This is a genomic window from Sphaerisporangium dianthi (genome assembly GCF_042654065.1).
Taxonomy (GTDB): Bacteria; Actinomycetota; Actinomycetes; order Streptosporangiales; family Streptosporangiaceae; genus Sphaerisporangium; species Sphaerisporangium dianthi.
Genome location: NZ_JBHSFP010000005.1, coordinates 1 through 382,955 on the forward strand (window position 1 = coordinate 1; position 382,955 = coordinate 382,955).

Sequence of the window (382,955 nt, forward strand, 5' to 3'; positions counted from 1 at the left end):
GAGCAAGGTCAACGCCGGCAAACACGTCCATCTGGTCGACATGCACGCCGCGCTGACCACCGCCGACCTGATCGACGGCATCCACCCCACCTCCGGCGGCTACGACAAGATGGCCGCCACCTGGTACAACGCCCTGCTGTCGGTCCCCGGCACCATCGGCCAGCCAGGCGGCGGCACTCCCACCCCCACTCCCACCCCGAGCCCGACGCCGACGTCCTCGTCCACCAGCGCGATCCGTGGGGTGGGCTCGGGCCGGTGCCTGGACGTCACCGGCGTCTCGCAGACCAACGGCACGCAGGTGCAGATCTACGACTGCAACGGTCAGACCAACCAGCAGTGGACGCTGACCGCCGCGAGCGAGCTGCGGGTGTACGGCGGCAAGTGCCTGGACGTGGACGGCGCGAGCACCGCCGACGGCGCCAAGGTGCAGATCTGGGACTGCAACGGCCAGAACAACCAGAAGTGGCGCTTTAACAGCGACGGCACGATCACGGCGGTCGGCGCGAACAAGTGCCTGGACGTGCCGAACTACTCCACCGCCAACGGCGTGAAACTGCAGATCTGGTCCTGCGGCACCGCCGCTAACCAGCGCTGGACACGCGTCTGACCGACGAGCCCCCGCCGGGGCGGCCCGAGCCGGCCGTCTCGACGGGAGCCGGCCTTCGCGGCCCGAAGCCGGCGTGCCGAACCCGCGCTGTCGCGTGGGGGTGCGCGTCTCCGCGAACATCTCCCGCACGGCGAAAGGACCAAGCGTGAAACGTAGGATCAGGGCCCTGTTGGCCGCCGCCGCGTTGCTCCTGGTGGCCGCAGGCACGCTCCTGGCGGTCCGGCCCGCCGCGGCCGCGTCGCTCACCCGGGTCACCGGCTTCGGTACCAACCCGACGAACCTGAACATGTACATCTACGTGCCGGACCGGGTCGCGGCACGACCGGCGCTGCTGCTCCTGGTGCACTATTGCAGCGGCTCGGCCAGCGGCATCTTCAACGGCAACGGGCACGACTACGTGACCGCGGCCGACCGGTACGGGTACGTCATCGTGCTCCCCGAGGCCACGCGCAGCGGATCGTGCTTCGACGTCTCCACGGCGAACGCGCTCAAGCGCAACGGCGGCAGCGACTCCACCGGCATCATGTCGATGGTCTCCTACGCCCGGCAGCGCTACAACGTCGACCCCGGACGGATCGTGGTCAGCGGGTTCTCCTCCGGCGCGATGATGACCAACGTCCTGGCAGCCCAGTACCCGGATGTGTTCTCGGCCGCCTCGGCGTTCTCCGGCGTGCCCGCCGGGTGCTTCGCCACCACCGACGGGTCGTTGTGGAACAGCCAGTGCTCGGGTGGGAACCTCATCAAGACCGCCCAGCAGTGGGGCGACCAGGCCCGCGCCATGTATCCCGGATACACCGGCGGCTACCCCCGGATACAGCTGTGGCACGGCACCACCGACACCACCCTCGCCTACCCGAACTTCGGCGAGGAGATCAAGCAGTGGACCAACCTGCACGGGCTCTCCCAGACCCCGGCGTTCACCGACCGTCCGCAGTCGAACTGGACGCGCACCCGGTACGGCAACACCGGCACGCAGGCCACCATCGAAGGAATCAGCATCAGCGGCGTCGGCCACCAGCTGCCCATGAGCGGTCAGCTGGCCTACGCCATCGCCTTCCTCGGCCTCGACGGCACCACGACCCCGACCCCCACGCCCACCCCGACGCCGACCCCCACTCCGACGCCCACGCCCACGCCCACGCCCACGCCGACTCCTACGCCGACTCCTACGCCTGGTGGCAGCGGTCCGATCAGGGGTGTGGCCTCCGGTCGTTGCATCGACGTGCCGAACGCCACCACCACCGACGGCACCCAGGTGCAGTTGTGGGACTGCAACGGCCAGACCAACCAGAGCTGGAGCTCCACCTCGGCCGGTGAGGTCCGGGTGTACGGCAACAAGTGCCTGGACGCGGCCGGCACCGGCAACGGTGTGAAGGTGCAGATCTACTCCTGCCACGGGGGCGCCAACCAGAAGTGGCGGGTGAACTCCGACGGCAGCATCGCCGGCGTGCAGTCCGGACTGTGCCTGGACGCGGCCGGCGCGGGCACCGCCAACGCCACGAAGATCCAGCTCTACACCTGCCACGGCGGCAACAACCAGAAGTGGACCTGGACCCGATGACCCACACCCGGCGCGAGCGGTCCTGACCACTGCTTCCGCCGGATCTGGGAGGCGAAACCGGACGGGTGTGACTCACGGCATTCGCCGATGACCTGGGCATCCTCCACGGAGGATGCCCAGGGTCATTTCCGTCCCCATGTGCGGCTTCGTGGCGGGCCCTTCGCCCGGTCGACATATTGCTTGCGGTGGTTCGGCGGTGTGGGCGAGACTCGTCGGCGATCGCATAAAAGGGGCGGAGGAGACGATGAGCGCCGCCGGCAAGGGCAATGCCTACCTGGAGCAGGTCGTCGCACAGCAGGCGGTGCTCGAAGATGATCTCAAGGCGCGCCGTGGCGCCGCCGCGCCCGCCGCCGTGGCGCTCGCCGTGAGTCCGCCGGCCAGGCGCGAGCGGGCTTCGGGCGGAGCCGACTCCCGCAGGTCGACGCCGGGGCCGGTGGATGTGCGGATCACCGGCTTCTGGCGGTGGAAGAACGTCCTGGTGCCGCCCAACGCGTTCGTGGTGCACACCCGGCGTGGCAGGGAGAAGCCGCTGCACATCGGGCTCGGCGTGTCGTTCCGCTTCAACCCCGCCATCGATTCCTTCCTGGTGGTGCCCGGAGCCACCCAGACGATCCTGATCAACGCGTACTGCATCTGCCGGGAACTGCAGGGTGTGCTGGTGCAGGGCTACGTCCAGTGGATCATCCAGGACTTCGGCATCGCCTACCGCAAACTGGACTTCGGTGACCCGGAGGACCCGATGCGGCTGGTGAACCTGCAACTGCGGGAGCAGGCGGAGGCGGCGATCAAGGACAAGGTCGCGACCATGGGCGTAGGCGACGTGCTCAGCGACAAGCAACCCATCATCGAGGAGCTGACCGCTCGGCTGCGCGCGGTGGCCGAGGGTGCGGACGACAGCGACCAGGGGCTCGGCCTGCGCATCGTCACCGTCCAGATCAAAGAGGCCGTCGTCAGCTCGTCGCGGCTGTGGGAGAACCTGCAGAAGCCGTACCGGGCCGAGCAGGGGCAGATCGCCCGGCTGGCCGAGCTGCAGGCCGAGGAGGCCATCGCACAACGCGAGATGGCGACCGAGCGGCTCAAGGAGACCCAGCGCCTGGAGTACGAGCGGGAGCTCGCCGAGCTGCGGGCTCGCAACGAGGCGTCGCAGTTCGACACCGAGGCCGCCGAGCGGCTACGGCGCACTCAGCGGGAGCACGACGACGCCAGGGCGGTGGTGGAGCTGGAGACCGAGTCGACCCGGCACGCGCTGCGGATGGAACGCGAACGGCACGCGGAGGAGGCCGAGACCGGCAGGCTCCGGATCGACCGGGAACAGCAGCTCAAGCGCCTGGAACTCGACGGCGAGCTGGATCTGGCCCGCTCCAGGGCGCGGTCCGACCACGAGCGGGCGGTGCTCGAGCTGGAGCGCGTGGGGATGCGGGCCGAGATCGACAACCGGCAGAGCGCGGCCAGCCTGCAGGCCAAGCTGATCGGCCTGCTGCCCGAGATCATGGCGAAGCTGCCCAAGCCTGAGGAACTGCGCACGGTGACGATCAACGGCGGTGACCGGACCACGGTGTCAGGCCTGCTGGCCGAGCTCGCCATCGTGATCGGCACCCTGCGCTCGGCGGTCGCCGCCGACCGCCCGGACACGCATTAAGGCCGGAAGCGTATTCGCCGTAGAGGTGATCCGCGGACCACCGAATGGTCCGCCTGGTTGAGGGCTGTATCCGGGCGATCGTGAATACGCTTTTCGGCCTCCTTTTTGGGCGACATCCTATTAGAGTGCCTGCTTTTCGCGGTGCCGGACACTTTTTGGATCGGGAAACCGTTGCAGTGGTGGATGCTGCGATAAAGTGTCCAGGCCTTCGATATGCCGGTATCTCTGGACCGGCGAGATGCCTCCGGAAAGAAGGGGCCGCATGTTCGGGCGCGGAAGATCGAAGAAGGAACGGGCGGCGGCCCGCTTCGCCGAGGAAAGCGATCGCGCCGGACCCTCGTGGCAGGATCAACTGGACGTGGCCCGTGAAGTGGTCGCCTCCTCCTGTCCGGGCGAGCTTGAACTGTTCGATTGGGTGGCGGCCGAGTTCCGTAATGATCCCGGCCGTGTTCTCGGTGGGAAACGGCTGCGAGCCCCGATAGGCGCGGGCGTCGATCTGAGCCTGCTGACCCCGTATGTCTTGTCGGCCGTGACGTTTCTGTTCGCGGCGGTGACCGCTCGCGTCGTCGACCGGGGCGCGGACGCGGCGATCGACAAGATCGGGCGCGCCGCTCGCGACAAGCTCGCCATTCTGCTCCGGCGGCGCACCGACCGGCCAGGTGGCGACGATGTCGCGGTCGCGGAGACGAACGCGGGAGCGCACGGTGATCGCATCGCCTCGGCGAGGTTCACTCCGGCGGAGGAAGACGAGCTCCGCAAGGCATTGGTGGCCCATATTCTGGTTTCCAGCCTGACCGAGGATGAGACGCGCCAACTGGCCGAAGTGATGATCGACTGGCTGCGTCGGCGGGGTGAAACGGATCCGGAGGCGTGATCATCCGCCTGCGTCGGCGTCCCGACGGCCTCGCCCCTCGCTCTCCTCGTCCGGATCCGCTCGCCATGCCGTCGCCGGCCCGTGGCCGCTACCTGCTCCTGGTGATCGTCATGGTGCTGGCCGGAGCGTTCGTCGGCCAGAACCTCCACGACCAGATCTGGGGAAAGTCGTGGCAGCTCACGATGGAACGATGCACAAAAGAGGAGATCTGGGCACAAGCCGGGACGGGGCTCGCCGGTGACGACAAGAGCATCGTCGATCGTGCCGAGACGATCACCGGCGATTATCGGCGGCAAGTGGACTGCGCCGCTTCGGCCGAGCGGCGGCGGATGGTCGCGAATCTGGGCGGAGCGTCCGCGGTGCTGATACTCGGTGTCGCGTTGATGCTCCTGCTGCCCCACCGGTTGCTGCGCCGCGCCGGCCCGCTTCGCACTCCGCCCGCTTCCTGGGCCGCCCGCGTGGAGACGGAGGCCAGGGCCATGGGGCTACGGCGCGCGCCTGAGGTGGTCTTCGGATCGCTGCGGTCGCGCGAGCCGTTCACCGTGGACCGGCCCGGCCGGGCGCGCATCGTCCTGCCTCCCGGCATCGTGACCCTGCCGTCCGAGCAGGCCGACGCTGTCATCCGCCACGAACTCGCGCATGTGCGAGCCGGTGATGTCACGCTGGTCTGGCTCACGCGGGGGGTGTGGTGGGCGCTGCCTCCGATCTTGCTGATCCCCCCGGCCGTGACTTTCTGGCCGTTTCTCAGAACGCTCGCCGTCGCGGTGTTCACCGGCGGTGACACCATGACGGCGAAGCTGGGCCTGGTCGGATCGGTGAGCCTGGGAATGGCGCGCCATCCCATCGTGGCCGACTACGGTCCGCGGGCGGTCCTGTTGCTCGCCCTGTCGGCGGCGGTCGCCCTGGCGGTGCTGCGCTCCCGTGAGCACGAGGCCGACATGCGAGCCGCTCAAGGCCCGGCCGGTGGGCCACTCGCCGATCTCCTGCGCGGGCGACCGGAGACGCACCACTCTTGGTGGCGGCGCCTGAGGGCGATCCATCCCGTTCCCTCCCGTCGCCTGGCCGCCCTGGAACGCCCGGTCGAGGCGCTGGGCAGTCCCGCCATCGACGCCTTCGTCGTGGCGATGCTGGCGACCGTGGTGGCACGCGATCTGTCCTCCATGGCGCCGTACGGTTTCGGAGAATCTCTCGGGATGACAGTCGACGAGAAGCGTGCGGCCGGGCTGATCGCCGGATCGGTCCTGGCGCTGGGCTGGGGTACGGCGCTGTGGCGGACAACCGCGGCCGCGCGAATCGAAAGCGAGGCCGTTCGCACACGGCGGGTGACCCTCGCGATTTGCGGCGGTGCGCTTCTCGGGCAGATGGTCTCCATCCGGAACACCGCCGCGATCACGCAGGCCCTTTTCTGGACATCGAACGCCTTGATGTTCTTGATCTTGCCTGTGGTGCTGGCCGGCGCGGGTGCGTGCAGCATTGTGTTCGCCCGGAGGTGGGCCCTGCTCGACCACGCCGGCCGCCTCACCCGGCAGGGCTACGCGGCCGCCATGGTGGTCAATGTCATGGTGTTCGTCGGCGGATTCTGGGTCGGCACGGATATCGCGACCTTCATGTCCATACGCGAGCAGTTCTCCGCCCGTCAACCTGATTCCGGCGCCTGGGTGCGCGCGTATGTGGCCACGGGCGTCTTCTCCAACCAGGAGGTTCTCAACACGGTGGTTCTGGCGGCCATGGCCCTGGTGGGGTGGTGGTGGATCACCCGATCGCGCGAGCTCTCCCCTTCCCCTCCGGTCGAGGGTGACGCGGCGCACGCCTCCTCGTCATGGCTGTATGCCGGATTCATCGCATCCATGAGTTGCGCCGCGGCGGTCGCCGCCTCCGCCGTGCGCTGGATGGCCGGCTCTCCTGTGGAGAAGGGCGTCCAGTTCTACACGTTCCAGTTCCATGTTCTGGTGCCGGTCTGCGCGGGTGTGGCCTGCCTGAGCGTGCTGTTGATCTTGGAGGGTAAGGCCGGATTGGTGCCGGGGATCGCCGCGGCCACGGTCGCGACCGCATCATCGGCGGCAACGGTGTGGTTCCACCGTCTCGCGACCTGGTCCCACCCCTTGCGGGCGATGCATGTACTGGGCGCCGACGCGCTGAGCATGACTCTTGTCGTGGTTCTCACCCTCGCGCCTCTCGCGGCGTTCCTCCCGTCGCGCACGCCGTCCCACCGGCCGTCCGTCCGGTGGGCGGCGGTCGCCGCCACGGCGCTGCTGACCGCCACGCTGGGTATCACGCTTCTGAATTCCGGCACCCTGCTCCTTGTGGGTGGATGACCGGGCGAACGGACGCTCACGCATCAATAGAGCCGGCCGTGTTCCGATTTAAAACAGGCCGGCAATGCCTCCTGCCTGTCGATAACGTCTCGGACCGTCAGGCCGAATTTCGAGTAAGGCGAAGAGTGTCAGGGATATTGCCGGTCCGGCCGCGGGCTCGGTGGCGAGCGAATAGCAGGTGGTGTCAGAAAGCGGTCATCGATATTGTCGGGACGGCGGCGGCGGTACACACTCTGGGGAAAGAGGCCCGGCCTTTACCTGACGGAGGTGCCGTGAACAGACCGCTGATCAAAGTTCATAGGACAGGGAACCCGATTCTCAGGAGGGTGTTCTCCGCCGCCGTCGCGGTGCTCGCCGTGGCATTCCTCTGCGTGCCGCCCGCCGCCGCCCTCGCGCTGCCGACGCCGAAGAGCCTGACCGCCTTCCTGGACCTCGAGTGCTTCAAGACCAATCCCTACCAGCCGCCGGCCACCACGCTGACGCTGCGGCACATCAACCCCGTGCTCGGCAACCTGCCGATCGAGACCGTCACCCTCGGCCAGCGTGAGCAGCTGTGCGTCCCGGTCGCCAAGAACACCCAGGTGCCGCCGTCGCCCGCGCTCGACTTCATCAAGTACATCGACCTGGCCTGCTACCGGATCTCCGGCACCACGGTGAGCACGGGCCTTGTGCTCAGCCACCTCAACCCGCTGTTCCAGAACCTGCCGCGCACGCAGATCTCCCTGAACACCCCGCAGCAGCTGTGTGTGCCGGTCATCAAGAACAACGTGGTCCCGCCCACCGAGGTGCTGTCACTCGTCCGCCACATCGACCTCAAGTGCTACGCCATAACCCCGAACACCCCGTTGAACCAGCAGCTGTCCCTGCGCCAGCTCAACCCGGTCCTGACCCCGGTGATCCCCACGCACGGCGCGCAGGTCCTCTACGCCCGCCAGCTGTGCGTCCCGGTGCAGAAGGCCGGCGACAACATCCCGACCGAGGTGTTCAACATCGTCCGGTGGATCGACCTGGAGAAGTTCGACCTGGTCACCCCGGCCCTGCCCACGGTCTCGCTGACCCTGCGGCACATCAACCCCGTCCTCGCCGGCCTCCCGGCCGAGCAGGCCATCCTCTCCGGCGCCTCGCAGCTGGCTCTGCCGGTCGCCAAGAACGGCAATCTCCCCCCGGGCTGACGCCCTGACCCAGAGCCCTTCCACCCCGCGCCTGTGGAAGGGCTCTGCCGTGCGCGCCGCGACGGACGCACGGCCCCGGCCGCGAAGCGCGGCCGGGGCGTCGCGGCCGGGTGGCGGCCACCGTGTTGGCCCACAGCGTGTCGCCGCCCACGGGCGGCACCGTGACCGCGCGCAGCACCGAGGCGAGCGGCGGCCGGTCCACGAAGGTGACGTCGGTGTGCCACCGGTCGACCTTCTGGCCGTGCCGGTAGTCCAGGTCGAGGATGTGCGCGTTCTCGTCGAGCGAGGGGACGGTCGGATGCGCGGTGGTCGGCTCGCCGAGCAGCCGGGCGAACGACCTGGGCCCCCTCCGTGCGGTGGAGGGGGCCCAGGTCGTCTCCGGGCCGCGGCCGGACGTGGTCTCCCGTTACCAGCCCTGGTTCTCGGGAAGGGCCAGCGACAGGTACTTCTCGTCCTCGGAGACCATCACGCCCGAGCGGCAGCACTCGTCCAGGAACGCCGTGACCTCGCTCAGCGACACGTCGAACCCGCGGTCCAGGAGTGTCTGGTGGACGCGCTTCCGGCCGCGGGCGGTGTCCCCGCACGCCTCGTACGCCTCGCCGTGCCAGCCGTGGAGCACGGCCTTGCGGGGGCTGCCCGAGCGGGTGTCGATGATGCTCACCTTGCCGGGCAGGCGCTGGTAGAACAGGACCGGCCGGCCGCCGCTCGCCCATCGTTCGCGCCAGCCCGCCACCGCGGAGGCGAGCAGGTCGTGGCTCTCCCGGGAGGCGACGTCCGAGGCCCCGAAGTCGAAGAAGTAGGCGATCCGCGAATGGTCGAGCTCAGGGGGGTACACGTACTTGTAGCTGGCCTGGGGGCGGATGTCCTCGATCGCGAACGAGGGGTCCATGAAGTAGGGGCTGAAGCGCTCGAGCCAGATGCCTATCTGGCTCGCGGGCGGCTGCAGGTGCTGGATGAGCGGGACGAGCTCCGCCTGCTCGGTGTAGTCGGTGTCGGTCTCGCCGGGGAAGCCGAAGAGGATGTGCCATTCCACGGAGATGCCGAAGTAGGCCGCCCACTTCAGCAGGCGTATGTTGATCAGCTTGGTCGAGCCCTTGCGCATCAGTTCGAGCACGTGGGTGTTCAGGCTCTCGATGCCGGGCTGGACCCGCCGGATGCCGGCGCGCCTCAGCAGCCCCAGTTGCTCGCGCGTCAGGTTGGCCTTGACCTCGAAGAACAGGTCGATGTCCCAGCGCCGCTCCACCAGCTCCGCGCAGAAGGAGGTCAGGTACTTCATGTCGAGGATGTTGTCCACCGCGTCGATGCGGCGCGTCGGGTAGGCGAGGAGGAGCTCTTCGAGGTCCTTCAGTGCCCGGTCGCCGGTCTTGGAGCGGTAGTCCATGCCGAGGGCGTTCAGCCCGCAGAACGTGCAGTGGTGCCGCTGGCCCCACCAGCAGCCCCGGGAGAACTCCACGGGGAGGCGGACGGCGTTGTCGCCCAGGACGCGCGAGGTGTCATGCCGCGCGAGGCTGCGGAAATAGTCGTGGTAGTCGGGCGCGGGCAGGTCGTTGAGGTCGTACGTGCGCGCCGCCTCGTCCGGCTCGTCCGGGAGCGCCCCCTGGCGGTGCACGCCCGGGATCGGGTCGCGGGTGCCCGCGGCGAGTCCGTGCAGCAGGGCGGGCAGGGCGATGTCGCCCTCACCGGACACCACGTAGTCGATCCACGGCAGCTTCTCGGCGTAGGCGACGCCCATCCCGGCGTCGAAGTTCGCGCCGCCGTAGATCAGCGGCAGGTCCGGGAAGCGGGCCTTGAGCCGGCGGCCCAGGGCGAAGGAGGCGGTGTTCTGCAGGAACGTCGAGGAGAACCCGACGGCGTCGTAGGACGCCCAGTCCACGGAGTCGACGCAGCCGTCGACCCAGGCGGGAAGGATCTCGCGGCGGAAGGCCACCAGCCGCGCGGGGCCGTCCGCAAGGATCCGCGACCAGCTCTCGGAGACCTCCGGGTACTCCGTGAAGTAGTCCGCCTCCGGCTCGATGTCGCCGAACGCCGCGTACGAGAAGAGCCATTCCCCCAGCTGGTGGAACCGGTCGTCGTTCATCTCGGAGATCCGGTCGTAGATCCGGTTCCCGAGCAGGGCGCTCAGTTCGAGGTTGAGGTACAGCGCGTCGCAGTCGTGACCGGCCCGCTTGACGATCGCCTGCAGCAGACCGCACTGGATGGAGGGCGCGTCGGCCCAGGACCACGGCATGTTGACCAGCGCGACCCGCAGACGCCGCGGCGGGGGAGGTAGAACCGGCCGGGACCGGTCCTTGGACACCAGTGGCAGCGTTCTGGCCTTCGCCACGGAGTCCGCCGGTTCACCGGCACCAGGCCTTGGATTCAATGTTCCCTCCTCCGCGGCGAACGCCGTCGAGCAGTGGGTGGGCCCTCTGAGAGTGATCGATCCTTGTGAAGCGGCTAGAAGTCGCCGCGAGCCTGCGCGGTGAGTTTGATGACCTGCCGGAGGCGGTCGGGCGCCAGCAGGCGGCCGGCCGCCGGGAGGGTGAAGGCGGTGCCGGAGGGCAGGACCGCCACCCAGCCGTCGCCGCGGCGCGCCTTCCCCCGTTCGCCGAGCCAGGGGCCCATCGACGCGCTGCTCGCGCCCCCGTCGCGTTTGAGCAGGAAGAACTGGTCGCGCAGGTCCTCGAACGCGGCGAACTCCTCGATGTTGGTGAACGGGATGGTGGAGTCCGTGATCGGCACGAGGTCGACGCGAGGGGCGTCGAGCGGGCCGCCGGGGGTGAGTCTCCGCCCGAACGCCGAGAAGTACAGCATGGTGTGCGCGGTGTCGATGCCCCCGACGAACGGCCGGTCGTCGGCTGAACGCCTGGTCGCCCGCATGCGGTCGTCGCCGGGCCGCCTGTCGATCTCGCCTGGCCACCTGGCGGACCCTTCGGCGCGATCCCGCCAGGGCAGGTAGCGGACGATGTCCTCGCTCGGCGGCAGCGGCACGATCTCGACGCCGAACGCGTCCGGACTCTTGGCGACGATGGAACCGGGCGTCAGGGAGAACGTGCCGATGCCGGCGATCGACCAGAGCTCCTCGTGCTCGATCAGGAAGTCGTACGTGCGCGCGGCCTCGTCGGCGCGCTCGCTGGGGAATCCGGTGAACCCCATCATCTGGGCGCCGATCCCGTGCTTCGCGAGCTCGGCGAGGATCTCGGGCACCTCCGCGATCCGCACCCCCTTGTCGATCAGGTCCAGGACCCTCTGGGAGGCGGACTCGTAGCCGAAGGAGACGGCGACGCATCCGGCGTCCCGCAGCCGCCGCGACATGTCGCGCTTGGGGAAGGTCCGTTCCAGGCGCAGCTCGGCGGACCACCGCACCGGGGCCGGCAGGTCCTTCATCGCGTCGCAGAGCAGGCGCAGGTACCGGGGGGACATCGCGTCCACCGCGAAGTACACCGTGCGGCCGATCTGGGTGATCTCCTGAAGGTCCTCGACGACCCTGTCGACGGGACGTTCCCGCGACGGCGACGTCGGCCGGTCGGAGTTGAGGCCGTAGTCGCAGAACGTGCACTTGTTCCAGTAGCAGCCCCTCGTGGGGCTGTACAGGACCACGGGCTCCGGCGACCAGTAGGAGTCCCAGTCCCAGACGTCGTAGGCCGGGGCCGGCAGTTCGGCCATGTTCTCGTAGTTGATCGACGAGGGGCGGGACGGCGCGTCCTCGCGGCTCAGCACTCCGGGGATCCCGGCGAGGCCGCGTCCGTCACGGACGGCGGCCAGGATGTCGCAGAAGGGCGTCTCCCCCTCGCCGGGGACGATGAGGTCCACGTCCGTGAACAGCCGCCAGTAGTCCCCGGGAACCCGGGCGAACCGGACGTGGTCGCACACCTCGGTGCCGCCGAACACGATGACGGCGTCCGGGCAGGCCGCCCGTGCCTGTCTCGCGAGGCGCAGGGCCATGGGCAGTTGCCCGGTGAAGCTGACCGAGAAGCCGATGAGCGGCCACTCGCGCTCCCGCAGGACCTCCTGGAAGGGCCCCTGGACGTAGGGATCGAACGGGCCGGTCAGGGCGTCGAGCACCGCGGCGTCGCACAGGTCCTCGTAGCACGACAGGTTCACCACCCCGCCGAGCCTGATCTGGAAGTCGGCGATGCTCTGCGGGGCGCCGTCGAGGCAGAGGAGCTCCTGCCAGCGTTTCATCGCGAGGACGGCCTGCCGGTAGGTCGGATAGTGGTAGAACGACGGGCCGTCCTTGAAGATCTCGACGGCCCTGCCGACGAAGTCGGGCGCCAGCCCCTGCGCGGCGAGGGCGGCCCGGTAGGCGAGTTCGTCCGCCCTGGTGACCTCGTCGGCCGCCTCGACGCGTTTCCTCGTCTGGGCCGCCCGGTCCAGCAGGTCGCCGACCTGCTCCGGGCGGGCGAGGTGGTTCAGCGCGTCGATGTTCGCGTCGAGGCAGCGGCCGCCGGAGAACCCCGCGCGCCGCGCCGCGCCCACGAGATACGGGATCGAATGGTACGGCTGCGTCGGGTCGGTCAGCGGCGGATTGATCAGCAGATAGGGAAGGTCGCTTTCCCGGCGCTTTCGGCTGCGAATCGGAAGGCTTTCGGTCAGGAATATGGTCACCCGTTCCTCCGTAATCGCGCCGGCATCGCCCGGCAGGGCGGGTGCCACCTTGATCGCGAGTTTCACATAACCAGGCGATATTTGGAAGCCGTGCCGATCGGGCCATTCTTAGGAGCACCGCCGAGTGATTTTAAGAACACTTCGCCGTGTCTCCTAAGAATCCGTTGGAGGTGGGGGCTGGACGGCGATCTGGGGGCGACCTATGTTCGCTGACGTAGCGGATATGATCCACGCCACCAGGAGGATCAGCATGTCTCAAGACCCACTCGCGCCGCTCAACGCGGCAGGTCTGCAGCGGCTGCCGGAACAGATGAGGGTCGTGTTCGAAGACCTCAGCCCGGAGGAGCTGCGGGTCGCGGGCGCCATTCAGGAACGGCTCAACGCGCTGGCGCCCGAGGTCGAAGGCCAGGTCAACGACAACAACAACTGTCTCTGCTAGCGACATTCCCGGCCCGCCTTCTCCAGTGGGCCGGGAAGCATGAGCGCTGAGAGGTAAGGACATGGGGGAGAAGGTCAGTCGCTATGTGGTCATGAGTGACCGCACTTATGGAGACGACGAAGGAATTCAGGTCCGAATCCTTTATGCGACGCGAACCGCGAAGCTGATGTTCGTCATCCCCCAGGTCGCCGACGCCCTTCGCAGGGGCGAGCTCGGCGAGATCTCGCCGGGCACCCTCGCCGAGTTCAGGAAGGCACAGGTCGTGGTGCCGGACGGGCTGGACGAGCTCGACGACATCCTCCAGCGCAACCGGACGGCCGCCCGCGACCCCTCGACGGTGAGCTTCATCCTGCTGCCGACGTCGTACTGCAACATGGGCTGCACGTACTGCGGCCAGGAGCACGTGCGCGGAGGGCTGACCGCCGACCACCGCGATCGGGTCCGGGCCCGGGTGCTGCGCGCCCTGCGGCTGCCGGCGAGCAGGCGGCTGGCCGTGGACTGGTTCGGCGCGGAACCGATGATGGGGTACGCGGTCATGCGCCACCTCGCCCGGGACTTCGTCCGGGCGGCGGACGAGGCGGGCGCCGAGTACACCTCGTCGATCGTGACCAACGGCAGCCTGCTGAACGCGAGGAACCTCGAGGTCCTCATCAAAGAGTGCCGGATCTCGAAGTTCTACCTCACCGTGGACGGCCCGCCCGACGTGCACGACGTCCACCGGCCGGCGAAGAGCGGCGCCGGGTCCTTCTGGAAGATCGTGCGCACCGTCCGCGCGGCGCTCGACAACGACGACTACCGGCACGTGACGTTCGACTTCCGGACCAACGTCGACGTGCACAACCAGGACAGCATCCTTCGCTACATCGAGCTGATGGCCGAGCTGGGGTTCCACCAGCCGAACGTGAACTTCACGCTCGCCCGCGTCCGCCCCTGGGGGAACGACGTCTCGGCCATCGAACTCGCGGGGGCGGAGTACGCCGAACGCGAGCTCGCGTGGCTGGCCGCCATGCAGCGGAGCGGCCTGCCCCACATGCGGATGCCCACGCTGGCCAAGAAGATCACCTGCCCGGCGGTGAAGCGGACGGCGGAACTGATCAGCGGCACCGGGAACATCTTCTCCTGCACCGACCACCCGCTCGTGCCGGAGGCGGAGCGGACCGCGGCGCTCGCGCACATCGGCCGCGAGGACCTTCCGGCCATCCGGCCGAAGGGCGAGTTCGACGACTGGCAGGACGAGATCGCGCAGGGCAGGTCCTGGTGCAGAGACTGCGTCTTCCTTCCCACCTGCGGAGGCTCGTGCCCGAAGGCGTGGCACGAGGGCAATCCGCCGTGCCCGAGCTACAAGCACAACGTCCAGGGACGGCTCGACCTCGTCGCCGAGCGCCTCGGCCTGCGGCCGATCCAGGCCGGGATGGCTCGATGATCCGGTGAGCGGCGAGACCGGCGTGCTCGGCGACGCGGTGAAGGGCGGGACGAACCCGCCCGGTGATCCGGTGAGCGGCGAGACGAACCTGCGCGGTGATCCGGTGAGCGGCGAGACGAACCTGCTCGTGGGCGCCTGCGGCGCGGCGAACGTCGTCAACCTCCCCGGCTACCTGATGGCCCTGCGCAAGCTGTCCGGGCTCAAGGTGCACGTCGTCATGACGGCCACGGCGGCCCGGTTCCTCCCGGTCGAGACCGTGCGGCTGCTGAGCGACGCGGCGTTCGGGGAGGGCGAGGGCAACTTCGACCCCGGGCACGCGAGGCTCGCGGCCTGGGCCGACCGGTTCATCGTGCTCCCGGCGACCGCGCACACGCTCGCGCAGGCGGCGCACGGATTCGCCGGAAGCCTGCTGACCGCGACGCTGCTGGCCTACGAGGGCTCGGCGATCTTCTTCCCCAGCATGAACGCGGTGATGTGGAAGAAGCCGGCCGTCCAGCGCAACGTCGCCCAGTTGCGGGCGGACGGGCACCACGTCGCCGAGCCGGTGATGACGCAGTGCTGGGAGATCGCCGGCGCGTCCGTGCGGACCGGTCCGGGGCTACCTTCGCCGGGCCAGGTCGCCGGGCTCGTCGAGCACATCATCACACTGACGCGGGGCGCCCCGGCGGCGGACAGGGAGGCGCTGTGACCCGGACGCTGATCTCCGTGATCAAGACGCCCCTGACCACCGGGCCGATGGCCGTACGGGGGTTCCCCTGGCTGATCGCCGGCCAGTTCACCTCCAGCATCGGGGACATGTGCTTCGCGATCGCGTTGCCGTGGCTGGTCCTGTCGTCCGACGGCGGCCCGGTCCTGCTCGGCTCGGTGCTGGCCTGCTACGGGATAAGCCGCGCGGCCGCGACGCCCCTCGGCGGCATCCTCACCGACCGCTTCGGCGCGCGGCCGATCATGATGGCGGCGGACCTCGCCCGATTCGTTCTGACCGCGGCGCTCGGCGTCGTGGCCTACACCGTCACGCCGTCGTTCCCGGTGCTGGCCCCGATCACCCTCCTGCTGGGCGTCTGCAGCGGGCTGTTCGTGCCGGCCTCCTTCGCGCTGCTGCCCTCGCTCCTGCCGGGCGAGGACCTGACCGCGGGGAACTCGATGTCCTCGGTCGTCACCCGGCTCGGCAGCCTCCTCGGACCGGCCCTGGGCGGTGTCCTGATCTCCGCCGTCGGGCCGGGCCCCGCGCTGTTCGTCGACGCGGGCACCTTCCTGGTGTCCGCGGCCACGCTGCTGGCGCTCAACCTGCCGCCGACGACCGCGAACGCGGAGGAGGACGGCGAGGACCAGGCGGTGACGTTCCGCACCGTGCTGCTGCAGGGGCGGTTCCTGCAGATCGTGCTCGTCGCGGCGGTCATCGGAAACCTCGTGTACATCGGAGCCTCGGAGGTGGCGCTGCCCACGCTGGCCCACAGGGACTTCGGCGCCGGCGGATACGGGACGCTGCTCGCCGGGCTCAGCGCCGGGCTGATCGTCGGCGCGCTGCTGGCCCGCGTGCGGGTGCGGCGGCTGAGACCGGCCTACCTGCTGGTGATCCTGGTGCTCATCATGGGCGTCTCCGTCGCCCTGGTGCCGTTCGCGGGAGGGCTGATCGGAGCCACCGCGTGCATCACCGTCTTCTCCGTCGCCAACGGCTGGTCGGGGATCACCATCATGACGATGGTGCAGCTGTGGTCCCCGCGCCACCTGCTGGCCCGGGTGATGAGCGTCATGCTTCTCGCGATGTCGGGCACGTTCCCGATCTCGGTGGCGCTGACCGGGTGGGGGGTGGAGCGGTTCGGGGTGACCGCGTTCTTCCCGATCGCCGGCTGCGCGATGGCCCTGGCCATCCTGTGGGCGACCGCCCAGCCGGCCTTCCGCGACGTCGAGCACGGCGACCGGTACAAAGGAACCAGGGAGACGGTCGCGTGACGGCGGTGGTCCCGGGCCAGGGAGACGGTCGCGTGACGCTGCCCTGGCACCGGCCGGCCGTCGCGCAGTTCCCCGGCCTGCCCGCGTACGGGGCGCCGACCTCGCAGATGTCCCTGCAGCCCATTCCCGTCGTCCGCATGGCGGGCGTCACCCCCGAGTGGGCGTGGGGCGGCGCGGACGGCGGCGGGGTGCGGGTGTGCGTCGTCGACAGCGGGATCGACGCGGCCCACCCGCTGGTGGGGGCGGTGGACCAGGCGATGACCGCGGTCTTCGACGAGGACGGGAACGCGAGCGTCGCGCCGTGCGAGCCGGTCGACCCGGCCGGGCACGGCACCGCGTGCGCGGGCATCGTGCGGTCGATGGCGCCCAACGTGTCGCTGTCGTCGATGCGCGTGCTGACCGACTCGGTCAACGGGACCGGCCGGGCGTTGCTGGCCGGTCTCGAATGGGCGATCGAGGCCGGGTTCGACGTGATCAACCTGAGCCTCGCGACGAGGAAGCCGGAGCTGGTGCCGGCGCTCCACGAACTCGCGGACCGGGCCTACTTCCGGCGCTCGGTGCTGGTGGTCTCGGCCCACAACATGCCGATCCGCAGCTTCCCGTGGCCGTTCGCCTCGGTGATCTCGGTGGCCAGCCACGACCAGCCGGATCCCTTCCTGCACTACTACAACCCCTCTCCGCCCGTGGAGTTCTACGCCTACGGCGTCCGCGTGCCGGTGGCGTGGTCCGGCGGCGGCCTGACGCGCAGCTCCGGCAACAGCTTCGCCGCCCCCCACATCACGGGCCTGTGCGCGTTGATCCTGAGCAAGCATCGCTGGCTCACACCCGCCCAGCTCAGGGCCGTGCTCTACCAGACCGCCCGGAACGTCGCCATCGATGGAGCCCGTCATGCCGCTGCAGAACTACTCCCTCCCGGGCTCCCGGAAGGAGCGGCAGGCGCCGCTCGCTGAACGGCAGCTCCTGCACTCGGTGGTGGAGATCGCCCGCCACGTCTTCGGCGCGGCCGCCTCGTCGATCTTCCTGATCGACGAGGACACCGGCGAGCTGGTCTTCGAGGCGGTGGCGGGCGAGGGCGACGCCCACCTTCCCGGAGCGCGGTTCCCCGCGGGCACCGGCATCGCGGGATGGGTCGCGACGAGCGGTGAACCGGTGTACGTGGACGATCTGTCCAACAGCACGGTGTTCGCCCGGGCCGCCGCGGCCTCGACGGGTTATGTGCCGCACACGCTCATGGCCGCGCCTCTGATCCGCGACACCGACTGCGTGGGGGTGCTCGAGGTCCTCGACCCCTCCCAGGCGTCCCGCGGCGAACTGGCCGACCTGGACCTGCTCGCCCTTCTCGCGCTCCAGGCCGCGATCGGCCTGGAGATCCTGATCCGCGGGCGCCGGGTCCGCGACGGGGCCTGCCCGGGGGACGAGGCGCGCCTGCTCGACCAGATCGAGGACCACCTGCGCACGGCGGACCCGCTCGCGGTGACGCTGGCGGGCACCCTGCTGAAAGCCGCCGACGACGTCCTCGCCGGCCGACGGCCCGGCCCCTGAGACCGCGGCGGCAGGTGAAGGGTGCGCGGCGTCGTCCATGTCGGCCGAATCGTGTTCGGAGAGGAGGAGGTGCCATGGCGGAGCCGTCCGCGCTCCTTTCGCTGGCCGGGCCGTACGGCGCGGTCGGCCGTCCCGTCCGGGTCAACACCCACGGCTGGATGCCGGAGGAATGCTTCCTGTACACGGCGCCGACCGGGAATCCCTCGGCCGTGGCCGGGCCGTTCCGGCCGGACGCGCGCACCGCTCAGGGAACGGGCCGTTCGTACGGCGATCCTGACCGCGCCCGCCTCCTCGCGGTGGCCGAGGCCGTGGAGCGTTACGCGGGGCTCCTCGTCGACGAGCGCAGCCTGGTCGTGGCCCCGGCCGCCGAGCTCGGCAGCCGGGCGCTGGACCTCGGGCGCGTGCCCCGCTGCTCGGCCCGGGAGCTGAGCAGGCCCGGCTGCCCGATCCACGACATCGACACGGCCCGGCCGATCAGGTGGACGCGGGCCACCGACCTGCACACCGGCGACACCGTGCTCGTCCCGGCGGTCATGGCGTTCCTGCGGTTCCCCGAGTCCGACGCGGAGAACTTCTGGATACCGATCTCCACCGGCTGCGCCGTCCACCGCTCCTTCGAGGCGGCCGCGGTCAACGCCATCTGCGAGGTGGTCGAACGCGACGCGCTCGCGCTGACCTGGCTGCTGCGGCGGGCGCTGCCCCGGCTGGCCGAGGGCCGCCTGTCCGGCCCGGCGCGGCGGATCGTCGCCTGGTGCGCCGATCGCGGGGTCGAGTCCTTCCTGTACGACGCCACGACCGACGTCGGCGTGCCGGTCGTGTTCTGCCTGCAGACCACCGAGAACGCGCCGCGCACGGGCCAGCTCGTGGGCGCGGCCTGCGGGTTCGACGTCGCCTCGCTCGCGGAGCACGCCTTGCTGGAGACCATGGGGCTGCGGCCGGGCATCGAGGGCCGGCGGGCGCTGCCCCGCCGGTACGCCGACCACCGGTCGGTGGACGACCAGGCGGCCGTGATGGCCGCCAGATCGCGGCGCAAGGCGTTCGAGTTCCTGCTCACCGCCCCCCCGGCGTCCCGCCCGGCGTCCGCCGCCCCCAACTCCCCCTTCGCCCCAGGCCCTGCCCCGGACTCCGCCCCCGGCTTCGATCTGGGCTCCGACCGCGGGCGGCTCGCGTTCCTGCTGCGGCGGCTCGCGGAGCTGGGCATGACCGTCCTCGCGGTGGACCTGACGACGCGGGAGCTGCGTGACAGCGACCATGTCGCGGTCCGGGTGATCGTGCCCGAACTGCAGCCGATGTCGGTGCGCCCGCTGGTGCAGTACCGCCGTCACGCGCGGCTCAGGACCGCCGCCGGGCGGCTCGGGCTCCGGCCTCTGCCAATGCGGCGGCTCAACGCCTACCCGCAACCGATGGCGTGACGAGCGTGGACGACGCAACGGCGGTGGACGTGCGGATCGTGGCCGACGGCGACTTCGGCGTGGTCGTCGCCGAGCACCTGCGCTCACTGCTCGCGATGGCCGGGCGGCCGGCGCGGGTGGCGCGCGAGCCGGCCCTGGAGTTCGCCGCCGGCGGCGGGTTCGGCGTCCGCGCCTCCTGGCGGGACCTGCCCGTCGAGTTCGAGGCGTTCGCCGAGGCCGCGCGACCGGCGCCGTGGCTGCCGATCGCCATGGCGTCCCCGTACATCAGGGTCGGGCCGGTGTTCGTCCACGGCCGCGCTCCCTGCCACACCTGCTATCGCTCCAGAGTGCGGCAGCACGAGAGCCTCGTGGAGGAGGAGATCAGGGGACGCCTCGCGGTGAACCCCCGTCTCGGGGTACGGGGATTCTCGCCGCACCACTGCATGATCGCCGCCGGGCTGGCGCTGGCGCTGATGGACGGCGGGGAACACGGGGCGGTCGCGGCGGTCGACTGCCGTACCGACGAGGTGACCCCGTGGCGGGTGGTCCCGGCGGAGCGATGCCCCGGCTGCGACGAGGGAGCGGGCCGATGAGCCGTTTCCCGCGCCGTACCGACGAGGTGACCCGCCGCTGGCATGCGGTCCCGGCGGACCGGTGCCCCGGCTGCGACGGGGGAGCGGGCCGATGAGCCGTTTCCCGCGCATCCGAGAGGGACTGGCGTTCGTCCCGGTCGCGGGCGGGTACGTCGTCGAAGGCGGGCCTCGCAGGGAGCACCTGACCGGCCGGTTCGCCCGCGAGGCGCTCGCCTTCCTGCTGCCGCTGCTGGACGGCACCAGAACGGTCGAGCAGATCGGGGACGTGCTCGGGGTGCCCGTCCACAGGGCCGTGGACGTGCTGGCCCGGCAGAACCTCGTGACCTTCCACGCCGACCCCGGCCCCCATCCGATGCGGGTGTTCATCGGGCGGTCCCTGCCCGCCCCGCTGGCGGACGGCGTGTGGCGTCGGCTGCGGGCCGCCCGCGTCGTCGTGACCGGAGGGCACCCGACGGCCGATCTGCTCGCCGGGCTGCTCCGCGAAGCCGGCGTCGGGACGGTCGGCCGCGCCGGCGGGCCCGCCGACCTGACCGTCGCGGTGCTGGACGGCCCCGGGACGCCGCCCGCCCCCGAGACCGGCGCCTACCTGCCGCTACCGGCCCAAGGCCCCCCTCTTCCCGCCGGGATGTCGCTGCCATTCCCCGCCGGGATGCCGCCGCCGTTTCCCGACGGGGGCGTCGCCTCGGCGGGCATCACCGTGGGGGACGCCGCTTCGGCGGGCATCACCGCGGGGATCGCCGCGGGCGTCGCCGTCAGGTATCTCGGCGGTCACCGCCCGGACGGGCGGCGGATCGTCCTGGACCTCGGCATGACGGGCGCCTTCCCCTCCGCGGTGACCGCTCCCGCGCCGGCCAAGAGTCACCTGACCGAACGCCGCCTGCCCATGCGGGCGAGCCCCCACCCGCTCGTGCGCACGATGTCGCGGATCCTTCGCGGCCTGCGCTCCGAGCCCCTGGCAGGGCCTGGCGGCGCCGTCCGCGCGTACCTGCTCGGCGACCTGACCGGCGGCGGTCACCGGGCCTACGCCGTCGACCCGGCCGCGCGCGCCCTGGTCGAGCTGCCCGGGACGCCGAAGCCGGACGGTGACCACGTCACCTTGGTCCTCACCGGCGATCTCGCATGGCCGCCCGACGCCACCTCCGGTACGAGGGAGCGGCTGCTCCACGGAGACACATGGCTGAGGGAGCGGCTGCTCCACGGTGACCTGGGGCTGAGAGAGCGGTTGCTCCACGGTGACCTGGGGCTGAGGGAGCGGCTGGTTCACGGTGACACGGGGCTGCTGATCGCGCGGATCGCCGCCGACGCCCGGCCGGCGGGATGGCGCGCCCGGACGGGCGACATGGACGACCACGCGGAAGTCCTGGAGCTCGATCCGCGCCGCGAGCGCGTGACCGCCGTGGTCGAACTCGCGCCCGCGCGCCCCTCCCGGCGCCGCCGGCCTCCTGCGGGCCGCCGCCCCGGCGACCGAAACCACGACGCGGGCCGCCCGAACAACCTCGCCGACTTGACCGGCGACGCCGGCTTCTCCTCCTGCGTGGACTTGACCTCCTGCGCCGGTCTGACCGGCGACGGTGGCCTCTCCTCCAGCGCCGGCCTCGCGGGCATCGTCGGCCTCGCCCTCGCCCGGGCGGAGGAGCTCATGCCCGGCGGGCGGATCCGGTGCGCGTGCCGGCCCCGCGGCGCGGCCGGTTGGGTGGACGAGTACCTGCGCGACCGGGAGACGGCCGCCGCGGCGGTGCTGCTGTTCACCGGCGAGCCGGAGGCGCGTCTGGTGACCAAGGCCGCCGTCGCGGCGGGCGCGGTCCGCTCGATGGCGGCCGGCGCCGGCATCGCCTGCGGGCTTCTCGCCGGACTCGGCGAGCACGACCGCCGCGTGCTCTATGGCTGCGCGCTCGGACACCCCGGCCGGATCCCGACCACCATCGTTCGGTGAAGGAACAGCGAATGGACGACATCGAGGACATCGAGGACATCGAGGACATCGAGGACACCGGGGACACCGGGGACACCGGGGACATCGGCGATGTCGAGGGCGCCGAGGGCGTGGGGGATGCCGGGGACACAGGAGACATCGGCGGCGCCGAGGGCGTCGAGGACATGGGGGGCGTCGAGGGCGTCGAGGATGGCGGGGGCACCCAGGGCGTCGAGGGTGTCGGGGACATGGGGGGTGTCGGGGACATCGGGGGTGGCGGGGGTGTCGCGGGTCAGGTCACGGTCGGGGGGAGGGGCTTGCCTGTGGTGGCGGAGCGCCTGGGGCCGGCGCCGGGACGCGACGCGGCGCACGACATGGACGAGGTGCTGTCCAGGGCCATGGCATGGGTCGAGGGCAATCTCGACGCGTTCGTCCCCGACGCGGCCGTCTGGCCCCCGGGCACGCCGCAGCGGCACATGGCCCTGCTGCTCGACCTGGCGATCACGTGTCATCTCGTGTGCCGCCGCAAGACCTCCGTCCGGCGCACGGCGGAGAAGGCTCTGGACGGGGTCGCCGAGGTCTTCCACCGGGACTCCTTCCACGATCAGCTTCTCCGCACGGCCACGAGCTTCCCGTACTATCTCTGGCTTCTGGCCATCCTCTGGGAGACCGGCCGGCTCAGGGACCCGCGAACGAGGGCGGCGGCGCAGAGGCTCGCCGACGCGGGACACGGCGATCTCGGCAACCCCGCCCGTCCCGCGTACGGCCTGATGGAGTCGCGGTACATCCTGGACCTCTGCGGGTTCTCGCACCGGCTGCCTCCGCTGGACGAGCTCTACGGCCGGACGGCGTTCGGAGCTCCGGTCAACCCCGTGTACGTCACCGAGGCAGCGGCGTACGAGGTCACCCACGCCGTCTTCTTCCTCAGCGACTTCGCCGCCAGGCCGTTCCCGGTCCTGGCGCCCGGCGCGCGCGACCAGGGTGCGGCCGCCGTCGACCTGTTGCTCGGCGTCCACATCTGCTCGGGGCACTGGGACCTCGTCTCCGAGCTGATCGTCTGCCGGCGGGCGCTCGGCAGGCCGGAGAGCGACCTCGACCGGCTCGGCAGGTCGTGCCTGGCCCTCGCGCAGCTGGGGGAGGGCGCGATGCCCGGGCCCCGTTTCGACCTCGCGGAACGGGACGCGCTCCCCCCGGAGAAGAGGGCCACCTACACCTTCGCGCGCTGCTACCACACGACGCTGGCGGCCGTTCTGTGCGCCGCGACGGACGGGCCGCTCCGGTGACGGCCGTTCTGTGCGCCGCGACGGACGGGCCGCTCCGGTGACGGCCGTTCTGTGCGCCGCGACGGACGGGCCGCTCCGGTGACGGCCGTTCTGTGCGCCGCGACGAATGGGCCGCTCCGGTGACGGCCGTCGATCTCGGCACGACGATGACCGCCGCGCGGGACTGGCTGGCCGCCGCCGTCGCCGAGGGCGACCTGGGCCTGCGCGAGACGATGCAGGCCCTGTTCGGCGTCGGCGTCTGCCAGGCCGTGCTGACCGGCTCCGCCGAGGGAGGGCCGCTTCCGGCCGTGGCCGGCGCGGTGCGCGAGCGGCTCGGGCCCGGGTTCGACGGACATGCCCACGGAGCGACCCTCACCCTGCTCTGCCAGTGCCTTCTCGCGCGGGACGGCCGGCGGGCGTCCGTGTTCGACGATTTCGCCGGTCACCTGGCCCGCGCGAAGGAGCCTCCGGCGGGCACCGAGCCGTTCCTGCGGCGTCTCGGCCATTCGCGCGGCCGTCCGGTGCCCCGGACGCTCCACGAGCCGCGCGACGTCGGCCTACTGCGTGCCGGGCGCGGCGAGCTCCTGGCGATGTGCGCCCGGGTGTCTGCGGCCACGTGGTACGGGACGGCGCCGCGGGCGGTCCGGCGCGCGGCCCGGCTCGCGGACGTGCTGCCGGTCCTCGCCGTCCACGCCCTGCGCGCCTACGACCTCGAACTCGGGGCGGCCGTCGTCCGGGCCGCCTGCCACCTCGGATCGCCGCCGGAGGCGGAACTACGGCACGCCGTTCGTTTCCTCGCCGCCCAGCAGCGCGGCGACGGACGGTTCGGGTATCTGGCGGCCGGGAGCGTCCCGGAGGTCGACGTCCCCATGACGACCCTGTGCGCGTGGTCGCTGGCCGAGGCGCTGGCACCCGGGTTCTCGCTCCTCCGCCTGATCTGAGGGCCTGGAGAGGGAGCCCTGCCGGCCCACGGGCCTGGGCGGGGAGCCCTGCTGATCCTGGGGCTGAGGGAGAGATCCACGCTGCGCCGGGGGCTGGGGGAGTGAGCCCTGTTCCTTGGCCACCTGCCGTACGAAGGCCGAGATGACGCGCGCTCCCGCACGGTCCTGGGTGAGGTTCTTCGACCGGGCCCATGCCCTGAGCAGTTCGAGATCGGGGATGCTCAGCGTGACGATGATCTGCTTGACCGACCCCGGCCGGTGCCCGTCGCCTTCGGCCGTGTCCTCGTCCTTGGCGCCTCTGGCCGCCGGCCTGCGCTCGGATTCGCGCGTCCTCAGGTAGTCCGACTGCTGCGCGTTCGACATCTCGGCGATCGCGGACGCGAGCTGCCGGATGCGCACGTCGTCGACGATCTCAGCGACGTAGTGGTCCTCGATGCGCAGCGCCGTCCTGAGGTCGATGTCGCCGTCCCTGACGAGCTTCTTCAGGGCGGGCCTGAGGCGGTCGAACTTCACATACTGGCGCACGCGCCCGTAGGGGAGCCCGAATCGCTCGGCGACCGCTTTGACCGACCCGTACTTGTTGTAGAGGCTGGTGCACGCGTCGATGAGATCCAGTGTGCTGAGGTCGCGGCGGATGAGGTTCTCGCTCAGCGACAGGGCGCTCGCGACGTCCCCGTCCAGCCGCTCTTCGATGATCGCCGCGGCGATCTCCTCGGCCCCGAGCTTGCGCATGGCCAGCCAGCGCCTCTGACCTGCCAGGATCTCGTAATGCCCCGCTCTGCCTTCCAGGGGCGAGACGATGATGGGTTCCAGCTGACCGTGGACGCGGATGCTGTCGATCAGTTCGGCGAGGTCCTCTTCGACGTGGCGTCTCCTGACCTGGTGTGCGCCGATCTCCAGCTTGTCCAGCTTGATGTTTTCGATCTTGTTGAGGACCATCGCACCGGCCCCTCCTCCCGATCGACGCGCTTCTCGGCCACGATGCGCCACACGGTAGTCAAAACCGGTTCAGGGTCAGTATGGCGACGCTGAACCGTCGCCATACTGACCCTGAACCGGCCCGTCAGGGGGTGGGCCGAAACCGGAGTGGAGCCGCCCGCGTACGGTCAGCCGGCCGCCGGGGGGATGTTCTGGTTGAGGTGGAAGAAGTTGTCCGGGTCGTACTGGGCCTTGATCGCCCGCAGCCGGTTCCAGGTCTCGCCCGGGTAGGCGTCACGGACGCGGTCGGGGCTCTCGTCGCCGAGGAAGTTGACGTAGGCGCCCGAGTCGCTCTGCCGGATGGCCGCCATGAAGTCGGCGACCCACGCCTCGCGGACGACCTTCTCCTCGGGACCCTCGTAGAACGCCGCGACGTTCACCATGATCTTGCTGTCGCGGTGCGCGAACGCGGTGGCGTCGGCCGGCACGCGGGTCACCGCCCCGCCGAGCACCCGCAGCTGGATGGCGCGCATCGACGCGTCGGAGGACTCGAGGTAGGAGATGATCGTGTCGGCCATCTCGCGGTCGACGCCGTCCATGAACATCGTCGACGCCACCGCCGACGGCTGCTCTCCGTGCTCCTCCGGCGGGAACATGGCCGAGTAGGGGATGCGCTGGATGAAGTCGGCGAGCGGCGTGGCCAGCGCGCGGAACGGCGCGAGGACCCGGTCGCCCTCCTCCTCGGGGCCGGAGTGGACCAGGAAGGCCAGCACGATCATCGAGCCGTGCAGTTCCTCCGGCAGGAACGGCATCGGCGGCGCCGGCATGACGTTCGCGATCGTCGAGAGCTCGTCGGGCGCGGCCTCCGCCTCGGCGATGAACCCGGCGACGACCTCGGACGTGGCGGGCAGCACCAGGATCCCGCCGAGGACGGACGGCAGCGGGAACAGCTTGAAACGGAGCCGGGTGACCACGCCGAAGTTGCCGCCGCCGCCGCGGATGGCCCAGAACAGGTCCGGGTGGTCGCTCTCGTCGGCGACGAGCACCTCGCCGTCGGCGGTCACGATCTCGGCGGCCAGCAGGTTGTCGATGCTGAGGCCGTGCTTGCGGACCAGGAACCCGATGCCGCCTCCGAGCGTGATGCCGCCGATGCCCACCGAGCCGGTGTCGCCGAAGCCGGTCGCCAGCTCGTGGGCTCCGGCCGCGGCGGTGTAGGCGCCGGCGGTGGCGCCGCCCTGGGCCCACGCGGTGCGCCCCTCGACGTCGATCTCGATCTCGGACAGGTCCTGAAGGTCGAGGACGATGCCGCCCTCGGTGACGCTGTGTCCCGCGTTGCTGTGGCCGCCGCCTCGGACGGCCAGCTCAAGCCCGGTCTCGCGGGCGAAGATGACGACGCGCACGACGTCGTCGACGTCGGCCGGCCGGATGACGGCCACCGGCCGGCGGTCGAAACCGCCATAGACCCTGCGCGCCTCGTCGTACCCCTCGTCATGGGGCTCGATCACGCTGCCGGTGAGGGTGGTACGAAGGTGCGAAATCGTGTCGATCGACACATTCACGGACATAAGGAAAACCCCTTCGAAGCGGCTTCTGCGCCCACCGCTCGTCGCTGACAGAGAGTGCCGTGCTCACGTTTCGGCGATGACGGAGTCATCGATCAGGCATTCGTCTTCACGCATGATTCCGTTCGGCGCGTCCGCCCCACAACCCGAATAGGGGTGGGGTGGGGTCGGACGGAGGCGCGGCGGATAGGGGCGGACGCGTAACCTATGGGTTACGCTTCATCGGTGGACGAGGTGGCCGGAGCGATCGCCGATCCCGTACGACGGGAGATCCTGCTGATGCTGCGCGGCGGGCGGCTCTCAGCGGGAGAGATCGCCGGACGTTTCCCGATCAGCAGGCCCGCCGTGAGCAGGCACCTTCGCGTGCTCCGGCAGAGCGGGCTGGTCCGCGACGAACTCGCCGGCCGGCAGCGGTTCTACGTACTCGACGCCGCGGGGCTGACCGGGCTCGCCGAGTGGCTGAACCGGTTCGTCCGGCCCGCCGAATGGGAACACCGCCTCGACGCGCTGGAGACAGAGGTCCATCGAACCCGCCGTGACCGCCGAGCGCGGGACATGGCCGACGAGCGACGGGAGAACACCGCATGAGCCCCATTCCCACAGGCCGGCTGTTTCCCACCGGCACGGGAACCGACCTCGTGCTGAGCCGCACGTTCCGCGCGCCCGCCGAGGACGTGTGGGCCAGTATCACCGAGTCCGACCGCACGGCCCGCTGGTTCGGCCCCTGGGAGGGCGAGGCCGCGCCCGGCCGGACGATCAAGGTGCAGATGGCGTTCGAGGAGCAGGCGCCGTGGTTCGAGATGCGGATCGACGCGTGCGACCCGCCCCGGCGGCTGGCCCTGTCCACGAGCGACGCTTCCGGGGACTGGCGGCTGGAACTCCTGCTGTCCGAGGCGGACGGCTCGACCGAGCTGCGGTTCGTGCAGCACCTCGCCGGCGAGGACGGCGTCGGCGAGATCGGCCCCGGCTGGGAGTACTACCTCGACCTGCTCGTGGCCGCGCGCGACGGCTCGCCGGCGCCCGACTTCGCCGACTACTACCCCTCCATGAAGGACCACTTCGAAGCGCAGGCCACGCGGGGCTGAGCGCCCCGAGGCCCGGACGCCAGGCCCGGACGCCAGGACCACGCAGGACCGCGCGCCAGGACCGTGCGCACCAGGCCGCGTGGTGTTCACGGGAACCGGCCGGCGAGCGGCTCGCGGCCGACGGCGGAGCGTCGCATGGCTCCGCCGTACGCGGCTCAGGCGAGGTGGGCGTCGACCGCGAGCACCGGGGCGTCGACCTTGATCGTCTGGGGGTACTTGACGCCGGCTCCGGTGTTCAGGACGACGACCTCGTCGTCGGGGCCGATCCAGCCGGAGGCGCGCAGCTTGCGGGCCGCGGCGAACGCCGCCGCGCCCTCCGGGCAGACGAACGCCCCTTCGAGCGCGGCGACCTGGCGGAGTTCGTCCAGCAGTTCGGCGTCGGTGACCGTGATCGCGGTGCCCGAGGTCTCCGCGAGCGCTCTCAGGATGAGGAAGTCGCCGAGGGGCTTCGGGACGTTGATGCCGAACGCCACGGTGGCGGCCCCTTCCCAGAACCGGCTCTCGGGCTCACCCTGCTCGAACGCGCGGACGATGGGCGCGCACCCCTCGGCCTGCACCGCGACCAGCCGCGGCAGCGGACCGGAGATCCAGCCGAGCTCGCGCAGCTCCAGCAGGGCCTTGTGGATGCCGATCAGGCCGACTCCGCCGCCGGTCGGGTAGAGGATCACGTCGGGCGTCCGCCAGCCGAGCTGCTCGGCGATCTCGATGCCCATGGTCTTCTTGCCCTCGATGCGGTAGGGCTCCTTGAGCGTCGAGGCGTCGAAGACCCGGCCGCCGGAGGCCGCCACCAGCTCGCCGACGATGCGTCCGGCGTCGCTGATCAGGCCGTCGACCAGGTACAGGTCCGTGCCGGACGCCACGCACTCGCGCCGGGTGATCTCGGGCGCGTCCACCGGCATGACCACGGTGGCGGCCAGCCCGGCCCGGGCGCCGTACAGCGCCCAGGCGGCGCCGGCGTTGCCGTTGGTCGGCATGGCGAGCCGCTGGACTCCCAGCTCGGCGGCGCGGGAAACCCCGACCGCGGCGCCGCGGGCCTTGAACGAGCCGGTGGGGATCAGGCCCTCGTCCTTCATCAGCAGCCGCGGCACGCCGATGCGCTCGCCGAACCGGGCCATCGGCAGCAGCGGCGTCATGCCCTCGCCGAGGGTGGTCACCATCTCGGGGCTTCTGACCGGCAGCAGCTCGTGGTAGCGCCACAGGTCGGGGGAGCGCCGCGCGATGTCCGCCGGGCTCACCGCGGACCGGACCGCCGCCAGGTCGTAGCGGGCGAGCAGCGGGGACCCGCACGTGGCGCACAGGTTCTGCGGGCGCTCACTGTCGTGCTCGGCTCCGCACCGGCCGCATTCCAGGTGGGACAGATGGCTGAAACTCAACGCATGCTCCCTGGCTGCTCGCAGGCGGGGGTGTGTCCGCCACCGGCTCCACGAGCACACGAGGGTCCCACGCCGAACGAAGATCATCGAGTTCTGGTCGTCCCATTATCGCCCGCCGTCCGGCCGGGCCCTCTCCGGGGCCGCCGCTCACATGGTCCGGGCGTCCGAGGGCGCCGTCGCGGCAGGACGGGGCCGCGGGTCCGGCCGGCACGGCGTGAGCGTCCCCGCCATGCTCCGCTCACGGCTCGGTCACTCTGAGCTCTCGCCGGTGATCATGCGTCGTGTCCAGAGCTCGGACGAATATGCCCGCGGGCCGCCGCGCCGCGCCGAGACGAAAAAACGCCCATAACGAAATGAAAAGCCGCCCAGCTATTCTCTGAATCCGGTAGATCTTGAATGGCGGGCCCGCGCGGCGGGTCGAAGGGCGCCCTCGCCGCCGGCCCGGCCGCGCGGCCGGCGCGGGGACGGAATACAAGGAGGCACGGCGTGGACGGAAATAGCGTGGAACAGCTGGCGGGTTACGCGGAGAACGGTGAATTGAACCTCGGCTACGTCGTCGACCTGTACCGGAAATACGCCGACGACCTGCGGGCCGTGCGCGTGGAGCAGCACGCCTTGCGCGCCGCCAATCCGGGGGTCGCCACGAAACTGGACGATCTCGAGGCGGAGATCACCTACCTGATGGTCAGGGAGCACCGGCCCGAGGTGGTCGTCGAGATCGGCTCGCTGGACGGATGGTCGACCACCTGGCTGTTACGAGCGCTGCGTGACAACGGCGAAGGGCACCTGCACACCTATGACCTGATCGACAACGCGCGCCGCAACGTGCCGGAGGACCTCGCCGCCGGCCGGTGGACGTTCGTGCACGGCGACGCCCGCGAGATGCTCGCCGACCACGACCACGCGATCGACTACCTGTTCGTGGACGCGGCGCACACGAGGAGCTTCGCGCGCTGGTATGTCAACGAGCTGTTCCCCACGGTCCCGCCGGGCGTGCCGGTGAGCGTGCACGACGTCTTCCACACCCGGCGGCCGTGGCCGTTCAGCGAGGGCAGGGTCGTGCTGTCGTGGCTGGCGGAGCGCGGCATCGGCTACTTCACCGCCTCGCGCGCCGCCGCTCCCGAGGTCAACCGGGGGCTTGCGAAGCTGAAGGAGACCCTGGACCTCAGCGAGGCGGTGCACACCGGGCGCAACGACCCGATGTTGTGCTTCTACATGCGATGAACCGGCCTCAGACCCAGCCCCGCCGGCTGGCCTCGGTGCCGGCCTGGAAGCGGCTGACCGCGTTCAGGCGTTCGGTCAGCGCGTTCATCATGCGCTGGACGCTCCGCAGCGAGATGGCGAGGCTCCGCGCGGCCGACTCGTCGGTGTGGCCGTCGGCGAGGAGCCGGAGGAGGTTGTGCTCCTGAGGGGTGAGGCCGTGCTCGTTGCGGGCGGGCGGCTCTGTGATCGGGGTTCCGGAGCTCCAGACCTGGTCGAACAGGGCGTACAGGCCGGTGACGACGCCGCGACTGTGCAGTTCGAGGGCGCCGAGGGTGGGGTCGATGGGGTCCAGGGGCACGAGCGCGATCGAGCGGTCCACGATGACCAGCCGCAAGGGCAGGCTCGGGACCGTGCGGCACTGCTCGCCCAGGGCGACCATGGAACGGGCGTGGGAGAGGGTGATGGGGTCGTTGCGGATGCTGTCCAGATAGACGGTGCGGATCTTCACCCCGCGGCTGAGCGCGATCTGGTTGAGCGGCTTCTCCGACTCGATGGTCGAGGGGTTCTGCGCGCCGCCCGGGCTCAGCGAGACGCATTCGACCTTGGCGCTGTGGGACAGCTCGGCGAGCCGGTCGCGCACGGTATCGAGCCCGTTGAGCCGGCGGCCCTCGTCGTGCTGCTCCTGCTCGGCGTAGGCGGCCGCGATGGACGCGATGGAGGCGCGGGCCCCCTCCAGCTGCTGCTGACGGGTGCCGAGCTCGGCCTCGACGCGCGCGAGCAGCGCCGTCAGCCCGGCCTGCGGGCGCACCGCCCTGACCGTGCCGTCGTCGATGGTGGAGCGGACCAGCGCCAGGTCGATGAGAGTGTCGAGCGCCTCCCGGACGTCGTCCTTCGTCAGGCTCAGATGAGCGGCGATGTCGGCCACGCCGAAGTCGGGATGGTCCAACATGGTGCGGTAGATCGCCTCGTCGCGTGCGGACAGCCCCAGCGCGCTCAGCACCGTTACCTCCCTGCGCAGTGAAACCGGCGCCTCCTGCGCCTTTCCGACCACTGTCGCCCGGGGAGATGGGTGGCGATTAATTCAAAATTAAATTGAAAGGCCGGATCGCGTAGGGTGACTACCGTTGACGGCTGGTGACGCTGGAGATGGCGTTGACAATCGATGTCATTCACCCTGCAGATCTACTTTCATCCCCCCGTTCGCCCGTAATATAGATCATGGGACCTTTTCCATGCAAGGTCGCCCGAAATGCATGGCCAATTGAAGTCCGCCGGTCACTCTCCGAAGGCGACTTTTTGGACGTGCCCTCCGCGGGCGCCGGAGGCCCTGACCGCGCGCGTCGCGGGCTCCGTCGTCGTCGGCGGCCGCGGGCGTCGCGGGCCCGCCGGCGGCCGCTGGCGGAAGGCCGCCAGGCGGCCTCGCGCCAACCTGGAACCGATGACATCGCGTCCGCCGCGCCGCATTGTTGAGGAGAGCCGCCCGGGAAAGCAGGGCATGCGCGGGGCGGATGTCGAGGGATTTCAGGCGAAGGAGAGTGCAACAATCATGTCCACCATCACGAAGATCGTCCGTAGGCGCATGGCAGCGATGACATTTATTGCGTTCGTTCTTGCCGGAGCCGCCATAATCTGCATCCATCCCGGCATACCGTGGGCCCCTGACGGAGGCTTCGGCTGGGGCTTCGTCGCGGCCGGCGGCGAGACGGTCAAGGCCGGTCCTGAGGAGGGCGGCTTCGGCTGGGGCGACAGCCCGATGGTCGGCGGCGAGTACGGGGACACCAGCGCGGGTGCCGCGCCGCCCGTCAACCTGACGGCCCTCTGATGCGGATGTCCGCCCTGCGGATCGCGCCACTGGTGTCCTGTGACGCCGAGGCGTGGCGGGAACGGGTGCTGGGCAATTCCAGGGCCGGGGACGGCCTCGAGCACGTCCAGGTCCGCGCCGGGCCGCAGGGCCTCGACATTTTCGCCTTCTACCGGGTGGCCTCGACACAGGAGGCCGACATCCGGCTCAGACGGCTGGTCGAGACCACGCTCGTGAACACACCCGAGTTCCAGTTCTGGAGAATCGTTTAATTCCTGCACTTCGAAGGTGGTCTCGTGAGTGAGCCGTCGGAAACCGCTCCTTCATCGCTGGGGTTCCGCTATCTGGGTCCGCTGGAGGTACAGGCCGGCGGCCGCCGCCTGCGGATCGGCAGCCCTCGCCAGCGCGTCGTGCTGGCCATGCTCCTCCTGTCGTCCGACTGCGTGGTCTCCGTCGACGGCCTCGTCGACGCCATCTGGGGCGGCTCCCCGCCCGCGACGGGCCGCACGCAGGTCGCCATCTGCATCGCCGCCCTGCGCAAGCTTTTCGCCGCCGCCGGCTACCACGACGTCATCACCACCGTCTCTCCGGGCTACAAGCTGGTGTCGGACGGCTGCCGCATCGACGGCGAGCAGTTCTCGCGGCTGGTGGACGAGGGGCAGGCCGCCCTGCAACAGGGACGCACGACCGAGGCCAGCGCGAAGCTGGACGAGGCGCTGAAACTGTGGGGAGGCCCGGCGCTCGCCGGGGTCCCGAGCGCTGTCGTCGAGGGGAAGGCGATCAGGCTGGAGGAGACCCGCCTGGCCGTCTACGAGGAGTCCCTGGCGCTCAAACTGGAACTACGGCAGCACACCGACCTCGTCCCCGAGCTCGCCGCCCTAGTCAGGGAGCATCCGCTCAGGGAGCGCGCGCGTGCGCTGCTGATGCTGGCGCAATATCGGGGAGGCCGGCGCAGCGAGGCGCTGGAGATCTTCAACGACGGCCGCCGGCGCCTCGTCGACGACCTCGGGCTCGAACCGGGGCCGATCCTGCGCGACATGCAGGCGGCGATCTACCGGGACGATCCCAAGCTCGCCTCGGTGCGCAAACCGGTCCCTTCGGTATGGACCAGGGTCGTGCCCGCGCAGCTCCCGCCCTCGGCGCCGCTGTTCACGGGCAGGCAGGCGGAGCTGACGGCCCTCGACGCGCTGCTCGGCCAGCGCGCCCGGGGCGGCCCGGTCCCGGTGGGCGTGCTCACCGGGCAGGTGGGGGTCGGCAAGACGGCGCTGGCCGTGCACTGGGCGCACGGCGCCGCCGATCACTTCCCCGACGGCCAGCTCTTCGCCGACCTGCGCGGCTGGGATCCCGATCAGCCGGCATCGGAGGCCGCGGCGGTGCTCAGCGGGTTCCTGCACGCCCTCGGCGTGCCGCACGCCGAGATCCCGGCACGGCTGGAGGAGCGGACGTCGCTGTACAACAGCCTGGTCGACGGCCGCAAAGTGCTCATCGTGATCGACAACGTGCGCGACGCCGCCCAGGCGCGCCCGCTACTGCCGGGCAGCGGCACCTGCTGCGTGCTGCTGACCGGGCGCACGCTGCCCGACTCGCACGGCAGCGTGCGGCTGCACCTCAGGCCGTTCAGGACCGCGGAGTCCTCCGCGCTGCTGCGCGGCATCATCGGCGAGGAGCGGGCCCGTGAGGATCCGGACTCGCTGGAACGGCTGGGCGAGCTCTGCGACGGGATGCCGCTGGCCCTGTGGAGCGCGGCGCTCCGGCTCGCGGCCAGGACCCACTGGAGCCTGAAGGACCTGCTGTCACGCCTTGAGGACCCCGACCGGCGGCTGACCGAGATCAGCCACGGCATCTGGGACGTCCGGGCGCGCATAGGAGCGAGCTACCGCGACCTGTCGCCGCGGGCGGCGCTCGCGCTGCGGCGCCTCGGGCTGCTCGGCATCCGCGACGTCACGCCGTGGATGACGGCCACCCTGCTGGACTGCGGGCCCGCCGAGGCCGAGGACCTGATGGAACACCTCCACGAGACCGGCTTCCTCGAGGTGGCCGCGCGAGAGCAGGACGGGCGCCGCCGCTACCGGCTGCCGAGCCTGTTCGCGCAGTACGCCCGCGAGAGGAGCAGGTCCGAGGCGCCGGCGGACGCCGCAGACAGCATGGCCGTCCGCGCCCAGTACGCCTGAGCCGCGGGCTCCGACCGGCCGGGCGACCGAGCCGGATAGGCGTCCTGAAGGCCTGGCAGGTCACGGACTCGTGCGAAGGAGGAGGGCCGGGCGCGGTCACCGCGCCCGGCCCTCCTCCTTTCATCCCGTCAGGCGTTCGCGTCCTCCATGAGGCGGATCAGGCTGTTCGGCCGCATGTCGGTCCAGTTGGCCTCGATGTAGTCCAGGCACGCCTGCCTGCCGTCCTCGCCGAACACGTTGTTCCAGCCGGCGGGGATCTCGATGAAGGACGGCCACAGCGAGTGCTGGCCCTCGTCGTTGACCAGGACGAAGTACGTGCCGTCGTTGTTCTCGAAGGGGTTGGTGGCCATGTCGTCTCCTCAGGTGCTGGGTGTGGGCGGGGCCTGGACGTCATGAGCGATCTCGCGGAGGTCCCAGCAGGGCGGCCCCCACTCCTCGCCGTCGTAGTGGTCGTGCAGCCAGGTCTCCGAGTAGATCGAGTCCAGGTAGCGTTCCCCCAGGTCGGGGGCTATGGTCAGGGCGGTCGTCTCCGCGCCGCGCCGGTTGGCGGACAGCCATCGCAGGGCGCCGCTGACGACGGTGCCCGTCGATCCGCCGAACAGGAACCCGTTGCTGGCCATGCGGTGGCAGGCCTGGATCGTGTCGGCCTCGCTGACGTGCACGACGTCGTCGACGTAGGACTCGTCGAGCAGGGGAGGGCGCAGGCTGGTGCCCACCCCCGGGATCATCCGCGGGGTCGCGGGGCCGCCGAACGTCACCGAGCCGATGGCGTCGACCGCGACGATGGTCACCTCGGGGGAGTGCTCGCGGAAGTACCGCGCGCACCCCATGAGGGTCCCGGTGGTCCCGGCGCCGACGAACAGCACGTCGAGGTCGGGGAACGCCGCGGCGATGGCCGGCGCCGTCCGCCGGTAGTGGGCCGTCCAGTTGCTGGGGTTGGCGTACTGGTTGAGCCATACGTAACGGTCGTCCTCGGCGCAGAGGCTCTGGACGTAGTCGATGCGGGCGCCGAGGAGGCCTTTCACGGGGTCGGGTGTGGTGATCACGTGCACCCGCGTGCCGTACAGCTCCATCATGCTTCGCACGGCGGGGTTGCAGCGGGCATCGGTAACGCACACGAACCCGTAACCCCTGCTGGCCGCGATGATGCTGAGGGCCAGGCCGAGGTTACCCGAGGAGGACTCCACCAGCGTCGACCCCGGAAGGAGCCGCCCGCTGCGCTCGGCCGCCATCACCATCTCGGCGGCCGCCTTCATCTTGATGGAACCGCCGAAATTGAACCCTTCGTACTTGAGATACAGGCGTTGCCCGAACGTGGGCCGCAGATCGACGTAGACGTCCTCTGCGTTGTACTGGAGTGGATCGCTGATCACCGGCACGATAAAAGGCTATACGGCGCCGATTTCTTGTGGTTATCAAAGCCTTTTCACCGGGCGGCGGAAACCCGTTGCCCGCTGCTATCATTTCGATGGGAAAAAATGACCTGAGGAGGGCGCGATGGCCATGACCAGTCAGCGGTGGATTTCCTGGCGTCACCAGAATCCGGCGGCCGGGGTCCGTCTTTACTGCCTGCCCTACGCCGGCGGCGGCACCCGCATGTTCGACTCCTTCGCCGCCGCGCTGGGCCCGGGCGTCGAGGTCTGCCCCGTCCTGCTGCCCGGCCGGGAGGACCGCATCGCCGAGGATCCCGTGCCACGGCTGGACGATCTCCTCCCGATGCTCATCGACGGCCTCACACCCACGATGACCAAGCCTTTCGCGCTCTACGGGCACAGCATGGGCGGGCTCGTCGCCTACGAGCTGGCGCGGCGGCTGTGCGAGAAGGGCAACGACGTCCCGCTGCGCCTCTACCTGTCGGGGTGCGGGCCCGCGCCCACTCCCGCGGGGCGGCGCCACCACCTGCTGCCCGACGACGAGTTCATCGAGCAACTGCGCCGGATGAACGGAACGCCGCCGGAGTTCTTCGAGGACCGCGACCTGGTCGATCTGCTTCTCCCCACCATTCGCGCCGATTTCGAGCTGTCGGAGACCTCCGCCGCGGCCGAGGGGTCGCTGCTGCCCGTTCCGGTCACCGCGTTCGCCGGCGAGCAGGACACCAGCGCGCCACCGGCCGACGTGCGCGAATGGAGCGCGCACAGCGGCGCCGGATTCGATTTCCATATCTATCGGGGCGACCATTTCTTCGTGCACGACTGCCCCGAGATGCTCGCCGTGATCAAGGAGGGCCTTTCCACCTGACGAGCGTGTGAAAAGGGCCGGGGTCGCTCGACCCCGGCCCTTCTCACGCCCGGTCACAGATCGTCGGCCCACCTGCTGTACTGCCGCAGCCCGTACAGCAGCGGGACGGTCTCGGCCAGGCTGTAGATCCGGAACGGCTCGCCGAACACGATGCGCTGGCGGCCGACCAGCACGCTGTCGCTGACCCTGCAGTCGGCCACGGAGTGCGCGTCGTCGAGCAGGTGCGGCCCGCCGTACCCGGGGCGGGTCTCCCACCGCACCGCGTCGAAGCGGTCCGGCGCGCCCGAACCGAACAGCTCCGCGGTCCGCCTCGCCTTTTGGTGCAGCAGGTTGACCGAGAAGACGCGGGTCTCCAGCAGCGCCCTCAGGGTCGGGCTCTCGGCGCGGATCCCGACGATCAGCGTCGGCGGCTCGGTGGTCGCGCTGCACAGCGCCGAGCAGGTCATGCCCCACGGGTCGCCGTGGAGGTCGGTCGCCGTGATGACGGCGACGCCGCTGGGGAAGCCGGACATGAAGCTGCGGAAGGAGTCGGGGTTGCCTTCCGCGGGACGGTCGGTGCCGTCGCGGATGGCCCTGGGCGCCATGGTCATGTGATCACCGCTCGGCTAGTCGGATGGAGGGGGACATGGCCGTGCCGGTGGCCGAGCGCGCGTACCGGTCGGTGGCCAGCAGCAGCGGGCCGCTGAGCCCCGTGGTGACCAGCGCCATGACCAGCAGCGCGAGGTACATCGCGGGGGACAGGATCCCGGCGGTGAACCCCGCCTGCAGGACCACGATCTCGGTCAGGCCGCGGGTGTTCATCAGCGTCGCCAGGCGCATGCTGGAGGCGCGGGACCGGCCGCCCGCCCTCGCGCCGGCGTAGGCGCCGCCGAGCTTGGCCACGATGGCCAGCGCGGTGGCGATCGCGGTGGCCTCCCAGGAGAAGATCCTGTCGGGGCCGGCCACCACGACGGTGCCGGTGACCACGAACGTGACCGGCAGCAGCGCCCGGCCGAGGCGGCCCAGCGTCTCGGCCGCCTCCGTCCACGGGCCGTGCCCGGCCGCGCCCGGCCTGCCGGGCAGGGCGAGCCCGATGATCACCGCGCCGTACACCTCGGTCAGCCCGAGCCACTTGGTCGTGAGGGCCGCGCCGGTGGCGGCCGCCGCGATGAGCACCAGCAGCACGCCGCGGTGCCGGTCGGCGAGGGCCGCCACCTTCGCGGTGGCCGCCAGGCGGCGCAGCAGCAGAGCCACCGCGCCGCCGGCCAGGACCACCAGGACGGTGACGAACCCGCCGCCGCCCGTCGTGAAGCCGATCGTGACCCCGAGCAGCACGCCGGTGACCGCGTCGATGCCCGCCGCGCTCATCAGGGCGAGCCGTCCGTCTTCTGTGTGCTGGAGGCCGCGGTCGCGCAGGATGCCGGCCAGGACCGGCACGGCGGTGACGGTCAGCGCGATCGACAGCATCAGCACCAGCGCCGGCGTGGGCGCCCCGCCGCGCAGCAGCGGGTCGCCGTCCGCGAGCACCCACACCGCGAACAGGGCCCCCGCGGCGAGCGGGACCACGGTCGCGCCCGCCGAGAGCCACGCCACCTGCCGCAGGGAGTGCCCGCCGAAGGACTCGCGCATGTGGTGGGCCGCCCCGACCAGGAACATGGCCAGTCCGAGCTGCCCGGCGAACCGGAGGATCTCGAAGGCGGCCGAGCCGGTGAGGTCCCGGCCGAGCAGGGAGGCCGCCAGCATGCCCAGCCCGAGGCACAGGGCGATCTCGATCACGACCTCCGGCTGGCTCAGCCGCCGTGCGGCCCAGCCGCCGCAGACCACGATCAGCGCGATCGCGGGGAGGAGCAGCAACACGTACATCTTCTCTCCTAGCGGTGCAGCTGGGCGAGGTACTCGTACTGGCTGGGCAGTCGCTTGACCAGGTCGCGCGCCTCGTCCTTGAGCATCTGGAACTCCTTGTCGGCGGCGACGCCGTCCATCAGGGCCAGCGCGGGCGTCGGCTTCATCGGCACGCCGCCCATGCCGAGGAGGATCGACAGGTAGGAGTAGGACTCGAAGCCGTGGTACCGCGGGAAGATGGTGTCGGCCGCCGGGGGCTTCGAGCGCCACTGGTCGAAGCGCTCCTGCAGCCCGTCGGGCGTCGTGCGGGTCTTCGCGTCGCGCCAGTACGCGTTGTCGTCGCGGGCCGCCGCCTTGTAGTGCAGGACGAGGAACTCGCGCACGCCGTCGATGGCGTCGGCCATGCTCCTGTTGTAGGAGTCGGTCAGCGCGGGGTCGAAGCCCTGGGCGGGGAAGTGCTTCACCAGCTGCTCGATGCCGTGCTGGATGAAGAAGATGCCGGTCGACTCCAGCGGCTCGACGAACCCGCAGGCCAGGCCGATGGCCACGCAGTTGCCCGACCACGCGTTGCGGGTGCGGCCGACGCGCATGCGGATGTGGTTGGCCTCCATCTCGTCGGACTCGGGGCCGACGAACTCCCGCAGGGTGCGCTCGGCCTCCTCCGGCGAGCAGTAGTCGCTCGCGTAGACGTATCCGGTGCCGATCCTGCCGAACAGCGGGATGGTCCAGATCCAGCCCGCGTCCTGCGCGGTCGCCGTGGTGCACGGCCGCAGGCCCCTCTCCTCCATGTCCACCGGCACCCGCAGCGCCACCGCGCTGTCGTTGGGCAGGGTGTCCTGGAAGGAGATGAAGGGCTCCTCCATCGTCTTGTTGATCAGCAGGCCGCGGAAGCCGGTGCAGTCGATGAACAGGTCGCCGGCGACGTCGCCGTGCTCGGCCGTGCGCACGCTGCTGATCCAGCCGCGCTCGTCGCGCACCACGTCCACGACGTCGTCGAGGATCTGCGTGGCGCCGCGCTCCTTGGCGTAGCCGGTCAGGAACTTGGCGAGCATGGCGGCGTCGAAGTGGTAGGCGTAGGGGAACTGGGTGCCCTGGTCGAGCAGCGTGGTGCGGGGCGTGCCGGCGGGTTCCCTGCCCTCCACGTAGTCCTGCTCGAAGAGCCGGCCGTCGAGGTACCTGGGCGAGCGCTGGGCGTCGCAGATCGACGCCATCAGGAACACGTCCTGGTCGAAGCGGTCGCTGGGCTTCTTGTGCAGCCACCAGTCGGTCATCGGGAAACCGTCGACGATCCTCAGCCGCTCGAAGGGGTGGTAGAAGTAGTGCCCCTTCTCGCGCCAGTTCTCGAACCTGATGCCGAGCTTGTAGCTGGCGTTGCAGTGCGGCATCCAGTCCTGCTCGCGCAGCCCCAGATACTCGAAGAAGTGCCGGACGGTGCTGAAGGTGGCCTCGCCCACGCCGATGGTGGCGATCCTCTTGGACTCGACCACGGTGACCGAGACGCGGTCGCCGAACGCCGAGCTCAGGTAGGAGGCCGTCATCCAGCCCGCGGTTCCGCCTCCGACGATGACAACGTTCTTGAGCATGGTGAAGCCTTCCGTTCGCGTTGCTGGTGGTGCCGCGCCTCGCAGACCGGCCGCGGCGGGAGTGTCGTGCCGTGCCTTCTAGGACTGGCCGCGGCGGGAGTACTGCATGACAGAGATCGGGACGAAGACGACGAGGATCGCGGCGATCCAGGCGAGCGCGCCGGCGATCGAGGGGAGGGCGGGCGTGCCGTCCAGCAGGCCGCGGGAGGCGTTGACGACGAGGGTCACCGGGTTCACGTCGGCGAAGACCCGCAGCCACGCGGGCATGCCCTCGGTGGGCACCAGCGCCGAGCTGCCGAACTGGAAGGGCAGCACCCACAGGGAGGTGAGGGTCGAGACGGTGGTGATGCTGCGCACGGAGACGCCGATGCAGACGGCTATCCAGGACAGGGCGACGCCGAACGCCAGCAGCAGCGCCACGGCTCCGGCGGCTCCGGCCGCCCCGCCGTGGACGCGGAACCCGATGAGGGTCGAGCAGGCGAGGATGACCACCAGGCTCAGCAGCATGCGCAGGGCGTCCGCGGCGACCCTGCCCGACAGCAGGGCCGAGCGGGCGACGGGCAGGGTGCGGAACCGGTCGACGACCCCGGAGCCGAAGTCCACGGCCATGCCGACGCCGGTGTTCCGCGAGACGATCATGAGGTTGATGGCCATGATGCCCGGGACGAAGAACTGCGCGTAGTCCGCCGTGCCCCCGGCGATGGCGCCGCCGAAGACCGACACGAAGATGACCGAGATCAGGACGGGGGTCAGGGTCGCGTCGAGGATCAGGCCAGGGTCGTTCCTGAACTGGGCGACGTTGCGCCTGGTCATCACCGCGGCGTGCCGGAAGGCGTCCACCATGGTCAGGGCCTGGCTCATCGGTCCACCTCCTCGGGTGGCGGGCGGGACGGGTCGGGGTTCACGGGTCCTCCTCGGGAGGCGGTGCGGCCGCAAGGTCATGATCGCTCTTCGGGATGGGGACCGGCCCGGGTACCGGTCTCGTCCCGCAGGAGGGGAAGCGGCGGGACGCGGGTCACGGGTCCTCCTGGTCGCCGGGAACGCTGGTCAGGGCCAGGAACGCCTCGTCGAGGCTCGGCGTCCGGGTCTCGAACCCGGTGACCACGATGTCGCCGCCGGCCAGGGCCTTCAGCGCGGCCGTCAGGTCGCCGTCCCTGGTGAGCGGCATGCGCAGCACGCCGTCCTCGCCGTCGCCCGCCGGGGCGAGGCCCGCGGCGCGCAGGGCGGTCCGCGCCGCCTCCAGGTCGGCGGTGGCGGCCGTGCGCACGTGCAGCATCTGCCCGCCGATGCGCGAGCGCAGCTCCTTCGGGGTGCCGGCCGCGACGACCCGGCCGCGGTCGACGACGACCACGTCGCCGGCGAGGGCCTCGGCCTCCTCCATGTGCTGCGTGGTCAGCAGCAGGGTCATGCCGTCGTCGGTCAGGCCGCGGATGAGGTCCCACAGCTCCTTGCGGCTGTGCGGGTCGAGCCCCGTCGACGGCTCGTCGAGGTAGAGGATGCCCGGCCTGCCGATGAGGCTGGCGGCCAGGTCGAGGCGGCGGCGCTGGCCGCCGGAGTACCCCCCGGCCGCGCGACCGGCCACCGCGCCGAGCCCGAACAGCTCCAGCAGCTCCGCGGAGCGCGCCCGCGCCGCGCGGGGGCGCAGCCCGAGCAGCCGGGCCACCACGTAGAGGTTCTCGCGGCCGGAGACGCCCTTGTCGACGGTGGCGTACTGGCCGACGACCGCGATGGCCTGCCGGACCATGTGCGGCTCGCGCACGACGTCGTGGCCGCCGACGAGGGCCCTGCCGGAGTCGGGACGCTCCAGCGTGGACAGGATGCGGACGATGGTCGTCTTCCCCGCGCCGTTGGGGCCGAGCAGGCCGAGCACCGTGCCCGCCCGTACCTCCAGGTCGACGCCGCGCAGCGCGTGGACCTTGCCGAACCGTTTGGTCAGCCCCTCGACGCGGATGTCGCCGCCGTTCACGGGGAGGGCGCCAGACGCACCGGGTCGCCCATGGCGACGAGCACCTCGCGCGGCCCCTGATAGGGCTCGCGGCTGTGCGCCATCCGGAGGTTGTCGACGATCATCAAATCCCCCTTGCGCCACGGTTCGCGCAGCGTGCACGTCTCGTAGACCTTGTTGATCAGATCCACCTCGGCGGCGCCGATCGGTTCGCCGTCGCCGTAGAAGGTGTTGAAGGGCAGGCCCTGCGGGCCGTAGACCTCAAGGAGGTACTCCCTGACCTCGGAGGCCATGGTCCAGGCGTTGAGGAAGGCGACCTGGTTGAACCAGGACCGCCGCCCGGTGAGCGGGTGGGTGAGCACGGCGGCCCTGCGCCGGCGGGTGGACAGCGTGCCGTCCTGGCCCCACTGGAAGTCGATGGCGTTGTCCCGGCAGTACTCCTCGACCGCGGCGCGGTCGCCGGTGCCGAAGGCGGCCTGCCAGGGCAGCCCGACGTCCTCGCCGTAGTTGCGGGCGAGCAGCCAGCCCTGCCGCTCGAACCGCTCGACCAGCTCGCGGTCCAGCCTGGCGAGGACCTCTCCGCCGTCGGCGAGCGCGGTGACGCCTCCGGAGGCGGGAGCGGTCAGGCAGCCGAACAGCAGCAGCCGGGGCACGGTCAGGGCGTGGCTCAGCTCGTGGTGCATGCACATCGGCTGGTCGGGCGGCCACTCCGCCGAGGAGTACAGGCCGTGGCCGTGGTCGGCGCGCGGGGCGAACCCCTCCCGCTCGACGACCGGCTCGGCGATGAGCTCGGCCGCGAGCCGGCGCATGCCGGGCAGGTCGTTCAGGTCCAGGCCGCGCAGCAGCACGGCGCCGTGCTCGGCGACCGTCGCGTACAGCTCGTCGCGGTGGTCGCGGAGCCAGTCCGCGCCCGCGCCGGGGGGAACGCCGAGGATCGGCGGCTTGTCGGGGTGGTGCGCCGGAGTCGGCATCTGATGACTGCCTCCATCGATGTAGGCGGCGAAGTCCGCGAGCACGGGGTGGCCGGCCAGTTCGCGCACGGTCGTCACCCGGCCGAGCCTGGCCAGGAACCTGATCGCCGACAGCGAGGTGCCGCCGAGCGCGAAGAAGTCGTCGCCGCGGCCCACGCGGCCGGCGGGGAGGGCCAGGGCCTGTTCCCACAGCGCCGCCACGCGCCGTTCGGCGGGGGTGCGCGGAGGCTCCGCCGCGGCCGGCCCTCGCGCCTCCTGCGCGATGGCGGCCAGCCGCTTCTTGTCGACCTTGCCGTTGCCGGTCAGCGGCAGCGCGTCCAGCCGGTGGAAGCGCTCCGGCAGCATGTACACGGGCAGGGCCCGCGCGAGCGGCCCGCGCAGGTCCTCCTCGGGGATGTCGGCGGCGGCGGTGTAGAACGCCACCAGCTGCCGGCCGCCGCCGCTCTCGGCGACCAGGACGGCGCCGTCGCGCACGCCGGGGACCCGCAGCAGCCGCCCCTCCACCTCGCCCAGCTCGACGCGGTGGCCGCGGATCTTCACCTGGGCGTCCCTGCGGCCGAGGAAGGCCAGCTTGCCGTCCGGCCGCCAGTACCCGAAGTCGCCCGAGCGGTAAAGCCGCAGCCCCGGCCGGTGCGGGTCGGCGGTGAAGGCCAGGCGCGTGCGCTCGGCGTCGCCGATGTACTCCCTGGCCACGCACGGCCCCGAGAAGACGATCTCACCGGGGGAGCCGAGCGGGGCCGGCCACAGGTTCTCGTCCAGGACGTAGACGCGGGCGCCGGGGATGGGCGCCCCCAGCGGGACCCCCTCTCCGTCCGGCGGGCGCCGGAGCAGCTCGTGGTTGGTGTCGTCGTGCGTCTCGGTGAGCCCGTAGGCGTTGAGCACGCCGACGCCGGGGAAGCGGGCGAACCAGCGGACCAGCAGCTCCTTCTTCACCGCCTCGCCCGTGACCGAGACGAAGCGCAGATCGGGAAGGGGCCGGGGCTCGTCGTCGAGGTGGGCGAGCACGGCCTCCAGGTAGGAGGGGACGAGCTGGGCCACGTTGACGCGCCGCTCGGCGAGCGTCGTGACGAAGCGGCGGACGTCCAGGATGACGTCCTGCTCGACGATCAGGGTGGTGGCGCCCGCCATCGGGGCGGCCAGCAGTTGCCACAGCGAGATGTCGAAGCACTGGGGGGCCGTCTGCGCGACCACGTCCCCCGGCCCGATCAGCAGGTCCTCGATCTTGGCGTACAGGTGGTTGAGCATGCCGGCGTGCTCGCACACCGCCCCCTTGGGCAGGCCGGTGGAGCCGGAGGTGAAGTAGATGTAGGCCGCCTGACCGGCGGCGACGGGGACGCCCGGGTCGTCCTCGCGTGCGACGCCGGCGACGGCGTCCGCGTAGGTGATCACCTGACCGGCGCCGTCGACCGGGCCGGCGCCGAGGACGAACCGGCACGAGCCGCGCTCCAGCATGGCGGCGACGCGGTCGGCCGGGAAGCGCGGGTCGACGGGCAGGTAGACGCCGCCGGCCTTCATGACGGCGATGACGGCGGCCATCCAGTCCAGGTCGCGCTCGGCCGCCACGGCGACGACGTCCTCGGCGGCGAGGCCCCGGCCGAGCAGTCCCCACGCGATGCGGTTGGCGCGGGCGTTCAGCTCGGCGTAGGTCAGGCGTTCGCCGCCGCGCTCCGCGGCCACCTCGCCGGGACGCTCGCGCACCCGCTCCTCGAACAGCTCGTGGAAGCGCCGGTCGGGCAGGACGCGAGGCGGGCCGGCCAGGACGTCGAGCTGGTGGCGCGCCTCTTCGGGCGACAGCAGGCTCCGCTCCGTGTGGGAGGCCCCCGGGTCGCCCGCGGCCGCCGCGAGGGCCGTCCGGTAGTAGCCGGCGATCCTGGCCGCGTACTCGTCGTCCACCACGTCCGTGCGGTGGCGCAGCAGCAGCCGCCCGCCGGAGGGGTCCACCTCGGCCCGCAGGACCACCTCGCCGAGTTCGCCGCCGGGGTCGCCGCCGCCGAGGTCCAGGACCGTCTCGAACCACTGCGCCGCCGGGCCGAGCTCCTCGCGCAGGGCCGCCACGGGGTAGCCGGCGTGGCGCAGCAGCTCCTCCTCGGCGCGGCGCGCGGCGTCGACCAGCTCGCTCCACGAGCCGTCGCCGACGACGATGCGGCAGGGCAGCGCCTCGGCCATTCCCGGCGCGCGGTAGCCGGTGGACACCGTCGTCTCGCCGGCGAGACTCGACAGCACCTTGGCGTGCGCGGCGAGCAGCACGGCCGACGCGGGGGAAGCGGGTGCCAGGGGGAAACTGCGCGAGGCTTCGCCTGCGGATCCTCGTGACCAGCGCGGCAGGCGTGTGCCGCCTCCCGCTGCGAGTGTTTCGCGCCAGTATTCTTGGTTTCCCCTGTCGGGCACCGTGCCCACCTCCATATTCTGTTCCTGCGACGCAGACTATGGACGGCGTTTATCCGGCACATATCATCTGCTTTTCATAGACGGGTGAAAACGAGCCGATAAGTCGCCGCCCTAACGTTCGCAGCATGGCTATGGTGACCGGCCGAATTGGCGGCGCTCCCGCGAACCTCCTGCACGAGGAGGTGCTGGAGCCGCAGTTCTCCTATGAAGTGCGGCATCTCCTGCCGCACTACCTCCACATTGAGAAGGTCCTGCTGCTGGAATACCGGCGGATGGGAATTCTGGCTCCGGAGGAGGTCGCGGGAATCGCGAGCGCCCTGCACGCGATGACACCCGCGGACCTCGCCGCCGACCCCGAGGAGAATCTGTCCGACATCTCCTTCGGCATCGAGCGCCTGGTGGCCGGACGGCTTCCCGCGCCGGTGCCGCGATGGCACGTCGACCGCAGCAGGAACGACGGGCAGGCGTGCGCGCAGCTGATGTTCGGCCGCGAGCGGGCCCTGCGGATCGCCGAAGGACTGCTCGGCTGCGTGGACGCCGCGCACCGGCTGGCCGCCCGGCACGCCGAGGCCCCGATGCCCGGTTACACCCACCTGCAGGCGGCCCAGGTGATCACTCCGGGTTTCTACGTCAGCGCGCTGTCCGACCATCTGCTGCACACGCTGCGCCGGCTGCTCGCGACCTACGACCACGCCGACCGCTCTCCCCTCGGGGCGGGCGCCATGGCCGGCCAGGAGCTGCCGTGGGACAGGACGGCGATGGCCGGGCACCTCGGCTTCGCCGGGCCGCGCACGCACGCGCTCGCCGCCGTCGCCTCCCGGGCGTGGATGCTGGAGCTGGCGGCCGAGGCGGCGACCTTCGCCACCGGCCTGAACAGGTTCGTGACGGACCTGATGACCTGGGCCGGCAGCCACTACGGGCTGGTCGAGCTGCCCGACGAGCTGGCGGGGATCTCCTCGGCGATGCCGCAGAAGAAGAACTACCCGCTGCTTGAGCGCATCCGCGGCCGGACGGCGCACCTGTTGTCCTGGTACGTCGACGTGGCCGCCGCCCAGCGCGGCACGCCGTTCAGCAACACCGTCGAGGTCGGCAAGGAAGGGGGCGCGCAGCTCGCCTCGGCGACCGACACCTTCTCCTCGATCCTCGCCCTGCTCACGCTCGTGCTCGACAACGTCGCCTTCCCCGCCGCGCGAGGACGCGACCTGTGCGCCGGTGAGCACCTCGGCGGCTTCTCGCTGGCCAACCGGCTCACCCTGGACGCCGGCGTGCCGTGGCGGACGGCGCAGGTCATCGCGGGCCGGTACATCGTCGCCATGATCGCCGCCGGGGCCGCGGCCGACCCGGAGGAGCTGATGAGCATCTGCGCCGCCCACGGCCACCCGGTGACCGACGCGGCCGGCCTGCTGGCCGGGACGCTCGAACCCGACGGCGCTCTGCGGCTCAAGCGCTCGCAGGGGTCGGCGCACCCGGACGAGGTCCGCTCGATGCTGGCCGGCCAGGGCGAGGAACTGGCCGTCCTCGCGAGGGAGTGGTCGGCGCGCCGCCGGCGCGTCGAGGCGGCGGCGGCCTCGGTCGACGGGCTCCTCGGCCTCGCGAGCCGGTCGTGATCGGCTCAGGAGTGGCCTACGGGACCTTCGGCGAGCTGCTGCAGGGCCAGCTCGCCGGCGACGGCCTCGACTTCCTGGTCACGCTGCCCATCCCGAGGTCCAGCCGCGCGACCTTCCGCCTGGACCCGAAGACCGCCCAGGTGACCGTGGCGCCCGGCCACAAGAGCAAGTCGCTGAGGGTCGCGAGGGCCCTGCTGGCCGCGCACGGCGTGCGGGCCGGAGGCGTGCTGACCGTGCGGAGCGACCTGCCGGAGGGCAAGGGCTTCAGCAGCTCCTCCGCCGACCTGGTGGCGACGGCCCGCGCGGTGGGCGAGGCCATCGGGGCCGTGCCGGACGCCGCGGAGATCGAGGCGCTGCTGCGGCCCATCGAACCCACCGACGGGGTCATGTACGACGGCGCCGTCGCCTTCCTGCACCGCGAGGTCCGCCTGCTGACCCGGCTCGGGCACCTGCCCCCGCTGACGATCGTCAGCGTGGACGAGGGCGGGAGCGTCGACACCATCGCCTTCAACCGGCGGCCCAAGCCCTTCTCCGACGCCGACAGGAAAGAGTACGCGCGGCTGCTCGACATGCTCGTCGTGGCCGTCGCCGCGGGAGACGCGGCCGACATCGGCTACGTCGCCACCCAGAGCGCCGTGCTCAACCAGCGGCTCAACCCCAAGAGCACGATGCGGTCGATGCGCCAGATCTGCGACGAGGTCGGCGGGCTCGGCGTCGCGGTGGCGCACAGCGGCACCGCCATCGGACTGCTGCTCGACGTCGCCGACCCGCGCTACCGCGACCGGCTCGGCCGCGCCGAGAGGGCGTGCGCGCGGCTGGCGGGACACGCGCACGTCGACCATTCGCTCACCGCCGAAGCAGAGGAGGTCCGGTGCTTCACAACAACGTGATCGACGCGATCGGGCACACCCCGCTGGTCTCCCTCGACCTTGGGGGCGCCGCGGTCTACGCCAAGCTGGAACTGCAGAACCTGTTCGCGATGAAGGACAGGGTCGCCCGGCAGATCATCCTCGCCGCGCGCGAGTCGGGCGAGCTGGCCCCGGGCGCGGCCATCGTCGAGAGCTCCTCGGGGACGATGGCGCTGGGCGTCGCCCTGGTCGGCACCGCGCTCGGCCACCCGGTGCACATCGTGACCGACCCGAGGATCGACCCGATCACCCTGGCCAAGCTCCGCTTCCTGGGCTGCTCGGTGCACATCGTCGACAAGATGACCGCGCACGGCTGGCAGGGAGCCCGCCTGGAACGGCTGGAGCTGCTGCGCGCCGAGCTGCCCGGGTCGTTCTGGCCCCGGCAGTACAGCAACCCCGAGAACCCGCGGGCGTACGCCACCCTCGCCGCCGAGCTGCTGGCCGACCTCGGGCACATCGACGTGCTCGTCGGCGCGGTCGGCAGCGGCGGCTCGCTGTGCGGCACCGCGCGTGCCCTGCGCGAGAAGCTGCCCGACCTGTGGACGGTGGGCGTCGACTGCGTCGGAAGCGTGATCTTCGGCCAGCCGGACCTGCCGGGACGGCTGCAGAGCGGCCTCGGCAACAGCCTCGTCCCCGCCAACGTGGACCACGCGGTGATCGACGAGGTGCACTGGCTCAACGACCGCGAGGCCTTCCAGGCGACCGCCGACCTCGCCGCCGAACAGCAGATCTTCGGCGGCAACACCGCCGGCTCGGTGTACGGCGTGATGCGTCACCTCGCCAGGAGGGAGAGCCCCGGCACCACGATCGTCGGCATCATGCCCGACCGCGGCGACCGCTACTGCGCCACGGTGTACGACGAGGGCCACTGGCTGGAGAAGGACCTGCACAGCATGCCCGTGGCGACGGCGCCGGTCGAGGTCGACGCCTCCCAGACCGTGTCGACCTGGTCGAACTGCTTCCCGGGACAAAGACGCCGGGAGGTGCGATGCGAGGCCGTCTTGCCTGCGTAGAGGCCAACACCACCGGCACCGGCATGATCGCGCTGCGGACCGCGGGCGCCCTCGGCCTGGCCCCGCTGTTCCTGACCGGCAAGCCCGAGCGTTACCGGGGCCTGACCGAGTCGGGCGCGCAGGTGGTGCGGTGCGACACCAACGACCCCGGCTCGCTGCTGGACGCCGTCGCCCCGTACGCGGCGGACCTGTGCGGCGTGACCACGACCAGCGACTTCTACGTCGCCACCGTCGCCGAGCTGGCCGCCCATCTCGGGCTGCCCGGCAACCCGCCCGAGGCCGTGCGCGTGTGCCGCGACAAGGGCCGCACCCGGCACGCGCTGGCCAAGGCCGGGCTGCGGCAGCCGCGCTTCGCGGTGGTCCACGACCGGAGCGAGACCGCGGAGGCGGTCGCGCGGGTGGGACTCCCGTGCGTGGTCAAGCCGGTCAGCGGCTCGGGCTCTGAGAACGTGCGGCTGTGCGCCTCGCCGGCCCAGGCGCTGGCGCAGGTGGCGCGGGTGCTGTCGGTGCGGGTCAACGTCCGGGGCCAGCGGTGCGAGCCGGCGGCGCTGGTGGAGGAGTACCTGGAAGGCCCGGAGTTCAGCGTCGAGATGGTGCACACGGACGGCGAGGCCGGGTGCGTCGGGATCGTCGCCAAGTCGCTCACCGGGCATCCGTACTTCGTCGAGTCCGGGCACGTCTACCCCGCGCCCGTCACCCCCGCCGACGCCGAGGCGATGGAGGACGCCGTCCGCCTCGCGCTCGCCGCGGTCGGCGTCCAGCACGGCCCCACCCACACCGAGGTCAGGCTCCTGCCCGACGGCGTGGCCATCGTGGAGATCAACCCGCGCCTGGCCGGTGGCATGATCCCCGAGCTGATCTCCCTGGTGGACGGCCTGGACCTGCTCGAACAGCAGATCCGCGGCGCCATCGGCCTGCCCGTGTCGCTCGCGCGCAGGCGAGAGGGGCACGCGGGGATCCGCTTCCTGGTCGCCGACCGCCCCGGCGAGGTCCGCGCCGTGTCCGGCGTGGAACGGGCGGCGGCGCTGCCCGGCGTCGAGCGGGTCAGCGTCACGGCCGCGCCCGGCACGCGGGTGGGACCGCCGCGCAGCGCCTACGACCGGTTCGGCCACGTGATCGCGCGCGGCCGGACCGTCCCCGAGCTCATCGGACGACTGGACCGGGCCGCCGCGGCCCTGCGCGTGGAGGTGGGCGAATGATCCGGCACATCGTGCTCTTCAAGCTGAAGCCCGGACGCACCTGGGCGGACGAGCGCGTCACCGAGGCGGAGCGGATGGCGGCCGAGGTCGGCGCGCAGGTCGAGGACCTCCTTGAGTGGCGGGCCGGCCGGAACGTCTCCGAGCGCGCCATCGCCTACGACTTCGCCGTCATGGGCCTGGTCCGGGACGAGGCCGCGCTCGAGAGATATCTGCTCCACCCCTTCCACCAGAAGTCGGCGGCACGGTGGCGAGAGATCAGCGACTGGGTCATCGCCGACCTCGAAGAGTAGAAACCGAGGCTTTCGATGTTCACGATTCACCACCCCGAACTGGACGCAATGGCCAGGTCCCTGCGGGAATGGCACCAGGAGTTCCTGGCGGGGGAGTGGGACGAGAAGCGCCTGGCCGCGCACCAGGCGCGCGCGCTGCGCGAGACCGTGTCCTACGTCAAGGAGCGCTCCCCCTTCTACCGCGCGCGGCTCGCCGGCCTGTCCGAGGACGACGAGCTCGGCTCGCTGCCCTTCACCACCAAGCAGGACCTGCGCGACGCGCAGTTCGACATGCTCTCGCGGCCGATGCACGAGGCGTGGATCTTCTACGAGACCACCGGCACCACCGGCAGCGCCACCCCCTGCCCGCGGGACAACACCGACACCCTGCACAACAACAGCGTGCTCACCGCCTACTACCAGACCGTGTTCGACCAGTACGGCGACCGGCAGGTGGTCGGGGTGTCCGGTCCGACGGAGCTGCACGCGACCGGCGACACCTTCGGCGACGTCTGCCGCAACCTCGGCGTCGCCGTGGCCAAGATGTGGCCGCACTCGCCGATGATCGGCTTCGACCGCGCCCTCGAGGTGATGCGCATGCTGCCCGTCACCGGGCTGTTCTGCACGCCCGGCATGGCGCTCTCGCTGGCCAAGAAGGCCAGGGAGGCGGGCCTGGACCCGGCCGCCGACTTCTCGCTGGACGTGCTCATGCTCACCGGCGAGCTGGCGTCGCCGAGCCTGCTCGCCGGCATCGGCGCCCTGTGGGGCGCGCGGGCCTACAACTGCCTGTACGCCTCGCAGGAGGCGTCCGTGCTGGCCGCGGCCGGCGCCGACGGCGGCCTGTACACCGCGCCGCTGATCAACCACTACGAGGTCGTCGACCCGGTCACCCTGCTGCCCGCGCGGGCCGACGGGAATGGCGTGCGCCAGGGCGAACTGGTGATCACCAATCTCTACCAGGGCGCCAAGCCGCTCGTCCGCTACCGGACCGGCGACATGGTGCGCATGCACCCGGTGGCGGCGGGCACGACGGTTCCCGCGCAGCGGGTCGAGGTGCTCGGCAGGGTCGGCGACCAGATCGTCCTGAACGGCCACTCCATCACCGGCTACGACCTGGAGGACCTGCTGCTCAGGCACGTGGGCGGCTTCCTGGACTACCAGATCAGGCTGGAGCGCACGCCCCTCGGCGACGACCGGGTGAACCTGATGCTGCACGGCGCCTCGAAGACCCACCCGGGCCTGCTCCTGGCGCAGGAGGAGTGCCGCGAGGTGCTCGGCACCGAGCTGGTCGTCTCGTTCGGCGACCCGGGCAGCATCACGAGCACGGGCGCGATGGTGAGCTGGAAGGCCGCCCGGGTCGTGGACGGGCGCGGCGACGAAGTGGCCGGAAACGACCGCGAGTCCCGCGCCGCCCTCGCCCTGGCCGCGAGGAGAGGGTGATGCGGCCGCTGCCGGGCCGCTGGGTCTACCACCGGGTCCAGGACGCCGGAGGCTTCGTCCGCTTCGACGACGTCCGGCTGCCGCCGACGACGCAGGGCCTGCACTACGGCACCGGCGCGTTCGAGGGGATCAGGGCGCACGGGGGCGCGGACGGCGGGCGGATGCATCTGTTCCGGGTGCGCGACCACTACCTGCGCTTCCTGCGGTCGTGCCGGCTGCTGCGCATCGAGGTGGGGCTGAGCGCCGACGAGCTGACGGACCTGACGGTGGACCTGCTGCGCCGCAACGGCGACACGGGCGACGTCTACGTCAGGCCGCTCGCCTACAAGCTCGGCCTGCTGCCGGGCACCCCGCCCGGCGTGGGCCTCGGCGGCATCTCCGAGGCGGTGACGATCGTCGCCTCCCGGCTCGGCGCCTACACCCCGCCCGGCGGCGTCCGCTGCCTGATCAGCTCCTGGCGCAGGCCCTCGCGCGCGGCTGTCCCCGTCCAGGCCAAGATCACCGGTGGGTACGTCAACAGCGCGCTGGCCGTCGAGGACGCGCGCGCGGCCGGGTACGACGACGCGATCCTGCTCAACGACGCGGGGCAGGTCGCCGAGGCGAGCACGGCCAACGTCTTCGCGGTGCGCGGCGGCACTCTGCTGACGCCGCCGGCCGACGCCGACATTCTGCCCGGCATCACCAGGGACACCGTGCTCGCGCTGGCCGCCGACCTCGGCATGGCCGTCGCCGAGCAGCCGCTGCACCCCGCCGACCTGCTGCTGGCGGACGAGGTGTTCCTCACCGGCACCGGCGTCGGCGTCACCCCGGTGATCGAGATCAACGGCAGGCCGATCGGGGCGGGACGGCCCGGCCCGGTCACCTCCCGGCTCGTCGCGCGCTACCGCCAGGTGGTCAGGGCCGAACGCGAGGACACCCGCCGGTGGCTGACCCCGGTGAAACCCGGTGTGCCGGACGGAAGCAGAGGCGAGCCAGTGGAGCGACCGGCATCAAAGGAGCGAGCGTGATGGAACAGCTCGGTTGGATGGAGATCGACACGCCCAGTCGGGTGGTGCTGAAGGAGATAGGAACGCTCGGGCCGCCGGGAACGAGCAGCGAGACGGCCGCCGAACTGCTGTGGGAGAAGCTCTCGGAGCTGCCGAGCGAACCGCAGCTCTCGCTGTACGACACCTACGAGGGCGCGTGCGACGCCCTGCTCAACCGGGACGTCAGCCACTTCATCGTGGCCAACGCCTACCGGGCGGTCAACGAGTTCTACATGGACACGCGGCTGGCCCTCGCGGCGGTGTTCATCATGGACACCCCGCTGTACGGCCTGGCCAAGTCGCGGGGCAACGACGACCTGCCGGTGCGGCCGTCGATCGCCACGCATCCGGCGCCGGCGCCGCTGATCGCCCAGCTCCTGCCCGCGCCCTTCGCACCGGGCAAAGTGATGATCATGAATTCGACCAGCGCCGCGGCCCTGGCCGCGCGCGGCGGGTCCAGCGACCTCGCGCTCACCACGGCCCCGGCGGTGGAGAGCTACGGCCTCGAGTTCATCTCGCGCACCCGGCCCATCCGCATGGTCTGGTCGGTGTTCGTCCTGGACGACGCCGCCCCCGACATCCCCAGGGAGAACGCCGATGTTGTTCCTCGATAGCGAGGCCGTGCGCAAGGCCCTGCCCATGGAGCGGGCGATCGGCCTGATGGCCGGCGTCATGCGCGCCTACAGCGGGGGAGAGGTGACCCAGCCGCTGCGCACCATCCTGCGGCCGCCGGGCGACGGCGGGGTCTTCGCCGCCATGCCCTGCCACGTCACCGGCGACCTGCCGGGATACGGGCTCAAGGCGATCATGCTGCGGCCGGGAAACCGGGACAAGGGCCTGCCGGTCCACATCGGCGTGGTCCTGGTGTTCGACCCCGAGACCGGGTTCCCGCTGGCGCTGCTGGACGGCGCCGAGCTGACCGCGATCCGCACCGCCGCCGTCTCGGCGGTCGCCACCGGCGCGCTGGCGCTTCCCGGCGCCGGCGACCTGGCCGTCATCGGCTCGGGAGTGCAGGCGCGCTCCCATCTTTCGGCCCTGGCGCTGGTGCGCGACCTGCGCAGGGTCCGCGTGTACAGCCCCACGCGGGAGCGGGCCGAGGACTACCGGCGCTGGGCGGCGTCCTGGCTGCCGGTCCCCGTCGAGGTGATGCCCTCGGCCGGCGACGCGCTCGCGGGCGCCGACCTGGTCTGCACCGCCACCTCCGCCAAGGAGCCCGTCGTCGCCGGGCGCGACCTGACGCCGGGCGCGCACGTCAACGCGGTCGGCGCCTCGGTCGCCGACGCGCGCGAGCTGTCCGGCGACGCGGTCGCGCGGTGCGCGGTGTTCGTGGACAGCAGGGAGTCGGCGGCGAACGAGTCGGGCGACCTGCGCGTCCCGCTGGCCGAGGGGCTGATCGGCCCCGGCCACGTCCTGGCCGAGCTCGGCGAGGTGCTGCTCGGACGGCACGCGGGCCGCCGCGACCCCGGCGAGATCACGCTGTACAAGTCGCTCGGCATGGCCGCGCAGGACATCGTCTCCGGCTTCGCGGCGGCCCGCTCCGCGCGCGAGCTCGGCCTCGGCGTCGACGTCCCGTACGGGGCGCCATGAAGATCTTCGTGGTGGACGCCTTCGCCGACGCGGTCTTCCAGGGCAACCCCGCCGCGGTGTGCCTGCTCGACCGGCCGCGCGACGCGCGCTGGATGCAGGCGGTGGCGGCCGAGATGAACCTGTCGGAGACCGTGTTCGTCGACCGGTCCGCCCCGGCGGACTCCCCCGCGGGCATGGGCCTGCGCTGGTTCACCCCCACAGGGGAGGTCGACCTGTGCGGGCACGCGACCCTGGCCGCCGCGCACGTGCTGTGGGAGCGGGAGGGCGAGGACGCCCGCCGCCCGCTGCGCTTCGCCACCCGCAGCGGCGTGCTGACGGCCGAGCGGGGCGAGGACGGCATCAGCCTGGACTTCCCCGCCGAACCCGCCGAGGAGGCCGAGGTCCCCGATGGGCTGCCCGAGGCGCTCGGCGCCAAGCCCGTCTGGATGGGCCGCAACCGCTTCGACTACCTGGCCGAGCTGACCGACGAGCGGGAGGTCGCGGAGCTGCGGCCCGACTTCGCCGCGCTCCGCGCCTTCCCCGTCCGGGGGATCATCGTCACCGCGCGGGGGCGGGGGGAGCACGACTTCGTCTCCCGCTTCTTCGCCCCGAGGCACGGCGTGGACGAGGACCCGGTGACGGGCTCGGCCCACTGCTGCCTCGGCCCCTTCTGGAGCGCCAGGCTCGGCAGGCGCCGGCTCACCGGCTACCAGTGCTCCCCCCGCGGCGGTCGCGTGCGCGTGACGACGCGGGGCGATCGCGTGGGGCTGGACGGCCGCGCGGTGATCTTCATGAGTGGAGAGCTACACGAACGGGAGGAACGATGACGACGTTCGTCATTGGCAACGTGGCCGCCGTCCCCGACAGGGAGAAGATGGCCGTCTACCGGGAGAAGGTGCTGGCCACGCTGCAGGCGTACGGCGGCGGCTTCGCCATCCGCGGCGGCGAGTTCGACGTGCTGGAGGGCGGGTGGCACCCCACGCACCTGTCGGTCATGCAGTTCCCGAGCGCCGAGCACGCCCGCCGCTGGTACGACTCGCCGGAGTACGCCGCGATCACCCCGCTGCGCGAGGGCGTCGAGATGGACCTGATCCTCGTGGACGGGAGCGGCTCCGATGCATGAGCTCCCCCCCAAGCTGGACGCGCTCGACCTGGCCGACCCGCGGACCTTCCGCGCCCACGACCAGTACGCGATCTGGCGGCGGCTGCGCGCCGAGGCCCCGGTCTTCTGGAACGCCCCCCGCGGCGACCGGCCCGGGTTCTGGGCGCTCACCAAGTACGACGACATCATGGCGGTCTACAAGGACGACGACCACTTCACCTCCGAGCGGGGCAACGTCCTGACCACGCTGCTCGCGGGCGGCGACTCCGCGGCCGGGCGCATGCTGGCGGTGACCGACGGCAAGCGCCACAGGGACCTGCGCAACGTGTTCCTCAAGGCGTTCTCGCCCCGCGCGCTCTCCTACGTCGCCGAGCGGGTGCGGGAGAACGCCCGGAGCAGGGTCCGGGCGGGCGTCGAGCTCGGCGCCTGCGACTTCGCGCGGGACGTCGCGGAGAAGATCCCGATCAACACCATCAGCGACCTGCTCGGCGTCCCCGAGGGCGACGAGCACCGCGACCACCTGCTCGACCTGACCAAGACGGCGCTGAGCAGCGACGAGGCGGACGCCGACGACGAGGACGCCGCCGAGGCGTCCCTGATGGCGCGCAACGAGATCCTGATGTACTTCGACGACCTGGTCGTCGAGCACCGCCGCACCCCCAAGGACGACGTGATCGGCGCGATGGTCGCCAGCAGCATCGACGGGGTGCCGCTGTCGGACGACGACATCGTGTTCAACTGCTACAGCCTGATCATCGGCGGCGACGAGACCAGCCGCCTCACCATGATCGGGACGGTGCCGGCGATGGTCGACCACCCGGACCAGTGGGCCGCGTACAAGAACGGCACGGTCGAGACCAAGACCGCCGTCGAGGAGATCCTGCGCTGGGTCAGCCCCGCCATGCACTTCGGCAGGAGGGCGACCAAGGACGTCACCGTCAGGGGGACGAAGATCGCCGCGGGCGACATCGTCACGCTGTGGAACTCCTCCGCCAACAGGGACGAGGACGTCTTCGACGGCCCCGAGCGCCTGGACCTGGCCCGCTCTCCCAACAGGCACGCGACGTTCGGCTACGGGCCGCACTTCTGCCTGGGCGCCTACCTCGGCCGCACGGAGGTCGGCGCGATGCTCGAGGCGCTGCGCGAATACGTCGGTGAAATGCACGTCACGGCCGAGCCCGAGCTCGTCCATTCCAATCTGCTGAGCGGAATCAGCAGCCTTCAGGTGAAACTCCTCCCGGCCTGAGGGCCGGGGATCGGGAAATGCGCGGACGACAATGCGGAATTCGATCGGTGATGCGCGCCCGATAACAAGACGAAACGGCGCGTTTTTAGACTCGGTTCGTCTTGGCGCGAATTAGTGAGTAGGAGTCGAGTTATGGCTGGCACGCTTATGGACCGGGACCTGCTGCCGAACGGCCCGCGCGGCGACGACGCGGCGCGGGCGGCCGACTGGCTTCCCGGCCTGTTCGCCGCTCAGGCGCGGCGCACCCCGGGCGCGCCCGCGGTACGGTTCGCCGACACTGAGCTGACCTACGCCGAGCTCGACCGCCGGGCGGGGCGCCTGGCCTCCCGCCTGGCCGCGCTCGGGGCCGGCCCCGAGCGCCTCGTCGCCGTGGCGCTGCCCCGCTCGGCGGACCTCGTCGTGGCGTTGCTGGCGGTGCTGAAGACCGGCGCGGCCTACCTGCCGATCGACGTCGCCTACCCGCGCGACCGCGTCGCGTTCATGCTGCGGGACGCGCGGCCGGTGTGCGTGCTGACCGGCGAGGCGGAGGCGGCCGGCCTGCCCGGCGAGACGCCGCGCGTCCTGGTCGACGATCCCGCCGAGGAGACCGCCGCCGCGCCCTGGCCGGGCGAGCGGGAGCGGGCGCCCGCCGGCCACCCCGCCTACGTCATCTACACCTCGGGCTCGACCGGCCTGCCCAAGGGCGTGGTCGTCGGGCACGGCGCGCTCGCCGACTACCTGCGGTGGTCGCTGCGGGCCTACCCGAGCCTGACCGGGGAGTCGCTGTGGCACTCGTCGGTCTCCTTCGACATGACCGTGACGTCGCTGTGGGCGCCCCTGGTCGCCGGCGGGTGCGTGCGCGTCTCGCCCCTGGCCGAGGACGGCGTGCCCGCCGGGGCCGCCGCCTGCGCCTTCCTCAAGGCCACCCCGAGCCACCTGCCGCTGCTCGACGTCCTGCCCGAGCGGTTCTCCCCGACCCGCGAGCTGATGTTCGGCGGCGAGGCGCTGCGCGGGGAGGCGCTGCGCGGGTGGCGCGAGCGGCACCCCGGCGTCACCGTGATCAACGTCTACGGGCCCACCGAGGCCACCGTCAACGTCGCCGAGTACCGCGTCGAGCCGGGGGCGCCGGTCCCCGACGGCGTCCTGCCGCTCGGCCGGCCCATGGACGACACCCGCGTCCACGTGCTGGACGCCGAGCTGCGCCCGCTTCCCCCCGGCGAGGTCGGCGAGCTGTACATCTCCGGCACCGGCCTGGCCCGCGGGTACGTCAACCGCCCTGGGCTGACCGCCGAGCGGTTCGTCCCCGACCCCTCGGGCGTCCCCGGCGAGCGGATGTACCGCACCGGCGACCTCGGCCGGTGGAGCGAGGACGGCCTGCTGGAGTTCGCCGGCCGCGTCGACGACCAGATCAAGGTGCGCGGGCACCGCATCGAACCGGGTGAGATCGAGGCCGTGCTCGGCCGCCACCCGAGGGTCGCCCAGGTCGCCGTGATCGTGCGCGAGGACCGCGTGGGCGACCAGCGCATCGTCGCCTACGTCACCCTCCGCGGCGACGTCCCGGCCGCCCACGCGGACGCGGACCCGGCCGCCCACCCGAACCCGTCGGCGCACGCGAACCCGAACCCGTCGGCGCACGCGAACCCGAACGCGTCGGCGCACGCGAACCCGAACGCGTCGGCGCACGCGGACGCGGACCTGCGCGAGCAGGCGAACGCGGCGCCCGGGCACGTGAACGCGGAGCTGCGGGAGCACGCCGGGGCCGCGCTCCCCGCGTACATGGTGCCCTCCGCCGTCGTCGTGCTGGACGCCCTGCCGCTGACCGCCAACGGCAAGCTCGACCGCCGCGCGCTGCCCGCGCCGCCGGCTCGCTCCGCCGCCGGACGCGCCCCGCGCACCGCCGAGGAGGAACTGCTGTGCCGCCTGTTCGCCGACGCGCTCGGTGTGGACGGGGTCGGCCTGGACGGCAACTTCTTCGAGCTGGGCGGGCACTCCCTGCTCGCCACCCGGCTGGTCGGCATGGTCCGCGAGGCGTTCGGCGTCGAGCTGCCGCTGCGCGCCCTGTTCGAGGCGCCGACCCCCGAGTCCCTCGGCGGCAGGGTCGCGACCGCGGCCAAGGGCAGCAGGCCCGAGCTCACCGCCCGTCCCCGGCCCGAGCGGATGCCGCTGTCCGCCGGCCAGCGCGGGCTGTGGTTCCTGCACCGCCTGGAAGGGCCGAGCGCGACCTACAATCTCCCCCTCGCCCTGCGGCTGACCGGCCCGCTCGACACCGAGGCGCTCGGCCTGGCCGTCGCCGACGTGGTGGCCCGCCACGAGCCGCTGCGCACCGTCTACCCCGACGTCGACGGCGAGCCGTACCAGCTCGTGCTCGACCCCGGGAGCGTGGCGGCCGCCACGGACGGGCTCCCCGTGGTGCCCGTCCCGCCGGACGGACTCGGCGAAGCGCTGCGCGCGCAGGCGGCGCTGCCGTTCGCGTTCACCCGCGAGGCGCCGTTCCGCGCGACCCTGTTCGGCCTCGGCGCGCGAGAGCACGTGCTCATGCTGGTCACCCACCACATCGCCAGCGACGGCCTGTCGGAGCAGCCGCTGCTTTCCGACCTGGCCGCCGCCTACGCCCACCGGACCGGCCGGGCCGCGCCCAAGGAGGCGCCGGCGATCCAGTACGCCGACCACACCCTGTGGCAGCGCGAGCTGCTCGGCGACCCGGCGGAGGAGACGAGCCTGGTCTCCCGCCAGGTGGCGTACTGGCGGGAGGCGCTGGCCGGCGGCCCCGGGCTGCTGGAGCTGCCGCTGGACCGCCCCCGCCCGGCCGTGGCCGGCAACGGCGGCGCCAGGGTCGGCTTCCGCCTCTCGCGGGAGCTGCACCGCGACCTGGTCGCGCTGGCCAGGCGCTCGGGCTCGACCGTCTTCATGGTCGTCCAGGCCGCCGTGGCCGCGCTGCTCACCCGGCTCGGCGCCGGCGCCGACATCCCCATCGGCACGGCCACCGCCGGCCGCGGCGACGAGGCGGTGGACCGGCTCGTCGGCAAGTTCCTCAACACGCTGGTGCTGCGCACCGACACCTCGGGCGACCCGAGCTTCCGCGAGCTGCTCGCCCGGGTCACCGAGGCCGACCTGGCGGCCTACGCCAACGCCGACGCGCCGTACGAGAGCGTCGTGGAGGCGGTCAACCCGGTCAGGTCGCTGTCCTACCACCCGGTGTTCCAGGTCATGCTGACCTTCGAGCACACCCTGCGCGCGCCGCTGCTCGGCGCCGGGCTGGAACTGTCGGTGGAACCCACCGTGCACACCGGCGCGGCCAAGGTCGACCTCAGCTTCTTCGTCAGGGAACCCGCCGAGTGGGGCAGCGAGGGCGAGGTCGAATGCGCCCTGGACTACGCCACCGACCTGTTCGACGAGCGGAGCGCCGAGGTGCTCGCCGCCCGGCTGGTGCGGCTGCTGGAAGGGGCCGTGCGCGACCCCGGCCTGCCCATCGGCGAGCTGGACCTGCTCAACCCCGGCGAGCGTGACACGCTGCTCTCGGAGTGGAACGCCACCGCCCACCCCGTTCCCGAGGCCACGCTGCCCGAGCTGTTCGCGCGGCAGGCGGCCCGCACCCCCGGCGCCGCGGCCGTGGAATGCGGCGGCGAGACCCTCACCTACGCCGAGCTGGACGCCCGCGCCGCCCGCCTGGCGCGCCTGCTGGCCGGCCGGGGCGTTCGGCCCGAGCGGTTCGTCGCCGTCGCGCTGCCCAAGTCGGCCGGGCTGGTGGTCGCCCTGCTCGCCATCATGAAGGCCGGCGGCGCCTACCTGCCCGTCGATCCCGCGCTGCCCGCCGAACGCGTGCGCTTCATGCTGGACGACGTCGGCCCCGTCCTGACCCTGGGCGCGCCGCACGAGCTGGCCGCCCTGGAGGCCGAGGCGGCGGCGCTGCCCGCCGGGCCGCTGGACAGCGGCCTGACCCCCGCCAACCCGGCGTTCGTCATCTACACCTCCGGCTCGACCGGCAGGCCCAAGGGCGTCGTGGTCGAGCACCGCTCGCTCAACCAGTACCTGGCCTGGACGCGGCACACCTACGACAGCGTCGCCGGCCGCGCCCTGGTGCACTCGCCGGTCTCCTTCGACCTGACCGTGACCGGCCTGTTCGGGCCGCTGACCAGCGGAGGGTGCGCCCATCTGGTGGACCTGGACGACGGCGCCGGCGCCGCCGCGACGGCGCGTCCGGACTTCGTGAAGGCCACCCCGAGCCACCTTCCGCTGCTCATCGGCCTGCCGGAGCGCTTCTCGCCCTCGGCGCAGCTCGTCCTGGGCGGTGAGTCGCTCATGGGCGAGGTGCTGGACGAGTGGCGCCGCCGCCACCCGGGCGCCACCGTGATCAACGAGTACGGCCCCACCGAGACCACCGTCGGCTGCATGGAGTACCGGATCGAGCCCGGCGACCAGGTGCCCGCGGGCGTCGTCCCCATCGGCAGGCCGATCTGGAACACCCGGCTGTACGTCCTTGACGCGGCGCTGCGCCCGGTGCCGCCCGGCGTGATCGGCGAGCTGTACATCGCCGGCGACCTGGTCAGCCGCGGCTACCTGAACCGTCCCGGCCTGAGCGCCGAGCGCTTCGTGGCCGACCCGTTCGCGGCCGGCACGCGCATGTACCGCTCGGGCGACCTCGCGCGCTGGCGGCCCGACGGGCAGATGGAGTTCGCCGGCCGCGTCGACCACCAGGTGAAGGTGCGCGGGTTCCGCATCGAGCTCAGCGAGATCGAGGCCGTGATCGGCGAGCACCCCCGGGTGGCGCACGTCGCGGTGATCGTGCGCGAGGACCGTCCCGGCGACCAGCGCATCGTGGCCTACGTCACGCTCACCCCCGGCGAGCCGGTGGACCTGCTCGACCACGCCAGGACGCTGCTGCCCGCCTACATGGTGCCCTCGGCGGTGGTCGTCCTCGACGCGCTGCCGCTGACCGCGAACAGCAAGCTCGACCGCGCCGCGCTGCCCGCGCCAGGACCCGCCGCCCCGATCGGGGGGTCCGCCCCGCGGACCCCGCAGCAGGAGATCGTCTGCGGCCTGTTCGCCGAGCTGCTCGGCCTGCCGCAGGTCGGCACCGACGCCAACTTCTTCGAGCTCGGCGGGCACTCGTTGCTGGTCACCAGGCTGGTCAGCCGCGTCCGCTCGGTCTTCGGCGTCGAGCTCGGCGTGCGCGAGGCGTTCGAGGCGCCGACCCCGGCCGCGCTGGTCGAGCGCATCGACCTCGCCGGGCAGGGCCGCTCCAAGCCCGAGCCCGAGCCGCGCCCCGAGCGCATCCCTCTGTCCTACGCCCAGCGCGGCGTGTGGTTCATCCACCGGCTCGACGAGGACAACCCGCAGTACAACATCCCCACCGTGCTGCGCCTCGGCGGCCCGGTCGACAAGCCCGCCCTGCGCGCCGCCGTCGCCGACGTCGTGGCCAGGCACGAGGTGCTGCGCACCCTCATCCGCAGCGAGGACGGCGAGCCGTACCAGGTGGTGCTGGCCCCCGAGGACGCCGAGGTCGAGGTCGCCTTCACCGAGGTCGGGCCCGAGCGGCTCAAGGAGGCGCTCACCGCGTTCGGCCACCGCTCCTTCCGCCTCGCCGAGCAGCCGCCCATCCGCGTCGGCCTGTTCTCACTGAGCGAGCGCGAGCACGTCCTGAACCTGGTCATCCACCACGTGGCCTGCGACGGCTGGTCGTGGGCGGCGCTGCTGCGCGACCTCGCCGAGGCCTACACCGCCCGCCTCGGCCAGGCCGCGCCGGCGTGGCGCCCGCTGCCGGTGCAGTACGCCGACTACGCGCTCTGGCAGACCAGGATCCTCGGCCGCGAGGACGAGCCGGGCAGCGCCCTCGCCAAGCAGGTCGAGCACTGGCGCGCCGCGCTGGCCGGCATGCCCGAGCTCATCGAGCTGCCGCTGGACCGTCCCCGCCCTGCCGTCGCCTCCAACAAGGGCGACATGGTCACCCTGCACATCGACGCCGCGCTGCACCGCGACCTCGTGGCGCTCGCCCACCAGGCCGGGGTCACCGTCTTCATGGTCGCCCACGCCGCCTTCGCCGCGCTGCTGACCAGGATGGGCGCGGGCGCCGACCTGCCCATCGGCACCGGCCTCGCCGGCCGCAGCCACGAGAACCTCGACGAGCTGGTCGGCTTCTTCGTCAACACGATGGTGCTGCGCACCGACACCTCCGGCGACCCGACGTTCCGCGAGCTGCTCGACCGGGTGCGCGAGGTCGACCTGGTGGCCTACGCCAACCAGGACATCCCGTTCGAGCGGCTGGTGGACGTCGTCAACCCGGCCCGCTCGCTGGCGCACCACCCGCTGTTCCAGGTCAGCATCGTGCTGCAGAACTACGCGGGAGCCCAGGCGCGGATGCCGGGGCTCACCGTCAGCCCGCCGGACGTCGAGCTGGAGGCCGCCAAGTTCGACCTGATGTTCTTCCTTTCCGAGACGCACGCCGAGGACCCGGTGGCCGGGCGGGTGCCCGGCGGGATCAAGGTCGACCTCAAGTACGCGACCGACCTGTTCGAGCGGGCCAGCGCCGAGGGCATCGCCGAGCGGTTCCTTCGGCTGCTGGGCTCGATGGTGGCCGACCCCGGGCAGCGGCTGGGCGCGGTCGAGGTGCTGTCGGCGGCCGAGCGCGAGCGGCTGCTGGTGGAGTGGAACGACACCGCCTCCTCCGCCGCGCCGGTGACCATGCCGGCGCTGTTCGAGGCCCAGGCGGCGCGCACCCCCGACGCGCCCGCCCTGGTCCACGGCGATCGCACCCTCACCTACGCCGAGCTGAACGGCCGCGCCAACCGGCTGGCGCGCCTGCTGGTGGACCGGTACGGCGCGGGCCCCGAGTCGCACGTCGCGGTCGCGCTGCCGCGGTCGGTGGAGGCCGTCGCCGCCGTGCTGGCCGTGCTGAAGACCGGCGCCGCGTACGTCCCGGTGGATCCCGACTACCCGGGCGAGCGCATCGCGCTGATGCTCGCCGACACCGGCCCCTCCCTGGTCATCACCGGCACGGCCGCCGAGGTCGGCGGCGGGGCGCCCCGGCTGGTGCTGGAGTCGCTCGACGAGATGGACGAGCTGACCGGCTACGCCGCGGACGACCTGGCCGACGACGAGCGCACCGCGCCGCTGGAGCTCGCGCACCCGGCGTACGTGATCTACACCTCGGGTTCGACCGGGCGTCCCAAGGGCGTGGTGGTCACCCACCGCGGCATCGCCGCCACCGTCGCCTCGATGCGCGAGCGCCTGCTGCTGCACGACGAGGGCCGCGTGCTCCAGCTCGCCTCGCCGAGCTTCGACGTCTCGGTCATGGAGCTGCTGATGGCCTACGGCGCCGGCGGCGCCCTGGTCGTCGCGCCGCCGCACGTGCGCGGCGGCGACGACCTGGCCGAGCTGCTGTCCGTCCAGCGGATCAGCCACGCGGTCATCCCCTCCACCACCCTGGCCAGCATCCCCGCCACGCCGCTGCCCGAGCTGGCCACGCTGCTGACCGGCGGCGACGTCGTCGGCCCCGAGCTGGTGGAGCGGTGGGGCGAGGGCCGGGTCATGCTGAACGGCTACGGCCCCACCGAGGCGACGATGTGGGCCACCGCGAGCCGCGCCCTGTCGCCGGGGGCCGGCCCGCCCATCGGCACGCCCCTTCGCGACACGCGGGTCTACGTGCTCGACTCCGCCCTGCGGCCCGTCGCCCCCGGCGTCGTCGGAGAGCTGTACGTGGCCGGCGCGGGCCTGGCGCGCGGCTACCTGCGCCGTCCCGCGCTGACCGCCGAGCGGTTCGTGGCCGACCCCTTCGACGGCGGGCGCATGTACCGCACGGGCGACGCGGTGCGGTGGAGGTCCGACGGCCAGCTGGAGTTCGTCGGCCGGGTCGACGACCAGGTCAAGGTGCGCGGGTTCCGCATCGAGCTCGGCGAGATCGAGGCCGTGCTCACCCGCCACCCCCAGGTCAGGCAGGCCGCCGTCACCGTGCGCGAGGACCGGCCCGGGGACCGGCGCATCGTCGCCTACCTGGTGACCTCCTCGGCCAAGGCCCCCGAGTCCGGGCGGCTGCGCGCGCACGTGGCCGCCACGCTGCCGGAGTACATGGTGCCCGCGGCCTTCGTGACCCTCGACGCGCTGCCGGTCATGCCCAACGGCAAACTCGACCGCAGGCGGCTGCCCGCGCCGGAGTTCGCCACCCGATCGGGCGGCCGGGCGCCGCGCACGGCCCGCGAGGAGATCATGTGCGGGCTGTTCGCGGAGATCCTCGGCGTGCCGCACGTCGGCGTCGAGGACAACTTCTTCGAGCTCGGCGGGCACTCGCTGCTCGCCACCCGGCTCGTCAGCAGGATCAGGACCACCCTCGGCACCGAACTGCGCGTGCGCGACCTGTTCCGCACCCCCACCGTCGCCGCCCTGGTCGACCGGCTGCGGACCGGCCAGGACGACCGCCCCGCGCTCGCGCCGATGGAGCGGCCGGAGCGCATCCCGCTGTCCTACGCCCAGCAGCGCCTGTGGTTCCTGCACCGCCTGGAAGGGCCGAGCCCGACGTTCAACGTCCCGCTCGTGCTGCGCCTGTCGGGCGCGCTGCACACCGGCGCCCTCGCCTCGGCGCTGGCCGACCTGACCGACCGGCACGAGTCCCTGCGCACGGTGTACCTCGACGACGGCGGCCGGCCCTACCAGAGGGTCCACGCGGCCGGCGAGGCCCGGCCGGCCTTCGACGTCGTGCCCGCCGGCCGTGACGAGCTGCCCGAGCTGATGGGCGCCGCGCTCCGGCACACCTTCGACCTGGCGGGCGACATCCCGATCAGGGCGACGCTGTTCGCGCTCGGCGAGCGGGAGCACTGCCTGCTGCTCCTGCTGCACCACATCGCCACCGACGGCGTCTCGATGGGCACCCTCAGCCACGACCTGTCCACCGCCTACGCCGCGCGCCTGGCCGGCGACGCCCCCGACTGGGAGCCGCTGCCGGTCCAGTACGCCGACTACACCCTGTGGCAGGGCGAGGCGCTCGGCCGTGACGACGATCCGGCCAGCCCGATCTCCCAGCAGCTCGACTTCTGGCGGCGCCGCCTCGCCGGCGCCCCCGAGCCGCTGGAGCTGCCCGCCGACCGGTCACGCCCCGCCCGCCGCCACGGCACGGCCGAGCGGGTCACCTTCCAGGTCGGCGCCGAGCTGCACTGGGACCTCATCGAACTGGCCCGCCGCAGCAGCGCCACGCTGTTCATGGTGATGCACGCCGCGCTCGCCGGGCTGCTGACCCGGCTCGGGTCGGGCACCGACATCACGATCGGCACCGGCGTCGCGGGCCGCGCGGACGAGGCCCTGGACAAGGTGGTCGGCTTCTTCGTCAACATGGTCGTGCTGCGCGCCGACACCTCCGGCGACCCGACGTTCCGCGAGCTGCTGGACCGGGTGCGCGAGGTCGACCTCGCCGCCTACGCCAACGCCGACGTGCCCTTCGACCGCGTCGTGGACGCGCTCAACCCCGCCAGGTCGATGAGCCACGCGCCCCTGTACCAGGTGACGCTCACCGTGGACAGGGACGTGATCGGCGACAACGTCCGCCTGCCCGGCCTGTCGGCCGAGGTCGACAGCCCCGACCCCGGTTCGGCCAAGTTCGACCTGTGGGTCGGCCTGACCGAGTCCTACGCCGCCGACGGCACGCCCACGGGCATGGAGGGCGTCGTCAAGTTCGCGACCGACATCTTCGACCGCGCGACCGCGGAGGGCATCGCCGAGCGGCTGTGCCGGCTGCTCGGCACGGTCGTGGCCGACCCCGACCGGCGGCTCGGCGTGGTGGAGGTGCTGTCGGCGGCCGAGCGGACGCGGCTGCTCACGGAGTGGAACGACACCGCCTCGCCCGAGCCGCCGGTGACCATGCCGGCGCTGTTCGAGGCCTGGGCGGCGCGCACCCCCGAGGCGCCGGCCCTGGTGTCCGGGACGCGCACCCTCACCTACGCCGAGGTCAACGCGCTGGCCAACCGCCTCGCGCGGCTGCTGGTGGACCGGTACGGCGCGGGCCCCGAGTCGCACGTCGCGGTCGCGCTGCCGAGGTCGGTGGAGGCGGCGGTGGCGGTGCTGGCGGTGATGAAGGCGGGGGCGGCGTACGTCCCGGTGGACCCGGACTACCCGGGCGAGCGCATCGCGCTGATGCTCGCCGACACCCGCCCGTCCCTGGTGATCACGGGTGCGGCAGTGGCGCTGGACCTGCCCGCGGACGCCCCCCGCCTGGTGCTGGACGACCTGGACCGCCTGGACGGACTGCGCGACCACCGCGCGGACGACCTGGCCGACGGCGACCGCACCGCGCCGCTGAGCCTGACCTCCCCGGCGTATGTGATCTACACCTCGGGTTCGACCGGGCGTCCCAAGGGCGTGGTGGTCACCCACCGCGGCCTGTCGGCGAGCGCGGCCTCCCAGCGGGAGCGGCTGCGCACCGTGCCCGGCTCGCGGGTGCTGCAGTTCGCCCCGCTCAGCACCGACACCTCCATCTTCGAGATGCTCTACGCCTTCGGCGCCGGAGCCGCCCTGGTCATCGCGCCGCGCGACGTGCGCGGCGGCGACGACCTGGCGCGGGTGCTCGCCGACGGCCGCGTCACCCACACCGTGCTGCCGCCCGCCGCGCTGGCGAGCCTGCCGGTCGTCCCCCTGCCGCACCTGTCGACCCTGCTCGTCGGCACCGACGTCCTCGGCCCCGAGCTGGTGGACCGGTGGGGCGAGGGCCGGCTCATGCTGAACGGCTACGGCCCCACCGAGACCTCGATGTGGGTCTCGGCCAGCGGGCCGCTGGTCGCGGGCGAGAAGCCGCCCATCGGCTCCCCCCTGCTCGGCGCCCGCTTCTACGTCCTGGACGCCGGCCTGCGGCTGGTCGCGCCGGGCGTGGTCGGCGAGCTGTACATCGCGGGCGACGGGCTCGCGCGCGGCTACCTCGGCCGCCCGGCGCTGACCGCCGAGCGGTTCGTGGCCGATCCCTTCGACGGCGGGCGCATGTACCGCACCGGCGACGCGGTCCGGTGGCGGGCCGACGGCCAGCTGGAGTTCGTCGGCCGCGTGGACGACCAGGTCAAGGTGCGCGGGTTCCGCATCGAGCTCGGCGAGATCGAGGCCGTGCTCACCCGCCACCACCAGATCGGCCAGGCCGCCGTCATCGTCCGCGAGGACCGGCCGGGGGACCGGCGCATCGTCGCCTACGTGGTGGCCGGCGAGCTGCCGGACGGCCTGCGGGAGTTCGTGGGCAAGGTCCTGCCCGCGCACATGGTGCCCTCGGCGTTCGTGCGGATGGACGCGCTGCCGCTGTCGCCCAACCGCAAGATCGACCGGCGGGCGCTGCCCGTGCCGGTGTACGGGTCGGGCACGGGCAAGGCGCCGCGCGGCCTTCGCGAGGAGGTCGTGTGCGGGCTGTTCGCCGAGGTTCTCGGCGTCGCCGACGTCGGGGTCGAGGACAACTTTTTCGAGCTCGGCGGGCACTCGCTGCTGGCGACCCAGCTGGTCAGCCGCGTCCGCTCGGTCCTCGGCGTCGAGCTGCCGCTGCGCGAGCTGTTCGACAAGCCCACCGTCGCGGCGCTGTGTGAGAGCCTCGACCAGGCCGCGGGCGCGCGGCCACCCGTGCGGCCCATGCCGCGCCCGGAGCGCATCCCGCTGTCGGCCGCCCAGCAGCGGCTGTGGTTCCTGCACCGCCTGGAGGGGCCGAGCCCGACCTACAACATCCCGCTGGCGATCCGCCTGTCCGGCGAGCTGGACACCGTCGCGCTGGGCGCCGCGATCGACGACCTCACCGACCGCCACGAGGTGCTGCGCACCGTCTTCGCCGAGACCGACGGCGTCGTCCACCAGAGCGTCCTGCCCGCCCTGCACACCGACGTCGAACTCGTCGAGACCAGCGAGGATGACCTGCCCGGGCTGCTCGCGCGGGACATCACCTTCCCGCTGGACCTGTCCGGGCGCCCGCCGATGCGCGCCTGGCTCTACCGCACCGGGCCTGCCGAGCACGTGCTGCTGCTGCTGGTCCACCACATCGCCGGCGACGGCATGTCGATGATGCCGCTGGCGGCCGACCTCGTCACCGCCTACACCGCCCGGCACGCCGGCGCGGCCCCGCAGTGGACGCCGCTGCCGGTGCAGTACGCCGACTACGCGCTCTGGCAGCAGGAGACCGGCACCGACGAGGAGCAGGTCAGGTTCTGGCGCGACACGCTCGCCGGAGCCCCCGAGGTGCTCGAACTGCCCGCCGACCGGCCGCGCCCCGACGTCGCCGGCCACGCGGGGACGACCATCCCCGTGGCCATCCCCGCGAGCGCCCACCAGGGCGTCACCGCCCTGGCCCGCGAGACCGGGACCACCGTGTTCATGGTCCTGCAGGCCGCCGTCGCCGCGCTGCTCAGCCGGCTCGGCGCCGGCACCGACATCCCGATCGGCACCGTCGTCGCCGGACGCGACGACGAGGCGCTCGGCGACCTGGTCGGCTTCTTCGTCAACTCGCTGGTGCTGCGCACCGACGTCTCAGGAGAGCCCACCTTCCGCGAGCTGCTCACCCGGGTCAGGCAGGCCGACCTGGCCGCCTACGCCCACGCCGGGGTCCCGTTCGAGCGGGTCGTCGAGGCGGTCAACCCCGAGCGCTCGATGGCGCACACGCCGCTGTTCCAGGTGATGCTCAGCCTGATCAGCGAAGGGCTGCCGCGGCTGGACCTGCCGGGGCTGCGCGCCGGCTTCGAGCCGCTCCAGGGCAGCGTGGCCAAGTACGACCTGGCGTTCGGCCTGCGCGAGCACCACGACGAGGACGGCACGCCCGCCGGCATCGGCGGCTCGCTGGAGTACGCCACCGACCTGTTCGACGCCGCCACCGCCGTCGCGCTCACCGAGCGGCTGGCCCGGCTCATCGACGCCGTGGCCGCCGATCCCGACCGGCGGATCGCCCAGGTGGACCTGCTGTCGGAGACCGAGTACGAGCGGCTCTCCGAGGGGAACGCGACCCTCGCGCCGATCCCCGGGCAGACCTTCCAGGAGCTGTTCGAGGCCCAGGTGGCGCGCGCGCCCGGCGCGCCCGCCCTGACCTACGGGAACCTGACCCTCAGCTACGCCGAGCTGAACGAGCGGGCCAACCGGCTGGCGCGCCTGCTGATGGAGCGGGGCGGCCCGCAGCAGTTCGTCGCGGTCGGCCTGCCGCCGAGCGTCGACGCCGTCGTCAGCCTGCTGGCGATCTTCAAGGCGGGGGCGGTCTACCTGCCGTTCGACCCCGAGCACCCGGCCGACCGCGTGAGCGCCGTCCTGCGCAGCGCGCGGCCGACGCTGCTGATCGGGTCGTCGGAGTCCGCCGTCCCCATCGAGGGGGTCGACGCGCCCTGGCTGCTCCTGGACGACGCCGGCACCCGCGCCGCGCTCGCCCGGCAGCCGCACGACGACCCGCCGGCCCGGCCCGAGCTGCGCCGCGACGGGCTCATGTACGTCATCTTCACCTCCGGCTCCACCGGGAGGCCGAAGGGCGCGATGGTGCACCAGCGCGGCATGATCAACCACCTGCTCGCCAAGATCGAGGAGCTGGGCGTCACCGCGGGCGACGCCGTCGTGCTGAACGCGCCGCTGACCTTCGACGTCTCGGTGTGGCAGATGCTGTCGGCGCTGCTGGCCGGCGGCAGGACCCACGTCGTGGACAAGGACGTCGCCCGCGACCCGTTGGAGCTGTTCGCCGAGGTCGAACGCGCCGGGCTGAGCATCGTCGAGGTCGTGCCGTCGTTCATGCGGGCCGGGCTCGACGCCTACGACTCCGGCATCCCGGCGCCGTCCATGCCGACGCTGCGATGGTTCATCGTCAACGGCGAGGTGCTCTCGCCCGAGATCTGCAAGCGGTGGTACGCCCGCTTCCCGCACGCCGCGCTGGTCAACGCCTACGGGCTGACCGAATGCTCCGACGACAACACCCACGCCTTCATCACCGGCGACATCGACGCCCAGGTGGAGAACGGGCGGCTGCCGGTCGGACGGCCCCTGCGCAACAACACGCTCCACATCCTGGACGACGGGCTGCGGCCGGTGCCTCCGGGGCTGCCGGGCGACCTGTACATCGCCGGGACCGGCGTCGGCCTCGGCTACCTGGGCGAGCCGTCCCGCACCGCCACCCGCTACCTGCCGGACCCCTACACCGACGCGCCCGGCGCGCGGATGTACCGCACCGGTGACCGGGTGCGGCTGCGCGCCGACGGCCAGCTCGACTTCCTGACCCGGGTCGACCACCAGGTCAAGATCCGCGGCAACCGCATCGAGCTGGGCGAGGTGGAGGCCGCGCTGCGGGCCGCCCCCGGCGTCACCGACGCCGTCGTGATCGCCGACGAGCCGCAGGGCGGGCCGAAGAGGCTGGTCGGGTACGTGGTCACCGCCGACCCCGGCGCGTCCTCCGCCGCGCTGCGCGACCACCTGGCAGGGACGCTGCCCGACTACATGGTGCCCTCGGCGCTCGTCGTCCTCCCCGATCTGCCGCTCACCCCGAACGGCAAGATCGACCGCAAGGCGCTGCCCGACCCGTCCTTCGCCGCGCAGGCGCCCGGGCGCTCGCCGCGCAACCCGCGCGAGGAGATCCTGTGCCGCCTGTTCGCCGAGGTGGTCGGGGTGCCCGCCGTGTCGCTGGACGACGGGTTCTTCCAGCTCGGCGGCGACAGCATCATGTCGCTCCAGCTCGTCTCGCGGGCACGCAAGGCCGGCCTGACGATCAGCGCCCGCGACGTGTTCCAGAACCAGACGGTCGAGGCCCTGGCGGCCGTGGCCAGGGAGACGCCCGGCACGGCGGCCGGCGCAGGCCACCACGAGGCCACCGGCGACCTGCCCGCCACCCCGATCATGCACTGGCTGCGCGAGCTCGGCGGGCCGAGCGACGGGTTCAACCAGGCGATGATCCTCACCGTGCCGCCCGGGCTGGGTGAGCACCTGGAGGCCGCCGTCCAGGCCCTGTTCGACCACCACGACGCGCTGCGCGCGCGGGTGAGCGGAGACGGCCTCCACGTTCCGCCCGCGGGCGCGGTCGCCGCGGCCGAGCGCGTCCGCAGGGTCGCCATCGCGGGCCTGCCGGAGGACCGGGTGCGGTCGGTCGTCGCCGAGGAGGGCGAGGTGGCCCGGTCGTCGCTGTCCCCCGAGGCCGGGGCGATGGCGCGCGTCGTCTGGTTCGACGCCGGGCCGGGACGCCCCGGCCTGCTGCTGCTCGTGCTGCACCACCTGGTCGTGGACGGCGTCTCCTGGCGCATCCTCGTCCCCGACCTGAAGGCCGCGTGGGAGGCGCTGGCGCGCGGCGCGAAGCCCGCGCTCGACCCGGTGCCCACCTCCTTCCGCCACTGGGCCCACACCCTGGCCACGCTGGCCCGCGACGCCAAGGGAGCGCCGTGGGACACCCTGCCCGCCGACGAGCCGCCGCTCGGGTCGCGGCCGCTCGACCCGGTCAAGGACGGCGCGGGGACGGCGCGCGAGCTGACCCTCACGCTGCCCGCCGAGCACACCGGGCCGCTGCTGACCTCGGTTCCCGCCCTGTACCACGCCTCCGTCAACGACGTGCTCCTGACGGGACTGGCCATCGCCACCCGCCAGTGGCGCGGCCGCGACGGGCTGCTCGTGGACGTCGAGGCCCACGGCAGGGAGGAGCTGGTCGAGGGCCTGGACCTGTCCAGGACCGTCGGCTGGTTCACCAGCATGTACCCCGTCCACCTGCAGGCGGGCCCGGTCACCGAAGACGACGTCTCCCGCGGCGGGCCCGCGCTCGGCGACGCGCTCAGGCGGGTCAAGGAGACCCTGCGCGCCATCCCCGACAACGGCGTCGGCTTCGGGCTGTGGCGCTACCTCGGCGGCGAGCCGCGCGTGTCCCCCGTCCCGCAGATCGCCTTCAACTACCTCGGCCGCTTCGGCGCGGGCGGCGCCGACGGCCAGGACAGGGCCGGCGCCGCCGAGGCGTACTGGACGCCCGCGGACGGCATGCCGACCCCGGCGCCCCGCGACCCCGAGATGCCCTCGGCGCACGCGATCGAGCTGGTCGCCACCGCCGTGGACCGGCCGGGGGGCGCCGAGCTGTCGGTCACCTGGTCGTGGCCGGGCGAGCTGTTCACCGAGCACGAGATCGGCGAGCTCGCCGCCGGATGGTTCGCCGCCCTGCGCGGCCTGGCCGCCCACGCGGCCCGGCCGGACGCCGGAGGGCACACGCCCTCGGACCTGTCCATGGCGCTCACCCAGGACGAGATCGACAGCCTCGAAGAGGAGCTGATGGGTCAGTGAAACGCTCAGCGTTCGAAGACGTGCTGCCACTGGCGCCGATGCAGGAAGGGCTGCTGTTCCACGCCCTCGCCGAAGAGGACGGCGTCGACACCTACACCGTGCGCATGGTGCTGGAGATCGAGGGCCGCCTCGACGCGGCGGTCCTGCGCACGGCCGCCCGCGCGCTGCTGCAGCGTCACCCCAACCTGCGGGTGAGCTTCCGCCAGCGCAAGACCGGGCAGCCCATGCAGGTCGTGCACCGCGACGTCGAGCCGCCCTGGGAGGAGGCCGACCTCGGCGGCCTCGCCCCCGGCGCGCAGGAGGCCGAACTGGCCCGCCTGTTCGACGCCGAGCAGGACCGCAGGTTCGACCTGGCGACCCCGCCCGCACTGCGCTTCACGCTGGTGAGGCTGGACGACGAGCATCACCGCCTGCTGGTGACCAACCACCACATCCTGTTCGACGGCTGGTCGCTGCCGATCCTGCTGCGCGAGCTGCTGGCGCTGTACCACTCGCGGGGCGACGCCTCGGCGCTGCCCCGGGTCACCCCCTTCCGCGACTACCTGACCTGGCTCGCGGGCCAGGACGACGCGGAGACCGAACGGGAGTGGCGGACCGCGCTCGACGGGCTCACCGAGCCCACCCGGCTGTTCCCCGGGGCCGCCGAGCAGGTGCCCGAGCTGCCGGGCCGGCTCATCCTGGACCTGCCGCGCGAGGTGGCGGCGGGTTTCACCGCCGCGATGCGCGGCAGGGACGTCACCCCCAACACGCTCGTCCAGGGCCTGTGGGGGCTGCTGCTCGGCCGACTCACCGGGCGCGACGACGTGGTGTTCGGCGCGGTCGTCTCCGGGCGGCCGCCCGAGGTCCCCGGCATCGAGAGCATGGTCGGGATGTTCATGAACACGGTCCCGGTGCGGGTGCGCCTGGACCAGGGAGAATCGTTCACCGGCCTGCTCGCCCGCCTGCAGGGCGAGCAGGCGAGGCTGCTGGCCCACCAGTCGATACGGCTCGGCCGCGTCCACCGGATGACCGGGCTCGGCGAGCTGTTCGACACCGTCACCACCGTGGAGAACTACCCCGGAGGCTCGCCCGGCCGCGACGACGCCGAGATCCGCGTCGTCAAGGTCGGCGGACGCGACTCCGCCCACTACCCGCTGCGCCTGATCGCGGGCATGGCGGGCGACCGGCTGCAGATGGAGCTGGAGTACCGCACCGACCTGCTGACCGGCGACGAGGCCCGCGCCCTGGGCGAGTGGCTGGTCCAGACGCTCACCGCGCTCGCCGCCGCCCCCGACGCGCCCCTATCCACGGCCGGGCTCCCCGCGTGCCCGCCGATCGCCGGCATGGCCGCCGCGCGCGGCTCCGGTGAGACGGACGGGACGCCGGCGGACGGCGCCGGCGAGGCCGGGGGGACGCGGGCGGACGGCGAGGCGGATGGGGCTCGGGCGCGACGGCACCGCGCCGGCCCCCGGGAGGAGATCCTGTGCGGGCTGTTCGCCGAGATCCTCGGCGTGCCGCGCGTCGGCCCCGGCGACGACTTCTTCGCCCTCGGCGGCCAGTCCCTGACGGCCGTACGCCTGCTCAGCAGGGTGCGCGCGGTGTTCGGCGCCGCGCTCCCGGTACGGGCGATCTTCGAGTCGCCGACCGTGGCGGCGCTGGCCCGCCGGATCGAGTCGGCCGAGGAGGCGGGGCCGCCGCTCGCGCCCATGCCGCGCCCGGAGCGGATCCCGCTGTCGTACGCACAGCAGCGCCTGTGGTTCATGTCCCGCCTCGAAGGGCCGAGCGCCACCTACAACATCCCCGGCGCGATGCGGCTGCGCGGCCCGCTCGACGTCGCGGCGCTGCGGCTCGCCCTGGACGACGTGACGGCGCGGCACGAGTCGCTCCGCACGGTCTTCCCCGACCGCGACGGCGAGGCCGAGCAGCGGGTGCTGCCGCCCGAGCGGGCCCGGGTGCCGCTGGAGCGGGTGGACCTCGCCCCCGCCGAGCTGGACGACGCCCTGCGCGCCGCGTGCGCGCACCCCATCGACCTCGCCCGCGACCTGCCCGTCAAGGCGACGCTGTTCCGGCTCGGCGAGCAGGACCACTGCCTGCTCATCCTGCTGCACCACATAGCGGGCGACGGCTGGTCGATGGGGCCGCTGGCCAGGGACCTGTCCGACGCCTACGCGGCCCGGGTGGCCGGGCGCGCGCCCGCCTGGGCCCCGCTGCCCGTGCAGTACGCCGACTACACCCTGTGGCAGCGGAGCGCGGACCTCCCGCTCGGCTACTGGCTGGAGGCGCTGAAGGGCCTGCCCGAGCGGCTGGACCTGCCCGCCGACCGCCCCCGGCCGGTGAAGGCCACCTACCGCGGCGGCCAGGTGCCGATCGACTGGGGCCCCGGGCTGCGCGACGGCGTCGCCGCGCTCGCAAGGCAGACCGGCACGACGGTGTTCATGGTGCTGCAGGCCGCGCTCGCCGCCCTGCTGACCCGCCACGGCGCCGGCACCGACATCCCGATCGGCACCCCGGAGGCCGGCCGCGCCGACGAGGCGCTCGACGACCTCGTCGGGTTCTTCGTCAACACCCTCGTGCTGCGCACCGACACCTCCGGCGACCCGGCGTTCCGCGAACTGCTCGACCGGGTGCGCGAGGCCGACCTGTCGGCCTACGCCCACGCCGGGGTGCCGTTCGAGCGCCTCGTCGAGGCGGTCAACCCGGCGCGGTCCCTCGGCCACCACCCGCTGTTCCAGGTGATGCTCGCCATGCAGGACGACATCGGCGACGGCGGCGACACCCCCGAACTGGCCGGGCTCGGCGTCTCGGGGCAGGAGATCCGCACCGACGTCGCCAAGTTCGACCTGGCGTTCAGCCTGAACGCCGACCTGCGCGGCGTCCTCGAGTACGCCGCCGACCTGTTCGACCGGGGGACCGCCGAGCGGCTCGCCGACCGGCTCGCCTGCCTGCTGGAGTCGGCCGTGGCCGAACCCGGCACGCCCGTCAGCGCGCTCTCGGTGATCCCGCCCCGGGAGGGCGCGCAGATGGCGCAGTGGGGCGACGGCGGACGCTGGGAGCGGACGGCGACCTTCACCGAGCTGTTCGAGGAGCAGGTGCGCCGCACCCCCGACGCCCCCGCCGTCGCGTTCGGCGCCGACCGCCTGACCTACGCCGAGCTGAACGCCAGGGCCAGCCGCCTGGCCCACCTGCTGATCGCACGCGGCGTCGGCCCCGAGCGGATCGTGGCGCTCAAGCTGCACCCGTCGGCCGACCTGGTGGTCGCGGTGCTCGCCGTCCTGAAGGCCGGCGCGGCCTACCTGCCCGTCGACCCGGACTACCCGGCCGAGCGCATCGCCGAGATGCTCGACGACGCGGCCCCCGCCCTCGTGCTCTCCGCGCCGCTGCCCGACGCCGCCGCCTACCCCTGCCACGACCCCGTGGACGCCGAACGGGTGGCCCCGCTGGAGCTCTCGCACCCGGCGTACGTGATCTACACCTCGGGTTCGACCGGGCGCCCCAAGGGCGTGCTGGTCACCCACCGCGGCTTCGCCGCCCTGCGCGAGAACCAGGCCCGCGCCTACCCTGCGGGGCCGGGCGACCGGGTCCTGCAGTACGTCTCGCCCAGCTTCGACGTCTCGGTGGCCGAGCTGTGCCTCGGCCTGCTCACCGGCGCCTGCCTGGCGGGGCCGGGAGGCGGCCTGACCGGAGAGGAGCTGGCCACGCTGCTGCGCGAGGAGCGGGTCACCCACGCGTTCATCCCGCCGGCGGTGCTGGAAGGGCTGCCCCGCGACGTGCCCGACCTGCGCACCCTGGTCACCGGAGGCGAGACGCTGTCGGCCGAGGCGCGGGCGTCCTGGTCGCGCGAACGCCGCCTGATCAACGAGTACGGCCCGTCCGAGGTCACCGTCGCCGCGACCGTCAGCCCGCCCCTGTGGGGAGCGGGGCACCCGTCCATCGGCCGTCCCGTCCCCGGCGCGAAGGCGCACGTCCTGGACGACGGCCTGCGGCCGGTCGCGCCGGGCGTCGTCGGAGAGCTGTACGTGGCCGGCGTGGGGCTGGCGCGCGGCTACCTGCGCCGTCCCGCGCTGACCGCCGAGCGGTTCGTGGCCGACCCCTTCGACGGCGGGCGCATGTACCGCACCGGCGACGCGGTCCGGTGGCGGGCGGACGGGCAGCTGGACTTCGTCGGGCGGGCCGACGACCAGGTCAAGGTGCGCGGCTTCCGCGTCGAGCTCGGCGAGATCGAGGCCGTGCTCTCCCGCCACCCGGGCGTCGGCCAGGTGGCGGTGGTGGTGCGCGAGGACCGGCCGGGAGACCGGCGGATCGTCGCGTACGTGGTGGCCGGCGAGCTGCCGGACGGCCTGCGGGAGTTCGTCGCGAGGGTGCTCCCGGCGCACATGGTGCCGGCGGCGTTCGTGCGGCTGGACGGGCTGCCGCTGACGCCTAACAGGAAGGTGGACCGGCGGGCGCTGCCGGCCCCGGCGTACGAGGCCGGAGGCGGCAGGGCGGTGCGAGGCCCGGCGGAACAGGTGATGTGCGGGCTGTTCGCCGAGGTGCTGGGCGTCGCCGAGGTCGGCGTGGAGGACAACTTCTTCGAGCTCGGCGGGCACTCGCTGCTGGCGACCCAGCTGGTCAGCCGCGTCCGCGCGGTCCTCGGCGTCGAGTTGCGGGTCGGCGACGTCTTCGAGGCGCCGAGCCCCGCCCGGCTGGCCGCGCGCTCAGGAGGCGAGGCGGCCGGCGCGTTCGACGTCGTCCTGCCGCTGCGGGAGGGCGGCACGCGCTACCCGCTGTTCTGCGTGCACCCGCTGGCCGGCCTCGGCTGGCGGTACTCCGCGCTGCTGCGCCACCTGGACGCCGGCCACCCCGTCTACGCCCTCCAGGCCCGCGGCCTCGAAGGGCGGGACGAACTGCCCGCCGACCTCGAGGAGCTGACCGCCGACTACACCGCCCAGATGCGCAAGGTGCAGCCCTGCGGCCCCTACCACCTGCTCGGGTGGTCGCTCGGCGGCAACTTCGCCCAGGCCGTGGCCGCCCGGCTGCGCGAGGAGGGCGAGGAGGTCGGGCTGCTCGCCGTCCTGGACGCCTACCCCGCGCCGCCGGACGAGAAGGACTACACCGACCGCGCGGTGCTCCTCGCGGACATGTGCGAGCACTACGGCGAGGCGTACGGCGCCGAGCCGGTGGACGTCGGCGCGATGAGCCTCGCGGACATGCGGCGGCACATCATCGCGCTGCTCGGTCACAGCACCGGCGAACTCGGCCACCTGGACGAGACGCAGCGCGGCCACGCCCTTGAGGTGATGGTCAACAGCATCCGGATCACGAGCGGCCCGCCGCCCGTCCTGGACGGCGACATGCTGCTCATCACCTCCGCCCGGCCCTCCTCGCCGCCGGAGTCCTGGCGGCCGTACACCGCCGGCGCCGTCGAGGTCCGCGGCGTCGACGCCGAGCACGCCCGCATGCTCGAGCCCGGCCCCGCCGGGCAGATCGCCGCCGTCGTCGCGGGCCGCATCCCGGCCAGGGAGCCCGCGGACGCGTGACGCACCGGCAGGTTCTAGGCGCGGGTCACCTCGTAGTCGGGAAGTGCGACCGGGGTGGCCCCCGTCGCCGGGCGCATGATCAGGATCAGTACGGCGAGCCCGGCGAAGATGACGGTGGCGACGACACCGGTGACGTGCAGGCCGGCGGTGAACGCCTCCCGCGCTGCGTGCAGCAGTTCCGCGCCCTGGTCGGCGGGAAGGCGCCGGGCGGCGGCGACCGCGCCCGCCAGCGAGTCGGACGTGCCGTCCATCCTGCTGCGATAGACCACCGCGGCCACCACCCCGAGCAGCGCGAGGCCGAGCGAACCGCCGAGGTAGCTGCTGGTCTCCGACATCGACGCCGCCGAGCCGGCACGCTCCGGCGGTACGGATCCGACGACCAGCCCGGTGCCGAGCGCGAACAGCGGACCGGTGCCCAGCGCCAGTACCGCGATGCCGATCATCACCAGCGGCAGAGCGTTCGCACCGCCGGCGCCGACCAGCAGCAGGCTGCCCAGCGCCGACCCCACCAGCCCGCCGGCGATCGCGGTCGTCTGCTTCATCCGCCGGGCCAGCGCCGGCGCGCCCATGGTGCCGACCGCCACGCCCAGCCCCATGGGCGCGAACAGCACCGCCGACGCGACCGGCGAGAAGCCCAGCACGCTCTGCAGGTACTGGGTCACCAGCAGGCCCGTGCCCGCCATGGCGATGCCGGCGAAGGCCAGCGCCACGAGTACGGCCGTGAACGGGCGGCTGCGGAACAGCCGCAGGTCCAGCAGCGGCGTCCGCAGCCGCAGTTGCCGGCGGGCGAACAGCACTCCGATCGCGGCCCCGGCGACGAGGGCCACCGCCGGGACGACCGACACGCTCTCGATGGTCAGCTGCTTGATGCCGTAGACCATCAGAAGCACCGCCACGATCGACAGCCCGACGCTGACCGGGTCCAGCCGGCCTGCCTTGTCGCCGCGGAACTCCGGCAGCAGGGCCGGCCCGGCGAGCAGCGGCAACAGCATCGCCGGCACGGCGACCAGGAACACCGACCCCCACCAGAAGTGCTGGAGGAGGAACCCGGCGAGCACGGGTCCGAGCGCGCCGCCGGTGAACTGGCAGGTCGCCCAGATCGCGATGGCCTTCCCGCGCTGTCGTTCATCGCGGAACATGTTGGTGATCAAGGCGAGTGCGGACGGAGCCAGGGTGGCGCCGGCGACGCCCAGCAACGCCCGCGCGACGATCAGCATCAGCGGGCTGCTCGCGAAGGCGGCCACGACCGACAGCACCGCGAACGCCGTTCCGCCGATCATCAGCAGCCGTCGGCGGCCGATCCGGTCGCCGAGCGTGCCCATCGTGATGACCAGGCCGGCCACCATGAACCCGTAGCCGTCGCTGATCCACAGCTGCTGGACGCCGGTGGCTCCCAGGTCGGCGCTCAGCCGTGGGAGCGCGAGGAGCAACGCGGTCGTGTCGATCGCGACGAAGAACGTCGGCAGCGCCAGGACGACCAGTCCCAGCCATGCCCTGTTGAATCGCATATCCGAAACTCCTGATCTCTTGATGTTTCGCCGGTTGGTCGGAGCGGTCGAGAGGTTCTTGACATCGGCACAGGCGGAGGTTTCTCCGTGTCAGCCGCAGCGGGGGCGCCAGGGCTGACGTCTCGCGGTCCGGGCGATGCGATGGCGGAGAAGACTCATGCGAAAGTTGTGGAGGGGATGTCAAGACGGCCGCGGCGGCTCCGACCAACCGGTCGAAGGGCCCGGCGGGGGCCCGCGGACCACAAGGAGTACGAGATGAAGTTCCTGATCAGCATGCACATCAACCCGGCCGTGCTGGACGCGCTGACCGACGAGGAGAAGGCGGCGATCGGCGACGGCCACGGCAGGTTCATGGAGGCGCTGAAGAGGTCCGGCGAGCTGATCACCACACAGGCGCTGGTCGACCCGTCACAGGCCGCCGTGGTGTCCGTGCGCAACGGCCAGCCGGTGGTGACCGACGGGCCGTTCCTGGAGTCCAAGGAGTATCTGGGCGGCTTCTACATGATCGACTGCGAGGACAAGGAGCGGGCGATCGAGCTGGCGGCGCAGATCCCGGACGCCGCGATCGAGGGTCTGGGGATCGAGGTGCGGCAGGTGATGTTCGCCGACGGACAATTGGAGGCATGACGACGCCGTCCATCGAGGACCTGCTGCGTGAGCTCACGCAGCAGGTCCTCGGCGTGCTGATACGCCGGCATGGCCGGTTCGAGGAGTGTGAGGACGCCGTGCAGGAGGCCGTCCTCGCCGCCACCGTGCAGTGGCCGGCCGAGGGAGTGCCGGACAACCCGCGCGGCTGGCTGGTGACCGTCGCGTCCCGGCGGCTCATCGACCAGATGCGCAGTGACCACGCGCGCCGCGAGCGGGAGTCGGCGACGGCCGCCGAGGTGGCGCCCGAGGACGTGCCGGACACCGACGACACGCTCGTCCTGCTGTTCCTGTGCTGCCATCCGACGCTGACCGCGGCCTCCCAGACCGCCCTGACGCTGCGGGCGGTCGGCGGCCTGACCACCGCCGAGATCGCCCGCGCGTTCCTGGTGCCCGAGGCGACGATGGCGGCCAGGATCAGCCGGGCCAAACAGCGCATCAAGGCCGCCGGCAGCTCCTTCAGCCTGCCGGACGGCGCGGAGCGCGAGGAGCGGCTACGGGTCGTCCTGCACGTGCTCTACCTGATCTTCAACGAGGGCTACACCGCCTCCTCGGGCAGCGAGTTGCACCGCGCCGACCTCGCGCACGAGGCGATCCGGCTGGCCAGGATGGTTCACGCGCAGCTGCCCGAGGACGGCGAGGTGACCGGGCTGCTCGCGCTGATGCTGCTGACCCACGCACGCAGGGAGGCTCGCACGACGAAGGCCGGCGACCTGGTGCCGCTGGACGAGCAGGACCGCACGAAATGGGACCGCGAGCTGATCGGCGAGGGCATCGAATTGGTCAAGGCGTCGCTGGCCGGCCCGGTGCTCGGGCCCTACCAGCTGCAGGCCGCCATCGCCGCCACGCATTCCGACGCCGCCACGGCCGAGGAGACCGACTGGCCGCAGGTGCACGCCCTGTACCTGATCCTGGAACGGATCGCGCCCAACCCGATGGTCACCCTCAACCGGGCCATCGCGCTCGCCGAGACCGAGGGCCCGGTGGCCGGGCTGGCCCTTCTGTCCACATTGGACGGCGACGAGCGGATGGCCGGGCATCACCGGCTGCTGTCCGTCCGAGCGCATCTGCTCGAGAAGGCCGGCGACACGGCCGGGGCGTACGAGCACTACCGGCGCGCCGCGAAGGCCACCGCCAGCATCGCCGAGCGACGCCACCTGGAGTCCCGGGCCGGCCGGGTGAGAACGTAGACCCCGCCCCGGCCCCTCCGATGTTCCGCGCTCAGACCAGGGCGAGAGCGTCGAACAACTCGTCGGTGTAGAAGTCGTCGATCTCGCAGGCGCCCGACAGGGTGGAGAAGTAGCGGTCCACCAGGTCCTGGCGGCCGGCGATCGCGCGCAGCATCGTCACCCGCTCCGGCTGGATCGAAAGCTCGGCCGCCCTCAGCGTGCCGTGGTAGACGCCCGTGAAGTGCTCGTCGCGGTCCTCGCCGAACCGCGCGAGCGCGGCGTCCAGCCGGGCCGGGTCGGCGAGGTCGCCGCCGATGCGGTCGACCAGCATCTGCACCTGGAGGAACGCGTCGGTGATGCCGCTGTTGCCGATCGAGTCCTTGTGGTAGCCCGCGTCCCCCAGCAGCACCCAGCCGGGGCCGGCCGCCTGGCGGAAGAAGTTGCGCTGGTCGCCGGTCCCGTACAGCCGCTCCGCCCGGCGGGCCGAGCGCATCCGCTCGTGCAGCTCCGGCGCGGTCGTGCGGACGCTCTCCAGGTAGGCCGTCATGGCGTCCCCGCGGATGCGCTCGAACTCGGCCTGCGGGAAGTAGGCGCCGACCAGCGTGCGCCCGTCGTTGGTGGGCACCGTGCCGACCAGGCGGCGGGGCCGCGCGTACACCTCGAAGGTCGCGGGCAGGTCCTCGAAGTAGCTGAAGTACACGCACGACCTCGGGGCGTCCTCGGCCGTCGTGCGGGCGCCGGTCAGCGCCGCGACCGTGGACCGCATCCCGTCGGCACCGATGACCAGCCGGGCCCGCTCCTCGAAGCGGCCGTCCGCGGTCTTGAAGCGCACCCCGGCGACGCGGCCGCCGTCGAACACCAGCTCCTCGACCTGGCACCCCTGCCGGAACTCGGCCCCGGCGGCGGCGGCGGCCTCGGCGAGGACGGGGTCCAGACGGTGCCGGCGCGGCGCGTACGCCGTGCGGTAGCCGTCGACCGCCCACGAGCAGCCTTCCAGGCGGACGTCGTCCACCTGGTAGACGATGCCGTCGATCGGCGGGCAGCCGGTCGCCACCACGTCGTCCAGCACGCCCCACTGGCCCAGCTTGGCCACGCCCGGCTGGTGCAGGTAGTGCGTGGACAGCTTGTCCCTGGGGAAGCGGGCCTTCTCCAGCAGCAGCACCCGGTAGCCCGCGCGGGCCAGCAGCATGGCGGCCGGCGACCCCGCGCAGCGGGCGCCGACCACGATGACGTCGTACATCGCCCCGTCCTTCAGTTCGGCCGGACGATGACGGGCAGGTTCTTCGGCCCCCACATCCCGCGCTCGTGGTAGCCGATCTCGATGCCGCGGTCCACCGCCAGCGAGGGGAAGCGGCGCAGCAGTGCCTCCAGCGCGATCCTGCTCTCCAGGCGGGCCAGCGGCGCGCCGATGCAGAAGTGGATGCCGTGGCTGAAGGCCAGGTGCGGGTTCGGGTCGCGGCCGATGTCGAAACGGCCGGGGTGCGCGAAACGGCGCTCGTCGTGGTTGGCCGACATGAGCCACGGCGTGACCACGCGGTTCGCAGGGATCGTCACCCCGCCGATCTCGACCTCGGCGGCGGTGATCCTGCTGGCGGTGGTGAAGGGCGAGCGGTAGCGCAGCACCTCCTCGATCGCCGGGGGGATCAGCGCGGGGTCGCGGCGGACGGCGGCCATCGCCTCCGGGGAGGCGTCCAGGCACAGCACGGCGCTGCCCAGCAGGAGCGTCGTGGTGACGCTGCCCGCCATGAACACGATGTCGGCGAACTTGACGACCTCGTCCTCCGAGAGCCGCTCGCCGTCCACCTCGGCGGCGCACAGCGCGCTGATCAGGTCGTCCCTGGGACGCAGGCGGCGGTCGCGGCAGTGCTGGAGGAGGTAGTCGGCCATGTCCTTGGTGACCTGTTCGAGCAGGTCGGCGTACTCGGGCGACTCCGAGGTGATGCCTTCGCGCGCGGTCATGCCCTGCGCGTTCAGCATGCGGTTGATCCACGTGCGGAACAGGTGCCGGTCGGAGGCCGGCACGCCGAGCAGCTCGGAGATCACGATCACCGGCAGCGGGAAGGTCAGCGCGTCGACCAGGTCGAACTCCTCGTCCCTCACCTCGTCGAGCAGTTCCTCGGCCAAGGAGGCGATGCGGGGCGCGAGCGCGCTGACCGTCCTCGGGGTGAAGGCCTTGCTGACCAGGCGGCGCAGCTTGGCGTGCCCGGGCGGGTCCATCGAGTTGATGTTCCCCTGGCTGATCTCGGCCAGCTCGGGGTTGATCCGGCTGATGTCGTTGGAGAAGGCCGCGTGGTCGGTGAGCACGCGCTCCACGTCCGCGTAGCGGAAGACGTGGTAGGCGCCGTCCCCTTCGCGCCATACGGGACTGTGGTCCCGCATGCGGGCCATCCAGTCGAAGAGCTCGGTCCCGCCGTCCGCCAGCGGAACGGCGTCGATCATGACCTCGGTCATTATGGCGGACTCCATTCTGTAGTCCCCCTGAATATGCACGACCCTCTTATCAGCCCGATATCGGGAATCCGTCTGATATCGGGCTGATAACCCGTGGCCATAGTTTGTGCCAATGGATGTTCTCGGTGTGCTCGGTGGGATGGGTCCGCTCGCCTCGGCCGAGTTTCTGAAGACGCTCTACCACGCCAATCTCCACTCCCGCGAACAGGACATGCCCCGGGTGCTCGTGGACTCCGACCCCGGGTTCCCCGACCGCACCGAGGCCGTCGCGGGCGGCCCGGGCGCCCAGGAGATCGGGCGCCGCCTCGCCGTCCGGCTGGAAGACCTGCTGGCCCGCGGCGCGGACCGGCTGGTCATGGCCTGCTTCACCGCCCACCACTTCCTGCCGCTGGTCGATCCGCTGATCCGGGAACGGGTGACGTCCCTGGTGGACGTCGCGCTGGACGAACTGGACCGCGCCGACGGCAGGTTCCTCCTGCTGTGCACCGAGGGAACGCGGCGGGCGCGCGTCTTCCAGAGCTCGCCGCTGTGGGACCGCGTCGCCGCGCGCGTCGCGCTGCCCGGGGAGCCGGACCAGGAACTGGTGCACCGGATGGTGTACCGGATGAAGCGGCACGGCGCGCTGGGCGACGTCGCGCCGGCCGTCGACCGCCTGCGCGCCCGTTACGGCTGCTCGGGCGTCATCCTCGGCTGCACCGAGTTCCACCTGGTGTCCGGCGGGCTCACCGGCGTCCTCGGCGAGGCGAACGTGGTCGACGCGCTGCGCGCGTTCGCCCGTACATGCACGGCCCCCTACCGAAAGGACCTTCAGCATGCCGGATGACAAGCTCGGCATCCCCCCGTTCGGCGTGCTGCCCGGAGCCGGCGTGCGCCGCGTGCTGGCCGGCCGGGAGAAGCAGGTCGTCGAGCTGGTCGAGGAGGCCTACCAGCGGCACGGCGAGGGCGCCACGGTCAACCCGCCATCGTACTTCCTGCGCTTCCCCGACCGGCCCACGGGGCGGATCATCGCGCTGCCCGCCTCCGTGGGCGGGCGGGACGCCGTCGACGGGCTGAAGTGGATCTCCAGCTTCCCCGGGAACGTCGAGCACGGCATCCCCCGCGCCTCCGGCGTCCTCATCCTCAACGACCCCCGCACCGGCTACCCGTACGCCTGCCTGGAAGCCTCCCTGATCAGCGCCGCGCGCACCGCGGCCTCGGCCGTCCTGGCCGCCGACCGGCTGACGCGCGGGCGCGGACGCCCCGTCCGGGCCGGGTTCTTCGGCACCGGGCTGATCGCCCGCACCATCCACGCCTACTTCGCCGCGACCGGCTGGAGCTTCGACCAGGTCGGCGTGCACGACCTGGTCCGCGAGCGCGCCGCGGGCCTCGCCGCCGACCTGGCCGCCTCCGGCCAGGACGCGGTGGTGCACGAACGCCCGGAGGATCTGCTGCGGAGCTGCGACCTGGTGGTGTTCGCCACCGTCGCGGGCACCCCGCACGTGACCGACCCGGACCTGCTCGCCCACCACCCGCTCGTCCTGCACGTGTCGCTCCGCGACCTCGCGCCGGAGATCATCGCCGGCGCCGCCAACGTCGTGGACGACGTCGACCACTGCCTGCGCGCCGGCACCTCCCTGGACCTCGCGCAACAGCTGACCGGCGGGCGTGAGTTCGTCGACGGGACGCTGTACGACGTCATGACCGGCGCGGTGACGGTGCGCCGCGACCGGCCGGTGATCTTCTCGCCCTTCGGGCTGGGCGTTCTGGACCTGGCCGTCGGACGGTTCGTGCACGAGGCCGCGAGCCGGTCCGGCGACCTCTCCGTCGTGCCCGGCTTCTTTTCGTGAAACGCGTTCAACATCGTTCCGCACAATCCGGCTCAATATGATTCACGAGCCGGTCGGCTGCTGTTCTTAGGAGAGTCAGTTGACAGTTCTGGCAACGGCGGAGAACGCCACCGGAGGTCTCCGGCTGAGCGCCACGGACGCCGATGAATTGGTGACCCTGGCCCGCACCGTGATCCGCCGGGTACCGGGCGGCCGCATCGACGACCCGGAGATGATCGACGCCTGCCGGCAGGCGTCCATGCTGATGCCCGCCTCTCTGCGCGGGGTGCTGCGCGGCTTCCAGCGCGAGTCGGGCGAGCGCGGCGCCGCGCTGATCCGCAACCTTCCCATCGACGAGGCGGCCCTGCCCTGCACGCCGGGCACCAGCACCTCGGTGCAGCGCTTCGGCACCGTCCCGGCCCTGCTGCTCATGCTGATCGCGGCCGAGCTGGGCGAGCCGGTGGCCTTCCGGGCCGAGAAGTCGGGCGCCCTGGTGCAGGACGTCGTGCCGGTGCGCGGCAAGGAGGACTTCCAGGGCAACGCCGGCTCGGTGCTGCTCAGCTTCCACAACGAGAACGCCTTCCACCCCTACCGTCCGGACTTCGTCATGCTCCTGTGCCTGCGCGCCGACCGCGACAGGGTCGCGGGCCTGCGCACGGCGTGCGTCCGCGAGATGCTGCCGCTGCTCAGTCCGGCGGCCAGGACGGCGCTGAGCAGTCCCGACTTCGTAACGGCGGCGCCCCCCTCGTTCGGCACGGGCCAGGCCACCGCGCCCCACGCGGTCCTGTCGGGCGCCCCCGAGGACCCCGACATCCGCGTCGACTTCGCCGCGACCAAGGCGCTCGGCCCGGCGGCGCAGCAGGCGCTCTCCGAGCTGCGGGACCTGTGCGAGCAGGTCGCGCACACGGTGGTCCTGAACCCGGGCGACCTCGCCATCGTGGACAACCGGGTGACCCTGCACGGCCGGACCGCGTTCCGTCCCCGCTACGACGGAGCCGACCGCTGGCTCCAGCGCACCTTCGTCCTGCGCGACTTCCGCCGCTCCCGCATCGACCGCCCCCACGACGGCCACATCATCGCCTGACCCGGCCACCCGGCGCGCCCTCCCCGCCCTTCGCGCTCTTCGCCCCCGCCCCGGCGCGGTCCTCCCCGCCGGCACCCCTATCACCGGCTTCGATCATGACGCAAAGCGCATGATTCAGCACGGTTCGTGAGATTGCTCGTTCGCCGGGAAATATGTTGGAAATTTTCTGGCTTGGGGCGGTCCTCGCCGCGAGGCGCTCGACGCGGATTTCACCGTCGCGGAGAATCCGGTGCTGAGCTGGTGGGATGCGGGGGTGGTCTGAGGGCGGCGGGCGGGGGTGCGGTGGGGAAGAGGGTGACGGGCGGGGCGTTCTGGCAGCTTTTGTGCCGGGGAAATCGAGCCGGAGGCGCGTGAGGGCCGTTCTAGAGGGGGTAAGGCAGAACGGCCCTGTCATCCCGTCGCCTTGTGGGACGGGCTGACCAGACAAGCCAATGGAGGAACACGGTGACGCCCACCAACCCTGACAAACCGCACGCAAACGGATCAGGCGGGCCCCGCTGGCGTCTCTCAGGACCGCCCGTCCTCGCCGCCGCCGTCATGCTCGTGGCGTCGGGAGGCCTCGGACTGGCCGCGGCCTCGGCGGCATCCCCCACGTCGCCTCCCGCGGAGACCCCCACTCCCACTCTCACGACGACCGAGACACCGACGGCCGACCCGACCGCCACCCCGACGGTGTCGCCGGCCCCCTCGCCCTCCGTCTCCGTGCCGCAGGTGGCCCCCTGGGCGTACGTCGGCACGATGCACGGCGAGTTCGCCGTGCCGACGAAGACCCGCTGCACCTTCGTCACGCTGGTCACCCAGACCGGCCAGGCCACCGCCGTGGCCGCCGACTCGATCACCGTGCGCAGCCAGGACGGCTACGAGAGGGTGTACACGATCACCGAGGACACCCGTATCGTCTCGGGCCGTCGAGGTGACAGCGTGATCAAGCAGGGCGACTGGGTTTCGCTGACCGCCGCGCCTCAGGGGGAGAGCGCGACGCCGGCACCCCCGACCCCGACCCCCGACCCCTCGGACACCGCGACGCCGCTGCCTTCGGACACGTCTACTCCCGTGCCTTCCGACACCGCGACGCCGCTGCCTTCGGACACGACCACCCCCGTGCCCTCGGACACCGCGACGCCGGTGCCTTCCGACACCGCGACCCCCACTCCTTCGGACACCGCGAGCGTGGCGCCTCAGGACGCCGCGACCGTCGCGCCTCAGGAGACCGTGACCGCCGCGCCGCAGGAGGCGACCGCGACGGCCGGGTACATCGTGGACCTGTCGCGCCCGAGCAAGAAGTACTGGCCGGGCAAGGGATGGTGGCCCTCCACCTACTGGCGGCCGAGCCAGAACAAGTGGCGCACTCCCGCCTCCTGCGCCACGCCGACCCCCACTCCCACCGCCCCCGAGCCCACACCCGGCCTGCCGTCCGAGACTCCGACCGCCGGGCCCACCGAGTCGCCCAGCCTGCCGTCCGAGACCCCCACGGCCGATCCCACGGTGACGCAGACGGTGACCGTCACCCCGACCCCCTGAACCGCCGCTCGCGGCCGCCTCGCTGACGGCCGCCTCCACCCGCGGAACGGCCGCGGCACGTCTCGCGTGCCGCGGCCGTTCCGGCAGCCGCGCCGTCAGTCGCAGCAGCAGTCGCCGTCCTGGCCGGAGGCGTCCTGACCGGAGGTGTTCCGGCAGGCGGTGATGTCGTCGGGGGTGGCGGAGGAGTCGTCGGCCGTCGCGGTGTCCGCGGTGCCGGACGTCGCCTTCTTGGCCTTCTTCGACGAGCCCGGGTTGATGATGATGACCTTCAGGTGGATGTTGCACACCTTGGAGTGCTTGCACAGCGCGTTCTGGATGCCGGTCACACCGCTCAGCGTCTCGGACGAGGTGTGCTGGAAGCCGCGGTTGCTCGTGGGGCTGCGCACCTCGGCGATGCTCTGGTTCCGTATGCCGTTCCCGACCTTCAGGTAGTCGTCGCTGGAGCCGGAGCCGGCTCCCGAGCCGTCGCCGTCGTCGTCACCGGAGGCATGGCCGCGGCTTCGCCCACGTGCCCAGTCGGCGTTTTGCGCGTGAGCATGCGGGCGCGTCCGATCGTGTGCGCGGGCTCGTGAACGCACGGAGGAGGACGTGCGGGCGTGGTGACGGACCTTCGAGGCGCGTCCGGCGCCGGCGTCGGCGCTCGCGGCGGGAAGGGGGACGCCGAGGCCGATCGAGGCGGGGCCGGTCGCGGGAGGAACGGCGCCGAGATCGATCGTGGTGGAGGTGGTCGTGGGAGAAGCGGGGCTGAGGCGGGTCGTGACGGAGGCGTTCGAGGTGGCAGGAGCGGCGCCGAGGCCGGCGGGGGCGGAGGCGCCCGCGAGCAGGCACATGGCGAGGTTTCCGGCGAGCACTCGGCCGCGGTGCTGACGCGTCATCGTCTGTCGCCCCCTGCTGCGTCACCCTGAACCCGGGCGGGTGGGTCCCGGATCGAGACCGGAGTGATCAGCGTATCGGCGGGCGGTCGGGCCATCCCCGGCTCGGCGACGCGTACGCGCAGGTCATTACCGCATCATTGCCATAGTCGGTGAGATGAGGTGCGCAGCTCACTTCCGGTGACCGATCTGGTTTTTCTGCCTGATGACGCACACCCGGTGATGCCTGCACATGCCAGTCTGGGTGTGGGCGTATCCACCGGTGATGGTGTTGGCCACCGGCTGCTGCCCGTGGAGCACCGTGGGGCTGTAGAAGGCCACGTAGTTGTTGTTGCGCCGGCCGTTTCCCGTGTGCGCGTAGATCTGCCCGCGGTCATCGCCGCTCACGGGGGTGACCTGCCCCGGCGATCGCGCCGTCACCGTGGCGCCGGCCGCCGGCGAGGCGGTCAGCGCGGCCAGCGCCGTCAATGCGGTCACCGCGGTCAACGCGGCCGCTGTCAGTCCGGTCACTCTGGTCAATGCGGTCAAAGCGGCCGCGGTCGGTCCGGTCAACGCGGTCGGTCCGGTTGGTCCGGTCAACGCGGTCGGTCCGGTTGGTCCGGTCAACGCGGTCGGTCCGGTCAGCGCCTCACCCGGAGACGACGGCCAGGTCAGGCATCTCCTCGCGCGGTGACGAGCCATTGCGGCGCACCTGCCTCTCCAGGTCGTACGGCGGCGGAACTCCCGGGCCGGACATTCGGCGACGTCGGCCTCCCTACCCCGTGCCTCGGTCGCCACCACCGCCGGGACGGTCGCCTAGCGCGTGTCTTTGGTCGCTCTTTGTGTGACGGCCTACGGAAATGACCGGTTCGCGACTCCGGCCCGCGCCGGGCGGCGGCCCGCACAGGAGCGCTGCGACGGCGGCCGGGCCGCTTCCCTGCCCGCGATCGGGAACACCGCGCACCCCGCGAGAGGTTCGGCTGGGTAGGACTTGAGGGCGGGAGCGTGAGCGGGTGGCGGGAAGCCGAGCGTCGAAGAGGTTGGTCGCGGCCGCCGTCGCGGCGGCGGCCGGATGGGCACTGCGGGACGTCCCGGCGGAGCTCGGAGCCCGGCCCCTGCGGTCGGACGGGCGGCGGGCCGCGCGCATGCGGGACTCTCCGCAGTTCAGGGACGGCGTCTTCCACAACTCCATGGCGGCCGCGACGCGGGTGCCGGCCGGGCCGCCTCCCGGCATGGTGCGCGAGCTGATCACCGGCGCCGACCGGCGCCGCCCGCCCGGGGCGGTGCCGCTCCTGACGCCGTCGGCCGCGCCGCCACCCGCCGGCGGGCTGCGGGTCGTCTGGTACGGCCACGCGTCGACCCTGGTCGAGATCGAAGGGCGGCGGGTCCTGTTCGACCCGGTGTGGAGCAGGCGGGTCTCTCCCTCCCAGCTCGTGGGGCCCAAGCGGCTGCACCCCGTCCCGGCCTCCCTCGGCTCGCTGCCTCCCATCGACGCGATCGCGATCTCCCACGACCACTACGACCACCTCGACCTGGCGACCGTGCGCACGCTGGCCCGTACGCGCACCGCGCCGTTCCTGGTGCCGCTGGGCATCGGCGCCCACCTCGCGAAGTGGGGCGTGCCGGCCGAACGCGTCATCGAGCTCGACTGGGGCGAGGACGCCGAGGTGGCCGGGCTGCGGTTCACCGCGACGGCGGCCCGCCACTTCTCCGGGCGGGCCTTCAGCCGCAACGAGACACTGTGGGGCTCGTGGGTGGTCGCCGGCGCGCGGCGCAAGGTCTTCTTCGCGGGGGACTCCGGCTACTTCCAGGGGTACGCCGGCATCGGCGCCGAGCACGGGCCGTTCGACCTGACACTGATGCCGATCGGCGCCTACAGCCCGGCCTGGCCGGACATCCACATGGATCCGGAGGAGGCGGTCAACGCCCACGTCGACCTCGGCGGCGGGCTGCTGCTGCCCGTGCACTGGGCGACGTTCGCGCTGGCCCTGCACCCCTGGGCGGAGCCGGTCGACCGGCTGTGGCGGGAGGCCAAGGCCCGCGACGTCCGCATCGTGGCCCCCCGGCCGGGCGAGACCGTCGACGTCGATGCCGCTCCGGCGGTGGACGGCTGGTGGGAGACCCTGATAAGGGGGTGATGTGAACCTGTCCGAGGCGGCGAGCGAGCTGTACGGCGGCGCGCCGGAAGACTTCGTCGAGGCGCGCAAGCGGCTGGCCGCCGACGCCAAGAAGGCCGGGGACGCCGGCCTGGCCAAGAGCATCGGCACGCTGCGGCGCCCGACCGTGTCAGCGTGGGCGGTGAACCGGCTGGCCCGCGACGCCCCGGACGAGCTGGGCGAGTTGCTCGACCTGGGCGACGACCTGCGCGCGGCCTGGGCGTCGGGCGGGCAGACCGGCGAGCTGGACCAGCGGCGGGCTGAGCTCGTCGCCCGTCTGGCCCGCACCACGCACGAGCTTGCCGCGCGGGTGGACCGTCCGCTGCGCGAGGCGGCGGCGCGCGAGGTCGAGGACACCCTGCACGCGGCGACGATGGACGAGGCGGTGGCCGAGGAGGTCCGGCACGGGCGGCTGGCCCAGCCGCGCAGCCACGTCGGCTTCGGGCCGGTCGGGGCCCTGCCGGGCATGGCCGCCTCCCGGGCCGGCCAGAGCGCGCCGCCCGCGGCGGGGAAACGTCCCGCGGGCGCGGGGCGCACCGGCGGAGGCGCGGGCGGCGGGAAGCGAACCGCGGGGACCTCGGGGGCCTCGGAGCCGGGGGAGCCGCGGGAGAGCCGCGAGGAGGCGCGGCGCCGAGAGCGTGAGGAGGCCAGGCGCCGTGAGGAGGAAGAGCGGCGCCAGGCGCTGGCCCGCAGGGCGGCGGACGCGGCGGCCGAGGCGCAGGAGGCCGAGCGCGCTCTCGGCGAATGGGAGGCGGAGGCCGCCGAGGCGGCCCGGGCGTGCGCGGCCGCCCGTGACGAGGCCGAGCGCCTGCGCAGGGAACTGGAGGCGGCCCGGGAACGCCAGGACGTGACGACCAAGCGGCTGAGCATGGCCGAGCGAGAGCGCAACCGCGCCGCCCGCCGGGCCGACGAGACCCGCCGCCGTGCCCAGCAGGCACGCGCCGATCTCGACGGGCGCCCCGCGACCGGTGACCGCGAGGCGCCCTGAGGAGGGTCCGCGACGGGATATGGGCGATAGCGGTGCGCGGCCATGTCACTCGCGTCGGATTTTCGCCGACCATCGCATTGTCGACATTGATCCCTCATGTATTCGAAGATTCGGGTGAAAGCGCGCGGATCCTACTGCCCGATACGCAGCTCCGAGCGTGGCCGAACCGGCGACGTCGATTATCGAGGTCATATGGACGCCCGACTCATTGCCTTCACTTTGCCGCGGCCGGTGTTCTGGTGACGCCGGGTGCCGGCTTCGCCCTCGTGCCGCGCGACCCGCCGCGTCACCGGGCGATGGGGGTCCTGGCCGCCGCGCTCGGGACAGAGCCGCTCAGCGAGCATCTCGCATGAGCCCGTACCAAGGAAGACGACCATGTGGCACCGACCTGTGCGGGGGGACGCACGTGCGGCACCTCGGCATGCTGGCGGACGTGACGATCCGCTCCCTCAAGGCCAAGTCGGGCCGCCTGCGGATCGGCTACGACGCCGCCCACGCCTGACCGCAGGCGTGGCCGAAGCCCGGGGCCGAAGCCCGGGGCCCTAGGGGGACGGCGCCGGGTGGCGGTCGGTGGGACCGCGCCATTCGACGAGCAGGACGGTGGCGTCGTCCTGCAGTTGCTGGTCGTGATAGTCCAGAACACCGCGGACGAGCCGGCGCAGGGTCTCCTGAACATGGAGTCCGTCCAGCGCGCTTCGGATGACAAAGTCGACGAAACGGGGCAGCCCGAACTCCTGGCCGTGCACGTTGCGGGCCTCGGTGATGCCGTCGGTGTACAGCAGCACACGGTCGCCGGGCTGCAGTTGCTCCTGGCAGGGCACCCGGGGCAGCCCGAGGTCGAGGCCCAGGGGATGGGAGGGCCCGCACTCCAACGTCGCCACCCAGCGCCCGTCGCGGATCAGCACCGGCGGATGGTGGCCGCAGTTGACCCAGGTGAGCACCCCTCTCGGGGTGTCCAGGTTGCCCAGCAGCGCGGTGGTGAACCGCTCGTCGGCGCCGAACTCCTCCACCAGGACCTCCTCGATGGCCTCGGCGGTGGCGGGAAGGTCCTTGCCCTGGTGCCGGTGGCTCCTGCAGGCGGAGACGGCGAGAGTCGCGGTGAGACCGGCGGAGGCGTCGTGCCCCATGGCGTCGTAGATCGCCAGGTGCAGGATGTCGCTCGCCATGCCGTAGTCGAAGGCGTCGCCCCTGATGTTGTAGGCCGGCTCCAGCGCCCCGGCGACGACCACGTGGTCGTTGGCGAAGCTCAGGGGCGGCATCAGGTTCCACTGCATCTCCGCCGTGACGCTCATCGGGCGGGTCCGTATGAGCCGGGCGTAGGTGTCGCTGTGGGCGCGCTTGCTCGCCACCAGCAACGCCACGATCGAGGCCAGGCAGTGGATGTCCGTGAGGGTCCGCTCGGTGATCGCGTCCGCGCTGACGCGCATCACGCCGAGGCGCTTGATGCCGTCGAGCAGGGGCACCCACCACCACTCGGGACGGTCGTCCTCGCCGGTCTTCGCGACGACCTGGAGCTGCTGGAACGCCTTGCCGGCCAGGGTGCCGTCGACACGCAACTCGGCGGGCTGCGCGTGCTCGCGCCCGGGAAGCGGGAGCAGGCGCAGCGTCTCCTGCTGAAGATCGCTCAGGTAGACGAGCACGTCGCGCAGCCCGGCTCGCGGAGCGTGCTCGTCGAGCAGCTCCGGCAGCCTCTCCAGGGCCGACAGGCGGCCCGCCTCGGCCAGTGTGGCCACCAGGTAGGCGGCACCGGCGGAGAGCTTGCTCGGCATCACACGGCCCCCACTCCTCAGACATGAGGTGGCTTACCCGCGGCATATACAGACATGAGGTGGCTTACCCGCGGCATATACGAGGTGGTTTACCCACGATGGCGCACCAATCGGGGCATACCTTGCAAAACTTGGCCTTAGTGAAGGGAACGCCGCCTGATCGTCCGGGTGGGCGTGTCCGCCGCTTACCTCTCGCTAATCCCGTGCTCCGTAGACATGGTCTCGTCAGCCGGGCATCGGGCCCGGAGACACGAGGAGGAGGACGAGATGACAGTCCGGCGGCTGGCCTTGGTGTTCGCGTCGCTACCTGTGCTCGCGCTGGCCGGATGCGGAGGCCAGGTCAAGGGCACGGGCGTCGCCTCGGCCGACGGCGGCCCTTCGGGCCAGGCCGCCGCGACGGCCTCGCCCACGACGTCCAGCGACCCGCTGAAGTTCGCGCAGTGCATGCGCGAGCACGGGATCGACATGAAGGACCCCGTGGACGGCAAGATCCAGATCAAGGTCCAGAAGGGCCAGCAGGAAAAGATGGAGGCCGCGCAGAAGGCGTGCGGCAACTTCATGCAGGGCGGCAAGCGGATGGGGGAGGCCGACCCCGAGGCCAGGGACGCGATGCTCAAGTACGCCCGGTGCATGCGCGAGCACGGCATCGACATGCCCGACCCCAAGCCGGGCGAGGGCATGTTCCTCAAGATGCCGAAGAACGGCGGCGCGGAGGCCGAGAAGAAGCTCGAGGCCGCGCAGAAGGAGTGCGAGCCGTACCTGCCCGGCGCCGGCGGCCCGGGCGGCCCGGGCGGCCCGGCCGGACCGGGGGAATGACCTGCGCGAGTCGCGCCTGGACGGCGGGCCGGCCGCGCCGGCCGGCCCGGTGACCGGCCGCGGCCGAACGAACGGATCGGCCGCGGCTGAACGAGCGGCTCCGGCCGCGGATCACCTCGCGGCGGCGGGGAGGCGGGCCGCGGCCGGAGGACGGATGGCGGTGGGCAGGCGCACGGTGACGACCAGCCCGCCGTCCGGGCGGGGCGCGGCGTCCACCTGGCCGTCGTGCGCGGTCACGATGGCGCGGACGATCGACAGTCCGAGACCGGAGCCCTGCGCGGAGCCGACGCGTTCGCGCAGCCGGTGGAACGGCTGGAACAGGTCCTCGACCTCGTACGCGGGGATCACCGGACCGGTGTTCGTCACCGTGATGACCACGCCGCCCGACTCGTCGGACACCTCGACCAGCACCCTGCCGTCCTTGACGTTGTACTTCAGCGCGTTCTCCACCAGATTGAACACGCAACGCTCGACGAGCACCGGGTCGCCCGCGGCCGTCGCGGGGGACAGGCGGCGGTCCAGCGCGACCCGCCGCCGCCGCGCGACCGCCTCCAGCGCCTCCAGCACCCCGAGCGTGACCTCGTCCACCGCCACGGGCTTGCGCGCGACCAGCTCGTGCTCGGACCGGGTGAGCAGCAGCAGTCCTTCGATCAGCCGCTCGTGCCGGGCGTTCGTGCCGAGCAGCGCTTTGCCCAGGCGCACGAGGTCCTCGGAGGCGTCCGGTTCCTCCAGCGCCACCTCCAGCAGCGTGCGGTTGATCGCGAGCGGGGTGCGCAGCTCGTGCGAGGCGTTCAGCACGAACCGCCGCTGGGCGTCGAACGCGCGCTGAAGCCGGTCGAGCATGGCGTCGAAGGTGTCGGCGAGCCGCTTGACGTCGTCCCCCGGGCCGGCCAGCGCGATGCGCTCGTGCAGGTTGCTCTCCGAGAGCCGCTCGGCCGTCTCGGTCACCTGCCGCAGCGGGCGCAGGGCGCGGTCGGCGACCAGATGACCAAGGATGATCGCCAGCGCGCCGACCGCCAGCATGATGATCGCCGAATTCTGGAACAGGTCGCTGAGCACCTGCTGGCGGCCCAGGTCCAGTTGCGCGATCACGTCGCGCTGCACCTTCATCGCGAACACCATGGGCTTTCCCGTGGCGCCGCCGACGGACGGCAGCTGCGGTGCCGCCCCGACGAAGAACTCCCGCTCCAGCGCCCGGGCCGTGAGCAGGTAGGTCACCCACAGCAGCGTGGAGCCGGCCGCGAAGAACAGGCCGCTGTAGAGGATGGTGAGCCGGGTGCGCAGCCCGACGCCGCTCCACCACGCGCGCAGCCGCCGCCCCATCACCGCTCCCCTCCGGCCAGGCGGTATCCCAGGCCCGGCACGGTCTCGATGACGTCCGGCTCGCCCAGCTTCCTGCGCAGGGTGGTGATGGTCACCCGCAACGCCCCCGTCCCCGACTCCACGTTCTCGTCCCATGCCCGTGCCACGAGCCGCCGGGGGGTCATCGCCCCCCCGCCGGCCCGCATCAGCTCCGCCAGCACGGCGAACTCCTTGCGGGTGAGCGCGACCGGCTCTCCGTCCCGGTGGACCGCGCGGGCCGCCGTGTCCAGCCGCACACCGGCCCGTTCCAGGACGGCGGGACGGGCGGGCGCGGTCCGGCGGGCGAGCGTGCGGATCCGCGCGACCAACTCGGTGAACGCGAACGGCTTGACGAGGTAGTCGTCCGCGCCCAGCGAGAGCCCCGCCACCCGGTCGCCCACGCGCCCGGCGGCGGTCAGCATGAGCACCCGGCCGGCGGCTCCGGTGGCGGCCATCCGGCGGCAGACCTCGTCCCCGTGCAGCTCGGGGAGATCGCGGTCGAGCACGACCACGTCGTAGCCGGTGTGGCACAGACGCTCCAGCGCCTCGGCGCCGTCGTAGACCACGTCGACGGCGATCGCCCGGCGCCGCAGCCCGCGGGCTATGGCGTCGGCGAGTTCGTCCTCGTCCTCGACGACGAGCACACGCATCTGCGGTCCCCCTTCGCTGGCCTGACATGAGACGGACGCCTGCCCAGCGTGCCCCACCCGGCGTTAGCCACCGGTAAGCGCCCGCGTGCGGCCGCGGGTGATCGCCGGCGTGCGGCCGCGGGCGAGCGTCCGCGTGCGTCCGCGTGCGGCCGCGGGTAAGCGCCCGTACCCCGCCCGCGGATGATCGCTCGGACCCGCCACGGTGAGCGTCCGTGCCCCGGCCACCGGCAGGCGCCCGGCCCTCGGGCGCGCGCCGCGCTGCCGCTTACCCGCCGCTAATCCGCCCCTGACTAGAAATCCACCCATGCTGCCGGGCGTGCGTCCCCGCGGCACGGAGGTGACACGTTGGTGAGAGTTCGGCGCCTGGCCGTCCTGTCGGCCGGGCTGGGGGTGACCGTGACCCTGGCCGGAGCGGCGACCGCCGCCGTGATGATGAACTCCGGCGCCGGCGCGCCGGCGCCGTCCGCGTCGGCTGCCAGGAGCACGGTGGAGATCACCCGCGGGGACCTGGTGGACACGACCTCGGTCGACGGCACGCTGACGTACGCCGGTGAGCGGCGGGTCTACGCCGGCGCGCCCGGCACGGTGACGGCCGTCGCCCGGGAGGGGGCCACCGTCACCCGCGGCCACGCGCTGCTCAAGGTCGACCGCAGGCCGCTCGTGCTGATGTACGGCTCGATCCCGGCCTACCGGACGATGCGGCGCGGCGTCGTGGACGGGCCGGACGTCCAGCAGCTGGAGGCCAACCTCAAGGCGCTCGGCTACGGGGACGACATGACGGTGGACGGCGAGTTCACCTACGCCACCGACCAGGCCGTCCGTGAGTGGCAGGAGGACCGCGGGCTCGCCGAGACCGGCGCCGTCGCCGCGGACCAGGTGGTCTTCCTCAACGGCCCCGTGCGGGTGTCGTCGGCCGAAGTCGAGGTCGGTGACGCCGTGGCCCCGGGCCGGCGTGTGTTCACCGTCACCTCCACCCGCCGCACCGTCCACGTCGACCTCGACAGCGACTACCAGTCCATGGCGAGGAAAGGAGCGCCGGTGACCGTCGAGCTGCCCGGAGGGCGGAAGGTCAAGGGCACGATCAGCAGCGTCGGCACGGTGGCCAAGTCGAGCGGCGGGGACGACCGCGGCGAGGACGAGGGAGCGACCATCGACGTCGACATCACGTTGAAGTCCCCCAAGAAGGTCGGCCGGTTCGACCAGGCGCCGGTCACCGTCGCCATGGAGAGCGAGCGGGCCGAGGACGTGCTGTCGGTGCCGGTCGAGGCGCTGCTGGCCCTGGCCGAGGGCGGCTTCGGCGTGGAGGTCGTCGAGGGCGCCTCCTCGCGCTACGTCCGGGTCGAGACCGGGAAGTACGGCGGCGGGCGCGTCGAGATCACCGGCTCCGGGCTGGCCGCCGGCACGAAGGTCGGGGTGCCGGCGCAGTGACCGCCATCGTCCGGCTCACCGACGTGCGCAAGGTCTACGGCGGCCACGTGGAGGCGCTCCGAGGGGTGAGCCTGGTCATCGAGGAGGGCGAGCTGCTGGCCATCGTCGGCCCGTCCGGATCGGGCAAGTCCACGCTCCTGCACATGATCGGCACCCTGGACCGGCCGACGACGGGAAGCGTCCGCATCGCCGGCCACGAGATCGGGGGCCTGTCGGACCGGGAGCTGTCGGCGCTCCGCGCCCGGTTCCTGGGGTTCGTCTTCCAGCAGTTCCACCTGGCGCCGGGCACCACCGCCCTGGACAACGTGGCCGACGGCTCCCTGTACAGCGGGCGGCCGCTGCGCGAGCGGCGCGAACGGGCCGCCGCCGCCCTGGAACGGGTCGGCCTCGGCCACCGGCTCGGGCACAAGCCGCACCAGCTGTCCGGCGGGGAGCAGCAGCGGGTCGCCGTGGCCCGCGCCGTCGTCGGAGACCCGCCGCTGCTGCTCGCCGACGAGCCCACCGGCAACCTGGACTCGGCGGCCGGGGCCGAGGTGCTGGAGATCCTGCGCGCGCTGCGCGCCTCGGGCACCACGGTGGCGATCATCACCCACGACATCGACATCGCCGAGCGGATGCCCCGCAGGGTGCGGGTCAGAGACGGCCTGATCGCCGCCGACGACGGCCCGCCGCCCACCCGTCCGCCCAGCGCCGCGCAGACCGAGGAAGAGCCCCCGATGACCGGCACGAACGCCGCGCACGAGGCCGAGGAGACTCTCCGATGACCGGGACGACCGCCGTGAGGAGCGGAGGCCGCGCCGCCCGGCTGACGCCCGCCCGGCTGACGTCGCGCGACGTGCTGAGGGTGGGCGCGGCGGGGCTGCGCACCCGGCCGGCGCGGGTGGTGCTGTCGGCGCTGGGCATCGCGATCGGCATCGCCACCATGGTCGCGGTCATCGGCATCTCCGCCTCGTCGCGGGAACAACTGCTGCGCGAGCTGGACCGGCTGGGCACCAATCTGCTCACCGTCGCGCCCGGACAGACGCTCTTCGGAGCCGACGCCAAGCTGCCTAAGGGAGCGCTGGACATGGTGCGCCGCATAGGCCCCGTCACCAAGGCGGGCGCGACCGGGCGGCTGGACGCGAGCGTCCGCCGGACCGACCGCATCCCCAAGGAGGTCACCGGCGGCATCGCCGTGCAGGCCGCGGACGAAGGGCTGGCCGCGGCGCTGGAAGGCACCGTCCGGCAGGGCACCTGGCTGAACGCGGCCATCGCCCGCCGACCGGCCGTGGTGCTCGGCTCGGTCGCCGCGAGCCGGCTCGGCATCGAACGGGCAGGGCCGCGCGTCTGGATCGCGGGCCACTGGTTCAAGGTGGTCGGGATCCTCGACGCGATGCCGCTGGCGCCGGAGATCGAGCGCTCGGCCCTGATCGGCTGGCCCGCGGCCGAGCGCTACCTGGGCTTCGACGGGCACCCGACCACGATCTACGAACGCTCGCCTGACGAGGCCGTGGAGGCGGTCAGCGGCGTCCTGGCGCGCACGGTGAACCCGGAGAACCCTGACGAGGTGCAGGTCAGCCGGCCGTCGGACGCCCTGACGGCCAAGGCGGCGGCGTCGGGCGCCTTCACCAACCTCCTGCTCGGCCTCGGCGCCGTGGCACTGCTGGTCGGCGGGGTCGGCGTGGCCAACACCATGGTCATCTCGGTGCTGGAGCGCCGCAAGGAGATCGGCCTGCGCCGCTCGCTCGGCGCGACCCGCGGCCAGATCAGGGTTCAGTTCCTCACCGAGTCGCTCCTGCTGTCCCTACTCGGCGGGGTGGTGGGCGCCGTGCTCGGCGCGGGCGCCACGGCGGCGTACTCCCTGGCCAAGGGGCTGCCGGTGGTGGTGCCCCCCTGGGCGGTCGGCAGCGCGGCGCTGGCGGCCCTGCTCATCGGCACCCTCGCCGGGATCTACCCCGCGATGCGCGCCGCCCGCCTCGCCCCCACCGTCGCCCTCGCCGCCACCTGACGGAGACCACCGGGCCGGCCTGACCCGATCGCAACACAGGGGACCGGAAAAGGTGTCAAACGGCTGACGCGGGTAGACGCGCAACGGGTACGCATGGAGATGTGAGCCTCCATCGTCCCGCGAGACCATCCGGTCAAGCCGCGGCGGACCTGGAAGCGGGCGCGCACGCCGGACCGGCCGCCGTGCCGAACACGAGGGGATACACCGTGACGCAGAAGTTCTCGTTGGTGGCCATGGCCCGTCAGCAACTCGACCGGGCGACGGAATCGAGCGGCGGGCACGCGGCCGGCACGATCGTCGGCGGGCACGAACGCGTGCTGCGGCAGACGCTGATGGCCTTCACCAAAGGGGCCGAGCAGAGCGAGCACCAGGCCAACGGCGAGGCCACCGTCTACGTCCTGTCCGGCCGGGTGCGCATCATCGCGGGCGATGACTCCTGGGAGGTCATGACCGGCGACCTGCTCGTCGTCCCCGACGCCCGCCACCGCCTCGAGGCCCTGGAGGACTCCGCCATCCTCCTCACCGTCGCCATGCCCCGCTGACCCCTCGGCCCCCTGAGCCCGCCGGTCACATCGCGGTCAGGGGGGCCGGCGGATCCGTCGGCGTCGAGTATTGCCGCTGCTCCAACAAATGGTGCCTTCGGCGCGTTTTTCTGAGGCGGTTCTCGTCCGCCGTCGCGCGGCGTCTCGCTGTGTCATGTCAGCCCTTGATAGCAAGCCCGCTGAAGCCCCATCGTCGCCCTGCATCCCGCTCACCGTGCCGCGCGACAGCCTGCCCGGCTCGCAGGGCGAACGCTCGAAGATTGTTTCAGAGATAACGCGGTGCGTGCTGAGGCTCTACCGTTCAAACAGTCACTCCGCCTCATACGGGAAGTGGTGAACTAAAGTGAGTGACCTTTCGGGCGCACACTGGCGTAAGAGCACCTACAGCACAGACAACGGCAACTGTGTCGAGGTCGCGTCGAACGTACCGGAAATCATCGCGGTCCGGGACAGCAAGAGCACGGTGTCCGGAGCCCTTGTCCTGCCGCCGGCCGAGTGGTCCGCGTTCCTGGGCGCGCTCAAGAACGGGGAAATGATCGCCTGACAGCTGCGACCATGCACGAGACGGAGGAGCCCTGGCTCGGCCCTCCTCCGTATTCCAGCGCCCTCCCGCACCCCATTACTGCCCTGTGCCCTCGGCATGGCCGACGACGGGTTCGCCTGGCAAGAGGACACCATGTCCCCCAGAAGGCGCACAGCGATCATCGCCGGGGCGAGTGGCCTTCCGGATCGGGGTTGAGTTGCCCGTTCGCCTTCACATGGTGAAGGAAGACATGCCACTCGGCCCTGCCGACGACCAGTGCGGGGCGGGCGCGAGCCTTGCTGTCCCGCACGCCGTACCTGCCTTCGGTCAGGTAGGCCACCTCGACACAGTTGCTGCCATCCCCTCCCGAGAAGCTCGACTTGTGCCACTGAACGCCGCTGAGTTCCTGGGTCACGTGGTCCACCTCCGCAACGACTCCTTGATCATGTCGAGCGACTCCCGCCGGGGCAGCGCATCTGCTCGGATCACACCGTGTCTGAATGCTAGACCGCGAACCTCGGCGGTTCGATCGCTCACCCGGTCCTCAGTACTTTGCGAGTCGATATAAGCGACGGAGGCGGGATGCCCCGGCATGTCGGCGACCATGAAGCTGCCCAACAGGCCGACCGTGCCATAAGCGGCGTAGGGGAGCACCTGGAGAGAGACTCGCTTGCTTTCGCCCCACTCCAGAAGATGGTGTAGCTGGTCACTCATCACATCAGGGCCACCGACTGCTCTATGTAGGACACTTTCGTCCAACACCCCCCACAACATGGGGGGCATTGACCCCTGCAGGATCTTCTGCCGGTCAAGTCGTGCGTGTATCCGTTCCTCGACCTGCTCCGGGGTTGCACAGGGCTCATTCGCGATCAGGCCCCTCGCGTATCCTTCGACTTGGAGCAAGCCCGGGACCATGGAGAGTTCCCAAATGTGCAGTGCTTCCGCTTCGCGTTCGTAGTCGAGCCAGGGGCGGAACCAGTGGGGTAGCTGGGCGGCGGCGCGGTTGAGGCGGTCGAGGAATCCCGTGAGCGTACTTCCGATCCCGAGAGCCTCGTCCACTCGCTGCGCCAGGTCCATGGTGGGCGGACGGTGACCATTTTCGATCATGCTGAGCTGGCTGATCGACAGGTGGACGGCACCACAGAGTTGGCGTTGGGTGAGCCCCACGGAAAGTCGGAATTTACGTAGTTCGGTACCGAATTGTAGGGATGGAGATACGGACGGATACGGTTCTAGGGGGACAATCACCACCGATCCCTTTCCTCTCGGCGCCCGGTGTGTCACAGGCATCATGCTGCGGAGTCGCAAACCATGGCTAAGAGGTTCACCTGACTGTGAATGCGATGCGAACCTCGAATCGCCATTACGGATCGCCGGTTGTTCGGCGCTGTAATCGGGTCCGTCGAGCCCGGCGTGCGGTCCTGCCTGCCGTTCTTGCGCACGACACGCCCGCGCGCTGATTACCCGTACGTAGGCTGACCTCATGAGCGCGCAGCCTGTCCATCAAGAGGACCCGCACGACCCCGAAGTGATCCTTCGGGACTTGCCTCAGCGGGAGCGCGAGGAGTTCCTGCGGCAGTATCAGGCCGCGGTCGACGCCGTCCGCGAGCCCTCCGGCTACCGGGAGTTGCAGCGCCTGTTGCGACACTGGACCTTGGTGGTGGTGGCCGCCGACCAGCCCGATTACTACGAGGAATTGGAGGCGGTGAAGAACGGCACGGCCCGCACGGTGCCGATCGAGGCCGCCGTCCCCGGCTGGGAGGAGCGCGTCGCCGTGGCACGGGCCGCGCGGCGATGATCTGTCGGGTCGAGTTCAGCGTGGGAGTCCACCGGGTCGTCGTGCGCCTCACGATCGGGTGAAGCGAGATCAGGCGATCGGGGTCACCAGCGAGCGCAGCAGTTCGAGCCCCCGAGGGCCGTCGTAGACCCGTTCGGGTACCAGGTAGCGGTTAGGACCGGCGAGGCGAATCTCCTCGTCGCACACCGGCAGCAGGACGAGGTTCAGCGCGAACGGCCGCGCCCTGCGGCCCAGCGCCCTCTCGACCTCGGTCACGACCTGACTGGCCCGCATGTCGTGATGCGGGCCCGCCTCTAATCCGGCGCGCATGCGGGCAGTGTGCCACTGATGTGCTTCCATCCATCGTTCAGTGACAACCTGGCGCAGCGCGGGCCAGTCGTGCAGGCCGGAGAATGCCGGTGGTGTGAACGACAGCGCCACCGGAGGGTTCGAGAGATCGAACGGCAAGGTCAGCGGGCCCGCGTTGACCAGCGACCGCCACCAGGTCAACCAGCCCTCGGCCAGTTCCACGGCGTCCGAGGGGTCTGTACTCCGATTCGGTAGCGGTTCGACGGCCGGCGGTCCAGGCACCACGCCCTCCGTCTCCACCTCGATGCGTTCGGCGGCGCGGAACCACAGCGCCATGTCATACGGATCCGACCACCGGTCGATGCCGATCCTCCACGACATCGAACCCGCTAACTGCATCGCCGCTCCTCTCTGCGGACGCTGCGGCCGCCGACTCCTGGTCGGCTCAGCCACAGGCGTCCTGCGAGCTTGGCCGTTGTCGTCTATGCGACGTCGGGGCGGGTCATCAGGGGGGAGCGTAGATGCATCGCCAGGCTGGGGTTGGTCAGGGGGGTGGTGTGCCACGTCGCCATGGCCGTCTCCGTGTCGGCGTCGAGTACGAGCCGGACCCGGTGCGGGGTGGTGATGACGTGGAGGTCGGCGACGAACGTGTCGCCCTGCCAGGCGCCGGCCGCGACGACCGGGCGGCCGAGCGGCGAGCTTTCCCGCCATTGGCCATGGCCGGCCTCGACGTCGAGGAACGCCCCGAAGCGCAGGAGCCATCCACCGTCCACGGGATCGACGATCACAGTGGTTCCGTCGGGCAGAGCCGAATCCCCGGCGGAGGCGTCGAGTCTCGCCTTGACGGAACGCTGCGGGGCGGCCGAGCAACGCTGCGGGGCGGCCGAGTAATGCTGCGGGGCGGCCGAGCCCCGCACCGGCGCGAGTGACAGCCGCCGCAGCCGATCGGCGAGGATCTCGTCGTCCCGGGTGCTCGCCGCGTGGTCCACGCCGGGCAGCAGGCACTCCCAGATCGCGTCGAGCATCGCCTGCGCCTGCGTATGGCCGCCGGTCACGGCGACCACCAGATCGTGCGAGGGGACGACCACGCATTGCTGGCCGAAGGAGCCGTCACCGTGGTAACCGTGACGCGACATCCAGAACTGGTAGCCGTAACCGCGAAGGTAGTCGGCGTCCCCCGATCCGTCCTCGGACGGCAGCGTGTCGATGTGCCGTCTGGTCGCGAGCTCCACCCATTCGCGCGGGACGAGCCGCCGGTCGCCCCACAGGCCGCCGCGCAGCAGCAGTTCACCGAAAGCGGCGACGGCCTCGGTCGTGAGGTGCAGTCCGTGGAATCCGAAGGCGGCGCCGCTCGCCACCCGGTCCCATTCGGCGTGGTCGACGCCCATCGGCGTGAAGAGGCGCTCGTCGAGCAGTTCCGGCAGGCCACGCCCCGTGACCCGTTCCACCATCCGGGCCAGGACGAAGGTGGTCGCATTGTCGTAGACGTGCCGTGTTCCCTCGGCCGCGAAAAACGGTACGCGCAGGAAGCCCTTCACGAGGTCGCCCGGCTCACGTCGCCAGGCCTCGGCGAGGCTGTCCGTGCGGTGCCCGGCCGTCATGGACAGCAGGTGGTGAACGGTGAGGCGGCGTCCCTGCTCGGAGATGCCGGCGGGAACGTGGTCGGGCAACACCTCCACCACCCGATCGTCCAGTGAGAGCAGTCCGTCGGCGATCGCGAGCCCCACGGCGATCGAGGTGAACGACTTGGTCAGCGAGTACAGAAGGTGAGGGCGCTCGGCCGAGTACGGCGCCCACCAGCCTTCGGCGACGATGTGACCGTGGCGTACGACCATGAGGGAGTGACACTCGACGGATCGCGCTTCAAGCCGGTCCAGCAGCGCGGCGATCGAACGGGACGACATCCCCGAGGCGGCCGGTGCCGACCGTGGCAGCAGGGCGCGCTGAGAAGGCATCCAGGCACCCTAACAAAACCGCCCGATCGAGTCGGTTCTTCGTCTCAGCCACGACGGTGTCTCGGCCATGACGGTGTCTCGACCGCTTCGTTGACGAGTTCGCGGCGGTAGATGAGCGCGGTCGCCAGGGCCGGGCGTAGCCGGGTCAGGGCAACGGTTCGGCTGAGCCAGATCGGCGTGTGAGGAAAAGTCGCCGCGAAGCTTGACCTTGCCCTAGGGGCAGGGTTCGAGCATGGCTGACATGAACGCGATCGAAGAGGCAGCGAACCACCGGGACGACCGTACGACCGGCCTTGCGGCCGGGCGTGCCACAAGGGAGAAGGGGAATGGGATGGCACACGAGGAGCTGTCCGAGTTCGTCGCGGCGACGGCCGCGCGGTTCGGCATCCCCGGCGTCGCCGTCGGGGTGTGGGCGGACGGTCAGGCCTCCTACGCGTGCCACGGCGTGACGAGCGTCGACAACCCGTTGCCCGTCGATCAGAACACGCTGTACGAGCTGGGCTCGGTCACGAAGACCTATACCGCGACCGCGCTGATGCGCCTGGTCGCCGAAGGCCGGGTCGAACTGGAGGCGCCGGTTCGCCGGTACGTGCCTGAACTGGTCCTCGCCGACGAGCGCGCCGCGGCGGAGGTCACGGTGTCGCAGCTGCTGAACCACACCTCGGGGCTGGACTGGGCGATCCTCGTCGACACCGGTCAGGGGGACGACGCGCTGGCCGTTCATGTGGCGCATATGGCCGGGCTGAACCTGATCGCGCCGCCCGGCACCAGGGCCTCCTACAGTCAAGCAGGATACAACCTGGCCGGGCGGGTCATCGAGAAGGTCACCGGCCTGACGTACGAACGGGCCGTCGCCTCACTGGTGCTCGAGCCGCTGGGGCTGTCGAACAGTCTCTACACCACGAGTGAGATCATGACGCGGCGGTTCGCCGTGGGCCACAACCCCGGCGAGGACGGAACCCTGTCCGTCGCGCGGGGGTGGAGCCGCTGGCGTGCCAACAACCCCGGTGGTGGCCTGATGTCCTCGGTGGCGGACCAGATCCGCTGGGCTCGGTTCCATCTCGGTGACGGGCGCGGCGAGGGCGATGCCCGGATCCTGCCCACCGAGGTGCTGCACCGGATGAGGCGGCCGACCGTGGAGTTGCGTGGCACCACGCTCGGCGACGCCTTCGGCATCTGCTGGTTCCTGCGCGATGTGGACGGTGTCCGCACCGTGGGGCACGGCGGATCGGCGCACGGCCAGTTCGCCGAGTTGCTGACCGTGCCCGAACGCGATTTCGCCGTGGTCTCGCTGTCGAACGCCGGACCGAACGGCATCCCGTTCAACCAGGCCGTCGTCCGCTGGGCGCTCGAGCACTACCTGGGCGTCGTCGACCGCGACCCGCAGCCGCTGCCCTACGACCCGGCGCGGGCCCGGGAGGTCGCCGGCAGGTACGACAACGACGCCATGACGCTCGTCATCGCCGCGGGCCCGACGGGGATGACGCTCGAGGTCGGGATCAAACCGGAGATCCGGGCCGCGTCGGACAGCGAGATGCCTCCGGACTACGCGCCGGCCGCCATGGGCCTGCTGCCCGGCGACGGCGACGAGTACATCATCACCGAGGGCGGCTTGCAGGGGCAGCGCGGCTTCTTCACCCGCGACGAGGACGGCGTGATCATCGGCATCGACCTCGCCGGCCGGATGTCCAAGCGGGTGGCGTCGGCCTGAACGGTCACGCCGCGCTCCGCCGTGGTATTCACGACATGACGAACGTCCCTGGACGGTGGGCTGGTCGATGGGAGACCGACGCTAATGATCACTATTGGCCGGCTCGCCGCTTACGCGGGCGTGACGATCAAAACCGTGCGTCACTACCACGAGCGCGGACTGCTGGCGGAGCCGCCGCGCGACGCGTCGGGCTACCGGCGCTACAGCGCCCAGCACGCCATCGACCTGGTCAAGATCAAGACGCTCGCCGAGGCCGGCGTGCCGCTCGCCCGCATCAACGAGTTGCTGGCCGCCGACCCCGACCGGTTCGGCGAGGCGATCACCGAGATCGATCGCAACCTGCAGGCACGGGCCGAGGAGCTCCGCCGCACCCGGGAGCGGCTCGCCCAGCTCAACGCCGGCGACCGGCTGTTCGTCTCCGCGGAGGTCGCCGACTACCTCGACCGGCTGCGGCGCATGGGCGTCAGCCGGCGCGCGGTGCGGATGGAGCGCGACGGGTGGATCCTGCTGCGGTCGGTCTCGCCGGAACAGGCGGCGACCTGGTTCGCCGACAAACACGACGCGATCGGCGACCCGGAGTTCCGCGCCATCTACCTCGACTACGACGCGGCCTTCGACTGGCCCCCCGACGATCCGCGCCTCGACGCGCTGGTCGACCGCGCCCAGCGGTGGATGGCGGCCCGCAGGCCGGCCACGCCCGAGGGTGGAAAGCCGCCGGTCCCCGACCCGGCCGCGGCCCAGTTGATCGTGACATCGGCCGGCCCCTCCTCGCCGGCCTGGGACAGGCTCACCGAGATCGCCAAGGAGCGCCAGGAGGGACGATGAACCACAGGGCGCGGACCGGGGGGCGGGAGGCGGGACGAGGAACCGCAGGGCGCGGGCCGGGGGGCGGGAGGCGGGACGAGGAACCACAGGGCGCGGGCCGGGGGGGCGGGACGCCGGGCGGGTGAGGTCGTCCACCGGCTGGTCGTAGCGGGTGCGGCGGGGGTTGGTAGGGTGCTCGGGAAGTTGTGAGGTGTGCCGGGAAGTCTGGTCGGCGGTTCTGCTGGCATTGCCCAGACCGGCTCCCGGGAGGTTCGCCTGTGATCGCGATCGCGGCCGTCGTCGTCTTCGTCGCCGTCTACGCCCTGATCGCCACCGAGCGCGTCCATCGCACCGCCGCCGCCCTCGGCGGGGCCGGGCTGATGCTGCTGATCCACGCGGTGGACGGCCGTTCGGCGTTCTTCTCCGAGCACTCCGGCATCGACTGGAACGTCATCTTCCTCCTGCTCGGCATGATGGTCATCGTCGGCGTGCTGAAGCAGACGGGCGTGTTCGAGTACGTCGCGATCTGGGCGGCCAAACGGGCGAGAGGGCGGCCGTTCCGGCTGATGGCCATGCTGGTCGTGATCACCGCCCTGGCGTCGGCCCTGCTGGACAACGTCACCACCGTGCTGCTGGTCGCCCCGGTCACCTTCCTGGTCTGCGAGCGGCTCTCGCTGCCGGTGGCGCCGTACCTGATCGCCGAGGTCATGGCGTCCAACATCGGCGGCACCGCCACGCTGGTCGGCGACCCGCCCAACATCATCATCGCGAGCCGCGCCGGGTTCACCTTCAACGACTTCCTGGTCCACCTCGCGCCGTTCATCGTCGTGCTGCTGGTGGTGTTCGTCGGCCTGTGCCGGTGGCTGTTCCGGTCGGCGTTCGTGTACGACCCGGTGCGGGCGGTGCAGATCATGAAGCTGAACGAGCGGGAGGCCATCCAGGACCACCGCCTGCTGGCGCAGAGCCTCGCCGTGCTCGCCGTGGTGATCGCCGCTTTCGTCCTGCACCCCGTGCTGCACTACGAGCCCGCGGTCGTCGCCCTCCTGGGCGCCGGCCTGCTCGTCGCCGCGACCAGGGTGACGGTGGAGGAGGCGATCCGCGACGTCGAGTGGGCCACGCTGGTGTTCTTCATGGGCCTGTTCGTCATGGTGGGCGCACTGGTGGAGACCAGGGTCATCGGCCAGATCTCGCAGTCGGCGGCCTCGGCCACCGAGGGCAGGCTTCTCCCGGCCACGATGGGCCTGCTGGGAGGGTCGGCCGTGCTGTCGGCGATCGTGGACAACATCCCCTATGTGGCCACCATGAGCCCGATCGTCGCCGACCTGGCGCACGCGAGCGGGCCGTCCGGCGACGTGCTCTGGTGGGCGCTGGCCCTGGGCGCCGACCTCGGCGGCAACGCGACGGCGGTGGGCGCCTCGGCCAACGTGGTCGTGCTCGGCATCGCCGCCCGCAACGGCGTCCGCATCAGTTTCTGGGAGTTCACCAAGTACGGCCTGGTGGTCACCTTCGTGACGGTGGGGCTGTCGGTCCCCTATCTGTGGCTGCGCTATCTCGCCGGTTAGCCCGTGCGCCGGCCGCCTGCGCCGCCGCAGCGCGGGCCGCCTGAGCCGCCAGGCCGCCGGGCCGCCGCGCGCGGGGCGGCGCGCGGTGGTCCCGGAAGCGGAGTGGTGTCCGGCGATCAGTGGAGCGTGGCCTCCTCGGGGCTCCAGCCGGCCGGCAGCGGTTCGGGCGCGCGGACGGTCGTCGACAGGTGGCGGAACTCGCCGTGCTCGGCGGAGCCGGCGATGGCGGTCATCGTCTCCAGCACGTGCAGCGCCAGCGTCCCCGAGGCGCGGTGCGGCACGTCGCCGCGCAGCGCCCGTGCCATGTCGAGCACGCCCAGCCCGCGCCCGACGCTGGTGCCCTCCACCGGCAGATCGCGCCAGTCCTCGTCGCCGGCGGCGCGCACCTTCAGCGGCCCGCCGAAGGTGTTGGGGTCGGGCAGCGACAGGCTGCCCTCGGTCCCGATGATCTCGATCGTCGTCACATTGGCGGGGGAGTCGAAGCTGAACGTCGCGGACGCGCCGGCGCCGCCGGCGAAGTCGAGCAGCGCCATGACGTGCGTGGGCACCTCGACGGCGAAACGCGTGCCGCCCTTCGGGCCGGAGCCGATCACCCGGAACGGCCGGGCCTGGCGCGCGGTGGCCGCGACCTTGCCCACCGGTCCGAGCATGGCGACCAGTGCCGTCAGGTAGTACGGCCCGATGTCGAACAGCGGGCCCGCCCCGTGCTGGAACAGGAACTCGGGGTTGGGGTGCCAGGACTCGGGGCCCGGGCTCTGCATGACGGCGTTGGCGGCGACCGGCGCGCCGATCATCCCGGACGCCAGGGCCCGCTGGGCCGACTGCAGGCCGGCGCCGAGGAAGGTGTCGGGCGCGTTGCCGATCCGCAGGCCGCGCTCGGCGGCCTCGGCCAGCAGCTTCTCGCCCTCCTCGGGGCTGAGCGTGAGTGGTTTCTCCCCGTAGACGTGCTTGCCCGCGCGCAGTGCGGCGGTCGCCACGGCGGCGTGCGCGGCGGGGATGGTGAGGTTGACGACGATCTCGACCTCGGGGACGGCCAGGACGGTGTCCACGTCGCCGGACACCGGGACGCCGTGCGCGCTCGCCTTCTCCCGCGCCCGGGCGACGTCGAGGTCCGCCACGCCGAGCACCCGGACGTCGGGGAAGGTGGTGAGGTTGCGCAGGTAGGCGTCGCTGATCGCTCCGGCGCCCACGAGGGCGACGCCGACGGGCCCGCCGGTCACGCGCGCTCCAGCCGGGAGAGGTAGGCGTGGCTTCGGTCGAGCGCCTCGTAGATGTCGGTGTCGCAGTTGTCGAGCTCGACGATGCGCAGGGCGCCGGGGGAGGCGGCGAGGTAGCCGGGCACCGGCATCACGCCGTCGCCGACGGCGGTGTGCGGGCGGTCCTTGACGCCGGGCCCGTCCTTGACGTGCAGGGCCAGGACGCGGTCGCCGAGCCGCCGGAGCAGCGCGGGCACGTCGGCGCCGCCCACGGCCGCCCAGTACGTGTCGACCTCCAGGAATACGCGCGGGGCGAGCGACTCGGCCAGCACCTCGAGGGCGTGGGAGCCGTCGATCTTCGGCTCGATCTCCCACCAGTGGTTGTGGTAGCCGAGCCGCATGCCGTACCGGTCGGTGTGCTCGGCCAGGCCGTTGAGCAGGTCGGCGGCGCGGGCGATGCCGTCGCGGGTGGTGAAGTCCTCTTCGGCGATCCCGCCGGGGATGATCACCAGGTCGGCGCCGATGGTGGCGACGGCGTCCAGGACGGCGTCTGGCTCCTGCGAGAGCAGGGCGTAGGCGTGCGTGCTCGGCACGGTCAGCCCGAGGTCGTCGGCGGTCCTGCGGAAGCCCTTGGGGTCGTCGGTGGGGTCGTAGGCCTCGACGGCGCCGTACCCGATGCCCGCTATCCGCCGTAACACGTCGTCTCGATCGACCTTCATCTGGTTACGAACGGTGTAAAGCTGCACGCCCAGCGGCTTCACCATCGGGAGGGAACCTCCTGCTCCAGGGGAGCGCAGTGCCTGTGTCGGCACTCCGCGTAACAACCGGTGATTGCTACCCAAAGACGCTAAAACGCCAGTTTTGAAATGACAATGGGGAGTTCTGTCCCGAACTGGCGAAGCGCCGGTCGCCGCGAGGACGACCGGCGCTTCGCCGGGCGGTCGGGCGAGCCGGACGCGTTCGACGGACGGCTCGCCGGGTGGTCAGGCGGAGCCGGACGCGCTCACGGCCGGTTCGCCGGGAACCTCCTCCAGCGGGGGCGGCGTGGCCGCCCCGCTCCGGCGGCGCTCCCGCCGGACGCGGGCCTTCTCCTTGCGGTTCTCCGCCATCGTGTACAGCGTCGGCACCAGCACCAGGGTGAGCAGCGTCGAGCTGATCAGGCCGCCGATCACCACGATGGCCAGCGGCCGCGAGATGAACCCGCCTCCCTCGGTGATGCCGAGCGCCATGGGCAGCAGCGCGAAGATCGTGGCGAGCGCCGTCATCAGGATCGGCCTCAGCCGCCGCCGTCCACCCTCGATGACCGCCTCGTTCAGCGGCATGCCCTGCTCGCGATACTGGTTGACCAGGTCCATCAGGACGATGGCGTTGGTGACGACGATGCCGATGAGCATCAGCATGCCGATCATCGCGGCCAGGCCGAGCGAGGTGTCGGTCACCAGCAGCAGGCCGATGGCGCCGGTCGCCGCGAACGGGATCGACACCAGCAGCAACAGCGGCTGCATGAGGCTGCGGAACGTCGCCACCATGACGAAGAACACCAGCGCGATGGCTGCCACGAGCGCCAGCCCCAGGTTGCCGAACGCCTCCGCCTGGTCGGCGCTTACGCCGCCGATCGTGTACGAGGCGCCCGCCGGGAGGCTCAGCCCGTCCAGCCGCTTCTTCAGCTCGGCGCTGGTGGCGCCGAGGTCGGCGCCGGTGGCCTTGCCGGACACCGTGGCGCTGCGGTCGCCGTCGATGCGGGTGACCGTGACCGGCCCGTTGACCTGCTTGACCGTCGCGACGTCCCGGAGTTCGACCTTGCCGGGGAGTTCGAGGTCGCGCAGGTCTGCCTGCGAGGCGGGCGCCGGCCCCGGGCGGAGCACGACGTCGGCCGTGCCGCCGTCAAGGACGAGCTGGGTGACGGTGGTGCCCCTGAACGCCTGCGCCACCGTCTGCCCGATGACGACCTCGCTGAGGCCCTTTTCGGCGGCCTTCCTGCGGTCGACCGTGACTTCGATGCGCGGCGCGGTGTCGGCCGCGCTGCTGGTCACCTCGGCGACGTCCGGCACCCCGGCCATGGCCTGCTGGACGGTCCGCGCGGCGGTGCGCAGCGTGTCCAGCTCCGCGGCCCGCACGACGACCTGCAGGGAGTTGCCGCCGAAGCCGCCGGCCTGGCCGACGGTGACCTCGCCGATGCCCGGGGTGGCGGCGAGCCGCTCGGTCAGCCGCCGCTCGACCGCGGCCACGTCGGCGCCCTCGCGCAGCGTCAGGGAGTGGCTGGCCCGGGAGGTGCCGCCACCGCCACCGCCGCCGCGGCCGCCGGAGCCGAAACCGATGCCGGTGCCGCCGCCCACGGTGACCTGGGAGGACTGCACCTCGCTCGTTCCGGCGACGACCTGCTCGACCTTCTTGGCCATGGCGTCGGCCGCCGCGAGCGAGGTGCTGACCGGGAAGCCCTGCCGGATGTTGAGGGTGTTCTGGCCGGAGCCGTCGATGAAGCTGGTGCGGAGCATCGGCACCAGGCCGAGGGTGCCGACGAAGATCACCAGAGCGATCGCGACCGTGGTGATCCGATGGCGGGTGGCGAAGCGGATCACCGGGACGTAGGCCCGCTGGAGCAGGCCGCGGCGCTCCTTCTCGTCCGCCGCCTGCCGGACGGCCTCGGTGGCGCCGCCCTTCGGGGCCTTCATGAACCAGTAGGCCAGCACGGGGACGACGGTCAGCGCCACCAGCAGCGAGGCGAGCAGCGCCACCGTGACGGTGATCGCGAACGGGCTGAACAGCTCGCCCACCAGGCCACCGACGAAGGCGATGGGCAGGAACACCGCGACGGTCGTCAGCGTGGAGGCGGTGACCGCCCCCGCCACCTCCCGCACGCCGTTCTCGACGGCCCGGCGCTTGCCCTCGCCGTACGACAGGTGACGTTTGATGTTCTCCAGGACCACGATGGAGTCGTCCACCACCCGGCCGATCGCGATCGTGAGCGCGCCGAGGGTCAGCATGTTCAGCGAGTAGTCCTGGATCCACAGGGCGATCAGGGCGATCAGCACCGACAGCGGGATGGACACGGCCGTCACGATCGTGGACCGCAGCGAGAACAGGAACACCAGGATCACCAGCACGGCCATGGCCAGGCCGAGCAGTCCCTCCGTGGTGAGACTCTCGATCGCCTGCTCCACCGACGGCGCCTGGTCGAAGATCACGGTGAAGCGGGTGTCGTCCCCGAGCGAGGCGGCCAGGGCGGGCAGCTTCGCGCGGATGTCGTGGGAGATCGACACGGCGTTGCCGCCGGGCTTCATGGTGACGGCGACGCCGAGGCTGGGCCTGCCGTTGGTGCGGGTCAGCGTGGTGGAGTCGGCGACCCCGAGCTTGACGTCGGCCACGTCGCCGAGCCGCACGGGCTTGGGCTTGGCGGGCGCCCGCGAGGCGCCGGCTCCGGCGGAACCGGCGGAACCGGTGGCTCCAGACGCTCCGGGCAGACCTTGGCCGCCCGGCCGCTGCTGCCCCTGGCCTTGGGCGGCGGCGGGAGGGGCGAGGTAGAGGTCCTTGATGTCCCGCACCGAGCCGAGCTTGGTGCCCACCTGGACGCTGAGGGACTTCTGCGACCGGGTCAGCGTGCCCGCGGGCAACGGCGTGCCGGCCGACTGGATCGCCGAGGCGATCGCCGAGGCGGTCAGCCCGCGTTCGGCCAGCTCGTCCTCGTCGGGCTCGATGGTGATCACTTCGCCGCGCGTGCCGGAGACCGTCACGTCGCGCACCCCCTCGACCCCGGTGAACGCGGGGACGACCTCGGAGGACAGCCGGTCGGCCAGCCGCCGCTGGTCGCCGGTGGAGGAGGCGGCGAGCTGGATGACCGGCAGGTCGTCGGTGCCGCCCGAGACGGTCTGCGGGTCGACTCCGTCGGGCAGCTGGGCGGCCACGCGGCCGATGGCCTGCTGGATGCGGTTCTGCGCCCCGTCGATGTCGGTCCCGTAGTCGAACGTCACACTGATCGACGAGCTGGACTCGCGGGAGGTCGAGTTCACCCCGGTCACGCCGGCCAGCCCGCGGACGGCGTCCTCCAGCGGGCGGGTCACGCCGTCCTCGACGATCTGCGGCGCCGCGCCCGGGTAGGCCGCGACGATCGACACGGTGGGGAAGGAGAGCGACGGCAGGAGCTGCTGTTTGAGCGCGGGGATGGTGTACACGCCGAAGGCGGCCACCACGATCGTGATGAGGGCGACCAGGCCGCGGTTGGCGAGGCTCAGTCTGGCGAGTAACGACATCGGTCCATCTCTTGTCGGATTCGGTGGGGGGCGGCCGGCGTCCGTGGGTGGGGGCGCCGCTCGCGGTGAGGCCGGTCGCCCGGCCACTCTTCAAGACTCATCGCCGCCGGGGCGCGGCAGGTCCGTCGCTGGGAGGGTCTTGTCCTACCACGAACGCCGTAGGCGGCCGGGACGGCTACCGCGCGCGAGGGTGCACCAGGCCGGTCTCGTACGCGATCACCACGAGCTGGGCGCGGTCGTGAGCACCCAGCTTGATCATCGCCCGGTTGGCGTGCGTCTTGGCGGTCATCCGGCTGATGCCGAGGTGGTCGGCGATCTCGTCGTTGGTCAGTCCGCCGGCGACCAGCGTCATCACCTCGCGCTCGCGGTCGGTGAGCACGGCCAGGTGCTCGGGGGTGTGTTCCATCCGCGCCCCGGGCGCCGACAGGAAGCGGGCGATGAGGCCCTTGGTGGCGCCGGGGGAGAGCAGGGCGTCCCCGCGCGCCACGACGCGGATGGCGTCCTGCAGCTCGCCGGCCTCGACGCCCTTGCCGAGGAACCCGCTGGCCCCCGCGCGCAGCGCCGCGAAGACGTACTCGTCGATCTCGAAGGTGGTCAGCACCAGCACCCGCACCCCGGCGAGGCCGGCGTCGGAGGTGATCGCCTGGGTGGCGGCCAGGCCGTCCATCTCGGGCATCCGGATGTCCATCAGGACCACGTCGGCCCTGGTGTCCCGGGCGAGCCGCACCGCCTCGTGGCCGGTGTCGGCCTCCCCGACCACCGTAAGGTCCGGCGCGGAGTCGACCAGGACGCGAAAGCCGGCCCGCACCAGCGCCTGGTCATCGGCGAGCACGACGCGGACGGTCATACGGCGCTCGCCGCCGGCACGGGCAGGACGGCGTGGACGCGGAACCCGCGGCCGGGGACGGGGCCGACGCTGAACGTCCCTCCCACCGACAGGGCGCGCTCGCGCATGCCCACCAGCCCGTGCCCGGCGCCGGAGGCCGGGGCCGCGTCCGGCCCGCCGTCCCCGTCACGGAGGCCGCCCGGGCGCGAGGCGCGGCCCCGGCCGTCGTCGCTGACCTCGATGGTCAGGTCGCGCTGCCCGTACGCGATGCGCACCCGGGTCGTGGCCGGTCCCGCGTGCTTGCTGACGTTGGTCAGCGCCTCCTGGACGACGCGGAACGCCGTCAGCTCCACCGGGGAGGGCAGCGGCCGGGGCGTGCCCTCAAGATGGCAGTCGACGTCCAGCCCCGCCGCCGTGAACGACGTGATCAGCTGGGGCAGGCGGTCGAGGCCGGGGGCGGGCTCGGTGGGCAGCTCCTCGGCGCTTCCCGGACGGCGCAGCAGGCCGACCGTGGTGCGCAGCTCGTCCAGGGCCGCCCGGCCGGCCAGGCGGATGTGGCCGAGCGCCTCGCGCGCCTGCCGCGGCTCGGCGTCCATCACGTGCGAGGCCACCTGCGCCTGGACGTTGATGAGCGCGATGTGGTGGGCGAGCACGTCGTGCAGCTCGCGGGCGATGCGCAGCCGCTCCTCCATGACCCGCCGCTCGGCCTCCTCCTCGCGGGTCTGCTCGGCGCGGCGGGCGCGTTCCTCCACCGCGGCGACGTACGCGCGGCGGCTGCGCACGGCGTCGCCGACGGCGATGGCCATGCCGATCCACGCGACCTGCCCGACCACCTGCGAGGTGAACCAGGGGTCGCCGGACAGGACGATGCGCGTGCCCGCCAGGATGAGCGCGGCGATCGCCCCCGACGTCCAGGAGACGCGGCGCGGGGTGTGGACGGCGAGGGTGACCAGGGCCACGGCGGCCACCAGGTCGAGCGGGCCGCGGAGGCCGCCGGTGACGAGCTGCGCCACCGAGCCGGCGACGGCCACCGCGGCGACCAGGCGCGGCGAGGCGCGCCGGAACACCAGCGCCACGCCCATCGCCCCGGCGAGCGCCACCGCGCCCGGGGTGGGCGGAAGGTCCATGCGGAACCGGTGGCCGGCCGGCGGCCCGAGGACGGTCGCCACGAACGCCAAGCACGCGATGAAGGTGTCCACCAGGTAGGGGTGGGAACGAGCGGCTTCGCGCAGCCGGGTGACGCGACTCACGTCCCCTACCGTACGGCCGCGGCGGCGCGCTCTCCTCGTCCGGGAGGACCGTTCCGCGCTACCGCGATCGCTGTACGCCCATCGCCGAAATTTTTCACCACGCCGCCGTCTCGGGGTGGAAATCCTCCGTCAGATCTTCATAATCGGGAAACGTGATCGGTGCGGAGATCGAGGACGACGGACGGCTCGTCGAGGAGGCCGCGAACCATGCCCAAAGACTTCTTGACCCGTTCGTGGACATGGCTTTCTCCTCCTTGGGTGCACTGTTGGTGCAGGTCAACAAAGCGCATGGGGTGGTCAGGCGCCCGTGCGATGGCCGATCGTGCGGCCCGTCATCATCGCCTCCGCGGAGGTCTTGCGACAACGGCGAGTCGTACGGCGACACGTGAGGAGACGACATGGCCGGACCTAGAAGACCCCCCAGCCTGCTCGGTGAGCTGGCCGCGGAATTCGCGGGCACTCTGATACTCATCCTGATGGGAACGGCCGTCGTGGCGCAGGTCGTCGCGGGCGGCATCGGCGATCACGACAGCATCGCCTGGGCGTGGGGCCTTGGCGTGACGCTCGGCGTCTACACCGCGGGCCGCATCAGCGGCGCCCACCTCAACCCGGCCGTCACGCTCGCCCTCGCGGTGTTCAAGGGCTTCGAATGGCGCAAGGTGCTGCCCTATTCGCTCGCCCAGACCGCGGGCGCGTTCGTGGCCGCGCTCCTGGTCCGGTGGAACTACAGCGAGGTACTCGCCAGCGTCGACCCCGGCCACACGATCAAGACGCAAGGGGTGTTCTCCACGCTGCCCGGCAACGGCACGCTGCCGGTGACCGAATGGGGCGCCTTCCGCGACCAGGTGATCGGCACGGCGATCCTGCTGTTCCTGATCCTCGCGATCACCGACGTGTCCAACAGCGCCCCGGGGGCCAACCTCGCCCCCTTCGTGATCGGTCTCCTCGTGGTGGCGATCGGCATGGCCTGGGGCACCAACGCCGGCTACGCGATCAACCCGGCCCGCGACTTCGGCCCGCGCCTGGCCTCGTTCCTGACCGGGTACGGGACGGCCTGGCGAGATCAGTACGGCAACCTCTACTTCTGGGTGCCCATCGTGGCCCCGCTCATCGGCGGCGTGCTCGGCGCCGGGCTGTACAAGGTCCTGGTCGGGCGCTTCCTGCCCGCGCCGGGCGAGGCCGAGCCGGGTACCGTGCCCACCGAGGGGGAAGCGTCCGCGAAGACCCTCGGTCGCGAGCGGCACGACGGCAGCACGGTATGACGCCGTCAAGGGCGCGGACGCCGCGGACGGCGCGGACGCGTGAAGGGCGTGGACGCGTGAACGGCGTTAAGGGCGTGAAGGCGTGAAGGGCGAAGGCCGCGCCGGGCGACCGGCGGGGCCAGTGAAGGAGGCGACAATCCATGGCTGACTTCGTCGGCGCGGTCGACCAGGGCACGACGAGCACCCGCTTCATGATCTTCGACCATGGCGGCAACGAGATCGCCCGTCACCAACTGGAGCACGAGCAGATCCTCCCGCAGGCCGGGTGGGTCGAGCACAACCCGGTGGAGATCTGGGAGCGCACCCGCGCGGTCGTCGAGACCGCGCTCGGCAAGGCGAACCTCTCGGCCGCCGACCTGGTGGCGCTCGGCATCACCAACCAGCGCGAGACGGCCGTCGTCTGGAACCGCAAGACAGGGCGGCCCTACTACAACGCCATCGTCTGGCAGGACACCCGCACCGACCGCATCGCGAGCGCCCTGGAACGCGAGGGCAAGGGCGAGGTCATCCGCCGCAAGGCGGGCGTGCCCCCGGCGACCTACTTCTCCGCCGGCAAGATCCAGTGGATCCTCGAGAACGTCGACGGCGTGCGCGCGGCCGCCGAGGCGGGGGAGGCCGTCTTCGGCAACACCGACACCTGGCTGCTGTGGAACCTCACCGGCGGCACCGACGGCGGCGTGCACGTCACCGACCCGACCAACGCCAGCCGCACCATGCTCATGAACCTCGAGACCCTCGACTGGGACGACGAGCTGCTGTCGTTCTTCGGCATCCCCCGGGCGATGCTGCCGCAGATCCGCCCCTCCTCCAACCCCGACCTGTACGGCGTCACGCGGAGCGCCGGCCCGCTGCACGGCGAGGTGCCGCTGTCCGGCGACCTCGGCGACCAGCAGGCGGCCACCGTGGGGCAGGTGTGCTTCGGCGTCGGCGAGGCCAAGAACACCTACGGCACCGGCAACTTCCTGCTGCTCAACACCGGCAACGAGCTGGTGCGCTCGCAGCACGGGCTGCTGACGACCGTCTGCTACCAGTTCGGCCAGGAGAAGCCGGTGTACGCGCTGGAGGGCTCGATCGCCGTGACCGGGTCGGCCGTCCAGTGGCTGCGCGACCAGCTCGGCATCATCTCCGGCGCCGGGCAGAGCGAGCAGCTCGCCCGGCAGGTCGACGACAACGGGGGCGTCTACTTCGTGCCCGCCTTCTCCGGGCTGTTCGCCCCCTACTGGCGCTCCGACGCGCGCGGCGCCATCGTGGGCCTGTCCAGGTACAACACCAACGCGCACATCGCCCGGGCCACACTTGAGGCGATCTGCTACCAGAGCCGCGACGTCGTCGAGGCGATGGAGAACGACTCGGGCGTCCGCCTGGACGTGCTGCGCGTCGACGGCGGCGTGACGGCGAACGAGCTGTGCATGCAGATCCAGGCCGACATTCTCGGCGTCCCGGTGTCCAAGCCGGTCGTCGCCGAGACCACGGCCCTCGGCGCCGCGTACGCCGCCGGCCTCGCTCTCGGCTTCTGGGGCTCCACCGAGGAGCTCAAGCGCAACTGGAACGAGGACCGGCGCTGGCAGCCCACCTGGTCGGAGGAACAGCGCGAGAAGGGCTACACCGGCTGGAAGAAGGCCGTCGAGCGCACCCTCAACTGGGTCGACGTCGACTGACCCCCCACCTTCCGGCGGGCCCAAGCGACCCGCCGGAAGGTACAACCCACAAGCAGCCGCCTCCCCACCGCCCGCCCCGTCGGCTCCGCCGGAAAGGCCCTCGCTTCGCTCGGCCGGTGCTACCTCGAGGCTCCACGCCCGCACCGTGCTATCTCACGGCCCGCACGGGAAAGGCCCTCGCTTCGCTCGGACTGTGTTACCCCGGGGCTTCGCCCCGACCCCTCGACGCGGGCTCCGCCCCGCACCCCAGAGAGCCTGACGCCATCGATGTGAACGGCCGAGAGCCGCGAGCCGTATGCCGATTCGCCATTGCCGATGCCTTCCGCGTTCGGGAGCGCGAGGGCGGATCCCTCGCCGGGGGTTCGGGGTCGACGTCGGCTGAGCCCCACCGCCTTCAGGCGAATACCGGGATCTTCGCAGGGTTCACAGCGAGCGGAGGTGGTCGACGGCGGCGCGGGCGGCGGTGCCTATGGCGGCGTCGGCTCTCGGCTGGTGCTGGGCGGTGCCGATCGACCGGGTGAACACCGCGACGGCGTAGCGCCCGCCGTCGGGGTACTCCACGACCCCGACCTCGTTGCGGAGCGTCGGCAGCGACCCGGTCTTCCCGCTGACCACGACGTCGTCGTAGGGGAACCCGGACGCCAGGCGGTGCGGCCACACCTGCAGGCCGAGCAGGCGGCGGACCTCGGCGCACGCCTCGGGGCCCGCGGCCTCGTCCCGCCAGACCATGCCGAGCAGCCGAGTCATCTCGCGGGGGGTGCTGCGGTTGGTGCGCGCGGGGTCGAGCACGCGCAGGCGCGCCACGTCGCGCGGGTGCAGCGGCCCCTCCAGCCGCCCCGCGTCGGCCTCCATGGCCGCGAGCATCCCTCGGCAGTCGTGCTCGACGAAGGTGCCGGGCAGCCCGAACCGGCCGAGCATGGCGTTCACCGCCGCCAGCCCGACGTGCCGCGCCACGACGTCGGCGGCGGCGTTGTCGCTCACCGCGATCATCAGGTACGCCAGGTCGCGCAGCGAGAGCGTGGCGTCGTCCAGCATGGCGGCCAGCCCCGTGCCGCCCGCCGTCCGCTCGCCGGCCTCCACGCGGCACGGCCGGGCAGGGTCGAGCAGGCCGGCCTCGGCCTGCCGGTAGAACTCGACGAGCAGGGGGAGCTTGAACACCGAGGCGAGGACGACCGGATCGTCGTCCCCGGCGCCGACCTGCGCCCCGGTGTCCAGGTCGGTCGCGTGGAGGCTGCCGGTGACCCCCGCCGTACGGAAGATCGCCGCGAGGTCCGGGGGACGCGTGCGCGCGGCCCGGCCGGCGAAGCCGCCCGCCGCGACCGCGTGCGAGGGTCCCGTACCGGTGGCCGGCTGTGAGGGTCCCGTACCGGTGGTCGGCTGTGAGGGTCCCGTACCGGTGGTCGGCTGTGAGGGTCCCGTACCGGTGGCCGGCTGTGGGGGTCCCGTACCGGTGGCCGACTGCGAGAGGCTCGTGCGGGCGGCCGGGTGCGGGGGGTTCGTGCGGGCGGCCGGGTCCTGGGCGGTCATGCGAGCAGGCCGGACGCTGGGCGCGGCCTGACCGCGCGGACCGGCGCGGCTCCCTCTTGGACCATCCCGGCATTGTCCCGCAGGACGCGAAGCGCCACCGCGCCGAACTCCTCCATCGCCTCGGAGGGGCGTTGCCAGGCCACCGACACCCGCCAGGCCAGCGGGTCGCCCAGCAGCGGCCGCCAGGCGACGCCCGCCTGCTCGGTGCTGGGGCCGAAGGCCACGGCCGTGCCGGACATGACCAGCCCCAGAGTGAACTGCGGATGCCGGCCGAGGTGCACCTCGGCCGGGACGAACCCGTGGCGGCGGCACTCGGCCAGCGTCTCCTCGTGCAGCCCGGGCTCGCTTTCGCGGGGGAACAGCACCAGGTGCCGCGCCGCGAGGTCGGCCAGGTGCACCGAGGAGAACGCCGCCAGCGGGTCATCCTCGGGGAGCAGCACGCCCGGGTGCTGGACGAGCACGGGCCCGAAGCGCAGTCCGGGCGCGCTCACCGGATGGCGGATCACGCCGCCGTCCAGTGCGCCGTCCGCCAGCGCGCCCACCTGGTCGGCCGTGGCCATCTCGGTCAGCGCGAGCCGTACGTCCGGGTGGGCGTCACGGAACCCGGCGAGCAGGGCCGCGATGGCGGACCCGCCGAGGTCGGGCGGCACGCCGATGCGCAGGGTCGCGCCGCCGCCCGCCGGCCGGGCGAGCATGGCGGGAATCGCGTCCACCCGTTCGACGATGTCGCGGGCCTCGGTGAGCAGCAGCCGCCCGGCGTCGGTGAGGCGGACCTGGCGGCTGGAGCGGTCGAACAGGCGCACGCCGAGCTCGTCCTCCAAGCGCTTGATGCGCTGGCTGAGGGGCGGCTGCGCCATGCCGAGCCGCGCCGCCGCGTTGCCGAAGTGGAGTTCTTCGGCGACCACGGTGAAGTAGCGCAAGTGCCGTACCAGGTCCATTACCAGTGACTATATCCGGATTCGTATCAGTACGTAGTAGATACCAATATTGGACATAACGGTCAACCGTCTGCTGTCCTCCTCTCTCGAAGGGGGAACGATGAGACGATTGACGTTGGCGACCGCCGTGGTACTGGTGCCGCTGGTCGTGGCCGGTGGAGTGGTGTGGGCGCTGCGCACCGAAGGCTCGGCCGAGGAGACCGCCGCCCGCTATCTGTCCGCCTGGTCGAGGGGCGACTACGCGGCGATGCGCGCCCTGGCGGCCGCCCCGCCGGGCGACTTCGAGCAGTGGTACCGGCGCTTCCACGACGACCTGCGCCTGACCTCGGCGCGTTTCACGCCGGGGGCCGTCAAGCGGGGCGACGCGGCGACGACGGTGGACTTCCGCGCCGACCTGCGCGGCCCGGTCGACTTCGGCTACACCGGCGGCCTGCGGCTGGTCGAGCGCGACCGCGCGTGGAAGGTGGCCTTCTCGCCCTCGTCCATCCACCGCGGCCTGACGACCGGCGCGCGCTTCAAGATCGTGCAGGTGCCGGCCGCGACCGCCCCGATCCTCGCCGCCGACGGCACGCGCATCGACACGCCCACGGCGCCCGGCTCGGTGCTGCAGATCGTCGACGGGCTCACGTCCCAGTACGGCGCGCGCCTGAAGGGCAGGCCGTCGGCCCGCGTGGAGATCGTCAAGGGCGGCCGCGCCGTCGGGACCGTGGCGACCGGGCGTGCCGTCGCGGGCACGCCGCTGCGGACCACCCTCGATCTGCGGGTCCACCGGGCGGGGGCCGCGGCGCTTGAGGGGGTGGGCAAACCGGCCTCCCTGGTGGCGCTGCGCCCCTCGACGGGGGAGGTGCTGGCCGCGGTCAACCGGCCCGGTGGCTTCAACCGCGCGCTGCTCGGCGCCTACCCGCCGGGGTCGACGTTCAAGGTGGTGACCGCCTCCGCGCTCGTCGCCGGAGGCATGACCCCCGGCGACACCGTCGAGTGCCCGCCCGAACGGACCATCGGGGGGTTCGCCTTCCACAACGCCGAGTTCCACGACTTCGGGCGGCTGTCGCTGGAGGCCGCCTTCGCCCACTCGTGCAACACGACCTTCGGCAGCCTCGCCGTCGACCGGCTCGGCGGCGCCCGCCTCGCCGAGGTGGCGCGCGGCTTCGGGTTCGGCGCCCCGATCACCCCCGGCGTCCCCGCCGTGCGGGCGGCCTTCCCCCCGCCCCGCGACGACACCGACCTGGCCTCGGCGGCGATCGGCCAGGGGCGCGTCCTGGCGAGCCCGCTGAACATGGCCGCCGTGGCCGCCGCCATCGCCGACGGCACCTGGCGCCAGCCCCGGCTGGTGCCGCCCTCACTGGTGCCGGCGGGCGGGTCGGCGCCGCGCAAGCTGGAGCCCGCGGTGGCCGGCGCATTGCGCGACCTCATGCCGGCGGTGGTGAGCGAGGGCACCGCGAAGGGCATCGCGTTCCCCGGCGGCACCGCCGGCAAGACCGGTACGGCCGAATACGGGTCGGGCCGCATGCCGCCGACCCACTCGTGGTTCATCGGCTACCGGGGCGACCTGGCGTTCGCCGTCATCGTCGAGGGCGGGGGCACCGGCGCGGCGGTGGCGGCCCCCGTCGCTGCCCGCTTCCTGTCCGGCCTCGCCGCCCGCTGAGGACCCCTCGGTTTCGTCCCCCCACGGCTCCGCGCAGAGCGGGGTCGCCCGCCGCTCCGCGCAGGTGGCGGGCTCGCATGGCTCCGCTCAGCGCCGGGCCGCGCCCTTAGGCGGCGAGTCCGCGCTACTCGGCTCAGCGCCGGGCCGCGCTCAGGCGGCGGGTCCGCGGGCGGCGCGGCTCAATGCCGGCCGGCCCGGGCGGCGACCATGTCGCGGATGCGGTCGGCCGCCCCGACGAACGGGCCGGAGGCCTTGAGCAGCCCCGGGTTCGGCGGCGTGTGCGGATGCGGGCGGGTCGGCGCGAGCCTCTTCGCCTTCTCCATCTTCGTGCCGAGCTCCATGGCGCGTTCGGGACTGATCACCAGGCGCAGCTCGGGCCAGACCTGCTCCTCCTCGTAGGCGATGTGCTCGCGCGCCTCGGCGATGAACCCGGTCAGCAGGTCCTCGTACCTGGGCTGCCCCGGCTCGTAGTCGATGAGGTCGTTGAGGGTGTACTTGGCCCGCTGCTCCTGTTTGATCGCGTGCTCGGCCAGCTCGTCGCCGTGCGGGACGAGGTTGCGTACCGCCGGCCAGAAGTACTCCTCCTCGACCGCCTCGTGCTTGGACTCCTCGATGATCAGTCGGCGCACGAGCTCCTTGCGCTCCCGCATCCGCTCGCGGTCGTCGCCGATCGCCGGAGGCATGTCCTCCAGCTCGGCCATCATCCGATTGACCTCTTGGTGGTCCCGATCCAGAACCTCGAACACGTTCGCCATGGCTCTGCCTCCCGTGCGATGGCGTATTCCCCTTTTGTGGCCTTTGCCCGCATCGCCGCAGGTAAACACGACTTTTGAGTATCGGGAGCATTTTGTCGGCCGGGTCCCGTACGCTCCCAGCAATCGATCAAGGGAGGGACGCGGCATGGCCCCGCAGACCACGTACCTGGAGCTTTCCGAGGACGCCGGGAGCGCCCACAAGTTCTACGAAGTAGCGGTGTCGGGCACCCAGGTGACCATCACCTACGGGCGCATCGGCGAGCAGGGCCAGACCAAGGTGTCGGCGTTCGTGAGCGCCGAGAAGGCCGAGGCCGCCGCCGCGAAGAAGATCGGCGAGAAGGTCCGCAAGGGGTACGCCCCCGCCGTGCGCGGCATGCGCCAGCGGCGATCGGTCACTCGCAGAACCATCGTGAGCGGCAGTTCCACGGCCAGCCAGGCCCCGGTGCTGTGGCGCTTCGCCAGCGGCGCCGCCGCGTTCGGCATCTTCGTGGACGAGGACCGCTGCTGGGTCGGCAACCAGAACGGCGACGTCTACACCGTCACCCACGGCGGCACCGTCACCGGCCGCTTCAGGCTGCCCGACGGCGTCAAGTGCATCGTCGCCGACGACTTCTGGATCTACGCGGGCGCCGACGACGGCAAGGTGTACGACCTGAGCGGCAAGGTGCCCCGGGTGGCCTACGAGATCGCCGAGGACGTCGACATCTACTGGCTGGACATCGACGACGGCGTCCTCGGCGTCTCCGACCGGGACGGGCGCATCACCACGATCGACCACGAGGACGAGTTCCAGTGGGCCCGCACCGGCGAGGGCAGCTCGGCCTGGATGGTGCGCTGCGACCAGGAGGCCGTCTACCACGGCCACTCGCGCGGCGTGGCCCGCTACGACGCCGCCGACGGCACGCCGGTCTGGCACACCGGCGTCGACGGCCAGGTGCTGTTCGGCTGGCAGGACCAGGGCGCGGTGTACGCCGGCACCAGCCACAACAAGGTGTACCGCCTCGCCAAGCGGGACGGCGCCGTGGACGCGGTCTACACCTGCGACGGCGCGGTCTTCTCCTGCGCCACGGCCCCCGACGGGCGCTTCGTCTTCGCCGGTGACAACCACTCCTCCATCTACTGCTTCGACCGCGGCGGCGCGCGGCTGTGGAAGCTCGCCACCGGGTGCGGCTCGGCCTACTCCATGCAATTCCTGGACGACCGGCTCTACATCGTGACCACCAACGGCACTCTGGCCTGCGTCGACGCCAGTGAGGAGGCGATCAGGGCGGCCCAGGCGGGCACCGTTCCCGAGCCGGTCGACGTCAAGGCCGCCACCAGCCTGGCCGCGGTCCAGCCGTCCACCGTCCTGGAAAGCGTCTCCCACGCCGACGGGGGCATCGTCGTCGAGTGCGTCCGCGAGGGCGAGCGCCTGCGCGTGCGCGTGGTCAGCCCCGGCTACGACCCGCGGTGGAACGTCCAGTTCCCCCAGACCGTCCGCGAGGCGGGTGCGCGCTACCTGGTCGAGGGCGTCCGCTCCTCCGGCCGCGGCGGCTTCTACCGCGCCTACGGCGAAATCCGCCGCCTGCTCTGACGACGGGGCGCCGGTGTACCCCCTCCATGCTCCCGGCGAGCCGGCGGCCGTTCCAGGTGCGGTCGCCGGAGTTCGATCAGCCACGGCATTATGGATGACCGAATAGTGTGGAATGTCTGCTATTCGGAAATGTCATCTTCTTGAAGCGGGCCGCACGGCTTTATGGCGATCTACCATTGGAATGCGAAAGCGATGTGATCTAGCCGAGGACGGCATGTGCGCGACGGTGAGGTCGATCCGAGTGTGCCCGCCTCTGCTGAAGAGCACGCTCCTCGTCGCCGATGGCTGGTGTGGGCGGGGGGATCGGCGGCCGGGGGATTGGCCGCGATAGGCACATATGCGGGAGTGGCGGCGCAGGTCGTCGATGACCTGACCCTGACACAGATGATCTGGACGGTCGTCGCCTCGGTAGTCGCCGCCGTCTTCGCCTTTCTCACCGCCGCCGCCGGCGGATATGCCCTGCTGAGCCGGCACGTCACCGACCGGCGCACGACCGCGGTCGCGGCCGGTGCCCGGTGGCATATCTGGGGAGGAATTCCCCCGCGGAACGTCGGCTTCACCAACCGGACCGAAGCGATCGACCGGATTCATGCCGTTCTGCGATCGGAGAGCGCCGGAGATGATGTTCGCAGTTGTGTCCTTCAGGGACTCGGCGGAGTGGGCAAAACATCGCTGGCAGCGGAATACGCGTATCGGTTCCGATCTGAGTACGCGCTCATCTGGTGGGTGAGAGCCGAGCCCCAGGCCATCGCGGCCGATGATCTCGGCAGGCTTTTCGCCGCCCTCACCGGGGAGGCCGTGCCTGATCAGGTGGATGTGCCGGCACGTTTGTGGCGTGAGCTCATGAGCGTGCGGCCCTGGCTCCTGATCTATGACGACGCGGTGGATCGTGCGGCCCTCAGGAAGATATGGCCGGTGGGAGGGGCAGGACACGTGATCATAACGTCGCGTGCCGACGCATGGTCGGATCTCGCCGACGAGACCATCACCGTCGATGTCTTCAGCCATGACGACGCCGTGACGCTGTTGCGAGCCCGCACTCGCTCCGACGACCGCGCCTCGGCCGCCGAGGTGGCCGACAAACTCGGCCGGCTTCCGCTCGCCCTCGTGCAGGCCGCCTCATATGTCAACCAGACGAAGACGACGCTCGAACACTACGCCGAGCTTGTCGAGCGGCACCCGAGCAGTATTCTGGCGACCACCCCGCCCGCCGATCACAGCGTTCCCGTGGCCACCACATGGTCCATGTCCATCACGCGGGCGGCTGCCCAGGCGGCGGGCGCCGGAGAACTTCTCATCTTCTTCTCCTACCTCGCGCCGGAGCGAATCCCGCGCGCCTTGCCGGCGGAGCGCTCTTCCGCGCTGCCCCCGGAACTCGCCGAAGTCCTCGCCGACCCGGTCGCGTACGACCTGGCGATCGCGGCCTTGGCGCACTACTCCCTGATCACTGCCGACTCGGCATGCGTCTCGCTTCATCGGCTCGTGCAGTTCGCGGTACGGACGAGTCTCACAGAGACCGCACGGCGGAAATGGCTGGGAGTCGTGATCAGAGCTCTCGACCAGGCGTTCCCGCGAGCGCCGGCCGATCGGAATTCCTGGGCCACCTGTGCGGAACTCGCGCCACACGTGTTCGCGGCCACCGCTCATGCCGAACAGATCGGCTCGCCCGAGTTCATGGGTGACCTGTTGAAGCGGGCCGGCATCTACCACATGTCGCGCGATTTCTTGCAGGCAGCCCTGGATCTCCTGCGCATGGCCCTGTTCCATTATGAGCGCGCCGACGGTGAGAACGCGCTCGCTGTGGCAGAGGTATGCGCGGAACTCGCGCGGGTGCAGCACAGGAGAGCCGATCTTGCCGACGCGCTCATCCTCGCGGAACGGGCGATCAGAATAAAGGAGAGGCATCTCGGCGCGAGTGCCATAGAACTGATCGGTGACGTGGCCCGGCTCGGCGACGTGCTCATGGAGATGTCACGCCTGCAGGATGCCCAGGACGCGATGGAGCGTGCCCTCTCCATCGCCGAGTCCGGATACGGCGCCGACGATCGGAGATCACTGCCGTGTCTCCGGCATCTGTTCTGGCTCCATATGCGTCGCGGGCACTACGGAACGGCACTCGCCTTCGCGCAACGTGGATTCGAGCTGGATCGTGCTGCCGAGGGAAGGGACGAACGGGGCACCGCTTATCTGCATGAGGACATCGGTTGCGTACACTACAAGTTACGTGACTTCGAGAAGGCGAAGATACATTGGTCCCTGTCTCGCGATATGTTCGTACGCATTGATGGGCCCGAATCATACGAGGCATTGAAGCGGGAACAAGGCGTGGCGGACTCGTGTGCGGCGTTAGGCGAATATGAAACGGCGATCGATGTGTCCACGCACTCCGTTGAGGGTCTCGCTCGAATTGTCGGCGCCGATCATCCGGACGTCGCCGCCGGCTTGACCTGCCTTGCCGATGCGTTGTCGGCCGCCGGAAGACCGCAGGACGCGCTGCCGCACTTGACGCGCGCCGTCGCGATATATGAGCGGTTCTACGGCTCTGGGCATCCTTATCTGGCTCACGCGCTCGTTCTGTTGTCGGCGACCCAGCTGGCGGTGGGCGACAGAGGCGAGGCCGTTCGCAGCCTGAACAGGGCGGAGAAGATCGTGGCACGATGCCATGGAACGCGTCATCCGATGTTCGCCGCTGTACTCCAAGGTAAGAGTGAGCTGAGCCGTTCCAGCGGGAACCAGCGAGAAGCGGATGCTCTGGCGGAGGACGCCCGGTCGATATTGGCGGAGGCTCGTAACTCTTAGAGGCTCGCAACTCGTAGGAGTGCACGTGCCGGACCTGGCGTGTGCGGCGGTCGCGGCCGATCCATCCGACTTTCCACGAGGCGTCGGGTCCGCTGGGAAGTGATCCCTGGCGTTGGCGTGGTCACGCCTGAAGAGAGCGTAGAGGGTGCTTTGTGCGCACTTTCCGCCGGCCGGCCGGCGAAGTCACGAAGGGGTAGCCACAGATATGCAACCGTCCCTGCTCGAAACGGTGGCCTCCGTCCTCGCGCCCACCAGCGCGCTGAGCGGCCAGGACGGGCAGATCCGTCCCACGGGCGCGCAGGGGCTCTTCCACGCGGACGCGAGGGCGCTGTCGCAGGCCCGCCTGCTCGTCGACGGGCGCGAGCCCGAACCCGTCGGCCACGCCCTGACCGGCGCGGGCGGAGCCCGGTTCACCGGCCTGCCGCGCTGGCTAGGAGACCCCGGCCCCGACCCCACCGTGCGCGTCGACCGCGGGCGTCAGGTCACGGCGGGCGGCATGACCGAGACGATCGAGATCACCTCGGCCGCCTCGGCCGAGGTGACCGCCACCGTCACGCTCGACCTCGACTGCGACTTCGCCCCGATCGAGACGGTGAAGTCCGGCAAGGCCACCGTCCCGGCGCCGGCGACGAGCGAAGCCCCCGGCACGCTCTCCTGGAACTCCGGCGGCATCCACGTCGTCGTGACCGGCGAGGACGCCTGCGCCGATACCGCCGCCGATCCGGACGGTCACCGGCCGGCCGGGGCCGGCCGCGGTGCCCGGCTGCGATGGGAGGTCGCGCTGCCGCCACGCGGCCGGATCACGCTGCGCTGGAGCGTCGCCGTCGAGGACCCCGCCGCCGTCGTCACCGCCCCCGCCCACCCCGCCGAATGGGGGCATCCGCGCGTCACCGCCGCCGACCACCGGCTGACCCGCCTGTTCGACCGGTCGCTCGACGACCTGCGCTCGCTGCGCCTCGCCGAGACCGGCGCGCCGGAGGACGTCTTCCTCGGCGCGGGCGTGCCGTGGTTTCTGACCCTGTTCGGCCGCGACAGCATCTGGGCGGCGCGCATGCTGCTGCCGCTCGGCACCGGCCTCGCCGCCGGCACCCTGCGCGTCCTCGCCCGCCGCCAGGGCGTCCGCACCGACCCCGCTTCCGGCGAGGCGCCCGGCAAGATCATGCACGAGCTGCGACGGCACGAGTTCGTCCTGGCCCCGCACGAGATGCGCCTGCCCGCGGCCTACTACGGCACGATCGACGCCACCCCGCTGTGGATCAGCCTGCTGCACGACGCCTGGCGCTGGGGCATGCCGGAGGACCAGGTCGCCGCGCTGCTCCCGGCGCTTGAGGCGGCTCTGACCTGGCTCGGCACCGACGCCGACCCCGACCGCGACGGCTTCGTCGAGTACGTCGACACCAGCGGCCACGGCCTGGCCAACCAAGGGTGGAAGGACTCCGGCGACTCGGTCCGCTTCCGCGACGGCGGCCGCGCCGAGGCGCCGATCGCGCTGGTGGAGGTCCAGGGATACGCCTACGAGGCCGCCCTGCACGCCGCCGCGCTCCTTTCGGCCTTCGACCGGCCCGGGCCCGCCCGCTGGCGCGAGCACGCCGAGGCGCTGGCCGCGCGGTTCCGCGCCCGGTTCTGGGTGGACGGCCCGCACGGCCCCCACCCGGCCCTGGCCCTTGACAGGGACAAGCGCCCGGTCGACGCGCTGACCAGCAACATCGGACACCTCCTCGGCACCGGGCTGTTGTCGCCGGAGGAATCGGCGCGGGTCGCCGCGCTGCTGGCGACACCCGCCATGGCGGAGGGGTTCGGGCTGCGCACGATGTCGTCCGAGGACGGCGGGTTCAGCCCGCTGTCCTACCACTGCGGATCCGTCTGGGCGCACGACACGGCCATCGTGGTCGCGGGCCTGGCCCGCGCCGGGTTCGGCGCCGAGGCGGCACGTCTGGCGGAGGGCCTGCTCGCGGCGGGGGAGTCGTTCGATTACCGGCTGCCTGAACTGTTCGCCGGCGACGCGCGCGACGCCGTCGTCCGTCCCGTGCCCTACCCGGCCGCGTGCCGGCCGCAGGCCTGGTCGGCCGCCGCGGCCGTCACGGTCGTCCACGCCGCGCTCGGGCTGCACCCTGACGTGCCCGGCGGCACCGTGGCGCTGCGCCCGATGGCCGGCGCGCCGCTCGGCGCGGTGCGTGCCGAAGGGCTCATGGTCGCGGGCGCCGAGGTGACCGCCGAGGTGGACGGTGACGGCCGGGCCAAGGTGTCGGAACTCCCGCACGGACTCACCCTCGCCACGGACCAGGCGGAGATCGCCTGATCCTCCTCCCCTGCCCGTCGAACGCTGCGGATCGGCTTCGGCCTGGCCGCCTCCGCTGCTCGCGGCCGGTGCCCGAGCCCATCGGCGCCGCGAGGCCGCTCCGCGTGGGCGTGCCGATCACGTTGACGCGATGGCCGGCTCCTCGGCTGCCCGGACGTCTCCGGCCTGGACGCGCTCCGCCTCGGCCAGGTACCGGTGCGCCGTGGACAGGATCGCGATGCCGAGCAGCAGCGTTCCTGCGCCGATGAAGAACGGGACGTGGATGTTGGTGTGCTCGACCAGCTTGCCCGCCGCGAACGGCGCGAGGCCGCCGCCGATGAACCGGACGAACCCGTAGGCGGCCGACGCGACCGGGCGCTCGACGGGGGAGACCGTCATCACGGCCTGCGTGGTCACAGTGTTGTTCACGCCGATGAAGACGCCGGCGACGATCACCGCGGTCACCAGCACGGGCGGGTGCGTCGTCCATATGGCGATGACGAGCACGGTCACCGCGAACAGGGCGAGGTTCGCGTAAAGGGTGCGGGCGATGCCGAAGCGGCGCTGCAGCCAGGGCGCCCCGAACACCGAGAACAGCGCCACGAGCAGGCCCCAGCCGGTGAAGACGAAGCCGAGCTGGACGGCGCCCAGCCCCATGGGGAAGGGCGCGTAGCCGAGCACGGTGAAGAATGCCCAGTTGTAGCAGAGCGCGGTCAGCGACATGGTGAGCAGGCCGCGGTGCCTGAGCGCGCGCAGCGGGTCCAGCAGGCCGGTCCTGCGTTCAGGGCGCGGCGTCGGCTCCACCAGGACGACGGTGGCGATCAGGGCGACGGCCATCAGCGCCGACACCCCGAAGAACGGGCCTCGCCAGCTCACGTTGCCGAGCAGGCCGCCGAGCAGCGGGCCCACCGCGATGCCGAGGCCCAGCGCGGCCTCGTACAGGATGATCGCGCCCGCGAAGCCGCCGCTGGCCGAGGCGACGATCACCGCGAGCGAGGTGGCGATGAACAGCGCGTTGCCGACGCCCCACCCGGCGCGGAAACCGACGATGGACGCGATGCTCGGCGAGGTCCCGGCCAGCGCGCTGAACACCACGATCAGCACCAGACCGGCCATCAGCGTGTACTTGGCGCCGATGCGGCTGGACACCCAGCCGGTGATCAGCATGGCGACGGCGGTCACCACCAGGTAGCTCGTGAAGAGCAGGGTGACCTGGCTGGGGGTGGCGTTCAGCTCGTGGGAGATCGCGGGCAGGATCGGGTCGACCAGCCCGATGCCCATGAAGGAGACCACGCAGGCGAAGGCGACCGCGAACACCGCTTTCGGCTGTTCGAACGGGCTCGCGCTCGCTCCGGCGGAGAGACTGCTCATCAATGCTCCATCTCATGCATCGCCGGCGCTCCGCGCTCCGGCCGTCACCGGAGGCCGAGACGCCCGGCGGTCCTTCAGGGTTCGGGGGTCACCGGGAGGCGCCGAACCGGTCGTCGGGCATCTGGCGCGTCAGGCTGTCGATGGCGGGCAGCGCCGCGATGAGCGAGGCCCGCTCGTCCTCGCCGAGGCGCGACAGCAGCCGGGCGAGCGCGTCGGCGCGCGCCTTCCGCCGCTCGGCCAGAGCGGCGCGCCCGGCGTCGGTGATGTGCACCCGCACGACCCGCCCGTCGTGAGCGTCGCCGGCCCGCTCGACGAGGCCGGCCTCCTGCAGGCGGGAGACCAGCTGGGTCATCGCCGGCTGAGTGACGCCCTCGTGCGCGGCCAGCTCGGTCAGGCGGCAGGGGCCCGAACGGTCGAGGGTGCCGAGGGTCGCAGCCGAGGTGAGCGACAGCCCGCCGGGAGTGTTGAGCCGCAGCACCAGGCGGGTGAGCCGTTCGAGCGCGGCCGTCACCTCGGCGGCAGGGGAGCCGCGAACCGCAGAATCCATAAGGGACTTATATCAACGTATTATGTATATGGCCAGCCGAGGGCGCGCTCGACGCCGGGACGGCCGAACCTCAACGGGTTCCGCCTCATGACGGCCGAGGCTCCGGCCGCTCACCCTCGTCCGCTCACCCTCGGATGGAAGAGAGCCGAGTGCTTCGCCCCCGCAGCGGGGGTCTCAGCGGCGAGGATGCTTCAACTTGATGGTGCCCATGCCGACGCGGCCGTTGACGCGCAGCACCGGCCGGTCGGGCTCGGGGGGAGAGGTGACCTTGTTGACCATGTTGCCCATGCCGCTCGTGATGTCGTCGATCACGACCGCCCAGCCTCGCGGCACGATGACGGTGATGGTGCCGGCGCCGCACGTGAGGTTGAGCTGCACCTCTCGGTGCGGGCAGGTCGCCCCGGTGAAGTCGATCTTCAGGTTGCCCCAGGTGCACTCGCCGACGATGCGCCGGGGCACCGTCCACTGGCCGGCCTGGGTGATGGATCCCGCGCCGGTGCGCAGCACCAGCGGCTCGTCGCTCGAGGCCGCCAGGGCGGTGCCCACGGGCATACGGGGCAGGTCGTCGATGAGCGCGTCGAGCTCGGCGTAGGTCTTGGCCGCGTAGGTCCGTTCGAGTCGCTCGTCCAGCTCGTCCAGGGTGATCCGGCCTTCGCCGGCGGCGATGCGCAGGCGTTCGGACACGGCCTCCCGATCGGCGTCCGAGGCACGTAGGTTTCCGATCGCATCCGTCATATCACCACCGTAGCCAAGGATGCCGATCTGCCGGAGCCTCCGTACGGTAGAGATCGTGGCCGGGGCGCGGGACAGGACGGGCGATTGTGCGGTACGACGGAAGATGTGGCGGATCCCCCTCGCACTACCATCTCGGCTGCCCGGCATCCTATTGGTGTGATCGGCACCGGAACGGTGGAGATGGACGGTTGTCAGCGTCGGCGTCTGCCCCCTGCCGTGCGCCAGTTGTTCGACGACGGCGGCGACGGGCGGACGCTCGCGGTCGAGCTCCCGGCCGGCGCGGTGGTGTGGCCCGACCCCACCTATCTCCGCTTCCCCTCCGCGGCCCGCGGCCGTCCCGCGTTCTGGCTCAGCCAGGCGCCGGTGGCGGGGGCCCTCTACGCCCGGCTGCGGACCGAGCATCCTCACTCGGGTCTGTGGCCGGTGCTGCTGGAGGACTCGGTCCAGCCGTGGTCGGTCGGGCAGATCGCCCCCGACGCGGCCGCCGAGATCGACAACTTCAACGTGGCCGCCTTCATGGAGGAGGTCTGGGCCGACTGGGTCCAGCGGGCCGCGGAGGACCAGCTGGAGATCCTCGACCCGTTCGGCCCCCTCTGCCCGGGCCCCGCCGAGCCCGCCGAGCCGAGAGCCGATCCCGGCGCGGTGGCCGACTGGTACGCAGGCACCCTGGCGGCGGAACAGGGGATGCCCGTGGGCCTGGCGGCGGTCGACCGCGGCGCCGACGCCCTCGCCGTCATGGGATGGCAGGGCGCCCTGCACCACAACGAGTGGAACGTCCCGCTCGCCGCCGTGGTGCGCAGCTGGGAGGACCGCTTCGGCGCACGCCTGGTCGGCATGGGGTTCAACACGCTGGAGCTCAGCGTGGCGGCGCCTCCCATGAGCCCGCACCACGCGGTCCACGTCGCCGCCGAGCACTGGGCGTTCTGCCCGGACGCCATCGTCCAGGGCGCGGGCACCCTGCTCGACTACGCCGAGACGCTCCGCGGCAAGCACACCTGGTCCTTCTGGTGGGACTGACCGCCGCCTCGCGCGCGCGAGGCGGCGCCGCCTGGTACGAGAGGGCCGGGCCGCGCATGAGATGATGGGCCCGTGCTTCGCCGGATCGAGTGTGACGTGGTCGACGGGCGAGGCGCAGGCTTCGCCGGTCCGGCGAGCCGTCACGCGCGCGCCTGCACGAGGCCGAGTGGTCGCCCGTCCAACACCAGGAGGTCCACATGACTGCCGACGCGCCCGAGCCGCAAACCCCGACCCGGGCCGCCGAAACGCCCGCGTACGCCACCCGGGGCGCCGAAACCCCCGATGCCGAAACCAGCGGCGCCGAAACCCCGGCCGCGGACGTCCCCGGTCCCGACACCCCGGACGACGAGCTCAAGCGGAAGTTCCGCGAGGCCCTCGAGCGCAAGCGCCGCACTCAGGCCGAGTCGAACGGCGGCGGTCGCGGCAAGGACGGCTCCAAGATCCACGGCACCCACGGTCCCGTCGGCGGCAAGCGTTCCTTCCGCCGCAAGAGCGGCGGCTGACCGTCCCGCCGCCTTCGTCGGCGGGTTCGTTCCGGCACCTCAGCGGGTCGCCGTTTCTGTCAGAAACAGGGGCGCCGCGTCCTTGCGCGCCATGGCGTCGCCCGGCCGGCCGCCGTGCGGGGCGCCGGCCCAGACGTCACGAGGGTCCCCCAGCCAGGGCCGGGCGAGTGACGTAGCGCCCGCGACAAGCCACCGCCCGGCCCCCTCGCCCGCCGGCGTCGCAGTGTCCAGGCGACCGAGGCGCACCGGCACGTGCGGGACCGCACCGAGGCGAGCCTGGGGGCGGTCAGCGTGATCGCATCGCACGCGGCGGGCGGGTCGCATCGGACGCGGCGGGCGAGGCGGTCGCCGACGGCAGCGGACGCACCTCGCGCGCGGTGAGCATGGCGCCGTCCCCGGTGGCGATCGCCCGGCGGCGGTCGCCGTCGAGGGCCCCAGGCGACGACGACGGAGTCCAGGGCTGTCCCGCCCCGCGATGACCGGGTGTGGATGTCCAGGAGAGAGGGGCACGGCCGCGCGGTTCGCCGTGGCCGGCCCGGCTCACCGGCTTCGCGGCCCGGTCCTCTCGTCCCCCGTCACCTCGACGGTTTTCCGACGCCCGGCACCGGGTTCACCCGGTTTCCGGCTCTTCCTGCGGGTTATTGGGAGCGCTCCCAAAGGCGGCGCTCCGTCAAAGGTGAGGAACGGGCATGTCTGCCTCCATCGATCAACATTGCTGCGGATAACCCGACATAAGCCCCTGGTCTACCGCCCGAAACCCCAACAATCTTGTTGCGAGTGATTCACATCACTGACTTATTGCCGTAATGTGAGTGGGAGCGCTCCCACTAAGGAGTTCCCGGTGTCCGTCACCTTCCGCGCGAACTGCACGACCGGACCGGACGTGCTCAGTGGCCTCCCCCTGCGGACGGCCGAATGGATCTTGTCCGCAGAAGCCGAGAGTGTCCGCGCGGCACGTGTACTGGTCAGCCAGGAACTGCGACGCTGGGGCACAGGCGGGCTGGTCGACGACTGCTCGCTGATCATCAGTGAGCTCGTCACCAACGCCATCCAGCATGGTGGCACGGCGTTCTCGCTCAGGCTCGGCAGCGACGGGCAATGGGTCTACGGCGAGGTCTTCGACGCCGGCGACGGGCTGCCCTGCGAAGGGCCCGGCGATCTGGACGCCACCTGCGGGCGAGGTCTGCTGATCGTCGGCACGCTCGCCGACGACTGGGGCGTCGTCCAGGCGGACGGCGGCGGCAAGATCGTATGGTTCGTCGCGGGGCTGGGTGGCGAACCCTTGAGCTGACCTCGCGGTTCTGGGGTCTGTGAGGTCTCGTCGGGGCACGGTGAGCACCGGGCGGTGCGTGCTTCGGCGATCCGGTACGGCTTGCGCAAGGAAAGCGGATTCCGCCCTCCGGGGCAAGCCGTACCGGTACCAATCTTCGAACCTCCGGCCGATGGCCGGCGGCGTCCTGGAACGCGCGCCAGACGTCGTCCCGCCGTCCGGCCCGCGACCGGAGCCCGGCTCATGTGACCGAAACCGGCCTCCGCGTCCACGCGACCGAAACCCTCGCCGGGCAGCGCCGCCTGACCGTGCCGCCGTGCCGCCGTGCCGTGCCGCCGTGCCGTGCCGTCGCGCCGCCGGGCCTGGACGCCGGGGTCAGCGGAAGGCGTCCAGGCCGGTGAGCGCACGGCCGAGGGTGAGCGCGTGGACCTCCTCGGTGCCTTCGTAGGTGGCGACGGTCTCCAGGTTCACCATGTGCCGCATCACCGGGTACTCCAAGGTGATGCCGTTGGCGCCGTGGACGCCGCGCGCGGTGGCCGCCACCCGCTGGGCCGCTCGCACGTTGGCGAGCTTGCCGAAGCTGACGTGCGCGTGGTGGGCGAGGCCGGCGTCCTTGAGGCGCCCGATCCGCAGGGCGGTCATCATGGCGTGGTTGACGTCCACGAGCATGTCGGCGAGCTTGCGCTGGGTGAGCTGGAAGCCGCCGATCGGCCGGTCGAACTGCACCCGGCTCTTGGAGTAGTCGATGGAGGCCAGCAGACAGGTGCGGGCCGCTCCGGCGACGCCCCAGACGATGCCGTACCGCGCCTCGGACAGGCACGACAGCGGCGCCTTGAGGCCCTCAGCACCCGGCAGCAGCGCCTCCTTGGGCAGCCGCACCCCTTCGAGCACCAGCTCGGAGGTGATCGAGGCGCGCAGCGAGATCTTCTTGTGGATCACGTTGGCGGAGAACCCCTGGGCCGAGGTGGGCACCAGGAAGCCGCGGATGCCCTCGTCGGTCCTGGCCCACACGATCGCGACGTCGGCCACCGACCCGTTGGTGATCCACATCTTGGTGCCGTCGAGCACCCAGTCGTCGCCGTCGCGGCGAGCGCGGGTGCGCATCGAGCCGGGGTCGCTGCCGGAGTCGGGCTCGGTCAGCCCGAAGCAGCCGAGCGCCTCGCCGGTCGCCATGCGCGGCAGCCACTCGTCCTTCTGCGCGTCGGTGCCGTACTTGTGGATCGCGGTCATCGCCAGCGACCCCTGCACCGAGACGAAGCTGCGCAGCCCGCTGTCCACCGCCTCCAGCTCGCGGCAGGCCAGGCCGTAGCTCACCGCGTTGGTGCCGGCGCAGCCGTAGCCCGACAGGTGCATGCCGAAGACGCCGAGTTTTCCCATGCTCCTGGCCAGGCCGCGCGGGTCGGGGATCGTGCCGGCGTCGAACCAGTCGGCGACGTGAGGGAGGAGCTCGGCGCTTCCGTAGTCGCGCACCGCGTCGCGGATCGCGCGCTCCTCGTCGGACAGGTCACCGTCGACGTCGAGGAAGTCATGAGGATTCATGCGGTCACCGTCATCGGTCGCGGAGGTGCCCGGTGCGACGCTCCTGTTACCCAGCACCCAATCACAGTCGCCCGCCGGCGCAGGAGAGGGGATGGCCGGGGCCCGCCGCCCCGGCCGGTGGCCTCAGTCGAGGTCCTGCCGCCGCTTCCCCCTCGGCGTGAGCCGCTTGAGCGCGCGGTCGAAGGCGTCGCCGAACGGGTTCTCCTGGACGAGGTAGGTCCAGGTGGCGGTCGGCCGCTTGAGGCCGCTCTCCTGCGCGTCCAGCCCGTCAGAGGTGATGGTCGCCGCCAGGAACGTCTCGACCGAGCGGCGCTCGACCTCCTCCATCAGGTGGCGGTAGGCGGTGACGCCCTCGCGGTGGAACTCGTCCAGGGGCTTGAGCCTGTGGCCGAGCGCGCGAAGGTGGATGCCCTCGCGCACGTCGGACATGAAGCCCAGGTGCTCGGTCCAGCAGCGGTCGAGATGGAACAGGACGATCTGGCGGGCGGCGTCGTTCAGCACGGGCTCTGCGACGCTTTTGGCCAGTTCGTCCCAGCGGTCGGGGGCGGCCTCGGCCAGGGCGGCGGCCGCGGAGTCGCCCAGCAGCACCTTGTCGCGCTGTTCCAGCACCAGGTCGCGCTGGCGCTCCAGCAGCCGGGTGTAGCGCCAGGTGTTGCGGTGGATCTCAAGGTGGGAGCCCTCGGCGACCCGCTGGGCGTGGCCGACGACGTACCCGGCGCGCTTGTGGTGGACGACCCCGTCCTCCTCGGCCGCCGGAAGCGCCTCGCCGGGCGCGTAGTGCGTGATGAGGGCGTCTTCGAGGCTGACCAGGAACACCGACCCGCCCGGGTCGCCCTGGCGGCCGGCGCGCCCGCGCAGCTGGTCGTCCAACCGGCTGCTCGCGTGCCTGCCCGAGCCGATGACGTACAGGCCGCCCAGCTCGGCGACGCCCTCGCCGAGGCGGATGTCGGTGCCCCGCCCGGCCATCTGCGTGGACACGGTGATCGACGAGCGCTCGCCGGCGCGCGCGATGATCGCGGCCTCCTGCGCGTCGTTCTTGGCGTTGAGGACGACGCAGTCGAGGCCGCCGGCCGCCAGGTAGCGGGCGAGGCGCTCGGACTCGGACACGTCCAGCGTGCCGACCAGGATCGGCCGGCCGGTGGCGTGGACGCGGGCGATCTCCTCGGCCAGCGCGATCTCCTTGTCGGCGACCGTGCCGTACACGCGGTCGGGCTCGTCGAGGCGGACGCACGGCTTGTTGGAGGGGATGACCGCGACCTTCAGGCCGTAGAACTCCCTCAGCTGCTCCTCGACCGCCACCGCCGTGCCCGTCATGCCGCATATCTCGGGGTAGCGGCGGATGAGTCCCTGGACGGTGATCGAGTCGAGGATTTCGCCGGTCTCGCTCGCCGGCAGCGCCTCCTTGGCCTCGACCGCCGCCTGCAGGCCGTCCGGCCAGCGCTGGAGCGTCGCCACCCGGCCGCGCGACTGGCTGACCAGGTGGATGCGCCCGTCGCGCACCAGATAGTCGACGTCGCGGGTGAGCAGGGCATGGGCGTGCAGGGCGAGGTTCACCCGCGTCAGCACGTCCGGCGTCTCGTACAGGTTGATGCCGCCCAGGGCCTTCTCGATCGCGTCGGTGCCCCTCGCGGTCAGGAACACGTTGAGACCCTGGTCGTCCAGCTCGTAGTGGTAGCCGCGCGAGAGCCGCCTGACCAGGTCGGCGGTCTCGGGCGCGTCCGCCCCGGGGTCGGCGGCGCCGGCCAGCACGAGCGGCACCCGCGCCTCGTCCACGAGCACGGAGTCGGCCTCGTCGATCACCGCCACGGAGGGCTCGGGGACGACGAGGTCGCCGGCCGACGTCGCGATGCGGTCGCGCAGCACGTCGAAGCCGATCTCGCTGACCGATGCGTAGGTGACGTCCTTGGCGTAGGCCTCCCTGCGCTCCTCGCGGGTCGAGGACTGCCCGATCCAGCCCACGGACACGCCGAGGGTCTCGTACAGCGGCCCCATCCACTCGGCGTCGCGGCGGGCGAGGTAGTCGTTCACCGAGATCACATGGACGCGCCTGCCCCGCAGGGCGTACCCGGCGGCGGCGATCGCGCCGGAGAGGGTCTTGCCCTCGCCGGTCGCCATCTCGGCGACCTGCCCGGACATCAGGGCGAGCGCGCCGACGAGCTGGACGTCGAACGGCCGCATGTCCAGCGCGCGGCGGGCGGCCTCGCGGGCGATCGCGCAGAACTCGGCCAGATCGTCCATGTCAGGGCGGGGAAGGTCGTCCAGCGCCTTGACCCGCTCTTCGTGGCCGCCCGCCTGTCTGGCCAGGCGCTGAAATGGGCCGATATTTGCACTTCCCGGACGATCCAGGAGATTTCTCATAAACCGCGGTATCGAGGCCACGTCACCTCCAACGCCTCCAACTGTAACCGCGTTCCGGCCCCCGGCGGCCTCAGCCGCTGCGCGCCGGAACGTCCTGCTTCGCCGAGGCCGGGCGGTCGGACAGCGGGACGTCCTTGATCAGGAAGGCCAGGACCAGGCCCACCAGGACGAACGGCACGACGTACAGGAAGATCGGCGGCAGCGCCTGCGCGTAGGCCCTGGCGATGGCCTCGCGAACGGGAGCCGGCAGGCCGTGCACCATCTGCGGGGTTATCGCGCTGACGCCGCTCACCGGCAGCCGGGCGCCGCTCGCGGTCAGCGCGTCCGACAGCCGGTGGATGAACACCGAGCCCACCAGCGACGTGCCGAGCGAGGCGCCGGTCTGGCGGAAATAGTTCACCGCCGAGGTGGCCGCGCCCACGTCGCGGTAGCCGACGGAGTTCTGCACGATCAGCACCAGCGTCTGCAACACCATGCCGAGCCCGAACCCGGTCACGAACATGTACACCCCGTTGAGCACCATCGAGGAGTCGGCCGTCATCCGCGACAGCAGCGCCAGCCCGAGGGCCAGGATCGCCATGCCCCCGATCGGGAACAGGCGGTAGCGCCCGGTCGCCGAGATGATCCGGCCCGAGCCGATCGAGGTGATCGTCATGCCCGCGACCATGGGCAGCATCAGCAGCCCCGACCGCGTCGCGCTCGCCCCGTTCACCATCTGCAGGAAGGTGGGCAGGTAGGCGATGGCGGCGAACATGCCCACGCCGACGAACACCGCGATCGCCGCGGGCAGGGCGAACAGGCTGTTCTTGAACAGGCGCAGCGGGATGATCGGCTCGGCCGCCACCCGCTCGGCGAAGACGAACCCGACCGCGAGCAGCACGGCCCCGGCCGCCAGAGCGATGATCACGGGGGAGCTCCACGCGTACTGCGTGCCGCCCCAGCTCGTCACCAGCACGACGCAGGTGGAGGCGCCCGCCAGCAGCGCCGTGCCGAGAACGTCCAGCTTCGGGCGGGACCGCGGCCTCGGCAGCTTGAGCACGACGGCGGTGACCGCCAGCGCCACCAGCCCGAGCGGCAGGTTGACGTAGAAGCACCAGCGCCAGCTCGCGTGGTCGGTGAAGAAGCCGCCGATGAGCGGGCCGATGACCGACGACAGCCCCCACACCGCGCCGATGACGCCCACGTAGCGGCCGCGTTCGCGCGGGGAGACGAGGTCGGCCACGATGGCCTGTACGCCGATCATGAGTCCGCCGCCGCCGAGCCCCTGCAGGGCGCGGAAGCCGATCAGCTGGGGCATGTTCTGCGCCACGCCGCACAGCACCGACCCGACCAGGAAGATCACGATGGCGGCCTGGAAGACGATCTTCCGGCCGATCAGGTCGCCCAGCTTGCCGTAGATGGGCAGGCCGATGGTCGAGGCCAGGATGTAGGCCGTGACGATCCAGCCGATGTGCTCGAGACCCTTCAGGTCGCCGACGATCGTCGGCAGGGCGGTCGACACGATCGTCTGGTCGAGAGCCGCCAGCAGCAGAGCCACCATCAGGCCCGCGAAGACCAGGCGGACCTGCCGGCGGCTCAGCGGCGCTGCCTCGGCGCTCATCCAGGCCCCTCTCCCGTGAGGCTGGAAGGTCTTTCCAGACTACGCATGGTGAAACCTTCGTACCCGCCACACCGCCGGACGCCGTCCACGGCCGAATTCCCGCCCCGCCCGCGGACGTCCGCCCCCGCCCGCGGACGTCCGCCCCCGTCCACGGACCTCCGCACCCGCCCGCGGACCTCCGCCCTCGTCCGCTACCCGGACGTGCTCCGCCCGCGGACGTCGCGTGACTCGCCGGCGGCCAGGAGCGCCACCGAGGCGAGCAGGACGGCCGCGCCCACCGCCGAGGCCGCCGGCAGGCGCTCGCCGAGCAGCAGCACGCCGATGACCGTGGCGCCGGCGGGCTCCAGCAGCGCCACCACCGAGGCGGTCGTCGCCCGCACCGAGGCCAGCCCCGCGAAGAACAGGCTGTACGCCAGCGCGGTCGGCATCGCGCCGAGGTAGCCGAGCAGCGCCACCGACGCCGCCTCACCCCCGCTCGGCACCAGCCCCTCCGCCGCGGCCACCGGCAGCAGCAGTGCCCCGCCCACCGCGAACCCCCACATGGCCCTCCCGTACGCCTCACCGGCAGAAGCGGCCCCGTCCGCCGGCGCGGCGATGGCGGTTCCCCGTGGCGCGGCGGGCGCCTGGGACCGGCCCGCGTGCCGCGACTGCAGAGTGACACCGGCGTAGGCCACCGCCGACACCAGCGCCAAGGCCACGCCGAGCGCCGACGCGCCGGACGGGCCGCCCACCAGCAGGGCAAGGCCCGCCAAGGCCAGCCCCATGCTGACCGCGCCCCTCCGTCCGAGCCGCTCCGCGAGCAGCACCCGCGCCCCGAGGGCCACCAGCGCCGGACTGGCGCCCAGCGTGATCACGGTCGCCACGGCCACGCCGCTCGTCGCGACCGCTCCGAAGTAGGCCGCCTGCGACACCGCGAGCCCGGCCCCGGCCAGGAGCAGCACCGGCCATGCGGGCCGGTGCCCGCCGAGCCCCGGCAGGCGGGCGGCGGCGAACAGCAGGAGGGCGCCGAAGACGAAGCGCCAGAACGAGACCGCCAGCGGGCCGAGCCCGCTGACCTGGTAGAGCAGGGCCGCCGCGGGGCCGCCCGTGCCCCAGATGGCCGCGGCTGCGGTGACGTACAGCATGCCTCGCCGTACGGAGACGTGCGTCATGAACTCTCTCCAGAGGAGTGGAAGCGGAAAAGGGCCCAGAACGCGGGCAGCCGCCACTCACCGAGCCACTGAGACCCGGACAGATGGAGAGAAACCGCCCGCTATCGGGCGGTCGGCGGAGAGACGATCAAAACTCGACGCATGACGCCAGAGTAGCGTCCTGGCCGGTCCCGGCGAATGTCCCTGTGCCCCTTCCACGGCCCGGCGATTTGGGGGATGTTTGGTCAGGGCATCTCGTCCAGGGGAGGCGGGCATTGACGAAGGTCGTGCGCACGGCCGATGGCACAGGTCTCACAGTCCAGGAGAAGGGAGAATCCGGCAGGTTCGTGGAAACGGCTGACGGCAGACGACTCGCGATCCAAGAGAAGGGGCAGCCCGACGGCGATCCGGTCTTCTTGCTGCACGGCACTCCGGGGAGCAGGGTAGGTCCATGTCCGAGGGGGTCGGTCCTCTACCGGCTGGGCGTGCGGCTCATCACCTTCGACCGCCCCGGGTACGGCCTCTCCGACCACATGGTCGGCCGCTCGGTGGCCAGCGCGGCCGAAGACGTCTCGGCGATCGCCGACGCGCTCGGCATCGACCGGTTCTCGGTGGTCGGCCGGTCGGGAGGTGGCCCGCACGCTCTGGCTTGCGCCGCGCTGCTGCCCGATCGTGTCCTGCGGGTCGCAGTGCTGGTCGGCATCGCTCCGCGTGCCGCCGAAGGTCTCGACTGGTTCGGCGGCATGACCGAGTCCAACATCACCGAGTACCGCTTCGCTCTCGCCGGGCGTAGCCGCTTCGCCGACTGGCTCGCTCCCACCGTGCGGCGTATTCGCACCGATCCGGCAAGCCTGATCGCCAGTCTGTACCACGAGCTTCCGGAGGCGGACCGGCGAATGGTCGCCAACCCTGGTGTGCGCGCGATGCTCGTCGCCAACTTCGCCGAGGCGCTGCGCCACTCGCAGGACGGCTGGCTCGACGATTCCATCGCCTTCCTCTCCCCCTGGGGGTTCGACCCGGCGGCCATACGGGTCCCGACCCTCCTCTGGCATGGCGAGAAGGACAAGATCTCCCCGATCGGCCATTCGCGCTGGCTGGCCGCTCGCATCCGCACGGCCACCATGCAGGTGGAGCCGGACGCCGCGCACTTCGGCTCCCTGACCGCGCTTCCAGACCTGCTGCCCTGGCTCGTCAACGGTGAGAAGGCCGCCTGAAGGGCACCGCCATGGCCGTGGCGTCAGCGGTCACCACGGCTGCGGTTCCAGGTCACGGGAGATCCTGCGCCAGGCGGCCAGGTCGGCGATGTGCGGGTGATCGTCGCCGAGCGCCTTGCGCATCGCGTGCAGCACCCGTTCGCGGCACTGGCGCGCTTCCGCCGTCCGCCCCACGGTGTTGAGCGTCATGGCCAAGTTGGCCTCGCAGACGAGCGTGTCCGGATGCTCGCTGCCGAGAATCTCGCGCAGGCGGGCGAGCGTGCGGCGGTCCACCACCTCGGCAGCTGGTTCAGACAGCTCCGCCAGGCAGCTCGCCACGTTGATCGCCGCCAGCAGTGTCATGGGATGGTCCTCGCCGACCTGCTCCGCGAGACCCGCGAGGGACGCTTCCGCGAGCCGCTTCGCTTCCGGCAGGCGGCCCAGTGCCCGCTGGTAGGAGGCGATGTTGTTGGCGCAGGCCAACGTGTACGGGTGGTCGGCCCCCAGGGTGCCGGTGAAGTGCCGCATGACATCGGAGGCACGTTCGTGGGCGGCGGCGATCTCACCCATCGTGGCGAGGCAGGAGGCGAGTTCCAGGCGGCACAGGAGCGTCCCGGGATGCGCGTCGCCGTAGTGCTGGACGTAGCTGCTGTGGGTCTGTTCGATCAGCTGACGGGCCTCTGCCTCGGCGCCGTTCCGGCGCAGCGAGGTCGCGAGGCTGGTGGCGGTGCGCAGGGTCTCGATGTGGCCGTCGCCGAGCACCCGGCTGTAATGCGCCAGGTCCACCCGGGTCGTCTCCACCGACTCGGTGAAATGTCCGAGCTCCCGCTGGTCGCGTCCCAGGTTCGCGACGGTGTCGAGAGTGTGGGGGTGCAGTTCACCGATCACCTTGTGCCGGCTGTCCACGATCTCCTGGTCGAGTTCCCTCGCCCGGGCGAAGCCGCCGGTGAGCCGCAGGCTGACTCCGAGGTTGTTGGCGGCCATCAACGTGCGGTTGTGGTCCTCGCCGAACAGGTCCTTGACCCGCTCATAGGTCTGGCCGTCCAAATCAAGGGCTTCCTGGAATTTTCCGAGCGCCCGCAGGTCGGCGGCCAGACTGCCGGCGGTCAACAGCGTGTAGGGATGCGACTCGCCCAGTTCTCGCGTCTGGTGGGTCAGCACCTCGGTGTCCACCAGGTGAGCCTCGGCGTACCTGCCCATGGACCGGAGGGTATTGGCGAGGTGGAACCGCAGGTGGACGGTCTGGCGGTCGCCTGTGCCGAGCTTGATGTTCCACACCTCCTCGAGCCTGTTGCCCAGGTCCAGGCTCGCCTGGAACTCCCCGCGCCTCCACAGATAGCGCACCCGGTCGATGAGCAGGCGGCGGGTCTCCTCCTCGTCGCACTCGGCCGCCTTGGAAGGAACGAGGTGCGGCCAGATCTCGTCGTAGCGGGGCCAGTTCTTGGGGTCGTCGACCTCGCCCACCCGAGGACGGGCGGCGACCAGGACGCGGTGCACGTCGTGGACGGTCGTCTCCCGTTCGTCGTCGTTCATCCGGTCGCGCACGACGGCCTGGATGAGCCGGTGCACCTGGATGGAGTTGTCGGCCAGGTCCACGCGGGCCAGGGCGTACCGGCCCAGCTGGCGGATCGCCGGGCCCAACATGACCTTCTCCCGCATCGCGTCGTCGTAGGGGACGAGGCACTCCACCATCGCGTCGCTGTGGAGCATGTACAGCGAGACCGGTTCGGGACCGAAGAAGGCGAGCAGTTCCAGCAGGCGCACCGATGCCGGCGACTGCTGGCGGAGCCGTTCGAAGGAGACATTCCAGGTCGCGGCGACGGGGGTGGGATAGTCGGCGGGCTGCTCACCGATTTTCAGCATCTCGGTGAGCTGGCCGAGGTACTGCTCGGGCGGCATACCGGTCTGTTCCAGCCACGCTCCGGCCTGCTCGATGGCCAGGGGCAGGTCGCCGAGCGCGTTGGCCACCCTGGCGGCGTCCTCCACATCAAGGCCCGGCGCGCGCCGGCGCAGATGCTCGATGCTCTCCTCGCGGGTGAAGACGTCCACCTCAAGGGGATCGGCCACCCGTGACCAGGCGGGATTCCGCGAGGTGATCAGGATGTGCCCCGACCCGCTGGGCATGTAGGGTTCCAGTTCCTTGGGATCGTCCGCGTTGTCGAAGACCAGCAGCCAGCGGGAGTACGGTCGCCCCATGCGCAGCGCTTCCCGGGCGGCCTTGGCCGCCTCGGCGACGCTGTCACCGACCCGGACGCCGAGTTTCTCCGCCAGCTCCGCCATCTCGGGGTTGATGAGCTCCAGATGTTCTGCGGCGACCCACCACACCACGTCGTAGTCGGCCATGAACCGGTGAGCGTACTCCAGGGCGACCTGCGTCTTGCCCACGCCGCCGAGCCCGAAGAGCGCCTGCGGGAGGACCACGGTCTTGCTGTTGCCGACGATCTGGTCGCGGAGCTGCTCCAGGACGGTGTTGCGGCCGGTGAAGACGGCGTTGCGGTTCGCGACGTTCCAGACGGGCGGCCGGATGCCCGGAAAGCGAGGACCTGCGGGCGCGGCGCCCTCCATGCTCTTGGTGCTCTGCGGTGGCCGGCCCAGCACCCGCAGCAGCGCCTCGACGGCCTGCGACTCGTTCAAACGGGTGAGATCGACGGTCGGGCGGTCGCCGAGCGGCGCGCCCATGCGCACGTCGGCGACCCGCACCGACACGATTTTGGAGCGCGGGCCCTTGGGTTCAGCGGCCGTCGTCGGCTTCCACAACGTGTGCGGCTGCGTGGACCGCATGTACGCGGCGGAGACCACGGCGACGACGTGCCGGGAGGTCGAGGCTTTCCGCTGGGCTGATTCCGAGGTGTTCGCGGCGTCGTCCTGGTCGTGCCGCACCACCTCGAGGCCCGACTGCTCCAGGACGGAGGCGATCCAGTCGGCCCACATGCGGTCTTCGGGCACGTAGCTCAGCAGGACCTCGGCCGGGGCGGTGGCCGGTCTGCGGACGAAGGTCTCCCGGACGGTCAACCGGAGATCCTCGCGCAGCGCGGGAAGGGAGGCGATCTCACCCCGCGTGATCATGCTCGTCAGACGCTCGAAGGCCGACAGCAGGGACGTAGGGGATCCTGGCGAGTCACCGAAGGCGGCCAGCGTCTCCTCGTAGGCATAGAAGGGCTTGTAAGGGATCTCGACCGCGCCCCAGTAGTGGCGCAGGTCGTCGAGGGTCATGCCTTGCGGGAACCCCTCGAACCGACGCTTGGCGAGGTCGCGGCCCGCGTCCAGTTTCTCCTTCTCGCCGTCGTCGATGCGCATGGGTACCGGCAGGACGCGGATGTCGCGGTTGCGGTAACGGGTCTTGATGGTCTGCGCGACCGAGGAGGCGCCCTCGATGCTCTGGTCGCTCAGGGTGAAGCAGACCACGACCGTGTCCGGCAGGTGGACGGTGCAGATGTCGGCGATGTCGCTGAGGCCGGTGCGGCTGTCAATGAGAATGTAGTCGTAGCGGGCCTTCATGTCGGCGCGAAGCGCGTCGAAGAACTGGCCGCCGCCCAGCCGGGTGTAGAAGTTGTCCCAGTCGAAGCTCGAGATCAGGGACGCGTAGTCGAGGTTCTGGCGGCCCGCCGAGACGAAGTCGAGCGTTCCCTCGCCAGGGAAATCGTCCCAGTCGAGGGACACCGCGTGGCGTTGCACCCGGGCGTAGTCCACATGCCAGTCCGCCGGTCTCGTGCCGGCCTGCAGCGTCGCCAGCGAGTACTCGTTGATCATGTCGATGATGCCGGGGGTGGCGCCGACCCTGTCCGCGTCGAGGAAGGGGTGGAAGAACTTGTGCAGACCGGGCGATTCGAGGTCCCAGTCAAGGATGAGCACTCTCTTGCCGTTGCTCGCCAGGATCCACGCCGTGTTCGCGACGGCCATCGTGCGGCCGGTTCCCCCCTTGTAGGAGTAGAACGTGATGACGTGGCCCTCGGGGGCGTCACTCATGGCTGAGCCTCCGCGTCGTTTCCGTTGTACGGGGACTGGGGACCTTGCAGCCTCGGGCGCTCCATGGACGCGCGCCCTTCGGGTGGATACGTCGGTGCGCGTTGGAGAAAGTGGTTCATCGCCGTCCGCACCATCTCCGGGACCGCTTTGCAGAACTGGTCGAAAGTGGAGATGTCATTCGCGACCGACCGCTTGACCGGGTGTCCCTCGGTGAGCTTGCGCTCCAGGATCGCTCCAAGGTGCCCCTGCAGTCGGTGTTCCGCTTCCGTGGTCTGCGCGTCGCCCTTGTTGATCGGCACCATCACGGTGATCCATGGCTTGTCGGCCTGGTCGAGGCGGCGAAGCGGCTCCTGGTACTTCTCCGAGACGGCGGCCCAGTTGTCCACCAGCACGAGCCCCGCGCTGGTCGGCGGGTCGTCACCGAAGAGATGGTCATAGTGGTCGTCGATGGAGCCCACATCGGCACGGAAGCCGAGATTGCGTATCACTTCGACGGCGTGTTCGGCGAGCGGCCTGCCGATCTCCGGGCGGTAGGGGTTCCACTCCTGAGGGGTGTGTCCGTAGTGGTACGGCTCGCGACCTTCCGGCAGGTTGTGGATGTCGGGCGCGATCACGGTGATCCTTATACGGTGACTGCCGGCCCAGGGGGGCTCGGAGGCGCCGAACGCACTGCGGAGCGAGTCGTAGTCGGGCGGCACGGTCGGCGCGAGCCGGGTCGACTCCCCGACTTCGACGATGCGGCGCGCAAGGTTGTAGACGGCCATGTCGTAGGCGCTGCGGTACTGCCTGAGTTTCATGATGCCGTAGAAGCCGTGCTCGATATACCTCGGCCCCAGGCCGGCATGGTTGAACTGAATGGACCGGGCCACCTCGGGGAGCTCTTCGGGTGGTACGGGAACCCAAATGGCCGGGATGATTGTCTCGGCCTTCTCCCATCCGCGCGCACGATGGTACAGAATCCGCTCGGAAAAAGCGGTCCACTCCTTGCCGCACTGCTCGCTTTCGAAGTAGCGCTTGGAGTAGAGGGGGACGAAGACTCTGCAGGTGGCCAGGCCTTTGGCGAGCCGGTCAGGCCAGTAGCTACCCGAGTGCAGCTCACGATCCATGAATCCGGGCTTCGAGCCGTGGTCGAGGCCACTCAGAACCATCACATGGCGGCACAGGTCGGTGAAGAGCTTCTCCACCCATTGATCGGGATCATAGCGATCATTGGCATCGTGCCGTGGAGTATGCGCATAGCTTAGAAAGAAGTAGGGGCCAGCTTGTGTAGCATCTGACACTTGCAGACGCACCTCCAGCCCATGCCCCGCAGGAATCCCGACTATAGAATGGCAGGCTAGGCGGTAACAATGACAGCGGGCAATCGAACCGAAGAAAATCGCCACGCCGTGCTTATGTGTCGCACCGGAAACGGGATATCGGCCTGCCGTCAATGGCTCTCTCGAGGCCGCGGGGGCGTCTTCGTGGTATGCCCGGTCGGGCGTAGAACCGGCACTCGGGCGCCGAGGAGCGGACCGGCGTCCAGGGTGTCTATGGGTGCCCGGCGTTGACGCCGCGCGACCACTCGGCCTTGTGTGCCGCAGCGGCCTCCCGCGCTTCTCGCTCGGCGGCGGCGGGTACGGGTTCGGCGAGCCAGGGCCGGACCGTCTCGCGCATGATGCCCACGAACTGCTCACCGCGCTCGGTCAGCGCCCCCGAGCCGGCGAGGGTCCCGATGGCATCGGCGGTCAGCGTCCGCCAGCGCGCGAACGCGACGGCCGCGCGGTGAGCGGCCTCATCACGGTCGAGGAGACGCCGCACCCGCCAGAAGTCGGCCACGGCGAGATGGGCGTAGGTCCCCTGGAGCAGCCCTTCGAGCGGGCGAGGGTCCCTACGCCAGGGGGCGTAGTACAGGCCGGTGTCCTTAGGGTCGTACAGGCTGTGGATGTCGAGGATCGCACCCAATTTGACGTGCTGGAATTCGTGGATCAGCAGCAGCGCGAGCGAGGTCGCGTCCCCGGGTAGCGCGGCGGCCACGGCGCCGAAGGCGTCACGGGCCGTGGAGCTGATCTCGGAGCCTTCGGGATGCGGCGCGAGGGGCATGAGGGTGCCGAGCCCGGCCGCGAGAGCCGGTGCGTACATCGGATGATCGCGCCGAATGAGCCTCCATGCCTCGTCGAACATGGTCGCCCAGCGGTCGAGATGCCGGTCGTCGAGCCGCTCGGCCGGCGGATACTGGTGGCAGTCGCGATACAGGTCGACGTCGTCCAGCGCCACGGTCAAGCCCTCCGCCGCCAGGTGACGCACCGGCGACCACGCGGGGCTGTCGCCGGGGGCGTCGAGGTCGACGAACCAGCCGCGACCGCCGATGCGGACACTGAAGCGTCGCTCGCCGGTCTCGACCGTGGCCTCGGCGGCTCCGCCGACGTCGAGAAGGCCGAGCGAAGGCAGATGGAGTGCGCCGTTTCGGACGGGCACCCGCAGGACGGCCCGGACACCGGCGCGGATGGCGGCGACGGCGGCGAACGCCGACAGGTGGCCGTCGTCGACGTCGCCTTTGAGGCATCGCATGGCCCAGACACGCATGTAGGGGTGGGCCAGCGTGGTATCGAGCACCGGCCGGGCTTCGCTGTCGATCAGCGTGAGAAGGCGCCAGGCGTCCAGGGAATCCGAAGCGCCGCCCACGCTGGCGAGAAGGGTGCGGCGCAGACTCTGCTGTCCCTCCTCCAGTCTGGCGATCGACTCGGCGCTCCCGTAACCGGAGGCCAGTTCGATGAAGTCCGACGGAGGGAGACTGTGCGCTGTGCGGTCGATCGCGCGCACGGTGTCCTGGATGTGAGTGATCAGCCGCAGCAGGCCGGCACAGTAGACGCTTGGGTTGAGGAAGCCCGAGCCCGTGCGGTAGCGGTGCGCGTAGAGGCCGCCGCCGCACGAGGAGACGACGGGGCAGTTCTGGCACTGCTCGCCGAGGCCCTCCAAGCCCGTCTGGCGGCCGGTGATGCCGGGGTGGGCGGCCACGACGTCGAGTGCGTGCCGCTCGACGTCGAAACCGGTCGCCGGGGCGCCGTCGAAAGCGGTTTTGAGGGAGTCGGCCTGCTCGTAGGAACCATCAGTCTCGATCACCACGAGGTCGCTCGGTTCGAGCCCGAGGGACTCGGTCAGGCTGCTCTTGTTCGCCAGGGTGCGCAGGGCCGACTCGAACATGCGGACGCTCATCGGCCTGCCGTCGGCCAGCCACCGGTCGAAGATCTGTATGAGCCAGTCGCCGTACGCCGCGGGGTCGGACGGAGGCGGCTGGTCCCAAGTGGCGTGCGGGAGCAGGAAGTCGACCCGGGGCGGCTCGAGCTCGGCCAGTGCCTCATAGACCGTCACGGGGTCGTTGGCGATGTCGATCGTGCAGAGCAGCCCGGAGTACAGGCTCGGATATCGCTCTCTCAGCAGGGTGACGGCACGGATGACCTTGTCGTAGCTGCTGCGGCCGTTGGCGTACTTGCGATGGCGGTCGTTGGCGATCCGATCTCCGTCAAGCGAGATGCCGACCTTGACGCCCCGCGAGCTGAAGAGATCGCAGAACTCGGCGTCGAGGAGTACTCCATTGGTGTGGATCTTGAGTTCCAGCTCGCAGACGCCGTCGAGTGAGCGCGTCAGTTCGTCTGCGAAGCGGCCGAGTCGTTCGGGCCCGGCCAGCAACGGCTCGCCGCCGTGCAGAACAACGCTGACGCGGGTCAGCCGGTGCCGCCGTGCGTGTTCGCTGATCCTGCCGGCGGTCGACGCCATCGTCTCGTCCGCCATGACGACGGGGCGCCTTCGCCAGCTCTGGTCGGCGTGCTCGTACACATAGCAGTGGTCGCAGGCAAGATCGCAACGACTGGCGATCTTGATGACGAATTGCCGGAATGGGACGGCAGGCCGACTCACGAGAATGGCTAGATCGAAGACTGGAATGCGGCGACGCCCACGCGATCGACCGACAAGTCCGGAAGAGCATGATTGAGCAGGCCGGCGTTCGCCAGCGCCCCCATACGGGAGAGGGGTACGTCCCGTAGATCGATCTGATCTGTGGTGATTCCCGACTTGTTTTCCCTGGACACAACGTTCATAAGACTATCCATCCATATCAGTCTGGATTATGTAATCCAGGGCCTAAGCTAAGAGTAATCACTCCGTCGCCCTGCGTGTCACCTTCATCGGGATGTCTTCCCTTGGTGTCGCCCCAGGTGGCATGAGATTAGGGGATGCAGTCGCCCGATGCCCAGGTTTTTGCCTCAGGTCGATGGATTTTTACCTACGATAGGGGCTGCAATGGGGGGCCTTTAAAATAGAAAGATCACGTTTGGGGGGGTTATCCTGTCCTGCGTAGCCCGTCCCGGTTGTCGGTGAAAGTAAGTGCATACGTACTATGTGTTGATCGTCTCCCGGTGATGCGGGTGATCGATCGGGCTGTGCCGCACCGGCGGGACTCCCGGCGCCACCCTCCAACTCTAGGTCGTAGGTGGCGATCGTGCCGTCCATTTTTTGCGGCATTATCGGCAAAATAAAGGGGTAAATGAGGAAGGTGGGACGTGAGGTCAGAGTGCGGCGGTTAAGGATCCGAGATCACCGAATTGGTGTCGCGCCGATATTTCAAGATCTTATGTGTGGTTCCATTACCCCTTGACATGAGACAGGGGAGAGGCTCCAGTGAATGTGTGGTGGCCAGTGACCCTGACACAGGTTTTCCGGCGCTTTATCGCGCCGCTGACCGAGGCGCCATCGTGGGGCAGCGCAGGCTGCTCACCGCGACGGGGGTGCGCCTGACATCATTGGTAGCCGCGGCGATCTTCGGTTCGTTCGGCTTCATAGCCGGACGCGTCGACGTCGCCGCGATCGTCGCCGCCGGCGCGCTCGCCACGGCGCTCGTCACCGAGGTCTACCTCCTCTCCGCGCGGCCCGACCGGCAGTGGTACGAGGCCAGGGCCGCCGCCGAGTCGGCCAAGACGCTCGCATGGCGCTATCTCGTCGGCGGGGCGCCGTTCGGGCGGGACGGCGCGGACGACGACGCCGACATGGACCTTCTCCTGCACCGGCGCTTCGCCGAGATCACCCGCGGCATCCATGGGTTCGCCCTCGTGCCTCCGATGGAGGAGGCGTCCCAGGTCACGGCCATGATGCGCGAGATCAGGGCGCTGTCGCTGGAGGAGCGCAAGCAGCACTACATGAGCGGCCGGATCAACGAGCAGCGCGCCTGGTACTGCGCGAAGGCCTCCTACCACGAGCGCCGGGCGTCGCGGTGGTCGATCGGGCTGGCGGCGATGGAGGCCGTCGGCCTGATCGCCGCGATCCTGAACGCCGACCAGGTCATCGACCTCGATCTGCCCGGCATTGTCGGCGCCCTCGCCGCCGCGGGCATCGCCTGGCTGCAGACCCGGCAGCACCAGCAACTCGCCACGTCGTATTCGATCGCCGCCCTGGAGCTGGCGGATATCGTGTCGCGCGTGGAATGGCCGAGGACGGAGTCCGAATGGGCGCATTTCGTGGACGAGTCCGAGGAGGCCATCGCCCGTGAGCACATGCTGTGGTGGGGTTCACGCAGCTGAGGATGTTTCCACCGCTCCGCATCCGTCCGGCGCGGGGACATGCGGTCAGCGGCGCATCGCGGTGTCGGGGCACCGTGGGCTGCCGGCATCCACCGTCAAGCTCGTGGAGAAGGCCATCCGCGGCATCCTCGCGCGGCACGCGCCCGAGGTCAGGGGGGTGTCCTGCCTCGCCGACGGCGCCGACCAGATCTTCGCCCGGGCGGTTCTCGATCTCGGGGGCACGCTGGAGGCCGTGGTCTGCTCCGAGCGCTACCGCGAGGACCTGCCGCCGGACTCCCAGGACGGGTACGACACGCTCATGGGCGCCGCTGAGAGGGTCCACCGCCTGCGGTACGTCGAATCCACCGACGAGGCCCACATGGAGGGCGGCAAGCTCATACTCGACCTGGCCGAGGAGTTGTACGCCGTCTGGGACGGCAAGCCGGCCCGCGGCTACGGCGGCACGGCCGACGTGGTCGCCGAGGCGCGACGCCGCGGCATCGAGGTCCACGTCATCTGGCCGGAGGGCGCCCGCCGCGAATGAAGGCGGGCCGGCGGCTCTGCCGGGACGGTTGCGGGAGTGTGACGGCGGGTGGGTTTCGGTTACCTGACATCGGGTGACAGGTATGACGTCCACGATGGGGCCCATGACCACCAAAGCGACTCTCATCGCCGTGACCATCGACTGTGCCGAGCCCAAGAAGCTCGCCGAGTTCTATTCCGCCATCACCGGGTTCGAGGTGCAGTACGCCGAGGAGGAGTACGCCGGCATCGGGGACGGGACGACGAGCATCTTCTTCGCCCGGGTCCCCGAGCGTAAGCCGGCCGTGTGGCCGGGGCCGGACAAGCAGTTCCACCTCGACTTCCGGGTTCCGGACGTTGACAAGGCCGTCCAGGAGTACGTCGAGCTGGGCGCCACCAGGCCGGACTTCCAGCCCGGCCAGGGATGGATCGTCCTTGCCGACCCCGAGGGCCACCTCTTCTGCGTGTGCCCCGAGCGCTCCTGACGCCGAGCGCTCCTGACGTCGAGTGCTCCTGTCCCGAGTGTTCCTGTCCCGAGTGCTCCGACGTCGAGTGCTCCTGGCTGGGGAGGGGGACCGGGGAACGGCCGGCGTGGATCCGATTACGGCGGCCTTCTCCGGGCAGCGGAAGTCGCCATGGCCGCCAGTGGGAACCACCAGCGGAGCGACCGGGGCCTGCCGCCCGCGCGCGAAACCGCCGATTCCGCAGGGACTCCGCTCGCCGGAGGCGCGCACGCCGATCGCCGGCCGGCCTCCGGCCGGCGGATCGATCTCGATCGGCGGGTACCCCCTGATCACGAGGTAATGGGAGCAACGGCGACCGCGTTCCTCGCATTTGTCCCTAAGCTGGCATGGTGCTCCCTCTGATGACCCCACCTGCGCTCCCCGCTGCCCGCGTACTGCCCACAGGGGCCGCTTCATGATCTGGCTCGGGGTGTCCATCGCGCTGGTCGGCGCGCTGGGGTACGCGGGCGGCGCGGCCCTGCAGCAGTACGAGGCCGTGCACGGGGGCGCCAACCTCAAGCTCGTCAGAAGGCCGCGCTGGCTCATCGGCGGCGTCATCGGGCTGCTCGGCGCCGGCCTGCACGCCGTGGCTCTCAGCTTCGCGCCGCTGGTGCTGATCCAGCCGGTCAGCGTCACGACGCTCGTCTTCGCCGTCCCTCTGGCGGCGGTCCTGCACGGCAGGCGTCCGCACAAGTCGGAGGTGCTCGGCTCGATCGCGGTGGCCGCCGGGCTGCTGGGGCTCATGCTGCTGATCCCGCAGAGCAACACCCCTCCCGTCCTGTCCACCCCGGCGGCGATCGCGTTCCTCGCGGTCGTCGGCACGGTGGTCGCGGTGTGCCACATCGCCTCGCGGCGCGCCCGGGGCCCGATGAAGGCGTTGCTGCTGTCCATCGGCGCCGGGTCGGTGACCGCGTCGGTCTCGACGTTCGTCCGCGTCGTCGGCGGGGGCCTCGGGGGCGACCTGTCCCGGTTGCTCCACTGGTTCACGGTCGCCATCCCGGTGCTGCTGGTCTTCGCCATCGTGCTGCTGCAGAAGTCCTACGCCGTGGGCTACTTCGGCATCGCCTACGCCGGAGTGCAGGTGATCGACCCGATCACCTCGGTGATCGCCGGAGCCGTGCTGCTCGGGGAGCCGCTGCCGACGGAGGTGAGCGACGTCATCCCGGCGATCATCTCGGCCGCGGTGCTGATCGCGGGAACGATCACGCTGAGCCGCCTCACTCCCGAGACCACCCAGGCCGTCACCCCTCCCCACGCCGAAATCCCCATCCCCGTGATCAGCAAGGCCGGCGTCAGATAGAGCCACCCTCCCCGCCTATAGCCGGACGTCCTCCGTTCGCTCCGGGGTGTCCTTCGCCCGTCCCTGGACGTCCTTCGCCTGTCCTGGACATGCTCCGGACGCGTCCGTCGTCGCGGGTCAGGTGGGCGGGCGCCAGCTGAAGACGTCCTGGAACTGGCGCAGGGTCAGGTCGTCGCCCAGGCGTCCGGCCAGGGACATGGCCGCGTCTCTGGCGCGGACCGCCAGCGGGTTGGACCAGCGGGTCACGCGGCAGAGGGTCCGCGACCTGCGCATGATCTTGGTGGTGCGGCGCAGCCGGGCCGTCGTGTAGGCCGGGAGGTCATCCGCGAGGTGGGCCAGGACCACCGCGTCCTCGATCGCCTGGCACGCGCCCTGACCGAGGTTCGGGGTCATCGCGTGGGCCGCGTCACCGAGCAGCGCCACCTTGCCGGAGTGGAAGGCGGGCAGCGGAGCGGCCAGGCAGAAGATGTCGTGCCGCAGGATCGACTCCTCGCGCGACGCCTCGATCAGCCGGGGGATCGGGTCGTGCCAGTCGCCGAACAGCCTCATGAGATCGGCCTTGCGCCCGCCGCCCTGGCCCTCGCGTTCCTCGTGGTGCCGTGCTCCCCGCCCGCGCACCTCGGCGTTCGCGGCGCGGTCTCCACCGTCCGCCGGACCGCCCGCCTCGGCGCGGTCCATGCCACGGGACGTGACGGCGGGATGGACGGGGACGGTGGCGTAGCAGTACACCAGCCCGCCGGCCATGGGCACTACGCCGAACACCCGGCCGCGTCCCCATGACTCGCTGCCGCGCGTCTCGTCCTGCGACGGGTCGACCAGGAGCCGCCAGCTCGTCACGCCGGAGTGCGCGGTCCCGGGATGCCCGGGGAACAGCGAGCGGCGAACGGCCGAGTCGATGCCGTCGGCCGCCACCACGAGGTCGGCCGGCAGGTCGCCGCCGCTGGTCGAGACCCGGCCGGTCCGCGGGTCGACGGCGTGGACGGTCGTGCCGAGGCGCAGCGCGCCGGACGGCAGCCGGCTCGCGAGCAGGTCGACCAGCGTGGCACGGAGCAGGACGACGGTCGGCTCGCCGAACCGTGCCAGGGCGGCCTCGGCACTGGTGCGCAGCAGCCATCGGCCGTCCGCCGTGCGCACGCCCGCCTCTCCCTGGATCGCCGACAGCTCGCGCACCTTGCCGCCCACGCCGATGGTGTCCAGGGCCCTGAGCGCGTTGGGGGCGATGGCGAGGCCGGAGCCGACCGGTTCGATCGACGGGGCGCGCTCGCACACCGTGACCGACCAGCCCCTGAGAGAGAGCGCGGCCGCGGCGGTGAGCCCGCCGATCCCGCCGCCGATCACTACCGCATGAGACATGCCGCCTCCTTCGACTACACCTGTAGTTAGATTACTACACGTGTAGTCTGGCCCCATGAGCAGGGAGGAACTGATCGCAGAGACGGCCATAACGCTGCTGGTGGAGCGTGGGATGCGCGGCCTGACCCACCGTGCCGTGGACGAGGCCGCGGGCCTGCCGCTCGGCTCGACGTCCAACCTCGCGCGCACCCGCGCCGCACTGCTCGCGCTCACCCTCGCCCGGCTCACCGCCCTGGAGGAGGGCTACTTCACCGCCGTCCCGCCGGTCGCCGCGATGGCGGACGTCCCGGAATCGGGCGCGAAGGGTTCGTCGCAGGGATCGGGCGCGGTGGGTTCGTCTCGAAGGTCGGGCGCGATGGGTTCGCCCGAGGAGCTCGCCGATCTGATGGCCGGCCTGCTCCATCGTCAGCTCACCGAGGGGCGCCGTACCTCGCTCGCCCGCTATGAGCTGGCCCTGGAGGCGACCCGCCGTCCCGAGCTTCGCCAGGTGTACGACGCGGCGGGGCGCCGTTTCCGCGAGGTCGCCACCGCCGTGCTCGCCGCGTCCGGTTCCCGCGACCCCGTACGGCACGGCGGGCAACTGGTCGCCTTCGGAGAAGGGGTGTTGTTCGACGCCATCGCGGGCGCGGGAGCCGTTCCCACACTGGAGGACCTCCGCGACGGGATGCGCGAACTGCTCCGCGGCATGCTCGCGTGAATCCGGGTCGTCCGCCGTCCGCCGTCCGCCGTCCGCCGTCCGCCGTCCGCCGTCCGCCGTCCGCCGTCCGCCGTCCGCCGTCCGCCGTCCGCCGTCCGCCGTCCGCCGTCCGCCGTCCGCCGTCCGCCGTCCGCCGTGCGCCGTGCGTGGCCGGGGCTCAGTCGTGGTCGAGGGCCGTCTCGAGGCGTTCTCTGCAGGCGGGCCACTCGTCGTCGAGGATGCCGAAGTAGACGGTGTCCCGCCACGTCCCGTCGGGGCGGCGCCGGTGCCTGCGCAACGTTCCCTCGTAGACGCCGCCGATGCGCGCGATGGCCTGCTGCGAGCGGGTGTTGAGCACGTCGGTCTTCAGCAGGACGCGGTTGTGGCCGAGCTTGTCGAAGGCGTGCCCGAGCAGCAGCAGCTTGCACTCGGTGTTCACGGCCGTGCGCCAGTGTGCCCTTCCGTACCAGGTCCAGCCGATCTCCAGGCTGTCGTCGAAGCCGGGCACGTCGTGCAGGGTCGTCCAGCCGATGGCCCGGCCGGTCCGCCGCAGGATGACGGCGAACGGCACGATGCCCGGGTTCTCGACCAGACTCAGGGCGACCCGCAGCGTCTCCTCCTCGGTGCGGGGCGTCGCCGCCGGCATCCAGCGCCACACTTCGTCGTCGTTCCCGCCGGCGGCGTGCAGATCGGGGACGTGGTGCGGGCCGAGCGGTTCCAGCTGGACGAAACGGCCGGTCAGGGTCGTGGGGTCGGGCATCCTCGCGGTCATGCCGTGAAGTCTGGCCGGTGAAGTGGCCTGGCCGGCAGAGCCACCGGCGGCGCTTTTCCGGCGACCACTTGGCTTCGCGGCGCCTGACTCTAGGCTGGAGGCCGGGTTCGGAGCGGAGGCCGCCCCCTGCGGCGGCGGTCGTACGGCGCGCCGAGGCCGCGGTGAGCGGTCGACAGGCATACCGTCCGGTCGGTACGCTCCAGGCACTGGGACGACTGGAGAGCGCGATGCCCGCACGAATCGACACAGGCCCGCCGGGCTTGGACCTCGGCCGCCTGAGGGGCCATCTGGGCAGGCACGGGCTCGCCGAGGGCGTGCTGACCGCCGAGGTGATCCACGGAGGGCGGTCGAACCTCACCTATCTCGTGCACGACGGCGGGCGCCGCCTCGTCGTCCGCAGACCGCCACTCGGGCACGTCCTGGCCACGGCGCACGACATGGGCCGGGAGTACCGCGTGATGACCGCGCTCCGCGACACCGGTGTGCCCGTGCCCCGCACCTACCTTCTCTGTGACGACCCGGAGGTCATCGGGGCGCCGTTCTACGTCATGGAGTACGTCGAGGGCGGCCTGCCTCCGGCGACGCCCGCCATCGAGGCCGAGCTGACCGACATCCTCGCCCGGCTGCACGCCCTGGACCCGTCCGCACTCGGGCTCGCCGACTTCGGCAGGCCGGAAGGTTTCCTGGAGCGCCAGGTCAAGCGGTGGAAGCGCCAGCTCGACGCCTCCCGCAGCCGTGAGATACCCGGCATCGACGACCTCTTCGACCGCCTCGCGCGCGCCGTGCCCGTCACCCAGCGCCACACGATCGTGCACGGTGACTTCAAGCTGGGCAACACCCTGATCGCCGACGGGCGAGTGCGGGCCGTGCTCGACTGGGAGATGTCCACCCTCGGCGACCCGCTCACCGACCTGGCCCTGTTCCTCCTCTACGGCGACTTCGCCTCCCTGGACACGGGCGGCCCGCCCGAGGCCGGCACTGCCACCGTCTCGGCCGCACCCGTGCTGGCGGAGCGGTACGCGACCGGCGCGGGCCTCGCGGTGTCACGGCTCGGCTGGTACCTCGGCCTGGCCTGCTTCAAGCTCGCGGTGATCGCCGAGGGCATCCACTTCCGCTACACCCAGGGGCTGACCGTCGGAGACGGCTTCGGCGAGATCGGCGGGCACGTCGCCCCGCTGGTGGCCCACGGACTGCACGCACTGGAGTCACTGGAGGGCTGATGCACTTCCCGTACGCGCTCACGTCACTGGAGGGCTGATGGACTTCGCCTACGACGACACCACCGAGGACCTGCGCAAGCGGCTGCTCGAATTCATGGACGAGCGCGTGTACCCGGCGGAGGAGGCCTTCGAGTGGCAGGCGGCCGAGAGCGGCTGGACCGCACCGCCGATGCTGGAGGACCTCAAGGCCGAGGCGCGCGATCGGGGCCTGTGGAACCTCTTCCTGCCCGGTGAGCACGGCGCGGGGCTGACCAACCTGCAGTACGCGCCGCTCGCCGAGATCATGGGCCGCAGCCCGCGCATCGCCCCGCCCGCCACCAACTGCGCCGCCCCCGACACCGGCAACATGGAGGTCCTCTCCATGTTCGGCAGCGAACGGCAGCGCGAGAGGTGGCTGCGCCCGCTGCTGGACGGCGAGATCAGGTCGGCGTTCGCGATGACCGAGCCGGAGGTCGCCTCCTCCGACGCGACCAACATCGCGACCTCGATCGTGCGCGACGGCGGCGAGTACGTCATCAACGGCCGCAAGTGGTTCGCCTCCGGGGCGATGAACCCGCGCTGCGCCGTCTTCATCGTGATGGGCAAGACCTCGCACGAGGGGCCCGAGCACCGGCGGCAGAGCATGGTGCTCGTGCCGCGCGACACCCCTGGCATCACCGTTCAGCGCGGCATGCACGTCTTCGGCTACACCGACGGCGACCACGGCGGCCACGCCGAGGTGCTCTTCGAGGACGTCCGCGTGCCCGTGGACCACCTGATCGGCGAGGAGGGCGGCGGGTTCGCCATCGCGCAGGCGCGCCTCGGGCCCGGCCGAATCCACCACTGCATGCGCCTGATCGGCATGGCCGAGCGGGCGATCGAGATGATGTGCCGGCGCGCCCTGTCGCGGGTCGCGTTCGGCAAGCAGGTCGCCCAGCAGGGCGTCGTGCAGGACTGGATCGCCGAGTCGCGGGTCAAGGTCGAGCAGTTGCGGCTGCTGGTGCTCAAGACCGCCTGGCTGATGGACACCGTCGGCAACCGCGGGGCGCACACCGAGATCCAGGCCATCAAGATCGCGACGCCGCGCGACGTCGAGTGGATCCTGGACAAGGCCATCCAGGTCCACGGCGCCGGGGGCGTCAGCCAGGACTTCCCGCTGGCCGGCCTGTGGGCGGCGGCCCGTACGCTGCGGCTCGCCGACGGCCCCGACGAGGTGCACAAGCGCTCGCTGGCCCGCCGCGAGCTCAAGAAGCACATGCCCGCCGACTGACCCCGCACGGGGCCGAGCTCAAGAAGCGCTCGCCCCGCCGAGTGACCCGCGCGCCGGGTCCAGCTCAAAATCGCAAGCCGGCCGGGTGACCCCGTGCGCCGGGTGACGGCGGCGACATGCCGGACGACCGAAGGGACCTTTCTGTGACTGTGGACGAGGCGGCGATCAAGGAACGGGTGCGCGCGTTCCTCGCGCGGAACGACCCGGCCACGACCCCGCCGCCCGGCTTCCTGCGGGCGCGGTTCGACGCCGGGCTTGCCTGGGTGCACTTCCCCGAGGGCCTCGGCGGACTCGGTGCGCCCCGCGACCTGCAGCACGTCGTGGAGGCCGAGCTCGCGGGCACCCCGCAGCTCGACTTCGGCAAGATGGCCATCGGGCTCGGCATGGCGGCGCCCACGATCCTCGCCTTCGGCACCGAGGAGCAGAAGAAGCGCTTCCTGCGCCCCCTGTGGACCGGCGAGGAGATCTGGTGCCAGCTCTTCAGCGAGCCGGGCGCCGGATCCGACCTGGCGACCCTGGCCACCCGGGCCGTGCGCGAGGGCGGCGAGTGGGTCGTGGACGGGCAGAAGGTGTGGACGTCCGGGGCCCACCACGCCCGGTGGGCCATCCTGGTCGCCCGCACCGACCCGGACGTGCCCAAGCACCGGGGCATGACCTACTTCGTGTGCGACATGCACGCGCCCGGCGTCGACGTGCGGCCGCTGCGCCAGATCACCGGCGAGGCCGAGTTCAACGAGGTGTTCCTCACCGGTGTGCGGCTCCCGGACGACCTGCGCCTCGGCGAGGTGGGCGACGGGTGGCGGGTGGCCCAGACCACCCTCATGAACGAGCGCGTCGCCATCGGCGGCGCCCCGTCGCGGCGCGGCGGAGGCGTGCTGGGAACGGTCACCGAGACCTGGCGGCGCCGTCCCGAGCTGCGCACCCATGACCTGCACCAGCGGCTCCTGCGTCTGTGGGTCGAGGCCGAGGTCACCCGGCTCGCCGGGGTGCGGCTGCGCGAGCAGCTCGCCGCCGGGACCCCCGGCCCGGAGGGCTCGGGGATGAAGCTCGCCTTCGCCCACCTCAACCAGGCGCTCTCGGGGCTTGAGGTGGAGATGCGCCGCGAGGAGGGCCTGCTGTACGACGACTGGACCTTCCGCAGGTCGGAGACGGTCGACTTCTTCGGCCGCGGTCCCGGCTACCGCTATCTGCGGGCGAAGGGGAACTCCATCGAGGGCGGCACCTCCGAGATCCTGCGCAACATCATCGCCGAGCGGGTCCTCGGCCTGCCCGCCGAACCCCGCGTCGACAAGAACGTCCCCTGGAAGGAACTCCCGCGATGACCGCCGGCACGGCGAACGAGGAGTGGAGAGCGAGCCGATGACACTGCTGTACTCCGAGGTCGAGGAGGAGCTGCGGGCGGCCGTCCGCGACCTGCTGGCCGACCGGTGCCCGCCGTCCGCGGTGCTCGCCCGGGTCGAGAGCGCCTCACCGTACGACGCCGACCTGTGGAAGGCGCTGGCCCGGGACATCGGCGCCGCCGGGCTGCTCATCCCCGAAGACCTGGGCGGCGCGGGCGCGTCCGCCCGCGAGGCGGCGGTCGTGCTGGAGGAGCTCGGCCGCGCGGTCACCCCGGTACCGTTCCTGACCAGCGCCGTCATGGCGACGTGGGCGCTGGTGGACTCCGGCGCCGGTGAGGCCCGCGACCTGCTCGCGGCCCTCGCGACGGGGGAGACCACGGCCGCGCTCGCCGTCTCGTTCGCCACCTCGCCGTACGCGCTGCCCTCGCCGACGGCGGGCGCGGTGCGGGCCGAGCGGGGGAGGCTGACGGGGCGGGTCACCGCCGTCGCGGGGGCCGAGGTCGCCGACGTGCTCATCGTCCCCGCCTCCGGCGTGCTCTACGCGGTGGACGCGACGGACGCGAGCGTCGAAACGGCCACCTCCCTCGATCTCACGCGGCCGGTCGCCACCGTGACCTTCGCCGGCGCGCCGGGCAGGCCGGTCGCCGCCGATCTCGCGCCTTTGCGCGCGGCGCTGGAGCTGGGCGCGGGACTGCTGGCCTCCGAGCAGCTCGGAGTGGCCGAGTGGTGCCTGACCACGACGCTCGCCTACGTCAAGGAGCGGCACCAGTTCGCCCGGCCCGTCGGCTCGTTCCAGGCCCTGAAGCACCGGCTCGCCGACCTGTGGATGGAGCTCGTCCAGGCCAGGGCCGCGGCCCGCAACGCCGCCGACGCGCTCGCGGCGCGGGCCGACGACGAGACCGGCGGCGCGGCCGAAGCGGCCATGGCGGTCGCGGTGGCCCAGGCGTGGTGCGGGGAGGTCGCCGTGCACGCGGCCGAGGAGTGCCTGCAACTGCACGGAGGCATCGGCATGACCTGGGAGCACCCCCTGCACCTCTACATGAAGCGCGCGAAAGCCGACGAGATCGCGCTGGGCACCCCCAGCGGCCACCGCGACGCTCTCGCCCGCCTGGCCGGCCTCCCGGCCCCGCTCGCCCCCTGACCTGGGGAGCGGTCAGGGACGGAGGGAGGCCAGGAGCAGGTCGGCGAAGTGGCGGCCGACCTCGCCGCCCGACAGGGGGCCGTCCGCGTGGTACCAGGTGCCGAGGTGGTGGACCGAGCCGAAGAAGAAGTCGACCACGAGGTCGGCGGGCACGTCGTCCCGGAACACCCCGGCCCGCTGGCCCTCGGCCAGCAGGTCGCGGAAGCGCTCGTGGTAGCGCCGCCGCTCGGCCCGGACCGCCTTCTGCGTCTCGGGTGCGAGCTGGTGCATCGACCGGAAGAAGATCTTGGAGTCGTCGAGGTTCTCGATCGTGGTGGCGATCACGTCGGCCGCGGCGGCGTGCACGCGCCCGGCGACCGGCCCGGGCGCGTCCGCGAACCGGTCCAGCCGTTCCATCTGCAGTCGCAGCACGCGAGCGTAGATCTCCTGGAGCAGGTCGTCCTTGGACCCGAAGTAGTGGTACATCGCCCCCTTGGTGACTCCGGCGGCGGCCACGACCTCCTGCACCGACGTGCTCTCGAACCCCTTCTCGGCGAACAGCCGCGTCGCCTCGGCGATCAGCCGCTGCCGTACCGGCTCGTCCGGCTTGGTGCCATCGACCGGTTTGTCCTGTGTCGCGGCGGCCGGCGGCCGGGCCCCGTTGCGCGCCATCTCGCACGCCTCCCCTGAATAGCGATGGCTCCAAGCATACCGACTGGTCGGTTAACCGACTGTGGCATCCCGACTTCCGGCGTGCTCATTTACCGCCGTCCGTCAAAGTTCTCGCGTCCCTGCTGTGTCCGAGGTGTGTTAGTTCCGTTACCTTGGGAAAGTTGGAGCCCCGGCTTGGGTACTCCAGAACGTAGTCGACTGAGCCCGAAATCGTGGGGGTTTCCGGTGCCCAATGGGTCCATCTACGTGCCGCAGGACGACAAGTTCAAGTGGGGCACGCCTTCGGTGATGTACGAGCTCCGGTGGCGCGAGACGAGGTCGGAGCGCCGACGTCGGCGCCACTTCATGGCGGGAGCGGGCGTCATCCTGTTCACCGCCCTCGCTCTCTACCGCGCCTTCCCGCTGCCCTTCCTCATCGGGCTGCTCGGCGGCGGCGCCGTCTGGGTGGTGGACGCGTTCATCTCCTGGCGGATGTTCGAGGCCACCGCCGTCTGGCGCGGCAAACGCAGCGGCGCCACCCGCACCGGGCGGTTGCTGCGGCGCGGGCTGGGCAAGCACGGGTACCGCGTTCTCGACGGCCGCGCCGTGCCGGGGAAGGCGTCCATCGACCACCTGGTGATCGGCCCGGGCGGCGTCTGGATCATCGACAACGAGGCATGGCCGCCGGACACCCACATCGCCGCGTACGGCGGCAAGCTCTTCTTCGGCGAACGGTCGGGCACCTCGGTCGCCAAGGGGCTGGTGGACGCCGCCGCGGCGATGGGAGAGCTGCTCTCGCGCGAGTCCGGCATCCCCGTCGAGATCACCCCTCTGCTGGTCGTCCACGGCGGGCACGTGAAGGCGCCCTTCGTGACCGCCGAGGGACTCACGCTGTTCCTGCCCCGCAAGGCCGCGCGATGGATCATCGGCGACGCGCACGCCGGCCTGGGCGAGGAAGAGGTCGAGGTCCTCGCGCGCACGGCGGCGCGCATCCTGCGCAGGATGCCCTGACGCCGCAGCCCGTCCGCCCGCCGCCGGTCCGCCTGTGGCCCGTTCGCGCGCTGCTGGTCCGTCCGTGGCCCGTCCGTCCGCCGCCGGTCCGCCGGCCGCCGGTCCGCTCGCCGCCCGTCAGCGCGCGGGCCGAGCCGGTCGGGCCGGCGGCGCGGCGTACCTTCGCGGACCTATGCGAGTTCCTCGATGAAGGCGGCGAGCTGGGCCACGTTGCGGCACTCGTGCATCGGGACCAGCCCGCCGTAGGCGGCCGCCACCGAATCGCCGGTGTCCCACTGCGCGCGCGGCTCCGGGTTCAGCCAGTACGCGTGCCGGGCGGCGCCGGCGAGCCGTTTCAGGGCGGGCAGCGCAGGACGCTGGTAGTTCGACCGCGCGTCCCCAAGGATCAGCAGCGACGTCTTGGGGGTGATGGCGTCTGCGTACCTTTCGGCGAACCCCTCCAGCGCGCGGCCGTAGTCGCTGCGCCCGAAGCGGGTGATGTCCGCCTCCCTGGTCATCGTCGTGATCGCCTCCACGACATCGGCGCCGGGCGCGAAGAACCTGGTGATCTCGTCCACCGTGTCCACGAAGGCGAACGCGCGCACCTTGGTGAACTGCTCGCGCAGCGCGTACGTCAGCAGCAGCGTGAAGTGCGAGAAGGCGGACACCGAGTCGCTGGCGTCGCACAGCACCACCAGCTCGGGCTTGTGCGGCCGGCGGGGCCGCATATGGGTCGAGATCGGCACGCCGCCGGTGCTCAGCGACGCCCTCACCGTGCGCCGGAAGTCCAGGCGCCCCCGATGGCCGTGCCTGTGCTTGATCGTCAGGCGGGTGGCCAGGCGGCGTGCCAGCGGATGGACCTCGCGCCGCAGCCGGGCGAGGTCGGCCTTGGTGACCCGCAGGAAGTCGATCTGGTCGACCGGCGGCCGCACCGTGGCCTTCGCGATCTTCTCCACGCCGGAGTCCTCGGCGATCCGCCTGCGCACGTCCGACGCCACGGCCTCCTCGAAGCCGGCGATGCCGTCCGACAGCCGCCGGCGGGCGACCTTCTCGGCCAGCCCTCCCCGCTCCTGCCCGCGCAGCACCTCGCCGAGCATCCCGGCCATCAGCGTGCCGGGGGACAGGGCGCGCAGCACCGAGTAGGAGAACCAGTTCTGCCGGCCCGGCCCGGCCGCCTGACGTCCGAAGCGGTCGACCATCGCCCGGACGAACGCGCCGAAGGCCGGGTCACCGGTGGCGCCGGCGTCGGCGAGCAGCAGTTCGGTGAGCCGCTCGCGCAGCTCGGCCACCTCGGCGTGCTCCAGATCCGGCCCGGCCCCCTCCGTCTCCGCGCCGACGCGCAGGCCGCTGGTCAGCGGCGGAAACCACAGGTCGAACAGCGTGTCGAAGGCCGGCCGGTACGCCGGGCGCTTCACCAGCGTCGCCGCGTACGCCTCGCGCAGCGTCTCACGCTCGGTCAACTCGATCACCTGAAGCGCACGGACGGCGTCCAGCCCTTCGGCCGGCGACACCGGCACCCCGGCGCCGCGCAGCGCCCCCAGGAACCGCACATGCCTATCCAGCAACGACAAGAGCCACCTCTGTGTTTGTTTGCCTCGCTTCGCTCGGCGTGCTCGGGGCGCCTTTGAGGCGGCGCCGTTCGTCGTCGTTCACGAGCGCTCGTTCCTCGCACTCGCTCTCTCCTCCTCAGGACACCGCCGCGCCCCGAGCTGTGTTTGTTTTGCCTCGCTTCGCTCGGCGTGCTCGGGGCGCCTTTGAGGCGGCGCCCTTCGTCGTCGTATTTGAGGCGGGGCTTAGGAAGGTGCGAGGCCTAGGTCCTTGATGGCTCGTGATTGGTCGGACGCGTGTTTGAGCACGACGCCCAGCGTGCCCGCCGTCGTGGCCGCGTCCAGGTCGGAGCGGCCCAGCGCGAGCAGGGTGTGGGCCCAGTCGATGGTCTCGGCGATCGACGGCGACTTCTTCAGTTCCAGCGCGCGCAGCGTGGCGACCGTGCGGGCGAGCTGCTCGGCCAGCGAGGCGGCGATGCCGGGCACCTGCGCGATGACGATGTCCCGCTCGCGTTCGGGCGAGGGGTAGTCGAGGTGCAGGTACAGGCAGCGCCGCTTCAGCGCCTCCGACAGCTCCCGGGTCGCGTTCGAGGTCAGCACGACGTACGGCCTGCGGGTCGCGGTGATCGTGCCGAGCTCGGGGATCGTCACCTGGTAGTCGGACAGGATCTCCAGCAGCAGGCCCTCGACCTCGACGTCGGCCTTGTCGATCTCGTCGATCAGCAGCACGGTCGGACCGGTGCGCCTGATCGCTTTCAGCAGCGGCCGTTCCAGCAGGAACTCCTCGCTGAAGATGTCGTCGTGGGTCTCCTCCCATGCCTGCCCGCCGGCGGACTGGATGCGCAGGAGCTGCTTCTTGTAGTTCCACTCGTACAGCGCCCGGGCCTCGTCCAGCCCTTCGTAGCACTGCAGGCGGATCAGCTCGGCCCCCGCGGCCTGGGCGACGGCCTTGGCGAGCTGCGTCTTGCCCACCCCCGCCGGTCCCTCGGCCAGCAGCGGCTTGCCCAGGGCGGCGGCCAGGAAGACCGGAGTCGTGATGCCGTCGTCGGTCAGATAGTCCACGGCGGCGAGCCGTTCTCCGGCGTCGGCGGGCGAGGTGAACCACGACGTCATCGGCGCTCCCGTCGTTGACCCGAATGATGTTCTACTCTAACCCGCCCGACAGGTACGAAGTCGCCCACAAGGTGCGCTAATCTTGTCCTGCTTCCAGCGCCGCTAGCTCAGTTGGTTAGAGCAGCTGACTCTTAATCAGCGGGTCCGGGGTTCGAGTCCCTGGCGGCGCACAGGCAGAAACCCCAGCTCGCCACGGCGAGCTGGGGTTTCTTCGTTATGCGGGCGAGTGGTCGAAATCGGGTTGGCCGGGCCGGGGGGATGGGGGAGACTCGGTGGGCGATGGACGAGCGACGAACGGTACGCGTATCCAAGTACCTGGCCAAGCATCTGCGGCACGAACCGGGCCGCATCGGGCTCACCCTTGACGAGAACGGATGGGTGGAGCTGGACGCTCTCCTGCGTGCGGCCGGTGCGCACGGCTTCCCGATCACGATGCAGGAAGTGGAGCACGTGGTCGCCGTCAACGACAAACGACGTTTCGTGCTCCAGGACGGGCGAATCCGCGCCAGCCAGGGGCATTCGATCCCGGTCGAGCTCGAACTGCCGGTGGTCGAGCCGCCGGCGATCCTCTACCACGGCACCGTGGCCCGGAGCCTGCCTCCGATCCGCGAGCAGGGGCTGCGGCCGATGAGCCGCCACCACGTGCACCTGTCCCCGGACCGCGAGACCGCGACCCGGGTGGGCGCCCGCCGGGGCGTCCCGGTCGTGCTCGTCGTGGACGCCGCGGCCATGCGCGCCGCCGGGCACGAGTTCCACCTCAGCGCCAACGGCGTATGGCTGGTGGAACATGTCCCGCCCGGGTTTTTGATCTTCCCCGGGTGACCGTCCGGCGGCTTCCTCGCTGTGAAAGGTTCACCGCCGTGCGGTGGATGCGCCACGACGGAAAGGGGGCGTTCGTGACCTTGATTGACAGTCGCTCCGCTGCCAGGTTAGGAATGCGCCGATATTCCTCATTCACCACTACGTCAACGGTGGCAGTGGAATGTTAGCGCTAACGTCCTAGATAACGACGTCCTTGACGCGACGCCTTAGCGCCGGCAGATCACGCCACCCGAGGTGGAGGCCCGCCGCATGCGTACCCGTCAGAGTTCCCCGGCGCGCGGCATCGGCGCGGTCCTGGCGCGCCCGGGCGCCAGACGAGCACTCGCCGGCGTCGCCGCGCTGATCGCCGCCCTCGCGGTGATCGTGCTCCCGCCGGTCGCGGCCCACGCCGCCGGCCCCGTCCCGCACTACCTGATGACCGCCTTCACCAACAGCAGCGAGTCGAACATGTACGTCTACGACTCGTCGAACGCCACGAACTACAACCTGGTTCGGGCCAACGCCTACAAGCCGCCGTCGGGGCTGATCCGCGACCCGAGCGTGATGCGGCACACCGACGGCTACTACTACCTCGTCCACACCACCAACTGGACGGGCAACACCATCGGTTTCGCCCGCAGCGCCGACGCGGTGACCTGGACGTTCCTCCGCAACGTCACCGTCGGCCTGAACGGCAGCACCGGCAGCACCTGGGCGCCGGAGTGGTTCAAGGACTCCGACGGCAGCGTGCACGTCATCTTCTCGGCCTCCACGACCGGCACGGCCGGGCAGTTCAGGCCGTACCGCATCACCGCCACCGACGGTTCCCTGTCGGCGTGGACCGCCCCGGTGGCGCTGGGCATCCCGGCGAACTACATCGACAGCTTCGTGGTCAAGGCCGGCTCCACGTACCACAACTTCCTCAAGAACGAGACGACCAAGTACATCGAGCACGCCACCGCGACGTCGCTCAACGGCCCGTGGCAGTTCACCGGCGTCGGCAACTGGGCGGGGTGGGGGTCGGGGCTGGAGGGGCCGGCGCTGACGCGTCTGCCCGACGGCAGATGGCGGCTCTACTTCGACAACTACTCCGGCGGCCGGTACTACTACACCGACAGCGCGGACCTGTACTCGTTCGGGCCGAAGTACGAACTGCCCGGTCTGTCCGGCGTGGCCAGGCACTTCACCGTGCTCCGCGAGGACTCCGGCGACACGACGGCGATCCCCGCCGGCAACTGGTCGCTGCGGTCGGTCAACGCCCCCGACCGCTACCTGCGCCACCGTAACTATCTGGCCTACGTGGACCCGCTCAGCGCCTCGAGCCCGCTCGCCGACCGCCGGGACGCCACGTTGACCGTGGTCGCGGGACTGGCGCAGGCGAACTGCTACTCGTTCCGGGCGGTGAACCTGTCCGGCTACTACCTGCGCCACTACAACATGCGGCTGACCTTGCAGCGCGACGACGGCTCGGCGATCTTCAAGAGCGACGCCACCTTCTGCGGACGGGCGGGGCTCGCGGGCGCGGGCGCGGTGTCCTTGGAGTCCTACAACCTGCCCGGCCGCTACCTGCGCCACTACAACTACGAGATGCGGCTCGACTTCAGGGAGTCCACCTCGGTGTTCGCCTCGGACGCCTCGTTCACGGTGACCGCGCCACTGGCCTGAGCGCACGCCCTCCCCGGCGGGCTCCAACGGAAAGGACGAGCCGATGTCCACGCATCCCTCACCCACGCGCGGTCCGCTCCGGCGACGGGCGGTGACCGCCATGGCCGCGCTGCTCGCCATGCTCGCCGTACTGCTGGCGCCGGGCACGGCGCACGCCTCGCCCGCCGTGCAGTACACCAACCCGCTGGCCGCGCAGCGCGCCGACCCGCACATCTTCCGGCACACCGACGGCTACTACTACTTCACCGCGACCGTCCCGCAGTACGACCGCATCGTGCTGCGCCGGGCCACCACCCTCCAGGGACTGGCGACCGCCCCGGAGACGGTCATCTGGCGCAAGCACACCAGTGGGGAGATGGGCGCGCACATCTGGGCGCCGGAGATCCACTTCATCAACGGCAAGTGGTACGTCTACTTCGCCGCCGGCCGGGCCGACGACGTGTGGAGAATCCGGATGTACGTGCTGGAGAACTCCAGCGCCGACCCGCTGAGCGGGACCTGGACCGAGCGCGGCCGTATCACCACGCCGTGGGACACCTTCTCCCTGGACGCCACCACCTTCGTCGCCAACGGCGTGCGCTATCTGCTCTGGGCGCAGCAGGAGCCGAACATCTCGACCAACTCCAACCTGTACATCGCCCGCATGGGCGCCAACCCGTGGACGATCACCGGCGCCACGACCCGCCTGACCGTGCCGACGCTGGCCTGGGAGACCCGCGGGTACAAGGTGGCCGAAGGGCCGGCGGTGCTGCAGCGCAACGGGCGGCTGTTCCTCACCTACTCGGCCAGCGCCACCGACGCCAACTACTGCCTCGGGATGCTCACCGCGTCCGCCTCGGCCGACCCGCTGCAGGCCTCGTCCTGGACGAAGAGCGCCAATCCGGTCTTCGCCACCAGCGCCGCGACCGGCCAGTACGGCCCGGGCCACAACTCCTTCACCGTCTCCGAGGACGGCCAGAGCGACATCATGGTCTACCACGACCGCAACTACCGGGACATCTCCGGCGATCCGCTCAACGATCCGAACCGGCGCACCCGGCTGCAGAAGGTGTACTGGACGGCGAACGGCACCCCCGACTTCGGCATCCCGGTGCCGGACGGGGCCACGCCGGCACGGCTGATGTCCTACGACCAGCCGGGGTACGCGGTCCGCCACTGGGACTACCGGGCGCGCCTGGAGGCGAACGTCTCTCCGCTGGCGGACTCCCAGTTCCGCCTGGTGGCGGGGCTGTCCGGCTCGGGCACGGTCTCGCTGGAGTCGACCAACTTCCCCGGATACTTCCTGCGGCACCGCGACTACGCGGCCTGGGTGCAGAAGGGCGACGGCACGAGCCTGTTCAACGCGGACGCGTCCTTCGCCCGCCGCGCCGGGCTCTCGGGGACGGGAACCGTCTCGCTGGAGGCGGTGAACTTCCCGGGGTACTTCCTGCGGCACCGGGCGGGCCAGGTGTGGCTCGAACAGAACGACGGCACCGGCGCCTTCCGGGACAGCGCCAGCTTCATCCTGGAATGACCGGTGAAGGCCGACCTTGGAGATCGCCACGCGCGTTCATGAGCGGTTGAACCCGCGTGGCGGCACGCGCGTCGTAGCCACCATGGGATCTTCCGATGAGTCGCTCATCGAGGGCATGGCGTCCGGAGACCAGGACGCCACGTCCGCTCTCGTGCGGAGGTTCCACGCACGGGTGTACGGGCTGGCGCTCGGGGTGGTCGGCGATCCCGGGCTCGCCGAGGAGGTGGCCCAGGACGCCTTCGTGCGGGCCTGGCGGCACGCGGCCACCTACGACGTGCGGCGCGGGCGCGGAGCCACCTGGCTGCTGACCATCGCCAGGAACGCCGCCGTGGACGCCGTCCGGCTCCGCCGCGATCTGCCGGTCGAGCCGGGAGGCATCCGCGCCCGGACCTCGACCCTGCCCCGGGACGAGATCGACCACGACGGCGCCGAGCGGCTGTCGCTGGAGCTGCGCGGCCTCCCGCCCGAGCAGAGCAGGCTCGTCGTGCTGTCGGTGTGCTACGGGTTCACGGCCAAGGAGATCGCCGAGCGCGAGGGGATACCGCTGGGAACGGCGAAGACCCGGATCCGGCGCGGCCTGGCACGGCTGCGCCGGGAGCTCAGCGCGGTCGCCGAGGGCCGGCCACGGGACGAGGGGTGAAGGTCCGCGGAACGAGGGGATGAAGGGCCGCGTGGCGGTCGTGGAAGCGGGGGCCGGCCCGAGCCGTTCCGGGGTCGCCTTCAGCGACGGCGTCCCGGTGCGCCGACGCGCACCCCGATCACTTCCAGGCGACGCCTCCCAGCAGGCCATCGGTCACATCGGCGGGCGAGGCCGCGCCGCAGAGGGTCAGGGCGTTCGCCAGTTCGTTCCTCAGCAGTTCGAGGACCCGTTCCACGCCGGCCTGGCCGGCGACCGCCAGCCCCCACAGCGCCGGACGCCCGATCGCCGCGGCGGCGGCGCCGAGCGCGAGCGCCTTCACCACGTCGGTGCCGCGCCGCACCCCGCCGTCGAGCAGCAGCGGCACCGTTCCGCCCACCGCCTCGGCCACCAGCGGCAGCCGGTCGAGCGAGGCGGGAACGGTGTCCAGCTGGCGGCCGCCGTGGTTGGACACGATGAGCCCGTCGACGCCGTGCTCGACCGCGAGGCGGGCGTCCTCGGGGTGGAGCACGCCTTTGAGCACGATCGGCAGTGAGGTCGTCTCCTTCAGCCAGTCGACGTGCCGCCAGGAGATGTCCGGCGACAGCACGACCTGCCGCACCTTGCCCTCCTCCTCCATGTTCGCGCAGTGGATGCCGGGGGGCAGGTCGTGGAAGCGGTTGCGGTCTCCCCGCTCGTTGCGGCCGAGGGCGGGGGAGTCGGCGGTGACGACCAGCGCGCGGCAGCCCGCGTCCTCGGCGCGCCGGACGAGCGAGGCGGTGAAGTCCAGGTCGGGCTGGATGTACAGCTGGAACCACAGCTTGGCGCCGCAGGCGGCGATCTGCTCGATCGTGACCGTGGAGAGCATCGCGGCGATCATGATGACGCCGGCCTCGGCGGCGGCGCGGGCGGTGGCGCGCTCGGCGTCGGGGTGGGCCAGCCGGTGGAACGCCGTCGGCGCCAGCAGGATGGGCATGGACGCGCTCTCGCCGAGCACGGTGACCTCCAGCCGGGGGGCGCCCTGGCCGCGCAGGATCCGCGGGACCAGCGTGTGGCGCCTGAACGCGGCCTCGTTGGCGGCCACCGTGATCTCGTCCTGGGCGCCGCCGGCGAAGTAGTCGTAGTGCGCCGGATCGAGCCGCGCGCGGGCGGCCGGTTCGAAGTCGCGGAGGTTCACCGGCGCCGGCGCCGTCTCGCGCGTCATCGGCGCGGCCTCGTGTCGCCGGGGACGGGTGGCCACGAGCGGATCACGGCATGGTCCATGCCGGTTATACGAATCCCCGCGTATCCGGAGATTCATCACGAATCCCTCAGGACGCTATTTTTCGTATAACAAGGGTCCCTAGAGGCAGGGGAGAGCCGTGGTCGTACTCATCTCGCTCCTTCTCCTGGTCATGTTCCCGAGCCTGCCGTACTGGCTTCCGCGCGCGGTCGTCGCGCTGCGGACCTGGCTGTTCGCCCGCATCAACGGGTCCGAGGCGATCACCGTGCCCGGCGACCTGTTCGGTCCCTCCCGCTTCATGGAGATCTACTCCCACCCCGCGGCGGACGGCCGCAGCCGTGGCGCCGCGCTCTCGGACCTGTTCTGGTACTGGCTGTCGCCCGGCCCCGAGATCCACCAGGAGCACCTTGAACCGGGCCCGCGCTACGACGAGGTCGCACGCCGCACCCGCGGCATCCTCAGGATGCCGAGCGCGACGGCCGACGACCTGGCCGTGCGCAGCGTGGAGGCGGCGCTGCCCGAGCAGGCCGGCATGGTGCGGCTGCGCGACCTCGTGATGCCCGTCTGGGCGGACCTCTACTACAGGGTGGTCTTCGCCCGGCCCTGCCCGGACGACGTCCGCCGCATGATCGTGGCCAACGCCGACGACGTCGTCACCGCGCTCAAGTGCTGCGGGCTGCGGCACATGGGGCGCCGGCTGCGGCTGACCGACCATCTCGAACGCGTGCTCGACGAGGTGCCCCACGAGCTGCCCGGGTCGCTGTCCCGCCGGGAGCGGGCGCTGTACCTGCACGGCACGTTCTTCACCACGGCCGTGGTGCAGAGCTCGGAGGCGACCGCGCACGTGCTGATGATGCTCGCGCGGCACCCGGAGATCCAGGAGCAGGCGGCGACGGACGAGAAACTGCTCGCCCACGTCATCGAGGAGACGCTGCGGATCTTCCCGCTCTTCGGCATCGCCCACCGAATCACCTCGGCCGATATCGCGCTGGAGGAGGGCACGAGCATCCCGGCCGGCTCGGTGGTGTGTTTCGACTATCTGGAGTTCCAACGCTCGGGGTACCACGACCCCGACACCTTCGACCCGTCCCGGGAGGAGCGCCCGACGTACATCCCGTTCGGGGTGGCGGCGAACCGGCCCTGCCCCGCCTGGCACCTGGCGCCCCTGACCGTGCAGGGCGTCGTCAGGGAGCTGCTCGCCCGCTTCGAGTTCGCCACCTCGGCCGGGCACACCCGCTCGCTGCCGAACCGCGGCCCCTGCCTGATGACCCCGCGGGCGGCGCCCCGCGCGCGGCTGCGCCGTCCGCTCATGGCGGCCATGCGGGTGCGCGACCGCTGGGAGGACGTGTGGCGCAGCCTCGTCCAGCTCTTCCTCGGCACCTTCATGGTCTGGCACGCCCGCCGCCTGCGCCTGTGCGCGCGGTACTTCGCCGCGGAGGACGGCAGCGCGTAGAACGGGGAACCCGGCGGCGGCCGGCAGGCCGTCCACGCCCGGCGTGATGACGCCGGCCGGCCCGGTCGGGCGGTCGAAGGCGACCGGCAGAGCGTGGGCCATCGCCTCCCGGCCCTCCTTGCCGAGGTGCGCTGCGGGTGGCGTGACCTGCGCCGATAGAGTGTGGTTGTACGCCCGCCCGGACTTCGCCCCGACATGCCGGGACGTGGGACCGGGACGGGCGCCGCCACGCACAGGAGCAGGGGGGCGGGGCCACGCTCAAAGACCGCCGGCATGTCTCTGGCGTCCCGCCGTCGACCGGCGCCGGGCGGGACGCGCTGATCGGCGTGGCCCTGAGCCGCGCGGTGCGCGAGATGGACGCCTACTCCGGCGCGGTCTACCTTCCCGACGACGAAGGACGCCACCTGGCCGCGACCGTGATCTGCGGCGCCGCTCCGGCCATCTTCACCATGCCCGACCGCATGGCGGTGGACGGCCCCTACGCGACGTCGATGTCCTACCGCGTGATGCGACCGGTGAGCGCGGGCAACATGGAGACGAGCTTCCCGAAGGCGCAGATCATCCCGCTGGTCCCGTTCCCGTACTCGGTCGTCTCCATCCCGCTCATCGCGGCGGAGCGCAGCATCGGAGCCCTCGCCGTGATCTGGGTGCCGCCGCGCCACGCCCGGCTCCCCGACGCCGACATGCGGCGCCTTTGCGGCATCGGCCGCGGCCTGGCCCGCGATCTGGCCGACATGGCGGCCCGCGGCGCGTCCATCCTGGCCGCCCGCTCGCCGGTGGTCATGCCGTTGTACGACGCATCCGGCTGGGAACCGGAGTGGGGTCTGCCCGGCATCCCGGGGTCGATCGGCCTGTCGCTCATGTACCAGATGCACAAGATGTCCGGGGCGCTGAACGAGGCGAGCGGCCTTCCAGAGATCGTCAGGACCGCCGAGCAGCGGATCATGGGCCCCTTCGGCGCCTGCTGCTTCGCCCTGGCCACCCTCACCGAGGGCCGGCTGCGCCTGGCGGGCCAGACGGGCTGCCGGACGGATCTGAGCGACGAGATCCACGGCACCGCCCTCAGCCGGCCAAGCCCCTACACCGACGTGATCCGCACCGGCCGCCCGCTGTTCTACAGCGACCGGGAGGCCCTGATCGCCGACTACCCGGGGACGGCGGCCGACGTCCAGGCCATGGCGGTGCTGCCGATCGGCTCGGCCGCCGCGCCGCTCGGCAGCTGCACCCTCGGCTTCGACCACTCCCGGCGGTTCAGCGTCGGCGAGCGCGCCGTCCTGCTGATGATGACCAGCCAGCTCGGCCTGGCGGTCGAGCGGGCGCAGCTCGGCGAGAACGAGCGGGCCCTCGCCCAAGGGCTGCAGGAGAGGCTGCTCCCGCGCATGCTGGCCGAGCTGCCGCAGGTGGTCACCACCGCGCGCTACCTGTCCGCCCCCACCTCCGCCGGGGTGGGCGGCGACTGGTACGACGCGATCTGCCTGCCCGGCAACCGCATCGGCCTGGTGGTGGGCGACGTTGAGGGCCACAACATCGACAGCGCGGTGGTCATGGGCCAGTTGCGCAGTGCGCTGCGCGCCTACGCGACCGAAGGCCACGACCCGGCCGCGGTGCTGGCCAGGTCCAGCGACCTGCTCGCCGACCTCGACACCGACCTGCTCGCCACCTGCTGCTTCGTGCGCATGGACCCCGAGACCGGCGCTGCGGAGATCGCGCTCGCCGGGCACCCCGTGCCGCTGATCCGCGAGCCGGACGGCACGATCACCGTGCCCGACGTCCCGCCGAACGTGCCGCTGGGGGTCCCGCTCACCGGGGCGCACCGCACGGCCGAGATCATCCTCCACCCGGGCTCGCTGCTGATGCTCTACACCGACGGGCTCGCGCAGTCGGTCACCGGCGATCCGGTGCTCGGGGCCCGCGTCCTGCTCGAATCGATCAACGAGACCGGTGACACCTCGTTGGAGAGGCTCGCCGACCGTCTCATCGCCGTCGCGCCGGACCACGAGGCGCGCCGCGACGACATCGCCGTCCTGGTCGCCCGCTACGAGGGCAACCCGCGCGGGGAGCACTACCGCATCGACCGCATGGCCATCCAGCGGCACGACCTGCAGGGCGTCGGGGCGGCGCGCAGGTTCGTGCGACGGCATCTGCACGAATGGGGCCTGGACGCCTTCATCGACGATCTCGAGGTGATGGCCTCCGAGGCGATCACCAATGCGCTCATCCACGCCGACAGCGACGTGGAGGTGCGGCTGCGCGAGTATCCCGACCGCGTCCACCTGGAGGTCAGGGACTCCGACACCAGTCCCGCCGTGCCCGCGCCGATCACCCTCTCCGACGAGGCGAACGCGGTGGCCGAGCACGGCCGAGGGCTGATCATCGTCGGGACGCTGGCCACCATGTGGGGCAACTCGCCCAGCGGCCGCGGCAAGACGGTCTGGATCGACCTCGCCACCGACTGATCCGCCACCGCCACCGGCCGACCCCGCGCGTCACCGGCCACCTCCGCCACCGGCACCTCCGTCACCGGCCACCTCCGTCACCGCCCGACCCCGCCCGTCACCGTGGCCGGGGGGCTGGGACGACCCCCGGCCCGCCGACGGTGCGACAGGGCCGCTGATCACAGGCTGGTCGTTCGAAGTCGTCCGATGGAAGCCCGGACTGTTCGAGGTCGTCCGGTCATGGGCGGGTCATTCGAAGTCGTCGGGGTTGAGTTCCTTCAAGCGTTCGCGCTCCCCGTCGCTGACCTCGGTCTCCCCCTCGGCCGCTCTTGATCCGAACGGCATCCCGCGCGGGACTCCCGGAGGCCGCGCGGAGCTCTCCTCCTCCACCGGCGTGAGGGGCGCGCCGGTCGCTTCCTCGGCGCTGTCGCGCTCGACGTGCCCGGATTCTTCCTGGCTGAATGATGTGGCCATGTCGTCTCCCCGAACGTCCACGGCGGGCTCCGGGCCCGTACGGCCGGGACGACGGCCGGCGCGGTCGTCGGGATCCGGTGCCCCGGGGCGGGGCGGCGCGGGCCGTGGAATGATGGTGAATTCCCTGGTCAGCCCTGCGTAACCTGCGTACCCCAGTCACGCGTGGCTACACGGTCCGACCTCCGCGAACATGCGCCGGCCACCCGGACATCGCCGTGGGCCGCCGATTTTGACCGGTTCTTGGAAACGCTCGGACGGACTCGGCGAAGCGCATGGCCTCGCCCTGCGCGCTGCGCGGGCCGACCGGGGTTGACGTCGCCCCCATCGGCGGAGGCGGCGTGGGCGATGTTGTTTGGTCCATCGGGAAGGGGGCACACGGCAGCCGGGAGGTGCTCTGGTGCCGCTACGTCCACGCCCTCGCGCCGTGTTGTTCGACCGCGACGGCACGATCATCGAAGACGTCCCCTACAACGCCGACCCCCGGTTGGTGCGCCCCATGCCGGGCGCCCGCGCGGCGCTGGACCGGTTGCGCGGGGCCGGGATGCCCATCGGCGTGGTCACCAACCAGGCCGGGGTGGCCAAGGGACTGTTCGACGCCGACGCGCTGCGCGAGGTCAACGCCCGCGTCGAGGAGCTGCTCGGCCCGTTCGGCGTCTGGGCGGTGTGCCCGCACGACGACGGCGACGGCTGCGCCTGCCGCAAGCCCCTGCCCGGCCTCGTCCTGCGCGCGGCCGAGGCCCTCGGCGTCCCTCCCGCCGACTGCGTCGTCATCGGTGACATCGGCCGCGACATGGAGGCCGCCCGGGCGGCCGGGGCCAGGGCCATCCTCGTCCCGACCCCGGTGACCCTCCCCGAGGAGATCGCCGCCGCGCCGGAGGTCGCGCGTGACCTGACCGACGCCGTCGACCGGGTGATGGCCTGAGGCTTGGGCCGGCCGTGCGCCGGGGACGGACGGCATGAGGCTTGGGCCGGCCGGGTGGGAGGGGGACGTCGTGAGGGTCATGATGTGGCACGTGCACGGCTCCTGGACGACCGCGTTCGTCCAGGGCGGCCACGACTACGTGGTGCCGCTCACCGGCGACCGCGGGCCCGACGGCCGCGGCAGGGCGCGCACCTATACCTGGCCCGCCTCCGTGCGCGAGGTCGCGTGGGACCGCCTGCGCGAGGAGGACTTCGACGTGGTCGTCCTCCAGCGCCCGCACGAACTCGATCTCGCCGAGCGCTGGCTGGGCCGCCGTCCCGGCAGGGACGTCCCCGCCGTCTACGTCGAGCACAACACCCCGGCGGGCGACGTCCCCGCCACCCGTCACCCGCTCGCCGGCCGCGACGACATCCCGCTGGTCCACGTCACCCACTTCAACGACCTGTTCTGGGACTCGGGGCGGGCGCCGGCCCGGGTCATCGAGCACGGCGTGGTCGACCCCGGCCACCGCTACACCGGAGAGCTGCCCCGGGTCGGCGTCGTGGTCAACGAGCCCGTCCGCCGCACCCGGGTGGCCGGCACCGACCTGCTGCCGGCGTTCGCCGCCGCCGCGCCGCTGGACGTGTTCGGCATGAAGGTCACCGGTCTGCCGTACGGCGCCTACGAGGACCTGCCTCAGCGCGAGATGCACGCCGAGCTGGCCCGCCGCCGCGTCTACCTGCACCCCTACCGGTGGACGTCGCTCGGCCTGTCCCTCATCGAGGCCATGCTGCTGGGCATGCCGGTCGTCGCGCTCGCGACCACCGAGGCGGTCGAGGCCGTGCCGCCGGAGGCCGGGGTGATCTCCACGCGGGTGGAGACGCTGACCGCCGCCCTCCGGTCGTTCGCCGCCGACCCCGCGCGAGCGGCGCAGGCCGGCAAGGCCGCCCGCGCCGCCGCCTCCGCCCGGTACGGGCTGGCCCGCTTCCTGGCCGACTGGGACCGCCTGCTCGCCGAGACGACTCGTTGACCGCTTGGTGATGGACGAGCAAGGGGCGAGCGGGTCACTCGTTGAGGAACAGGCAGAACGGGTGCCCGTCGGGATCCAGGTAGACGCGCACGTCGTCCTGCGGCTGGAAGGCGGCGAGGACCGCGCCGGAGGCGACGGCGTGTGCCCCGGCGACCTCCAGGTCGTCGACCTCGATGTCGAGATGGATCATCATCTGCTGGTCGCCGGGGCCGGCGGGCCAGGTCGGCCGGACGTACTCGTTCTCTGTCTGGAAGGACAGGCCCGGCCCGCCGCCCGGCGCGGCGAGTTTGACCCAGCCGGGCTCCTCATCGATGACCTTCCAGCCGAGAAGCCGCTGGTAGAAGGCCGACAGCTCGCTCACGTCCGGTGTGCCGAGCACGATGCCTGATAGCGACATGCGGGGTTCGTCGGTCATTTCGCCTCCAGGAATGTGGTGCCGGTTCCTGTTCTCCTGCGCGAGTGACGCGGGCTTAAACGGCCTGCCCGTCGACCTCTCCTCATCCCCCGCCCATGGGCCGGCTCACCGGCCGTCCCATGGGCGACCAGCGTGGAACGGCGGTGGGCGAACGCGCACACGCGCCGGCTCTAGATGAATGTTTCATCGGGCTCCCTGATGATCCAATGCGCTGGAACGCGCGTTTGCCAAGGCCATCAGGGGTGACGGAGGCGGGGCCCGGAGCCGGGGGTTGCCACGCGGGGGAGGGGGCCCGCAATCTGCTGTACATCCTCCCGAAACACTCCGACGATGGGAGCGCTCCCACCGCTGATGTCGAGTTGGGTGCTGCTTGGCCGTCTCAAGAAGGCGGAGAACCCACCAAGTTTCATGAGGGAGACAAACAGACAATGGGACCCCACAAGAGTTCCTGGCGAAGAGGCCTTACGGCGGTGACAGCGCTAGTGCTCACCGGCATCGGGCTCGCCGTCGCCCCGACTTCGGCCAATGCCGCGGTGGCCTGTGACGTCACGTATACCAAGACCTGGGACGGTGGTGGCGGCTTCGGTGCCAATATCACCATCAAGAACCTCGGCGACGCCCTGAGCAACTGGACGCTGACCTTCGCCTTCCCCAACAGCCAACGGGTGACCAACGGCTGGACGGCCCAGTTCTCGCAGTCGGGCGCCAACGTGACCGCGCGGAACGAGTCCTACAACGGCAGCCAGGCCTCCGGGGCCTCGTGGACGATCGGGTTCAACGGCAGCTACAGCGGTTCCAACAGCAACCCCACCAGCTTCGCCATCAACGGCACGACCTGTAACGGCGGCCCCCAGCCGACGCCGACGCCGACCCCCACGCCGACGCCGACGCCGACGCCGACCCCCACCCCGACTCCGACGCCGACCCCGGGTGTCCAGTCGCTGGTGGTCAGCCCGACCTCCGTGACCGTCCCCGAGGGCAGCACCGCCACCTACGGCGTGCGCCTGGCGCGGCAGCCCAGCTCCAGCGTGACGGTGACCTCGACCGCCGGCAGCGGCGACTCCGACCTCACGATCCGCAGCGGTTCCAGCCTGACCTTCACGACGTCGAACTGGAACACCGCGCAGAGCGTCACCCTGGGCGCCGCCGAGGACAGTGACACCGCCAACGGCTCACGGGCCTTCAGCGTGGCCTCCTCCGGGCTGTCCTCCGTCGCCGTGACCGCGACCGAGGCCGACAACGACGGCGGCACCAACCCGACGCACGTCGACAACCCGTACTCGGGCGCGACCGGCTACGTCAACTCCGACTGGTCTTCCAAGGCAGCGGCCGAGCCGGGCGGCTCCGCCGTCGCCAACCTCTCGACCGGAGTGTGGCTGGACCGCATCGCCGCCATCGAGGGCAGCTCCAGCGTCAAGGGCGTGCGGGCACACCTCGACGCGGCCGTCCAGCAGGACGCCGCCAACGGCAGCGCCCCGCTGACGATCCAGTTCGTGGTCTACGATCTGCCCAACCGCGACTGCTCGGCGCTGGCCTCCAACGGCGAGCTGAAGGTCTCGGAGAACGGCATCAGCCGCTACAAGACCGAGTTCATCGACCCGATCGCCGCCATCTTGAGCGACTCGAAGTACTCGAACCTGCGCATCGTGACGGTCATCGAGATCGACTCGCTGCCCAACCTGGTCACCAACACCGGCATCGCGGCGTGTGCCGAGGCCAAGTCCAGCGGCGCCTACGTCCAGGGCATTCAGTACGCGCTGAACAAGCTGCACGCGATCAAGAACGTCTACACCTACATCGACGCCGGGCACCACGGCTGGCTCGGCTGGGACAGCAACTTCCGTCCCTCCGCCCAGCTCTTCGCCGAGACGGTTCGCGGCACCACCGCCGGCTTCGCCAGCGTCGACGGCTTCATCACCAACACCGCCAACTACTCGGCCCTGAGCGAGCCGTACTTCACCATCAACACCCAGGTGGGCGGCCAGTCGGTGCGCCAGTCGAAGTGGGTCGACTGGAACTTCTACGTCGACGAGCTCACCTACGCGCAGGCGTTCCGGCAGGAGCTGGTCTCCCAGGGGTTCAACTCCGGCATCGGAATGCTGATCGACACCTCCCGTAACGGCTGGGGCGGCTCGGCTCGGCCCAGCGGGCCCAGCACCTCGACCAACGTCGACACCTTCGTGAACGCGTCGAAGGTCGACCGTCGCGTCCACGCCGGCAACTGGTGCAACCAGAGCGGCGCTGGCATCGGCGAGCGGCCCAAGGCGGCTCCCGCCTCCGGTATCGACGCCTACGTGTGGATCAAGCCTCCGGGCGAGTCCGACGGTGCCAGCAAGGAGATCCCGAACAACGAGGGCAAGGGCTTCGACCGGATGTGCGACCCGACCTACGGCGGCAACGAGCGCAACGGCAACAACCCGACCGGTGCCCTTGCGGACTCCCCGATCGCCGGCGCGTGGTTCTCGGCGCAGTTCCGCCAGCTCCTGGCCAACGCCTACCCGCCCATCAACTGACAACCCAAGACTGCGGACCCTGCTGCGGCTGACAACGGCCGTGGCGGGGCCCGCCACCACCACCAGCGTGGTCCCGCTCCGGACAGGGGTCCTTCCGGAGCGGGACCACGTTCTGCGTTCGGTCGCTCCGGTCAGGCGGACCCGAGCAGTCCGTGCGGGTCCAGGACGTACTTGCGGGCGGCGCCCTGGTCGAAGTCCGCGTAGCCCTGCGGCGCCTCGGTGAGCGGGATCGGGGTGGCGTTCACGGCCTCGGCGATCCGCACCCGGTCGTGGAGGATCGCCATCATCAGCTGCCGGTTGTAGCGCATGACCGGGCACTGGCCGGTGAAGAAGGCGTGCGACTTGGCCCAGCCCAGGCCGAGGCGCAGCGACAGCGACCCCTGCTTGGCGGCCTCGTCCGCCGCTCCTGGGTCGCCGGTGACGTACAGGCCGGGGATGCCGATCGCGCCGCCCGCGCGGGTGAGGTCCATCAGGCTGTTGAGCACGGTGGCCGGGCGCTCGACCCCGGCCTCGGCGCCGTGACCGCGTGCCTCGAAGCCGACCGCGTCGACCGCGCAGTCCACCTCGGGGACGCCGAGGATCTGCTCGATCTGGTCCTTCGGCTCGCCCTTGGACACATCGGCGGTCTCGCAGCCGAAACGGCGCGCCTGCGCCAGGCGGTCCTCGTTCAGGTCGCCGACGATCACCACGGCGGCGCCGAGCAGGAACGCCGACGTGGCGGCGGCCAGCCCGACCGGACCGGCGCCCGCGATGTACACGGTGGAGCCGGTGCCCACCCCGGCGGTGACGCACCCGTGGTAGCCGGTGGGGAAGATGTCCGCCAGCATGGCCAGGTCGAGGATCTTCTCCATCGCCTGGTCCCTGTCGGGGAACTTCAGCAGGTTCCAGTCGGCATAGGGCACGAGCACGTACTCCGCCTGCCCGCCGACCCATCCGCCCATGTCGACGTACCCGTACGCCGAGCCGGGCCGGTCGGGGTTGACGTTCTCGCAGATGCCGGTCTTGCCCTCCTTGCAGTTGCGGCACCGGCCGCAGGAGATGTTGAACGGGACGGACACCAGGTCGCCGGCCTTGGTGAACTCGACGTCGGGGCCGGTCTCCACCACTTCGCCGGTGATCTCGTGGCCCAGGATCAGCCCGGGGGGCGCGGTGGTGCGCCCGCGGACCATGTGCTGGTCGCTGCCGCAGATGTTGGTCGCGATGGTCTTGACGATGGCGCCGTGCCGGACCTTGCGGCCGACGTTGGCCGGGTGGACGCCCGGCCCGTCCTTCAGCTGGAACTCGGGGTAGTCGGTGTCCTGGACCTCGACCCTGCCGGGAGCCAGGTAGGCCACGGCCTTGTTACCGGGCATTTCGTTCGCCTCCTCACCCCGTGGACGCGGCCGGGGTCGCCCGTGGGACGGGCGGGGGACAGCCACAAGACCACGCCGTGTCGCGGCCGGACGAGATCGGCCGCGGCACGGCATGGCAGGCCGCTGTCCCCCTGAGCGCGGCGACGGCGGAGCCCGGCCCGAAACGCGCTGCGCGGCACCCGGCGAACGTCCGTGAACGGCGTCCGTCGCGGGTGACCGGCCATCGCACGCCCCCACGGGAGACGTTCTTCCCCGGGTGATCGCCATGTACCCGCAGCTCATGGGCATAAATCGGGCTATAGCAGGCATTGTTTGTATTATCCAAATAGTTGTACTGCTACAAGCATGGGGGACGTCGTGCCGGAGCCGAGCCGCAGCAGGCGGATGCTCATCCTGGTGATCTGCTGCATGAGCCTGTTCATCGTCGGGCTCGACAACACGATCGTGAACGTCGCCCTCCCGGCGATCGAGCGCGACCTGCACGCGCCGGTGTCGGGCATGCAGTGGACCATCGACGCCTACACCCTCGTGCTGGCCGGCCTCCTGCTCCTGTCCGGATCGACCGCCGACCGCGTCGGACGCCGCCGCACCTTCCAGGTCGGCCTGGTCGTGTTCGCGATCGGTTCACTGCTGTGCGGGCTGGCGCCGAGCCTCGGCTGGCTGGTGGCGTTCCGCGTGCTGCAGGCCATCGGCGGCTCGATGCTCAACCCCGTCGCCATGTCGATCGTCACCAACACCTTCACCGACCGGCGTGAGCGCGCCCGCGCCATCGGCGTGTGGGGAGGCGTCGTCGGCATCAGCATCGGCCTCGGGCCGGTCGTCGGCGGCGCGCTCATCGACTCGATCGGCTGGCGTGCCATCTTCTGGATCAACGTGCCGGTCGCCGTGGCCGCCCTGGTGCTCACCGCCGTGTTCGTCCCCGAGTCGCGGGCGCCGCGTCCCCGCCGGATCGACCCGGTCGGGCAGGCGCTGGTCATCGTGACGCTGGCCGCGCTCTCGTACGCGATCATCGAGGGGCCGGAGAACGGCTGGCGGTCACCGCTGACCATCGGGTTCGCCCTCGCCGCGGTCGCGGGGCTGGCCGGGCTGATCGTCTACGAGCCCCGCCGCCGGGACCCGCTCATCGACCTGCGCTTCTTCCGCAGCGTGCCGTTCTCCGGCGCCTCGGTCATCGCGATCAGCGCGTTCGCGGCCTTCGGCCGGTTCCTGTTCCTCAACACCCTCTACCTCCAGGACGTCCGCGGCCTGTCCCCGTTCCACGCGGGCCTGTGCACCCTGCCGATCGCCGCCATGACCCTCGTGTGCGGGCCGCTGTCGGGGCGGCTGGTCGGCGAGCGCGGGCCCCGGATATCGCTGGTCGTCGCGGGGGCCGCCTTCACCGTGAGCGGGCTGATGCTCACCCGCCTGACCGCCGGCACGCCCCTGCTGTGGATCCTCGCCGCCTATACCGTCTTCGGCCTCGGCGCGGGCATGGTCAACGCGCCGATCACCAACACCGCCGTCTCGGGCATGCCCTTGTCCCAGGCCGGGGTGGCCGCGGCCGTCGCCTCGACCAGCAGGCAGATCGGCCAGTCGCTCGGCGTCGCCATCGCCGGCTCGGTGCTCGCCACCGGCATCTCCGGATCGCTCCGCGAGAGCTTCGCCTCTGCCGGGCGGGCCGGTTGGTGGATCACCGCCGCGTACGGGACGGTCGTGCTGGCTCTGGGTATCATCACCACGGGCAGATGGGCGAAGGGCACCGCGGAGCGGACCGCGGCGCATCTCTCCGTCGAGGACACGAGGATTCCCGTCACATCATGAGCCACGACCCCCAGATGGCCGCCCGTGTCTGGCGCGGCATGCGCACGCTCGTCCTCGACCGGTTCGACCGCCGCAAGGAGGTCACCGCCGCCCTGGACATGAGCTTCATCCGCGCCAAGGCGCTGCGCCGGCTCGCCGCGGAACCGATGACCATGCGCGGGCTCGCCGCTTATCTGACCATCGACGCCCCCTACACCACCCTCGTCGTGGACGACCTCGTCCGCCGCGACCTGGTGGTGCGCGAGGTGCACCCCGACGACCGCCGCCAGAAGATCGTGACCGTCACCCCCGAGGGCGAGAAGGCCGCCGCCGTCGCCGAGGCCATCCTCGGCGAACCGCCCCCCGCGATCCTCGACCTCGACCCCGCCGACCTCGCCACCCTCGACCGCATCATCGCCACCCTCACCGAATGAGCCCGACCTGCCGCGGCCACGCGCGCACGTGACCGCCGATCCGGCGGTCCGCGGTGGAGTCCCGCTCATCGAGGAACCCGTGTTCCCTACGACGAAGTCGCGGCGTCGCCGTGGGACGGCGTGGGTACCTGGTTGCCGATGAGGTGCAGTAGGGCGGTGTGCGTCTCGTGGTCGGCGGCCACCACGAGGCCGCCGGCCCCGGTGTGCACGGGCTGGCCGTGGATGCCGGTCACCACGCATCCGGCGGCCTGGCACAAGGCGATCACGCCGGCGAAGTGCACGCTGTCCCGAAGATGGCCGTCGGTGACGTACGCGGCCCGCCGCCCGGCGGCGACCCATGCCACCGCCAGGGTGGTGGAGACGACGCGCGGGCGGAAGCGTTCGGCGAATCCGGGGTCGGCGAGCAGCCGGGCGGCCAGGAAACCCGGCGCGTTGGGGAACGGCGGGTCGAGATTGACGTCCACCAGCCGCGAACCGGGCGACGGCGCGAGCCGCTCGTCCACGCCGTCGCGACGCGCGCACGCGCGGGCGCCGTCGGTCCAGAAGACCTCGCCGGAGAACGGGTCGGCCGAGGCCGCCGCGGTGATGCCGGAGCCCGCGCGCAGGGCGACGTTCACCGCCACCAGCATGTTGCGCGCGGCATAGTTCAGCGTGCCGCACAGGGGATCGACCAGCCACATGCGCTCCGCGCCGTCCGAACCCGTACGCCCGCTCTCCTCGCCTGTCACGGCGTCGCCTGGCCGGGCGGCGCGAATGACGTCGATGACGGCCTTCTCCGCCTCGATGTCCGCCGCTGTGGCGAAGTCACCCGCGGACTTCTCGAAGCGCGCCAGCGACGCACCGTACATGGCGCGCACGACGGCGGCTCCCGCCTGCGCCGCCGCCACGGCCAGTTCCCCGTCCGAGATCAACACATTCGTACGATAGCGACCCCCCACCGGCCAGGCCGGCGCCGGCTGAGCAAGATCCCTGTGGGTCACTGATCACGACGGTGCGGGGATGCACCAGCGCCGCATACTCGTTACACCGGGTACATGGCCGGATCTTTGCGATGATGGCGCGGAGCTTGTGTTTCGCGCGCTGGTGGGGGTTCACCTCCGTATGAGCGGAAGGCGGTCTCGTGAGTCGAGTTGACATGGGTGCTTCGCCCGACGTCTGGGTCCGCACGCGTGGCTAGCCACGACGTGTTCCTCGCCGACTGTCCCGCCCGCACGACGCTGGGTCTGGTCGCCGACACCTGGTCGGTCGTCGTGGTGTTCGGGCTGGGACGCGGCCCGCAGCGCTACAGCGACCTCCGCGATCGGATCGGCGGGATCAGCAACAAGATGCTGACACAGACATTGCGCAAGCTGGAGCGCGGCAACCTGGTGGAGCGCCGCACCATTCCCGCCGCGCCCGCAGGTGTGGAATACCGGCTGACCGGGCTTGGGGAGAGCCTGCTCGGGCCGGTGTCCGTGCTTGCCCGGTGGGCCGAGGAACACGCCGCCGAGCTCGGCGGCGGCGGCGACGGCGGAAGTCTGTAGGGAACCGGTCGGTGCCCTGCGTACTCCTAACGTTGCCGCCATGCGAATCGAAACCGTGGGCACTTCGGTGCCGGCCGGCGCCCGGCGCCCGGAGCGCCGCTCGCCGTACAGCGGGCCTGCCGCTACTCCGCTGTCACCCCAGGCTCCGTTGTCCGGATGGGGGCGGCAGTGAAGATCGGCGCTAGTGATCTTGATGTGTCACCGCTGTGCCTGGGGGGCAATCCCTTCGGCTGGACCGCGGACGAGGAGACCTCATTCGCCGTGCTGGACGCGTACGCCGAGGCCGGCGGCAACTTCATCGACACCGCGGACATGTACACCTTCCACGTGCCCGGCAACAGCGGCGGCGAATCCGAGACGATCATCGGCCGCTGGCTGAAGGCCCGCGGCTGCCGGGACCGGATGGTCATCGCGACCAAGGTGGGTGCGCTACCCGGCCTGGCCGACCTGGCCCCGGAGACGATCCGGCGCGCCGCCGAAGACTCGCTGCGGCGGCTGGGGACAGACCACATCGACCTGTACTTCGCGCACGTCGACGACCCCGGTACCCCGCTCGCCGAGACCCTCGCCGCGTTCGACGCGCTGGTGCGCGCCGGCACGGTTCGGCACATCGCGGCGTCCAACTTCACCGCGGACCGGCTCGCGGAATCGCTGGAGACGTCGGCGCGGGAAGGGTTCGCCGCCTACGTCGCGCTGCAAGCGGAGTACAACCTGGTGCAGCGGGAGGACTACGAACGGGACCTGGCGCCCGTCGTGACCGGCGCCGGACTGGCCTGCCTGCCGTATGTCGCACTGGCCCGTGGCTTCCTCACCGGGAAATACCGTCCCGGCGGGCCAGGGGTGGACAGCCCCCGCGCCGGCCAGGCCCGCGCGCACCTGAACGGCAACGGCCCCGGCGTACTGGCGGCCCTGGAGGAGGTCGCCGCCGCACACCGCACCACCCTGCCCGCGGTCGCATTGGCCTGGCTCGCCGCCCAGCCCACCGTCGCCACCCCGGTCGCCGGGGCCCGCAACGCGGCCCAACTCGCTGACCTGCTCCCGTTCCTGACGCTGCGGCTCACCGCCGACGAGTTCGCCCTGCTGGACAAGGTCAGCGCCAGGCCATCGGCGGACAGTCCCGCGTAGCCGGAGACGGCTGGGGCCGAGTGTCACGTGTCCGCCGCTGCGGCGAAGGCGCCCGCGGGCTTCTCGAAGCGCGCCGGCGATGCTTGTGCCTGCTGGACCGGCAGCCGTCACCACCTGCATGGGCCTTTCGACCGCTGTCGCCGGTCCGGGGCGGGGATGGGTGACGGCCGGTCAGGAGCCGCCGGTCGGCGGGAACCCGCGTCCGAGCGCTCGTTCGAGGGCGATGCGGGTGAGCCAGCCCAGGGCGGCGGTGAACAGCGGCGGCCACACGATCGGCCCGAAGGAGTAGGCGACCGCCACCACCAGCGGGATCCATACGCGGTGCACGGCCTGGTAGAGCACGCCAGGCGGACGAACCCCGGCGAGCCGCGCCAGGTCGATCAGCGCGAAGAACAGGAGCGTGGCGACGGCGGTCGGCCAGCCGTACTTGACGCTCTCGAAGATCGCGAACGCGGCCAGGAAGAGCGTGAGCGCCCCCCAGCCGATCTTTCGTAACCGACCGCCGCCTTCTGGGACGGGTTGGGACACCTCATCAGGCATGTGCTCGATTATTCACAGGAGCACCCTTGGGCGAAATCGGAGCGCGTGACCGCACAGGCGTCGGAACAGGCCGGAGTGAGGGTGCGGGCCGAGCCGCCGATCTTGCGGCGCGGTGCTTCGTGGGCCGGTGGTCTCTCGTACCGGGTCAGTGGTCGCGGTGGGCGAGCAGGTGGGCCAGGGTGTGGAGTTCGGCGGCCGGGCGCGGTGCGGGCCCGGTGGCGGCCAGGTGGGCCAGCGCCTCGGCCAGCAGCTCGTCCGCCCGGGCCTGGGTCCACGCCCGCCCGCCGGCGGCCTCGATCAGGTCGGCCGCCCGAGCCAGCTCGGCCGTCGCGGACACCTGCGCGGCTGGTGAAGGCATCTGTGCGGCAAGTGGGGACGCCTGCGCGAGTGGTGGGGGCATCGGTGCGGCAGGTGGGGACGCCTGGGCGAATGGTGGGGGCATCGGTGTGGCCGGTGGGGACGGCTGCGCGGAGAGGCGCGCGGTGAGAGCGGGCGCCTGGCCGGCCAGGGTGGGCGGTTGGCCGTGGCGGTAGAAGGCGGCCAGTTCGGTGCCGGCGGGGGTGCCGGAGGTGAGGGCGGCGACCACGGGGAGGGACTTCTTGCGGCTGCGCAGGTCGGAGAAGACCGGCTTGCCGGTCACCGCGGGGTCGCCCCAGATGCCGAGCAGGTCGTCGACCATCTGGAAGGCCAGGCCGAGACGGGAGCCGAACGCGCGCAGGGACTCGATGACCTCGGGACCGCCGTCGCCGGACAGGGCGCCGAGCGCGCAGGAGGCGGCGAGCAGGGCCGCGGTCTTGCCCTCGGCCATGCTCACGCACTCGGCCAGGCCGACCTCGTCGCGCGTCTCGAAGGAGGTGTCGGCGCTCTGGCCCTCGACCAGGTCGAGCACCGCGGCGCCGAGCACCCGCGCGGCCTCGTCGGCGGCCGGGTGGCCGCCGGAGCGCAGCACCTCGAAGGCGAGCGTCAGCAGGGCGTCTCCGGCCAGGATGGCCCCGCTGACTCCGAACACGCTCCAGGCGGTGGGCCGGTGACGCCGGGTGGCGTCGCCGTCCATGACGTCGTCGTGCAGGAGGGAGAAGTTGTGCACCAGCTCCACCGCCACCGCCGCGGGTACGGCGGCGGCCGCGGAGCCGCCGGCCGCCTCGGCGGCCAGCAGGACCAGTGCCGGGCGGACGGCCTTGCCCGCGTTGCCCGACGCCGGCCGGCCGCTCTCGTCCTGCCAGCCGAAGTGGTAGGCCGCGATGCGCCGCATCGAGGCGGGCAGCGTCTCGACCGCGGCCCGCAGGGGCGGCCCGGTCAGCTCGCGGCTCCACGCGAGCACCTCCCGGGGCGGGCGCCCGGTGGTCACCGTCTTTGCCATGCGCATGGCTCCTCCCTGCTCTCGTTCGTCGTGTCGGCCATGCGCGTGACACTCCCTTCCTGCCATCGGGCGCCGCCGGGGCCGTGCGGGGCCCCGGTCGTCACTCGATTTGTTCCCTGAACCGCTTACGCGACCGCCGGTTCAGTGACCGATCTCGACGTGTTCCAGGACGCCGAGCGCGTCGGGGACCAGGACGGCGGCCGAGTAGTAGGCGCTGACGAGGTAGGAGATGATGGCCTGCTCGTCGATGCCCATGAACCGCACCGACAGGCTCGGCTCGTACTCGTCGGGGAGGCCCGTCTGGTGCAGGCCGATGACCCCCTGGTCGTCCTCGCCGGTGCGCAGCACGAGGATCGAGCTGGTGCGCGTCTTGGTGATCGGGATCTTGTTGCACGGCAGCAGGGGGACGCCCCGCCAGGCGGGCACGGCGTGGTCGAACAGCTGGACGGTGTCCGGATACAGGCCGCGGCTGCTGCACTCTCGGCCGAACGCCGCGATCGTCTGCGGGTGGGCCAGGAAGAAGTGCGAATTCCTGCGCCTGCACAGCAGCTCGTCGAGGTCGTCGGGAGTGGGCGGGCCGGTGCGGGTCTGGACGCGCTGCCGCAGGTCGGCGTTGGGCAGCAGCCCGAACTCGGGGTTGTTGATCAGCTCGTGCTCCTGGCGCTCGCGCAGGGCCTCGACGGTGAGGCGCAGCTGCTCGTGCGTCTGGTTCATCGGCTGGTTGTACAGGTCGGCGACGCGGGTGTGGATGCGCAGGATGGTCTGCGCCACGCTGAGCTCGTACTCGCGGGGGCTGGCCTCGTAGTCGACGAAGGTGGTCGACAGCGACGGCTCGCCGGAGTGGCCGGAGGTGATGTCGATGACGGCCTCGCCGTGCTTGTTGTGCGGGGGCCGCGGGTGCCGTTCGTGCTCCTCCACGTGGTCGCGCAGCGCCGGCGACTGGTCCAGCAGCTCCTGGAACGCGTGGCGGGAGAGGGTGAGGGTGGTGGTCGGGGTGACCGCCTTGATGGTGTGCTCCCACGTCGCCGGGGCGGCGGCGGACAGGGTGCGGTCGCCGTAGTATTCGCCGTCGGCCAGGACGGCCAGGGTGGTCTGGTCGCCGTACTCGCCGGCGCCGATCTTGTTGACCTTGCCGTGCGCGATGAGGATGAGCCGGTCGGCCGGCTCGCCGGTCTGCGCGATGACGCCGCCGGGCTCGTGCTGGTGCTGGGTGAAGCGGCCCGCCAGGGCCTCCAGCACGCCGTCGTCGCCGAAGTGGCGCAGCAGCGGAAGCTCGCGCAGCTCGGGCGGGACGACGCGGATGTCGTTGCCCTGGTTGGTGAAGCTCAGCCGCCCGTCGCCGACGGCGTAGGTGAGGCGGCGGTTGACGCGGTAGGCGCCGCCGGGGGTGTTGACCCAGGGCAGCATGCGCAGCAGCCACCGGGAGGAGATGTTCTGCATCTGTGGCTGCGACTTGGTGGTCGTGGCCAGGTTGCGTGCCGCCGTGGTGGCCAGGCTCTGCTGAGGCCGGCCGTTTTCGGTGCCTGTTCTCTCGCTGGTCGTCTCGGTCACGACCACACCACCAATCCCTGTCGCATCGAACGGAGGAGATGCCGAATCTGGAGCGATGTCTTCCCGGGTCATTCCGGGTCGTGCGGTGCGCAGTGATCAGGTGTTCGCCGGTTATGCGTGAATGAATGGCCGTGGAAACCCGCATCGGCCTTGTGGTCGATTCCCGTCGATTTCCGGGTGCGGACGCGGAAACGCCGACGGGCGCGGGGGCGGAGCCGTGTGACGCTGTATTGATCGGCGTGCCGGTCGAATGCGATGGTGCGCTCTTCGCCGTGGTAGGGGGAGTCGTCGCGTCGAGAACGGGGGGTGCTCTGGTCACGTGTCGTTTTCCGCGGCCTGCTCGGACGCAATGATTATGGAGCCCCGATCTTCCGCGTGTCAATTACGGTTTTCCCTGGCCGCCGACGGTGGTGCGAATGAGATTTACCGGTAAGGAGACGCTGTGGCTGATATTTCCATATAGTGCGGCCTTTGTTTGTCCGCAAGGTGGTAAGTGGTTTTTGACCGCTTTTCGCGCCCGCGTTCGCGCCCCGTGTCCGCCCTTCCGGAGCCCGGCCTCAAGGGGGCCTGGAGGAGAAGGCGTACGCTCGTCGTATGGCCCAGGCCCGCCCGCCCGAGGCCCATGCCGGCGGCCAGGCCCGCCGGGCCGGGCGGTCCGCCTCCGAGCACGATAGGGGGCCACGATGTCCGACCGCCTGTTCTGTGACCGCAGGGATGCCGGACGCGCGCTGGCAGGCCTTCTCGACCATCACCGGGGGCGGCCGGACCTTCTCGTGCTGGCGCTGCCGCGCGGGGGTGCCCCGGTGGCCTACGAGGTGGCGAGGGCCCTCGGCGCCGACTTGGACGTCTTCGTCGTGCGCAAGCTCGGCGTGCCCGGCCAGGAGGACCTGGCGATGGGCGCGATCGCGGGCGACGGCGTCATCGCGCTCAACGACGACGTGATCAGAGGCCTCGCCATCCCCCCGGAGGTGGTGGAGCACGTCGCGGGCTGGGAGAGGCGCGAGATCGCCCGCTGGGAGCGGCGCTTCCGGCAGGACCGGCCGGCCCAGCGCGTCGAGGGCAGAGAAGTGATCGTCGTCGACGACGGCCTGGCCACCGGCGCGGCCATGGCCGCCACGATCAAGGTTCTGCGGCGGCTGCGCCCCGCGCGCGTCGTCGTCGCCGTGCCCGCCTGCTCGGCGGCCACCTACGAGGAACTGCGGACGCAGGCCGACGAGGTGGTCGTCGCGACCACGCCCTCGTCGTTCTTCGTCGTCGACCCCTCGTACTGGGGTTTCATCGAGGTGACCCTGGAGGACGTGCACGACCTGCTGCGCGCCTCGGCGACGTCCGCGCAGGCCAAGACCGTCGGGCAGAGCCCCGGCGACGTCGCGGCCATCCGCGCCGAGGCGGTGCCGGTCGGGAACGACGCCCCGCCGCCCGAGGTGCTGTTCGACCTGGTGGGCGATGCCCGCTTCGTGCTGATCGGCGGGGCCTCCCATGGCACCCACGAGTTCTACGCGGCCCGCGCGGCCCTGACGCGGCGCCTCATCGAGGAGCGGGACTTCCGCGCCGTCGCCGTCCAGGCGGACTGGCCCGACGCCTACCGGGTCAACCGGTACGTCCTCGGCCGGGGCCGGGACGCCACCGCCGACGAGGCGCTGGGCGACTTCCAGCGGTTCCCGGCATGGATGTGGCGCAACGTGGTGGTGCTCGACTTCGTGAACTGGCTGCGCGAGCACAACGACGGCGTCATGACCGGGCTCGCCGGCCAGACCGGCTTCTACGGGCTCGACGTCCACGGCGCCCACCGGTCGATGCAGCAGATCGTGGCGGCCCTCGCGGAGTCCGATCCGGCCGCCGCCGCCCGCGCCCGCGAGGGGTACGCCTGCTTCGACCATCTCGGCCCCGAGGACCGGCCGTACGGCTTCAGCCCTGCCTGCGGCGCGGAGGCGGGCGGCGAGGAGACGCTGATCGCCCGGCTCGTGGACCTGCGGCGCGGCGCGATGAGCTCGGCGCGGGAGGAAGGGCCGCTGCCGGAGGACGAGCTGTTCTACGCGCAGCTGAACGCCGCGGCCATGCAGAACGCCGACGAGCACTATCGTTCCCTGCTCTGCGGCCGCATCTCGGCCTGGAACCATCGCGACCGCCACATGACCGACACGCTGGACGCGCTCGCCGAGCACCTCGGCCGCCGCCACGGTGCCCCCGCGAAGATCGTCATATGGTGCCACGACGCCCACGCGGGGGACGCGCGGGCGACCGAGGCGTCCTGCAGGGGGGAGGTCAACCTCGGCATGCTCGTGCGCGAGCGGCACGGGGGCGACTGCCGCAGCATCGGCATGACCACCTACACCGGCACGGTCACCGCGGCCGACGAGTGGGGAGGCAGGCCCGACCGCAAGTGGCTGCGCCCCGCCCTGTCCGACAGCGTCGAGGAGCTGTTCCACGAGGTCGGCGAGAAGCGGTTCCTCACCTGGTTCGCGGCGGCCCCGCGCAGCGCCGACGTCCTGCGGTCGGCGCGCCTGCAGCGCATGATCGCGGCCGTGTACCGCCCGAGGTCGGAGCGGCGCTGCCACTACTTCCGCGCCCGGTTGTGCGACGAGTTCGACGCCGTCCTGCACATCGACGAGACCCGCGCGGTGGAGCCGCTCGACCGCACACCGCGGTGGGACCTCGGCCAGCTTCCCCGCACCTATCCCCCCGGCGGGTGAGGCGCCCGTCGCCGATGTCCGAAGGAGGACGCGATGGTGAAGTCACGCGGGACCGGCATCCCGGCGGCCGGCGTCACGCTCGAAGCCGACATCGTCGTGCCGCCGGCCGCCCACGGCGTCGTGGTCTTCGCGCACGGCAGCGGCAGCGGCCGCCACAGCCCCCGCAACCGGCACGTCGCCGCCGAACTGAACGCGGCGGGGCTCGCGACCGTGCTGACGGACCTGCTGACCCGCGAAGAGGAGGACATCGACGTCCTCACCGGCTCCCTCCGCTTCGACATCGGCCTGCTGGCGCGGCGCGTGGTCGCGGTCACCGACTGGGTGGCGCGGGACGAGGCGCTGTCGGCCCTCGGCATCGGGCTGTTCGGCGCCAGCACGGGCGCGGCGGCGGCGCTGGCGGCCGCGGCCAGGCGTCCGGCCTCGGTGCGGGCCGTCGTGTCGAGGGGCGGCCGGCCCGACCTGGCCGGCGACCTGCTGCGCGAGGTGCGCCAGCCGACCCTGCTCATCGTGGGGGAGGACGACCCGCTCGTCGTGGAGCTGAACCGGCGGGCGATGGAGCGGATGCCGGGCCGGACCGAGGTCGCGATCGTGGCCGGGGCCTCGCACCTGTTCGAGGAGCCCGGGACGCTCGACCAGGTGGCACGCCTGGCCCGTGACTGGTTCGCCCGCCATCTGAAGGGCGTCCACCGGCGCGAGGTGCATCCCTCGGCGTAGGAGATCAAGCCTTTACTCCGGGTTGTCCGCCTTGGGGTGTCGGCCCCGTGTGTACGCATCGTAGCCTGACGACTACGGTACATAACGGAGCGTGAACATGCCTGTGACGTCGACCACGCGCGAGGCGGTCAGCGACGCCTTCACCCGGCGGGAGGCCGCGGGGCGTGCGCTCGCCGAGGACTCCGAGCGCATCGCGCGCGCGTGCCGGGCCATGGCCACCAGGTTCCACCGCGGCGGCAAGCTGATCGTCTTCGGCAACGGCGGCGCGGGCACGGACGCCTCCCACATCGCCGTCGAGTTCATGCACCCGGTCATCGTCGGCAAGCGCGCGCTTCCCGCGATGGCGTTGAGCAACGACGCGGCCACCGTCGCGGCGGTCGGCGCCCGCGACGGGCTGGCCGAGGTCTTCGCCCACCAGGTGCGCCACTGGGCGGGCCCCGACGACATGGCCCTCGGCGTCTCGCCGGACGGCTGGTGCGCCAACGTCCTTCGAGGGCTGGAGGCCGCCCACGAGAGGGGCCTGTTCACCATGGCCCTGCTCGGCGGGGACGGAGGCGCCGTCGCGCGCAGCCCGGCCGTCGACCACGCGCTCGTCGCGAGCTCGGGCGACCCTGCGGTGGTCAAGGAGATCCACGTCACGATGTACCACGTCCTGTGGGAGCTGGTCCACGTCTTCCACGCCCGCACTCGTCCGGACGCGGCCAGATGACCGGACGCGAAGGCACGCCCGCGTCCGCCCCGGCCGCCGCCACCGGATCCGCCGCCGCCACCGGCGTCACCGCCGTCGCCGCACGCGGGAGCGCCGATGGACGCCGGTGAGGAGGCGTCCTCGGAAGGACTGCGCCGCCTGTACCCCTTCCTGCGCGGACGCGGCGACGAGCCCGCGGGCGAACGCGGCAGGCGCGGCGAGCTCGAGGAGCACGCCGTGCGGTCCACCCAGGCCAAGGCGCAGGAGATCCTGCTGCTGCGCGGCCTGGTGGCCGAGATGCACGCCGCCCGGCTCGCCGAGTGCGCGCAGGACATGGCCGGGAGGTTCGCGGCGGGCGGCAGGCTGTTCACCTTCGGCAACGGCGGCAGCAGCACCGACGCCCAGGAGGTCGCCACCCTCCACCTGCGCCCGCGGTTCGGGCGGCCGTTGCCGGCCCTGTCGCTGACCTCCGACGTCGCCGTGGTCACGGCCCTGTCCAACGACGTCGGGTTCGAGGTCGTCTTCGCCCGGCAGATCGCGGCCCTCGCCAGGCCCGGCGACATCGCCTTCGGCCTGTCGACCAGCGGCGGCTCCGCGAACCTCGTCCAGGCGTTCGAGGAGGCGTGGGGACGGGGGCTGCTCACCGTCGGCCTGGCCGGCTACCAGGGCGGGCGGCTCGCCGAGCTGGCCGAGCTGGACATCCTTGACCACCTGTTCGTCATCCCGTCCACGTCCGTGCACCGCATCCAGGAGGCGCAGACGACGCTCTACCACGTGCTGTGGGAGGTCACCCAGCACCTGCTGGAAGACGACCCGCCGGCCGCGGACCGCGACGGCGGGGAGGGACGCGTCCCGACGCTCACCGACACCGACCAGGAGTGATGGAGGCGGTATGGGCACCATGACAGAGTCAGCGGCGGAGAGGGCGCGGGAGCAAGGAGAGCCCGTCGTCCACATCCTGTGGCTCAACGCCGGCATGAGCTGCGACGGCGACTCGGTCTCGCTGACCGCGGCGACGCAGCCGAGCATCGAGGACATCGTGATGGGCGTCCTGCCGGGCCTGCCGGCGGTGGACGTCCACTGGCCCCTGATCGACTTCAACAGCGGGCCGATGCAGGGCGCCGACGCCATGATCGAGTCGTACTTCCTCGCGGCGCGCGGCGCTCTGGAGCCGTTCGTGCTGGTGGTGGAGGGTTCGATCCCCAACGAGTCGATCAAGCAGGAGGGCTACTGGTCGGGGTTCGGCAACAACCCCGAGACCGGCCAGCCGATGACCCTGCCCGAGTGGCTGGACATCCTGGCCCCCAAGGCGACCGCCATCGTGGCGACCGGCACCTGCGCCACCTACGGCGGCATCCACGCCATGGCGGGGAACCCGACCGGGTGCATGGGGCTCGCCGACTACCTCGGCTGGGACTGGCGGTCCAAGGCCGGTGTCCCGATCGTCAACGTGCCCGGCTGCCCGGTCCAGCCCGACAACATGTCCGAGACCCTGCTCTACCTGCTCTACCAGCTCAACGGGCAGGCGCCGATGATCCCGCTGGACGAGGCGCTGCGCCCCACGTGGCTGTTCGGCCAGACGGTCCACGAGGGCTGCGACCGGGCCGGGTACTACGAGCAGGGCCAGTTCGCCGTCGAGTACGGCTCGCCGACGTGCCTGGTCAAGATCGGATGCTGGGGGCCCGTCGTCAAGTGCAACGTGCCCAAGCGAGGCTGGATGAACGGCCTCGGCGGCTGCCCGAACGTCGGCGGCATCTGCATCGCGTGCACGATGCCCGGCTTCCCCGACAAGTTCATGCCGTTCATGGACGAGCCCCCCGGGGCGATGGTGTCCTCCGCGGTCAGCGCGGCCTACGGCGGCGTCGTCCGCAGGCTGCGCGGGATCACCCTGCGAACCGTCGACAAGGAGCCGAGGTGGCGGGCCAAGGGCCGCGCCCTGCTCACCGGCTATCGAGCGCCCTGGAGCTGAGAGATGACCACGCGAACCGCACGGCGCCCCGGGAGCCGACGATGACCACCGCCAAGGACCAGAACCGCGACCTGGTGGAGATGGCCTGGGACCCGATCACCCGCATCGTGGGCAGCCTGGGCATCTACGCCAAGATCGACTTCAAGGCCAGGGAGGTCGTCGAGTGCCACAGCACCTCGTCGATCTTCCGCGGCTACAGCGTCTTCATGAAGGGCAAGGACCCGCGGGACGCGCACTTCATCACCAGCCGCATCTGCGGGATCTGCGGTGACAACCACGCGACCTGCTCGGTGTACACCCAGAACATGGCCTACGGCGTGCGCCCGCCGGCGCTCGCCGAATGGATCATCAACCTGGGCGAGTCGGCCGAGTACATGTTCGACCACAACATCTACCAGGAGAACCTGGTGGGGGTCGACTACTGCGAGAAGATGGTGCGCGAGACCAACCCCGGCGTGCTGGACCTCGCCGAGCGCACCGAATGCCCCAACGCCGGCGCGCACGGCTACCGCACCATCGCCGACATCATGCGCTCGTTGAACCCTTTGGAAGGCGAGTTCTACCGCGAGGCGCTGGCCATGAGCCGGCTCACGCGAGAGATGTTCTGCCTGATGGAGGGCAGGCACGTCCACCCCTCCACCCTCTACCCGGGCGGGGTCGGCACGGTGGCGACCGTCCAGCTCTTCACCGACTACCTGACCCGCCTCATGAGGTACGTGGAGTTCATGAAGAAGGTCGTGCCGATGCACGACGACCTGTTCGACTTCTTCTACGAGGCGCTGCCCGGATACGAGCATGTCGGCAGGCGGCGGGTCATGCTCGGCTGCTGGGGCAGCCTCAACGACCCGGCGTACTGCGACTTCACCTACGAGAACATGAGCTCCTGGGGCCGGGAGATGTTCGTGACCCCCGGCGTCATCGTCGACGGCGAGCTGATCACCAACGACCTGGTCGACATCAACCTCGGCATGCGCATCCTCCTCGGCAGCTCCTACTACGAGGACTGGGTCGACCAGGAGCCGTTCGTCACCCACGACCCGCTCGGCAACCCGGTCGACATGCGGCACCCGTGGAACCAGTACACGATCCCGCGCCCGCAGAAACGGGACTTCGCCGACAAGTACAGCTGGGTCATGTCCCCCCGCTGGCAGCACGGCGACGACCTGCTCCCGCTGGACACCGGCGGCGGGCCCATCGCCCGGCTCTGGTCGACGGCCCTGTCCGGGCGGGTGAACTTCGGCGGCGTCGAGGCCACCGGGCACAGCGTGATCATCCGCCTGCCCAGGACCGCCACCAAGCCCGAGACGACGTTCGAGTGGAAGATCCCCGAACGCAACGGCGAGCTGCTGTCCAACACCCTCGAACGCAACCGCGCCCGCAGCTACTTCCAGGCCTACGCCGCCGCGTGCGCGCTGTACTTCGCCGAGAGGGGGCTGGACGAGGTGCGCAGGGGGCGCACCCAGACCTGGGAGCCGTTCGAGGTGCCGGAAGAGGCGATCAGCTGCGGGTTCACCGAGGCGGTGCGCGGCGTCCTGTCCCACCACATGGTGATCAGGAACGGCAAGATCGCCAACTACCATCCGTACCCGCCGACGCCCTGGAACGCCAGCGTCCGCGACAGCCACGGGACGCCCGGCCCGTACGAGGACGCCGTGCAGAACACGCCGATCTTCGAGGAGAACCCGCCGGAGAGGTTCAAGGGCATCGACATCATGCGGACCGTCCGCAGCTTCGACCCGTGCCTGCCGTGCGGGGTGCACATGTACCTCGGCGACGGCCGGGAACTGCGCAAGCTGCACAGCCCCCATGCCTTCGATGCCACCTGACCAGCAGGGCGGTCCCGTGCGGGCGGCAGGGGAGCGCGTCGAGGCGCTGATCGACGAGCTGGGCGCGCTCGCCGACCCCGTCGCCCGGGCCCGCGCCGAGGAACTGGTCCGCGCCCTGCTCGACCTCTACGGGGCCGGGCTGGAGCGGGTCATGGACATCGTGGTCGAGGACGAGGCCACCGAGGTGCTGCGGCGTCTGGCGGGCGACGAGCTCGTGTCCGGGCTGCTCGTCCTGCACGACCTGCACCCGCTCGGCACCGAGGACCGCGTCCGCGCCGCGCTGGACGCCGTGCGTCCCGCGCTCGGCCTGCACGAGGGCGGGGTGGAACTGCTCGGCGTCGACGAGGCCGGCGTCGTGCGGCTGCGGCTGTCCGGCAACTGCCACGGCTGCGGCTCGTCGCAGGCCACGGTGAGCGCCGCCATCGAGAAGGCGGTGCTGCGCGCCGCGCCGGAGGTGTCCCGCCTGGAGGTGGACGGGGTGGCGGATACCTCCTCGCCGCTCCTGCAGATCCGGCGCCGCCCGCCGGGCCCGTGCCCGGTCCCCGAGGAGGCGGCTCCATGACCACCCCCGGCTCCGGGCTGCGGCGGTTCCGGGAGCCCCGAGGGCCGGCGGCGGAGGTGTGCGAGATGTGCGCCGAGCCGCTGGACGACCGGCACGGCCACGCGGTGGACACCGGCACGCGGGCGCTGCTGTGCGTCTGCGTCGCCTGCCGCCTGCTGCTCTCGCACGGCGGGACCGTCGCCCACGGCCGCTACCGCGCCGTGCCGGACCGCTACCTGTACGTCCCGGCGTTCCGGCTGACGGCGGCCGACTGGGAGGAACTGCAGATCCCCGTGCGCACCGCCTTCCTGTTCCACAACTCGCAGCTCGGGCGGTTCGCGGCGTTCTATCCCAGTCCCGGCGGGGCGACGGAGTCGCTGCTCGACCTGTCCACCTGGGACCGCGTGCTCGCCGCCAATCCCGGGCTTCCGCCGGCCGAGCAGGACGTCGAGGCGTACCTGATCGACCGCGGCCCCGAGGGATTCGCCTGCCACCTGGTCCCGATCGACGCGTGCTACGAGCTGGTCGGGCTGGTCAGGCTGCACTGGAAGGGATTCCACGGCGGCCGGGAGGCGCAGGACGCCATCGCCGCCTTCTTCGAAACGCTGCGCCGCCGCAGCGAGGTGATCGCGGCCGGTGCCGCGCCGGAAGGAACGCCGCAGGGCACGCCGCAAGGTGCGGAGGAGAGGGCGGCGGACGGAGAACCGGAGGGCGCGGCGCGAGGGGCGCGGCAGGGCGCGCCGGCCGGGGAGGGGCGCGGACATGGGTGAGATCGGGTTCGACTGCCTCGGGGTGCGCCCCGACCCGTACGGGGCCTTTCCCACGCTGTTGTTCCGGCTCGGCGTCACCGCGCCGGGCGAGGGCGCCGTCCATGCCATCGCGCTGCGCTGCCAGATCCGCATCGACCCTGGGCGCCGCCGGTACGGCGCCGCCGAGAGCGAACTGCTCGCCGACCTGTTCGGGCACCCCTCCCGCTGGGACGAGACGGTGCGGCCGCTGGTGTTCGCCAACGTGTCGGTCATGGTCCCGCGGTTCACCGGCGCCACCGAGATCGAGCTGCCGGTGCCGTGCGGCTACGACCTGGAGGTGGCGGCGGGCAAGTACTTCGCCTCGCTGGACGACGGCGAGGTGCCGTTGCTGCTGCTGTTCAGCGGCACGGTCTTCGCCAGGGAGGGGGAGGGGTTCACCGTCCGGCAGGTGCCGTGGGACCGCGAGGCGCGCCTCGGGCTGCCGGTCCGGGTGTGGCGGGAGATGATCGACCGCTACTTCCCCGGCGCGGGCTGGCTGCGCCTCAGCAGGGACACGCTGCGCGACCTGCAGCGGTACAAGTCGGAACGCGCGCTGCCGACCTGGGACGAGGCCATGGAGGCCCTGCTCAAGGAGGCGCGCGGATGAGCGTTCCGCCGGGGAAGCCGCTGGAGGCGGGCGCGGCCGTGCGCGTGCCGGCGCGATCGAGAGGAGCGCGCCGATGAGCCTGCCGATGGACATCGCGTGCGAGGTCGCCGACTCCGTCCTGTACGAGGGGTATCTGCTCTACCCCTACCGGGCCTCGGCCGCCAAGAACCGGCTGCGCTGGCAGTTCGGCGTGCTCGTGCCCCCCTCGTTCACGGCGACCGAGGAGCCGTCCGCGAGCGTGACCGAGTGCCTCGCGGAAGGCTCGGCGCACGCGCTGCTGCGCCTGCGGCTGCGGTTCCTGCACGTCAAGGAACGCCGGGTCGAACGCGCGCGGGACGGGGGCTTCGTGCCGGTCCCCGAGCTGACCTGCGACGGCGTCACGCATCTCACCTTCGACGAGGCCACCGCCCGCATGGTGGAGGTCATCGTCCCCATGCCCGGGCTGGTCGGCGCCGAGCGGGCCGTCCTGGTGCGCCTGCCCGGGGACCGCGCCGAGCGGCCGCTGGTGGCGGCCACCGGCGAGGTGCTCGGCCGCGTCGTCGCCGAGCACCGGCCGGTGCGGGCGGTGCTGCGGCTCGCGGCCGAGCGGCAGGACGGTCCGTACGGCCTGCTGAAGGTGCGGGTCACGGTGGAGAACGCCGCCGAGGCGCCGTGCGGCGCCACCCGCGAGGAGGCGCTGCGGCACTCTCTGGTGGCCGCCCACCTGCTCCTGGCGGTGACGGCGGGGTCGTTCCTGTCGCTGATGGACCCGCCGGAGTGGGCGCGCCCGGCCGCCGAGGGCTGCCGCAACGTCAACACCTGGCCCGTCCTCGTGGGCGAGCCGGGGCACCGCGACGTCGTGCTGTCGTCCCCGATCGTCCTGTACGACCATCCCGGCATCGCCCCGGAGAGCCCCGGCGACCTGTTCGACGCGACCGAGATCGACGAGATCCTGCACCTGCGGACGCTCACGCTGACCGAGGAGGAGAAGCGCGAGGCGCGGGCCACCGATCCGCGGGCGGCCGAGATCATCGACCGGGCCGGCGACCTGCCGCCTGAGCTGCTGGAACGCCTGCACGGGGCCATCCGCCACCTCGGCACACCGGCGCGCCGGCCGGAGGAGCCGTCACGGCCTTCCATGGAGGCGCCGGGCCCGCCGTCCGAGCCGTCACGGTCCTTCAGGGAGGCGTCGCGCTCGCCGTCCGAGCCGTTCGTGGAGGTTCCGGGGCCGCCGTCCGAGCCGTCATGGTCGTCGGCAGGCTTCGCGGGGTCGCCGGAGGAGCCGCCGTGGGGCGATCCGGTGAACGGGGCGCGGCCGCCGGCGGAGGAGGCCCGCGTGATCGTCGGCGGCATCGAGATCGGCAGGGGCGCCCGCGTCCGGCTCGTCCCCGGCGTGCGCCCCGCGGACGCGCACGACATGTTCCTCGCGGGCAGGACCGCCCAGGTCGAGGCGGTGCTCCACGACCTCGACGGAGCCCGCTACCTGGCCGTCACGCTGGAGGACGACCTCGGCGCCGACCTGCACCGCTCCCACGGCCGGTTCCTGTACTTCGCCCCCGACGAGGTGGAGCCGGTCGTCGCCGGCGAGGAGGCCGGCGCGTGAAGACCCTGGTCGCGGGCGTGGGCAACGTCTTCCTCGGTGACGACGGCTTCGGTGTCGCCGTGGCCGGGCGTCTGGCGGAGACCGGCGTCCCCGAGGACGTGGTGGTGTCCGACTTCGGCATCCGCGGCGTCCACCTCGCCTACGAGCTCACCGGCGGCGGGTACGACCTGGCGATCCTGGTCGACACCGTGGCCCGTGACGGCCCGCCCGGCACGCTGTACGTCCTGCTGCCCTCACCGGAGCAGGTCCCGGGGACCTTCGTGGACGCCCACGACATGACCCCGGACGCGGTCCTGGCGCTGGCGGGGACCCTCGGCGGCGAGGTCGCGCCCGTCCTGCTGGTGGGATGCCGCCCGGCGGACGTCTCGCCCGGCATGGAGTTGAGCCCGCCGGTCGCCGAGGCCGTCGGCAGGGCGGCGGATCTCGTCCTCGAACTCGTCGAGGAACGGCGGCAGGAACGTCAAGGAATGTCGAGGAACGCCGGCAGGAACGTCGAGGAACGACGACGGGAACGGAGAAGGGAGACAGATGGTGAAGCGAGTGATCATGCTGACCGTCCTGGTGGCGGTCGGCGTCATGGTCTACCGGTCGATCCCGGACTTCAAGCGCTACATGAAGATCCGCCAGATGTGACCCGCGCGCCGGCGGACGGGGCCGTGACGGCCCGGCCGGCCGGTACGCGCACAGCCGAGCAGAAACCGACCTGAGAAGAGGTGGACCGTGCACGAATACGGGATCGCGGAGTCGATCCTCGCCGCGGTGGAGGGACGCGCGGACGGCCGGCGGGTGCGCCGGGCGCGGGTGCAGGTGGGCGCCCTGCTCCGTGTCGCGGAACCCTCCATCAACGACGCCTGGAGCCTGGTCACCGAGGGGACCCTGGCCGAAGGCGCGCGCCTGGACCTGGTCACCCTGCCGGTGCGGCTCACCTGCCGTGACTGCGGGAACACCACCACCTCGGTGGACCCCTACGCGGTGTGCCCCGCCTGCGGGACCACCGACGTCGACACCGAGGGCGGCGACGACCTCGTCCTCGAATCCATCCAGCTCGCGGAGGCGACTCATGTGCCTGGGGATTCCCGGGGAGATCGTGGAAATCCTGTCGGATCGTCCTGACCTGGCGAAGGTCGACGTCAGCGGCGTGCGGCGGGCCATCAACATCGGCCTGCTGGAGGGGGAGCCCCTCGCACCCGGCGACTGGATCCTCATCCACGTCGGCTTCGCCCTGTCCAAGATCGACGAAGTGGAGGCACGGTCGGCTCTCGACTTCCTGGAGAGCATCGGCCAGGCCTACGAGGACGAGATGGCCGCCCTCCGCGACTCCGTGATCGAACAGGGGTGACGCCGATGAGGTTCGTCGACGAGTACCGCGACGCGGGCAAGGCGCGGGCGCTGGCCGCGCGCGTCGCCGCGCTGTGCGAGCCCGGTCGCGCGTACAAGTTCATGGAGGTGTGCGGCGGGCACACCCACACGATCTACAAGCACGGGCTGGAGGACTACCTGCCCCCGCAGATCACGCTTGTGCACGGCCCGGGATGCCCGGTCTGCGTCATCCCGATGGGCAGGGTGGACGACGCGATCGCCATCGCCGAGCAGCCCGACGTGATCATGACCTCGTTCGGCGACATGATGCGCGTCCCGGGCGGAAACGGGTCCTTCCTGGACGCCATGGCGCGGGGCGCGGACATCCGCATGGTCTACTCTCCGCTGGACGCCCTCAAGATCGCCCGCGACAACCCGGACAAACGGGTCGTCTTCCTGGCCATCGGGTTCGAGACCACGGCCCCGTCCACCGCGATGACCGTCATGCGCGCGGCGACCGAGCGCATCGGCAACTTCTCGGTCTTCTGCAACCACGTGACGATCGTCCCGGCCATCAAGGCGATCCTGGACTCGCCCGATCTGCGGCTCGACGGCTTCATCGGCCCCGGCCACGTCTCGGCGGTGATCGGCTGCCGGCCGTACGGCTTCATCGCCGAGGACTACGGCAAGCCGCTCGTGGTCGCGGGGTTCGAGCCGCTGGACGTTCTCCAGGCCGTCCACCGCAATCTCCAGCAGCTCGCCGAGGGGCGGGTGGAGATCGAGAACCAGTACGGGCGCGTGGTGCCCTGGGACGGCAACCCCAAGGCGCTCGCGGTGATCAACGAGGTGATGGAGCTGCGCCCGACGTTCGAATGGCGCGGGCTGGGGTTCATCTCGGACTCCGCGCTGTCCGTGCGCGAGCGGTACGCCGGCTTCGACGCCGAGCGCGTGTTCCGCATCCCGGGCGCCCGGGTCGCCGACCCCAAGGCCTGTCAGTGCGGCGAGGTGCTCAAGGGCGTGCTCAAGCCGTGGGAGTGCAAGGTGTTCGGCACCGCCTGCACCCCCGAGACGCCGATCGGCACCTGCATGGTGTCCTCGGAGGGGGCCTGCGCGGCGTACTACAACTTCGGCCGCTTCTCGCGCGACCGGGTCAGGGAGGCGACGCGCACGTGAACGGCGACGAGAACACCCTCGCCCTGGGCGAACGCGGGCGGCCGGCGCCGAACCGCGAGGAACTGGTCCTGGAGCGCATCGAGCGGGTCCGCCGCAGCCGGCCGCGCCTGCGCGAGGAGCTGATCACCCTCGCCCACGGCGCCGGAGGCAAGGCGAGCCGCACGCTCGTCGAGGCGGTCTTCCTGGAGGCCTTCCGCAATCCATTCCTCGAACCCCTGGCCGACGGCGCCGTGCTGGAGGCGATGGAGCACGGCGAGCCGGCCTTCACCACCGACTCCTACGTGGTGACCCCGCTGTTCTTCCCCGGCGGCGACATCGGGGACCTGGCGGTCAACGGCACCGTCAACGACCTGGCGATGTGCGGGGCGCGGCCGGCCCACCTGTCGGCCGCGTTCATCCTGGAGGAGGGCTTCCCGATCAGGGACCTGCGCCTGATCGTCGCCACCATGGCGGAGGCGGCCCGGGCGGCCGGCGTGACCATCGTCACCGGCGACACCAAGGTCGTCCAGCGGGGCAAGGCCGACGGCTGCTACATCACCACGGCCGGCGTCGGCACCGTCCCGGCCGGTGTGCGGCTCGGCGCCTCCGCCGTCCGGCCGGGCGACGCGGTCATCGTGTCGGGGCCGATCGGCGAGCACGGCGTCACGGTGATGCTCGCGCGCGGCGGGCTCGACATCGAGGCCGACGACCTGGTGTCCGACACCGCGCCGCTCAACGGCCTGACCGCCCTCCTGCTCGACGCCTGTCCCGGCGGCCGGGTGCGGTGCCTGCGGGACGCGACCCGCGGCGGGGTGGCCACCGTGCTGAACGAGATGGCGCAGGCGGCGGAGGTGGCGGTGGTCGTCGCGGAGGAGGCGGTCCCGGTGCGCCCCGCCGTGCGCGGCGCGTGCGAGCTGCTCGGCATCGACCCGCTGTACGTCGCGTGCGAGGGCCGCATGGTGGCCGTGGTGGCCGGTGACTCCGCCGACGCGGCGCTGGCGGCCCTGCGCTCGCACCCGCTGGGGGAGGGCGCCGCCGTCGTGGGCCGGATCGCCGAGGACCCGCCCGGACTCGTCCTGCTCAAGACCGGCTTCGGCGGCACCCGCATCGTCGACGTCCTCGTCGGCGATCCGCTGCCCCGCATCTGCTGAACGCGAGGGCGCGGGCATCCGGCCGTCCCGCCCACGGGCCGTCCGGTACGGCATTGTCGAGTGGGTATGTACCCATTTACGGAAGCATGTCTGATTCGATGGCCGGCGAAGGTCGTCGGCTTCTGATGGGGTGAGGTCATGGTGCAGCCACAACAGCCGGTCGCGAGCGACATGCCGGACCTGGAGGAGATCCGCAGGCAGGTGCACCGCGACGTCGTCATGGCGGGCGACCGCGCGTTCGACAGCCCGCCCCGCGGCGCCGTCCGCCCTCCGCGCATGATGAGCGAGGTGGAGCGGCACGGCGTGTCCCCGATCGACAGCGAAGCCACCTCGCCGCTGGACGTCGGCCCGAGCACCACCGGTCGCGGCGAGCGCATCGCGCACCACAGGCGGGAGCCCGGACGCCGCAGTAGGGTCGGCTTCGAGGGCCCGGCCCGCCGCCCGTACGGCGTCTCGGTCCCCGAGGACGCCACCGGCGTCGGCGCCTCGGGCCCCATCCACGAGGACAGCCCGTACCTGCCCCCCGGCGACCAGGCCGGCTGAGCGGCAACGGCGAAAGCCCGAGCCGAACGCCGCGTCAGCCGCTCGGCCTCGGGCCCTCGTCGTATCGCGTGTGACGATCATCCCCTCCGCGCCCCGGCGGCGCTCCGCCCCGGCCCGTTCTGTCAGCCGCCGCAGGCCGCGAAGAAGAAGGTGTTCTTGACCCGGTAGGTGTCGCGGACCCGGACGGCGCCGATGCCCGGATCCACCTCGAGGATGTGCATCCTGCCGTTGGTCACGTCGCCGGTGAGGACGTGCAGGGTGACCTGGCGGGTGCCGGTCCAGTCGACCATGTCCGGCGCCAGGCCGCCGGGCAGCTTCACCCGCACGCTGCTCACCACGGCGTTCGACCGCAGGTCGTACAGCTTCAAAGTCCGGGAGCCCGCCGAGTGGAACGCGACCAGGCGGCCGTCCGCGTGCAGCGCCATCGGGCCATCCTGCGCGGCGATCTGCGGCGGCACCTGCCGCGCCGTCTCTTCGCCGCTCAGGTCATAGGTGATGATCTTCGTGGTGTTCTCGTCGGTCCGCCGCGTGGTGAGCACCTCGTCCTCGTCTCCGCTGAACCCCAGGAAGCCGTCCCCCGCCGGCAGGGAGCCCAGCCGCCGGCCGGTCGCCACGTCGTACAGCCACAGGAACCTCTCGTCGGAGCCGTCGTGCACGGCCAGCCTGTCTCCGCCGAGCGACAGGGCAAGGTCGAGGGCGATCATGTTCGTTCCCCTGGGCAGCGCGGCCGCCGGCATGACGTGGACCTTCCCGGTGAGCTCCCGTACCACCAGACGGTCGTCGCGTTCGCGCACGTACGCGATGTACCCGCCATTGCCGCTGACCGCGATCGGGGCCGGCGAGTCCTTCCGCACCTTGCGGTGAGCGTCCCGGGGGAACACCCGCGCGTCGGGCAGCTCCCTCAACGCGAAAGGCTCTGATGGAAGAGCACCCGGCCCGGATCAGGACCTGGCGTTCCGGCCGAGGGCGTGCCCGACCCCGAGGAGATCGGCAGGCGACATCGTCGGCACGCCGGCCGGCATCGCCATGACGTGATCGAGGCTTCAGAGCGCTCGTGTCATGTACACGCTGTTCGGGTCGAGGCGATAGTCCGCGAAAGGCTCGCAGTACGCGAAGCCGAACTTCTCGTACAGCTTCCGTGCGGGCAGGAAGAACTCCTCCGAGCCGGTCTCGAGGCTCAGCCGGGCGAACCCCATGCGCGCCGCCTCGGTGATGATGTGCTCCAGCAGCATGGACGCGATGCCGCTCCGCTTGCGCTCGGGAGTCGTGCGCATCGACTTCACCTCGGCGTGGCCCGCGTCCAGCCTCTTGATCGCACCGCAGCCCACCAGGACGTCACCGTCCATGGCCGACCAGAACGTGATCTCGGGCTTGCGAAGTTCGTCCAGGTCGAGGGCGTGCACGCTCTCAGGCGGGGTGATGGACCGCATGTCCTTCAGATGCGACTCGAGGAACGCGGCGATCCGCGAGCCGGAGAGGTCGTCGACGATGATCGTGATGCTGTCGCTCACTCGTACTCCGGGGGTCGGCTCCACAGGTAGGTGCGCGATCCAGCGTAGGCCGCCTCCGGCCGGAGGCGATCGCGGTCAGGCACGTGTGGCGAGGCGTGGTCGGGTGTCGTCAGGCATGCGGTGAGGCGCGGTCAGCCGTCGTCGGGCTCGCTCCGAACGCCATGCGCATCCCGGCCCGGCCGTCCGGAGCGGTTCGCGAAAGATGTTCCGGGGAGGTGGCGCCCCGCGGCCTCCGAGCCCTGCCGGAGGCGCCGAGGAGGTTGGAATCGAGTCCGCACTCCTCGGGCCGGTCGGGGTCACGCGGGTTTGATGGTGGCCAGTTGTACGAGGAGCAGGACCAGTCGGTAGGCGTCGGCGAAGCCGGCGGCGGTGAAGGCGACCGTACGGCCGCCCTCGGCGCGTGAGACGCCCGGCACGAGCGTCGCCAGGTCGACCGTGACCGGACTGTACAGGTCGACCTCGACGTCGAGCGGTCCGTCGATGGTCAAAGGAGGGACCGTCGCACGCCGGCTGATCGCGTCGGCGGCGGCCCGGCGCAGCCGTTCCCGGACCTCTGCTGGGTGCGGGGCGACGGCGGCGGCCTGGCCGAGGGCCTGTTTGACCGCGACGGTGACGGCCGAGGGGACCAGGTCGCGCAGTTCGGCGCAGGCGGTGTCATCGCCGCTGAGCAGCACGACCGGCACGCCCAGATGCCCGGCCATGGCGGCGTTGAGACCGATCTCGCCCAAAGATCGCCCACCCACGCGCACGTCGAGGATCTCGCCGCTCATGGTGTGCGCCAGCACGGCCGGCCCGCCACCGGCGCGGGCGTGGTAGCCGACGAGCAGAACCGCGTCGGTGTCCTCGTCGAGCCCGCCGAGCATGCCCAGCGGTCGCGGCTTGCCGCGCACCAGGTGTGCCCGCCGGTCGAGTTCCTCGGGCAGCAGATTGCGGAACGGCCCGTGCGCGTCGGCGACCCAGACCACGGCGGAGGGTTCGGCGTCCAGGACGCCAGCGATCACGGCGTTCGCCTCGGCCGTCATCAGGACGCGGCCGCGCTCGTAGTCGTAGCGGTCCGGATTCGTCTCGGAGGGATGCACGATCCCCGAGATGCCCTCCATGTCGACAGAGATCAGCACCTTCATGCCCAGGCACCCTACGCGTTCCACGCCCGAGGCCGTCCCTCCCGCGCACATTCGGCGCACGGGTGGAGAGCGTCCCGGCCAGGCGCGGTGGGGGAGTACGAACGGGCCGCGTTTTCATCTTGCTCTTATACGGACCGCGTAGAACGAGGTCATGACTGATTCCCCCGCCGCCGCGAAGGTGCTGGTCGTCGACGACGAGCCGAACATCCGCGAGTTGCTGTCCGAGGCGCTCGGCCTCAATGGCTTCGCGGTGCGGACCGCCTCCAGCGGGAGAGCGGCGCTCGACGCGGTGGCGCGGGAGCGGCCCGACATCATCGTGCTGGACGTGATGCTGCCCGACCTCGACGGGTTCACCGTGGCGCGCAGGTTGCGCGAGGCGCCCGACAGCCCGCTGGTGCTCTTCCTGACCGCCAAGGACGCGGTCTCCGATCGCATCGCCGGCCTGACCGCCGGAGGCGACGACTACGTCACCAAGCCCTTCAGTCTGGAGGAGGTGGTCCTGCGGCTGCGCGCCATCCTGCGCCGGATCCGGCCGCCGGAGGAGCGGATCGACGACGACGTGCTGCGTTACGCGGACCTGGAGCTCGACGAGGAGGCCCACACGGTGCGGCGGGCCGGACGGGCGATCCACCTGTCGCCGACGGAGTTCGCCCTGCTGCGCTATCTGATGATCAATGCCGAGCGGGTGGTGAGCAAGACGCAGATCCTGCAGCGGGTCTGGGATTTCGATTTCGACGGTGACACCAGGATCGTGGAGTCCTACATCAGTTACCTGCGACGGAAGATCGACGCCGGTGGCGAGCCGCTGATCCACACCTCGCGGGGCGTGGGTTACCGGCTGCAGGGCCCGTCATGAGGGTGGCAGGCCGCCCGTGGCCGCTGCGGCTGCGGCTGCTGGCCGCATTGGTGGCGCTGTGCGCCACGGGCCTGGCGGTCTTCGCGGTGGCAGGGGTGCTGCTGCTGAAGCGCTCCCTGCTGTCGCGGGGGCGAGGCCGAGCGGATGAGCGTGCTGGTGGAGGACATGCTGCCGCTGGCCCGCCTCGATCAGGAGCCCACCCTGGAACCGAGCACGGTGGACCTGCGCGTGCTGGCGGGCGACGTGCTCCAGGCCGCTCAGGCCCGCGACCGCGAACGGCCCATCCAGCTTCCCCTGTACCGCCCCCATGACTGAGACTGTTCACCTCCGGTTGGGCCGCAGTTCACACATTATTCCCAGCTTCGTCGTGTCGGATGTGCGCTGACACGGAAGGAGGGACATGCTGCGAAGGTTTCGCCGACAGATCGTCTCCAGAAGTCAGAGCCCTGAACCGGCGGCGGCACTCGCGGACGGCGACGCGGGTCACCGGCTGCGCGCGCCGAGCGCGCTGCACGCCTTCAACCGCTACGAGATCAAGTATCTGATCGACAGTGATCAGGCGGACGACCTGCGCGCGGAGATGGAACGGCGGCTCGATCGCGACAGGCACTGTCCCGAAGAGGGCTACAGCATCTGGAGCGTCTACTACGACACCCGGCGACTGCGCTTCTACTGGGAGAAGATCGAGGGCCTGAAGTTCCGCCGCAAACTGCGCGTGCGCCACTACGGCGACCGGTTCTCGATCGACGAGAGGACCCCGGTGTTCGTGGAGATCAAGCAGCGGATCAACCGGGTCACCCAGAAACGCCGGGTGAGCCTGCCGTACGCCGACGCGCTGGGTCTGTGCGACGACCGGCGGATGGTCGAGCACGAGCCGTCGCAGCGGGCCTTCCTGGAGGAGGTCCTCGACCTGGTTTCCCGGCTCGACCTGCGGGCCACCGCGATGACCGGCTACACCCGCCACGCCTACATGGGCCGCGACGCCGACGTCGGTCTGCGCGTCACCTTCGACCGGCGCATCCGCGGCCGCGATCGCGACTTCCACCTCGGCGCCGACGCGGAGAACCGGCTCATCGTGCCGCCCCGCAAGGCGATCATGGAGGTCAAGGCCAACGAGCGGGTGCCGTACTGGCTGACCGACCTGACCGCCGCCAGGAACCTGCAGGTGGTGCGGGTCTCGAAGTACTGCCAGGGCGTGGAGGCCTACGGGCTGGCGCCGCGCTCGATCTTCCACATCCCCGATCACGATCATGCTCTCGGCCGCGACCGGTCGATGGACCACCCGGAGGCCTGACCCCTCATGCCCTTCTCCTTTCAGGATCTGTCCGGCACGTTCAGCGTGGCCGACATCGCCATCGCCCTGTCGCTGTCGTTCGTGCTGAGCGCGATGATCGGCTGGGTGTACCGGGCCACGCACCGCAACGTGTCCTACAGCCAGTCCTACGTGCAGACCCTGGTCATCCTCGGCATGCTCATCTCACTGATCATGCTGGTGGTCGGCTCCAACATCGCCCGCGCCTTCGCGCTGGTCGGCGCCCTTTCCGTGGTCCGCTTCCGCAACGCCATCAAGGAGACCCGCGACGTCGGTTTCATCTTCCTGGTGATGGGCGTCGGCATGGCGGTCGGCACCCGCTTCTACGTGCTCGCCATCGCGGCCGCGGTGGCGATCTCCCTGATCATCGTGGTCATGTACCGCTTCAACTGGTTCGCGCTCAACGTGCGACGCCAGGTCGTCAAGGTGCAGGTGCCGTCGGACGAGGACTACACGCACGTCATCCAGGACGTGCTGATCCAGCACACCGACGAGTTCGAACTGGTCAGCATGGAGTCCATCAGGGCAGGGGCGCTGATTGAGCTGATGTACACGGTCAAGATAAAGAAGGGCAGCGAGCCGTCCGAGGTGATCGCGGCGTTGCGCGAGCGCAACCACGGCCAGTCGGTCACCGTGCTGACCGGATACGACCAGACCGACCTGTAGCCGGCCATGACACCACCCGCCCGCCGTCTCCGGCACCGGATCCCGGTCAAGCTGCGGCACAACTACAAGCTCGTCGCGCTGTGCGCGGCATTCCTGGCCGTCTGCTGGGGCGTGTTCGGCAACGGAACGGTCCGCCCCTACGTCGCCACCGCCCAGACCGCCTCCGCCGGCGCCGTCACCCAGAACCTCACAGGGACCAAGAACCTGTTCGACACTTCGCTGCCGCACGAGGTGAAGCTCACCTTCACCGACGAGGCGTACGAGGACATGCTGGGCGAATACTTCAACGACGGCGAGAAGAAGTACGTCGAAGCCGACCTGACGATCGACGGCACCCGCGTCCAGAGCGTGGGCGTCCGCCTCAAGGGCAACTCCACGCTGGCGGGGCTGACCTGGAAGGGCAAGTCCCGTATGGGAGGGCCGGGCGGCTTCCCCGGTGGCCGGGGCGGACAGCCGCCCGAGGGCTTTCAGCCGCCCGAGGGTTTCCAGCCTCCCGAGGGTTTCCAACCCCCTGAGGGCTTTCAGCCTCCCGAAGGCTTCCAACCCCCTGAAGGATTCCAACCGCCCGGCGATGGACAGCCGCAGACCGGGCAACCCCCGACCGGGCAACCCCAGCCTGTCCAACCCCAGCCTGGGCAGCCTCCACGCGGCGGGTTCGGCGGGCTCGCGTCGCTCAAGGCCGAAGAGCCGGAGAAATTGCCCTGGCTGATCCGCTTCGACGAATTCGTGGAGGGACGCCGTTACCAGGGCCACAGCCAGATCGCCGTACGCCCTGCCGCCATGGGGTCGAACACGCTGCTCAACGAGGCGCTCGGCATCGCGCTGGTCGGCGCCTCCGGCGAACCGACCCAACGCTCCACCTACAGCGCCTTCACCGTCAACGGCCGTGCCTCCACACCGCGCCTGCTCGTGGAGTACCTCGACGAGGACTACGCCGCGAGCCTCGGCGAAGGCGTCCTGTACAAGTCACTGGCCTCCGGCTCCTTCACCTACAAAGGCGAGGACCAGACCGAGTACACAAACGACTTCAAGCAGATCAACCAGGTCGGTGGCAAGGATCGGCAACCGGTCATCGACCTGATCAAGTGGGTCAACGAGGTCTCCGGCGCCGAGTTCGCCGCCGGGCTCGCCGAACGCCTGGAGGTGGAATCGTTCGCCCGCTACGTAGCCCTGCAGAACATCATGATGAACTTCGACGACATGGCCGGCCCGGGCAAGAACTACTACCTCTGGTACGACCAGGACACCAAGAAGTTCACGGTCATCACCTGGGACCTCAACTTCGCCTTCAACGGTGACGCGAAACTGGGCGTGCACGAGACGGCGAGCATGGGCATGGGTCCCGGCCGACCTCAACAGGGCCGAGCCCAGCAGCCGCAGGGGCAGCGGCCGGAGGGCGTCACCCCGCCCGAGGAAGGCCGGCGGCGTCCGGCGGGCGGCATGATGCGCATGGGCCACCCGCTGAAGGAGAAGTTCCTCAAGACGCCCGCCTTCAAGAAGGTCTACGAGGAGCAGTACCGGGTCCTGTATCGAAAGCTCCTGGCCGGCGGCACGGCCTCCGCGCTGCTCGACGGCCTGGTCGCGAGCTACAAGCGCAACGAGCGAGCGGATGTCGCGGAGATCGACGCCGAGGCGAAGGCACTGCGGACCACGCTTCGCACGCGAACGGAGAGCCTGCGATCCGACAAGGTGATCAGCGGTTCGTAGGCGACCTCCTCGCACAGACCCCGGCGCGAGACGGCCGGCCGTCTCGCGCCGGCCTCATCAGAGCACGCATCGCCAAACGGCCCGCTCTCACTCACGACGTCCTCACCCATGACGTCCAGGTTCCTCGCCTCCGCGCTCTAGGAGGCGCCGCGCCGCCGAGACGTGGTCAGGGGCCGGCGACCTTTGTCGTCGCGACGTGGGGGAGGACCTCGGAGCCGATCAGGGCGATGTGGTCCAGGTCGTGGATGTCGAAGATGAACAGGTAGACGGTGTCGATGCCCATCGCGCCGAAGCCCGCGATGCGCTCGGCGACCTGGTCGGGGGAGCCGATGGCCGCCGTGCTGCGGAAGAAGTCCGCCTGGATGGCGGCCGCGCGGCGCTCCACGTCGGCGGGGGTGGACCCGCAGGCGACGGCCAGCGCCGTCGAACGCCGCGGTTCGCCGGGGTCGCGGCCGATGCGCTCGCAGGCCCGGGTGAAGACGGTCATCTGCTCGCGCAGGTCGCCGCCCAGCCCGGTGTTGTACTCGGAGGCGTACCTTGCGGCGATCGCCGGGGTTCGCCGTGGCCCGGTGCCGCCGATCAGGATCGGTGGGTGCGGCGTCTGGACCGGCCGGGGCGGGGTGCGGTTGTCCTCGACGCGATAGTGGACGCCCTCGAAGGAGAACCCGCGGTCGGCGCCGGCGGGCGTGCGCCACAACCCGGTGATGATGGCGAGCTGCTCTTCCAGCCGGTCGAAGCGCTCGCCCGTGTCCGGGAACGGGAGGCCGAACGCGGCATGCTCCCGGGCGAACCAGCCGGTGCCGAGTCCGAACTCGACGCGGCCGCCGCTCATCTCGTCCACCGAGGCGACGATGGCCGCCAGCAGGCCGGGGGCGCGGAACGTCCCTGCGGTCACCAGCGTGCCGAGCCGTACGCGCTCGGTGTCCCGGGCAAGCCCGGCGAGTGTCGTCCAGGAGTCGGTCGGCCGGTAGATCCGGTCCTCCGGGTCGACGCCGAGCAGGTGGTCGGAGCGGAAGAACCCGTCGAACCCGCTGCGCTCGGCGGCGAGCGCGAGCGCGCGGATGTCCTCGTAGCGGGCCCCGTGCAGCGGCTCCATGAGCACACGAAGCCTGATCCCGACCCTGTCCGTTCCCGCCACGTGACGACACCGCCTTCCGGACGCGCTCCGAGCGCCGCGCCGACGCACAGGGTGGTGCCGGCGCCCGTCACCGCCGGACGGCGCGTGTGCGCGCGGCGGCGAACGGACACGGGGCGGACGCGGCGCCTCGTGGATCAGCCGTGATGATCTCACTATGCAGAATGGCGGCCGCACGGGCAATACACGAGCGCACGTCACTCCGATCAGCCCGCACCGGGTGGCGGCAGGGGCGGTCCGGTGGGTGACGGCGTTGACCGACCGACCGACCGGCGGGCCGCCGGCCGCTGGTGAACTGCGGCAGTGGCCGGCGGCGATGTGCTGCTTCTTGCCGGTTATCGCTACGTGGCGGTTGAAGGCTCAGAAGCCGGGCTGGTCGTGCTTCACCCCGCGCATGAACGACCGCCAGGCGGTAGGAGAACAGACCACGGCCGGCCCATTGGGACGCTTGCTGTCGCGCATGGCCACGGCACCGGACAGGTTGAGGGCGACCTCAACGCAATTCCCGCCGGTGTTGCCACTACGAGAACTCTTCCGCCATGCCGCCCTGGAGAGATCCACGGCGATCGAATCTAGTGATTCCACTGGGCTCTCGCTTCCCTGATCTTCTCGAGAGAATCAATCGGACGAAATGCCTGTGCTCTCAGCCTGTCATACTGCCCCCAGATATCGGTGACAAGATCGTGTTCTGAGGAGACTTCGCCCTTCCCTGCCGACTCTATGGAGACGGCTGTCGGCGCGTCCGGTAGTTCGGCGATGGTGAAGCTCGACAGCAGGCCGTCGGTGCAGGGGCTGTCGTAGGGGACCACCTGCACGGTGATGTGGCGGCGTTCGGCGAGGTCCGTCAGGTAGTCGAGTTGGTCGCGCATCACCTTGGCGTTTCCCAGGGGGCGCTTGAGCACCCATTCGTCGATGAGCACCCAGAGCTCCGGTGGCCTGTCCTGTTCGAGGATCTGCTTGCGCCGCACGCGGGCGAGGACCCGTTGCTCGATCTCCTCTGGCGGGGCGGCGCGGCCTCCCTCGAAGACCGCCCGCGCGTACTCCTCCGTCTGCAGGAGGCCAGGGACGAGCAGGGGGTCCCAGCTTCGAAGCGCTCGTGCTCGCGGCTCAATGTCATCCAGCCATCTGACAAACCATATCGGGCTGGACGGAGAGGCGATATTCCGGTAGAGCCGGGAGAAAAGGTCGCCGGTTCTCAGCGCCACGTCGCATCGTGCCGCTAGATCCCTGTTCGGATTCCGGTCGCCGATCTCGATATGGCCGACGAGCGATGACGAGACGCCGAGATGCGCGGCAAGGCGGGCCTGGGACAGCCTCGCCTCTCTGCGTACTCGCGCCAGCTCACGGCCGAAGCGCTGAACTGGAGAAAGGCGTGGATCGAGATCGTTTCCCATTGTCGCCTCCGGGGTTCTCCTGTGGCGTGCATGACATTCGATGACGCGAATGCTGACGTGTGGTCACGCCGTGCGGGGGTTTCTGTCGGTCGATTGTCGGCGGAAGTTCTTCCCGTCGACAGGTTATAAGTCGGCACTCTGGAAGTCCGAACTTTTATCCGGACGATGTCATGACGGTGCGGCGACAATTCGCCTCGCTAATGGATTAATCCGGACAGAGGTGATCGCGGTCTCTGGATTATCGGAAGAACGGTGATGCGCTGATGAGTGCTGAGGCGGTACGCACGGCGAAGCTCATGGGCCTGGTGGATCTGCCGATGGAGACGGCGTCGGTTCCGCGAGCCCGCAGGCAGGTCGGCGCCCTCCTGCGGGCGGCCGGTCATATGGATGCGGACGATGCCGAGCTGCTGGTCGGCGAACTGGTCGCGAACGCGGTCAAGCACGCGGACTCGCGGCGGTCCTCCGGCGTCTTGACGGTCGCTGTGTTCCGTCGCCGTGGCGCCTTCCGCGTCGAGGTGGCCGACGGCGGCTCCACGATCTCGGCTCCCCGGGTGCCCGCCGAGCTGGACGCGGACAGCGAGGGAGGCCGAGGACTGTGGCTGGTGAGAGAGCTGGCCGCGTCGTGGGGGTGGTACGAGAACGTGGCGGGACGGGTGGTCTGGTTCGAGGTGACCGGACGATGAAGCCGGGCGGTATGGACGCTGATATGGGCGGCGAACATCACGCGCTGCTGGCGACGCTGCAGCATGGCCTGGCCGAGTACGGAATCTTCGCGCGCCTGGCCGAAACGCCGCCTTACGCGGCCGGCCCGGAACCCGGTGATGCCCTTCCTCGTGTTCCGCCGTGGCTGGAGATAGTAGGAAGGGACGGAGAAGCTCGCGCGGCGGTCACGGTCGTCCGTGCCGCGCAGCGGTTCTCATACAGGGTGAATCCCCGAATGGGCGACGCGTATCGGATGCTGTTCCCGGTCGATGAGATCGCGGAGGCGGTCGCCTACATCATCGCCGAGGCCCGAAAGTGGGAGGACGATCACTCCCGTGCCGGGGAGCGCGCTTGTCGGGGAGGGTGAACAGGTCGTCGGTGATCGTGAGGCAGTGGGCCAGAAGTGTGGCGACTTGCGGGGGCATCAGCGCGATGGTCGTGAGGGCGGCCGAGGTGAGCGGCAGCGGGTGCAGCAGGTACTCGCCGCGCACGTCCTCTCTGGCCTCGGGGCCTGACCGGGCCGCGAAGTCGTACCGGAGGATCCTGGCCAGGTAGATGTGCTGGCGGTCCGGCCCGCTGTCGACCACGCCGAGCAACGAGTGGATCTCCGCCTGACCGGCCAGTTCCTCCTGGATCTCGCGGTGCAGCGCCGCTTCCAGCCCGTCGTCGGCGGGCTCCACGCCGCCCCCGGGGAGCACCCAGTAGGGCGCCTGCCCCGGCCTGACCCGCTTGATGGTCAGGAAGTGCCCGTCGCCGGTGATCAGAACGGCCCGCACTCTCTCACCGATGACGCCCATGATCCTCGCCTCCGCGTCCCGGGGAACCGCCGCGCTGCCGAGACGTGGTCGGGGACCGGTCACATTCGTCGCGGCGACGTGCGGGAGGACCTCGGAGGCGACCATGGCGATGTGGTCCAGATCGTGGATGTCGAAGATCCGGACTTCCGGGTCAGGTGGACACCGGGGGCTCGGCGCGCTCGTAGCGGAGGAGGACGACGCCGTTGCCGAAGGTGCGGGTCTCGGCGAGGCGGAGTGGGATCTTGGCGCCGGAGAGGGGGAACAGGGGCTTGCCCGCGCCGATGAGCACCGGGTGGACGTAGATGGCGTACTCGTCGACCAGGTCGAGCCGCATGAAGGCCGAGATGAGGTCGGCGCCCCCGAGCGCGAGGTCTCCGCCGGGCCGCGCCTTGAGGGCCCTGATCTCGTCGGCGTCGACCTCCCGGAGGATGGTGGTGCTCCAGTCGGCCTTCTCCAGGGTCCGGGAGAACACGATCTTGGGCGTGTCACGCCAGATGCCGGCGAACTCCTTCACGGGCCCGGTGTTCGCCGGGTCGGAGTCGGCGGTGGGCCAGAACTCGGCCATGAGCTCATGGGTGACGCGGCCGCTGATGAATGCGCCCATCGCCTGAAGCCGCTGGTTGAAGTGCTCGTGCAGCTCGTCGTCGACCATGTGCCAGTCGATCTCGCGGTTCGGGCCCTCCATGTAACCGTCGAGGGACACGGACATGGAGCAGATGATCTTTCTCATCGATGTCCTTCGCTCGCCGAGTCCTCACCGTATCGCACAAGTGTGCGAAATGGAGGGGTGGAGATCACCTCGCTGCACCGGGTTCGCGTGGCGCGTCGTGGTCTCGCGGAGGACGCGGTGGGAGAGTGGGGGCATGGGTGTCGGGGTACGGGTGGGGGTCTTTCTGCCGGCGGCCGGGTTTCCCGGGATGGACCACGGTGAGGTCCTCGCCGCGGCCGTGGAGGCGGCGGTGGCCGCCGAGCGGGCCGGGTTCGACGACGTGTGGATCGCCGAGCACCACTTCATGTCGTACGGCATGTGCCCCTCGGCCGTGACGCTCGCCGGGTACGTGCTGGGCCGCACCGAGCGCGTGACGGTCGGCACGGCGGTGAGCGTGCTGTCCACCTGTCACCCGGTGGCGCTCGCCGAGCAGGCCGCGCTGCTCGACCGCGTCTCCGGCGGCCGGTTCCGGCTCGGCGTCGGGCGTGGCGGCCCCTGGGTGGACCTGGAGGTCTTCGGCACCGGGCTCGACCGGTACGAGAACGGCTTCGAGGAGAGCCTGGACGTGCTGCTCGCCGCCCTCGGCCGTGAGCGGGTCTCCGCCGAGGGCGAGCGGTTCCGCTTCCGGGAGGTCGCGATGGTGCCCCGCCCTGCCCGGCCGATGCTCCCGGTCGTCGCGGCGACCTCGGCGGGCACCGTCCGCCTGGCGGCGGCGCGCGGGCTGCCCATGCTGCTCGGCATGCACGTCGGCGACGCCGAGAAGGCCGCGATGGTGGAGGAGTACACCGCCGCGGCGGGCGACCTCGGCGGGCCGGAGGTGGCGCACGTGGCGGCGGGGGTCGCCTACGTCGCGGACACGACCCGCGAGGCGGTCGCGGTCATGGAGGAGACGCTGCCGCGCTGGCTCGGGCCGGGCCTTTCGGGCTACCGGCCGGTGGACGGCCGCCCGTACGTCCCGAAGGACCCGGTCGAGTACGCCGGCCTGCTCTGCCGCCTGCATCCGGTCGGCTCACCCGGGCACTGCGCGGACACGATGCTCACCACGATCGAGCGCACCGGCGTCCGCCACCTGATCCTGCTGGTGGAAGGGGCGGGCGACCCGGCGCTCACCATCCGGAACATCGCCCGTCTCGGCGCCGAGGTCCTCCCCAAGGTCCGGGCCTCCGCCTGAACGCCGGCGCGAGCGGCGCTTCGGCACGTCCACGATGGCCGGTGATCCGACCGGAAAGGGCACCGGGTCGTCGCGGGTGGCGCCAGCGGAAAACGGTTTCGGAGGCTGAAAGGCAGCCCCTAATGTGGCCGCCATGACGACACAGGTGATCGTGCTCAATGGCGGATCCAGTGCGGGCAAATCCCAGATCGTCCGGCATCTGCAGGCCCTTCTGCCGCAGCCATGGCTTGCCATGGGGGTCGACTCGCTCATTGACGCGATGCCTCTATCGATGCGGACGTCGGACGCGGGAATCGAGTTCGCCCCGGACGGCGGGGTGAGTGTCGGGCCGGAGTTCATGAGGTTGCAAGCGGCGTGGATGGCAGGGATCGCCGCGATGGCCCGCGCGGGCGCTCAGGTCGTCATCGACGACGTCTTCCTCGGCGGAGCGGGGACCCAGCAGCGGTGGCGGCGGGTCCTCGACGGGCTGGACGTCCTGTGGGTCGGCGTCAGGTGCGACAGCGCGATCGCCGCGGCGCGCGAGACGGCCCGGCCCGACCGCGTCCGGGGCATGGCCGCCGCTCAGGCGGAGGTCGTCCACGAAGGTGTGGTCTATGACCTGGAAGTGGACACCACCCGGACCGAGTCCCTGGTGTGCGCGACGACCATCGCCGATCACGTGCGGCGACTCCGCTGACCACGCGACTTCATGTCGCGGTCAAGCGGGCGTGGTATTGCATATATCGGTGATAGTTGGTATCCGAAATCATGCCCTGCTTTATTGTTGGGCAGGTCCCACCCGCTTCGGAGGGCGACGTCACGCTGGTCATGGACCAGCCGAATTCACGGAGACGGGCCTGGCCGCGGTTCCTGTCATCGATTTCGGCGCGAAAAGGAATTGCGGCGATGACCATGTGGTTGAGATCGTTCGGTAGTCCAGTGTCAGAGCAGCGGAAACGCGGTCGATCGATCAAGGAGCCACGGTCATGTCTCAGCAGCCCGAAGTGTTCGAAGCCCACGAGGACGCCTACGACAACCCGCAGTCCGCACTGAACCACAACCACAACGAGACCGCGGTGTTCGAGAGCCACGAGGACGCCTACGACAACCCGCAGTCCGCCCTCAATCACAACCACAACGAGACCGCGGTGTTCGAGAGCCACGACGACGCCTACGACAGGCCGGAGTCCGCCCTGAACGTCAACCACAATGAGGTTCTGGTCGACGTGTGAGCCCGCGGCGGGCCGGGCTTCGCGGATCGCCGTGACGCCCTAGGTCTGCCGTCGTGCGACTTCGCACCTGCCTCCCAGGCCGGCGTCGTCCTGGGAGGCGGCATGTCGCCGGTGGATCGTCAGGCGGTGCCGGTCGCGGCCGCGTCACACGAAGGCTGGAGCCGGTCGGGCATGACCGAGTTCGCCATCGTCGCCGGAGCAGGTGAGCATCCGGTGAGATCGTCAGGAGGCGTAGTGAGCGGCGACCCTCGCCCTGCCCCGGCTGCGGTGGAGCCGTCGGCCGAGACGCTGCTGAGGTACGGGCGGAAGCGGCGCGCCGAGAACGCCTTCGCGGCGGCGGAGCGGGCCTTCCGGGCCGCTGTCGCCCAGGCTCGGCGCGACGGTTCGAGCGCGGAGCGCGTCCGCGCCCAGTGGGAGCTGGCGAGTCTGTGGCGCGCGTGTGGCGGTTACCGCAAGGCGGGTCTGTTGTTCGCCCTCACCCTTCCTACTGCGGAGCGGACCTTCGGTCCGATGTCAGTGGAAGTGGCCACGGTGTGCAACGAATGGGGAGTATTGGGGAAGTACACCGGCCGTTTCGATCAGGCCGAGGCCCTGTATCGGCGGGCCTTGACGATCCTGGAGACCGCTCGCGGGAGTGAGCACGAGGATGTGGCCGCCATCTGCCACAACCTGGGAGGGCTCGCCCACGCCCGTGGTGATCATCAGGCTGGTGAGCCGTGGGCCCGCCGCGCCGCCGAGGTGCGCGCCCGCCTCCTGGGCGAGGACCATCCGAGGGTGGCCGCCGACCTGGCGGCCTGGGCCGCGCTGGTGGACGCCTGCGGGCGCCCGGGCGAGGCCGAGGTGCTACTGCGGCGTGCCCTCGCCGTCTTCGAGGCCGCGTACGGCCCCCAGCACCACGATGTCGCCGCCGCCTTGCACAATCTCGCCGCCATAGCGCATCGCCGCGGTGACCTCGCGACGGCTCAGGCGCACTACGCCCGTGCCTTGGCCGTCAAGGACGCGGTTCTGGGGCCGGGTCACCCGGAATCCACGATCACTCTGATCAATCTGGGTGCCCTGCACCGCGCCCTCGACCAGCCCGGCCAGGCCCACGCCTGCTACAGCCGGGCGGTGGAAGTGCTGGAGCGGGCGGCACCAGGCCATCCCCACCTGTCGGTGGCCCGCCGCGGACAGGCGGCCACCCGAACCGACCTGCCGACCGCTCGGCGCGAGCCGGCCTGACGGACACCGCCCACACAGAAGGCCGGTCCGACGGACAGCACCCACACAGAAGAACAGAGGTCATGGTGAACGTACGCCTGTCCGCCTGCGGTGCCCTCATATGGGACGCCGGCAAACTGGTCTGGGACGACTACCTCGACCACCGCCAGCTCGCCCTCGCCGACGGCGTCGAGCGCGTGCTGCGCTGGTTCACCACCTTCCGCGACCTGGACTCCATCCGCGAGATGTCGGATGACGCGAACGAGGCCGCTCACTGGCACAAGACCGCCACCGTCCTGGCGGAGAACGAGATCCTGATCACTCAGGACGGACCCCGTCACCAGCGCGAACAGGCCATCGAACAGGCCTGGCGGCCGTGGGGGCCGCTGGCCCGCGCGTACCATTTCTCCACCCGCTCCCACGCCGGCACCGCCATGCGCACCGCCGAGCAGGACAACGAGGAACTCGAAGCCAAGGTTCTCACCGACCCGCCGCCTCCGGCGTTCTGGTCCCTGTCCGGCACCACCCGCCACGCGCTGCCGGAGGCCGACCCCGGCGTCTGGCGCCACCGTGACCTGATCGACGTGCTGCACCGGCGCCGCACCCGCCGCTACTTCGGCGCCGCCGCGCTACCGCTGGAGACCGTCGCCACCCTGCTCAAGACCGCGGCCGGCCCACTGCCGCGGGCCGACGGCCCCCTGACCCCGGCGGGTGTCACCCTCGACCCCGACGGGGTGCTGACCGACTCCTGGCAGCGGGTGTTCAAGACCAGCCCCTCCGGTGGCGCCCGCCACCCCACCGAGATCTACCTCTACGCCCGCAACGTCCAGGGTCTCGCCCCGGGCGCCTACCATTACGCCGCCGCCGACCACACCCTGGAGTTCCTCGACCGCCGTCTGGACGACCAGCGGCTCGTGGCCGCGGTCGGCGACCAGGACTGGGTCGGCGGCGCCGGAGCACTGATCTTCTACACCAGCGTCATCGCCCGCAACCAGTGGAAGTACACCTTCCCGCGTGTCTACCGAAGCCTGATGATGGACGTCGGGCACCTCAGCCAGACCGTCTACCTGCTCGCAACCGCGGCCGGGTTGCACATCACCTTCACCGCTGCCCTCCGCGATCAGCTCCTCGAAGACCTCCTGGGCTGCGATCCCGCCGGCCACCTCATCCTCGGCACGTCCGTCATCGGCACCCCACCCGGCGAGTGACCAACTCGCCCGCGGAGGCGGCGAGCCGAATAGCATTGGGCGCCCCACCGTCGTGGGCCACCTGGCAGGAGGAGTCTTCATGGGCTGTCCGCAGTGCGGGTTCGCGCTGCCCACCGACGCCGTGAAGTGCCCCACCTGCGGCCTCGGCGCGGACGCGCACCTGCGCCCCCCGGCGGGGGCGCCGCCGCGTCCCGTCCACGGCAGGGCGGTCGCGGTGGTCGCGGCGCTGGCCCTGTGGAGCGTGGTGGAGCTGTTCGCCGGAGTGATCGGGGCGATCAGGTTCTCCCTGATCGGGCGCACGGCGGCCGGGGAGCCGTCCTCTGCCGGCGACGCCCGGTCGCTCGACGATCTCTACGACCTGAGCTCGGACCTGCGGCTGGGCGTTCTCGCCGTCGCCGCGGCGGTCTACATCGTCTGGCTGTTCCGCGCCCGGGCGAACGCCGAGGGGCTGAGCTGGGTCCAGCACCGTCACGGCAGGCCGTGGCTGGTTGTGGCGTGGGTCGTCCCGATCGCCAACCTGTTCGTGCCGAGGCGGATCATCGACGACATCTGGCTGAGCAGCCGGCCCGGCCCGCCGCCGGACGGCAGGCGGGCCGAGCGCCCGTCGTGGCTGGTCTTCCTGTGGTGGACGGCCTACCTGGTGTACTTCTTCGGCATACGGGCCACCGAGAACACCCTGGAACGGATGCTGGAGGAGGACGCGCTCCCGTGGCTCGCGCGGCTGGAGGTCGCGCGCCCGCTCGCCGGCGTCGCGGCGGCGGTCCTCGCGGCACTGGTCGTGTGGCGGATCAGCGGCTTCCAGGAACTGCGCAGGACCGCCGGCGTGGCCGCCGATGTGCCCGGCGGCGAACGCTCCGGCGCCCTCGACGCGAGCTGAACGTTTCAACGCCTCAGCCCGGGCTCCGTTCGACCGCTGAGCGGCTCGCCGGACGGGCGGGCGGTCGCGTTCACCCAGGCTGAGGCGGTCGTCGGCGCGGCGCGCGGCCGGCAGCCGGGCGCGGGGTGATCACACGGCGTCTCACACCGCGAACGCCTTGACCGGCGATCGATCGCGACCGTCGACTTGATCGGTTAATTTCGGGACGCTCGGCAGGCGGTGCGCCGCGTGGCGTGCCGGTGGCTTCCCGCCCCGCCCGGCACCCCGACGCGGGCGGCGGCTGCCCGTCGTCGTTCCTCGAAAGGACGCCCTGATGAGACGGAGTCTCGCCACTTTCGCGGCCGCCGCGCTGGCGGCCGCGCTGGCCGCCACCGGTGGAGTCGCAGCGGTGACGATGCCGGCGGCGGCCGCCGCCGGATGCAAGGTGACCTACAAGATCGTCAGTCAGTGGGGCGGCGGCTTCCAGGGCGACGTGGCCATCACCAACCTCGGCGACCCCATCAGCGGTTGGAAGCTGGAGTTCGACTTCCCCGACTCCGGCCAGAGGGTCGTGTCCGGCTGGAACGCCACGTGGACGCAGTCCGGCGCGCGCGTGTCCGCCACCAGCGTGGCCTACAACGGCTCCATCGCGACCAACGCCACGGTCAGCGGCATGGGGTTCACCGCGACCATCACCGGCGCCAACCCCCTGCCCAACACGTTCTGGCTCAACGGCGTCATGTGCAGCGGGCCCGTGACCCTCACCCCGACTCCGACTCCGACGCCGAGCCCGACCCCCACGCCGACCCCGACCCCGACGCCGTCGCCGAGCCCGACCCCGACGCCGACCCCCACGCCCACGCCCACACCGACTCCGACGCCGACGCCGGGCACGCCGCGTCCTGGCGTCGGGCCGTGCACACCGGGCGCGAGCTACCCCAACCCGCTGCCGGCGGCGTCGGTGACCGCGACGAAGATCCGGGACGGGTTCAACTTCCTGGAGGGCCCCGTCTGGGACGCCACCACCCAGACCCTGCTGCTGTCGTTGATGCGGGACGGCACCGGGTCGCAGGGCGTCCAGCCCGCGGACGTGCTTCGGTTCACCGAGCCGAGCACCTTCGAGACCTTCATCGCCGGCTCCGGCAGCAACGGCCTGGCGCTCAGCCGGGACGGCGGCACGCTGCTGGCCGCGACGCACGACCAGCGCAGCGTCTCCTCCTTCCGCCTGCCCGACCGGACCCGGGGTGTGGTGGCCTCCTCGTACCAGGGCCGCGCCTTCAACTCGCCGAACGACCTCACCGTCGGCGCCGACGGCACCGTCTACTTCACCGACCCCGACTTCCAGCGAGCGAACCGGCCGGACCAGATGTCCGGCCGCACCGGCGTGTACCGGGTCAAGAACGGCGTCGTCTCGCTGATCGACGACACCATCCGGGAGCCGAACGGCATCGTGCTCTCGCCTGACGGCAAGACGCTCTACGTCGGCGGCAACGGTACGGGGCGGGTCTACAAGTGGCCGGTCAACGCCGACGGCAGCGTCGGCACGCGGGCCGACTTCGCGTCCCTGAACGGTTCGGACGGCGCGACCATCGACTGCGCCGGCAACCTCTACCAGGCCTCCTACAACGACGGCAAGGTCCACGTGTACGCGCCGTCCGGCGTGCAGCTCGGCACCATCGCAGCCGGGCAGAACACCACCAACGTCGCCTTCGGCGGCCCCGACGGCCGGACGCTGTACATCACCTCGGGCACGCCCTCCCGGGGCGGGAACACCGGCAACTTCGGCCTCTACAGCGTCCGGCTGAACGTCCCCGGCTGGCCGTACTGACCCTTTAGTCCCTCTCCGCATCCGTATCTCGACCGGGACGACGGAAGTCCCCATGAAGTCCCTGGTGCGAGGCGTCCGGCCGGCCGGACGCCTCGCACGCGTCAGACGTCCAGCTTCTCCTCGATGGTGCGGAGCGAGTGCCGCGCCATCGCCAGGTTGGCGCGGCCCCGGTCCAGCGCCAGGTACAGGAACAGGCCCTTTCCACCCCGGCCGGCCAGCGGGCGGATGATGTGGTACTGACCGCCCAGCGTGATGAGGATGTCCTCGATGCCGTCCTTGAGCTGGAGGGCCTCCATCGTGCGCAGCTTCGCCTTGATGACCTCGGTGTTCCCCGCGGCCGCGACCTGGAGGTCGAGATCCTTGGAGCCGCCCAGCGTGCCGAGCGCCATGCCGCTGTTGTAGTCGACCACCGCGGCGCCGATCGCGCCGTCGACGGCCATCATCTCCTTCAGGGAGACGTCAATGCTGGCCATGTTCTTCGTTGTTCCTCTCGGGGTCACGAGGGGCCGACGCCTTCTAGCCGGCGGCCGGCGCCCGTTCGACGATGGCGGCGAGTCGCGCCGCCGTCTTGCGTCCCTCCATCCGCAGCAGCCCGAGGTTGGCGCCCCTGGCCGCCAGGATGGTGAGAACGAGCTTGGGGCCCGCGGCATAGCAGGCCGCGTGGCCGCCGGCGCCGGAGATCAGCGTCTCCTCCAGGGCGCCGGCCTGGACCAGGTCGGTCATGCGGTGGCTCATCGCGTGCAGCGCCGAGGTCAGCGCCGCCGCCTGCTCGGCGTCGGCGCGCACGTCGGCCGTCACGAGCATCCCGTCCACCGTGCACACAAGGGCGCCGGTCACCTCGTCCATGCGTTTCAGGAGGAGGAGCATCTCTTCGTGCACGTCGCGGCGTAGATCCATCGGTAGCCTCTTTCCGGCCCGCTTGGGCGACCGCAGCCTCATGACGCCGTCGCGTCCGGGCCGGCCGTCGCGTCTCGGTCGACAGCAGCGTTCACAGCCTCTCCAGGGCATCGCGCAGCTTGATCAGCATGCTGATGTCGGCGGGGTCGCCGCTCACCGGCGGAAGCCCTGTCCCTGGTGGCGCTTCCGGTCCGGGCCCGGCCGTGTGCGGTGCGGCGTCCGGGCGAAGGCCCGCGTGCGCGGTCCGCTTCGGCAGCGCCGGGGAGGAGGCGGCCGAAGGCGATGAGGTGACCGCGGTGGAGGAGCCCGTGGTGGAGGACGTGGTGGGGGGCAGGGCGGGCGCGGCGCCGTCCGCCGAGGTCCCGGGCGGGAGAGGCGCCGCGTTCCCCGGAGCCAGGAGCAGTCCCGCCGCGCCGAACTGCCGTACGGCGAGCAGCACGGAATACGCCGGCCGGCCGATCCGCCGCGCCAGGTCGAGCGGTGTGGCCGTCCCGTCGGCGTTGAGCAGCACCTCCCATTGCACGGGGGTGAGCACGACGCGCTGGGCGGTGATGCGCGGAGTGATGACCACCGGCAGGGAGTCCAGCTCCGGGTAGGGCCATGCGCGGTCCAACTGAACCCTCCTGCGGCCGTACTCGCGGAACAGCCCGGCGACGTCGAAGTACCACCGGTCGCCGAACGGGTGCCGGTCCCCCTCCTTGAACCGGTGGCGCGTCCCGGTCGCCGCCAGCACGAAGAACGCGGCGTCGAGGATCGCGCCGAGCACGCACAGCTCCAGCTCGCCTCGCGTCAGCAGGCCCCGCCGCAGCAGGGCGTCACCGGCGTCGCCGGTGACGCCGCATGACCGCTCGGTGACGCCGTCGCCAGGGGGCTTCGCGAGCCGTTCACCTGGGCGGTTCGCCGTTCCCGGGCGGCGGGCGACGCGCAACGCGGACGCGCTGACGCGGCCGGACGCGACGAGGATCTTCTCGACGCCGGGGGCGCTCGGGCTCTCCACGTAGGTCACCCGCCCGCCGGCGAGGTACACCGTGCCGGCGCGGCCCACTTTGAGCGATCCGGTGGCGCGCTCCCGGGCCAGGTCGCCGAGGACGGTCTCCAGCCGCCGGGCGGGGACATGGTTCACGTCGTGATCAGCCGTCCGGAGATGGTGCGCAGGCGGTGGCGCGCGAGCGCGAGGTTGGCGCGGTCCAGGTCCAGCCTCAGATAGAGCAGGATGGGCCCGGTCAGCGCCGTCTCCAGGGGTCTGAGCAGGTGATGGCCCTGGTCGGAGGTGATGATGACGTCCTCGACCCGCACCGTTCCGTCGGGGGATGTCAGGGCCAGCCCGTCGAGGGCGGCGTGCAGGATGCGGGTGAGCGCGGTGGCCGACTCCTGCGGATCGAGCCGCGTGGCGGTCCTCGCGGCGACGGCCGTGCTGCCGGTGTCCTCGATGACGAGCACGTCCAGCGCGCCCGGAATGGCCAGGATGTCGGTGAGACAGTCCTCGATGTCGAGCATGGTCGGTCGACTCCTCGCCGGTCGATCCCTTCGTACCTGGCGGCTCACTTTAGAGAGATGACCGAGGAAGCCGATTCTGTGTAAATAGCGGCGAAAGGCCGGAGATAGAAGGATGTCTCATCATGTAGAAGGATTAGCCGACCAAGTAGCAGGCTTGACGTCGAACGTCGCTCGGTATTCACGCCATAAATACATACACAGCAGCATTTGTCGCGAATGTAGAAATCGCGAGCTATGCCTCTCGTGCCGGAATTCCCGCTGGGTGTCGTTCCTCCGGGGAACGATCAAGCGGTGGCGGACTCCAGATCGTCGAGGCAGGCGGCGGCTTCGGCCAGGCGGTCCTCACCGAAGACGCGGATGCCGTGCGCCTCCAGCAGGGCGGCCGTCACCCCGGCGCCGGGGGTCACCCGGCCGCGGAAGGCGCCGTCGTGGATGCGCAGGCTGCCGCAGGACGGGCTGCCCTCCTTCAGGACGGCGAGCTTGATGCCCGTCGACCGGGCGACATCGAGCGCCGACCGCGCGCCGGCCAGGAAGTGCCGGGTCACGTCGGCGCCGTCGGGGGTGAGGACGCGTGCCACGCCGGACAGCACGGCGGCGCCGCCGGCGCCGCCCTCGATCTCGGCGGGCGGCCTCGGCACCGGAAGACCGCCCTCCACCTCGGGGCAGAAGGCCACGAGCCGTCCTTCGGCGCGCCACCGGGCGAGGAGCGTGTCGTCGAGGGTCTTGGCCCGGCCGTCGAAGCGAACCGGACGCCCTACCAGGCACGCGCTGACCAGGATCCTCTCCATCCCTCCACCGTAGTCAGCGCGGCGGTGCCCACGGCCCCGCCGGGAGGCGCTCACCTACATCATCACTGTCAGGGGTTGATGGGGTCGGCGGTGTGGCCTTCGCCGATGACGGCCTTCTCGTCCGGCTTGAAGACCAGCACGGTCTGGATGTAGGACTTCAGGGCCGTCTCGAGGCCGACGTCGCGGCCCGCCGCCTCGGACATGTACCAGCGGTGGTCGAGCACCTCGTGGAAGAGCTGGGCGGGCTCCAGCTTGCCGCGCAGTTCGGCGGGAATGGCGGTGACGGTCGGCTGGAAGATCTCGGCCAGCCAGCGGTGCGCGACGATCGCCTCGTCCTCGTGCCGCAGCCCCTTCGCCACCCGGAAGGAGTCCAGGTCGTTCAGCAGCCGTCTGGCCTGGTTCTCCTCGACGTCCAGCCCGGTCAGACGGAGAAGGCGGCGCTGGTGGTGGCCGGCGTCCACGACTTTGGGCCGGACGATCAGGCGGGCGGTGCCGGCCTTGCGCCTGACCATCATCTCGGCGACGTCGAAGCCGAGGGAGTTCAGCCGCCGGATGCGCTGGTCGATGCGGTGCCACTCCACCTCCTCGACGATCTCCTCCTGAGTGAGCTCCGCCCACAGCCGGTGGTAGCGCTCGATGAGCTGCTCGGCGAAGGCGAGCGGGTCGATCGAGGGGTGCAGCAGGCCGCCGGCCTCCAGGTCGAGCATCTCGCCGTAGATGTTGACGTGGGCGACGTCGATGTCATGGCCGCGCTGGCCTTCGGTGAGCACCGGGTGGAGCTCACCGGTCTCGGCGTCCACCAGGTAGGCGGCGAAGGCACCCGCGTCCCGCCGGAACAGCGTGTTGCTCAGCGAGCAGTCGCCCCAGAAGAAGCCGGACAGGTGCAGGCGCACCAGGAGCACGGCCAGGGCGTCGAGCAGGCGGATGAGCGTGTCGGGGCGGAGCGTCCCCGACAGCACGGCGCGATAGGGCAGCGAGAACTGCAGGTGGCGGGTGATCAGCGCCGAGTCCAGCGGCTCGCCGTCGGCCGATCTCCGGCCGGTGACCACGGCCACCGGTTCGACGGAGGGGGTGTCCAGACGGCTCAGGTCCCACAGGAGCTGGTACTCGCGTTTGGCGTACCGCTCGCTGATCTCCTTGATCGCGTAGACCCGCCCGGACAGCCGGGCGAACCGGACGATGTGCCGGGAGATGCCGCGTGGCAGCGTCACGAGGTAGTGCTCGGGCCACTCCTCCAGTGGGACGTCCCACGGAAGGCGGATCAGGTCGGGATCGCTGGGAGCGCCAGTCATCTGGAGCGGCAAGCTCGGGCTCCTTGAAGATCGGGGGCGGTGCGGGCCGGGGTCGCGGGAGGCGAGAGGGAGGTACGGGTGTCTCGGTCGAGAGGGGAGAAAGCGGACGGGACGTCGGTGGGGGTGTGTTCAAGGGTATTCGCTCCCGTTCGTGCCGACGCTAGCCGTTCCTGGTGCGCCGCGGCGGATCGGTCCGGCCCGTGGACGCCGCCGGGTGTTCACCTGACGCGGAGGCGCCCGTTATTCGATCGTGACCTCGGCGGGCGCGGAGGGCGGAAGCCGACCGGACCTGTGAGGGTGTGGTCCGGGGCTGTGGGGCATCTGGTCTAGACCGGCTTCGGGGGGTGTCGAATTGAGGGGTGTTTGTGCCATCATCGGCCCATGACCTGTGCTGTTGCGAGGTTACACCGGGGTTTCGTAAAGGCCTCGGCGCGGCCCTTCGTCGCGGGTCGAATGCTGGTCGGCCACAGCTCGATCACGGCTTGGCCCATACCACTTGACGGTGTAGAGGGATGGACGTACGTTCCTCCAAACGTTTAGGAAACTTTCCTAATTGATAGCCCCATTCCTGGAGGGTTGCATGTCCAACTCCGCCGGCACGCCCCGAGAGATCACCCGGCGGCAGATGCTCCGCCGGATAGGCCTTACCGCACTCGTCGCGGGACCGGCGGCGGGCGTCCTGAGCGCCTGCGCGACCAGCGGCACCGGCACCGCCGCCCCGAGCGCCACCGCCACCGCCGGCGGCGCCGCGACCTCGGCGGCCAACCCCTTCGGGGTCGCGGCGAACGCCCCGCTCGAAGTCGTCATCTTCAAGGGCGGCCTCGGTGACGGCTACGCCACCGACGTGCACGAGCCGCTGTACAAGAAGAAGTTCCCGCAGGCGTCGGTCAAGCACGTCGCCACGCAGCAGATCTCCCAGACCCTGCAGCCCCGTTTCGCCAGCGGCGACGTCCCCGACTTCATCGCCAACTCCGGCTCGGACCTGATGGACAACGGCGCCCTGCAGTCCGAGGGCCAGCTCCTGGACCTCACCCCGCTGTTCGAGGCCCCCTCGATCGACGACCCGAGCAAGAAGATCAAGGACACCCTGATCCCCGGCACCTACGAGTCGGGCTTCGTCGCCGGCAAGCCGTACATCCTGAACTACGTCTCCAGCGGCTACGGCCTCTGGTACAACGGCAAGCTCTTCCAGGAGAAGGGCTGGGCCCCGCCGAAGACGTTCGACGAGTTCAAGGCGCTCTGCGAGACGATCAAGAAGGCCGGTCTGACGCCGTACGCCTACGCAGGCAAGAACGCCTCCTACTACCAGTACTGGATGATCCTGATCACGGCCGCCAAGGTCGAGGGCAACCAGGTCCTGATGGACATCGACAACCTGGTGGACGGCGTCTGGAACCGCGACTCGATCAAGCAGTCGGCCGCCGCGTGGGCCGAGATCGGCAAGTTCATGGACAAGAGCTACGAAGGGCTCATCCACACCGAGGTCCAGACCAGGCAGAACCAGGACAAGGTCGCGCTGTACCCGTCCGGTTCGTGGCTGGAGAACGAGCAGAAGTCCAACACCCCCGACTCGTTCGAGTACGCCGTCACGCCGACCCCGAGCCTGACCTCGGCCGACAAGATGCCGTTCGAGGCGATCCGCTCGGCCGCGGGCGAGCCCTACATCATCCCGGCCAAGGGCAAGAACACCGCCGGCGCCCTCGAGTACGCCCGCATCATGCTCTCCAAGGAGGGGGCGAAGGGCTTCACCGAGAAGTCCGGCAGCCTCACCGTCGTCTCCGGCGCCGCCGAGGGGCTCGCGCTCAGCCCGGGCCTGAAGAGCGTCAACGACGCCCTCACGGCCGCGGGCAGCAACGTCGTCACCTACAGCAGCTTCGAGAACTGGTACAAGGAGCTCGAGACCGAGCTGCGCAAGCAGACCAACTCGCTGATGTTCGGCCGCATCTCGGCCGAGGAGTTCTGCGCGAACATGCAGAAGAAGGCCGACTCGGTCAAGGCCGACTCCTCCATCACCAAGCAGAACCGGACGGTGTAGTAGATCATGCGGCATGGCGACGGCGGGCTGGCCGCGAGGCTGCTCTCTGCCCAGATGCGGACCTACGGGTTCATCGTCTCCTTCCTGGCGATCCCGCTGGTCCTGTACGTGGTCTTCGTGATCAGCCCGTACATCCAGGCGTTCTACATCTCGCTGACCAACTGGAAGGGCATCTCGGCGAACCCGCAGTACATCGGCTTCGAGAACTTCGGCCGGCTGCTGGGCGACGACGTCTTCTGGGCGGCGGTGCGCCACCACGGCCTCCTGCTGCTCGCCATGCCGCTGATCACCATCGCCATCGCGCTGTTCTTCGCGTTCCTGCTGAACGTCGGGGGCGGCAGCGGGAGCGGCAAGATGAAGGGCGTCTGGGGGTCGCGGTTCTACCGGGTGGTGTACTTCTTCCCCCAGGTCCTGGCCGTGGCCGTGGTCGGCGTCCTGTTCCAGGCGATCTACCGCCCGGACGGGACCGGCGTGCTGAACGGCCTGCTCGCCACCGTGGGCATCTCCCACGTGGGCTGGCTCATCGACACCAACCTCGCGCTCTGGTCGATCATGGGCGTGGTCGTCTGGCAGTCCGTCGGGTTCTACGTCGTGCTGTTCTCCGCCGGCATGTCGGCCATCCCGCGCGACGTGTTCGAGGCGGCGGCCCTGGACGGCGCGGGCCGCTTCCGGCTGTTCTTCAGCATCACGCTGCCGCTCATCTGGGACACCATCCAGGTCGGCTGGGTGTACCTCGGCATCGCGGCGTTCGACTGCTTCGCCCTGGTGCAGGTGCTGTCGGTGGACCGGGGCGGCCCCGACAACGCCACCACGGTGCTGCCCCTGGAGATCTGGCGGACGGCGTTCACCTTCTCCAAGTTCGGCTACGCCTCGGCGATGGGCGTGGCGCTGTTCTTCCTGACCATCACGTTCGCGGCGCTCAGCCTGCGCGTGACGCGGCGCGAGAGGATCGAGTTCTAGACATGGCGCTCCAAACCGATGCGGTGCGCGTGGCCAAGGCGCCGCGCGTGGCCACGACCCGGCGCCCGCGGAACCCGGTCGGCGTGTTCGGCGCCCTGTCGCACGTCGCGCTGATCGTGTGGGCCCTCCTGGTCATCGGCCCGATCCTGTGGACCTTCCTCGCCTCGTTCAAGACCAACCCCGAGATCGTCGGCGACGCGCCGCTCGCGCTGCCGCAGAGCTTCAGCTGGGCGGCCTGGGGGCGGGCGTGGGACAAGGCGCACGTCGGCAGGTACATGCTGAACACCGTCTTCGTCGTGGGCGTCAGCACCTTCTTCACGATGCTGTTCGGCTCGATGGCGGCGTACGTGCTGGCGCGCTACCGGTTCTGGGGCAACAGGGCGATCTACTTCCTGTTCGTGTCCGGGCTGGCGTTCCCGGTGTTCCTCGCGCTGGTCCCGCTGTTCTTCGTGGTCAAGGGCTTCCACCTCACCGACACCTACACCGGCGTGATCCTGGTCTACATCTCCTACTCGCTGCCGTTCACGGTGTTCTTCCTGACCGCCTTCTTCAAGACGCTGCCCACGTCGGTGGCCGAGGCGGCCATGATGGACGGCTGCTCGCACACCCGGACGTTCTTCCAGATCATGATGCCGATGGCCAGGCCCGGCCTGATCAGCATCACGATCTTCAACATCCTCGGCCAGTGGAACCAGTACCTGCTGCCGATCGTGCTGCTGTCGGGCAACGTCGAGGACAAGTGGCTGATCACGCAGGGCATCGCCAACATCAACACGAGCGCCGGCTACGAGGCCGACTGGCCGGGGCTCTTCGCGGCGCTGAGCATGGCCATCCTGCCGATGCTGATCATCTACATCATCTTCCAGCGGCAGATCCAGTCCGGCCTGACCGCCGGCGCCGTCAAGTAGTCGCCCCGCGCCTCGGGGGTCTTCTCCCTCGCTTCTGCCGGACTTTTCGCCATTTGACGGATAAACCCCCTTTCGGAGTTCGGTCAAGTGATGGATGATCTCCGGCAAAGGTGTCGTTGCGTCATGGGCCGTTCGCCGGTCCAGACGGAGGGGTGAGGCCGTGACCGAGTCGTCGACCCATCGCAGGAAGAGACGACTGACAGTACTGTTCCTCGCCGCCGTGCTGGCCCCCGCCGGGCTGGCCGCGGCGCCGGCCTTCGCGGAGCCGCCGCCCGAGCCGGCCAACCCGTGGCAGGCCGACCACTGGCCACAGCGGCAACCGTGGCAAGAAGGGGAGCCCGCCTCCGTGGTCAGGGGCAAGCCGGGCGGCCCGGCCGTGATCGACCCGCAGAACTGGAAGAACCCCGACCACATGACCTGGGAGGACTACAAGCCCGTCCCTGGGACCACGTGGGCGGACCCGGCGGGCGTCGCCTCCAAGCGCACGTTCAAGGGCGCGCTCGTCCTGCTCGACTACCCCAACCAGGCCTTCGTGGTGACCCGGCCGCCGCACTCGACCGTGTTCGGCAACCCCAGCACCGAGGCGCACGACATCCCCCGCGACAAGGTCGCCCAGTTCTACAAGGACTTCCTCAACACCCCGAACCAGCTCAACCGCGGTCACACCATCAACGAGTACTGGATGGAGGACTCCGGCGGCCGGTACGGCGTCGACCTCACCGCCTTCGGCCCGTACGAGATGCCGGGCAAGTCCCACGAGTACGCGATGGAGTTCCAGGCCGGCACCGCCTGCCCGGCCGGGGACACCTGCAACCGCAACATCCGCACCGACGGGCGCGCCGCCTGGTCCGCCGACGCGGGGGAGGCGACCCTCGGCCAGTACGACTTCGTCTTCTACCTCAGCGCGGGCCAGGACGAATCGTCGACCTGGCAGGAGTTCGGGTCGATCAAGTTCCCCGCGAAGGAGCAGGTCACCGACGTCTTCGGCCCGCCCGACCCGAACCTGCCCAACTGGGCGAGGACCCGGTACGTGGAGTGGACCTCCTGGGCTTCGGCGTCCACCATCTGGCCGAACGCGGGCGGCGGCTCCTCCACCCAGGCCGAGAGCTCGGGCCAGGGCGTCTACGCCCACGAGTTCAGCCACATCCTGGGCATCGGCGACAACTACAACAACCCGTTCGGCGTGCCGCCGCGCCGCGCCTACACCGGCATCTGGGAGATGCTCAGCCGGGGAAGCTTCAACGGCCCCGGCGGTCCGCACAGCCGCTGGACCATCCCGCCGACGGGCGGCGGCTCGATGGGCGCGCAGCACATGCTCCGCAACAAGATCAAGCTGGAGATGGTGGACGAGAAGAACGTCCTGCGCCTGTCCCGCGAGGCCCTGGCCGCGTCGGGCCTGGTCGTCGCCCGGGTGACCGCCCGTGAGGTGCAGCCGGGCGAGAAGGACCTGTCCGGGGTCAACATCGCCCTCGGCACCGGCGACCTCAGCCCCGCGTGCGACGTCACCACCGACCCGCTCTGCGACGGCGGGGGCTACCACAACTACACGATCGAGGTCGTGGACCGCATGGGCGCCGACTCCTTCACCCCGGACGCGGGCGTGCTGCTCGCCAAGACCAAGAACCAGGACCAGGCGCCGTTCGAGTGGGTCATCGACGCCAACCCGCAGGACATCGGCATGACCGACTATGTCCTTCCGGACGGGACGCGCGTCCCGATCACCATCGGCGACTACCGGCAGCTGTCCGACGCCCTTTTCCACGCGGGCGCCGACTCCGGCAGCGAGTACGAGTACGCCGACCAGGCCAACCGCCTGCACTTCTACGTGCTCGACGTCCGGCGCGACAAGAAGGGCGTGCTGTCCTACACCGTCGCGGTCCGATCCCTGGACGGCGCCGGCCCACAGCGGCGCGGGGTCAGGGTCCTGCCGAGCGCGGCGGTCGCCAAGGGGACCGAGTGGGCGCAGTGCCGCTTCCCGCTGGCCAACACCGGCAAGGCCGCCGCGGCCCAGGGACAGCACCCCGAGGACGTCAGCGCCTACCTGAAGTCGGACGTCTACCGCCTGTCGGCGACGGTGGACGGCAAGGGCTGGACGGCGTGGGCGCCGAACCGGCTCGCCGCCGTCGGGTTCGGCGACAGCACCCTGGTGTCCGTCTACGCCCAGCGGGGCAAGGGCGGCGACCACCTGGCGCGGCTGAAGCTGACCGCCACCTCCGAGAGCGACCCGTCCAAGAAGTCGACGGCCACCTGCGGGCTGGTCGGCGTCTGACCGGCTCGTCCCGCACCGGGGCGGGCGCGGCACCGTGCCGCGCCCGCCGGCCCCACAGTCCCGCGCCAGGCCCGCACGGGGCCCGGCGCGTCTCCGCGTCCGATCCGGCGTGGCCCGGACGCGCACACAAGGGAGAATCCATGCCGCACATCGAACTCGGCAACGACGCGCCCGGCATCATCGGACTGATGAAGTACCGGCCCGATACGGCCAAGGTGCTCAACGAGCTCGCCGAGATCCTGTTAAGAGGGGACAACACGCTGACCCGGGGGGAGCGCGAGCTCATCGCCTCCTACGTGTCCAGCCTCAACCAGTGCCGCTTCTGCCACGCCTCGCACGCCGCGTTCGCCGCCGCGCAGCTGCCCGGCGGCGCGGACACCGTCGCCCACGCCTGCGCCGACCCCGACACCGCGCCCGTCTCCGACAAGATGAAGGCGCTGCTGCACGTCGCCGGCGCGGTCCAGCGCATCGGCACCGACGTCACCACCGCCCACATCGAGGCGGCGCGCAAGGCCGGCGCCACCGACGTCGAGATCCACGACACCGTGCTCATCGCGGCGGCCTTCTGCATGTACAACCGCTACGTCGACGGGCTGGGCACCTACGCGCCCGAGGACCCTGGGGCGTACAAGGAGATGGCCGACCTGATCGTCGGACGGGGATACGGGGCATCGCTGTCGGCCGAAGGATGAGCCGCGCCGCCGGGGACGGGCGACAACCGTCCCCGGCGCGTGAAAAACTCCTGCCATGGACAGGTTGGACGAAGCGGCGATCTCCACTCGGCTGGGCGCGGTGCCCGACTGGCGGCGCGAGGGTGACGAGATCAGGCGCACGATCGTCGCCCCCGACTTCCGCACGGCCATCGCCATCGTGAACGACGTGGCCGAGCAGGCGGAGAACATGAACCACCATCCGGACATCGACATCCGGTGGCGCCGGCTCCACCTGGCCTTGACCACCCACGACGCCGGCGGCCTGACCGAGAAGGACTTCACCCTCGCCGCCCGCGTGGACGCCATCGCCGCCGACCACGGCGCCACCGCCTGATCCGCCTGACCGCCGCGACGTCCGCCTAGGCGGTGTCCCCCGGCCGGGCGCCACGGGACGGCGTCCCGCCGGGGTTCACGTGATGTGCGGCTCTCGCTGCCGACGGTTCAGCCGCGCAGGCTCCATCGCTGGTTGGCCTGGCCGTTGCAGGACCAGAGGATGAGCTTGGTGCCGTTGGCCGTGCCGGCGGCGTTGGCGTCCAGGCACCGTCCGGACTGCACGCCGGTGATGGTGCCGTTGGAGTTGACGTTCCACTGCTGGTTGGCTCCGCCGTTGCAGTCCCAGATGACCACCTGCGTGCCGTTCGCGGTGCCCTGCGCGTAGGCGTCCAGGCACTTGTTGCCGTACACCTGCAGCTGCTTGCCGGAGGTGGAGGTCCACCGCTGGTTGGCGCCGCCGCCGCAGTCCCAGATCTGCACCTGGGCGCCGTTGGTGGTGCTGCTGTTCGGCACCTCCACGCACCGGTTGGACTGGCCGCCCACGATCTGGGAGCCCTGCTGCGGGGTGCCGCCCGACGGCGCGTAGCCTGCTGCGGTGATGTTGGCCTGGACGGCGTTCTCGGTGTCGGCCGTCGGGTAGCCGGAGGTCATGACGCCCTCGTAGAAGGTGCCGCGGGCGCCGTTGCTGTTGTCGCCGCCGATGCCGAGCAGGATGGCGCCCTCCTTCTTCATCGGGTGGTAGCCGTTGGGGCGCCGTCCGTCGAAGTAGTTCGTCAGGCCGCCGGACTGCGCGTTTCCGCCCCGGATCGCCCAGTGGTTGGGCTCGCCCTTGACGATGGCGGTGACGAAGCGGTGGTTGATGGACGGCATGGGGTTGTATCGCGCGTTCACCCCGGAGAAGAGCCCCCACTCCATGTCGGCCATGATCCAGGGGCCGGCTCCGTCCCCGTAGCCCCACCAGTTGTTGTTGCCGAAGTAGATGGCCTCCATGATGCCGATGTCGTCGGCCTGGCCGTTGGTCTGGGCGTTGCCGTAGTCGAAGCAGCATCCCCCGTTGTAGTGGGTGCCGTCGAAGACGGCGTACATCCCCTCGGGCTGATCGCCCTTGGCCACGCCGTTGGTGCTGTTGTTGCGGTAGCCGGTGCCCGGAGCGACGTAGACGCCGTAGGCCTTCTGGCCGCCGATGGTGATCGGGGCCGCGGTCGCGTTGGCGAGGTTGTCGATTCCGCCGGGGCCGGGGCCGGGCACGGCGCCGCCGGGCCCCTGGGTGAGGCGGTTGTTGCGTCCGGACTGGTCATAGATGATGGTGATGACGCAGGTGGTGCCGGAGCAGAACGAGTCCTGGGCGGCGGCGTCGGCCACCCCGCCCGCGCTCAGCACGCCGATGTCGCGGGTGGTGTTGTCCGAAGAGCGACGCACCTGGTACAGCGAGCCGGTGTAGGCGCCGTACAGGGCACGAGTGGTGCTGTGCGCCGCCACACACGGCGTGCCGCCCGCGGCGTAGATGTCACACGGCTGCGACGCCGCGGCCTGGGCGGTGCCGGAGCCCGCCAGTCCGGCGACGGCGAGCAACACGCCGGCGCCCGTCGCGACCGCTTTTCTCAGGTTTCGGAGGAGCATGGGGGAGCCTCTCGCTGAACGTTAGCGCTAACATGACGGTGGAAGGCCGAACCATCGACTTCACCGCGAAGCGGGTGAGGTCGTCGGTCACAGGGTCAGGTTCGTCTCCACTTCTGGTTGTTCTGGCCGGTGCAGGTCCAGATCTGGACCTTGGTGCCGTTGGCGGTGCCCAGGGCGCTGACATCCAGGCACTTTCCGGCGCCGACGGCGGTGATGGTGCTGTCGGAGTTGAGGCGCCATTTCTGGTTGTTCTGGCCGTTGCAGTCCCAGATGATCACGGGTGTGCCGTTGGCGGTGCCGTTGCCGTTGACGTCCAGGCACTTGTTGCCGTACACCCGTAGTTCGCCGGCGCTGGTCGTCGCCCACTGCTGATTGACGCCGCCGGTGCAGTCCCAGATCTGCACCTGGGCGCCGTTGGTCTGGGAGGCGCCGTTGACGTCCAGGCATTTGCCGGAGTTGACGTCGCGCAAGGGGCCGCTGGTGGTGGCGGGCGTCTTCATCGGCCCGTTGAAGGTGAGCTTGACCACGTAGGCCAGCGCCGAGTAGGGCTGGCCCGGCAGGGTGATGTGCAGACCGCTGCTGTCCTGGGTGCGGGTGGGCAGGTCGATGTAGGTGCCGGCGGTGTTGCCGATGAGTTCGGTCTTGCTCAGGTTGGACAGGTCCATGCGTCCGCCGGCCAGCGAGGCGAGGTTGAGGGTGGAGCCGGGCCAGCCGAGCACGGTGGCGTACAGCACGGTGTTGTCCTTGCTGCGGGTGTAGCGGATGTCCTGCCCGGTGCCGGCCCGCGGCTCCACGAAGCTGCCGCCGCCCATCTTGGTCGGTCCCTCGCCGTAGGTGGTCCAGGCGCGGGTGGAGTAGATCGACTCGCCGTTGCGCTTCAGGTAGGTGCCGATGGCGTTGAGCAGGTCCTTCTGCGTCTGGGGGATCGAGCCCTCGGCTCTGGGCGAGATGTTCAGCAGCATGTTGCCGTTCTTGCTCACGCGGTCGACCAGCGCGTGGACGAGCGCGGCGGAGCTGTAGTACGTGATCGTCGGGGTGTAGGACCACGACGGGTTGCTGACGGCGTCGTCGGTCAGCCAGTAGGGGTTGCGGATGTCGGCGGGGCCGCCGCGCTCGTAGTCGTACACCTCGCCGTTGGTGTTGAAGCCGTCCTTGTAGGCGGCCACGACCTCTTTGCCCCAGGCGTTGGCCTGGTTGTAGTAGTACGACAGGAAGTCGAGCCGCTTGGCCTCGTCGACGAGGTACAGGCCGCCGTCCTGCCAGATCATGTCCGGCTGGTACTTGTCGACGACCTCCTTCAGCTTGTCGTACCACAGCTGCTGCTCCTGGGCGTTGCCCAGCTGCCCGTACAGCTTCTTCAGCGTGGTGGTCGACTGGGCGGGCACGTGGTCGTAGTAGCCGGTGAAGTTGTACAGGTGGTGCATGGTGACCAGGAACTTCAGGTTCTTGGCGCGGATCGCGTCGGCGAACAGCCGAACCAGGTCGAGCTTGGGCCCGCGGTCGACCGAGTTCCACTCGTTGACCTGGCTGTCCCACATGGAGAAGCCGTCGTGGTGCTCGGCGACCGGCCCGGCGAACCTGGCCCCGGAGTCGGCCACCAGCTGCGCCCACTCGCCGGGGTCGAAGGCCCCGCCCTGCGACTTGAGCTTCGGCGTGAACTGCACCCAGTTGCCGGCCTTGTCGCGCGCGCCGTCGATGAAGTTGTGGTACGGCCACGCCGAGGGGTCACCGTAGACGCTCTTGTGGTGGTTGTTCTCGGGGGAGCCGGGGAGGTACATGGTGCGCGGATACCACTCGGTGCCGTACTCGGGCGTGGCGAAGGCGCCCCAGTGCCAGTAGACGCCGAATTTCGCGTCCTGGAACCATTCCGGAGCGGCGGGATGCTGGTCCACCGACGCCCAGGTGGGCTGGTAGACGGCCGGGGCGGCTTCGGCCGTGCCTGTCACGGCGGGCACGGTGAGCAGGGCCCCGGCGAGCAGAGCGGTACCGGCCACAGCGGTCCGTTCGCGTAGCCGCGACAGCTTGATGGAGGGCACGCTGACTCCTGTCGACGGTGCGGTCGTATCGATTCGATAGCGCCTCAGCACCACACGGTAGGGATCGGCTTTCCACTGTCAAGGCAGAAAGTTTCCGGACCGGCTGTCGTACATGGCGCTCATGCCGAGGGTGCGCGGGCGACGGCGCCGTTGGCTTCGGCCTTCCGGCCGGAGGAGGCGAAGGGCTCCTCCGTAGAAATATTTCCAGGAAACCGATGCCCGGCACGGACAGCTGAAAGTTTCATACTCATTTCGCGTCGGCGCCGCCGAAGCAGTCTGACCAGACGGCGTCAGAGGGAAGCAGTAAGACGCCCCGGACGCGTTCGACAGCGTCACAGGATGGACGTAAGTCACGCAAGGCGACAGCCGTCTCGCCTTGCGTTGCGAAACTTTCGGGCTCAATCCTTGGATAAGCGTACTTGGCAGCTGTTCTGGATAGGCTTATTGTGTGCGCGAATCGATTCGACGCATCGGCATCAGCTGTGGGATGAAAGTTCAGCGCGCGCCTCTCGAATGATGTGGCCGCGTACGGGTGAACTTCTCGTCCTGGTTCGAGGGCTGCCCATCCGCTTCCGCGAGGTGCCCCTCTCGCGTGATCAGGCGGGGGCCGCCTGGAGGACCTCCACCGTGCCGTGCCGGCCGTCCACGCGCACCAGGTCGCCGGTGCGCAGGCGCGTCGTCGCGTTCCCGCAGCCCACGACGGCGGGGATGCCCAGCTCGCGGGCCACGATGGCCGCGTGCGACAGCGGGGCGCCCACGTCGGTGACGACGGCGGCAGCCCGGGGGAAAAGCGGTGTCCACCCGACGTTGGTGACGGTCGTGACCAGGATCTCTCCCGGCCTGAGCGTCTCGCCCTCCTCCACGCCCGAGATGACCCGCACGCGGCCCTCGACGACGCCGGACGCGCCGGGGAAGCCCGTCACCGCCTCGTCCGCCGGCGCCCCCTGGTCGTGCTCGTCGTACACGTCACCGCGCCGCAGCGGGTCGGCGGCCCACCGGAAGGGGTCGAACCGGCCCCTGATCAGAGCCGGGTACGGCGGGAGCGCCCGGTAGCGCTCGTAGAGCCGGCGCCGCCCGGCGACCGCCGCGAGCGGAGACCCGCCGGGGGAGCCGGCGTCGAGGACGGCGAGGATCTCGTCGGCGGACAGGAAGAACAGGTCATCGCCGTGTCCGGTGATCTCGCCGGCGCGCAGCACGTACGCGCGCAGCGTCCAGAAGGCCCTGACGACCTCCGAGCGCGCCACCTCACGGTCGCGGAGCGCCTTGGTCATGCGCGCGACCGTGCGGCGGGCGCGGCTCACCTGGCGCGGATGGCGTTCCGCCAGCCGTCGCCATGCGGCGGCCCGCCGCTCGCTCTGGCGGGCGATGAGCGCGTCGACGTCGTGCTCCGCCCCGCGGAGGCCTGCGAGCCGGGCGTCGATCCACCGTGGGTCCTCGCCGGGGCGCGGGATGGAGACCTCGAACTCGCTCGGCCCCCGGTGACCCCACTCACGGGCGAAGACGTCCCGGTCGATCTCGCCGCGGGACAGCCGGTCGAGGCCGACGAGGAGGCCGAGGCTCGCCAGGCCGGATTCGCCGCCGTGCAGGCCGCTGCCCAGGGCGGCGATCTCCGACTCGCCGACGAGCTTGGCGAGCCGTACGCGGCCGAGGCCGAGTGCCCCGGTGTCCTGGCGGGTGGCGGCCTCCAGCATGTGCGAGCACTCGAGCAGGTACGGTCCGAGCTCGGAGCGCCACAGGGCGGCCAGCCCGGCGGCCGTCGAGGTCGCCGCGACGTGCTCGCGCAACCGCTCGCACCGCCTGGGCGCCGTGGCGAAGAACTCCGGCAGCCTGCGGGCGTTGGCCCTCACCTCGCGTTTGACCGCGATCGCCGCCGGGAGGATCAGCTTGATCATCCGCCATCGTGAGACGGGCACCAGCGGGATCTCCATGCCGGCGGGGAGCCTGCCGAAGACCGGCTCGGTGAAGGCCGCGAACCGCTTGCCCATGCCGAACGTCGTGGCGATCGTGGCGGCGAGGCTCAGGTTCATGTAGAAGCGGCCGCCGATGCGCCCGTAGGCCCGGAACTCGGCGACGGAGGAGGCGCGCATCGCGCCGGACATGAAGATCTCGACGAAGGAGTAGGTGCTCGGCGTCATCACGTCCGGGATGGCCTCGCCGAGGTTGCCGTTGCTCCACAGGTAGTCGCCGCCGAGGCTGTCGTTCCACGCCTCCTCAGCCTGCGCGTGCGACGCCTGCGCCGCCTCCTCCGCCTGCGCCGCCTCTGCCTCCGCCTGCGCCGCCTCTGCCTCCGCCTGCGATGTCGGCGAGGCCTCTGCCGCCCGCGCGGACTCCGCGGCGTCCAGGCCGGTGATCGGGCGGGCCTGCAGGATGGACGGCCGCCCGCCGAGGAACGCCCACTCGACGTCCATCGGATGGCCGTACAGCTCTTCGACGCGCTCGCCGAGGTCGGCCAGGGTCGCGACCTGGGCGGCGTCCAGCACCTCCATGGTCCTGCGGGCCTCGGGCACCGCGACCTCGGCGGTGCCGCCGCCGGTGCGCACGGTCATCACGGCCTTGTCGCCGGTCCGCCGCGACAGGACGGCCCCGCCCGGCCTGCCCACGACGACCGTGTCCGGGGTGACCTGGCCGCCGACCACGGCCTCGCCGAGGCCCCATGCCGCGTTCACGACCATGCGGTCGCGCGCACCGGTGACCGGGTCGGCGGTGAACAGGACGCCTGCCGCGTCGGCGGGCACCAGCCGCTGCACGACGACCGCCATGCTGACCTCGTCCTGCGCGACGCCGCCCCGCGTGCGATAGGCGATGGCCCGCGCGCCCCACAGGGAGGCCCAGCAGCGCTTGACGGCCGCGAGCAGGGCGTCGTCGCCCTGGACGTCGAGGTAGGTCTCCTGCTGCCCGGCGAAGGACAGGCCGGGCAGGTCCTCCGCGGTGGCCGAGGACCGCACGGCGACGGCGGGCCCGCCGAGCGCGGAGTACGCCTCGCGGATCGCCGCGCCGACCGGTTCGGGGATGTCGTGCTCGGCGAACAACCGCCCGATCGCCCGCTCGGCGTCGGCGTACGAACCTCCGGCGGCGTCGGCGACGGCGGACAGGATGGCGTCGCGCAGGCTGTTCTCGGCGACGAAGCGCTCGTAGGCCTCGGTGGTGACGTGGAAGCCCGGCGGCACCGGCAGGCCGGCGGCGGCCATGCGGGCCAGCGAGGCGCCCTTGCCGCCCGTGAGGGCCAGGTCGGCTCCGGCGTCGGCGAGGGGCAGTACCAAGGGCGGTTCGCTCACCGGGCGTGGTCCTTTCCGAGATCGGTGGTCGTGAGGGACATGCGGAGCCGCTCCCGGGCGACGCGCAGCGCGTCGTCGAGGTACGCGAGGGTCGCCCGGGTGACCGTGGCGTTCTGTTCGGCGCTCAGCGGCCGGCCTGAGTCCAGGGCGCGGTGCAGCGTCTCGGCGAGCAGCTCCGACAGCCGCTCGCCGGACAGCCGGTGGTCCTCCGGCATGTGCGGAGTGATCATGAAGAAGCCGTACAGCGCGGCGCTGATGACGTTCGCCTGCTCGACCGGCGACAGGTCGGTGCGGATGGCCCCGTGTTCGCGCAGTGCGCCCAGATAGGTGTCCGACAGCGAGCGCATCGCCGCGGCGGTCTGCACGGTGGGCCGCTTCTGGCGGATCAGCTTGCCGAGCACCTCGGTGTCGCTCAGCAGGCTCGCCTTCATCAGCGGCCGCGTCATGAACGCCAGAGCGAGGTGCCGGAACAGAGCGCGGGGCGTCGCGCCCGCCGGCTCGCCGGCGAGGCCCTCGCGCACCTGTTCGAGCATGGCGACGCGGTCGCGGCGCAGCAGCGCGGCGAACAGCGCCTCGCGCGACTTCCAGTGCAGGTAGATCGTGCCCTTGGCCACCCCCGCCGTGCGGGCGATGTCGTCGATGGTCGTCTTGTCGTACCCCCAGCGCAGGATCAGCTCGGCGGCGGTGTCGAGGATGCGGTGCGCCCGCCGCTCGCGGGCCGGTGTCAGCGGCGGCGGCGAAGGGGCTTCCCGGGCGGCGCGGGGTTCGGTTTCGGGGGACGGCATGGCCTCGCTCGTTCTGAATCCATGACCAAATCTGCTTATCTAGTCATAAAGTTTGAGTACGGGTACGGTAAGCCCGCGCCACGACTCCGGTCAACCGGCGGCACCTCGCCCTCGGAGGCCGGGCGTGCGGAGTTCTCGCCGGCCGGAGCGCGCGACCTTTCGCCGGCGGGAGCGTGCGGAGCCTTCGCCGGCCGGTCATACTGGGCGGTAACCGACAGAAGTTCGGCGATGAGGAGAGACCCCCATGAGCCTCGCGGACCTGCGTCCCGTGCCGAGTGAGCAGCTGTCCTTCCGGCTTCCTCCCACGTTCGAGAACGTGGCGGACGAGCGGCGCCACCGCCAGGAGCGGCTGGCCGCGGCGCTCAGGCTGTTCGGGCGCCTCGGCTTCGAGGAGGGCGTCGCCGGCCACATCACCGCACGCGACCCCGAGCACCTGGACCACTTCTGGGTCAACCCCTTCGGGATGAGCTTCAAGCACGTCAAGGTCAGCGACCTGATCATGGTCAATGACCAGGGGGAGGTCGTGGAGGGGCGCTATCACGTCAACAAGGCCGCGTTCGCGATCCACGCGATGGTGCACCAGGCCCGCCCGGACGCGGTCGCCGCCGCCCACAGCCACTCCGTGCACGGGAAGGCGCTGTCGGCACTCGGGCAGCCGCTCGAACCTCTGACCCAGGACGCGTGCGCCTTCTACGAGGACCACGGCCTGTTCGACGACTACACCGGCGTGGTGGTCGAGATCGAGGAAGGCCGCAGGATCGCCCGGGCGCTCGGCTCGCACAAGGCCGTCATCCTGCGCAACCACGGCCTGCTGACGGTCGGCGACTCGGTGGACGCCGCCGCCTGGTGGTTCATCACGATGGAGCGCTCGTGCCAGGCGCAGCTGCTGGCCAAGGCCGCGGGTCAGGTCGTGCCGATCACGCACGAGAACGCCAAGCTCACGCACGGCCAGATCGGCAACGACCTGGTGGGGTGGATCAACTTCCAGCCGCTGTACGACCAGATCGCCCGCGACGAACCCGACCTGTTCGACTGAGCGGCGCGAGGCTCCCGCGCGGCGTCACCCGAACAGCTCGGGCGGCGGGACGGGCGTGATCACCGCGTCGCCGTCCCTGATCGGCGGGGCGCCCGCGACGAACTTCACCAGGTCCTCCTCGTACACGCACCGGGCCTGGGTCAGGCCGCCCGCCGCCTTGCGGGACAGCTCGCGCAGCGGCAGCGGCGCGGGCGAGGCGGTCACGATGAGGTTGCCGAAGCGCCGCCCGCGCAGGATGCCCGGCTCGGCCAGCAGCGCCACGTGGCGGAACGTGCCCCGGACGGTGGCGACGACGCGTCGCGCGAACGCCAGCCCCTTGCCGTCGGCGATGTTGACCAGAAGGGCGCCCGAGTCCTTCAGGACGCGGGCGACATCGCCCATGTACTCGGCGGTCGCCAGGTCCACGGGCATCGTCGCGCCGCTGAAGGCGTCCAGGATGAACAGGTCCGCCGACGCGTCGTGCAGTCCGCCGACGGCCGTGCGGCCGTCGGCCACCCGCACCTTCAGCCTGGGCACCGACTTCAGCCGCAGCTGGTCGCGGACGAGTTGCACCAGGGCCGCGTCCGGCTCGATCACGATGTGCCGGGAGCCCGGGCGGGTCGCCGCGACGTACCGGGGGAGGGTGCAGGCGCCCGCGCCGACGTGCACCACGTCCAGCGGGCCTTCCTCGATGGCGTCGATCACGTCGGCCATCAGCCGGACGTACTCGAAGTCGAGGTAGGTCGGGTCCTCCAGGTCGACGTAGGACTGCGGGACCCCGGACGTGCTCAGCAGCCAGCCTTGGGGCCGGTCGAGGTCCCTGAGCAGCTCGACCTCGCCCATGTCCACCGGGTAGCGGCCGGGCATGGGGGCCGCCTCGGTCTTACGCTTGCCCACATGGTCTCCCATGGTTCTGATATATCGGGATGTGCCATACCCGGCACTCTTGGGAGAACCGTATGCGCCGCCGAGGACTGCTCGCTCTCGTCGGGCTCAGCGTTGTCATCGTCGCGGCCTCCCTGGTGGCTCTGGTGCTGGACGCCCGCCGCGTCACCGGCACCGCCGAGGAGGCGGGGCGGGCGTACCTGGACGCCTGGGCCGCCGAGAACCTGCCCGAGATGCGCAAGCGGGTCGCCTCCCCGCCCGCCGACTACATGGAGCGGCACCGGCGCCTCAGCGCCGACCTGCAGGTCCTGTCGATCAAGCTGACCCCCGGGACGGTGGTGCCGCGCGGCGAGCGGACCGCCGACCTGCCGTTCGAGGGGGCGCGGCAGATCGGGGAGCTCGGGGAGTGGCGGTTCTCCTCAGTGCTGCACCTGGCGGTCAGGGACGGCGAGTGGAAGGTCGTCTGGACGCCCCAGACGCTCCACCCCGGAGTCGCGGCGGACGAGCGGCTGCGCCTGAAACGCATCCCGGTGCCCGGCACCGAGCTGCTCACCCGCCAGGGCAGGCCGCTGCCGCACGCCAGCGGCGCGGAGTCCTACTTCAAGGACCTCGCCCGCAAGATCGACGACTTCGACGAGGACCCGGCCACGGGCTGGGCGATCGAGGCGACCTCCGCCACGGGGAAGACCAGGAACCTCGTGGTGTTCCGCCGGCCCACCGAGCGGACCTACCGCACCACGCTGGACTGGTGGACGCAGGCGGCGGCCGCCCGCGCGCTCGACGGCGCCGAGCACCCCGCGGCCGTCGTCGCGGTCAGGCCGTCCACGGGCGAGGTGCTCGCCGTGGCCGACCGGCTGGCCGGTCAGGGCGCCTTCTACCAGCCCGCCCCGCCCGGCTCCACCTTCAAGATCATCACAGCGGCGGCGCTGCTCGGCGAGGGCCTGACCGCGGACACGCGGGTGCCCTGCCCGGCCAGGTACACCGTCCCGAACGGGCGCACCTTCACCAACCACGGCGAGGAGGACCACGGGACGGTCAGCCTCCGCCAGGCGTTCGCGCTGTCGTGCAACACCACGTTCGCCCGGCTCGCCGTCGAGCGCCTGGGGGACGCGGCGCTCCGGCGGCAGGCGGCGCGGCTCGGGTTCGGCGGGGACCTGAAATCGGGCGTCGGCGGGCTCTGCGGGACGATGCGCGAGGCCGGCGACGGCGACGAGCTGGGCGCCGACGCCATCGGGCAGAACTCGGTGCAGGCCACCCCGCTGTGCATGGCGCTCGTCGCCGCCGCGGTCCGCGACGGGGCCTGGCGACCGCCCCGGCTGATGTCGGAGAAGGCCGTGAAGCGCCTGGAGATCGACGGCCGGCCCAAGCCGAGGCGCCTGCCCGCACCAGTCGTCTCGCAGCTGCGGTCGATGATGGCGGCCGTCGTGACGGACGGGACGGCGGCCGCGTCCGGCCTGCCCGGCGGGGTGTCCGGCAAGACCGGCACGGCCGAGGCGTCCTCGGGTGAGGACCATTCGTGGTTCGTCGGTTACCGCGGCGACATGGCGTTCGCCGTGTTCGTGGAGCACGGCGGGGCGGGGGCGGGCGCGGCGGCGACGGTCGCCGCCCGCTTCCTCGGAGCCCTGTGAAGGCGTGGCCGCTCCTCTCGTCCTGGGGGCCTCGTGGGGCCGGCGTGATCGAGCTCACCACCTACGCAAGCGTAAGTTACGGTACCGTAGGTTGAGAGGAGGTTCGATCATGTACGCACCCGCTCCCGACCGTCCCCCCGGCACGGCGATGCCCCCTCCCCGCCTGCGCGGCTGGCTGCACGCAGGGGCGCTGCCCGCCACGCTGCTCGCGGGGTTCGCGCTGGTCGCGCTGGGGCCGACCCAGCAGGCCCGCCTGGCGGCCGCCGTCTACGCGGTGACCTCAGGCCTGCTTTTCGGCGTCTCGGCGACCTATCACCGCGGCCGTCCCGCGCCGCGCCTGGCCGAGGTCCTGCGACGGCTCGACCATGCCAACATCTACCTGATCATCGCCGGCACCTACACCCCGTTCGCGCTGCTCGCGCTGGACGGAGCGGCACGTGTCGCCGTGCTCGCGGTGGTGTGGACCGGCGCGATCGCGGGCGTGGTCTTCCGCGCCGTGTGGATGGGCGCGCCCCGCTGGCTCTACACGGCGCTGTACATCGCCCTCGGCTGGGCCGCCGTCTTCTTCCTGCCCCAGCTCCTGCGGGGCGCCGGGGTGGCCGCCGTGACGCTCGTCATCGCCGGCGGCCTGCTCTACAGCGCCGGCGGCGTGGTGTACGGCCTGCGCCGCCCGAACCCCTCGCCCCGCTGGTTCGGGTTCCACGAGGTGTTCCACGCCTTCACCCTCGCCGCCTACGTCGTGCAGTACATCGCCGTCTCGCTGGTCGTCTACGCCGCGACCTGACCTTCCCCGCCGCCCTCAGACGGCGGCGGCCTCCCGGGCGAGGCGGCGTTCCGCCAGCTCGGCGTACAGGGCCGCGCCGTCGGGCAGCACCGCGTCGTCGAAGGCGGCCTCCGGCGCGTGGTTGTAGGCCGCGCGGGCGGGGTCGGCGCCGCCGGGGCAGGCGCCCAGGGCGACGAACGCCGACGGCACCTGGTCGCAGACGAACGAGAAGTCCTCCGAGCCGGTGAACGGCTGCGGCGCGGTGATGTAGCGGTGTTCGTCGAACACCTCCCGCACGGTGTCACCGGCGAAGTCCACCTCGGCGGCGCTGTTGACGGTCACCGGGTAGCTGACCTCGTACTCGGCGTCGACCGTGAGGCCGTGGGCGGCGGCGATGCCCTTGAGCAGCGCGAGGATGCGCTCCTGGACGCGGCCGTGCGCCGCTGCCGAGAACGACCGCACGGTGGCCTCGAACACGGCCTCCTCGGGGATGATGTTGTCGGCGGTGCCGGCGTGGAAGCTGCCCACGGTGACCACGACCGGGTCGAACACGTCGAAGGCCCGCGTCACCATCGTCTGCAGCGCGGTGACCATCTCGCAGGCGGCCGGGATGGGGTCGGCGGCCCGGTGCGGCATCGACCCGTGCCCGCCCTTGCCGCGCACCGCGACCCGCAGCCGGTCGGCCGCGGCCATGATCGGACCGCCCCGGCTGACGAAGACGCCGCGCGGCAGCACCGAGCTGATCACGTGCAGGGCGTAGGCGGCGACCGGGCGCCGTCCCGAGGCGTCCAGCACCCCTTCGCCGATCATGATCTTGGCGCCGCCGTCGCCCTCCTCGCCGGGCTGGAACATGAACACGACGTCGCCGGCGAGCCGGTCGCGCCGCGCCGCGAGCAGGTGGGCGGCGCCGGCGAGCATGGTGGTGTGCAGGTCGTGCCCGCAGGCGTGCATCCGCCCCGGCAGCGTCGAGACGACCTCGCCGCCGCTGCGCTCGGTGACGGGAAGGGCGTCCATGTCGCCGCGCAGCAGGACGGTCGGGCCGGGTCTCGCGCCGCGGAGCACCGCGGTGACCGAGCTCAGCCCTGCCCCGGTGGACACCTCCAGAGGGAGGCCCGAGAGCGCGCCGAGCACCTTCTCCTGGGTCCTCGGGAGGTCCAGGCCCAGTTCGGGTTCACGATGCAGCGCGTGGCGCAGCCGTACGAGCTCCGGGCTCATGTCGTTGGCGGCTTCGCGGAGTGACACCGGCATCCCCTCCAGATTCGTCACCGACGCATCTTGGACTTCTGACGATATAGGGCGACTTGGTGCCAGGTAGAGAGCTTTTGACGCCCTTTTGGTCTATTGCCGGGCACATCCCGGATAGGAACCGGAACGGAGACCGATCGAGGAGAACGACATGTACGAGGTCAGTGGCGAGGCCGGCAGGCACCGGGCCGAGACGGGCCACCACTGGTGGGTCCAGGTGGTGCGCGGGGCCTGTGCGATCCTGTTCGGGATCCTGGCCGTCGTCTGGCCGCTGATCACCCTGCTCACGCTGGTCGTCCTGTTCGGCGCCTACGCGATCATCAGCGGGGCCTTCGCCCTCTTCGGCGCCTTCCGCGGCGCCCACCCCCGGCAGTCGCGCCTCTGGCTGGCCATCTCAGGGGTCCTCGGCATCGTGGCCGGTCTCATCGCCTGGGTGTGGCCGGGAATCACGGCGCTGGCGCTGCTCATACTGATCGCCGCCTACGCGGTCGTCATCGGCGTGGCGGAGATCGTGGCGGCGGTCGCGCGCCGCAAGGCCGGCGACACCGACTGGACGTACCTGGCCAGCGGCGTGCTCGCCGTGGCGTTCGGAATCCTGCTGTTCGTCTGGCCGGCCTCGGGCGCCCTCGCCCTGACGTGGCTGATCGGCCTGTTCGCCGTCCTGTACGGCGCCACGCTGCTGGTGCAGGCGTACCGGCTGCGCGAGACCGCGCACCGGGGCACCGCGGGTCCCGCCCCGCACGCCGTCTGAGCGGCCGGCGAACCGTCCCGCACGCTGTCCGAGCCGTCGGCGAACCGTCCCGCGAACCCCTCGGCGGGCTCTGGTGAGTGGAAGAAACTGCGCGGTAAGCCTGATGTACCGGAAAGCTTCCACATAATCCCCGGCAAGACAGGGAATGATGCCGCATACAACCGAAACAGGCTCCTCGATGGGGAGGGCGCATGAGCGTGCTCGACCGGCTGGCCCGCCACATGCTCGTCGACGGCTACCGCTTCGAACTCGATCTCGACCGCAGCGCGGGGTCGTGGATCGTGGACGCCGGCACCGGCCGGCGCTACCTCGACTTCTACACCTTCTTCGCCTCGGCCCCGCTGGGCGTGAACCCCTTCGCCGACGACCCTGACTTCGTGGCCCTCCTCGGCCGGGTGGCCGCCAACAAACCGGCGAACTCCGATATGTACACCGCCCACCTCGCCGACTTCGCCGACACCTTCGCCCGCGTGCTCGGCGATCCAGGGCTTCCCCACCTCTTCTTCGTCGAAGGCGGCGCGCTCGCCGTCGAGAACGCCCTGAAGTGCGCGTTCGACTGGAAGAGCCGGCACAACGAGGCCCGAGGCCGCCCCCGGGAGCAGGGCGGCAAGGTCCTGCACCTCACGCGCGCCTTCCACGGCCGCAGCGGCTACACGCTGTCGCTGACCAACACCGAGCCGGTCAAGACCGAGCGTTTCCCGGTCTTCGACTGGCCGCGCATCGACGTGCCCGCGATCCACTTCGGGGACGTCGAGGCGGCAGAGGAGCGGGCGCTGGCCCAGGCCCGCGCGGCCTTCGATCGCCACCCGCACGACATCGCCTGCTTCATCGCCGAGCCGATCCAGGGCGAGGGCGGCGACAACCACATGCGGCCGGAGTTCCTGCAGGCCGTCCAGCGCCTGTGCCACGAACGGGACGCGCTGTTCATCATGGACGAGGTGCAGACCGGGGTCGGGCTCACCGGCACGCCCTGGGCCTACCAGCAGCTCGGCCTCGCGCCCGACATCGTGGCCTTCGCCAAGAAGGCCCAGCTCGGCGGCATCATGGCCGGGCGCAGGGTGGACGAGGTGCCGGGCAACGTGTTCCAGACGAGCGGGCGGATCAACTCCACCTGGGGCGGCGGCCTGGTCGACATGGTGCGCTCACGCCGCCTGCTCGAGATCATCGAGCGGGACGGGCTCTTCGCGCGCGCCGCGGTGCTCGGCGAGGCCCTGCTCGGCGGCCTGCGCGACCTGGAGGCCGGTTTCCCCGGCCTGGTGCGCAACGCCCGCGGGCGGGGTCTGATGTGCGCCTTCGACGTGCCTGACGGCCGCGACCGGGTGGTGCGCGCGCTGCGCGAGGACGAGGGAGTGCTCGTCCTGCCGTGCGGAGAGCGGTCGGTGCGGCTGCGTCCCGCCCTGTCGGTCACCCCGGAGGAGATCGCGTACGGCCTGGCCGCGATCGCGCGCGCCCTGACGGCCGTGCGGAAGGCCGTGGGCGTGCCCGTGTGAGCGCAGGCGCCCGCGGCGCGCCCGGCCCGGCCGCCTGCCCGGCCCGGCCGGCCACCGGTCGCGTCAGCGTGCCCGGCCGGCGTCGCCCTTCCACAGGCCGATCGCCGTCATCCGGCAGTCAGCCCCGAGTTTCGAGTAGATGCGGTTCACGTGGTTCTTGACGGTCTTCTCGCTCAGGAACAGCCGCTGGGCGATCTCACCGTTGGAGTGGCCCGTCGCGATCAGATCCATCACCTCGGCCTCGCGTTTGCTCAGCCCGGTGTGCGCGTGCTCGTTGTAAGTGGCGTCATCGACACTCATCCGGCCTCCGTGGCACGAATCATTGTCTGATCGCCGAGCCCCCCGCGCTGGCGGTGTAGCGGTTTTTGCGAGCATAGCCCGCTCTCGCGGGCTTTGGGGGGCAGCCAGTCCGAGAAAAGCTCACTTTCCTCGAAAGCGCACGGAGACACAAAAGCGCGATGGCCGGCCCGCGAGGGACCGGCCATCGACCGCTGGGGTGAGTGATGGGACTTGAACCCACGACATCCAGGACCACAACCTGGCGCTCTGCCAACTGAGCTACACCCACCATGTTCGCGGGCATCGCCGCGGCACAGGAAAAGTGTAGCGGTCTTTGGGAGGTTCTGGTGCCGCCCCGGGTCAAGATCCGGTTATGGCCTCGGCCACCTCACGTGCGGTGGCGGTGTCGGGGCCGGGCTGCGGCACGAAGACGGCGGCGCGGTAGTAACGCATCTCACGCACGCTCTCGGTGATGTCGGCCAGCGCGCGGTGGCCGCCCTGCTTGGCCGGAGAGGCGAAGTAGACCCGTGGGTACCAGCGACGGACCAGTTCCTTCACCGAGGAGACGTCCACCATGCGGTAGTGCAGGTAGGCGTCGACGGCCGGCATGTCGCGGGCGATGAACGAGCGGTCGGTGGAGATGGAGTTGCCGCACAGCGGCGCCTTCTTCGGCTCCTGCACGTGCCGCCGGATGTACTCGAGCACCATCGACTCGGCCTCGGCGAGCGTCACGCCGTCCGCGAGGGCGCTGAGCAGGCCGGAGGAGGTGTGCATCTGGCGCACGACCTCCGACATCTGCTCCAGCGACTCCTGCGGAGGCTTGATGACGACGTCGATGCCCTCGTCGAGCTGGTTCAGCTCGCCGTCGGTCACGACGCACGCGACCTCCACCAGCGCGTCACGGCCCAGATCGAGCCCGGTCATCTCACAGTCGATCCAGACCAACAGGTCACTCATAATGCTCAGCGTAGTGCCCGGTCACGGAGCCTTGAGAGAGTCCAGTACGCGATTGATCAGCTTAGTGTCCAGATTGTCGGGTATGGAGACGTAAAGGACGGAAGGTCGCTTCCCTGCCTGGTCGACCACGACGAACATGCCCTGCTCCTTCTTGAACTTCCAGCCCGCCTTCTTGGACTCCGCGGTGAAGTCCATCTCGAAGCGCAGCAGCCAGGCCTTCTTGCCGCTCACCTCGACGCTCTCGTCCTTGAGGATCTTGCGCTTGTGCGGAGGGCTGTAGAAGATCTTCTCGTAGTTCTGGAGGAAGGCGCCGGCCGCCTTGCGCAGGTCCTGCGGCCCGGTGTACTCGATGATCTCAGGCAGCCGGCACGCCGTGATCGTCCCCACCCAGTCGTGGTCCTGGCCGTCGTAGTTCTTCTGTGAGAGGCCCTGGTAGCCGCTGGTCCACAGCGGGAAACGCGGGTCGGGACGCCCGTTGCCGTTCAGAATCGCCCACGGCGGCACCGCCCACCCGGCGTCGCCGCCGTAGGCGTACGACAGGCCCGCGCGGGGATCGTTGATCGTGTCGCCCTCGGGCTGGGGCAGCTCGGCCGGGAAGTCCGTGATGCTCGGCTCTGGGGTCGGGGTGTCCAGCGGCGGGGTGATCTGCGGGTCCGGAGGCGCGGCCGTCTCGCTCGGCAGCGGCGTCTCGGCCGCCGACGGGGTGGAGCCTCGGTTGGCGAAGGTGAGGCCGAGCACCAGGGCCACGACCACGAGGATCACGACGGCGCCGCCGCCCAGCACCCACGGCAGGGGGCTCTTCTTCCGCGGCGGAGGCCCCTGCGGGCCGAACTCCGGCACCGGGAGCTGCGCCGTGCCGCCGGGGACGCCCCACTGCTGCTGGGCTCCGGGAGCGCCGTACGGGCCGGGCTGCCCGTACGGCCCGCCCTGCTGGCCGTAGGCGCCCGCAGGCCGGCCGAACTGGTCCGTCGGCCCGCCGTACTGCTGGTGGCCGCCGGGAGGGGCGAACTGGCCGGGCTGCTGATGCGCTCCGGTGCCCTGCTGCCCGCCCGGGCCCGGTGACGGAGCGCCCTGCTGCGGATAGGGCCCTGTGCCCGGCTGTGGGTAAGGCCCCATGCCCGGCTGCGGACCCGTGCCCTGCTGCGGGTGCGGCCCCGTTCCGCCGGGCTGGGCGTACGGGCCGGTGCCCGGCTGAGACTGCTGTCCCGCGCCGGGCTGGGACGGCTGCCCCAGCGCCTGCTGGGGCCCGGTCCCCGCCTGCGGCGGCGCGTCCTTGGGGGTCTCTGGGCCCTGCTGGGACCCGGCGCCCGCCGGGGGCGTGCCCTCCGGCCGGCTCCACTGACCTGACGTCACCGGGGCCTGGCCCGAGGAGGACTCCAGGGGATGGGTGGCATCGGTCCATTGCGTGCCATCCCACCACCGAAGTTGGGGAGATCCGTATGGGTCCGGGTACCAGCCGGCGGGGGTCTGCGTCATGTCGTCAGAATAGTGACATCCCCGTTTTTACGCGCATTTGGCGAGCGAGCTACTCGTCAGCATTTATAGGTGAACGTCGCGGCGTCTTCCAACCGGGCGCCCGAGTCGCCGATCGGCGACAGCACGCGGAGCCGCGCCGTGAGTTTCCGCGTCCCGCGGCCGCTCACGTCCCATTCGAGGGTGACCTCGTGCCTGGACCGGCCGGACGGAACGGTGTCGGTGTGCCTGATCGCCTTCTGCTTGGTCAGCACCCATTCGTAGGAGACCTTGCCGGCCGACCCGTTGGTGGTGAGCACCCCGGTCACGTTCACGGTGGTGTCGCACCCGGCGGCCTTCGGCTGGCGGACGTCGACCGCCGTCACCGACAGCGGCGCGCCGCGCTGGAACCACAGGAAGGCCGCGGCCAGCAGGATCAGCGCGAACAGCAGACCGGAACCGAGGATGCCACCCCGGCGGCGCCGCCGGGCCGGAGGGCCTCCCAGCCGTTCCTTGGCGGGGACGGTGTGCTGCTCGCGCCCCGCCCGCCAGATCTGCGCGGCCGTCGTGTCCACCGGCACCCCGGGGCCGAACCGCATCTCCCCGCCTCCCGCGGGCGTGGTGGCGGCGGGAGGCGCCTGCCCCGTGGGCGGGGTGCGTACCGGCGGCTCGCCCGTGCCCGGCGAGTACAGCAGGGTGACGATCTCGCCGGTGTCCACGCCCTGCGGCGCCTGCGGCGGCCGCTGGGTGGGGACCGCGCCCGCCGACCACCACTGGATCGTCCGCACGAGCCGTTCGCGGGTGGCGAACCCGGAGGGCAGCAGGTCGCGCCCGTTGACCAGCGCGTCCCGCGCGGCGCCCAGTCCGTGGGTGGTCGCGGTCGCCGCCGCCCGGTCGAACAGCCGCGCGGCGTCCGGGTCGTCCGCCGCCCACGCCGCCGCGAGCCCGCGCGCCAGGGAAGCCCAGGCGGAAAGGTCGCGCTCGACGGTGGCGGGCCGGCCGCGCAGCGCCGGCGCCAGGCCGCGCTCGGCGAGCAGCGCCGTGCCCTCATCGGTGATCACCACCGTGCCCGCGTGCAGGGCGCCGTGGACCAGGCCCGCCGCGTGCACGGCCAGCAGTGTCTGCGCCGACTCGACCAGGATGGTGGCCGCGCTGCCGGCGTCCGGCGCCGGGGCCGTGAACGGCCCCGCCATCAGCTCGGCCAGCGACGGCGTGCCCGGGCGTGCGGTGAGCAGCCACACCTGCCCCCGGGCGGCCACCAGATCGGCGATCGGCATCAGGCCCGTGACGCCGCCCCGCGTCAGGCGCCGGTCGGCGGTCACCTCGGCGACCACCCGTTCGCGGGCTCCGGGGTCCACCAGGGCCCCCGGGTCGATCCAGAGCACGCCACCGCGGCCGCCGTCGGGCGCCAGCGCGTCGGTCCAGGTGCCGGTCTCACCGGCGCGGGAACGGCCCGTCAGCCGATACCCCGCGATGCTCTCGCCATCTGGCATCTACCGCCGCCTCCGGTGCCGTCCCGCCATGCGCTGTCTGAGGACCAGTGTGGCGGGAACCGCCCCGGTCGTCACCAGGCCGAGCGCCAGCAGACCCGCCGGCCCCCTCTGCGGGGTCGTGTCGGGGGCCGGAGTGTCGCCCTCCCCCCTCGGAGTGGGAGTGGGAGTGGGAGAGGGCACGGTGCGCGTGGGCTCGGGCGACGGCGAGGGCGGATTCTGCTGGGTGGGCCTTGGCGTCGGAGTGGGCTTCGGCTTGCCGGAGGGCAGCGTGTCGTCGACCTTGGGGTCGGAGGGGTCGGGGTCGCCGGACTTCGTCGGCGAAGGGGAGGGCTTGAGGGTCTTCGGCGGCTTCTTGGGCGAGGGCTTCGGCGTCGGCTTGGCCGAGGTCTTGGTGGCGGTGGGCCGGGCGGCGGCCGACGGCACCGCGGCCGCGGTGTTCCCGGGCGGGTCGGCCGTCGGCTCGGCCGTCGGGCTCTCCTGCTTCGTCGGCTCCTCGGAGGGCGCTTCTGTGGGCGACTCGGCGATGGCGGGTTCGGGCGAGCCGGACGCGGTGTCGGGCACGGCCGACGGCGTGGTGGTCGTCGTCTGCGCCTGCAGGGTGCTGTCGCCCAGTGAACCGACCAGGACGGCGCCGACCGCCGCGACGACCGCCAGGCCCACGGCGCCCACCGCGATCTTCACGCTGAGCTTGCTCAGGCCCCGGCGGGCGCCGCCGAACTCGGTCTCCCCGAGGGAGGTGCTGGCGCCTGGCATCTCGTCCGCCAGCGGGAACAGCAGGGCGAGCAGGCCGGCCAGCGCGGCCAGGCGGCGGCGGCCCTTGTCCTCCCAATCGGGCCCGTACGCCTGGAGGGCGACGTCCTCGAGCTCGGCCAGGAACGCCTCCGCGGTGGCGGGCCGTTCGGCGGCGCGCTTGGCCATGCCGCGCTCGATGAGCCCGCGCAGCGGCGCGGGCACCTGCTCGACCGGCGGAGGCATCGACTGGTGCTGCCGGGCCAGGGCCGCCATGTTGCGCGACTGGAACGGCCGGGTGCCGGTGAGGCACTCGAAGAACACGATGGTCGCGGCGTACACGTCGGTGCTCGGGCCGGCGGGGGCGCCGGCCCACTGCTCGGGCGCCATGTACGGGGGCGTGCCGGCGCCGCTGACCCCGTCGCCGGAGCGCACGGCGATGCCGAAGTCGATGAGCTTGCTGTCGCCGCCGCCTTCGATGACGACGTTCTCGGGCTTGAAGTCGCGGTGGACGACCCCGCTGGCGTGCGCGGCCGCCAGGCCGAGCAGCGCCCCCTTGAGCAGCACGAGCGCCGCCTCGGCGCCGGTCGGGCCCTCCGAGCGCAGCATCGCGCGCAGCGAGACGCCGTTCACCAGCTCCATGACGATGGCGGCGCCGCCGGGATGCTCGATGTACTCGTAGAACCGGGCGGCGTGCGGGCTGTCCATCAACTCCAGCAGCCGCGCCTCGTGCCGGAAGCGGACGACGAACCCCGGATCAGCGCAAAGCTCGTCGGACAGATATTTGATCGCGACGTAGGTCTGGTCCGCGTCGTAACGTGCCATCACGACACGTCCCGACCCGCCGCTTCCGAGGTCGCGGATCTCGGTATATCCGGGGACTCGCCACGCCCCGCTCTGGCCGTCCATGCGGTCTCCTTATATGGCCGGGCCCCCACCCATGACGCGAGAACGAAGCCTAATGGCGGCGTGGTTGATCCGTGATGTTTAAATAGATATTTGCTATATTGTCGACGCCATTGTCAGCGTTTTCAGGATGCGCGGCATGCCGGTCCGCGGCCGTTCCGCGAGGTCACACCGTGGCGTCCGGCATCCCCCTGCCGGTGATGTGGGCGGGCACCGGCGTCCCCGGCGGGAGCGCCGGGTCGGGCTCGGGAGCTCCCCAGGTCACCCGCAACGGCAGCACTCCGGCCCACACCGGCAGCGCGTAGTCCTCCTCGTCGTCCTTGGGCGGTCCCTGGCGCACCTTCACCGACGCCTCCGCGAGAGACAGCGCCACCACCGCGGTCGCCGCCAGCTCCTTGCGGTCCGGCGGCCGCGTGGCCTCCCACTGGCCGGGCGCCAGGTTCTCGGTGATCGCGCGCAGCCCCGCCAGCCGCTCCTGCGGATCCTCGACGGTCCGGGGGGTGCCGTAGATCATCGCCGAGCGGTAGTTCACCGAGTGGTGGAAGGCCGAGCGCGCGAGCACGATGCCGTCCAGGTGGGTGACGGTCACGCAGATCTCGCCACCCGCGCGCAGCGAGGCCGAACCGGTCGAGCCGTGCAGGTAGAGGGTGTCGCCGATGCGGCCGTACCCGGTCGGGACCACCATGGGCGACCCGTCCACCACCACGCCCACGTGGCAGATCAGCCCGGCGTCGAGGACGGCGTACAGCTCGGAGCGGTCGGTGCGGGCGCGGGCGCTGCCGCGCCTGAGGGCGGTGCGAGGAGTCGAGGACAGCATGCCGTTACCGTATGGAGAAGTGGACCGGCGCCATAGGTCCACTGTCGCCCCATTCGAGGAGACCACTTGCCCGCGCACGTCGACCTTCCCCTCACCCTCGACCGGGAGGCGCCCGTCCCGCTCACGGTGCAGCTCGGCGACCAGCTACGGGCGGGCATGCGCGCGGGCGCGCTGCGGGCGGGCGAGCGCCTTCCCTCCAGCCGGGCCCTCGCGCGGCTGCTGGGGGTGAGCCGCACGGTCGTCACAGAGGCGTTCCAGCAGCTCTACGCCGAGGGATGGCTGGAAGGCAGGCACGGCTCCGGCACCTACGTGGCCGACCTGGCCGGCCACGCCCGTCAGAACGGCCGCACGGGCCACGCGGGCCACGCGGGCATGGGGCGCCACGAGCAGAGCGCGGCGCCCGCCTCGGAGGAGCCGCCGCATCCGGGCGCGGGAGTGATCGACCTGCGACCGGGCCGGCCGTGGGTGCTCGACTACGACCGGGCCGCCTGGCGCCGGGCGTGGCGCGGAGCCGCGGACCGGCCGCCCGGCGACGTCATCGACCCCTACGGTCAGCCCCGCCTGCGGGAACTGCTGGCCGGCCACCTGCGCAGGGCGCGGGGCGTCCCGGTGGGACCGGAGAACGTGATGGTCACCCGGGGCACCGGCCACGGGCTCGACCTGCTCGCCGCCGCGCTGCTGCGCCCCGGGGACCCGGCGGGGGTGGAGGAGCCCGGATACGGCAAGGCGCGCAACATCATCGCCGCCCGCGGCGGGCGCATCGTCCCCTGCCCGGTGGACGATCAGGGCGTGCTGTCCGCCGGGCTGCCCGGCGACCTGCGCCTGCTGTACACCACCCCCGCGCACCAGTACCCGCTCGGCGGCCGGCTGCCCATCCCGCGCAGGGAGCGGCTGCTCGCCTGGGCCCGCCGCACCGGCGCCACCGTGGTCGAGGACGACTACGACGCCGAGTTCCGCTACGACGTGGCGCCGCTCCCCGCGCTCTACGGACTGGACCCCGGACGGGTGGTCCTGCTCGGCACGCTGTCGAAGTCGCTCGCGCCGGACGTGGGCATCGGCTGGCTGGTGGCCACCCCGGCCCTGCTCGCCGTCATCGCCCGCCTGCGCGTGGCGCTGGCGGACCGGACCTCCGGCCCGGTCCAGGAGGCCGTCTCGGTGCTGATCGAGCGCGGGGACCTGGACCGCCACCTGCGGCGGGCGCGCCTGACGTACGCCCGCCGCCGCGCCGCCATCGTGGAGATGCTCGGTGACAGGGTGAGCGGCGACTCCGCGGGCCTGCACGTCTTCCTCCGCCTTGCGGCCGGGCAGGCCGGCCCGCTGGTCGCCGCGGCGGCCGGGCGCGGCGTGCTGCTGGACAGCACGGCACGGCACCACCACGGCCCGGTGCGCCACCACGGACTGGTCATCGGATACGGTTCGGCGTCCCTGGCCGGCGTTCGCGAGGGCTGCGCCGTCATCGCCGGCCTGCTGGCCCGCCGCTGAAGGCGGTCAGGCGGCCTGCGACAGCAGGCGGTCACCCGGCGGGTGCGGCGCCGGCTGCAGCGACCCGACGACCGGCAGCGCGCGCTCGGCGTACAGCGGGTCGACCGGCAGCACGTGGCGGGCCCACCAGCGGGCCGCCTCGCCGTCCGGTGACGGTTCGACGAAGCCCTTCGCGTAGTCGTCGTACGGCGGGTCGTACAGGTAGCCGGTCGGCACGCCACGGCGCGCGAGCGCTGCCACCGCCCCGTCGCGGTCGGCGACGAGCAGCGGGACGCGGAACAGCGGCTGGTCGACCTGGTGGCGCACCGCTCCCGCCACGGTCGGCAGCTCGGCCAGCATGGCGACGCCCGCCAGCCGCGCCGCCCGCTCTCTGGGCAGGCGCGCGAGCCTGCGGCCCTGGTACCACCGGGCGACGGCGCCGCGGGAGCTGCGGTAGTCGTGCAGGTCGGCGCGCACCCAGGCGTCGAGCGCCGGCAGGCCGGGCCCTCGCGCCAGCGCCGCGTCCAACTGGTCCGGCCGAAGGGCGATGCGGTAGCCCTCGCGCGGCTCCTGCAGCCCGAGCACGCGGGCCAGCCGCATGGCGGGACGCGCCATGTCCAGGCGCAGGGCAAGGCGACGCGAGGCGGAGGTGGCGACGCCGAGAAGGTCTCTGCGCAGGGCGCCCGGCTGGAGCAGCAGGTCGCGCTCGCGCTCCAGCGCCCGGCGGTCGGCGAGGCCGTCCACCGCGAGGACCCCTCCTGACCCGGCTCCGGCGTGTTTGGACAGGCTGAAGACCCCCGCCACCCCGAACGTGCCCAGCGGCCGGCCGTCCACCGAGGTCTCCGCGGCGTGGGCGACGTCCTCGATGACCAGCAGGCCGCTCATCCCGAGCACGTTGTCGGGCAGGCCGTACAGGTTGGTGGTGAGCACCGCGTCGACGGCGCCCAGCAGCACCCGGGCCATCTCGATGTTGCCGTCGAGGATCGAGATCGGCGCGATGACCGGGATGAGCCCGGCGGCGAGCACCAGGAACAGGATCTCGTCGGCCGAGATCGGGGACATCAGGATGCGCTGCCCCGGCGTGCACCAGTGCCGCAGGGCGAGGTACAGGCCGAGCCGGTTGGACGGCAGATACACGGTCTCGCGCCCCGTGCGGGCCGCGAGATGTCTCTCGGGACTCAATGCTCCCTCTTTCCGCCGCCAGGTGATGCCGGGCTCGGGACGGCCAGAGATGGAAGGTAGCGCATGGGAGCGAATTGGTGACCAGGTTATGCGCGCCTGTTACCCGGCTGGATGGGCGCCGTTACGAGGCGATGCTGGTGCGGATCTTACCGTAGGTCTTCAGGGCCAGGTCGGCGGTCTCGCGGAGCACCGAGTTGGCGAGGACCGTTCCACGGGCCTTCCGGACGGGCACGCGGACGAGCCAGTGCATTCCGGCCCCCGCGGTCGGCCGGGCGATGCGGCCCTCGGTGACCCACAGTTCCCCGGTCTTCAGCTTCTCCTTGTACTCCTTGTCGCCGCGGCCCATGTCGATGAGGCGGATGCCGGTCTCGGCGGCGCGCTCGGCCATCGCCAGGTGGTGGATCAGCCCGGGGGAGTACTTGGCGTAGGCCGGGTCGTAGGCGGGGAACCAGCCGGCGAGCGTCGTCTTGGTGCGCAGCCCGAAGTGCCCGGCCACGGGGCGTCCGTCGACGTAGATCATGTCGAGCTGCCCGCCGAAGTGCTCGGTGTCGATCTGGAGCAGGCTCTCCACCAGGCGCACGATCCACGGCCGGGCGAACCGGTCGGTGCGGCCGGTGCGGCGGTACTGGTCGGTCTTCCAGCCGAGCAGCGTGTGCAGCACGGCCTCGTCGGTCAGGCCGAAGTCATGGCGGAACTCGCCGAAGTCGCGCTGGAGCTTGCGCGTCTTGTACGCGGTGGACTTGTAGGTCTTGCCGGACACCCGCTTCAGCGTCTCGACGTAGGCCGGGTAGCCGTCGGACAGGTCGATGACCGGAGAGGGGTGACGGGTGTGCTTGGCGGGCACCAGCGGCTGGCCGGCCAGCAGGTGGTCGAACTCGAAGACCGCGAGCCCGCAGGCCTTCATCAGCTCGTGCGGGTCGAACTCGATGTCCTTGGCGTGGACCATGCCCTGGGCGTCGGTGAGCCCGGCGCCCACCGGCATGCCGATGCCGAGCTGGTGGCGCTCGAAGGGGAAGAAGCCCACGATGTCGGCGCCGTCGCTCAGGACGGCCACGCGCGCCTGCTCACGCACCCGGCCGGTCTCGAGGGTGAACTCGGGTGAGAGGAAGGGGTTGTCGAGTGCGGGGTCATCGGTCTGCAGGGCCCGCCAGCGGGCCGTCTCGGAGGGACCGAGCTCCCTAGGGTGGACGACGGTTATGCGCATGGGCTCCTACTGGGGTGTTCCCTGTGGCGTTGAGACGGCGCCTACGCCTTCTTCCCAGCTTGGTGCCTGCCATGTAATAGGGCGATAAAGATCGTATCACGGTGTGATTCGTGAATGGTGGTAGCGCTCCGGGTCCGCCCTGCGGCCGTTCGGGGCGGAGCCGTTCTCGATGCCCGGGCGCGGTCGCGGAACCTCCAGGCTCACCGCTTGCTCGCCGACGATGCGCTGCACGTCGATCGCCCCGGGGTCCCCCTCGGAGGCGCCGGGCACCTGGGAGGCGCCGAAGTGACCTCCTTTGGCCCACACCCGCATGCTGCCTTGCGCCGCGATCGACAGGGGGTAGGGAAGGGGAGGGCCGGCCGGCCATCGGCGGGGCACCCCCCAGGAGTCGAGCCACCCGAGGATGTCGTCCAGGCCGTCCATCTTGCTTTCGGTGAAGGGCTCCTCCACCGAGCCGAGCACGCGGATCTGGACGCACGCGCGGCCCTGCCGGTTGAGATGGCCCGGCAGGCCGCACGCCGCCCTGGTCGGCGACAGCGATTGGACGATCTGCCCGGTGACGGGATTCCACACCAGGTGGGCGGGGCGGGAGAGCTGGACGAGCCGCTGGGCCACCGACTTGGCCGACACCCTTTGGGGGTCGGTCCGCCAAATGAACCAGACCACCCGGGGAGCTCCTCCGGCCATCGGCCCGGAGTCCTCGAGAGCGGGAATTCGACTGGCGACGGGCAGCCATGCCTGGGCCACTGTGCCCCCTCAAATCCTCGGTCGCGGCTTTTATACCCCTTTCATGAAGCAGTTGACACCTTACGATCATTGATTCTTGGTAAGGCGCTCCTGGACCGACTTGCGGCGTTATTAGGGTTATGGGCGAGTCTCCTGGTGAGCGGGCGACCTGTGGGTGCGGCCCTGGACTGCACACGCCGAGGTCCGGGCAGTGGGAGCATTCAAGGGTCCTGCAAGCGGAGACGGATACGGTGACGGAGTGTTGGAGAACAGTGGCCGGCATGCTCGGCGTCGTTACGTCCCGCGGGGCCCCATCGCCATCGCGGCCGGCATCCTCGCCCTCGCCGCTGTTGTCGCGCTCCTGGCCATAGCCGCGCAGCGGGGCGGGGAACGGTCCGACGGCGTCGCGGCGACCATCATGGCCACTCCCGAGCCGCCGCCCACTCTCGAGCAGCCGCCCGTCGTGGACAGCTGGCCGCGCTGGGGCGTCACCCACACCCAGTACAGCGCCGACAACGAGAGCGCGTCGGTCCGCGCCAAGGTGGACGACCTGTTCGCCCGCGTCCCCATGCTGCAGAACCAGCACATCATGGGCTGGGGCGCGGGCAACCCCGAGCCCGCCCCCGGCAAGTACGACTTCCGCGACCTGGACCGCCGCGTGAAACTCCTCGCCGCCACCAAGGCCCAGCCCGTGCTGACGCTGTGCTGCGCCCCCGACTGGATGAAGGGCGGCTCCGAGGGCCGCACCAACTGGGGCAAGATCGAGGTCGCTCCCATGCGCGACCACTTCGGCGACTACGCCGCGCTCGCCGCCACCGTCGCCAAGCGCTACCCCACCGTGACCCACTACATGGTGTGGAACGAGTTCAAGGGCTTCTGGGACGACGCGCACAACGACTGGGACGTCGAGGCCTACACCGACCTGTACAACCAGGTCTACGACGCGCTGAAGGCCGTCAACCCCAAGATCCAGGTAGGCGGTCCGTACATCCCCGTCGACAGCCACGTCTCCAGCGCCAACGCCTCCGCACTGCGAGGTCCCTGGGGCGCCGTCGACCGCAGGAACCTCGCGAGCATCGACTACTGGCTCAAGCACAAGAAGGGCGCCGACTTCATCGTCGTCGACGGCTCCTCGGCCACCAACGACCGCGGGCTCGTCCCCGACGAGTTCACCGCGCTCAAGAAGTTCTCCGCCGTCACCACGTGGCTGCGGCAGCGCAGCGGCGACCTCCCGGTCTGGTGGGCCGAGTGGTACATCGCCCCGGACAACATCGACTGGGACGAGCAGCACCGCTCCGCCGTGCAGGCCGTCGCCATGATGGAGTTCGCCAGGAGCGGCGTGGCCAGCGCCCTGTACTGGAACCCGCAGCGCAAGGCGGGCGACGACTGCCCCGGATGCCTGTGGACGCCCGACGCGGGCGACGAGATGCCCATGGCCGGACTGCTCAGCGGCTTCACCCGCTGGTTCCCCGCCGGCGCGCAGCTGGTCGACCTGACCGTCTCCGACCCTCGGGTCCAGGTGCTCGCCGTCGGCGGGCAGATGCTCATGGTGAACACCTCGGCGACCGCCCTGTCCGTCACCGTCGACGGCAAGGCGTTCGAGCTCACCCCCTACGACGTCAAGTGGAGCGACCGCGGCCAGTGACGACCCGCTCTCGCGGCCGTCGCCCCGCTGGTCCAGGCGTGTTCGGACGAACGACGGCGGCCATGACGGAACCTCCGCCAGGCCGGCCGTCCAGGACGCCGCAGGGACGGACCGGCCATGGAGAACGCCGAGTCAGCCCGAGGTCAGGGTGAGGAAGCGTTCGACGATGACGGCCAGGGCGGTGGCGGTCATCAGCATGCCGAGGATCACCAGCTTCCGCCGGCCGCGCGGAGCGCGTTCGGTGCCGCGCAGCCTCGCCAGCTCCGCCGCGAACAGCGTCGAGACGGCCAGCGCCAGTGCCACGAGCCCGAACGGCGTCCACGGGGTCGAACGGTCGCCCACCATGGTCACGGGAGTCGGCGGCGGGATCTCCGACCCCTTCGGGTAGGTGCGCAGCGTGTAGATGGCGGCGTCCTGGTTGGAGTAGACGCGCCTGAGCTTCGTCGAGGCGTCGAGCTCGCCGCGGAAACGATCGCCCCACCCGGTGGGGAAGCCGTGGTTGAGCTCCAGGTACGCCGCCTGGCCGCGGGTGGCGATCAGAAACGTGTTCGGGGCCTTGCCGCGCAACGCCGTCAGCACCCCGGCGAGGTCGGACGGATCCTTGGTGACGAGCGCCTGGTCGTACTCGACCCGGTCGATGTCGCGCTCGCGCCACGGAATCGTGGGCGTGACCTCCTCGCCGAGGACCGGCACCAGGTAGAGCACCCGCGCGCTCGGCCTGTCGTGGGCGTACACGTAGTGCATGGCCGCGGCCTCGCCGGTCGTCACCCGCTCGAACTTCTCGTTGCCGTAGCGCGCCACCAGGAAGGCTCCGGCCAGCGCCAGGGCCGTCACCGCCGCGAGCACCGCCGAGACGCGCCGCGTCGTCCCCGGCGCGAACCGCATGGTGCGGCGGCGGATCGGCACGGTCTCGCCCTCGCGGGCGTCGGTCGTGTGCGCGGGCAGGTTCGGGAAGAACGCGTACGCGCCGAGGATGCACGCCGCGGGCAGCGCGAACATGTAGACCCGCAGGCCGATCTCGCCGCCGTAGCTCTGAAGGCCGAGCGCCAGCGTCGGGACGCACAGCAGCACCGCCGCTGCCCGGTCGCCGACGCCGCGCCGCAGCCGGCGCAGCAGCCCGATGGCCGCGCACAGCAGGATCAGCCCGCAGATGGACAGCCGCACCTTCAGCACGATGGCGTGCTGCGCGTCGGTGCCGACCAGCCGGTCACCGGTGTTCTCCTGCAGGTTGGCGAAGATCTTGCCGATGCCGCCGAACAGCTCGTCGATGCGGCCGCTCCAGAACGGCGTCGCCTGGTAGTTGATCCAGGCGATCACGATCAGCCCGAAGAAGACCGGCAGCGCGAGCGAGAGGGCGCTGCGGCGCAGCAGGATGAGCCCTGTCAGCGCCCCCAGCATCATGAACGGCGTGATCTGGTGGGTCGCCGTGGTGGCGATGAACAACCCGACCAGCAGCGTCAGCAGCACCACCCGGTCGGTCACCGTCGTCGGCCTGGCGGGCAGTTCCCCGGGCGCGAGCCTGTCGAGCCGGGCCAGCGCCCGGCGCAGGAAGCCCTTGGCCGGCAGCGGCGCCGTCCTCGGCTCGGCGCGGCCGAACCAGCGCATCAGGATGGCCACGAACACCAGGTAGAGCGCGAAGGTGAAGCCTTGCGGCGAGAAATAGTCCTGCCCGATCCACTGGACCAGGATGAACAGCAGCGCCGCGAACCAGCGGGCCCGGGTGGTCGCCACGATCTGGCGCAGGATCAGCACGAACGGCAGCAGGTAGAGCAGGTTGGACACCAGCGGCGTCCATTGCAGGACGGCCGCGGGGTCGTTCACGCCCGCGGCGCGCAGCACGAACCCGAACAGCGCGAAGAAGCCCGGCCAGGCGAAACGGGCGTCCAGGCCCGGTAGCGCCTCGCCGGCGCGGCCGATGTACTCGGCGAAGCCGGCGTGCACCCAGGCCGTGGGGAAGCGCGGCTCTGACTCGATCAGCGCCGCGGCGCCGTGCAGGGTGAAGGTGACCGCGGCGAGCTGGAACAGCAGCACGCCCTTGCGGTCGGTGTTCTGCGTCAGCGTCACGAAGAACGACACGATGATCAGTGCGATCGCGGCGAAGGCCGTGATCGGCAGGACGGAGATCAGCCCGAGCCCGTTGATCATGTCCAGGTCGACGCCGCGCATGGTGCCGTGCGGCACCCGGAGCGCCAGCACGTACATGGCCAGGCCCTCGAGGGTCAGCAGCGGCGGCAGCCACGACGCCGCGCTCGCCGCCATGCGCGACATCCGCGACGCCGCCACCACGCCGTCCCCGGTCGCGCCGGACGGAGCGGTCTGGGCAGGGGCGGCCGTCTCGGCAGGGGCGGCTGTCTCGGCGGGAGCGGCCGTGGCCTCGGCGGGCGGCAGGACGCCGTGGGGGCTGGGGGCGCCGGTGGGATGCCCGGCGACGCCGACGCGCGCCTTCGCGGCCTTCCGGGCCTTCCCGGGCACAGGCTGCCGGACGGGAGGCGTCGTTTCCAGGTCGGTCTCATCGTCGAGGACGGCCGCGTGGTCCCGGTGCGCCCTGTGGTCCAGGTCGCGTTCGGATTCGAGGTCTCGGCCGGCCCGGTGATCCTGGTCGCGTTCGAGTTCGGGGTCCTGGTCGGCCTTGTCGTCTTGGACGGCCTTGTGGCCGGAAGCCGGGTCGAGGGTCTCGTGCGCCTCCGCCGGGGCCTCGGGCGCCGTGGAGGCGCTGCCGGATCCGCCGGATCGCGAGGGCTCGTCCGTCTCGTCCGGTGCGGGGGGTGCCTGGACGGGGCGGGCGACGGCCTGCGGGCGCGGCGGGGGGAGCGGAAGCGAGATCACCTGGGTGGCGTCCTCGTCGGCGGGCTCGTCCGTCGCGTCCGGCTCCACGGGGGGTGCCTGGACGGCGCCGCTGCCGGCCTGCGGGCCCGGCGGCGCGAGCGGGAGCGAGATCACCTGCGTGGCGTCCTCGTCGACGGGCTCGCCCGCCCTGACCACCGTGTCGTCCGCGTCCGCAGTGTCGCCGACTGCTCTGTCGGCTTCTGCTGCGTCCGCGTCCGTCGTGTCCGCGTCCGTCGTGTCCGCGTTTGCTGTGTCGGCGTTCGCCGTGTCCGTGTCCGCGTTCGCCGTGTTCGTGTTCGTGTCCGCTGGGTCGGCGGCCTGTGGGGGCGCTGGGCGCGGCGGTGCGGAGGTGGCATCGGCGTCCGGGGGGGTGCCGGCGTCGAGGGCGTCGTCGTCCGCCGTTGGGGCGATCTTCGTCGCCGTCTCCTCTGTCACCTCGTCGCCCGCCCGTTGCCTCACGTAGACCATGATGCGGCCTCGGACGCCTCCCGCGCGCTCGACGATTGCGGCGTTTCTGGCTGATTGAGTATTTTGCGTAGTCCGGGGAGGATCAGCAGGGCGACCAGGAACTCGCTGAACAGCAGCCCGTACCCGACCGAGGTGATGCCCGTCACCGGCAGCAGGATGACCGACGACGACAGCACCAGCACCGCGAGGCCGATCTGGACGACGGCCAGCGTGCGGGCCTGGCTGCGGGCGCGCAGCGCGCTCAGGTAGATCTCGATCAGCACGCGCGGCAGCACCGCCACGGCCATCAGGCGCAGCAGCGGCGTCCCGTGCTCGGCGAAGCCGGGACCGAACACCGACAGGATGAGCGGAGCGGCCACGATGGTCACGGCCGACGCCGGAATGATGATCATGTACGCGCGGCGCATCGCCTGGCGGCAGTTGGCGGCGAGATTCGAGTGGTCGCCCGACCCCTCGACCGTGAGCGACGTGGCCATGTTGATGGCCAATAACTCGATCATCGCCCCCAGGGTCTGCGGGATGGAGAAATAGCCGAACAGCTCTCCGCTGACCCGCGAGGCGACGTACACCGGCAGGAAGTAGACGATGGCGAGGATCGAGAACGCCCCGGGGTAGTCCCCGGCCAGGAACCGCCCGATCTCGCGCAGCCGCGGAGGGCGAGAGCCCGCCGGCGCCAGTTTGGCGTGGCGCGGCACGAGCACGCCGAAGATGAAGAAGTTGATCGGAATGAGCGCGAGGGCCGTCGGGACGACCCATGAGACGTAGATGCCGTCGTCGGGCAGGGCTCCGGCCACCGCCACCAGCAGGCCCATCTTGACCAGGCCGAAGCAGAAGCTGTTCACCGGAACCCAGACGGCCTTGCGCATGCCGGCGAGCGCCACGTCCTGCAGCGTGAAGACCGACCAGACGGCCACCGACGCCAGGAAGAACAGGCCGGGACCGAGGCCCCCCAGGCTGGCGTAGTTCTCACCCCAGAACGGCAGCGTCAGCAGGAACGCGGTCGCCGCCACGAGAGCCGTCAGCGTGGCGATGAGATAGCCGCGCCCGATCAGCCCGCCGGTGCGCCTGCCCGCCACGGGAATGAACCGGGCCAGCGCGCCGGTCAGCCCCAGCGCCGTGAGCCCGGCGAACAGCCGCATCGCGGTGATCAGCGCCTGGCTGCGCCCGAAGTCCTCGGCGGAGTACAGCCGGGCGGCCAGCAGCCAGTAGCCCATGCCGAGCACCGCGGTCACTCCGGTGTTGGCCATCAGGGCGTACCCGTTGAGGAACAGCGGGTTGCGCAGGTCGCGAAGGAGTCGCCGCCACAGGACGGTCAATCTCCCGGCGGCCTCATCGGCGTCCGGACCTCCCGGCCTGTCGCCGGTCACTGTCGTCTTCATGGTCGCGTCACCCCCCTCATCGACGCGCGGCGTCTTCCCCGCGGTTACTTCACTCACGCCCGACCACGTGGCGCAGGCCGTACCTGGTGCGGCGCACCACGGCGTACCCCTTGGTCAGCGCGTGTTCCTTCAGGTAGATGATCGGCACGCCCCGCCCCTCGACGGCCTGCCGGAACCGGTTCATGGTCGTGGAGCGGCCCACGGTCAGCCGGGGCAGCGCCATCACGTCGTCGGCGTCGGAGGCCAGCGCGTTGGCCACCGCGCACGCCGCCCAGTAGCCGGCCTTGCGGACCTCCTTGCGCACGCGCGCGCTGGAGTAGCCGTACGGGTAGGCCATGGTCGCGACCGGCCGCCCCACCTTGTCCTCCAGCATGGCCTTGTTGCGGCGCAGTTCCTGGCGCAGCGGGGTCTCCGATAACTGGTCGAGCTGCGGGTGGCTGTGGCTGTGGCCCGCGATCTCGATGCCGCAGGACACGGCCTCGCGGGCCTGGCTCCAGCACAGCATCTTGTCCAGAGGGCGGCCGGCGGCGTCGTTCCCGGCGTCGCTCACCCACCCGCTGGTCAGGAACACCGTCGCCGGGAAGCCGAGCCGCTCGAGGACGGGCAGGGCCTCGCTGTGGAAGTCGGCGTACCCGTCGTCGAAGGTGACGACCACGGGCCGCTCGGGCACCGGCGCGCCGCCCGTGCCGTACAGGGTGGCCACCAGGTCGCCCAGCGTGAGCGGGGTGAACCCCCGGTCCTTCAGGTAGGTCATCTGGGACTCGAACACCGAAGGGCGGACCGCCAGCGGGCGGGTCGCGCTGTTCGGGCGGTCGGTCACCGAGTGGTACATCAGGATCGGCACGCGCATGGTGGTCACCGTTCGTGGTCGATGGTTCGTCCGGTCCGGTCGCCGCGCGCGCGAAGGCGCGCGGAGCCCACGGCGTACCCCCATGTGGTCCAGGCCAGGCCGGCGACGATCGCGCCCGCCCTGGCCAGCCCGGCCGGGTCGCCCCGCAGGGCGTCGGTCACGCCGCGCACGACGCCGAGCGGCAGCGTCTTCATGGCGTGGGCGCGCTCGCTCGACAGGCCGTCACCGGCGCCCACGCTCTGGGCGACCAGCGCCTTGGACAGCCCTTCGGCGTAGCACCGGGACCGGAAATAGCGGAACGTGGCCCGCGAGGCGGGCACGCGGTGGCCGATGACCGCCCGCGGCTCGAACATCATGATCGAACCGGGCTTGCGCTGGGAGAGCCGGATGCAGAACTCGGTCTCCTCGCAGCCCAGCGGACGGCTCTTGCGGCCCTGGACGCTGCGGCCGATGCCGGAGTGGAAACCTCCGACCTCGGCCACGAGCTCCCTGCGGAAGGCGGCGTTGCCGCCCATCACGTTGCGGATCTGCTTGCGTTCGGCGGGAAGCCCTCGGTAGGTGCACCCGATGGTCCAGTCGAACTCCTCGGGGAACCAGCGAGGCCGGTCACCGGTGTCCCACAAGGGCTTGGTGAGCCCGCCGACCCCGACCACCGTCGAGGAGCCGGAGGACCCGGCGGACATGCTCTCTTCGAAGGCCGCGAGCCAGTCGGCGTCCGCGACCGCGTCGTCGTCCAGGAACGCCACGACGTCACCGGTGGCGGTGGCCACCCCGGTGTTCTTGCCGCCGGACAGACCCCGCGCGTGGGTGTTCTCCACGACGATCGCGTCGGCGTACTCCCGCTTGAGCCGGAGGTGCAGCTCGGGGTTGTAGTCGACGACGAGGATCAGTTCGTGCGGCTGACGTCTCTGGCTGCGCACCGACTGCACGGCGGCCCTGATGTCGTCCCACCGTTCCTCGGTGTAGACGCAGATGACGACGGAGATGTCCATATCGGTTATGCCGCGCCCTGGTCCGCGGCGGGCTGGGCGGCCGCCGCGGGCGGGACCTCGATCAGCGGACGCCGCCACTCGCGGACGATGGTCTTGAGCACGCGCCAGCCGTCCCGGACGACGCGCAGGTTGCTCTCGCCGTGGATGCGGTTGCGCTCGTGGCTCGGCACCTCGTGCACGCGCAGGCCGGCCTTGGCGGCCCTGATGTTGAGCAGGGTCTCGACCTCGAAGCCTTCGCAGTCGAGGTCCAGGACGTCCAGGTGGCGCGCCCAGAAGGCGTTGTAGCCGTAGCACAGGTCGGTGTAGCGGGTGCCGTAGATCCAGTTGACCAGCGTGCGCAGGACGCTGTTGCCGAGCCGGCGGCTGATCGTGAGGTCGTCGCTGCCGCCTCCGCTGGCGTAGCGGGAGCCCTTGACGAAGTCGGCTCCGGTGACCAGCGCCCCGACGAAGTGGATGATCTCGCGGCCGTCCGTCGATCCGTCGGCGTCGATCATGACGATGATGTCGCCGGTGGCCGCGGCGAAGCCGGCGCTCAGGGCGTCGCCCTTGCCCTTGCCGCGCTGCTGCACGACGCGGAGGTTCGGCCGCAGGCGGCGGGCCACCGCCACGGTGTCGTCGGTCGAGTTGCCGTCCACCAGGATGACCTCGTGGATCCAGTGCGGCAGCGTGGCGAAAACGTGCGGAAGGTTCTCCGCTTCGTTCATGGCCGGTACGACCACGCTCACCGTCGGCGAAATGGCCAGGTGGGGAGTAAGAGGGGTGAAACGGTCCACTGTCGGCAGTGGCCTCAGCGAGTGAAGCTGAGTTTTCCCGTTGTGCTTGGTGATCTCGGGACTCATTTCGAGGGATGTCCTTCCGGGCGGTCTGACATCGGCGGCGACTGCCAACAGGACCGGCGCGACTGGACGGAGAGGGGTTTCTCCGTCCCGGTCAGAGCAGTAGAGGGTGTGCTGTGCTGTGCTGTTCGGTGCGGGGGAGTCTTTCAGCGCGCCCCCGAGGGTTCCTTTTCGGCGGGTTCGGGCTGGAGGGAGGTGCGCACCCGGCCGAAGCCCTTCAGCAGCCGGTCGGCCAGCCGGTAGAGCGACGGGCGATCGACCACGATGTTGCGGGCCTTGTTCACAGGGGTGCGGCCCATCCAGTGGACGGCGGCCGCCGCCGAGGGGCGGGACACCCGCCCTTCGGCGACGTGGATGACGTCGTTCTTCAGCCAGCCCTTGTACTCCCGGCCCCCCTTGCCCATGTCGACCTGGCCCAGGCCGTGGGACGCGGCCTGCTCGGCCATGCGCAAGTGGTGCATTATCCCTGGGGAGTACCGGGCGAACTCGGGGTCGTAGGCCGGGAACCACCCGACCAGCGTGTTGTGGGTTCGCAGGCCGAAGTGGCCGGCCACCGGGGTGTCCCCGGCGTACAGCATGGTCAGCACTCCGCCGAACGACGGCGAGTCGGAGGCGTGCATCTCGTCGATGAGCTCGACGATCCATGGTTGGGCGAACCGGTCGACCCGGCCGGTCCGGCGGTACTGGTCGGACTTCCAGCTGGTCAACGTGCGCATCGACTCGGGATCGGTGGCACACCACTCAAGGCGGATGTCGCCATGCTCGCGTGCGAGCTTGCGTTCCTTGTAGCGGACCGTCTTGTAGTTCTTGGGAGAGTTCGTCCGGACGTGCTCGATATAGGCGTCGAAGCCGCCGGTGAGGTCCATCATCGGCACCGGACGCACCGCGGACTCGTGGGGCGCCCAGGTGGGCTGCCCGGCGACCATGTGGTCGAAGTCGAAGACCGAAAGACCGCACGCGCGCAGGATCTCGCGCGCGGAGATGTCGAGGCCGGGCACGGCGATCAGGCCGTGGCAGGTGGTCAGCCAGCTGCCGAGGGGTTTGCCGATGCCGAAGGCGTGCCGTTCGAACGGCAGGAACCCCACCACCTCGCCGCCGTCCTCGATGACGGCGACGCGGACGTACGAACGGAGCCGGCCGAGGGCCAGGGTGAATTCCACGGAAAGAAAAGGATTGTCCAGTGACGGCGTGGCGCGCTGGAGTTCGCGCCATCGTGCGAGTTCGGCCTTCCCCAACTCGGGAGGCCGAACGACCGTGACTTTCACCTTGACCCGGCCCCCTGTTCGGCGCGCACGTTGCCGTTCCCCCGGTACAGAGACCGAAGCACCCACATAAATCCACCGAGCACCGCGACGGTGGCCACACCCGCACGGGGAGACCACGCGTCGAACATGAGCATGGCCTCGGCTAGTAAAACGTTTACAACGAGACTCGCCGCAGCGCCCACCGTTAGTGCCGCGAGAGGGTCACGATCACGCAACAGTCCGACGACCGAGGCCCCGGGGACCACCAGAAGGAAGAGCGGGACCAGGACCACACGCGCCGGCGTGTGGATGTCGGCCAGGGCGATCACCGCCCCCACGGCGCACGCCACCGCCAGCACCCATGTGAGTACTGTCCTGTTCCTACGCATTCTCTCCTGGCTCCGCTGGTCAAGGCTGAGTAAAGGCCTGGTTGATCGCTCATCTCATAGGATCAACCACGCCACGCGAACGTCAATGCCGACGCCTCAACCCCCTCGAGGGTTTACAACGCCGAGGGCAAGAACCATAGCGCGGCCGATCAGGACCGGCCGCGCCAATGACTGTTGCCCCCGAGGCCCATGGGACGGCAGAGACTGGGGGGTATACACAAGGTACTATCCGTTCGCCCCAAGTGTGGACTCGGTGCCGGAATCAGGTGATCTCGGCGTCCGCCTGTTCGCTCGGAGTCGCCGAGTCCGACGGCTCGGACGTGGGCGGGTCGTCGTCGGGCGGCGGATCGGAGGCGGGCGGCGGGTCCTGGGCCTCCCACGAGATCGCGCACGTCGGGCCGCCGGTCGCCGATCGGAAGGTCACCGAGCCCTGACCGGCCGCCTCGGGAGCGGAGACCACGACCGAGATCCTCTGCTTGACGCCCGCCTTCAGCGTGCCCGACACGGGGGAGACCGACAACGCGCCGGTCACTGCGGCCGTCCAGGCCACACTCGCGTTGCGCGCGGAGATGAGGATCTCACCCGCGTCGTCCCCGCCGAAGGCCCCCGGACAGGAGACCACGAGCCGCGCGGCCGGAACGGGCGGCCGGGACGTCGGCGCCCGGGAGGGTGAGGCGGGCGCCGACGTGGCCGCCGGGGCGGCGGCGGACGCGCGGGGCGGCGCCGGTGGTGAGGGCGTCGAGCGCACCTTGGCGGACGGCGTGGGGGCGGGGGCGGCGGAGGTCGCCTCGTCGGTGGGCGCGGGGCCGTAGCTGATCTGCAGCTCCCCGGGAGTGCGGCTGGGGAAGCGCAGCGTCTGGGACGGCCCGCCCGGGTTGGAGGAGTCCTGCCCGGACGCGACGACCATAGCGCCGGTGGCCAGCAGCACACAGGCGATGGTGGCGAAGACGGGCGTGGACCTGCGGGTGATCTTGCGGGCGGCCGGCGCACCGCGCCTGCGCGCCGTGCCGCCCCTCACCCTGCCAGAGCCCACGCCCGTCTCGTCATGTGCCCCGGCCACGCCGTGCCGGGGGGTTCCGGCATGGGCGGCGCCCATGCCGTAGTAAGGGGTCTCGGCCTGGTCCGCGGTGGGGCGGCGCTCGTCGCGTGCCGCCCGCCGCTCGCCCTTGGCGCGGCGCTCGGCCGCCGCCGCCGGGGGGAAGCCGTTCTTGTCGAACCCGTCGGCCAACGCCATGATCGCCGTCCGCGCCTCGTCGTGCCGCGGACGGGCGCACGACTCCGCGACCCGCCGCCGCAGCGACAGGGGAGGGAACGCCACGGGCATGGATTCCAGCAGCCGCTCGGCCGACACCCGGCGGCGCCGGCCCTCGGTGCACTCCTTGCAGCCGATGATGTGCCGGGTGATGCGCCGCCTCAGTTGCTGCGGCAGCGGGCCTTCGATGGAGTCGAGCAGGGCCGACAGGTCGGGACAGTGGGCGCGGCCGCTCCTGGCGAGGATCACGGCGGCGGCGGCGTTCTCCAGGTGGTCGCGGGCCCGCGTGAGGCGCGCCCCGGTCTGCCTGGAGGTGAGCCCGAGCACGGTGCCGATCTCGGAGCCGGTCAGCCCGTGCCGGACGCCCAGGACGAGCGCGTCGCGCTCCTTGGGCCCGAGCTCGTCCAGGGACTCGCGCACGATCTCCGCCAGCTCGGGGTCCTCCTCGTGCTCCGGCAGGAACGGCTCGGTGAAGGCGCCGTGCGCCGGCGTCCGGCCGCGGCGGGTGCCGCACTGGTAGCGCGTCAGCGCGTACAGCCAGGCGCGCAGGCGGGCGGGTTCCCGCAGCACGCCGATGCGGCCGTGGGCGGTGACGAAGGCGTCGTGCACGGAGTCGGCCGCGGCGTCGGTGTCGTGCAGCAGTGAATGGGCATAGTCGTTCAGTCGATCGGCATAGGCGTCGTAGAGGCCGTCCGCCGCGCGGTCGTCCGCTTGGCGCAGAGCCTCATACAGCCGCTGGTCGTCGGCACGGCCGACGGTCGGCCATCCGGGCACGAATCTTCCTCCCCGCAGGACGGGTACCTGGCTTCCGGTCACGCACGATCGCGAGAATTTCCCCTGCCCGCGCCAGGCCCCACACGCGTAGGACGTCCGTTTCCCACAACGGGTTCACCCGGAAATGAACAATAATCAGGCGGTATGACCTGGGAAAATAGAGGTGGAGGGGTCTGCTGGCACCTCTGTGACGCAAGGGTGAGAAGAGGTGGACAATCCCCACCGTATAGGCCGGTTCCGGTGACGGAGCGTGGCCGTCCGGCCTTTCGGGACGGTCCGCGGGGTCGCCCTCGCGGCGATCTTCCGTCCTGCCCGATAAATGAGAAACGCCCGATCCCGGGCCCTTGCGGGACCGGGATCGGGCGCCTGAGGCGCGTCTACTGCTGCTGCGTGCTGCCATTGCAGTTCGGGGCGCAGAGGCGGCGTGAGATGCCTTCCAGGAAGACCTTGCGGATCTCCAGGGCGTTGTTCGGGAAGAACGCCTGCCCCTGGGTCGCCTTGGCGATCGCCTGCATCTGGCGCCGGCCCGCCGCGTCGTCGGCGCCGAGGGCGATGATGATGACGCTGATCGGCTGGGTCTCGTCGAACTCCTGCCGGAGCTTCTTGAGGATCGCCGAGTTGCTGAGGCCGCCCTCGGGGTCGTCGTTGCCGACTCCGTCGGTGAAGACGAGGATCGTATTGATCTTGTCGGCCTCGTACTCCGCCTTCATCTTGTCGTAGGCGGCGGCCAGCGAGTCGTTGAGGCCGGTGTCCCCGGTCGGCTTGGCCTTGATCTGGGCCAGCGACCGTGAGATGACCTCTCTGCGGGTGACGCCGTTCAGCTTGCCCCCGACGGGCCCGACGGGCACGGCCTCGCGGTAGTCGACGCCCTTGCCGTTCAGGTTGGTGGAGAAGACCCAGGTGCCGATCTCGGTCTTGTCCGGGAAGAGCTTCAGCCCTTCGATGGCCGTCTGGGCGATCAGGCGCATGCGGTCGCCCGGCGCGCCGACCGCCGGCAGCGCCATGGTGCCCGAGATGTCGAGCAGGGCCAGCAGCCGCCCGCCCAGCTTCAGCCGGGACCACGCCTGCGACAGCCTGACCACCGTCGCCGCCTCCGGGATCTTCATGACCCGGGGCGCCGCCGAGTTGAGCCCGTTGGCCTGGCTGATCGCGCTTCCGCCCTTGCCGTCGGGCGTGCGGAAGCCGAACTCGCGGATGATCTTCTTGGCGTCGGCGCCCGTCAGCGCGGCGGCGAACTGCTGCGCGGCCTGCCGCTTCGCCTGGTCCTTGGCGGTGACGACGACCGGGTAGTCGAGACTGATCGTCCCCTCGGCCGGGTAGAGCGCGACGACCTCGCCCGGCTTGCTCTTGGCGTTGTACGCCCAGATCCCCTGCTCGGAGGCGATGCCGATCGGAGCCCGCGCGGACTGCTTGGCCATGGTGGCGAACATGTTGGCCGGCGAGTTCACCGCGTTCTCGGAGAGCTGCCTGAGCACGCCGACGAGCTGGTCCTCGCCCGCGCCCGACGCCTGCAGCACCCCCGACCCGGCCAGCAGGGCGCTCAGCCCGGCGGCGTTGAGCGTGGGGTCCAGCGGCAGCACGCGGATCTTGCGGCCGAGGCCCTCAGGGGTCGCGGCGTTCGCCGCGGACATCAGGCCGCTCCAGCTCGGCTCGCCGAAGGCGCTGCGCAGCTTCTCGACGACGGGCTTGGGCGCGGCCAGCACCACGGGGGAGCGGGCGATCGAGCCGACCGGCGCGGGGACGCCCTCGCCCTTGGGGTTGGCGCGCAGCTTGGCGACCCACAGGCTGGAGTCGGGGATCCACACGTCGCCGTCGAACTTGCCGGTGGTCGCCCCGGTGCCCGCGATCGAGTTGGTGACCCCTGCCGGGTCGCTCTCGGCGACCGTGACCTCGACGCACGTGCCGTCGGCCGGTGCGGGCCTCTTGTTGAAACCGGCTGCGATCTTGCTGATCGCCGGCTCGATGTCAGGGGAGGCCACCACTTTGAGCGCGATCTTGCCCTCACCGCACGCCTTGTCGCGGCTCATGATCACATAGGCGGCGACGCCCAGCAGCACGGCGAGCGCCACGGCGCCCGCCAGAGGCACCAGCACCTTGCCCCGGCCCGAACGGCGTCGGCCTGAGGGCTCGTGATAAGGGTTGTAGCCGCCCTCAAGCTCGTCTGTCCGGTGGCGTCCACCCACGATGTCCTCTTAGATGTCGATCTTCTGGGAGCGTGGCGCGCTTCGCAGCGACCATATAGGGAGATGTCGGGTAATGCTTACGGAACCATAGCGTCAAGCCTTATACCGGCAAAACCGATCATTTGCTGCGGTGATGACCGGAGTCGCGGGACGATCCGGGGATAATCCGCCCATCTTGGGTGCAGATTTCGCGATACATCTTGACGTACGGCGAACGCGATGTATCGTGATCCGACATAACGCGATATTTCATGCTCGGTCGCTGAGGGCCGTACGGGGGCCGGGGGCGGCCCGTGGCAGGGGGTGACACTCGTGTCAACGCTCGCCGTGACGCGCGGCACACCGGAGACGGCAGGCGAGGCGGCCGAGAGGGCCGGGCCTCCTCACCTGGCGGCTGAGCAGCGGTTCCGCCCGCAGGAAGGGCCGCGGAGGCCCGATCTGCTGCTGATCGAGGCCGACCACCCCGGCTGCCCGGACGAGGTGCGGCGCGCGCTCAGGGAATCGGACTGTGTGCGCGAGGTCGCCATCGCCGGGCGGGTGTGCCGGGCGATCGCCGACCCCGGCACCGCGCCGCTGGTGGCCGCCGCGCTGCGCGCCCAGGGCCTCCAGCTCGCCGTGGTCATCGTTCAGTGGCGGCAGGAATGGCCGCGCCACGCCTTGCCGCCCTCGCGCACCGCCACCACCGCGAGCGCGACGGCGACGACCGGATCGAGCCACCACCAGCCGAAGGAGGTGGCGGTGAGCCCCGCCAGCACCCCGGCGGCCATCAGGGCGCACAGCATGTTCTGGGTGCCCTCGCCCATGGTGGCCGCAGAGCCCAGGCGCGCGCCGAGCCGGCGCTTGGCGAGCCCGAGCAGCGGCATGCTGACCAGGCTGATCGTCGTGACGGCGATGCCCAGCGCCGTGGGCGCCGGCCGCTGACCCTCGCGCAGGTCCCAGAGCACGTGGGCCACCAGATAGGGCGCGAGCACCCAGAAACTGACCGCCACGGCCCGCTGCGCGCGCAGCTCGGCGGTGGCGGAGTGGAGCCGGCGCCCGGTGAAGCGCCAGATCACGATGACGCTCGCCAGCGCCTCGACCAGCGAAGCCCACCCCCAGCCGATCAGCGCCACCGAGTGGGCCGACAGGCCGGCCGCGAGGCCGAGGGAGCTCTCGGCGCCGAGCCAGGCCAGCGTGGCGACCGAGAGGCGCCTGGCCTGGCGCGCGTCACGCAGGAACGCGGGCGGAGCGGAGGGGCGCACCTCCGTACCCGGATCTGGCACCATGGCCCCCGATCGTGTAGAAGCCGACCTGACAGCGCTGCGTAGTCTATCTGTCACGCATGGTGTCATGCCGCCGCGGCCGCGCGGTGAGCGGACGCCGCGGGCTGTGGACAACGGGTCCCGGGTCGCCACGGAGGAGACCGCCTTGCCCTTCACCCCCAGCCACGTGGCCGCGGTGATCCCGTTGATCGGCTCGCCGCGGGTGCGCAGGGTGCTCGACCCCTGGGCGCTCGGCGTGGGGGCGATGGCGCCCGACCTGCCGATGTTCCTGCCCTACCTGGACGACTACACCAGATGGCACTCGCCGCTCGGCGTCGTCACCGACGACGTCGCCGCGGTGTTCGTGCTGCTGGCGCTGCTGCAGTTCGTCCTGCGCGACCCGCTGACCGCGCTGCTGCCCGGCCCGCTGCGCGCGCGCGTCGCCGCCGTCCCCGGGCCCGCCTGGCGGCGCTTCCCCACCATCGCCCTCGGCGCGGCGGCGGGCGCGGCCACCCATGTCCTCTGGGACTCCTTCACCCACGACTGGGGCGCCGCGTTCTGGGGCTGGGCGTGGATGACCGCGCCGGTGTACGGATGGCTGAACGGCTATCGGGTGACGCAGTACGCCTCCTCGGCGGTGGGCCTCGCGCTGACCGCCTGGTGGCTCCTCCGATCCCTGCGAACCCCCGCCCCGGCCACCCCCGGCCCCATGCCGGGCGTCCCCGGCCCCGCCCGGGACACCCCCGCTCGCACCGTTCCCGTCCTGGACGTCTCCTCGCGTGATCGCGGGCGGCCGGAGCTCACGGTGCGGGCGCGGTGGGGGGTGCTCGCCGGCGCGGCCGGCGGCGCGTGCTGCGCGGCCGCCGGCTGGACCCTCGTCGACCCGCCCAACCCCGTGTTCGGCTGGGCAGGCGTGATGACCAAGACGGGGGTCGGCCTGGTCGTCGGGCTGTGCGCCGTGCTGACCGTCTACGCCCTGCTGTGGCAGCTCGCGCGGGTCATACGCTTGTCCCGTGCCTGAGCTCATCACGGTGGAGGACCCCGCCGACCCCCGGCTGGCCGACTACGTGCGCCTGCGCGACGTCGAGCTGCGCAAGAGCATGGAGGCCGAGCGCGGCCTGTTCATGGCCGAGGGCGAGAAGGTCATCCGGCGGGCCGTCGCGGCCGGATACCCGGTCAGGTCGGTGCTCACCACACCCCGGTGGCTCGCCGGGCTGGCCGACGCGCTGGGCGACGCCCGCGTCTACCTGGTGTCCGACGAGGTGATGAGCGGCATCGCCGGCTTCGCCGTGCACCGTGGGGCGCTCGCCTCCATGGCCCGCCTCGAACTCCCCGCCGTGAAGCACCTGCTCGCCGGCGAGTTCACCGTCCCCGGCGACACCCGCTTCGCCTCCGAGCAGGTCGCGGCGGTCGTGCCCGCCGGGCACGACGCGCCGGCGAGGTCCGGGGGCAGGGCGCGACCGCGCCGCGTGCTCGTCCTCGAGGACCTGGTGGACCACGGGAACGTGGGCGCCATCTTCCGGTGCGCCGCCGCGCTCGGCGTCGAGGCCGTCGTCCTGTCGCCCCGCTGCGCCGACCCCCTGTACCGGCGCTCGGTGAAGGTCTCCATGGGCGCGGTGTTCGCCGTGCCGTACGCCCGCATGACCAACTGGCACGCAGGGCTGGCCGAGCTGCGCGAGGCGGGGTTCCGCACGCTCGCGCTCACCCCCGACCCGGCGGCCACGCCCATGGACGCCGCCGCCATGGGCGGCCGGGTGGCCCTGCTCCTCGGTTCCGAGGGCGACGGCCTGTCCTCCCGCTGGCTGCGCGAGGCCGACGAGGCGGTGCGCATCCCCATGAGCCCCGCGGCGATGTCCCTCGGCGTCGACTCCCTCAACGTCGTCGCCGCCGCGGCCATCGCCTGCCACGAGCTCACGCGCTCCTCCTCCGCCCTCGCCTGACGGCGGCGCGGGCGATGGCCCGCCCCGCCGCCTCCGGCAGGGGACCGGGCTAAGCGCGCCAGATCGACAGCGAGGTGGCCCACTGGCCGCCGTTGTCCCACGTCTGCGGGTCGTTGACGTAGAACAGCAGGCGAACGGGCAGCGCCTCGGTCCAGACCTGGCACCCCTGGAAGGCCGTGGCCTGCGCCGGAGCTCTGACCCAGCCCGCGGGGTTGTTGTTGAACCTCAGGATCTCGGAGTACTGGTGGAGACCGGCGAAGGGCCAGCCGCCCGGTGCGGCGGTCAGGTTCCCGTCCGGTCCGTGGTTCGGCCCGAACAGCCCGAACCGCACGCGGTCACCGAGCAGGGGGCGCACCACGAACGCGTCCCCGGGCAGCAGCACGTTGGCCGGATTCGTTCCCGAGGGCAGGCTCCCGCCGCCGTTGCCGAGCACGTCGGTCTCCTGGTGCCAGTCCGTCCGCTGGTTCTCCCGGCAGCGGGTGAGCGGATCGGCCATCGCCTGGGCCGGACGGGACGGGGCCGCGAGGAAGGCCGCGCCCAGCACGGCCACGGTGAGCACGGCGCGGGCCGGAGCGAGCCGGCGGTGCCGGATCTTCACGCTCGTCTCCTTTCTTCGTCTCTTCTGCCGCGCGGTGGCGTCACAGGCCGGTGATCGTGACGTTGGAGTCGCCGACGCACAGGAACTCGATGCTGGTGTAGGGGCTGGGCGGGGTCCAGATGTCCGTCGATCCGGAGAAGCCTCCCTCCCAGTACGGCGGGACCCCGCCGGAGAAGAACCGCCACCGCACGTAGCCGCCGGACGGGACGGTGTAGCGGTACGTCATCGGCCAGAACGGGTTCACGTACCAGTGCACCTGGGTCCACTGGCCCGCGTAGCAGAAACTGCCGGCGAACGCGACGGCCGATGCCGTGCCAGGCGCGGTGGCCGCCGACGCCGGGCTCGCCGCGCTCGCGGGCAGGACGGCCGCCGCGGCCAGCGCGACGGCCGGGACCACGGCCCGCGCCCGTCGCGGCCCGCCACGCGCGCCCCCTCGGCGCGCGGCGGCCCGTGTCCTGACCTGTCCCGGCCGGATCCGGCGGATGAGTGGTCGCATGCGAACAACCCCTTTCGTCGAACTGCGTGAAGTCGTGGTCGCGATGTGCGGTGAGGCCGGAGGTCCCGTGGTCGTCCCGGGCGGTGCCTCGGCGGTACCAGCGCACCAGGTCACGGGCAGGGCGAAAAGGTGACGCGAAATCCCCGGACAAGTCCGGACGGCGACCTGGAGGAATTCCCCGGCGGCCGGTTGCGGACAGAGCCGTCCCCCGACCGGCCGGCGCTTTTTAGACTGACCGCGGGTGCCGGAGCCGGCCGGGAGGGGCATCGTGTCCGACGGGCAGCCGTACCACCCCGACCCCGCGCGGGTGTTCAGCAAGCCCGACTTCGCGCGCGAGTTCACCCTCCTGCGCGAGCGCGCAGGGCTGACCGTCCGAGACGTGGCCCGCGCCGTGCGGGTCCCCGACAGCACGGTGGGCGGCCACTTCTCCGGAGCGCACCTGCCCTCGCCGCGGCTGCTGGACGGCATGCTCGGCGCGTGCGGCCAGACCGATCCGGCGGTCGTCGAACAGTGGCGGCAGGCGCTCGCCCGGGCGCGGCGGGCCCCGGGGCGGCGCCCTGGCGGCGCTCCCGTCCCCTACCTCGGCCTGGCGGCCTTCCAGCCTGAGCACACCGAGTGGTTCCACGGCCGCGACCGGCTCACCCGGCTGCTGCTCGGCCGCCTGGCCGCCCTGCACCGGGCCGGCGGCGGGCTGCTGGTCGTGCTGGGGCCCTCAGGCTCGGGGAAGTCCTCGCTGCTGCGCGCCGGCCTGATCCCCGCCGTGCGGCGGGGACGGCTGGAGATCGCCGGTTCGGACGCCTGGCCGGTGGCGCTCACGACGCCGGGAGCCCGGCCGCTCGCGGCGTCGCGCGCGGCCCTGCCCGCCGGCGCCGGGCCGTGCGTCCTGGTGGTGGACCAGTTCGAGGAGGTCTTCACCGAATGCGCCGACGCGGTGGAGCGCGAGGTGTTCATCGCCGCGCTCCGCCGCGGGGCGCCGGCGGCCCTCGTCCCAGGCGGGAGCCTCGTGGTGCTCGGGCTGCGCGCCGACTTCGCCGCCGAGGCGCTGCGGCATCCGCTCTTGGCGCAAGCCATGCAGGAGGCGCACGTCGTCGTCGAGCCGATGACCGAGGCCGAGGTACGCCAGGCGATCGGCGAGCCGGCCCGCCGGGCGAACGTCGACGTCGAAGAAGGGCTCGTCGAGCTGCTGCTGCGCGACTTGGCGCCGCCCCCGGCGCCGGGATCGTCCGCGGCCGCACACGACGCCGGGGCGCTGCCGCTGCTGTCGCACGCGCTGTACGTCACCTGGGAGCGCGGCAGGCGCCGCAAGCTCACCGTCGCCGACTACCACGCCACCGGAGGAGTTCGGGGAGCCGTCGCGCGCAGCGCGGAGGAGGCCTACGACGGCCTCACCGAGGCGCGGCGCCGGCTGGCGCGGGAACTGTTCCTGCGCCTGGTCCGCATCTCCGAGGACGGGGTCGACACCCGGCGGCCGATGCCCCGGGGCGAGCTCGGGCACGGTCCCGGCGAGCCGGCTGACGGGGAGCTCGCCCGAGTCCTGGACACCTTCGTGGCCCGGCGGCTGCTCACCGTGGACGAGGGCACCGTGCGGATCACGCATGAGGCGCTGCTGAAGGCCTGGCCGCGCCTGCGCGAGTGGGTCGACGCCGACCGCGCCGGCCTGGTCGTCGGCCAGCGTCTCGCCGACGCCGCCGAGCTGTGGGACCGGGAGGGCCGCGACCCGGCGGCGCTCTACGGGGGCACCCGGCTCGCCGGGGCCCGCGAGTGGGCGCAGGCGGGACACCACGGCCCGCCGTCCCCGCTCGTGGCGGACTTCCTGGCCTCCTCCACCCGGCGCGAACGGCGCCGCGTCCGCCGCCTGGTCCAGTCGGTCGTGGCGCTCTTGGTGTCGATCGTGGTCACCGGGGGCGCGGCCGTCGCGGCCGTCCGGGCCGAGCGGGCGGCCGGCCGCGACCGCGACGAGGCACTCTCCCAGAAGGCCGCCCAGGAGGCGCTCGCTCTGCGCGCCACCAACCCGGCGCTGGCCGCGCAGCTCGGCCTGGCCGCCTACCGGCTCGCGCCCACCGTGGAGGCCCGCGGCGCCGTGCTCAGCGCCTTCGCCACCCCTTACGCCACCCGGCTCACCGGCCACACCGACAGCGTCTACGCCGCGGCGTACCGGCCGGACGGGCGGCTGCTGGCCACCGCGGGCGGCGACCGGGTGGTGCGGGTGTGGGACGTCCGCGACCCGCATCGGCCCTTCCTGACCGCGACGCTGACCGGCCACACCGGGGAAGTCCTCTCCGTGGCGTTCAGCCCGGACGGGCGCACACTGGTCACCGCCGGCGGCGACCGCACGGCCCGGCTGTGGGACGTGTCCGACCCGCGCGCGCCCCGCCTGCTGGGCGTCCTCACCGGGCACGGCGAGGGCATCCGTTCGGTGGCGTTCGCTCCGGACGGCCGCACCGTCGCCACCGCTTCCCTCGACCGCACCGCACGGTTGTGGAACGTGGCGGATCCGCGGCGTCCCACCGCTCTGGCCACGTTGCGCGCGCATACCGACGCGGTCTTCGGGGTCGCGTTCAGTCCCCGCGGCGGGCTGCTCGCCACAGCCGGCATCGACCGCGCCGCCCTGCTGTGGGACGTGTCCGACCCGCGCCACCCGTCCCGGCTCGCGACCGTGACCGGGCACGACGGCGGCGTCCTCGCCGTGGCCTTCTCCCCGGACGGCCGCACCCTGGCCACCGCCGCCTTCGACGGCGTCGCCCGGCTGTGGGACGTCACCCGCCCCCGCCACACCCGGCCGCTCGGCGCCCTCACCGGTCACGAGTCGCTGCTGTACGCCGTGGCGTTCAGCTCGGACGGCCGGACGGCCGCCACAGGTAGCGACGACAACACCATCCGGCTGTGGGACGTGTCTGACCGGCGCCGGCCGGCGACGCTCTCCGTGCTGGCCGGGCACAGCCACGGCGTGCTCGGAGTCGCGTTCGACCCCGCCGGGCGGACGGTGGCCAGCGCCAGCAAGGACAACACCGTCCGGCTGTGGGATCTGCACGGCCCGGTCCTCAGCGGCCACCGGGCCGAAGTCGCCTCGGTGACCTTCCCGCCGGCACCCGGACCGCCGTTCCCCGCCGCCCCTGCCTCGGTGTCGCCTTCGGCCGTCCCCGCCTCCGTGCCGGAGCTCGGCCGGCCGGCGGCCGGGCCGGTCGCAGGTCGGCTGCTGGCCACCGGGAGCTACGACACCACCGCTCGGCTGTGGGAGGTGTCCGACCCCTACGCCCCCATCCCGCTGTCGACGCTCCCTGGGCACCGCGACGGCATCTACGCGATCGCCGCCGATCCGCGTGGCCGTACCCTCGCCACCGCCGGGTTCGACTTCACCGCGCGGCTCTGGGACATCGGCGACCCGCGCCGCCCCGCCGCGCTCCGCACGCTGGCCGGGCACACCGAGGCGGTCTACGCGGTGGCGTTCCGCCCGGACGGCCGGCTCCTCGCCACAGCGGGAGAGGACCGCGAGGTCCGGTTGTGGAATCCGGCCGAGGGCCGCCAGGCCGGCCCGCCGTTCCCCCGCCAGGGCGGCGCCGTCGCGGCCGTGGCGTTCGGCGCCGGAGGCCGCGTCCTTGCCACCGGCGCCGCCGACCACACCGCGACCCTGTGGGATGTCGCCGTCCCCGCCCGTCCGGTCGCCCTGGCCACCCTGCGAGGGCACGGCAACGGAGTGGAGGCGGTGGCGTTCCGGCCGGACGGCCGCCTCCTCGTAACCGGCGGCGCCGACCGCACCGCCCGCCTGTGGGAGGTGTCCGACCTGGGCAGTCCCGTCCTGCTGGCCACGCTGACCGGCCACAGCGACAGCGTCGCGGCGGTCGCGTTCAGCCCGGACGGGCGGCTTCTGGCGACCGGTGGCAAGGACCGCACGGTGCGCCTGTGGGACGTCGGCGACCCGCGGCGACCCGTCGAGCGCGCCGTCTTGACCGGGCACGGCGGCGCGGTGTCGTCGGTGGCCTTCGCCCCGGACGGGACGCTGCTCGCCACCGGGAGCGACGACGGCACGGCGCGCCTCATCGACGTCCGCCCCGAACCGGTCGCCGCCCGGGTCTGCCGCATGGCCTACCCGCGGATCACCCTGGCAGAGTGGCGGCAGTACTTCCCGAGCATCCCCTACACCCCGCCCTGCGACTGACCAGGGGCCCGGCCGTTCAGGTCAGGTGGTGGGGTTGCGGCGTTGGCGGGCGGCTTCGTACAGCACCACGGTCGCCGCGCTGGCGGCGTTCAGGGAGCTGGCCGAGCCGGCCATCGGGATGCGCGCCATCGTGTCGCACGCCTGCCGCCATCCCGCGCTCAGCCCGGCGGTCTCGTTGCCGACGACCAGCAGGGTGGGGCCGGTCAGGTCCAGGTCGGCGACGTCGGAGGCGCCGCTCTCGTCGGTGCCCACCACCGTCAGCGGCAGCCCCTGGGCGCGCAGCCGCTCCACCCACTCCAGCACCTCACGGTGGGAGTGGGACCGCACCACCGGCAACGCCAGCAGCGACCCGGTGGAGGCACGCACCGACCGGGGATCGTAGGGGTCGGCGGCGTGCCCGGTGACGATCAGGCCCGCGCCGCCGAACGCGTCCAGCGAGCGCGCCATCGTCCCGATGTTCCCGGGGTTGTTCGGCCGGTCGAACACCGCGCCGAGGAAGGACGCCCCCACCTGGATGCGGGACAGCTCGTCGTCCGGCAGCCCGGCCACCGCCACCAGCTCGGGTACGTCCTCGTCCTTGCCGCCCAGCTCTCGCAACAGGTCGGGGGCCATGGCCACCCGCTCGCCGCCGGCCGCCTTCAGCATCTGCTCCGCCCAGTTCGACAGCGGCCGCTCGGCGTCGTAGATGAGCGCGTGCACCGGCCAGCCGAACTCGACCGCCAGGCTGATCGGGCGCACTCCCTGGATCAGGAACTCCCCGGCCCGCTGCCGCTTGGCCCGGTTGCCCTGCAGCGCCTGCCACTGCTGGAACCGCGCGTTCGCACGCGTGATGCGCACGTCTCCCGATGCCGATCGCCCCCGATTCACCACGCTCTACAGAATAGGATCTGTTCCCCCGCGTTCGCGCGTCCGCCGTACCGGCGCCGGCGGGCGGCCCGGCACGCCGAGCCGCCGCGTCGCGGGTCGCACGCCGGCGGACGCGGCCGGTCCACCCGGAAACCCCATGGCCCCGCGGGCCGGCCGCCGACAGCCCTGTGATCAGTCCGCGCCGTGATTCATCGGCATGAACCGCTCCGTCAGCGCCATCCACATGGCGAACGTGACACAACCGCTCTCGAAGGCGACGAGCCGTGAATCCCATCTCTCACCCGGCCGGTCGGCCCGCGCCGCCGTGCGGAGCAGGACCAGGCCGCCCGCGAGGTTGGCCAGCCCCCAGGCCAGGTTCACCGCCGGCCCGGATCCCCTGCCCGCGAGCGGCGTCAGGTGCCGGTGCCCCGTCACCGCCGTCGCCAGATGGGGAGCGCTGTTGCTCACCAGCAGCCCGGCGATGAACGCGCGTGCCTTGAGCGATAACCGCATGTGGTTCTCCACTGATCGTCCCGACGATGTCTCCGATACATCATCGAAGGCGACGAGGCGTCGTCGCGCGGCAAACGGCGCTCTGGTGGCCGCCGCGGTCGCTCGCCAAGGAGGTCAGGACGCGGAGAGTGTGCGCGCCGTGGCGAGAAGGTACGCGGGCCAGCTGCCGTGGGCGCTGATGTCCTTCGCCGGCTCGGCGGCGTACGCCTCGCACAGGAAGCCGAGGACGCGGCGGCCGTCGGCGAGGTCGACGGAGCCGAGCCCCAGCGGTGGCCCGGTCTCGGCGAGCAGCGTGCCGAGCGCCTCCCGGTCGAGGTCGTACAGCTCGACCTCGACCGGAACGCCGCCGTCCGGACGGCGGACCAGGCCGGGACGCGCCGGCTCGCCGCCGTCCAGGGCGTAGAGCCGGTACAGCGGCGCGGTCATGGCGGTGCCCAGGGCCGCGGCGCCGAGCGCGGCGAGCCGGCCGTGCAGCGGCTGGCCCAGGCGGTGCGCCCCGACGACGGCCAGCACCTCCCGCCCGGGACGACCGGCGCCCGCCCGTGCCCGGGGGACGCCGGTGTCCGCGGGTGATCGGGGGACGCCGGCGTCCGCCCGTGCTCCGGCGGCGCCGGCGGGCGGCCGGAAGCCGCCGGCGGGCGGCGTGGCGGCGTCGGTGTGCGACGGGAAGGCATCGGTGCGCGACTGGAAGGCGTCGGCGAGGCCGGCGAGGAGGGCGTCCGCGCCGGCCGGGGCGAGCAGGGTGAGCCCGTGCGGCCGGCCCGCCGCCGTCATTCCGCCGGGCACCGCCACGGCCGCCAGGTCGAGCAGGTTGGCGAACGTGGTGTAGTGCCCGAGGACGGTGTTGCGGTCGATCGGGCTCTCCAGCATCTCGGCCACGGTGAAGGTCGTGGGCACGGTGGGCACCGCGAGGGCGTCCATCGACGCCCACGCCGGCCGGGTCTCGGCGCGCAGCGCCCGCAGGCGGTACAGGCCCTCGAACGCGTCGACCGCGCTGAGGCCGGCGCTGCCGCCGAGCACCTCGCGGGTGACCGGGTGCAGCTCGCCGGGGTGGCGGGCGGCGAAGTCCCCGACCGCGGCGAGCCGTTCGGCGATCCACGGCCCCTGGTAGAGCAGCCGTCCCGCGGCGAGGAACGGGCCGAGGTCGACCGGGACGATGTGGTGCCCGAGCCCGGCCAGCCGCTTCACCACCTCGGCGAACGCCGCCTCGGCCGCGCCGTCGCCGTGGAACGCGAGGTCCTCTGGCACCCCGATGCGCATGCGGCCCACGGCGGGCGGCGACGATGGCGGCACGGGAAGCGGGCGCGACCATGGGTCGCCCGGCTCCTGCCCCGCCATGACCGACAGCACCGCGAGCCCGTCGGCGGCCGACCGGGCGAAGACGCTCGGGCAGTCCAGCGACGCGCACGCCGGCACCATGCCCAGCGTGCTGACCAGGCCGCGGCTCGGTTTGATCCCGGTGGTGCCGGTGAGGGCCGCCGGCACCCGTCCCGACCCGGCCGTGTCGGTGCCGACGGCGAACGCCACCAGGCCGGCGCCGACCGCGACCGCCGACCCCGAGCTGGACCCCCCGGAGATCAGGCCGGGCACCAGCGGCGACTCGCACACGCCGTACGGGCTGCGGGCGCCCGACAGCCCGGTGGCGAACTGGTCGAGGTTGGTCTTGCCGACCAGCAGGGCGCCCGCGGCGAGCAGCCGGTCCACCAGCGGCGCGCCGCGCCCGGGCACGTAGGAGTAGGCCGGGCAGGCCGCCGTGGTGGGCAGCCCGGCCACGTCCACGTTGTCCTTGACCGCGAAGGGGACCCCGTAGAGCGGCGGCCGGGCGGCGGGGTCCGGCCAGCGGCGGGCCAACTCGGCGGCGTCGCCGAGCAGGTCCGCCTCAGGCCGCAGGGTGATCCAGACGTGGTCGTCGCCGCGGGCGGCGATGCGTCCGAGCACCTCCGCGGCCACGCCGGCCGGGGTGAGCGACCCGTCGCGGTATCCGCGGGCCAGGTCGGCCAGGTCCAGCGAGATGGTCATCGGTGCCCTCCGTCGGGCCGGACGCCGGGCTCCCGGCCGGTCATGAGGCCGCGGGCACTTCGGCGGGGACGGGCTCGGCGGCGGGCGGCGGCGCTTCGGCGGCCGGGTCCGCCGCCGGGCGGATGAACGCGAAGGCCAGCAGGATCACCCCGGCGAACAGGTAGCCGAGGGCGATCTGGGGGCTCGCGTTCCACTCGACCCTCTCGCCGTGGATGAGGCCGATGAACGACAGCGCCGCGCCGATGCCCGCGTACGCGGCGGCCCACAGGAACGAGCGGTCGATGATGAACGCGGCGATCGAGCCGAGCACCAGCCCGCCGAGCACGGCTCCGCCGCCGAGGAGCGCCGTGCCCTCGTAGACGGTGCCGCTCTGGGCGATGGTCTCGTACCCGACCTTCTGCGCGCTGGTGCCCGCCGCGGCCAGCGCGTTGTCCATGTAGCCCTGCGCCCAGGCCGCGATGTTCGGGATGATCGCCAGGACGACGGCCACGGCGTGCGCCCTCGGCACGGCCTGGAAGGCCTGGGCGCCGATGAGCAGCCCGATGTACAGCAGGATCGGCACGATCGCCGGCGTCGGGAACACCGCGCCGAGCAGCGAGAACATGCCGAGGAAGCAGAACGCCGCGATCACCACGCCGGTGGCCATCGAATAGCCGCTGCGCCCGCCCGCCGACTTCCATCCCGGGTGGCCGATGTAGACCGCGGGCGGGAACGGCGAGCCGAGCATCGAGCCGACCACGGCGCCGGCCCCGTCGGCGATCAGGACCGACCGCAGGTTGTAGGAGTCGCCCGCGGCGGCGGCGCTCTCGACGTTGCTCATGCCTTCGGTGAAGTTGTAGATGCCGAGCGGGATCGCGGTGGCCAGCAGCGGCGACACCTGGCGCAGCCCGTCGAGCAGCCGGTCGAGGTTGAACGACGGCAGGCTGACGGCGACGTCGCCCGCGGCCGCGCCGACGCCGGCGGGGTCCATGTAGCCGCCGATCCAGGCGATGGCGGTGCCCACCAGCAGGGCCGCCAGCCCGACCGGCATGCCGCCGGGCAGGCGCAGGTCGGTGAAGAACCCGACCAGGATGATCACCAGCACGGGCAGCGCGATCCAGGCGGCCTCCCACATCTGCGCGGCGGGCCGCATGGAGATGAAGGCGATCGAGATGCCCGCGAGCGTGCCCAGCATGGCCGCCCTCGGCGTGAAGCGCCGGATGTAGGGGCCGACGAACGCGCCGATCAGGACGATCAGTCCGATGATGAAGCACCACGCCAGCCCGGCCGCCCACGCGGTGAACGGGTTCTTGGTGGCCAGGTAGGTGGGCAGCATGATCACGAAGACGACGATGAACATGTGCGGGACGCTCGGCCCGTACGGCATCGCGCAGACGTCGGTGCGGCCCTCGCGGCGGGCGAGCCGCCTGGCCAGGTAGGTGTAGTAGACGTTGCCGATGAGGAGCTGGATGCCCATGGCCGGGAGGATGACCCCGAACACCTCGGCGCCGGGCAGGTGCACGACGCCGAGGCACAGGCCGCTCAGCACGAGCACGTTCACCATGACGTTGAAGCCGAGACCGAAGAAGGCGTTGGTGTCCCCGCCGACCCACCAGGGGAGTCGCGGCGGGGCGGAGGCGGGGGTGGTGGTCGTGGTCATCGTGCGCTCCGCGCTTCTAGTGCCTTGAGGTAGTGGCCGGAGGGGGCGACCCACCCGAAGATGCCGCCCTGGGCCGCGATCATGTCGAGTCCGTGCCGCTGGAACTGCGGGAAGTAGGAGCCCACGCAGTCGGACAGCACCAGGCACTCGTAACCCCGGTCGTTGGCCTCCCTGACGGTGGTGTGCACGCACACCTCGGTCGTGACGCCGGTGACGACCAGGCTGCGCACGTCCATGCCGCGCAGGGTCTCGTCCAGCCCGGTGGCGTAGAAGGCGCCTTTGCCGGGCTTGTCGATGACGAGCTCCCCCTCGGCCGGGGCCAGCTCGTCGATGATGTCGTGGCCGTACTCGCCGCGGATCAGGATGCGCCCGTACGGGCCGGGGTCGCCGATGCGCATCGAGGGGGCTCCGCGGCTCAGCTTCGCGGGCGGGCAGTCGGACAGGTCGGGCAGGTGTCCCTCGCGGGTGTGGACGACGGTCACGCCGGCGGACCGGGTGGCGGCGAGCACCTCGCGCAGCGGGGGGACGACCTTCTGGAGCATGGTGACGTCGTTGCCCAGGCTCTCGCCGAAGCCGCCGGGTTCGACGAAGTCGCGCTGCATGTCGATGACCAGTAGTGCGGTGTGTCCGGGGTCGAACCCGTAGGGGTAGGGCTCGGCCTCGACGAGAAGCGGATCGGACACGTTGGCCTCCGTTCCTCCGATTCCTCTTTTGTCGATTGTCGACAGAATTGTGTCGGGGACCGTTCGGCCCGGTTACGCTTCTGTAAGCCGGTGAGGCCCGCGCGCTCAGCCGATGTAGGCGCGGGCGCCGTGCGCGGCGAGGGCCGTCACGGCGGTGGCCGGGTCGCCGGAGGCGATCGCCTCGAACAGCACGCGGTGGCGCACCACGCCCTCGGAAGGGGTGCGCTGCTCGGCCTCTCTGCGCAGGTTGGCGGCCATGTAGAGCTGGAGCTTGGCGACCACGGGCTCGTACGCCAGCAGCAGCTGACGGTGTCCCGCGAGCGCCACGAGCGCGATGTGGAACCGCCGGTGCGCCTCGTTCTCGGCCAGCGCGTCCCCGGCCTGGACGGCCGCGCCCATGCCTTCCAGCGCCTCGGCCAGCCCCGACAGGTCGCTCGCCTCCGTGGGCGGCAGCGCCGTCCACACCGCGTAACGCTCAAGGACGTCGCGCAGCCCGAACAGCTCGTCCACGTCCTTCCTGGACAGCTCGGCGACGCGCACCCCGCGCCGGGGCAGGTGCTCGACCAGACCCTGCTGGCCGAGCGAGCGCAGCGCCTCGCGCAGCGGCGCCCTGCTGGTGCCGAAGCGCTGGGTGAGCTGCTCCTCGATCAGCCGCTCGCCCGGGGCCAGAGCGCCGCTGAGGATCTCGTGGCGCAGCCGCCGCATCGAGAGCTCGACGAGGCTGGGGGACTCCAGGAGCCCGTCAGATTCCACCCGAACACCTCCCGAGCCCATTCTGCGTGAGGCTCACAGGCCGTTGGCGGTCGCCCCGTCGAGCAGGCCCCGCGCGCTGCGGTAGCGGGCGGCGTCGCTCTTGTCGCCGAGCACCACCCCGACCAGCGTGTGGCCGCCCCTCAGCGAGGTGAACATCAGGCAGTAGCCGGCCGGCCGCGTGTAGCCGGTCTTCAGGCCCTGCGCCTCCGTGGGCAGCAGCCGGTTGGTGTTGCGCCAGACGTGGGCGCGGTGCACGGCGGTCTTGGCGGTCGCGTGCCGCTCGGTGCGGGCGACCGTGGTGATGACCGGGTCGGCCATGGCGGCTCTGGCCAGGAGGACCTGGTCTTGGGCGGTGGAGCGGTCACCGCCGGGCTTGGGCAGCCCGTCGGCGTTGGTGTAGAGGGTGTCGCGCATGCCGAGGGCCCTGGCCGCGCCGTTCATCTTGGCCACGAAGCCCTTCACCCCGGGCCCGTAGCGCCGGGCGAGGGCGCTCGCGGCGTCGGCCCCGGACGGCAGCAGCAGCGCGTACAGCAGCTCGCGCACGGTGAGCCGCTCGCCGGCCCGCAGGCCGGCGTGGGTGGCGCCGTTCGCCGCGGCGTACCGCACGTCGGTCTTGGAGATCGTGACGACGTCGCCCAGGGACGCCGAGCGGCGCACCACGTACGCGGTCATGATCTTCGTGAGGCTGGCGACGGGCACCCGGCGGGTCTGGCGCCTGGCGTACTCGACGGTCCCGGAGGTGATGTCGACGAGGTAGGCCTCCTCGGCCGTGACCGCGGCCTTGCCGGCCGTCGCGCCGGCCTCGGCGCTCGCCGCGCCCGGTGCGGCTTCGGCGCCGAGGGCCGCTTCGGCGCTCGCGGCGGGTGAGGTGATCGCGGCCGCGGATCGCGGAGCGGGCCGGGCGTGGGCCGGGCCGGCCAGGCCGACCGTGGCCAGGACCGTCACCAGAACAGAGAGAACCGCCATGCGCATCCCGTTATGATCCCATGCTCACCATTCCCCACATGCGCATTGACGGGAGATGTCCGAAGGGCGATCGTGGTACTTTCCGCCCGAGCGATCCCGGCCCCCGCACCGGCCCCTGTCGCGACTGCAAGCGGACGGCAAGTAGGAGACAACCAGCCCCGCGTACACCTGAGGTGAGCGAAAGGGGAGGGGCATGAGAGCGGGAAGCAGCATGGAGCCGGTACGTCGTCTAATGCCGATCATGGCGAGCGGCGTGGCCAGCGTCTTCAAGCTGCTGGTGGCGACGCTCGCGTTCTGCGGGGCCTACTTCGGCGTGGCGGCCGCGAACGGGCCCGCCGCTCCGCCGGCGGACGGGGGCGGGCACGTCAGAACCGTGATCCTTTCCGCGCAGGCCATGCCGGTCGAGGTCGACCGCACGCCTGCGCCGGGCCTTGTGACGGTCGGCGTCACCGAGGCCGGCGGCGCCTGCCGGCGCGTCTACCACGCGCAGAGCGTCATCGCCCCCGGCCCCGCGGACGGCGCCGTGGTCTACCGCTGGAGCCTGCGGCGCTGGAACCCCGGCACCCGTGCCTGGAAGACCTACGACTCCTCGAAGGCGCGGGGCGTGCCTGAGGAGCGGCGCACCGTGGAGTGGCACCCGCGCGTCGCCGGCGCGTCCGGCTGGTACCGCGTCGAGCTTTCTGTCTCGGGCGGCCGGCCCATCGCCGGCGAGAAGTTCAAGGTCACCTGCTGAGGGCAGGTCCTTCGAGGCCGTGTGCCGGCCGCGCCGGCGCGGGCCGGCCGGCACACGGCGGAACCCGCGACGCGCGCCCAGGAGCGGCGAGCCTCGGACGTTGATCCAAGAGCGGCGAGCCTTCACCGACCGGGTACCGAGAGCGGCGTTCAGCGACCTGGCGCCAGGTCAGACGCTTTCCAGGCCCTGTCGCGCCGCCGCGACCCAGCGGGGGACGCCGACCCGCTCGGCCACCGCGAGCGCCTTCTCGTAGTGCTTGTGCGCGTCGTCGGGCTGCCCGAGGTGCATGGCGAGGTCGCCCAGCGTCTGCGCCACCGGCCACAGCGCCACGACCCCGGTGCCGGCGCCCGCGATGCGGTCGGACAGCGGCCCGAGCGTCGAATAGGCGTCCTGCATGCGGTCGCGGTCGCCGAGCAGCATCCCGGCGAGCGCCCGCCACGTCATGGCCAGTTCGTACAGGAAGTCGGCGCGGACGGGCGGCCGCGCGGCGGCGACGGCCTTCGCGTCATTGAGGTGCCCCGCGGAGGCCAGGGCGACGGCGTAGGCGTCCAGCGTCCACTTGGCCCCGCGCCGGTGCGCCTCCTCCAGCGCCTCCACCATGTCGGCGGCCCTGCCGTCCACCAGATGCAGGCAGAACGTCGTGATCAGCGGCAGGTCCTGGCGGCCCTCCAGCATGCCGGCCCGCGCCGTGAGCCGGGCGGCGTTGCGGTACGCGCGCTCGGCGCCGGTGTACTCGCCAGTGATCATCATGCGCATGCCGGCGTACCAGGCGCCCACGGCAGACGGCGCCGGCAGGTCGTACCGCCTGGCCAGGCCCTCGGCGGCGCTCATCTGCGCGTCGGCCTCGGCGAAGTCGCCGCGCGCCGCGGCGCACTCCATCAGCACCAGATGGGCGAGCGCCCGCACCGCGATCTGCCCGGAGGCCGCGCCGACCTCCAGCAGTTCGCGGCCGATCGCCTCGCGCTCGTCGACCACCGTGATCACGTACGACTGGCGCAGCCGGCCGCTGAGCGCGACGGCGAGCAGCGCGGGGTCGCCGCTCTGCCGGGCCAGCTCCTCGGCCTCCAGCGACGCCTCGTACCCTCGGCCGGTGGCCGAGCCCTCCAGTTCCAGGGCGAGGGTCGCCAGCAGGCTCGCGCGCAGCGACTGCTCGCTCGGCGGCAGCTCGATCAGCGCCCGCTCGGTGAGGTCGACGATCTCCCACGCCGTGCGGGTCAGGTCGCGGGCGATGCCCTTGTACGGCACGGCCAGTGACGCGGCGATGCGCGCGGTCAGCTCAAGGTCGCCCAGTGGCAGGGCGGCGTCCATCGCCTCGCGGCGGCGGGACCTCGCCGCCGTCATGTCGCCGCACAGCGCGAGCGCCTTGATCAGCCGGAGCTGGAGCATCAGCCGCTCCTTGGGCGGACCGCCCGTGGGATGGGCGCGGTCGAACGCCGTGATCGCCCGCTCCCACAGCGTGGCGGCCTCCCGGTGGGCGAAGCGCCGCTCGGCCTGCTCGGCCGCGAGGCCCGCGTAGTGGACGGCCTTCGCCGCCGTCTCCACCGTCCCGGCGGAGTCGTAGTGGTGGGCCAGCGCCGCCACGTCGGACGTCGACCGGCTCTCGATGACCGAGGCGACGGCCGCGTGCAGCCGTGACCTGCGCAGCCGGGAGGCGTCGGAGTACAGCGTGTCGCGGACCAGGTCGTGGTCGAACCGCAGCATTCCCGGGCCCGGCTCGGTGACGAGCCCGGCGAGCAGCCCGGCCTCCACGGCGTCCACCACGGCGTCCTCGTCGCCGGAGATGCCGACCAGCACGTCGATGTCCACGTCGCGGCCGATCACCGCGGCCTGCAGCAGGATCTGCTGGGCGGTCCCGGGCAGCCGGGCGATGCGGCGGCGCAGCACGTCGCGCACTCCTGAGGGCACCTCGGAGATGACCTCGGCGGCGGTGGCGCGTCCGCCGGTGGACTCGGAGTCGAGGAGCCGGACCGTCTCGCGGACGAAGAACGGGTTGCCTCCGGTGCGCTCGACGATCCTGCTGACGGCCTCCTCGTCGACCTCGCGGACGCAGGTGGCCCGCACGAGCTCGGCCACGGCCTCCTGGTCGAGCCCTTCGAGGCCGACGCGCACCGGACCGAGCCGGGCGAGCGCCGCGAGCACGTCCGACTGCTGGTCGTTCAGCTCGCCGTCGCGGCAGGTCACCACGAGCAGCACCCGGCTCGCGGCCAGCAGGCTGGGCAGCGCGCGCAGCAGGGCCAGCGTCTGGTCGTCGGCCCAGTGCAGGTCTTCCAGGGTGAGGAGCACCGGGGCCTCGCGGGCGATGCCCGCGATGTAGCCGCCGACGGCGCGGTGCAGGCGGAAGCCGCCGGAGGCCTGGTCGTCCTCGTCGGCGGGCGCCGCGTCGTCCAGCAGCGGCGCCAGCAGCTGGCCGTACTCGCCGGTGCCGCGCACCGCGACCAGGGCGCGCAGGACCTCCACCCATGCCCAGCCCGGCGGGGTGGCGCTGCTGTCGGGGCAGCCGCCGGAGGCGGTCATCCAGCCCTGCCGGGTCAGCTCCTGCCCGAGCTGCCGCACCAGCGTGGTCTTGCCCGCGCCGGGGTCGCCGCCGACCACGGCCGCGGTGAAGCGCCCGGACAGGGCGTGCGGCGCGGCGCCCGTCAGCCGCGCCAGCTCGGCGTCCCGTCCGACGAACGGCTCGGCCGGCAGCGGCGGCACGTCCGCGGCCGGGTTCTCGGCGCGCGGGGGCCAGGTGCCGGCCTCGGCGAAGCGCTGCTGGCGCTGGGGGACGGTCAGCTCCAGCGCGGGGGCCTGCGACAGGATGTCGGACTCCATCTTGCGCAGCGCGGGACCCGGGTCGATGCCCAGCTCGTCGGCCAGGATCGTGCGGGCCCGCCGCAGGGCGGCCAGGGCGTCGCCCTGCCTGCCGCAGCGGTACAGGCCGAGGGCGAGCAGCCGCCAGCCCTCCTCCCGCAGGGGATGCTCGCCGGTGAGGGCCTCCAGGTCGGGCACGGTCTCGGCGTGCAGGCCGAGGCGCAGGCCGGCGTCGTAGTGGCGTTCGCGCGCCACCAGCCGCAGCTCGGCCAGCCGGCTGACCTCGGCCTCGGCCCATTGCTGCTCGGCGAAGTCGGAGTAGGGGGTGCCGCGCCAGAGGCCGAGCGCCGTCTCAAGGCCCGTGCGCGCCGGCTCGGGGTCGTCGTTCTCCAGGTACTTGCCCGCCGACCGCACCATGGACTCGAACCGCAGCGCGTCCACCTGGTCGGGCGCGGTGCGCAGCGCGTACCCGGAGGCGACGGTGACCAGCAGGCGGTTCGGGCCGCCGCGCGGGCGGCCGGGCTCGAGGACCCGGCGCAGCCGCGAGACGTAGACCTGCAACCCCGACTGGGCGCCCTTGGCGGCCTCGTCGGACCACAGGTCGAACAGCAGTGTGTCGACCGGCACGACCTGGCCGCGTGCGACCAGTAATCGCGCCAGAACGGCGCGTTGCCGTAGCCCGCCGAGGTCGACCTCGGCGTCGCCGTCGTCGTACGCCTCGACCGGCCCAAGAACGCGGAACGTCACCATGTCAGCCGCCACGCTATGCGGGCCCGTCGAGCACGCACAAGCTATTCGTCAAGGCCCGCCTTCCTTCTCTCGCCACCCCGTCACGGATGCCACGGGCGGGCCACGGGTGTCACGAGGCTACAGGTACCTGGAAGGCACGATAACAACGGAAAGGCCGGTGATATCAGCCCGTATCGACGTACGAGGCCTCAGGCGCGGGAGGCGGGTTCGGGCGACCGGTCGTCGCCCGCCGGACGCCGCCGCAGCAGGGCCCAGGCCCCCAGCGCGAGGCCGCCCCAGGGGATCTCGATGGTGTAGGTCCAGAAGCCGAACAGGATCGCCGCCGCGGTCGCCGGGCCCGGCGGCTGGCCGAAGGCGATCAGCAGCGCCGCCGTGCCGCCCTCCATGATGCCCGCGCCGCTCGGCGTGACCAGCGCGCTGGTGAGCACCCGGCTGACCGCGAAGACCGCCACGGTCTCGGCGGGCCCCGGGTAGGCGCCGGTGGCCACCGCGCAGGCCGCCATCATCAGGCACTGCAACGTCAGGAAGGCCAGCATGCCGAGGGAGAGACCGGGCCAGCGCCGGTGCACGATGCCGGCCGTGTCGGCGCGCAACCGGTGGACGGCGTCGGACGCGTAGTGCTCGGCCGGGCGGATCGCCCTGGGCAGGACGCGCAGCGCTCCGTCGGCGGCGCGGCCGAGCAGGGTGGCGGCCCGCTCCCAGTACAGGGCGGCGGCCACCACGGCGACCAGCACGAGGATCGACACCGCGCCGCCCCAGGCCGCGCTGGTGACCCTGGGGTCGGGGATGCGCCCGGCGACGAGCAGGGCGATGATGCCGATCGCCGGCAGGATGAACCGGAACAGGGTGTTCCAGATGCCGGTGACCAGCGTGTACACCACGACGGGGCGGGTGGCGAAGCCCCAGCCCTTGGTCATGGCGAAGGTCAGCGCCACCCCGGCGGCGCCGCCGAACGGCAGCAGGTTGCTGACCGCGCTGCCCGCGCCGTTGAGCGTGAGCGCCTGCAGATGGGTGAGGCCGGGCAGCCCCGAGGTCATCACGAAGGTGTAGGCGTACAGGCTCGCGAGCCACAGCGCGGCCATCAGCAGGATCATCGGCCAGCTCAGCGCGGCGAACCGAGCCCCGATCTCGCTCCAGCTCACCTGGGCCCCGGTGAGCGCGTGCACGATCTGGGGCAGGTACACCACGAGCAGGACCGCCAGGGCCAGGGAGGCGACCGAGAGGCCGGCCTGTACCCATTTGTTCCTCATCAGCGCTCCCATGCCCGCCCGTGGACCCTCATCACCGCCGTCCAGCGCGGCGCCACTCCAGTCTGCCGGGACGGCGCGGGGCCGGATCTCATCCTGGAGGACGAAATCACCCCGGCGACGGCCGGCCCGTCCTCGCGGCTAGCTCGCCTCCTCGGCGACCTCCGCCTCCCCGGTCTCGGGGAGTTCGTCGAAGGGATGCCCGAGCCGGGCGCCCGGAGGAAGGTCGCGGCGGACGTACCACTCGGTGCCGAAGATCAGGCGGTACAGCGGGCCGGGGATCCTCAGCATCACCGCCAGCGTGCGGTCGCCGTCGCCGCCGGTCGCCTGGCTCGCGTGGGCGGCCATGCTGGCGCGCTTGACCTTGGCGAACCTGCGGACGTTGACCCGGTGGGTGATGACCTCGCCGGGTGAGTAGGCCCGTTCGAAGGACCGCACGTCGAACTCCGGCGGGAAGCGGTAGAAGCGCTGGGCGAGCCGCAGGCCCCGCAGCAGCGGGTCGCGGTTGACCGTGGCCTCCAGCAGGATCGGGGTGCCGGCGATGCCGGCGGCGCGCTGGCCCACCCGGTAGACCTGCACGTGGTCGGGGTGACCGTACCCGCCGGCCGGGTCGTAGATCGTCAGCAGGTCGGCGCTCTCTTCTTTGAGCACGGCCGCGAGCCGCTGGGCGGCCTCCTCGATGTCGGCGTCGATGAAGGCGTTCGGCGGGCGGTCGTCGCCGATGGCGCCGCCCTCGCCGAGGCCGGAGTCGCCGTAGCCGAGCAGCACCACGCGGGCCACCCCGAGCGCGGCGGCCGAGGCGTACAGCTCGGTGGTGCGCGCCTCGGCGAGCTCGTCGCCGTGGGGCAGGTCGGCCAGGCCGCGCTCGCCGGCGGTCGCCACGACGAGGACGACCCGATGGCCCTCGGACGCCAGCATCGCCATGGTCCCGGCGGTCAGCAGCGCCTCGTCGTCGGGATGGGCGTGGAAGAACACCGCGGTACGTGCCACGCCGCCATGATTCCACGGCGCCGCGGCCGAGGCCCCAGGCGCCTCCCACGCGGTGCATCCAGAAGCCCTCCGCAACCCTTCAAGAACGTCCCGGAGCCCTCGCGGGCGCCCGGCGTCCGCGTTTGATGCCGGTGGCGGCCTCTGCCAGTCTGGCTGGGTGCGGATCCTTCACGTGAGTGACTGTTACCTGCCCCGGCTAGGCGGCATCGAGGTGCAGGTGGCCGACCTGGTGCGGTCGCAGTCCGAGGCCGGGCACGACGTCGAGGTGGCCACGGCGACCCCGGGCGAGCGCATCCCCGGCGTCCACCGCATCGTGGCCCGGATGCCGTTCGACCTGCCCGTCCACCCTCGCGGCGGCGCGCATCTGCTGCGCCTGATGACAGCCCGCCGCCCCGACGTCGTCCACGTCCACACCGGTGCGGCGTCGCCGTTCGCCTGGATGGGGGTGCGCGCGGCCGTCCGGGCGGGGCTGCCCGTCGTGGTCACCGTGCACAGCATGTGGGATCCGGTGACGCGCACGATGTACCGCGGGCTGGACTCGCTGTTCGGCTGGACGGGGTGGAACATCGTGGGCACCACGGTGAGCCACGCCGCCGCCCGCCCGATCCGCGCCGTCACCGCCGGGCGCGTCCCGGTCGACGTGGTGTCCAACGGCCTGGACGTCTCCGCCTGGCGTCCCTCGGGGGAGGCGCCGCGGGAGGCGCGCGACGAGGTGCACATCGTGGCGGTGGGCCGGCTGGCCCCGCGCAAGCAGCCGGTGCGCCTGCTCAAGCTCCTGCTGGAGGCCAGGCGGCGGGTGCCGGGTGAGGTCCCGATGCGGGCCACGCTGGTGGGCGACGGGCCGGCGCGCGGCTCGATGGAGCGGTTCCTGCGCTCCCACGGCATGCAGCGCTGGGTCTCGCTGCCGGGCCGTTACTCGCGCGAGCAGATCCGCGAGCTGCTGGCCTCGGCCGACGTGTTCGTGGCGCCCGCGCCGCGGGAGTCGTTCGGCATCGCGGCACTGGAGGCGAGGGCGGCAGGCGTGCCCGTGGTCGCGCGGACACAGAGCGGCGTGGCCGACTTCGTGCGCCCCGGCAAGGAGGGCCTGCTCGGCCGCACCTTCGAAGAGCTGGTGCGCGCGGTGGCGCGACTGGTGCGCGACAGAGAGCTGCGCGAGCAGATCGCCCGGCACAACAGAGAGACCGAACTCACCCGATGCACCTGGCCGGCGGTTCTTGACGGCTTCGAGCACTGCTACGAGCTTGCGAAGACCGCCGCGGGAATGCACGGGCCGAAAGGGCCCGGCGCGGAAAGAGGTTAGAAGGGGAGGACGCGGCCGGAAGGGCTACGGAGATCCAGAGGGCTCGGACGGCGTACGGGCTTGGGCCGGGGTGTGATGAGAATCCGCTTCATGTCCTTCTCCTTCGGTACGGGCTCACACTTCCCTCGTCACTCGTCGGCGGACAGGTCCTTTGCCTCACTGGTGGCTCCGCGGTCGGGCGAGGTGCGTCGGACCCGACCTCACCTCCTGTTTACCCTCTCTGGGGCTGCCGCAGACGTATTCGACCTCAGTTTCTCCGATCTTGGTGTGCCGCGTAACCCCTACGCTCCCCAGCGGAGCCGACGCGGTCGCATTCAGGGGGGTTGGACATGACGCCGTGTTCATGTGGACATATTCAAATCCTAAAAACGCGATGTTTCCAGCGATTATCGAACGTGTTGCGGGCGCCGCCCCGCCAATGACACGGGGAACCCGCCCGAGAGCCCCCGCCATTCGGCACGCGAACCCCGGAGGGGCGAGCCGGGGATTACCCGTGAGGTGCATTTCCCGCCGTGCGAGGCGGGCGCCGGGGGGCGTCCCGGCCTGATCGCCGGGGCGCCGGCTTCAGTGGACCGCGTTCCATACGGTGAGGGCGGTGCGCCAGGCGAGCAGGGTCATCTCGACTCCCAGTCGCAGCCATTCGCGGCGTTCGCGGTTTCCCCCTCGGCCGTGGTGTCTCTTGCGTCTGTCGGCCATCTGGCACCCCTTTCCATGCCGGGTTCTGCGAGTGGCGGGGCCACGGGGCCACCGCCCTCGTCGCCTGCCGTTGTCCGGGTTCAGCGCGGGTGTGGGTGGACCTCTGGCGGGGGCCGGCCGTCGGGCCGTTTCCGGATCGCCACCATGCCGGGCGCGTGAATCAGGTGTTCCGCGTGCGCTCGCGGTGCCGATCGGCGCGAAGCGCTCATCCAAGTGAAGGCGTTTCCTCACGCCAGGCGCACACGCGGGTTAATGCCATGATCGTACCCGTCGGTAATGACCTCGTAACTCTCCGGGCGGGAGAAAGATCCGCAGCTCATCCGGCCCGGTGGCCGTCGCCTGCGACGCTCGCCGCCGGGCGGCCGGGGTCAGTCGTGGCGGAGGATGAAGTCGTCCTCTTCGTCGCCCGTGCCGACGCTGCCGACCGTCCAGAGATGGGAGGCGCCCGGCACCCGGGCGATGCCGGTGCGGCGGACGTCGTCGGACTCCTCGTACTGCTGGCCGTCCCTCCGCTCGCGCATCAGCGGGCCGTAGGACCGGGTCCACTCGGCTCCGTCGAAGTGGAGGAACAGGACCTGGCCGGAGTGGTCGGCGTCGACGCCGCTGATCCAGACGTCGCCGGGCCCGGAGGCCGTGACGCCGTCGAGCCTGCCTCGCGGGACGGGGATCGCCACCTGCTCCCAGGACGCGCCGTCCCAGTGCAGGACGAGCGGGGTCTGCGGCCCGCCGCCGGGGGGCGACACGGCGCCCACCGCCCACACGTCGGTCGCGGCGACCATCCACACTCTGCGCAGCACCCCTCCGGCGACCCGCGGGGTGCGGGCCCGCTGCCAGGACTGGATCGCCGTGCCCGACACGGCGCTGCCGTGCCAGATCATCGGATCGCCGGGCGTGCCCGAGGCCGGGGCGTCGTTGCCGACCGCCCACACGTGGCCCGGCTTGGCGGTCACGGCCATGAAGTACCCGTCGGCGCGCAGGGCGTTGCGGAACCCCCGCCCGGTCCACTCGGTGATCACGCCCTGGGTGGCGCCGCGGCCGGCCAGCCACGCGTGGCCGCCGGTGGCGGCGACGTCGGCGAGCACGTACTCGTCGGCGATGCCGTAGGGATGCCACCGCCTCCAGCGCGCGCCGTCCCAGTGCGCGGCGTACGGGCTCTCGCCGTTGCCGACGACCCACGCGTCGCGGGGGCCCGCCGTGCTGACGCCGACCAGGTGCCAGGCATCGGCGGGGCTGACCGGCGTCTCGGTCCACCGGGCGCCGTCCCAGTGCTGCAGGACAGGAGTGCCCTCGCGGTCCTCGGCGCTCCGCTCGTACCCGACGGCCCAGGCGTCGCGCGGGCCGCTCGCCGCGACGTCCAGCAGCGCCGAACTGCCGTCGAGGCCTGCTCCGGCGAAGGTCTTCCAGGCGGGGGAGGCGGCGGTCCTGCCGGTGGCGGCCGGGCTCGGGACGGCTGTCGCGGCCCCGCCGGCGGCAGGGGCGGAGGTGGCCCGCTTCGCGGGCGGCGTCCTTTCCGCACCGCCGCCGCAGGCGGGCGCGAATGCCAGGATCAGGCAGGTCATCGCGGCCGGCCACCGGAGCGTTGTCCCCATAGGACGGCATGCTCGCAGGAACCGCCGTGGCCACGCCACCGTTACCGCGCGCGCCGGGCGAGCCGGTGCAGGCGCGAAGGGTGCGCCGGCCCGCGAAGCGGGACATCGGGGTGTGCCGGTCCGGAGGCGCCGGGGCCGGGCGGGCCGGGTGTGCGGGGTCAGGAGGCGCCGGGGCCGGGTGGGGCCGGGTGTGCCGGGGTGGTCTCCAGGCGGCGGGCCACGTCGTCGTACACGCCGAGGAGCAGGTCCCAGAACCGGGTGACGTCCAGTCCGGTGCCGACCAGGGCGTTCGGCACGCGGTCGCCGAGGTCGAAGTGCGTCACGGTCATCCCCGAGGTGAACCGGCCGGCCGTCTCCACCTGCACCAGCGCGGGTTCCACGTCCAGCAGCGAAGGGTCGATCAGGTAGGCGATCGCGCACGCGTCGTGGATGGCGGGCCCCTCCTCGGCGGTGACCATGCCGTAGAACTCCACGCAGGGCACCAGCAGGTCGGCGCCGAGCCGTCCCATCGCCCGCATGCGGTCGACGACCGCGCCGACCGCGAGCGCCTGGCGGCTCACGTCCAGGCCGATCGTCGTGACCGTCCAGCCGGCGTCGAACACGATGGCGGCGGCCTCGGGGTCGGCGGCGATGTTGAACTCGGCGGCGGGGGAGAAGTTGCCCCGGGTGTAGGAGCCGCCGAGGATGGCGAACTCGCGCGCCCAGTCGACGATGCGCGGTTCCCTGAGCAGGGCGAGGGCCACGTTGGTCAGCGGGCCGATGGCGACCAGCGTCACCTCGCCGGGGGAGGCCCTGAGCGTGTCGATGATGAAGTCGGCGGCGTGCCGCGGGTCCGCGGGGAGCGTCGCCTCGGGCAGGACCGCCCCGCCGAGCCCGTCCTCGCCGTGGACGGACGCCGCGTTCACCGGGGTGCGCAGCAGGGCGCCGGCGCAGCCCGGGACGACCGGGACCTCGCGGAGGCCGAGGAACTCGCGCAGCCGCAGCGCGTTGCCGGTCGTGTGCTCCAGGCCGACGTTGCCCCCGACCGTGGTGATGCCGAGGATCTCCAGGGCGGGACTGCCGTGCGCGAGCGTGATCGCGAGGGCGTCGTCGATGCCAGGGTCGCAGTCGATGATGATCTTCTTGGGAGCCACATCTGTAGCTTGGAGTACGGGCGACAACTCCGGCAAATGACATCGCTGCTGGTCGATGCCCGTTCACCCTCACCGTGCCCGCGAAACCGCCGCTCGTCTCCCGCCTGGACCGGGTCCCGTTCTTTCCCGCCTGGATGAGGTACGGCTCGCGCGGGGCGTGGTCGCGCGAGCCGTACAGCCTGTGGTCAGCGCCGGATGACGTGCAGGACGCTGGCGATCCGTTCGGCCGCCGTGACGATGTCGGAGGCGTGGCCGATGCGGCCCGCCCACGACAGCCAGAACCACCACTCGCCGTCGGCCGCGTTGGCGGCCAGGACGTCCTCGGTGACGGCCGGGGCCATCGGGTTGATCACGCGCAGGCGCGGATAAAGCCCCGTGCGGGCCGTCAGGCGCACCTGGAACGCGTGCGCCTCGAGCTGCGCGGCGAGTCGCTCCAGGTGGTCGAGTGCCTCGGCCGAATGGACGCTAGGTTCTGCCGTCTTCATCTTTGGTCTCCAGCGGGGACATGGGTGACCGGATGGGGACCAGACTGAACCCGGCCGCCCCGACCGGCAATCAGAGCAAATCCACTGATAAGTGGAATACCGTCGAGTGGACGGGGGGTTTACGTGGAAATCACGCGGATGCGCAGGCATCAGTCCCATAACGCTGTGGGCTAATAGGTGCCAGCTGGTTAACATCGGGGAAACATCCGTAAGGCCGAACACTCCAGTGGCGGAGGGGCAAGGTATGGCCCGTGGAGAGCACTCCCCGGCATGCGCGCGACGCTGGCGTGAGCAGGCCGTTTCCCGGCAGTGGAGCCTCTGGCAGACAGCCCAGGCCATCAACAGCTGCTGCGGCGTCAGCCTGCTCAAGGCTCACAGGCTCGCCCGCGGGTGGTCGGCGCGCCAGGCCATCGAAGAGCTCGAGCGGCTCTGCGAGATCCATTCGCTCGGGCTGCCGCGCGCCAGCATCGACCTGCTGAACGCCTGGGAGAACAACCGCGCCCGCCCCCGGCCGCAGACCATCGACCAGATCGCCCGGCTCTATTCCGCCAACGCCGTGCGCCTGGGGCTGGCCGCCGACTACTGCGACGACGGCGACGGCCCGGACGTCGTGGTCGTCGCCCCCAGCCACACCGTCCCGGCCCCCGCGATCCCGGCCGATGACGGCGCCCCGGCGCGGGCGCGCCCGGCGGCCGCCACCGACCTGGACGACGAGGCCGAGCGCCGCGCGCTGTTCCACCACGCGCTGCTCAGCTCCGGCCTGCCGCTCAACGGCCGCCTGCTCGCCGAGGTCGAACGCACCCGCCAGGACGTGGACCGCACGCTCGCCTCCACCACCATGAGCGAAGACCAGCTCGACCGGCTCGACGAGCAGGTCCTGCGCTACCGCCGCGAGTACATCAAGAGCGCGCCGCTGCCGATGCTCTACCGCCTGATGCTCGAGGTCTCCGACGTCCGCAGGCTCGTCGCCGCACGGCAGCCCGCCGCCATCCAGCGCCGCCTGCTGAACGCCACGACGATGCTCGCGCTGCTGTCGGCCGACGCGCTCATGAAGCTCGGCGACACCCGCCAGGCCCACGCCTGGTACGGCACCGCCCGCGCCGCCTCCGACGACATGGGCGAGGTCAGGCTGCGCGCCCTCGTGCGCGCGCAGGAGGCCATGCTGCCCTACTACTACGGCGACCTCACCGAGACCGTGCGGCTGGCCCGCGAAGCGCGCATGCTGGCCGGGAGCGCTCCAAGCTCGCCGGCCGCCCTCGGCGCGGCGGCCGAGGCCAGGGCGCTGGCCCGCATGGGCGAGCACCAGGCCGCCCGCGTCGCGCTCGCCGAGGCCGAGCGCATCTTCTCGCGCATGCCCCGCGAAGGCGCCGACCACCTGGCCTTCCGCTTCTCAGAACGGCGGCTGCAGTTCTACCGCATGGGCACGCTGATCGAGCTGGGCGAGGCCGAGCAGGTCCAAGAGTGGATCTCCCGCTCCGCCAGCCCCTACACCATCGACCCCGCGCTGGTGCTGCTCGACCAGGCCGCCCACGTGGCCCGCGAGGGCGACTACGACCAGGCGTGCCGCCTGGCCGAGCAGGCCCTGACGCAGGTGCCCCCCGAGCACCGCACGTCCATCGTGGTCACCCGGGCCCGCGCCCTGCTGTCGATCATCCCGCGCGCCCAGCGCCGCACCCCGGCCGCGCGCCATCTCCACGACCTGCTCGCGGAGGCGGGCCCGCAGCTCGCGCTGGAGCGTCCATGAACATGCTGGCGGACGAGGCCGCGGCGATCCTGGTGGAGGTGTGCGAGAACGTCGGCCTCGACGCCAGGGACGCGCAGCTGCTGCGGGTGCGCAGCAACGCGGTGTTCAAGCTCCGCGACGACATCGTGGTGCGCATCGCCACCGCGCCGGACGCCATGACCCGGCTGCCGGTCGTGCTCGCCGTCGCCCGCTGGCTCGCCGACCAGGGGTTCCCCACGGTGCGCCCGGCCGACGAGCTGTGCGACCAGCCCTTGGTCTACGACGGCCGGGTGGTGACGTTCTGGCACTACGTGCCGGCGAGCGGGCGGCCGACGACCACCCAGCTCGGTGACATCCTGCGCAGCCTCCACCTGCTGCCCGTGCCGCCGTTCCCGCTCAAGCGGCTCGCCGACCCGCTTGCGGAGGTGCGCGAGTCCGTCGAGCACCGCAAAGAGGTGCTGACCCCCGGCCAGCGCGCCTGGCTACGCGACCGGGTGGCCGAACTGACCTCCAGGTGGGCCGACCTGGACACCGAGGGGCCGCCCGTGCTGCTGCACGGGGACGCCTGGATCGACAACCTCCTGCGCTGCCAGGACGGCCACGCCGTGCTCTGCGACTGGGACGGGGTCGCCGTCGGCCCCCGCGAGTGGGATCTGGTGCACACCTACCACGGGCAGCGCCGCTTCGGCCTGACGGCCGCGGAGGTCGACGACTTCGCCGGGGCCTACGGCTTCGACCTGCGGGCCTGGCACGGCTACCCGACGCTCATGGAGGTGCGCGACATGTACGCGGTCGGCATCCACATCCGCAACGCCACCCGCGACCCGTTCTCCCGCAAGGAACTGCCGCGCCGGCTCGACTCGCTGACCCGCGGCGACGGGCAGGCCCGCTGGTATCTCGCCGAACCCGCCTGAGGCCCCTCCGGCGGTCCGGAGGGCATCTTTACCGCCGACTCGCGTGATGCCTTTGTGATCGGCGGCGCGGGCGTGTACTGTCGGGCCTGTTGCAGTCGTGGTTTCCTCGAACGTCTTTTACCCAAAAGCGCCCGCGGGAAGTTTTCCGACAGCGGTCGTTCTTGCTTCTCCCGCGGTTTCGTGGATGCAGGCATGGTCCGCTACGCAGCCCCGAGCCGTCGACTTGGCGGCCCGGTGAAGCCCTGAACAGGGAGAAGTAGAGTTGTCTGAAGGCACCGTCAAGTGGTTCAACGCCGAAAAGGGCTTTGGCTTCATCGCCCCGGACGACGGGAGTGCCGACGTGTTCGTGCACTATTCGGCGATCACCTCCGGGGGCTACCGCAGCCTGGATGAGAACCAGAGGGTCACCTATGTGACCGTCCAGGGGGCGAAGGGTCCTCAGGCGGAGCAGGTCACCGTCATCTGACGCGCGTTCTCTCCGGGCCCGTACCGCCTCGCCGGTGCGGGCCCTCAGCTTTTCCGGGTAAGGCGACCCCACCCTCGGCGTCCGATATTTTGCCTTTTCCAGGGGTAGAGGCGGCCAGGTGAGACTGACCTATACCTCAGACCTGTGGTGGAAGAACGCCGTCGTCTACTGTCTCGACATCGAGACCTTCGCCGACGGCAACGGCGACGGCATCGGCGACTTCCGGGGCGCCACCCAGCACATCGATCACCTCGAACGGCTGGGTGTGACGTGCGTGTGGCTGATGCCGTTCTTCCCGACCCCCGACCGCGACGACGGATACGACATAACCGACTTCTACAGTGTGGATCCGCGGCTCGGCACTCTAGGGGAATTCGTCGAGTTCATGCGCGTGGCCCGCGACCGCGGCATCCGGGTCATCGCCGACCTGGTCGTTAACCACACCTCCGACGAGCATCCGTGGTTCAAGGACGCGAGGTCCAGCCGCGACTCGCGCTACCGCGACTGGTACATCTGGTCGGACACCCCCGAGCCCGACGACCCCAAGGGCGTGGTGTTCCCCGACGCCGAGGACTCCCTGTGGCAGTACGACGAGGGCAGCGGCCAGTACTACTACCACCGGTTCTACCGGTTCCAGCCCGACCTCAACGTCTCCAACCCGGAGGTGCGCGACGAGCTCGCCCGCATCCTGGGGTTCTGGATGGAGCTCGGCCTGTCGGGGTTCCGCGTCGACGCCGTGCCGTTCCTCGTCGAGGACGTCTCCAAGAAGGACGGCGACGAGGCATCGTCCTCGGGCAAGGACGCCGCCGCCCCGGCGGGCGGGGACGGCGGTGAGACGGGCAAGGCGGTGGACCACAAGGCCAAGGACGCCGGCCTGCCCGACGTGCACGAGTTCCTGCGCGACATGCGGGCCTTCATGAACCGCAGGGACGGCAGCGCCATGCTGCTCGGCGAGGTCAACCTCGAATACCCCGACCTGCGCAAGTTCTTCGGCAACGACCTCGGCAACGAGGTCACGATGTGCTTCGACTTCATCGGCATGCAGCGCATGTACCTCTCGCTCGCCCGCGGCGACTCCCGGCCGCTCGCCGACGCCCTGCGCGAGCGCCCGGCCCCGCCCAAGGACTGCCAGTGGGCCTCGTTCGTCCGCAACCACGACGAGCTGACGCTGGACAAGCTGACCGAGGCCGAGCGCAAGGAGGTGTTCGAGGCCTTCGGCCCGGACAAGGACATGCAGCTGTTCGGCCGGGGGCTGCGCCGCCGCCTGCCGTCCATGCTCGGCGGCGACATGCGCAAGATCAAGATGGTGTACAGCCTGCTGTTCTCCCTGCCGGGCACGCCCGTGCTCTTCTACGGCGAAGAGATCGGCATGGCGGAGAACCTGAAGGTCAAGGGCCGCGAAGCGGTGCGGACGCCGATGCAGTGGACGCCGAACCAGAACGGCGGGTTCTCCACCGCGGACCCCTCGTCGTTCCGCAACCCGATGGTGGAGGGCGAGTTCGGGCCCGAGCACGTCAACGTGAGCGCCCAGAGGCGCGACCCCGACTCGCTGCTCATGTGGATCACCAAGCTCATCGAGCAGTACCGGGGATGTCCCGAACTGGCCTGGGGACGCTACACGATCCTTCCGGCCGGGGCGCCCAGCGCGCTCGCCCACCGCGCCGACATCGACGGCGACACCGTCCTCGCCGTGCACAACTTCGCCGACGAGCACGTCTCGTGCGAGCTCACCCTCGAAGGTCTCGACGAGAGCAAGGTGCTGACCGACCTGCTCATTGACGGCACCGTCGAGATCGGCCCGGACGGCAAGGTCTCGCTGGAACTGGAGCCGTACGGCACCCGCTGGATGCGCGCCTCCGTGCCGGAGCTCGCCCCCGCCGACGCCGGGGACATCGCCGAGTCCGAGGCCCGCGGGAACGCCTGACACGCCCTCGGGGCCGGGGGTGGAATCAGGGGCGTCGCCGCTGGTAGGCGCGTGCCGACCCTGAACCCCGGCCCCGGCTCGGGGCCCCTCCCGGCCCTGGTCGGGTAGGGGGTCCCTTCGGGGACGCTCCAGGGCTCGCTCCGGCCGATCTCCGATGTCCGCGCACGGCGCTGGACGCGACAGTCAAGGACATGACGAGTCCTTTGACCGCCGGCGGGTTCGCGGCCCTCGCCACGGGCGCCGGCGCCATGACGCTCCTGCATGTCTCCTCGGACCTGAACCCGCTGCGAGACATGATCAGCGAGTACGCCTTCCACCCGCACGGGTGGCTGCTCGCGGCCTCGCTGACGTCGTTCGCCGTAGGGGCGGCGATGCTGGCCGTGGAGATGTCCCGGCGCGGGGCCGGACGTTCCACGGTGGCGCTCGTCGGAGCCTGGGCCATGTGCATGGCGATGATCGCCGCGTTCCCCACCGACAAGCCGGGGATGTCGCTGTCGATGTCGGGGGGCATCCACCGCTATGCGGCCTTCGCCGCCTTCTTGTGCATGCCGGCGGCGGGCCTCGTCCTCGCCGCGCGCGGCGGCCGGCACGCGGCGGCGCTGCGCGGCCTGAGCCTGGCCGCCGCGGGCTTCCTGGTGCTGGTGCTGGTGCCGTACGCGGTGCGGACGGTCGGCCTGGACCCCGGGGCCGTCCCGGCGGGGCTCACCCAGCGCCTGGTCGTGGTCACCGAGGTGGCCGTGCTGGTGCTGATCGGGCTGTCGGCCGCCGTGGGCCGTGCGGGCGCGCCGGGCCGCCTCCGCCCCGCCGCCGGCCGCCTGATCGCGTCGTGAGGCGGCGCGACCGGCGGGCCGGCGGGGTACGGCGAGGTCACACGTCGTGAGGCGGCGCGATCGGCGGAGTACGGCGAGATCAGATGAGGCCGAGCTCGCGCACGGCGTCGCGCTCCTCGCCGAGCTCGCGCACCGAGGCGTCGATGCGCTCGCGCGAGAACGGGTTGACGGCCAGGCCCTGGACGATCTCCCAGCGGCCGCCCCGGGAGACGGCGGGGAAGGACGAGATCAGCCCCTCGGGCACGCCGTAGGACCCGTCGGACGGCAGCGCCGCGGAGGTCCAGTCGCCCTCGGCGGTGCCGTTCACCCAGTCGTGCACGTGGTCGATCGCCGCGTTCGCCGCCGAGGCGGCCGAGGACGCGCCCCGCGCCTCGATGATGGCGGCCCCGCGCTTGGCGACCGTGGGGATGAAGGTGTCGCGCAGCCAGCCCTCGTCCACCTGCTCGGCGGCGATCTTGCCGTTGACCTCCGCGTTGTACAGGTCGGGGTACTGGGTGGCGGAGTGGTTGCCCCAGATGGTCATCTTGGAGATGGCCGTGACCGGGACCTCCAGCTTGGCGGCGAGCTGCGACAGCGCGCGGTTGTGGTCGAGGCGGGTCATCGCGGTGAACCGCTCGGCGGGGACGTCCGGCGCGTTCGACCGGGCGATCAGCGCGTTGGTGTTGGCCGGGTTGCCGACGACCAGGACGCGGATGTCGTCGGCCGCGTGGTCGTTGATGGCCTTGCCCTGCGGGCCGAAGATGCCGCCGTTGGCCTGGAGCAGGTCGCCCCGCTCCATGCCGGCGGTGCGCGGGCGGGCGCCCACCAGCAGCGCGATGTTGGCGCCGTCGAAGGCGCGGCCCGCGTCGTCGCTGATGTCGATGCCCTGGAGCAGCGGGAACGCGCAGTCGTCGAGCTCCATGGCGGTGCCCTCGGCGGCCTTGACGGCCTGCGGGATCTCCAGCAGGCTCAGCCGCACCGGCACGTCGGGGCCCAGCAGATGGCCCGAGGCGATGCGGAACAGCAGCGCGTAGCCGATCTGGCCTGCGGCGCCGGTGACGGTTACCTTGACTGGAGCCTGCGTCATGAGGTTCCCCTAAGTGGGCTGTCGACGTTTTCCGAACAGCCGAAAGGTTATCCGTTCGAATCGCCGCCCACGGCACGCAGGTACCCATCCTGCGGCGGGCGGCGGCACCACCCCGGCGAGCGGGGCCGTCCGGCCCGCGGGGCACCCGGCGCGCGGAGCAGCCGCCGCCGTGGACCGCCGCGCGGAGCCGCGGCCGTGGACCCGCGCTCGCCGGCGCCGCGGTCCACGGCGTGGCCCCTGGGGCGGTGTGCGGTCAGGCGGGGCAGACGGTGCCCGGCGGCGGCAGCTCCAGCTCGGCGAGGTATCGATCCGCGTGCCCGGTCATGCACCGGTTGCCCGCCAGGTACATGACGTGTCCCGGACCGTCATAGCGGACGGTGACCGAGCCGGGGATCCGGCGGACCAGGTCGCCGGTCGAGGCGGAGTCGCTCTGGCTGCCGAGGCCGAGCACCGGCGGCAGGCCCTTGACGGGAAGAGGACGGGGCGGGTTCGCGATCGGGAGCCGCCAGCCCGAACAGACCAGGGACTCCCAGCTGGAGGACCCGCCGAAGTCGGCGGAGATCCGCTCGGCGTGGCGGCGGCCCCGCACGAAGCCGCTGTAGCCCTGGTAGCCCAGGGCGTCGGGGCAGCGTGCCGCCATGGCGCCCGGCATCGTCCAGCCTTGAGCGTTGTGCAGGGCCTGGTCGCCGAACCACGACAGGTCGCCCTTCGCCGCCTTGGAGATGGCGTCGGCGAGGCCGGGCCGGCCGCCGGGGAAGGACATGGCCGCGCCGCCGAACACCTTCAGGTGCATGTCGGTCAGCTTGATCGTGCCGAGCTCCGGCGAGGTGTGGACGACCGGGTGGCGGCGGGTGTCCTCGACGAGCCGGCGCCAGACGCTCCTGACGTCCCGGCCGTGCAGGGCGCATTTCTCGTCGCCCGCGCACCAGGCGACGAAGCGGGTGAACCCGGCCTCGACGGTCGACAGGCCGCGGCGGTCCAGCGCGTACGGGCCGCCCGGCTGGTCGAGCGTGCCGTCCACCACCATGGCGCGGACGCGCTCGGGATACAGCCGGGCGTAGGCGGTGGCGGGGATGCCGCCGTAGGACCAGGCGAGCAGGCTGAGCGTGTCCTCGCCGAGCAGCACGCGGATCGCCTCCATGTCCCTGGCCACCGACAGCGAGTCCATGTGCTCGACCAGGCCGGTGCCGTCGTCGGCGCGGCAGCGTTCCACGGCCGTGGCCAGGACGGCGGCCTGGGCCCGGTACTCGGCGCCGTCGCGCGGGTCCGTCACCGCCGCGAGCGCCGGCCGGCTGCACGAGGGGGGCAGGTCGCGGCGCGCCTCGCTGTTGCGGGGGCTGTAGGCGATGACGTCGAACCGCTCGCGCAGCCCCGTGAACGAGCCGGAGAACTGCTCGAACACCTCGACACCGCTCTGCCCGGGGCCTCCGGGGACGGTCAGCACGCTGCCGAGGCGGCGCGCGGGGTCGGCGGCGGGGAACCTGGCCAGGTCGAGCGTGACCTTCATCCCGCCGGGCCTGGACCAGTCCACCGGCACGTCGATGGTGGCGCATCGCATGCCCTGCGGGACGCCGTCCCCGGGGCACGCGTGCCACGCGGGCGACGAGGCGGCGGAGTGCCACGCGGGCGACGAGGCGGTGTCCGCGTGGACCGGCGGTGACACGGTCAGGACCGCGGCCAGCGCCGCCCCTGCGGCCGCTGATCTGCTCTTCGTCGTTGATCTCATGTCTTCCAGGCTCGCCGGGAGAATCGCCCGATCCGTCGTCCGCGAGGACGCTCTTGGCGCCGGGACCCAGGTCCCCCGCGTCCGGTCCGGCGGGAGCGGGCTCCCAGGAGATCACTCGCCCGGGGTCACCAGGCCCGTCTCATAGGCGATGATCACGGCCTGTGCCCGGTCGCGGGCGCCGGTCTTGGCGAACAGGCTCGTCACGTGGTTCTTCACCGTGGAGGCCGCCATGCCGAGCGTCCCGCAGATCTCGGCGTTGGAGCTGCCGCGGGCGATGAGGGCGAGCACCTCCCGCTCGCGGTCGGTGAGGGCGTCCAGCCGTCCGGGCGTCGCGTTCCACCGGGGGCGGGCCGCGGCCTGGACGAACGTGCCGATCAGGCGGGTCAGCAGGCGGGGCGCGACCACCGACTCTCCGCCGTGCACCACCCGGACGCCCGCAACCAGGTCCTCCGGCGAGATGTCCTTGGGCAGGAAGCCCGACGCCCCGGCCCGCAGCGCGTCGACGACGTACTCGTCCAGGTCGAAGGTGCTCAGGGCGAGCACCCGGACCCCGGGCAGCCCGGTGGTGATCGCGCTCGTCGCGGCGACGCCGCCGGCGCCCGGCATCCGCAGGTCCATCAGCACCACGTCCGGCCTCAGCTCTCCGCTGAGGCGCAGCGCCTCCTCGCCGTCCTCCGCCTCGCCGACGACGCTCAGGTCGTCCTGCGCGTCGAGGATCATGCGGAAGCCCGCGCGGACCAGCGCGTGGTCGTCCACGACGAGGACCCTGATCACGTCTCCTCCTGTTCCGCGGGCGCGGGGAGGAGGGCATGGACCCTGAAGCCTCCCTCGGGACGCGGCCCCGCCAGCAGCCGCCCCCCGCAGGCGCCCACCCACTCGGCCATGCCGCTCAGCCCATACCCCCCGCCCGAGCCGTCACCGTCTCCGCTCAAGCCGTCATCGCCCCTGCCCGAGCCGTCATCGCCCCTGCCCGAGCCGTCGTCGCCCCTGCCCGAGCCGTCACCGTCCCCGCCCGAGCCGTCAGCGTCCGCACGCGGGACTTCGGCGCGCTCGTGCGGGACCTGCGGGCCGGGGCCGTCGTCGAGCACCTCGGCCTCCACCGCCCCCGCTCCAAAGACGATGCGGACGCGTGCCCGCGCGCCGGGCGCGTGCTTGCGCACGTTGGTCAGGGCCTCCTGGACGAGGCGGTACAGCGTGTGGTCCACGGCGACGCTCAGCTTGCCGGGCTCGCCGGCCACCTCGTAGTCGACCGGCAGGCCGGCCCGCCTGATCTCGGCGATCAGCGCGGGCAGCGCCGCCGTGCCGTGCCCGGCCGGCGCCGCGCCCGGGGCGTCGTCGGCGCGCAGGACATGCAGCAGCTCGCGCATCTCCGCCATGGCCGCGCGCCCGGTGCGTTCGGCGGTCAGCAGAGTGTCCCGCGCCTGCGCCGGCCGTCCGGACATGGTGGCGCGCGCCGCGCCGATCAGCACGTTCATGGTGCTGATGTGGTGGGCCACCATGTCGTGCAGCTCCCGCGCGATCCGGCGCCGCTCGTCGCGCACGGCCGCCGCGGCCAGCTCGGCCCTCGTCCGCTCGGCCAGCTCCCTGCGGAACCGCACGAGCTGGCCGAGCCCGACGAACACCAGGGCTCCGAGCGGCGCGGACGCCGGAGTCCGCTCCGCGCTCACGATGTGGCCCACCTGGAGGGTGAGCGCGACGGCGAGCTCGACCGCCGCCGCCGCGAGCCAGGCCCGCCGCGGCCGGGCGTAGACGCCGGCGGAGTACAGGGCGCACGCCGCCGCCGGGCCCAGCCAGACGGGCAGGCCGGCCCCGACCGCCACCAGGTTGCAGGCCACGGTGACGGCCAGGACGGTGAGCGGCCGGTCGCGGCGCCGGAGCAGCACGGCGGAGGCCGCGGCGTCGAGCGCGAGCAGGGCGGGCAGCGGCCCCCGCAGCTCAAGGGTCAGGATGAGCAGTGCCTGGAACGCGGCGATCAGCAGGGCGAGCAGGAAGTCGGCGACAGCGGGCGGGCGGAGCGTCCGCCACGCCGCGCGCAGACTCTTCATGATCAGATCGTAGGCCCGCCGTCGCGGCTTATTAAGAGGTTCGCCGGGATCCTTCCACGTCGCCGCCCCGCCGGCGTCGTGCGTTGACGCCCCGGCTCGCGCGCCCTACGTTACGGGCACTCGCTCGCCGCAAGGTAGCACTCTGGAGGTCCCGATGCCGGTCGTCGAAACGGTGCGCGGTCCGGTGGACGTGGGCGCCCTCGGCCAGACGCTGATGCACGAGCACGTCTTCGTCCTCGACCCCGCCCACGTCGAAGACCACGGCAAGGGCGCGTGGTGGGACGAGGAGCACCGCGTCGCCGACGCGATCGTCAAGCTGCGGGCCCTCGTCGCCGCGGGCGTCACGACCATCGTCGACCCGACCGTCTGGGGGCTCGGCCGGTACATCCCGCGCATCCAGCGGGTGAACGCCGAGGTGCCCGAGCTGAACATCATCGTGGCCACCGGCATCTACACCTACGTGGACGTGCCGTTCCACTACGCCCATCGCGGCCCGGGGACGGTGCTGGACATCCCCGAGCCGATGGTCGACGACTTCGTCCAGGACATCACCGAGGGCATCGCCGGCACCGGGGTGAAGGCCGCGTTCCTCAAGTGCGCGGTGGAGCACTACGGCCTCACGCCGGGCATCGAGCGCATCTGCCGGGCGGTGGCCCAGACCCACCTGCGGACCGGCGTGCCCATCAGCGTCCACACCAACCCCTCCGCCGGGTCGGGCACGGCCGTGGTCGACCTGTTCGCCAAGGAGGGAGTGGACCTGACCAAGGTCGTGCTCGGCCATTCCGGCGACAGCAACGACCTCGACCAGCTCATGGCGCTGGCCGACACCGGCGCGACGCTGGGCATGGACCGCTTCGGGCTGGACCTGTACAACCCGACCCCGGCCCGCGTGGACACGATCGCGAGCCTGTGCGCGCGGGGGTACGCCGACCGCATGGTCCTCAGCCACGACGCCGCCTGCTTCTTCGACTACTTCGGCGGCATGTGGGACGACCTGCAGCAGGTCGCGCCGAACTGGAACTACCTCCACATCCACCGCGACGTCCTGCCGGCGCTCCGCGAGAAGGGCGTCACCGACGCCCAGATCGACCAGATGCTCGTCACCAACCCGCGGCGCCACTTCTCACCGCCCGGGAAGGAACGGTGAGACCCGGCGCGACGGAGTCCATGTACGTGCGGACGGCGACGTCGTCCCGGCGCAGGACCGAGACGGACCCCTCTCATCGGTGCTGAGGTGATGAGAGGGGCGCCGACGGATTCGACCTGGACACGGCCCGGCGAACGGAAGATCATCGGCGGCCTTCCCGCCATCGCGTGAGGCCCGGCGGCGGGAAGGCGCGTGCGAACGTGCCGCGAACGGACCGGCGGCGCCGGAAAGGTCACCTCCTGCCGCGTGCGAGGACTATTTGGGGCCCTTGTCGAGGCCGGCCTTGCGCAGGGCCTCGGCGAGCGCGCCGCCGGCCGGGGCGCCGCGGTCCTGACCGCCGCGGCCGCCGCCGCGCTGGCCGGACCCGGACCTGCCGCCGCCTCTGCGGTCGCGGCCGCCCGCGCCGGCCGCCTGCTCCTGACCGCCCCTGCCGCCCCTGCCCTGCCCCTGTGCGCCGCCCTTGCCCGCGGCCTCGTCGTCCAGTCGCAGCGTGAGCGAGATGCGCTTGCGCGGGATGTCCACGTCCAGGACCTTCACGCGCACGATGTCGCCCGGCTTCACCACCTCGCGCGGGTCCTTGACGAACGTCCTGGACATCGCCGAGACGTGGACCAGGCCGTCCTGGTGCACGCCGACGTCCACGAAGGCGCCGAAGGCGGCGACGTTGGTGACGACGCCCTCCAGCAGCATGCCCGGCTCCAGGTCGGAGATCTTGTCCACGCCCTCCTTGAACGTCGCCGCGCGGAAGGCGGGCCGGGGGTCGCGGCCGGGCTTCTCCAGTTCCTTGAGGATGTCGGTGACCGTCGGCAGGCCGAAGGTGTCGTCGGCGAAGTCGGCCGGCCGCAGCTTGCGCAGCACCGCCGTGTTGCCGATCAGCACCTTGATGTCACCGCTGGTGGTGTCCAGGATGCGCCGCACCACGGGGTAGGCCTCCGGGTGCACGCTGGAGGCGTCCAGCGGGTCGTCGCCGCCGGGGATGCGCAGGAAGCCGGCGCACTGCTCGAAGGCCTTCGGCCCGAGCCGGGGCACCTCCTTCAGCGCCCGGCGCGAGCGGAACGGGCCGTTGGCGTCCCGGTGCTGCACGATGTTCTCCGCCAGGCCGGAGCCGATGCCCGACACGCGGGTCAGCAGCGGCGCCGAGGCGGTGTTGACGTCCACGCCCACGGCGTTCACGCAGTCTTCCACCACGGCGTCCAGCGAGCGCGACAGCTTGCCCTCGGCCAGGTCGTGCTGGTACTGGCCGACGCCGATGGACTTGGGGTCGATCTTGACGAGCTCGGCGAGCGGGTCTTGGAGCCGGCGTGCGATGGAGACGGCGCCGCGCAGCGACACGTCCAGCTCGGGAAGCTCCTGCGAGGCGTAGGCGGAGGCGGAGTAGACCGACGCCCCCGCCTCCGACACGACGATCTTGGTGAGCTTCAGGTCGGGGTGCAGCTTGATGAGGTCGCCGGCGAGCTTGTCGGTCTCGCGGGACGCCGTGCCGTTGCCGATCGCGATCAACTCGACGCCGTGCTCGCGGGCGAGCCGTTCGAGAACGGCGATCGACTCGTCCCAGCGGCGGCGCGGCTCGTGCGGGTAGATGGTCGAGGTGGCGACGACCTTGCCGGTGGCGTCCACGACGGCGACCTTGACGCCGGTGCGCAGGCCGGGGTCCAGGCCCATGGTCGGCCGGGTGCCGGCGGGAGCGGCGAGCAGCAGGTCGCGCAGGTTGGTGGCGAAGACGCGGACGGCCTCCTCCTCGGCCGCCTGCCACAGGCGCATGCGCAGGTCGATGCCCAGGTGCACCAGGACGCGCGTGCGCCAGGCCCAGCGCACGGTGTCGGTCAGCCACCGGTCGGCCGGCCTGCCGCGGTCGGCGACGCCGAAGTGGCGGGCGATGCGCGTCTCGTAGGCGCTCGGGCCGTCCTCGGCCGGGGCCTCCTCTGGCTCCAGCGTCAGGCCGAGCACCTCTTCCTTCTCGCCGCGGAACATGGCCAGCACGCGGTGGGAGGGCAGCTTGGTGAACGGCTCGGCGAACTCGAAGTAGTCGGAGAACTTGGCGCCGGCCTCCTGCTTGTCGTCCCTGACCCGGGAGACCAGGCGGCCCTGCGACCACATCTGCTCGCGCAGCGCGCCGATCAGGTCGGCGTCCTCGGCGAACCGCTCGATCAGGATGGCCCGCGCGCCCTCCAGCGCGGCGGCGGCGTCCGCGACGCCCTTCTCCGCGTCCACGAAGACGGCGGCGGCGGCCTGCGGGTCGCGCGTGGGGTCGCCGAGCAGCCCGTCGGCCAGCGGCTCGAGCCCCGCCTCGCGGGCGATCATCGCCTTGGTGCGGCGCTTGGGCTTGTAGGGCAGGTAGATGTCCTCCAGCCGCGCCTTGGAGTCGGCCGCCATGATCTGCGCCTCGAGGGCGTCGTCGAGCTTGTCCTGAGAGCGGATGGACTCGAGGATCGCCGTGCGCCGCTCCTCCAGCTCGCGCAGGTAGCGCAGTCGCTCTTCCAGAGCGCGCAGCTGCGCGTCGTCGAGCATCTCGGTCGCCTCTTTGCGGTAGCGGGCGATGAACGGCACGGTGGCGCCGCCGTCGAGCAGCTCGACCGCCGCCTTCACCTGCCGCTCGCGCACGCCGAGCTCTTCGGCGATCTTCTGATGGATGGAGATCGTCACGATCCTGGTCCGCCTTCGCTTCTGAGGTCCGGGGAAGATTGTGCATGCTCCGCACACCGATTGTCGCGCCACGACGCCCCGGCCCGGCGGCGAGCCCCACCCCTGCCACGTGCCCGCCCGGCCGCGTGGCCGGCGCCCACGCGCCGCGCCCGGCCGGCCGCTCGGGCGTTTCCGCATGCCCGCGGACCTGCGAGACTGGTACCTCGGCACCTTGCACGGCGTCCCCCGTCTCGGCGCCGCGAGCACGGCGGCGGCGACGTTCGCGGCCGCAGGCAACCGGAGGTCGGCGTGAAAACCCTTCTACTGCTCGTCGGGCTGATCATCATCATCTCCTGCGTGCTCATGCTCGCGCGCTCATGGGTGGCCGAGCGCGCGCGGCAGATCCCCCCGGCCGACAACCCCAAAGAGATCCTCAGGCGGCGTTACGCCGCGGGAGAGATCGACGAGGAGGAGTACCTCCGGCGGATGTCGGGCCTCTCCCAGGACTGGTAGCGACCAAGACCGACGGCGACCAGAGCAGACCGCGGCCGAGGCAGGCGGCGACCAGGACTGGTAGCGACCGCCTCACCCCGTGGGGCGCGCGCCGGCGGTCTCGTGGCCGCCGCCCGCGGTCTCGCGGTCGCTCCGGCCGGCGATGCGCCTGCGCAGGAGTTCGTACCCCACCAGGTCGTCCGGCGCGGCGTCGGGGACGTCGGCGTCGAAGCGGGCCAGGGACGGAAGGCGCAGCGACACGGCGACCAGAGCGGCCATGGCGAGGGCGAACACGATGTACATCAGCCCGACGCCACGCCCGTCGCCCACGCCGATCACGGCGCCCACGGTTCCCGCCAGCGGGCCGCCCGGAGCGAGCAGGGGGTCGAACAGCTTGCTCCCGTACGGCGCGACCAGGCCGAACCCGATGGGCAGGGTGGACCAGGCGATGAGGGTGTTGAGCGCGAAGACCCGGCCGTGGAATCTCTGCGGCACCTTGACCTGCACGATCGTGGCGTAGACGCCGTTGACCACGGTGAGCCACAAGGCCATTCCGAACGCGCCGATGGCGATGGTCACAAGGTTCGGCCGCAGGCCGGTGACGAAGCAGAACGCCGCGAGCGCGAGCGTGCACAGCATCATCCCGTACAGGCGCCGCCGCCGCGGGCCGCCCCAGACCGTCATGGCGAGCCCGCCGAGCAGTACGCCGGCGCCGGAGACGAACGCGATCCTGCCCGCGTCGTCCAGCGTGCCGAACGACAGGACCAGCGGTGAGATCAGCAGGAACAGCGGAGACAGGAAGACGTTGAGCGCGGCGAAGAACAGCAGCATCGCCCGGATGGAGGAGTTGCCCCAGCTGTAGCGGAAACCGTTCGCGATCTCCGTGAGGAGGGGCTCCTTGCGCTGCCAGGCCATGCTGGCGGGGAACCTGGTGAACAGCAGGACGGTGATGGCCAGGGTGTAGCTGACGATGTCGATGAGCACGATGCCGCCGAGACCGACCGAGGCCATCAGCCCGACCGCGATCAGGGGGACGAGCAGCTGGGTGACGCCGTTGGCCATCTGCGCGACGCCGTTGGCGTGGCCGAGGTAGTGCTTGGGCACCAGCTGGGGGATCGAGGAGCCGTACGCCAGCCGCTGGAACTGCAACGCGACCGACAGGCCCACGAGCAGGACGTAGATGTGCCAGGTGGCGAGGTTGCCCGTCCAGAGCAGCACGCCGAGCATGAGCTGGATTCCGCCGGCCGCGGCGTCGCCCGCGAGCATGACGCGGCGCCGGTCGGACCGGTCGACGACCGCTCCCGCGAGGGGGGCGGCCAGCATGCCCGGCACCAGGCCGAGGACGGCGAACAGCGCGAAGCGCACGAGCGAGCCGGTCTGGAGGTACACCCAGATGGGGATGGCGAACTCGGTGAGCGCCGAGCCGGTCATCGACACCATCTGGCTCGCGGCCACGGTCACGAACCGCGACATGCTCGGCCGCGGCCCTGCCGCCGTCACCGGCGGGTCGGTCACGGAAGCCCGGGCGTCCGGGGAGCCGACGGAGTCCGGGAAGTCCGAAGCGTCCTGGGAGTCCAGGGTGTCCGGGGGGATCCTGGAGACATCGTGCAGCCACCAGTCGGCGTCGGGCCCGCCGCGCGCCTCCCGCCCGAGGGACTCGGCCGCGTCCAGCGTCCGGTGGACGCCGGTGATGATCTCGGCCAGCTCGCTCGCCCGATATTTCAGGAAGAAGTGCCCAGCCTCGGCCAGCACCACGACCGCCGAGGCGTCCGTCAGGAAGTGCCACTCGCGGAAGCGCTCCTGGTAGTACTCCGTGGTGGGATCGCGCTCGCCCGCGATGGTCACGATCGGCGCGCGCAAGCGGTCGGCTCCTTCCCTCAGCAGGCGCGTGTAGTGCTCCTCGGCCTCCCGCGAATCCGCGCGCATGTTGCGGATGATGTGCCTGACCTGCCGCGGGTCGAGGTCGTTGAGCTCCAGGCCCCACGACAGGAGCCAGTTCGCATACCCCTGGTCCGAGCGCAGGGACTCCATCTGCGCGATCCTCGACAGGACCCCCATCACGCGGTTCTCCGGCCGTGCGAACGGGAAGATCGCGCCGATGTGGACCACCTCGAGCTCGCGCCCGGCGGCCTCCAGCCGGCGCGCGATCTCCACGATCGCCGCCGACCCGACGGCGCAGTGCCCATAGAGCGCGAGCGGCCCGTCGACCTTCTCGAGGATCTCGGCCACGCACGCGGAGACCAGGTCCTCGAAGGACAGCCGCTCCTCCTCGACGCCGAGATCGTGACCGGGAATGGCGACGGCGAACAGCCGATGCCCGTCCGGCAGGGCGTCGGCCAGCGGCTGGTAGACCACCGCGATCCCGCCGCCGTACGGCACGCAGACGTGCGAGAGCACGCGCCGATCGGCGGGGACCGGCCGCGTCAGCTCGTACAGCAGGCCGCGCGGGGCCCTGTCCCCGGCCGGGGTGTCGACCAGCGCGGCCAGCTCGCGGATCGTCGGGTTCTGGAAGAGGTCCATGACGGAAAGGCCCGGGCCGTGCGCCGCGCGCACCCCGGCGACCACCTGGGTCGCCAGCAGCGAGTGGCCGCCGAGATCGAAGAAGTCGTCGTCGACGCCGATGCGTTCGACGCCGAGCACGCCGCGCCACACTGCGGCGATCGACTCCTGCGTCCCGGGACCGGGCGGCACGAACGCCGTGGACTCCTCGCGGACCAGGGCGGGGGCGGGCAGCGCCCGCCGGTCGAGCTTGCCGTTCGGCGACAGCGGCAGCGCAGCAAGGCTCACCAGCGCCGAGGGCACCATGTAGTCGGGCACCCTGAGCTTGAGCGCGGCGCGCAGCCCTGCCGTCTCGGCCCCGCCCGCCAGGTAGGCGACGATCCGCTTGTCCCCGGGCCGGTCTTCGCGCACGACGACGGCGGCGTCGGTGACGCCGGGCTGCTCGCGCAGCACGGCCTCGATCTCGCCCAGCTCGATGCGCAGGCCCCTGACCTTGACCTGGGTGTCCAGCCGGCCGAGGAAGTCGAGCGTTCCGTCGGGCCGCCAGCGTGCCAGGTCGCCCGTCCGGTAGAGCCGCGCGCCCGGTGGCCCGTACGGATCGGGGACGAACCGCTCCGCCGTCAGGGACGGCCTGCCGTGGTAGCCGAGGGCCACCCCGACCCCGCCGATGTGCAGCTCGCCGGGGACTCCGATCGGCACGGGCTCCATCCTGGCGTCGAGCACGTACAGGCGGATGTTCTGGATCGGCGCGCCGATGGGGACGCGGGCCCGGCCCGTCAGTTCCGCGGGTGCGCAGGCCCACGCCGACACGTCGACGGCGGCCTCGGTCGGGCCGTAGAGGTTGTGCAGCTCGGCGGACAGCGCCGCCCGGCACCTCGTCGCCAGGTCCGCGGAGAGCTCTTCCCCGCTGCAGACGATCGTCCGCAGTGACGCGCAGGTCCCCACGTCCTCGCCGGCGAGGAAGACGGCGAGCATCGAGGGGACGAAGTGCAGGGTGGTCACCTGCTCGGCGCGGATCAGGTCGGCCAGGTAGGCCGCGTCCTTGTGGCCGCCGGGCCTCGCCAGCACCAGGCGGGCGCCGGCGAGCAGCGGCCAGAAGAACTCCCACACCGACACGTCGAAGCTCGCGGGCGTCTTCTGCAGCACGGTGTCGCCCTCGCCGAGCCCGAACCTCTTCTGCATCCAGTCGAGCCGGTTGACGATGCCCCGGTGCGAGTTGGGCACCCCTTTCGGGCGTCCGGTGGAGCCGGAGGTGTAGATCATGTACGCCACGTCACCGGGGTCCGCCTCACCGCCGCCGGACTCACGAGGCGCGCCGGACGCGCCGGGCGCATCGGGCTCGCCGGGCGCACTGGGCTCGCCGGGCGCGCCGGACCGGCCTGGCGTGCTGGAGGCCGGTTCGCGCGCGCCGCCGGACGGCCATTCCGCAGGGTCGTCCAGCGGCAGCGGGCGGGCCCCGCGCAGCGCCTCGGGGAGCGTCTCGCGAAGGCGGCGCTGGGTGAGGACGATCTCGGCGCCGGAGTCGGCGAGCATGAAGGCCAGCCGGTCCGCCGGGTAGTCCGGGTCCAGCGGGACGTAGGCGGCGCCCGACTTGAGCACGCCGAGCAGCCCGGCGACCAGGTCGAGCGAGCGTTCGGCGCACACGGCCACCGGCACCCGCGGCCCGGCGCCGAGCGACCGGAGCCGCCGCGCGATCCGGTCGGCCCGGGCGCCGAGCTCGGCGTAGGTGAGCGAGGCGCCCTCGAAGGTGACGGCGGTGCGGTCCGGGGTGCGCGCGATCTGCTCCTCGACCAGGCCGTGGAGGGTCGCGCCGTCGGGGAAAGGCGCCTCCGTCGCGTTGAAACCGCCGGTCACCAGCGCCCGCTCGGCCTCGCCGAGGATGCCGATCTCCGACAGGCGCGCGCCGGGGCGGGCGATGACGTCCCGCAGGAACATCGTGAGGTGCGCCGCCATCCTGGCGACGGTGTCCGGCTCGAACAGGTCGGTGTTGTAGGTCAGCAGCAGGCCGAGCCCGCCGGCGTCCTCGCTGGCGTACAGCTCCAGCTCGAACCGGGTCGAGAGGGTCTCCACCGGGAACGGGGCGATGCCGAGCCCGTCCACCGGACGTCCCCGGCCGCCGTAGTTCTGCATGGAGAAGATGGTCTGGAACAGCGGCGGCCGCGACACGTCGCGGGGCACGTTCAACTCCTGCACCAGCCGCTCGAACGGCAGGTCCTGATGCGCGTACGCGTCCAGGGCCGACTCCCTGGTGCGCGACAGCAGCTCGGTGAACGTCGGGTCGCCGGACAGGTCGGCCCGCATGGTCAGCATGTTCAGGAAGCAGCCGACCATGCCCTCCAGCTCTGGCCGCGAACGGCCCGCCACGGGCGAGCCCACCGCGAAGTCGTCCTGTCCCGTGTACCGCCCGAGCAGCGCCTGCCACGCGGACAGCACCACCATGTACGGCGTCACGCCGAGGCCGGACGCCAGGGCGCGCAGCGCCGCCGCGTCCTCGGCGCCGAGCCGGAAACCGTGCGCCGAACCCGTGAAGGTCTGCCGGAGCGGTCGCGGCCGGTCGGTGAACAGGTCCAGAGGCGGCAGCCCGGCGAGCCGCTCCCGCCAGTAGGCGAGGTCGCCGTCCCCCGCCTGGTTCCGCCGCTGCCACACCGCGAAGTCGCCGTAGTCGGGGGACCGGCGCCCGGCGGCGGGCTCGCCGCGCGCGGACGCCTCGTAGCGGGCGAGGATCTCCGACGTCAGCAGGTCGCACGACCAGCCGTCACAGGCGATGTGGTGCACGGCGAGCGCGAGCACGTGATCGCCGTCGGCGAGGCGGATCAGCAGGGCCCGCAGCAGGGGACCGGCGGCCAGGTCGAACGGCTGGGCGGCGAGCTCCTGGACCATCCGCCTGGCGGCCTGCTCGGAATCCGCCTCGCCGTGCTCCGGCCGCACGCCGGCGGATTCCTCCACCACGGCGGCCGGACGGCCGTCGTCCCCGGCGGGGAAGCGCGTCCGCAGCGCCTCGTGGCGGTCGGCGACCTGCCGGACCGCCTCCGCGAGTGCCCCGGCGTCGACCGTGCCGCTCAGCCGGAGCGTCAGGACGATCGTGTACGCGGAGGCCTCCGGGACGAGCTGGTCCATGAACCACAGCCGTTCCTGCGCGTACGACAGGAGAGGGGCGGCGCCGGCGGGGCGGGACGGGATGAGGTCGCCCGCGCCGGATCCCGGCCGCCGCCGCAGCCGCTGGGCGAGCAGGGCCTGCTTGGCGGCGGTGAGCGGGAGACCGGAGGCGGTCCGCTCGCTCTGGAGTCCTGTCACGGGATCGGCCATCGGATGTCTGGGGCGTGACCCCCGGCTCGCGCCATGGGGAGAAGGCCCCACCCTCCCTTCGGTTCGCGGGTGCGCCCGGACGCGCCGGGCGGGATGTCGAGCTCTCGTGTTCTGGAAGGACCGGGCGGGACGCCTGATCCGGCTTCTTCAGGACCGGGCGGGACGCCTGTCCGGGTGTCTTCGCGACGGGCGGGACGTCAGGGCCTGGTGTCCTCGATGGTGGAGAGCAGCCGCTCGGTCTCCTCGTCGCTCAGGCGGCTGATCTCGGCGATGAGGAGGTCTTCCAGGACGGCCGCCAGCGCGGCGGCCGTGGAGTGCGCGAACAGCTCCTTGATCGGGACGTCGAGCTCGACGATCGACCGGATCCTCGACATCACCCGGACGGCGTGCAGAGAATGGCCGCCGATGGCGAAGAAGTCGTCTTCCACGCCGACCTGGTCGAGGCCGAGCACCTCGGCCCAGATCGCGGTGACGAGCTGCTCGGCGTCGGTCCGCGGCGCGGTGAAGGCCATGGCGGGGTCGCGTTCGAAGCGCGGCGCGCGCAGCGCCCGAGCGTCCACCTTGCCTGCGGGCGTCAGCGGCAGGCGGTCCAGCGGGACGACCACGCCGGGGACCATGTGGCCGGGAAGGGTCAGCGCCGCGTGGGCGCGCACCTCGGCGGGCGCGGCGGAGCCGACGACGTAGGCGACCAGGGCGTCGTCCACGGCGACGACCGCCGCCTGCGAGACGCCCGGGTGCGAGAGCAGCCGCGCCTCCACCTCGCCGGGCTCCACGCGGTGCCCGCGCACCTTCACCTGGTCGTCGAGGCGGCCGAGGAACTCCAGCGTCCCGCCGGGCCGCCACCGCGCCCGGTCCCCGGTCCGGTAGAGCCGGGCGCCGGGCGGCCCGTACGGGTCGGCGACGAAGCGCGCCGCGGTCAGCTCCGCGAGCCCCACGTAGCCGTCGGCCAGGCCGTCGCCGCCGATGCACAGCTCCCCCGGCACCCCCTCGGGGACCAGGGAGAGATCGTCGGCCAGGACGTGGACCCGGGTGCCGCCGAGGGGCCGCCCGATCGGAGGGCGGTGGTCGCCGTCCCGGAGTTCCGCCCACGTCGCGATGATCGTCGCCTCGGTCGGCCCGTAGGTGTTGACCAGGCGCACGGTGCCGCCGAACCGGGACAGCCACGCGGCCACGGCGGGCGCCTGCGCCTGTTCGCCGCCGAGGATCACGAGCCGCAGCCGCGGCGGCCAGCGGATCTCGTCCATCACCTCGACGAGCCGGTGCCAGTACGCCGTGGGCAGGTCGAGCACGCTGATGTCCGGATCGTGCGCCAGCACGTCGGGAAGCGATTCGGGGCCGTCGGGAAGGAGCACCAGCGTCGCTCCGGTGGCGAGCGCCGGCCAGACCTCCTCCGCGTGCGTGTCGAAGCCGAGCGAGGAGAACTGCACCACGCGGTCGCCGGGGCCGAGCCCGTACGCGCCGGCCATCCAGCCGACCCGGGTGTCCAGAGCCCGATGGCCCACGGCCACCCCCTTCGGGGCGCCGGTCGACCCCGAGGTGTACAGCACATAGGCCACGCCGCGCTCCCCCGCGCCGCCATGCTCCGCGGCGGTGCCGTTGATCCCGTCCGGGGTGATCACGTGGGTCACGCCCGCGTCGGACGCCATCGCCGCGCGCCGTGCCGCAGGGTAGGCCGGGTCCAGCGGCACGTATCCCGCCCCGGCCGTCCACACGGCCACCAGGGCGACGATCGCGTCCGGGGAACGGGGCATGCTCACCCCGACGAGGTCTCCCGGCCGCACGCCGGCCTCGCGCAGCCGCGCGGCCAGCGCGCCCGCCCGTTCCGCCAGCTCGCCGTAGGAGACCACGTCCGCGCCGCAGGCGATGGCCGCCGCCTCCGGCGTCAGGCGGGCGGCCCGGGTCACTGCCGCGAGCACGCCACCGGCGCACGGTTCCGCCGGGCCGCCGTCGGACCACGCGAGCAGCCGCTCCCGCTCTCCTGGGGCCAGGAGCGGCAGCCGCATGACCGGCAGCTCAGGGGCGTCGGCGATCCGCTCCAGCAGCACCGCCCAGCGGTCCGCGAGCAGCTCCACGGTCGCCGCGTCGAACACCTGGGGGTTGTAGCCGAACACCGAGACGTCCCCGAGCTGGTCGAGCAGGATGTCGAACTTCGCGTGGCGGAAGCCCGGGTCCACCGCCTCCACCTCGAGCCCGGTGAGCGCGCCGGCGGCGGCGACCGGGTCGCCCGCGGTCTGCGACGTGAACAGCGTCTGGAACGGCTCGCCGCCGTCGCGCGCGCCCGCGGTGAGCTGTTCCAGGGGCACCGGCCGGTGCTCGTAGGCGGCGAGCACGGTCTCCCGGGTGCGCGCGAGCACCTCGCGGAACGTCGGATCGCCCGAGAGGTCGCCGCGCAGCACGAGGGTGTCGGTGAAGTAGCCCACCAGCGGTTCCAGCTCGACCCGGTCGCGCCCGGCGACGGGCGAGCCCACGCAGATGTCGCTCTGCCCGCTGTGCCGGCACAGCAGCACCTGGTAGGCGGCGAGCCACACCATGAACAGCGTGCACCGCTCCTCGCGGGCCAGCGCGGCGAGCCGGTCGGCGAGCCCGGGAGCGGCGCGCCTGACGACGAAGCCGCCCGCGGAGGAACGGGTCCGCGGGCGGGGGCGGTCCAGGGGAAGATCGAGGACGGGCGCGTCCGCGAGCCGGTCCCGCCAGTACGCGACGACGTCCGCGGGCACTCCGGCGTCCCGCTCGGCGCGCGCGTGCCGGCCGTACGTGAGCGGCAACGGCGCCAGCGGTGAGGGCTCGCCCCGCAGGAACGCGTTGTACAGCTGGACCAGCTCGGACATCAGCACGTCGAGCGACCAGCCGTCCCCGGCGATGTGGTGCAGGACCACCGAGAGCACGTGGTCCCGCGGGGACACGCGGAGCAGGCCGACCCTCAGGGGGGCGTCCACCGTCAGGTCGAACGGCGCGTTCGTCCGCTCGGCCACGAGCTCGGCGAGACGTCGTTCGCCGGGCCCGGCCTCGACGAGCTCGATCTCCTGCGGAGTCGCCGGGGGAATGCTCTGGACCGGCCCCGCCTCCGTCAGTGGGAAGCGGGTCCTGAGGGGCTCGTGCCTGCGCACCAGCTCGTCGAAGGCCCTGGACAGCGCGTCGACGTCCAGCGGGCCGCGCAGGCGCAGGGCGAGGAACATGTTGTAGGACGCGTCATGCGGGTCCAGATGGTTGAGGAACCACAGGCGCTCCTGCCCGAACGTGAGCGGAGCCGTCCGCCGAGCATCCATCTATGTCGTCCCCTGAGAGCCGATCGCCGACACCACGCCCGCGATCGTCGGTGATTCGTAGAAGACCCGGAGCGGAAGGTCCACGCCGAGCCGCCGCCGGAGGCGGGCCGCCAGCCGCGTGATCGTCAGGGAGTGGCCGCCCAGCTCGAACAGGTTCTCGTCCGGGCCCGCGCGGTCCAGGCTGAGCACGTCGCACCAGATCTCGTGGACCGCCCGGCTGACGGGGTCGTCCCCGAGCACGCGGTCCGGCGTGCGTGACGACGGCGGACGCGCCCGCGGCAGCGCCGCCCGGTCGACCTTGCCGTTGGGCGTCATCGGCAGCGCCTCCAGCCAGACCACCAGGTTCGGCACCATGGACGCGGGAAGCGTCTTGCGGCAGTGCTCGCGCACCTCCTCGGCGCCGATCTCGCCGACGCCGATCTCCGCGGCGCCGGCCTCAGCGGCGCCGATCTCCGTGGTCGCGGCGACGAGGTAGGCCACGAGCGTGTCGTCGCGGACGGTGACCGCGGCGCGGCCGACACACGGGTGGCGGAGCAGGCAGGCCTCGACCTCGGCCGGCTCCACGCGGTGCCCGCGCACCTTCATCTGGTCGTCGAACCTCCCGAGGAACGCGAGCGTGCCGTCCGCGCGCCACCGGACCCGGTCCCCTGTGCGGTAGAGCCGTCCTCCCTGCGACCCGAACGGGTCGGGCACGAAACGTTCGGCCGTCAGCGCGGGCCTGCCGAGGTACCCGAGGGCCAGTCCCTCCCCGCCGATGAGCAGCTCGCCCGGGACGCCGGGGGGCTGCAGGTTCAGGGCCTGGTCGCAGACGTACACGGTGGTGTTCGCGATGGGCCCGCCGATGCTCACCTCGCCGGGGGACCGCGGCACCTCCCAGGCGGTCGACCAGATCGTCGTCTCGGTCGGGCCGTACACGTTGACCAGCCGGGCGACCCTCGCCCGCAGCTCCTCGGCCAGCGGGGCGGGCAGCGGTTCCCCTCCGGTGAGCGCGGTCACCGCCGTGCCGTCGAAGTCGCCCGCGAGCACCATGCGCCAGCCCGACGGCGTCGCCTGCACGTGCGTCACCCGCATGGCGGAGGGCTCGCCGGAGGCGGCGGCGGGGACGTCCGGCGGGGTCCGGCGCGTCAGGCCGCCGATGTCGGCGGGTCCGGCGACCACGGCCACCGCGCCGCCGGTGATCAGCGGCAGGTAGATCTCCAGTGCCGAGATGTCGAACGCGATCGACGTCGCCGCGCTCCACACCTGTCCCGGCCGCGCGTCCAGCAGCGAGCGCATCCCCCACAGGAAGTTCGTCAGCGCGCGGTGCGGCACCGCGACCCCTTTGGGCGAGCCCGTCGACCCGGAGGTGTACATGACATAGGCCAGGTCTTCCGGCGCGCTCGGGCCGGCGTTCGCGGGGGCGATGTCCGTGCCCGCGTCCTGCGCGCCGTCGTCGTCGCCGGTGTGGACGAGAACGGGCGTGTACCCGCCACGCGGCAGCCGTTCGCGCAGCTCCTCGCTGGTGAGCAGGACCGTCGCGGCGCAGTCGGCGAGCATGTGGGCCGAGCGGGCCGGGGGGAACGCCGGGTCCAGCGGGACGTAGACCGCGCCCGCCTTCATCACGGCGAGCAGCGCGACGACCATGTCCGCCGACCGGCCGAGGTGCACGCCGACGAGCGACCCGCGGCCGGCCCCGGCGGCGCGCAGGCGTTCCGCGAGCCGGTCGGAACGGGCGGCCAGCGCGGCGTAGGTCATGGTCCGCGCCGCGTCGTACACCGCGACGGCGTGCGGGGTCTCGCGGGCCTGGGCGGCGAACAGCTCGGGCACGGTGGCGCGGGGGACAGGCGTCGCCGTGGCGTCGCGGCCGCGCAACGCCTCCTCGTACTCCTCGGGAGGCATGACGGCGAGCCGTGAGACCCGCTCCGCCGGATCCGCGACGACCGACCTCAGCACCGTTTCGTAGCGGCGCGCCAGCCGGGCGACGGTGGAGGCGTCGAACAGGTCGGTGTTGTAGGTGAAGGCGAGGAACAGGCCGTCGGCGTCGCGGGTGACGTCCAGGGTCAGGTCCGTCTTCGCGTACCTGAAGCCCGGGTCGAAGGGCCGGACCTCCAGGTCGTCGAGGGCGAGCCGCCCGTGCCCGGCGTCGGCCTGGTTCTGCTGGATGAACATCGTCTGGAACAGCGGCGTGCGGCTGAGGTCGCGGGGGATCCGCAGCTCCAGCAGCAGGCGTTCGAAGGGCACGGTCTGGTGGGTGAGGGCGCCGAGGGCGTCCTTGCGCACCCTGCGGAGAAGATCCGGGAAGGACGGGTCGCCTTCGAGGTCGGCGCGCAGGACGAGGGTGCTCGAGAAGTAGCCGATCGCGGGCTCCAGGTCGGGGTCGGAGCGCCCGGCGATCGAGGATCCGACGGCGAAGCCGGTCTGGCCGGTGTGGCGGGAGAGGAGCACCTGATAGGCGGCGAGAAGCGTCATGAACGGCGTGCACCGATGCCGCCGGGCGACCAGTTCGACGCCCTCGGCCACGACCACGGGGACGCGCGCCACATGGACGGCGCCGCGGGAGGTCTTCTCCGCCGGCCAGGGCCGGTCGGCGGGCAGTTCGAGGGACGGAAGGCCGGCGAGCCGCTGTTTCCAGTACGCGAGGCTGCTCGCCTCGTCCTGCCGGGGAGCGCGCACGTGGTCGGCGTACTGCAGGGGAAGCGGCGGCAGCGGCGAGGGCTCACCCCGGCGGAAGGCCGCGTACAGCGTGGCCAGCTCGCGGTAGAGCACGGTGAGCGACCATCCGTCGGCGACGATGTGGTGCACCACCAGGCACAGCACGTGTTCCTCGGCGGCGAGGCGGAGCAGCGACACGCGCAGCGGCGGCGCCTGGCCGAGGTCGAACGGCCGGTTCGTCCGCTCGGCCACGAGGTCGAGTGCCTTCTGTTCTCTGTCGCCGGAGGGCAGGGCCGAAAGATCCAGGTGCTCGATGTGGATCGGCGCCGGAGCCAGGACCTGCTGGACAGGACGCTCTTCGCCGGGGAAGCGGGTGCGGAGGGGCCCGTGGCGGGAGACGATCTCGTCCAGCGCCCGGCCGAGGGCGCCGGTGTCGAGGGGGCCGCGCAGACGCTCGGTGACGAAGATGTTGAAGGACGCGTCGGCGGGGTCGAATCGCTGGAGGAACCACAGCCGCTCCTGGCCCGCCGACATCGGGATCTCGTCGATCACCGGCGGCAGGCCGTCCCGCGCGGGGTGGCCGCCGTCCGGCCGGGACGGCTCCCCGTCGAGGGGAGGCCGGTAGGCGAGCCGCCGCGCGAGCAGGGACCGGCGGCGCGATGACAGGGAGGCGCCGTCGCCGGGGTCTTGGGAGGTCGATGATGCGGCCACGGTGAACTCGTCTTTCACGCGGTCTTGTTTCCTCGTCGATGGGAGGCGGCTCGGTGCGGTCGCCATGTCGCCTCGGCGGCATTGCGCGAGGAAAACTCACATTGCGCGGGATCGGACAATGAGTCGTACGCTATGAACGGGAAATGGGAATTGTCAATAGTCCTTCGAACGGTCGTCGTCCCTCTTGTCCCCGCCCCCGCCGCCGTGGCGTCGCCGGGCCGGAAACCCCCAGCCAGAAGGGCATCCCGCTGGGGAACCCTTGACAGGCTGCGGCCTCGGCCGCAGTATGGGAGCGCTCCCAACGGGATCTCCTCACCAACCGAAAAGGCCATGAAACACGATGCGAACGCCTGTTTCCTCGTGTCTCCGTCGCTCGGGAATTTCGATTCCGCGCTGCACGACAGGGGAGAGAAATAGTCTTTGATTGAGGCGCGCGCCGGCCCGGGTGGCGCTGTGAATTCGCACGCGCCCATTATTCGGAGGTGCACCGTGCGTGCCGTACGACCGGGTTCGGCTCGCGACCGGCCCGCCACGCCGACCGTTCCCGGCCTGCTCGCCGCCCGCGCCTCGGCCGACCCCTCCGGCGTCGCGCTGACCGTCCACGACATCGGCTCGCTGACGTTCGAGGAATGGGCCCGCCGCTCGGACGCGGCGGCGCTGGGCCTGATCGACAGGGGACTGCGGCCGGGGGACCGGGTCGGCCTGGTCTTCGGCGAGAACGAGTGGATCGACTACGCGATCGCGTACTGCGCCGCGCAGAAGGCCGGCGGCGTCGCCGTGCCGCTGCCGGCCGCGCTCCCGGCGGGAGAGCTCCGCCGGCTGCTCGCGCACAGCTCCGCGGCCTGCCTGGTCCACGGCGAGGGCAGGAACCCGCCGCACACCGGCCTCTGGACGGCGACCCTGGCGGAACTGCGTCCAGGCGCGGGCAGCCTCGACGACGTGCGCGTCCGGCCGGGCGACGCCGCCCAGATCCTGTACACCTCAGGCACGACGGGAGAGCCGAAAGGGGTCGTGGCGAGCCACGCGAACCTGACCTTCGGCTGTACGGCCGACCCCCGCCGCCGCCCGCTCGCCCACTCGCGCCACTTCCTGCACGCCTTCCCGATCGGCACGAACGCGGCCCAGACGATGCTGGTCAACGCGCTCGACGCCCGTCCCGGCGCGTTGACCCTGCCGCGGTTCACCGCGGCCCGGTTCGCCCGCCTCATCGAGGCCTACCGGGTCGGGACCGTCTTCGTCGTCCCCTCCATGGCCATCGAACTGCTCAACGCGGGCGTGCGGGAGAAGTACGACCTGTCCAGCGTGCTGCTGCTGGGCTCCACCGCCGCGGCGCTGGCCCCGTCGGTCGCCATGGCGCTCACGGCGGCGTTCCCCCGGGCGACCATCGTGAACTACTACACCTCCACCGAGGCCGCCCCCGCCCAGACGACCATGGTCTTCGACCCCGCGCGGCCGGACTCGGTGGGCCGCCCGGCGTCCGGCGGGTCGCTGATGATCTCCGACGGCGAGGGGCCCGTCCCGCCGGGAACGCCGGGCGAGGTGTGGCTGCGGTCACCGGCCGAGCCCCGGGGCTACGACCGGGACGGCGACGCCCCGGGGAAGGTGTTCCGCGACGGGTGGGTGCGCATGGGCGACATCGGCCACCTCGACGAGGACGGCTACCTGTACCTGCTGGACCGCGAGAGCGACATCGTCAAGTCGGGCGCCTTCAAGATCTCGACCCTGCGCGTCGAGGCGGCGCTGCACGAACATCCGGCCGTCGCCGACGTGGCCGTGTTCGGCGTGCCGCATCCGGTCATGGGGTCCGCCGTCGCGGCCGCCGTCGTCCGCCGCTCCGAGGTCTCCACCGTCGAACTGCGGGCCTTCCTCACGGGCAGGCTCGCCGGCCACGAACTGCCCACCCGATGGCTGGTCCTCCCCTCCTTGCCCAAGAACACCGCGGGGAAGGTTCTCAAACGCGAACTGCGGACGCTCCTCGCTACTCCGGAAGGCGACGATGCAGCGCACTCCTCTTGACGCCCATCTCCCCGCCTCGTTCGCCCAGCACGGCATATGGATCACCGAGCGGACCGGCATGGCGGGAGACGCCTACCGCATGTCGCTGGTCCTCACGTTCGAAGGCGGCCTCGACGTCGAGGCGATGCTCGGCTCCTGCCGGGCCGTCCTGGCCCGTCACCCCGTGCTCGCGACCGTGCCGGTCGAGCTGGACGGCGACCTGCGCCTCGTTCCCGCGGACGTCCCGCCGTCCGTCACCCACCACGACCTCTCCCACGTGCTCGGCGGCGAGCCGGGCGCCGAGCTGTGCGTGGACACGGGGCAGACCTTCGACCTGGCGCGGGGACCTCTGGCGGACTTCAGCCTGCTCACGCTGAGCCCGGTACGCCACCTGCTCGTCTTCGCCGCCCATCACCTGGTCTTCGACGGGATGTCGAAGGACGTCCTGGTGGGCGACCTCGCCGCCTGTTACCGCGAGCGCGTCACCGGCGCGTCCGCCCGCCTGCCCGCGCTCACCGGTTCCTACGGCGCGCACGCCGAGGAGCAGCGCGAGGAGGTCTCCGCGATCCGGGAGGAGGCCGCGGCGTTCTGGCGGTCCCGCTGGAGCGACCCGCCGGAGCCGATCCTCCCCGGCCCGGTGCGCGCCGTACGGGCGGCCGAGCCGGGGGAGACCGTCGAGGTCGTGATCGAGGACATCGCCCGGACCGCCACGTCGCTCGGCGTGACCGACTTCGAGTTCCTGGTCGCCGCCCTGCACGCGCTGCTGCGCCGTTACGGCAACGAGCAGGTCGTCGTCGCGATCGACGTGTCCACCCGGACGCCCGCGACCCGTGACCGGATCGGACTGTTCGTCAACGAGCTGCCGGTGGTGACCCGCCCCGCGCTGGAGGTGACGTTCGCCGAGTTCGCGCGCGCCGTCCGCGACGAGCTGCGCCAGGTGTACCGCTTCCGCGGCGTGCCCCTCACCCAGGTGGTCGGCGGGATCACGCCGCGCGCCGCGCTCGCCCCCATCTCGCTCAGCTACCGGGAACGCGACCCCGACCCGGTGTTCCCGGGCGTCGACGTCACCGTCGACTGGACCGTGTTCAGCGGCGCCGCCCGCAACGTCCTGCACGTCCAGGCGGTCGGCTCCTCCGCGGGGCTCACCCTCGGCTTCCAGTTCAGCCCGGACGCCGTCGCCCCCCGCACCGTCGAGGCGCTCGCCGGGCACTTCCGTACGCTGATCGAGGGCGTCGCGGACGACCCGGACCTGCGGATCGGCGACCTTCCGGTGCTGACCTCCGGCGAGCGGCCGGCGCTCGACGGGTGGAACGCCACCCGCAGGGCCTTCCCCGACACCACCGTGACCGAGCTGTTCGAGCGGCGCGCCAGGGCGACCCCGGACGCCGTGGCCCTGGTGTACGGCGAGCGCGAGGTGACCTACGCCGAGCTGGACGCGGCGGCCGGCCGGCTGGCGGCGGTGCTCCGTGAGCGGGGGATCGGCCCGGGCAAGCTGGTCGCGGTCCACCTGGAACGGTCGCCGGAGATGGTGGCCGGCGTGCTGGCCGTCCTGAAGGCGGGCGGCGCCTACCTGCCGCTGGACCCGGGCTACCCCGCCGAGCGGCTCGCCTTCGTCCTCGCGGACGCGCGGGCCTCCCTGGTCCTCGGGGGCGAGCGGCCCTCCGATCCTCCCTGTGTCACCGGCAGCCCAGACATAACCGACATAGCCGGTACGTCGGACCTGGCATCCGCGGGTGCTCCCGAGCGGCCCGGCGCCATCGCCGTGCCGGTGCCGGTGCCGGTGCTGGAGCTCGGTGAGATGGCCTCGTGGCCCGGCGCGTCCGGCTCCGTACGGCTCGACCCCCCGGCCCCGGCCGACCTCGCGTACGTCATCTACACCTCCGGGTCCACCGGCCGGCCCAAGGGCGTGGAGGTCGAACACCGCTCGCTGACGAACCTCCTGTTCGCCATGCGCGACGAGCTCGGGGCGAGCGACGGCGACGTGTGGCTCGGGCTGACCACCCTGGCGTTCGACATCTCGGCACTGGAGCTGCTGCTGCCGCTCATCACGGGCGGCCGGGTCGTCGTCGTGCCGGAGGGCGGCACGAGGGACGGCGCGCGACTGCGCCGGCTGATCGCGGCCGAATCCGTCTCGCACGTGCAGGCGACGCCGTCGAGCTGGCGGCTCCTGCTCGACGCCGGGCTCGACGCGCCGGGCCTCGTCGCGCTCAGCGGCGGGGAGCCGCTGCCGCTGCCGCTGGCACGGGAGCTGCGTGACCGGGTGGGCCGCCTGCTCAACGTCTACGGCCCGACCGAGACCACGGTGTGGTCGGCCATCGAGGAGATCCCCCAGGCGCCGGACGAGGTCACGATCGGGTTCCCGCTCGCCAACACCAGGATCCACCTGCTCGACGAGCGCCTCGCGCAGGTGCCCGTCGGGGTGCCGGGAGAGATCTGCGTCGCCGGGGACGGGGTCGCCCGCGGCTACCTGGACCGCCCGGAGCTGACCGCCGAACGCTTCCCGCAGGACCCGTACGGCCCGCCGGGGTCGCGCCTGTACCGCACCGGCGACCTGGGCAGGAGGCGGCCGGACGGCCGCATCGAGTTCCTCGGCAGATCGGATCACCAGGTCAAGATCCGAGGTCACCGCGTCGAGCTGGGGGAGATCGAGGCCAGGCTGCTGGAGCACCCGCTCGTCGCCGAGGCCGCCGTGGTCCTCCGCGACGACGAGCAGCGCCTGGTCGCCTACGTCGTGACCAAGACCGTCCCACCGGGCACGGAGCCGGACGCGCAGTTGCGCGAGCACCTCGCCCGCGTCCTGCCGGGAGTCATGGTGCCGGGCGTCTTCGTCCGGCTGGATCGCCTGCCGCTCACCCCCGCCCGCAAGCTCGACCGTGCGGCCCTGCCCGACCCGCCGTCGCGTGCCGCGGCGGCCTCCCCGCCGCCGGTCCAGGACGATCCGCTGCTGGCCGAGGTCACCCGGATCTGGGAGGAGGTGCTGCGGATCGACGGCATACTGCCCGACGAGGACATGTTCGAGCTCGGCGGCCACTCGCTGACCGTGACCCAGATCGCGAGCCGCATCCGCAAGCGCCTCGGCGTGGACGTCGAGCTGGACGTCTTCTTCGACACCCCCACCATCGCAGCCGTGGTCGCGGCGATCAGGCTGTCCGGACAGGAGACGACATGACGGACCCGGATGTCACGCGGGCGCCCATCGACACCGCCGAGCTGAGGAGACGCGTCGCCGACATGGTGGCGGTGGCCTCGGACGGCGAGGTCGACGCCGAGGAGGTGCTCCAGGCCGGCGTCTCGTTCACCGCGCTCGGCGTGACCTCGCTGACCACCCTCCGCCTCATCGACGCGGTCGAGGAGGAGTTCGGCGTGGAGATCGACCTCGGCGGCGACGTCGGCTACCTCGACGACCTGGACTCCCTGGTACGCCACATCCTCGCCGCCTCGCCCGCCCGCCGGTGACCGGAGGCGCAGGATGAGGCTGGCGTTCGAGGGCGAGCGGTCGGGGACGGCGCCGCTCGCCTGGGGCCAGCGATCGATCTGGATCGCGATGTGCCGCACCATGCCGAGCGACCACTACTTCAACTTCGGCCGCGTCCTCGCCGTCGCGCCGCACCCGCCGCCGGCGGTGCTGGACGCGCTGGCGGCGCTGATCGCCCGGCACGAATCCCTCCGCACGCGGCTCAGGCAGGTCGGCGGCGACGTCCACCAGGCGGTGGAACGGTCGGGAGTCCTCGAGGTCGAGGTCGTCGATTCCCCCGCCGCGGACCTCGAGCGGAACGCCCAGGACATGCTGGAGCGCCTCGCCGCCCCCGTCTTCGACTACTACGCCGAATGGCCCGTGCGCGTCGGCCTGGTGACGTGCGACGGCGACGTCCGGTCCGTGGTGATCGTCTTCTGCCATCTGGCCGCGGACGGGCTCGGCGCCGACGTCGCCGTGCGCGAACTGCGGCTGCTCCTGCGCCGGGGCTCCGTGCCAGGTCCGCCACCGCGCCAGCCGCTCGACCTCGCCCGCGAGCAGCAGTCGCCCGCCGGCGGGCGCGTCTCGTCCTCGGCGCTCGCCTTCTGGGAACGGGAGTACCGCAGGATCCCGCCCTCGATGTTCGGCGCCCCCGCCGGCCCGCCGCTGCGGCCCCGGTTCTGGCGGGCGGCGATGACGTCCAGGGCCATGGAGACCGCCGTGCGGGTGATCTCCGGCCGTCACCGGGTGAGCGGCACGACGGTGCTCCTCGCCGGCGCGGCAGCGATGGTGGGGGAGGTCACGGGGCATCGGACCTGCGCCATGCTGCCCGTGGTGAACAACCGCTTCCACGTCCGCGACCGGGAGGTGGTCACACCGCTCGCGCAAGACGGCCTGTTCGTCCTCGACCTCGCCGACGACACCTTCGAGGGCCTGCTGCGCTCGGCGTGGGCGTCGTCATTGCGCGCCTACAAGCACACGAGATTCGACCCCCTGGAACTGCGCCGGATGGTCGAGTCCGTGAGCGCCGAGCGCGGCGCCACCGTCCATCCGCACTGCTGCTTCAACGACCAGCGGTTCGTGGAACGAGCGCGGGTCGAGCCCGCCGAGCACGACGAGGCGGCGATCCGGTCCCTTCTCGGCGAGACGACCGTGACGTGGCCCGTCAAGCTCGACCAGCTGAACTGCAGGTTCTGCCTGCACGTGACCGACGGGCCCGGCGGGCTCGGGGTCTCGCTCACGGCGGACACGGCCTTCCTCCCGCCGGAGGCGATGGAAGGCTACCTGCGCGGGTTCGAGCGCCTGCTCGTGGAGGCGGCCTGCCGCGAGGTGCGCCTGGCGGAGCTGCCAGATCTGGCCGCCATGGCCGCCACCTGACCACGCGCCGCGTCCGAACGCTGCGGCGCGATGCGGGCGGGCGCGGCGGCGCGCCGCCACCTCGTCCACGATGGCGGCGCGGCCGGCGCTGGTGAGCAGGGCGCCGTCCGGCGCCCTGCTCACCAGCCGTGATCGGGCTCAGCCCAGCCCGTTGCGCATCGCGGTGATCAGCTCGCCGCTGGTGGTGTCACCGCTGAGCTCCCAGAAGAACGAGCCGGCCAGACCCTGATTCTTGGAGTAGCTCATCTTCCCCGAGATGGTGCCCGGGGTGTCGTAGCTCCACCACTGGCCGCCGCAGTAGGCGTAGGCCGTGCCCCCGACGGTGCCGGTCGCCGGGCACCTGGTCTTCAGCACCTTGTAGTCCTCGATGCCCGCCTCGTAGGTGCCCGGGGCCGCACCGGTCGCGGTGCCGCCCGGGGCGCTCTGCGTGACCCCGGCCCAGCCCCGGCCGTAGAAGCCGATGCCGAGCAGCAGCTTGCTCGACGGCACGCCCTTGCTCTTGAGCTTCTGGATGGCCGCGTCGGAGTAGAAGCCCGCCTGCGGGATGCCGCTGTAGGAGGTCAGCGGCGAGTGCGGCGCGGTCGGGCCCTGGGCGGCGAAGGCGCCGAAGTAGTCGTAGGTCATGACGTTGTACCAGTCGATGTACTGGGCCGCGCCGCCGTAGTCGGCCGCGTCGATCTTGCCGCCGGAGGTGCCGTCCGCGGTGATCGCGGCGGTCACGAGGTAGCTGGACCCGAAGCGCGAGCGCAGCGCCGACATCAGGTTCCTGAACGCCGCCGAGCCACTGCTGTCGCAGCTCAGGCCGCAGGCGTTCGGGTACTCCCAGTCGATGTCGATGCCGTCGAACACGTCGGCCCAGCGCGGGTCCTCGACCAGGCTGTAGCAGGAGTTGGCGAAGGCGGCCGGGTTGGCGGCGGCCTGGCCGAAGCCGCCGGACCAGGTCCAGCCGCCGAAGGACCAGAGCACCTTCAGGCCGGGGTGCTTGGCCTTGAGCTTGCGCAGCTGGTTGAAGTTGCCGCGCAGCGCGCCGGTGTCCCAGGTGTCGGCCACGCCGTCGACGCTCTCGGCGGCGCTGTAGAAGCGGTCATAGGCGGCATAGCCGTCGCCCATGACGCACTGACCGTTGGTGACGTTGCCGAAGGCGTAGTTGATGTGGGTCAGCTTGGACCCCGACCCGCTGGTCTCGATGTTCTTGACGTGGTAGTTGCGCTGGTAGACGCCCCAGTCGGTGAAGTAGCCCAGCAGCTTGCCCCCGCCGCCGCTCCCGCCCGGCTGGGTGGTGGCGCTGATCTGGTTGCTCGCGGCCGACAGGTTGCCGGCGGCGTCGCGCGCCCGGACGGTGTAGGTGTAGGCCGTGGAGGCCGCCAGGCCGGAGTCGGTGTGGCTCGTCCCGGACACGGTGGTGACCAGCGTGCCGCCCCGGTAGACGTTGTAGCCGGTGACGCCGACGTTGTCGGTGGAGGCGTTCCAGGCGAGCGAGACGCTGGAGGAGGTGGTTCCGGTGGACCTGAGGCTGCCGGGAGTGCTCGGCGCGGTGGTGTCGCCGCCGCCGGTCGACGTGGTGACGTTCAGCGTGTTGCTCGCGGCCGACAGGTTGCCCGCGGCGTCGCGCGCCTTGACCGTGTAGGCGTACGCGGTGCCGGCGGTCAGCCCGAAGTCGGTGTGGCTCGTCCCGGACACGGTGGTGACCAGCGTGCCGCCTCGGTAGACGTTGTAGCCGGTGACGCCGACGTTGTCGGTGGAGGCGTTCCAGGCGAGCGAGACGCTGGAGGAGGTGGTTCCGGTGGACCTGAGGCTGCCGGGGGTGCTCGGCGCGCTGGTGTCGCCGCCGCCGGTCACCGGCGTCCACAGGGCGGGCACGATCGGCGGCTCCCAGCCGACCAGCGAGGTGTGGCTCTGCACGCAGCGGTAGTCGACGCCCTGGTAGGTGACCACGGTTCCCACGGTGTAGGCCGTGTTGGGCGCCCACGCGGCGGCCATGGCGGCGCGGCTCGCGACGGTTACCGTGGCGGACGCGCTCGTCCCGAACGCGACCGCCGTTCCGAGCGGGAGGATCATCGCCCCCACGGCTAGCAAGACCTTGGCGAACTTGTATCTCATAGGTGCTCCACGTCCATCGGGCGGATGCGAGTCGGGGGGTCGTTCAGGACGTACGTACGGCGGCGGCGCGCGGCCGGGAACCCGGCGGACGATCGCGCCTGCCGCGCGCCAGGCGTTCACGGCGGCGGTACGGAGCAGGTGAGAGGAGTGGCGGGGACCGCGGCATGGCGGCGACCTTCCTCGGCATCACAACGAAACTCTTAGGAAGCTTTCCTTATAATTAGCAGCGAACCTACCCCCCGTTGACTCCCCCGTCAATGTCTTGTCACCCCCGTTTCGACTGGGCCGCGCTGTCGCGACCCTGACTGGTGGATTCGATGCGTGACCCGCGAGCCGGCCGTGACACCAGGCGCGGCCGGCCCGGTCGCGGGTCGTCGCGCGGGCGTGCGGATGGGGTGATGTGACATGCCCTTCCGGGAGTCACACGGAGCCGGCCCCCGGGCCCCCGTATTTCTATCTGAGCTACGAACCGACTCCGAGACGAGATACGGCCCCGACGACACCGGCGACCCCGACCAATGGGTCAAGTCGTTCTTCGTGACACTGTCCTCGACGGTCGCGGGGGCGATGGGACTCACGGACGCGGACGTCGGATACATGGAGGCTGAGCGTCCGCGGTCCGGATGGTCGCCCGGTGCCACTGCCCACGCCCCTGCCCAAGATGCCGACCGCCGCCGGGCCGGTGAAGCTGGACGCTTCGGTGATTACTACGGCGACGAGGACGCCGAGTGGAACCCGTACCATCCGCACAGCACGGCGTCGCTGGCGGAGTACGCCGCCGAACTGGTGCGCGATCTGGAGTACGCGCCCGAAATCCTCACGCTGCGCGACAGCGTGGAGGAGGTGTTCGGCCCGCTGTCGCCCGCGGGGCCGGCCGTGCTCATCGTGGACCCCTGGGCGGCGGACGACGCGCGACTGAGACTGCGAGGACCTCACGGACCGGCGGATCCGATGAAGCGGGGGCCGAGATGACCGGCCGGTCGAAGGTCAGGTCGTTCCGGCTCTCGGATCCGGGACGATGGCGGTCTACGCTCACAGGTCATGAGCGGGCTTAGCGAAGGTCTCTGGACGCACGAGGAGTACTGTTCGGCGCTGGAGGAGGAGGTGCGGCGGTTCGCGGGGGTTGTGGAGGGGGTCGACCCGGAGACGCCGGTGACCACCTGTCCCGGGTGGGTGGTCGCGAAACTGCTCAAGCATGTCGGGATCATCTATCGGTGGGCGGAGCACATCGTCCGCGAGCGGGCCGAGAAGCCCGTAGCGTTCCGTGAGGTGCCGGTGGCGCTCCCGGAGGACGCCGCCGGGTACCCCGTCTGGCTGGCGGAGGGCGGGGAGGCCCTGGTGGCGACGCTGCGTGCCGCGGGGGGCGAGGCGCCCGTGTGGTCGTGGGGGGCCGAGCGGAACGCGGGGTTCTGGGCGCGGCGCATGCTCCACGAGTCCACGGTGCATCGGGCGGACGCCGAGATCACGCTCGGGCGCGAGCCGCGCATCGAGGTCCCGGTCGCCGTGGACGGAGTCGAGGAAGCCCTGGACAACCTGCTGGCGGCCGAGAGGTTCGCCGAGGGGTTCGCCGAGCTGTCCAGGGGCGGCGAGCGGCTGCACTTCCATGCGACGGACGCCGGCGAGGCGGGCGAGTGGACGGTGACGCTGGCGTCCGGCGGCTTCACGTGGGAGCGCGGGCACGGCAAGGGCGACGTGGCCGTGCGGGCGACCGCGGCCGACCTGCTGCTCATGCTCTACGGCCGCCGCGAGCCGGTCGGCGAGCGGTACGAGGTGTTCGGCGACCGGGCCCTGCTGGACGCCTGGCGGGCCAAGACGAAGTTTTGATCGTCTTTCGCTCGTCGCCTTTCCGGTCTTCCCGGACCGCCGAGCCGTGCTGCCTGCCGGGCTCGCCGCGCCGTTCTGCCTGCCGAGCCCGGTGTGCCGTCGCGCCTTCAGGTCCGCCGGTCTTCTCGTGTCGTCCCTCGATGTCTTCGCGCCGTGGCCGAGGGCTCTCGGCCGTCGGGTCATAACAGGGCGGTGTTCACGGAGTTCAGTGCGGTGCTCGTTTGGGAGAGCGGTGCTCTTGACGGAGTGAGGTTCGTCGCGGTTCACTGGTCTCAGGTGAGAGCGGTGCTCTCGCTCGTGGGCGGGTGAAAGGGGACGCGGCATGGCGACCAGGTATCTGGAGGCGGCGGGCGGGCGCATCGCGTACGAGGTGACGGGGCCGCCCGAGGGGCGGGGGGTGGTCCTCGTGCACGGCATGGGGGACACGCGGGCGAGCTTTCGCTTCCTGGCGCGGAGCCTCGCTGAGGAGGGGTACCGGGTGGCGGCCATGGACGTGCGCGGATACGGCGAGTCGAGCACCGGATGGCCGAACCATGACGTGGCGCCGATCGGGGAGGACGTGCTCGCGCTCGCCCGCGAACTCGGCGGCCCGGTCACCGTGGTGGCCCATTCGATCGGCTGCGCGTCGGCGGTGTGGGCGGCCGTGCGCGAGCCCGCTCTGGTCACCGAACTGGTGCTGATCGGCTCGTTCTCCGGGGACACGCCGATCAAGCCGTGGATGAGGGCGGCGTCACGCGCCGTGGGGCGCAGCGCGTACCTGTGGGGGGTGTTCCTGCGCTCGTGTTACCCGTCCGCCCGGCCGGCCGATTTCGACGCCTATGTGCGCGCCGTGAAGGCCAACCTGCGCGAGCCGGGACGACGGGCCGCGCTGCGCGCCCAGATCGAGGTCTCGCTGTCCGGCGTCGCGACCCCGTACGCGGAGGTGCGGTGCCCGGCGCTGGTCGTCATGGGCACGAGGGACCGGGACTTCGCCGACCCGGCCGCCGAGGCGCGGGCGATCGCCGGCAGGCTCGGCGGCCCGGCCGAGGTGCTGCTCGTCGAGGGGGCGGGCCACTACCCGCACGCCGAGATGCCGCAGGTCACGGCCGCGGCGATCGTCGGCGCGCTGGCTCACGGCCCAGAGACGCGCGACCGGGAGGTATGTCACTGACCCCAGGGCGTGGCCCTGAGGGGGTAGACCGGGAGGTATGTCACTGACCCCGAGGCGTGGCCCTGAGGGGTGACCGGGGGTGTGACCTTGAGGCGCGTGATCGCGAGGGGCGTGGTCCGGAGGTGGGGCGGTGGTCAGAAGGCGACGCCGCAGCGGAGGATGACGTTGGCGTAGGGGTGGGCCTCGCCGGTGCGGACGATGAGCTTGCAGGCGCCGGTCAGGTGTTTGAGCCGCTCGTGCGGCACGTACGACAGGCGGGGGAGCCGTTCCTCCAGCAGGGCGGCGCAGCCGGGGTTGGCCGGCCGGACCTCCTCGGCGGCGACGGCGCCCTCGACCACGATCTCGGCCAGGAGGCCGTCCAGCACGTCGGCGAACGACGGGATTCCCGGTAGGAAGGCCAGGTCCACGACGATCGCGCCGGGCGGCAGGGGCATCCCACTGTCGCAGATCAGCACCTGGTCGGTATGCCCGAGCCGTGCGATGGCGCCGGCGAGGTCGGCGTTGAGTATGCCCGCGCGCTTCACGATCCCCCCACCTCCGCGTGGGCGGCGTTGAGTATGCCCGCGTGCTTCACGATCCCTCCACCTCCGCGAGGGTCGGGTACGAGCTCTGGGCGCCGGCCCTGCGCACCGTCGCGGCGCCGACCCGCACCGCGAACGCCGCGGCGGCGGCCAGGCCGTCGCCGCGCGCGAGCCGCCAGGCCAGCGCGCCGGTGAACCCGTCACCGGCTCCTGTTGTGTCCACCACCTCGACGCGCTGGCTCGGGATCGCGGTGACGCCCGAGGCGTCGGCGACGACGGCGCCGTCCGCACCCAGGGTGATCACCACCGACCGCGGGCCGAGGCCGAGCAGTTCCCTTGCCTGGACCGCCGGCGGCGACGTCCTGCCGAGGACCATCGCGGCCTCGTGCTCGTTCACCACGAGCGGGTCGCACAGGGCCAGCAGCTCGTCGGGCACCGGAGCCGGCGGCGAGAGGTTGAACACGACGCGACGCGCGGCCCGCGCCGCCGCGAGCACCGTGGGCAGCGGCGACTCCAGCTGGAGGGAGACGACGGGGGCCGAGCGGAGCAGCTCGCCGGCGTCGGCCACGTCCTGCTCGCTCAGCCGCGCGTTGGCGCCGGGGGAGACGATGATGCTGTTGTCGCCCTCCGGCCCGACGGAGATCATCGCGACGCCGGTGGGCGCGGGGGTCTCATGGAGGTGGCCGAGGCCGACGCGGTCGCGTTCGAGCGACTCGCGCAGCAGCCGGCCGTGCGCGTCGGTGCCGACCCGGCCGAGCAGCGACACGCGCGCGCCGAGGCGGGCGGCGGCCACGGCCTGGTTGGCGCCCTTGCCGCCCGGATAGGTGGCCAGGTCCGAGCCGAGGACGGTCTCGCCCGCGCCCGGGCGTCGGTCGACGCGGACCACCAGGTCCGCGTTGACCGAGCCCACGACCACCACGTCACACGGCCACGGCAGCGCTCCGCCGCCCTGGTCGCCGCCGCCCTGGTCGCCGCCGGCCTGCTCGCCGCCGGCCGCCGCGGCGGGCTCGTCCGGGCTCGGCCCGGGACCGGTGGCGGCGTGGGGGCCGCCGGTCTCGTCCGCGGACCGGTCCGCGTTCACTTCATCGATGCCCATGGCGGTTCAGGAGCCCGTGAACTCGGAGATGTTCTCCTTGGTCGCGACCTTCACCGGCACGTCCAGCGTGGCCTGGAGCTTCTCGCCGTTCGCGGCCTTGACGGCGTTCTGGACGGCCTGCTGGCCGAGCAGGACGGGCTGCTGGGCGACGCTGGCGGCCAGCGTGCCGTCCTGGATCGCCTTCACCCCGTCGGGGGTGCCGTCGAAGCCGACGACCTTGACGTTCTTGCCGGCCTTCGCGCCGAGCGCCTTGACGGCGCCGAGGGCCATCTCGTCGTTCTCGGCGAAGACGCCGGTGATGTCCGGGTGGGACTGCAGAAGGTTCGTCATGACGTCCAGCCCCTTGGTCCGGTCGAAGTCGGCCGGCTGCTGGGCGACGACCTGGATCCCAGGGTAGGCCTTGATGCCGTCGGTGAAACCCTGTCCGCGATCGCGGGAGGCGGAGGTGCCGGCGACGCCCTGCAGGACGGCGACCTTGCCCTTCTCGCCGAGCTGCTTGGCCAGCTCCTCGGCCGCGAGCTTGCCGCCGGCCACGTTGTCGGAGGCGACGGTCTGCGCCACCTGGGCGTTGTTGACTCCGCGGTCGACGGCGACGACCGGGACGCTGGAGCGTTCGGCGACCTTCACGGCGGGCGCGGCCGCGTCGGAGTCCACCGGGTTGAGGATGATCACCTTCATGCTCTGGCCGGCGAAGTTCTGCACCTGGTTGACCTGCTGGGACGCGTCGTTCTGCGCGTCGGTGACGGTCAGCGTCGCGCCGAGCTTCTTGGCCTCCGCCTCGGCCCCCTTGCGCAGCTGCACGAAGTAGGGATTGTTGAGCGTGGAGATCGACATCCCGATCTTCACGTCCGCGCTCGATCCTCCGGAGCCGCTGGAGCCGCCGGAGGGGGCGCCGGAGCCGCAGGCGGTCAGGCCGAGGGTGAGCGCCGCACCGGCCAGGACAAGGGCGGGGATTCGCATGATGGTCTACCTCGTTGGTCTAGCGATGATCTTCGGTGGTTCGGGGACGTGACGGTGGTGGGCGTTTCCGCCGGGTCTAGGCGGAGCCGCGGCGGCGGAGCGTGTCGACCAGGACCGCGAGCGCGATCACCACGCCGATCACGACCTGCTGCCAGAACGCCGAGACGGACAGAAGGTTCAGGCCGTTGCGCAGCACGGCCAGGATCAGCGCGCCGACGAGGGTGCCGAGCGCCCGGCCCTTGCCGCCGGACAGGCTCGCCCCGCCGATGACGACGGCGGCGATGGCGTCCAGCTCGTACCCCGAGGCGGCCTGGGGCTGCGCCGAGGCCAGGCGGCTGGCCAGGACGATGCCGGCGATCGCGGCGAACGCCCCTGACAGGGCGTAGGTCACGAGCTTCTGCCGGTCGACCTTGATGCCCGACAGGCGGGCGGCCTCCTCGTTGCCGCCGATGGCGTACATCGCGCGTCCGGCGTAGGTCCGATTCAGGACGACCGCGGTGATCACCCCCATCAGCGCCATGACCAGCACCGGCACGGGCAGGTACCCGCCGACCGTGTCGCCGAGGTGGGAGACCGCGTCAGGCATCGCGATCGGGCTGCCCTGCGAGACGACCAGCGCCAGCCCGCGGGCGACGCCGAGCATGGCCAGCGTGGCGATGAACGGCGGCAGCTTGCCGTAGGAGATCAGCGCGGCGTTGACCAGCCCGCAGGCCAGGCCCACGACCAGCGCGATCAGCGTGGCCAGCGGCCAGGGCAGGCCCGCGGACGTGGCCGTCCAGGCCAGCACGATCGCCGAGAGCGCGGCCACCGCGCCGACGGACAGATCGATGCCGCCGGTGATGATGACGAAGGTGCCGCCGAACGCGAGGATCGCGGTGACGGCCGCCTGCACGCCCACGTTGAGCAGGTTCGTCACGGTCAGGAAGTCGCCCGACAGCAGCGACAGCGCCACCGCGAGGACGACCAGCGCGGCCAGGGGGCCGTTCTCGGCGAGCAGGTTGCGCACCGCCGGTGGCCTGCTGAGCACGTTAGTGGACACGAGCATCCTCCACCTCGGTGACGGCCAGGGCCATCACCGAGTCCTGTGTCGCTTCGGCCGCGTCGAGTTCGCCGACGAGCCTGCCTCTGGCCATGACCAGCACGCGGTCGCTCATTCCGAGGATCTCCGGCAGGTCGCTGGAGATCATGAGCACCGCGTGTCCTGAGGCGGTGAGCGAATTGATCAACTGGTAGATCTCGACCTTGGCGCCGACGTCGATGCCGCGCGTGGGCTCGTCCAGGATGAGCACGCGGGCGTCGGCGAGCAGCCACTTGCCGATCACGATCTTCTGCTGGTTGCCGCCCGACAGCGTGCGCACCTGCTGACCGAGGTGGCTCATCCGCACGCCGAGCCGCGCCGCCACCCCGCCGGCCGCGGTCCGCTGCCCGGCCCGGTCGACGAAACCGCCGCGCGTGGCGCGGCGGAGGGTGACCAGGCCGAGGTTCTCCGCGATGTCGGCGCCGAGCACCAGGCCCTGGCCCTTGCGGTCCTCCGGGACCAGGCCGAGCCCGGCCTCCATCGCGGTGTGCACGTCGCCGCCGGGAAGCCGGCGGCCGTCCATCAGCACCTCGCCGGAGTCGTAGCGGTCGGCTCCGAACACCGCCCGCGCCACCTCCGTGCGGCCGGCGCCGACCAGCCCCGCGACGCCCACGACCTCGCCGGCCCGCACCTCGAAGGAGACGTCCGTGAACGCGCCGGCCCTGGTCAGGCCCTTGACCTGGAGGAGCGGTGCGCCCGGGGAGGTGGGCTCGCGCGGGTACTGCTGGTCGATGGGCCGGCCCACCATCAGGCGGACCAGCTCGTCCTGCGGCGTCGCCGCCGGCGCCTCGGCCACCGAGCGGCCGTCCCTCAGCACCGTCACCCGGTCGCCCACCTGCGCGATCTCTTCCAGGTGGTGGGTGATGAAGACCACCGCCACCCCCTGGTCGCGGAGCTGGCGGACGATGGAGAACAGCCGCTGGACCTCGGTGGTGGTCAGCACGGCGGTCGGCTCGTCCATGATCAGCACGCGGGCGTTCAGTGCCAGCGCCTTGGCGATCTCGACCATCTGCATGCGGGCGATGCCGAGGTCGGCGACCTTGGCGCGCGGGTCCACGTCGATGCCGACCCGCGCCAGCAGCCCGCGGGCCTGCTCGTGCATCCGCCTGGTGTCCACCAGGCCGAACCGGCGCGGCGGCCGCCCGAGGGCGAGGTTCTCGCCGACGGTGAGCTGAGGCACCAGGTTGAACTCCTGGTAGATGGTGGCGATGCCGAGCCGCTGCGCGTCGGCGGCCGTGCGGATCTCCACCGGCGCGCCGTCCATGAGGATGCGGCCGGAGTCGGGGTGGTAGGCGCCGGAGAGCATCTTGATCAGCGTGCTCTTGCCGGCGCCGTTCTCGCCCAGCAGGACGTGCACCTCGCCCGCGCGCAGCGCGAGGTCGACGCCGTCCAGCGCCACCACGCCGGGGAACCGCTTGCCCAGGCCCTCGACCCGGAGGACCTCCCGCCCCGCCGGGCCGCCCTCCGGACCGACCGGACCGTCCGCCGGGCCGACCGGGCCGCCGTCCGGGCCGTTCGCAGGGTCACCGGCCGGTGTGCCCGGACGGCCCCCTCGCTCGTCGCTCATGCCTTCGCCCCTTCCGCCTCGCTCGCCGGCGCACTTTCCGCCTGGCCCGCCGGGGGCCTTCCCGCCTCGTCCTCCGGCGCGTCCGCGTGCCGTCCTCCTTCGCCGCAGGACCCGCGGACGACGAGGTGGGCCGGGAGCACCACCGAGTCGGCGCGCTTTCCCCGCAGGATGTCCAGCAGCACCCGCACCGCGCGCCGGCCCAGCTCGGCCGTCGGCTGGCCGATCGCGGTGACCGGCGGATGGATGTGGCTGAACCACGGCACGTCGTCGAACGAGGCGAGCGCGATGTCGTCCGGGATCCGAAGCCCCCGCTTCCGGATCTCGTCCAGCGCGCCCAGCGCCATGAGGTTGTCGCCCAGGAAGACGACCTCGGGCGGCTCGGGAAGGTCCAGCAGCGCGGCGGTGAGCGCCTGGCCGCTGCCTGCCCGGAAGTCGCCGGCGCGGACATACTCGGGCGGCACTTCCAGGCCGGTTTCGGCAGCCGCCGCGAGGAACGCCCTGGTGCGCTCGCGTCCGGTGGACAGCGTCCCTGGCCCGGAGATGAACGCGACCCGCCGGTGGCCGAGGTCGCGCAGGTGGCCGGCCAGCTGCCTGATCGCCTCCGTCCCGTCCGCCCGCACCGAGGGGACGTCCAGGCCGGGAAGGGTCCGGTCCAGGAAGACCAGCGGCCTGCCGCCTTGCGCCACCTCCTCGATGAGCGGCGTGACCTCGGCGGTCGGGCAGATGAGCAGCCCGTCGACCCGCTGCTCCAGCAGGGTGCGCACGTAGTGGTCCTGCTGGTCGGCCCGCTCGTCGGCGTTTCCGATGACGACGGTGTATCCCGCCTCGCGCGCCTCGTCCTCGACGGCCCTCGCCAGCTCGGTGAAGAAGGGGTTGAGGATGTCGCCGATGATCAGCCCCAGCGTCCTGGTCGCCTCGGTGCGCAGTGAGCGCGCCACGGCGTTCGGAACGTAGTTCAGGGCCGCCATCGCGGCGTACACCCGGCCCCTGGTCTCCTCGGTGACGGAGGGGTTGTCGTTGAGCACGCGGGAGACCGTGGCGACGGAGACGCCCGCATGCGCGGCGACATCCTTGATACGAGCCATCGGTCCTCCATGTAATCGATTTCATGAGGGTATGTAATCGATTACATGGATGTAAACCGGCCTCCCCGTGACCTGTGTCACACCGTCCTGCCCTGCGGTCCCTCCAGGAAACGCCGGGAACGTCCGCGTTGCGGCGCAGGTGGCGGCCGGTGACAATGGATCCGGCAGTGAGGAGGTCGCCGATGGGCCAGGACGACGCGCCCGCGGAGCGATTCACCGACGAGGAGTACGCCTTCCTGCGCTTCGTCAGGTTCGGGCAGCTGCCTGAACGGGTCCTGCCGAGCGAGATGGTGGAAGAGATCAAGACCGACCTGCCGCAGGACGTGCCCGAGCGGGCCTTCGACGCCCGCCGGTGGGGCGAGGCCGGCGGCCTCTGAGCCTCCTCTTCGCCGGTGGCCTGACGCCGGTGGCCTGACGTCGGCGGTCTGACGCCGGTGGTCTGACGCCGGTGGTCTGACGTCGTCGGTCGGTGACCCGACCGCCTCTCCGGGGACCGGCCGGGTCAGTGGTCGCGGAGGAATGCCGTGAGCGCTCGGTGGTACGGCATCACCGTCGCCAGGTCGGCGTACTCGTCCGGGCCGTGCTGGCCGTCGCCGCCGATGCCGAAGATCACCGCGTCCACGCCCCGCTCATAGTAGAACCGCCCGTCGGCGGCGCCGTGCTTGCGCAGGAAGGGCCCGTCGTAGCCCTCCTCCCGCGCCGCCGCGCGCAGCGCGAGCACCTCGGGACGGTCGCGATCGGCGTGGTGCGGCGGGTCGACGTGGTCGACGACAGGGACGACGCCCGGCTCGCAGAAGCCCCGCAGATGCTCGGCGACCTCCTGCGTGGTCCTGCCGTCCAGGTCGCCGTCCTCCGGCGGGAAGCGGATGTCCAGCCACGCCTCCGCCACGGAGGGGACCTGGTTGCGGGCGGCGCCCGGTGTCTCGACCCGCGCGAGGTTCACCGTCGTGCGCCAGACCTCCTCGGTGGCGACCGGATAGCGGGCCAGCACATTGTCGACGCTGCGCATCAGCTTGACCAGGGCGTTGTCGCCGAGCCAGGGGTAGGCGCCGTGCGCGCCGCGCCCGGTGGCCCGGAGGTTCGCCACCACCATGCCCTTGGAGTCGGTCACCACGCGCAGCCGGCTCTGCTCGCCGATCACGACGAAGTCGCCGATGACGCCTTGCCGGAGCTGGTGGAGCGTGCCGTCGCGCCCGCCGACCTCCTCGTCGGTGACGAGCTGGAGCGCGACCGGGTAGGGCAGGCCGGCGGCCGACTCGCGGAACACCCACGCCATCACCAGCGCCGACACCTTCATGTCCTGGGCGCCTCTCGCGTACAGGCGGTCGCCCTCGCGGCGGGGAACGAACTGGTCCGCTGGCGCAGGGACGACGTCCAGGTGTGCGTTGAAGATGACCGGAAATCGCGGGCGCGCCGCTGAGGCGGGGTAGACCAGCGCGCTCGGCTTGCCGCCCGACTCGAACCGCTCCACCGTGAAGCCGGGCCCGGCGAAGTCGAGCACGAGGTCCAGGGCACGTCGCAGATCGGCGGGCCGGCCGGCCACCGAGGGCACCGCGAGCAACTCCTCGGCCAGGGTCACGAACCACTCGGGGACGGTCTCCATGGCACCATCGTCGCCCGCCGCCGCGCCCGATGCCAGAGTCCCGGCCCTCGAAGCGCTCGCGGTCACCGTCCCGGGCGGGTGCTCGCGGTCACCCGTCCCGGGCTTCGATGACGCGCTTCCAGCCGGGGCCGAGGGCGCCGGCGTAGGCGGCGCGTTCGTGGGCGAGCCCCGACCAGCTCTCGGGCCGCTCGGCCACCGCCAGGCAGTCGCTGCCGTGCAGCCCCCACACCTCGGCCTCCAGCCAGCACAGCCGCCGGTACTTGCCCGGCGCCGTCGCCTGCGCGCCGAAGTCCCATCCCACCGCCGACACCGGTTTGCCGCCGAACTGCCGCGCCGCCCGCTCGACGTACGCGCGCCGGGTGACCGTCTCCGGATGAAGGAAGGACAGGTCGAAGCCGTTGAGGCCGAGGCCGAAGGCGGCCAGCCCGAACAGGAACGTGGGCCGCACGCCCCTGTCCGCGCAGTACGCGGCGATCCGCCGCGCCCCGCGCAGGGTCCCGGCGTACGACAGGACGTACAGCCGCTTCAGCGGGTGCGTCTCCAGATAGCGGGCGACGGCGGCGACGATCGTGGCTCCGGAGGCGACGGTGTCGGCGACCAGCAGCGTCTCCGCCGGCGCCTCGATCTGGGCATAGGGCACCTCGACGTGCGCGGACGCGCCGGACACGGCCACGCGGGAGGTGGCGACCAGGTTCAGCGGCAGGTTGTGGCCGCGTCGCCGGAGGACGGCCTCCCCGAGCTGGTACACCAGCCCCTTGCTCAAGATGACCAGTTCGGCCGTCCGGGTGGGATCGTACTCGTCGGCCAGGTGGCCGGCGAAGTGGCCGCTGGCCTCAAGGCAGGCGCGCCGGAAGCCGGCCCCGATGAGGTTGCGGTCGAAGAGCATCCGTTCGAGAGAGTCGTTGCGCACCACGTACAGCCGGGAGGCGTTCTGCCCGGTCTCGATGAGTTCCGCGGTGCTGCCTTCCGTGTCGAGGACCACGCGGCCTCCTTCGGTCGTCCGGGGACCGGACGGCTCCGGTTCCGCGCCGGTCGGGCCGCCGGTTCCCGGTCATCCAGGGATTCGGTCGAGCTGCCGCAGCGCCTCCAGCATCGGGACGTCGGCGTGGAGGACGTTGTGGCGGTATTCGCTGATCGCTCCGGCGAGCCAGCCGGGCACGTCGTCCGCCGCGGGCGCGCCACCGGCCGCAAGCGGTGCCACCAACTCCGCCAGCGCCTCGCCGGCGCGCAAGAAATCGTCGACGACGGCCGCGGAGAGGGCGGCGACGTGCGGGTGGACGTAGTCGCGGACGGTCACCCCGCGGTATTCGAGCACGTCGGCCCGGTATTTGGAGTTCGGCGGCGCGACGACGACGATCGGCGTGCCGAAGGCCGCCGCGGCGGCCATCTCGACGCCGACGCCCAGGCCCCGCCTCTCGCGCGCGTCCACCACGACCGCGGTCGCGATCATCACCTGGTACATGTCACGGCCGAACTGCCCGAGGGTGTTACCCGGGTCGGTGATCGGGTCGTCGGGGTTGAGGAAGACGACCTCGTGCGGCGCGGCTCCTTTGGCGACCTCCGTCCTCTCCGTGTCGGACCAGGTGAGCTTCCCGCGGTCGGAAACGCCCTTGGTGATCGAACCGGAGCAGTACACCGAAACCTTCACTGGTGCTTTCCCTCGCCCTGATCGCTCGCCCGCGGCGCGTCATCCGCCCGGGACTCCCGGCCCGCGGCCGGTCCGGCGCGGGATACGGGGAGCGGTCAGCCGAGCGTCCGCGTCATCCGGTCCGCCACGGCCGCCACGTTGGACAGCGCGTCCCCACAGGTGACGGCGGGACCGAAATGTCGTGACCTACTGGCGCCGATGATCGCGAGCCTGAAGGCGTTCGCCGAGCCGCTCCCAAACAGCATCGACGTAATAATGCCGAACTCAGGACTGGATCTCAGAAGAACGAGCTCCTTCCAGGTCGCCGTGCGGTGAACGAAATGATCGACGCGCAACCACTGGAGCGCGAGATCGAGGCGGCGGGACGACAGCACCCGCCCTTTCATCTCCTCCTCGGAATCGCCGTTCAGGCAGGAAAGCGGCCCGATGGGCAGGTCCATCAGAATGGCGGTGTCGAGATCGTGGACATAACAGCGCACATACGCCGCCGAAAGGAAGAGCGCAAGCAGGCTTTCGGCGTCCCGGGGCACCGGCCCGGGCAGCGTCCGCGCGACGAAGCGGGTGACGAACGCCTGGCCCTCCAGCCGGTCCGGCGACTTCGCCAGGATGCTCTCGACCCGGCCGTACGGACGGTGCCACGCCCGCGCCACCGCGTGGACGACGCCGGACAGCTCGCCTCCGGGGACCAGCGCCCGCAGCCACAGCTCGGCGATGCCCGCGGCCGTCGGCCCGCCGAAGCGGGGATACCAGGTCAGCTCCGGCTCGAACCGCAGCCCGGGCGGCGGCGCCGAGTACGGGTTGCGCTCGTCGCGGCGGTACTCCCGGACCTTCAGGTCGCGGTAGGCGGTCAGCTCGGGCGTGGGCGAGGTGTGGCGGACCAGGCCTTCGTGGACGAGCGGCGCTATGTGGTCGAGGAACACGCCGAACCAGGGCAGCTCGAACATGTACGAGGACGGGAAGATCAGATAGGCGTCGGTCGTCAGCACGGCCAGCCTGGTCGCGCGCAGCGCCTGCGCCAGGACGCCCGCGGCGCCGCCCGCGGTGGCGTCCCTGGTCGCGTCCCGGCCGTAGCAGGCCAGGATCTCCGGGTTGACGTAGTGCATGAACAGTGACCGCTCGCGCCGGTAGCCGCCCGCGCCACGGTCGTCCGTCCCCGGGCTTGCGCGCCCTGCTGCGCCGAAGGTCGCCGGCCTCGCGGGCGAGACGTCTCCCGGGGGTTCGCGCCTCACGTACCTTTCGCGGTCTTCGCGGGGTCCTTCCCGGCCTTCGCGGCCTTCACGCACGATGGTGACGTGCAGGTCGCGGGCCGCCGTGAAGGCGTCCCGCCGCGCCGCCACCCGCTGGACCCGGGCCGCCCGCCGGGCACGGTCACCGTCCATCGTCGTCCGCGCCCGGGAGCACGCGCTGGTCGCGGCCGGCGGTGTAGGCGTCGCGCCCGGCGGTGACGCGCTGCACCACCGTGAAGGAGTCTCGCGCGGCCAGGTGGCGCACGTCGTTCAGGAGGTCCTGGAACTCCGGGGCGGCGTCCCCGTGCTCGGCCAGGAAGTCGGCTATCAGGCCCGCCCAGCGGCGGCCCTCCTCGTCCGCGATCGGCTCCAGGGCGCCGGAAGGCTCCCTCAGCCGCCGTTCGCTGCTGTCGAGCTCGCGCACCAGATCGGGCGCGCGGGCGGCGCCGTGGCGGCGGAAAATGGTTCTCAGGCGCGACTTGGTGGCTTCCCAGGTGTCTTTGGTCATGGCCTGGACCAAAGCCGCTCCCGCGGCGGCGGCGAGGCCGGCCAGGGCGGGATCCATCGCTCGGCTCCTTCGTATGCGACGCGTTCCCCACTGGACGGCTGATGCCAGGCCAGTATGCAGCGCGGCGCGGAGTTTTTCCAGGAATCGTGACATCGCGCATGAATGTTTACTGGGTCAGGACGTCGACAATCGGCTGAACGGCGAGTTATGGGCCGCCGTTAAGCATGTCCTGCGAAAGCGCGCATCAGGGACGGCCTCCGCCTCTCGCCTCCACCTTTGGCCTCCACCTCCGGCCTGCACCTTCGGCTTCGCCTCCGGCTCAGGCCGGAGGGCGGAATATCGCGATCGACGGCCTCCAGTCGCCGAGGTGGGTGCGGGCGGTTCGCCCGGCGGCCTGCTCAGGCGTGAGCTGCGGCCGGTTCTCCGGTACGGGAATCGCGGCGCCAGGCCCGAAATTGCGATATTCCCCGAATCGCGCGTCCTGCCAGTGATATCCGGAGCTCATGTCCACGTACGGAGCGGCCGGGTCGACGCCGGGCCCGATCCAGGTCTCGCGCACGGTGAGCATCGGGACGGCGGTCGGGTCGCTGCTCGGGCGCCACGGCCGGGCCAGCCCGTAGGAGCCGTCGGGCGCCGCGCCGTGGACCACGCACCGGACGGCCAGGAACCCGTGCGGGTTGGTCCCGGCCGTACTGGGCGCGAACACGAAACCGTAGGGCCGGAACGACGCGTCGCGCGGCAGCATGCTCAGCTCGCACCGGTCGAAGACGGCGGTGGCCCGGCCGAAGACGAAGTCGACGTCGCCTTCGACGTGGCAGCGGCGGTAGTACTGGCGGGCGAACTCGGCCAGGCTGACCGTGTCGGCGTAGAGGGTGTCCTGGTGGCCGAGGAAGCGGCACCCTTCCAGCAGCGACCGGTCGCCCATGATCTTCGCCGCGACCGCCTGCGTCGCCGTGATCTCCGGATGGTCGGCGCGCAGCCAGTCGTTGGCGAAGGTGACGTGCAGCGCCGTGAACCCGTCGGCCTGGACCGTGGTCGTGGCGCTGCCGCTCGTCCCGTAGGTGCCTCCGCCCGGCTTGGGCGTGCCGGACGCGTTGCCGTACACGATCTCGACATCCCGCGGGTCGCCGGTGGCGCCGACGAACGCGAGGCCGGTCTTGGCCCGGCCGACCGCCACCACCTCCCGGAAGGTCCCGGCGGCGATCACCAGAGTCCAGCCCCGCTCGGGGGCGTCCGGGGTCGCGTCGACCGCGGCCTGCACGGTGGAGTGGTCGCCCCGTCCCTGCGCGTCCACGTACAGGGTCCGCTCGTTCAGCCGGCGGCCCGGCGTTCCGTAACGCCCGAACGGCCGGGTATGCGCGCCTGAGCCGCCCGAGCCCGGTCCGTCCGAGCCTGAACCGGTCGTACCTGAGCTGTCCGCGCCCGAGGTGGAGGCGTTCCGGGTAGTCGTGCCGGAGGCGGCGATGGCGGCGGCCGGTGCGAGCGCGATGCCCGCGACGGCGGCCACGCCGCCTGCCAGCATCCGACGCCGCCCGATGGGCCGGAGGTAAGACGACATGGCCACTCCTGTACACGTATGTGAACGGCTTCCATGTATGAGAACCCAGTGTAACGAAGATCCGCCCCTCCGGGGAGCCCTACCCGCGCCCCCCTCCACCTCGTCGTCATCGCCGGCGAGAAGTGGGGTCGGGGTGGTGGGATCAGCAGCCCGCCCCTCCCGGCAGCGCCGGCGTGCGGGAACGTGTACGCCCTCTCCCCGGACGTGACCGCGACCGCGGGCCGCTTGTGCGGCGGTCGCTCACCTTTGCCGGGTCGCCTCCCCTTCGGCCTGTGTAGTGCTGGTGTGTCCGGCGACGCGATGGCGAGTAGTAGTACGGCGGGCCCGGCGCCGTCGTGCGGTGGGTGACCGGCGTGCGCTCGTCGACATCGGACTAGGCGTATTTCCGGCAGATCCGAAATAGCCGCCCCGATGTCCGGAATCGCGGTTAAGATCATTTGCTTGTTGCGATTCGACGATGATCGGGGATTGGCATGCTGACGCGCAGGGACACGTTGCGGCTGTTCGCGGGCGCGGCCACGGCCGGAGTGGCCTCAGGGGCGCTCCCCGCCGCCGCCGAGAGAGAGACGGCCGCGGCCCGCGTCTGGAAGGTCACCGGAAAGAGCGCGTCCGGGCTGGCGTCCTTCGACAGCACGCTGAAGACCTTCATGCAGGCCCGAACCATCCCGCACGCCTCACTCGCCGTCGTGCGCAAGGGCAGGCTCGTGCTCGCGCGCGGCTACAACTGGACGGCGGACACGTCCTTCGCCGCCGGGCCCACCTCGCTGTTCCGCATCGCCAGCGTCAGCAAGCCGGTGACGGCGGCCGCCGTGATGAAGCTCGTCCAGGACGGCAAACTCAGCCTGACGGCGAAGGTCGCGCCGATGCTCGGCCTGAGCACCGCCGCCGACGCCCGGCTCGGCGCCGTCACCGTCCTGCACCTGCTGCAGCACCTCGGCGGCTGGGACCGCGCGGTCAACCCCGACCCCATGTTCGCCGACCGCGCGGTCGCCAAGGCGGTCGGCGGGTCGCTGCCCGTCACCCAAGCCCAGATCATCACGTACGTGACCGGGCGCCCGCTCGACTTCGCCCCCGGTACGAGGTACGCCTACTCCAACTACGGCTACCTGCTGCTGCAGAAGGTCATCGAGAAGGTCGCCGGACAGTCCTACGCCTCCTATGTCCAGCAGAAGATCCTCGCCCCGGTCAAGATCACCCGGATGGTGCTCGGCAGGACCGCGAAGTCCCTGCGGCGCCCGACCGAGGTCCCCTACTTCTCCACCAAGTCCGGCACGACGGTGCTCGACACCACCGGCGCCTCGGTCCCCGGCCCGTACGGGAGCTCCAACCTGGAGAACATGGCCGCCCACGGCGGCTGGCTCTCTTCGGCCGTCGACCTGGCCAAGTTCACCCGCATCTTCGACGCCGCCGGGGTGCTCACGTCGGCGTCCATCTCCAGGACGTTCGCCAAGCCCGCGATCGGCGTCAACGCCGACGGCTGGTACTACGGCCTCGGCTGGATGGTGCGCCCGGTCACCGGAGGCACCGGCAGGAACACCTGGCATGACGGCTCGCTGATCGGCACCTCGACCCTCATGGTCCGCCGGAACGACGGACTGAGCTGGGTCGTCCTCTTCGACCAGCGCGACGACCCCTCAGGCCTGAGCTACGGCGAGATCGACCCCCTCCTCCACAAGGCCGCCAACGCCGTCACAACCTGGCCCACCACCGACCTCTTCCCCACCTACTCCCTCTGACCCGCGTCCCTCCTCAGCCGGATGTGGTGCTGGTGTGTCCGGCGCCGCGACGGCGAGGGGTGGCATGGTGCCGCCTGCGCCGTATGGCGGGTACCCGGCGAACGCTCGTGAACGTCGCCGCACCGGACGCCGAGGCGGTGGTGGCCAGGAGGGCGGTGAGGGGTGTGCCGAGGGCCCACTCGGCGAGGTCGCCGCGGTCCACCATCGACAGGGCCGCGGCCTGCCCCTCTCGCAGGGCGGGCGGGGTGAGACCGCTGGAGGTGACCAGGACGCCGGTGTGACCGGAGAAGGTGTGGGCGAGGGCGCCGAGGAACTCGCGCACATGCGGCGCCCCGAGGTTGCCGGTCCAGCGTTTGCACTGCACGGCGAACGGGCGGCCGTCCGGCGCGGTGGCCAGGATGTCCACGCCGCCGTCCCCTGCCTTGCCCACCACGCGGACCTTGCGGAAGCCGTCTCGCCGCAGCAGCTCGGCCACCAGGTGCTCGAACCGCTCGCCGCTCATGCGGTCGATGGCTTCCAGGTGGGCGTTCGCCTGGAGGTAGTGGTCGCGATGGCGGCGCGCCCGCCGGACCGCCAGGAAGGCGACGCCGAGCAGGACGACTCCCACCGCCACAGTGGCGGCCAGCAGCCATGGCCACGACGCCTGCACGAACTTCACCGTCGCGTTGACCAGCGGCACCACCGCCACCAGCCCCGCGATCGCCCACATGAGGCCGTCACCGCCGGAGCCGCGCCTTGCGCACCGGCCGGACCGTCGTCGCGCCATCGGGAACCTCCTCGGAAGTCAGGTGGTCACACCGATGAGTGTGAACTCCGCCACCGACAATTCCGGGCCCTCGAGTGGAGGTGCCGAGAGAAAACGCGTGAGTCGCTCGGCACCGCCCTTCCGGTGCGAGACCGACGGCTACTGGGTGGCGGCGGCGCGAAGCGCGTGGAACTGCTCCAGCAGAGCCTTGTCGCCGGTGAGGTGGACGCCGTCGTCGCCGCCGCGGTTCCACAGCCACAGCAGCAGCGGCTCGGCCTCGCCGCTCACCAGCGCGTCGCCGTCGAAGCCGGTCGCGGCGTCCTGAACCTCAACCCCGGCCGGGGTGGCCTGGAGGGTCCATGCGTGGTGGCCGGTGAAGACCGACAGCGGGCGCGGGTCCGGCGCCTCCAGCAGGGAGCCGAAGTCGTCCTTCCAATGGGCGCTCCCGTAGCCCACGAAGAGCCTCAGCATCTCGTCCACACCGTCGAAGGCCAGATCGCCGGCGATGGGGGAGACGCCGCTCCCGGCGGCCAGTTCGGCGTCGACGCGGTGGATGACGGTCTCGTGGGTCATGCGGCGGATCCAGAAGCCGACCGTCTGATCGGGGTCGTGCCAGGTGGCCGCGGGATCGGCGGGGGAGTGCGCCGCGAAGATCTCGGTCAGCCTGGCGTAGTACCTGTCGAGCGCGGTGACCGGGTCGGCGGGGATGGCCTCCGGCCAGTCGTCGGGGAAGGCGCCGAGCCGGATGCACTCGACCTTGTGCAGGTAGACCTTGGCGACATGTTCGGTGAGGTCGGCCACGGTCCAATCGGAACAGGACGGCACAGGCGCGGCCGGGTCGGTGGCGACGACGGCCGCACGAAGGAGCGAAAAGTTCTCCGCGAGATGCTCAAGAAGGCGAGAAGAATTCATGCCGCCATCCAACCAGCCCACTACGCCCTCTTCGACGGGTCAGGGGTTACCAGGCTCTCGTCGTGGGCGCGGACGAGGAATTTGGGGACGACCATGCGCCAGGCGTCGGTGACCAGCTCGCGCATCTCGTCCTGGCTCAGAGCCGCCAGCCGCGCGCGGACCCACTGATAGCGCTCGTCGGACGGTAAGGGCATGAGGAACTTCTGCGGCTCGGCGGCGACCAACGCCGCGCGCTCCTCCTTGGGGAACCCGAAGCCCATCAGCGTCTCGTCGGGGGAGATGGAGGCGTAGACGATGCCCCGCACGCGGAACTTCACGTGGTCGCGCACCAGCGCCTCCTCGGTGCGGGCGAGTGACATCGCCACCCGCCGCACGTCGTCAACGGTGATCGCTCGCTCATCTTCTGTGGTCACGGACCGCAGGTTAACCATCTCCACCGACATTTCCCGAGCCCTCGCCGGGCCGGTTCAGCCGGCCCGGCGAGGGGGTGTTCCGAGAATCGCCACGGTGGGATCAGGTGCGGGTCCAGCGCTGGTTGGCGCCGCCGTTGCAGGACCAGATGGCGAGTTTGGTGCCGTTGGCGGTGGCGCTGTTGGGCACGTCCAGGCACTTGTTCGCCCCGACGGCGGTGATGGTGCCGTCGCCGTTGAACCGCCACTTCTGGTTGTTCTGCCCGTTGCAGTCCCAGATGATCACCGTGGCGCCGTTGGCGGTGCTTCCGCCGTTCACGTCCAGGCACTTGCCGCCGTACACCCGCAGCTCACTCGAACCGGTCGCGGTCCACTGCTGGCCGGCCTGGCCGTTGCAGTCGTAGATCTGCGCCTGGGCGCCGTTGGCCTGCGAGCCGCCGGTCACGTCCACGCATCGGCCCGAGCCGACGCCGCGGATCGCACCCGCGCCACCGGCGGTGGGCGTCGGGGTCGGGGTCGGGGAGACCGTGGGCGAGGGAGAGGGCGACGGGTCGCCGCCCGTGAACTGGGTGAAGAACTTCCATACCTCTGCCGAGGTCCAGGTCCGCCAGCCGCCGCAGTTGCACCCGTCGATCGGACCCGGGTCGTGACCTCCGTCGAACGCGGCCCAGGCGACCGGATACCCGGCCCGGCATCCGGAGTAGTAGGTGACGATGTGCGACAGGCTGCCGTTCGCCGGCTCGGGCGGGTTCTGCGCGGCGCAGCCGTTGGCCCTGACGAACGTGTCACGCAGCGATCGTCCCGCCGAGATGCCCAGCGTGCCGTCCCGGAGGCCGTGAATACCCATGTACGCGATGGGCTGCGTGCCGCCGCTGCATCCGCTGAGGTTCCCCCCGCTGTAGACCGCGACCGCGCGGAAGACCGTCGGACGGGCACAGGCGAGCGCGTACGTCATCGAGCCGCCGTAGCTGAACCCCCCGGAGAAGATCTGCGCCGTGTCGACGCACAGACCGGCCTCGATCTCCCTCACCATGTCGTCGACGAAGGTGACGTCCCTGCCGCCGGAGTTGGCCCAGCCGTTGCTGATGCCCTGAGGCGCGACGAAGATCGTGCCGTTGTTCGCGGCGTCCGCCAGTTTCCTCAGGCCGTAGTACGACCAGTTGTACCCGTCGGTCCCGCCCGAGTCGACGTCGTTGGCCGTGCCGCCCACCCAGTGGAACCCGAAGATCAACCGGTACTGGCGGTTGTTGTCGTAGGAGGCCGGGACTCGCAGGATGTAGCTGCGGTTCTGGCCGCCGCTGCTGATCGTGTGATTACCGCTCGCCAGCGTGGGGGCCTTGCCGCATCCGCCGCTCGCCGCGGCCGCGGCGGTGGCCGACGTGCTCTCGCGGATGCTGCTCAGTGCCGCCTGACCCGTGGCCAGGACGAGAAGCGCCGCGACGGCGACCGCTCCGAAGACGGATCTTTGTCTCAACATGGCGCAACGTCCTCTGCGGAGACCTGGGCAGAGAAAACCATCGATTTCTCCTAAGTCAGGGGGGTGAGACCTCGACCAGCAGGCACGTTCGGCCTCTGGTCTGGGAGTTTCCAGGGGGATGCGGCGGGTCACCATGTCCCGGCGAAGAGAGGTCCGCCCAGCTGTTCACCACCGGCCGGACGGGTGCCGATCTTCAACCCACGAAGTCCGTCGAACCGTGTCGCATTCGTCCTTTCGGTACATGTGAGGTGATGCACAGCGGAGCACATCCGACGGTGACAGGACCTGTCAAGCACGGCCCCTCTCCTCGCGAAGCGCCTACCCGTATCCACCGCTTCTGACCAGGCAAGCCATCGTCACGGTCACTGACACGCATGATGAAAGATCCAACGAGAGCAGCCTTGTGCGCCGGCGACGCGGCACCGGCCCATTCCGGTGACGATGGCGCACATAGACGGTGTCGAGCCGCCGAGCCCGTCGAATCGGTTCCTCGTGGGGATTGGACTGGAACGGCTCGGAGGAGGCGCCCGCGGCGTCAGCCGACGGAGAACGTGGCGTCGAGGAGGGAACTCGGGCGGGGGAGGGGGCCGGTCAGCGTCGACGGCGTGGCCACCAGGGCGGCGCGTGGCGCGGGGATGTTCTGCTTGAGGCGCCGAGGAAGACCGCGGCCCGGGTACTGACTGAAGACGCCCGCCTCGTAGCCTCCGGCGATCGGCCAGCTGGTGCCGAGGGTGAGGGCCTGACCCAGGTCGTTGATCCGCAGATGCCAGGTGATCTTCGTGCCGGCGACCGGCGTGAGGGACCGCTTGCCGATCAGGGAGCGAAAGGTGGGGGACACCGCGGACAACTGACGGAAGGTGATCACGCCCGTGTACTCGGTGGCCTTCTTCCTGATGCCGTACTTCGAGGCCTTCTTGCCGGCCGCCGTGCTGAGCAGCGCTTTCAGGGTGCCGGGCTCGAAGACGTTGACGATCTGGTCGCCGTACGCCGCCGAGGCGCCGCTGCGGCCCGCGAGGGCCCATGTCCTCCCGTCCGGGAGCACGGGCTGGTACAGCGGGCCGGAGCGGTAGAGCATGCCGTTCGCGCTGATCGAGCGGTTCGCGCCGATCTCCGCGTTCACCTTGTCCGCGTCCCAGGGGCCGTCGTCCAGGTGATCGCCCATCAGCCGACTGACCTTGTAGGTGCGGGTGAGGTCGGCGGCGGCGACGCCGGAGCCGCCGAGTCGCAGCACGCCCCGCCGGATCGCGGTCCACCCGCCCCACTTGGCGTGGCGCAGGCCGCTGTCCTCGACCACCCTCACCGCCTCGTGGGCGGAGATCTGACCTTTGAGCGACGTCACCGGGTCGGCCGCGGCCTGAGCGGCGACCGGAGGAGTGATCAGAGTGGCGGCGAGCGCCGTGGCCGCTACGAGCGTGGTCCAGCGTGTCATCGGGGGGCCTTCATTTCGGGATCATCGACAGAGTCGGCCATTGTCCCAGAAATGATGATCTTTCAAGATCCGCAAGATCGTTGGCATGTCTCGGGCGACCACCTGGCGACCACGCGCGGTGTACGCCCTGGTCGGTGGCATCCTCCGGTCATTTCCGCAGACGTCCGCCGCGGGCGATGCCGTGGGCGGGGTCAGTAGGCGGTGCGGGTGAGGAGGAGGGCGACGTCGTCGTATTGGCGGGGGAGGGCGGTGATGATGGCCTCGCAGGTGGACTCCAGGGTGGGGCGGGGGGAGGCGAGAGCCCGCTGGAGGGTGGCTATGCCGCGGTCGATGTCCTGTTCGCGGCTTTCCACGAGCCCGTCGGTGTAGAACGCGAGCGTGCTGCCGGCGGGCATGGCGACCTCGGTGGTGGTGAAGGCCCGCGCGAAGGTGGGGTCGCCGAGGCCGAGCGCCAGGCCTGGCGGGAGGTCGATCACGGACGCGCCGCCGTCGGGGCGCAGCAGGATGGGGGGAGGATGCCCGGCGCAGGCGAGCGCGCACGTGTGGGTGGCGAGGTCGACGATGGCGTACAGGCAGGTGGCGCACTGGATGGCGTCCATGTCCTCGGCCATGCGGTCAAGGCGGCGCAGCACCTGGTCGGGTGGCTGGTCGATGTCGGCCAGGGCCCGGACGGCCGCGCGGAGCTGGCCCATCGCGCCGGCCGCCACGGCGCCGTGGCCCATGGCGTCCCCGATGACCAGGGCGATGCGGGTGTCGGACAGCGGGATGACGTCGTACCAGTCGCCGCCTGCCCGCATGGAGCTCGCGGGCAGGTAGCGGTGGGCGACCTCCAGGCCCGGCGGGGCGGTGAGCGTGCGGGGCGCGAGGTTGTCCTGCAGGGCCTGCGCGGTGCGGCGCTCGCGGGTGTAGAGCCGGGCGTTGTCGATGGAGACGGCGGCCCGGACGGCGAGGTCCTCGCCGAGCGCCTGGTCGTGCTCGTCGAAGCGGCGCCGGTCGGGGGAGCGGGAGAAGGCGATGAACCCGAGCACCGTGCCCCTGGCGGCCAGCGGCACGGTGAGGAACGAGGACTTCTCGAGGTAGCGGAGTGCGGGCTCGCCGAGTACTCCGATGACGCGGTCGAGATCGTCGATCTCGAAGTCGGTCGCGGTGGAGAAGACGGGCGCGTTCGTCGTCATGCAGCGGCCTGCCGGGTGACGGGGGCCGTAGCTCACGACCTCGTCGACGGGGAAGGCGGCGTGCCACTGCTGCTCGTCGGTCTCGCGGGTGCCCAGTTTGAGAGCGAGCCGGCGGACGCGCGCGGACCCGTCGGCGGCGAGGTAGGGGCGGTCCTCGTCTCTGAGCAGGCCTTCGAGGACGTAGAGGGTGGCGGTGTCGGCGAAGCGCGGCACGGCGATGTCCATGAAGTTCTCGGCGGCCTGCCGGGGGTCGAGGGTCGCGCCGACGTGCGCGCTCAGCACGTTCAACAGGGCGAGGCGCTCGCGGGCGGTGGCGTCGGCGCCGTCGTGCTGGGACGGGGTGGTGTCCACGGCGGTGACCAGGACCGCTCCCCAGACGCCTGGACAGGCGAGGGGCTCCCAGGTGAAGGCGATCTCGTGGACGCGTCCGTCGGCGCATTCGGCGGAGAGCACGTCGCTCCACCGCGCGCCCGCCGTCACGTCTTGGAGGACCCGACGCACGGTGTCGTGGCGGGTGCCGCGCAGCAGCAGGTCGCAGATGTCGTGGCCCATGGCCTTGTCCGCCGGGGGACCGAACAGCCGCATCGCGCCGCCGCTCCACTGGGTGACGCGCCCGTCGGCGTCGAGCACCATGGCGGCGCAGCCGGCCAGGTGCCGCACGCCGGGGCGTGGACAGCGGGTGCCCTCCGCCGGTGAGTCCGCCCTCGCCGTACGCGCCACCAGACCCCCTCGAATCGGATGGGAAATTCGTGCCCGGCACCTCGAGGAGGTGCGTGGACACTCCTCCCTATGCCGATCTGCGGCTACCGTCAGTAAATTAGCACCTACGCTTCGCTTCCATTCGCGAAACCTCTTCAAAAGGGGGTCCGCGGGCTCGCCTGGACGACGATGCGCCACGGTCTCCGGTCGAATGTGGTACCGCCTCCGGCGCGTGGCCGCGGTTGCGGGGCGGTGCTGAGCGGCGGCGTTCCGGTGCGGGCGCGTCGGCGAAGGCGCTGATCCAACGGGTGGAGTGGCCGGTGTCACACCGCTCTACGGGAATTGTGCGACCAGGTAGGACGGTTTGGCCCAGCGTGACGCATGCCCCGCTCTTGACCTGGCCCATTCCCGCGGCCGAAGGTTCGCCGCGCATGTGTCGCTGTCAGGGCTGACGCGAAGCCCCGCCTCCACGCCCTTTCGACAGGACGCGATCGTCCCTTATTTCGGATATAACCTACCTGTGATACATGTTTCTGGCCTTCGCAAGGTCTACGGCAACGGCGTCGTCGCGCTCGACGGCGTCGATCTCGACGTCCGTGAGGGCGAGATCTTCGGCGTGCTCGGCCAGAGCGGCGCCGGGAAGAGCACGCTGCTGCGATGTGTCAACCTGCTCGAACGTCCCACCAGCGGCACCGTCACCGTCGCCGGCCAGGAGCTGACCGCACTCGGCCGGGCGGAGTTGCGCCGGGCCAGGCAGGGCATCGGCATGATCCACCAGCACTTCGCCCTGCTGTCGTCCCGCACGGTGGCGGCGAACGTCGCCTTCCCGCTGGAGGTGGCCGGGCTGCCCCGGGCGCGGCGCGCGGCGCGCGTGCGCGAGCTGCTGGAACTCGTCGGGCTCGAAGGTAAGGCCTCGGCCTATCCCGCGCAGCTCTCCGGGGGCCAGAAACAGCGGGTCGGCATCGCCCGCGCTCTCGCCGCCGGGCCGAAGGTGCTGCTCTCCGACGAGGCCACCAGCGCGCTGGACCCGGGCACCACGCAGTCCATTCTCGCCCTGCTCAAGCGGCTCAACGCCGAGCTGGGCCTGACGATCTTGCTGATCACCCATGAGATGCACGTCATCAAGGGCGTCTGCGACTCGGTGGCGATCATGCGGGACGGTCGCGTGGCGGAGGCCGGCACCCTGGCCGAGCTCGTCGCCCGTCCCGGGTCGCTGCTCACCCGCGAGATCTTCCCGCTCCCCGAGCCCGCCCCGCCCGGCACCGTGACCCTCACCTTCGCGGGGCGGGCGGACGAGCCGGTGATGTCCACCCTGGTACGCGGTTTCGACGTGGACGTCAACGTCCTGGGCGGCTCGCTGGAGGACCTCGGCGGGCGGCCCGTCGGACGTCTTCGCGTCCGGCTCGAAGGTGGCGACCACGCCGGCGCCCTCGGCCACCTGCGCGAACGCGGCGTGATCGTCGAAGAGGCGGCCCTGCCCGCCGAGACGGGGCCGATCACCGAGGAGCCCCTGCCGCACGAGGCCGAGGCGATCGCGGAGGAGACCCGATGAGCGGCGTGCTCAACGGACACGCGCCGAAGGCGGAGGAGGCCCGGTGAACGCCGACGAGTTGCTGCCCGCGCTGACGCAGGCGACCGGTGAGACGGTCCAGATGGTGTTCTGGTCGGCGCTGCTGACCCTGATCCTCGGCCTGCCGCTGGGCGTGTTCCTGGTCACCACCGACCGCGGGGGCATCACGCCGGCCCCGGCGGCCAAGGCCGTGCTCGGCGGGGTCGTCAACGTCGGGCGGTCGCTGCCGTTCATCGTGCTCATGGTCGCGATCCTGCCCTTCACCCGCCTGGTCACCGGCACCACGATCGGGACGGTCGCCGCCATCGTCCCGCTGACGCTCGGAGCCGTGCCCTTCTACGCCCGGCTGGTCGAGACCGCGCTGCGCGGGGTCGAGCGCGAGGTGGTCGAGGCGGCCCAGGCGATGGGCGCGGGCCGCGTGCGCGTGGTCGGTCGCGTCATGCTGCCCGAGGCGCTGCCCGGGCTGGTGGCCGGGCTCACCGTGACGATTGTGGCGCTCATCGGCTACTCGGCGATGGCCGGGGCGATCGGCGGCGGGGGGCTCGGCGACCTCGCCATCAGGTACGGCTACCAGCGCTTCGACACCACCGTGATGGTCATCACGGTCGTGTTGCTGGTGGTGGTCGTGCAGCTGATCCAGAGTCTCGGCGACCTCCTGGCCCGCCGACTGTCCCACCGATGAGACCCCAGGCCGAGACCCAGAGGTCGAGACCCCAGGCCGAGACCCAGAGGTCGAGACCCACGGTCGAGACCCTCAGATCGAGACCCCGCAGGTCGAGATCCACAGATGAGATCCGCAGTTGCACTCAAGGAGATGTCGGATGCGTAAGTTGATCGGCTCCGTGGCCGCCGCCGTGCTCGCGTTGACGCTGGCGGCGTGCGGCGCCTCCGGCGGGGCCGAGTCGGCCGCGGCCAAGGACGACGTGCTGAAGATCGGCGTCAGCCCGGTGCCGCACGCGGAGATCCTGAAATTCGTCAAGGACAAGCTGGCGCCCGCCGCCGGGCTCAAGCTGGACATCGTCGAGTTCGCCGACTACGTGCAGCCGAACGTCCAGCTCCAGGAGGGCCGGCTGGACGGCAACTACTTCCAGCACCGGCCCTACCTGGCCGACTTCCTGAAGTCCAAGGGCGGTGAGGAGCTGACCTTCGTCCAGGCGGTCCACCTGGAGCCGCTCGGCCTGTACTCGCGGAAGGTCAAGAGCGCCGGCGAGCTACCCTCCGGGGCGACCGTGGCCGTGCCGAACGACGCCACCAACCTCGGGCGCGGGCTGAAGCTGCTGGAGGACAACGGCCTGATCAAGCTCAAGCCGGGCGCCGGCACCGCGGCCACCGAGCGGGACGTGGCGGACAACCCCAAGAACCTGCGGTTCAAGCCGCTTGAGGCGGCCCAGCTGCCGCGCTCGCTCGAGGACGTGGACGCGGCCGTGATCAACGGCAACTACGCGCTGGAGGCGGGACTCAAGCCGGCCGCCGACGCGCTGGTGCTCGAGAAGGCCGAGAACAACCCCTACGCCAACGGCCTGGTCGTGCTCAAGGGACACGAGAGCGACCCGCGGATCAAGAAGCTGGCGGGCCTGCTGGCCGGCCCGGAGGTCAAGAAGTTCATCGAGGACACCTACCAGGGCTCGGTCACCTCGTCCACGACCTGACCCTCTCCCGTGGACCCGGCGGCTCGCCGTACGGCGGCGCCGGGTTCGCCGTACCCCTTCTCGCCGTCGCGGCGCCGAGAGGAAACTTCCCGGAGGGCAGGAGGGGGCGGTTCGGGGTGGCCGTGTGCTTCGGTCGTTGGGGTGGTTTTCGTGAAGGTGGGGGCGGTTGGCGCCGCTTCGGCCGACGTGGGGGACTTCCCGGAGGGCAGGAGGGGGCGGTTCGGGGTGGCCGTGTGCTTCGGCCGTTGGGGTGGTTTTCGTGAAGGTGGGGGCGGTTGGCGCCGCTTCGGCCGGCGAGGGCGACTTCCTGGACGACGGCAGGGGCGGTCCGGGGTGGCCGTGCCGCTTCGGGCGGCGTGGGGCGGTGTCGAGGACAGGTCAGGTGGTCGGGTCTCCCGGAGGGACGGAGGGCCGGCGGAGGCCGTCGAAGGCTATTTTGCAGACGGTTTCCGCGAGGGCGTCGGCGTCTAGGCCACCGCGGGGTTTGTACCACTCGGTGAGCGAGTTGACCAGCCCGAACAGCAGGCGGCTCGCGACGGCAGGGTCCACGTCGGGACGGACGTCGCCCTCGGCCTCGGCCTGCCGGACCAGCTCGCCCACCAGATGATCGAACTCGCGCCGGCGGGCCAGGGCCCTGCGCTCTGCCTCGGTGTTGCCCCGCACCCGCAGCAGCAGCGTGACGAACGGGAGGCGCTCGACCAGTACGTGCACGCTGCGGCGCACGAGGTGCTCGAGCCTGTCGATGGCGCGGCCCTCCAGGGCGGCGGTCTCTCGCGCGGCCTCGGACAGGCCGTCGAGCGCGCGGTCGACGGCCAGGCGGAGCAACTCGTCCTTGCCGGAGACGTGGTGGTAGATCGCCGACTTGGTGATGCCGAGCCTGCGGGAGAGGTCCTCCATGCTGGTGGCCTCGTACCCCTGCTCGTTGAACACCTTGACCACGACGGCCAGCAGCGACTCGAGATCGTAGCCGGGGCGGCCCCGGCGGGGCGGCGTGACGCGGGCGGTGGTCATCGACGGAAGTATCTCAGAAGGCCGCGCATCGGCACCGGCACGCTCGCAGGTATCCGGGGCCGGGCGTCGGCACGGTCGCAGGTACCCAGGTGGGCCGGGCGTCGGCACCGTCGCAGGTGCCCGGGCGGGCCGCGCATCGGCCGGTCCCAGCTCGACCGGTTCCTCGCCGCGTCGCGCCGGCGGTCGCGGTCATCTCGGCGGGCCGCCTTTCGGTCCTTGCCGCCGGAGGGGGTGACCGCTCGGTCCTTCCGGTTGTGTCGTGAGGCTCGCGGAGTGAGTGGGTAGAAGCCAAAGGGCCGTCGTGCCGTCACGCCTCCCCGCGCCCATCCGGCGCGGGGTCGCCATCGCGGCGGACGGCCCGATTGGTGTTCCTCGATGGGGAGGTCGGCTATGGCCGCGCTCAGCAGCTACGTCACCGGTTCCTGGCACGTCCCGCCCGATGAGGGGGCCCCGGTGCACGACGCGGTCACCGGTGAGGAGGTCGCGAGGGTGTCCTCGGCCGGCGTCGATTTCCGCGCCGCGCTCGAGTACGGGCGCCGCACGGGCGGGCCCGCGCTGCGCGAGCTGACCTTCCACCAGCGCGCCGCGCTGCTGAAGTCGCTGGCCTCCCACCTTCGCGAGCACCGCGATGAGCTGTACGCGTTGTCGCTGCGCACCGGCGCCACCTTGAACGACTCGCGGTTCGACGTGGACGGCGGCATCGGGGTGCTGTTCTCCTACTCCAGCAAGGGCCGTCGCGAGCTGCCCAACGACACCGTCCATCTCGACGGAGGCGTCGAGCCGCTGAGCAAGGGCGGCACGTTCGCGGGCAGGCACCTCCACACGTCCCTGCGCGGCGTCGCCGTGCAGATCAACGCGTTCAACTTCCCCGTCTGGGGGCCGCTGGAGAAGCTCGCGCCGGCGTTCGTGGCCGGCATGCCGTCGCTGGTCAAGCCGGCGGGCCAGACCGCCTATGTCACCGCCCGGCTGGTGGAGCTGATCATCGCCTCGGGCATCCTGCCCGAGGGCGCGCTGCAGCTGGTGTGCGGCAGCGCGGGCGACCTGTTCGAGCACCTCACCGAGCAGGACGTGGTGGCGTTCACCGGCTCGGCGTCCACCGCCCAGAAGCTGCGCACCCACCCGGTCGTCGCCGCCCGCTCGGTGCGCTTCAACGCCGAGGCCGACTCGCTGAACTGCTCGATCCTCGGCCCGGACGCCTCGCGCGGCAGCGCCGAGTTCGACCTGTTCGTCGAGCAGCTCGTGACCGAGATGACCGTCAAGGCGGGGCAGAAGTGCACGGCGATCAGGCGGGCGTTCGTCCCGGCAGAGCTGCTCGGCGACGTGGCCGAGGCCGCCGCGGCCCGGCTGGCGGAGGTCACGGTCGGCGACCCGGCCGACCCGGCGGTGCGCATGGGCCCGCTCGCGAGCGTCGGCCAGCGCGAGGAGGTCCGCCGCGCGCTGAAGGCCCTCATCCCCGCCGGGACGGTGGTGTTCGGGGACCCTGACCGGGTGGAGGTGATCGGCGCCGACGCCGACCGCGGGGCGTTCGTCTCGCCGCTGCTGCTGCGCGTGGACGAGGCCGACCGCCCCGAGCCGCACGAGGTGGAGGCGTTCGGCCCGGTCAGCACGCTCATGCCGTACACCTCGGCGGAGCGGGCGGTCGAGCTGGCCGCGCGCGGCCAGGGGAGCCTGGTCGGGTCGGTGGTCACCGGCGACCGCGACTTCGCCCGTGAGGTGGTGCTCGGCACGGCCCCCTGGCACGGCCGCCTCCTCGTGCTGTCCGCCGAGTCGGCCAAGGAGTCCACCGGCCACGGCTCGCCGCTGCCCGCGCTCGTCCACGGCGGCCCCGGGCGGGCCGGCGGCGGCGAGGAGCTGGGCGGCGTCCGCGGCGTGCTGCGCCATATGAACCGCACCGCCGTCCAGGCGAGCCCGTCCATGCTGGGCGCGATCACCGGCAGCTGGGTGCCCGGCGGCGAGCGCACCGTGACCGACGTGCACCCGTTCCGCAAGCACCTTGAGGAGCTCAGGCCGGGCGACACGGTGGTCGCGGGCCCGCGCCGTGTGGACCTGGCCGACATCGAGCATTTCGCCGAGTTCACCGGCGACACCTTCTACGCCCACATGGACGAGGAGGCCGCCAAGGCCAACCCGTTCTTCGACGGCAGGGTCGCCCACGGGTACCTGATCGTCTCGCTGGCGGCGGGGCTGTTCGTCGACCCCGGCCCCGGGCCGGTGCTGGCCAACTACGGCCTTGAGAACCTGCGCTTCCTCACGCCGGTCTACCCCGGCGACGAGCTGACGGTCACGCTCACCGCCAAGCGGATCGACCCGCGCGAGGGCGCCCCGTACGGCGAGGTGCGCTGGGACGCCGACGTGACCAAGCAGGACGGCTCGTCGGTGGCCAAGTACGACGTGCTGACCCTCGTGGCCAGGCGTGACGGCTGAACCGGGGGCCGGGAGGGCTCAGGGACCGGCCGGCGCGGGGCCCGCGGCCTTGCGCGCGACCGGTCGCTGGGCGAGACTGATAACTGACCGGATGTTCGGTAAAGGGGTGGCGGTACATGCCTGACCTCCAACGGCATTTCGACCGGACGATCGAGCAGGACCGGCGCGTCGAGCCGCGCGACTGGATGCCCGACGGCTACCGCGCGACCATGATCCGCCAGATCGCCCAGCACGCCCACTCCGAGATCATCGGCATGCAGCCCGAAGGCGAGTGGATCACCCGCGCGCCGTCCCTGCGGCGCAAGGCCATCCTGCTCGCCAAGGTGCAGGACGAGGCGGGCCACGGGCTCTACCTGTACTCCGCCGCCGAGACCCTCGGCGCCGACCGCTCAGAGCTGACGGCGATGCTCATCGAAGGGCGGCAGAAGTACTCCTCGATCTTCAACTACCCGACGCTGAGCTACGCCGACGTCGGGGTGATCGGCTGGCTGGTCGACGGCGCGGCCATCTGCAACCAGGTGCCGCTGTGCCGCAGCTCGTACGGGCCCTACGCGCGGGCCATGATCCGCATCTGCAAGGAGGAGTCGTTCCACCAGCGGCAGGGCTACGAACTGCTCCTCACCATGATGAAGGGCACCGCGGCCCAGCGTGACCTGGTGCAGGACGCGGTGAACCGCTGGTGGTGGCCATCGCTCATGATGTTCGGCCCGCCCGACGACGCCTCGCCCAACAGCGCGCGCTCCATGGCCTGGAAGATCAAACGGCACACCAACGACGAACTGCGTCAGCGCTTCGTCGACATGACCGTGCCGCAGGCCGACGCGCTCGGCGTCACCCTGCCCGACCCCGAGCTGCGCTGGAACGCCGAACGGGGCCACCACGACTTCGGGCCGGTCGACTGGTCGGAGCTCAAGCGGGTGATCAGCGGCGACGGGCCCTGCAACGCGCGTCGCGTGGCCGTGCGGCGCGCCGCGCACGAGGACGGCGCCTGGGTCCGCGAGGCCGCCGCCGCGCACGCCCGCAAGGCCGCGGGCGGCGCGGACGTCGAGGCGGGCCTCGAGGCAGACGTCGAGGTGGGCATCGAGGCCGGCGTCGAGGCGGGGCGGAGGTGAGGGCGTGAGCGACTGGCCGCTGTACGAGGTGTTCGTGCGCAGCAAGCGGGGACTCAACCACGTCCACGTCGGCTCCCTGCACGCCGCCGACGACGAGACCGCGCTGCGCCACGCCCGCGATCTGTACACCCGGCGCAACGAGGGCGTGAGCATCTGGGTGGTCCGTTCCGACCACATCGCCGCCACCAGCCCCGACGAGAAGGACCCCTTCTTCGCGCCCAGCGGCGACAAGGTCTACCGGCATCCGACCTTCTACGCCATTCCCGACGACGTCCCGCACATGTGAGGTCGCGATGTCCTCCGACGCCTCCGCATCATCCACACCGGCCGAGCGGGCGCACGAGCTCTCCCTGGCTGACGCCTATGAAGCGATCAACGAGGCGGACGACCCCCGCTGGGCGTACGGCACGGGTTTCGCCGACCCGCTGGCGGGCGTCGACACCCGGCTGCCCGCCGGCGTGGACGGCGCCGACCTCGCGGCGTACTGCCTGATGCTCGGCGACGACGCGCTGATCATGTCGCACCGGCTCCAGGAGTGGTGCGCGCGCGCCCCCGAACTGGAGGAGGAGGTGGCGCTGGCCAACGTCGCCCTCGACCTGCTCGGGCAGGCTCGGCTGCTGCTCTCACGGGCGGGCGCGGCCGAGGGGGCCGGCCGCGACGAGGACGCGTTCGCGTTCCTGCGCGAGCCGGGGGAATTCCGCAACGTCCGCCTCGCCGAGGCGGAGAACGGCGACTTCGGGCAGGAGACGGCACGCCTGCTGATCTTCTCGACCTGGCGGCTCGCCCTGCTCGACCGGCTGGCGGGCTCCCGTGACCCGGTGCTGGCGGCGGTCGCAGCCAAGGGGGTCAAGGAGGTCGCCTACCACCGCGACTACGCGGCGGGCTGGGTCGTCCGGCTGGGCGACGGCACGCCGTACTCGCGCCTGCGCGTGATCGAGGGCCTCGCGGCCGTGTGGCCGGATGTGGCGGAGCTTTTCGTCCCGCACGAGGTGGAGTCGCGACTCGCGGAGGCCGGGGTGGGCGTCGACCCCGCCACGCTTCGCGAAGAGTTCGACGCCGTCATCCACCACGTCCTCACCACCGCCACCCTCACGGTCCCCGCCGCCGCCCCGCCCGTTGAGAACCGGACCGGACGCGGACGTGACGGCGTGCACACCGCCGCCCTGACCCGGCTGCTGGCCGAGATGCAGAGCGTCGCCAGGGCCGATCGGGGGGCGAGATGGTGAGCGCATGGGAGGTCGTGCGGGCCGATCGGGGGGCGAGATGGTGAGCGCGCGGGAGGTCGCGCGGGCCGTGCCGGACCCTGAGCTGCCCATGCTGTCGCTGGCCGACCTGGGCATCCTGCGCGCCGTCGAGGAGACCGGCGGCGGGGGCGTCGTCGTCACCATCACCCCCACCTACAGCGGCTGCCCGGCCATCGGCGCCATCAGGGCGGACCTCTCCGCCGCCCTGCGCGCGGCCGGGTACGCCGAGGTGGAGGTGCGCACGCTCCTCGCCCCCGCCTGGACCACCGACTGGATCACCGAGGAGGGCAGGCGCAAGCTCGCCGAGGCGGGCATCGCCCCGCCCGGCCCGGCTCCGGCCCGCCCGGCGGGTCCGGTGCCGCTGACCCTGGGCCCGGTCCGGCGGCTGGTGGCCTGCCCGCTCTGCGGATCCGGCGACACCGAGGAGGTGTCCAGGTTCGGGGCCACCGCGTGCAAGGACCTGTGGCGTTGCCGCGTGTGCCAGGAGCCCTTCGAGCACGTCAAGGAGCTGTGATGGCCTCCGCCCGAACGGCCCGCGATCACGGCCGGCCCGCGGCCGAGGACATGGGCACATGCGGAGGCGCGAGTGCGGGTGCAGGTACGGGCGGTGGCGTGACCGGAGGAGCGGGTGCGAGCGGAGACGCCGGCAGAGGGGCGGCCGTAGGCACGGCCAGGGGGGCGGCCGCAGGCACGGGCGGGGACGGGGGCGCTATGGGAGGTGCGGGCGGGGGGCGGCGTAGGGTCGGGTTCGCGGCGTTGCGGGTGTCGCGGGTGGACCGGCTCTGCGAGGACGCCGCCGCGATCACCTTCGACGTCCCCGCTGAGCTGGAGGAGCGGTTCGCGTTCCGGCCCGGCCAGTCGCTCACGCTGCGCGTGTTCGTGGACGGCCGCGAGGAGCGGCGGTCGTACTCCATCTGCGCTCCGGCGGGCGGACCGCTGCGCATCGGTGTCAGGGAGATCCCCGACGGGCTGTTCTCGACCTGGCTGGCGCGCCGCCTCAAGCCGGGGGATCAAGTGGAGGCGCTGCCGCCGGCCGGTGGCTTCACCGCCGACCTCTCTCGCCCGGCGCACCACGTGTTCGTCGCGGCGGGCTCGGGGATCACTCCTGTGCTGTCGATCGCCTCGTCGGTGCTGGCGGTGCCCGGTTCCACGGTGACGCTGTTCTACGGCAACCGCACCACGCGCACGGTGATGTTCGGCGAGGAGCTGGCCGACCTCAAGGACTCGGCGCCCGCCCGGGTCGAGCTCGTGCACGTGCTCTCGAGAGAGCCCAGGGAGCCCGAGCTGTTCACCGGCCGTCTGGACCGGCCCAAGCTGCGCCTTCTCCTCCCGGCCCTGACCGACGTGCCCGGCGTCGCCCACTGGTGGCTGTGCGGGCCGTACGGTCTGGTCAAGGACACCCGGCAGGTGCTCTCCGAGCTGGGGGTGGCGGAGGAGCGCGTCCACCACGAGCTGTTCTACGTGGACGAGCCGCCGCCCCCGCCGGCCCGCCGCGTCGAGGGGACGCGCGAGGAGGCGGTGGCCAAGGTCACGGTGATCCTCGACGGCCGGGCCACGACCGTGCCGCTTCCTCCGGGCGTCACCGTGCTGGAGGGCGCGCAACGCGTGCGGCCGGACCTGCCCTTCGCCTGCAAGGGAGGGGTGTGCGGAACCTGCCGCGCCAAGGTCACGTCCGGAGTGGTGGAGATGCGCCGCAACTTCGCCCTCGAGCCCGCCGAGGTGGCGGCCGGGTACGTCCTGACCTGCCAGTCCATTCCCCTGTCGCCCGACGTCACCGTCGACTTCGACACCTGACGCGCGGCGGCGGGCCGCAGGGGAGCGGTCATACGGGGCGGGAGAGGCGGAGGCGCCAGCGGCCGTCGCGGGCGGTGAGCGAAAGCTGTGCGAGCGGCTCGGTGTCGAGGCGCCAGAACGTGTCGGGAGGCGCGGCGAGCACGTGCACGAGGGCGGCTCTGATCACATCCGGGTGGGTGACGGCGACGACCTTTCCGGAGGCTCTGCCGGGCAGCCCCCGGAGCCAGGCGGCGACGCGGTCGATCAAGGTGAGGACCGATTCGCCGCCGTGAGGGGTGGCGGCGGGGTCGGTCAGCCAGGCCATCAGGCCTTCGGGATCCCGCTCCTGTATCTCCGCGAGCGACCGCCCCGTCCAGTGACCGGCGTCGCGGTCGCGCAGCCCGTGGTCGACCACTGGGACAAGGCCGAGCCCGGCCGCTGTCTGGCGACAGGACAGCGCGGGCCCGCACAGGGCGGCGGGCGGCGCCGGCCGGTACGGCGCGTCGGCATCCGTGGCGGCCGCGATCCGCGCGCCGGCGATGCCGCCCGTGTCGGTGCCCGGCGGGCCGGTGTGGCCGTCGGCGGCCGCGATCCGCGCGGCGGCGAGACCCACCTCCCGGCGGCCTCGCTCGTCCAGCTCCTCGTCGTCGTCAGGGAACTCGGCACGACGCATGGCCGAGGTGAAACCATGACAAACCAGGGTAAGTCGGGTGGTCACTGCATGCCTCTCTGTGGCGCAAGTGGGGTGATTGTCGCTCTTTGCCCCATTGACGGGTCACCGGTTCCCGCGTAACGTCCAAGCGACATTGTTGACGGTGTGGGGAAGCCAGCGAGACTCTGGCACGGCCGCGCCACTGTGAACCGGTCCTTCGGGGCCGGGAGTCAGACCCTCCGTCGTCACAGCCACCCCGCATGGGACGCGTGATCCCGAGGAGGCAGTTCATGGCTCAGGCCGCTGTTCCCCATTCCCAGCCTGTTCCCCTTCGCATTCCAGTGCGCGAGTTGCTGCCGTGGGCGCTCTTCGCCGGAGTGCTCGCTCTCGCCCTGGTGTACTTCGTCGGGGCGGAGCAGGGGGCGCTCTCCCTGTTCCCGGGCAACGCCGTTCACGAGTTCGTCCACGACGGACGCCACCTTCTCGGCTTCCCCTGCCACTGACGCGGCGTCGACGGCATGGTGAGGAACCTGCTGGTCCGCGGCATGCTCGCGGGCCTCGTCGCGGCCGCGCTCGCCCTGGTGTTCGCCTGGATCTTCGGTGAGCCCCAGGTCGGTGCCGCGATCGCCCTCGAAGGGCACACGGGCCACGCGCTCCACGCGCCCGGCTCCGCCGAAGCCCCTCCCGGAACGGCGCCTGTCCTGACGGCCGCGGACGCGGACGCCGAGGCCGAACCGTTCAGCCGCACCGTCCAGTCGACGGCGGGCCTCGCCACGGCGGTCGGCGTCTACGGCGTCGCCGTCGGCGGTGTCTTCGCGCTGGCGTTCGCGTTCGCCTACGGGCGGCTCGGGGCGTTCGCGCCCAGGGCCACCGCCGGCCTGCTCGCCGTGGGCGGATTCGTCACGGTCGGGCTCGTCCCGTTCCTGAAGTACCCGGCGAACCCGCCCGCCGTGGGCGACCCGTCCAGCATCAGCCGGCGGACCGTCCTGTACTTCGCCTTCGTACTGATCGTGGTCCTCCTCGCGGTCGCGGCGGTGGCGCTGGGCCGTCGTCTGGCGCCCCGGTACGGGAAGGGGAACGCGGCGGTGCTCGCCACGCTCGCCTTCCTGGCCGCCGCGACCGCGGCGGGACTGCTGATGCCCGGGGTCGAGGAGGTGCCCGCGGACTTCCCCGCCGTGTTGCTGTGGAGGTTCCGGCTCGCGTCCATCGGCACCCAGGTCGTCCTGTGGAGCGGGCTCGGGCTGGCGTTCGGCCTGCTGGCCGACCGCGTGCTCGTCCCACGGCGCGCCCCGGAGCCCGCACGGGCCGCCCTCTGAGACCCGAGCCCCACGCGAAGCCCTCAAGCGAAGCCCTCAAGCGAAGCCCTGCACGTGGAGCCCTCCGCGTGGAGCCCGTCGACGCGGAGCCCCTCCACGCGGAGCCTCTTCACGCGGAGCCGTCGACGCGGAGCCGACCACCCGCGGCGACGCGCCGCCGAAAGACATCCCAGGAGTTTGAATGTCAAGCCGTAGCACTCTGAGCGTGATGCGACCAGGCGGTCGTTTCGCTGTAGGGCGTGCCGGTCTTCAGGCAGCCGTGCAGGATACCGACGAGTCGGTTGGCGAGTTGGCGCAGGGCGGTGTTGTAGCCGACTCCGCGGGCGCGTTGCCTGTCGTAGTAGGCGCGGGCGCCGGGCGAGACACGCAATGCCACCGA

The 382,955-nt window shown here is 71.8% G+C and carries 306 protein-coding genes, 2 tRNA genes and 2 pseudogenes; 166 read left to right on the forward strand and 144 right to left on the reverse strand.

What is annotated here, in order from left to right; translation table 11 throughout:
* The 6 genes from ACFO60_RS09820 to ACFO60_RS09845 form a co-directional block, all read left to right on the forward strand.
* Positions 1 to 607: lectin (locus tag ACFO60_RS09820; protein WP_380839346.1), on the forward strand; the 607-nt coding region annotated here is incomplete at its 5' end.
* Positions 608 to 752: 145 nt separating this feature from the next.
* Entirely contained in the window at positions 753 to 2,168 is a 1,416-nt protein-coding gene (locus ACFO60_RS09825; RefSeq protein ID WP_380839349.1) for an extracellular catalytic domain type 1 short-chain-length polyhydroxyalkanoate depolymerase, read from the forward strand.
* Positions 2,169 to 2,412: 244 nt separating this feature from the next.
* Positions 2,413 to 3,807 carry an SPFH domain-containing protein gene (locus ACFO60_RS09830; protein WP_380839351.1) on the forward strand — a complete coding sequence of 465 codons (1,395 nt, stop codon included), beginning with the start codon at positions 2,413 to 2,415 and terminating at the stop codon, positions 3,805 to 3,807.
* 262 nt (positions 3,808 to 4,069) lie between these two features.
* On the forward strand, positions 4,070 to 4,681 hold the full coding sequence (locus tag ACFO60_RS09835; protein ID WP_380839353.1) for a hypothetical protein: 612 nt from the start codon (positions 4,070 to 4,072) through the stop codon (positions 4,679 to 4,681).
* Complete coding sequence (locus ACFO60_RS09840; RefSeq protein WP_380839354.1) at positions 4,678 to 6,996, forward strand: hypothetical protein; 2,319 nt, start codon at positions 4,678 to 4,680, stop codon at positions 6,994 to 6,996. The genes ACFO60_RS09835 and ACFO60_RS09840 overlap by 4 nt, the downstream gene beginning before the upstream one ends.
* 326 nt (positions 6,997 to 7,322) lie before the next feature.
* Positions 7,323 to 8,168 (forward strand): hypothetical protein, encoded by an 846-nt coding sequence (locus ACFO60_RS09845; RefSeq protein ID WP_380839357.1) that lies wholly within the window; start codon positions 7,323 to 7,325, stop codon positions 8,166 to 8,168.
* Here ACFO60_RS09845 and ACFO60_RS09850 read toward each other — a convergent pair.
* The 3 genes from ACFO60_RS09850 to ACFO60_RS09860 all read right to left on the reverse strand — a co-directional run bounded on the left by ACFO60_RS09850 (position 8,065) and on the right by ACFO60_RS09860 (position 12,755).
* Positions 8,065 to 8,493 carry a TauD/TfdA dioxygenase family protein gene (locus ACFO60_RS09850; RefSeq protein WP_380839930.1) on the reverse strand — a complete coding sequence of 143 codons (429 nt, stop codon included), beginning with the start codon at positions 8,491 to 8,493 and terminating at the stop codon, positions 8,065 to 8,067. The two genes, ACFO60_RS09845 and ACFO60_RS09850, sit on opposite strands and share 104 nt — an antisense overlap.
* Before the next feature lie 81 nt (positions 8,494 to 8,574).
* Positions 8,575 to 10,464, reverse strand: coding sequence for a RiPP maturation radical SAM C-methyltransferase (locus tag ACFO60_RS09855; protein ID WP_380839359.1), 1,890 nt, complete (start codon positions 10,462 to 10,464; stop codon positions 8,575 to 8,577).
* A gap of 140 nt (positions 10,465 to 10,604) precedes the next feature.
* Positions 10,605 to 12,755 (reverse strand): B12-binding domain-containing radical SAM protein, encoded by a 2,151-nt coding sequence (locus ACFO60_RS09860; RefSeq protein WP_380839361.1) that lies wholly within the window; start codon positions 12,753 to 12,755, stop codon positions 10,605 to 10,607.
* Positions 12,756 to 13,005: 250 nt separating this feature from the next.
* Here ACFO60_RS09860 and ACFO60_RS09865 point away from each other — a divergent pair, with 250 nt between their 5' ends.
* From ACFO60_RS09865 to ACFO60_RS09915, 11 genes and pseudogenes are all read left to right on the forward strand, one after another.
* Positions 13,006 to 13,194 (forward strand): aroma-sacti cluster domain-containing protein, encoded by a 189-nt coding sequence (locus ACFO60_RS09865; protein WP_380839362.1) that lies wholly within the window; start codon positions 13,006 to 13,008, stop codon positions 13,192 to 13,194.
* Positions 13,195 to 13,360: 166 nt separating this feature from the next.
* Positions 13,361 to 14,617, forward strand: coding sequence for a radical SAM protein (locus tag ACFO60_RS09870; protein WP_380839364.1), 1,257 nt, complete (start codon positions 13,361 to 13,363; stop codon positions 14,615 to 14,617).
* A 4-nt stretch (positions 14,618 to 14,621) separates the two neighbouring features.
* Positions 14,622 to 15,305, forward strand: coding sequence for a flavoprotein (locus ACFO60_RS09875; RefSeq protein WP_380839366.1), 684 nt, complete (start codon positions 14,622 to 14,624; stop codon positions 15,303 to 15,305).
* Positions 15,302 to 16,570, forward strand: coding sequence for an MFS transporter (locus ACFO60_RS09880; protein WP_380839368.1), 1,269 nt, complete (start codon positions 15,302 to 15,304; stop codon positions 16,568 to 16,570). Before ACFO60_RS09875 ends, ACFO60_RS09880 begins: the two co-directional genes overlap by 4 nt.
* Positions 16,571 to 16,602: 32 nt before the next feature.
* Positions 16,603 to 17,520 carry a S8 family serine peptidase gene (locus tag ACFO60_RS09885; RefSeq protein WP_380839370.1) on the forward strand — a complete coding sequence of 306 codons (918 nt, stop codon included), beginning with the start codon at positions 16,603 to 16,605 and terminating at the stop codon, positions 17,518 to 17,520.
* Positions 17,459 to 18,112 (forward strand): GAF domain-containing protein, encoded by a 654-nt coding sequence (locus tag ACFO60_RS09890; protein WP_380839373.1) that lies wholly within the window; start codon positions 17,459 to 17,461, stop codon positions 18,110 to 18,112. Before ACFO60_RS09885 ends, ACFO60_RS09890 begins: the two co-directional genes overlap by 62 nt.
* 74 nt (positions 18,113 to 18,186) lie before the next feature.
* Complete coding sequence (locus ACFO60_RS09895; RefSeq protein ID WP_380839374.1) at positions 18,187 to 19,524, forward strand: YcaO-like family protein; 1,338 nt, start codon at positions 18,187 to 18,189, stop codon at positions 19,522 to 19,524.
* A gap of 5 nt (positions 19,525 to 19,529) precedes the next feature.
* Positions 19,530 to 20,096: a TOMM precursor leader peptide-binding protein gene (locus ACFO60_RS09900; RefSeq protein ID WP_380839376.1), complete on the forward strand. Its 567-nt coding sequence runs from the start codon at positions 19,530 to 19,532 to the stop codon at positions 20,094 to 20,096.
* A 91-nt stretch (positions 20,097 to 20,187) separates the two neighbouring features.
* A complete protein-coding gene (locus ACFO60_RS09905; protein WP_380839379.1) occupies positions 20,188 to 22,029 on the forward strand; it encodes a hypothetical protein in 1,842 nt (613 codons plus the stop codon).
* 11 nt (positions 22,030 to 22,040) lie between these two features.
* On the forward strand, positions 22,041 to 23,291 hold the full coding sequence (locus tag ACFO60_RS09910; RefSeq protein ID WP_380839380.1) for a DUF6895 family protein: 1,251 nt from the start codon (positions 22,041 to 22,043) through the stop codon (positions 23,289 to 23,291).
* A gap of 569 nt (positions 23,292 to 23,860) precedes the next feature.
* Positions 23,861 to 24,037 (forward strand): annotated as a pseudogene (locus tag ACFO60_RS09915) (hypothetical protein); the annotation flags it as partial.
* 6 nt (positions 24,038 to 24,043) lie between these two features.
* On the opposite strand, the gene ACFO60_RS09920 reads toward ACFO60_RS09915, so the two are convergent.
* Together ACFO60_RS09920 and ACFO60_RS09925 are read right to left on the reverse strand one after the other, a co-directional pair.
* Complete coding sequence (locus ACFO60_RS09920; RefSeq protein ID WP_380839382.1) at positions 24,044 to 25,150, reverse strand: ParB/RepB/Spo0J family partition protein; 1,107 nt, start codon at positions 25,148 to 25,150, stop codon at positions 24,044 to 24,046.
* 167 nt (positions 25,151 to 25,317) lie between these two features.
* On the reverse strand, positions 25,318 to 26,694 hold the full coding sequence (locus tag ACFO60_RS09925; protein ID WP_380839384.1) for an FAD-binding oxidoreductase: 1,377 nt from the start codon (positions 26,692 to 26,694) through the stop codon (positions 25,318 to 25,320).
* Between the two features lie 222 nt (positions 26,695 to 26,916).
* Between ACFO60_RS09925 and ACFO60_RS09930 the strand changes: the two genes are divergently transcribed.
* Positions 26,917 to 27,279 (forward strand): metalloregulator ArsR/SmtB family transcription factor, encoded by a 363-nt coding sequence (locus ACFO60_RS09930; RefSeq protein WP_380839386.1) that lies wholly within the window; start codon positions 26,917 to 26,919, stop codon positions 27,277 to 27,279.
* The gene (locus tag ACFO60_RS09935) at positions 27,276 to 27,776 is read left to right on the forward strand and encodes an SRPBCC family protein (protein ID WP_380839388.1); all 501 of its coding nucleotides are present in this window, start codon (positions 27,276 to 27,278) and stop codon (positions 27,774 to 27,776) included. Before ACFO60_RS09930 ends, ACFO60_RS09935 begins: the two co-directional genes overlap by 4 nt.
* A 155-nt stretch (positions 27,777 to 27,931) precedes the next feature.
* Here the strand turns inward: ACFO60_RS09935 and ACFO60_RS09940 are convergent, their stop codons facing one another.
* Positions 27,932 to 29,149, reverse strand: coding sequence for a threonine synthase (locus ACFO60_RS09940; RefSeq protein WP_380839390.1), 1,218 nt, complete (start codon positions 29,147 to 29,149; stop codon positions 27,932 to 27,934).
* A gap of 486 nt (positions 29,150 to 29,635) precedes the next feature.
* On the opposite strand from ACFO60_RS09940, the gene ACFO60_RS09945 reads away from it, so the two are divergent.
* Positions 29,636 to 30,373, forward strand: coding sequence for a class I SAM-dependent methyltransferase (locus tag ACFO60_RS09945; protein WP_380839392.1), 738 nt, complete (start codon positions 29,636 to 29,638; stop codon positions 30,371 to 30,373).
* Between the two features lie 7 nt (positions 30,374 to 30,380).
* Here ACFO60_RS09945 and ACFO60_RS09950 read toward each other — a convergent pair whose 3' ends face one another.
* Positions 30,381 to 31,352 (reverse strand): LuxR C-terminal-related transcriptional regulator, encoded by a 972-nt coding sequence (locus ACFO60_RS09950; RefSeq protein WP_380839394.1) that lies wholly within the window; start codon positions 31,350 to 31,352, stop codon positions 30,381 to 30,383.
* 438 nt (positions 31,353 to 31,790) lie between these two features.
* On the opposite strand from ACFO60_RS09950, the gene ACFO60_RS09955 reads away from it, so the two are divergent.
* Genes ACFO60_RS09955 through ACFO60_RS09965 form a run of 3 tightly spaced genes read left to right on the forward strand, consistent with a single transcriptional unit; the run spans position 31,791 to position 34,324 of the window.
* Positions 31,791 to 32,174 carry a hypothetical protein gene (locus ACFO60_RS09955; RefSeq protein WP_380839395.1) on the forward strand — a complete coding sequence of 128 codons (384 nt, stop codon included), beginning with the start codon at positions 31,791 to 31,793 and terminating at the stop codon, positions 32,172 to 32,174.
* Between the two features lie 5 nt (positions 32,175 to 32,179).
* A complete protein-coding gene (locus ACFO60_RS09960; RefSeq protein WP_380839396.1) occupies positions 32,180 to 32,425 on the forward strand; it encodes a hypothetical protein in 246 nt (81 codons plus the stop codon).
* Positions 32,426 to 32,449: 24 nt separating this feature from the next.
* Entirely contained in the window at positions 32,450 to 34,324 is a 1,875-nt protein-coding gene (locus ACFO60_RS09965) for an AfsR/SARP family transcriptional regulator (RefSeq protein ID WP_380839399.1), read from the forward strand.
* A 128-nt stretch (positions 34,325 to 34,452) separates the two neighbouring features.
* Here the strand turns inward: ACFO60_RS09965 and ACFO60_RS09970 are convergent, their stop codons facing one another.
* Together ACFO60_RS09970 and sbnA are read right to left on the reverse strand one after the other, a co-directional pair.
* Positions 34,453 to 34,674, reverse strand: coding sequence for an MbtH family protein (locus ACFO60_RS09970; RefSeq protein WP_380839401.1), 222 nt, complete (start codon positions 34,672 to 34,674; stop codon positions 34,453 to 34,455).
* Between the two features lie 9 nt (positions 34,675 to 34,683).
* Positions 34,684 to 35,703, reverse strand: a complete 1,020-nt coding sequence (sbnA, locus tag ACFO60_RS09975; protein WP_380839403.1) for a 2,3-diaminopropionate biosynthesis protein SbnA — start codon at positions 35,701 to 35,703, stop codon at positions 34,684 to 34,686.
* Positions 35,704 to 35,821: 118 nt separating this feature from the next.
* On the opposite strand from sbnA, the gene ACFO60_RS09980 reads away from it, so the two are divergent.
* Positions 35,822 to 36,562, forward strand: coding sequence for a thioesterase II family protein (locus ACFO60_RS09980; protein WP_380839404.1), 741 nt, complete (start codon positions 35,822 to 35,824; stop codon positions 36,560 to 36,562).
* A 53-nt stretch (positions 36,563 to 36,615) separates the two neighbouring features.
* Here the strand turns inward: ACFO60_RS09980 and ACFO60_RS09985 are convergent, their stop codons facing one another.
* The 6 genes from ACFO60_RS09985 to ACFO60_RS10010 form a co-directional block, all read right to left on the reverse strand.
* Positions 36,616 to 37,152, reverse strand: coding sequence for a flavin reductase family protein (locus ACFO60_RS09985; protein ID WP_380839405.1), 537 nt, complete (start codon positions 37,150 to 37,152; stop codon positions 36,616 to 36,618).
* A 4-nt stretch (positions 37,153 to 37,156) separates the two neighbouring features.
* Positions 37,157 to 38,404 (reverse strand): cation:proton antiporter, encoded by a 1,248-nt coding sequence (locus ACFO60_RS09990; protein WP_380839406.1) that lies wholly within the window; start codon positions 38,402 to 38,404, stop codon positions 37,157 to 37,159.
* A gap of 8 nt (positions 38,405 to 38,412) precedes the next feature.
* The gene (locus ACFO60_RS09995; protein ID WP_380839407.1) at positions 38,413 to 39,966 is read right to left on the reverse strand and encodes a tryptophan halogenase family protein; all 1,554 of its coding nucleotides are present in this window, start codon (positions 39,964 to 39,966) and stop codon (positions 38,413 to 38,415) included.
* Positions 39,967 to 40,044: 78 nt separating this feature from the next.
* Complete coding sequence (locus ACFO60_RS10000) at positions 40,045 to 40,827, reverse strand: ABC transporter permease (protein ID WP_380839408.1); 783 nt, start codon at positions 40,825 to 40,827, stop codon at positions 40,045 to 40,047.
* 154 nt (positions 40,828 to 40,981) lie between these two features.
* Positions 40,982 to 41,932: an ATP-binding cassette domain-containing protein gene (locus ACFO60_RS10005; RefSeq protein WP_380839410.1), complete on the reverse strand. Its 951-nt coding sequence runs from the start codon at positions 41,930 to 41,932 to the stop codon at positions 40,982 to 40,984.
* Positions 41,929 to 45,129, reverse strand: a complete 3,201-nt coding sequence (locus ACFO60_RS10010; RefSeq protein WP_380839413.1) for a non-ribosomal peptide synthetase — start codon at positions 45,127 to 45,129, stop codon at positions 41,929 to 41,931. The genes ACFO60_RS10005 and ACFO60_RS10010 overlap by 4 nt, the downstream gene beginning before the upstream one ends.
* A 266-nt stretch (positions 45,130 to 45,395) precedes the next feature.
* Here ACFO60_RS10010 and ACFO60_RS10015 point away from each other — a divergent pair, with 266 nt between their 5' ends.
* The 14 genes from ACFO60_RS10015 to ACFO60_RS10080 all read left to right on the forward strand — a co-directional run bounded on the left by ACFO60_RS10015 (position 45,396) and on the right by ACFO60_RS10080 (position 78,325).
* On the forward strand, positions 45,396 to 46,877 hold the full coding sequence (locus ACFO60_RS10015; RefSeq protein WP_380839414.1) for an argininosuccinate lyase: 1,482 nt from the start codon (positions 45,396 to 45,398) through the stop codon (positions 46,875 to 46,877).
* A complete protein-coding gene (locus ACFO60_RS10020; RefSeq protein ID WP_380839415.1) occupies positions 46,874 to 47,767 on the forward strand; it encodes a GHMP family kinase ATP-binding protein in 894 nt (297 codons plus the stop codon). Before ACFO60_RS10015 ends, ACFO60_RS10020 begins: the two co-directional genes overlap by 4 nt.
* Positions 47,749 to 48,798: a PLP-dependent cysteine synthase family protein gene (locus tag ACFO60_RS10025; protein ID WP_380839417.1), complete on the forward strand. Its 1,050-nt coding sequence runs from the start codon at positions 47,749 to 47,751 to the stop codon at positions 48,796 to 48,798. The genes ACFO60_RS10020 and ACFO60_RS10025 overlap by 19 nt, the downstream gene beginning before the upstream one ends.
* Positions 48,774 to 49,997 carry an ATP-grasp domain-containing protein gene (locus tag ACFO60_RS10030; RefSeq protein WP_380839420.1) on the forward strand — a complete coding sequence of 408 codons (1,224 nt, stop codon included), beginning with the start codon at positions 48,774 to 48,776 and terminating at the stop codon, positions 49,995 to 49,997. Before ACFO60_RS10025 ends, ACFO60_RS10030 begins: the two co-directional genes overlap by 25 nt.
* Positions 49,994 to 50,287 carry a Dabb family protein gene (locus ACFO60_RS10035; RefSeq protein WP_380839422.1) on the forward strand — a complete coding sequence of 98 codons (294 nt, stop codon included), beginning with the start codon at positions 49,994 to 49,996 and terminating at the stop codon, positions 50,285 to 50,287. Before ACFO60_RS10030 ends, ACFO60_RS10035 begins: the two co-directional genes overlap by 4 nt.
* Before the next feature lie 15 nt (positions 50,288 to 50,302).
* Positions 50,303 to 51,706 carry a phenylacetate--CoA ligase family protein gene (locus ACFO60_RS10040; RefSeq protein ID WP_380839423.1) on the forward strand — a complete coding sequence of 468 codons (1,404 nt, stop codon included), beginning with the start codon at positions 50,303 to 50,305 and terminating at the stop codon, positions 51,704 to 51,706.
* Entirely contained in the window at positions 51,706 to 52,713 is a 1,008-nt protein-coding gene (locus tag ACFO60_RS10045; RefSeq protein ID WP_380839425.1) for a branched-chain amino acid transaminase, read from the forward strand. The genes ACFO60_RS10040 and ACFO60_RS10045 overlap by 1 nt, the downstream gene beginning before the upstream one ends.
* Positions 52,713 to 53,345 carry a type 2 periplasmic-binding domain-containing protein gene (locus ACFO60_RS10050; protein ID WP_380839426.1) on the forward strand — a complete coding sequence of 211 codons (633 nt, stop codon included), beginning with the start codon at positions 52,713 to 52,715 and terminating at the stop codon, positions 53,343 to 53,345. The genes ACFO60_RS10045 and ACFO60_RS10050 overlap by 1 nt, the downstream gene beginning before the upstream one ends.
* Positions 53,329 to 54,318, forward strand: coding sequence for an ornithine cyclodeaminase family protein (locus ACFO60_RS10055; RefSeq protein WP_380839428.1), 990 nt, complete (start codon positions 53,329 to 53,331; stop codon positions 54,316 to 54,318). Before ACFO60_RS10050 ends, ACFO60_RS10055 begins: the two co-directional genes overlap by 17 nt.
* Positions 54,315 to 55,124: a PhzF family phenazine biosynthesis protein gene (locus ACFO60_RS10060; RefSeq protein ID WP_380839430.1), complete on the forward strand. Its 810-nt coding sequence runs from the start codon at positions 54,315 to 54,317 to the stop codon at positions 55,122 to 55,124. The genes ACFO60_RS10055 and ACFO60_RS10060 overlap by 4 nt, the downstream gene beginning before the upstream one ends.
* Positions 55,121 to 55,420, forward strand: coding sequence for a DUF1330 domain-containing protein (locus ACFO60_RS10065; protein ID WP_380839433.1), 300 nt, complete (start codon positions 55,121 to 55,123; stop codon positions 55,418 to 55,420). Before ACFO60_RS10060 ends, ACFO60_RS10065 begins: the two co-directional genes overlap by 4 nt.
* Complete coding sequence (locus ACFO60_RS10070; RefSeq protein ID WP_380839435.1) at positions 55,413 to 56,645, forward strand: cytochrome P450; 1,233 nt, start codon at positions 55,413 to 55,415, stop codon at positions 56,643 to 56,645. The genes ACFO60_RS10065 and ACFO60_RS10070 overlap by 8 nt, the downstream gene beginning before the upstream one ends.
* Before the next feature lie 132 nt (positions 56,646 to 56,777).
* On the forward strand, positions 56,778 to 72,830 hold the full coding sequence (locus ACFO60_RS10075; RefSeq protein ID WP_380839438.1) for a non-ribosomal peptide synthetase: 16,053 nt from the start codon (positions 56,778 to 56,780) through the stop codon (positions 72,828 to 72,830).
* Positions 72,827 to 78,325 carry an amino acid adenylation domain-containing protein gene (locus ACFO60_RS10080; protein WP_380839439.1) on the forward strand — a complete coding sequence of 1,833 codons (5,499 nt, stop codon included), beginning with the start codon at positions 72,827 to 72,829 and terminating at the stop codon, positions 78,323 to 78,325. The genes ACFO60_RS10075 and ACFO60_RS10080 overlap by 4 nt, the downstream gene beginning before the upstream one ends.
* A gap of 14 nt (positions 78,326 to 78,339) precedes the next feature.
* On the opposite strand, the gene ACFO60_RS10085 is transcribed toward ACFO60_RS10080, so the two are convergent.
* Entirely contained in the window at positions 78,340 to 79,833 is a 1,494-nt protein-coding gene (locus ACFO60_RS10085; protein ID WP_380839441.1) for an MFS transporter, read from the reverse strand.
* A 255-nt stretch (positions 79,834 to 80,088) separates the two neighbouring features.
* Here ACFO60_RS10085 and ACFO60_RS10090 point away from each other — a divergent pair, with 255 nt between their 5' ends.
* The gene (locus tag ACFO60_RS10090; RefSeq protein ID WP_380839443.1) at positions 80,089 to 80,460 is read left to right on the forward strand and encodes a YciI family protein; all 372 of its coding nucleotides are present in this window, start codon (positions 80,089 to 80,091) and stop codon (positions 80,458 to 80,460) included.
* Entirely contained in the window at positions 80,457 to 81,668 is a 1,212-nt protein-coding gene (locus ACFO60_RS10095) for an RNA polymerase sigma factor (protein WP_380839444.1), read from the forward strand. Before ACFO60_RS10090 ends, ACFO60_RS10095 begins: the two co-directional genes overlap by 4 nt.
* A gap of 31 nt (positions 81,669 to 81,699) precedes the next feature.
* Here ACFO60_RS10095 and ACFO60_RS10100 read toward each other — a convergent pair whose 3' ends face one another.
* Both ACFO60_RS10100 and ACFO60_RS10105 read right to left on the reverse strand, forming a co-directional pair.
* On the reverse strand, positions 81,700 to 82,887 hold the full coding sequence (locus ACFO60_RS10100) for an NAD(P)/FAD-dependent oxidoreductase (protein ID WP_380839446.1): 1,188 nt from the start codon (positions 82,885 to 82,887) through the stop codon (positions 81,700 to 81,702).
* Between the two features lie 11 nt (positions 82,888 to 82,898).
* Complete coding sequence (locus ACFO60_RS10105; protein WP_380839447.1) at positions 82,899 to 84,098, reverse strand: cytochrome P450; 1,200 nt, start codon at positions 84,096 to 84,098, stop codon at positions 82,899 to 82,901.
* Between the two features lie 112 nt (positions 84,099 to 84,210).
* On the opposite strand from ACFO60_RS10105, the gene ACFO60_RS10110 reads away from it, so the two are divergent.
* The 4 genes from ACFO60_RS10110 to ACFO60_RS10125 all read left to right on the forward strand — a co-directional run bounded on the left by ACFO60_RS10110 (position 84,211) and on the right by ACFO60_RS10125 (position 88,508).
* Positions 84,211 to 84,921, forward strand: coding sequence for an aspartate/glutamate racemase family protein (locus ACFO60_RS10110; protein ID WP_380839449.1), 711 nt, complete (start codon positions 84,211 to 84,213; stop codon positions 84,919 to 84,921).
* The gene (gene sbnB, locus ACFO60_RS10115) at positions 84,911 to 85,924 is read left to right on the forward strand and encodes a 2,3-diaminopropionate biosynthesis protein SbnB (protein ID WP_380839450.1); all 1,014 of its coding nucleotides are present in this window, start codon (positions 84,911 to 84,913) and stop codon (positions 85,922 to 85,924) included. Before ACFO60_RS10110 ends, sbnB begins: the two co-directional genes overlap by 11 nt.
* A gap of 79 nt (positions 85,925 to 86,003) precedes the next feature.
* Positions 86,004 to 86,987, forward strand: coding sequence for a TauD/TfdA family dioxygenase (locus ACFO60_RS10120; protein ID WP_380839452.1), 984 nt, complete (start codon positions 86,004 to 86,006; stop codon positions 86,985 to 86,987).
* Positions 86,988 to 87,431: 444 nt separating this feature from the next.
* Positions 87,432 to 88,508 carry a hypothetical protein gene (locus tag ACFO60_RS10125; protein WP_380839454.1) on the forward strand — a complete coding sequence of 359 codons (1,077 nt, stop codon included), beginning with the start codon at positions 87,432 to 87,434 and terminating at the stop codon, positions 88,506 to 88,508.
* Positions 88,509 to 88,603: 95 nt separating this feature from the next.
* Here ACFO60_RS10125 and ACFO60_RS10130 read toward each other — a convergent pair whose 3' ends face one another.
* On the reverse strand, positions 88,604 to 89,383 hold the full coding sequence (locus ACFO60_RS10130) for a hypothetical protein (RefSeq protein WP_380839456.1): 780 nt from the start codon (positions 89,381 to 89,383) through the stop codon (positions 88,604 to 88,606).
* 168 nt (positions 89,384 to 89,551) lie between these two features.
* On the reverse strand, positions 89,552 to 89,890 hold the full coding sequence (locus ACFO60_RS10135) for a hypothetical protein (protein WP_380839458.1): 339 nt from the start codon (positions 89,888 to 89,890) through the stop codon (positions 89,552 to 89,554).
* Positions 89,891 to 90,372: 482 nt separating this feature from the next.
* Between ACFO60_RS10135 and ACFO60_RS10140 the strand changes: the two genes are divergently transcribed.
* The 3 genes from ACFO60_RS10140 to ACFO60_RS10150 all read left to right on the forward strand — a co-directional run bounded on the left by ACFO60_RS10140 (position 90,373) and on the right by ACFO60_RS10150 (position 93,005).
* Positions 90,373 to 91,497: an MBL fold metallo-hydrolase gene (locus ACFO60_RS10140; RefSeq protein WP_380839460.1), complete on the forward strand. Its 1,125-nt coding sequence runs from the start codon at positions 90,373 to 90,375 to the stop codon at positions 91,495 to 91,497.
* 1 nt (position 91,498) lies between these two features.
* Positions 91,499 to 92,503 carry a hypothetical protein gene (locus tag ACFO60_RS10145; protein ID WP_380839462.1) on the forward strand — a complete coding sequence of 335 codons (1,005 nt, stop codon included), beginning with the start codon at positions 91,499 to 91,501 and terminating at the stop codon, positions 92,501 to 92,503.
* A gap of 349 nt (positions 92,504 to 92,852) precedes the next feature.
* Entirely contained in the window at positions 92,853 to 93,005 is a 153-nt protein-coding gene (locus tag ACFO60_RS10150; RefSeq protein ID WP_380839464.1) for a hypothetical protein, read from the forward strand.
* Positions 93,006 to 93,045: 40 nt separating this feature from the next.
* Here ACFO60_RS10150 and ACFO60_RS10155 read toward each other — a convergent pair whose 3' ends face one another.
* Positions 93,046 to 94,272 carry a PP2C family protein-serine/threonine phosphatase gene (locus tag ACFO60_RS10155; RefSeq protein ID WP_380839466.1) on the reverse strand — a complete coding sequence of 409 codons (1,227 nt, stop codon included), beginning with the start codon at positions 94,270 to 94,272 and terminating at the stop codon, positions 93,046 to 93,048.
* A 267-nt stretch (positions 94,273 to 94,539) separates the two neighbouring features.
* On the opposite strand from ACFO60_RS10155, the gene ACFO60_RS10160 reads away from it, so the two are divergent.
* Complete coding sequence (locus ACFO60_RS10160) at positions 94,540 to 95,088, forward strand: DUF3558 domain-containing protein (protein WP_380839469.1); 549 nt, start codon at positions 94,540 to 94,542, stop codon at positions 95,086 to 95,088.
* Between the two features lie 111 nt (positions 95,089 to 95,199).
* Here ACFO60_RS10160 and ACFO60_RS10165 read toward each other — a convergent pair whose 3' ends face one another.
* The gene (locus tag ACFO60_RS10165; protein WP_380839471.1) at positions 95,200 to 96,411 is read right to left on the reverse strand and encodes a sensor histidine kinase; all 1,212 of its coding nucleotides are present in this window, start codon (positions 96,409 to 96,411) and stop codon (positions 95,200 to 95,202) included.
* Positions 96,411 to 97,079, reverse strand: a complete 669-nt coding sequence (locus ACFO60_RS10170; protein WP_380839473.1) for a response regulator transcription factor — start codon at positions 97,077 to 97,079, stop codon at positions 96,411 to 96,413. The genes ACFO60_RS10165 and ACFO60_RS10170 overlap by 1 nt, the downstream gene beginning before the upstream one ends.
* Positions 97,080 to 97,427: 348 nt before the next feature.
* Here ACFO60_RS10170 and ACFO60_RS10175 point away from each other — a divergent pair, with 348 nt between their 5' ends.
* The 5 genes from ACFO60_RS10175 to ACFO60_RS10195 all read left to right on the forward strand — a co-directional run bounded on the left by ACFO60_RS10175 (position 97,428) and on the right by ACFO60_RS10195 (position 101,580).
* On the forward strand, positions 97,428 to 98,507 hold the full coding sequence (locus ACFO60_RS10175; RefSeq protein WP_380839474.1) for an efflux RND transporter periplasmic adaptor subunit: 1,080 nt from the start codon (positions 97,428 to 97,430) through the stop codon (positions 98,505 to 98,507).
* A 5-nt stretch (positions 98,508 to 98,512) separates the two neighbouring features.
* Positions 98,513 to 99,271, forward strand: coding sequence for an ABC transporter ATP-binding protein (locus ACFO60_RS10180; RefSeq protein ID WP_380839932.1), 759 nt, complete (start codon positions 98,513 to 98,515; stop codon positions 99,269 to 99,271).
* Positions 99,268 to 100,494: an ABC transporter permease gene (locus tag ACFO60_RS10185; protein WP_380839476.1), complete on the forward strand. Its 1,227-nt coding sequence runs from the start codon at positions 99,268 to 99,270 to the stop codon at positions 100,492 to 100,494. The genes ACFO60_RS10180 and ACFO60_RS10185 overlap by 4 nt, the downstream gene beginning before the upstream one ends.
* Positions 100,495 to 100,700: 206 nt before the next feature.
* Positions 100,701 to 101,036, forward strand: a complete 336-nt coding sequence (locus ACFO60_RS10190) for a cupin domain-containing protein (protein WP_380839478.1) — start codon at positions 100,701 to 100,703, stop codon at positions 101,034 to 101,036.
* A 343-nt stretch (positions 101,037 to 101,379) separates the two neighbouring features.
* Positions 101,380 to 101,580: a DUF397 domain-containing protein gene (locus ACFO60_RS10195; RefSeq protein WP_380839481.1), complete on the forward strand. Its 201-nt coding sequence runs from the start codon at positions 101,380 to 101,382 to the stop codon at positions 101,578 to 101,580.
* Positions 101,581 to 101,737: 157 nt separating this feature from the next.
* Here ACFO60_RS10195 and ACFO60_RS10200 read toward each other — a convergent pair whose 3' ends face one another.
* Positions 101,738 to 101,974 carry a DUF397 domain-containing protein gene (locus ACFO60_RS10200; RefSeq protein ID WP_380839482.1) on the reverse strand — a complete coding sequence of 79 codons (237 nt, stop codon included), beginning with the start codon at positions 101,972 to 101,974 and terminating at the stop codon, positions 101,738 to 101,740.
* Complete coding sequence (locus ACFO60_RS10205) at positions 101,971 to 102,810, reverse strand: helix-turn-helix domain-containing protein (RefSeq protein ID WP_380839483.1); 840 nt, start codon at positions 102,808 to 102,810, stop codon at positions 101,971 to 101,973. Before ACFO60_RS10205 ends, ACFO60_RS10200 begins: the two co-directional genes overlap by 4 nt.
* Before the next feature lie 232 nt (positions 102,811 to 103,042).
* Here ACFO60_RS10205 and ACFO60_RS10210 point away from each other — a divergent pair, with 232 nt between their 5' ends.
* Positions 103,043 to 103,357: a DUF6247 family protein gene (locus ACFO60_RS10210; protein ID WP_380839485.1), complete on the forward strand. Its 315-nt coding sequence runs from the start codon at positions 103,043 to 103,045 to the stop codon at positions 103,355 to 103,357.
* A 69-nt stretch (positions 103,358 to 103,426) separates the two neighbouring features.
* Here ACFO60_RS10210 and ACFO60_RS10215 read toward each other — a convergent pair whose 3' ends face one another.
* Positions 103,427 to 103,981: a hypothetical protein gene (locus ACFO60_RS10215; RefSeq protein WP_380839486.1), complete on the reverse strand. Its 555-nt coding sequence runs from the start codon at positions 103,979 to 103,981 to the stop codon at positions 103,427 to 103,429.
* 146 nt (positions 103,982 to 104,127) lie between these two features.
* Positions 104,128 to 105,600, reverse strand: coding sequence for a serine hydrolase domain-containing protein (locus ACFO60_RS10220; protein ID WP_380839488.1), 1,473 nt, complete (start codon positions 105,598 to 105,600; stop codon positions 104,128 to 104,130).
* 331 nt (positions 105,601 to 105,931) lie between these two features.
* Here ACFO60_RS10220 and ACFO60_RS10225 point away from each other — a divergent pair, with 331 nt between their 5' ends.
* The 3 genes from ACFO60_RS10225 to ACFO60_RS10235 all read left to right on the forward strand — a co-directional run bounded on the left by ACFO60_RS10225 (position 105,932) and on the right by ACFO60_RS10235 (position 109,677).
* Complete coding sequence (locus tag ACFO60_RS10225) at positions 105,932 to 107,311, forward strand: serine hydrolase domain-containing protein (protein WP_380839490.1); 1,380 nt, start codon at positions 105,932 to 105,934, stop codon at positions 107,309 to 107,311.
* An 84-nt stretch (positions 107,312 to 107,395) separates the two neighbouring features.
* Positions 107,396 to 108,136, forward strand: coding sequence for a MerR family transcriptional regulator (locus ACFO60_RS10230; protein WP_380839492.1), 741 nt, complete (start codon positions 107,396 to 107,398; stop codon positions 108,134 to 108,136).
* Between the two features lie 257 nt (positions 108,137 to 108,393).
* A complete protein-coding gene (locus ACFO60_RS10235; RefSeq protein WP_380839494.1) occupies positions 108,394 to 109,677 on the forward strand; it encodes an ArsB/NhaD family transporter in 1,284 nt (427 codons plus the stop codon).
* Positions 109,678 to 109,793: 116 nt separating this feature from the next.
* On the opposite strand, the gene ACFO60_RS10240 is transcribed toward ACFO60_RS10235, so the two are convergent.
* The 5 genes from ACFO60_RS10240 to ACFO60_RS10260 all read right to left on the reverse strand — a co-directional run bounded on the left by ACFO60_RS10240 (position 109,794) and on the right by ACFO60_RS10260 (position 117,196).
* Positions 109,794 to 110,897 carry a Gfo/Idh/MocA family protein gene (locus ACFO60_RS10240; RefSeq protein WP_380839496.1) on the reverse strand — a complete coding sequence of 368 codons (1,104 nt, stop codon included), beginning with the start codon at positions 110,895 to 110,897 and terminating at the stop codon, positions 109,794 to 109,796.
* Positions 110,894 to 111,637, reverse strand: a complete 744-nt coding sequence (locus ACFO60_RS10245) for a sugar phosphate isomerase/epimerase family protein (RefSeq protein WP_380839498.1) — start codon at positions 111,635 to 111,637, stop codon at positions 110,894 to 110,896. Before ACFO60_RS10245 ends, ACFO60_RS10240 begins: the two co-directional genes overlap by 4 nt.
* A 219-nt stretch (positions 111,638 to 111,856) precedes the next feature.
* The gene (locus ACFO60_RS10250) at positions 111,857 to 115,120 is read right to left on the reverse strand and encodes an efflux RND transporter permease subunit (RefSeq protein WP_380839501.1); all 3,264 of its coding nucleotides are present in this window, start codon (positions 115,118 to 115,120) and stop codon (positions 111,857 to 111,859) included.
* 175 nt (positions 115,121 to 115,295) lie between these two features.
* Positions 115,296 to 115,967 (reverse strand): response regulator transcription factor, encoded by a 672-nt coding sequence (locus ACFO60_RS10255; RefSeq protein ID WP_380839504.1) that lies wholly within the window; start codon positions 115,965 to 115,967, stop codon positions 115,296 to 115,298.
* Positions 115,964 to 117,196, reverse strand: a complete 1,233-nt coding sequence (locus ACFO60_RS10260; RefSeq protein ID WP_380839506.1) for a sensor histidine kinase — start codon at positions 117,194 to 117,196, stop codon at positions 115,964 to 115,966. The genes ACFO60_RS10255 and ACFO60_RS10260 overlap by 4 nt, the downstream gene beginning before the upstream one ends.
* A gap of 398 nt (positions 117,197 to 117,594) precedes the next feature.
* Here ACFO60_RS10260 and ACFO60_RS10265 point away from each other — a divergent pair, with 398 nt between their 5' ends.
* Both ACFO60_RS10265 and glpK read left to right on the forward strand, forming a co-directional pair.
* Positions 117,595 to 118,458 (forward strand): MIP/aquaporin family protein, encoded by an 864-nt coding sequence (locus tag ACFO60_RS10265; protein WP_380839508.1) that lies wholly within the window; start codon positions 117,595 to 117,597, stop codon positions 118,456 to 118,458.
* 140 nt (positions 118,459 to 118,598) lie between these two features.
* Entirely contained in the window at positions 118,599 to 120,116 is a 1,518-nt protein-coding gene (gene glpK / locus ACFO60_RS10270; protein ID WP_380839510.1) for a glycerol kinase GlpK, read from the forward strand.
* Between the two features lie 423 nt (positions 120,117 to 120,539).
* On the opposite strand, the gene ACFO60_RS10275 is transcribed toward glpK, so the two are convergent.
* Positions 120,540 to 121,643 carry a serine hydrolase gene (locus ACFO60_RS10275; protein WP_380839512.1) on the reverse strand — a complete coding sequence of 368 codons (1,104 nt, stop codon included), beginning with the start codon at positions 121,641 to 121,643 and terminating at the stop codon, positions 120,540 to 120,542.
* Positions 121,640 to 122,581 (reverse strand): LysR family transcriptional regulator, encoded by a 942-nt coding sequence (locus ACFO60_RS10280; RefSeq protein ID WP_380839515.1) that lies wholly within the window; start codon positions 122,579 to 122,581, stop codon positions 121,640 to 121,642. Before ACFO60_RS10280 ends, ACFO60_RS10275 begins: the two co-directional genes overlap by 4 nt.
* A gap of 100 nt (positions 122,582 to 122,681) precedes the next feature.
* Between ACFO60_RS10280 and ACFO60_RS10285 the strand changes: the two genes are divergently transcribed.
* Entirely contained in the window at positions 122,682 to 124,226 is a 1,545-nt protein-coding gene (locus tag ACFO60_RS10285) for a penicillin-binding transpeptidase domain-containing protein (RefSeq protein ID WP_380839517.1), read from the forward strand.
* 179 nt (positions 124,227 to 124,405) lie between these two features.
* Here the strand turns inward: ACFO60_RS10285 and ACFO60_RS10290 are convergent, their stop codons facing one another.
* Entirely contained in the window at positions 124,406 to 124,981 is a 576-nt protein-coding gene (locus ACFO60_RS10290) for a hemerythrin domain-containing protein (protein ID WP_380839520.1), read from the reverse strand.
* A gap of 145 nt (positions 124,982 to 125,126) precedes the next feature.
* Between ACFO60_RS10290 and ACFO60_RS10295 the strand changes: the two genes are divergently transcribed.
* The 3 genes from ACFO60_RS10295 to ACFO60_RS10305 all read left to right on the forward strand — a co-directional run bounded on the left by ACFO60_RS10295 (position 125,127) and on the right by ACFO60_RS10305 (position 131,652).
* The gene (locus tag ACFO60_RS10295) at positions 125,127 to 126,554 is read left to right on the forward strand and encodes a WGR domain-containing protein (protein WP_380839523.1); all 1,428 of its coding nucleotides are present in this window, start codon (positions 125,127 to 125,129) and stop codon (positions 126,552 to 126,554) included.
* A 216-nt stretch (positions 126,555 to 126,770) separates the two neighbouring features.
* A complete protein-coding gene (gene fxsT / locus ACFO60_RS10300; RefSeq protein ID WP_380839524.1) occupies positions 126,771 to 129,353 on the forward strand; it encodes an FxSxx-COOH system tetratricopeptide repeat protein in 2,583 nt (860 codons plus the stop codon).
* Positions 129,354 to 129,558: 205 nt separating this feature from the next.
* Positions 129,559 to 131,652 (forward strand): amylo-alpha-1,6-glucosidase, encoded by a 2,094-nt coding sequence (locus tag ACFO60_RS10305; protein WP_380839526.1) that lies wholly within the window; start codon positions 129,559 to 129,561, stop codon positions 131,650 to 131,652.
* Positions 131,653 to 131,769: 117 nt separating this feature from the next.
* On the opposite strand, the gene ACFO60_RS10310 is transcribed toward ACFO60_RS10305, so the two are convergent.
* The 3 genes from ACFO60_RS10310 to ACFO60_RS10320 form a co-directional block, all read right to left on the reverse strand.
* A complete protein-coding gene (locus tag ACFO60_RS10310) occupies positions 131,770 to 133,002 on the reverse strand; it encodes an MFS transporter (RefSeq protein WP_380839528.1) in 1,233 nt (410 codons plus the stop codon).
* An 88-nt stretch (positions 133,003 to 133,090) separates the two neighbouring features.
* Complete coding sequence (locus ACFO60_RS10315) at positions 133,091 to 133,549, reverse strand: MarR family winged helix-turn-helix transcriptional regulator (RefSeq protein ID WP_380839530.1); 459 nt, start codon at positions 133,547 to 133,549, stop codon at positions 133,091 to 133,093.
* A 174-nt stretch (positions 133,550 to 133,723) separates the two neighbouring features.
* Positions 133,724 to 134,284 (reverse strand): DUF1707 SHOCT-like domain-containing protein, encoded by a 561-nt coding sequence (locus tag ACFO60_RS10320; RefSeq protein WP_380839531.1) that lies wholly within the window; start codon positions 134,282 to 134,284, stop codon positions 133,724 to 133,726.
* Positions 134,285 to 134,440: 156 nt separating this feature from the next.
* Between ACFO60_RS10320 and ACFO60_RS10325 the strand changes: the two genes are divergently transcribed.
* From ACFO60_RS10325 to ACFO60_RS10335, 3 genes are all read left to right on the forward strand, one after another.
* Complete coding sequence (locus ACFO60_RS10325) at positions 134,441 to 135,301, forward strand: DUF4253 domain-containing protein (protein WP_380839533.1); 861 nt, start codon at positions 134,441 to 134,443, stop codon at positions 135,299 to 135,301.
* Between the two features lie 197 nt (positions 135,302 to 135,498).
* Positions 135,499 to 135,804, forward strand: coding sequence for a DUF5302 domain-containing protein (locus tag ACFO60_RS10330; protein ID WP_380839535.1), 306 nt, complete (start codon positions 135,499 to 135,501; stop codon positions 135,802 to 135,804).
* Positions 135,805 to 136,645: 841 nt separating this feature from the next.
* Entirely contained in the window at positions 136,646 to 137,095 is a 450-nt protein-coding gene (locus ACFO60_RS10335) for an ATP-binding protein (protein ID WP_380839537.1), read from the forward strand.
* Between the two features lie 354 nt (positions 137,096 to 137,449).
* Here the strand turns inward: ACFO60_RS10335 and ACFO60_RS10340 are convergent, their stop codons facing one another.
* The 4 genes from ACFO60_RS10340 to ACFO60_RS10355 form a co-directional block, all read right to left on the reverse strand.
* Entirely contained in the window at positions 137,450 to 138,613 is a 1,164-nt protein-coding gene (locus tag ACFO60_RS10340) for an acyl-CoA dehydrogenase family protein (RefSeq protein WP_380839539.1), read from the reverse strand.
* Positions 138,614 to 138,736: 123 nt separating this feature from the next.
* A complete protein-coding gene (gene secA2, locus ACFO60_RS10345; protein ID WP_380839541.1) occupies positions 138,737 to 140,971 on the reverse strand; it encodes an accessory Sec system translocase SecA2 in 2,235 nt (744 codons plus the stop codon).
* 70 nt (positions 140,972 to 141,041) lie between these two features.
* Positions 141,042 to 142,571, reverse strand: coding sequence for an MDR family MFS transporter (locus ACFO60_RS10350; protein WP_380839542.1), 1,530 nt, complete (start codon positions 142,569 to 142,571; stop codon positions 141,042 to 141,044).
* A 191-nt stretch (positions 142,572 to 142,762) separates the two neighbouring features.
* Positions 142,763 to 143,722: a DMT family transporter gene (locus tag ACFO60_RS10355; RefSeq protein ID WP_380839545.1), complete on the reverse strand. Its 960-nt coding sequence runs from the start codon at positions 143,720 to 143,722 to the stop codon at positions 142,763 to 142,765.
* 83 nt (positions 143,723 to 143,805) lie between these two features.
* On the opposite strand from ACFO60_RS10355, the gene ACFO60_RS10360 reads away from it, so the two are divergent.
* Complete coding sequence (locus tag ACFO60_RS10360; protein WP_380839547.1) at positions 143,806 to 144,915, forward strand: alpha/beta fold hydrolase; 1,110 nt, start codon at positions 143,806 to 143,808, stop codon at positions 144,913 to 144,915.
* A gap of 30 nt (positions 144,916 to 144,945) precedes the next feature.
* Here the strand turns inward: ACFO60_RS10360 and fxsT (ACFO60_RS10365) are convergent, their stop codons facing one another.
* From fxsT (ACFO60_RS10365) to ACFO60_RS10380, 4 genes are all read right to left on the reverse strand, one after another.
* A complete protein-coding gene (fxsT, locus tag ACFO60_RS10365; protein WP_380839549.1) occupies positions 144,946 to 148,860 on the reverse strand; it encodes an FxSxx-COOH system tetratricopeptide repeat protein in 3,915 nt (1,304 codons plus the stop codon).
* Positions 148,857 to 150,245 carry a TIR-like protein FxsC gene (locus tag ACFO60_RS10370; protein ID WP_380839551.1) on the reverse strand — a complete coding sequence of 463 codons (1,389 nt, stop codon included), beginning with the start codon at positions 150,243 to 150,245 and terminating at the stop codon, positions 148,857 to 148,859. The genes fxsT (ACFO60_RS10365) and ACFO60_RS10370 overlap by 4 nt, the downstream gene beginning before the upstream one ends.
* A 145-nt stretch (positions 150,246 to 150,390) precedes the next feature.
* A complete protein-coding gene (locus ACFO60_RS10375; protein WP_380839553.1) occupies positions 150,391 to 152,757 on the reverse strand; it encodes an FxsB family cyclophane-forming radical SAM/SPASM peptide maturase in 2,367 nt (788 codons plus the stop codon).
* An 8-nt stretch (positions 152,758 to 152,765) separates the two neighbouring features.
* The gene (locus ACFO60_RS10380; RefSeq protein WP_380839555.1) at positions 152,766 to 152,939 is read right to left on the reverse strand and encodes a hypothetical protein; all 174 of its coding nucleotides are present in this window, start codon (positions 152,937 to 152,939) and stop codon (positions 152,766 to 152,768) included.
* 558 nt (positions 152,940 to 153,497) lie between these two features.
* On the opposite strand from ACFO60_RS10380, the gene ACFO60_RS10385 reads away from it, so the two are divergent.
* The 4 genes from ACFO60_RS10385 (at position 153,498) to ACFO60_RS10400 (ending at position 156,719) form a co-directional block, all read left to right on the forward strand.
* Positions 153,498 to 154,415 (forward strand): DUF4231 domain-containing protein, encoded by a 918-nt coding sequence (locus ACFO60_RS10385; protein ID WP_380839557.1) that lies wholly within the window; start codon positions 153,498 to 153,500, stop codon positions 154,413 to 154,415.
* Positions 154,416 to 154,518: 103 nt separating this feature from the next.
* The gene (locus tag ACFO60_RS10390; RefSeq protein ID WP_380839559.1) at positions 154,519 to 154,938 is read left to right on the forward strand and encodes a hypothetical protein; all 420 of its coding nucleotides are present in this window, start codon (positions 154,519 to 154,521) and stop codon (positions 154,936 to 154,938) included.
* Between the two features lie 103 nt (positions 154,939 to 155,041).
* Positions 155,042 to 155,401 carry a VOC family protein gene (locus ACFO60_RS10395; protein WP_380839562.1) on the forward strand — a complete coding sequence of 120 codons (360 nt, stop codon included), beginning with the start codon at positions 155,042 to 155,044 and terminating at the stop codon, positions 155,399 to 155,401.
* Positions 155,402 to 155,834: 433 nt separating this feature from the next.
* Positions 155,835 to 156,719: a DMT family transporter gene (locus ACFO60_RS10400; RefSeq protein WP_380839564.1), complete on the forward strand. Its 885-nt coding sequence runs from the start codon at positions 155,835 to 155,837 to the stop codon at positions 156,717 to 156,719.
* Positions 156,720 to 156,836: 117 nt separating this feature from the next.
* Here the strand turns inward: ACFO60_RS10400 and ACFO60_RS10405 are convergent, their stop codons facing one another.
* Complete coding sequence (locus tag ACFO60_RS10405) at positions 156,837 to 158,072, reverse strand: FAD-dependent oxidoreductase (RefSeq protein WP_380839566.1); 1,236 nt, start codon at positions 158,070 to 158,072, stop codon at positions 156,837 to 156,839.
* 55 nt (positions 158,073 to 158,127) lie between these two features.
* Here ACFO60_RS10405 and ACFO60_RS10410 point away from each other — a divergent pair, with 55 nt between their 5' ends.
* Positions 158,128 to 158,769: a TetR/AcrR family transcriptional regulator gene (locus ACFO60_RS10410; protein WP_380839569.1), complete on the forward strand. Its 642-nt coding sequence runs from the start codon at positions 158,128 to 158,130 to the stop codon at positions 158,767 to 158,769.
* 157 nt (positions 158,770 to 158,926) lie between these two features.
* Here the strand turns inward: ACFO60_RS10410 and ACFO60_RS10415 are convergent, their stop codons facing one another.
* Positions 158,927 to 159,520 carry a GNAT family N-acetyltransferase gene (locus ACFO60_RS10415; protein WP_380839571.1) on the reverse strand — a complete coding sequence of 198 codons (594 nt, stop codon included), beginning with the start codon at positions 159,518 to 159,520 and terminating at the stop codon, positions 158,927 to 158,929.
* 227 nt (positions 159,521 to 159,747) lie between these two features.
* Between ACFO60_RS10415 and ACFO60_RS10420 the strand changes: the two genes are divergently transcribed.
* From ACFO60_RS10420 to ACFO60_RS10435, 4 genes are all read left to right on the forward strand, one after another.
* Complete coding sequence (locus ACFO60_RS10420; protein ID WP_380839573.1) at positions 159,748 to 160,740, forward strand: phosphotransferase family protein; 993 nt, start codon at positions 159,748 to 159,750, stop codon at positions 160,738 to 160,740.
* 37 nt (positions 160,741 to 160,777) lie between these two features.
* A complete protein-coding gene (locus tag ACFO60_RS10425; protein WP_380839575.1) occupies positions 160,778 to 161,989 on the forward strand; it encodes an acyl-CoA dehydrogenase family protein in 1,212 nt (403 codons plus the stop codon).
* A 116-nt stretch (positions 161,990 to 162,105) separates the two neighbouring features.
* Complete coding sequence (locus ACFO60_RS10430) at positions 162,106 to 163,311, forward strand: acyl-CoA dehydrogenase family protein (RefSeq protein ID WP_380839577.1); 1,206 nt, start codon at positions 162,106 to 162,108, stop codon at positions 163,309 to 163,311.
* A 37-nt stretch (positions 163,312 to 163,348) separates the two neighbouring features.
* The gene (locus ACFO60_RS10435; RefSeq protein WP_380839580.1) at positions 163,349 to 164,470 is read left to right on the forward strand and encodes an acyl-CoA dehydrogenase family protein; all 1,122 of its coding nucleotides are present in this window, start codon (positions 163,349 to 163,351) and stop codon (positions 164,468 to 164,470) included.
* 12 nt (positions 164,471 to 164,482) lie between these two features.
* Here ACFO60_RS10435 and ACFO60_RS10440 read toward each other — a convergent pair whose 3' ends face one another.
* Complete coding sequence (locus ACFO60_RS10440) at positions 164,483 to 165,121, reverse strand: TetR/AcrR family transcriptional regulator (protein WP_380839582.1); 639 nt, start codon at positions 165,119 to 165,121, stop codon at positions 164,483 to 164,485.
* 225 nt (positions 165,122 to 165,346) lie between these two features.
* On the opposite strand from ACFO60_RS10440, the gene ACFO60_RS10445 reads away from it, so the two are divergent.
* Positions 165,347 to 166,111, forward strand: coding sequence for a nuclease-related domain-containing protein (locus tag ACFO60_RS10445; protein ID WP_380839584.1), 765 nt, complete (start codon positions 165,347 to 165,349; stop codon positions 166,109 to 166,111).
* A gap of 170 nt (positions 166,112 to 166,281) precedes the next feature.
* Here the strand turns inward: ACFO60_RS10445 and ACFO60_RS10450 are convergent, their stop codons facing one another.
* A complete protein-coding gene (locus ACFO60_RS10450; RefSeq protein WP_380839587.1) occupies positions 166,282 to 167,661 on the reverse strand; it encodes a vWA domain-containing protein in 1,380 nt (459 codons plus the stop codon).
* Positions 167,662 to 167,883: 222 nt separating this feature from the next.
* The gene (locus ACFO60_RS10455) at positions 167,884 to 168,750 is read right to left on the reverse strand and encodes an AAA family ATPase (protein ID WP_380839589.1); all 867 of its coding nucleotides are present in this window, start codon (positions 168,748 to 168,750) and stop codon (positions 167,884 to 167,886) included.
* Between the two features lie 96 nt (positions 168,751 to 168,846).
* Here ACFO60_RS10455 and ACFO60_RS10460 point away from each other — a divergent pair.
* From ACFO60_RS10460 to ACFO60_RS10480, 5 genes are all read left to right on the forward strand, one after another.
* Positions 168,847 to 168,920 (forward strand) — tRNA-Lys (locus ACFO60_RS10460).
* A 109-nt stretch (positions 168,921 to 169,029) separates the two neighbouring features.
* A complete protein-coding gene (locus tag ACFO60_RS10465) occupies positions 169,030 to 169,572 on the forward strand; it encodes an RNA 2'-phosphotransferase (RefSeq protein WP_380839590.1) in 543 nt (180 codons plus the stop codon).
* A gap of 249 nt (positions 169,573 to 169,821) precedes the next feature.
* Positions 169,822 to 171,216, forward strand: a complete 1,395-nt coding sequence (locus ACFO60_RS10470; RefSeq protein WP_380839592.1) for a glycoside hydrolase family 43 protein — start codon at positions 169,822 to 169,824, stop codon at positions 171,214 to 171,216.
* Positions 171,217 to 171,259: 43 nt separating this feature from the next.
* Positions 171,260 to 172,729, forward strand: coding sequence for a family 43 glycosylhydrolase (locus ACFO60_RS10475; protein ID WP_380839595.1), 1,470 nt, complete (start codon positions 171,260 to 171,262; stop codon positions 172,727 to 172,729).
* Between the two features lie 82 nt (positions 172,730 to 172,811).
* Positions 172,812 to 173,369: an RNA polymerase sigma factor gene (locus ACFO60_RS10480; protein ID WP_380839597.1), complete on the forward strand. Its 558-nt coding sequence runs from the start codon at positions 172,812 to 172,814 to the stop codon at positions 173,367 to 173,369.
* Between the two features lie 118 nt (positions 173,370 to 173,487).
* On the opposite strand, the gene ACFO60_RS10485 is transcribed toward ACFO60_RS10480, so the two are convergent.
* Complete coding sequence (locus tag ACFO60_RS10485; RefSeq protein WP_380839598.1) at positions 173,488 to 174,549, reverse strand: alpha-hydroxy acid oxidase; 1,062 nt, start codon at positions 174,547 to 174,549, stop codon at positions 173,488 to 173,490.
* A gap of 157 nt (positions 174,550 to 174,706) precedes the next feature.
* On the opposite strand from ACFO60_RS10485, the gene ACFO60_RS10490 reads away from it, so the two are divergent.
* Positions 174,707 to 176,020 (forward strand): cytochrome P450, encoded by a 1,314-nt coding sequence (locus ACFO60_RS10490; protein ID WP_380839600.1) that lies wholly within the window; start codon positions 174,707 to 174,709, stop codon positions 176,018 to 176,020.
* 326 nt (positions 176,021 to 176,346) lie between these two features.
* Positions 176,347 to 178,476, forward strand: a complete 2,130-nt coding sequence (locus ACFO60_RS10495; protein ID WP_380839602.1) for a SpoIIE family protein phosphatase — start codon at positions 176,347 to 176,349, stop codon at positions 178,474 to 178,476.
* Positions 178,477 to 178,704: 228 nt separating this feature from the next.
* Here the strand turns inward: ACFO60_RS10495 and ACFO60_RS10500 are convergent, their stop codons facing one another.
* Complete coding sequence (locus ACFO60_RS10500) at positions 178,705 to 178,929, reverse strand: hypothetical protein (RefSeq protein ID WP_380839604.1); 225 nt, start codon at positions 178,927 to 178,929, stop codon at positions 178,705 to 178,707.
* 397 nt (positions 178,930 to 179,326) lie between these two features.
* On the opposite strand from ACFO60_RS10500, the gene ACFO60_RS10505 reads away from it, so the two are divergent.
* On the forward strand, positions 179,327 to 179,851 hold the full coding sequence (locus ACFO60_RS10505; protein WP_380839605.1) for a D-glycero-alpha-D-manno-heptose-1,7-bisphosphate 7-phosphatase: 525 nt from the start codon (positions 179,327 to 179,329) through the stop codon (positions 179,849 to 179,851).
* Positions 179,852 to 179,930: 79 nt separating this feature from the next.
* Entirely contained in the window at positions 179,931 to 180,860 is a 930-nt protein-coding gene (locus ACFO60_RS10510) for a glycosyltransferase (RefSeq protein WP_380839933.1), read from the forward strand.
* A 34-nt stretch (positions 180,861 to 180,894) separates the two neighbouring features.
* Here the strand turns inward: ACFO60_RS10510 and ACFO60_RS10515 are convergent, their stop codons facing one another.
* Entirely contained in the window at positions 180,895 to 181,275 is a 381-nt protein-coding gene (locus ACFO60_RS10515) for a VOC family protein (protein ID WP_380839607.1), read from the reverse strand.
* Between the two features lie 470 nt (positions 181,276 to 181,745).
* Between ACFO60_RS10515 and ACFO60_RS10520 the strand changes: the two genes are divergently transcribed.
* Positions 181,746 to 183,788, forward strand: coding sequence for a glycoside hydrolase family 6 protein (locus ACFO60_RS10520; protein WP_380839609.1), 2,043 nt, complete (start codon positions 181,746 to 181,748; stop codon positions 183,786 to 183,788).
* Between the two features lie 131 nt (positions 183,789 to 183,919).
* Here the strand turns inward: ACFO60_RS10520 and fdhA are convergent, their stop codons facing one another.
* Positions 183,920 to 185,140: a formaldehyde dehydrogenase, glutathione-independent gene (gene fdhA, locus ACFO60_RS10525; protein ID WP_380839611.1), complete on the reverse strand. Its 1,221-nt coding sequence runs from the start codon at positions 185,138 to 185,140 to the stop codon at positions 183,920 to 183,922.
* Between the two features lie 345 nt (positions 185,141 to 185,485).
* Here fdhA and ACFO60_RS10530 point away from each other — a divergent pair, with 345 nt between their 5' ends.
* Together ACFO60_RS10530 and ACFO60_RS10535 are read left to right on the forward strand one after the other, a co-directional pair.
* A complete protein-coding gene (locus ACFO60_RS10530) occupies positions 185,486 to 186,940 on the forward strand; it encodes an MFS transporter (protein WP_380839614.1) in 1,455 nt (484 codons plus the stop codon).
* Positions 186,937 to 187,353, forward strand: a complete 417-nt coding sequence (locus ACFO60_RS10535) for a MarR family winged helix-turn-helix transcriptional regulator (protein WP_380839615.1) — start codon at positions 186,937 to 186,939, stop codon at positions 187,351 to 187,353. Before ACFO60_RS10530 ends, ACFO60_RS10535 begins: the two co-directional genes overlap by 4 nt.
* Positions 187,354 to 187,439: 86 nt before the next feature.
* On the opposite strand, the gene ACFO60_RS10540 is transcribed toward ACFO60_RS10535, so the two are convergent.
* Entirely contained in the window at positions 187,440 to 188,267 is an 828-nt protein-coding gene (locus ACFO60_RS10540) for an inositol monophosphatase family protein (RefSeq protein ID WP_380839616.1), read from the reverse strand.
* Between the two features lie 255 nt (positions 188,268 to 188,522).
* Here ACFO60_RS10540 and ACFO60_RS10545 point away from each other — a divergent pair, with 255 nt between their 5' ends.
* Together ACFO60_RS10545 and ACFO60_RS10550 are read left to right on the forward strand one after the other, a co-directional pair.
* Positions 188,523 to 188,876 carry a winged helix-turn-helix transcriptional regulator gene (locus tag ACFO60_RS10545; protein WP_380839617.1) on the forward strand — a complete coding sequence of 118 codons (354 nt, stop codon included), beginning with the start codon at positions 188,523 to 188,525 and terminating at the stop codon, positions 188,874 to 188,876.
* Between the two features lie 195 nt (positions 188,877 to 189,071).
* Positions 189,072 to 190,001, forward strand: coding sequence for an aldo/keto reductase (locus tag ACFO60_RS10550; protein ID WP_380839619.1), 930 nt, complete (start codon positions 189,072 to 189,074; stop codon positions 189,999 to 190,001).
* 171 nt (positions 190,002 to 190,172) lie between these two features.
* On the opposite strand, the gene ACFO60_RS10555 is transcribed toward ACFO60_RS10550, so the two are convergent.
* The 3 genes from ACFO60_RS10555 to ACFO60_RS10565 form a co-directional block, all read right to left on the reverse strand.
* Positions 190,173 to 190,541, reverse strand: coding sequence for a DUF4260 family protein (locus tag ACFO60_RS10555; RefSeq protein ID WP_380839621.1), 369 nt, complete (start codon positions 190,539 to 190,541; stop codon positions 190,173 to 190,175).
* Positions 190,542 to 190,686: 145 nt separating this feature from the next.
* Entirely contained in the window at positions 190,687 to 191,907 is a 1,221-nt protein-coding gene (locus tag ACFO60_RS10560) for a polyprenyl synthetase family protein (protein ID WP_380839623.1), read from the reverse strand.
* Positions 191,908 to 192,042: 135 nt separating this feature from the next.
* Positions 192,043 to 193,452, reverse strand: a complete 1,410-nt coding sequence (locus tag ACFO60_RS10565) for a family 2B encapsulin nanocompartment shell protein (protein ID WP_380839625.1) — start codon at positions 193,450 to 193,452, stop codon at positions 192,043 to 192,045.
* Between the two features lie 683 nt (positions 193,453 to 194,135).
* Here ACFO60_RS10565 and ACFO60_RS10570 point away from each other — a divergent pair.
* The 16 genes from ACFO60_RS10570 to ACFO60_RS10650 all read left to right on the forward strand — a co-directional run bounded on the left by ACFO60_RS10570 (position 194,136) and on the right by ACFO60_RS10650 (position 209,005).
* Complete coding sequence (locus tag ACFO60_RS10570) at positions 194,136 to 196,145, forward strand: erythromycin esterase family protein (RefSeq protein WP_380839627.1); 2,010 nt, start codon at positions 194,136 to 194,138, stop codon at positions 196,143 to 196,145.
* Positions 196,146 to 196,178: 33 nt separating this feature from the next.
* Entirely contained in the window at positions 196,179 to 196,859 is a 681-nt protein-coding gene (locus tag ACFO60_RS10575; protein WP_380839629.1) for a dienelactone hydrolase family protein, read from the forward strand.
* Between the two features lie 97 nt (positions 196,860 to 196,956).
* The gene (locus ACFO60_RS10580; RefSeq protein WP_380839630.1) at positions 196,957 to 197,568 is read left to right on the forward strand and encodes a D-sedoheptulose-7-phosphate isomerase; all 612 of its coding nucleotides are present in this window, start codon (positions 196,957 to 196,959) and stop codon (positions 197,566 to 197,568) included.
* Positions 197,569 to 197,664: 96 nt separating this feature from the next.
* Positions 197,665 to 198,429, forward strand: a complete 765-nt coding sequence (locus ACFO60_RS10585; RefSeq protein WP_380839633.1) for a D-sedoheptulose-7-phosphate isomerase — start codon at positions 197,665 to 197,667, stop codon at positions 198,427 to 198,429.
* A 10-nt stretch (positions 198,430 to 198,439) separates the two neighbouring features.
* Positions 198,440 to 199,516, forward strand: a complete 1,077-nt coding sequence (locus ACFO60_RS10590; protein ID WP_380839635.1) for an NADH-quinone oxidoreductase subunit B family protein — start codon at positions 198,440 to 198,442, stop codon at positions 199,514 to 199,516.
* 41 nt (positions 199,517 to 199,557) lie between these two features.
* Positions 199,558 to 201,342, forward strand: a complete 1,785-nt coding sequence (locus ACFO60_RS10595; protein ID WP_380839636.1) for a nickel-dependent hydrogenase large subunit — start codon at positions 199,558 to 199,560, stop codon at positions 201,340 to 201,342.
* Complete coding sequence (locus ACFO60_RS10600) at positions 201,332 to 201,904, forward strand: NifU family protein (protein WP_380839638.1); 573 nt, start codon at positions 201,332 to 201,334, stop codon at positions 201,902 to 201,904. Before ACFO60_RS10595 ends, ACFO60_RS10600 begins: the two co-directional genes overlap by 11 nt.
* Positions 201,901 to 202,653 carry a DUF5947 family protein gene (locus ACFO60_RS10605; RefSeq protein ID WP_380839641.1) on the forward strand — a complete coding sequence of 251 codons (753 nt, stop codon included), beginning with the start codon at positions 201,901 to 201,903 and terminating at the stop codon, positions 202,651 to 202,653. Before ACFO60_RS10600 ends, ACFO60_RS10605 begins: the two co-directional genes overlap by 4 nt.
* The gene (locus ACFO60_RS10610) at positions 202,646 to 203,278 is read left to right on the forward strand and encodes a DUF6084 family protein (RefSeq protein WP_380839643.1); all 633 of its coding nucleotides are present in this window, start codon (positions 202,646 to 202,648) and stop codon (positions 203,276 to 203,278) included. Before ACFO60_RS10605 ends, ACFO60_RS10610 begins: the two co-directional genes overlap by 8 nt.
* Positions 203,279 to 203,351: 73 nt before the next feature.
* A complete protein-coding gene (locus ACFO60_RS10615; RefSeq protein ID WP_380839646.1) occupies positions 203,352 to 204,860 on the forward strand; it encodes a hypothetical protein in 1,509 nt (502 codons plus the stop codon).
* Positions 204,857 to 205,567 (forward strand): hydrogenase maturation protease, encoded by a 711-nt coding sequence (locus tag ACFO60_RS40870; RefSeq protein WP_465269878.1) that lies wholly within the window; start codon positions 204,857 to 204,859, stop codon positions 205,565 to 205,567. Before ACFO60_RS10615 ends, ACFO60_RS40870 begins: the two co-directional genes overlap by 4 nt.
* A 13-nt stretch (positions 205,568 to 205,580) precedes the next feature.
* Positions 205,581 to 205,973, forward strand: coding sequence for a hydrogenase maturation nickel metallochaperone HypA/HybF (locus ACFO60_RS10630; RefSeq protein WP_380839647.1), 393 nt, complete (start codon positions 205,581 to 205,583; stop codon positions 205,971 to 205,973).
* On the forward strand, positions 205,948 to 206,199 hold the full coding sequence (locus ACFO60_RS10635; RefSeq protein ID WP_380839649.1) for a HypC/HybG/HupF family hydrogenase formation chaperone: 252 nt from the start codon (positions 205,948 to 205,950) through the stop codon (positions 206,197 to 206,199). The genes ACFO60_RS10630 and ACFO60_RS10635 overlap by 26 nt, the downstream gene beginning before the upstream one ends.
* A gap of 5 nt (positions 206,200 to 206,204) precedes the next feature.
* Entirely contained in the window at positions 206,205 to 207,332 is a 1,128-nt protein-coding gene (hypD, locus tag ACFO60_RS10640) for a hydrogenase formation protein HypD (RefSeq protein WP_380839651.1), read from the forward strand.
* Complete coding sequence (gene hypE, locus ACFO60_RS10645) at positions 207,329 to 208,462, forward strand: hydrogenase expression/formation protein HypE (protein ID WP_380839653.1); 1,134 nt, start codon at positions 207,329 to 207,331, stop codon at positions 208,460 to 208,462. The genes hypD and hypE overlap by 4 nt, the downstream gene beginning before the upstream one ends.
* Positions 208,463 to 208,600: 138 nt before the next feature.
* The gene (locus ACFO60_RS10650) at positions 208,601 to 209,005 is read left to right on the forward strand and encodes a hypothetical protein (protein WP_380839655.1); all 405 of its coding nucleotides are present in this window, start codon (positions 208,601 to 208,603) and stop codon (positions 209,003 to 209,005) included.
* A 122-nt stretch (positions 209,006 to 209,127) separates the two neighbouring features.
* On the opposite strand, the gene ACFO60_RS10655 is transcribed toward ACFO60_RS10650, so the two are convergent.
* The 3 genes from ACFO60_RS10655 to ACFO60_RS10665 form a co-directional block, all read right to left on the reverse strand.
* A complete protein-coding gene (locus ACFO60_RS10655; protein ID WP_380839657.1) occupies positions 209,128 to 209,910 on the reverse strand; it encodes a WD40 repeat domain-containing protein in 783 nt (260 codons plus the stop codon).
* A 138-nt stretch (positions 209,911 to 210,048) separates the two neighbouring features.
* Entirely contained in the window at positions 210,049 to 210,516 is a 468-nt protein-coding gene (locus ACFO60_RS10660) for a GNAT family N-acetyltransferase (RefSeq protein WP_380839659.1), read from the reverse strand.
* Between the two features lie 296 nt (positions 210,517 to 210,812).
* Complete coding sequence (locus ACFO60_RS10665) at positions 210,813 to 211,640, reverse strand: M55 family metallopeptidase (RefSeq protein WP_380839660.1); 828 nt, start codon at positions 211,638 to 211,640, stop codon at positions 210,813 to 210,815.
* A gap of 151 nt (positions 211,641 to 211,791) precedes the next feature.
* Between ACFO60_RS10665 and ACFO60_RS10670 the strand changes: the two genes are divergently transcribed.
* The 5 genes from ACFO60_RS10670 to ACFO60_RS10690 all read left to right on the forward strand — a co-directional run bounded on the left by ACFO60_RS10670 (position 211,792) and on the right by ACFO60_RS10690 (position 216,181).
* Positions 211,792 to 212,496: a response regulator transcription factor gene (locus tag ACFO60_RS10670; protein ID WP_380839662.1), complete on the forward strand. Its 705-nt coding sequence runs from the start codon at positions 211,792 to 211,794 to the stop codon at positions 212,494 to 212,496.
* Positions 212,497 to 212,640: 144 nt separating this feature from the next.
* The gene (locus tag ACFO60_RS10675) at positions 212,641 to 212,811 is read left to right on the forward strand and encodes a hypothetical protein (RefSeq protein ID WP_380839663.1); all 171 of its coding nucleotides are present in this window, start codon (positions 212,641 to 212,643) and stop codon (positions 212,809 to 212,811) included.
* 85 nt (positions 212,812 to 212,896) lie between these two features.
* Positions 212,897 to 213,790: a polyphosphate polymerase domain-containing protein gene (locus ACFO60_RS10680; protein ID WP_380839665.1), complete on the forward strand. Its 894-nt coding sequence runs from the start codon at positions 212,897 to 212,899 to the stop codon at positions 213,788 to 213,790.
* Positions 213,791 to 213,796: 6 nt separating this feature from the next.
* On the forward strand, positions 213,797 to 214,474 hold the full coding sequence (locus ACFO60_RS10685) for a DUF4956 domain-containing protein (protein WP_380839666.1): 678 nt from the start codon (positions 213,797 to 213,799) through the stop codon (positions 214,472 to 214,474).
* A gap of 6 nt (positions 214,475 to 214,480) precedes the next feature.
* Positions 214,481 to 216,181 (forward strand): CotH kinase family protein, encoded by a 1,701-nt coding sequence (locus ACFO60_RS10690; RefSeq protein WP_380839668.1) that lies wholly within the window; start codon positions 214,481 to 214,483, stop codon positions 216,179 to 216,181.
* Positions 216,182 to 216,347: 166 nt separating this feature from the next.
* On the opposite strand, the gene ACFO60_RS10695 is transcribed toward ACFO60_RS10690, so the two are convergent.
* The 3 genes from ACFO60_RS10695 to ACFO60_RS10705 all read right to left on the reverse strand — a co-directional run bounded on the left by ACFO60_RS10695 (position 216,348) and on the right by ACFO60_RS10705 (position 218,710).
* Positions 216,348 to 217,277 (reverse strand): TIGR03560 family F420-dependent LLM class oxidoreductase, encoded by a 930-nt coding sequence (locus ACFO60_RS10695; protein ID WP_380839670.1) that lies wholly within the window; start codon positions 217,275 to 217,277, stop codon positions 216,348 to 216,350.
* 399 nt (positions 217,278 to 217,676) lie between these two features.
* Positions 217,677 to 217,901, reverse strand: a complete 225-nt coding sequence (locus ACFO60_RS10700; protein ID WP_380839671.1) for a DUF397 domain-containing protein — start codon at positions 217,899 to 217,901, stop codon at positions 217,677 to 217,679.
* Positions 217,889 to 218,710: a helix-turn-helix domain-containing protein gene (locus tag ACFO60_RS10705; protein WP_380839673.1), complete on the reverse strand. Its 822-nt coding sequence runs from the start codon at positions 218,708 to 218,710 to the stop codon at positions 217,889 to 217,891. Before ACFO60_RS10705 ends, ACFO60_RS10700 begins: the two co-directional genes overlap by 13 nt.
* A 263-nt stretch (positions 218,711 to 218,973) precedes the next feature.
* Here ACFO60_RS10705 and ACFO60_RS10710 point away from each other — a divergent pair, with 263 nt between their 5' ends.
* Together ACFO60_RS10710 and ACFO60_RS10715 are read left to right on the forward strand one after the other, a co-directional pair.
* Positions 218,974 to 219,393, forward strand: coding sequence for an ATP-binding protein (locus tag ACFO60_RS10710; protein WP_380839676.1), 420 nt, complete (start codon positions 218,974 to 218,976; stop codon positions 219,391 to 219,393).
* Positions 219,390 to 219,779 (forward strand): hypothetical protein, encoded by a 390-nt coding sequence (locus tag ACFO60_RS10715; RefSeq protein ID WP_380839678.1) that lies wholly within the window; start codon positions 219,390 to 219,392, stop codon positions 219,777 to 219,779. Before ACFO60_RS10710 ends, ACFO60_RS10715 begins: the two co-directional genes overlap by 4 nt.
* On the opposite strand, the gene ACFO60_RS10720 is transcribed toward ACFO60_RS10715, so the two are convergent.
* Together ACFO60_RS10720 and ACFO60_RS10725 are read right to left on the reverse strand one after the other, a co-directional pair.
* Positions 219,709 to 220,209 carry an NUDIX domain-containing protein gene (locus tag ACFO60_RS10720; RefSeq protein WP_380839680.1) on the reverse strand — a complete coding sequence of 167 codons (501 nt, stop codon included), beginning with the start codon at positions 220,207 to 220,209 and terminating at the stop codon, positions 219,709 to 219,711. The two genes, ACFO60_RS10715 and ACFO60_RS10720, sit on opposite strands and share 71 nt — an antisense overlap.
* Positions 220,210 to 220,360: 151 nt before the next feature.
* Positions 220,361 to 220,939, reverse strand: coding sequence for a dihydrofolate reductase family protein (locus ACFO60_RS10725; RefSeq protein WP_380839682.1), 579 nt, complete (start codon positions 220,937 to 220,939; stop codon positions 220,361 to 220,363).
* Positions 220,940 to 221,072: 133 nt separating this feature from the next.
* Between ACFO60_RS10725 and ACFO60_RS10730 the strand changes: the two genes are divergently transcribed.
* From ACFO60_RS10730 to ACFO60_RS10760, 7 genes are all read left to right on the forward strand, one after another.
* Positions 221,073 to 222,089: an LLM class flavin-dependent oxidoreductase gene (locus ACFO60_RS10730; RefSeq protein ID WP_380839684.1), complete on the forward strand. Its 1,017-nt coding sequence runs from the start codon at positions 221,073 to 221,075 to the stop codon at positions 222,087 to 222,089.
* A gap of 133 nt (positions 222,090 to 222,222) precedes the next feature.
* Complete coding sequence (cpt, locus tag ACFO60_RS10735; protein WP_380839686.1) at positions 222,223 to 222,765, forward strand: chloramphenicol phosphotransferase CPT; 543 nt, start codon at positions 222,223 to 222,225, stop codon at positions 222,763 to 222,765.
* A 289-nt stretch (positions 222,766 to 223,054) separates the two neighbouring features.
* A complete protein-coding gene (locus ACFO60_RS10740; RefSeq protein WP_380839687.1) occupies positions 223,055 to 223,300 on the forward strand; it encodes a hypothetical protein in 246 nt (81 codons plus the stop codon).
* A gap of 234 nt (positions 223,301 to 223,534) precedes the next feature.
* Positions 223,535 to 224,521, forward strand: coding sequence for a tetratricopeptide repeat protein (locus ACFO60_RS10745; RefSeq protein WP_380839688.1), 987 nt, complete (start codon positions 223,535 to 223,537; stop codon positions 224,519 to 224,521).
* A gap of 62 nt (positions 224,522 to 224,583) precedes the next feature.
* On the forward strand, positions 224,584 to 225,708 hold the full coding sequence (locus tag ACFO60_RS10750) for a SagB family peptide dehydrogenase (protein ID WP_380839690.1): 1,125 nt from the start codon (positions 224,584 to 224,586) through the stop codon (positions 225,706 to 225,708).
* Positions 225,709 to 225,787: 79 nt separating this feature from the next.
* Complete coding sequence (locus tag ACFO60_RS10755; RefSeq protein ID WP_380839692.1) at positions 225,788 to 226,585, forward strand: DUF4328 domain-containing protein; 798 nt, start codon at positions 225,788 to 225,790, stop codon at positions 226,583 to 226,585.
* Between the two features lie 313 nt (positions 226,586 to 226,898).
* Complete coding sequence (locus ACFO60_RS10760; protein ID WP_380839694.1) at positions 226,899 to 228,392, forward strand: SMP-30/gluconolactonase/LRE family protein; 1,494 nt, start codon at positions 226,899 to 226,901, stop codon at positions 228,390 to 228,392.
* Between the two features lie 101 nt (positions 228,393 to 228,493).
* On the opposite strand, the gene ACFO60_RS10765 is transcribed toward ACFO60_RS10760, so the two are convergent.
* The 6 genes from ACFO60_RS10765 to ACFO60_RS10790 form a co-directional block, all read right to left on the reverse strand.
* Entirely contained in the window at positions 228,494 to 228,865 is a 372-nt protein-coding gene (locus ACFO60_RS10765) for a hypothetical protein (protein ID WP_380839697.1), read from the reverse strand.
* Positions 228,866 to 228,908: 43 nt separating this feature from the next.
* A complete protein-coding gene (locus tag ACFO60_RS10770) occupies positions 228,909 to 229,289 on the reverse strand; it encodes a roadblock/LC7 domain-containing protein (protein ID WP_380839699.1) in 381 nt (126 codons plus the stop codon).
* A 91-nt stretch (positions 229,290 to 229,380) separates the two neighbouring features.
* Positions 229,381 to 230,412 (reverse strand): hypothetical protein, encoded by a 1,032-nt coding sequence (locus ACFO60_RS10775; protein WP_380839701.1) that lies wholly within the window; start codon positions 230,410 to 230,412, stop codon positions 229,381 to 229,383.
* Positions 230,409 to 230,786, reverse strand: coding sequence for a roadblock/LC7 domain-containing protein (locus ACFO60_RS10780; RefSeq protein WP_380839704.1), 378 nt, complete (start codon positions 230,784 to 230,786; stop codon positions 230,409 to 230,411). Before ACFO60_RS10780 ends, ACFO60_RS10775 begins: the two co-directional genes overlap by 4 nt.
* A 284-nt stretch (positions 230,787 to 231,070) precedes the next feature.
* The gene (locus tag ACFO60_RS10785; protein WP_380839706.1) at positions 231,071 to 231,574 is read right to left on the reverse strand and encodes a 2-thiouracil desulfurase family protein; all 504 of its coding nucleotides are present in this window, start codon (positions 231,572 to 231,574) and stop codon (positions 231,071 to 231,073) included.
* Positions 231,575 to 231,642: 68 nt separating this feature from the next.
* Positions 231,643 to 232,878, reverse strand: coding sequence for a DUF4032 domain-containing protein (locus tag ACFO60_RS10790; protein ID WP_380839708.1), 1,236 nt, complete (start codon positions 232,876 to 232,878; stop codon positions 231,643 to 231,645).
* A gap of 568 nt (positions 232,879 to 233,446) precedes the next feature.
* Between ACFO60_RS10790 and ngcE the strand changes: the two genes are divergently transcribed.
* The 6 genes from ngcE to ACFO60_RS10820 all read left to right on the forward strand — a co-directional run bounded on the left by ngcE (position 233,447) and on the right by ACFO60_RS10820 (position 240,085).
* Positions 233,447 to 234,901, forward strand: coding sequence for an N-acetylglucosamine/diacetylchitobiose ABC transporter substrate-binding protein (gene ngcE, locus ACFO60_RS10795; protein WP_380839710.1), 1,455 nt, complete (start codon positions 233,447 to 233,449; stop codon positions 234,899 to 234,901).
* A gap of 6 nt (positions 234,902 to 234,907) precedes the next feature.
* A complete protein-coding gene (locus ACFO60_RS10800) occupies positions 234,908 to 235,861 on the forward strand; it encodes a carbohydrate ABC transporter permease (RefSeq protein WP_380839711.1) in 954 nt (317 codons plus the stop codon).
* A gap of 2 nt (positions 235,862 to 235,863) precedes the next feature.
* Positions 235,864 to 236,769, forward strand: a complete 906-nt coding sequence (locus tag ACFO60_RS10805; RefSeq protein WP_380839712.1) for a carbohydrate ABC transporter permease — start codon at positions 235,864 to 235,866, stop codon at positions 236,767 to 236,769.
* 160 nt (positions 236,770 to 236,929) lie between these two features.
* On the forward strand, positions 236,930 to 239,038 hold the full coding sequence (locus tag ACFO60_RS10810) for a M6 family metalloprotease domain-containing protein (RefSeq protein ID WP_380839715.1): 2,109 nt from the start codon (positions 236,930 to 236,932) through the stop codon (positions 239,036 to 239,038).
* Positions 239,039 to 239,178: 140 nt separating this feature from the next.
* A complete protein-coding gene (locus ACFO60_RS10815; protein WP_380839717.1) occupies positions 239,179 to 239,730 on the forward strand; it encodes a carboxymuconolactone decarboxylase family protein in 552 nt (183 codons plus the stop codon).
* Positions 239,731 to 239,785: 55 nt separating this feature from the next.
* Complete coding sequence (locus tag ACFO60_RS10820; RefSeq protein ID WP_380839719.1) at positions 239,786 to 240,085, forward strand: 4a-hydroxytetrahydrobiopterin dehydratase; 300 nt, start codon at positions 239,786 to 239,788, stop codon at positions 240,083 to 240,085.
* A gap of 107 nt (positions 240,086 to 240,192) precedes the next feature.
* Here the strand turns inward: ACFO60_RS10820 and ACFO60_RS10825 are convergent, their stop codons facing one another.
* From ACFO60_RS10825 to ACFO60_RS10840, 4 genes are all read right to left on the reverse strand, one after another.
* The gene (locus ACFO60_RS10825) at positions 240,193 to 241,644 is read right to left on the reverse strand and encodes an arabinofuranosidase catalytic domain-containing protein (RefSeq protein WP_380839722.1); all 1,452 of its coding nucleotides are present in this window, start codon (positions 241,642 to 241,644) and stop codon (positions 240,193 to 240,195) included.
* Between the two features lie 95 nt (positions 241,645 to 241,739).
* Entirely contained in the window at positions 241,740 to 243,680 is a 1,941-nt protein-coding gene (locus ACFO60_RS10830; RefSeq protein WP_380839724.1) for an alpha-L-fucosidase, read from the reverse strand.
* Between the two features lie 596 nt (positions 243,681 to 244,276).
* Positions 244,277 to 246,955, reverse strand: a complete 2,679-nt coding sequence (locus tag ACFO60_RS10835; protein WP_380839726.1) for a PEP/pyruvate-binding domain-containing protein — start codon at positions 246,953 to 246,955, stop codon at positions 244,277 to 244,279.
* Entirely contained in the window at positions 246,952 to 247,740 is a 789-nt protein-coding gene (locus ACFO60_RS10840; RefSeq protein ID WP_380839727.1) for a TetR/AcrR family transcriptional regulator, read from the reverse strand. The genes ACFO60_RS10835 and ACFO60_RS10840 overlap by 4 nt, the downstream gene beginning before the upstream one ends.
* A 244-nt stretch (positions 247,741 to 247,984) precedes the next feature.
* Here ACFO60_RS10840 and ACFO60_RS10845 point away from each other — a divergent pair, with 244 nt between their 5' ends.
* Positions 247,985 to 248,776 (forward strand): class II aldolase/adducin family protein, encoded by a 792-nt coding sequence (locus ACFO60_RS10845; RefSeq protein WP_380839729.1) that lies wholly within the window; start codon positions 247,985 to 247,987, stop codon positions 248,774 to 248,776.
* Positions 248,777 to 248,800: 24 nt separating this feature from the next.
* Here ACFO60_RS10845 and ACFO60_RS10850 read toward each other — a convergent pair whose 3' ends face one another.
* Positions 248,801 to 249,652: a spermidine synthase gene (locus ACFO60_RS10850; protein WP_380839731.1), complete on the reverse strand. Its 852-nt coding sequence runs from the start codon at positions 249,650 to 249,652 to the stop codon at positions 248,801 to 248,803.
* 62 nt (positions 249,653 to 249,714) lie between these two features.
* On the opposite strand from ACFO60_RS10850, the gene ACFO60_RS10855 reads away from it, so the two are divergent.
* Both ACFO60_RS10855 and trhA read left to right on the forward strand, forming a co-directional pair.
* A complete protein-coding gene (locus tag ACFO60_RS10855) occupies positions 249,715 to 251,268 on the forward strand; it encodes a penicillin-binding transpeptidase domain-containing protein (RefSeq protein ID WP_380839732.1) in 1,554 nt (517 codons plus the stop codon).
* A gap of 109 nt (positions 251,269 to 251,377) precedes the next feature.
* Positions 251,378 to 252,052 carry a PAQR family membrane homeostasis protein TrhA gene (gene trhA, locus ACFO60_RS10860; RefSeq protein ID WP_380839733.1) on the forward strand — a complete coding sequence of 225 codons (675 nt, stop codon included), beginning with the start codon at positions 251,378 to 251,380 and terminating at the stop codon, positions 252,050 to 252,052.
* 15 nt (positions 252,053 to 252,067) lie between these two features.
* Here trhA and ACFO60_RS10865 read toward each other — a convergent pair whose 3' ends face one another.
* Positions 252,068 to 253,273, reverse strand: coding sequence for a M20 metallopeptidase family protein (locus ACFO60_RS10865; protein WP_380839938.1), 1,206 nt, complete (start codon positions 253,271 to 253,273; stop codon positions 252,068 to 252,070).
* A 154-nt stretch (positions 253,274 to 253,427) separates the two neighbouring features.
* Here ACFO60_RS10865 and ACFO60_RS10870 point away from each other — a divergent pair, with 154 nt between their 5' ends.
* Positions 253,428 to 254,027: an HdeD family acid-resistance protein gene (locus tag ACFO60_RS10870; protein ID WP_380839735.1), complete on the forward strand. Its 600-nt coding sequence runs from the start codon at positions 253,428 to 253,430 to the stop codon at positions 254,025 to 254,027.
* 191 nt (positions 254,028 to 254,218) lie between these two features.
* Positions 254,219 to 255,517, forward strand: a complete 1,299-nt coding sequence (gene lat / locus ACFO60_RS10875; protein WP_380839736.1) for an L-lysine 6-transaminase — start codon at positions 254,219 to 254,221, stop codon at positions 255,515 to 255,517.
* 63 nt (positions 255,518 to 255,580) lie between these two features.
* Here lat and ACFO60_RS10880 read toward each other — a convergent pair whose 3' ends face one another.
* The 7 genes from ACFO60_RS10880 to ACFO60_RS10910 form a co-directional block, all read right to left on the reverse strand.
* On the reverse strand, positions 255,581 to 255,817 hold the full coding sequence (locus tag ACFO60_RS10880) for a helix-turn-helix domain-containing protein (RefSeq protein WP_380839738.1): 237 nt from the start codon (positions 255,815 to 255,817) through the stop codon (positions 255,581 to 255,583).
* A gap of 192 nt (positions 255,818 to 256,009) precedes the next feature.
* Positions 256,010 to 256,085: transfer RNA gene (locus ACFO60_RS10885), tRNA-His, on the reverse strand.
* Positions 256,086 to 256,156: 71 nt separating this feature from the next.
* Positions 256,157 to 256,753 carry an oligoribonuclease gene (orn, locus tag ACFO60_RS10890; RefSeq protein WP_380839740.1) on the reverse strand — a complete coding sequence of 199 codons (597 nt, stop codon included), beginning with the start codon at positions 256,751 to 256,753 and terminating at the stop codon, positions 256,157 to 256,159.
* 21 nt (positions 256,754 to 256,774) lie between these two features.
* Entirely contained in the window at positions 256,775 to 258,229 is a 1,455-nt protein-coding gene (locus ACFO60_RS10895) for a DUF2510 domain-containing protein (RefSeq protein ID WP_380839742.1), read from the reverse strand.
* Positions 258,230 to 258,285: 56 nt separating this feature from the next.
* Positions 258,286 to 259,698 (reverse strand): protein kinase family protein, encoded by a 1,413-nt coding sequence (locus tag ACFO60_RS10900; protein WP_380839745.1) that lies wholly within the window; start codon positions 259,696 to 259,698, stop codon positions 258,286 to 258,288.
* Positions 259,699 to 261,336 (reverse strand): serine/threonine-protein kinase, encoded by a 1,638-nt coding sequence (locus tag ACFO60_RS10905; RefSeq protein ID WP_380839747.1) that lies wholly within the window; start codon positions 261,334 to 261,336, stop codon positions 259,699 to 259,701.
* Positions 261,337 to 261,499: 163 nt separating this feature from the next.
* The gene (locus tag ACFO60_RS10910; RefSeq protein WP_380839750.1) at positions 261,500 to 262,150 is read right to left on the reverse strand and encodes a pyridoxamine 5'-phosphate oxidase family protein; all 651 of its coding nucleotides are present in this window, start codon (positions 262,148 to 262,150) and stop codon (positions 261,500 to 261,502) included.
* Between the two features lie 66 nt (positions 262,151 to 262,216).
* Here ACFO60_RS10910 and pdxR point away from each other — a divergent pair, with 66 nt between their 5' ends.
* On the forward strand, positions 262,217 to 263,632 hold the full coding sequence (gene pdxR, locus ACFO60_RS10915) for a MocR-like pyridoxine biosynthesis transcription factor PdxR (RefSeq protein ID WP_380839752.1): 1,416 nt from the start codon (positions 262,217 to 262,219) through the stop codon (positions 263,630 to 263,632).
* A 6-nt stretch (positions 263,633 to 263,638) separates the two neighbouring features.
* Here the strand turns inward: pdxR and ACFO60_RS10920 are convergent, their stop codons facing one another.
* The 3 genes from ACFO60_RS10920 to ACFO60_RS10930 all read right to left on the reverse strand — a co-directional run bounded on the left by ACFO60_RS10920 (position 263,639) and on the right by ACFO60_RS10930 (position 266,663).
* Complete coding sequence (locus ACFO60_RS10920; protein ID WP_380839755.1) at positions 263,639 to 264,793, reverse strand: DegT/DnrJ/EryC1/StrS family aminotransferase; 1,155 nt, start codon at positions 264,791 to 264,793, stop codon at positions 263,639 to 263,641.
* Between the two features lie 121 nt (positions 264,794 to 264,914).
* Positions 264,915 to 265,997 carry a GNAT family N-acetyltransferase gene (locus ACFO60_RS10925; RefSeq protein ID WP_380839758.1) on the reverse strand — a complete coding sequence of 361 codons (1,083 nt, stop codon included), beginning with the start codon at positions 265,995 to 265,997 and terminating at the stop codon, positions 264,915 to 264,917.
* 96 nt (positions 265,998 to 266,093) lie between these two features.
* A complete protein-coding gene (locus ACFO60_RS10930) occupies positions 266,094 to 266,663 on the reverse strand; it encodes a hypothetical protein (protein WP_380839759.1) in 570 nt (189 codons plus the stop codon).
* Positions 266,664 to 266,982: 319 nt separating this feature from the next.
* On the opposite strand from ACFO60_RS10930, the gene ACFO60_RS10935 reads away from it, so the two are divergent.
* Entirely contained in the window at positions 266,983 to 268,368 is a 1,386-nt protein-coding gene (locus ACFO60_RS10935) for a GH39 family glycosyl hydrolase (RefSeq protein ID WP_380839761.1), read from the forward strand.
* Between the two features lie 132 nt (positions 268,369 to 268,500).
* On the opposite strand, the gene ACFO60_RS10940 is transcribed toward ACFO60_RS10935, so the two are convergent.
* The 9 genes from ACFO60_RS10940 to ACFO60_RS10980 form a co-directional block, all read right to left on the reverse strand.
* Entirely contained in the window at positions 268,501 to 271,653 is a 3,153-nt protein-coding gene (locus ACFO60_RS10940) for a hypothetical protein (RefSeq protein WP_380839762.1), read from the reverse strand.
* Positions 271,650 to 273,041 carry a lipopolysaccharide biosynthesis protein gene (locus tag ACFO60_RS10945; protein ID WP_380839763.1) on the reverse strand — a complete coding sequence of 464 codons (1,392 nt, stop codon included), beginning with the start codon at positions 273,039 to 273,041 and terminating at the stop codon, positions 271,650 to 271,652. Before ACFO60_RS10945 ends, ACFO60_RS10940 begins: the two co-directional genes overlap by 4 nt.
* A gap of 49 nt (positions 273,042 to 273,090) precedes the next feature.
* The gene (locus tag ACFO60_RS10950; protein WP_380839765.1) at positions 273,091 to 273,891 is read right to left on the reverse strand and encodes a polysaccharide deacetylase family protein; all 801 of its coding nucleotides are present in this window, start codon (positions 273,889 to 273,891) and stop codon (positions 273,091 to 273,093) included.
* 5 nt (positions 273,892 to 273,896) lie between these two features.
* Positions 273,897 to 274,883, reverse strand: coding sequence for a glycosyltransferase family 2 protein (locus tag ACFO60_RS10955; protein WP_380839766.1), 987 nt, complete (start codon positions 274,881 to 274,883; stop codon positions 273,897 to 273,899).
* 5 nt (positions 274,884 to 274,888) lie between these two features.
* Complete coding sequence (locus ACFO60_RS10960; RefSeq protein WP_380839768.1) at positions 274,889 to 275,722, reverse strand: glycosyltransferase family 2 protein; 834 nt, start codon at positions 275,720 to 275,722, stop codon at positions 274,889 to 274,891.
* Between the two features lie 143 nt (positions 275,723 to 275,865).
* On the reverse strand, positions 275,866 to 276,879 hold the full coding sequence (locus ACFO60_RS10965) for a GNAT family N-acetyltransferase (RefSeq protein ID WP_380839770.1): 1,014 nt from the start codon (positions 276,877 to 276,879) through the stop codon (positions 275,866 to 275,868).
* Positions 276,880 to 277,614: 735 nt separating this feature from the next.
* On the reverse strand, positions 277,615 to 279,378 hold the full coding sequence (locus tag ACFO60_RS10970) for an RNA polymerase sigma factor (RefSeq protein WP_380839772.1): 1,764 nt from the start codon (positions 279,376 to 279,378) through the stop codon (positions 277,615 to 277,617).
* 377 nt (positions 279,379 to 279,755) lie between these two features.
* On the reverse strand, positions 279,756 to 281,561 hold the full coding sequence (locus ACFO60_RS10975; RefSeq protein ID WP_380839774.1) for a substrate-binding and VWA domain-containing protein: 1,806 nt from the start codon (positions 281,559 to 281,561) through the stop codon (positions 279,756 to 279,758).
* Positions 281,562 to 282,187: 626 nt separating this feature from the next.
* Entirely contained in the window at positions 282,188 to 282,826 is a 639-nt protein-coding gene (locus tag ACFO60_RS10980) for a cation efflux transmembrane domain-containing protein (protein ID WP_380839775.1), read from the reverse strand.
* A gap of 142 nt (positions 282,827 to 282,968) precedes the next feature.
* Between ACFO60_RS10980 and ACFO60_RS10985 the strand changes: the two genes are divergently transcribed.
* Both ACFO60_RS10985 and ACFO60_RS10990 read left to right on the forward strand, forming a co-directional pair.
* Complete coding sequence (locus ACFO60_RS10985; protein ID WP_380839776.1) at positions 282,969 to 283,823, forward strand: DUF4184 family protein; 855 nt, start codon at positions 282,969 to 282,971, stop codon at positions 283,821 to 283,823.
* On the forward strand, positions 283,816 to 284,742 hold the full coding sequence (locus ACFO60_RS10990) for a TrmH family RNA methyltransferase (RefSeq protein WP_380839777.1): 927 nt from the start codon (positions 283,816 to 283,818) through the stop codon (positions 284,740 to 284,742). Before ACFO60_RS10985 ends, ACFO60_RS10990 begins: the two co-directional genes overlap by 8 nt.
* Before the next feature lie 49 nt (positions 284,743 to 284,791).
* Here the strand turns inward: ACFO60_RS10990 and ACFO60_RS10995 are convergent, their stop codons facing one another.
* Both ACFO60_RS10995 and ACFO60_RS11000 read right to left on the reverse strand, forming a co-directional pair.
* Entirely contained in the window at positions 284,792 to 285,340 is a 549-nt protein-coding gene (locus tag ACFO60_RS10995) for a hypothetical protein (RefSeq protein WP_380839779.1), read from the reverse strand.
* 40 nt (positions 285,341 to 285,380) lie between these two features.
* Positions 285,381 to 285,836: a hypothetical protein gene (locus ACFO60_RS11000; protein ID WP_380839780.1), complete on the reverse strand. Its 456-nt coding sequence runs from the start codon at positions 285,834 to 285,836 to the stop codon at positions 285,381 to 285,383.
* A gap of 268 nt (positions 285,837 to 286,104) precedes the next feature.
* Between ACFO60_RS11000 and ACFO60_RS11005 the strand changes: the two genes are divergently transcribed.
* Positions 286,105 to 289,992 carry an nSTAND1 domain-containing NTPase gene (locus tag ACFO60_RS11005; protein WP_380839782.1) on the forward strand — a complete coding sequence of 1,296 codons (3,888 nt, stop codon included), beginning with the start codon at positions 286,105 to 286,107 and terminating at the stop codon, positions 289,990 to 289,992.
* 21 nt (positions 289,993 to 290,013) lie between these two features.
* On the opposite strand, the gene ACFO60_RS11010 is transcribed toward ACFO60_RS11005, so the two are convergent.
* The 7 genes from ACFO60_RS11010 to ACFO60_RS11040 form a co-directional block, all read right to left on the reverse strand.
* Positions 290,014 to 290,829, reverse strand: a complete 816-nt coding sequence (locus ACFO60_RS11010; protein WP_380839783.1) for a TrmH family RNA methyltransferase — start codon at positions 290,827 to 290,829, stop codon at positions 290,014 to 290,016.
* A 201-nt stretch (positions 290,830 to 291,030) separates the two neighbouring features.
* The gene (locus ACFO60_RS11015) at positions 291,031 to 291,351 is read right to left on the reverse strand and encodes a hypothetical protein (RefSeq protein ID WP_380839785.1); all 321 of its coding nucleotides are present in this window, start codon (positions 291,349 to 291,351) and stop codon (positions 291,031 to 291,033) included.
* Positions 291,352 to 291,465: 114 nt separating this feature from the next.
* A complete protein-coding gene (gene atzF, locus ACFO60_RS11020) occupies positions 291,466 to 293,370 on the reverse strand; it encodes an allophanate hydrolase (RefSeq protein ID WP_380839787.1) in 1,905 nt (634 codons plus the stop codon).
* 40 nt (positions 293,371 to 293,410) lie between these two features.
* A complete protein-coding gene (locus tag ACFO60_RS11025; RefSeq protein ID WP_380839789.1) occupies positions 293,411 to 295,009 on the reverse strand; it encodes a SulP family inorganic anion transporter in 1,599 nt (532 codons plus the stop codon).
* Positions 295,006 to 295,692 (reverse strand): cysteine hydrolase family protein, encoded by a 687-nt coding sequence (locus tag ACFO60_RS11030; protein WP_380839791.1) that lies wholly within the window; start codon positions 295,690 to 295,692, stop codon positions 295,006 to 295,008. The genes ACFO60_RS11025 and ACFO60_RS11030 overlap by 4 nt, the downstream gene beginning before the upstream one ends.
* Before the next feature lie 105 nt (positions 295,693 to 295,797).
* On the reverse strand, positions 295,798 to 296,445 hold the full coding sequence (locus ACFO60_RS11035; RefSeq protein ID WP_380839793.1) for a GntR family transcriptional regulator: 648 nt from the start codon (positions 296,443 to 296,445) through the stop codon (positions 295,798 to 295,800).
* Positions 296,446 to 296,478: 33 nt separating this feature from the next.
* Positions 296,479 to 297,417: a D-alanyl-D-alanine carboxypeptidase family protein gene (locus tag ACFO60_RS11040; protein ID WP_380839795.1), complete on the reverse strand. Its 939-nt coding sequence runs from the start codon at positions 297,415 to 297,417 to the stop codon at positions 296,479 to 296,481.
* A gap of 235 nt (positions 297,418 to 297,652) precedes the next feature.
* Between ACFO60_RS11040 and ACFO60_RS11045 the strand changes: the two genes are divergently transcribed.
* Positions 297,653 to 298,144 (forward strand): hypothetical protein, encoded by a 492-nt coding sequence (locus ACFO60_RS11045; protein WP_380839797.1) that lies wholly within the window; start codon positions 297,653 to 297,655, stop codon positions 298,142 to 298,144.
* 168 nt (positions 298,145 to 298,312) lie between these two features.
* On the opposite strand, the gene ACFO60_RS11050 is transcribed toward ACFO60_RS11045, so the two are convergent.
* The 3 genes from ACFO60_RS11050 to ACFO60_RS11060 all read right to left on the reverse strand — a co-directional run bounded on the left by ACFO60_RS11050 (position 298,313) and on the right by ACFO60_RS11060 (position 303,921).
* On the reverse strand, positions 298,313 to 301,684 hold the full coding sequence (locus ACFO60_RS11050) for a BTAD domain-containing putative transcriptional regulator (protein WP_380839799.1): 3,372 nt from the start codon (positions 301,682 to 301,684) through the stop codon (positions 298,313 to 298,315).
* Positions 301,685 to 301,872: 188 nt separating this feature from the next.
* Complete coding sequence (locus tag ACFO60_RS11055) at positions 301,873 to 302,934, reverse strand: lysylphosphatidylglycerol synthase domain-containing protein (protein ID WP_380839802.1); 1,062 nt, start codon at positions 302,932 to 302,934, stop codon at positions 301,873 to 301,875.
* 138 nt (positions 302,935 to 303,072) lie between these two features.
* Positions 303,073 to 303,921 (reverse strand): PIG-L deacetylase family protein, encoded by an 849-nt coding sequence (locus ACFO60_RS11060; RefSeq protein WP_380839804.1) that lies wholly within the window; start codon positions 303,919 to 303,921, stop codon positions 303,073 to 303,075.
* A 172-nt stretch (positions 303,922 to 304,093) separates the two neighbouring features.
* On the opposite strand from ACFO60_RS11060, the gene ACFO60_RS11065 reads away from it, so the two are divergent.
* Positions 304,094 to 305,221 (forward strand): glycosyltransferase family 4 protein, encoded by a 1,128-nt coding sequence (locus tag ACFO60_RS11065; RefSeq protein ID WP_380839807.1) that lies wholly within the window; start codon positions 304,094 to 304,096, stop codon positions 305,219 to 305,221.
* A 564-nt stretch (positions 305,222 to 305,785) separates the two neighbouring features.
* Here ACFO60_RS11065 and ACFO60_RS11070 read toward each other — a convergent pair.
* The 4 genes from ACFO60_RS11070 to ACFO60_RS11085 form a co-directional block, all read right to left on the reverse strand.
* A complete protein-coding gene (locus ACFO60_RS11070; protein WP_380839808.1) occupies positions 305,786 to 305,917 on the reverse strand; it encodes a hypothetical protein in 132 nt (43 codons plus the stop codon).
* A gap of 368 nt (positions 305,918 to 306,285) precedes the next feature.
* Positions 306,286 to 307,506: a hypothetical protein gene (locus ACFO60_RS11075; protein ID WP_380839810.1), complete on the reverse strand. Its 1,221-nt coding sequence runs from the start codon at positions 307,504 to 307,506 to the stop codon at positions 306,286 to 306,288.
* Between the two features lie 158 nt (positions 307,507 to 307,664).
* Complete coding sequence (locus ACFO60_RS11080; protein ID WP_380839812.1) at positions 307,665 to 308,639, reverse strand: nucleoside hydrolase; 975 nt, start codon at positions 308,637 to 308,639, stop codon at positions 307,665 to 307,667.
* A 185-nt stretch (positions 308,640 to 308,824) separates the two neighbouring features.
* A complete protein-coding gene (locus ACFO60_RS11085) occupies positions 308,825 to 309,124 on the reverse strand; it encodes a hypothetical protein (protein ID WP_380839814.1) in 300 nt (99 codons plus the stop codon).
* 244 nt (positions 309,125 to 309,368) lie between these two features.
* Between ACFO60_RS11085 and ACFO60_RS11090 the strand changes: the two genes are divergently transcribed.
* The 5 genes from ACFO60_RS11090 (at position 309,369) to ACFO60_RS11110 (ending at position 314,981) form a co-directional block, all read left to right on the forward strand.
* On the forward strand, positions 309,369 to 310,868 hold the full coding sequence (locus ACFO60_RS11090; protein ID WP_380839815.1) for a helix-turn-helix domain-containing protein: 1,500 nt from the start codon (positions 309,369 to 309,371) through the stop codon (positions 310,866 to 310,868).
* Positions 310,865 to 311,761, forward strand: a complete 897-nt coding sequence (locus tag ACFO60_RS11095) for a phosphotransferase enzyme family protein (RefSeq protein ID WP_380839816.1) — start codon at positions 310,865 to 310,867, stop codon at positions 311,759 to 311,761. The genes ACFO60_RS11090 and ACFO60_RS11095 overlap by 4 nt, the downstream gene beginning before the upstream one ends.
* 262 nt (positions 311,762 to 312,023) lie before the next feature.
* A complete protein-coding gene (locus ACFO60_RS11100; protein ID WP_248959313.1) occupies positions 312,024 to 312,227 on the forward strand; it encodes a cold-shock protein in 204 nt (67 codons plus the stop codon).
* Positions 312,228 to 312,345: 118 nt separating this feature from the next.
* A complete protein-coding gene (locus tag ACFO60_RS11105; RefSeq protein ID WP_380839818.1) occupies positions 312,346 to 314,151 on the forward strand; it encodes an alpha-amylase family protein in 1,806 nt (601 codons plus the stop codon).
* 191 nt (positions 314,152 to 314,342) lie between these two features.
* Positions 314,343 to 314,981, forward strand: a complete 639-nt coding sequence (locus ACFO60_RS11110; RefSeq protein WP_380839820.1) for a DUF998 domain-containing protein — start codon at positions 314,343 to 314,345, stop codon at positions 314,979 to 314,981.
* A 79-nt stretch (positions 314,982 to 315,060) separates the two neighbouring features.
* Here the strand turns inward: ACFO60_RS11110 and ACFO60_RS11115 are convergent, their stop codons facing one another.
* The 4 genes from ACFO60_RS11115 to ACFO60_RS11130 form a co-directional block, all read right to left on the reverse strand.
* A complete protein-coding gene (locus ACFO60_RS11115; RefSeq protein WP_380839822.1) occupies positions 315,061 to 316,047 on the reverse strand; it encodes a malate dehydrogenase in 987 nt (328 codons plus the stop codon).
* A gap of 253 nt (positions 316,048 to 316,300) precedes the next feature.
* Positions 316,301 to 317,773, reverse strand: coding sequence for an alpha/beta fold hydrolase (locus ACFO60_RS11120; RefSeq protein WP_380839824.1), 1,473 nt, complete (start codon positions 317,771 to 317,773; stop codon positions 316,301 to 316,303).
* A 111-nt stretch (positions 317,774 to 317,884) separates the two neighbouring features.
* Positions 317,885 to 318,547, reverse strand: coding sequence for a response regulator transcription factor (locus ACFO60_RS11125; RefSeq protein ID WP_380839827.1), 663 nt, complete (start codon positions 318,545 to 318,547; stop codon positions 317,885 to 317,887).
* Positions 318,544 to 319,818: a sensor histidine kinase gene (locus ACFO60_RS11130; RefSeq protein WP_380839829.1), complete on the reverse strand. Its 1,275-nt coding sequence runs from the start codon at positions 319,816 to 319,818 to the stop codon at positions 318,544 to 318,546. Before ACFO60_RS11130 ends, ACFO60_RS11125 begins: the two co-directional genes overlap by 4 nt.
* 154 nt (positions 319,819 to 319,972) lie before the next feature.
* On the opposite strand from ACFO60_RS11130, the gene ACFO60_RS11135 reads away from it, so the two are divergent.
* A complete protein-coding gene (locus tag ACFO60_RS11135) occupies positions 319,973 to 320,965 on the forward strand; it encodes a phosphotriesterase family protein (protein ID WP_380839831.1) in 993 nt (330 codons plus the stop codon).
* Between the two features lie 255 nt (positions 320,966 to 321,220).
* Here the strand turns inward: ACFO60_RS11135 and ACFO60_RS11140 are convergent, their stop codons facing one another.
* Positions 321,221 to 323,608, reverse strand: coding sequence for a Tex family protein (locus tag ACFO60_RS11140; RefSeq protein WP_380839833.1), 2,388 nt, complete (start codon positions 323,606 to 323,608; stop codon positions 321,221 to 321,223).
* A gap of 288 nt (positions 323,609 to 323,896) precedes the next feature.
* Between ACFO60_RS11140 and ACFO60_RS11145 the strand changes: the two genes are divergently transcribed.
* Complete coding sequence (locus ACFO60_RS11145; RefSeq protein WP_380839836.1) at positions 323,897 to 324,100, forward strand: SHOCT domain-containing protein; 204 nt, start codon at positions 323,897 to 323,899, stop codon at positions 324,098 to 324,100.
* A gap of 72 nt (positions 324,101 to 324,172) precedes the next feature.
* On the opposite strand, the gene ACFO60_RS11150 is transcribed toward ACFO60_RS11145, so the two are convergent.
* From ACFO60_RS11150 to ACFO60_RS11160, 3 genes are all read right to left on the reverse strand, one after another.
* Entirely contained in the window at positions 324,173 to 329,872 is a 5,700-nt protein-coding gene (locus tag ACFO60_RS11150; protein ID WP_380839839.1) for a non-ribosomal peptide synthetase/MFS transporter, read from the reverse strand.
* Between the two features lie 209 nt (positions 329,873 to 330,081).
* Positions 330,082 to 333,150 (reverse strand): amino acid adenylation domain-containing protein, encoded by a 3,069-nt coding sequence (locus ACFO60_RS11155; protein ID WP_380839842.1) that lies wholly within the window; start codon positions 333,148 to 333,150, stop codon positions 330,082 to 330,084.
* Positions 333,151 to 336,510 (reverse strand): amino acid adenylation domain-containing protein, encoded by a 3,360-nt coding sequence (locus ACFO60_RS11160; RefSeq protein WP_380839844.1) that lies wholly within the window; start codon positions 336,508 to 336,510, stop codon positions 333,151 to 333,153.
* Positions 336,511 to 336,981: 471 nt separating this feature from the next.
* Between ACFO60_RS11160 and ACFO60_RS11165 the strand changes: the two genes are divergently transcribed.
* From ACFO60_RS11165 to ACFO60_RS11180, 4 genes are read left to right on the forward strand one after another with little or no spacing between them, the layout of a single operon-like run.
* Entirely contained in the window at positions 336,982 to 338,508 is a 1,527-nt protein-coding gene (locus ACFO60_RS11165) for a class I adenylate-forming enzyme family protein (RefSeq protein ID WP_380839845.1), read from the forward strand.
* Positions 338,489 to 341,656, forward strand: a complete 3,168-nt coding sequence (locus tag ACFO60_RS11170) for a non-ribosomal peptide synthetase (protein WP_380839846.1) — start codon at positions 338,489 to 338,491, stop codon at positions 341,654 to 341,656. The genes ACFO60_RS11165 and ACFO60_RS11170 overlap by 20 nt, the downstream gene beginning before the upstream one ends.
* A complete protein-coding gene (locus ACFO60_RS11175; protein WP_380839847.1) occupies positions 341,653 to 341,943 on the forward strand; it encodes a phosphopantetheine-binding protein in 291 nt (96 codons plus the stop codon). The genes ACFO60_RS11170 and ACFO60_RS11175 overlap by 4 nt, the downstream gene beginning before the upstream one ends.
* A gap of 13 nt (positions 341,944 to 341,956) precedes the next feature.
* The gene (locus ACFO60_RS11180) at positions 341,957 to 343,318 is read left to right on the forward strand and encodes a condensation domain-containing protein (RefSeq protein ID WP_380839848.1); all 1,362 of its coding nucleotides are present in this window, start codon (positions 341,957 to 341,959) and stop codon (positions 343,316 to 343,318) included.
* A 138-nt stretch (positions 343,319 to 343,456) separates the two neighbouring features.
* Here the strand turns inward: ACFO60_RS11180 and ACFO60_RS11185 are convergent, their stop codons facing one another.
* A complete protein-coding gene (locus ACFO60_RS11185) occupies positions 343,457 to 345,418 on the reverse strand; it encodes a glycosyl hydrolase family 18 protein (protein ID WP_380839849.1) in 1,962 nt (653 codons plus the stop codon).
* Between the two features lie 537 nt (positions 345,419 to 345,955).
* Between ACFO60_RS11185 and fsxC the strand changes: the two genes are divergently transcribed.
* The 3 genes from fsxC (at position 345,956) to ACFO60_RS11200 (ending at position 348,392) form a co-directional block, all read left to right on the forward strand.
* Positions 345,956 to 346,390 carry an FxsC protein gene (fsxC, locus tag ACFO60_RS11190; RefSeq protein ID WP_380839850.1) on the forward strand — a complete coding sequence of 145 codons (435 nt, stop codon included), beginning with the start codon at positions 345,956 to 345,958 and terminating at the stop codon, positions 346,388 to 346,390.
* Positions 346,391 to 346,459: 69 nt separating this feature from the next.
* Positions 346,460 to 347,242, forward strand: coding sequence for a maleylpyruvate isomerase family mycothiol-dependent enzyme (locus tag ACFO60_RS11195; RefSeq protein WP_380839852.1), 783 nt, complete (start codon positions 346,460 to 346,462; stop codon positions 347,240 to 347,242).
* A 322-nt stretch (positions 347,243 to 347,564) separates the two neighbouring features.
* Positions 347,565 to 348,392 carry an alpha/beta fold hydrolase gene (locus ACFO60_RS11200; RefSeq protein WP_380839854.1) on the forward strand — a complete coding sequence of 276 codons (828 nt, stop codon included), beginning with the start codon at positions 347,565 to 347,567 and terminating at the stop codon, positions 348,390 to 348,392.
* A gap of 134 nt (positions 348,393 to 348,526) precedes the next feature.
* Here the strand turns inward: ACFO60_RS11200 and rbsD are convergent, their stop codons facing one another.
* The 6 genes from rbsD to ACFO60_RS11230 all read right to left on the reverse strand — a co-directional run bounded on the left by rbsD (position 348,527) and on the right by ACFO60_RS11230 (position 354,699).
* The gene (gene rbsD / locus ACFO60_RS11205) at positions 348,527 to 348,916 is read right to left on the reverse strand and encodes a D-ribose pyranase (protein ID WP_380839855.1); all 390 of its coding nucleotides are present in this window, start codon (positions 348,914 to 348,916) and stop codon (positions 348,527 to 348,529) included.
* A gap of 46 nt (positions 348,917 to 348,962) precedes the next feature.
* Positions 348,963 to 350,009, reverse strand: coding sequence for a ribokinase (locus ACFO60_RS11210; RefSeq protein WP_380839857.1), 1,047 nt, complete (start codon positions 350,007 to 350,009; stop codon positions 348,963 to 348,965).
* Positions 350,010 to 350,015: 6 nt separating this feature from the next.
* Positions 350,016 to 350,969: a D-ribose ABC transporter substrate-binding protein gene (locus ACFO60_RS11215; protein ID WP_380839860.1), complete on the reverse strand. Its 954-nt coding sequence runs from the start codon at positions 350,967 to 350,969 to the stop codon at positions 350,016 to 350,018.
* Between the two features lie 76 nt (positions 350,970 to 351,045).
* Complete coding sequence (locus tag ACFO60_RS11220) at positions 351,046 to 352,014, reverse strand: ABC transporter permease (protein WP_380839862.1); 969 nt, start codon at positions 352,012 to 352,014, stop codon at positions 351,046 to 351,048.
* On the reverse strand, positions 351,998 to 353,614 hold the full coding sequence (locus tag ACFO60_RS11225; RefSeq protein WP_380839863.1) for an ATP-binding cassette domain-containing protein: 1,617 nt from the start codon (positions 353,612 to 353,614) through the stop codon (positions 351,998 to 352,000). The genes ACFO60_RS11220 and ACFO60_RS11225 overlap by 17 nt, the downstream gene beginning before the upstream one ends.
* Complete coding sequence (locus tag ACFO60_RS11230; RefSeq protein ID WP_380839865.1) at positions 353,611 to 354,699, reverse strand: LacI family DNA-binding transcriptional regulator; 1,089 nt, start codon at positions 354,697 to 354,699, stop codon at positions 353,611 to 353,613. The genes ACFO60_RS11225 and ACFO60_RS11230 overlap by 4 nt, the downstream gene beginning before the upstream one ends.
* A 182-nt stretch (positions 354,700 to 354,881) precedes the next feature.
* On the opposite strand from ACFO60_RS11230, the gene ACFO60_RS11235 reads away from it, so the two are divergent.
* Positions 354,882 to 355,076, forward strand: coding sequence for a hypothetical protein (locus ACFO60_RS11235; protein ID WP_380839867.1), 195 nt, complete (start codon positions 354,882 to 354,884; stop codon positions 355,074 to 355,076).
* A 125-nt stretch (positions 355,077 to 355,201) separates the two neighbouring features.
* Here the strand turns inward: ACFO60_RS11235 and ACFO60_RS11240 are convergent, their stop codons facing one another.
* The 6 genes from ACFO60_RS11240 to ACFO60_RS11265 all read right to left on the reverse strand — a co-directional run bounded on the left by ACFO60_RS11240 (position 355,202) and on the right by ACFO60_RS11265 (position 361,242).
* Positions 355,202 to 356,302, reverse strand: coding sequence for a M20 family metallopeptidase (locus ACFO60_RS11240; RefSeq protein ID WP_380839868.1), 1,101 nt, complete (start codon positions 356,300 to 356,302; stop codon positions 355,202 to 355,204).
* 88 nt (positions 356,303 to 356,390) lie between these two features.
* Positions 356,391 to 357,284 (reverse strand): hypothetical protein, encoded by an 894-nt coding sequence (locus tag ACFO60_RS11245; RefSeq protein WP_380839871.1) that lies wholly within the window; start codon positions 357,282 to 357,284, stop codon positions 356,391 to 356,393.
* Between the two features lie 69 nt (positions 357,285 to 357,353).
* Positions 357,354 to 357,950, reverse strand: a complete 597-nt coding sequence (locus tag ACFO60_RS11250) for a hypothetical protein (protein WP_380839873.1) — start codon at positions 357,948 to 357,950, stop codon at positions 357,354 to 357,356.
* 95 nt (positions 357,951 to 358,045) lie between these two features.
* Positions 358,046 to 359,329: a hypothetical protein gene (locus ACFO60_RS11255; RefSeq protein ID WP_380839875.1), complete on the reverse strand. Its 1,284-nt coding sequence runs from the start codon at positions 359,327 to 359,329 to the stop codon at positions 358,046 to 358,048.
* Positions 359,319 to 359,741: a hypothetical protein gene (locus ACFO60_RS11260; protein WP_380839877.1), complete on the reverse strand. Its 423-nt coding sequence runs from the start codon at positions 359,739 to 359,741 to the stop codon at positions 359,319 to 359,321. The genes ACFO60_RS11255 and ACFO60_RS11260 overlap by 11 nt, the downstream gene beginning before the upstream one ends.
* 262 nt (positions 359,742 to 360,003) lie before the next feature.
* Positions 360,004 to 361,242 (reverse strand): pectinesterase family protein, encoded by a 1,239-nt coding sequence (locus ACFO60_RS11265; protein ID WP_380839878.1) that lies wholly within the window; start codon positions 361,240 to 361,242, stop codon positions 360,004 to 360,006.
* Between the two features lie 473 nt (positions 361,243 to 361,715).
* On the opposite strand from ACFO60_RS11265, the gene ACFO60_RS11270 reads away from it, so the two are divergent.
* Positions 361,716 to 362,978, forward strand: coding sequence for a serine hydrolase domain-containing protein (locus tag ACFO60_RS11270; protein ID WP_380839880.1), 1,263 nt, complete (start codon positions 361,716 to 361,718; stop codon positions 362,976 to 362,978).
* Between the two features lie 13 nt (positions 362,979 to 362,991).
* On the opposite strand, the gene ACFO60_RS11275 is transcribed toward ACFO60_RS11270, so the two are convergent.
* From ACFO60_RS11275 to ACFO60_RS11300, 6 genes are all read right to left on the reverse strand, one after another.
* Positions 362,992 to 363,744 carry a restriction endonuclease gene (locus ACFO60_RS11275; RefSeq protein ID WP_380839881.1) on the reverse strand — a complete coding sequence of 251 codons (753 nt, stop codon included), beginning with the start codon at positions 363,742 to 363,744 and terminating at the stop codon, positions 362,992 to 362,994.
* Positions 363,745 to 363,882: 138 nt separating this feature from the next.
* Entirely contained in the window at positions 363,883 to 364,635 is a 753-nt protein-coding gene (locus tag ACFO60_RS11280) for a maleylpyruvate isomerase family mycothiol-dependent enzyme (protein ID WP_380839883.1), read from the reverse strand.
* Positions 364,636 to 364,655: 20 nt separating this feature from the next.
* Positions 364,656 to 365,048 carry an MmcQ/YjbR family DNA-binding protein gene (locus tag ACFO60_RS11285; RefSeq protein WP_380839884.1) on the reverse strand — a complete coding sequence of 131 codons (393 nt, stop codon included), beginning with the start codon at positions 365,046 to 365,048 and terminating at the stop codon, positions 364,656 to 364,658.
* 100 nt (positions 365,049 to 365,148) lie between these two features.
* Positions 365,149 to 366,522, reverse strand: coding sequence for a lectin (locus ACFO60_RS11290; RefSeq protein WP_380839887.1), 1,374 nt, complete (start codon positions 366,520 to 366,522; stop codon positions 365,149 to 365,151).
* A gap of 535 nt (positions 366,523 to 367,057) precedes the next feature.
* Positions 367,058 to 367,951, reverse strand: coding sequence for a hypothetical protein (locus tag ACFO60_RS11295; protein WP_380839889.1), 894 nt, complete (start codon positions 367,949 to 367,951; stop codon positions 367,058 to 367,060).
* Positions 367,952 to 368,142: 191 nt separating this feature from the next.
* A complete protein-coding gene (locus ACFO60_RS11300; RefSeq protein ID WP_380839892.1) occupies positions 368,143 to 369,846 on the reverse strand; it encodes a SpoIIE family protein phosphatase in 1,704 nt (567 codons plus the stop codon).
* 499 nt (positions 369,847 to 370,345) lie between these two features.
* Between ACFO60_RS11300 and ACFO60_RS11305 the strand changes: the two genes are divergently transcribed.
* The 3 genes from ACFO60_RS11305 to ACFO60_RS11315 all read left to right on the forward strand — a co-directional run bounded on the left by ACFO60_RS11305 (position 370,346) and on the right by ACFO60_RS11315 (position 373,044).
* Positions 370,346 to 371,377, forward strand: coding sequence for a methionine ABC transporter ATP-binding protein (locus tag ACFO60_RS11305; protein ID WP_380839894.1), 1,032 nt, complete (start codon positions 370,346 to 370,348; stop codon positions 371,375 to 371,377).
* A 43-nt stretch (positions 371,378 to 371,420) separates the two neighbouring features.
* Entirely contained in the window at positions 371,421 to 372,077 is a 657-nt protein-coding gene (locus ACFO60_RS11310) for a methionine ABC transporter permease (protein ID WP_380839897.1), read from the forward strand.
* A gap of 139 nt (positions 372,078 to 372,216) precedes the next feature.
* Positions 372,217 to 373,044 carry a MetQ/NlpA family ABC transporter substrate-binding protein gene (locus ACFO60_RS11315; protein ID WP_380839900.1) on the forward strand — a complete coding sequence of 276 codons (828 nt, stop codon included), beginning with the start codon at positions 372,217 to 372,219 and terminating at the stop codon, positions 373,042 to 373,044.
* A 378-nt stretch (positions 373,045 to 373,422) separates the two neighbouring features.
* Here the strand turns inward: ACFO60_RS11315 and ACFO60_RS11320 are convergent, their stop codons facing one another.
* Entirely contained in the window at positions 373,423 to 374,055 is a 633-nt protein-coding gene (locus ACFO60_RS11320; protein ID WP_380839903.1) for a TetR/AcrR family transcriptional regulator, read from the reverse strand.
* 390 nt (positions 374,056 to 374,445) lie between these two features.
* Between ACFO60_RS11320 and paaZ the strand changes: the two genes are divergently transcribed.
* From paaZ to paaE, 6 genes are all read left to right on the forward strand, one after another.
* Positions 374,446 to 376,479 carry a phenylacetic acid degradation bifunctional protein PaaZ gene (gene paaZ, locus ACFO60_RS11325; RefSeq protein WP_380839905.1) on the forward strand — a complete coding sequence of 678 codons (2,034 nt, stop codon included), beginning with the start codon at positions 374,446 to 374,448 and terminating at the stop codon, positions 376,477 to 376,479.
* Between the two features lie 116 nt (positions 376,480 to 376,595).
* The gene (paaA, locus tag ACFO60_RS11330; RefSeq protein WP_380839908.1) at positions 376,596 to 377,591 is read left to right on the forward strand and encodes a 1,2-phenylacetyl-CoA epoxidase subunit PaaA; all 996 of its coding nucleotides are present in this window, start codon (positions 376,596 to 376,598) and stop codon (positions 377,589 to 377,591) included.
* Between the two features lie 4 nt (positions 377,592 to 377,595).
* The gene (gene paaB, locus ACFO60_RS11335; RefSeq protein ID WP_380839911.1) at positions 377,596 to 377,877 is read left to right on the forward strand and encodes a 1,2-phenylacetyl-CoA epoxidase subunit PaaB; all 282 of its coding nucleotides are present in this window, start codon (positions 377,596 to 377,598) and stop codon (positions 377,875 to 377,877) included.
* Between the two features lie 7 nt (positions 377,878 to 377,884).
* On the forward strand, positions 377,885 to 378,817 hold the full coding sequence (gene paaC, locus ACFO60_RS11340) for a 1,2-phenylacetyl-CoA epoxidase subunit PaaC (protein WP_380839914.1): 933 nt from the start codon (positions 377,885 to 377,887) through the stop codon (positions 378,815 to 378,817).
* A gap of 4 nt (positions 378,818 to 378,821) precedes the next feature.
* The gene (gene paaD / locus ACFO60_RS11345; RefSeq protein WP_380839917.1) at positions 378,822 to 379,349 is read left to right on the forward strand and encodes a 1,2-phenylacetyl-CoA epoxidase subunit PaaD; all 528 of its coding nucleotides are present in this window, start codon (positions 378,822 to 378,824) and stop codon (positions 379,347 to 379,349) included.
* Between the two features lie 197 nt (positions 379,350 to 379,546).
* Complete coding sequence (gene paaE / locus ACFO60_RS11350; RefSeq protein ID WP_380839920.1) at positions 379,547 to 380,629, forward strand: 1,2-phenylacetyl-CoA epoxidase subunit PaaE; 1,083 nt, start codon at positions 379,547 to 379,549, stop codon at positions 380,627 to 380,629.
* Between the two features lie 28 nt (positions 380,630 to 380,657).
* Here paaE and ACFO60_RS11355 read toward each other — a convergent pair whose 3' ends face one another.
* Positions 380,658 to 381,281, reverse strand: a complete 624-nt coding sequence (locus tag ACFO60_RS11355; RefSeq protein WP_380839923.1) for a histidine phosphatase family protein — start codon at positions 381,279 to 381,281, stop codon at positions 380,658 to 380,660.
* 269 nt (positions 381,282 to 381,550) lie between these two features.
* Here ACFO60_RS11355 and ACFO60_RS11360 point away from each other — a divergent pair, with 269 nt between their 5' ends.
* Both ACFO60_RS11360 and ACFO60_RS11365 read left to right on the forward strand, forming a co-directional pair.
* A complete protein-coding gene (locus tag ACFO60_RS11360; RefSeq protein WP_380839925.1) occupies positions 381,551 to 381,763 on the forward strand; it encodes a CbtB domain-containing protein in 213 nt (70 codons plus the stop codon).
* 15 nt (positions 381,764 to 381,778) lie between these two features.
* The gene (locus ACFO60_RS11365) at positions 381,779 to 382,576 is read left to right on the forward strand and encodes a CbtA family protein (RefSeq protein WP_380839927.1); all 798 of its coding nucleotides are present in this window, start codon (positions 381,779 to 381,781) and stop codon (positions 382,574 to 382,576) included.
* Positions 382,577 to 382,760: 184 nt separating this feature from the next.
* Here the strand turns inward: ACFO60_RS11365 and ACFO60_RS11370 are convergent.
* Positions 382,761 to 382,955, reverse strand: a pseudogene (locus ACFO60_RS11370) (IS110 family transposase); the annotation flags it as partial.

Bases quoted from the DNA above. Each gene is read 5' to 3' on its own strand.
- ACFO60_RS10385 (WP_380839557.1), top strand. From the start codon at position 153,498: ATGAGACAGGGGAGAGGCTCCAGTGAATGTGTGGTGGCCAGTGACCCT.
- ACFO60_RS10290 (WP_380839520.1), bottom strand. From the start codon at position 124,981: ATGGCGAACGTGTTCGAGGTTCTGGATCGGGACCACCAAGAGGTCAAT.
- ACFO60_RS10840 (WP_380839727.1), bottom strand. From the start codon at position 247,740: ATGCCGTCCCCCGAAACCGAACCCCGCGCCGCCCGGGAAGCCCCTTCG.
- ACFO60_RS11280 (WP_380839883.1), bottom strand. From the start codon at position 364,635: ATGAATTCTTCTCGCCTTCTTGAGCATCTCGCGGAGAACTTTTCGCTC.
- ACFO60_RS11255 (WP_380839875.1), bottom strand. From the start codon at position 359,329: ATGGACGGTGACCGTGCCCGGCGGGCGGCCCGGGTCCAGCGGGTGGCG.
- ACFO60_RS11045 (WP_380839797.1), top strand. From the start codon at position 297,653: ATGGCGAGCGGCGTGGCCAGCGTCTTCAAGCTGCTGGTGGCGACGCTC.
- ACFO60_RS10945 (WP_380839763.1), bottom strand. From the start codon at position 273,041: ATGAAGACGACAGTGACCGGCGACAGGCCGGGAGGTCCGGACGCCGAT.
- ACFO60_RS11355 (WP_380839923.1), bottom strand. From the start codon at position 381,281: ATGCGTCGTGCCGAGTTCCCTGACGACGACGAGGAGCTGGACGAGCGA.
- ACFO60_RS10605 (WP_380839641.1), top strand. From the start codon at position 201,901: ATGACCACCCCCGGCTCCGGGCTGCGGCGGTTCCGGGAGCCCCGAGGG.
- ACFO60_RS10000 (WP_380839408.1), bottom strand. From the start codon at position 40,827: ATGAGCCAGGCCCTGACCATGGTGGACGCCTTCCGGCACGCCGCGGTG.
- ACFO60_RS10815 (WP_380839717.1), top strand. From the start codon at position 239,179: ATGCCGCACATCGAACTCGGCAACGACGCGCCCGGCATCATCGGACTG.
- ACFO60_RS11265 (WP_380839878.1), bottom strand. From the start codon at position 361,242: ATGTCGTCTTACCTCCGGCCCATCGGGCGGCGTCGGATGCTGGCAGGC.
- ACFO60_RS11090 (WP_380839815.1), top strand. From the start codon at position 309,369: ATGGCCCGTGGAGAGCACTCCCCGGCATGCGCGCGACGCTGGCGTGAG.
- ACFO60_RS10030 (WP_380839420.1), top strand. From the start codon at position 48,774: ATGCGAGGCCGTCTTGCCTGCGTAGAGGCCAACACCACCGGCACCGGC.
- ACFO60_RS10075 (WP_380839438.1), top strand. From the start codon at position 56,778: ATGGCTGGCACGCTTATGGACCGGGACCTGCTGCCGAACGGCCCGCGC.
- ACFO60_RS10580 (WP_380839630.1), top strand. From the start codon at position 196,957: ATGCCTGTGACGTCGACCACGCGCGAGGCGGTCAGCGACGCCTTCACC.
- ACFO60_RS11365 (WP_380839927.1), top strand. From the start codon at position 381,779: ATGGTGAGGAACCTGCTGGTCCGCGGCATGCTCGCGGGCCTCGTCGCG.
- ACFO60_RS10690 (WP_380839668.1), top strand. From the start codon at position 214,481: ATGACACCACCCGCCCGCCGTCTCCGGCACCGGATCCCGGTCAAGCTG.
- ACFO60_RS10430 (WP_380839577.1), top strand. From the start codon at position 162,106: ATGCCGGACGACCGAAGGGACCTTTCTGTGACTGTGGACGAGGCGGCG.
- ACFO60_RS11220 (WP_380839862.1), bottom strand. From the start codon at position 352,014: ATGCTCGTGTCCACTAACGTGCTCAGCAGGCCACCGGCGGTGCGCAAC.
- ACFO60_RS11050 (WP_380839799.1), bottom strand. From the start codon at position 301,684: ATGGTGACGTTCCGCGTTCTTGGGCCGGTCGAGGCGTACGACGACGGC.
- ACFO60_RS10910 (WP_380839750.1), bottom strand. From the start codon at position 262,150: ATGCTGTCCTCGACTCCTCGCACCGCCCTCAGGCGCGGCAGCGCCCGC.
- paaA (WP_380839908.1), top strand. From the start codon at position 376,596: ATGCCTGACCTCCAACGGCATTTCGACCGGACGATCGAGCAGGACCGG.
- ACFO60_RS10900 (WP_380839745.1), bottom strand. From the start codon at position 259,698: ATGCCAGATGGCGAGAGCATCGCGGGGTATCGGCTGACGGGCCGTTCC.
- ACFO60_RS11130 (WP_380839829.1), bottom strand. From the start codon at position 319,818: ATGAAGAGTCTGCGCGCGGCGTGGCGGACGCTCCGCCCGCCCGCTGTC.
- ACFO60_RS11230 (WP_380839865.1), bottom strand. From the start codon at position 354,699: ATGGCTCGTATCAAGGATGTCGCCGCGCATGCGGGCGTCTCCGTCGCC.
- ACFO60_RS10555 (WP_380839621.1), bottom strand. From the start codon at position 190,541: ATGCCTGATGAGGTGTCCCAACCCGTCCCAGAAGGCGGCGGTCGGTTA.
- glpK (WP_380839510.1), top strand. From the start codon at position 118,599: ATGGCTGACTTCGTCGGCGCGGTCGACCAGGGCACGACGAGCACCCGC.
- ACFO60_RS10155 (WP_380839466.1), bottom strand. From the start codon at position 94,272: ATGCCGAGCAAGCTCTCCGCCGGTGCCGCCTACCTGGTGGCCACACTG.
- ACFO60_RS09905 (WP_380839379.1), top strand. From the start codon at position 20,188: ATGAGCCGTTTCCCGCGCATCCGAGAGGGACTGGCGTTCGTCCCGGTC.
- ACFO60_RS10765 (WP_380839697.1), bottom strand. From the start codon at position 228,865: ATGGCCAGCATTGACGTCTCCCTGAAGGAGATGATGGCCGTCGACGGC.
- ACFO60_RS10420 (WP_380839573.1), top strand. From the start codon at position 159,748: ATGCCCGCACGAATCGACACAGGCCCGCCGGGCTTGGACCTCGGCCGC.
- ACFO60_RS10220 (WP_380839488.1), bottom strand. From the start codon at position 105,600: ATGCCTTCTCAGCGCGCCCTGCTGCCACGGTCGGCACCGGCCGCCTCG.
- ACFO60_RS10980 (WP_380839775.1), bottom strand. From the start codon at position 282,826: ATGGTGCCAGATCCGGGTACGGAGGTGCGCCCCTCCGCTCCGCCCGCG.
- ACFO60_RS10515 (WP_380839607.1), bottom strand. From the start codon at position 181,275: ATGACCGACGAACCCCGCATGTCGCTATCAGGCATCGTGCTCGGCACA.
- fxsT (WP_380839549.1), bottom strand. From the start codon at position 148,860: ATGAGTGACGCCCCCGAGGGCCACGTCATCACGTTCTACTCCTACAAG.
- ACFO60_RS10670 (WP_380839662.1), top strand. From the start codon at position 211,792: ATGACTGATTCCCCCGCCGCCGCGAAGGTGCTGGTCGTCGACGACGAG.
- paaE (WP_380839920.1), top strand. From the start codon at position 379,547: ATGGGAGGTGCGGGCGGGGGGCGGCGTAGGGTCGGGTTCGCGGCGTTG.
- ACFO60_RS10015 (WP_380839414.1), top strand. From the start codon at position 45,396: ATGGCTATGGTGACCGGCCGAATTGGCGGCGCTCCCGCGAACCTCCTG.
- ACFO60_RS10360 (WP_380839547.1), top strand. From the start codon at position 143,806: ATGGAGAGAAACCGCCCGCTATCGGGCGGTCGGCGGAGAGACGATCAA.
- ACFO60_RS11215 (WP_380839860.1), bottom strand. From the start codon at position 350,969: ATGCGAATCCCCGCCCTTGTCCTGGCCGGTGCGGCGCTCACCCTCGGC.
- ACFO60_RS09955 (WP_380839395.1), top strand. From the start codon at position 31,791: ATGACATCGCGTCCGCCGCGCCGCATTGTTGAGGAGAGCCGCCCGGGA.
- ACFO60_RS10800 (WP_380839711.1), top strand. From the start codon at position 234,908: ATGCGGCATGGCGACGGCGGGCTGGCCGCGAGGCTGCTCTCTGCCCAG.
- ACFO60_RS11235 (WP_380839867.1), top strand. From the start codon at position 354,882: ATGGGCCAGGACGACGCGCCCGCGGAGCGATTCACCGACGAGGAGTAC.
- ACFO60_RS10510 (WP_380839933.1), top strand. From the start codon at position 179,931: ATGATGTGGCACGTGCACGGCTCCTGGACGACCGCGTTCGTCCAGGGC.
- ACFO60_RS11095 (WP_380839816.1), top strand. From the start codon at position 310,865: ATGAACATGCTGGCGGACGAGGCCGCGGCGATCCTGGTGGAGGTGTGC.
- ACFO60_RS09835 (WP_380839353.1), top strand. From the start codon at position 4,070: ATGTTCGGGCGCGGAAGATCGAAGAAGGAACGGGCGGCGGCCCGCTTC.
- ACFO60_RS09830 (WP_380839351.1), top strand. From the start codon at position 2,413: ATGAGCGCCGCCGGCAAGGGCAATGCCTACCTGGAGCAGGTCGTCGCA.
- ACFO60_RS10215 (WP_380839486.1), bottom strand. From the start codon at position 103,981: ATGGCGCTGTGGTTCCGCGCCGCCGAACGCATCGAGGTGGAGACGGAG.
- ACFO60_RS10950 (WP_380839765.1), bottom strand. From the start codon at position 273,891: ATGCGCGTGCCGATCCTGATGTACCACTCGGTGACCGACCGCCCGAAC.
- ACFO60_RS10425 (WP_380839575.1), top strand. From the start codon at position 160,778: ATGGACTTCGCCTACGACGACACCACCGAGGACCTGCGCAAGCGGCTG.
- ACFO60_RS10650 (WP_380839655.1), top strand. From the start codon at position 208,601: ATGGTGCAGCCACAACAGCCGGTCGCGAGCGACATGCCGGACCTGGAG.
- fdhA (WP_380839611.1), bottom strand. From the start codon at position 185,140: ATGCCCGGTAACAAGGCCGTGGCCTACCTGGCTCCCGGCAGGGTCGAG.
- ACFO60_RS10955 (WP_380839766.1), bottom strand. From the start codon at position 274,883: ATGGACATCTCCGTCGTCATCTGCGTCTACACCGAGGAACGGTGGGAC.
- ACFO60_RS10535 (WP_380839615.1), top strand. From the start codon at position 186,937: ATGAGCCACGACCCCCAGATGGCCGCCCGTGTCTGGCGCGGCATGCGC.
- ACFO60_RS10685 (WP_380839666.1), top strand. From the start codon at position 213,797: ATGCCCTTCTCCTTTCAGGATCTGTCCGGCACGTTCAGCGTGGCCGAC.
- ACFO60_RS10100 (WP_380839446.1), bottom strand. From the start codon at position 82,887: ATGTACGACGTCATCGTGGTCGGCGCCCGCTGCGCGGGGTCGCCGGCC.
- ACFO60_RS09870 (WP_380839364.1), top strand. From the start codon at position 13,361: ATGTTCGTCATCCCCCAGGTCGCCGACGCCCTTCGCAGGGGCGAGCTC.
- ACFO60_RS11110 (WP_380839820.1), top strand. From the start codon at position 314,343: ATGACGAGTCCTTTGACCGCCGGCGGGTTCGCGGCCCTCGCCACGGGC.
- paaD (WP_380839917.1), top strand. From the start codon at position 378,822: ATGGGAGGTCGTGCGGGCCGATCGGGGGGCGAGATGGTGAGCGCGCGG.
- hypD (WP_380839651.1), top strand. From the start codon at position 206,205: ATGAGGTTCGTCGACGAGTACCGCGACGCGGGCAAGGCGCGGGCGCTG.
- ACFO60_RS10210 (WP_380839485.1), top strand. From the start codon at position 103,043: ATGAGCGCGCAGCCTGTCCATCAAGAGGACCCGCACGACCCCGAAGTG.
- ACFO60_RS09890 (WP_380839373.1), top strand. From the start codon at position 17,459: ATGCCGCTGCAGAACTACTCCCTCCCGGGCTCCCGGAAGGAGCGGCAG.
- ACFO60_RS10845 (WP_380839729.1), top strand. From the start codon at position 247,985: ATGAGCCTCGCGGACCTGCGTCCCGTGCCGAGTGAGCAGCTGTCCTTC.
- ACFO60_RS10185 (WP_380839476.1), top strand. From the start codon at position 99,268: ATGACCGGGACGACCGCCGTGAGGAGCGGAGGCCGCGCCGCCCGGCTG.
- ACFO60_RS10500 (WP_380839604.1), bottom strand. From the start codon at position 178,929: ATGGCCACATCATTCAGCCAGGAAGAATCCGGGCACGTCGAGCGCGAC.
- ACFO60_RS10320 (WP_380839531.1), bottom strand. From the start codon at position 134,284: ATGACGGATGCGATCGGAAACCTACGTGCCTCGGACGCCGATCGGGAG.
- ACFO60_RS10680 (WP_380839665.1), top strand. From the start codon at position 212,897: ATGCTGCGAAGGTTTCGCCGACAGATCGTCTCCAGAAGTCAGAGCCCT.
- ACFO60_RS10485 (WP_380839598.1), bottom strand. From the start codon at position 174,549: ATGACGCGCGAGACGGCGCCGGCGCCGGTGAACCTCCGCGACTTCGAA.
- ACFO60_RS09935 (WP_380839388.1), top strand. From the start codon at position 27,276: ATGAGCCCCATTCCCACAGGCCGGCTGTTTCCCACCGGCACGGGAACC.
- ACFO60_RS10250 (WP_380839501.1), bottom strand. From the start codon at position 115,120: ATGTCGTTACTCGCCAGACTGAGCCTCGCCAACCGCGGCCTGGTCGCC.
- ACFO60_RS09925 (WP_380839384.1), bottom strand. From the start codon at position 26,694: ATGTCCGTGAATGTGTCGATCGACACGATTTCGCACCTTCGTACCACC.
- ACFO60_RS10610 (WP_380839643.1), top strand. From the start codon at position 202,646: ATGGGTGAGATCGGGTTCGACTGCCTCGGGGTGCGCCCCGACCCGTAC.
- ACFO60_RS10560 (WP_380839623.1), bottom strand. From the start codon at position 191,907: ATGCGCATGGCAAAGACGGTGACCACCGGGCGCCCGCCCCGGGAGGTG.
- ACFO60_RS10715 (WP_380839678.1), top strand. From the start codon at position 219,390: ATGAAGCCGGGCGGTATGGACGCTGATATGGGCGGCGAACATCACGCG.
- ACFO60_RS11055 (WP_380839802.1), bottom strand. From the start codon at position 302,934: ATGAGGAACAAATGGGTACAGGCCGGCCTCTCGGTCGCCTCCCTGGCC.
- ACFO60_RS11075 (WP_380839810.1), bottom strand. From the start codon at position 307,506: ATGGGGACAACGCTCCGGTGGCCGGCCGCGATGACCTGCCTGATCCTG.
- ACFO60_RS10895 (WP_380839742.1), bottom strand. From the start codon at position 258,229: ATGACGCAGACCCCCGCCGGCTGGTACCCGGACCCATACGGATCTCCC.
- ACFO60_RS10855 (WP_380839732.1), top strand. From the start codon at position 249,715: ATGCGCCGCCGAGGACTGCTCGCTCTCGTCGGGCTCAGCGTTGTCATC.
- cpt (WP_380839686.1), top strand. From the start codon at position 222,223: ATGACGACACAGGTGATCGTGCTCAATGGCGGATCCAGTGCGGGCAAA.
- ACFO60_RS11200 (WP_380839854.1), top strand. From the start codon at position 347,565: ATGGCGACCAGGTATCTGGAGGCGGCGGGCGGGCGCATCGCGTACGAG.
- ACFO60_RS10070 (WP_380839435.1), top strand. From the start codon at position 55,413: ATGCATGAGCTCCCCCCCAAGCTGGACGCGCTCGACCTGGCCGACCCG.
- ACFO60_RS10880 (WP_380839738.1), bottom strand. From the start codon at position 255,817: ATGAGTGTCGATGACGCCACTTACAACGAGCACGCGCACACCGGGCTG.
- ACFO60_RS10415 (WP_380839571.1), bottom strand. From the start codon at position 159,520: ATGACCGCGAGGATGCCCGACCCCACGACCCTGACCGGCCGTTTCGTC.
- ACFO60_RS10330 (WP_380839535.1), top strand. From the start codon at position 135,499: ATGACTGCCGACGCGCCCGAGCCGCAAACCCCGACCCGGGCCGCCGAA.
- ACFO60_RS10475 (WP_380839595.1), top strand. From the start codon at position 171,260: ATGTCCACGCATCCCTCACCCACGCGCGGTCCGCTCCGGCGACGGGCG.
- ACFO60_RS10455 (WP_380839589.1), bottom strand. From the start codon at position 168,750: ATGACGTCGTGGTTCACCTCGCCCGCCGACGCCGGAGAACGGCTCGCC.
- ACFO60_RS10160 (WP_380839469.1), top strand. From the start codon at position 94,540: ATGACAGTCCGGCGGCTGGCCTTGGTGTTCGCGTCGCTACCTGTGCTC.
- secA2 (WP_380839541.1), bottom strand. From the start codon at position 140,971: ATGAGAAATCTCCTGGATCGTCCGGGAAGTGCAAATATCGGCCCATTT.
- ACFO60_RS11210 (WP_380839857.1), bottom strand. From the start codon at position 350,009: ATGGGCATCGATGAAGTGAACGCGGACCGGTCCGCGGACGAGACCGGC.
- ACFO60_RS11070 (WP_380839808.1), bottom strand. From the start codon at position 305,917: ATGGCCGACAGACGCAAGAGACACCACGGCCGAGGGGGAAACCGCGAA.
- ACFO60_RS10410 (WP_380839569.1), top strand. From the start codon at position 158,128: ATGAGCAGGGAGGAACTGATCGCAGAGACGGCCATAACGCTGCTGGTG.
- ACFO60_RS09995 (WP_380839407.1), bottom strand. From the start codon at position 39,966: ATGCTCAAGAACGTTGTCATCGTCGGAGGCGGAACCGCGGGCTGGATG.
- ACFO60_RS10170 (WP_380839473.1), bottom strand. From the start codon at position 97,079: ATGCGTGTGCTCGTCGTCGAGGACGAGGACGAACTCGCCGACGCCATA.
- ACFO60_RS11015 (WP_380839785.1), bottom strand. From the start codon at position 291,351: ATGCGGTTATCGCTCAAGGCACGCGCGTTCATCGCCGGGCTGCTGGTG.
- ACFO60_RS10305 (WP_380839526.1), top strand. From the start codon at position 129,559: ATGCAACCGTCCCTGCTCGAAACGGTGGCCTCCGTCCTCGCGCCCACC.
- ACFO60_RS10165 (WP_380839471.1), bottom strand. From the start codon at position 96,411: ATGGGGCGGCGGCTGCGCGCGTGGTGGAGCGGCGTCGGGCTGCGCACC.
- ACFO60_RS10255 (WP_380839504.1), bottom strand. From the start codon at position 115,967: ATGACCGTCCGCGTCGTGCTCGCCGATGACCAGGCGCTGGTGCGGGCC.
- ACFO60_RS11240 (WP_380839868.1), bottom strand. From the start codon at position 356,302: ATGGAGACCGTCCCCGAGTGGTTCGTGACCCTGGCCGAGGAGTTGCTC.
- ACFO60_RS11040 (WP_380839795.1), bottom strand. From the start codon at position 297,417: ATGCGCATGGCGGTTCTCTCTGTTCTGGTGACGGTCCTGGCCACGGTC.
- ACFO60_RS11170 (WP_380839846.1), top strand. From the start codon at position 338,489: ATGCAGCGCACTCCTCTTGACGCCCATCTCCCCGCCTCGTTCGCCCAG.
- ACFO60_RS11180 (WP_380839848.1), top strand. From the start codon at position 341,957: ATGAGGCTGGCGTTCGAGGGCGAGCGGTCGGGGACGGCGCCGCTCGCC.
- orn (WP_380839740.1), bottom strand. From the start codon at position 256,753: ATGAGTGACCTGTTGGTCTGGATCGACTGTGAGATGACCGGGCTCGAT.
- ACFO60_RS10825 (WP_380839722.1), bottom strand. From the start codon at position 241,644: ATGCTCCTCCGAAACCTGAGAAAAGCGGTCGCGACGGGCGCCGGCGTG.
- lat (WP_380839736.1), top strand. From the start codon at position 254,219: ATGAGCGTGCTCGACCGGCTGGCCCGCCACATGCTCGTCGACGGCTAC.
- ACFO60_RS10665 (WP_380839660.1), bottom strand. From the start codon at position 211,640: ATGAAGGTGCTGATCTCTGTCGACATGGAGGGCATCTCGGGGATCGTG.
- ACFO60_RS09895 (WP_380839374.1), top strand. From the start codon at position 18,187: ATGGCGGAGCCGTCCGCGCTCCTTTCGCTGGCCGGGCCGTACGGCGCG.
- sbnB (WP_380839450.1), top strand. From the start codon at position 84,911: ATGCCGGATGACAAGCTCGGCATCCCCCCGTTCGGCGTGCTGCCCGGA.
- ACFO60_RS10265 (WP_380839508.1), top strand. From the start codon at position 117,595: ATGGCCGGACCTAGAAGACCCCCCAGCCTGCTCGGTGAGCTGGCCGCG.
- ACFO60_RS10740 (WP_380839687.1), top strand. From the start codon at position 223,055: ATGTCTCAGCAGCCCGAAGTGTTCGAAGCCCACGAGGACGCCTACGAC.
- ACFO60_RS10470 (WP_380839592.1), top strand. From the start codon at position 169,822: ATGCGTACCCGTCAGAGTTCCCCGGCGCGCGGCATCGGCGCGGTCCTG.
- ACFO60_RS10585 (WP_380839633.1), top strand. From the start codon at position 197,665: ATGGACGCCGGTGAGGAGGCGTCCTCGGAAGGACTGCGCCGCCTGTAC.
- ACFO60_RS10435 (WP_380839580.1), top strand. From the start codon at position 163,349: ATGACACTGCTGTACTCCGAGGTCGAGGAGGAGCTGCGGGCGGCCGTC.
- ACFO60_RS10600 (WP_380839638.1), top strand. From the start codon at position 201,332: ATGCCACCTGACCAGCAGGGCGGTCCCGTGCGGGCGGCAGGGGAGCGC.
- ACFO60_RS10400 (WP_380839564.1), top strand. From the start codon at position 155,835: ATGATCTGGCTCGGGGTGTCCATCGCGCTGGTCGGCGCGCTGGGGTAC.
- ACFO60_RS10280 (WP_380839515.1), bottom strand. From the start codon at position 122,581: ATGGACCTGGTACGGCACTTGCGCTACTTCACCGTGGTCGCCGAAGAA.
- ACFO60_RS10480 (WP_380839597.1), top strand. From the start codon at position 172,812: ATGGGATCTTCCGATGAGTCGCTCATCGAGGGCATGGCGTCCGGAGAC.
- ACFO60_RS09980 (WP_380839404.1), top strand. From the start codon at position 35,822: ATGGCCATGACCAGTCAGCGGTGGATTTCCTGGCGTCACCAGAATCCG.
- ACFO60_RS10750 (WP_380839690.1), top strand. From the start codon at position 224,584: ATGGTGAACGTACGCCTGTCCGCCTGCGGTGCCCTCATATGGGACGCC.
- paaZ (WP_380839905.1), top strand. From the start codon at position 374,446: ATGGCCGCGCTCAGCAGCTACGTCACCGGTTCCTGGCACGTCCCGCCC.
- ACFO60_RS11195 (WP_380839852.1), top strand. From the start codon at position 346,460: ATGAGCGGGCTTAGCGAAGGTCTCTGGACGCACGAGGAGTACTGTTCG.
- ACFO60_RS09865 (WP_380839362.1), top strand. From the start codon at position 13,006: ATGTCTCAAGACCCACTCGCGCCGCTCAACGCGGCAGGTCTGCAGCGG.
- ACFO60_RS10725 (WP_380839682.1), bottom strand. From the start codon at position 220,939: ATGAGAAAGATCATCTGCTCCATGTCCGTGTCCCTCGACGGTTACATG.
- ACFO60_RS10110 (WP_380839449.1), top strand. From the start codon at position 84,211: ATGGATGTTCTCGGTGTGCTCGGTGGGATGGGTCCGCTCGCCTCGGCC.
- ACFO60_RS10090 (WP_380839443.1), top strand. From the start codon at position 80,089: ATGAAGTTCCTGATCAGCATGCACATCAACCCGGCCGTGCTGGACGCG.
- ACFO60_RS10695 (WP_380839670.1), bottom strand. From the start codon at position 217,277: ATGGAGCCGCTGCACGGGGCCCGCTACGAGGACATCCGCGCGCTCGCG.
- ACFO60_RS11270 (WP_380839880.1), top strand. From the start codon at position 361,716: ATGCTGACGCGCAGGGACACGTTGCGGCTGTTCGCGGGCGCGGCCACG.
- ACFO60_RS09970 (WP_380839401.1), bottom strand. From the start codon at position 34,674: ATGGCCACCAACCCCTTCGAGAACAACGACGGCACGTACTTCGTCCTG.
- ACFO60_RS11225 (WP_380839863.1), bottom strand. From the start codon at position 353,614: ATGAGCGACGAGCGAGGGGGCCGTCCGGGCACACCGGCCGGTGACCCT.
- ACFO60_RS10380 (WP_380839555.1), bottom strand. From the start codon at position 152,939: ATGAACGTTGTGTCCAGGGAAAACAAGTCGGGAATCACCACAGATCAG.
- ACFO60_RS10395 (WP_380839562.1), top strand. From the start codon at position 155,042: ATGACCACCAAAGCGACTCTCATCGCCGTGACCATCGACTGTGCCGAG.
- ACFO60_RS10730 (WP_380839684.1), top strand. From the start codon at position 221,073: ATGGGTGTCGGGGTACGGGTGGGGGTCTTTCTGCCGGCGGCCGGGTTT.
- ACFO60_RS10755 (WP_380839692.1), top strand. From the start codon at position 225,788: ATGGGCTGTCCGCAGTGCGGGTTCGCGCTGCCCACCGACGCCGTGAAG.
- ACFO60_RS11175 (WP_380839847.1), top strand. From the start codon at position 341,653: ATGACGGACCCGGATGTCACGCGGGCGCCCATCGACACCGCCGAGCTG.
- ACFO60_RS10805 (WP_380839712.1), top strand. From the start codon at position 235,864: ATGGCGCTCCAAACCGATGCGGTGCGCGTGGCCAAGGCGCCGCGCGTG.
- ACFO60_RS10230 (WP_380839492.1), top strand. From the start codon at position 107,396: ATGATCACTATTGGCCGGCTCGCCGCTTACGCGGGCGTGACGATCAAA.
- ACFO60_RS10035 (WP_380839422.1), top strand. From the start codon at position 49,994: ATGATCCGGCACATCGTGCTCTTCAAGCTGAAGCCCGGACGCACCTGG.
- ACFO60_RS09910 (WP_380839380.1), top strand. From the start codon at position 22,041: ATGGACGACATCGAGGACATCGAGGACATCGAGGACATCGAGGACACC.
- ACFO60_RS10760 (WP_380839694.1), top strand. From the start codon at position 226,899: ATGAGACGGAGTCTCGCCACTTTCGCGGCCGCCGCGCTGGCGGCCGCG.
- ACFO60_RS10820 (WP_380839719.1), top strand. From the start codon at position 239,786: ATGGACAGGTTGGACGAAGCGGCGATCTCCACTCGGCTGGGCGCGGTG.
- ACFO60_RS10770 (WP_380839699.1), bottom strand. From the start codon at position 229,289: ATGGATCTACGCCGCGACGTGCACGAAGAGATGCTCCTCCTCCTGAAA.
- ACFO60_RS10310 (WP_380839528.1), bottom strand. From the start codon at position 133,002: ATGAGCAGTCTCTCCGCCGGAGCGAGCGCGAGCCCGTTCGAACAGCCG.
- ACFO60_RS10315 (WP_380839530.1), bottom strand. From the start codon at position 133,549: ATGGATTCTGCGGTTCGCGGCTCCCCTGCCGCCGAGGTGACGGCCGCG.
- ACFO60_RS11290 (WP_380839887.1), bottom strand. From the start codon at position 366,522: ATGTTGAGACAAAGATCCGTCTTCGGAGCGGTCGCCGTCGCGGCGCTT.
- ACFO60_RS10340 (WP_380839539.1), bottom strand. From the start codon at position 138,613: ATGAATCCTCATGACTTCCTCGACGTCGACGGTGACCTGTCCGACGAG.
- ACFO60_RS10065 (WP_380839433.1), top strand. From the start codon at position 55,121: ATGACGACGTTCGTCATTGGCAACGTGGCCGCCGTCCCCGACAGGGAG.
- ACFO60_RS09990 (WP_380839406.1), bottom strand. From the start codon at position 38,404: ATGTACGTGTTGCTGCTCCTCCCCGCGATCGCGCTGATCGTGGTCTGC.
- ACFO60_RS11115 (WP_380839822.1), bottom strand. From the start codon at position 316,047: ATGACGCAGGCTCCAGTCAAGGTAACCGTCACCGGCGCCGCAGGCCAG.
- ACFO60_RS10870 (WP_380839735.1), top strand. From the start codon at position 253,428: ATGTACGAGGTCAGTGGCGAGGCCGGCAGGCACCGGGCCGAGACGGGC.
- ACFO60_RS10925 (WP_380839758.1), bottom strand. From the start codon at position 265,997: ATGCGCATAACCGTCGTCCACCCTAGGGAGCTCGGTCCCTCCGAGACG.
- ACFO60_RS10960 (WP_380839768.1), bottom strand. From the start codon at position 275,722: ATGAGTCCCGAGATCACCAAGCACAACGGGAAAACTCAGCTTCACTCG.
- ACFO60_RS10615 (WP_380839646.1), top strand. From the start codon at position 203,352: ATGAGCCTGCCGATGGACATCGCGTGCGAGGTCGCCGACTCCGTCCTG.
- ACFO60_RS11295 (WP_380839889.1), bottom strand. From the start codon at position 367,951: ATGACACGCTGGACCACGCTCGTAGCGGCCACGGCGCTCGCCGCCACT.
- ACFO60_RS11320 (WP_380839903.1), bottom strand. From the start codon at position 374,055: ATGACCACCGCCCGCGTCACGCCGCCCCGCCGGGGCCGCCCCGGCTAC.
- ACFO60_RS10355 (WP_380839545.1), bottom strand. From the start codon at position 143,722: ATGACGCACGTCTCCGTACGGCGAGGCATGCTGTACGTCACCGCAGCC.
- atzF (WP_380839787.1), bottom strand. From the start codon at position 293,370: ATGACCATCTCGCTGGACCTGGCCGACCTGGCCCGCGGATACCGCGAC.
- ACFO60_RS10295 (WP_380839523.1), top strand. From the start codon at position 125,127: ATGGCCCCGCAGACCACGTACCTGGAGCTTTCCGAGGACGCCGGGAGC.
- ACFO60_RS11185 (WP_380839849.1), bottom strand. From the start codon at position 345,418: ATGAGATACAAGTTCGCCAAGGTCTTGCTAGCCGTGGGGGCGATGATC.
- ACFO60_RS10105 (WP_380839447.1), bottom strand. From the start codon at position 84,098: ATGACCGAGGTCATGATCGACGCCGTTCCGCTGGCGGACGGCGGGACC.
- paaC (WP_380839914.1), top strand. From the start codon at position 377,885: ATGTCCTCCGACGCCTCCGCATCATCCACACCGGCCGAGCGGGCGCAC.
- ACFO60_RS10440 (WP_380839582.1), bottom strand. From the start codon at position 165,121: ATGGCGCGCAACGGGGCCCGGCCGCCGGCCGCCGCGACACAGGACAAA.
- ACFO60_RS11120 (WP_380839824.1), bottom strand. From the start codon at position 317,773: ATGAGATCAACGACGAAGAGCAGATCAGCGGCCGCAGGGGCGGCGCTG.
- ACFO60_RS11000 (WP_380839780.1), bottom strand. From the start codon at position 285,836: ATGCGACCACTCATCCGCCGGATCCGGCCGGGACAGGTCAGGACACGG.
- ACFO60_RS09985 (WP_380839405.1), bottom strand. From the start codon at position 37,152: ATGACCATGGCGCCCAGGGCCATCCGCGACGGCACCGACCGTCCCGCG.
- ACFO60_RS10785 (WP_380839706.1), bottom strand. From the start codon at position 231,574: ATGGAGAGGATCCTGGTCAGCGCGTGCCTGGTAGGGCGTCCGGTTCGC.
- ACFO60_RS09920 (WP_380839382.1), bottom strand. From the start codon at position 25,150: ATGGTCCTCAACAAGATCGAAAACATCAAGCTGGACAAGCTGGAGATC.
- ACFO60_RS10530 (WP_380839614.1), top strand. From the start codon at position 185,486: ATGGGGGACGTCGTGCCGGAGCCGAGCCGCAGCAGGCGGATGCTCATC.
- ACFO60_RS10225 (WP_380839490.1), top strand. From the start codon at position 105,932: ATGGCACACGAGGAGCTGTCCGAGTTCGTCGCGGCGACGGCCGCGCGG.
- ACFO60_RS10590 (WP_380839635.1), top strand. From the start codon at position 198,440: ATGGGCACCATGACAGAGTCAGCGGCGGAGAGGGCGCGGGAGCAAGGA.
- ACFO60_RS10095 (WP_380839444.1), top strand. From the start codon at position 80,457: ATGACGACGCCGTCCATCGAGGACCTGCTGCGTGAGCTCACGCAGCAG.
- ACFO60_RS10710 (WP_380839676.1), top strand. From the start codon at position 218,974: ATGAGTGCTGAGGCGGTACGCACGGCGAAGCTCATGGGCCTGGTGGAT.
- ACFO60_RS11155 (WP_380839842.1), bottom strand. From the start codon at position 333,150: ATGGATGCTCGGCGGACGGCTCCGCTCACGTTCGGGCAGGAGCGCCTG.
- ACFO60_RS10905 (WP_380839747.1), bottom strand. From the start codon at position 261,336: ATGGACGGCCAGAGCGGGGCGTGGCGAGTCCCCGGATATACCGAGATC.
- ACFO60_RS10275 (WP_380839512.1), bottom strand. From the start codon at position 121,643: ATGACCGCCCAGGACCCGGCCGCCCGCACGAACCCCCCGCACCCGGCC.
- ACFO60_RS10350 (WP_380839542.1), bottom strand. From the start codon at position 142,571: ATGAGCGCCGAGGCAGCGCCGCTGAGCCGCCGGCAGGTCCGCCTGGTC.
- ACFO60_RS11360 (WP_380839925.1), top strand. From the start codon at position 381,551: ATGGCTCAGGCCGCTGTTCCCCATTCCCAGCCTGTTCCCCTTCGCATT.
- ACFO60_RS11025 (WP_380839789.1), bottom strand. From the start codon at position 295,009: ATGACCACGACCACCACCCCCGCCTCCGCCCCGCCGCGACTCCCCTGG.
- ACFO60_RS10720 (WP_380839680.1), bottom strand. From the start codon at position 220,209: ATGGGCGTCATCGGTGAGAGAGTGCGGGCCGTTCTGATCACCGGCGAC.
- ACFO60_RS10285 (WP_380839517.1), top strand. From the start codon at position 122,682: ATGAGACGATTGACGTTGGCGACCGCCGTGGTACTGGTGCCGCTGGTC.
- ngcE (WP_380839710.1), top strand. From the start codon at position 233,447: ATGTCCAACTCCGCCGGCACGCCCCGAGAGATCACCCGGCGGCAGATG.
- trhA (WP_380839733.1), top strand. From the start codon at position 251,378: ATGTACGCACCCGCTCCCGACCGTCCCCCCGGCACGGCGATGCCCCCT.
- ACFO60_RS10780 (WP_380839704.1), bottom strand. From the start codon at position 230,786: ATGCTCGACATCGAGGACTGTCTCACCGACATCCTGGCCATTCCGGGC.
- ACFO60_RS10570 (WP_380839627.1), top strand. From the start codon at position 194,136: ATGTCCGACCGCCTGTTCTGTGACCGCAGGGATGCCGGACGCGCGCTG.
- ACFO60_RS11275 (WP_380839881.1), bottom strand. From the start codon at position 363,744: ATGGCGCGACGACGGTCCGGCCGGTGCGCAAGGCGCGGCTCCGGCGGT.
- ACFO60_RS10045 (WP_380839425.1), top strand. From the start codon at position 51,706: ATGCGGCCGCTGCCGGGCCGCTGGGTCTACCACCGGGTCCAGGACGCC.
- ACFO60_RS10040 (WP_380839423.1), top strand. From the start codon at position 50,303: ATGTTCACGATTCACCACCCCGAACTGGACGCAATGGCCAGGTCCCTG.
- ACFO60_RS10060 (WP_380839430.1), top strand. From the start codon at position 54,315: ATGAAGATCTTCGTGGTGGACGCCTTCGCCGACGCGGTCTTCCAGGGC.
- ACFO60_RS10705 (WP_380839673.1), bottom strand. From the start codon at position 218,710: ATGGGAAACGATCTCGATCCACGCCTTTCTCCAGTTCAGCGCTTCGGC.
- ACFO60_RS10465 (WP_380839590.1), top strand. From the start codon at position 169,030: ATGGACGAGCGACGAACGGTACGCGTATCCAAGTACCTGGCCAAGCAT.
- ACFO60_RS10595 (WP_380839636.1), top strand. From the start codon at position 199,558: ATGACCACCGCCAAGGACCAGAACCGCGACCTGGTGGAGATGGCCTGG.
- ACFO60_RS09960 (WP_380839396.1), top strand. From the start codon at position 32,180: ATGTCCGCCCTGCGGATCGCGCCACTGGTGTCCTGTGACGCCGAGGCG.
- ACFO60_RS11315 (WP_380839900.1), top strand. From the start codon at position 372,217: ATGCGTAAGTTGATCGGCTCCGTGGCCGCCGCCGTGCTCGCGTTGACG.
- ACFO60_RS11085 (WP_380839814.1), bottom strand. From the start codon at position 309,124: ATGAAGACGGCAGAACCTAGCGTCCATTCGGCCGAGGCACTCGACCAC.
- ACFO60_RS11260 (WP_380839877.1), bottom strand. From the start codon at position 359,741: ATGGATCCCGCCCTGGCCGGCCTCGCCGCCGCCGCGGGAGCGGCTTTG.
- ACFO60_RS10675 (WP_380839663.1), top strand. From the start codon at position 212,641: ATGAGCGTGCTGGTGGAGGACATGCTGCCGCTGGCCCGCCTCGATCAG.
- ACFO60_RS10085 (WP_380839441.1), bottom strand. From the start codon at position 79,833: ATGCGATTCAACAGGGCATGGCTGGGACTGGTCGTCCTGGCGCTGCCG.
- ACFO60_RS10050 (WP_380839426.1), top strand. From the start codon at position 52,713: ATGGAACAGCTCGGTTGGATGGAGATCGACACGCCCAGTCGGGTGGTG.
- ACFO60_RS10130 (WP_380839456.1), bottom strand. From the start codon at position 89,383: ATGACGCGTCAGCACCGCGGCCGAGTGCTCGCCGGAAACCTCGCCATG.
- ACFO60_RS10055 (WP_380839428.1), top strand. From the start codon at position 53,329: ATGTTGTTCCTCGATAGCGAGGCCGTGCGCAAGGCCCTGCCCATGGAG.
- ACFO60_RS11135 (WP_380839831.1), top strand. From the start codon at position 319,973: ATGCCGGTCGTCGAAACGGTGCGCGGTCCGGTGGACGTGGGCGCCCTC.
- ACFO60_RS10150 (WP_380839464.1), top strand. From the start codon at position 92,853: ATGAGCCCGTACCAAGGAAGACGACCATGTGGCACCGACCTGTGCGGG.
- ACFO60_RS10405 (WP_380839566.1), bottom strand. From the start codon at position 158,072: ATGTCTCATGCGGTAGTGATCGGCGGCGGGATCGGCGGGCTCACCGCC.
- ACFO60_RS10245 (WP_380839498.1), bottom strand. From the start codon at position 111,637: ATGGTGAAGCCGCTGGGCGTGCAGCTTTACACCGTTCGTAACCAGATG.
- ACFO60_RS10575 (WP_380839629.1), top strand. From the start codon at position 196,179: ATGGTGAAGTCACGCGGGACCGGCATCCCGGCGGCCGGCGTCACGCTC.